Source organism: Rhizobacter fulvus, assembly GCF_964020785.1.
This window is the reverse complement of record NZ_OZ224516.1, coordinates 1127743-1580105: the sequence shown is the minus strand read 5'-3', so window position 1 is coordinate 1580105 and position 452363 is coordinate 1127743. Positions and strand designations below refer to the sequence as shown.

The 452363-nt window shown below is 68.2% G+C and carries 408 protein-coding genes, 2 tRNA genes, 1 other RNA gene and 8 pseudogenes (2 of these 419 only partly in view); 274 read left to right on the top strand and 145 right to left on the bottom strand.

Annotated features, from left to right (window positions below; all coding sequences use genetic code 11):
- The 3 genes in view from ACWH49_RS07540 to ACWH49_RS07530 are tightly spaced (at most 24 nt apart) and all read left to right on the top strand, a layout consistent with a single transcriptional unit that may run on beyond the window.
- Positions 1 to 637: the 3' portion of a DUF72 domain-containing protein gene (locus ACWH49_RS07540; protein ID WP_448170897.1), read on the top strand. 170 nt of this gene lie to the left of the window's left edge; the window shows 637 of its 807 coding nt (coding positions 171-807); the start codon falls outside the window, past its left edge; its stop codon occupies positions 635 to 637.
- A 21-nt stretch (positions 638 to 658) separates the two neighbouring features.
- The gene (locus ACWH49_RS07535) at positions 659 to 1753 is read left to right on the top strand and encodes a 5-methyltetrahydropteroyltriglutamate--homocysteine S-methyltransferase (RefSeq protein ID WP_448170896.1); all 1095 of its coding nucleotides are present in this window, start codon (positions 659 to 661) and stop codon (positions 1751 to 1753) included.
- Positions 1754 to 1777: 24 nt separating this feature from the next.
- A complete protein-coding gene (locus tag ACWH49_RS07530) occupies positions 1778 to 3493 on the top strand; it encodes an MBL fold metallo-hydrolase (protein WP_448170895.1) in 1716 nt (571 codons plus the stop codon).
- Between the two features lie 21 nt (positions 3494 to 3514).
- Here the strand turns inward: ACWH49_RS07530 and ACWH49_RS07525 are convergent, their stop codons facing one another.
- The gene (locus ACWH49_RS07525; protein ID WP_448170894.1) at positions 3515 to 4129 is read right to left on the bottom strand and encodes a histidine phosphatase family protein; all 615 of its coding nucleotides are present in this window, start codon (positions 4127 to 4129) and stop codon (positions 3515 to 3517) included.
- Positions 4130 to 4158: 29 nt separating this feature from the next.
- On the opposite strand from ACWH49_RS07525, the gene ACWH49_RS07520 reads away from it, so the two are divergent.
- On the top strand, positions 4159 to 4476 hold the full coding sequence (locus ACWH49_RS07520) for a 2Fe-2S iron-sulfur cluster-binding protein (protein WP_448170893.1): 318 nt from the start codon (positions 4159 to 4161) through the stop codon (positions 4474 to 4476).
- A gap of 10 nt (positions 4477 to 4486) precedes the next feature.
- On the opposite strand, the gene icmF is transcribed toward ACWH49_RS07520, so the two are convergent.
- Together icmF and ACWH49_RS07510 are read right to left on the bottom strand one after the other, a co-directional pair.
- Positions 4487 to 7810: a fused isobutyryl-CoA mutase/GTPase IcmF gene (gene icmF, locus ACWH49_RS07515; RefSeq protein WP_448170892.1), complete on the bottom strand. Its 3324-nt coding sequence runs from the start codon at positions 7808 to 7810 to the stop codon at positions 4487 to 4489.
- Between the two features lie 22 nt (positions 7811 to 7832).
- Complete coding sequence (locus ACWH49_RS07510) at positions 7833 to 8675, bottom strand: PPK2 family polyphosphate kinase (protein WP_448170891.1); 843 nt, start codon at positions 8673 to 8675, stop codon at positions 7833 to 7835.
- Positions 8676 to 8770: 95 nt separating this feature from the next.
- Between ACWH49_RS07510 and ACWH49_RS07505 the strand changes: the two genes are divergently transcribed.
- Genes ACWH49_RS07505 through ACWH49_RS07485 form a run of 5 tightly spaced genes read left to right on the top strand, consistent with a single transcriptional unit; the run spans position 8771 to position 13915 of the window.
- Positions 8771 to 9961 carry a beta-ketoacyl-[acyl-carrier-protein] synthase family protein gene (locus ACWH49_RS07505; protein ID WP_448170890.1) on the top strand — a complete coding sequence of 397 codons (1191 nt, stop codon included), beginning with the start codon at positions 8771 to 8773 and terminating at the stop codon, positions 9959 to 9961.
- The gene (locus ACWH49_RS07500; RefSeq protein ID WP_448170889.1) at positions 9958 to 10770 is read left to right on the top strand and encodes a beta-ketoacyl synthase chain length factor; all 813 of its coding nucleotides are present in this window, start codon (positions 9958 to 9960) and stop codon (positions 10768 to 10770) included. The genes ACWH49_RS07505 and ACWH49_RS07500 overlap by 4 nt, the downstream gene beginning before the upstream one ends.
- A gap of 42 nt (positions 10771 to 10812) precedes the next feature.
- Positions 10813 to 12429 (top strand): NAD(P)/FAD-dependent oxidoreductase, encoded by a 1617-nt coding sequence (locus ACWH49_RS07495; protein WP_448170888.1) that lies wholly within the window; start codon positions 10813 to 10815, stop codon positions 12427 to 12429.
- Positions 12430 to 12471: 42 nt separating this feature from the next.
- Positions 12472 to 13134 (top strand): hypothetical protein, encoded by a 663-nt coding sequence (locus ACWH49_RS07490; protein ID WP_448170887.1) that lies wholly within the window; start codon positions 12472 to 12474, stop codon positions 13132 to 13134.
- Positions 13135 to 13147: 13 nt separating this feature from the next.
- Positions 13148 to 13915, top strand: coding sequence for a type III pantothenate kinase (locus ACWH49_RS07485; RefSeq protein WP_448170886.1), 768 nt, complete (start codon positions 13148 to 13150; stop codon positions 13913 to 13915).
- Positions 13916 to 13927: 12 nt separating this feature from the next.
- On the opposite strand, the gene hslU is transcribed toward ACWH49_RS07485, so the two are convergent.
- The 5 genes from hslU to ACWH49_RS07460 form a co-directional block, all read right to left on the bottom strand.
- Positions 13928 to 15280, bottom strand: coding sequence for an ATP-dependent protease ATPase subunit HslU (gene hslU / locus ACWH49_RS07480; protein WP_448170885.1), 1353 nt, complete (start codon positions 15278 to 15280; stop codon positions 13928 to 13930).
- Positions 15277 to 15813, bottom strand: a complete 537-nt coding sequence (hslV, locus tag ACWH49_RS07475) for an ATP-dependent protease subunit HslV (RefSeq protein ID WP_056465734.1) — start codon at positions 15811 to 15813, stop codon at positions 15277 to 15279. Before hslV ends, hslU begins: the two co-directional genes overlap by 4 nt.
- 62 nt (positions 15814 to 15875) lie before the next feature.
- Positions 15876 to 17585 (bottom strand): hypothetical protein, encoded by a 1710-nt coding sequence (locus ACWH49_RS07470; RefSeq protein ID WP_448170884.1) that lies wholly within the window; start codon positions 17583 to 17585, stop codon positions 15876 to 15878.
- Between the two features lie 70 nt (positions 17586 to 17655).
- Positions 17656 to 18498 (bottom strand): RNA polymerase-binding protein DksA, encoded by an 843-nt coding sequence (gene dksA, locus ACWH49_RS07465; protein ID WP_448170883.1) that lies wholly within the window; start codon positions 18496 to 18498, stop codon positions 17656 to 17658.
- Positions 18499 to 18670: 172 nt separating this feature from the next.
- Positions 18671 to 19714: a CobW family GTP-binding protein gene (locus ACWH49_RS07460; protein WP_056465730.1), complete on the bottom strand. Its 1044-nt coding sequence runs from the start codon at positions 19712 to 19714 to the stop codon at positions 18671 to 18673.
- Positions 19715 to 19893: 179 nt separating this feature from the next.
- On the opposite strand from ACWH49_RS07460, the gene ACWH49_RS07455 reads away from it, so the two are divergent.
- Positions 19894 to 20790, top strand: coding sequence for an HlyC/CorC family transporter (locus ACWH49_RS07455; RefSeq protein WP_056465729.1), 897 nt, complete (start codon positions 19894 to 19896; stop codon positions 20788 to 20790).
- Positions 20787 to 22346 (top strand): apolipoprotein N-acyltransferase, encoded by a 1560-nt coding sequence (lnt, locus tag ACWH49_RS07450; protein ID WP_448170882.1) that lies wholly within the window; start codon positions 20787 to 20789, stop codon positions 22344 to 22346. Before ACWH49_RS07455 ends, lnt begins: the two co-directional genes overlap by 4 nt.
- Here lnt and ACWH49_RS07445 read toward each other — a convergent pair.
- Both ACWH49_RS07445 and ACWH49_RS07440 read right to left on the bottom strand, forming a co-directional pair.
- On the bottom strand, positions 22303 to 24054 hold the full coding sequence (locus ACWH49_RS07445; RefSeq protein ID WP_448170881.1) for an N-acyl-D-amino-acid deacylase family protein: 1752 nt from the start codon (positions 24052 to 24054) through the stop codon (positions 22303 to 22305). The genes lnt and ACWH49_RS07445 overlap by 44 nt on opposite strands.
- The gene (locus tag ACWH49_RS07440; RefSeq protein ID WP_448170880.1) at positions 24035 to 24910 is read right to left on the bottom strand and encodes a bile acid:sodium symporter family protein; all 876 of its coding nucleotides are present in this window, start codon (positions 24908 to 24910) and stop codon (positions 24035 to 24037) included. The genes ACWH49_RS07445 and ACWH49_RS07440 overlap by 20 nt, the downstream gene beginning before the upstream one ends.
- A 95-nt stretch (positions 24911 to 25005) precedes the next feature.
- On the opposite strand from ACWH49_RS07440, the gene glyQ reads away from it, so the two are divergent.
- The 9 genes from glyQ (at position 25006) to ACWH49_RS07395 (ending at position 32905) form a co-directional block, all read left to right on the top strand.
- A complete protein-coding gene (gene glyQ / locus ACWH49_RS07435; RefSeq protein WP_448170879.1) occupies positions 25006 to 25923 on the top strand; it encodes a glycine--tRNA ligase subunit alpha in 918 nt (305 codons plus the stop codon).
- A gap of 2 nt (positions 25924 to 25925) precedes the next feature.
- Entirely contained in the window at positions 25926 to 28034 is a 2109-nt protein-coding gene (glyS, locus tag ACWH49_RS07430) for a glycine--tRNA ligase subunit beta (protein ID WP_448174327.1), read from the top strand.
- Positions 28035 to 28053: 19 nt separating this feature from the next.
- A complete protein-coding gene (gmhB, locus tag ACWH49_RS07425; RefSeq protein WP_448174326.1) occupies positions 28054 to 28662 on the top strand; it encodes a D-glycero-beta-D-manno-heptose 1,7-bisphosphate 7-phosphatase in 609 nt (202 codons plus the stop codon).
- A complete protein-coding gene (locus ACWH49_RS07420) occupies positions 28662 to 29435 on the top strand; it encodes a lysophospholipid acyltransferase family protein (protein ID WP_448170878.1) in 774 nt (257 codons plus the stop codon). Before gmhB ends, ACWH49_RS07420 begins: the two co-directional genes overlap by 1 nt.
- Before the next feature lie 5 nt (positions 29436 to 29440).
- Positions 29441 to 30385 (top strand): M48 family metallopeptidase, encoded by a 945-nt coding sequence (locus ACWH49_RS07415; RefSeq protein WP_448170877.1) that lies wholly within the window; start codon positions 29441 to 29443, stop codon positions 30383 to 30385.
- 6 nt (positions 30386 to 30391) lie between these two features.
- Positions 30392 to 30700, top strand: a complete 309-nt coding sequence (locus ACWH49_RS07410; RefSeq protein ID WP_448170876.1) for a hypothetical protein — start codon at positions 30392 to 30394, stop codon at positions 30698 to 30700.
- Positions 30701 to 30766: 66 nt separating this feature from the next.
- Positions 30767 to 31693 carry a sugar kinase gene (locus ACWH49_RS07405; RefSeq protein ID WP_448170875.1) on the top strand — a complete coding sequence of 309 codons (927 nt, stop codon included), beginning with the start codon at positions 30767 to 30769 and terminating at the stop codon, positions 31691 to 31693.
- On the top strand, positions 31690 to 32412 hold the full coding sequence (locus tag ACWH49_RS07400) for an SDR family NAD(P)-dependent oxidoreductase (protein ID WP_448170874.1): 723 nt from the start codon (positions 31690 to 31692) through the stop codon (positions 32410 to 32412). Before ACWH49_RS07405 ends, ACWH49_RS07400 begins: the two co-directional genes overlap by 4 nt.
- Positions 32413 to 32422: 10 nt before the next feature.
- Complete coding sequence (locus ACWH49_RS07395; RefSeq protein ID WP_448170873.1) at positions 32423 to 32905, top strand: 2,4'-dihydroxyacetophenone dioxygenase family protein; 483 nt, start codon at positions 32423 to 32425, stop codon at positions 32903 to 32905.
- 3 nt (positions 32906 to 32908) lie between these two features.
- On the opposite strand, the gene ACWH49_RS07390 is transcribed toward ACWH49_RS07395, so the two are convergent.
- Positions 32909 to 33967: an MBL fold metallo-hydrolase gene (locus tag ACWH49_RS07390; protein ID WP_448170872.1), complete on the bottom strand. Its 1059-nt coding sequence runs from the start codon at positions 33965 to 33967 to the stop codon at positions 32909 to 32911.
- 98 nt (positions 33968 to 34065) lie between these two features.
- On the opposite strand from ACWH49_RS07390, the gene ACWH49_RS07385 reads away from it, so the two are divergent.
- Genes ACWH49_RS07385 through ACWH49_RS07370 form a run of 4 tightly spaced genes read left to right on the top strand, consistent with a single transcriptional unit; the run spans position 34066 to position 36722 of the window.
- A complete protein-coding gene (locus ACWH49_RS07385) occupies positions 34066 to 34479 on the top strand; it encodes a MerR family transcriptional regulator (protein ID WP_448170871.1) in 414 nt (137 codons plus the stop codon).
- Between the two features lie 34 nt (positions 34480 to 34513).
- Positions 34514 to 35059, top strand: a complete 546-nt coding sequence (locus ACWH49_RS07380; RefSeq protein ID WP_448170870.1) for a Dps family protein — start codon at positions 34514 to 34516, stop codon at positions 35057 to 35059.
- A gap of 3 nt (positions 35060 to 35062) precedes the next feature.
- On the top strand, positions 35063 to 35515 hold the full coding sequence (locus ACWH49_RS07375) for a PaaI family thioesterase (RefSeq protein WP_448170869.1): 453 nt from the start codon (positions 35063 to 35065) through the stop codon (positions 35513 to 35515).
- 25 nt (positions 35516 to 35540) lie between these two features.
- Entirely contained in the window at positions 35541 to 36722 is a 1182-nt protein-coding gene (locus ACWH49_RS07370) for an isovaleryl-CoA dehydrogenase (protein ID WP_448170868.1), read from the top strand.
- A 22-nt stretch (positions 36723 to 36744) separates the two neighbouring features.
- On the opposite strand, the gene ACWH49_RS07365 is transcribed toward ACWH49_RS07370, so the two are convergent.
- Positions 36745 to 37665: a DMT family transporter gene (locus ACWH49_RS07365; RefSeq protein WP_448170867.1), complete on the bottom strand. Its 921-nt coding sequence runs from the start codon at positions 37663 to 37665 to the stop codon at positions 36745 to 36747.
- 103 nt (positions 37666 to 37768) lie between these two features.
- Here ACWH49_RS07365 and ACWH49_RS07360 point away from each other — a divergent pair, with 103 nt between their 5' ends.
- The 9 genes from ACWH49_RS07360 to ACWH49_RS07320 all read left to right on the top strand — a co-directional run bounded on the left by ACWH49_RS07360 (position 37769) and on the right by ACWH49_RS07320 (position 47095).
- Positions 37769 to 38578 carry a hypothetical protein gene (locus tag ACWH49_RS07360; RefSeq protein WP_448170866.1) on the top strand — a complete coding sequence of 270 codons (810 nt, stop codon included), beginning with the start codon at positions 37769 to 37771 and terminating at the stop codon, positions 38576 to 38578.
- Between the two features lie 178 nt (positions 38579 to 38756).
- Positions 38757 to 40184: a M36 family metallopeptidase gene (locus ACWH49_RS07355; RefSeq protein WP_448170865.1), complete on the top strand. Its 1428-nt coding sequence runs from the start codon at positions 38757 to 38759 to the stop codon at positions 40182 to 40184.
- Positions 40076 to 40918: a M36 family metallopeptidase gene (locus ACWH49_RS07350; RefSeq protein ID WP_448174325.1), complete on the top strand. Its 843-nt coding sequence runs from the start codon at positions 40076 to 40078 to the stop codon at positions 40916 to 40918. The genes ACWH49_RS07355 and ACWH49_RS07350 overlap by 109 nt, the downstream gene beginning before the upstream one ends.
- A gap of 110 nt (positions 40919 to 41028) precedes the next feature.
- Positions 41029 to 41769: a carbonate dehydratase gene (gene can, locus ACWH49_RS07345; RefSeq protein ID WP_448170864.1), complete on the top strand. Its 741-nt coding sequence runs from the start codon at positions 41029 to 41031 to the stop codon at positions 41767 to 41769.
- The gene (gene aceK, locus ACWH49_RS07340; protein WP_448170863.1) at positions 41766 to 43553 is read left to right on the top strand and encodes a bifunctional isocitrate dehydrogenase kinase/phosphatase; all 1788 of its coding nucleotides are present in this window, start codon (positions 41766 to 41768) and stop codon (positions 43551 to 43553) included. Before can ends, aceK begins: the two co-directional genes overlap by 4 nt.
- Before the next feature lie 33 nt (positions 43554 to 43586).
- Positions 43587 to 44780 (top strand): acetyl-CoA C-acyltransferase, encoded by a 1194-nt coding sequence (locus ACWH49_RS07335; RefSeq protein WP_448170862.1) that lies wholly within the window; start codon positions 43587 to 43589, stop codon positions 44778 to 44780.
- Positions 44781 to 44793: 13 nt separating this feature from the next.
- Positions 44794 to 45459 carry an SDR family oxidoreductase gene (locus ACWH49_RS07330; RefSeq protein WP_448170861.1) on the top strand — a complete coding sequence of 222 codons (666 nt, stop codon included), beginning with the start codon at positions 44794 to 44796 and terminating at the stop codon, positions 45457 to 45459.
- Positions 45434 to 45898, top strand: a complete 465-nt coding sequence (locus ACWH49_RS07325) for a MaoC family dehydratase (RefSeq protein WP_448170860.1) — start codon at positions 45434 to 45436, stop codon at positions 45896 to 45898. The genes ACWH49_RS07330 and ACWH49_RS07325 overlap by 26 nt, the downstream gene beginning before the upstream one ends.
- 66 nt (positions 45899 to 45964) lie before the next feature.
- Positions 45965 to 47095 carry an acyl-CoA dehydrogenase family protein gene (locus ACWH49_RS07320; protein WP_448170859.1) on the top strand — a complete coding sequence of 377 codons (1131 nt, stop codon included), beginning with the start codon at positions 45965 to 45967 and terminating at the stop codon, positions 47093 to 47095.
- 37 nt (positions 47096 to 47132) lie between these two features.
- On the opposite strand, the gene ACWH49_RS07315 is transcribed toward ACWH49_RS07320, so the two are convergent.
- Positions 47133 to 47849 (bottom strand): hypothetical protein, encoded by a 717-nt coding sequence (locus ACWH49_RS07315; RefSeq protein WP_448170858.1) that lies wholly within the window; start codon positions 47847 to 47849, stop codon positions 47133 to 47135.
- A gap of 157 nt (positions 47850 to 48006) precedes the next feature.
- Here ACWH49_RS07315 and ACWH49_RS07310 point away from each other — a divergent pair, with 157 nt between their 5' ends.
- The 11 genes from ACWH49_RS07310 to ACWH49_RS07260 all read left to right on the top strand — a co-directional run bounded on the left by ACWH49_RS07310 (position 48007) and on the right by ACWH49_RS07260 (position 59727).
- Positions 48007 to 48744, top strand: a complete 738-nt coding sequence (locus ACWH49_RS07310) for a haloacid dehalogenase type II (RefSeq protein ID WP_448170857.1) — start codon at positions 48007 to 48009, stop codon at positions 48742 to 48744.
- Positions 48745 to 48757: 13 nt separating this feature from the next.
- Complete coding sequence (locus ACWH49_RS07305) at positions 48758 to 50233, top strand: DUF2868 domain-containing protein (RefSeq protein ID WP_448170856.1); 1476 nt, start codon at positions 48758 to 48760, stop codon at positions 50231 to 50233.
- Positions 50230 to 51765: a DUF3482 domain-containing protein gene (locus ACWH49_RS07300; protein ID WP_448170855.1), complete on the top strand. Its 1536-nt coding sequence runs from the start codon at positions 50230 to 50232 to the stop codon at positions 51763 to 51765. The genes ACWH49_RS07305 and ACWH49_RS07300 overlap by 4 nt, the downstream gene beginning before the upstream one ends.
- A gap of 10 nt (positions 51766 to 51775) precedes the next feature.
- Complete coding sequence (locus ACWH49_RS07295; protein ID WP_448170854.1) at positions 51776 to 52387, top strand: DsbA family protein; 612 nt, start codon at positions 51776 to 51778, stop codon at positions 52385 to 52387.
- A gap of 92 nt (positions 52388 to 52479) precedes the next feature.
- Positions 52480 to 54087 carry a carboxyl transferase domain-containing protein gene (locus tag ACWH49_RS07290; protein WP_448170853.1) on the top strand — a complete coding sequence of 536 codons (1608 nt, stop codon included), beginning with the start codon at positions 52480 to 52482 and terminating at the stop codon, positions 54085 to 54087.
- A gap of 23 nt (positions 54088 to 54110) precedes the next feature.
- The gene (locus ACWH49_RS07285; protein ID WP_448170852.1) at positions 54111 to 54608 is read left to right on the top strand and encodes a GNAT family N-acetyltransferase; all 498 of its coding nucleotides are present in this window, start codon (positions 54111 to 54113) and stop codon (positions 54606 to 54608) included.
- Position 54609: 1 nt separating this feature from the next.
- Positions 54610 to 55743 (top strand): acyl-CoA dehydrogenase family protein, encoded by a 1134-nt coding sequence (locus ACWH49_RS07280; RefSeq protein ID WP_448170851.1) that lies wholly within the window; start codon positions 54610 to 54612, stop codon positions 55741 to 55743.
- Between the two features lie 3 nt (positions 55744 to 55746).
- A complete protein-coding gene (locus tag ACWH49_RS07275) occupies positions 55747 to 56280 on the top strand; it encodes a DinB family protein (RefSeq protein ID WP_448170850.1) in 534 nt (177 codons plus the stop codon).
- On the top strand, positions 56277 to 57068 hold the full coding sequence (locus ACWH49_RS07270) for an enoyl-CoA hydratase/isomerase family protein (RefSeq protein WP_448170849.1): 792 nt from the start codon (positions 56277 to 56279) through the stop codon (positions 57066 to 57068). Before ACWH49_RS07275 ends, ACWH49_RS07270 begins: the two co-directional genes overlap by 4 nt.
- Before the next feature lie 3 nt (positions 57069 to 57071).
- Positions 57072 to 57695, top strand: coding sequence for a DUF4126 domain-containing protein (locus ACWH49_RS07265; protein WP_448170848.1), 624 nt, complete (start codon positions 57072 to 57074; stop codon positions 57693 to 57695).
- 10 nt (positions 57696 to 57705) lie between these two features.
- A complete protein-coding gene (locus tag ACWH49_RS07260) occupies positions 57706 to 59727 on the top strand; it encodes an acetyl/propionyl/methylcrotonyl-CoA carboxylase subunit alpha (protein WP_448170847.1) in 2022 nt (673 codons plus the stop codon).
- Here ACWH49_RS07260 and ACWH49_RS07255 read toward each other — a convergent pair.
- Positions 59684 to 59929, bottom strand: a complete 246-nt coding sequence (locus ACWH49_RS07255) for a hypothetical protein (protein ID WP_448170846.1) — start codon at positions 59927 to 59929, stop codon at positions 59684 to 59686. The two genes, ACWH49_RS07260 and ACWH49_RS07255, sit on opposite strands and share 44 nt — an antisense overlap.
- Before the next feature lie 88 nt (positions 59930 to 60017).
- On the opposite strand from ACWH49_RS07255, the gene ACWH49_RS07250 reads away from it, so the two are divergent.
- The 7 genes from ACWH49_RS07250 to ACWH49_RS07220 all read left to right on the top strand — a co-directional run bounded on the left by ACWH49_RS07250 (position 60018) and on the right by ACWH49_RS07220 (position 66258).
- Positions 60018 to 60953, top strand: a complete 936-nt coding sequence (locus ACWH49_RS07250; protein WP_448170845.1) for a hydroxymethylglutaryl-CoA lyase — start codon at positions 60018 to 60020, stop codon at positions 60951 to 60953.
- Positions 60950 to 61447 carry a YbaK/EbsC family protein gene (locus ACWH49_RS07245; protein ID WP_448170844.1) on the top strand — a complete coding sequence of 166 codons (498 nt, stop codon included), beginning with the start codon at positions 60950 to 60952 and terminating at the stop codon, positions 61445 to 61447. Before ACWH49_RS07250 ends, ACWH49_RS07245 begins: the two co-directional genes overlap by 4 nt.
- Positions 61444 to 61650 (top strand): DUF1289 domain-containing protein, encoded by a 207-nt coding sequence (locus ACWH49_RS07240; protein WP_056465655.1) that lies wholly within the window; start codon positions 61444 to 61446, stop codon positions 61648 to 61650. Before ACWH49_RS07245 ends, ACWH49_RS07240 begins: the two co-directional genes overlap by 4 nt.
- On the top strand, positions 61647 to 62288 hold the full coding sequence (locus tag ACWH49_RS07235; RefSeq protein ID WP_448170843.1) for a 2-hydroxychromene-2-carboxylate isomerase: 642 nt from the start codon (positions 61647 to 61649) through the stop codon (positions 62286 to 62288). Before ACWH49_RS07240 ends, ACWH49_RS07235 begins: the two co-directional genes overlap by 4 nt.
- Positions 62289 to 62384: 96 nt before the next feature.
- Positions 62385 to 62693 (top strand): DUF485 domain-containing protein, encoded by a 309-nt coding sequence (locus ACWH49_RS07230; protein WP_056465651.1) that lies wholly within the window; start codon positions 62385 to 62387, stop codon positions 62691 to 62693.
- Positions 62690 to 64411: a cation acetate symporter gene (locus tag ACWH49_RS07225; RefSeq protein WP_448170842.1), complete on the top strand. Its 1722-nt coding sequence runs from the start codon at positions 62690 to 62692 to the stop codon at positions 64409 to 64411. The genes ACWH49_RS07230 and ACWH49_RS07225 overlap by 4 nt, the downstream gene beginning before the upstream one ends.
- A 188-nt stretch (positions 64412 to 64599) precedes the next feature.
- A complete protein-coding gene (locus ACWH49_RS07220) occupies positions 64600 to 66258 on the top strand; it encodes an MFS transporter (protein ID WP_448170841.1) in 1659 nt (552 codons plus the stop codon).
- Positions 66259 to 66296: 38 nt separating this feature from the next.
- Here ACWH49_RS07220 and ACWH49_RS07215 read toward each other — a convergent pair whose 3' ends face one another.
- The 6 genes from ACWH49_RS07215 to ACWH49_RS07190 form a co-directional block, all read right to left on the bottom strand.
- Complete coding sequence (locus ACWH49_RS07215) at positions 66297 to 66494, bottom strand: cysteine-rich CWC family protein (RefSeq protein WP_448170840.1); 198 nt, start codon at positions 66492 to 66494, stop codon at positions 66297 to 66299.
- Positions 66491 to 68023 carry a malonate--CoA ligase gene (locus ACWH49_RS07210; protein ID WP_448170839.1) on the bottom strand — a complete coding sequence of 511 codons (1533 nt, stop codon included), beginning with the start codon at positions 68021 to 68023 and terminating at the stop codon, positions 66491 to 66493. Before ACWH49_RS07210 ends, ACWH49_RS07215 begins: the two co-directional genes overlap by 4 nt.
- A complete protein-coding gene (locus tag ACWH49_RS07205; protein ID WP_448170838.1) occupies positions 68020 to 68808 on the bottom strand; it encodes an enoyl-CoA hydratase/isomerase family protein in 789 nt (262 codons plus the stop codon). The genes ACWH49_RS07210 and ACWH49_RS07205 overlap by 4 nt, the downstream gene beginning before the upstream one ends.
- Positions 68805 to 69809: a Bug family tripartite tricarboxylate transporter substrate binding protein gene (locus tag ACWH49_RS07200; RefSeq protein ID WP_448170837.1), complete on the bottom strand. Its 1005-nt coding sequence runs from the start codon at positions 69807 to 69809 to the stop codon at positions 68805 to 68807. The genes ACWH49_RS07205 and ACWH49_RS07200 overlap by 4 nt, the downstream gene beginning before the upstream one ends.
- Before the next feature lie 67 nt (positions 69810 to 69876).
- Entirely contained in the window at positions 69877 to 71175 is a 1299-nt protein-coding gene (locus ACWH49_RS07195) for a malonyl-CoA decarboxylase (protein ID WP_448170836.1), read from the bottom strand.
- Positions 71168 to 71860, bottom strand: coding sequence for a GntR family transcriptional regulator (locus ACWH49_RS07190; RefSeq protein WP_448170835.1), 693 nt, complete (start codon positions 71858 to 71860; stop codon positions 71168 to 71170). The genes ACWH49_RS07195 and ACWH49_RS07190 overlap by 8 nt, the downstream gene beginning before the upstream one ends.
- Positions 71861 to 71949: 89 nt before the next feature.
- On the opposite strand from ACWH49_RS07190, the gene ACWH49_RS07185 reads away from it, so the two are divergent.
- The 8 genes from ACWH49_RS07185 (at position 71950) to ACWH49_RS07150 (ending at position 81685) form a co-directional block, all read left to right on the top strand.
- Positions 71950 to 73452 (top strand): sigma-54 interaction domain-containing protein, encoded by a 1503-nt coding sequence (locus tag ACWH49_RS07185; RefSeq protein ID WP_448170834.1) that lies wholly within the window; start codon positions 71950 to 71952, stop codon positions 73450 to 73452.
- On the top strand, positions 73449 to 75731 hold the full coding sequence (locus ACWH49_RS07180) for a TonB-dependent receptor plug domain-containing protein (protein WP_448170833.1): 2283 nt from the start codon (positions 73449 to 73451) through the stop codon (positions 75729 to 75731). The genes ACWH49_RS07185 and ACWH49_RS07180 overlap by 4 nt, the downstream gene beginning before the upstream one ends.
- Before the next feature lie 200 nt (positions 75732 to 75931).
- On the top strand, positions 75932 to 77140 hold the full coding sequence (locus ACWH49_RS07175) for a substrate-binding domain-containing protein (RefSeq protein ID WP_448170832.1): 1209 nt from the start codon (positions 75932 to 75934) through the stop codon (positions 77138 to 77140).
- 97 nt (positions 77141 to 77237) lie between these two features.
- On the top strand, positions 77238 to 77996 hold the full coding sequence (locus tag ACWH49_RS07170; protein WP_448170831.1) for an ABC transporter ATP-binding protein: 759 nt from the start codon (positions 77238 to 77240) through the stop codon (positions 77994 to 77996).
- The gene (locus tag ACWH49_RS07165) at positions 77993 to 78736 is read left to right on the top strand and encodes an ABC transporter ATP-binding protein (RefSeq protein WP_448170830.1); all 744 of its coding nucleotides are present in this window, start codon (positions 77993 to 77995) and stop codon (positions 78734 to 78736) included. The genes ACWH49_RS07170 and ACWH49_RS07165 overlap by 4 nt, the downstream gene beginning before the upstream one ends.
- The gene (locus ACWH49_RS07160) at positions 78733 to 79764 is read left to right on the top strand and encodes a branched-chain amino acid ABC transporter permease (RefSeq protein ID WP_448170829.1); all 1032 of its coding nucleotides are present in this window, start codon (positions 78733 to 78735) and stop codon (positions 79762 to 79764) included. Before ACWH49_RS07165 ends, ACWH49_RS07160 begins: the two co-directional genes overlap by 4 nt.
- Positions 79765 to 79772: 8 nt before the next feature.
- Complete coding sequence (locus ACWH49_RS07155; protein WP_448170828.1) at positions 79773 to 80849, top strand: branched-chain amino acid ABC transporter permease; 1077 nt, start codon at positions 79773 to 79775, stop codon at positions 80847 to 80849.
- Entirely contained in the window at positions 80846 to 81685 is an 840-nt protein-coding gene (locus tag ACWH49_RS07150; protein WP_448170827.1) for an alpha/beta fold hydrolase, read from the top strand. Before ACWH49_RS07155 ends, ACWH49_RS07150 begins: the two co-directional genes overlap by 4 nt.
- 36 nt (positions 81686 to 81721) lie before the next feature.
- On the opposite strand, the pseudogene ACWH49_RS07145 reads toward ACWH49_RS07150, so the two are convergent.
- Together ACWH49_RS07145 and ACWH49_RS07140 are read right to left on the bottom strand one after the other, a co-directional pair.
- Positions 81722 to 81784 (bottom strand): annotated as a pseudogene (locus ACWH49_RS07145) (hypothetical protein); the annotation flags it as partial.
- Positions 81785 to 81991: 207 nt separating this feature from the next.
- Entirely contained in the window at positions 81992 to 84052 is a 2061-nt protein-coding gene (locus ACWH49_RS07140) for an ATP-binding protein (protein ID WP_448170826.1), read from the bottom strand.
- Between the two features lie 154 nt (positions 84053 to 84206).
- Between ACWH49_RS07140 and uvrA the strand changes: the two genes are divergently transcribed.
- Both uvrA and ACWH49_RS07130 read left to right on the top strand, forming a co-directional pair.
- Entirely contained in the window at positions 84207 to 89918 is a 5712-nt protein-coding gene (gene uvrA, locus ACWH49_RS07135; RefSeq protein WP_448170825.1) for an excinuclease ABC subunit UvrA, read from the top strand.
- Between the two features lie 82 nt (positions 89919 to 90000).
- Positions 90001 to 90483: a GreA/GreB family elongation factor gene (locus tag ACWH49_RS07130; protein ID WP_448170824.1), complete on the top strand. Its 483-nt coding sequence runs from the start codon at positions 90001 to 90003 to the stop codon at positions 90481 to 90483.
- Between the two features lie 116 nt (positions 90484 to 90599).
- On the opposite strand, the gene ACWH49_RS07125 is transcribed toward ACWH49_RS07130, so the two are convergent.
- The 4 genes from ACWH49_RS07125 to ACWH49_RS07110 all read right to left on the bottom strand — a co-directional run bounded on the left by ACWH49_RS07125 (position 90600) and on the right by ACWH49_RS07110 (position 95214).
- Positions 90600 to 91577: a Bug family tripartite tricarboxylate transporter substrate binding protein gene (locus ACWH49_RS07125; protein ID WP_448170823.1), complete on the bottom strand. Its 978-nt coding sequence runs from the start codon at positions 91575 to 91577 to the stop codon at positions 90600 to 90602.
- Positions 91578 to 91609: 32 nt separating this feature from the next.
- Positions 91610 to 92794, bottom strand: coding sequence for a tricarballylate utilization 4Fe-4S protein TcuB (gene tcuB / locus ACWH49_RS07120; RefSeq protein WP_448170822.1), 1185 nt, complete (start codon positions 92792 to 92794; stop codon positions 91610 to 91612).
- A complete protein-coding gene (tcuA, locus tag ACWH49_RS07115) occupies positions 92781 to 94211 on the bottom strand; it encodes an FAD-dependent tricarballylate dehydrogenase TcuA (RefSeq protein WP_448170821.1) in 1431 nt (476 codons plus the stop codon). Before tcuA ends, tcuB begins: the two co-directional genes overlap by 14 nt.
- 76 nt (positions 94212 to 94287) lie before the next feature.
- Positions 94288 to 95214 (bottom strand): LysR family transcriptional regulator, encoded by a 927-nt coding sequence (locus ACWH49_RS07110; RefSeq protein WP_448174324.1) that lies wholly within the window; start codon positions 95212 to 95214, stop codon positions 94288 to 94290.
- A 281-nt stretch (positions 95215 to 95495) separates the two neighbouring features.
- Between ACWH49_RS07110 and ACWH49_RS07105 the strand changes: the two genes are divergently transcribed.
- Genes ACWH49_RS07105 through ACWH49_RS07090 form a run of 4 tightly spaced genes read left to right on the top strand, consistent with a single transcriptional unit; the run spans position 95496 to position 99962 of the window.
- Entirely contained in the window at positions 95496 to 96551 is a 1056-nt protein-coding gene (locus ACWH49_RS07105) for a 3-keto-5-aminohexanoate cleavage protein (protein WP_448170820.1), read from the top strand.
- 36 nt (positions 96552 to 96587) lie between these two features.
- Positions 96588 to 97601, top strand: coding sequence for a porin (locus tag ACWH49_RS07100; RefSeq protein ID WP_448170819.1), 1014 nt, complete (start codon positions 96588 to 96590; stop codon positions 97599 to 97601).
- Positions 97602 to 97612: 11 nt separating this feature from the next.
- Positions 97613 to 98953: an MFS transporter gene (locus ACWH49_RS07095; RefSeq protein WP_448170818.1), complete on the top strand. Its 1341-nt coding sequence runs from the start codon at positions 97613 to 97615 to the stop codon at positions 98951 to 98953.
- Between the two features lie 37 nt (positions 98954 to 98990).
- Positions 98991 to 99962: a quinone oxidoreductase family protein gene (locus ACWH49_RS07090; protein WP_448170817.1), complete on the top strand. Its 972-nt coding sequence runs from the start codon at positions 98991 to 98993 to the stop codon at positions 99960 to 99962.
- A gap of 10 nt (positions 99963 to 99972) precedes the next feature.
- Here the strand turns inward: ACWH49_RS07090 and ACWH49_RS07085 are convergent, their stop codons facing one another.
- Positions 99973 to 100995 carry an AraC family transcriptional regulator gene (locus ACWH49_RS07085; protein ID WP_448170816.1) on the bottom strand — a complete coding sequence of 341 codons (1023 nt, stop codon included), beginning with the start codon at positions 100993 to 100995 and terminating at the stop codon, positions 99973 to 99975.
- Positions 100996 to 101138: 143 nt separating this feature from the next.
- Between ACWH49_RS07085 and ACWH49_RS07080 the strand changes: the two genes are divergently transcribed.
- Positions 101139 to 101987 (top strand): TauD/TfdA dioxygenase family protein, encoded by an 849-nt coding sequence (locus ACWH49_RS07080; RefSeq protein ID WP_448174323.1) that lies wholly within the window; start codon positions 101139 to 101141, stop codon positions 101985 to 101987.
- Positions 101988 to 101997: 10 nt separating this feature from the next.
- Here ACWH49_RS07080 and ACWH49_RS07075 read toward each other — a convergent pair whose 3' ends face one another.
- Both ACWH49_RS07075 and ACWH49_RS07070 read right to left on the bottom strand, forming a co-directional pair.
- Entirely contained in the window at positions 101998 to 102150 is a 153-nt protein-coding gene (locus ACWH49_RS07075; protein ID WP_448174322.1) for an SRPBCC domain-containing protein, read from the bottom strand.
- On the bottom strand, positions 102147 to 102284 hold the full coding sequence (locus tag ACWH49_RS07070; RefSeq protein ID WP_448170815.1) for a hypothetical protein: 138 nt from the start codon (positions 102282 to 102284) through the stop codon (positions 102147 to 102149). Before ACWH49_RS07070 ends, ACWH49_RS07075 begins: the two co-directional genes overlap by 4 nt.
- Before the next feature lie 72 nt (positions 102285 to 102356).
- On the opposite strand from ACWH49_RS07070, the gene ACWH49_RS07065 reads away from it, so the two are divergent.
- Entirely contained in the window at positions 102357 to 102953 is a 597-nt protein-coding gene (locus ACWH49_RS07065; RefSeq protein WP_448170814.1) for a thymidine kinase, read from the top strand.
- 12 nt (positions 102954 to 102965) lie between these two features.
- Here the strand turns inward: ACWH49_RS07065 and ACWH49_RS07060 are convergent, their stop codons facing one another.
- From ACWH49_RS07060 to ACWH49_RS07045, 4 genes are all read right to left on the bottom strand, one after another.
- Complete coding sequence (locus ACWH49_RS07060; protein WP_448170813.1) at positions 102966 to 103355, bottom strand: response regulator; 390 nt, start codon at positions 103353 to 103355, stop codon at positions 102966 to 102968.
- Positions 103356 to 103480: 125 nt separating this feature from the next.
- Positions 103481 to 104569: a malate/lactate/ureidoglycolate dehydrogenase gene (locus ACWH49_RS07055; RefSeq protein ID WP_448170812.1), complete on the bottom strand. Its 1089-nt coding sequence runs from the start codon at positions 104567 to 104569 to the stop codon at positions 103481 to 103483.
- Positions 104566 to 105291 carry a ribonuclease activity regulator RraA gene (locus ACWH49_RS07050; protein WP_448170811.1) on the bottom strand — a complete coding sequence of 242 codons (726 nt, stop codon included), beginning with the start codon at positions 105289 to 105291 and terminating at the stop codon, positions 104566 to 104568. Before ACWH49_RS07050 ends, ACWH49_RS07055 begins: the two co-directional genes overlap by 4 nt.
- Positions 105292 to 105334: 43 nt before the next feature.
- Positions 105335 to 107566: a helicase-related protein gene (locus tag ACWH49_RS07045; RefSeq protein ID WP_448170810.1), complete on the bottom strand. Its 2232-nt coding sequence runs from the start codon at positions 107564 to 107566 to the stop codon at positions 105335 to 105337.
- A gap of 105 nt (positions 107567 to 107671) precedes the next feature.
- On the opposite strand from ACWH49_RS07045, the gene ACWH49_RS07040 reads away from it, so the two are divergent.
- From ACWH49_RS07040 to ACWH49_RS07025, 4 genes are all read left to right on the top strand, one after another.
- Positions 107672 to 107998, top strand: a complete 327-nt coding sequence (locus ACWH49_RS07040; RefSeq protein ID WP_448170809.1) for a hypothetical protein — start codon at positions 107672 to 107674, stop codon at positions 107996 to 107998.
- Positions 107999 to 108156: 158 nt separating this feature from the next.
- Positions 108157 to 108486, top strand: a complete 330-nt coding sequence (locus ACWH49_RS07035; RefSeq protein WP_448170808.1) for a DUF2442 domain-containing protein — start codon at positions 108157 to 108159, stop codon at positions 108484 to 108486.
- Positions 108487 to 108622: 136 nt separating this feature from the next.
- Complete coding sequence (locus ACWH49_RS07030) at positions 108623 to 108820, top strand: hypothetical protein (protein WP_448170807.1); 198 nt, start codon at positions 108623 to 108625, stop codon at positions 108818 to 108820.
- Between the two features lie 51 nt (positions 108821 to 108871).
- Positions 108872 to 109378, top strand: coding sequence for a hypothetical protein (locus tag ACWH49_RS07025; protein WP_448170806.1), 507 nt, complete (start codon positions 108872 to 108874; stop codon positions 109376 to 109378).
- Positions 109379 to 109393: 15 nt separating this feature from the next.
- Here ACWH49_RS07025 and ACWH49_RS07020 read toward each other — a convergent pair whose 3' ends face one another.
- Both ACWH49_RS07020 and zwf read right to left on the bottom strand, forming a co-directional pair.
- Positions 109394 to 110266: a MurR/RpiR family transcriptional regulator gene (locus tag ACWH49_RS07020; RefSeq protein ID WP_448170805.1), complete on the bottom strand. Its 873-nt coding sequence runs from the start codon at positions 110264 to 110266 to the stop codon at positions 109394 to 109396.
- An 8-nt stretch (positions 110267 to 110274) separates the two neighbouring features.
- Positions 110275 to 111720 carry a glucose-6-phosphate dehydrogenase gene (zwf, locus tag ACWH49_RS07015; protein WP_448170804.1) on the bottom strand — a complete coding sequence of 482 codons (1446 nt, stop codon included), beginning with the start codon at positions 111718 to 111720 and terminating at the stop codon, positions 110275 to 110277.
- Between the two features lie 92 nt (positions 111721 to 111812).
- On the opposite strand from zwf, the gene ACWH49_RS07010 reads away from it, so the two are divergent.
- The 4 genes from ACWH49_RS07010 to ACWH49_RS06995 all read left to right on the top strand — a co-directional run bounded on the left by ACWH49_RS07010 (position 111813) and on the right by ACWH49_RS06995 (position 116067).
- Positions 111813 to 112682, top strand: a complete 870-nt coding sequence (locus ACWH49_RS07010; protein WP_448170803.1) for a hypothetical protein — start codon at positions 111813 to 111815, stop codon at positions 112680 to 112682.
- Between the two features lie 142 nt (positions 112683 to 112824).
- Complete coding sequence (gene tal, locus ACWH49_RS07005) at positions 112825 to 113784, top strand: transaldolase (RefSeq protein WP_448170802.1); 960 nt, start codon at positions 112825 to 112827, stop codon at positions 113782 to 113784.
- Positions 113781 to 115412, top strand: a complete 1632-nt coding sequence (pgi, locus tag ACWH49_RS07000; protein WP_448170801.1) for a glucose-6-phosphate isomerase — start codon at positions 113781 to 113783, stop codon at positions 115410 to 115412. The genes tal and pgi overlap by 4 nt, the downstream gene beginning before the upstream one ends.
- Before the next feature lie 34 nt (positions 115413 to 115446).
- On the top strand, positions 115447 to 116067 hold the full coding sequence (locus tag ACWH49_RS06995) for a glutathione S-transferase family protein (protein WP_448170800.1): 621 nt from the start codon (positions 115447 to 115449) through the stop codon (positions 116065 to 116067).
- 6 nt (positions 116068 to 116073) lie between these two features.
- Here the strand turns inward: ACWH49_RS06995 and ACWH49_RS06990 are convergent, their stop codons facing one another.
- The 4 genes from ACWH49_RS06990 to ACWH49_RS06975 all read right to left on the bottom strand — a co-directional run bounded on the left by ACWH49_RS06990 (position 116074) and on the right by ACWH49_RS06975 (position 119844).
- Positions 116074 to 116319, bottom strand: a complete 246-nt coding sequence (locus ACWH49_RS06990; protein WP_448170799.1) for a DUF1272 domain-containing protein — start codon at positions 116317 to 116319, stop codon at positions 116074 to 116076.
- Between the two features lie 10 nt (positions 116320 to 116329).
- Positions 116330 to 117421, bottom strand: a complete 1092-nt coding sequence (locus tag ACWH49_RS06985; RefSeq protein ID WP_448174321.1) for a M14 family metallopeptidase — start codon at positions 117419 to 117421, stop codon at positions 116330 to 116332.
- On the bottom strand, positions 117421 to 118614 hold the full coding sequence (locus ACWH49_RS06980; protein ID WP_448170798.1) for a M20 aminoacylase family protein: 1194 nt from the start codon (positions 118612 to 118614) through the stop codon (positions 117421 to 117423). The genes ACWH49_RS06985 and ACWH49_RS06980 overlap by 1 nt, the downstream gene beginning before the upstream one ends.
- Positions 118615 to 118719: 105 nt before the next feature.
- Entirely contained in the window at positions 118720 to 119844 is a 1125-nt protein-coding gene (locus ACWH49_RS06975) for an ABC transporter substrate-binding protein (protein ID WP_448170797.1), read from the bottom strand.
- 163 nt (positions 119845 to 120007) lie between these two features.
- On the opposite strand from ACWH49_RS06975, the gene ACWH49_RS06970 reads away from it, so the two are divergent.
- Genes ACWH49_RS06970 through ACWH49_RS06960 form a run of 3 tightly spaced genes read left to right on the top strand, consistent with a single transcriptional unit; the run spans position 120008 to position 123492 of the window.
- Positions 120008 to 122059: a molybdopterin-containing oxidoreductase family protein gene (locus tag ACWH49_RS06970; protein ID WP_448170796.1), complete on the top strand. Its 2052-nt coding sequence runs from the start codon at positions 120008 to 120010 to the stop codon at positions 122057 to 122059.
- 23 nt (positions 122060 to 122082) lie between these two features.
- Positions 122083 to 123144: an aminopeptidase gene (locus ACWH49_RS06965; protein ID WP_448174320.1), complete on the top strand. Its 1062-nt coding sequence runs from the start codon at positions 122083 to 122085 to the stop codon at positions 123142 to 123144.
- Positions 123145 to 123156: 12 nt separating this feature from the next.
- Positions 123157 to 123492, top strand: a complete 336-nt coding sequence (locus tag ACWH49_RS06960) for a polyhydroxyalkanoic acid system family protein (protein ID WP_448170795.1) — start codon at positions 123157 to 123159, stop codon at positions 123490 to 123492.
- A gap of 6 nt (positions 123493 to 123498) precedes the next feature.
- Here the strand turns inward: ACWH49_RS06960 and ACWH49_RS06955 are convergent, their stop codons facing one another.
- Positions 123499 to 123753 carry an acyl-CoA-binding protein gene (locus ACWH49_RS06955; protein WP_448170794.1) on the bottom strand — a complete coding sequence of 85 codons (255 nt, stop codon included), beginning with the start codon at positions 123751 to 123753 and terminating at the stop codon, positions 123499 to 123501.
- Between the two features lie 96 nt (positions 123754 to 123849).
- On the opposite strand from ACWH49_RS06955, the gene ACWH49_RS06950 reads away from it, so the two are divergent.
- Positions 123850 to 125289, top strand: coding sequence for a WS/DGAT/MGAT family O-acyltransferase (locus ACWH49_RS06950; protein ID WP_448170793.1), 1440 nt, complete (start codon positions 123850 to 123852; stop codon positions 125287 to 125289).
- A gap of 156 nt (positions 125290 to 125445) precedes the next feature.
- Here the strand turns inward: ACWH49_RS06950 and ACWH49_RS06945 are convergent, their stop codons facing one another.
- From ACWH49_RS06945 to ACWH49_RS06930, 4 genes are all read right to left on the bottom strand, one after another.
- Positions 125446 to 125784: a hypothetical protein gene (locus ACWH49_RS06945; protein ID WP_448170792.1), complete on the bottom strand. Its 339-nt coding sequence runs from the start codon at positions 125782 to 125784 to the stop codon at positions 125446 to 125448.
- 179 nt (positions 125785 to 125963) lie between these two features.
- Positions 125964 to 126617, bottom strand: a complete 654-nt coding sequence (locus ACWH49_RS06940) for a hypothetical protein (protein ID WP_448170791.1) — start codon at positions 126615 to 126617, stop codon at positions 125964 to 125966.
- A gap of 71 nt (positions 126618 to 126688) precedes the next feature.
- A complete protein-coding gene (locus tag ACWH49_RS06935) occupies positions 126689 to 127465 on the bottom strand; it encodes a hypothetical protein (RefSeq protein WP_448170790.1) in 777 nt (258 codons plus the stop codon).
- Positions 127466 to 127467: 2 nt separating this feature from the next.
- Complete coding sequence (locus ACWH49_RS06930) at positions 127468 to 128145, bottom strand: TetR/AcrR family transcriptional regulator (RefSeq protein ID WP_448170789.1); 678 nt, start codon at positions 128143 to 128145, stop codon at positions 127468 to 127470.
- Between the two features lie 104 nt (positions 128146 to 128249).
- On the opposite strand from ACWH49_RS06930, the gene ACWH49_RS06925 reads away from it, so the two are divergent.
- Both ACWH49_RS06925 and ACWH49_RS06920 read left to right on the top strand, forming a co-directional pair.
- Positions 128250 to 129197 carry an ABC transporter ATP-binding protein gene (locus ACWH49_RS06925; protein WP_448170788.1) on the top strand — a complete coding sequence of 316 codons (948 nt, stop codon included), beginning with the start codon at positions 128250 to 128252 and terminating at the stop codon, positions 129195 to 129197.
- A complete protein-coding gene (locus tag ACWH49_RS06920) occupies positions 129194 to 129967 on the top strand; it encodes an ABC transporter permease (protein WP_448170787.1) in 774 nt (257 codons plus the stop codon). The genes ACWH49_RS06925 and ACWH49_RS06920 overlap by 4 nt, the downstream gene beginning before the upstream one ends.
- Here ACWH49_RS06920 and ACWH49_RS06915 read toward each other — a convergent pair whose 3' ends face one another.
- Positions 129968 to 130381 carry a VOC family protein gene (locus ACWH49_RS06915; RefSeq protein ID WP_448170786.1) on the bottom strand — a complete coding sequence of 138 codons (414 nt, stop codon included), beginning with the start codon at positions 130379 to 130381 and terminating at the stop codon, positions 129968 to 129970.
- Between the two features lie 24 nt (positions 130382 to 130405).
- On the opposite strand from ACWH49_RS06915, the gene ACWH49_RS06910 reads away from it, so the two are divergent.
- The 15 genes from ACWH49_RS06910 (at position 130406) to ACWH49_RS06840 (ending at position 141744) form a co-directional block, all read left to right on the top strand.
- The gene (locus ACWH49_RS06910; RefSeq protein ID WP_448170785.1) at positions 130406 to 132130 is read left to right on the top strand and encodes an IlvD/Edd family dehydratase; all 1725 of its coding nucleotides are present in this window, start codon (positions 130406 to 130408) and stop codon (positions 132128 to 132130) included.
- 7 nt (positions 132131 to 132137) lie between these two features.
- Positions 132138 to 132422, top strand: coding sequence for a BolA family protein (locus ACWH49_RS06905; protein WP_448170784.1), 285 nt, complete (start codon positions 132138 to 132140; stop codon positions 132420 to 132422).
- A gap of 98 nt (positions 132423 to 132520) precedes the next feature.
- Positions 132521 to 133780, top strand: coding sequence for a UDP-N-acetylglucosamine 1-carboxyvinyltransferase (gene murA, locus ACWH49_RS06900; protein WP_448170783.1), 1260 nt, complete (start codon positions 132521 to 132523; stop codon positions 133778 to 133780).
- Positions 133781 to 133788: 8 nt separating this feature from the next.
- A complete protein-coding gene (hisG, locus tag ACWH49_RS06895; protein WP_056467302.1) occupies positions 133789 to 134433 on the top strand; it encodes an ATP phosphoribosyltransferase in 645 nt (214 codons plus the stop codon).
- The gene (gene hisD, locus ACWH49_RS06890) at positions 134430 to 135746 is read left to right on the top strand and encodes a histidinol dehydrogenase (RefSeq protein WP_448170782.1); all 1317 of its coding nucleotides are present in this window, start codon (positions 134430 to 134432) and stop codon (positions 135744 to 135746) included. Before hisG ends, hisD begins: the two co-directional genes overlap by 4 nt.
- 32 nt (positions 135747 to 135778) lie before the next feature.
- Positions 135779 to 136015: a hypothetical protein gene (locus tag ACWH49_RS06885; protein WP_056465510.1), complete on the top strand. Its 237-nt coding sequence runs from the start codon at positions 135779 to 135781 to the stop codon at positions 136013 to 136015.
- The gene (locus ACWH49_RS06880; RefSeq protein WP_448170781.1) at positions 135996 to 136445 is read left to right on the top strand and encodes a PIN domain-containing protein; all 450 of its coding nucleotides are present in this window, start codon (positions 135996 to 135998) and stop codon (positions 136443 to 136445) included. The genes ACWH49_RS06885 and ACWH49_RS06880 overlap by 20 nt, the downstream gene beginning before the upstream one ends.
- The gene (hisC, locus tag ACWH49_RS06875) at positions 136442 to 137527 is read left to right on the top strand and encodes a histidinol-phosphate transaminase (RefSeq protein ID WP_448170780.1); all 1086 of its coding nucleotides are present in this window, start codon (positions 136442 to 136444) and stop codon (positions 137525 to 137527) included. The genes ACWH49_RS06880 and hisC overlap by 4 nt, the downstream gene beginning before the upstream one ends.
- A complete protein-coding gene (gene hisB / locus ACWH49_RS06870) occupies positions 137527 to 138132 on the top strand; it encodes an imidazoleglycerol-phosphate dehydratase HisB (RefSeq protein ID WP_448170779.1) in 606 nt (201 codons plus the stop codon). The genes hisC and hisB overlap by 1 nt, the downstream gene beginning before the upstream one ends.
- A gap of 1 nt (position 138133) precedes the next feature.
- Positions 138134 to 138790, top strand: a complete 657-nt coding sequence (gene hisH / locus ACWH49_RS06865; RefSeq protein WP_448170778.1) for an imidazole glycerol phosphate synthase subunit HisH — start codon at positions 138134 to 138136, stop codon at positions 138788 to 138790.
- Between the two features lie 25 nt (positions 138791 to 138815).
- A complete protein-coding gene (hisA, locus tag ACWH49_RS06860) occupies positions 138816 to 139559 on the top strand; it encodes a 1-(5-phosphoribosyl)-5-[(5-phosphoribosylamino)methylideneamino]imidazole-4-carboxamide isomerase (protein WP_448170777.1) in 744 nt (247 codons plus the stop codon).
- A gap of 36 nt (positions 139560 to 139595) precedes the next feature.
- Complete coding sequence (gene hisF, locus ACWH49_RS06855; protein WP_056465497.1) at positions 139596 to 140357, top strand: imidazole glycerol phosphate synthase subunit HisF; 762 nt, start codon at positions 139596 to 139598, stop codon at positions 140355 to 140357.
- Positions 140354 to 140917, top strand: coding sequence for a 16S rRNA (guanine(966)-N(2))-methyltransferase RsmD (gene rsmD, locus ACWH49_RS06850; protein ID WP_448170776.1), 564 nt, complete (start codon positions 140354 to 140356; stop codon positions 140915 to 140917). The genes hisF and rsmD overlap by 4 nt, the downstream gene beginning before the upstream one ends.
- 47 nt (positions 140918 to 140964) lie before the next feature.
- Entirely contained in the window at positions 140965 to 141468 is a 504-nt protein-coding gene (coaD, locus tag ACWH49_RS06845) for a pantetheine-phosphate adenylyltransferase (RefSeq protein WP_082549052.1), read from the top strand.
- Positions 141469 to 141483: 15 nt separating this feature from the next.
- Positions 141484 to 141744, top strand: a complete 261-nt coding sequence (locus tag ACWH49_RS06840) for a YfhL family 4Fe-4S dicluster ferredoxin (RefSeq protein WP_448170775.1) — start codon at positions 141484 to 141486, stop codon at positions 141742 to 141744.
- A 6-nt stretch (positions 141745 to 141750) separates the two neighbouring features.
- Here ACWH49_RS06840 and ACWH49_RS06835 read toward each other — a convergent pair whose 3' ends face one another.
- The 8 genes from ACWH49_RS06835 to ACWH49_RS06800 all read right to left on the bottom strand — a co-directional run bounded on the left by ACWH49_RS06835 (position 141751) and on the right by ACWH49_RS06800 (position 147989).
- Positions 141751 to 142161: a hypothetical protein gene (locus ACWH49_RS06835; RefSeq protein ID WP_448170774.1), complete on the bottom strand. Its 411-nt coding sequence runs from the start codon at positions 142159 to 142161 to the stop codon at positions 141751 to 141753.
- Entirely contained in the window at positions 142158 to 142787 is a 630-nt protein-coding gene (gene pth, locus ACWH49_RS06830) for an aminoacyl-tRNA hydrolase (protein WP_448170773.1), read from the bottom strand. The genes ACWH49_RS06835 and pth overlap by 4 nt, the downstream gene beginning before the upstream one ends.
- 82 nt (positions 142788 to 142869) lie before the next feature.
- The gene (locus ACWH49_RS06825; protein WP_056465481.1) at positions 142870 to 143514 is read right to left on the bottom strand and encodes a 50S ribosomal protein L25/general stress protein Ctc; all 645 of its coding nucleotides are present in this window, start codon (positions 143512 to 143514) and stop codon (positions 142870 to 142872) included.
- Positions 143515 to 143607: 93 nt separating this feature from the next.
- Positions 143608 to 144579, bottom strand: coding sequence for a ribose-phosphate pyrophosphokinase (locus ACWH49_RS06820; protein ID WP_448170772.1), 972 nt, complete (start codon positions 144577 to 144579; stop codon positions 143608 to 143610).
- A 91-nt stretch (positions 144580 to 144670) separates the two neighbouring features.
- Positions 144671 to 144747: transfer RNA gene (locus ACWH49_RS06815), tRNA-Gln, on the bottom strand.
- 40 nt (positions 144748 to 144787) lie between these two features.
- Positions 144788 to 145657 (bottom strand): 4-(cytidine 5'-diphospho)-2-C-methyl-D-erythritol kinase, encoded by an 870-nt coding sequence (gene ispE / locus ACWH49_RS06810; protein ID WP_448170771.1) that lies wholly within the window; start codon positions 145655 to 145657, stop codon positions 144788 to 144790.
- Positions 145658 to 145659: 2 nt separating this feature from the next.
- On the bottom strand, positions 145660 to 146193 hold the full coding sequence (locus tag ACWH49_RS06805) for an outer membrane lipoprotein LolB (RefSeq protein WP_448170770.1): 534 nt from the start codon (positions 146191 to 146193) through the stop codon (positions 145660 to 145662).
- Complete coding sequence (locus ACWH49_RS06800; protein ID WP_448170769.1) at positions 146190 to 147989, bottom strand: tetratricopeptide repeat protein; 1800 nt, start codon at positions 147987 to 147989, stop codon at positions 146190 to 146192. Before ACWH49_RS06800 ends, ACWH49_RS06805 begins: the two co-directional genes overlap by 4 nt.
- Positions 147990 to 148063: 74 nt before the next feature.
- On the opposite strand from ACWH49_RS06800, the gene mutM reads away from it, so the two are divergent.
- From mutM to mutY, 3 genes are all read left to right on the top strand, one after another.
- On the top strand, positions 148064 to 148879 hold the full coding sequence (gene mutM / locus ACWH49_RS06795; protein ID WP_448170768.1) for a bifunctional DNA-formamidopyrimidine glycosylase/DNA-(apurinic or apyrimidinic site) lyase: 816 nt from the start codon (positions 148064 to 148066) through the stop codon (positions 148877 to 148879).
- A gap of 125 nt (positions 148880 to 149004) precedes the next feature.
- Entirely contained in the window at positions 149005 to 150981 is a 1977-nt protein-coding gene (locus tag ACWH49_RS06790) for a dynamin family protein (protein WP_448170767.1), read from the top strand.
- Positions 150968 to 152050, top strand: a complete 1083-nt coding sequence (mutY, locus tag ACWH49_RS06785; protein WP_448170766.1) for an A/G-specific adenine glycosylase — start codon at positions 150968 to 150970, stop codon at positions 152048 to 152050. The genes ACWH49_RS06790 and mutY overlap by 14 nt, the downstream gene beginning before the upstream one ends.
- On the opposite strand, the gene ACWH49_RS06780 is transcribed toward mutY, so the two are convergent.
- From ACWH49_RS06780 to ACWH49_RS06765, 4 genes are read right to left on the bottom strand one after another with little or no spacing between them, the layout of a single operon-like run.
- On the bottom strand, positions 152043 to 152669 hold the full coding sequence (locus tag ACWH49_RS06780) for an LON peptidase substrate-binding domain-containing protein (protein WP_448170765.1): 627 nt from the start codon (positions 152667 to 152669) through the stop codon (positions 152043 to 152045). The two genes, mutY and ACWH49_RS06780, sit on opposite strands and share 8 nt — an antisense overlap.
- A complete protein-coding gene (rapZ, locus tag ACWH49_RS06775) occupies positions 152662 to 153564 on the bottom strand; it encodes an RNase adapter RapZ (RefSeq protein ID WP_448170764.1) in 903 nt (300 codons plus the stop codon). The genes ACWH49_RS06780 and rapZ overlap by 8 nt, the downstream gene beginning before the upstream one ends.
- The gene (gene recN / locus ACWH49_RS06770) at positions 153561 to 155252 is read right to left on the bottom strand and encodes a DNA repair protein RecN (protein WP_448170763.1); all 1692 of its coding nucleotides are present in this window, start codon (positions 155250 to 155252) and stop codon (positions 153561 to 153563) included. The genes rapZ and recN overlap by 4 nt, the downstream gene beginning before the upstream one ends.
- Position 155253: 1 nt before the next feature.
- A complete protein-coding gene (locus tag ACWH49_RS06765; RefSeq protein ID WP_448170762.1) occupies positions 155254 to 156129 on the bottom strand; it encodes an NAD kinase in 876 nt (291 codons plus the stop codon).
- Between the two features lie 68 nt (positions 156130 to 156197).
- On the opposite strand from ACWH49_RS06765, the gene hrcA reads away from it, so the two are divergent.
- From hrcA to ACWH49_RS06740, 5 genes are all read left to right on the top strand, one after another.
- Positions 156198 to 157205: a heat-inducible transcriptional repressor HrcA gene (gene hrcA, locus ACWH49_RS06760; RefSeq protein WP_056465458.1), complete on the top strand. Its 1008-nt coding sequence runs from the start codon at positions 156198 to 156200 to the stop codon at positions 157203 to 157205.
- Between the two features lie 36 nt (positions 157206 to 157241).
- A tRNA-Ile gene (locus tag ACWH49_RS06755) sits at positions 157242 to 157319 on the top strand.
- Positions 157320 to 157777: 458 nt separating this feature from the next.
- Positions 157778 to 166744 carry a VCBS domain-containing protein gene (locus ACWH49_RS06750; RefSeq protein WP_448170761.1) on the top strand — a complete coding sequence of 2989 codons (8967 nt, stop codon included), beginning with the start codon at positions 157778 to 157780 and terminating at the stop codon, positions 166742 to 166744.
- Positions 166745 to 166880: 136 nt separating this feature from the next.
- Positions 166881 to 168638 (top strand): type I secretion system permease/ATPase, encoded by a 1758-nt coding sequence (locus tag ACWH49_RS06745; protein WP_448170760.1) that lies wholly within the window; start codon positions 166881 to 166883, stop codon positions 168636 to 168638.
- A complete protein-coding gene (locus tag ACWH49_RS06740) occupies positions 168635 to 169975 on the top strand; it encodes an HlyD family type I secretion periplasmic adaptor subunit (RefSeq protein ID WP_448170759.1) in 1341 nt (446 codons plus the stop codon). Before ACWH49_RS06745 ends, ACWH49_RS06740 begins: the two co-directional genes overlap by 4 nt.
- 127 nt (positions 169976 to 170102) lie before the next feature.
- Here ACWH49_RS06740 and ACWH49_RS06735 read toward each other — a convergent pair whose 3' ends face one another.
- Positions 170103 to 172133 carry an acyltransferase family protein gene (locus ACWH49_RS06735; RefSeq protein ID WP_448170758.1) on the bottom strand — a complete coding sequence of 677 codons (2031 nt, stop codon included), beginning with the start codon at positions 172131 to 172133 and terminating at the stop codon, positions 170103 to 170105.
- Positions 172134 to 172164: 31 nt separating this feature from the next.
- Positions 172165 to 173238, bottom strand: a complete 1074-nt coding sequence (locus tag ACWH49_RS06730) for a Cj0069 family protein (protein ID WP_448170757.1) — start codon at positions 173236 to 173238, stop codon at positions 172165 to 172167.
- 253 nt (positions 173239 to 173491) lie between these two features.
- Here ACWH49_RS06730 and ACWH49_RS06725 point away from each other — a divergent pair, with 253 nt between their 5' ends.
- Entirely contained in the window at positions 173492 to 174151 is a 660-nt protein-coding gene (locus tag ACWH49_RS06725; RefSeq protein WP_448170756.1) for a DUF642 domain-containing protein, read from the top strand.
- A gap of 10 nt (positions 174152 to 174161) precedes the next feature.
- Here ACWH49_RS06725 and ACWH49_RS06720 read toward each other — a convergent pair whose 3' ends face one another.
- On the bottom strand, positions 174162 to 174641 hold the full coding sequence (locus tag ACWH49_RS06720; RefSeq protein ID WP_448170755.1) for a VOC family protein: 480 nt from the start codon (positions 174639 to 174641) through the stop codon (positions 174162 to 174164).
- Between the two features lie 103 nt (positions 174642 to 174744).
- Between ACWH49_RS06720 and ACWH49_RS06715 the strand changes: the two genes are divergently transcribed.
- From ACWH49_RS06715 to ACWH49_RS06695, 5 genes are read left to right on the top strand one after another with little or no spacing between them, the layout of a single operon-like run.
- On the top strand, positions 174745 to 175797 hold the full coding sequence (locus ACWH49_RS06715; RefSeq protein ID WP_448170754.1) for an ABC transporter substrate-binding protein: 1053 nt from the start codon (positions 174745 to 174747) through the stop codon (positions 175795 to 175797).
- A 17-nt stretch (positions 175798 to 175814) separates the two neighbouring features.
- Entirely contained in the window at positions 175815 to 176396 is a 582-nt protein-coding gene (locus ACWH49_RS06710; RefSeq protein ID WP_448170753.1) for an SCO family protein, read from the top strand.
- Between the two features lie 9 nt (positions 176397 to 176405).
- Complete coding sequence (locus ACWH49_RS06705; protein ID WP_448170752.1) at positions 176406 to 176837, top strand: hypothetical protein; 432 nt, start codon at positions 176406 to 176408, stop codon at positions 176835 to 176837.
- Positions 176838 to 176841: 4 nt separating this feature from the next.
- The gene (locus tag ACWH49_RS06700; RefSeq protein ID WP_448170751.1) at positions 176842 to 177612 is read left to right on the top strand and encodes an ABC transporter permease; all 771 of its coding nucleotides are present in this window, start codon (positions 176842 to 176844) and stop codon (positions 177610 to 177612) included.
- Positions 177602 to 178348, top strand: coding sequence for an ABC transporter ATP-binding protein (locus ACWH49_RS06695; protein WP_448170750.1), 747 nt, complete (start codon positions 177602 to 177604; stop codon positions 178346 to 178348). The genes ACWH49_RS06700 and ACWH49_RS06695 overlap by 11 nt, the downstream gene beginning before the upstream one ends.
- Before the next feature lie 41 nt (positions 178349 to 178389).
- Here the strand turns inward: ACWH49_RS06695 and ACWH49_RS06690 are convergent, their stop codons facing one another.
- Positions 178390 to 179151, bottom strand: a complete 762-nt coding sequence (locus ACWH49_RS06690) for an esterase/lipase family protein (RefSeq protein ID WP_448170749.1) — start codon at positions 179149 to 179151, stop codon at positions 178390 to 178392.
- Positions 179152 to 179357: 206 nt separating this feature from the next.
- Here ACWH49_RS06690 and ACWH49_RS06685 point away from each other — a divergent pair, with 206 nt between their 5' ends.
- Positions 179358 to 180047, top strand: coding sequence for a PEP-CTERM sorting domain-containing protein (locus ACWH49_RS06685; protein WP_448170748.1), 690 nt, complete (start codon positions 179358 to 179360; stop codon positions 180045 to 180047).
- Here the strand turns inward: ACWH49_RS06685 and ACWH49_RS06680 are convergent, their stop codons facing one another.
- The 4 genes from ACWH49_RS06680 to ACWH49_RS06665 form a co-directional block, all read right to left on the bottom strand.
- Positions 180048 to 180425, bottom strand: a complete 378-nt coding sequence (locus tag ACWH49_RS06680; RefSeq protein ID WP_448170747.1) for a response regulator — start codon at positions 180423 to 180425, stop codon at positions 180048 to 180050.
- Between the two features lie 63 nt (positions 180426 to 180488).
- Entirely contained in the window at positions 180489 to 182354 is a 1866-nt protein-coding gene (locus ACWH49_RS06675; RefSeq protein ID WP_448170746.1) for a hybrid sensor histidine kinase/response regulator, read from the bottom strand.
- Entirely contained in the window at positions 182351 to 182899 is a 549-nt protein-coding gene (locus ACWH49_RS06670; protein WP_448170745.1) for a YfiR family protein, read from the bottom strand. The genes ACWH49_RS06675 and ACWH49_RS06670 overlap by 4 nt, the downstream gene beginning before the upstream one ends.
- Entirely contained in the window at positions 182896 to 184785 is a 1890-nt protein-coding gene (locus ACWH49_RS06665) for a TonB-dependent receptor plug domain-containing protein (RefSeq protein WP_448170744.1), read from the bottom strand. Before ACWH49_RS06665 ends, ACWH49_RS06670 begins: the two co-directional genes overlap by 4 nt.
- A gap of 166 nt (positions 184786 to 184951) precedes the next feature.
- Here ACWH49_RS06665 and ACWH49_RS06660 point away from each other — a divergent pair, with 166 nt between their 5' ends.
- Positions 184952 to 185167, top strand: coding sequence for a SlyX family protein (locus ACWH49_RS06660; RefSeq protein WP_056465353.1), 216 nt, complete (start codon positions 184952 to 184954; stop codon positions 185165 to 185167).
- Here ACWH49_RS06660 and ACWH49_RS06655 read toward each other — a convergent pair.
- The 3 genes from ACWH49_RS06655 to ACWH49_RS06645 all read right to left on the bottom strand — a co-directional run bounded on the left by ACWH49_RS06655 (position 185161) and on the right by ACWH49_RS06645 (position 186896).
- On the bottom strand, positions 185161 to 186093 hold the full coding sequence (locus ACWH49_RS06655) for a hypothetical protein (protein ID WP_448170743.1): 933 nt from the start codon (positions 186091 to 186093) through the stop codon (positions 185161 to 185163). The two genes, ACWH49_RS06660 and ACWH49_RS06655, sit on opposite strands and share 7 nt — an antisense overlap.
- Positions 186093 to 186371, bottom strand: coding sequence for a high-potential iron-sulfur protein (locus ACWH49_RS06650; protein WP_448174319.1), 279 nt, complete (start codon positions 186369 to 186371; stop codon positions 186093 to 186095). Before ACWH49_RS06650 ends, ACWH49_RS06655 begins: the two co-directional genes overlap by 1 nt.
- Before the next feature lie 69 nt (positions 186372 to 186440).
- A complete protein-coding gene (locus ACWH49_RS06645) occupies positions 186441 to 186896 on the bottom strand; it encodes a fasciclin domain-containing protein (protein ID WP_448170742.1) in 456 nt (151 codons plus the stop codon).
- Positions 186897 to 187030: 134 nt separating this feature from the next.
- Between ACWH49_RS06645 and ACWH49_RS06640 the strand changes: the two genes are divergently transcribed.
- Together ACWH49_RS06640 and ACWH49_RS06635 are read left to right on the top strand one after the other, a co-directional pair.
- A complete protein-coding gene (locus tag ACWH49_RS06640) occupies positions 187031 to 187957 on the top strand; it encodes a MerR family transcriptional regulator (RefSeq protein ID WP_448170741.1) in 927 nt (308 codons plus the stop codon).
- A 66-nt stretch (positions 187958 to 188023) separates the two neighbouring features.
- On the top strand, positions 188024 to 189178 hold the full coding sequence (locus tag ACWH49_RS06635; RefSeq protein ID WP_448170740.1) for an ABC transporter substrate-binding protein: 1155 nt from the start codon (positions 188024 to 188026) through the stop codon (positions 189176 to 189178).
- A 16-nt stretch (positions 189179 to 189194) separates the two neighbouring features.
- Here the strand turns inward: ACWH49_RS06635 and ACWH49_RS06630 are convergent, their stop codons facing one another.
- Together ACWH49_RS06630 and ACWH49_RS06625 are read right to left on the bottom strand one after the other, a co-directional pair.
- Positions 189195 to 191333, bottom strand: a complete 2139-nt coding sequence (locus ACWH49_RS06630; protein WP_448170739.1) for a putative bifunctional diguanylate cyclase/phosphodiesterase — start codon at positions 191331 to 191333, stop codon at positions 189195 to 189197.
- 50 nt (positions 191334 to 191383) lie between these two features.
- Entirely contained in the window at positions 191384 to 194392 is a 3009-nt protein-coding gene (locus ACWH49_RS06625; protein WP_448170738.1) for a response regulator, read from the bottom strand.
- Between the two features lie 244 nt (positions 194393 to 194636).
- On the opposite strand from ACWH49_RS06625, the gene ACWH49_RS06620 reads away from it, so the two are divergent.
- Together ACWH49_RS06620 and ACWH49_RS06615 are read left to right on the top strand one after the other, a co-directional pair.
- Complete coding sequence (locus ACWH49_RS06620; RefSeq protein WP_056467279.1) at positions 194637 to 195101, top strand: (2Fe-2S)-binding protein; 465 nt, start codon at positions 194637 to 194639, stop codon at positions 195099 to 195101.
- Positions 195102 to 195112: 11 nt separating this feature from the next.
- Positions 195113 to 197266, top strand: coding sequence for a molybdopterin cofactor-binding domain-containing protein (locus ACWH49_RS06615; protein WP_448170737.1), 2154 nt, complete (start codon positions 195113 to 195115; stop codon positions 197264 to 197266).
- 62 nt (positions 197267 to 197328) lie between these two features.
- Here ACWH49_RS06615 and ACWH49_RS06610 read toward each other — a convergent pair whose 3' ends face one another.
- A complete protein-coding gene (locus tag ACWH49_RS06610; RefSeq protein ID WP_056465334.1) occupies positions 197329 to 197883 on the bottom strand; it encodes an HNH endonuclease in 555 nt (184 codons plus the stop codon).
- 83 nt (positions 197884 to 197966) lie between these two features.
- On the bottom strand, positions 197967 to 198959 hold the full coding sequence (locus tag ACWH49_RS06605) for a 2-dehydropantoate 2-reductase (protein ID WP_448170736.1): 993 nt from the start codon (positions 198957 to 198959) through the stop codon (positions 197967 to 197969).
- A gap of 221 nt (positions 198960 to 199180) precedes the next feature.
- Here ACWH49_RS06605 and ACWH49_RS06600 point away from each other — a divergent pair, with 221 nt between their 5' ends.
- The 13 genes and pseudogenes from ACWH49_RS06600 (at position 199181) to otsA (ending at position 211433) form a co-directional block, all read left to right on the top strand.
- Positions 199181 to 199909, top strand: coding sequence for a TetR/AcrR family transcriptional regulator (locus tag ACWH49_RS06600; protein ID WP_448170735.1), 729 nt, complete (start codon positions 199181 to 199183; stop codon positions 199907 to 199909).
- A 21-nt stretch (positions 199910 to 199930) separates the two neighbouring features.
- Positions 199931 to 201721 (top strand): acyl-CoA dehydrogenase C-terminal domain-containing protein, encoded by a 1791-nt coding sequence (locus tag ACWH49_RS06595; protein WP_448170734.1) that lies wholly within the window; start codon positions 199931 to 199933, stop codon positions 201719 to 201721.
- 35 nt (positions 201722 to 201756) lie between these two features.
- Positions 201757 to 202212: a DUF2147 domain-containing protein gene (locus ACWH49_RS06590; RefSeq protein WP_448170733.1), complete on the top strand. Its 456-nt coding sequence runs from the start codon at positions 201757 to 201759 to the stop codon at positions 202210 to 202212.
- Between the two features lie 34 nt (positions 202213 to 202246).
- A complete protein-coding gene (locus ACWH49_RS06585) occupies positions 202247 to 204643 on the top strand; it encodes a 3-hydroxyacyl-CoA dehydrogenase/enoyl-CoA hydratase family protein (protein WP_448170732.1) in 2397 nt (798 codons plus the stop codon).
- A gap of 17 nt (positions 204644 to 204660) precedes the next feature.
- Positions 204661 to 205857: an acetyl-CoA C-acyltransferase gene (locus ACWH49_RS06580; protein WP_448170731.1), complete on the top strand. Its 1197-nt coding sequence runs from the start codon at positions 204661 to 204663 to the stop codon at positions 205855 to 205857.
- A gap of 5 nt (positions 205858 to 205862) precedes the next feature.
- Positions 205863 to 206417 carry a DUF1569 domain-containing protein gene (locus ACWH49_RS06575; protein ID WP_448170730.1) on the top strand — a complete coding sequence of 185 codons (555 nt, stop codon included), beginning with the start codon at positions 205863 to 205865 and terminating at the stop codon, positions 206415 to 206417.
- A gap of 26 nt (positions 206418 to 206443) precedes the next feature.
- A complete protein-coding gene (locus ACWH49_RS06570) occupies positions 206444 to 207199 on the top strand; it encodes an enoyl-CoA hydratase (RefSeq protein WP_448170729.1) in 756 nt (251 codons plus the stop codon).
- A 4-nt stretch (positions 207200 to 207203) separates the two neighbouring features.
- Positions 207204 to 207935 (top strand): SGNH/GDSL hydrolase family protein, encoded by a 732-nt coding sequence (locus tag ACWH49_RS06565; RefSeq protein ID WP_448170728.1) that lies wholly within the window; start codon positions 207204 to 207206, stop codon positions 207933 to 207935.
- Positions 207932 to 208768, top strand: a complete 837-nt coding sequence (locus ACWH49_RS06560; RefSeq protein ID WP_448170727.1) for an SDR family oxidoreductase — start codon at positions 207932 to 207934, stop codon at positions 208766 to 208768. Before ACWH49_RS06565 ends, ACWH49_RS06560 begins: the two co-directional genes overlap by 4 nt.
- Positions 208769 to 208898: 130 nt before the next feature.
- Positions 208899 to 209639, top strand: coding sequence for a trehalose-phosphatase (gene otsB / locus ACWH49_RS06555; RefSeq protein ID WP_448170726.1), 741 nt, complete (start codon positions 208899 to 208901; stop codon positions 209637 to 209639).
- Positions 209636 to 209818 (top strand): hypothetical protein, encoded by a 183-nt coding sequence (locus ACWH49_RS06550; protein WP_448170725.1) that lies wholly within the window; start codon positions 209636 to 209638, stop codon positions 209816 to 209818. Before otsB ends, ACWH49_RS06550 begins: the two co-directional genes overlap by 4 nt.
- A pseudogene (locus tag ACWH49_RS06545) lies at positions 209803 to 210036 on the top strand (glycoside hydrolase family 15 protein); the annotation flags it as partial. The gene ACWH49_RS06550 and the pseudogene ACWH49_RS06545, both read left to right, overlap by 16 nt.
- On the top strand, positions 210036 to 211433 hold the full coding sequence (gene otsA / locus ACWH49_RS06540; RefSeq protein WP_448170724.1) for an alpha,alpha-trehalose-phosphate synthase (UDP-forming): 1398 nt from the start codon (positions 210036 to 210038) through the stop codon (positions 211431 to 211433). The pseudogene ACWH49_RS06545 and the gene otsA, both read left to right, overlap by 1 nt.
- A 30-nt stretch (positions 211434 to 211463) precedes the next feature.
- On the opposite strand, the gene ACWH49_RS06535 is transcribed toward otsA, so the two are convergent.
- Positions 211464 to 211895, bottom strand: coding sequence for an acyl-CoA thioesterase (locus ACWH49_RS06535; RefSeq protein WP_448170723.1), 432 nt, complete (start codon positions 211893 to 211895; stop codon positions 211464 to 211466).
- 110 nt (positions 211896 to 212005) lie between these two features.
- Between ACWH49_RS06535 and ACWH49_RS06530 the strand changes: the two genes are divergently transcribed.
- The 14 genes from ACWH49_RS06530 (at position 212006) to ACWH49_RS06465 (ending at position 226183) form a co-directional block, all read left to right on the top strand.
- The gene (locus tag ACWH49_RS06530; protein ID WP_448170722.1) at positions 212006 to 212380 is read left to right on the top strand and encodes a DUF4870 family protein; all 375 of its coding nucleotides are present in this window, start codon (positions 212006 to 212008) and stop codon (positions 212378 to 212380) included.
- A 10-nt stretch (positions 212381 to 212390) separates the two neighbouring features.
- Positions 212391 to 214241, top strand: a complete 1851-nt coding sequence (locus ACWH49_RS06525; RefSeq protein WP_448170721.1) for an ABCB family ABC transporter ATP-binding protein/permease — start codon at positions 212391 to 212393, stop codon at positions 214239 to 214241.
- 31 nt (positions 214242 to 214272) lie between these two features.
- Positions 214273 to 215187, top strand: a complete 915-nt coding sequence (locus tag ACWH49_RS06520) for a LysR substrate-binding domain-containing protein (protein ID WP_448170720.1) — start codon at positions 214273 to 214275, stop codon at positions 215185 to 215187.
- A gap of 187 nt (positions 215188 to 215374) precedes the next feature.
- Positions 215375 to 216679: a dicarboxylate/amino acid:cation symporter gene (locus ACWH49_RS06515; RefSeq protein WP_056465302.1), complete on the top strand. Its 1305-nt coding sequence runs from the start codon at positions 215375 to 215377 to the stop codon at positions 216677 to 216679.
- A 7-nt stretch (positions 216680 to 216686) separates the two neighbouring features.
- Positions 216687 to 217598, top strand: coding sequence for an amino acid ABC transporter substrate-binding protein (locus ACWH49_RS06510; RefSeq protein WP_448170719.1), 912 nt, complete (start codon positions 216687 to 216689; stop codon positions 217596 to 217598).
- Between the two features lie 50 nt (positions 217599 to 217648).
- Positions 217649 to 218731: a type II asparaginase gene (locus tag ACWH49_RS06505; RefSeq protein ID WP_448170718.1), complete on the top strand. Its 1083-nt coding sequence runs from the start codon at positions 217649 to 217651 to the stop codon at positions 218729 to 218731.
- Positions 218732 to 218760: 29 nt separating this feature from the next.
- Positions 218761 to 220188, top strand: coding sequence for an aspartate ammonia-lyase (locus ACWH49_RS06500; protein WP_448170717.1), 1428 nt, complete (start codon positions 218761 to 218763; stop codon positions 220186 to 220188).
- A gap of 138 nt (positions 220189 to 220326) precedes the next feature.
- On the top strand, positions 220327 to 221229 hold the full coding sequence (locus tag ACWH49_RS06495; protein ID WP_448170716.1) for a transporter substrate-binding domain-containing protein: 903 nt from the start codon (positions 220327 to 220329) through the stop codon (positions 221227 to 221229).
- Positions 221230 to 221371: 142 nt separating this feature from the next.
- Positions 221372 to 222079 (top strand): amino acid ABC transporter permease, encoded by a 708-nt coding sequence (locus ACWH49_RS06490; protein ID WP_056465291.1) that lies wholly within the window; start codon positions 221372 to 221374, stop codon positions 222077 to 222079.
- Positions 222076 to 222744 carry an amino acid ABC transporter permease gene (locus ACWH49_RS06485; RefSeq protein ID WP_448170715.1) on the top strand — a complete coding sequence of 223 codons (669 nt, stop codon included), beginning with the start codon at positions 222076 to 222078 and terminating at the stop codon, positions 222742 to 222744. Before ACWH49_RS06490 ends, ACWH49_RS06485 begins: the two co-directional genes overlap by 4 nt.
- 19 nt (positions 222745 to 222763) lie before the next feature.
- On the top strand, positions 222764 to 223498 hold the full coding sequence (locus ACWH49_RS06480; protein ID WP_448170714.1) for an amino acid ABC transporter ATP-binding protein: 735 nt from the start codon (positions 222764 to 222766) through the stop codon (positions 223496 to 223498).
- A gap of 69 nt (positions 223499 to 223567) precedes the next feature.
- Entirely contained in the window at positions 223568 to 224611 is a 1044-nt protein-coding gene (gene pyrC, locus ACWH49_RS06475) for a dihydroorotase (RefSeq protein ID WP_448170713.1), read from the top strand.
- Positions 224608 to 225399 carry an NYN domain-containing protein gene (locus ACWH49_RS06470; RefSeq protein ID WP_448170712.1) on the top strand — a complete coding sequence of 264 codons (792 nt, stop codon included), beginning with the start codon at positions 224608 to 224610 and terminating at the stop codon, positions 225397 to 225399. The genes pyrC and ACWH49_RS06470 overlap by 4 nt, the downstream gene beginning before the upstream one ends.
- Before the next feature lie 19 nt (positions 225400 to 225418).
- On the top strand, positions 225419 to 226183 hold the full coding sequence (locus ACWH49_RS06465; RefSeq protein ID WP_448170711.1) for a DUF3025 domain-containing protein: 765 nt from the start codon (positions 225419 to 225421) through the stop codon (positions 226181 to 226183).
- A gap of 33 nt (positions 226184 to 226216) precedes the next feature.
- On the opposite strand, the gene ACWH49_RS06460 is transcribed toward ACWH49_RS06465, so the two are convergent.
- Positions 226217 to 226687, bottom strand: coding sequence for a hypothetical protein (locus ACWH49_RS06460; protein ID WP_448170710.1), 471 nt, complete (start codon positions 226685 to 226687; stop codon positions 226217 to 226219).
- A 187-nt stretch (positions 226688 to 226874) separates the two neighbouring features.
- Here ACWH49_RS06460 and rnpB point away from each other — a divergent pair.
- Positions 226875 to 227220: RNase P RNA component class A (gene rnpB, locus ACWH49_RS06455), an RNA gene on the top strand.
- A 51-nt stretch (positions 227221 to 227271) separates the two neighbouring features.
- Here rnpB and ACWH49_RS06450 read toward each other — a convergent pair.
- Positions 227272 to 227859: an N-acetyltransferase family protein gene (locus ACWH49_RS06450; protein WP_448170709.1), complete on the bottom strand. Its 588-nt coding sequence runs from the start codon at positions 227857 to 227859 to the stop codon at positions 227272 to 227274.
- 38 nt (positions 227860 to 227897) lie between these two features.
- On the opposite strand from ACWH49_RS06450, the gene ACWH49_RS06445 reads away from it, so the two are divergent.
- The 4 genes from ACWH49_RS06445 (at position 227898) to ACWH49_RS06430 (ending at position 231183) form a co-directional block, all read left to right on the top strand.
- Entirely contained in the window at positions 227898 to 229103 is a 1206-nt protein-coding gene (locus tag ACWH49_RS06445) for a multidrug effflux MFS transporter (RefSeq protein ID WP_448170708.1), read from the top strand.
- A gap of 67 nt (positions 229104 to 229170) precedes the next feature.
- Positions 229171 to 230265, top strand: coding sequence for a carbonic anhydrase (locus tag ACWH49_RS06440; protein WP_448170707.1), 1095 nt, complete (start codon positions 229171 to 229173; stop codon positions 230263 to 230265).
- A gap of 46 nt (positions 230266 to 230311) precedes the next feature.
- Complete coding sequence (locus ACWH49_RS06435; protein ID WP_448170706.1) at positions 230312 to 230884, top strand: NnrU family protein; 573 nt, start codon at positions 230312 to 230314, stop codon at positions 230882 to 230884.
- Positions 230885 to 230997: 113 nt separating this feature from the next.
- Complete coding sequence (locus ACWH49_RS06430; RefSeq protein ID WP_448170705.1) at positions 230998 to 231183, top strand: CsbD family protein; 186 nt, start codon at positions 230998 to 231000, stop codon at positions 231181 to 231183.
- 3 nt (positions 231184 to 231186) lie between these two features.
- Here the strand turns inward: ACWH49_RS06430 and ACWH49_RS06425 are convergent, their stop codons facing one another.
- The gene (locus ACWH49_RS06425) at positions 231187 to 233280 is read right to left on the bottom strand and encodes an ATP-dependent helicase (protein WP_448170704.1); all 2094 of its coding nucleotides are present in this window, start codon (positions 233278 to 233280) and stop codon (positions 231187 to 231189) included.
- Between the two features lie 44 nt (positions 233281 to 233324).
- Here ACWH49_RS06425 and ACWH49_RS06420 point away from each other — a divergent pair, with 44 nt between their 5' ends.
- Entirely contained in the window at positions 233325 to 234227 is a 903-nt protein-coding gene (locus ACWH49_RS06420) for a DUF72 domain-containing protein (protein WP_448170703.1), read from the top strand.
- Positions 234228 to 234241: 14 nt separating this feature from the next.
- Here the strand turns inward: ACWH49_RS06420 and ACWH49_RS06415 are convergent, their stop codons facing one another.
- Entirely contained in the window at positions 234242 to 235165 is a 924-nt protein-coding gene (locus ACWH49_RS06415; RefSeq protein WP_448170702.1) for a rhodanese-like domain-containing protein, read from the bottom strand.
- Positions 235166 to 235264: 99 nt separating this feature from the next.
- On the opposite strand from ACWH49_RS06415, the gene ACWH49_RS06410 reads away from it, so the two are divergent.
- Positions 235265 to 235696: a universal stress protein gene (locus ACWH49_RS06410; protein ID WP_448170701.1), complete on the top strand. Its 432-nt coding sequence runs from the start codon at positions 235265 to 235267 to the stop codon at positions 235694 to 235696.
- 6 nt (positions 235697 to 235702) lie between these two features.
- Here the strand turns inward: ACWH49_RS06410 and ACWH49_RS06405 are convergent, their stop codons facing one another.
- Genes ACWH49_RS06405 through ACWH49_RS06380 form a run of 6 tightly spaced genes read right to left on the bottom strand, consistent with a single transcriptional unit; the run spans position 235703 to position 252833 of the window.
- On the bottom strand, positions 235703 to 237238 hold the full coding sequence (locus tag ACWH49_RS06405) for a sensor domain-containing diguanylate cyclase (RefSeq protein ID WP_448170700.1): 1536 nt from the start codon (positions 237236 to 237238) through the stop codon (positions 235703 to 235705).
- Positions 237235 to 246192, bottom strand: coding sequence for a DUF4347 domain-containing protein (locus ACWH49_RS06400; protein WP_448170699.1), 8958 nt, complete (start codon positions 246190 to 246192; stop codon positions 237235 to 237237). The genes ACWH49_RS06405 and ACWH49_RS06400 overlap by 4 nt, the downstream gene beginning before the upstream one ends.
- A gap of 8 nt (positions 246193 to 246200) precedes the next feature.
- Entirely contained in the window at positions 246201 to 247151 is a 951-nt protein-coding gene (locus ACWH49_RS06395; RefSeq protein WP_448170698.1) for an efflux RND transporter periplasmic adaptor subunit, read from the bottom strand.
- On the bottom strand, positions 247148 to 249208 hold the full coding sequence (locus ACWH49_RS06390) for a preprotein translocase subunit SecA (protein ID WP_448170697.1): 2061 nt from the start codon (positions 249206 to 249208) through the stop codon (positions 247148 to 247150). The genes ACWH49_RS06395 and ACWH49_RS06390 overlap by 4 nt, the downstream gene beginning before the upstream one ends.
- Positions 249209 to 249216: 8 nt before the next feature.
- Positions 249217 to 251373 (bottom strand): PqqD family peptide modification chaperone, encoded by a 2157-nt coding sequence (locus tag ACWH49_RS06385; RefSeq protein WP_448170696.1) that lies wholly within the window; start codon positions 251371 to 251373, stop codon positions 249217 to 249219.
- The gene (locus ACWH49_RS06380; RefSeq protein WP_448170695.1) at positions 251373 to 252833 is read right to left on the bottom strand and encodes an efflux RND transporter periplasmic adaptor subunit; all 1461 of its coding nucleotides are present in this window, start codon (positions 252831 to 252833) and stop codon (positions 251373 to 251375) included. The genes ACWH49_RS06385 and ACWH49_RS06380 overlap by 1 nt, the downstream gene beginning before the upstream one ends.
- 1014 nt (positions 252834 to 253847) lie before the next feature.
- On the opposite strand from ACWH49_RS06380, the gene istA reads away from it, so the two are divergent.
- The 3 genes from istA (at position 253848) to ACWH49_RS06365 (ending at position 257731) form a co-directional block, all read left to right on the top strand.
- A complete protein-coding gene (gene istA / locus ACWH49_RS06375) occupies positions 253848 to 255413 on the top strand; it encodes an IS21 family transposase (RefSeq protein WP_448170694.1) in 1566 nt (521 codons plus the stop codon).
- Positions 255403 to 256200 carry an IS21-like element helper ATPase IstB gene (gene istB / locus ACWH49_RS06370; RefSeq protein WP_448170693.1) on the top strand — a complete coding sequence of 266 codons (798 nt, stop codon included), beginning with the start codon at positions 255403 to 255405 and terminating at the stop codon, positions 256198 to 256200. The genes istA and istB overlap by 11 nt, the downstream gene beginning before the upstream one ends.
- Before the next feature lie 682 nt (positions 256201 to 256882).
- Entirely contained in the window at positions 256883 to 257731 is an 849-nt protein-coding gene (locus ACWH49_RS06365) for a hypothetical protein (RefSeq protein ID WP_448170692.1), read from the top strand.
- A 65-nt stretch (positions 257732 to 257796) separates the two neighbouring features.
- On the opposite strand, the gene ACWH49_RS06360 is transcribed toward ACWH49_RS06365, so the two are convergent.
- Positions 257797 to 258381, bottom strand: a complete 585-nt coding sequence (locus ACWH49_RS06360) for an RNA 2'-phosphotransferase (protein ID WP_448170691.1) — start codon at positions 258379 to 258381, stop codon at positions 257797 to 257799.
- 66 nt (positions 258382 to 258447) lie between these two features.
- Here ACWH49_RS06360 and ACWH49_RS06355 point away from each other — a divergent pair, with 66 nt between their 5' ends.
- Both ACWH49_RS06355 and ACWH49_RS06350 read left to right on the top strand, forming a co-directional pair.
- Positions 258448 to 259104, top strand: a complete 657-nt coding sequence (locus tag ACWH49_RS06355; protein ID WP_448170690.1) for a DUF6988 family protein — start codon at positions 258448 to 258450, stop codon at positions 259102 to 259104.
- A gap of 71 nt (positions 259105 to 259175) precedes the next feature.
- A complete protein-coding gene (locus tag ACWH49_RS06350; protein WP_448170689.1) occupies positions 259176 to 259943 on the top strand; it encodes an alpha/beta hydrolase in 768 nt (255 codons plus the stop codon).
- 92 nt (positions 259944 to 260035) lie between these two features.
- Here the strand turns inward: ACWH49_RS06350 and ACWH49_RS06345 are convergent, their stop codons facing one another.
- Complete coding sequence (locus ACWH49_RS06345; protein ID WP_448170688.1) at positions 260036 to 260278, bottom strand: hypothetical protein; 243 nt, start codon at positions 260276 to 260278, stop codon at positions 260036 to 260038.
- Positions 260279 to 260307: 29 nt separating this feature from the next.
- A complete protein-coding gene (locus tag ACWH49_RS06340; RefSeq protein ID WP_448170687.1) occupies positions 260308 to 260478 on the bottom strand; it encodes a hypothetical protein in 171 nt (56 codons plus the stop codon).
- Positions 260479 to 261683: 1205 nt separating this feature from the next.
- On the opposite strand from ACWH49_RS06340, the gene ACWH49_RS06335 reads away from it, so the two are divergent.
- The 4 genes from ACWH49_RS06335 to ACWH49_RS06320 all read left to right on the top strand — a co-directional run bounded on the left by ACWH49_RS06335 (position 261684) and on the right by ACWH49_RS06320 (position 269500).
- Positions 261684 to 262715 carry a hypothetical protein gene (locus ACWH49_RS06335; protein ID WP_448170686.1) on the top strand — a complete coding sequence of 344 codons (1032 nt, stop codon included), beginning with the start codon at positions 261684 to 261686 and terminating at the stop codon, positions 262713 to 262715.
- A gap of 252 nt (positions 262716 to 262967) precedes the next feature.
- Positions 262968 to 266339: an ATP-binding protein gene (locus tag ACWH49_RS06330; protein ID WP_448170685.1), complete on the top strand. Its 3372-nt coding sequence runs from the start codon at positions 262968 to 262970 to the stop codon at positions 266337 to 266339.
- Positions 266340 to 267400: 1061 nt separating this feature from the next.
- Complete coding sequence (locus ACWH49_RS06325) at positions 267401 to 267895, top strand: hypothetical protein (protein WP_448170684.1); 495 nt, start codon at positions 267401 to 267403, stop codon at positions 267893 to 267895.
- Positions 267896 to 268078: 183 nt separating this feature from the next.
- Positions 268079 to 269500: a hypothetical protein gene (locus ACWH49_RS06320; protein ID WP_448170683.1), complete on the top strand. Its 1422-nt coding sequence runs from the start codon at positions 268079 to 268081 to the stop codon at positions 269498 to 269500.
- A gap of 199 nt (positions 269501 to 269699) precedes the next feature.
- Here the strand turns inward: ACWH49_RS06320 and ACWH49_RS06315 are convergent, their stop codons facing one another.
- A complete protein-coding gene (locus ACWH49_RS06315) occupies positions 269700 to 270749 on the bottom strand; it encodes a DUF1036 domain-containing protein (protein ID WP_448170682.1) in 1050 nt (349 codons plus the stop codon).
- A 1160-nt stretch (positions 270750 to 271909) separates the two neighbouring features.
- Here ACWH49_RS06315 and ACWH49_RS06310 point away from each other — a divergent pair.
- From ACWH49_RS06310 to ACWH49_RS06300, 3 genes are all read left to right on the top strand, one after another.
- Entirely contained in the window at positions 271910 to 272569 is a 660-nt protein-coding gene (locus ACWH49_RS06310) for a hypothetical protein (protein ID WP_448170681.1), read from the top strand.
- On the top strand, positions 272566 to 273270 hold the full coding sequence (locus tag ACWH49_RS06305; RefSeq protein WP_448170680.1) for a PIN domain-containing protein: 705 nt from the start codon (positions 272566 to 272568) through the stop codon (positions 273268 to 273270). The genes ACWH49_RS06310 and ACWH49_RS06305 overlap by 4 nt, the downstream gene beginning before the upstream one ends.
- 495 nt (positions 273271 to 273765) lie before the next feature.
- The gene (locus tag ACWH49_RS06300; RefSeq protein WP_448170679.1) at positions 273766 to 274479 is read left to right on the top strand and encodes an enoyl-CoA hydratase/isomerase family protein; all 714 of its coding nucleotides are present in this window, start codon (positions 273766 to 273768) and stop codon (positions 274477 to 274479) included.
- Positions 274480 to 274884: 405 nt separating this feature from the next.
- Here ACWH49_RS06300 and ACWH49_RS06295 read toward each other — a convergent pair whose 3' ends face one another.
- The 4 genes from ACWH49_RS06295 to ACWH49_RS06280 all read right to left on the bottom strand — a co-directional run bounded on the left by ACWH49_RS06295 (position 274885) and on the right by ACWH49_RS06280 (position 278556).
- Positions 274885 to 275997 carry a PRC-barrel domain-containing protein gene (locus ACWH49_RS06295; protein ID WP_448170678.1) on the bottom strand — a complete coding sequence of 371 codons (1113 nt, stop codon included), beginning with the start codon at positions 275995 to 275997 and terminating at the stop codon, positions 274885 to 274887.
- A gap of 177 nt (positions 275998 to 276174) precedes the next feature.
- On the bottom strand, positions 276175 to 276636 hold the full coding sequence (locus tag ACWH49_RS06290) for a DUF4426 domain-containing protein (RefSeq protein ID WP_448170677.1): 462 nt from the start codon (positions 276634 to 276636) through the stop codon (positions 276175 to 276177).
- 76 nt (positions 276637 to 276712) lie between these two features.
- The gene (locus tag ACWH49_RS06285) at positions 276713 to 278092 is read right to left on the bottom strand and encodes a PQQ-dependent sugar dehydrogenase (RefSeq protein WP_448170676.1); all 1380 of its coding nucleotides are present in this window, start codon (positions 278090 to 278092) and stop codon (positions 276713 to 276715) included.
- Positions 278089 to 278556 carry a DUF2231 domain-containing protein gene (locus ACWH49_RS06280; protein WP_448170675.1) on the bottom strand — a complete coding sequence of 156 codons (468 nt, stop codon included), beginning with the start codon at positions 278554 to 278556 and terminating at the stop codon, positions 278089 to 278091. Before ACWH49_RS06280 ends, ACWH49_RS06285 begins: the two co-directional genes overlap by 4 nt.
- A 106-nt stretch (positions 278557 to 278662) precedes the next feature.
- Between ACWH49_RS06280 and ACWH49_RS06275 the strand changes: the two genes are divergently transcribed.
- The 13 genes from ACWH49_RS06275 to ACWH49_RS06215 all read left to right on the top strand — a co-directional run bounded on the left by ACWH49_RS06275 (position 278663) and on the right by ACWH49_RS06215 (position 291877).
- Positions 278663 to 279331, top strand: a complete 669-nt coding sequence (locus ACWH49_RS06275) for a cytochrome c3 family protein (RefSeq protein ID WP_448170674.1) — start codon at positions 278663 to 278665, stop codon at positions 279329 to 279331.
- A 114-nt stretch (positions 279332 to 279445) separates the two neighbouring features.
- Entirely contained in the window at positions 279446 to 282391 is a 2946-nt protein-coding gene (locus ACWH49_RS06270) for a 4Fe-4S dicluster domain-containing protein (RefSeq protein ID WP_448170673.1), read from the top strand.
- Entirely contained in the window at positions 282388 to 283755 is a 1368-nt protein-coding gene (gene nrfD / locus ACWH49_RS06265; protein WP_448170672.1) for an NrfD/PsrC family molybdoenzyme membrane anchor subunit, read from the top strand. Before ACWH49_RS06270 ends, nrfD begins: the two co-directional genes overlap by 4 nt.
- Positions 283752 to 284291 carry a DUF3341 domain-containing protein gene (locus ACWH49_RS06260; protein WP_448170671.1) on the top strand — a complete coding sequence of 180 codons (540 nt, stop codon included), beginning with the start codon at positions 283752 to 283754 and terminating at the stop codon, positions 284289 to 284291. The genes nrfD and ACWH49_RS06260 overlap by 4 nt, the downstream gene beginning before the upstream one ends.
- Entirely contained in the window at positions 284288 to 284968 is a 681-nt protein-coding gene (locus tag ACWH49_RS06255; protein WP_448170670.1) for a c-type cytochrome, read from the top strand. Before ACWH49_RS06260 ends, ACWH49_RS06255 begins: the two co-directional genes overlap by 4 nt.
- Positions 284968 to 286059: a hypothetical protein gene (locus tag ACWH49_RS06250; protein ID WP_448170669.1), complete on the top strand. Its 1092-nt coding sequence runs from the start codon at positions 284968 to 284970 to the stop codon at positions 286057 to 286059. Before ACWH49_RS06255 ends, ACWH49_RS06250 begins: the two co-directional genes overlap by 1 nt.
- Positions 286052 to 286450 (top strand): hypothetical protein, encoded by a 399-nt coding sequence (locus tag ACWH49_RS06245; protein ID WP_448170668.1) that lies wholly within the window; start codon positions 286052 to 286054, stop codon positions 286448 to 286450. The genes ACWH49_RS06250 and ACWH49_RS06245 overlap by 8 nt, the downstream gene beginning before the upstream one ends.
- Positions 286447 to 287307: an SCO family protein gene (locus tag ACWH49_RS06240; RefSeq protein ID WP_448170667.1), complete on the top strand. Its 861-nt coding sequence runs from the start codon at positions 286447 to 286449 to the stop codon at positions 287305 to 287307. Before ACWH49_RS06245 ends, ACWH49_RS06240 begins: the two co-directional genes overlap by 4 nt.
- Positions 287304 to 288275, top strand: coding sequence for a cytochrome c oxidase subunit II (coxB, locus tag ACWH49_RS06235; protein ID WP_448170666.1), 972 nt, complete (start codon positions 287304 to 287306; stop codon positions 288273 to 288275). Before ACWH49_RS06240 ends, coxB (ACWH49_RS06235) begins: the two co-directional genes overlap by 4 nt.
- Positions 288272 to 289912, top strand: a complete 1641-nt coding sequence (gene ctaD, locus ACWH49_RS06230) for a cytochrome c oxidase subunit I (protein ID WP_448170665.1) — start codon at positions 288272 to 288274, stop codon at positions 289910 to 289912. The genes coxB (ACWH49_RS06235) and ctaD (ACWH49_RS06230) overlap by 4 nt, the downstream gene beginning before the upstream one ends.
- Positions 289909 to 290562: a cytochrome c oxidase subunit 3 gene (locus tag ACWH49_RS06225; protein WP_448170664.1), complete on the top strand. Its 654-nt coding sequence runs from the start codon at positions 289909 to 289911 to the stop codon at positions 290560 to 290562. The genes ctaD (ACWH49_RS06230) and ACWH49_RS06225 overlap by 4 nt, the downstream gene beginning before the upstream one ends.
- Positions 290555 to 290926, top strand: coding sequence for a cytochrome C oxidase subunit IV family protein (locus ACWH49_RS06220; RefSeq protein WP_448170663.1), 372 nt, complete (start codon positions 290555 to 290557; stop codon positions 290924 to 290926). Before ACWH49_RS06225 ends, ACWH49_RS06220 begins: the two co-directional genes overlap by 8 nt.
- 12 nt (positions 290927 to 290938) lie before the next feature.
- Positions 290939 to 291877, top strand: a complete 939-nt coding sequence (locus ACWH49_RS06215; protein WP_448170662.1) for a cation diffusion facilitator family transporter — start codon at positions 290939 to 290941, stop codon at positions 291875 to 291877.
- A gap of 792 nt (positions 291878 to 292669) precedes the next feature.
- On the opposite strand, the gene ACWH49_RS06210 is transcribed toward ACWH49_RS06215, so the two are convergent.
- Positions 292670 to 292864, bottom strand: coding sequence for a tyrosine-type recombinase/integrase (locus ACWH49_RS06210; protein WP_448170661.1), 195 nt, complete (start codon positions 292862 to 292864; stop codon positions 292670 to 292672).
- Between the two features lie 22 nt (positions 292865 to 292886).
- Here ACWH49_RS06210 and ACWH49_RS06205 point away from each other — a divergent pair, with 22 nt between their 5' ends.
- Positions 292887 to 293207, top strand: coding sequence for a hypothetical protein (locus tag ACWH49_RS06205; protein ID WP_448170660.1), 321 nt, complete (start codon positions 292887 to 292889; stop codon positions 293205 to 293207).
- Positions 293208 to 293249: 42 nt separating this feature from the next.
- Here ACWH49_RS06205 and ACWH49_RS06200 read toward each other — a convergent pair whose 3' ends face one another.
- Both ACWH49_RS06200 and ACWH49_RS06195 read right to left on the bottom strand, forming a co-directional pair.
- Positions 293250 to 293750 (bottom strand): H-NS family nucleoid-associated regulatory protein, encoded by a 501-nt coding sequence (locus ACWH49_RS06200; RefSeq protein ID WP_448174318.1) that lies wholly within the window; start codon positions 293748 to 293750, stop codon positions 293250 to 293252.
- Positions 293751 to 294236: 486 nt separating this feature from the next.
- Complete coding sequence (locus tag ACWH49_RS06195; RefSeq protein WP_448170659.1) at positions 294237 to 295238, bottom strand: hypothetical protein; 1002 nt, start codon at positions 295236 to 295238, stop codon at positions 294237 to 294239.
- Positions 295239 to 296065: 827 nt separating this feature from the next.
- Here ACWH49_RS06195 and ACWH49_RS06190 point away from each other — a divergent pair.
- Positions 296066 to 296323, top strand: coding sequence for a hypothetical protein (locus ACWH49_RS06190; protein ID WP_448170658.1), 258 nt, complete (start codon positions 296066 to 296068; stop codon positions 296321 to 296323).
- A 464-nt stretch (positions 296324 to 296787) separates the two neighbouring features.
- On the opposite strand, the gene ACWH49_RS06185 is transcribed toward ACWH49_RS06190, so the two are convergent.
- Both ACWH49_RS06185 and ACWH49_RS06180 read right to left on the bottom strand, forming a co-directional pair.
- Complete coding sequence (locus ACWH49_RS06185) at positions 296788 to 297438, bottom strand: hypothetical protein (protein WP_448170657.1); 651 nt, start codon at positions 297436 to 297438, stop codon at positions 296788 to 296790.
- Positions 297439 to 297828: 390 nt separating this feature from the next.
- Positions 297829 to 299448, bottom strand: coding sequence for an esterase/lipase family protein (locus ACWH49_RS06180; protein WP_448170656.1), 1620 nt, complete (start codon positions 299446 to 299448; stop codon positions 297829 to 297831).
- A 384-nt stretch (positions 299449 to 299832) separates the two neighbouring features.
- Here ACWH49_RS06180 and ACWH49_RS06175 point away from each other — a divergent pair, with 384 nt between their 5' ends.
- The 4 genes from ACWH49_RS06175 (at position 299833) to ACWH49_RS06160 (ending at position 303699) form a co-directional block, all read left to right on the top strand.
- Complete coding sequence (locus ACWH49_RS06175; protein ID WP_448170655.1) at positions 299833 to 300735, top strand: peptidoglycan-binding domain-containing protein; 903 nt, start codon at positions 299833 to 299835, stop codon at positions 300733 to 300735.
- A gap of 41 nt (positions 300736 to 300776) precedes the next feature.
- Entirely contained in the window at positions 300777 to 301154 is a 378-nt protein-coding gene (locus ACWH49_RS06170; protein ID WP_448170654.1) for a hypothetical protein, read from the top strand.
- Between the two features lie 25 nt (positions 301155 to 301179).
- Positions 301180 to 303150, top strand: coding sequence for a hypothetical protein (locus ACWH49_RS06165; protein ID WP_448170653.1), 1971 nt, complete (start codon positions 301180 to 301182; stop codon positions 303148 to 303150).
- A 327-nt stretch (positions 303151 to 303477) separates the two neighbouring features.
- Entirely contained in the window at positions 303478 to 303699 is a 222-nt protein-coding gene (locus ACWH49_RS06160; protein ID WP_448170652.1) for an IS66 family transposase, read from the top strand.
- Between the two features lie 370 nt (positions 303700 to 304069).
- Here the strand turns inward: ACWH49_RS06160 and ACWH49_RS06155 are convergent.
- Both ACWH49_RS06155 and ACWH49_RS06150 read right to left on the bottom strand, forming a co-directional pair.
- Positions 304070 to 304455: pseudogene (locus ACWH49_RS06155) on the bottom strand (alpha/beta hydrolase fold domain-containing protein); the annotation flags it as partial.
- A 111-nt stretch (positions 304456 to 304566) separates the two neighbouring features.
- On the bottom strand, positions 304567 to 305328 hold the full coding sequence (locus ACWH49_RS06150) for a hypothetical protein (RefSeq protein ID WP_448170651.1): 762 nt from the start codon (positions 305326 to 305328) through the stop codon (positions 304567 to 304569).
- 904 nt (positions 305329 to 306232) lie between these two features.
- Between ACWH49_RS06150 and ACWH49_RS06145 the strand changes: the two are divergent.
- The 5 genes and pseudogenes from ACWH49_RS06145 to ACWH49_RS06125 all read left to right on the top strand — a co-directional run bounded on the left by ACWH49_RS06145 (position 306233) and on the right by ACWH49_RS06125 (position 310410).
- Positions 306233 to 307090 (top strand): annotated as a pseudogene (locus ACWH49_RS06145) (restriction endonuclease).
- A gap of 129 nt (positions 307091 to 307219) precedes the next feature.
- A complete protein-coding gene (locus ACWH49_RS06140) occupies positions 307220 to 307909 on the top strand; it encodes a hypothetical protein (protein ID WP_448170650.1) in 690 nt (229 codons plus the stop codon).
- Positions 307910 to 308190: 281 nt separating this feature from the next.
- A pseudogene (locus tag ACWH49_RS06135) lies at positions 308191 to 308418 on the top strand ((R)-mandelonitrile lyase); the annotation flags it as partial.
- Between the two features lie 769 nt (positions 308419 to 309187).
- A complete protein-coding gene (locus ACWH49_RS06130) occupies positions 309188 to 309478 on the top strand; it encodes a hypothetical protein (RefSeq protein WP_448170649.1) in 291 nt (96 codons plus the stop codon).
- Positions 309475 to 310410 carry a hypothetical protein gene (locus ACWH49_RS06125; protein ID WP_448170648.1) on the top strand — a complete coding sequence of 312 codons (936 nt, stop codon included), beginning with the start codon at positions 309475 to 309477 and terminating at the stop codon, positions 310408 to 310410. The genes ACWH49_RS06130 and ACWH49_RS06125 overlap by 4 nt, the downstream gene beginning before the upstream one ends.
- Before the next feature lie 1029 nt (positions 310411 to 311439).
- Here ACWH49_RS06125 and ACWH49_RS06120 read toward each other — a convergent pair.
- From ACWH49_RS06120 to ACWH49_RS06110, 3 genes and pseudogenes are all read right to left on the bottom strand, one after another.
- Positions 311440 to 312575 (bottom strand): IS3 family transposase gene (locus ACWH49_RS06120; RefSeq protein ID WP_448170647.1). Its coding sequence is split into 2 segments (ribosomal slippage): positions 311440 to 312314 and positions 312314 to 312575, totalling 1137 coding nucleotides; the frame shifts between segments, so codons are not numbered across the junction.
- 68 nt (positions 312576 to 312643) lie between these two features.
- A pseudogene (locus ACWH49_RS06115) lies at positions 312644 to 312892 on the bottom strand (transposase); the annotation flags it as partial.
- 36 nt (positions 312893 to 312928) lie between these two features.
- Positions 312929 to 313549, bottom strand: a complete 621-nt coding sequence (locus ACWH49_RS06110; RefSeq protein ID WP_448170646.1) for a hypothetical protein — start codon at positions 313547 to 313549, stop codon at positions 312929 to 312931.
- 607 nt (positions 313550 to 314156) lie between these two features.
- On the opposite strand from ACWH49_RS06110, the gene ACWH49_RS06105 reads away from it, so the two are divergent.
- Together ACWH49_RS06105 and ACWH49_RS06100 are read left to right on the top strand one after the other, a co-directional pair.
- Positions 314157 to 315758 (top strand): esterase/lipase family protein, encoded by a 1602-nt coding sequence (locus tag ACWH49_RS06105; protein WP_448170645.1) that lies wholly within the window; start codon positions 314157 to 314159, stop codon positions 315756 to 315758.
- Between the two features lie 1376 nt (positions 315759 to 317134).
- Positions 317135 to 317539: a hypothetical protein gene (locus ACWH49_RS06100; protein WP_448170644.1), complete on the top strand. Its 405-nt coding sequence runs from the start codon at positions 317135 to 317137 to the stop codon at positions 317537 to 317539.
- A 28-nt stretch (positions 317540 to 317567) separates the two neighbouring features.
- Here the strand turns inward: ACWH49_RS06100 and ACWH49_RS06095 are convergent.
- A pseudogene (locus ACWH49_RS06095) lies at positions 317568 to 318208 on the bottom strand (nicotinate-nucleotide diphosphorylase); the annotation flags it as partial.
- Between the two features lie 780 nt (positions 318209 to 318988).
- Between ACWH49_RS06095 and ACWH49_RS06090 the strand changes: the two are divergent.
- The 3 genes from ACWH49_RS06090 to ACWH49_RS06080 all read left to right on the top strand — a co-directional run bounded on the left by ACWH49_RS06090 (position 318989) and on the right by ACWH49_RS06080 (position 321943).
- Positions 318989 to 319519, top strand: coding sequence for a hypothetical protein (locus ACWH49_RS06090; protein WP_448170643.1), 531 nt, complete (start codon positions 318989 to 318991; stop codon positions 319517 to 319519).
- Positions 319516 to 320589 carry a hypothetical protein gene (locus tag ACWH49_RS06085; RefSeq protein ID WP_448170642.1) on the top strand — a complete coding sequence of 358 codons (1074 nt, stop codon included), beginning with the start codon at positions 319516 to 319518 and terminating at the stop codon, positions 320587 to 320589. Before ACWH49_RS06090 ends, ACWH49_RS06085 begins: the two co-directional genes overlap by 4 nt.
- A 526-nt stretch (positions 320590 to 321115) precedes the next feature.
- Positions 321116 to 321943, top strand: a complete 828-nt coding sequence (locus ACWH49_RS06080) for an N-acetylmuramidase domain-containing protein (RefSeq protein WP_448170641.1) — start codon at positions 321116 to 321118, stop codon at positions 321941 to 321943.
- A 53-nt stretch (positions 321944 to 321996) separates the two neighbouring features.
- Here ACWH49_RS06080 and ACWH49_RS06075 read toward each other — a convergent pair.
- Positions 321997 to 322188: pseudogene (locus ACWH49_RS06075) on the bottom strand (4-fold beta flower protein); the annotation flags it as partial.
- A gap of 403 nt (positions 322189 to 322591) precedes the next feature.
- Between ACWH49_RS06075 and ACWH49_RS06070 the strand changes: the two are divergent.
- Entirely contained in the window at positions 322592 to 322957 is a 366-nt protein-coding gene (locus ACWH49_RS06070) for a hypothetical protein (RefSeq protein WP_448170640.1), read from the top strand.
- A gap of 72 nt (positions 322958 to 323029) precedes the next feature.
- Positions 323030 to 323398 (top strand): hypothetical protein, encoded by a 369-nt coding sequence (locus tag ACWH49_RS06065; RefSeq protein ID WP_448170639.1) that lies wholly within the window; start codon positions 323030 to 323032, stop codon positions 323396 to 323398.
- Positions 323399 to 323796: 398 nt separating this feature from the next.
- Here ACWH49_RS06065 and ACWH49_RS06060 read toward each other — a convergent pair whose 3' ends face one another.
- The 7 genes from ACWH49_RS06060 to ACWH49_RS06030 all read right to left on the bottom strand — a co-directional run bounded on the left by ACWH49_RS06060 (position 323797) and on the right by ACWH49_RS06030 (position 332891).
- Positions 323797 to 324630 carry a DNA adenine methylase gene (locus ACWH49_RS06060; protein WP_448170638.1) on the bottom strand — a complete coding sequence of 278 codons (834 nt, stop codon included), beginning with the start codon at positions 324628 to 324630 and terminating at the stop codon, positions 323797 to 323799.
- A gap of 104 nt (positions 324631 to 324734) precedes the next feature.
- Positions 324735 to 326252, bottom strand: coding sequence for an IS200/IS605 family accessory protein TnpB-related protein (locus ACWH49_RS06055; RefSeq protein WP_448170637.1), 1518 nt, complete (start codon positions 326250 to 326252; stop codon positions 324735 to 324737).
- On the bottom strand, positions 326252 to 326815 hold the full coding sequence (locus ACWH49_RS06050) for an IS607 family transposase (protein WP_448170636.1): 564 nt from the start codon (positions 326813 to 326815) through the stop codon (positions 326252 to 326254). The genes ACWH49_RS06055 and ACWH49_RS06050 overlap by 1 nt, the downstream gene beginning before the upstream one ends.
- Positions 326816 to 327042: 227 nt before the next feature.
- Positions 327043 to 327987 carry a TniQ family protein gene (locus ACWH49_RS06045; RefSeq protein ID WP_448174317.1) on the bottom strand — a complete coding sequence of 315 codons (945 nt, stop codon included), beginning with the start codon at positions 327985 to 327987 and terminating at the stop codon, positions 327043 to 327045.
- On the bottom strand, positions 327984 to 329621 hold the full coding sequence (locus tag ACWH49_RS06040) for an ATP-binding protein (protein ID WP_448170635.1): 1638 nt from the start codon (positions 329619 to 329621) through the stop codon (positions 327984 to 327986). The genes ACWH49_RS06045 and ACWH49_RS06040 overlap by 4 nt, the downstream gene beginning before the upstream one ends.
- Positions 329614 to 331908, bottom strand: coding sequence for a hypothetical protein (locus tag ACWH49_RS06035; protein WP_448170634.1), 2295 nt, complete (start codon positions 331906 to 331908; stop codon positions 329614 to 329616). The genes ACWH49_RS06040 and ACWH49_RS06035 overlap by 8 nt, the downstream gene beginning before the upstream one ends.
- Positions 331905 to 332891, bottom strand: a complete 987-nt coding sequence (locus tag ACWH49_RS06030) for a TnsA endonuclease N-terminal domain-containing protein (RefSeq protein WP_448170633.1) — start codon at positions 332889 to 332891, stop codon at positions 331905 to 331907. Before ACWH49_RS06030 ends, ACWH49_RS06035 begins: the two co-directional genes overlap by 4 nt.
- 72 nt (positions 332892 to 332963) lie before the next feature.
- On the opposite strand from ACWH49_RS06030, the gene ACWH49_RS06025 reads away from it, so the two are divergent.
- Positions 332964 to 333194 (top strand): DUF6471 domain-containing protein, encoded by a 231-nt coding sequence (locus ACWH49_RS06025; protein WP_448170632.1) that lies wholly within the window; start codon positions 332964 to 332966, stop codon positions 333192 to 333194.
- A gap of 174 nt (positions 333195 to 333368) precedes the next feature.
- On the opposite strand, the gene ACWH49_RS06020 is transcribed toward ACWH49_RS06025, so the two are convergent.
- On the bottom strand, positions 333369 to 333758 hold the full coding sequence (locus ACWH49_RS06020; RefSeq protein WP_448170631.1) for a hypothetical protein: 390 nt from the start codon (positions 333756 to 333758) through the stop codon (positions 333369 to 333371).
- A gap of 64 nt (positions 333759 to 333822) precedes the next feature.
- A complete protein-coding gene (locus ACWH49_RS06015) occupies positions 333823 to 334167 on the bottom strand; it encodes a hypothetical protein (protein WP_448170630.1) in 345 nt (114 codons plus the stop codon).
- A 129-nt stretch (positions 334168 to 334296) separates the two neighbouring features.
- Here ACWH49_RS06015 and mraZ point away from each other — a divergent pair, with 129 nt between their 5' ends.
- The 19 genes from mraZ to ACWH49_RS05920 all read left to right on the top strand — a co-directional run bounded on the left by mraZ (position 334297) and on the right by ACWH49_RS05920 (position 354271).
- Positions 334297 to 334737: a division/cell wall cluster transcriptional repressor MraZ gene (gene mraZ / locus ACWH49_RS06010; protein WP_200947123.1), complete on the top strand. Its 441-nt coding sequence runs from the start codon at positions 334297 to 334299 to the stop codon at positions 334735 to 334737.
- A 12-nt stretch (positions 334738 to 334749) separates the two neighbouring features.
- A complete protein-coding gene (gene rsmH, locus ACWH49_RS06005) occupies positions 334750 to 335697 on the top strand; it encodes a 16S rRNA (cytosine(1402)-N(4))-methyltransferase RsmH (RefSeq protein WP_448170629.1) in 948 nt (315 codons plus the stop codon).
- Positions 335694 to 335987 (top strand): cell division protein FtsL, encoded by a 294-nt coding sequence (gene ftsL / locus ACWH49_RS06000; RefSeq protein ID WP_056465165.1) that lies wholly within the window; start codon positions 335694 to 335696, stop codon positions 335985 to 335987. The genes rsmH and ftsL overlap by 4 nt, the downstream gene beginning before the upstream one ends.
- A 62-nt stretch (positions 335988 to 336049) precedes the next feature.
- The gene (locus ACWH49_RS05995) at positions 336050 to 337828 is read left to right on the top strand and encodes a peptidoglycan D,D-transpeptidase FtsI family protein (RefSeq protein WP_448174316.1); all 1779 of its coding nucleotides are present in this window, start codon (positions 336050 to 336052) and stop codon (positions 337826 to 337828) included.
- Positions 337828 to 339339, top strand: a complete 1512-nt coding sequence (locus ACWH49_RS05990) for a UDP-N-acetylmuramoyl-L-alanyl-D-glutamate--2,6-diaminopimelate ligase (RefSeq protein ID WP_448170628.1) — start codon at positions 337828 to 337830, stop codon at positions 339337 to 339339. Before ACWH49_RS05995 ends, ACWH49_RS05990 begins: the two co-directional genes overlap by 1 nt.
- A complete protein-coding gene (locus ACWH49_RS05985) occupies positions 339336 to 340718 on the top strand; it encodes a UDP-N-acetylmuramoyl-tripeptide--D-alanyl-D-alanine ligase (RefSeq protein WP_448170627.1) in 1383 nt (460 codons plus the stop codon). Before ACWH49_RS05990 ends, ACWH49_RS05985 begins: the two co-directional genes overlap by 4 nt.
- Positions 340708 to 341886 (top strand): phospho-N-acetylmuramoyl-pentapeptide-transferase, encoded by a 1179-nt coding sequence (gene mraY / locus ACWH49_RS05980; protein ID WP_056465163.1) that lies wholly within the window; start codon positions 340708 to 340710, stop codon positions 341884 to 341886. Before ACWH49_RS05985 ends, mraY begins: the two co-directional genes overlap by 11 nt.
- A 13-nt stretch (positions 341887 to 341899) precedes the next feature.
- Positions 341900 to 343690 carry a UDP-N-acetylmuramoyl-L-alanine--D-glutamate ligase gene (murD, locus tag ACWH49_RS05975; protein WP_448170626.1) on the top strand — a complete coding sequence of 597 codons (1791 nt, stop codon included), beginning with the start codon at positions 341900 to 341902 and terminating at the stop codon, positions 343688 to 343690.
- Positions 343687 to 344973: a putative lipid II flippase FtsW gene (ftsW, locus tag ACWH49_RS05970; RefSeq protein ID WP_448170625.1), complete on the top strand. Its 1287-nt coding sequence runs from the start codon at positions 343687 to 343689 to the stop codon at positions 344971 to 344973. Before murD ends, ftsW begins: the two co-directional genes overlap by 4 nt.
- On the top strand, positions 344970 to 346043 hold the full coding sequence (gene murG / locus ACWH49_RS05965) for an undecaprenyldiphospho-muramoylpentapeptide beta-N-acetylglucosaminyltransferase (protein ID WP_448170624.1): 1074 nt from the start codon (positions 344970 to 344972) through the stop codon (positions 346041 to 346043). The genes ftsW and murG overlap by 4 nt, the downstream gene beginning before the upstream one ends.
- Positions 346040 to 347446 carry a UDP-N-acetylmuramate--L-alanine ligase gene (murC, locus tag ACWH49_RS05960; protein ID WP_448170623.1) on the top strand — a complete coding sequence of 469 codons (1407 nt, stop codon included), beginning with the start codon at positions 346040 to 346042 and terminating at the stop codon, positions 347444 to 347446. The genes murG and murC overlap by 4 nt, the downstream gene beginning before the upstream one ends.
- On the top strand, positions 347443 to 348450 hold the full coding sequence (locus ACWH49_RS05955; protein WP_448170622.1) for an acyltransferase family protein: 1008 nt from the start codon (positions 347443 to 347445) through the stop codon (positions 348448 to 348450). Before murC ends, ACWH49_RS05955 begins: the two co-directional genes overlap by 4 nt.
- The gene (locus tag ACWH49_RS05950) at positions 348447 to 349427 is read left to right on the top strand and encodes a D-alanine--D-alanine ligase (RefSeq protein ID WP_448170621.1); all 981 of its coding nucleotides are present in this window, start codon (positions 348447 to 348449) and stop codon (positions 349425 to 349427) included. Before ACWH49_RS05955 ends, ACWH49_RS05950 begins: the two co-directional genes overlap by 4 nt.
- Positions 349428 to 349434: 7 nt before the next feature.
- The gene (locus tag ACWH49_RS05945; RefSeq protein ID WP_448170620.1) at positions 349435 to 350238 is read left to right on the top strand and encodes a cell division protein FtsQ/DivIB; all 804 of its coding nucleotides are present in this window, start codon (positions 349435 to 349437) and stop codon (positions 350236 to 350238) included.
- A gap of 15 nt (positions 350239 to 350253) precedes the next feature.
- Positions 350254 to 351483: a cell division protein FtsA gene (gene ftsA / locus ACWH49_RS05940; RefSeq protein ID WP_056465156.1), complete on the top strand. Its 1230-nt coding sequence runs from the start codon at positions 350254 to 350256 to the stop codon at positions 351481 to 351483.
- Between the two features lie 170 nt (positions 351484 to 351653).
- A complete protein-coding gene (ftsZ, locus tag ACWH49_RS05935) occupies positions 351654 to 352859 on the top strand; it encodes a cell division protein FtsZ (protein ID WP_056465155.1) in 1206 nt (401 codons plus the stop codon).
- 43 nt (positions 352860 to 352902) lie between these two features.
- Positions 352903 to 353838 (top strand): UDP-3-O-acyl-N-acetylglucosamine deacetylase, encoded by a 936-nt coding sequence (lpxC, locus tag ACWH49_RS05930; protein ID WP_448174315.1) that lies wholly within the window; start codon positions 352903 to 352905, stop codon positions 353836 to 353838.
- 19 nt (positions 353839 to 353857) lie between these two features.
- Positions 353858 to 354043 (top strand): hypothetical protein, encoded by a 186-nt coding sequence (locus ACWH49_RS05925; protein ID WP_056465153.1) that lies wholly within the window; start codon positions 353858 to 353860, stop codon positions 354041 to 354043.
- A gap of 21 nt (positions 354044 to 354064) precedes the next feature.
- Entirely contained in the window at positions 354065 to 354271 is a 207-nt protein-coding gene (locus ACWH49_RS05920; protein ID WP_448170619.1) for a hypothetical protein, read from the top strand.
- Here the strand turns inward: ACWH49_RS05920 and ACWH49_RS05915 are convergent.
- Together ACWH49_RS05915 and mpl are read right to left on the bottom strand one after the other, a co-directional pair.
- Positions 354261 to 354845 carry a YqiA/YcfP family alpha/beta fold hydrolase gene (locus ACWH49_RS05915; protein WP_448174314.1) on the bottom strand — a complete coding sequence of 195 codons (585 nt, stop codon included), beginning with the start codon at positions 354843 to 354845 and terminating at the stop codon, positions 354261 to 354263. The two genes, ACWH49_RS05920 and ACWH49_RS05915, sit on opposite strands and share 11 nt — an antisense overlap.
- A gap of 13 nt (positions 354846 to 354858) precedes the next feature.
- The gene (gene mpl / locus ACWH49_RS05910; protein ID WP_448170618.1) at positions 354859 to 356226 is read right to left on the bottom strand and encodes a UDP-N-acetylmuramate:L-alanyl-gamma-D-glutamyl-meso-diaminopimelate ligase; all 1368 of its coding nucleotides are present in this window, start codon (positions 356224 to 356226) and stop codon (positions 354859 to 354861) included.
- Positions 356227 to 356281: 55 nt separating this feature from the next.
- On the opposite strand from mpl, the gene ACWH49_RS05905 reads away from it, so the two are divergent.
- Both ACWH49_RS05905 and ACWH49_RS05900 read left to right on the top strand, forming a co-directional pair.
- Positions 356282 to 356701 (top strand): hypothetical protein, encoded by a 420-nt coding sequence (locus ACWH49_RS05905; RefSeq protein WP_056465149.1) that lies wholly within the window; start codon positions 356282 to 356284, stop codon positions 356699 to 356701.
- Between the two features lie 14 nt (positions 356702 to 356715).
- Entirely contained in the window at positions 356716 to 357183 is a 468-nt protein-coding gene (locus ACWH49_RS05900) for a DUF6152 family protein (RefSeq protein ID WP_448170617.1), read from the top strand.
- Here the strand turns inward: ACWH49_RS05900 and ACWH49_RS05895 are convergent.
- Genes ACWH49_RS05895 through thiD form a run of 3 tightly spaced genes read right to left on the bottom strand, consistent with a single transcriptional unit; the run spans position 357180 to position 360130 of the window.
- On the bottom strand, positions 357180 to 357869 hold the full coding sequence (locus tag ACWH49_RS05895) for an HAD family hydrolase (RefSeq protein WP_448170616.1): 690 nt from the start codon (positions 357867 to 357869) through the stop codon (positions 357180 to 357182). The genes ACWH49_RS05900 and ACWH49_RS05895 overlap by 4 nt on opposite strands.
- A 4-nt stretch (positions 357870 to 357873) precedes the next feature.
- Positions 357874 to 359175 carry a glutamate-1-semialdehyde 2,1-aminomutase gene (hemL, locus tag ACWH49_RS05890; RefSeq protein ID WP_448170615.1) on the bottom strand — a complete coding sequence of 434 codons (1302 nt, stop codon included), beginning with the start codon at positions 359173 to 359175 and terminating at the stop codon, positions 357874 to 357876.
- Positions 359176 to 359179: 4 nt separating this feature from the next.
- On the bottom strand, positions 359180 to 360130 hold the full coding sequence (gene thiD, locus ACWH49_RS05885) for a bifunctional hydroxymethylpyrimidine kinase/phosphomethylpyrimidine kinase (RefSeq protein WP_448170614.1): 951 nt from the start codon (positions 360128 to 360130) through the stop codon (positions 359180 to 359182).
- 190 nt (positions 360131 to 360320) lie between these two features.
- On the opposite strand from thiD, the gene ACWH49_RS05880 reads away from it, so the two are divergent.
- From ACWH49_RS05880 to ACWH49_RS05855, 6 genes are all read left to right on the top strand, one after another.
- The gene (locus ACWH49_RS05880; protein WP_056465145.1) at positions 360321 to 360494 is read left to right on the top strand and encodes a rubredoxin; all 174 of its coding nucleotides are present in this window, start codon (positions 360321 to 360323) and stop codon (positions 360492 to 360494) included.
- A 97-nt stretch (positions 360495 to 360591) separates the two neighbouring features.
- On the top strand, positions 360592 to 360990 hold the full coding sequence (locus ACWH49_RS05875) for a response regulator (protein ID WP_056465144.1): 399 nt from the start codon (positions 360592 to 360594) through the stop codon (positions 360988 to 360990).
- A 12-nt stretch (positions 360991 to 361002) separates the two neighbouring features.
- Positions 361003 to 361368: a response regulator gene (locus ACWH49_RS05870; protein ID WP_056465143.1), complete on the top strand. Its 366-nt coding sequence runs from the start codon at positions 361003 to 361005 to the stop codon at positions 361366 to 361368.
- Between the two features lie 14 nt (positions 361369 to 361382).
- Positions 361383 to 361904 (top strand): chemotaxis protein CheW, encoded by a 522-nt coding sequence (locus ACWH49_RS05865; RefSeq protein WP_448170613.1) that lies wholly within the window; start codon positions 361383 to 361385, stop codon positions 361902 to 361904.
- Between the two features lie 45 nt (positions 361905 to 361949).
- The gene (locus tag ACWH49_RS05860; protein ID WP_448170612.1) at positions 361950 to 364283 is read left to right on the top strand and encodes a methyl-accepting chemotaxis protein; all 2334 of its coding nucleotides are present in this window, start codon (positions 361950 to 361952) and stop codon (positions 364281 to 364283) included.
- Between the two features lie 40 nt (positions 364284 to 364323).
- Positions 364324 to 370665 carry an Hpt domain-containing protein gene (locus ACWH49_RS05855; RefSeq protein ID WP_448170611.1) on the top strand — a complete coding sequence of 2114 codons (6342 nt, stop codon included), beginning with the start codon at positions 364324 to 364326 and terminating at the stop codon, positions 370663 to 370665.
- A 79-nt stretch (positions 370666 to 370744) separates the two neighbouring features.
- Here ACWH49_RS05855 and ACWH49_RS05850 read toward each other — a convergent pair whose 3' ends face one another.
- Together ACWH49_RS05850 and ACWH49_RS05845 are read right to left on the bottom strand one after the other, a co-directional pair.
- Positions 370745 to 371362: a LexA family protein gene (locus ACWH49_RS05850; protein ID WP_448170610.1), complete on the bottom strand. Its 618-nt coding sequence runs from the start codon at positions 371360 to 371362 to the stop codon at positions 370745 to 370747.
- 73 nt (positions 371363 to 371435) lie between these two features.
- The gene (locus ACWH49_RS05845; protein ID WP_448170609.1) at positions 371436 to 372896 is read right to left on the bottom strand and encodes a cryptochrome/photolyase family protein; all 1461 of its coding nucleotides are present in this window, start codon (positions 372894 to 372896) and stop codon (positions 371436 to 371438) included.
- 43 nt (positions 372897 to 372939) lie between these two features.
- Between ACWH49_RS05845 and ACWH49_RS05840 the strand changes: the two genes are divergently transcribed.
- From ACWH49_RS05840 to ACWH49_RS05815, 6 genes are read left to right on the top strand one after another with little or no spacing between them, the layout of a single operon-like run.
- Positions 372940 to 373524 carry a YqgE/AlgH family protein gene (locus ACWH49_RS05840; RefSeq protein ID WP_056465138.1) on the top strand — a complete coding sequence of 195 codons (585 nt, stop codon included), beginning with the start codon at positions 372940 to 372942 and terminating at the stop codon, positions 373522 to 373524.
- Complete coding sequence (gene ruvX, locus ACWH49_RS05835) at positions 373521 to 373940, top strand: Holliday junction resolvase RuvX (RefSeq protein ID WP_448170608.1); 420 nt, start codon at positions 373521 to 373523, stop codon at positions 373938 to 373940. The genes ACWH49_RS05840 and ruvX overlap by 4 nt, the downstream gene beginning before the upstream one ends.
- Positions 373937 to 374440, top strand: coding sequence for a bifunctional pyr operon transcriptional regulator/uracil phosphoribosyltransferase PyrR (gene pyrR, locus ACWH49_RS05830; RefSeq protein WP_448170607.1), 504 nt, complete (start codon positions 373937 to 373939; stop codon positions 374438 to 374440). The genes ruvX and pyrR overlap by 4 nt, the downstream gene beginning before the upstream one ends.
- A complete protein-coding gene (locus ACWH49_RS05825; protein WP_448170606.1) occupies positions 374440 to 375402 on the top strand; it encodes an aspartate carbamoyltransferase catalytic subunit in 963 nt (320 codons plus the stop codon). Before pyrR ends, ACWH49_RS05825 begins: the two co-directional genes overlap by 1 nt.
- A complete protein-coding gene (locus tag ACWH49_RS05820) occupies positions 375399 to 376700 on the top strand; it encodes a dihydroorotase (RefSeq protein ID WP_448170605.1) in 1302 nt (433 codons plus the stop codon). Before ACWH49_RS05825 ends, ACWH49_RS05820 begins: the two co-directional genes overlap by 4 nt.
- Positions 376697 to 377440, top strand: a complete 744-nt coding sequence (locus ACWH49_RS05815; protein WP_448170604.1) for a lysophospholipid acyltransferase family protein — start codon at positions 376697 to 376699, stop codon at positions 377438 to 377440. Before ACWH49_RS05820 ends, ACWH49_RS05815 begins: the two co-directional genes overlap by 4 nt.
- Positions 377441 to 377447: 7 nt before the next feature.
- Here ACWH49_RS05815 and gpmA read toward each other — a convergent pair whose 3' ends face one another.
- Positions 377448 to 378191, bottom strand: a complete 744-nt coding sequence (gene gpmA, locus ACWH49_RS05810) for a 2,3-diphosphoglycerate-dependent phosphoglycerate mutase (protein WP_448170603.1) — start codon at positions 378189 to 378191, stop codon at positions 377448 to 377450.
- Between the two features lie 85 nt (positions 378192 to 378276).
- Between gpmA and ACWH49_RS05805 the strand changes: the two genes are divergently transcribed.
- The 5 genes from ACWH49_RS05805 to ACWH49_RS05785 all read left to right on the top strand — a co-directional run bounded on the left by ACWH49_RS05805 (position 378277) and on the right by ACWH49_RS05785 (position 381553).
- Complete coding sequence (locus tag ACWH49_RS05805; protein WP_448170602.1) at positions 378277 to 378693, top strand: rhodanese-like domain-containing protein; 417 nt, start codon at positions 378277 to 378279, stop codon at positions 378691 to 378693.
- Positions 378694 to 378705: 12 nt separating this feature from the next.
- Positions 378706 to 378975, top strand: coding sequence for a glutaredoxin 3 (grxC, locus tag ACWH49_RS05800; RefSeq protein ID WP_448170601.1), 270 nt, complete (start codon positions 378706 to 378708; stop codon positions 378973 to 378975).
- A 94-nt stretch (positions 378976 to 379069) separates the two neighbouring features.
- The gene (secB, locus tag ACWH49_RS05795) at positions 379070 to 379552 is read left to right on the top strand and encodes a protein-export chaperone SecB (RefSeq protein WP_056465130.1); all 483 of its coding nucleotides are present in this window, start codon (positions 379070 to 379072) and stop codon (positions 379550 to 379552) included.
- Positions 379553 to 379574: 22 nt separating this feature from the next.
- Positions 379575 to 380558 carry an NAD(P)H-dependent glycerol-3-phosphate dehydrogenase gene (locus ACWH49_RS05790; RefSeq protein WP_448170600.1) on the top strand — a complete coding sequence of 328 codons (984 nt, stop codon included), beginning with the start codon at positions 379575 to 379577 and terminating at the stop codon, positions 380556 to 380558.
- 20 nt (positions 380559 to 380578) lie between these two features.
- Entirely contained in the window at positions 380579 to 381553 is a 975-nt protein-coding gene (locus ACWH49_RS05785) for a Bug family tripartite tricarboxylate transporter substrate binding protein (RefSeq protein ID WP_448170599.1), read from the top strand.
- Here ACWH49_RS05785 and trmL read toward each other — a convergent pair whose 3' ends face one another.
- Entirely contained in the window at positions 381554 to 382024 is a 471-nt protein-coding gene (gene trmL, locus ACWH49_RS05780) for a tRNA (uridine(34)/cytosine(34)/5-carboxymethylaminomethyluridine(34)-2'-O)-methyltransferase TrmL (RefSeq protein ID WP_448170598.1), read from the bottom strand.
- Positions 382025 to 382047: 23 nt separating this feature from the next.
- A complete protein-coding gene (locus tag ACWH49_RS05775) occupies positions 382048 to 382773 on the bottom strand; it encodes a phosphoribosyltransferase family protein (protein WP_448170597.1) in 726 nt (241 codons plus the stop codon).
- Between the two features lie 19 nt (positions 382774 to 382792).
- Between ACWH49_RS05775 and ACWH49_RS05770 the strand changes: the two genes are divergently transcribed.
- The 8 genes from ACWH49_RS05770 to ACWH49_RS05735 all read left to right on the top strand — a co-directional run bounded on the left by ACWH49_RS05770 (position 382793) and on the right by ACWH49_RS05735 (position 389195).
- On the top strand, positions 382793 to 383728 hold the full coding sequence (locus ACWH49_RS05770; protein WP_448170596.1) for a class I SAM-dependent methyltransferase: 936 nt from the start codon (positions 382793 to 382795) through the stop codon (positions 383726 to 383728).
- Positions 383729 to 383816: 88 nt separating this feature from the next.
- Entirely contained in the window at positions 383817 to 384401 is a 585-nt protein-coding gene (locus ACWH49_RS05765) for a DUF2244 domain-containing protein (protein ID WP_448170595.1), read from the top strand.
- 10 nt (positions 384402 to 384411) lie between these two features.
- A complete protein-coding gene (coxB, locus tag ACWH49_RS05760) occupies positions 384412 to 385587 on the top strand; it encodes a cytochrome c oxidase subunit II (RefSeq protein WP_448170594.1) in 1176 nt (391 codons plus the stop codon).
- A 33-nt stretch (positions 385588 to 385620) separates the two neighbouring features.
- Positions 385621 to 387252: a cytochrome c oxidase subunit I gene (gene ctaD, locus ACWH49_RS05755; protein WP_448170593.1), complete on the top strand. Its 1632-nt coding sequence runs from the start codon at positions 385621 to 385623 to the stop codon at positions 387250 to 387252.
- Positions 387253 to 387262: 10 nt separating this feature from the next.
- Positions 387263 to 387373: a cytochrome oxidase small assembly protein gene (locus ACWH49_RS05750; RefSeq protein WP_235580399.1), complete on the top strand. Its 111-nt coding sequence runs from the start codon at positions 387263 to 387265 to the stop codon at positions 387371 to 387373.
- Positions 387374 to 387395: 22 nt separating this feature from the next.
- A complete protein-coding gene (locus tag ACWH49_RS05745) occupies positions 387396 to 388043 on the top strand; it encodes a cytochrome c oxidase assembly protein (protein ID WP_448170592.1) in 648 nt (215 codons plus the stop codon).
- Positions 388040 to 388270: a DUF2970 domain-containing protein gene (locus ACWH49_RS05740; protein ID WP_448170591.1), complete on the top strand. Its 231-nt coding sequence runs from the start codon at positions 388040 to 388042 to the stop codon at positions 388268 to 388270. Before ACWH49_RS05745 ends, ACWH49_RS05740 begins: the two co-directional genes overlap by 4 nt.
- 40 nt (positions 388271 to 388310) lie before the next feature.
- Positions 388311 to 389195 (top strand): cytochrome c oxidase subunit 3, encoded by an 885-nt coding sequence (locus tag ACWH49_RS05735; RefSeq protein ID WP_448170590.1) that lies wholly within the window; start codon positions 388311 to 388313, stop codon positions 389193 to 389195.
- A gap of 61 nt (positions 389196 to 389256) precedes the next feature.
- On the opposite strand, the gene ACWH49_RS05730 is transcribed toward ACWH49_RS05735, so the two are convergent.
- Positions 389257 to 389478, bottom strand: coding sequence for a twin transmembrane helix small protein (locus ACWH49_RS05730; protein ID WP_200947121.1), 222 nt, complete (start codon positions 389476 to 389478; stop codon positions 389257 to 389259).
- Between the two features lie 30 nt (positions 389479 to 389508).
- On the opposite strand from ACWH49_RS05730, the gene ACWH49_RS05725 reads away from it, so the two are divergent.
- The 5 genes from ACWH49_RS05725 to ACWH49_RS05705 are packed head-to-tail and all read left to right on the top strand — an operon-like array spanning position 389509 to position 393635.
- Entirely contained in the window at positions 389509 to 390255 is a 747-nt protein-coding gene (locus ACWH49_RS05725; RefSeq protein ID WP_448170589.1) for an SURF1 family protein, read from the top strand.
- The gene (locus tag ACWH49_RS05720; RefSeq protein ID WP_448170588.1) at positions 390242 to 390919 is read left to right on the top strand and encodes an SCO family protein; all 678 of its coding nucleotides are present in this window, start codon (positions 390242 to 390244) and stop codon (positions 390917 to 390919) included. Before ACWH49_RS05725 ends, ACWH49_RS05720 begins: the two co-directional genes overlap by 14 nt.
- A 5-nt stretch (positions 390920 to 390924) precedes the next feature.
- On the top strand, positions 390925 to 392079 hold the full coding sequence (locus ACWH49_RS05715) for a COX15/CtaA family protein (RefSeq protein ID WP_448170587.1): 1155 nt from the start codon (positions 390925 to 390927) through the stop codon (positions 392077 to 392079).
- 21 nt (positions 392080 to 392100) lie between these two features.
- The gene (cyoE, locus tag ACWH49_RS05710; protein ID WP_056465114.1) at positions 392101 to 393024 is read left to right on the top strand and encodes a heme o synthase; all 924 of its coding nucleotides are present in this window, start codon (positions 392101 to 392103) and stop codon (positions 393022 to 393024) included.
- The gene (locus ACWH49_RS05705) at positions 393021 to 393635 is read left to right on the top strand and encodes an SCO family protein (RefSeq protein ID WP_448170586.1); all 615 of its coding nucleotides are present in this window, start codon (positions 393021 to 393023) and stop codon (positions 393633 to 393635) included. The genes cyoE and ACWH49_RS05705 overlap by 4 nt, the downstream gene beginning before the upstream one ends.
- A gap of 65 nt (positions 393636 to 393700) precedes the next feature.
- Here the strand turns inward: ACWH49_RS05705 and rpoH are convergent, their stop codons facing one another.
- On the bottom strand, positions 393701 to 394630 hold the full coding sequence (rpoH, locus tag ACWH49_RS05700; protein ID WP_448170585.1) for an RNA polymerase sigma factor RpoH: 930 nt from the start codon (positions 394628 to 394630) through the stop codon (positions 393701 to 393703).
- Between the two features lie 194 nt (positions 394631 to 394824).
- On the opposite strand from rpoH, the gene ACWH49_RS05695 reads away from it, so the two are divergent.
- Entirely contained in the window at positions 394825 to 396870 is a 2046-nt protein-coding gene (locus tag ACWH49_RS05695) for an ATP-binding protein (protein WP_448170584.1), read from the top strand.
- 66 nt (positions 396871 to 396936) lie between these two features.
- Positions 396937 to 397854 carry a recombination-associated protein RdgC gene (locus ACWH49_RS05690; protein ID WP_448170583.1) on the top strand — a complete coding sequence of 306 codons (918 nt, stop codon included), beginning with the start codon at positions 396937 to 396939 and terminating at the stop codon, positions 397852 to 397854.
- Positions 397855 to 397866: 12 nt separating this feature from the next.
- On the opposite strand, the gene ACWH49_RS05685 is transcribed toward ACWH49_RS05690, so the two are convergent.
- The 3 genes from ACWH49_RS05685 to ychF all read right to left on the bottom strand — a co-directional run bounded on the left by ACWH49_RS05685 (position 397867) and on the right by ychF (position 403471).
- Positions 397867 to 398907: an NAD(P)H-dependent flavin oxidoreductase gene (locus ACWH49_RS05685; RefSeq protein WP_448170582.1), complete on the bottom strand. Its 1041-nt coding sequence runs from the start codon at positions 398905 to 398907 to the stop codon at positions 397867 to 397869.
- 128 nt (positions 398908 to 399035) lie between these two features.
- Entirely contained in the window at positions 399036 to 402248 is a 3213-nt protein-coding gene (locus ACWH49_RS05680; RefSeq protein WP_448170581.1) for a PAS domain S-box protein, read from the bottom strand.
- Between the two features lie 131 nt (positions 402249 to 402379).
- A complete protein-coding gene (gene ychF / locus ACWH49_RS05675) occupies positions 402380 to 403471 on the bottom strand; it encodes a redox-regulated ATPase YchF (protein WP_448170580.1) in 1092 nt (363 codons plus the stop codon).
- A 98-nt stretch (positions 403472 to 403569) separates the two neighbouring features.
- Between ychF and ACWH49_RS05670 the strand changes: the two genes are divergently transcribed.
- Genes ACWH49_RS05670 through ACWH49_RS05660 form a run of 3 tightly spaced genes read left to right on the top strand, consistent with a single transcriptional unit; the run spans position 403570 to position 405663 of the window.
- Positions 403570 to 404448, top strand: coding sequence for a pirin family protein (locus tag ACWH49_RS05670; RefSeq protein WP_448170579.1), 879 nt, complete (start codon positions 403570 to 403572; stop codon positions 404446 to 404448).
- On the top strand, positions 404441 to 404890 hold the full coding sequence (locus tag ACWH49_RS05665; protein ID WP_448170578.1) for a DUF4826 family protein: 450 nt from the start codon (positions 404441 to 404443) through the stop codon (positions 404888 to 404890). The genes ACWH49_RS05670 and ACWH49_RS05665 overlap by 8 nt, the downstream gene beginning before the upstream one ends.
- A complete protein-coding gene (locus ACWH49_RS05660) occupies positions 404860 to 405663 on the top strand; it encodes a fused MFS/spermidine synthase (RefSeq protein ID WP_448170577.1) in 804 nt (267 codons plus the stop codon). The genes ACWH49_RS05665 and ACWH49_RS05660 overlap by 31 nt, the downstream gene beginning before the upstream one ends.
- On the opposite strand, the gene ACWH49_RS05655 is transcribed toward ACWH49_RS05660, so the two are convergent.
- Positions 405644 to 406042 (bottom strand): hypothetical protein, encoded by a 399-nt coding sequence (locus ACWH49_RS05655; protein WP_448170576.1) that lies wholly within the window; start codon positions 406040 to 406042, stop codon positions 405644 to 405646. The two genes, ACWH49_RS05660 and ACWH49_RS05655, sit on opposite strands and share 20 nt — an antisense overlap.
- Positions 406043 to 406118: 76 nt before the next feature.
- Here ACWH49_RS05655 and ACWH49_RS05650 point away from each other — a divergent pair, with 76 nt between their 5' ends.
- From ACWH49_RS05650 to ACWH49_RS05635, 4 genes are all read left to right on the top strand, one after another.
- Positions 406119 to 406847, top strand: a complete 729-nt coding sequence (locus ACWH49_RS05650; protein WP_448170575.1) for an IclR family transcriptional regulator — start codon at positions 406119 to 406121, stop codon at positions 406845 to 406847.
- Positions 406848 to 407011: 164 nt separating this feature from the next.
- Positions 407012 to 408022, top strand: a complete 1011-nt coding sequence (locus ACWH49_RS05645; protein ID WP_448170574.1) for a TRAP transporter substrate-binding protein — start codon at positions 407012 to 407014, stop codon at positions 408020 to 408022.
- Between the two features lie 16 nt (positions 408023 to 408038).
- A complete protein-coding gene (locus ACWH49_RS05640) occupies positions 408039 to 408590 on the top strand; it encodes a TRAP transporter small permease (RefSeq protein WP_448170573.1) in 552 nt (183 codons plus the stop codon).
- A gap of 19 nt (positions 408591 to 408609) precedes the next feature.
- Positions 408610 to 409887, top strand: coding sequence for a TRAP transporter large permease (locus tag ACWH49_RS05635; RefSeq protein ID WP_448170572.1), 1278 nt, complete (start codon positions 408610 to 408612; stop codon positions 409885 to 409887).
- Between the two features lie 73 nt (positions 409888 to 409960).
- Here the strand turns inward: ACWH49_RS05635 and ACWH49_RS05630 are convergent, their stop codons facing one another.
- Genes ACWH49_RS05630 through ACWH49_RS05610 form a run of 5 tightly spaced genes read right to left on the bottom strand, consistent with a single transcriptional unit; the run spans position 409961 to position 416102 of the window.
- Positions 409961 to 410689: a hypothetical protein gene (locus ACWH49_RS05630; protein WP_448170571.1), complete on the bottom strand. Its 729-nt coding sequence runs from the start codon at positions 410687 to 410689 to the stop codon at positions 409961 to 409963.
- A 7-nt stretch (positions 410690 to 410696) separates the two neighbouring features.
- Positions 410697 to 412460: a thiamine pyrophosphate-binding protein gene (locus ACWH49_RS05625; protein ID WP_448170570.1), complete on the bottom strand. Its 1764-nt coding sequence runs from the start codon at positions 412458 to 412460 to the stop codon at positions 410697 to 410699.
- A 7-nt stretch (positions 412461 to 412467) separates the two neighbouring features.
- On the bottom strand, positions 412468 to 413370 hold the full coding sequence (locus ACWH49_RS05620; RefSeq protein ID WP_448170569.1) for a citryl-CoA lyase: 903 nt from the start codon (positions 413368 to 413370) through the stop codon (positions 412468 to 412470).
- Positions 413367 to 414569: a CaiB/BaiF CoA transferase family protein gene (locus ACWH49_RS05615; protein WP_448170568.1), complete on the bottom strand. Its 1203-nt coding sequence runs from the start codon at positions 414567 to 414569 to the stop codon at positions 413367 to 413369. The genes ACWH49_RS05620 and ACWH49_RS05615 overlap by 4 nt, the downstream gene beginning before the upstream one ends.
- 42 nt (positions 414570 to 414611) lie before the next feature.
- Positions 414612 to 416102: an aldehyde dehydrogenase gene (locus ACWH49_RS05610; RefSeq protein ID WP_448170567.1), complete on the bottom strand. Its 1491-nt coding sequence runs from the start codon at positions 416100 to 416102 to the stop codon at positions 414612 to 414614.
- A 192-nt stretch (positions 416103 to 416294) separates the two neighbouring features.
- Here ACWH49_RS05610 and ACWH49_RS05605 point away from each other — a divergent pair, with 192 nt between their 5' ends.
- Both ACWH49_RS05605 and ACWH49_RS05600 read left to right on the top strand, forming a co-directional pair.
- Positions 416295 to 417104 carry an IclR family transcriptional regulator gene (locus ACWH49_RS05605; protein ID WP_448170566.1) on the top strand — a complete coding sequence of 270 codons (810 nt, stop codon included), beginning with the start codon at positions 416295 to 416297 and terminating at the stop codon, positions 417102 to 417104.
- Between the two features lie 244 nt (positions 417105 to 417348).
- Positions 417349 to 419442 carry an outer membrane protein assembly factor BamB family protein gene (locus ACWH49_RS05600; RefSeq protein WP_448170565.1) on the top strand — a complete coding sequence of 698 codons (2094 nt, stop codon included), beginning with the start codon at positions 417349 to 417351 and terminating at the stop codon, positions 419440 to 419442.
- A 69-nt stretch (positions 419443 to 419511) separates the two neighbouring features.
- On the opposite strand, the gene ACWH49_RS05595 is transcribed toward ACWH49_RS05600, so the two are convergent.
- Complete coding sequence (locus ACWH49_RS05595) at positions 419512 to 420873, bottom strand: ELWxxDGT repeat protein (RefSeq protein WP_448170564.1); 1362 nt, start codon at positions 420871 to 420873, stop codon at positions 419512 to 419514.
- Between the two features lie 180 nt (positions 420874 to 421053).
- On the opposite strand from ACWH49_RS05595, the gene ACWH49_RS05590 reads away from it, so the two are divergent.
- Positions 421054 to 421890: a PEP-CTERM sorting domain-containing protein gene (locus ACWH49_RS05590; protein WP_448170563.1), complete on the top strand. Its 837-nt coding sequence runs from the start codon at positions 421054 to 421056 to the stop codon at positions 421888 to 421890.
- Positions 421891 to 422022: 132 nt separating this feature from the next.
- Here ACWH49_RS05590 and ACWH49_RS05585 read toward each other — a convergent pair whose 3' ends face one another.
- Both ACWH49_RS05585 and ACWH49_RS05580 read right to left on the bottom strand, forming a co-directional pair.
- Positions 422023 to 423027, bottom strand: coding sequence for a ThuA domain-containing protein (locus ACWH49_RS05585; RefSeq protein ID WP_448170562.1), 1005 nt, complete (start codon positions 423025 to 423027; stop codon positions 422023 to 422025).
- Positions 423028 to 423257: 230 nt separating this feature from the next.
- Positions 423258 to 423905, bottom strand: a complete 648-nt coding sequence (locus tag ACWH49_RS05580) for a hemerythrin domain-containing protein (protein WP_448170561.1) — start codon at positions 423903 to 423905, stop codon at positions 423258 to 423260.
- A gap of 125 nt (positions 423906 to 424030) precedes the next feature.
- Here ACWH49_RS05580 and ACWH49_RS05575 point away from each other — a divergent pair, with 125 nt between their 5' ends.
- The 10 genes from ACWH49_RS05575 (at position 424031) to ACWH49_RS05530 (ending at position 437780) form a co-directional block, all read left to right on the top strand.
- A complete protein-coding gene (locus ACWH49_RS05575) occupies positions 424031 to 425950 on the top strand; it encodes a type IV pili methyl-accepting chemotaxis transducer N-terminal domain-containing protein (RefSeq protein WP_448170560.1) in 1920 nt (639 codons plus the stop codon).
- Positions 425951 to 425954: 4 nt separating this feature from the next.
- Complete coding sequence (locus tag ACWH49_RS05570) at positions 425955 to 426644, top strand: response regulator (RefSeq protein WP_448170559.1); 690 nt, start codon at positions 425955 to 425957, stop codon at positions 426642 to 426644.
- Positions 426645 to 426807: 163 nt separating this feature from the next.
- A complete protein-coding gene (locus ACWH49_RS05565; RefSeq protein WP_448170558.1) occupies positions 426808 to 428064 on the top strand; it encodes an MFS transporter in 1257 nt (418 codons plus the stop codon).
- Positions 428065 to 428089: 25 nt separating this feature from the next.
- On the top strand, positions 428090 to 429745 hold the full coding sequence (locus ACWH49_RS05560) for an MFS transporter (RefSeq protein WP_448170557.1): 1656 nt from the start codon (positions 428090 to 428092) through the stop codon (positions 429743 to 429745).
- Between the two features lie 28 nt (positions 429746 to 429773).
- Positions 429774 to 433589 carry a nitrate reductase subunit alpha gene (locus ACWH49_RS05555; protein WP_448170556.1) on the top strand — a complete coding sequence of 1272 codons (3816 nt, stop codon included), beginning with the start codon at positions 429774 to 429776 and terminating at the stop codon, positions 433587 to 433589.
- Positions 433586 to 435118, top strand: a complete 1533-nt coding sequence (gene narH / locus ACWH49_RS05550) for a nitrate reductase subunit beta (protein ID WP_448170555.1) — start codon at positions 433586 to 433588, stop codon at positions 435116 to 435118. Before ACWH49_RS05555 ends, narH begins: the two co-directional genes overlap by 4 nt.
- Before the next feature lie 2 nt (positions 435119 to 435120).
- Entirely contained in the window at positions 435121 to 435828 is a 708-nt protein-coding gene (narJ, locus tag ACWH49_RS05545; RefSeq protein WP_448170554.1) for a nitrate reductase molybdenum cofactor assembly chaperone, read from the top strand.
- Positions 435825 to 436544, top strand: a complete 720-nt coding sequence (narI, locus tag ACWH49_RS05540) for a respiratory nitrate reductase subunit gamma (RefSeq protein WP_448170553.1) — start codon at positions 435825 to 435827, stop codon at positions 436542 to 436544. Before narJ ends, narI begins: the two co-directional genes overlap by 4 nt.
- Positions 436545 to 436564: 20 nt before the next feature.
- Complete coding sequence (locus ACWH49_RS05535) at positions 436565 to 437350, top strand: peptidylprolyl isomerase (RefSeq protein ID WP_448170552.1); 786 nt, start codon at positions 436565 to 436567, stop codon at positions 437348 to 437350.
- Between the two features lie 25 nt (positions 437351 to 437375).
- Positions 437376 to 437780 (top strand): hypothetical protein, encoded by a 405-nt coding sequence (locus ACWH49_RS05530; RefSeq protein ID WP_056467215.1) that lies wholly within the window; start codon positions 437376 to 437378, stop codon positions 437778 to 437780.
- On the opposite strand, the gene ACWH49_RS05525 is transcribed toward ACWH49_RS05530, so the two are convergent.
- Positions 437773 to 438117: a cupin domain-containing protein gene (locus tag ACWH49_RS05525; protein WP_056465080.1), complete on the bottom strand. Its 345-nt coding sequence runs from the start codon at positions 438115 to 438117 to the stop codon at positions 437773 to 437775. The two genes, ACWH49_RS05530 and ACWH49_RS05525, sit on opposite strands and share 8 nt — an antisense overlap.
- A gap of 5 nt (positions 438118 to 438122) precedes the next feature.
- Positions 438123 to 439304: an NnrS family protein gene (locus ACWH49_RS05520; protein WP_448170551.1), complete on the bottom strand. Its 1182-nt coding sequence runs from the start codon at positions 439302 to 439304 to the stop codon at positions 438123 to 438125.
- 107 nt (positions 439305 to 439411) lie between these two features.
- Between ACWH49_RS05520 and ACWH49_RS05515 the strand changes: the two genes are divergently transcribed.
- Both ACWH49_RS05515 and ACWH49_RS05510 read left to right on the top strand, forming a co-directional pair.
- Positions 439412 to 439843 (top strand): RrF2 family transcriptional regulator, encoded by a 432-nt coding sequence (locus ACWH49_RS05515; RefSeq protein ID WP_448170550.1) that lies wholly within the window; start codon positions 439412 to 439414, stop codon positions 439841 to 439843.
- Complete coding sequence (locus ACWH49_RS05510) at positions 439840 to 440511, top strand: DNA-3-methyladenine glycosylase I (RefSeq protein WP_448170549.1); 672 nt, start codon at positions 439840 to 439842, stop codon at positions 440509 to 440511. The genes ACWH49_RS05515 and ACWH49_RS05510 overlap by 4 nt, the downstream gene beginning before the upstream one ends.
- On the opposite strand, the gene ACWH49_RS05505 is transcribed toward ACWH49_RS05510, so the two are convergent.
- The gene (locus tag ACWH49_RS05505) at positions 440498 to 441355 is read right to left on the bottom strand and encodes an MOSC domain-containing protein (protein WP_448170548.1); all 858 of its coding nucleotides are present in this window, start codon (positions 441353 to 441355) and stop codon (positions 440498 to 440500) included. The two genes, ACWH49_RS05510 and ACWH49_RS05505, sit on opposite strands and share 14 nt — an antisense overlap.
- A gap of 88 nt (positions 441356 to 441443) precedes the next feature.
- Here ACWH49_RS05505 and ACWH49_RS05500 point away from each other — a divergent pair, with 88 nt between their 5' ends.
- Entirely contained in the window at positions 441444 to 442559 is a 1116-nt protein-coding gene (locus ACWH49_RS05500) for an FAD-dependent monooxygenase (protein WP_448170547.1), read from the top strand.
- Positions 442560 to 442567: 8 nt separating this feature from the next.
- Positions 442568 to 443299 carry a DsbC family protein gene (locus tag ACWH49_RS05495; RefSeq protein WP_056465076.1) on the top strand — a complete coding sequence of 244 codons (732 nt, stop codon included), beginning with the start codon at positions 442568 to 442570 and terminating at the stop codon, positions 443297 to 443299.
- A gap of 6 nt (positions 443300 to 443305) precedes the next feature.
- Here ACWH49_RS05495 and hpaI read toward each other — a convergent pair whose 3' ends face one another.
- Genes hpaI through ACWH49_RS05475 form a run of 4 tightly spaced genes read right to left on the bottom strand, consistent with a single transcriptional unit; the run spans position 443306 to position 447092 of the window.
- Positions 443306 to 444100 (bottom strand): 4-hydroxy-2-oxoheptanedioate aldolase, encoded by a 795-nt coding sequence (hpaI, locus tag ACWH49_RS05490; RefSeq protein ID WP_448170546.1) that lies wholly within the window; start codon positions 444098 to 444100, stop codon positions 443306 to 443308.
- A 17-nt stretch (positions 444101 to 444117) separates the two neighbouring features.
- On the bottom strand, positions 444118 to 445113 hold the full coding sequence (locus tag ACWH49_RS05485) for a cytochrome d ubiquinol oxidase subunit II (RefSeq protein WP_448174313.1): 996 nt from the start codon (positions 445111 to 445113) through the stop codon (positions 444118 to 444120).
- A gap of 5 nt (positions 445114 to 445118) precedes the next feature.
- Positions 445119 to 446525, bottom strand: coding sequence for a cytochrome ubiquinol oxidase subunit I (locus tag ACWH49_RS05480; RefSeq protein WP_448170545.1), 1407 nt, complete (start codon positions 446523 to 446525; stop codon positions 445119 to 445121).
- 18 nt (positions 446526 to 446543) lie between these two features.
- Positions 446544 to 447092: a GbsR/MarR family transcriptional regulator gene (locus tag ACWH49_RS05475; protein WP_056465072.1), complete on the bottom strand. Its 549-nt coding sequence runs from the start codon at positions 447090 to 447092 to the stop codon at positions 446544 to 446546.
- A 122-nt stretch (positions 447093 to 447214) separates the two neighbouring features.
- Here ACWH49_RS05475 and ACWH49_RS05470 point away from each other — a divergent pair, with 122 nt between their 5' ends.
- The 3 genes from ACWH49_RS05470 to ACWH49_RS05460 are packed head-to-tail and all read left to right on the top strand — an operon-like array spanning position 447215 to position 450877.
- Positions 447215 to 448963 (top strand): M61 family metallopeptidase, encoded by a 1749-nt coding sequence (locus ACWH49_RS05470; RefSeq protein ID WP_448170544.1) that lies wholly within the window; start codon positions 447215 to 447217, stop codon positions 448961 to 448963.
- Between the two features lie 56 nt (positions 448964 to 449019).
- The gene (locus ACWH49_RS05465; RefSeq protein ID WP_448170543.1) at positions 449020 to 450066 is read left to right on the top strand and encodes a DUF3108 domain-containing protein; all 1047 of its coding nucleotides are present in this window, start codon (positions 449020 to 449022) and stop codon (positions 450064 to 450066) included.
- A gap of 22 nt (positions 450067 to 450088) precedes the next feature.
- Entirely contained in the window at positions 450089 to 450877 is a 789-nt protein-coding gene (locus ACWH49_RS05460; protein ID WP_448170542.1) for an enoyl-CoA hydratase, read from the top strand.
- Between the two features lie 4 nt (positions 450878 to 450881).
- Here the strand turns inward: ACWH49_RS05460 and ACWH49_RS05455 are convergent, their stop codons facing one another.
- Both ACWH49_RS05455 and lysS read right to left on the bottom strand, forming a co-directional pair.
- Positions 450882 to 451442, bottom strand: coding sequence for a pyridoxamine 5'-phosphate oxidase (locus ACWH49_RS05455; protein ID WP_448170541.1), 561 nt, complete (start codon positions 451440 to 451442; stop codon positions 450882 to 450884).
- A gap of 2 nt (positions 451443 to 451444) precedes the next feature.
- Positions 451445 to 452363, bottom strand: partial view of a lysine--tRNA ligase gene (lysS, locus tag ACWH49_RS05450; protein WP_448170540.1) — the 3' portion only. 560 nt of this gene lie beyond the right edge of the window; the window shows 919 of its 1479 coding nt (coding positions 561-1479); its start codon lies beyond the right edge, outside the window; the stop codon is at positions 451445 to 451447.

Sequence of the window (452363 nt, the reverse complement as noted above, 5' to 3'; positions counted from 1 at the left end):
ACCGGCCACGTTCGCGAAGTGGCGCGACGAGACGCCGGACGACTTCGTGTTCTCGCTGAAGGCCTCGCGCTTCGCGACCAACCGGCGCGTGCTGGCGGAGGCGGGCGAGTCGATCGAGCGCTTCGTCGGTCAGGGCATCGTCGAACTGGCGCACAAGCTCGGGCCGATCGTCTGGCAGTTCGCACCGACCAAGCGCTTCGAGCCGGACGATTTCGAGGCCTTCCTGAAGTTGCTCCCGGCGCGCGCGGGCGGCCTGCCGCTGCGCCACGTGCTGGACGTGCGGCATTCGTCGTTCATGACGCCCGAGTACCTCGCGCTCGCGCGCCGCTACCGCGCGGCGACCGTGTTCACCGACTCGGACGACTACCCGTCGTTCGCCGACCGCACCGGCGACTTCGTCTACGCACGCCTGATGCGCACCGACGCGCGCTGGCCCGAGGGCTGCGAGCCGTCCGCCTTCGCGCCGCTGGCCGATTGCGCGCGCGCCTGGCGCGACGGCAGCGAGCCGAGCGGCCTGCCGTGCGTGGAGCCGGCCACCGAGGTGGGCCCGCCGCGCGACGTGTTCCTGTACTTCATCAGCGGCGCCAAGGAGAAGGCGCCGGCCGCGGCGATGGCCCTGATCCGCGCGCTCGGCTGAACGCCGCGCGATACTTGGCCGATGAGTGCCCCGTACCGCGCCGATCACGTCGGCAGCCTGCTGCGCCCGGACTGGCTCGCCGAGGCGCGTGCGCTGAACCAGTCGGGCCAGCTCGAGTGCAGCGCGCTGGCCGAGATCGAGGACCGCGCCATCGAGGAGGCGGTGCGCCACCAGGAGGCGCTCGGTCTGCAGAGCATCACCGACGGCGAGTTCCGGCGCGAGTGGTGGCACCTCGATTTCCTGGCACAGCTGGACGGCGTCGAGCTCGAGGACAACCACGGGCCGAGCTTCCATTTCTCGGGCCAGTCCGAGCAGCCGCCGATCGCGACCGTGACCGACCGCGTCGCCTGCACGCGCCCGATCATGGCCGACCACTTCGCGTTCCTGAAGTCGGTGACCACGCGCACACCGAAGATGACGATCCCGTCGCCGTCGATGCTGCACCTGCGCGGCGGCCGCGCCGCGATCTCGCGCGAGGCCTATCCCGACCTGGCCGAGTTCTGGGCCGACGTGGCCGAGGCGTACCGCGTCGCGATCGGCCACCTGGCCGACGCCGGCTGCCGCTACCTGCAGCTGGACGACATCACCTTCGCCTACCTGTGCGACCCGAAGATCCAGGCCAACTGCCGCGCCAACGGCGACGACCCGGCCACGCTGCCGCGCATCTACGCGCAGACCATCAACGCCGCGCTGGCCGGCAAGCCCGACGACATGGTCGTCACGATCCACACCTGCCGCGGCAACTTCAAGAGCGCGTGGGTCGCCGAGGGCGGCTACGACCCGGTGATCGAAGCGATGTTCTCGACCAACGTCGACGGCTACTTCATGGAGTTCGACAGCGCGCGCGCCGGCGGCTTCGAGCCGCTGCGTGCGCTGCCGCCGGGCCGCAAGAAGGTCGTGCTCGGCCTGGTGACCACCAAGCTCGGCCAGCTCGAGGACAAGGACGCGCTGAAGCGGCGCATCGACGAGGCGGCACGGTTCGTGCCGCTCGATCGGCTGTGCCTGTCGCCGCAATGCGGCTTCTCCAGCACCCACCACGGCAACGCGATCTCCCAGGACGACCAGTGGCGCAAGCTCGAGCGCGTGCTCGAGGTCGCGCACGAGGTCTGGGGCTGAGCCCGACCCATCCACCGATTCTTCATGACCACGACCCGCGCCACCGACACCGTTGCACCGCCCACCCCCTCGGCCGAGCGGCCCCCGCGGCCGGCCGCCACGATCGTCGTCGTGCGCGACGGGGCCGACGGCATCGAGGTGCTGCTCTCGCGCCGCGCCGAACGCGGCGATCACAACAGTGGCGCCTGGGTGTTCCCGGGCGGCATCGTCGACCCGGGCGACCGCCAGTCGCACGATTGCTGCGCCGGCCTGGACGACGCGGCCGCGAGCGCGCGCCTGGGCCTGCCCGCCAACGGGCTCGACTACTACATCGCCGCGGTGCGCGAGTGCTTCGAGGAATCGGGCCTGCTGTTCGCCACCGACGCCAGCGGCGAGCTGGTCGGTCTGCACGACGAACTCGGCACGCGGCTGGCGGCCTGGCGCGGCCCGCTGCACCGCAACGAGCGCGTGCTCGGCGACATGTGCCGCGCCTTCGGCCTGACGCTCGCGCTCGACCGGCTCGCCTACCTGAGCCACTGGCTGACGCCGCCGGCACGACCCAAGCGCTTCGACACGCGCTTCTTCATCGCCGCGGCGCCGCTGTCGCAGACCGCGGCGTTCGACGGCACCGAGATGGTCGAGCAGCTCTGGCTGCGCCCGTCGGCGGCGCTCGCGCGCGCCAACGAGCTGAAGCTGATGACGCCGACGCAGAAGACGCTGGAGCTGGTCGGCCGCTACGACAAGGTCGACGCGCTGCTCGCGTGGGCACGCGCGCCGCGCGAGGTCGCGCTGATCATGCCGCGGGTCGCGAACGGCAAGCAGGGCATGCGCCCGGTGCTGCCCGACGAGCCGGCGTTCGCCGAGCTTGGCCGCATCGACCCGGCCGGGCACGGCAGCGGCTGCTACGACATCCAGGTCGGCACGCCGGTGCGGCTGTCGCCGCGGCTGATCCGCGTCAGCGCCGGCAACGGCAGCATGATGACCGGGCCGGGCACCAACACCTACCTGCTCGGCGGCGGCGCGACCAACGAATGGGCGGTGATCGACCCGGGCCCGCACGACGAGGCGCACATCGAGGCGATCCTCGCGGCCGCGCCCGGTCCGATACGCTGGATCTTCGCGACCCACACCCACAAGGACCATTCGCCGGCGAGCGCGCCGCTGAAGGCGCGCACCGGCGCGACCGTGCACGGCCGGGTCGCCGACCACCCCGAGTGGCAGGACGACACCTTCGCGCCCGACGTGCACCTGCGAGGCGGCGAACGCTTCGAGCTGCCCGGGCCGGACGGCCAGCCCACGACGCTGCGCGCGATCCACACGCCGGGGCACGCGTCGAACCACGTCTGCTACCTGCTCGAGGAGGAGAAGCTGCTGTTCACCGGCGACCACGTGATGCAGCTGTCGACCGTCGTGATCAACCCGCCGGACGGCGACATGCGGGCGTACATCGCCTCGCTGCGCGAGCTGGCCGAGCTGGACCTGGCGTGGCTGGCGCCGGGCCACGGCTTCCTGATGGAACAGCCGCAGCGCGCGATGCAGGCGATCGTCGCGCACCGGCTCAAGCGCGAGGCCAAGGTGCTGGATGCGTTGCGCGCGCTCGGCCCGGCCGATGCCGAGACGCTGCTGGCGCGCGTCTACGACGACGTCAAGCCGCAGCTGCTGGCGATGGCGATGCGCTCGCTGCGCGCCCATCTGCACAAGCTGCGCGACGACGGCATCGCCCGCGAGCGCGACGGGCGGTGGGACGCGTCCGCGGGCTGACGCGCCCGCTGCCCGAACGGTTCAGCCGCCAGACAGCGCGCGTGCGTCGTCGCGTACGTCGGGCCGCAGGTGCGCGGTGCAGTCGACCAGCGAGGCGCGGTGCGGCGCTTGGGCATCGATCACGCTCAGGCCCGTGTTGCCCAGGTGCCCCGGCGGCACGACGCCCTCGTCGAGCCGCACATGGGCGGCCAGCAGCGCGCGGATCACCAGCCCGTGGGTGACGACGGCGAGCGTGCCGCCGAGCGCGGCGCGCCGTTGCACGACATGGGCGAACGCCGCGGCGACACGTTGCGTGAACACGGCGACCGACTCGCCGCCGGGCGGCGCGCCGGTCATCGTCAGCGGGTCGACCGGCATGCTGTCGTACGGCTGGCCGCGCCAGTCGCCGAAGTTGCGCTCCTGCAGCAGCGGCGTGGTCTCGATCGGCGCACCGGTCGCGGCGGCGATCGCCTGCGCGGTGCGCAGCGCGCGCGGCAGGTCGCTGCTGACGATCGCGCGCACGTCCATCGTCGCCAGACGCGCGGCCAGCGCCTCGGCCTGCGCGATGCCGCGGTCGCTGAGCGGCGTAGCGGCCGGTTGCAGCACGCGCGCGACGTTCAAGGCGGTCTCGCCGTGACGGATCAACAGAAGGCTCATGCAGCGACCCCCGGGGTATCGTTCGACCGATGATAGGTGTTGAACTGCCCCCTGCATTCGCCGTGATCGTCGAGCCCTCGGGTCACCGCTTCGACGCGCCGGCGGACGTGCCGCTGCTGCGCGCGGCGCGCGAGGCTGGCCTGATCCTGCCGAGCTCGTGCCGCAACGGGACGTGCCGTGCCTGCCTGTGCCGCCTGGTCAGCGGTCGAGTCCGCTACACGATCGAGTGGCCCGGCGTCAGTGCGGACGAGAAGGCCGAGGGCTTCATCCTGCCGTGCGTGGCGATCGCCGAATCACCCCTGGTGATCGAGGCGCCACGGCTGATCGACATCAGCGCGACGCTCTGACATCACGTCCTTACATGCTCCGCCGGTACTGCCCGCCCACCTCGAACAGCGCGTTGGTGATCTGCCCGAGCGAGCAGCAACGCACCGCGTCCATCAGCACCTCGAAGACGTTGCGGTTCTCGATGACCGCCTGCTGAAGCCGCGCCAGCATCGCCGGCGACTCGTTCGCGTGGCGGGCCTGGAAGTCGGCCAGGCGCTTGAGCTGCGACTGCTTCTCGTCGTCGGTCGAGCGCGCGAGTTCGAGCGTGTCGGCGACCGGGTCGCCGTGCGGGTTGCGGAACGTGTTGACACCGACGATCGGGTACTCGCCGGTGTGCTTCAGCATCTCGTAGTGCATCGACTCTTCCTGGATCTTGCCGCGCTGGTAGCCGGTCTCCATCGCGCCGAGCACGCCGCCGCGCTCGGCGATCTTCTCGAACTCCTGCAGCACCATTTCCTCGACGAGTTCGGTCAGCTCGTCGATGATGAAGCTGCCCTGGTTCGGGTTCTCGTTCTTCGCCAGGCCCCACTCGCGGTTGATGATCAGCTGGATCGCCATCGCGCGGCGCACGCTGTCTTCGGTCGGCGTCGTGATGGCTTCATCGAAGGCGTTGGTGTGCAGCGAGTTGCAGTTGTCGTAGATCGCGATCAAGGCCTGCAGCGTGGTGCGGATGTCGTTGAACTGGATCTCCTGCGCGTGCAGGCTGCGACCGCTGGTCTGGACGTGGTATTTGAGCTTTTGCGAGCGCTCGTTCGCGCCGTAGCGGTCGCGCATCGCGACCGCCCAGATGCGCCGCGCCACGCGGCCGAGCACGGTGTACTCCGGGTCCATGCCGTTGCTGAAGAAGAAGCTCAGGTTCGGCGCGAAGTCGTCGATGTGCATGCCGCGCGCCAGGTAGGCCTCGACAAACGTGAAGCCGTTCGAGAGCGTGAACGCGAGTTGCGAGATCGGGTTCGCGCCCGCCTCGGCGATGTGATAACCGCTGATGCTCACCGAGTAGAAGTTGCGCACCTGGTGGTGCACGAAGTACTCGGCGATGTCGCCCATCACCTTGAGCGAGAACTCGGTCGAGAAGATGCAGGTGTTCTGGCCCTGGTCTTCCTTCAGGATGTCGGCCTGCACGGTGCCGCGGACGTTCTCCTTGGTCCACGCGGTGATCTTCGCGGCCTCGTCGGCGGTCGGTTCGCGGCCATTGTCGGTCTTGAACTTGTCGAGGTTCTGGTCGATCGCGGTGTTCATGAACATCGCCAGGATCGTCGGCGCGGGGCCGTTGATCGTCATGCTCACGCTGGTCGCCGGGTGCGTCAGGTCGAAGCCCGAGTACAGCACCTTCATGTCGTCGAGCGTGGCGATGCTGACGCCGGAGTTGCCGACCTTGCCGTAGATGTCCGGCCGCACCGCCGGGTCGTTGCCGTACAGCGTGACCGAGTCGAACGCGGTCGACAGGCGCTTGGCCGCCATCCCCGAGCTCAGCAGCTTGAAGCGGGTGTTGGTGCGGAACGCGTCGCCCTCGCCGGCGAACATGCGGGTCGGGTCCTCGCCCTCGCGCTTGAACGCGAACGTACCCGCGGTGTACGGGAACGAGCCGGGCACGTTGTCGAGCATCAGCCACTGCAGCAGCTCGCCGTGGTCCTCGTACTGCGGCAGCGCGACCTTGCGGACCTTGCTGCCGGACAGCGTCGTGTAGGTCAGCGCGGTGCGGATCTCCTTGTCGCGGATCTTGACCACGTACTCGTCGCCGGCGTAGGCCTTGCGCATGTCCGGCCACATCGCCAGCAGCTTCTTCGCGCGCGGGTCCTGGCGGGCTTCGCGCTCCTCGGCGAGGTTGACGGTCGCTTCGGCGGCGCGGGTGCGGTCGGGCTTGTCGATCTTGAGCATCTCGGCGGAAGCGCGCAGCTGCTGGATCTCGCGTGCGAGCTTCGCCTGGGCACGCGCATGCGCCTTGTAGCCGCGCACGGTGTCGGCGATGTCGGCGAGGTAGCGCACGCGCGCGCCGGGCACGATCGGCACCTGGTGCGTGCTGTGGCGGGTCGCGGCGAGCGGCAGCGCACCCGGGCCGACCTTCAGGCCGAGCTGCGCCAGCCGCGGCAGCAGCGCCTGGTAGAGCGCGGTGACGCCGTCGTCGTTGAAGCGGCTCGCCATCGTGCCGAACACCGGCATCTGCTCGGTCGGCGTCTTCCACGCCTCCTTGTTGCGCTGGACCTGCTTGGCGACGTCGCGGAGCGCATCCGCGGCGCCCTTGCGGTCGAACTTGTTGATCGCGACGAACTCGGCGAAGTCGAGCATGTCGATCTTCTCGAGCTGGCTGGCCGCACCGAACTCGGGCGTCATCACGTACATCGGCACGTCGACCAACGGCACGATCGCCGCGTCGCCCTGGCCGATGCCCGAGGTCTCGACGATCACCAGGTCGAAGCCGCCCGACGCCTTGACCGCCGCGAGCACGTCGGGCAGCGCCTGGCTGATCTCGCTGCCGAAGTCGCGGGTGGCCAGGCTGCGCATGAAGACGCGTTGGCCCCCCGACACGTCAGCGTCGGTTCCCGGCCTTGTCCACGGCGCGATCGCGTTCATGCGGATGCGGTCGCCGAGCAGCGCGCCGCCGCTCTTGCGGCGCGACGGGTCGATCGAGATCACCGCGATGCGCAGCGCGTCACCCTGGTCGAGCCGCAGCCGGCGGATCAACTCGTCGGTCAGCGACGACTTGCCGGCGCCACCGGTGCCGGTGATGCCGAGCACCGGTGTCGTCGCGGCCGCGGCGGCGTCAGTCAGCGCGGCCTTCAGCGGCGCGCCGACCTGGCCGTTCTCGAGTGCGGTGATCAACTGCGCGAGCGCGCGCCAGTGCGCCTCGGTCCGGCCCTGGATCGCTTCCAAGGCCTTCGGCGCGTACGTGGACAGGTCCACGTCGCAGCGCATCACCATCTCGCCGATCATCCCGGCCAGGCCCATGCGCTGGCCGTCCTCCGGGCTGTAGATGCGGGTCACGCCGTAGCCCTGCAGCTCGGCGATCTCGCTCGGCACGATCACGCCGCCGCCGCCGCCGAAGACCTGGATGTGCGCGCCGCCACGTGATTTGAGCAGGTCGACCATGTACTTGAAGTACTCGACATGCCCGCCCTGGTAGCTGCTGATCGCGATGCCCTGCGCATCCTCCTGCAGCGCCGCGGTCACGACCTCGTCGACCGAGCGGTTGTGGCCGAGGTGGACCACCTCCGCACCCATGCCCTGCAGGATGCGTCGCATGATGTTGATCGCGGCGTCGTGGCCGTCGAACAGCGAGGCCGCGGTGACGAACCGCACCTTGTGGGTCGGGCGGTAGTCGGCGAGCGCCTTGAACTCGGCGGACAGGTCGGTCATGGTCTTGTCTCCTGCGTCGTGCTCAGACGACTTTGAGGTTCTTCAGTCGGGGGTCGCTGTCCGGATAGCGCAGCTTCATCGCCTCGAAAACCTTCTTCATGACCTGCGCAATCATCAGGTTGCGGTGGGTCTTCGAGTCGGCCGGCACGATGGTCCAGGGCGCCCACGGGGTGCCGGTCGCGGCGATCGCGTCGCTGTAGGCGCTCTGGTACTTGTCCCAGAGTTTGCGCGCGTCCAGGTCGCCGAGCGCGAACTTCCAGTGCTTGGTCGGGTCGTCCAGGCGTTCCTGCAGGCGCACCCGTTGCTCTTCCTTCGAGATGTGCAGCAGGAACTTGACGATCACGGTGCCCGTCTCGGTCAGCATCCGCTCGAAGTCGTTGATCTGGGCGTAGCGCTGTTTCGTCTGCGCCGGCGTGATCCAGCCGCTGACCGGCGGCACCAGCACGTCCTCGTAGTGGCTGCGGTTGAAGATCATCACCTCGCCGTTGGCCGGCACCTGCTGGTGGATGCGCCACAGGTAGTCGCGCGCGCGCTCCGGCTCGGTGGGCGCCTTCCAGCCGACCGTGTGCACGCCGAGCGGGCTCATCTGCCCGAACACGCCGCGGATCGTGCCGTCCTTGCCGCTGGTGTCGGTGCCCTGCAGCACGACCAGCAGGCGGAATCGCTTGTCGGCCCAGAACAGGTTCTGCAGTTCGTCGAGCTCGAGCGCGAGGTCGGCGGCGGTCTGCTTGTCGCGAGCCTTGTCGCCGCTGCCGAAGGGCTTGGCGGACGGGTCGAACTGCGTCAGATCGAAGGACTTCGCGGCACGGCCGCCACCGGCGCCGCTGAACTGGAAGTCCGCCAGATCGGGTTTCTTTTTGGCCATGCGGTCTGCGGCTCCGGTTGATTGACGTATACGTCAAGTAAATAGTGTAGCCCTGCAACGATCTGACAGACGTTTTATCCTCCGGCCCCATTGCCATGCCCCAACCCATCGCGCCGACCCGGATCACCGCCTTCACCGCCACCTCGGCCGTGGGCGTGGGTGTTGCCGCGATGCAGGCGGCGGTGGAGGCCGAGCGGGGCGGGCTGCGGCCGAATGCGTTCGGACCGTCTCCCCTGGCGACCTGGGTCGGGCAGGTCGACGGTCTGGACCGGCCGCTGCCGGCCTCGCTCGAGCGCTGGGACTGCCGCAACAACCGGCTCGCGTGGCTGGCGCTGCAGGCGGACGGCTTCTGCGACGCGGTCGCCGCGGCGCGCCGGCGGGTCGGCAGCTCGCGGGTGGCGGTGATCCTGGGCACGTCGACCTCCAGCATCGGCGCGACCGAAGACGCCTACCGGTTGCTCGACGCCGACGGCCGGTTCCCCGTCGCGCTGCGCAGCACGCTCGTCCACACGCCGCATTCGCTGGCCAATTTCGTGCAGGACGCGCTCGTGCTCGACGGCCCGTGCCTGACGGTCTCGACCGCCTGCTCGTCGAGCGCCAAGGCGTTCGCGGTGGCGGAGCGGATGCTGCGTCTGGGGCTGGTCGACGCCGCGGTCGTCGGCGGCGCCGACTCGCTGTGCGGCAGCGTGCTGTTCGGCTTCAACGCCCTGCAGCTGGTGTCGCCCGAACCGTGCCGGCCGTTCGATCGCCGCCGCGACGGCATCAACCTGGGGGAGGCCGCCGGCTTCGCGCTGCTCGAGCGCGGGCCGGGCCCGCTGCAGCTGATCGGCCACGGCGAGTCGAGCGATGCACACCACATGTCCAGCCCCCACCCCGAAGGGCGGGGCGCCGAGCGTGCCCTCGACGATGCGCTGGCGCGCGCCGGCATCGATGCGAGCGCGGTCGACCACATCAACCTGCACGGGACCGCGAGCGCGAAGAACGACGAGGTCGAGGCCGCGCTGGTCGCACGCCGCTTCGGCGCGCGCACCCATGCCGCGTCGACCAAGGGCTTCACCGGCCATGCACTGGGCAGCGCCGGCATCGTCGAGGCCGTGTTCGCGCTGCTCGCGCTCGAGACCGGGCTGATGCCGGGCACCTTGAACTGCGCTGAACCCGATCCGGCGTGCGGCCCGCAGATCCGCACGCGCCCGGCGCGCGCCGACGTGCGCATCGCGTTGAGCCACTCCTTCGGCTTCGGCGGCACGAACTGCGTGCTGGCGTTCTCGCGTGGGGCGGCGCGATGAGCCTGCCGTCCCTGTTCGTCGAGGGGATCGCGCTGTGGGCGCCCACGCTGCCCGGCTGGGACACCGCGGCGCCGGCACTGCGCGGGGAAGGCCGTGCCGTCGATCCGCCGGCCACTCGCCCGTTGCCGGAGTTGCTCCCTGCCGCCGAGCGCCGCCGCGCGCCCGATTCGGTCGCGCTGTCGCTCGAAGTGGCGGCGCGGGCCGTGGCGCAATCGGGCCGCGCGCCGAGCGACCTGCTGAGCGTGTTCACCTCCGCCCACGGCGACCTGGCGATCACCGACTACGTCTGCAGCACGCTGGCGCGCGCGCCCTGGTCGATGTCGCCGACCAGGTTCCACAACTCGGTGCACAACGCGGCTTCGGGCTATTGGGGCATCGCCACCGGCTGCATGCAGGCGAGCACCGCCGTCAGCGCGTTCGAGTGCAGTTTCGCCGCGGGCCTGCTCGAGGCCTGGACGCAGGCGGCGGCGGACGCGGGACCCGTTCTGCTCGTCGGCTGCGACGTCGCCGCCACCGGCGCGCTGGCGTCGACCAACGACAGCCGCGGGTTGCTCGCGGTCGCACTCGTGCTCGCGCGGCAGCGCGGTCCGCGCGCGCTGGCGCGACTCGACGCGATGCTCGTCCCCGGCGCCGCCGGGCGCATTCCGCTGCGCAGCGAGGCCGCGCTGCCGCTGGCCGGCAACGCGATGGCCGATGCGCTGCCGCTGTTCGAGACGCTGGCCGGCGGCGCGCCCGAGGTGCTGACCCTGCCGCTGTCTGCCATGCTCGGACTGCGCGTGCAAGTCTGCGCATGTCGCGATCGAGGTTAAGGGCCGACCGTGTCATGGGGTCGCCCCGGGCATACTCGGGCGATGAACCAAGCGCGCGAGTCACACGACGTCGTCATCATGGGCGGCGGGCTGGCCGGGCTGACGCTCGCATTGCAGCTGCGTCAGCAGTTCGCCGACATCGACATCCTGGTGATCGAGCGTCGTCGTCACCCGGTGCCGGAGGCGGCGCACAAGGTCGGCGAGTCGTCGGTCGAGATCGGCGCGCATTACTTCAGCAAGGTGCTGGGCTTGCAGAAGCACCTCGACGAATCGCAATTGCGCAAGTTCGGGTTCCGCTTCTTCTTTTCCGAGGGCCGGCGCGACATCGACCAGGTCACCGAGATCGGCGCGAGCCGCTTCCTGTCCGTGCCGAGCTACCAGATCGACCGCGGCATCTTCGAGAACTTCCTCGGCCAGGAAGCGCAGCGCCGCGGCGTGCAGTTCATCGACGATGCGCTGGTGCGCAAGGTGGCGCTGTCGGAGACCGACGCGCCGCATCGCATCGATTTCGAGCGTGGCGGCGTGACGCGCGAGATCGACGCGCGCTGGGTCGTCGACGCCTGCGGCCGCGCCGGGCTGCTGAAGCGACAGCTGGATCTGGCGCAGGACAACGCGCACCAGGCGCACGCAGTCTGGTTCCGCATCAAGGACCGGATCGTCATCGACGACTGGTCGGACAGCGCCGCGTGGCGCGCACGCTGCGACCCGCCCGACTCGCGCTGGATGTCCACCAACCACCTGGTCGGCGCCGGATACTGGGTCTGGCTGATCCCGCTCTCGTCCGGTTCGCACTCGGTGGGGATCGTCGCCGACCCGCGCGTGCACCCGCTCGATTCGATGAACACCTTCGACAAGGCGATGGACTGGTTCGAGCGCTACCAGCCGCGCCTGTTCGACGACCTGAACGGCAAGCGCGCGCTGCTGCAGGACTTCGCCTTCTTCCGCAAGTTCTCGTACGGCTGCAAGCAGGTGTTCTCGGCGCACCGCTGGGCGCTGACCGGCGAGGCCGGGCTGTTCCTCGATCCGTTCTATTCGCCGGGCAGCGATTTCATCGGCATCGCCAACACCTACATCACCGATCTGATCGCGATCGACCGGGCCGGCCGGCCGCTCGGCGCCCATGCACAGCTCTATGACCAGATCTACCACTCGTTCTACGAGAGCACGCTGGCGCTCTACACCGACCAGTACCCGCTGTTCGCCGACCCGGAAGTGCTGCCGGTCAAGGTGATCTGGGACTACACGTATTACTGGGGCGTGCTCGCGCAGTTCTTCTTCCAGCGCCGCCTGACCGACCTGGCCGCGCTCGGCAGCCTGCGGGAGGAGCTTGCGCATTGCCAGAAGCTGAACGTGGCGGTGCAGGCGTTCCTGCGCGGCTGGTCCGCGGTGAGCGCGCGGCGCAACCCGGCGGTGATGCTCGACCAGGCCTCGCTGCCGTGGTTCGCGGAGCTGAACCGCAGCCTGAACGACGAGCTCGACGACGCGCAATTCCGCGCACGCGTCCAGGCGTCGACGCAGCAGCTGCGCACGCTCGCCGCGGAGATGCTGGCCCGCGCTGCGCTCGAGCACCCGGCGCTCGATGGCTCGGCGCTGCGCGCCGTGCTGGCCGAGCGGGCCGACGTGCCGGCGCCGGCTGCGCTGCTCGCCGAGTTCGCCTGAGGCACAATCGCGCCGGTTGAGGCGCGGCATCAGGAGGTGGGCGTGGTCGCAGGCACGGTTCCGATCAAGACCGCGGCGGGGCAGGACGAACTGGTCACACGCCAGCGTCGTCTCAGCCAACGCCACCGCACGGTGTTGTTCCTGGTCGATGGCCGCCGCCACGCTGCCGATGTGCGCCGCATGGCGCTGCAAGCCGGCGTCCCCGAATCCTGCTTCGACGAACTGCTGACGATGGGGCTGATCACGCTGCCCGAGCTGGTGGCGCCGTCGGGCAACGAAGCGTCCGGGCCTGCCAGCGTGCTGCATGTGGACTTGCCGCTCGGCGCGGCGCCTGGCGCCGACTCGCTGCTGCCGCCGTCGCGCACGCTCTATCCCTCGCTGTCGACCGACTCGACGCTCGGCGACTCGCGCGGACCGGTGTCGTGGCTGCCCTCGGGTGGCAGCGAGCCGGGCGCCATCGATCCCGTCGTCGCCGAGGTTCGGCTGATCCTCGCGCGCGCCGTGCGGGCGGAGGCGCCGCTGGCCGGCTCGCTGACGCTGCTGAAGCTGCGCCGCGCGCGCACCCGCGGCGAACTGGCGCTGCTGCTCGACGAGGTCGAGGCCCGCATCACCAAGCCGCATCGCTCGCTGGCGGCCAGCCAGACGATGCAGCGCGTTCGCCAGCTGCTGGCCAGCCGCGTCGATTCCTCCCTCGTGCCCGCCTGAGCGCGGCCTTCCCATGACCTTTCTCGCGATCGACATCGGCAACACGCGCCTCAAATGGGCGCAGTACAGCGCGCCGCACGCGGGGGCCGCGCTGCTCCATCACGGCGCGGTCTTTCTCGAGACGATCGACGACCTGGCCGACAACGAATGGCGCACGCTAACGGCGCCGGGCAGCATGCTGGGCTGCGTGGTGGCGGGCGAGGGCGTCAAACGCCGGGTCGAGGAGCAACTGGAGCTCTGGGACATCGAGCCGCGCTGGGTCGTGTCCGGGGCCCAGGCCTGCGGCGTGACCAACAGCTACGACCACCCGAGCCGGCTCGGCGTCGACCGCTGGGTTGCGCTGATCGGTGCGCGGCATCGTGTGCTGGCGCAGGGGCCGGCGCGGCCGGCGCTGGTGGTGATGGTCGGCACGGCGGTCACGGTCGACGCGCTCGATGCGAGTGGCCGCTTCCTCGGCGGGCTGATCCTGCCCGGCTTCGGCCTGATGCTGCGCGCGCTCGAGATGGGCACCGCCGGCTTGAAGGCGCCGACCGGCGAGGCGGTGGATTTCCCGACCAACACCAGCGACGCGTTGATGAGCGGTGGCGCGGACGCGATCGCCGGCGCGGTCGAGCGCATGTACCGCAAGCTGCTCGCGAAGACCGGCGAGAAGCCCGCGCTGCTGATGACCGGCGGCGCGGCCGTGAAGCTCGCGCCGATCACCGACCTGCCGTTCGAGACGGTCGATACGCTGATCTTCGAGGGATTGCTGCAGATGCAGGCGCACCGCCTCGCGCTCTGAGGCGCGGGCTTTTCAGAGGATGTAGCGCGACAGGTCTTCGTTCCTCGCCAGTTCGGCGAGCTTGTCGTTGACCTCGGCAGCATCGACCCGCACGGTCTGACCGCCGCGGTTCGGCGCGTCGAAGCTGATCTCGTCGAGCAAGCGCTCCATGACCGTGGACAGGCGCCGCGCGCCGATGTTCTCGGTGCGCTCGTTGACGTCGAACGCGATCTGCGCGATGCGGCGGATGGCCTCGGGTTGCAACTCCAGCGTGACGCCTTCGGTCGCGAGCAGCAGCGTGTACTGCTTGACCAGGCTGGCATGGGTCTGCGTCAGGATCGCCTCGAAATCGTCGACGCTCAGCGAGCCCAGCTCGACGCGGATCGGAAAGCGTCCCTGCAACTCCGGGATCAGGTCGCTCGGTTTGCTCAGGTGGAACGCGCCCGATGCGATGAACAGCATGTGGTCGGTCTTGACGATGCCGTACTTGGTGTTCACCGTCGTGCCCTCGACCAGCGGCAGCAGGTCGCGCTGCACGCCCTGGCGCGAGACCTCGGCGCTGCCGGAGTCCGCGCGCGAAGTGACCTTGTCGATCTCGTCGATGAAGACGATGCCGTTCTGCTCGGCGTTGGCGAGCGCTGCGGCCTTGACCTCGTCGTCGTTGACGAGCTTCGCCGCCTCTTCGTCGATCAGCAGCTTGTGCGCCTCGGCGATGCGCAGCTTGCGGACCTTCTTCTTGCCGCTGCCGGCGTTCGCAAACAGCCCCTTGAGCTGCTCGGTCATCTCCTCCATGCCCGGCGGGCCCATGATCTCGAGCGACGCCTTCGGATCGGCGACCTCGATCTCGATCTCCTTGTCGGCCAGCGCGCCCTCGCGCAGGCGCTTGCGCATGACCTGGCGGGCGGTGTTGTCCGGTTCGATCTTCGGCACCGATGCGGTCAGGCCGAACTCGTTGCTGTTGCTGCGCGCCGGCGGCACCAGGATGTCGAGCACGCGGTCCTCCGCCGCATCCTCGGCGCGGCTGCGCTGGCGCCGCATCGCGTTCTCGCGCTCCTGCTTCACGCTCATGTCGACCAGGTCGCGGATGATCGAGTCGACGTCCTTGCCGACGTAGCCGACCTCGGTGAACTTGGTCGCCTCGACCTTGATGAACGGCGCATCGGCCAGCTTGGCCAGGCGCCGCGCGATCTCGGTCTTGCCGACCCCGGTCGGCCCGATCATCAGGATGTTCTTCGGCGTGATCTCGGCACGCATCGGCTCGGCCACCTGCTGGCGCCGCCAGCGGTTGCGCAGCGCGATCGCGACCGCGCGCTTGGCACCACCCTGGCCCACGATGTGGCCGTCGAGTTCGGAGACGATCTCCTGGGGCGTCATGCTGCTCTTCATTCGAGCGTCTCGATGATGTGGTTCTGGTTGGTGTAGATGCAGAGTTCGCCCGCGATCTCGAGCGACTTCTTCACCACCTCGTGCGGCGCGAGTTCGGTGTTGGACAGCAGCGCCCGTGCGCTGGCGTGCGCGTACGCGCCACCGGAGCCGATCGAGACGATGCCGTGTTCGGGCTCGAGCACGTCGCCGTTGCCGGTGATGATCAGCGAGGCCTCGCGGTCGGCGACGGCGAGCATCGCCTCGAGGCGGCGCAGCACGCGGTCGGTTCGCCAGTCCTTCGTCAACTCGATGGCCGCGCGCACCAGGTGACCCTGGTGCTTCTCGAGCTTGGCCTCGAAGCGCTCGAACAGCGTGAACGCATCGGCGGTGGCGCCGGCAAACCCCGCCAGCACCTGGTCGCGGTACAGCTTGCGCACCTTGCGGGCCGACGACTTGACGACGATGGTGCCGAGCGTGACCTGCCCGTCGCCCCCGAGCGCGACCACATTGCCGCGACGCACGCTCAGGATGGTCGTGCCGTGATAGTTTTCCATCGGGAGTAGATAGTTGCGAGCTGCGCGGTTTCAAGCGCAGCGATCAGCAGAACATCCGCAGCCTAGACTGTGCGGACCTTGACCTTGGCATGCTCGTTGATGCCCATCGCGCCGAAGAAGAGCGCGACCATCCGGTGCGCCTCGACGAAGCGCACCGCGCGGTTCTCGCTGCGACGGGCGAGCACCCAGTTCAGCAGGTCCCCGGCGGCGATGAAATCGACCCGGATCAGGCGTGCGCACGAGACATTGACGATGCTGGCGGTGCCGAGCTCGGTGTCCATCTTCTTGAGCGTCTTGCCGATATCGCCGACCAGTTGCCCGGACAGCTCGACCGTGCCGACCTGCACCAATCCGGTGTCCTCGGTCAGGCGCGATTCGAGGAAGCTCGTCGACACGTCGCTGACGATCGACAGCGGCGGCGAGGAGGTGGTCGAGCCGGTGCCGCTGACCCGCACCTCGCAGCGCGCCGGTTCCCACGAGGGCGGCGAGACTTCGTAGGTCACGCAATAGTCGATGGCCGCCTCGTCGAATTGGTCCGGCCGGTTCGCCAGCCGCAGCGCGTCGAGCCGCACCTGCCAGTAAGCGGGATCGGCATCGCGCACGCCGGTGGGCGCGGACTCGGCCAGCACCGTGAACAGGCGCTCGCCGCCGAGCCAGCGCATGTCCAGGTCCTGGTCACTCCAGTTGCGGAACAGCTCGGACAACCGCGCGCAGGCTTCGGCATCGATGCTGCGCAGCGCGCTCCAGTCGAACACCCACGGCAGCGGCATCTGCAGCGCCAGCGAAGCCAGCTTCGACACGGCTTCGGCGTCGACGTGGTCGGAGCAGACCCAGCCCACCTGGCCGTCGATGCGCGCGCGCTTCGGCCGGTCCTCGCCGGCAGCCTCGGCCACCAGCTTGGGCAGCGAGAACCACTGCGGCGCGGACCAGCCGAACTGCTGCGCGTAGTCGAGCGCCAGGCTCTCGAACTTGTGCTGCTGGCCGATTGCACGGTACAGGTCGAACAGCACCAGCCAGGTCTCGGCGTGCTGCGCGCGCGGGCCACCGGGGCCGGTCAGCGCCGCGAGCGCCTGCTCGCACTGGTCGAAATCGGCGTTCGCGAACGCGATCACGGCCTCGTCGAGCTCCGGGTCGTGGGCGATCTCGGTCAGCTCTTGCGTGAACGGGCTCGCGGGCTCCGGCACGGCCGGCGCCCCGGCCTTGACCGGCGACAGCGGCGAGACGCCGCCACCCATCACGACCGGCGACGTGCCGAGCGGTGGCGCGCGGTCGGCCATCAGGTCGTCGACGGGTGCCGCGTCGAAATGGCTGCGCGACGAGGTGCGCGCGGCGCGCGTGTCCATGGCGGCCGGGACGGTCGGGGCGTTGTAGAACTCGGGCGTGCGGCGGTTGGCGGTGTTGACGTAGGGCGCGTCGCCGACCATCTGCTGCTCGATCTCGTCGATCTTGGCCTTCACGCCGATCTCGGCCTTGGCGCCGCTGTCGATGATCTTGCCTTCGGAATCGTCGATGCGCGAGGAGCCGCCGAGCGCGGCCAGCTGTTCGCTGGTCAGGCCCTCGCGGCGCACCTTGCGCAGCATGTCGAACTCGCGCTTGCGGACGAAATCGTTGCGCCGCTTGCGCTCGATCATCGCCTTCAGCTCGCCCTTGGCGTATTCCGTCTCGCGCGTCTCTTCGGCCGGGGTGCCGAGCTCGGCCCATTCGGTGGTCGGGTTGGCGACAAACTTGACGACCTTGCGGAAGAAGCTGGTCGTGTCTTTCGGATCCGACATGGCGAGGGGCTCGCGGGCTCCTTGGTTGGGTGACGGCGATCAGCGGGCGGTTCGACCGGCGACGGGCCGGTCAATCCCCGAACATCTTCTGCTTCAACTCGCGCCGCTGCTGCGCTTCGAGGGACAGTGTAGCGGTCGGGCGTGCGATCAGGCGACCCAGACCGATCGGCTCGCCGGTTTCGTCGCAGAAGCCGTAGTCGCCCGCATCGATGCGCTGCAGCGATTGCGAGATCTTCTTCAGCAACTTGCGTTCCCGGTCGCGGGTGCGCAGTTCCAGGGCGTGCTCTTCCTCGATCGTGGCGCGGTCGGCCGGGTCGGGGACGATCGACGTGTCTTCGCGCAGGTGCTCGGTGGTCTCGCCGGCATTGCTCAGCAGGTCGTCCTTCAGCGTCTGCAGCTTGACGCGGAAGAATTCGAGCTGCTTGTCGTTCATGTATTCCGAATCCGGCATCGCCAGGATTTCGGGTTCGGTCAGGTCCCGGCCGGCCTTCGACTTCCAGGCATTGGCCAGTTTCGGGTCGGACTTGTGCTTTTCGCGCGGGGTATCGAGTTCGAGGTTGTTCATCTGTCGGGTCGGGGGCCGAGGCGGGGCGAACCGGTCGGCGAAGCGCGAGGTCGGCGGCGGCAACGGGGCCTGGACCTGCGGCGCGGGGTACTTGGAAGCGCCCCGTCCGGACTTCTTCGTCGGCACCACGGCGGCAGGAACGGGCGCGGCGGTGGCCGGCACGACGACAGGAGCAGGAGCGGGTTTGATCACGGGTGCGGGCACTTTGGCGGTTGCGGCCGGCTTGGCCGCGACGGTGGGAGCGGCGGCTGCCTTGGCCGCCGGCTTCTTGGGCGCGGGGGCCGGCGCGACCGGCTTCTTCGCCGCGGTCACCGGCTTGGCAGCGGTTTTCGCGGACTTCGCAGACACGGCGGGGGCGGCCTTCGCAGCGGCGGTCTTCTTCGTGGGCGCTTTCGGGGCCGGTGTCTTGCTCAAAGCGTTCTCCTCGCGTCGGCGGTTATACCCTGTGCTCAGGGGTGGGTCTTCGGCCGCCGCGGATTGTAGCCACGTTGCACCGGCGCAAGCGGCCAGAATTCACGCGTCAGACGAGGCAGCCTTCGAGGCCCTGCAGGAAGATGTCCTTCGGCAGGTCCAGCCCGATGAACACCATCTTGCTGGTCTTCTTCTCGCCCGGCGCCCACTTGGGGCCCAGATCGCTGCCCATCAGCTGGTGCACGCCCTGGAAGATCACCTTGCGGTCGCTGCCCTTCATGAACAGCACGCCCTTGTAGCGCAGCATCTTCGGGCCGTAGACCTGGACGATCGCGCCGAGGAAGTCCTCCAGCTTGGCCGGGTTGAAGGCCTTGTCGGACTTGAAGACGAACGACTTCACGTCGTCGTCGTGCACGTGGTGGTGCGGGTGGTCGCAGTGCTCGCCGTGCTCGTGGTCGTGGTGATCGTGGTCATGATCGTGGCCGGCGTGCGGGTCGGCGTTCAGGAATTCCGGGTCGATGTCGAGCTTGGCGTTCAGGTTGAAGCCGCGCAGGTCGAACACGTCGGCCAGCGGCACTTCGCCGAAATTGACCTTGGTCTGCGGCGCCCGCGGGTTCATGTGCTTGATGCGGTGGATCAGCGCGTCGACGGTGGCGCCATCGACGAGGTCGGTCTTGCTGATGAAGATCTGGTCCGCGAATCCGACCTGGCGGCGCGCCTCCTGACGGTCGTCGAGCTGCTGGTCGCCGTGCTTGGCGTCGACCAGCGTCAGGATCGAGTCGAGCAGGTAGCTCTCGGCGATCTCGTCGTCCATGAAGAAGGTCTGCGCGACCGGGCCGGGGTCGGCCAGGCCGGTGGTCTCGATGACGACGCGGTCGAAATCGAGCTCGCCCTTGCGCTTCTTCTCGGCGAGATCGCTCAGCGTCGTGCGCAGGTCCTCGCGAATCGAGCAGCAGACGCAGCCGTTGTTCAGCTGGATGATCTGCTCCTTGCTGTCCTGCACGAGGATCTCGTTGTCGATGTTCTCGTCGCCGAATTCGTTCTCGATCACGGCGATCTTCTGGCCATGGGCCTCGGTGAGCACGCGCTTGAGCAGGGTGGTCTTGCCCGAGCCGAGGAAGCCGGTGAGGATGGTCGCGGGGATGAGTGCCATGAAGGTTGCCTTGCTGGAATGGGGGCGATCTGGGAATGTGGGGGCCGCGGGCGCCCGTTCAAGGCGGCTGGCGCGGCGAGGCGGCAATCATGGCATTGCGGCGGGCACCGCGTCGTGCGCGGGGTCGCGCACGGGCTTGGGTTAAGCTTGTCCGGTCACCACTCTCCGCTCCCCGCGCGATGTCCGAACCGCATCCAGGTCGCTCTTCTCGGTGGGGCGACGTCAACGCCGCGCCTCCGGCGGCGCGGCGCACGCTGTTCCAGAAGCTGATCGAACTGATCGCGCCCGGCCCCGAATCGCGTGACCAGCTGATCGAGTCGCTGGCCGACGCGGAGAGCAAGTCGCTGATCGCGCCGGAGTCCCGGATGATGCTCGAGGGCGTGATCCGCATGGCCGACATGACGGCCGGCGACGTGATGGTGCCCGCCGGCCGCATGGACCAGCTGGACATCGCCTCCGACTACGACGAGCTGTTGCACCTGGTGATCGACACCGGCCACTCGCGTTTCCCGGTGTTCGAGGGCGGCCGCGAGAACGTGATCGGGATCCTGATGGCCAAGGACCTGCTGAAGCTCCAGCGCTCGCCGGACCTGAACCTGCGCACGCTGCTGCGCCCGGCGGTGTTCGTGCCCGAATCGAAGGGCCTGAACGAACTGCTGCGCGACTTCCGCTCCAACCGCAACCACCTGGCGATCGTGATCGACGAGTTCGGCAGCACCGCCGGGCTGATCACGATCGAGGACGTGCTGGAAGAGATCGTCGGCGAGATCGAGGACGAGTTCGACGACAAGGACGGCGAGTCCGGCATCTACACGCTGGCCGACGGCAGCCAGCGCGTCGCGGGCGATGTCGACATCGTCGCGGTCAACGAAGCCTTCGGCACGGTGCTGCCCACCGACGAGTTCGACAGCATCGGCGGCCTGGTCGCGCACGAGCTGGGCCGCGTGCCGCGGCGCGGCGAGGCGGTGATCGTCGGTGACCTGATGTTCTCGGTCATGTTGACGCGCGGAGGCGCAGTCCGCTGGTTCAAGGTCACGCGCGCGCCGGAGCCGGCCGCCGGGACCGACAGCGCTTGACGACGTCGGCCGCGCCCGGGGTGGCGCCCCGCCTGGCGCCGTCGGTCGACCTGTTGCTCGCGGCGCTGCTCGGCGCGCTCCACAGCCTGGCCTTCGTCCACACGGCGGCGTGGCCCTTGCAGCTCGCGATCGTCGCGGCGCTGGCGTGGCGTGCGTCGGCCGCCGGCACCCGGCGCGCAGCCGGCATGGGCCTGTTGTTCGGCACCGCGTGGCTGGGCGCGGGGACGTGGTGGCTGTTCATCAGCCTGCACACCTATGGCGGCCTGCCCGCGTGGCTGGCGGTGGCCGCAATCACGGCGTTGAGCGCGTTCCTGTCGCTCTATCTCGCGGCCGCACTCGCGGCGTTCGCGCGCTGGCGCAGCGGCGTGGCGTGGCGCGACGCGCTGCTCTTCGGCGCCGGCTGGCTGCTGGCGGAACTGGCGCGGGGCGTGATCTTCACCGGCTTTCCCTGGGTCGCGAGCGGCTATGCGCACGTCGACGGACCGCTCGCCGCGCTCGCACCGTGGATCGGCGTGTACGGCTTGGGGTTCGTCGGCGCGGTGCTGGCGGCGTGGCTGGCGTTCGGCTGGCGCAGCGGCTGGCGCGCGCGGGGGGCGTCGTTGGCCGCGTTCGCGCTCGTTCTCGGCGCGGGCGCGCTGTTCGGCCCGGGCCGATTCTCGCAGCCGGCGGGTACGTTGAGCGTCACGCTGCTGCAGGGCAACGTCGCGCAGGACGAGAAGTTTGCCGCCACCGCGATGCCGCAGGCGCTGGACTGGACGCTGAAGAACTTGCTCGCCGCTCGCGGCGAGCTGGTCGTCGCGCCCGAGACGGTGATCCCGCTGCTGCCGAGCCAGCTCGACCCGGCGTACTGGGCCGCGCTCGTCGAGCACTTCCAGCGCGGGCCGCGGGCCGTGCTGCTCGGGCTGCCACTCGGCGATCAGGACGTCGGCTACACGAACTCGGCGGCGGGCATCTCCGCCGCGACCGCAAGCCTGCCGAACGGCTACTACCGCTACGACAAGCACCACCTCGTGCCGTTCGGCGAGTTCATCCCGTTCGGTTTCCGCTGGTTCACCGAGCTGATGAACATCCCGCTCGGCGATTTCAACCGCGGCCCGGTCGGCGCCGCATCGTTCGCGTTCCGTGGTCAGCGCATCGGCGCGAACATCTGCTACGAGGACCTGTTCGGCGAGGAACTGGCGGCGCGCTTCGCGGCGGAGGCGCAGGCGCCGACGATCTTCGCGAACATCAGCAACATCGGCTGGTTCGGCGACACGATCGCGATCGACCAGCACCTGCAGATCTCGCGAATGCGCGCGCTCGAATTCCAGCGCCCGATGCTGCGCGCCACCAACACCGGCGCCACGGTCGTGATCGACCACACCGGCCGCGTGACCGCCGCGCTGCCGCGCTACACGCAAGGCGTGCTCGACGCACGGGTCGAAGGCCGCACCGGCCTGACGCCGTTCGCCTGGTGGGCGGCCAGGGTCGACCTGTGGCCGCTGTGGGCGCTCGGTTTCCTGATCCTCGTGATCAGCGCCCGGCCCGCACGAGGCGGCCGGGACGCGCTGCAGTGATGACACCGTCGCGCTGAACCCATTGGCCGGCGACCCAGGTGCCGAGGTAGCCGACGCCTTTCTGCAGGAAGCGCCGGCCGCCGGCGGGCAGGTCGCGCACCAGCTGCGCCGCGCCGACGCCGAGGCGCTCCGGATCGATCAGGTTCAGGTCCGCGCGGCGGCCGACCGCGATCTCGCCACGGTCGTTCAAACCGAGGTAGCGCGCATTGCGGCTCGTCAGCATCTCGACCGCGGTCTGCAGAGGCAGGCGGCCTTCGGCGCGGTCGCGCACCCAGTGGCTGAGCATGAAGGTGGTGAAGCTCGCGTCGCAGATGGTGCCGACATGCGCGCCCGCGTCGCTCAGCCCCGCGAGCGCGCGCGGGTGCGCGAGCATGCTGCGCACGGTCGACAGCGAGCCGTCGTTGTAGTTGAAGATCGGGAAATAGATGAGGTTCGCGCCATCGCCCTCGGCCAGGTGGTCGTAGAGCGCTTCGAGGGCGGTCGTGCCGCGCTGCTTCGCGCGAACGAGGAAGCTGTCCATCACGGTCGGCTCGTAGTTCGGCGCCGCGTCCAGCGGAAACATGCGGCCGCTGACCAGTTCGATGTTGGCGAGCAGGAGGTCGACCAGCGGCGGGATCGCGGTGCCGTCGCCGGCCATCGCGTCGGACTTCTCGGCCAGCACGCGCGCCTTGCGCGCCGGGTCGCGCATCGCCGCGGCGCGTTCGGCGAGCGGCAGGTGGGCGATCTCCTTGAACGACGGGAAACCCATGAACGGATGAAAGCTCGCGTCCAGCCCGTTGATCACGCCGATGCCGCGCGCGGCGGTCTGCAGGTACAGCGGCAGCCCGCCCGCCACCGCCGCGTCGACCCGCTCGCGGATCGCCTGCCACTGCGCGCCGCCCGGGTCGCGCTGCAGCCAGGTCATCGACAGCGGGCGGCCCGAGGCGCGGGCGATTTGCTCGACGAGGTCGAATTCGGCGTCGAAGCGTTGCGGGCCCTTCAGCACGTCGAAGTCGCTGACCATCTGGATCACGCCGTGCGAGAGACCTTCGAACGCGCTCGCGATGCCGCACAACTCGGCGGCCGTCGCCTCGGCGGCGGGCGTCTCCTTGCCTTCCGACGTGCGGTGGTTGTCGCTGCGCCCGGTGCTCCAGCCGACCGCGCCCGCCATCAGCGCTTCGCGCACCAGCGCGCGCATTGCCGCGATGTCGTTCGCGTCGGCCGCGTGCTGCGTGAACGCGCGTTCGCCCATCACCGCCATGCGCACCGGGTCGTGCGGGATCTGCACCAGGAAGTCGAGGCTGTGCGGCGTCGCATCCAGCGCGTCCATGAACTGCGGGAAGCTCTCCCAGTTCCAGCGGATGCCTTCGGCGAGCGCGGCGCCGGGGATGTCCTCGACGCCTTCCATCAGCTTGATCAGCTCGCCCTCGCGGCCCTTGACCACCGGCGCGAAGCCGACACCGCAGTTGCCCATCACGACGGTCGTGACGCCGTGGTGGATGCTGGGCGAGAACGTCTCGTCCCAGGTGGCCTGGCCGTCGTAGTGGGTGTGGATGTCGACGAAGCCGGGCGTGACCCACGCGCCGGCCGCGTCGATGCGCTCGCGGGCTGCGGCGGTGATCTTCCCGACCTCGACGATCACGCCGTCCTTCACCCCCACGTCGGCGGTGAACGGCAGGCCGCCGCTGCCGTCGACGACGGTGCCGCCTTCAATGAGCCAGTCGAGCATCCTTGCTTCTCCAGAGAACGCCGAGCGCGAGGCCCGACACGATGTGCCAGATGCCCCACAGGCTGGCGATGATCACCATGCCGAGGTCGGCGCCGAATTGCACCGCGACGATGCCGAGCGCGAGGCCCGAGTTCTGCATCCCGCCCTCGATCATGATCGCGCGGCGGTCGCGCTCGGCCACGCGGAACGCGAGCGCGCACAACCAGCCCATCAGCAGCCCGGCAGCGTTGTGGAGCACGACGATCAGCAGCTGCGGCAGGATGTTCACGGTCAGGAGCGCGCGCTGGCTGAACAGGCCCGCGGCGATGAACAGCAGCAACGCGACCAGGCTAAAGGTGCCGAGCGGCTTGCGGATCTTCCCGGTCAGGGCCGGCCAGCGGTGGCTCAGCGTCAGCCCGAGCGCCATCGGCAACGCCAGCAGCGCCAGCAGGCTCCACCAGATGTCGGACGGGTCGATCGACAGTTCGCGCATCCAGCCGGCAGTGGCCGGGTTGGTCGCCATCATCCAGGTGAAGTTGAACGGCGTCAGGAACAGCGCCATCAGCGCCGCGACGGCCGAGATGCTGACCGACAGCGCCGTGTTTCCGCGCCCGAAATGCGTGATCACGTTCGACAGCGAGCCGCCCGGGCAGGCGGCGACCAGGATCATCGCGGCCTCCACGTTCGGCGGCAGGTCGAGCAGCAGCGTCGCCAGCCAGGTGCCGACCGGCAGCAGCACGAACTGCGGGATCAGTCCGCAGACGACGGCGCGCGGCGTCTGCGCGACGCGGGTGAAGTCGGCGACCTTCAGTTCGAGCGCGACCGAGAACACCATCGTCGCGAGCACGAGGCTCAGGATCAGCTGCTGGGTCGTCATGCGTGGGCGCGAGGAGGTCGGTGGCCGCGAGGCTAGCAGCGCACCCGCCCTCTAGAATCAAGGGTTTACGCAGACCACCCCCACAGCCACGGCCGATGCTCACCTTCCAGCAGATCATTCTCAAGTTGCAGGACTACTGGGCATCGCAAGGCTGCGCGCTGCTGCAGCCGTACGACATGGAAGTGGGGGCCGGCACCAGCCACACCGCGACCTTCCTGCGCGCGATCGGCCCCGAGCCTTGGAAGGCCGCCTACGTGCAGCCCAGCCGCCGGCCCAAAGACGGCCGCTACGGCGAGAACCCGAACCGGCTGCAGCACTACTACCAGTACCAGGTCGTGCTGAAACCCGCGCCGGCCAACATCCTCGAGCTCTACCTCGGCTCGCTCGAAGCGCTCGGCTTCGACCTGAAGGCGAACGACGTGCGCTTCGTCGAGGACGACTGGGAGAACCCGACGCTCGGCGCCTGGGGGCTGGGCTGGGAGGTCTGGCTGAACGGCATGGAGGTGACGCAATTCACCTATTTCCAGCAGGTCGGCGGGCTCGATTGCAAGCCGATCACCGGCGAGATCACCTACGGCCTGGAGCGGCTCGCGATGTACCTGCAGGGCGTCGACAACGTCTACAACCTGACCTGGACCGACGGCCTCAGCTACGGGGACGTCTACAAGCAGAACGAGGTCGAGCAGAGCACCTACAACTTCGAGCACAGCGATGTCGAGTTCCTGCTGACCGCCTTCGGGGCGCACGAGAGACAGTCGAAGCACCTGATGGAGCAGCAACTCGCGCTGCCGGCCTACGAGCAGCTGCTCAAGGCCGGCCACAGCTTCAACCTGCTCGATGCGCGCGGCGCGATCAGCGTGACCGAGCGGGCCGCCTACATCGGCCGCATCCGCAATCTGGCGCGCGCGGTTGCGCAGAGCTATCTCGAGAGCCGCGCGCGGCTCGGCTTCCCGATGGCGCCCCAGGCGTGGGGCGATGAAGTCGCCGCGCTGATGGCGAAGAAGGCGGCATGAGCATGATCCCGAAGAATCTGCTGGTCGAACTGTTCGTCGAGGAACTGCCGCCGAAGGCGCTGAAGAAACTGGGCGACGAGTTCGCCCGCCTGCTGGCCGCGGGGTTGACGGCGCAAGGCCTGGCCACCGACGCGTCGGTCGTCACGTCGTTCGCGTCGCCGCGGCGCCTCGCGGCGCATGTGACGGCGGTCGCCCCGCAGGCCGCCGACAAGGCGGTGTCGCAGAAGCTGATGCCGGTCAGCGTCGGCCTGAACGCGGCCGGCGAGGCCACGCCGGCGCTGCTGAAGAAGCTTGCCAGCGTCGGCGCCGACGCGTCGGCCGTGGCGACGCTGAAGCGCCAGATGGATGGCAAGGCGGAGGCGCTGTTCCTCGACAGCACGGTCACCGGTGCGACGCTGGCCGAGGGCCTGCAGAAGGCGCTCGACGAGGCGCTGTCGAAGCTGCCGATCCCGAAGGTCATGCAGTACCAGCTGGCCGACGGCTGGACCAGCGTGAACTTCGTCCGCCCGGCGCACGGGCTGGTCGCGCTGCATGGCGACACCGTCGTGCCGGTCACGGCGCTCGGCCTGACGGCCGGGCGCGCCACGCACGGTCACCGCTTCGAGGCGACGACCGACCCGATCGAGTTGCGCGGTGCCGATCATTACGCCGAGCCGCTGGCGCAGCAGGGCGCCGTGATCGCGAGCTTCGATGCGCGCCGCGCCGAGATCGCGCGCCAGCTGCAGGCCGCCGCCGCGCGGCAGGGCCTGACACCGATCGACGACGCGGCCTTGCTCGACGAAGTCACCGCACTGGTCGAGCGCCCGAACGTCCTGGTGTGCAAGTTCGAACAGGAGTTCCTCGCCGTGCCGCAGGAATGCCTGATCCTGACGATGAAGGCGAACCAGAAGTACTTCCCGCTGCTCGATGCGGCGGGCAAGCTCACCAACCAGTTCCTGATCGTCAGCAACATCCGCCCGGCCGACCCGAGCCGCGTGATCGAGGGCAACGAGCGCGTCGTGCGCCCGCGCCTGGCGGACGCGAAGTTCTTCTTCGACCAGGACCGCAAGAAGTCGCTCGAGTCGCGTGTCGCCGGCCTGGGCAAGGTGGTCTACCACGGCAAGCTCGGTACGCAGGGCGAGCGCACCGAGCGCGTGCGCGTGATCGCGAAGGCGATCGGCGAGAAGCTCGGCGGCGCCGAGCTGGCGGCGCTGGCCGACCGCGCTGCGCTGCTCGCGAAGACCGACCTCGTGACCGACATGGTCGGCGAGTTCCCCGAGCTGCAGGGCACGATGGGCGGCTACTACGCGCGCCACGACGGCGAGCCCGGGGCCGTCGCGATCGCGATCGAGGACCACTACCGCCCGCGCTTCGCCGGCGACGCGCTGCCGCGCAACGACGCCGGCCTCGCGGTCGCGCTCGCCGACAAGCTGGAGACGCTGGTCGGCCTGTTCGGCATCGGCCAGGTGCCCACCGGCGACAAGGATCCGTTCGCGCTGCGCCGCCACGCGCTCGGCGTGATCCGCATGCTGGTCGAGCGCGACCTGCCGCTGCGCCTGGACGACCTCGTCGCCACCGCCGCGCAGGCGATGGGCCCGTTGCTGACCGAGACCGCGGCGCCCGCCCAGCTGCTCGACTTCGTCTACGACCGCCTTTCGGGCACCCTGCGCGAGCAGGGCTACAGCGCCCAGGAGGTCGACGCGGTGCTCGCGCTGCGGCCGGCGCGGCTGGCCGACGTCTCGGCGCGGCTCGCGGCGGTGCGCGCCTTCGCCGCGCTGCCCGAGGCCGCCTCGCTGGCGGCGGCCAACAAGCGCGTCGGCAACATCCTGAAGAAGGTGGACGGCACGGTGGCCGCGCGGGTCGACGCGGCGCTGCTGCACGAGCCGGCCGAGGCCGCGTTGAACGATGCACTCGCGCTCGCGACGCCGCGGGCCGACGCGGCCTTCGAGCGCGGCGACTACGCCGCCTCGCTGCAGGCGCTGGCGGCGCTGCGGACGCCCGTCGACGCGTTCTTCGACGGCGTGATGGTCAACGCCGACGATGCCGCGCTGCGCGCCAACCGGCTCGGCCTGCTGGCCACCTTGCACGCCGCGATGAACCGCGTCGCCGATCTGTCGAAGCTGGCGACCTGATGGCCCTCCCATGACCCCGATGAAGCTGATCATCCTCGACCGTGACGGCACGATCAACGAGGACCGCGACGATTTCGTCAAGACGCCGGACGAGTGGGTGCCGATCCCGGGCGCGCTCGAGGCGATCGCTCGGCTCAACCAGGCGGGCTGGCACACCGTCGTCGCGACCAACCAGTCCGGCCTCGGCCGCGGCACCTTCGACATGGCCACCCTCAACGCGATGCACGTCAAGATGAACCAGTTGCTCGCAAAGCAGGGCGGCCGCATCGACGCGGTGTTCTTCTGCCCGCACACGCCGGAGGACGGCTGCAGCTGTCGCAAACCGTTGCCGGGGCTGTTCGAACAGATCGGCGAGCGCTTCGGCGTGCCGCTGCGCGACGTGCCCGTCGTCGGCGATTCGCTGCGCGACCTGCAGGCCGGCGCGGCCGTCGGCTGTCAACCGCATTTCGTGCGCACCGGCAAGGGCGGCCGCCTCGGCGACGCGGCGATCGCGGCGTTGTGCGCGCAGGTGCCCGGCACGCGCGTGCACGCCGACCTGGCGGCCTTCGCCGAGCACCTGATCCGCCAGGAGCGCAAGAGTCGCGTGGCCACCGGCGAGTCCGACTCCGGCTTCGGGAGGCTCGACTGATGCGCCACGCCCTGAACGCCGTGCGCTCGGCGCTGTTCGTGCTCTTCATGGCCGTGACGGTGGTCCCCTGGGCGCTCGCGGTGCTGGTGGTTTCGATCTTCGCGAAGGGCAACGTCGTCTACTGGATGTGCGTTGGCTGGCTGCGCACCGCGATCTGGGGCGCCAAGGTCATCTGCGGCGTGCGTGCGCGGCTGCACGGCTTCGACCACCTGCCCGACACGCCGGTCGTGATGCTGCCCAAGCACCAGTCGACCTGGGAGACCTTCGCGTTCCCCGGCCTGATGCCGCACCCGCTGTGCTACGTGTTCAAGCGCGAGCTGCTCTACATCCCGTTCTTCGGCTGGGCGATGGCACGCATGGACATGATCCACATCGACCGCAGCAAGCGCGCCGAGGCCTGGAACCTGGTGGCCGCACAGGGGCGCAAGTTCATGGCCAAGGGCCACTGGGTCATCATGTTCCCGGAAGGCACGCGCGCGGCGCGCGGCGCGAAGGGCACCTACAAGTCCGGCGGCACGCGCCTGGCGATCCAGACCGAACGGCCGGTGCTGCCGGTGGCCGTGACCTCGGCGCGCTGCTGGCCGCGCAAGAGCTTCGTGCTGCGGCCGGGCGTGATCGACGTGTCGGTCGGCCCGCCGATCGCCTCCACCGGCCGCGAGCCCGACGAGCTGATGCGCGAGGTCGAGGCCTGGATCGAGACCGAGATGCGGCGGCTCGATCCCGAGGCCTATGTCGGCCAGCCGCCGGTCGAGGCGCCCGCCCCCCGACGCTGAGGCCGATGCCACCACGCCGCGCCGCCCTCGACACCCCGCGACAGCTCGCGCTGTTCGACGAGGTGCCGCCGGCGGCACCGGCCGCGGTGCATCACGCTGACGCGGCGCCGCCGAACGTCGAAGCCGCGGCACCGACCTTCCGTCCCGTTCCGACTCCATCACCTGCCTCCCTCTCCAGCGTGCTTGCTCCCGCCGTCTTCCGTCACCCGCAGGCCGATCGCGAGATCCGCCTGAACGATCACGTCGTCGCCTATGCACTGAAGCGCGCACGGCGGCGCAGCATCGGCTTCATCGTCGGCATCGAAGGCCTGAGCGTGAGTGCGCCGAGATGGGTCGGGCTCCACGACATCGAAGCGGCGCTGCAGGAGAAGTCGCGCTGGATCCTGAAGAAGCTGCAGGAGCAGCAGGAACGAGCCCAACGTCTGCAGTCGGCCAAGGTCGACTGGCGCGACGGCACGTCGCTGCCGTTCCTCGGCGAGACCGTGATCGTCGTGCTCGATCCGCGCGCCACCGGCGCGGTGCTCAACACCGATGCGCAAGCCTTGCCCGGCGTGCCGCGGCTGACGTTGCACGTCGGCCTGCCGCACACGGCGGCGCCGGAACAGATCCGCGACACGGTGCAGAGCTGGCTGCAGCGCCAGGCGCGGCGCGTGTTCGAGGAACGCATCGCGCACTTCGCGCCGCTGCTGCGCGTGCGCGTGACGCGGCTGAGCCTGTCGTCGGCGCAGACGCGCTGGGGCAGCGCGAGCGCCGACGGCTCGATCCGCCTCAACTGGCGGCTGATCCACTTCGCGCTGCCGAGCATCGACTACGTCGTCGCGCACGAACTCGCGCACCTGCGCCACATGGACCACAGCCCGCGCTTCTGGGACGTGGTGCGCTCGGTGCTGCCCGACTACGAGCAGGCGCGCGGCAGCCTGAAGGACGGGCTGGTCCCGCTCCTCGACTAGGACGTCGTGTACGACGACAACCAGACCTTCGTCCCCGACTCGTTCATCGCGCTCTACAGCGATGCGCGCGGCCGGCTCACCGCGCCGCGCGAGACGATCGCCGCGCGCCACGAGTTCTGCGAGGACATGGCGAACCTGCTGACCGAGCACTGCAGCACCATCCACTTTCGCGACGGTGTCGACGAAGGCCAGGTGCTGGTGCGGGTGCACCGCGGCTTGCTCGCGCCGCCGACGACGGTCGAGGCGCCCGAAGCCGAGTGGGTGGTGCGGCGCACCGCCGAACTGCTCGGTTGGCCGTTCTGCGGCGTGTGCTGAGCGGCAAAGGCGAGGCCGGGTGCCGCCTGCCGCGACGCGCGCCGCCGACCGCGTACGATTGCCCGGATGAATGCAGAAATCGTAGCCCTCGGCGAGCCGATGATCGAGTTCAACCAGGTCCGGCCGAACGCGCCGGAGTTCGTGCAGGGCTTCGGCGGCGACACCTCGAATGCGATCATCGCGGCGGCGCGCCAGGGTGCGCGCACCGCCTACGTGACGAGGCTCGGCGCCGACGACTTCGGCGACCGCATCATGGCGTTGTGGGGCGGTGAACAGGTCGGCACCTCGGCCGTGATCCGCGACCCGCAGGCGCCCACCGGCGTGTACTTCGTGACCCACGGCGCGAACGGCCACGCGTTCAGTTACCTGCGCGCCGGCAGCGCCGCGAGCCGCATGACGCCGGACGACCTGCCGCAGGCGCTGATCCGCGGTGCGAAGTTCCTGCATGTCTCGGGCATCAGCCAGGCCATCAGCGCCAGCGCGTGCGACACCGTGTTCGCGGCGATCGCGCTGGCGCGCGCGAGCGGCGTGCGCGTCGCCTACGACTCCAACCTGCGCCTGAAGCTGTGGTCGCTGGCGCGCGCCCGGGCCATCATCAAGGAGACTGTGGCGAACTGCGACATCTTCCTGCCCAGCCTCGAGGATGCCGAACTGTTCACCGGCCTGACCGGGCGCGCCGCCATCATGGACTGGTGCCTGGCGGCTGGCGCGCCGGTGGTCGTGCTCAAGCTCGGCAAGGACGGCGCGATCGTCGGCACGCCGCAGGACCGTACCGCGGTCCCCGGTCGGATCGTCGATGCAGTCGATGCGACGGGGGCGGGGGACTGCTTCGCCGGCGCGCTGCTCGCGCGGCTGGCCGCCGGGGACGCGATGCTGGACGCGGTCCGGTACGCCAACGCCGCTGCCGCGCTCACGACCACCGGTTTCGGTGCCGTTGCGCCGATTCCCCGCCCGGCCGATGTGCGGGCGTTCATGGCGAAGGAGACCGCATGAGCGAGCCCGCACGTCGCGTCGTCGTCATCGGCGGCACCAGTGGCATCGGCCACGCGATCGCCGCGCGCTTCGCGGCGTCAGGCGCGCATGTGATCGCCTCTGGCGCGTCGCTGACCGAAACCGCCGCGGCCAGTGCCGCCGGCGGGCACGGCGCGCTGTCGTTCGAGGTGCTCGACGTGCGCGACGCCGCCGCGGTCGAGGCCTTCTTCGCGCGCCTGGATGCGCTCGACGTGCTGGTCAACTGCGCCGGCGTGATCCGCCGCGGCGCCGAGCACGACCCTGCCGTATTCGCCGAGGTCGTCGACATCAACCTGAACGGCAGCATGCGCACCAGCGCCGCCGCGCGCACGCTGCTCGCGCAGACCCGCGGGTGCATCGTCAACACCGCGTCGATGCTCACGTTCTTCGGCGGCGGCCTGGTGCCGGCGTACTCGGCCAGCAAGGGCGGCATCGGGCAACTGACCAAGTCGCTGGCGATCGCCTATGCCGTCGACGGCATCCGCGTCAACGCGGTCGCGCCGGGCTGGATCGCGACGCCGCTGACGGCCGCGCTGCAGGCCGACCCGGCGCGCAGCGGGACGATCGTCGCGCGCACGCCGCTGGCGCGCTGGGGCACGCCCGAGGACGTGGCCGACCCGGTGTTCTTCCTCGCCAGCGAGGCCGCGCGCTTCGTCACCGGCGTGATCCTGCCGGTCGACGGCGGCTACCTGATTTCGTGAGGGCGATGCGATGACAGTTCAACCGTTCGGCCTGCAGCCCGAGATCGTCGCCAATGCCATCCCCGCCGACGAGCGCGTCTGGGTGCCGCAGGCGGACAACGTCTGGTTCCGCCCGCTGCTGCTCAACACCGTCTCGGGCGGCTGGTGCAATCTGCTGCGGGTGCGCCGCTCGGGTGTGCTGTCGCGCCACCGACACCCGATGCTGGTGGTCGGCTACGTGATCAAGGGCCGCTGGTTCTACCGCGAGCACGACTGGGTCGCGAACGAGGGCGACTTCGTCTACGAGCCACCGGGCGAAACCCACACGCTCGAGGTGCCGGCCGACTGTGCCGAGATGATCACCTTCTTCAACATCTCCGGTGCGATGATCTACCTCGACGAGGACGGCCAACAGACCGGCTACGAAGACGTGTTCACCAAGCTCGAGATGTGCCGCGCGCACTACGAGGCGGTCGGCCTCGGCGCGTCCTACGTCGACCAGTTCGTGCGCTGAACGCTACGCCGCCGTCGTGAAGCGGTAGATCCCGTCGGCGTCGAGCCGGCGCGTCAGTTGGCCCGCGAGCCACAGCGCATGCAGGTGCGCCACCGACTCGCCCATCGCGAACGTGGTCTGGTGCAGGTCGAGCTTGCGGCGGAACAGCACCATCAGCAGGTCGGCCGCGTGCTGCGGCGCCTCGGCACAGGCGGCGAGCACATCGGCGAAGCGTTCGTCGTGGTGCGCGACGAGCTGGTCGACGCGGGTGTGCAGGCCGCGGAACGGCCGGCCGTGCGAGGGCAGCACCAGCGTGTCCTCGGGCAGCGCCTTCATGCGCTTGATCGAGTCGAGGTAAAGCATCAGCGGGTTGGCCTCGGGCTCGCCCTCGTGCACGCTGACATTGGTCGAGATGCGCGGCAGCACCATGTCGCCGCTGATCAGCACGCCGAGCTGTGCGCAGTGCAGCGACATGTGTTCGGGGGCGTGGCCGTAGCCGGCATGGCAGGTCCAGTCGTGGCCGCCGATGGCCAGAACATCGCCTCCGAGCAGGCGGCGGTAGGCGTGCGGCAGGTCCGGCACCATGCTCTTGTAGTAGTTCGTGCGCGCCTTGATCTTGGTCTGCGATTCCTCGTCTGTCAGGCCGTGGCTCGCCATGAAGCGGGCCGTCGCCTCGCCGCCGATCGCGGCGATGCCGCTGCTGGCCAGGCGCGCCACGTTGTAGTCCGTCGCGCTGCACCAGAGGCGCACGTTCCAGCGCTCGGTCAGCCAGTGCGCCAGGCCGATGTGGTCGGGGTGCATGTGGGTGACGACCACGCGCAGCACCGGCAACCCCTGCAGCTCGTTGGCGAAGATCGTCTCCCACGCGGCGCGGGTCGCGTCGTTGGTGATGCCGCAGTCGACGATGGTCCAGCCGTCGCGGCCGTCGATCCGGTCGCGCAGCAGCCACAGGTTGATGTGGTCGAGCTGGAACGGCAGCAGCATGCGCAGCCAGCGCACGCCCGGCGCCACCTCCAGCGTGGTGCCGAGTTCGGGCAGCGCCTCGCCGAGCGGGTAGGTGAGCTGCATTTCGAGCGCGTTCATGGCCTTCATCGGATTCCCCAACTACACTTTGTGCACTTGACGTAAACGTCAATTCGAGCCCAGTGTAGGCCGTCCGCTTCATCGCCGCTGTCACCCAGATGTCTGCCGCCCCGTTCAAGACCTTCACGATCGGCGAGCTCGCCCGCGAGTTCGACCTGACGACCCGTGCGATCCGCTTCTACGAGGATTGCGGGCTGATCACGCCGCAGCGCAGCGGCCGCAACCGCGTCTACACCCAGCGCGAGCGCACCCGCCTGAAGCTCACGCTGCGCGGCAAGCGCCTCGGGCTGACGCTGGCGGAGGTCAAGGAGCTGGTCGACATGTACGAATCGCCGCGCGACACCCAGCCGCAGCTGCAGAAGTACCTCGCGGTGCTGGGCGCGCACCGGGCGCAGCTGGAGCAGCAGCTGGCCGACCTGCACGCCACGCTCGACGAAGTCCGCTCGCACGAGAAGGAAGCGCGCCGCCTGCTGGCCGGCGCCGGCGCGCGGAAAGCCGCGGCGCGCGGGTAAGCTGAATCCGTCCCTACCACCCCCGGAGATTTCCATGGCCAAGACCAAGACGAAGACGAAGCCCGCCGCGCCGAGCGCGCAGACCCGCCGCATGGCGCCGCTGAACACGCCGACCGACCTGGCCGCCAAGGCCACGCCGCAACTCGCCGGCTCGCTGAACGCGCTGCTGGCGGACTTCTTCGCGCTGTACCTGAAGACCAAGAACTTCCACTGGCACATGAGCGGCCCGCATTTCCGCGACTATCACCTGATGCTCGACGAGCAGGCCGACCAGATCTACGCCGTCACCGACGACCTGGCCGAGCGGGTGCGCAAGATCGGCGGCACCACGCTGCGCTCGATCGGCCACATTGCCAAGCTGCAGCGCGTGCTCGACAACGACGCCGATTTCGTGGCGCCGAAGGACATGCTCGCCGAACTGCGCAACGACAACCGCGACATGGTCGAGCGCATGCGCGAGGCCCATGCGCTGACCGACGAGCTGAACGACGTGGTCACGACCAGCCTGCTCGAGAACTGGATCGACGACGCCGAGCGCCGCGCGTGGTTCCTGTTCGAGGCCACCCGCGACACCGTCTGACCGATGCAGGCCCGCAACCCGGATTTCGCGCAGCGTGTGCAGGAGTCGTTCGCACTGCAGGGTGCCATGCGCACGCTCGGTGCGTCGCTGGCGGCGGTCGAGCCGGGCCGCGTCGTGATCGCGATGCGGCACCGGCCGGAGCTGACGCAGCAGCACGGCTTCGTCCACGCCGGCATGGTCGCCGCGGCGCTCGACTCGGCCTGCGGCTTCGCCGCGTTCACGCTGATGCCGCTCGACGCAGGGGTGCTGACGATCGAGTTCAAGATCAACCTGCTGGCGCCGGCGCGCGGCCCGCTGCTCGAGTTCGAGGGGCTGGTGACCAAGGGCGGCCGCACGATCAGCGTCGTCGACGGCAAGGCCTGGCAGTTCGAGGCCGACAACCGCGAGAAGAAACTGATCGCGACGATGACCGCGACCGTGATGACCGTGATCGGCCGCGACGACGTGCGGCACTAGAACAGATTCCGAAGGAGACGACACCATGAACAACCTGCCCGGCCTGAACTTCCAGCTCGGCGACGATGTCGACGCGCTGCGCGACGCCGTCCGTGAATTCGCGCAGGCCGAGATCGCGCCGCGCGCGGCCGAGATCGACCGCACCGACCAGTTCCCGATGGACCTGTGGCGCAAGATGGGCGCGCTGGGCGTGCTCGGCATCACCGTCAGCGAGGAGTACGGCGGCGCCGACATGGGCTACCTAGCGCACATGATCGCGATGGAGGAGATCAGCCGCGCGAGCGCGTCGGTCGGCCTCAGCTACGGTGCGCACAGCAACCTGTGCGTGAACCAGATCAAGCGCAACGGCAGCGATGCGCAGCGCGCGAAGTACCTGCCGAAGCTGATCAGCGGCGAGCACGTGGGCGCGCTGGCGATGAGCGAGCCGGGCGCCGGTTCCGACGTGATCAGCATGAAGCTGAAGGCGCAGGACAAGGGCGACCACTACCTGCTCAACGGCAACAAGATGTGGATCACCAACGGCCCGGATGCCGACACGCTGGTCGTCTACGCCAAGACCGAGCCGGAGCTCGGCGCGCGCGGCGTCACCGCGTTCCTGATCGAGAAGGGCATGAAGGGCTTCAGCATCGCGCAGAAGCTCGACAAGCTCGGCATGCGCGGCAGCCACACCGGCGAGCTGGTGTTCCAGAACGTCGAGGTGCCGGCCGAGAACGTGCTGGGCGCGCTGAACGGCGGCGCCAAGGTGCTGATGAGCGGGCTCGACTACGAGCGCGCGGTGCTGACCGGCGGGCCGCTCGGCATCATGCAGGCGGTGATGGACAGCGTGGTGCCCTACATCCACGACCGCAAGCAGTTCGGCCAGAGCATCGGCGAGTTCCAGCTGATCCAGGGCAAGGTCGCCGACATGTACACGGTGCTGCAGGCCGGGCGCGCGTTCGCGTACACGGTCGCGAAGAACCTCGACATGCTCGGCACCGAGCACGTGCGCCAGGTTCGCAAGGACTGCGCGAGCGTGATCCTGTGGTGTGCCGAGAAGGCCACGTGGATGGCCGGCGAGGGCATCCAGATCTTCGGCGGCAACGGCTACATCAACGAGTACCCGCTCGGCCGGCTGTGGCGCGACGCCAAGCTGTACGAGATCGGCGCCGGCACGAGCGAGATCCGGCGCATGCTGATCGGTCGCGAACTGTTCGCCGAGACGATGTGACGCGCAGCGGCTGACCGCGGCGTCAGCCCTTGCGCAGCCCGAGCCAGACCACGGTCGCGACGACCAGGAGCCCGCCCAGCACCTGCACCGCCGCGATCGACTGGCCGAGCACGGCCCACGCGATCACCAGCGCGAAGATCGGCTCGACGTTCATGATCGCCGAGTTGCCGACGACGCCGAGCCGCGGCAGCACCGTGAACAGGATCGTGAACGCGGTGCCGTACAGGAAGGTCAGCATCCCCAGGCCGACCCAGCCGGCGGCCGCGTTCGGCAGGTGCAATCCGCCCTGCACCCCCGCGCCGGCGAGCGCCAGCACCGCGACGATCGCCATCGTGGTGGCGGTGCGCAACCGGCCGTCGACGCCGTTCGTCTCGTGCTGGATCAACACCAGCGCGAGCCCGAAGGTGGCCGCCGCTGCAAGCGCGAACGCGACGCCGGCGCCGATCTGCCGCCACTGCGCCGCGGCGCCCAGGCCTGACGCGGCACCGAACACGTCGAGCGCGAGCGCCAGCCCGGCCAGCATCACCGGCATTGCCAGCAGCGTGCGGCGTTCCGCGCGGTGGCCGTACGCGAGGCGCGCCCACAGCGCTGTCCACAGCGGGTAGGTGTTGAACGCCAGCAGCGCCAGCGCCACCGGCAGCCGCGCGACCGCCGAATACAGGCACACGCTCTGCACCGCGATCAGCAGGCCGACGCCGAGCAGCGCCTTCGCGTGGCGCGCCGGCACCCGCAGCGGCACCTGCTGCGTCAGCAGCACTGCGAGCACGACCAGCGCCGTCACGGTGCTGCGCACGGCGACGGCGGTGACGACGTCGACGCCATGGTCGAACGCGACCCGCGCGGCGACATGGTTGGCGCCCATCATCAGCGCGATCAGCAGCAGCGTGGCGAAGGCCGCGCCGGAGAGCGCGACCGGGGCGGACGAGGAGGCGGGTGACGACATGGGTGCGGATTGTGGCGGGCAGATTTTTCTTGCGTTCCTTTCACCCCGAACGAGGGCGCCGTGCGTGCAACCCGGTGTCGTCACTCAACTTCGGGAGCCCGTCATGTTCCAGCGCCGCGATGTCCTTGCCCTCCTTGCCGCGTCCGCCGCGGCCGTCCTCGCCACACCCGCCGCCGCCGTCGGCCGCCTCGTCGAGATGGAACTCGTCGATCGCGGCCGCAACGAGCCGCTGGCGGTGCACGCGCACCGCGGCGAGGCCTGGGTCGCCGGCCGCCCCGGCACGCGCTACGCGGTGCGGCTGAGCAACCGCAGCGGCGAGCGGGTGCTGGTCGTGCTGTCGGTCGACGGCGTCAACGCGGTCAGCGGCGAGACCGCATCGACCGGCCAGACCGGCTACGTGCTCGGCCCGTACCAGACGACCGAGATCACCGGCTGGCGCAAGAGCCTGACCGAGGCCGCGGCGTTCTACTTCACCGCGCTACCCGATTCGTATGCGGCGCGCACCGACCGGCCCGACAACGTGGGAGTGATCGGCGTGGCGGTGTTCCGCGAGAAGCGGCCCGAGCCGGTGGCGCTGCCGGCGCCCCGGATCGACGCGGCCCCGCTGGGCCGGGCAGACGCGGCAGCAGAATCGTCGAACGGTGCCGCGCGGGCCGCGGCGCCGCCGGCACAGGAGGCGTCCGCCAAGGCCGCCGCGCGTGACGAGCGCCTGGGCACCGGCCACGGCGAGCGCGAGTACGCGCCGACCGTCCGCACCGCGTTCGAACGTGCCAGTGAGCGACCGGCGGAGATCGCTCGGATCCGCTACGACAGCGCCGACAACCTGCTCGCGCTCGGCGTGATCCGACCGCGCCGCCCGGCCCCTGTCCAGCCCGATCCTTTTCCGGCGTTCGTTCCGGACCCGAAGGGCTGAGCCTTCGGGAAACCCCTGAGGTCACCGCTTGCGGACTTGTACCCAGGGGTGTGCAAAAAGGGGTGGATGTGCATAGGCCTGCGGATAACATGGTTAAGGCATGTGAAGTTCCGGGGTCACGAACCCCCACCGGAGCGCCGCGCCACCACCCAACCTTCCGCTTCCGACTGGAGATTTCATGCAGCGTTCCGCTCGTCCCTCACGCACGGTCCTGATCAGCGCATTGCTGCTGGCCTTGTCGGCATCGGCCTGGTCACAGGCCTCGTCATTCGCGGCGCCTCAGGCGCAGGTGTTGCGCGCAACCCAAGGGCAGGCGCTGGGCCAGGCCGCGGGCGGCTCGCACGCATCCGCGGTGGCCGCGTCGATGCGCGGCCGCGGGCTGGGCGATGCGACGGCGCGTTCGCTGGTCGAGATCGGCGGCGGCCCCGGGCAGGCAGGCCTGACCCATGTGCGGATGGAGCAGCAGGTCGGCGGCCTCACGGTCTACGGTACGTCGGTCAAGAGCACGTTCAACGCCAAGGGCGACCTGATCCACCTGATCGAGAAGATCGTGCCGGTGACCGACGCCGCGCCCAAGGGTGCGGCCATCAACGAGCGGCAAGCGCTCGACGCCGCAATGACGCGGGTGCACCCGGACGTGCGGGCGTCGTTTGCTGCGGGCACGAAGGTCGGCAAGTCGGTTCGCTTCGCCGGCGGCGCGTTCTTCCACGAGGCGCCCGAGGTGACCCGCGTGCTCGTGCCGCAGACCGACGGCAGCCTGGCGCAGGGCTTCCTGGTGCAGACCTGGACGCAGCGCGGCAACCTGCTCGACCACACCCTGGTCGGTGGCGACGGGGCGGTGCTGTCGGTCGAGCGGCGCACGGCGAACGACAGCTACAACGTGTTCGCGGTCAGCCCCGGCGTGGGCCCGCAGACGATCGTGAACGGGCCGGCGTCGGGCGCCACTCAACCGTCACCGAACGGCTGGCTGCTCGCCGGCACGCAGAACACGATCAAGATCAACGGCAACAACGTCAGTGCGTACCTCGATGCCGCGGCCAACAACAAGGCCGACACCGGCGGCAGCTCGGTCAGCAACGGCGCGTTCACGACCGCCGCCAACCTCACCCAATCGCCGAGCACCGCGGCCAACCGCAATGTCGCGGTGCAGAACCTGTTCTACCTGAACAACCGCATCCACGACATCCTGTACGGCCACGGCTTCAACGAGTCGGCCGGCAATTTCCAGATCAACAACTTCGGCAAGGGCGGCGCCGGCAACGACCCGGTGAATGCCGAAGCGCAGGACGGTGGCGGCACCGACAACGCGAACTTCTCGACGCCCACCGACGGCTCCCGCCCGCGCATGCAGATGTACTTGTGGACCGGCGCCGGCAACACGCATGAGGTGATCGTCGGTGGTTCCAGTTACGGGGCGATGGGCGCGCAGTTCGGCCCGGCGCTGACAACCAGCGGCCTGAGTGGCGCGCTCGCCGTGCCCACGAGCGGCACCGATGGCTGCACCGCAGTCGGCGGCGTCAGCGGCAGATCGCGATCGTCGACCGCGGCACCTGCGATTTCGTCACCAAGGTCGCCAACGCGCAAAGCGGCGGCGCCACCGGGGTGATCGTGGCCAACAACGCGACCACCGCCATCTTCACGATGGGCGGCACCAGCCGCGCGCGCATCCCGTCGGTGATGGTCAGCCAAGCCGATGGAGCGACGTTGAAATCACTCAAGGGCAGCACCGGCACGATGCGCCTGAAGGCCATCCAGCCGCTGCAACTCGACGGCGACCTCGACTCCGACATCGTCTACCACGAGTACGGCCACGGGCTGACGTGGCGGATGATCGGCGGCATGAGCGGCCCGCTGGCCGGCGCGATCGGCGAGGGCGCGAGCGACGTGACCGCGTTCATGGTCAACGGCAACGACAAGGTCGGCGTGTACGCCGCGTCGAGCCCGAGCGGCATCCGCCGCTACCCGTATGCCGCCTACCCGCTGACCTACGCCAACGTGACCGGTGCCGAAGTCCACAACGACGGCGAGATCTATGCCGCCGCGATGTGGCGCTTGCGTGAGCTGTGGCTGGGCAGCAGGCGCTCGAACGATGCGCTGTTCAAGGTTTTCGTCGACGGCATGAACTACACCCCGGCCACGCCGGCGTTCGAGAACATGCGCAACGGCATGCTGGATTCGATCGCGGCGAATGCCGGAGTTGACGCGGCGGCTCAATGTTCGCTCGTGTGGCAGGCCTTCGCCGAGTACGGCATCGGCGACGGCGCCAAGGGCACGGTGGTCTCCAGCACGAGCGTGGCGATCGTGCCGTCGACGGCCACGCGCAGCAACTGCACCCACTGAGACCGCGCTCTACCGGAAAGGCCCGCCCTCGCAAGACGGCGGGCCGTCTTCTTTCCGCTGCCCGCCCAGGTGCTTACACTGCGAACAGGCCACTTTCGCTGCAGCGCACCATGACCACTCACCTCCAGGAACTCCTCGACAGCAACCGCCTCTGGGCCGCCAAGACCGAGCAGCGCAGCCCCGGGTTCTTCACCGGCCTGCTCGCCCAGCAGGCACCGCAATATCTGTGGATCGGCTGCGCCGACAGCCGGGTGCCGGCGAACGAGCTGGTCGATCTGCTGCCGGGCGAATTGTTCGTGCACCGCAACGTCGCCAACGTCGTCGTGCACTCCGACCTCAACTGCCTGTCGGTGATCCAGTTCGCGACCGACATGCTGAAGGTCAAGCACATCATCGTCGTCGGCCACTCGCGCTGCGGCGGCGTGATCGCGGCGTTGAACGACCTGCGCGTCGGGCTGGCCGACAACTGGATCCGCCACGTGCAGGACGTGCGCAACCGGCACCAGGACTGGCTCGACACGCTGGCGCCCGAGGAGCAGATCGACGCGCTCGGCGAGCTCAACGTGATCGAGCAAGCCAAGAACGTCTGCCAGACCACCGTGGTGCAGGACGCCTGGGCGCGCGGCCAGGAGCTGGTCGTGCACGGCTGGTTCTACGGCCTGCACAACGGGCTGCTGCGCGACCTGAAGATCACCGTGCCGAGCGCCGCCGAGATGGCGCCCGCGTTCGACGCCGCGATCGACTCCCTGCGTGCGCGCCATGCGCTGAAGACCGACTCGGTGATGGGCTCCCTCGACCATGCCGAAGGGGCCGCTGCCTTGACCCGCCGGGGCCCGATCCCGACCCCATGAAATCGCCGACGACCTTTCCGACCGCGCTGACCGACCCGCGGGCGTTCGACATCGCCCAGGCCATGCTCGACGGCTTCGACCGCCACTACACCCTGTTCCGCGAGGCCAGCGCCGACGCCAAGCGCCGCTTCGAAGAGGCCGACTGGCACGGCCAGCAGCGCGCCCAGCGCGAGCGCATCGAGTTCTACGACCTGCGGGTCGACGAGGCCGCCGAGCGGCTGCAGCGCGAGTTCCAGGCGTCGGAGCTGCCGCGCGACACCTGGCAGCAGGTCAAGCTGCACTACATCGGCCTGCTGACCGGCCACCTGCAGCCCGAACTCGCCGAGACCTTCTTCAACTCGGTGACGACCAAGATCCTGCACCGCAGCTATTTCAACAACGACTTCATCTTCGTGCGGCCCGCCGTCTCGACCGAGTACATCGAGAACGACGAGCCCGCCGCCCTGCCGACCTACCGCGCCTACTACCCCACCAAGGCGACGATGCGGGAGACCTGGCTGCGCATCGTCGACAACTTCCAGCTGCAGCGCCCCTTCGAGGACCTGGGCCGCGACATCGACGACGTGCTGCGCGCCGTCGACGCGCAGCTCGGCGACTACCGGATGCGCGCCAATTTCCAGATCCAGGTGCTGTCGTCGCTGTTCTACCGGAACAAGGGCGCGTACCTGGTCGGCAAGGTGATCAACGGCTTCTCCGAGACGCCGTTCGCGCTGCCGATCCTGCACGGCGACAGCGGGCAGTTGGTGATCGACACCGCGCTGTTCGGCGAAGACGACCTGCTGCTGCTGTTCAGCTTTGCGCGCGCCTATTTCATGGTGACGATGGAGGTGCCGTCGGCCTACGTGCAGTTCCTGCGCTCGATGATGCCGCGCAAGCCGCGCTCGGAGATCTACAACGCGCTCGGCCTGGCCAAGCAGGGCAAGAACGCGTTCTACCGGGACTTCCTGTACCACCTGAAGCACTCGAGCGACCGCTTCCGCATCGCGCCCGGCATCAAGGGCATGGTGATGCTGGTGTTCGACCTGCCGAGCTTCCCGTACGTGTTCAAGGTGATCAAGGACTTCTATCCGGAGCAGAAGGACACGACCCGCGAGCTGATCAAGAGCAAGTACCTGCTGGTCAAGCAGCACGACCGGGTCGGGCGCATGGCCGACACGCTGGAGTACAGCAACGTCGCGTTCCCCCGCGAGCGCTTCGAGGACGAGCTCGTCGACGAGCTGAAGCACTACTGCCCGAGCCTGCTGGAGGAAGACGGCGACGCGCTGGTGATCCGCCACGTCTACATGGAACGGCGCATGATCCCGCTCAACATCTACCTGCAGGAGGCGTCGCTGCAGCAGATCGAGGCGGCGGTGATCGAGTACGGCAACGCGATCAAGGACCTGGTGCGCGCCAACATCTTCCCCGGCGACATGCTGTGGAAGAACTTCGGCGTCACCCGCCACGGCAAGGTCGTGTTCTACGACTACGACGAGATCGAGTACCTGACCGACTGCAACTTCCGCAAGGTGCCGACCCCGCGCACCGAGGAGGAAGAGATGAGCGGCGAGATCTGGTACAAGGTCGGCCCGCGCGACGTGTTCCCCGAGACCTTCGCGCCATTCCTGCTCGGCAACCCGGGCGTCAGGAACGTCTTCATGAAGCACCACGCCGACCTGCTCGACGCGGCGTTCTGGCAAGGCCACAAGGACCGCATCCTGGCCGGATACGTGCACGATGTGTTCCCGTACGATGCGCACAAGCGCTTCCAGTACCAGCGAGACGGCGCCGTCTCGATCACTTGAATTCGCCACCTGATTCTTGTTAGGAGATCCACCATGAGCGACCCCATCGTCATCGTTTCCGCTGCCCGCACGCCGATCGGCGGCCTGTTGGGCGATTTCTCGTCGCTGTCCGCGCACCAGCTCGGCGCGATCGCGATCAAGGCCGCCGTCGCGCGCGCCGGCGTGCCGGGCGACGCGATCAACGAAGTGCTGATGGGCAACTGCCTGATGGCCGGCCAGGGCCAGGCGCCGGCGCGCCAGGCGGTGATCGGCGCCGGGCTGCCGCAGTCGGTCGGCGCGGTCACGCTGTCGAAGATGTGCGGCTCCGGCATGCGCGCGATGATGTTCGCGCACGACATGCTGAACAGCGAGACCGCCGACGTGATGGTCGCCGGCGGCATGGAGAGCATGACCAACGCGCCGCACCTGACCCACATGCGCAAGGGCGTGAAGTACGGCCAGACCGCGCTGTACGACCACATGGCGATCGACGGTCTCGAGGACGCTTACGAGAAGCTGCCCAACGGCGGCGGCAAGGCGATGGGCGTGTTCGCCGAGGAGTGCGTGGCCAAGTACGCCTTCACCCGCGAGCAGATGGACCAGTTCGCGATCGATTCGACCAGGCGCAGCAAGCTCGCGAACGAAGACGGCAGCTTCGACTGGGAGATGGCGCCGGTCACGCTGACCAGCCCGAAGGGCGAGACCGTGATCAAGTTCGACGAGCAGCCGTTCAAGGCCAAGCTCGACAAGATCCCCGGCCTGAAGCCGGCGTTCAAGAAGGACGGCACGATCACCGCCGCCACGTCGTCGAGCATCTCCGATGGAGCGGCCGCGCTGGTGATGATGCGCGCGAGCACCGCGAAGAAGCTCGGCGTCACGCCTATCGCACGCATCCATGCGCACGCGGTGCATGCGCAGGCGCCGAACTGGTTCACGACCGCGCCGGTCGGTGCGATCGAGAAGGTGCTGAAGAAGTCCGGCTGGAATGCGAAGGACGTCGACCTCTGGGAGGTCAACGAAGCCTTCGCCGCCGTCACGCTGGCGGCGATGACCGAGTTCAAGCTCCCGCACGAGATCGTCAACGTCCACGGCGGTGCGGTCGCGCTCGGCCACCCGATCGGCGCGAGCGGCGCGCGCATCGTCGTCACGCTGCTGGGCGCGCTGCGCAAGCGCGGGTTGAAGAAGGGCGTGGCCGCGCTGTGCATCGGCGGCGGCGAGGCCACGGCGCTGGCGCTCGAGCTCGTCTGACCGGCAGCACGTGATGCGTGTCCTGGTGATCGGCGCCTCGCGCGGGCTCGGCCGCGAGTTCGTGCGCCAGTACCTGGCCGACAAGGCGCAGGTGACGGCCACCGCGCGCCAGGCCGAGCAGGTCGCCGAGCTCGAAGCGGCCGGCGCGACCGCGTTCACGCTCGACGTCGGCGACGCGGTCAGCGCGTCCGGCGTCGCCTGGCGCATCGACAACGCGAACTTCGACATCGCGATCGTCAACGCCGGCGTCTACGGGCCGCGCCACCAGGGGCTCGAAACGCCGTCCGAGACCGATTTCGACGCGGTCATGCACACCAACGTGCTCGGCGCGATGCGCGTGATCCCGCAGCTGATCGATGCACTTGCGCCGGGCGCGCGGCTGGCGGTGCTGTCGTCGCGCATGGGCTCGATCGGCGCGCGCGAGTCGACCAGCGGCTGGCTGTACCGCGCCTCGAAGGCGGCGCTCAACTCGGTGCTGAAGGACGTGTCGCTGCAACTGGCCGGCCGCGCGACCTGCGTGGCGTTCCACCCCGGCTGGGTGCAGACGGACATGGGCGGCGCGGGCGCGTCTTTGACGCCGGCGCGCAGCGTCGCCGACATGCGGCGCACGATCGCCGCGTTGACACCGGCGCAGAACGGCAGCTTCCTGAACCATGACGGCAGCGCGATCCCCTGGTGATCGCGCGTCGCCGACCGAGATCGGCGAGACCTTCTCGATGGTCGTGCGCCTGCGCGACCACGAGATCCGCACCGGCGCCCGCGCGCTGCACGACCTGAACCCTTTGCACCACGACGTGGCCGCCGCGCGCGCCGCCGGCTACCCCGGCCTGATCGCCAGCGGGGCGCACACCGGCGCGATCTTCATGGGCATGACTGCGACGCACTTCTCGTCGCCGGCCCCTGACGGCAGCCCACGCTCGGTCCTCGGCCTCGGGTTCGACATCCGCTTCCGCAACGTCGTGCTCGCCGACGAGGACATCACGTTCCGCTGGACGGTCGAGAGCAGCGCGTGGAAGGGCAGCCTGAACGGCTACGTCACACGCTCGATCGGCGAAGTGCGCACCGCGCGCGCCCTGGTGCTGACCGGCGTGGCGAACCTGCTGCTGCGCCACGCCTGAAGCGCCCGACGCTGCGCCTCGGGGCGGACGCGTTACCCTCGCATTCGAACTCATCGGAGACGCCCCATGCTGCTCAGCGAAGACCACCGTGCCGTGCAAGACGCCGTCCGCGCCTACGTGCAGGACCACATCGCGCCGCAGGCCGCGGCCTGGGACCAGCACCATCACTTCCCGAAGGCGGAACTGCGCGGCCTGGCCGAGCTCGGCTGCTACGGCGTCGCCGTGCCGACCGAGTGGGACGGCGCCGGGCTCGACTACCTGGCGCTGGCGATCATCCTGGAGGAGATCGCCGCCGGCGACGGCGCGACCTCGACCATCGTCAGCGTCAACAACTGCCCGGTCTGCTCGATCCTGATGGCGTGGGCCGACGACGCACAGAAGGCGCAGTGGTTGAAGCCCCTGGCGCGCGGCGAGATGCTGGGCGCGTTCTGCCTGACCGAGCCGCACGTCGGCTCGCAGGCCGACGGGTTGAAGACCACGGCAGTTCGCGACGGCGATGTCTACGTGCTGAACGGCGTCAAGCAGTTCATCACCAGCGGAAAGAACGGCGATGTCGCGATCGTGATGGCCGTGACCGACAAGGCGGCGGGCAAGAAGGGCATCAGCGCGTTCATCGTGCCGACGGCCACGCCCGGCTACACGGTCGCGCGGCTCGAAGACAAGATGGGCCAGCACGCCAGCGACACCGCGCAGATCCTGTTCGAGGACTGCCGCGTGCCCGCCGCGAATCGGCTCGGCGAGGAAGGGCAGGGTCTGAAGATCGCGCTGTCCGGGTTGGAGGGCGGGCGCATCGGCATCGCGTCGCAAAGTGTCGGCATGGCGCGCGCGGCGTTCGACGCAGCGTTGAAGTATTCGAAGGAGCGGGTCGCGTTCGGCAAGCCGATCTTCGAGCACCAGGCGCTGCAGTTCCGCCTGGCCGACATGGCGACGCAGATCGAGGCCGCCCGCCAGCTGATCCACCACGCTGCGAGCCTGAAGGACGCCGGCGTGCCGTGCCTGAAGGAAGCGGCGATGGCGAAGCTGTTCGCCAGCGAGATGGCCGAGCGCGTCTGCAGCGCGGCCATCCAGGTGTTCGGCGGCTACGGCTACGTCAGCGATTTTCCGGTCGAACGGATCTACCGCGACGTGCGCGTGTGCCAGATCTATGAAGGCACGAGCGACGTGCAGAAGATCCTGATCGGCCGCGCGCTGGCCTGACGCGCCGCCGGGCGGCGCGTCGGCCGGTCAACGGCGCTCAGCGACCCCAGCCCCCGCGGCGGCCGTCCTGGCCCCAATCGCCGCGGCCCCAGCCGGCAAACTGGGCCCCGTCGATCACGCTGCCCTCGCGGTACTCGAATGTCTTGCTGGTGCCGCCCGGGCCGCGCGTGTAGATGCGCAGCGTCTTGACGCGCCCTTCGGCCGGATCGGTGCCGAACAGCTCGTTGGTCAGGCGGAACGAGCGGTCGCTGCGCGCGAGCTCGCGCAGCCGGTCGGTCACGTCGACGTTGCGGCGCGAGGTGCCGTACAGCGCCTGCTGGATGCGGTACGCGCCCTCGTCGCCGCGCTGGCCGCGCCGGCCGTCGCCCCAACCGCCGCGGTAGTTCGAATCGCCCCAGCGCCCGCCACTCCAGCCCGCGAAGCGCGACCCGTCGAGCACATCGCCTTCGCGGTACTCGAAGGTCTGGGTCTGCCCGTTCGGGGCGCGCGCGAAGATGCGCAGCGTCTTGACGTGGCCTTCATCGGGGTCCCCGCCGAAGGTGTCGTTCTCGATGCGGAACTGAAGGTCGCGGCGCGCCAACTCCTGAAGGCGGCGTGTCACGTCGACATTGCGCTGCGCGGTCCCGTAGCGCGCCTGCAGGATGCGGTACTCACCGCCGTCACGGGGTTGCGCGAAAGCCACCGGCACGAGTGCCGCGGTGGCTGCCGTGCCCGCGAATGCCATCACCAGGGTGCGTCTGCTGATCGGGTTCATTGTTGTGTCTCCTTTGGGATGGGTCAAGCCGTCTGCCGGCTCGTTCATTGTGGGAGCGGGGCGTGTCCCGCCGGTAGGGCGCGGCGTCCCGGCCACGTCGGACAACACCCCGACGCGTGGCGGGTATTCTTGGCGTCGATCAACGAGGAAGCGAACGATGAGCAGTTTCGATGTGCGCACGATCCGTGCGCTGGTGTTCGACGTGTTCGGCACGGTGGTCGACTGGCGCGCCAGCATCGTCCGCGAAGGCGAGGCACTCGGCCGCGCCAAGGGCTGGACGCAGGTCGACTGGCCGGCCTTCGCCGACGCGTGGCGGGCCGGTTACCAGCCGGCGATGCAGCGCGCGCGCACCGGTGAGATCGAGTGGACGAACGTCGATGGTCTGCACCGCCACATCCTCGACACGCTGCTCCCGCGCTTCGGGCTGGAGGCGCTGAGCGAAGGCGAACGCGCCGACCTGAACCGCGTCTGGCACCGGCTCGACCCGTGGCCCGACGCGATCGCCGGGCTGCAGCGGCTGAAGACGCGCTACGTGATCTCGACCCTGTCGAACGGCAACATCGCGCTGCTCGTCAACATGGCCAAGCGCGCCGGCCTGCCGTGGGACTGCGTGCTGTCCGCCGAGATCATGAAGCACTACAAGCCGGACCCCGAGGTCTACCAGGGCGCGGCCCAACTGCTCGGCGTCGAGCGCGCGCAGTTGCTGATGGTCGCGGCCCACCCGAGCGACCTGCGCGGCGCGCAGCGCGCCGGCCTGCCGACCGCGCTGGTCCATCGGCCGCACGAATACGGCCCGAACCCGGGCGGCGCGCCGGCGCCCGATGCCTTGCCGGACGATCGCTTCGACCTGGTCGCCATCGATTTCGGCGACCTCGCGCGGCAGCTCGGCACCTGATCCCGTCGCGCCGATGAACGAGGACAGCGCGCGCGCCGTCACGCTGCTGCAGGCCTTCGAGACCGCGCAGCCGCCGACACCGAACTGGGGCGACGACGATCGCGCCTGGGCCACCCGCCTGGCGCTGCAGGAGGCGCCCGCGAACGCGGCGGACTTCATCGCCCGCCGCGCCCACCACGCGCTGCAGCGCCTCGGGCCGCGCGAGCCGGCCGCCGCGCGCTGGCTCGCGCGGCGCTTGTGGGACGGGCGCTGGGTCGGCGGCGTCGCGCTCGGCGGCGTCGTGCTCGGCGTGCTGGCGGACAGCCTCGCCAGCGACCAGCGCATCAACCTGCTCGCGCCGCCGCTCTGGGGCGTGCTCGCGTGGAACGCGGTGGTCTACCTGCTGCTGCTCGGCCACGGCCTGGCGCGCGCGCTCCGGCGGCCGGCACACGGCGGCGCGCTGCTGCGGTTGACCGAGCGTGCGATGCGCCTCGGTCGCCGGCTGCCGACCGCGACCGGCAAGGCCGCCGGCACGAGCGGCCCGGCGCTGCAAGCGTTCGCGGCGCAGTGGTGGCGCGTCAGCGCCCCGCTGTCGGCGGCGCGTGCCGCGACGCTGCTGCACGCCGCGGCGGCGGCGCTGGCGGTCGGGCTGATCGTCGGGCTCTACCTGCGCGGCCTCGCGCTCGACTACCGCGTCGCGTGGGAGAGCACCTTTCTGAGTGCCGGCAGTGCGCACGCCGCGGTCACGACCGTGCTCGCGCCGGCGTCGGCGCTGTCGGGCATCCCGCTGCCGGACGCAGCGGGCTTCGAGGCGCTGCGCGTGGCGCACGGCGCACCGGCCACCGCGCCGGCGGCGCCGTGGATCCACCTGCTCGCGCTGACGCTCGCGCTGTTCGTCGTCGCGCCGCGGAGCGTGCTGGCGGTCCTGGCGGCGTTGCGCGCGCAGTGGCACGCCGCCCGCTTCGCACTGCCGCTGGGCGAGCCGTACTTCCAGCGGCTTGCGCGGCTGCAGCAGGGCGACGTCGCGCAGGTCGCGGTGCTGCCGTACGCGAGCGCGCCCGGCGCGCATGCGGTGCCCGGCCTGCAGGCGCTGCTCATGCCGGCGCTCGGCGACGGCACGCAGCTGCGCGTGCTGGCCACCACCGCGTTCGGCACCGAGGACGAGTCGACGGCCGCGGCCGAGCTGTCCACCGGCACGACGCTTGCCATCGCGCTGTTCGATCTGTCCGCCACGCCCGAACGCGAGAACCAGGGACGCTTCGCGCAGCGACTGGCCGCGCGTGCGCCGGCCGGCGCGGCGACCGTCGTGCTGGTCGACGAGACCGCGTTCGCGGCGCGCTTCGCCGCCGATCCGGCGCGGCTCGCCCAGCGCCGCGAGGCCTGGCGCCTGTTCGCCGACAGCCTGGGCACCGTGCCGGTGTTCGCCCACCTCGCCGCGCCCGACACCGCGGCGACCACGCGCGCGCTGCAGCTGGCGATGCGCAGCCCCGTCGCGCGGAGCGCGGCATGAGCGAGCGCAGCCTGTCGCTGAGCCTGGTCTCGCACACCAACGCCGGCAAGACCACGCTGGCGCGCACGCTGCTCGGCCGCGACGTCGGCACCGTGCGCGACGCGCCCCACGTCACCGAGTTCGCCGACGTGTTCACGATGCTGGAAACCGGCGACGGCGAGCGCCTGCTGCTGTGGGACACCCCCGGTTTCGGCGACAGCGCGCGGCTCGTCAAGCGGCTGCGCGCCGCCGGCAACCCGATCGGCTGGTTCATCAGCGAGGTCTGGGACCGCTGGCGCGACCGCCCGTTCTGGGCCGCCCAGCAGGCGATGCGCAACGTGCGCGACGAGGCCGACGCGATGCTCTACCTCGTCAACGCGGCCGAGTCGCCCGAGGCGGCCGGCTACGTGGCGCCCGAGATGGAGCTGCTCGGCTGGCTCGGCAGGCCGGTGATCGTGCTGCTAAACCAGCTCGGCGCGCCGCGCGAGGGCGGACTGGAGGCGGCCGAACTCGAGGCCTGGCGCAGCCACCTCGCGCCGTACGCCCATGTCAAGGCCGTGCTGCCCCTCGACGCGTTCGCCCGCTGCTGGGTGCAGGAAGGCACGCTGCTGCGCGCGGTCGAGGACGCGCTCGATGGCGAGCGCCGCGCGTCGATGGGCCGGCTGCGCGCCGCCTGGCTCGCGCAGCGCCGCGCGACCTTCGATGCCGCGATGCGCTCGATCGCCGGCAGCCTGGCGCGCCTGGCCGGCGCGTCCGAAGACGTGCCCGATCCGCGCCGGCTCGGCGCGCGGCTTCGCCAGGTCGGCAGCGCGATGGGACAGGCGGTCGGCCTGGGCAGCGCCGACACGACGCCGACCGCCGTCGCGCAGAAGGCGCTCGCCGCGCGGCTCGACGAGGAGGTGCGCGCGAACACCGCCGAGCTGATCGCGCTGCACGGTCTCGAGGGCCGCGCGCAGGGCGAGATCCTGACGCGCCTGGCGACCCACTTCGAGACCCGCCTGCGCATGGACGAGGGCAAGGCGGCGCTGTGGGGCGGCGTCGTCAGCGGCGCGCTGGTCGGCCTGAAGGCGGACATCCTGAGCGGCGGGCTCACGCTCGGCGGCGGGCTGCTCGCGGGCGGCCTGCTCGGCGCGCTCGGCGCGGCCGGGCTGGCGCGGTGCGTGAACCTGGTGCGCGGCACCGAGCGCTCGTACGTGGCCTGGAATGCCGAGGCGCTCGATCAATTGCTCGAAGCGGCGCTGCTGCGCTACCTCGCGGTCGCGCATTTCGGTCGCGGCCGCGGCGAATGGGCGCAGGGCGAATCGCCGGCGCACTGGCGCGAGGTGGTGCAGCGCGCGCTTGCGCCGCTGCGCGACCCGCTCACGGTGATCTGGCAGGAGCGCGATGCGCGCAGCGAGGCCGGCAGCGCGCCGGCCCACGAGACCGAGCACATGATCGCCGCGGCGCTCGTGCCGATCCTCACGGACGCCAGCACCTCGGCACTGCGCAGCCTGTACCCGGACGCGCCGGCGCTTGGGGAAAGTGCGCAGGCCGCGCCGCTGCCCGCGCAGTAGCCTCCGGCTGATGAACGCACCACGTCCCGCCATCGACTTCTATTTCGACTTCTCGTCGCCGTACTCGTACATCGCCTCCGAATGGATCGAGGCGCTCGCCGCGCGCCACGGGCGCACGGTCGCGTGGCACGCGATCCTGCTCGGCGCGACGTTCCAGGTCACCGACATCAAGAGCCCGGTGTCGTACCCGCTGAAGCGCGAGTACTCGATGCTGGACTTCGAACGCTCGGCGCGCTTCGCCGGCGTTCCGCTGAAGATGCCCGAGAAGTTCCCGATCCCGACCCAGAACGCGGCCCGCATCTTCTGGTGGCTGCACGCCACCGACCCGGACCGGGCGCGCGACTGGGCGCGCCACGGCCTGCGGGCGCTGTTCGCGCGCGGCGTCGACCTGAGCGAGCCGGCGGCGCTGCGCGCGCTGGCCGAGGAGTTCGGCCTCGACGGCTCGCAGGCGCAGGACGTCTGGAACGACCCGCAATGGAAGGCCGCGCTCAAGGCCGCGAACGACGCCGCGATCGCGCTCGGCGTGTTCGGCGCGCCGTTCTTCGTGATCGACGGCGAGCCGTTCTGGGGCAACGACCGGCGCTCGATGATCGAGCGCTGGCTGGAGAAGGGCCCGTTCTAGACCCATCCCTGACGCTCGGCCCGCCCGACCCCTACAATTGACGTATACGTCAACTGCGACACCCTGACGCCCCCGGCGCCGAGAAAGCCCGCATGCCTGCACTCGCCTCGAAACTCAGCCCGCGCTCCGAAGACTTCAAGGCCAACGCTGCGGCGATGCGCGCGCAGGTCGACGACCTGAATGCCAGGCTCGCGAAGATCGCCCTGGGCGGCGGCGACGCGCCGCGCGCGAAGCACGTCGCGCGGGGCAAGCTGCTGCCGCGCGACCGGGTCGAGATGCTGCTCGATCCCGACACGCCGTTCCTCGAGATCGCGCCGCTCGCCGCCCTCGAGATGTACAGGAACGACGCGCCCGGCGCCGGCCTGATCGCCGGCATCGGCCGGGTCAGCGGGGTCGAGTGCATGGTGGTGTGCAACGACGCGACCGTGAAGGGCGGCACCTACTATCCGATGACGGTCAAGAAGCACCTGCGCGCGCAGGAGATCGCGATGCAGAACCGCCTGCCGTGCATCTACCTGGTCGACAGCGGCGGCGCCAACCTGCCGAATCAGGACGACGTGTTCCCCGACCGCGAGCACTTCGGCCGCATCTTCTTCAACCAGGCGAACATGAGCGCGCAGGGCATCCCGCAGATCGCGGTGGTGATGGGCTCGTGCACCGCCGGCGGCGCCTACATGCCGGCGATGAGCGACGAGTCGATCATCGTCAAGAACCAGGGCACGATCTTCCTCGCCGGCCCGCCGCTGGTGAAGGCCGCGATCGGCGAGATCGTCAGCGCCGAGGAACTCGGCGGCGGCGACGTGCACACCCGCCTGTCCGGGGTGGCCGATCACCTGGCGCAGAACGACACCCATGCGCTGGCGATCGCGCGCGCCTCGGTCGCGAACCTGAACTGGTCGAAGGCGCACGGCCAGCGGCTGGTGCCGCCACGCCCGCCGCTGTTCGACGCCAACGAACTGCATGGCGTGATCCCGGTCGACACCAAGAAGCCCTACGACGTGCACGAGATCATCGCGCGCATCGTCGACGGCAGCGAGTTCGACGAGTTCAAGGCGCGCTACGGCGCGACGCTGGTGACCGGTTTCGCGCACATCGAGGGCATGCCGGTGGGCATCGTCGCGAACAACGGCGTGCTGTTCAGCGAGTCGGCGCTGAAGGGCGCGCATTTCATCGAGCTGTGCTGCCAGCGCAAGATCCCGCTGGTGTTCCTGCAGAACATCACCGGGTTCATGGTCGGCAAGAAGTACGAGGCCGAGGGCATCGCCAAGCACGGCGCGAAGATGGTCACTGCGGTCTCGACCGCCACGGTGCCGAAGTTCACCGTGATCATCGGCGGCAGCTTCGGCGCCGGCAACTACGGCATGTGCGGCCGCGCCTACTCGCCGCGCATGCTATGGATGTGGCCGAACGCGCGCATCAGCGTGATGGGCGGCGAGCAGGCCGCCAGCGTGCTCGCGACCGTCAAGCGCGACGGCATCGAGGCCAAGGGCGGCGCGTGGACCAAGGAGGAGGAGGCCGCGTTCAAGCAACCGATCCTCGACCAGTTCGAGCACCAGGCGCACCCGTACTACGCCAGCGCACGGCTGTGGGACGACGGCGTGATCGACCCCGCCCAGACCCGCAACGTGCTCGCGCTGGCGATCTCGGCCAGCCTGAACGCGCCGATCCCGGACGCGAAGTTCGGCGTGTTCCGCATGTGACCCCGGCACCGCCGGCCCCCGCGATGCACCTGACCCTGCTGCCGCTCACCGAGCGCGACCTGCACGAGCTGCTCGAGGCGCCGGACGCGTTCGCGCAGCGCCACGCGCTGGCGCTCGAGCCGGGTGCCTGCGCGCCGCGCTTCGTCTACGAGCGCGCGCTTTTGAACATGCACGCGGCGCCGACGTGGGCCAGCGTGTTGAGCACGCGGCTGTACGTCGTCGGCGGCGCGCGCGTGATCGGCTCCGGCGGCGTCAAGGCGCCGCCGCTCGACGACGGCGAGGTCGAGATCGGCTATGGGATGGCGCCCGCGTGGCAGGGCCGCGGCCTGGCGACGCAGGCGGCGCGCCGGCTGACCGACGAGGCGTTCGCGCACGGCGCCAGCCGCGTCAGCGCGTTCACGGCCCCCGAGAACACCGCCTCGTGGCGGCTCCTCCAGCGCATCGGTTTCCGGCGCGATGGCGAAACGATCGACCCCGACGACGGCCTGGTCTGGCGCTGGGTGCATGACAAGGCGACCTGACATGGACAGCATCTACATCACCCCCGAGCACGAACAGCTTCGCGAGCAGATCGCGCGCTTCATCGCCCGCGAGGTCGAGCCGCACGCGCAGGCCTGGGAAGACGCCGGCAAGGTGCCGCGCGAGGTGCTGCGCAAGATGGGCGATGCCGGCCTGTTCGGGCTGATGTATTCGAGCGCGTACGGCGGCGCCGAGGCCGATGCGCTGACCAACCTGGTGTTCGCCGAGGCGCTGTCGCAGTCGACGTTCGGCGGCTTCATCATCACGGTGCTGGTCCACACCGACATGGCCAGCCCGCACCTGCACCATGCCGGCAGCGCGGCGCAACTGGACAAGTACATGCCCGACGTGATCGCCGGGCGCAAGATCACCGCGGTCGGCATCACCGAGCCGGGCGCGGGCTCCGATGTGGCCGGCATCAAGGCGACCGCGAAGCGTGACGGCGACCACTGGGTCATCAACGGCACCAAGCTGTTCATCACCAACGGCGTGCATGCCGACCTGTACTTCGTCGCCGCGAAGACGACGAGCGCGCGCCACGGCATGTCGATGTTCATCGTCGAGAAGGGCACGCCCGGGTTCACGGTCGGCCGCGCGCTGAAGAAGTCGGGCTGGCTCTCGTCCGACACCGCCGAGCTGGTGTTCGACAACGTCCGCATCCCGGCCGCCAACCTGCTCGGCGAGGAGAACAAGGGCTTCTACTCGGTGATGAAGAACTTCCAGACCGAGCGCATCGCGCTGGCGGCGATGGCGGTCGGCCACTGCACGCAGGCGCTGAAGATGACGATCGACTTCGTGCGCCAGCGCCAGGCCTTCGGCGGCCCGCTGTTCGACAAGCAGGTCGTCCGCCAGCGTCTGGCGATGTGCGACGCCAAGGTCCAGGCCGCGCGCAGCTTCATGTACGACTGCGCCTGGCGCGTCACGCAGAAGCAGGACGTGGTCCAGCAGGTCTCGATGCTCAAGGCGCTGACCGGCGAACTGGTCAACGAGGTCGTGCAGACCTGCCAGCAGTTCCACGGCGGCATGGGCTACATGCGCGAGACCGCGATCGAGCGCCTCTGGCGCGACGCGCGCGTGCTGGCGATCGGCGGCGGCGCGACCGAGGTGATGCTCGACGAGGTTGCGAAGCGCTACTGAGCGATGGACCCGCGCGCCTACTTCACGACGCTCGCGCGCTACAACGCGTGGGCCACGCGCAAGCTGTTCGAGCATGTCGATGCGCTGCCCGAAGCCGACTACCGGCGCGACTGCGGGCTGTTCTTCAAGAGCGTGCACGGCACGTTGAACCACCTGCTCGTCGGTGAGCATGCGATCTGGTACCCGCGCTTCGCCGAGGGCGTCTCGAACCAGCTCGCGCTGAACGCCGAGCTCGAAGCCGATCGCGGGCGCCTTCGCGGGCGCCTGCTGGACGCGGCGCCGCGTTGGGTCGCCCTGATCGCCACGCTCGACGACGAACGCTTCGACGGCACGCTCGACTACACGACCACCCGAGGTGTCGCGCAATCGCTGCCGTTCGCCGCCGCGCTCGGCCATGTCTTCAACCACGGCACCCACCACCGCGGCCAGATCACCGCGGCGATCACCGCGATGGGCCAGCCATGCCCCGAGATCGACCTGGTGTGGATGCTGCAAGCCGAACGCGCCGCCGCCCTCACCGAGAAAGCCACCGCATGACCACCACGCTCGACATCCGCCGCCCCTCGCGCTTCGTGGCCGAGGTCTGGCTCAACCGCCCCGACGTCCGCAACGCGTTCAACGACGGCGTGATCGCCGAACTGCATGCCGCCTTCACCGGTTTTGCGGCCGACACCGAGTTGCGTGCGATCGTGCTGGGCGGCCACGGCAAGGCGTTCTGCGCCGGTGCCGACCTGTCCTGGATGCGCACGATGGCCAGCTACGACTGGGAGCAGAACCGCGCCGACGCGCAGGCACTGGCGGACATGCTGTGGGCGATCTGGCGCTGCCCGGTGCCGGTGGTCGGGCGCGTGCAGGGCGACTGCTACGCCGGCGGCGTCGGCCTGGCGGCGGTGTGCGATGTGCTGGTCGCGGCCGAGGGCGTGAACTTCTGCTTGAGCGAAGCGAAGCTCGGCCTGCTGCCCGGCACGATCAGCCCGTACGTGATCCGCGCGATGGGCGAGCAGGCGGCGCGCCGCTACTCCGTCACCGCCGAGCGCTTCAGCGCGGCGCAGGCCGCGGCGATGGGCTTCGTGCATGAACTCGTCGCGCCCGAGGCGCTCGACGCGAAGGTCGCCGGGATCGTCGCGACGCTGGTCGCCAACGGCCCGATGGCCGCGCGCGCCTGCAAGCTGCTGGTGCAGGACGTCGCCGGCCTGCCGCTCGACACCACGCTGCGCGCCGAGACCGCGCGCCGCATCGCCGACATCCGCGCCAGCGACGAGGGCCGCGAGGGCATCCAAAGCTTCCTGAACAAGCGCAAGCCGGCGTGGTTGCCCGAGGCCTGAGCGATGACGGACCTGCCGATCGACACCACCGGGCTGCTCGCGATCGCCGCGGCGCTCGGCTGGGCCAGCGGGCTGCGGCTCTACGCGGTCGTGTTCCTGACCGGCCTGGCCGGCCACCTCGGCTGGGTACAGCTGCCCGCCGGGCTGCATGTGCTGCAGTCGATCCCGATGCTCGGCGCCAGCGGCTTCATGCTGTTCGTCGAGTTCTTCGCCGACAAGATCCCGGGCCTCGATTCGCTGTGGGACATGGTGCACACGGTCGTGCGCATCCCTGCCGGCGCGGCCCTCGCGGCCGCGGTGTTCGGGGCCGACCAGTCGAGTTGGGCGATGGCCGCGGCGCTGATGGGCGGCACGCTCGCAGCCACCAGCCACATCTCGAAGGCGACCACGCGCGCCGCGCTCAATGCATCGCCCGAGCCGTTCTCGAACCTCGCGATGTCGCTGCTCGGCGACAGCGTGGTGCCGGTCAGCCTGTGGTTGTCGTGGGAGCACCCCACGATCTTCTTCGCTGCGCTCGCGGTCGCGCTGATCGTGATGGTCGCATTGACCTGGGTGTTCGCGAGATTCCTGCGTCGCCTTGCGCGGCGCGTGTCCGGTTGGTTCGGGGCGGGTCAACCGTCGACGTGAGGGTCACTCCATGTTCAAGAAGATATTGATTGCCAATCGGGGCGAGATCGCCTGCCGCGTGGCGGCCACCGCGAAGCGGATGGGCGTGCGCACCGTCGCCGTCTACTCCGACGCCGATGCCGACGCCAAGCACGTGCACGCCTGCGACGAGGCGGTGCACATCGGCGGCTCGTCGCCGCGCGAGAGCTACCTGCTCGGCGCGCGCGTGATCGAGGCGGCGCTCGCGACCGGCGCGCAGGCGGTGCACCCGGGTTATGGCTTCCTCAGCGAGAACGAGGACTTCGCGCAGGCCTGCGCCGACGCCGGGCTCGTGTTCATCGGCCCGTCGCCCTCGGCGATCAAGGCGATGGGGTTGAAGGCCGAGTCGAAGCAGCTGATGGAGAAGGCGGGCGTGCCGCTGGTGCCGGGCTACCACGGCGCCGGGCAGGACCCGCAGATGCTCAAGGGCGAGGCCGACCGCATCGGCTACCCGGTGCTGATCAAGGCCAGCGCGGGCGGCGGTGGCAAGGGCATGCGCATCGTCACGAAGACGGAGGAGTTCGACGCCGCGCTCGCGTCCTGCAAGCGCGAGGCCATCAACAGCTTCGGCGACGACGCGGTGCTGATCGAGCGCTACGTGACCCGGCCGCGCCACATCGAGATCCAGGTCTTCGGCGACAGCCACGGCGACTGCGTCTACCTGTTCGAGCGCGACTGCTCGGTGCAGCGCCGCCACCAGAAGGTGCTCGAGGAAGCGCCGGCGCCGGGCATGAGCGAGGCGCGGCGCGCCGAGATGGGCGCCGCGGCGGTCGCGGCCGCGAAGGCGGTCGGCTATGTCGGTGCCGGCACGGTCGAGTTCATCGCCGAGCCGATTGATGGGCTCGCCGCCGACGGCTCGGATGGCGACCTGCGCTTCTTCTTCATGGAGATGAACACCCGGCTGCAGGTCGAGCACCCGGTCACCGAGGCGATCACCGGACTCGATCTGGTCGAGTGGCAGCTGCGCGTCGCCTCCGGCGAGCCGCTGCCGCTGAAGCAGCATGAACTGCGCCGCCACGGCCATGCGATCGAGGCGCGGATCTGCGCCGAGAACCCGGATTCCAACTTCCTGCCCGCCACCGGTCGGCTCGAGGTCTACCGCGCGCCGTCGGACGCGGTGAGCTTCGAACGCGGCAACGTCCGCGTGGACGCCGGCGTGCGCGAAGGCGATGCGATCTCGCCGTTCTACGACTCGATGATCGCGAAGCTGATCGTCTGGGGCGCCGACCGCGCGCAGGCGCTGGCGCGGCTCGACGCGGCGCTGGCCGCGACCCACATCGTCGGGCTGCACACCAACGTCGCGTTCCTGCGCCGCGTCGCGGCGAGCCGCTCGTTCGCGCAGGCCGATCTCGACACCGCGCTGATCGAGCGCGAGCGCGCGGTGTTGTTCGATGCGCCGCCGCTGCCGATCGAGGTGGCCGCGGCCGGCGTCGTTGCGCACGCACTGGCGGCCGAGCAGACGCTCGAGGACGCCGACCCGTGGTCGCGTCGTGCCGGCTGGCGCCTGCACGGCAGTGCCGCGCGCCGCTTCGACATCGAGGCGCAGGGCACCCATCATCCGTTCGCGCTCGAGCGCAGCGCCGGTGTGCAGACGCTGGTCAGCGGCGCGCAGCGCTGGCCGCTGGTCACGCATGCGCGTGCCGCGAATGCGCATGACGTGTCGCTCGGCGGCCGCCGCCTGAACCTGACGGTCTACGCGACCGGCGAGCGCTTCAGCGTGTTCTCGCCGGACGGCTCGGCGGTGGTCGACGAGTTCGACCCGATCGCCCATTCGGCCGACGGCGCGCACGAGACCGGCGGCCTGGCGGCGCCGATGCCGGGCAAGGTGATCGCCTTCCTCGCGAAGGCCGGCGACAGCGTCACCAAAGGGCAGCCGCTTGCGGTGATGGAGGCGATGAAGATGGAGCACACGATCGCGGCGCCGCGCGACGGCACCGTCGCCGAACTGCTGTATGCAGTCGGCGATCAGGTCAACGAAGGGGGCGAGTTGCTGCGCCTGGCGCCAGCGGCATGAGGGCACGGCGCGCCGGCGCGGCGCGGAAACGGCGGGCCAGGGTCATCAGTTCGTTGTCGCCCGACGCGTCGCAGACCCACAGCGCCTCGCGCGCGGTGTCCCCGTCGGCGAGCAGGGCGGTCACGCCGACGTTCTCCGAGTAACGGCGCAGCAGCGCAAAATGGATGCGGGCGGCGAGATGCAGGCGGTCAGGGGTGCTCAAGGGATGCTCGATTCGGATTCGACGGCCGCGATCTTCCGCAAGCGCTCGCGGCACGCCCATCCCCGCCACAGACAGTGAGACTTTCGTCATGATTCCAAACCACGTCACCCTTGTCGAAGTCGGGCCGCGCGACGGTTTGCAGAACGAGAAGGCGCCGGTCGACGCCGCCACCAAGATCGAGCTCGTGCACCTCCTGCAGGCCGCCGGCCTGCGCGAGATCGAGGTCACCAGCTACGTCAGTCCGAAGTGGGTGCCGCAGATGGCCGACAACGCCCAGGTGATGCGCGGCGTGCAGCGTCTTCCGGGGGTGCGCTACTCGGTGCTGACGCCGAACCTGAAGGGCTTCGAGGCGGCGATCGCCGATCCGGCGATCCGCCCCGACGAGATCGTCGTGTTCGGCGCCGCCAGCGAGGCCTTCAGCCAGCGCAACATCAACTGCAGCATCGCCGAGAGCATCGAGCGCTTCCGCCCGGTGGTCGAGGCGGCGCACGCGAATGCGATCAAGGTGCGCTGCGCGGTCTCGGTCGCGCTCGGCTGCCCGTACCAGGGCGAGGTCACGCCCGACGAGGTCGAGCGCGTCGTGCGGCTGATGAAGGACATCGGCGTCGACCATTGCGGCATCGCCGACACGATCGGCGTGGGCACGCCCAAGCGCGCGCAGGCGGCGCTGGAGCGCGCGCTGAAGCACTTCCCGATCGACCAGGTCAGCGGCCATTTCCACGACACCTACGGCCAGGCGCTGGGCAACATCTACGCCTGCCTCGAGCTGGGCATCCACACCTTCGATGCGAGCGTCGCCGGCCTCGGCGGCTGCCCGTATGCGAAGGGTGCGACCGGCAACGTCGGCACCGAGGACGTGCTGTTCATGCTGAACGGCCTGGGCATCGAGACCGGCATCGACATCGACAAGCTGATCGACGCCGCCGCGTTCATCTCCAACGCGCTCGGACGCAAGCCGGTCTCGCGTTCGGGCAACGCGCTGCTCGCCAAGCGCGCCGCGAAGGCGGAGGCCGCCGCAGCATGACGGACGCATTGCAGCAGGACCGACCCGAGGGTTTTCGGCGCGTCGCGAGCGTGCTCGCCGAGCAGCGGCATCCGCACGCCCCGGTGTTCCTCGAGGTCGCGGCGCGCACTGCGCAGGAGGCGGCGGACGCGCTGGGCGTCGTCATCGGCCAGATCGCCAAGAGCGTGGTGTTCCGCCGCAAGGCGGACGCGGCGGCGGTGCTGGTCGTGACGTCCGGCGACAAGCGGGTCGACGAGAAGAAGGTCACGGCGCTGGTCGGCGCGGTCGGCCGCGCCGATGCCGAGTTCGTCAAGGCGAGCACCGGCTTCACGATCGGCGGCGTGTCGCCGGTCGGGCACGCGATCAAGCCCGTGATGCTGGTCGACCGCGAGCTGTTCCGCTTCGACGAGATCTGGGCCGCGGCCGGCCACCCGAACGGCGTGTTCCGCCTGAGCCCGAAGGACCTCGCGCACCTGACCGGCGCGCCGGTCGAGGACGTGGTGCAGCAGTCATGAAGGCGCCGGTGGTCGACGGCGTCGCCTCGCCGTGCAACAGCGTGTGCCGCATGGACGCGCGTACCGCGCTGTGCGAAGGATGCCTGCGCACGCTCGACGAGATCGCGGGCTGGTCGGTGATGGACGACGACGAGAAGCGCGCGGTCTGGGACGCGCTGGCCGAGCGCCGCGCGGTCATCGAGTCGACGGAGCGCACGCGATGAATCACCTGACCTTCTGGTTCGACCCGGTGTCGCCGTTCGCTTACCTCGCGTTCGAACGGCTGCCGCAGGTGCTCGAGGGCGTGTCGTACGACGTGAGCTACCGCCCGATCCTGTTCGCCGGGCTGCTGAAGCACTGGGGCCAGAAGGGCCCGGCCGAGATCGAACCGAAGCGCGCGTGGACCTTCCGTCACGTGCACTGGCTCGCGCAGCACCACGGCATCGAGATGGCGACGCCGTCGCAGCACCCGTTCAACCCGCTCGCGCAGCTTCGCCTGCTGCTGGCCTGCGCACCAGCCGGCGGCACGCCGAACCGGCGCGCCTGCGAGGCGGTGCTGCGCCACATCTGGATCGGCGGCCTTGACGCGAACGATCCTGCGCGCATGGCCGCGCTGGTGCAGGAACTCGCACCGCGCCTCGCGCCCGACGATGCGTCGGTCAAGCAGGCGCTGAAGGACTCGACCGCCGCGGCGCTCGAGCGCGGCCTCTTCGGCGTGCCGACGATCGAGTTCGACGGTCGGCTCTTCTGGGGTCTCGACGCGCTGCCGATGTTGTCGGCCTGCCTGCGCGGCGACCCGTGGTTCGGCGGCCCCGCCTGGGACCGCGAAGGCGCGCCGCGCGCCGGCGTGACGCGCGCGTAAGTTCCGGTTGGATTCGCGTCAGACGAGGGTCAGTTGATGCGGTGAACATGCGTCCATGAACGGCGGGCAGTCGACCCGGCGAGTAAAGGAGACAGCATGCAGGACGATCTGGTGCAGCGCATCGCGAGCCATCCGCAATACCTCGAGCTCAAGGCCACGCGCAGCCGCTTCGGCTGGTGGCTCACCGCCGCGATGATGGTCGTGTACTACGGCTTCATCCTGCTCGTCGCGTTCGACAAGGAGTTGTTGTCGCGCCGGCTCGGCTCCGGCGTGATGACGCTGGGCATCCCGCTCGGCTTCGCCGTCATCGTGTTCACGATCGTCATCACGGCGATCTACGTGCAGCGCGCCAACAAGCGGTTCGACGACCTGACCGCCGCGATCAAGAAGGCGGTGCAGTCATGAGCCGCACGACCACCCGCCGCGCGCTGACGCTGGCCGCCCTGGCCCTCGTGCCCGTCGCCGTGCTGGCCGCCGGCGCCGACCTCGGGCAGGCGGAGAAGCAGGCCACGAACTGGACCGCGATCGCGATGTTCGCCGCGTTCGTGGTGTTCACGCTGTTCATCACCAAATGGGCGGCAGCCAAGACCAAGTCGGCGTCCGACTTCTACACCGCCGGCGGCGGCATCACCGGCTTCCAGAACGGCCTGGCGATCGCCGGCGACTACATGTCGGCGGCCTCGTTCCTCGGCATTTCGGCCGCGGTGATGGCGAGCGGCTTCGACGGGCTGATCTACTCGATCGGCTTCCTGGTGGGCTGGCCGGTCATCACGTTCCTGATGGCGGAGCGGCTGCGCAACCTCGGCAAGTTCACCTTCGCCGACGTGGCCGCGTTCCGCTTCGAGCAGACGCCGGTCCGGATCTTCGCCGCCTCGGGCACGCTGGTGGTCGTGGCGTTCTACCTGATCGCGCAGATGGTCGGCGCGGGGCAGCTGATCAAGCTGCTGTTCGGGCTGGAGTACTGGATCGCGGTCGTGATCGTCGGCTCGCTGATGATGGTCTACGTGCTGTTCGGCGGCATGACGGCGACCACCTGGGTGCAGATCATCAAGGCCTGCCTGCTGCTGGGCGGGGCGAGCTTCATGGCGCTGTCGGTGATGTGGCACTTCGGCTTCAGCCCGGAGGCGATGTTCGCCGAGGCGGTCAAGATCAAGACCGACCTGTCGCTGAAGGACGGCAAGACCGCCGAGGCCGCCGCCAAGGTCGGCCAGTCGATCATGGGGCCGGGGAACTTCGTCAAGGACCCGATCTCGGCGATCTCGTTCGGCATGGCGCTGATGTTCGGCACCGCCGGGCTGCCGCACATCCTGATGCGCTTCTTCACGGTGCCGAGCGCCAAGGAAGCGCGCAAGTCGGTGATGTGGGCGACCGGCTGGATCGGCTACTTCTACCTGCTGACCTTCATCATCGGCTTCGGCGCGATCACCTTCGTGCTGACCAACCCGCAGTTCCTCGATGCCAAGGGCGCGCTGCTCGGCGGCGGGAACATGGCGGCGATCCACCTGGCCAATGCGGTCGGCGGCAACGTGTTCCTCGGCTTCATCTCGGCGGTGGCGTTCGCGACCATCCTCGCGGTGGTGGCCGGCCTCACGCTGTCCGGCGCCTCGGCGGTCTCGCACGACATCTTCGCCACCGTGATCATGAAGGGCGAACCGCCGAGCGGCTCGGAGTTGCGCATCTCGAAGATCACCACCGTGGCGCTCGGCATCCTCGCCGTGGTGCTGGGCATCGCGTTCGAGAAGCAGAACATCGCGTTCATGGTGTCGCTGGCGTTCGCGATCGCCGCGTCGGCCAACTTCCCGGTGCTGTTCATGTCGGTGCTGTGGAAGGACTGCACCACGCGCGGCGCGGTGGTCGGCGGCTTCCTGGGGCTGATCTCGTCGGTGGTGCTGACGGTCGTCTCGCCGTCGGTCTGGGAGGCCACGCTCGGCTACCCGAAGGGCTCGGCGCTGTTCCCGTACACCTCGCCGGCGCTGTTCTCGATGACGATCGGCTTCGTCGGCATCTGGCTGTTCTCGGTGCTGGACCGCAGCCCGCGCGCCCGGGTCGACCGCGACGGCTTCCTGGCGCAGCAGGTGCGCTCGGAGACCGGGATCGGCGCGTCGTCGGCATCCGGGCACTGAGGACTTTCCCGGGGTGTCGGCGTTTTGACATTCAACTCTCGCATCGAGAAACGATTCGTCAGGGTTGCTACCGAGTTTGTCAGGTCCGGTTCAGCTTCGCGTAAGGAACAGGTCAGAGCCCGCATCGAACATCCGCCCCAAGCATTGCCGAGGGGCGGTGCTCCAAGTTCATAACAGGAGACGTCGATATGGCAACCACAGCGGCAGCCGGCTCAAAGGTCGGTCAGCCCATGACGAAGGAAGAGAAGAAGGTCATCTTCGCTTCCAGTCTGGGCACGGTATTCGAGTGGTATGACTTCTACCTCTACGGCACGCTCGCCGTGATCATCGGGCGGCAGTTCTTCTCGAACCTCGACCCGACCTCGCAGACCATCTTCTCGCTACTCGCGTTCGCCGCCGGCTTCATCGTGCGGCCGTTCGGCGCGCTGTTCTTCGGCCGCCTCGGCGACATGATCGGCCGCAAGTACACCTTCCTGGTGACGATCCTGATCATGGGCCTGTCGACCTTCATCGTCGGCATCCTGCCCAACTACGCCTCCATCGGCGTGGCTGCGCCGATCATCCTGATCCTGCTGCGCATGCTGCAGGGCCTGGCGCTCGGCGGCGAGTACGGCGGTGCCGCCACCTACGTGGCCGAGCACGCACCGCAGGGCAAGCGCGGGCTGTTCACGTCCTGGATTCAGACGACGGCCACCGCGGGGCTGTTCCTGTCGCTGATCGTCATCCTGGGCACCCGCACGATGATCGGCGAGGCGGCGTTCGCCGACTGGGGCTGGCGCGTGCCGTTCCTGGTGTCGGTGGTGCTGCTCGCGATCAGCGTGTGGATCCGCCTGTCGATGAACGAATCGCCGGCCTTCAAGAAGATGAAGGAAGAGGGCAAGACCTCGAAGGCGCCGCTGACCGAATCGTTCGGCGAGTGGAAGAACCTGAAGATCGTGATCCTGGCGCTGGTCGGTCTGACGATGGGCCAGGCGGTGGTCTGGTACACCGGCCAGTTCTACGCGCTGTTCTTCCTGACCGGGCCGCTGAAGGTCGACAACGCGACCGCGAACATCATGATCGCGATCGCGCTCGCCATCGGCACGCCGTTCTTCATCTTCTTCGGCTGGCTCTCGGACAAGATCGGCCGCAAGCCGATCATCATGGCCGGCTGCCTGATCGCGGCGCTCACCTACTTCCCGCTGTTCAAGGCGCTGACCGAGGCGGCCAACCCCGATCTCGCGAAGGCCCAGGCCGCCTCGAAGGTGACCGTCACGGCTGACCCGAACGAGTGCTCGTTCCAGTTCAACCCGACCGGCGTGGTCAAGTTCACCAGCTCGTGCGACGTCGCCAAGCAGGTGCTGGCCGCCAGTTCGGTGAGCTACGACAACGTGGCGGGCACCGGCCCGGCGAAGATCACGATCGGCGACAAGACGATCGAGTCGTACGCGGCCACGGGTCCCGACGCGAAGGCCAAGGACACCGCGTTCAAGGCGGCCGTTTCCGCGGCGCTGAAGGAACACGGCTACCCGACCAAGGCCGACCCGGCGAAGATGAACAAGCCGATGATGGTGGCGATCCTGACGCTGCTGGTGATCTACGTGACGATGGTCTACGGCCCGATCGCGGCGATGCTGGTCGAGATGTTCCCGACGCGCATCCGCTACACCTCGATGAGCCTGCCGTATCACATCGGCAATGGCTGGTTCGGCGGCCTGCTGCCGGCGACCGGCCTGGCGATCGTCGCGCAGACCGGCAACATGTACAACGGCCTCTGGTACCCGATCATCTTCGCCAGCATCACCTTCGTGGTGGGCATGCTGTTCATCCGCGAGACCAAGGACGTGGACATCTACAAGCACGATTGATCGCGGCGCGATCGATCGCCTGAAAGCCGGCCCGGTCGTCAGACCGGGCCGGCTTCTTCTTTTGGAGTCCCGAGTTCCGCGAGGCAGCGCATGCACAGGCAGCCCGCGTACCGCTCGCGCAGCGCGGCGAGGGTCGGCGCGTCGAGCTGCACGTTCGTGCAGACACATGGCTGCGCATCGTCGACGCCGCAGTGGAACGCGCCGCCGCAGCGCGGGCAGCGGTCGGTCTCGTTCACGTCGCGAACAACCCCTTGTGCGCGTCGCGCAGCAGGTTCTTCTGGACCTTGCCCATCGCGTTGCGCGGCAATTCGTCGACGACGAACACGCGCTTGGGCACCTTGAAGTTCGCGATCTTGGCCTTGAGCTCGGCGATCAGCGCGGCGGCGTCCGGCGTGCTGCCGGGCCGCGGCACGACGACCGCGACCACGGCCTCGCCGAAATCGGGGTGCGGCACGCCGATCACCGCGCTCTCGCCGACGCCGGCCATGTCGTTCAGCGTGCTCTCGATCTCGGCCGGGTAGACGTTGAAGCCGCCGCTGATGATCAGGTCCTTGCTGCGGCCGACGATCGTCACGTAGCCGCGCTCGTCGATCCTGCCGACGTCGCCGGTCTTGAACCAGCCGTCGGCGGTGAACTCCTCCGCGGTCTTCTCCGGCATGCGCCAGTAACCCTTGAACACGTTCGGGCCGCGGACCTGCATGTGGCCGATCTCACCGGTCGGGCACGGTGCGCCGGCGTCGTCGACCACGCGCACACCCACGCCGGGCAGCGGGAAGCCGACCGTGCCGCCGCGGCGCTCGCCGTCGGCCGCGTGGTACGGGTTCGAGGTCAGCATCGCGGTCTCGCTCATGCCGTAACGCTCGAGGATGGTGTGGCCCGTGCGCTCGCGGAACAGGTTGAACGTTTCGAGCAACAGCGGCGCCGAGCCGCTGATGAACAACCGCATGTGGCTGCACGCGGCGCGGTTCAGGCCGGGCTCGGCGAGCAGGCGCGTGTACAGCGTCGGCACGCCCATGAACACGGTCGCCTCGGGCAGGTGGGCGACCACGGTCTTCGGCTCGAACTTGTTGAGCCAGATCATTTTGCTGCCGTTCAGCAGCGCGCCGTGCGAGGCGACGAACAGGCCGTGCACATGGAAGATCGGCAGCGCGTGGATCAGCACGTCGCCTTCTCTCCAGCCCCAGTAGGTCTTCAGCACCTGCGCGTTGCTGAGCAGGTTGCCGTGGGTCAGCATCGCGCCCTTGCTGCGCCCGGTCGTGCCGCTGGTGTAGAGGATCGCGGCGAGCTCGTCGGCGCCGCGCGCCACGGGCGCGTGGACGTCGCTGTGCACGGCGGCGCGTTGCAGCAGGCTGCCGCTGCGGTCGTCGCCGAGCGTGAAGACGTGCGCGGTGCCGGCCGCGAACGCGATGCGGCTGACCCAGCCGAAGTTCTTCGGCGCGCAGACCACGACGGCGGGCTCGGCATTGCCGATGAAGTAGCCGATCTCGTCGCGCTGGTAGGCCGTGTTCAGCGGCAGGTAGACCAGGCCGGCGCGCAGCACCGCGAGGTAGAGCATCAGCGCCTCGACCGACTTCTCGGTCTGCACCGCGACGCGGCTGCCGGCCGGCAGGTCGAGCGAGCCGAGCAGGTTCGCGAGCATCGCGGTGCCGCGGTCGAGGTCGCGCCAGCTGTAGCGCAGTGCCGCGTCGTCGGCCGTTTCGATCGCGATGCTGTCGAGGTCCGCGGGGAAGCCGGCGCGCAGCGCGCTGAAGAGGTTCTGGTTCATGGTCGGAAGCAGGGAGGGCGTTTCTCGATGAAGGCGGTCACGCCTTCGCGGTGTTCGGCGCTGGCAGCGTAGTCGAAGTGTGCGCGGCGCTCAGGTGGCGTCGGGCCCCCGTTGGCGAGCTGGCGCAGCGTGCGCTTGTTGATGCGCGCCGCCTGCGGGGACAGCGCGGCGGCATGACGGGCGCGCAGCAGCGTCTGCGCACCGACTTCGGCATCGGCGACCACGCTGTGCACCAGGCCGAGCTGCAGCGCGCGCGCCGCGTCGAACAGCCGCGCCTCGAGCAGCATCTCGCGCAGCACGGCCGGGCCGGCGACGCGCGCCAGCAGTTCGAGCTCGCCCGGCGCCATCGGGAAGCCGAGCTTGGCGATCGGCGCGCCGAAGCGACTGGACTCGCCGCAGACGCGGATGTCGCAGCAGGCCGCGATCTCGAAGCCGCCGCCGATGCAGGCGCCGTCGATCTGCGCGAACAGCGGGATGTCGCAGGCCAGCATCGCGTGCAGCGCGGGCGCGACGACCTGCTCGTGGAAGTCGTGCAGCCGCGTCTCGTCGAAACGGAAGGTCGCGAACTCGACGATGTCGCCGCCCGACGCGAACTGCCCGCCCGCGCCAGCGACGATCACCGCCCGCGGCGCCGCCTCGACCGGGAGCGCCTGCAGCGCCGCGAACCCGTGCTGCAGCTCGCCCCACATCGCGATGTCGATCGCGTTCAGCTTGCCGGGATGGTCGAGCCGCACGCGAGCGACGCCGTCGTCTCCTGCGGCCTGGAAGAGAACGTTTCCGCTCATCCGTCCATCTTCGCGCCGGACGCCTTCACGACCTCGGCCCAGCGCTTGGTCTCGCTGGTGACGAAGCGGCCGAACGCGTCGCCGTACAGGTTGGGCATGTCGGTGCCCAGGCCGTTCCAGGCCGATTGCAGCTCGGGTGTCGCGAAGGCCTTGCGCATCTCGGCCTGCATGTGCTCGATGATCTCCTTGGGCGTGCCCTTCGGTGCCCACAGGCCGTACCAGGTCGCGACCTGGTAGCTCGGCACGCCGCCCTCGGCCGAGGTCGGCACATCGGGAAAGCCGGGCGCGCGCTTCGGCGACGCGACCGCCAGCGCCTTGATGCGCCCGCCCTTGATGTGGGTGGCCGACGAGCCCAGGCCGTCGAACATCATGTCGACCTGGCCGGCGATCAGGTCGGACAGCGCCGGCCCCGCGCCGCGGTACGGGATGTGGGTGATGAAGGTCTTGGTCTGCAGCTTGAACAGCTCGGCGGCGAGGTGGTGCGAGGTGCCGTTGCCGGCCGATGCGTAGTTCAGCTTGCCCGGGTTGGCGCGCAGGTAGGCGAGCAGGCCCTTCAGGTCGGCGACCGGCACCCGCTGCGGGTTCACGACGATCACCTGCGGCACGCTCGAGACCAAGCCGACCGGGATGAAATCGGTCTCGAGGTTGTATTCGAGCTTCGGGTACATCGACGGCGCGATCGCGTGGTGCACCGCGCCCATGAAGAAGGTGTAGCCGTCGGGCGCGGCCTTCGACGCGATCGCGGCACCGACGGTGCCGCCGGCGCCGCCGCGGTTGTCGATGATCACCTGCTTGCCCAGGCTCTTGGTCAGTTGCGCGCTCAGCGGGCGGGCGAACGCGTCGGTGCCGCCGCCGCTCGGGAACGGCACGACGATGGTCACCGGCTTGGTCGGCCAGGCCCCCTGCGCGCGGGCGAACGGCGCGGCGAGCACGGCCGAGCCGGCTGCCGTCTGCAGAAGGCGGCGTCGCGTGATGCCGGTCGCGTTGATGTCTGAACTCATGCGGTTGTCTCCGTCGGTGGTGGATGCGGTTCGCGCGTGGCGGACCGTCGTCTTCGGCGCCCGCCGGTCACAGCAGCGATGCCAGTGCCCGGGATTGCGCCACTTCGCCTTGCGTGAACTTCTCGTGGTGCACTTCGACTTTGTCGAGATCGTAGAGATAGTTGACCATCAGGCCCAACGATTGTTTGCAGCCCTTGGGCGACAGGTCGCCGAGCGCGTTCAGCCGTTCGAGCCGCGCGCCGTTGTCGAGGTGGAAGCGCGCGACCGGGTCGCCGCCCGGCGCGGTCGAGTGCTGGCCGAGGTAGAAGGCGCACAGGCGCAGCAGCAGCTGGGTCGTCTCGGGATTCATCGCACGCAAGGCCTCGGCATTCCCGAGCGCCGCCAGATCGCCGATGCCGGCGGTGCCGAGCGCGGCGAGCGTCTGCGCCAGCCGTTCGGCGCGCGGCTTGGTCAGGCCCGCGCACGGCGCGCCGGCGCGCAGCCAGGCCGCGAAGCCGGGGATCGGCGACAGCGTGCAGAAGGTGCGCAGCTGCGGCAACTCGCGCTGCAGCTCCTCGGCCACGCGCTTGATCAGGAAGTTGCCGAGCGACACGCCCTTCAGCCCCGGCTGGCAGTTGCTGATCGAGTAGAACGCCGCGACCTTGAACTGCTTGGCCGGCAGCGGCGCCGAGGCCTTGTCGATCAGCGGTGCGATCGCGTTCGGCATCTCCGGCAGCAGCGCCACCTCGACGAAGATCAGCGGCTCGTTCGGCAGCTGCGGGTGGAAGAACGCGAAGCAGCGGCGGTCGGGTTGCAGGCGGCGCCGCAGGTCGTCCCAGCCGTCGATCTGGTGCACCGCCTCGTGGCGGATGATCTGTTCCAGCAACTGCGCCGGCGAGTTCCAGTCGACCCGCTGCATCTGCAGGAAGCCGGGATTGAACCAGCTCGACAGCAGGTGCAGGAAGTCGGCCTCGACCGCCTCCAGCGCCGGCTGCTTCTTGATGCGGGCGAGCAGCGCGCGCCGCATCGCGACGATGCTGGAGGTGCCACCCGGCGTGCGGTTGATGCGCCGCAGCAGCTCCTGGCGCGGCGGCTCGGCATTGCGGATCAGGCGCAGCAGGTTCGGCGCGTTCGGCTCCCGGGCATAGGCCTGCGCGCTCTGCAGCACGGTGGCCGGGTCGGGGCTGAAATCGCGCGACAGGCGCTCGAAGAACACGGTCTGCTGATCGTCGGGCAGGGCAGCGAAGCGCGCCACCACGTCGCGCGCGATCGCCACGCTGTTGGCTTCGCCGCGCTCGGTCAGCAGTTGCCGGCAGTGGGTCAGCAGGTCGCGCAGGCCGCGCTCGCCCTGCACGCGGCGCGCCGCGTTGCGGAGTTCTTCAAGCACGGGCGCCTCCCGCGGCTTGCGCCTGCTCGTGCGCACGCAACGCCTTCAGCGCAACGAGTTGCGCCAGCAGGTGATCGTGCATCACCCGTTCGGCGCGGGCGGCGTCGCCGTGCTCGATCGCGTCCATCAGCACCCGGTGCTCGTTGATCGATGCCTGGATGCGGCCCGGCCAGTTCAGCTGCCGGCCGCGCAGCATCCGCAGGAAGCGGCGCAGGTCGTTGGTCGCGCGGTCGAGCCAGCGGTTGTCGGCCAGCGCCTGCACCCGCGTGTGGAACTCGTGGTTGGCGCGGTAGTAGCCGTCGACGTTGCCGGTGGCGGCGTGGCGTTCCAGCACCTCGTGCAGCTTGCGCAGCGCCTTGACGTCGGCCGGCGAGGCCTTGCGCACCGCCTCGAAGGCGCAACGACCTTCGAGCAGAGCCATCACCGGGAACAGGTCGTCCGCGTCGTGCTCGGACAACTCGGTGACCTTGCAGCCCTGGCGCGGCACCGGCGTCACCAGGCCTTCGGCCGCGAGCACCTTCAGCGCCTCGCGCAGCGGCGTGCGGCTGATCTGCCAGTCGCGCGCCAGCGCGAGTTCGTCGATCCATTCGCCGGGCGCCAGCTGGCGCTCGAACACCATCGTGCGCAGCCGGGTGGCGACTTCCTCGTGCAGCGACCCAGGGCGCAGCGGGGTGGGCATGACCATCGTCAAAATATACAATCAATAATTCATAATTACCATTGCGTGAAAGCGCCGAGTCGGCCGCGGCAGGCGGCCGCCTACACTGCCGGGTGATGCCCGACCCGACGCCCCCTCGCACGTCAGCGCTGCCGGCCGATGCGGACGGGCTGCTGAAGCTCGCCGCGCAAAGCATGTTCGACACGCTGGCCAGCGCCGCGATGGGCATGTTCGTGATCGACCGCGCGCACCGCATCGTCTGGATCAGCGAGGGCTACAAGCAGTTCCTGCCGGCGCTCGAACGCGAGGAGGCGGATTTCGTCGGCCGCCGGGTCGAGGACGTCGTGCCCAACACGCTGATGGCGCAGGTCGTCGACACCGGGCAGGCGATGCTGGTGGACCTGCTGACCAACAAGGCCGGCACCTTCCTGGTCAGCCGGCTGCCGCTGCGCGATGCCGACGGCGCGGTGATTGGCGCGATCGGCATGGTGCTGCTCGACCACCCCGAGACGACGATGCGCCCGCTGACCGCCAAGTTCGCGCAGCTGGAGCGCGAGCTCGCGTCGGCGCGCCAGGAGCTCGCCGCCCACCTGACGCAGCAGCGCCGTCCGAAGCACACGATCGCGAGCTTCGTCGGCGCGAGCGCCGCGGCGGTCGAGGTCAAGCGCCAGGCGCGCCGTGTCGCGCAGACCGACAGCACGGTGCTGCTGCTCGGCGAGACCGGCACCGGCAAGGAACTGCTCGCGCACGGCATCCACGCCGCGAGCCGGCGCGCCGCCAGGCCGTTCATCGCGGTCAACATCGCCGCGGTGCCGGAGACGCTGCTCGAAGCGGAGTTCTTCGGCGTCGCGCCCGGCGCGTACACCGGCGCCGAGCGCAAGGGCCGGGACGGCAAGTTCAAGCTGGCGGATGGCGGCACGCTGCTGCTCGACGAGATCGGCGACATGCCGCTCGCGCTGCAGAGCAAGCTGCTGCGCGTGCTGCAGGAGCAGGAGGTCGAGCCGCTCGGCAGCAACACGGTGCAGCGCATCGACGTGCGCATCATCGCGGCGACCAGCCGCGACCTGCCGGCGATGGTGGCGGCAGGCACGTTCCGCGCCGACCTGTACTACCGGCTCAACGTGCTGCCGATCCGCCTGCCGGCGCTGCGCGAGCGGCTCGGCGACCTGGAGGCGCTGGTCGATTCGCTCTCCGAGGACATCGCGCGGCGCAGCGGCCTGCCGCACAAGACGCTGTCGGCCGACGCGCTGGACCTGCTCGGCCGGCAGCGCTGGCCGGGCAACATCCGCGAGCTGCGCAACGCCCTCGAGCAGGCCAGCCTGATGACCGACGACCTGCTGCTGACGGCCGCGCACTTCGAATCGCTGGCGAGCGACGCGCAGCGTGCGCCGCCGGCGCCGGCCAGCCGCCCGGCCGGGTCCGCGGCCGACGAGCCGGCGGCCTTCGACATCGCCGTCAGGCCGCTCTCGCAGGCCGTCGCCGAGCTCGAAAGCCGCGCGATCCGCGAGGCGATGCGGGCGACCGGCGGCAACAAGCTCGCCGCCTCGCGGCTGCTCGGCATCTCGCGCGCGACGCTTTACGAGAAGCTCGCGCTGGCGCAGCGCGACGGCACCGCGTGAGCCGCGGTCCGCGTCACGCGGCGCGCTGCGCCCGGCTCGCGTTCGCGTTCGTGCTGGCACTCGTGGCGAGCGGGGTGTCGCACGCGCAGACGCCGCCGGCCGCGCCGGCATCGGGGGCTTCGGCGCCGGCGCAACTCCAGCGCGTCGAGATCACCTCGACGCGCGCGTCGGACACCGAGGAGCGTCGCCAGTCGACCGCCGCGAAGATCGTGATCGGCCGCGAGGAGATCGAGCGCTACGGCGACAGCAACCTCGGCGACGTGCTCAAGCGCCTGCCGGGCGTGACGATGCAGGGCCGCCCCGGGCGCGGCGGCAACATCCGCATGCGCGGCCTGGGCAACGGCTACACGCAGATCCTGCTCGACGGGCAGCGCATCCCGCCGGGTTTCTCGCTCGATTCGCTCACGCCGGAGCAGATCGAGCGCATCGAGATCCTGCGTGCGCCGACGGCCGAGACCGGTGCGCGCGCGATCGCGGGCACGATCAACATCATCACGCGCGAGGGCTTCAACAAGCACATCAACGACGTGCGGCTGAGCGCCGCGCTCGAGAACGGGCGGCTGCAACCGAGCGTCTCGTGGACGCGCAACGAGCCCGTCGGCCCGTTCATCGTGAACTACGCGCTGAGCGCGTTCTCGACCGACCGCGAGAGCGGCAGCACCTCGACTACCGTCGACCGCAGCCTGCTCGACGACAGTGTCACGCTGGCGCAGCGCGATGTCGGCCGCGTGCGCGACAAGCGCGCCGGCCTGCACGCGACCGGTCGACTGCAGTGGCGCGGCGAGCTGGGCATCGACACGGTGACGCTGATGCCGCTGCTGATCCACGGCCGCGGCAGCACGCTGCGCGAAGGCACGCTGACGCAGACGGTCGGCACGCAGCCGGTGCCCTACGACACCAGCCGCACCGACGGCGACGGCAGCTTCACGCTGCTGCGCCTGAGCGGCCAGTGGAACCACCGGCTCGATGCCGGCGGTCGGCTGGAATGGAAGTTCGGCGCCGGCCAGGGCCGCAGCCTCACGCACAGCCTGCGCGACGAATTCACCGGCGGCGCCCTCAGCCGCACGCTCGACGACCGCGGCGATACCGTGGACCGCAATGCGCTCGTCGCCGGCAAGTTCATCCGCACGCTGGCCGGCGACCACAGCCTCGTCGCCGGCGCCGAGGGCGAGGCCAACCGCCGCCGCGAGACCCGCACCACCAACGACCCGACGCTGCTCGCGAACTTCGGCGACAACGTCAGCGCGGCGTCGACCCGGTTCGCCGTGTACGGGCAGGACGAGTGGAACCTGACGCCGCAATGGGCCGTGCATGCGGGACTGCGCTGGGAGGGCATCACGACCCGCGGCGCCAGCGGCCTGATCGACCAGAACGGCGGCAGCGTCGAGCAGACCAACCGCAGCAGCGTCTGGACGCCGCTGTTCCACGCCGTCTGGAAGCCCGAGCCGGAGAGCCGCGACCAGGTGCGTTTCAGCCTGACGCGGAGCTACCGCTCGCCGACGCTGCAGAACCTGATCGGCCGCCCCAGCCTCAATACGCGCTACCCGGCGCCCGGCCCGAACACGCCGACCCAGCCCGACCGCGCCGGCAACCCGGACCTGCGGCCCGAACTCGCGACCGGCGTCGACATCGCGATCGAGCGCTATCTGCCGGGCGGCGGGCTGTTCAGCGCGAACGTGTTCCGGCGTCAGATCCGCAACTACATGCGCAGCCAGACGGCGCTGGAGGATGTCGCGTGGTCGCCAGGCCAGCCGCGCTACGTGTCGCGCCCGCAGAACATCGGCGACGCGGTGACGCAGGGCCTCGAGCTGGAAGCCAGGTTCCGCCTCAGCGAACTGGTCGCCGGCGCGCCCCGGCTCGACCTGCGTGCCAACGCCAGCGTGTTTCGCTCGCGTGTCAACGCGGTGCCGGGCCCCGACAACCGACTCGACCAGCAGCCGGGCTACACCGCGAACCTCGGCGCCGACTACCGCGTGCCGGGCTGGCCGCTGACGCTGGGCGGCAACCTGAACTGGACGCCGGCGTACGACACCCGCGTCAGCGAGATCCAGACGGCCTACCAGGGGCGCAAGGTGGTGGTCGACGCGTACGGCGTGTGGGTCTTCAGCCCGACGCTGCAGCTGCGGGTGACGGCCAGCAACCTCAACCCGCGCGAGTATCTGACCGGCGGCAGCGTCGACGGGACCGATCCGTTCACGGGGGTGCCGATCCGCGAAACAACCGTCAACGCGGCGCCGACCTATCTGAACTTGCAGGTGCGGCTCGAGATCAAGGTGTGAGCCGGATATTCGGACAGTGTCCGAAAGTCAGTCGTTAAGTGTGCCAGTTTGTCCGAAGTTCGGACAGTCGCGCGACCGAATCTTCTCGACGCTACGCGATCATCGCCCTGCAAGGTCAGGGTTTGCACTAAGTCGGTGCGTCGTGGCACAGCGTTTGCGACGAAGGCCCACGCCACGACACTTCGTCAGGAGACAAACCCATGCCGTTCCAGCCCTCGACCCCGCGCCGCGCCGCGCTCGGTGCCCTCTGCGTTGCCGCCGCGCTGGTGGCTTCGCCGCTCGCGTTCGCGCAGTCCAACGAGATCCGCATCGCCCACGTCTACAGCAAGTCCGGCCCGCTGGAGGCCTACGGCAAGCAGACCCAGACCGGCCTGATGCTCGGCCTCGAGTACGCGACCGGCGGCACGATGACCGTCGCCGGCAAGAAGATCGTCGTGATCGAGAAGGACGACCAGGGCAAGCCGGACGTGGGCAAGAGCCTGCTCGCCACTGCCTACGGCGACGACAAGGCCGACATCGCGGTCGGCCCGAGCTCGTCGGGCGTCGCGCTGGCGCTGCTGCCGGTGGCCGAGGAGTACAAGAAGATCCTGCTGGTCGAGCCGGCCGTGGCCGACTCGATCACCGGCGACAAGTGGAACAAGTACATCTTCCGCACCGGCCGCAACAGCTCGCAGGACGCGATCAGCAACGCCGTGGCGCAGGACAAGGCCGGCACCAGCATCGCGACGCTGGCGCAGGACTATGCGTTCGGCCGCGACGGCGTCAAGGCCTTCAAGGACGCGATCAAGAAGGCCAAGATCGTCCACGAGGAATACCTGCCCGCGAACACCACCGACTTCACTGCCGGTGCGCAGCGCCTGATCGACAAGCTCAAGGACCAGCCCGGCCGCAAGGTGATCTGGATCATCTGGGCCGGCGCCGGCAATCCGTTCAAGATCGCCGACCTCGACCTGAAGCGCTACAACATCGAGATCGCGACCGGCGGCAACATCATGCCGGCGATGGTCTCGTACAAGCAGTTCCCGGGCATGGAAGGCGCGACCTACTACTACTTCGGCATCCCGAAGAACCCGGTCAACGAGTGGCTGGTCGCGAACCACTACAAGACCTACAAGACCCCGCCGGATTTCTTCACCGCGGGCGGCATGAGCGCCGGCATCGCGCTGGTCGAGGCGCTGAAGAAGACCGCCGGTGACACCAACACCGACAAGCTGATCAAGACGATGGAAGGCATGAGCTTCGAATCGCCCAAGGGAAAGATGACCTTCCGCAAGGAAGATCACCAGGCGATGCAGAGCATGTACCACTTCAAGATCAAGGTCGACCCGGCGTTCGCGTGGGGCGTGCCTGAACTGGTGCGCGAGATCAAGCCCGAGGAAATGGACGTTCCGATTCGAAACAAGCGCTGAACGCGCTCGTTTCGGCGGCACGCCGTTCAGGGCACCGCTCCCCCGGGCCCCCTCCGGGGGGGGTCCAGTCAGAAACACGAACTGGCCGCGCTCTGCCGTGCTCGAGACCACTGAACTCACCATCCGCTTTGGCGGCCATGTCGCCGTCGATCACGTCAGTTGCGCGTTCAAGCCGGGCACGCTGACGGCGATCGTCGGGCCGAACGGCGCCGGCAAGACGACCTACTTCAACCTGATCTCCGGGCAGCTGCCGGCGAGCGAGGGCAAGGTGCTGCTCGGCGGTGTCGACATCACCGAGGAAGCCGCCTCGGCGCGCACGCACCGCGGCCTCGGCCGCGCGTTCCAGCTGACGCAGCTGTTCCCGGGCCTGTCGGTGCTGGAGAACGTGCGGCTGGCGGTGCAGTCGCGCCGCAAGCAGGGGCTGAACCTGTGGTCGGTGTGGCTCGATCAACGTGCAACGCTGGACCGCGCGATGGAACTCGTCACGCGCGTCAAGCTGGCCGACCGTGCCGATGCCGCCGCCAGCAGCCTGCCGCACGGCGACCAGCGCAAGCTCGAGGTCGCGATGCTGATGGCGCTGGAGCCCAGCGTCTACATGTTCGACGAACCGACGGCCGGCATGAGCGTCGACGACGTGCCGGTGATCCTCGACCTGATCCGCGCGCTGAAGAAGGAAGCGAACAAGACCATCCTGCTGGTCGAGCACAAGATGGACGTGGTGCGTGAACTCGCCGACCGGATCATCGTGCTGCACAACGGCCAGCTGGTCGCCGACGGCGAGCCCGCCGCGGTCATCGCCTCGCCGATCGTGCAGCAGGCCTACCTCGGCATCGCGCCGGAAGCGGAGGCGGCGTGAGCCTGCTGTCGCTGAAAGGCGTGCACACGCACATCGGCGCGTACCACATCCTGCACGGCGTGGACCTCACGGTGCCGGCGGGCCAGGTCACGATGCTGCTCGGCCGCAATGGCGCCGGCAAGACGACGACGCTGCGCACGATCATGGGCCTGTGGGCCACGTCGCAGGGGGAGGTGCGCTTCGACGACCAACCCATCGGCGGAAAGGCCGGCCAGCGCGCCACGCCGGACATCGCCCAACTCGGCATCGCCTACGTGCCCGAGAACATGGGCATCTTCGGCGACCTGACGGTGCGCGAGAACCTGCTGCTCGCGGCGCGCAAGGCACGCAGCGTCGAGCAGATGGACACGGCTCGGCTGGAGTGGCTGTTCGGCCTGTTCCCGGCGCTGAAGAAGTTCTGGCTCTACCCGGCCGGCAAGCTCTCGGGCGGCCAGAAGCAGATGCTCGCGATCGCCCGCGCGATGGTCGAGGAGCAGCGCCTGCTGCTGATCGACGAGCCGAGCAAGGGCCTGGCGCCCGCGATCGTGCAGAACCTGATCGCCGCGCTGCGCGAGCTCAAGAGCACGAAGACCACGGTGCTGCTGGTCGAGCAGAACTTCGCAGTGGCGAAGGCGCTCGGCGACCGCGTCGCGGTGATGGACGACGGCCGCGTCGTGCACGCCGGGCCGATGGCCGAGCTGGCCGAAGACGAATCGCTGCAGCAGAAATTCCTCGGGCTCTCGCTCGGCGCACACCAATGAGCACCACGACCCTCGCCACGCCCGCGCAAGCCGCGGCGGCCATTCCGAAGGCCGGCTTCGACTGGATTCCGATCGCGCTGGTGGCCGCGCTGGCGCTCCTCGCGCTGCCGCTGATCGGCTCGCCCAGCACCTGGGTCACGCTGACCGTCGCCGGCCTGGCGATGGGAATGATCATCTTCATCATCGCGTCGGGCCTGACGCTGGTGTTCGGCCTGATGGACGTGCTGAACTTCGGCCACGGCGTGTTCATCGCGCTCGGCGCCTACCTGGCCACCAGCGTGCTGGGCGCGATGAGCGGCTGGACGACCTCGCCCGAGCTGTGGCGCAACCTGGTGCCGGTGTTCGCGACGATGGTGGTCGCGATGCTGATCGCCGGCGCGGTCGGCTGGGCCTTCGAGCGCGTGCTGGTGCGCCCGGTCTACGGCCAGCACCTGAAGCAGATCCTGATCACGATGGGCGGCATGATCATCGGCGAGGAGCTGATCAAGGTGATCTGGGGCGCCACGCCGATCCCGATCGAGATGCCCAACGCGCTGCGCGGCGTGATCACGCTGTTCGGCGACGCCGCGGTCGAGAAGTACCGCCTGCTCGCCACGGGAATCGGCGCCGTGGTGCTGCTCGCGATGCTCTACACGCTGAATCGCACCAAGCTCGGCCTGCTGATCCGCGCCGGCGTGCAGGACCGCGAGATGGTCGAGAGCCTGGGCTACCGCATCCGCCGCCTGTTCGTCGGCGTGTTCGTCGCGGGCTCGGCGCTGGCCGGGCTGGGCGGTGCGCTGTGGGGGCTGTACCAGCAAGGCGTCACGCCGCAGATCGGCGCGCATCTGAACGTGCTGATCTTCATCGTCATCATCATCGGCGGGCTGGGCTCGACGATGGGCTGCTTCATCGGCGCGCTGCTGATCGGGCTGATGGCGAACTACACCGGCTTCCTCGCGCCGAAGGTCGCGATGTTCTCGAACATCGGGCTGATGGTGCTGATCCTGCTGTGGCGGCCGCAGGGGCTGTACCCCGTCGCCAACCGCTGATCCACGTCATGTTCAATCGACTCCTCTCCCACGACCTGCCGCGCAACCGCGCGCTGGCGATCCTGCTCGCGGTGATCGTGCTCGGCCTGGCGCTGACGCCGTTCCTGTTCCCCGGCACGAAGGCGCTGAACGTCTCGGCCAAGATCATCGTGTTCATCGTGCTGGTCGCGAGCTTCGATCTGCTGCTCGGCTACACCGGCATCGTCAGCTTCGCGCACACGATGTTCTTCGGCATCGGCGCGTACGGCGTGGCGATCGCCAGCACCGCGCTAGGGGCCACCTGGGGCGCGGTGGCGCTCGGCGTCGGCTGCGCGCTGGTGATCTCGCTGGTGCTGTCGCTGCTGATCGGGCTGTTCAGCCTGCGGGTCAAGGCGATCTTCTTCGCGATGATCACGCTCGCAGTCGCGTCGGCGTTCCTCGGCCTGGCGTCGCAGCTGTCGGCATTCACCGGCGGCGAGGACGGGCTGACCTTCAAGGTGCCCGAGGCGCTGCAGCCCGGCACCGAGTACCTCGCCGAGCCGTTCCTCGGCGCGTCGATCGACGGCCGCTTCGTCACCTACTACCTGCTGTTCTTCGCCGCGGTGGCGCTGGTGCTGATGCTGCTGCGCATCGTCAATTCGCCGTTCGGCCGGGTGCTGCAGGCGATCCGCGAGAACGACTTCCGCGCCGAGGCGATCGGTTACCGCACGGTGGTCTACCGCACGCTGGCGTCGGTGCTGTCGGCGCTGTTCGCGACGCTCGCCGGCGTGCTGCTCGCGCTCTGGCTGCGCTACAACGGGCCGGACACGACGCTGTCGTTCGAGATCATGCTCGACGTGCTGCTGATCGTCGTGATCGGCGGCATGGGCACGATCTACGGCGCGGTGATCGGCAGCGCGCTGCTGGTGCTGGCGCAGAACTACCTGCAGGACCTGATGAAGCTCGGCGCGTCCAGCGTCGAGGGCATCCCGATCGTCGCGCAACTGGTCTCGCCGGACCGCTGGCTGCTGTGGCTCGGCATCCTGTTCGTGCTGTCGGTCTACCACTTCCCGAGCGGCGTGGTCGGGCGCCTGCGCGCGATGCGCCGCACCGGGAGCAAGCGATGAGCTTCACGTCCAACTACCTCAGCTGTGCCGGCCGCGAGCTTCACTACACCGAGTGGGGCGCCGGCAACGCCGAGACCGTGATCGCCTGGCACGGCCTGGCGCGCACCGGCCGCGACATGGACGACATCGCCGCGCACCTGGCGCGCCGCTACCGCGTGATCTGTCCCGACACGATCGGCCGCGGCCTGAGCCAGTGGAGCCCGGCACCGGAGCGGGAGTACTGCCTCGCGTTCTACGACCAGCTCGCGCTCGGCCTGCTCGACGGCCTGGGCCTGGACCGCGTGCACTGGCTCGGCACCTCGATGGGCGGGGCGATCGGCATGCACGCCGCCGCCGGTGTGCTGCGCGGCCGCATCCGCCGGCTGGTGCTGAACGACAGCGGCCCCGAGGTCGCGGCCGCGGCGATCGAGCGCATCCGCAGCTATGCCGGCAACCCGGCGGCGTTCGCTACCGTGACCGAGCTCGAGACCTACTTCCGCACCGTCTACAAGCCCTACGGCGCGATGACCGATGCGCAGTGGCGCCGCCTCACCGAGACCTCGACCCGCCGCCTGCCCGATGGCCGCGTCACGCCGCACTACGACCCGGCGATGGTGATGCAGTTCACCCACCACGCCGACGACTACGGGCTGTGGGACGAATGGGATTCACTCGACATCCCGGTGCTGTGCCTGCGTGGTGCCGAGTCCGACCTGCTGCTGCCCGCCACCGTCGAGCAGATGCGCCGGCGCGGGCCGCGCGCGGTCGTCGTCGAGATCGCCGGCTGCGGCCACGCGCCGTCGTTGAACACGCCTGAGCAGTTCGCACTGATCGAGCGGTTCTTCGGCGCGGCCTGAACCGGCTTGCGCGCCGCCGCTGGCGGCGCCGTCGTCGCTCGCGGTCTGGAAGCTGTACTTGCCGCTGGTCGGCACGATCAGGCTGCCGCTCCAGCGCACCGAGCGCGGCGGCAGGGGGAATCATGATGCGCAGGCGGCCTCCGCGGCGGCCGGGTGAGTGACGGGGACCGCGCGACTCTACGAAGCAGCGCTCCTCGCGGCCTACCCCGCAGATGGGTGCGCATCGACGCGCTGTCGCGCCGATGCGTATCGATCGTGATTAGCTCACGAGGGCGTGCGCCAGGCGCCGCAGCGCATCAGGGGGTATCAGTGGCCGAGCCAGTGGCGCAGCACGCTGCGCAGTTGCTCGAGCTGCACCGGCTTGGTCAGGTGCTCGTCCATGCCGGCCTCGAGGCTGGCCTGGCGGTCCGAGACCATCGCGTGGGCCGTCAACGCGATGATCGGGAACGCTCGCAACTCGCCGCGGGCCTGCAGCGCGCGCAGCCGGCGCGTGGTCTCGAGCCCGTCCATGCCGGGCATCTGGATGTCCATCAGCACCAGGTCCGGCGGCATGCTGCGGCAGCTCAGCATCGCCTCTTCGCCGCTGGCGACGACGGCCGGCCGCAGGCCGAGGGCGGCGACCATTTCGCGCGCGATGATCTGGTTCAACAGGTTGTCCTCGACGACGAGCACGTTCGCCGGCCGATCGGTCGCCGGCGGCAGCGAGGGCTCGACCCCACTCGCCGGCGGCTTGGGGTCCTGGCGCCGCGTCGCGTGCAGGTCCGCCGGCGTCAGCGGGGCGACGCAGATCCGCATCTCCCAGCGCTCGGTTGCGGCGTACACCGTGCGCAGGTCGAAGTCGGGGCGCAGCAGCAGCGTCACCGGCACCCCGGGGCGCAGGTGCTGGCGCAGCTGCGCGAAGTCGGTGTCCGGCCCGATCGCGTCTTCGGCGATCAGGACGTAGTCGGGCGGGGCCCCGTCGCGGCGGGCGAGCGCTTCGATCGCGGCCGGCACGCTGTCGAGGACGCGCGAGGTCCCGCCCAGCCGCGCCAGCCGCTGGCTCGCACCGGCCCCGAGTCCGGCGTCGCGCATCAGCACCCAGGAGTGACCGCGCCGGGGTGTGGTCGCGGCGAGCGCCCGCAGCGGTTGCTCGGTGTCGGCCGCCAGCTGCAGCTCGACACGGAATTCCGACCCCAGCCCCGGTCGGCTGCGGACCGACACCTCGCCGCCCATCAGCCGCGCAAGCACCTGCACGACCGACAGGCCGAGCCCGGAGCCGCCATGGCGGCGATCGCTGCCGGACTCGCCCTGCTCGAACGGCTCGAACACGCGCGCCGCGGTGTCCGCGTCCATGCCGATGCCGGTGTCGCGCACGCGCAGCCGCACCCGGCATTGCTGCGGGTCCGTGTCGGCGTCGACGGCGACGATCAGCAGCACGTGACCGCGCTCGGTGTACTTGATCGCGTTGCCCAGCAGGTTGCTGATCATCTGGCGCACGCGCGCGGCGTCGCCGCGCACCGCGGTGATCTCGCCGATGTAGTCGAAGCCGACGTCCAGCCCCTTGCGGCGCACGCTCGGCATGAAGCTGCGCAGGGTCTCGGCGGCGAGCGCGGCGAGGTCGAACGGCGTGTCGCGCAGCTGCAGCCGGCCGGCCTCGCCGCGTGCGAAGTCCAGCACGTCGTCGAGGAAGCCGAGAAGCGTCTGCCCGGCCTGCTGGGCCAGTTCGAGGTGGCGGCGCTGCTCGGCGTTCAGCGCCAGCGACTGGGCGAGCTGCGTCATGCCCAGCACGCCGTTCAGCGGGGTGCGCAGCTCGTGGCTCATGTGGGCGAGGAAGCTGGCCTTGGTGCGGTTGGCGCGCTCGGCCTCGAGACGCTGACCGTCGGCGAGCTGCAGCGCGGCCTCGAGCCGCTGGGTGCGTTCCAGCACGCGTTGCTCCAGCACCGCCTGCTGGGCCTGCAGGGCCTCGGTGGCGATCACCTGGTCGTGCACGTCGTAGAGCGCGCCGACCAGCCTCGCCGGCTGCCCGTCGGCGTCGGGCCAGACCCGGAAGCGCCCGCGGAACCAGCGGTAGCTGCCGTCCTTGACCTGGATGCGGGCCTGCGCCTCGCCGACGCCGACGCTGCTCTCGGCGATCGCGTACGCATCGCGCACCCGGTCGAGGTCGTCGGGGTGGATCCGGCCGCGCACCGCGTCGATCAGGTTTTCCAGTTCCTCGTCGCGAAACCCGAGCAGCGCCTTGTAGCGCGGCGAATACCAGACCTCGCCGGTGCGCAGATCGCGTTCCCAGATGCCTTCGTTCAGGCTCTCGAACAGGCGCCGGTCGTTGCGCGCCGCCGCATCGAGCACGCCGGCCGCTGCAGGCTGCGGCGGGTCGACGGGGTGGGACACGGGCGGATCGTCACGCATGGCAGGGTGGGGCGACTCGGCGAATCGAGAATGTTAACAAGTGTAGGGTGAACGGGCGGGGTCTTTGTGTCGCGTTCGGGCGCCGTCGAAGGGCCGTCCCTAGAATGTCCGGCTCGCTCAGGAAAGCAGTTCCCCCATGAGTTCCGGTCTGATCCGCATCCGCGGTGCGCGCCAGCACAACCTCAAGAACATCGATCTGGACATTCGCACCGGCGAGATGACGGTCGTGACCGGCCCGAGCGGTTCGGGCAAGTCGAGCCTGGTGTTCGACACGCTGTATGCCGAAGGGCAGCGCCGCTACGTCGAGACCTTCAGCGCGTACGCGCGCCAGTTCCTCGACCGCATGGACCGGCCGGCGGTCGACCGGGTCGACGGCGTGCCGCCCGCGATCGCGATCGACCAGACCAACCCGGTGCGCAGCTCGCGCTCGACGGTCGGCACGATGACCGAGCTGAATGACCACCTCAAGCTGCTGTTCGCGCGCGCTGCTCAGTTGTTCGACAAACAGACCGCGCTGCCGGTGCGCCACGATTCCCCCGAGACGATCTACGCCGAGCTGATGCAGCGCACCGCGGCCGGCGATCCGCGCCTGGTCGTCACCTTCCCGGTCGAGCTGCCGGGCGGCACCAGCGCGCTCGAGGTCGAGCAGTGGCTCGCCGCGAGCGGTTTCACGCGCGTGCAGGCCGAGCGCGAGGTCGCCTCGCCGACCGGCCCGCGCAAGCTGCTCGACGTGGTCGCCGACCGCTTCCGCCTGCAGGGCACCGAGAAGATCCGTGCGATCGAGGCGATCGAGACCGCGCTGAAGCGCGGGACGGGCCGCGTCAACGTCTATGCGCTCAAGGAAGCAGGCGAGCCCGACCTGTGGCGTTTCTCGACCGGCCTGCACTCGCCCGACAGCGACATCCGCTACGCCGACCCGCAGCCCGCGCTGTTCAGCTTCAATTCGGCCTACGGTGCGTGCGAGACCTGCCGCGGCTTCGGCCGCGTGATCGGCGTCGACTACGGCCTGGTGATCCCCGACCACCGCAAGACGCTGCGCTCGGGCGCGATCAAGACGCTGCAGACGCCGGCCTGGAAGGAGAACCAGGACGACCTGATGCAGTACGCCGGCGAGGCCGGCATCCCGCGCGACACCGCGTGGGCGCAACTCACCGACGCGCAGCGCCACTGGGTCATCGACGGCTCGCCGAACTGGAACGGCAAGTGGAACAAGCAGTGGTACGGCGTCAAGCGCTTCTTCGAGTACCTCGAGTCGAAGGCCTACAAGATGCACATCCGCGTGCTCTTGTCGAAGTACCGCGCCTACACGCCGTGCGGCACCTGCCACGGCGCGCGCTTGAAGACCGAGTCGCTGCTGTGGCGCCTGGGCACGAAGGACGACGCCGATGCGGTGCTCGCGCCGGCGAAGCGCTTCATGCCGGCGGGCGTGAGCTGGTCGCGCGAGCAGCTCGAAGCGCTGCCCGGCCTGACCGTGCACGACCTGATGCTGATCCCGATCGAGCGCCTGCACCGCTTCTTCGACCAGCTCACGCTGCCAAGCACGATGCTCGACGACGCGCTGAAGCTGCTGCAGGACGAGATCCGCACGCGGCTGAAGTACCTCGTCGATGTCGGCATCGGCTACCTGACGCTCGACCGCCAGAGCCGGACGCTCAGCGGCGGCGAGGTGCAGCGCATCAACCTGACGACGGCGCTCGGCACCTCGCTGGTCAACACCATGTTCGTGCTCGACGAGCCGTCGATCGGCCTGCACCCGCGCGACATGAACCGCATCATCGAGGCGATGCACCGGCTGCGCGACGCGGGCAACACGCTGGTCGTCGTCGAGCACGACCCGGCGGTGATGCTGGCCGCCGACCGCCTGATCGACATGGGCCCGGGCCCCGGCGAGCGCGGCGGCAGCATCGTGTTCGACGGCACGCCCGAGGCGATCCGCCACGCCGACACGCAGACCGGCGCCTACCTCGGCGGTCGCAAGCATGTCGGCATGGGCATCAAGCGCCTGATGAGCGAGAAGACGCCGAAGCTGATCCTCGAGGGCGTGCGCGACCACAACCTGAAGAACGTGACGGTCGAGTTCCCGCTGCTGCACCTGGTCTGCGTCACCGGCGTCTCGGGCTCCGGCAAGTCCACGCTGATGCAGGACGTGCTCGCGCCGGCGCTGGCCCGCCACTTCGGCAAGGCCACCGAGACGCCGGGCGAGCACGACCTGCTGCTCGGCGCCGACTGGTTGAGCGATGCGGTGTTCGTCGACCAGTCGCCGATCGGCAAGACCGCGCGCTCCAATCCGGCCAGCTATGTCGGCGCGTTCGACGAGATCCGCAAGCTGTTCGCGCAGGCGCCGCTGGCGCAGCAGCGCGGCTACGGCGCCGGCATGTTCAGCTTCAACGCGGGCGACGGCCGCTGCCCGACCTGCGGCGGCTCGGGCTTCGAGCATGTCGAGATGCAGTTCCTCAGCGACGTGTACCTGCGCTGCCCCGATTGCGACGGCCGCCGCTACCGCGCCGAGCTCCTCGACATCAAGATCGACCGGCGCCTGCCGGGCGACCTGATCCGCGAGCTGTCGATCGCCGACGTGCTCGAACTCACCGTCAGCGAAGCCGTGCAACTGTTCCGCGACGACCGCGAGGTGCTGCGCGTGCTGCAGCCGATCGTCGACGTGGGCCTGGAGTACGTGAAGCTCGGCCAGCCGGTGCCCACGCTGTCGGGCGGCGAGGCGCAGCGGCTCAAGCTCGCCGGCTTCCTGGCCGAGAGCTCGCAGTCGCAGACCGCGAGTCGCCAGGCGGTCGCCAAGCGCGGCACGCTGTTCATGTTCGACGAGCCGACGACCGGGCTGCACTTCGACGACATCGCGAAGCTGATGCGCTCGTTCCGCAAGCTGCTCGACGCCGGCCATTCGCTGATCGTGATCGAGCACAACCTCGACGTGATCCGCGCGTCCGACTGGCTGATCGACCTCGGCCCGGAGGGAGGCGACGCCGGCGGCCAGATCGTCTGCACCGGCACGCCGGAAGAGGTGAAGCGACATCCGAGCTCGCACACCGGCAAGGCGCTCGCCGACTACGACGTGCAGATGGGCCTGGGCGGTCATCAGGTGGAGGAAGGCCGGCCGCTGCAGTACCTGGTCAAGCAGGCGCGCGACGAGCGCAAGGCCAGCGACGAAGTCATCCGCATCGTCAACGCGCGCGAGCACAACCTCAAGTCGCTCCACGTGAGCATTCCGCGCGGCAAGTTCAGCGTCGTCACCGGCGTGTCCGGCTCGGGCAAGAGCACGCTCGCGTTCGACATCCTGTTCAACGAGGGCCAGCGCCGCTACCTCGAATCGCTGAACGCCTATGCGCGCAGCATCGTGCAGCCGGCCGGACGGCCGGAGGTCGACGCCGTCTACGGCATCCCGCCGACCGTCGCGATCGAGCAGCGCCTGTCGCGCGGCGGGCGCAAGAGCACGGTCGCGACCACCACCGAGGTCTGGCACTTCCTGCGGCTGCTGTACGTGAAGCTCGGCCTCCAGCACTGCGTCAAGGACGGCTCGCCGGTCCGCCCGCAGAGCGCCGAGAGCATCGCGGCGCAGCTGCTGCGCGATCACAAGGGGCAGCATGTCGGCCTGCTCGCGCCGCTGGTCGTCGCGCGCAAGGGTGTCTACACCGACCTCGCGAAATGGGCCAAGAGCCGCGGCCACACCCACCTGCGGGTCGACGGCGAGTTCCTGAAGGTCGACCCCTGGCCGCGGCTGGACCGCTTCAAGGAACACACCCTCGAACTGCCGGTCGGCGACATCGTCGTCGACCCGGCGAACGAGGCGGCGCTGCGCGGCCTGCTCGCCAGCGCACTCGAACTCGGCAAGGGCGTGATGCACCTGCTCGCGCCGCTCGACGGCCTGATCGGCGCGATGGCGAGCGAGACCTCGACCGCGCGGATCGGCACGGTCAAGGTCTTCTCGACCAAGCGCGCCTGCCCGACCTGCGGCACCAGCTACCCCGAGCTCGACCCGCGCATGTTCAGCTACAACAGCAAGCACGGCTGGTGCACGACCTGTGTCGGCACCGGCTTGCGGCTTACCCGCGAGCAGCGCAAGGCCTACGACGATTCGATCCGCGACGACGACAACAAGGGGCGCGAGCAGTCGTTCCCGTCGGAGGAGCAGGAGGTCGAGGGCGTCGTCGACGAGCCGTGCCCGGATTGCGCCGGCACGCGCCTGAACCCGGCGTCGCGCCTCGTCACCTTCGAGCGCGAGCCGATCACGACGATCGGTTCCTGGTCGGTCGCCGATGCGCGCATCTGGGTCGGGGCGCTGCAGCTGGCCGGGCGCGATGCGGAGATCGCGCGCGACGTGGTCAGCGAGATCAAGAGCCGGCTCGAGTTCCTCGAGGAAGTCGGCCTCGGCTACCTGACGCTCGACCGCGCCGCGCCCACGCTGAGCGGCGGCGAGGCGCAGCGCATCCGCCTGGCCGCGCAGCTCGGCAGCAACCTGCAGGGCGTGTGCTACGTGCTCGACGAGCCGACGATCGGCCTGCACCCGCGCGACAACCAGGTGCTGCTGAACGCGCTGCAGACCTTGAGCGACAAGGGCAACACGCTGGTCGTCGTCGAGCACGACGAGGACACGATCCGCCGCGCCGACCACATCATCGACATCGGCCCAGGCGCCGGCAAGCGCGGCGGCAATCTGGTCGCCGAAGGCAGCGCGAGCGAGATCAGCAGCCACCCCGACTCGGTGACCGGCCGCTTCCTCGCGAACCCGCTGATCCACCCGCTGCAGGCGCGCAGGTTCATCGAGCCGGTGACGGCCGCGACCGTCCGCAAGGAGAGCGAGGCCAACCGCCTGCTGACGATCAAGGGCGCGACGCTGCACAACCTGCAGGACGTGACCGTCGACCTGCCGCTCAAGCGGCTCGTCGCGGTCACCGGCGTCAGCGGCTCCGGCAAGTCCACGCTCGCGCGCGACGTGCTGCTCGCGAACCTGCAGTTCATCAACAGCAAGGGCGGCAAGCCGAACTGGCAGGGCTGCGCGGGCATCGACGGCTGGGGCTACATCGACCGCGTGCTCGAGGTCGACCAGACGCCGATCGGCAAGACCCCGCGCTCCTGCCCGGCCACCTACATCGGCTTCTGGGACACGATCCGCAAGCTCTTCGCCGACACGCTCGAAGCCCGCGCGCGCGGCTACGCGCCGGCGCGCTTCAGCTTCAACACCGGCGAAGGCCGCTGCCCCGGCTGCGAAGGCCAGGGCATGAAGACGATCGAGATGAGCTTCCTGCCCGACGTGAAGGTGCCGTGCGACGTGTGCCACGGCGCTCGTTTCAACGCCGAGACGCTGGCGGTCAGCTGGCGCGGCAAGAGCATCGGCGACGTGCTGACGATGGAGGTCGACGAGGCAGTCGAGTTCTTCGCCAGCATGCCCAACATCTCCCACCCGCTGCAGCTGCTGAAGGACGTGGGCCTGGGCTACCTCACGCTCGGCCAGCCGTCACCCACGCTCAGCGGCGGCGAGGCGCAGCGCATCAAGCTCGTCACCGAATTGAGCAAGGTGCGCGACGACGTGACCCGCCGCGGCAACAAGGCGCCGCACACGCTGTACGTCCTCGACGAGCCGACAGTCGGCCTGCACATGGCCGACGTCGAGCGCCTGATCCGGGTGCTGCACCGCCTGGTCGACGGCGGCCACAGCGTCGTCGTGATCGAGCACGACCTCGACGTGATCGCCGAAGCCGACTGGGTCATCGACCTCGGGCCCGAGGGCGGCGTGAAGGGCGGAGCCGTGGTCGGCGAGAGCACGCCGGATGTGCTGGTCGCGAATCCACGCAGCCACACCGGGACCGCGTTGCGGCCGGTGCTGGCGAGGGGGTGAGGGCGGTTGGAGCGGCTGAGCTGGCGGAGCCCTTCATAATCGAGATCCGACCCCGCTTGTTCGAGACGCCTCACGTTTCATCATGGATAAATCCCTGCTTCAGCAGCGGGTGCTGGAACGGCTCGCCGAAGACCTGCTGCAAGCCGAACAGGCAGCGCGGGCGGCCCATGAAACAGCGACTCACGAAGAAAGCGTCGCCGAGAACAAATACGACACATTGGGTCTCGAAGCTGCGTACCTGGCCACCGGGCAGGCGCGCCGCGCCGACGCCATCCGCCAGGCCATGGCCAATTGGCGCCAGTTCCGTCCGCGCCCCTACGACGCCAGCAAAGGCATACAGCTCGGCGCGCTGGTCTGCCTGGTCGATTCCGCCGACCAGCAGCATCAGCTCTTTCTCGGCCCGGTTGGGGGCAGCATGAAGTTGGTCTGCGGCGCTCGGCTCGTTCAGGTCATCAGCAGCGAAGCTCCGTTGGGCAGGGCCATGCTGGGCAAATGCGAGGGTGATGAGGTGTCGATACAGGTCGCTCCAATCCGACAGCAGTTCGAGGTGCTGCGGATTCACTAAGGCGGCGAGCAAGATCACCGGCCGCCGACACGCTGAAGTTGTCGAGTTGGCGGATCGCCGGTTTTGGACGCTCCGCCAGTTGCGAACGCACGGCCTGCCCGTCGCGCTCCTCAATATCAGTTCGCAGTGATCTTCCGTTCGCGCACGATCGCGCCCCACTTGGCGTCTTCCTTCTTCATGAACTCGGTGAGTTCGGCGCGGGTGGTGGGCTGGGGTGTCAGGCCGTGCTTGTTGAGTGCGTCCTTCACGCCGGGGTCGGCGAGCACCTTGACGATGGCCCGGTTCCAGCGTTCCAGAACCGCCACCGGCGTCTTGCCGGGCGCCACGAAGGCATACCAGTTCAGGGCTTCGAAGCCTGGAAAGCCGGACTCGGCCACGGTCGGGATGTTCGGCATGTAGGCCGGCCGGGCGAGGCCGGTTGTGGCCAGCGGGATCAGGCTGCCGGCCTCGATGTGCGGCAGCGCGGTCGGTGGCGCCGAGAAGTAAGACGCGATGCGTTCACCCAAGAGATCCTGCAGCGCGGGAGCGCCGCCCTTGTAGGGAACGTGCACCATCTCGATGCCGGCTCGCTGCGCAAACAGTTCTCCGGCGAGGTGTGACGCCGAGCCGGCCCCGGTGGACGCGAAGTCGATGCTGCCCGGCTTCTTCTTCGCCAAGGCCACGAACTCGGCCAGCGTCTTGACGCCCAAGCCCTTGCGCACCACCAGCACGTTCGGGAAGTTCACGCCACCCGAGACGGCGGCCAGGTCCTTGAAGGGGTCGTAGTTCACCTTCATCACGTGCGGCGCGATCGTCAACGGGCCGATCGACCCGAACAGCAGCATGGAGCCGTCGACCGGGCCGTTGGCCACTTGCTGGTGCGCGATGTTGCCGCCAGCGCCGCCGCGGTTGTCGACGACGACGGTCTGTCCGATGTCCTCGCCGAGCTTCTTGGCGATCAGGCGTGCCGCCGAGTCGGCCGCACCACCGGCGGCGAAGCCGACCACCAGCGTGACGGCCTTCTGGGGCGGAAAGTCCTGGGCCGCAGCGTGTCCGGCCAGGCCGAGGGCTGCGACTGCCAGGGTCGTGGCGCGCAGAAGTTGTCGTTTGTTCATCGTGGGTCTCCTGGGGGGTCGAGTGGTGTGGCTCAGTCGGCGCCGAGGCCGATCGGATTCGGAAGGCGCTTCTCGACCGCATGGCGCAGCAGCGCGGCGCTGCGGAAGATGCCGTGCGCGAACTTGCCGTAGGGCAGCGTGGCGAAGAGGGCCATCACCGCGCCCAGGTGAAGGCACAGCAGCAGCGCCAGGGCCGGCGTGCCGCGACCGAGCCAGAGCGCCAGGCCGCTGGCGCTGGTGAGGAACAGCAGGGCGATGAAGCCGAGGTCCATCGGCTTTTGCTTCAGGTCGCCGTGCAAGGGATGGCGCTGGCGGTTCAGGCGCCACAGGCCGGCGGTGCCGACCACCAGGCTGATGCCGCCGACCACACCCAGCAGTTTGGGCAGGCTCGGCAGCGCATAGGGCGCGGCCCAGCCGAACGCGTAGTGGTACAGCGTGGCCACGCTGGTGGCGGCGAAGCACAGCATGAAGCCGTAGAACGTGAGGTGATGAAAGCGCCGGCGTGCCAGCGTGTAGGCATCGTCTTCGTTGTGGCAGCCGTCGCCATGGCCGCCATCGAGATACTTGAGGCGCAGCACCGCGTCGACCGCTTCCGCCGCGGCGGGCGCGTTGGCGGGCGCGCCGCTGGTGGCGGGCGTGATGTCGCGCCAGAAGCGCCGCACGCCCAGGGCCAGCGCCAGGGTGGCGAACCCGAACACCGGGGCGAACAAGCCCACCAGCAGGTGGTGCGGAAACACGCTGTAGAAGTTGTCGCCGGGCGCCGCGCCCCACAGGCCGCCCTTCATCGCCACGGCGAGCGCCAGGAAGAAGGCCAGCCCGGCGGCCAACGCCAGCGACAGCGTCAGCCCGTTGCGTTGGTAGAGCACGCCGAGCGCGGGCGGCCAGGCATAGTCCACGTAGGTCTGGCCGCGAACCTCGGCCATGGCCTGCGGCACGTTGACGGCGAACTCGTGCGGCGGCGCGTACTGGCAGGCATGCAGGCAGGCGCCGCAGTTGTGGCAGAGGTTGGCCAGGAAATGAATGTCGGCCTGGCCGAACTCGAGCCGGCGCGTCATCGCCGGAAAGACGGCACAGAAGCCCTCGCAGTAGCGGCAGGCATTGCAGATCTGCATCTGCCGGCCGACCTCGACCTCGGCCCCCGACAGGATGGGGATGACGCGGCGCGAACCGTCCGCGAGCGACACCGCCTCGCGCGCCAGCGCTTCAAGCGTTTGCATGGTGGGTCTCTTTCTGCTTCAGGACGGCGGCTGCGGCGGCGGATTGCGTGCCGGCAATCCGGCCGAACGCGGTGCCGATGCTCATGCCGACGCCGGCGGTGTAGCCCTGGCCGAGCACGTTGCCGGCCATCATCTCGCCGGCCACGAACAGGTTCGGGCTGGGCTGGCCGCCGAAGCGCACCGCGGTGGTGTCGTCCACCTTCAGGCCGAGGTAGGTGAAGGTGATGCCGGGGCGCAGTGGATAGGCGTGGAAGGGCGCGGTGTCGATCGGCCGGGCCCAGTGGGTCTTGGCGGGTACCAGCCCTTCGGTATGGCAGTCGTCCAGCGCCGTGTGGTCGAAGCGGCCGACACGGCAGGCGGCGTTGTAGTCGGCGATGGTGCGCAGGAAGACCGCTTCGTCCAGCCCGAGCTGGCGCGCGAGCTCGGGCAGCGTGTCGGCGACGGTGCCCGGAAACACCGGCGGCATGAAGCGGCCCACCGCCTTCTGGTCGATGATGGAATAGCCCACCTGGCCCGGCTGCTGTGCCACCAGCCGCCCCCAGATGGCGTAGCGCTTGGGCCAGAAATCCTCGCCCTCGTCGTAGAAGCGGCGCGCCTCGCGGTTGACCACCACGCCCAGCGACACGCAATCGATGCGCGTGCAGATGCCGCCGTCGTACAGCGGGGCACGGGCGTCGATCGCCACCATGTGGCCTTGCGACGGATCGCCGACGGTGTCGGCACCGGCCTCGATCAGCTGCCTGAGCAGCACGCCCTGGTTGAAACGCGTGCCGCGGATCAGGAAGTTGTCGGCCGGCCATTCACCGCGTTCGTTCCGGCCCCAGGCCTCGCGCAGCCATTCGCGGTTCGACTCGAAGCCGCCGGCGGCGAGCACGCAGCTTCCGGCGGTAATGCGTTCGCCGCCTTCGGTTCGGACCGCCGTGAAGCGTCGGCCTTCGAGTTCCACCGACGCCACGGGCGTCTCGTAGCGAATCCGCACGCCGAGGCGTTCGGCGCTGCGGTAATAGGCGTTCACCAGCGCCTTGCCGCCGCCCATGAAGAAGGCGTTGGTGCGCGCCACGTGCAGTGCGCCGGACAGGGGCGGCTGGAAGTGCACGCCGTGGCTGCGCATCCAGTCGCGGCAGTTCGACGACGCCCGGATCACGAGGCGGGCCAGGTGCTCGTCGGTCAGGCCGCCGGTCACCTTGAGCAGGTCCTGCCAGTACTCTTCCTCCGGGTAGTCCTCGACAAGCACGTCCTGCGGCGCGTCGTGCATGCAGCGCAGGTTGCGCGTGTGCTGCGAATTGCCGCCCCGCCAGGCCTTGGGCGCGGCCTCCAGCAGCAGCACGCTGGCGCCGGCCTCGCGTGCCATCAGCGCGGCGCAGAGCGCGGCATTGCCCCCTCCGACCACCAGCACATCGACCTGCTCATCGCTCATTGCTCGTCTCCCTCGGTGTCAGGAGACTCTAGGCAGGCGGCCGTCCCGGCGAAAGGCCGGTTCAGGCATCGGGTGTTCAGTTATCGAGAAGACTTGCGCCGGGCCAGCGGCCTTCGTTCACCAGCGTCCGCGCCGTGTCGGCCAACACCACGCGGGTGGCCAACGCGGCGGGCGAGAGTTCGTCGTCCGACAGGCTGACCAGCAGGCTGCGCCGGCCCACGTGGGTATCGGTGATCTGGCTGCTCCGCACATCGTCCGCCGGCTGCCGCGCGAGGGCGGCGCCGGGCTGGATGGTTGCGCCCAGGCCCGCGCGGACGGCGTCCATCAACAGCGCGAGCCCGTCGACCTCGGCCACCACGTCGGGCACGATGCGGGCGCGGGCGAAGGCGGCCGTGAGGGTGGCGCGCAGGCCGTGGCCGGCACTGGGCATGATGAGCGGCACGCCGGCGAGCTGGGCCAGCTTCACCTTCGGGCCCGCAGGCCGCTTCGCGAGCCCGGCCGCGGCCAGCACGAAGAGCCTTTCGTCCAGCAGCGGCTGGATGCTCCAGCGACGCGGCGTGGAGGTCTCGAACAGCACCGCCAGGTCCAGCAGGCGCGCCTGCAGCAGGCTGGCGAGGTTGCCCGACAGCGATTCCACCAGGTGCAGCCGCACCTCCGGGTAGCGCGCCCGCATCGCCTGCATCAGCGGCAGACCCAGCACCGAGGCCGTGGTCGGCGCCAGGCCCACGCTGACATGGCCCGACAGGCGCGCCTGCTGGGCCGCCCGCACCGCCTCGTCCGCATGGCGCAGCGTGAGCTGAGCTTGCTGCAGGAAGGCGACGCCGGCGTCGGTCGGGCTGACGCCGGTGCTGCCCCGCAGCAGCAGGCGTGTACTGAGCTCGCCCTCCAACCGACTGATCTGCTGGCTCAGTGCCGACGTCACGACGCCGAGCTCGACCGCTGCGCGGCCCATGCTGCGCATTTCACACACCTTCACGAAATAGCGAAGCTGGCGCAGTTCCACGGTCGGATTGGCAAAAGCGAACGCCAACAAGTCATGCTTGATGGTACCAATGGGTTCGTCCAAGGGCTGAGCCAGTCGAACAGCGGAGCTTGGCCTGGACATCCGCACCGAGATGCGCCTTTTACCAGGCGCTCACGCGGCCGGGTCCTTCGCCCGATGGCGTGAACGGATAAGCGCGGGTCGCGTTGCGTCAATCCCGGCGGGCGTCTGCCCCGAACAATGCGACGCATGAAACGAGCCCCGAGGCTCGTCCCGCCTCACGTTGATCTGGAGACCACGCCATGAACTTCCTCGACGGTTCGCTCTTCCCCGAGAACCAGGACAAGCTCGTCATCACTTGCGCGCCGTACGGCCCGGAGTGGATGCCTTCCGACTTCCCCGAGGACATCCCGGTGAGCATCGCCGAGCATGTGCAGAAGGCGGTCGACTGCTACAACGCGGGCGCCACCGTGCTCCACGTGCATGTGCGCGAGGCCGACGGCAGCGGCTCGAAGCGCCTGTCCAAGTTCAACGAACTGCTGGCCGGCCTGCGCGAGGCCGTGCCCGAGATGATCCTGCAGGTCGGCGGCTCGATCTCGTTCGCCCCCGAAGGCGAGGGCGCCGCAGCGAAGTGGCTGAGCGACGACACGCGTCACATGCTCGCCGAACTCCAGCCGCGGCCGGACCAGGTGACCATCGCGATCAACTCAAACCAGATGAACGTGGTCGAGCAGATGTGCGAGGCCGACCTCGCCGGCACGTCGATCGCGCAGCCGGAGCTGTACCGCGCGTACCGCGAAATGACCATTCCGGCCGGCCCGGAGTGGGTCGAGGAGCATATCCGGCGCCTGTCGGCCAACGGTATCCAGACGCACTTCCAGCTCGCCAACATCACGCAGCTGGAGACGGTCGAACGGATGATGCGCCGCGGCACCTGCAACGTGCCGCTGATCCTGACCTGGGTCGCGATCGGCGGCGGCTTCGACCAGCCCAATCTGTACAACCTCGCCAACTTCGTGCGTGCGGTGCCGGACGGCGCGGTGCTGACGCTCGAGACCTCGATGCTCAACGTGCTGCCGATCAACATGATGGCGATCGCGATGGGCATGCACGTGCGCTGCGGCATCGAGGACAACATCTGGACGCAGGATCGCCGCGCCAAGATGGGCTCGGTCAAGCAGATCGAGCAGCTGGTGCGCATCTCGCGCGAGTTCGGCCGCGAGATCGCCGACGGCCAGGAGGCACGGCGCATCTACCGCATCGGCGAGTTCTACCGCAACGCCGACGAAACGCTCGCCAAGAACGGCTTCGCACCGAACCGGCGCGCCGGCCAGCGCGGCTTCCTGCAACACGCCTGATCGCCCCTCATACGCAACAAACGACGGAGACAACCGATGAACAAAACCTTCTTCCTGTCCGCGCTGCTGTGCGCCGCGGCGGGCACCGCATCCGCTCAATCCGCCATCACGCTGTTCGGCATCGTTGACGTGAACGTGCGCTACGTGCAGAACGACGGGCAGCCGAACCGCAAGGTGATGGGCACCGACGGCCTCAACAGCAGCCGGCTCGGCTTCCGGGGCACCGAGGACCTGGGCGGTGGCCTGGCCGCCGGCTTCTGGCTCGAGGGTGGCATGACGCCGAACGACGGCAGCTCCGCCGGCCTGTCGTTCAAGCGCCGCGCGACGGTCAGTCTCGTCAGCAAGCGCTGGGGCGAACTGCGGCTGGGCCGCGACTACACGCCCTCGTTCTGGACGCGCGCCTGGTACGACCCGTTCGGCGAGAACGGCTTCGGTCTGACCAGCAACGTCGATCCGCAGACGATCCAGCCGACCTACATCCGGGCCAGCAACAGCATCGGCTACATCCTGCCGAACACGCTCGGCGGCTTCTACGGCCAGGCGATGGTGGCGGCCGGCGAGGGCAGCGCCAACGGCAAGTACGTCGGCGCGCGGCTGGGGTACGCGAAAGGCCCGCTGGATGTGTCCGCGGCCGCCGCGCAGCAGAGCCTGAACTTCGGTGCCAACGCGTACAAGACCTGGGTCGTCGGTGCGCAGTACAACTTCGGCGTCGTCACGCTGGAAGGCGCCTACAACCACGACCACGTCGACATCGGCGCCGGCACCACCTACAAGCATTGGCTGCTCGGCGCCGTGGTGCCGCTCGGCCTGGGCGAGATCCACGCCTCGTACAACAGGACCGATGCCGGTTCCGGCAACGGCGCCAGGGCGCTGGCGCTCGGTTACGTCCACAACCTGTCCAAGCGCACCGCGCTGTACGCCACGGCGGCCCGCCTCGACAACCGCGGCAACTTCAAGCAGTCGATCGACTGGATCCAGGTCAGCCCGACGCCTGTTACCGTGGGCGGCAGATCCCAGGGCTACGAGCTCGGCCTTCGCCACGTCTTCTGAGGCGCTGCATCATGCACCTGCACTCCCACGACGACCGCCCCGGCGGCGCCGACGACTACCTGGTCAGCAAGCGGCAGGCCTGGTTCGCGTTCGCGATGACCTTCGGCCTGATGCTGTTCGACTACATCGATCGCCAGGTGATCGTCTCCCTGTTCCCGCACCTGAAGGCGGAATGGAACCTGAGCGACAAGCAGCTCGGCGCGCTGGTGTCGATCATCTCGATCGTCGTGGCGGTGGGCGGCATCCCGGTGGCGCTGATCGCCGACCGCTTCAGCCGCGTCAAGAGCGTGGTCGCGATGGCGGTGACCTGGAGCGTGGCGACGATCGCGTGCATGTTCACGACCAGCTACGGCCAGCTGTTCGCCGCACGCGCGATGGTGGGCGTCGGGGAGACCGGCTACGGCTCGGTGGGCGCGGCGCTGATCGCGAGCCTCTTCCCGCACCGGCTGCGCTCGGCGCTGCTCGGCGCGTTCTTCGCCGCGGCGTCGATCGGCTCGGTGCTCGGCGTCCTGCTCGGCGGGGTGATCGCCGCGAAGTTCGGCTGGAAGGCGGCGTTCGGTGCCGTCGGCGTGCCCGGTCTCGTGCTGGCGCTGCTCTACATGGCCGTGCGCGACTACAAGACCGTGCCGCTGAACCCGACGCTCGAACGCGCGACCCGCAGCACCGGCAGCGTGATCGCGCACGTTGCCGGCACCTTGATGCGCACCCGCACGCTGCTGTGGGTGTGCGTTGGCGCGGCGATGCAGCTGATCGTCGTGTCGGTCGTCTGGTCCTGGTTGCCGAGCTACCTGAACCGGTATTACGGCATCGCGCCGGACGAGGCCGCCAAGCAGTCCGCGCTGGTCGTGCTGCTCGGTGCGCTGGGCTGCGTCGTCTGGGGCGCCGTGGTCGACCGCCTGGGCCGTCGGCGCGCGCGCCGCAAGCTCGTCGCACTGGCGACCTTGTGCGTGCTGACGACGGCGGTGTTCATGGCCGCGTTCGGCGCCATGGTCCCCGGCGCGGCGCAGTTCCGCGTGATCGCCTTCGGGGGGTTCCTGATGACCTGCAGCGTCGGCGTGGTCGCGGCCGTCGCGCTCGATGTGATCCACCCCGGTGTGCGCTCGACCGGCGCCGCGGTGCTGTCGCTGTTCCAGAACCTGTTCGGCCTCGCGGTCGGTCCGTTCCTGGCCGGTGCGCTGTCCGACCTGTGGGGCCTGCAGCAGGCGATGGCCGTGATCCCGGCCTTCAGCCTGCTGGCGGCGCTGCTGTTCGTGGTCGCGTCGCGCAGCTACGAGTCCGACCTCGACCGCGTGCGCGACATCGCGCTGGCGCCGGTCGGTGCCGCTCCCGCCGGGGTCGCGCTGGCGGCCTGACGCCGTCGCCCATCCAACCCGATCGAAAGACATCTTCATGACCCAAGCCATTCGCTTCCACGCCACCGGCGGACCCGACGTCCTGCGTCTCGAAACCGTCGAGGTCGGCGATCCGGGGCCCGGCCAGGCGCGCGTGCGCCACACCCGGATCGCGGTGAACTTCATCGACACCTACTTCCGCACCGGGCGCTACCCGGCGGCCCTGCCGAACGGGCTCGGCTCCGATGCCGTCGGCGTCGTCGAGGCGGTCGGCGATGGCGTCACCTTCCTGTCGCCCGGCGACCGCGTCGGCTACATGTTCGGCCCGCTCGGCGCCTACGCGCAGGCCCGCGTGATGCCGGCGGACGTGTTGATCAAGCTGCCCGACGGCATCTCGGACGACTCCGCGTCGACCTTGATCATGAAAGGCCTGACCGTGCAGTACCTGTTCCGCCAGGTCTACCCGCTCCTGGCCGGCGACACGATCCTGTACCACGCCGCCGCCGGCGGTGTGGGCCTGATCGCGTGCCAGTGGGCGCGGGCGCTCGGGGTCACGATGATCGGCACGGTCGGCTCCGACGAGAAGGCCGAAGCCGCGCGGGCCGCCGGCTGTGCCCACGTCATCAACTACCGGCGCGAGAATTTCGTCGAGCGGGTCAGGGAGATCACCGGCGGGCAGGGCGTTCCGGTGGTGTACGACTCGGTCGGCAAGGACACGCTGGCCGGTTCGCTGGACTGCCTGCGCAAGCGCGGCACGCTGGTCAGCAACGGCACCAGTTCCGGTCCGGTCGTGATCGACACGATGCAACTCGCGATGAAGGGCTCGCTGTGGGTGACCCGCCCGGCGATGGTGGACTACGCGCTGCCGCGCCCGAACATGCTGAAGATGGCCGACGAGCTGTTCGACATGGTGCTCAGCGGCAAGATCGTCAGCGCGCCCCAGCAGCGCTTCGCGCTCGCAGATGCTGCGGATGCGCACCGGGCGCTCGAGTCGCGCGCGACGATCGGCGCGACCATCCTGACGGTCTGAACACGCCCGGTCAGCGCGCCGGCATCCGACCGCTGCGCGCCGCGCCGCGGCTGTGCGTCGCGCTGCAGCCGAACTGCGCCTGGTACCAGCGGGAGAAGCCGCTCGACGCGGCGAAGCCGAGCAGACCGGCGATTTCGGTCAGCGGCCGGTCGCTCTGCGTCACATAGCGCCGCGCCAGTTCCACGCGCTGCGCGTTGACGAGTTCGGAGAAGCTCAGGCCCTGTTCGGCGAGACGGCGCTGCACCGTCCGGCAGACGATGCCCAGGTGGTTGGCCACCTGCTCGATGCTGCAGCGCCCGCTCGGCAGCAGCAGTAGCACGGTGCGCCGCACGTCGCTCAACAGGTTCGCGGTGGCCGGGAGCGTCTGGTCGAGCAGCCGCTCGGCATAGCGGGCCATCGCCGGATCGGCCGTCGGGTTCACGGTGTCGAGTTCGTCGCGCGAGCAGACGATGCCATTGAAGTCGTGGCGGAATTCGACGCAGGGACCGAACACGCGCAGATGGGTGCGCGTGTCGCGCGGCGCCGTGTGCGTGAAGCAGACGCGGCGCGGTTGCCACTGCGGCCCGAGCACCTGGCGCATCAGCCGCAGCAGCACGCCGATCGCCAGCTCGGTTGCCTGGCGCACCGCGGTGCTGCCGCCGACCAGCACGTCCTCGCGGATCACGACGACGCCGGCCGACTCCTCGATCGCGATCGACAGCGCGCCGTTCAGCGCCGCGTGGTAGCGGATCAGCACGCCCAGCGAATCGCGCAGCGTCGGCTGGTCGCGGATCACGAGACCGACCGGCCCGAGGTTCGAGAGGTGGCGCGTCTCCGCCATCCGCAGGCCGAAGCTTTCGACGCCGGAGCGCGTGGCCGAGGCCTCGAGCAACTGGCTGACGCGGTCGGCCGGGACCATCAGGTCGGGCTCGTCGAACACCGAGGCGCTGATCGCGAAGTCGGCCATCATCCGCGGCGCATCCAGGCCGCATGCGGCGGCGATCTCGGGGTAGTTCTTGAGGCTCGCGGCGCGCACGAGCGGGGAGGGCGACATGCGTCGTGACCGGAAGGTGTCGGTGGCGCCAAATGGTAAATCGCGGTCGGCGCACGTCAAGCCGGGCCAGCCCGAGGGGGCAGACACTGCAGGGGTCGATATCCCAGAACAAGGACAGGAGACAAGCGATGAAGACCACATCGATCAAGGTCGCGCCGCTGACGTGCGCGATCGGCGCCGAGCTCAGCGGTGTCGATCTCGGCGCCGCGTCGCGCGACCCCGGATTGGCCGGCGAAATCAAGGCCTTGCTGCTGACGCACAAGGTGCTGTTCCTGCGCGACCAGCACCTCACGCGTGCCGAGCACGTCGCATTCGCCCGGTACTTCGGCGAACTGGAAGACCATCCGGTGGCCGGCAGCGATCCCGAGCACCCCGGGCTGGTGCGCATCTACAAGTCGCCGGACGCGCCCAACGATCGGTACGAGAACGCCTGGCACACCGATGCCACCTGGCGCGAGAAGCCGCCGATGGGTTGCGTGCTGCGCTGCGTCGAGTGCCCGCCGGTCGGCGGCGACACCATGTGGGCGAACATGGCGCTGGCCTACGAGAAGCTGCCCGAGACCGTGAAGACCCAGATCGCCGGGCTGCGCGCGCGGCACAGCATCGAGGCCAGTTTCGGCGCGGCGATGCCGATCGAGAAGCGCCTGGCGCTCAAGGCGCAGTTCCCTGACGCCGAGCACCCGGTGGTGCGCACCCACCCCGAAACCGGCGAGAAGATCCTGTTCGTGAACGCCTTCGCGACCCACTTCACCAACTTCCACACCCCCGCCAACGTGCGCGTCGGGCAGGACTACGCGGCCGGCGCGGCGGCACTGATGCAGTACCTGATCAGCCAGGCGCAGATTCCCGAGTACCAGGTACGTTGGCGCTGGCAACCGGGCAGCGTTGCCATCTGGGACAACCGCAGCACGCAGCACTACGCGGTCATGGACTACCCGCCGTGCCACCGCAAGATGGAACGCGCCGGGATCGTCGGCGACGTGCCTTACTGACCGCGCGCTGCTACAGCGTCGCGGCCAGCCGCGCCAGCTGGTCCGTCGCGATGCCCCATCCCTGGTGGAAGCCCATCTTCTCGTGGGCGGCGCAGTCCTCCGCGGTCCAGTGCCGTGCGCGGGCGGTGTAGCGGGTCTGGCCGGCTTCGTCCTCGAAGGTCAGGATGCCGGTGAAGAAGGCTTCGCCGACGGCACCCAGGCCGCGGTGTAGGCGTCCGTGAAGACGATGCGCTCGTTGGCGACCACGTCGAGGTACACGCCGCGGTTCGGGATCAGCGTGCCGTCGGGCGCCTGCATCGTGATGACGCTGTTGCCGCCGGCGCGCGGATCGACACGCGGCGTCGGGGGCTGACGGACAATCGCCCGAGCATGGCGAAACTCCACTTCCGCTACGCCGCGATGAACGCGGGCAAGTCCACGGCGCTGCTGCAGGCCGCGCACAACTACGAAGAGCGCGGCATGCGCGTGCGCCTGTTCACGGCCGCACTCGACACGCGCCACGGCAAGGGCGTGATCGCGTCGCGCCTGGGCCTGGCGCGCGAGGCCGAGACCTTCGGTCCGCAGACCCAGTTCGTGCGCAGCCACCTGGGTGACGACATCGCCTGCCTGCTGATCGACGAGGCGCAGTTCCTGACGCCGGTGCAAGTGAGCCAGTTGCATCGGCTCGCGCACGTCGGCGGCGTGCCGGTGGTCTGCTACGGCCTGCGCAGCGATTTCCGCGCCGAGGCGTTCCCGGGCGCGGCCGCGCTGCTCACGCTGGCCGACGACATCGAGGAGATGAAGTCGGTCTGCGCGTGCGGCCGCAAGGCCACGCTGAACCTGCGCATCGACGCGCGTGGCCAGCGCGTGCGCGAAGGCGAGCAAGTGTTCATCGGTGGCAACGAGCGCTACCGCGCGATCTGCCCGGCCTGCTTCTACCAGGACGACGAGCTCGGCCCGGCCGGCGCTCCGGGCCTGTTCGCCTAGGGACGCGGCCGGTCAGTCGTGCGGTGCGGCCAGCTGCTCGCAGTAGTGGATCAGTTCGTCCACCTCGCTCGACTTGTCGAACACCCGGCTCGCGCCGAGTTCGAGGCAGCGGCGCTGCATGTCGGCGGTCGCGTAGTTGCTCAGCACGATCAAGGTCATCGGCATGTGCAGGTCGCGTGCGGCGCGCAGCACGCCGAGGCCGGAGCCGGCCTTCAGGAAGATGTCGACGATCACCACGTCGCAGCCCGGCGGGTTGCAGCGCGCGCCCAGCCATTCGACCGCGCCACGCTCGTCCTCGGCGACTCCGACCACCTTGACGGGCGCCAGCTCTTCGAGTGCCGCGACCAGGTTCTTCTGGATCACCGGACTGTCTTCGACGAGGAATGCTTTGAGGGTGGTCATGGGGGATCGTCCGGCCCGTGGGGACCACGTGCCAGTTGAGCCATAGGTTAGCGCCGGCGCCACCGGGCGCCCGTAGGACGCGACGCTGTCGAAACGTCCAATTCCGGGCAAGCGCCCGGCAGCGATCACCCCGTCGCCACGCCCGCCAGGCGGTTGACCAGCGCCGGATCGCGGCCGAGCTTGCCGGCCGCGGCCAGCAGCTCGCCCCAGGTCGTGGCATCGACCGGGATCCCGTGGGCGAGCCGCTTCGCGCGGGTCTCGCGCTCGGGTTCGCCGGCGACGCGGACGCGGTCGGTGCCCGCCTGCGCGGGCGACTCGACCACCCAGTCCAGGAAGGCCTGCATCTCGGGCCCGTAGACCGCGCTTTCGCCGAGGCGGGCCGGATCGAACAGGATCGTCAGCATGCCGTTCAGCACCCGTTGCCTGCCGTCCGTGGGGCCGTGCACGGCCAGCCCGCCGGCCAGTGCACCGCCCAGCAGCTCGCACACCAGGGCCAGGCCGAAGCCCTTGTGCTCGCCGAAGGTGCGCAGCGCGCCGAGCGGTTCGATCACGCCGTAGCGCGGGTCGGTCGTCGGATTGCCTTCGTTGTCGAGCAGCTGACCCGGCGCCAGCGCTTCGCCCTTGTTGTGCGCGACCCGGGTCTTGCCCTGCGCGACCACGCTCGTGGCCAGGTCGAGGATCACCGGGTCCCGGCCCGCGACCGGGATGCCGACCGCAAACGGATTGGTGCCGAAGCGCGCATCGCGTCCGCCCCAGGGCGCGACGATCGGCCGCGAGATCACGTTGACGAAATGCACCGAAACCAGGCCTGCTTCGACCGCCATCTCCGCCCACGCGCCGATACGGCACAGGTGGTGCGAATTCGCCAGCGCGACGATGCAGCTGCCATGTTCCCGGGCGCGCGCGATGCCGAGCGCCATCGCCTCGTGGCCGATCACCTGGCCGAAGCCGGCGCGGCCGTCGAGCGCGAGCAGTGTGCCGCTGTCGAGCCGGGTCTGCACGTGCGCATTCGGCACGAGCCCGCCTTCGAGGAAGGCGTTCGCGTAGCGCGGCAGCATGCCGATGCCGTGCGAATCGTGCCCGGTCAAATTGGCCTGGATCAGGTTGTCGGTGACCAGCTCGATCTCGGCCGGCGCGCTGCCGAAGCCGAGCATCAGTTCGCGCACCGCGGCGCGCAGCGGTTCGACCGCGATCGTGTGCACGGCGGCCGTCACGATGCGTGCTCCGTCGCCCAGGCCCGGTAGCGCGCCTGGTTCTCGTCGTTCGGCGGGTACAGGCCCGGCAGCGGCACGCCGGCCTCGACCTGGCCCATGATCCAGCCCTCGAGCCGCTCCTGCTCGACCGCGGCGGCGATGACGTCGTCGAGCAGGGCCGCAGGGATCAGCACCGCGCCGTCGGCGTCGACCACGATCACGTCGTTCGGGAACACCGCGACCCCGCCGCAATCGATGGCCTCCTGCCAGCCGACGAAGGTCAGGCCGGTCACGGACGCGGGCGCCGCGGTGCCCTGGCACCACACCGGCAGGCCGGTGCCGAGCACGCCGGCCAGGTCGCGCACGACGCCGTCGCTGACCAGCGCCGCGACGCCGCGCTTTTGCATCCGTGCACACAGGATGTCGCCGAAGATGCCGGCGTCGGTGACGCCCATCGCGCCGACCACCGCGACGCAGCCGGCCGGCATCGCCTCGATCGCGGCGCGCGTCGAGATCGGGGAGGCCCACGAGGCGGGCGTCGCCAGGTCCTCGCGCGCCGGCACGAAGCGCAGCGTGAAGGCGCGCCCGGCGATCCGCGGTTGCCCCGGCGCGAGCGGGCGGGTGCCGCGCAGCCAGACGTTGCGCAGGCCCTTCTTCAGCAGCACGGTGGTGATCGTCGCGGTGGCGATGCGTTGCAGCGCGTCGATCGCGGCGGGATGGAGAGGCAGCGGTTCAGGGCCCATCGAGATCCTCCTGTGTGATGAGGCCCGATTCTGCCGTGGCCATCTAGCGCCGGCCGTTGCGTCGCACCATCGCGAGCGGGCGCTTGCCTTTCAGCTGCCGTTCGATGCCGTCGTTCAGGCTGCTGCGCAGCGCGATCACGGCCTCGAGGTGGCCGTAGACGCCGGGGAAACGCAGGTCGAGCCACAGCCACAGCGTGCAGGCGCGCAGCGCCTGTTCCATGCGTTCGAGCCGACTGTGGCCGTCGACCTCGTCGAGGAACCACGGCGAGCCGGCGCGACCGGTCAGCGCGTGGCTGGCGGCCCAGTCGAGGTAGGCCTGCACCTGCGACTCGGTGCGGGTGTCGACCGGCGCCTGCGCGTAGACGAAGCGCTCCTTCAGCGTCAGCGTCGGCGCGACGCGGTCGAGCTGCTCGGCCAGCTCGAGCATCTGCTCGAGTTCGGCGACCGCGAAGTGCGCGTCGTCGAGCTTGAGCTGCTGCATGAACACGTCCAGCACCTCGCGCAGCTTCGTCTTGTGCAGGCGCGACGAGATCGTGTCGACATGCCAGCCGTTCGGGGCGACCGGCGCCTTGAAGTCGTCCGGCGCCATCGGCGTCTTGTGCAGCAGTTCCTTGAGCTGGCGCGCGGCCTGCGGCTCGGCTTCCTTCAGCACGCCGGCAAAGCCTTCCTCGTGCATGCCGTAGCGGCCGGCGCGGCCGGCGATCTGGTGGACCTCGGACTCGCTCAGCGGCCGGTCGGCCTGGCCGTCGAACTTGGTCATCGTGCTGAACAGCACGCGCCGGATCGGCAGGTTCAGGCCCATGCCGATCGCGTCGGTCGCGACCAGGATGTGCGATTCGCCGGTCGCGAAGCGCTCGGCCTCGCGCCGCCGCACCTCCGGCGGCAGCGCGCCGTAGATCACCGAGACCGGGTGGCCGCCGGCGGCGATCTGGTCGCGAAGGGTCAGCACGTCGCGGCGGCTGAACGCCACGACCGCATCGCCGAGCTTCAGCGAGGCGATCGGCACCGGCGCCGCGAGCAGCTGCACGTGCTGCTTGCGCTCGAAGTGCCTGACCTCGCAGCGCTCGCCGCACAGGCCGAGCAGGTTCTCGATCGCCGGCACGGCGTAGGCCGAGCAGATGATGATCACCTCGCGCGCGGGCACCGCGACGATCGCCTGCGTCCAGGCCCAGCCGCGCGACGGGTCGAAGATCATCTGCGCCTCGTCGATCACCGCCACGTCGATCGGCTTGTTGGTCGCGACCATCTCGATCGTGCTGGAGACGACGCGCGCGCCGTCGGCCGGCACGTTCTCCTCGCCGGTCAGCAGCGAGGTGGGCACGCCGCGGCCGACGAGCCGGTCGCGCCCTTCGAGCGCCAGCAGGCGCAGCGGCGCGAGGTAGGCGCCGTCCAGCGCCTGCGCGAGGCGCTCGAACGCAGCGTGGGTCTTGCCGCTGTTCGGCGGGCCGACGTACAGCGTGACCCGGCGCTGCAGCTGGCGCGCCTTCTGGAACGTGTCCGGGTAGCCCTGGAACGCCAGCTCGGTGTTGAGGCCCTCGAGCGTCTGCAGTTCGGTGACCTGGTGCTCCCAGCGTTCCTGGGCGCGGTTGCACGCGGCTTTCAGGTCGGCCAGCGGCTGCGGCGTCGAACACTCCGCCTGCAGCCGCGGCAGCAGTGCCTCCAGGTGACCGGGTTGATGAGACTGGCTGCGCGCGATCAGCGTTTCCAGGTGCGCGATCAGCTCGACGGCGTCCGGATAGGCCGGCGGCTTGCCGAGGGCCGCGAGCAGCGCGGCCTTGTCGCCGCTGCGGTAGAACGCCCAGACCGCGTCGGCAGCCACCGGCACGCGGAACAGCACCGGCACGCGCCAACCCGGCGGCGACAGTTGCAGCGCGTGGCTGATCAGCCGGGTCCATTCGCCGGCGCGGCGCGCGACGCCGAGCGCCTGCAGCGCGGTGCCGCGCCCCAGCATCAGCGGCCGCACATCGGGGCCGGTGCCGACGGCGTCGAGGTGCGCGAGCGCGGTGTCGATCAGGCCCGGCTCGATCCAGCGGCTCGGGCGCGCGCCGGCCACCGGCTTCTGCAGCAGCACGAAGCCGAGCTTGTCGAGGTGCTCCTCGAACCCCGCCTGGCGGTCGTCGATGTAGTCGCCCGGCTTGACCACCTGCGGCAGCGTGTAGGCGGCCTGGCGGATGCGGTTGAACTGGGCCTTGTCGAGGTGGGCCGGCAGCCGGGGGGCGTGGCGCGGGTTCGGAAGCGAGGGCAGGGCGGCGGTCGGAGCGGTGTGCGTGGGCATTGCCTCGATTGTCGTGGACTTCCGATTGGCCTTGAACTCGGCCCGGCCGCCCCGAGTTGGGGAGCATGGGTTCGCACCGCCGAACCCGTTGCTGGAGCCCCCACGATGTCCGCCGCACAGATCGAAACACTGAAGAACCGCCTCGAGACCGTCATCGCGCTTGCGCGCCTCCTGGAACGCGTGGAGCACGACGCACCCGCGATCGGCGCCGAGCAGTATCGGACGCTGGTCCGCCAGCTGAGCGTCGTGCTGGCGCAGGAGATGCCGGACCAGGCGCTGCAGGCGATCCTCGGCGCGCACCCCGCCGCTGCCGAGGTGTACGAGAACTTGCACTACGCCCAGTCGGGCCTGTCGCGCTCGTCGCTGGAGGCGTCGATCGAGTCGGAGAAGGCGGCGCGTCAGGTCCTCGCGCGCGCCGCGCAGCGCGCCTGAACGTCACATCGACGGGTGTGCATCGTTCCGCGCACTGAGGCGTACAGGGCCACGCCGGCGGAAGAATTCACGCTTCTCGGGATTTGACGCCCCGGCTACCGTCACGGCGGCCGCGCCGCGTCGATGCTGGGCTCCGATCTCCGCCTTTGCGTCGTCCCATGCTGCAGTTGTCCCGCCCCATCGCTCCACCCGCACGCCCGACGGATGACCTCCGGATCTCGGGCGTCACGTTCGACACCGGTTCGGTGCGCATCGCGCTGGCCAACCGCCGGGCATTCGACCTGGACCTCCACCGCTACCCGCCGCTGCTGCGTGCCAGCTTCGAGCAGCGCCTCGGCTGGGTGCTCGTCGATGGCGGCCACGGGCTGGCCTGGCCGGAACTCGGCCTGGGCACCCGGGCAGTCGAGGGGCTGATCAACAGCCGCCAGCTCGTGCGCCAGGCCGCGACGCCGCGGCTCGTCGGTGCGCCGGCCGTCGGGGTCGCGTAGCGGGCATCTGCGCGCCGCCGTCTCGGCCTGCGACGCGGCCCCGCTGTCGGACGACTCCGACGCGCAAACGCGCTGCCCGCGGCTCGCGCTGTCGCTCCGGTGAGCGTCCACTGGGTGACCACTCCCGGAGACACCCATGAACCGACCCGACTCACGCGAACGCGAGAGCACCGATCCGCAACGCGAGGCGTTGCGCGAATCCGAGAAGGACGCGAGCGCCGAACAGCCCGAGAACTTCAAGGACGCGCAGACCGACGCCAAGGTGGTCGAAGTGCTGCCGATCGAGCCGCAGCATTCCGGGGCGATCAAGGGCATCGATCCGGATCGGAAGTGAGACGCTACACGGCGTAACCCGGGTCGTCGCCGTCAGGCTCTAATCGCCGGCATGCGACGCACCCTGGTTCTGACCTTTCCGCTGCTCGCGATCGTGGGCGCGTGCGGGACGCGCCCTGCACCGGTGCCGGTCGCACCCGTGCCCTCAGGCTCGCCTGCGCCAGCCGCGCCGCCTCACGCGGGACCGCTCGTCACCGAGCAGTTGCGCCTGGCCGAGCTGTTTCGCGGCACGCCGGTCGTGTTCTCGCTGCAGCAGGACGGCAGCCTGCGCGCGACGATCCCGCGGCGCTTCAGCTTCGACGCCGGGGCTGCACAGGTCAAGCCGCCGCTCGCCGCAGTGCTCGACCGGCTCGCGAAGAGCCAGCGGCTCGCGACGTCCCGCTTTCGCGTGGCGGCGCCCGCCGACCCGGAAGTGCGCGGTCCCGCGCTCGCGCGCGAGCGCGCCGCGCGCGCACGCGATCACCTGATCGGTCAGGGCATCGCCGCGGCGCGGATCCAGGCGACGGGCGCGACGCAGATCGAGCTGGTCGAGATCCTCGTGACCGAGCCACCGCGCTGAACGCGGCGCGCCCGGTCAGTCGGCATCGGTGCGCGTGTAGCGCTTGGCGCGCAGGTTCTTCTTGATCTCCTGCAGCATCGGCCGCAGTTCGCCCGGCAGGCGAAGCGCGACCGCGGTGGTCAGGATGTCGATCACCATCAGGTGCAGCAGGCGCGACACCATCGGGCTGTAGCGGTCGTAATCCTCGGGGTGGTCCACCGCCAGCAGGATGTGGTTGCCGGTCAGCGCCACCTGCGCCAGCGGCGAGCCGCTCGCGGTGATCACGATCAGCGTCGCGCCCTTCTTGCGCGCGATCTCCGCCGCGTCGAGCAGGTCACGGCTGTGGCCGGAGTTGCTGATGATCACCGCGCAATCGCCGGGTGCGAGCATCGTCGCGCTCATGACCTGCACGTGGCCGTCGCTGACCGCGGTGGCGCGCACGCCGAGGCGAAAGAACTTGTGCTGCGCGTCCTGCGCCACGATGCCGGAGTTGCCGACGCCGTAGAACTCGATCCGCCGTCCGTGGCGGCCCGCTTCGGTGAGCGCGGCGATCGCCCGCTCGAATGCACCGGTGGCCGCGTCGTTGCGGTACTTGAGGAACGCGCTGACCGCGTTGTCGATCACCTTGACGACGATGTCGCTGCTCTTGTCGTCCTCGTCCACCGAGCGGTGCACGAACGGCACGCCCTCGTTGACGACGCCGGCGAGCTTGCGCTTGAAGTCGGTCAGCCCGTCGTAGCCGACGCTGCGGCAGAAGCGCACCACGGTCGGTTTGCTCACATGCGAGCGTTCGGCCAGGTCGACTACCGGCAGGCTCGCGAAGGCGCGCGGGTCCGCCAGCACGAGCTTGGCGACGCGCTGCTCGGCCGGGGGCAGCGCGGGAATCGAGGCGCGGATGCGGTCCAGCATCGTCGTTCCTACTGCTCTTCGGACCAGGCGTAGCCGTCGCGGGCGACGAGCGCGCTCGCGGCGGCCGGGCCCCAGGTGCCGGCGGCGTACGGGCGCGGGCCGGTCGTGTCGCGCGCCCAGGCGTTCAACACGGGCTCGACCCAGCGCCAGGCCTGCTCCTGCTCGTCGCTGCGCACGAACAGGTTCAGGCGCCCGGCGATCGCCTCGAGCAGCAGCCGCTCGTAGGCGCCGACCCGGTTCTCGGCGAAGGCCTTGTCGAAGTCGAGATCGAGCGAGACCGGCGAGAGGTTCTCGTGCTGGCCGGTGCCCTTGGCGGCGAGCAGGTGCAGCTCCAGCCCGTCCTCGGGCTGCAGGTTGATCACCAGCTTGTTCGGCTGGTTGACGCCCGGGAAGATGTTGTGCGGCGTGGCGCGGAAGTTCACGACGATCTGCGCCTCGCGCGACGCCAGCCGCTTGCCGGTGCGCAGGTAGAAAGGCACCGATGCCCAGCGCCAGTTCTGCACCTCGGTGCGGATCGCGACGAAGGTCTCGGTCGCGCTGCCCGGCGGCACCTTCGCCTCCTCGAGGTAGCCGGCGGCTTTCTTGCCCTGGGCATTGCCGGCGCGGTACTGGCCGCGCACCACGTCGCGCGCCACGCTCTCGTCGGTGAACGGCTTGAGCGAGCGCAGCACCTTCAACTTCTCGTCGCGGATCGCGTCGGCGTCGTTGCGGCTCGGCGGTTCCATCGCGACCATCGTCAGCAGCTGCAGCGCATGGTTCTGGATCATGTCGCGCAACGCGCCGGTCTTGTCGTAGAAATCGCCGCGGGTGCCGACACCGAAATCCTCGGCGATCGTGATCTGCACGTTGGCGATGCTCTCGCGCCGCCACAGCGGCTCGAACAGCACGTTCCCGAAGCGCAGCGCCATCAGGTTCTGCACCGACGGCTTGCCGAGGTAGTGGTCGATGCGGAACGCCTGCTCCTCCTTGAACACCGAGCGCACGACGCGGTTGATCTCCTGCGCGCTGGCCAGGTCGTGGCCGAGCGGTTTCTCGAGCACGACGCGGATCTTCGGGCCGTTCAGACCGACCACGCCAAGCTGCTCGCAGATCTGCGGGAACAGGTACGGGCTGGTCGCCAGGTAGAGCACCACGGTGTCCGCATCGCGCTCCCCGAGCCACTCCTTCAGCCGCACGTAGTGATCGGGCTGCGACAGGTCGAGGCGGCAGTAGTGCAGCATGCCGGCGAACGCGGCGAATTCCTCGTCGCTGGGGCGCTTCGCCAACTCGACGTCCTGGAAGCGTGTCTTGAGCCAGGCGCGGTATTGTTCGTCGGTCTGATCGTCGCGCGCGACGGCCAGAATGCGGCCTGCGGGCGGCAGCTTGCCGTGGCGGAAGGCCTGGAACAGCGCGGGCATCAGCTTGCGCCAGGTGAGGTCGCCGGTGCCGCCGAAGAAAACGAGGTCGAATGACATGCGAGTGAGCGCGCCACCGAGGGCGCATGTAACTTAGTTTCAGTGTTTATCATGCCCATGTTTCTGGCGCAGGTCAACGGAGGCGTTCTGTGATGGATTTTTCGACATTCATCGGCCGGGCGTGGGACGAGCACGCCGACGCGCCGCAAGGCGTCGCCGACCGACTCGAGACGGGCGTCGCGCTCGTGACCGACGAAGGCGAGCTGATCCAGTTGCTGAACCTGGCGCATCACCTGCACGGCGAGCACCTCGATTCGTGGGCGCAGGGCATCGCGGTCATCGAGCGCTTGTGTGACGCGCCGGTGTTCGTCGCGGACGGCCCGAGCGGTCAGGCCGCGCGGCGGTTCATGGCGAGCCTGCGCCTGTCGGGCGGACAGCCCGGGGGGCTCGACGGGTTCACGCCATCGGACCGCGCCCGGGTATTCGCGATGGCGGCATCCGCTCTGGCCAGCCGCGACGCCTTGCGCGCTGGCGGCTGGCTTCGCGACGCGCTCGACTTGGCGCAGCGCGAGGAACTTCCAGCCGGCGATCCGACGCACCGGGCGCTCGCCGTCACCGGCAACAACATCGCCTGCACGCTCGAAGAGAAGCGCGACCGAAGCGATGCCGAACGCGAGCTGATGATTCTCGCGGCGCAGACCACGCGCCGGCACTGGGCCATCGCCGGCACCTGGCTGGAAACCGAACGCGCCGAGTACCGCCTCGCCAACACCTGGCTGCAGGCCGGCGACCCGGCACGCGCCCGCGAGCATGCGCAGGCCTGCCTCGAGATCATCCATGCGAACGGCGGCGCGGCGCTGGAGCGCTTCTTCGGCTGGGAGGCGCTGGGCTTGGTCGAGCGCGCCGCCGGCAATGCGACCGGGCATGCGCAGGCGCTGGCGCGGGCGCGCGAGGCCTTTGCCGAACTCGACGAATCCGACAAGTCCTGGTGCGCGCCGAGCCTCGACAAGCTCGCCGCCTGATGCGGGTTTGCGCGGCGCCTTCGCGCACAGGCAGGCGCGCGGCAGGCTGGTTACTTTCGGTAAACAAGCTGCATCGACGCACCGCCGGAACGCGCGGCAGGCGTTCTAATCGAACATCGCCTCCTCCCTTGTCTGCGCCACCATGAACCAACTCGATCAGCTCAAGCAGTTCACGACCGTCGTCGCCGACAGCGGCGATTTCAAGCAGCTCGCGCAGTACGCACCGCGCGACGCGACGACCAACCCGTCGCTGATCCTCAAGGCGGTACAGAAGCCGGATTACGCCCCGCTGCTGAAGGAGACGGTGGAGGCACACCGCGGCAAGCCGCTCGAGGCGATCGTCGACGAGGTGCTGGTGCGCTTCGGCCTGGAGATCCTGAAGATCGTGCCCGGGCGGGTCTCGACCGAGGTCGACGCGCGCCTGAGCTTCGACACCGCGGCCAGCGTCGCGAAGGCGCACCGGCTGATCGCGATGTACGAGGAGTCGGGCGTCGCTCGCGAGCGGATCCTGATCAAGCTCGCGTCCACCTGGGAGGGCATCCAGGCCGCGCGCATCCTGCAGCACGAGGGCATCCGCTGCAACATGACGCTGCTGTTCGCGTTCTGCCAGGCGGTGGCGTGTGGCGAGGCGAGCGCGCAGCTGATCTCGCCGTTCGTCGGCCGCATCTACGACTGGCACAAGAAGAACGCCGGTGCCAAGTGGATCGAGGCCGACAACGCTGGCGCGAACGACCCGGGCGTCAAGTCGGTCGCGCAGATCTTCACCTACTACAAGAAGTTCGGCATCGAGACCGAGGTGATGGGCGCGAGCTTCCGCAACGTCGGTCAGATCCAGGCGCTGGCCGGCTGCGACCTGCTGACGATCAGCCCCGAACTGCTCGGCGAACTGCAGGCGAGCGAGGCGCCGTTGCCGCGCATGCTCGATGCCGAGGTGGCCAAGCTGGTGCCGATCCACGCGGTGACCTACAACGAAGCCAGCTTCCGCTTCACGCTGAACGACGACGCGATGGCGACCGAGAAGCTCGCCGAGGGCATCCGCGCGTTCGCGGTCGATGCCGGCAAGCTCGACAAGATGATCGAGGCGCTCGGAGGGGGGAAATGATGGACCCGCGTTGCGACCAGACCGAAGCGTGGGCGGCGCTGGCCGGCCACTTCGAGGCCCACGGGCGCGACTTTGACATCCGCGAGGCGTTCGCGCGCGATCCGGGCCGGTTCGCGTCGATGGGCGTCGAGGCGCCCGAGGTGTTCGCCGACCTGTCGAAGAACCGCATCGACACCGCGACGATGCACTTCCTGCTCGACCTGGCGAAGGAATGCCGGATCGAGGCGCGCCGCGATGCCATGCTGCGCGGCGACCCGATCAACACCACCGAAGGCCGGGCGGTGCTGCACACCGCGCTGCGCGCGCCGCGCGGCAAGGGCCCGTTCAGCGACGACGTGCACGGCGTGCTCGACGCGATGCTCAGCTATGTCGAGAGCGTGCGGGACACGGCTGCCAGCGGCATCCGCCACATCGTCAACATCGGCATCGGCGGCAGCGACCTGGGGCCGCAGATGGTCGTACCGGCGCTCGACGCCTTTGCGCACCCGGGGCTGACGCTGCACTTCGTCTCGAACGTCGACGGCCACGACATCGTGCCGGTGCTGCGCCGCCTCGACCCCGCGCAGACGCTGTTCATCATCGCCAGCAAGACCTTCACGACCCAGGAGACGATGGCCAACGCGCACGCCGCGAAGGCCTGGTTCGAGGCCAGCGGCGGCACCGACATCGCGAAGCACTTCTGCGCGACGACGACCAACGTCACCGCGGCGGCGGCCTTCGGCATCACGACGACCTTCGGCTTCTGGGACTGGGTGGGCGGGCGCTACTCGCTGTGGTCAGCGATCGGGTTGCCGATCGCGCTGGCGATCGGCGCCGACAACTTCCGCGCGCTGCTGGCCGGCGCGCACGCGATGGACGCGCATTTCGCGACCGCGCCGGCCGCGAAGAACCTGCCGACGCTGCTCGGGCTGATCGACGTCTGGTACCGCAACTTCCACGGCTTCACGAGCCGCTGCATGGCGCCCTACCACCAGGGCCTGAAGCGCCTGCCGGCCTACCTGCAGCAGCTGGAGATGGAGAGCAACGGCAAGCGGGTCGATCTCGACGGCGCGCCGCTGCCGTTCGCGACCAGCCCGGTCGTCTGGGGCGAGCCGGGAACGAACGGCCAGCACGCCTACTTCCAGATGCTCCACCAGGGCACCGACGTGATCCCGGTCGAGTTCATCCTGGTCCGGCGTGCCACTCACGCGATCGGCGGCGACTTGCATGCGCCTTTGCTCGAGCAGCTCGAGCGCCAGCACGCGATGCTGCTCGCCAACGGGCTGGCGCAGGCGCAGGCGCTGATGCAGGGCAAGTCGACGGCCGACGCCGCGGCCGAGAATGCGCCGACCGCGTCGAAGACGCTCGATCCGGCCGTGCTCTCAAAGCACCGCACCTTCCCCGGCAACCGGCCGAGCACCACGCTCGTGCTGGACCAGCTGACGCCGCGCTCGCTCGGAGCGCTGATCGCGCTCTACGAACACCGCGTGTTCGTCAGTGGCGCGCTGTGGGGCATCAACAGCTTCGACCAGTGGGGCGTGGAGCTCGGCAAGGCGCTGTGCAACGACCTGCTGCCGCGCCTGGCCAGCGGCGACACCGCCGGGCTGGATGCGTCGACCGCCGGCCTGATGCAGCGGCTGCGGCCCTGACACCGCCCCCGAGACGAACCCGAGGACTCGAGCCATGACCGCTGTCGTCACGTTGCATCACTCGCCCAACACGCGCTCGACCGGTGCGCTGATCCTGCTCGAGGAGCTCGGTGCGCCCTACGACCTGCATGTGATGAACATGAAGGCGGGCGAAAACCGCGCGCCGGCCTACCTGGCGATCAACCCGCTCGGCAAGGTGCCGGCGGTGACGCACGGCGACGCGCTGGTGACCGAGCAGGTGGCGGTCTTCCTGTACCTGGCCGACCTGTTCCCCGCGGCCGGCCTGGCACCGCCGATCGGTGACCCGCTGCGCGGCCCGTACTTGCGCTGGATGGCGTTCTACGGGTCCTCGTTCGAGCCGGCACTGATCGACAGATCGCAGAAGCACGCGCCGCCGCCGTCGCTGGCGCCGTATGGCGACTACGACACGATGCTGGCGACGCTGGTCGGCCAGCTGGAGAAGGGCACCTACCTGCTCGGCGAACGCTTCAGTGCGGTCGACGTGCTGTGGGGCACGGCGTTGCGCTGGACCACGATGTTCGGTCTGGTGCCGGAGCTGCCGGTGATCGCCGCGTACATCGAGCGTGTCGGTTCGCGACCGGCGGTCGCGCGCGCGCGGGCCAAGGATGCGGAGCTGGCGAAGACGTTCGGCTGACCGGTCTCAGGCCGGTCCGCAGCCGGCAGGCTTGAAGACACGCCGTGTCGACACCGGGTGCTTCTGCAGCGCAGTCGCCGGGCGGCGCGGGCGGCGCAGCAGTTCGCCATCGCAGTTGGGGCAGATGCCGCCGAGCTTCTCGTCGGCGCAGGTGCTGCAGAACGTGCACTCGAAGGTGCAGATGCGCGCCTCGACCGAGTCGTTCGGCAGGTCGCGGCTGCAGCACTCGCAGTTCGGACGCAGCTCGAGCATTGACGCGACCTCAGCGCACCGAGAGCCCGCGCAGCGCGCCGTGGGCGGCGTCGAACGCCTGCTCGACGATGCGCTGCTTCCATTCGTCGGTGTCGACATAGAACGCGTCGCGGGTCTGGCGCTTGATCTGCGCGCGTTGCGCGGCAGGCGCTTCCGGGTGGTTCTCGACCCACTGGTCGGCGCGCAGCGCGCCGATCATCTGGTCGATCGGCAGCGTGCCGTACTCGAGCGCGATGCCGGTGTACTCGGCCTGCGGGCACTCCTGGTAGGCCGTCATCCACATCAGCCCCTGCAGCGGCGCCGAGGTCGAGCTGCCGTCGTAGATGCTGGTGACGTCGTCGCCCCACCAGGCCCGGGCGCGCTGCAGCGCGGCGGCATCGTCGCGGCAGGCGAAGATGCGCTCGCCGTGGCCGCTCGGGCCGAGGCCGGTGTGCAGGTCGATCCAGCCGAGGCGGGCGCAGCGCGTGGCGTGCTCCTGCAGCACGTGGCGCAGCGTCACGTGACTCCAGGTCGGGTTGCGGCCGCCGTAGAACAGGCCCTCGGGGTGCGCGTACTGGCCGCTGGTGATCGCCTCCTGCAGCTTGGCGGCGCCGTGCGCTGCGGCGAAGGCCTGCAGCGGGCCATCGCTCTGTTCGCTCGGCGGCCAGTGGGCCGGCACGATCGCCGCGGCCAGGTCGTCGTAGGCGTCGTTGCGCGGCGGCGCCTGGCTGAAGTCGTGGAAGTTGCGGTTCAGGTCGACGTTCTCCTGCGTGGTGCGCCGCCACCACGAGAAGCCGTACGGGTTCAGTGCATGGATGTAGAGCACCGTCACGCGGGCGTCGGCCGCCGCGGCGCGCCACGCCGGGTCGCGCAGCAGCGCGGTCTGGACGCCCGAGCCGCAGAAGCCCTCGACGCCGTGGCAGGCGCTGCTGACGATCAGCAGCGCGGCGGCGTCGGCGGGGCCGTCGCGGACCACGTCCATCGCCAGCGGCTCGCCGTCGCGACCGACCAGCGGGTGCAGGTGGCTCTGCGGGTCGAGGCCGGCGTCGTCGGCGGCGGCCAGGAACTTGGCCCGCGCCTCGGCATAGCTCTGCGAAAAGTTCGCGCTGGCGTCGTGGCCCATCAGCGTGCGGTGTTGAGCCACTTCTCGGCCAGGTTGACCCAGAGGGTCGCCCCGAGCGGGATCAGGTCGTCGTTGAAGTCGTAGCTGGGGTTGTGCAGCATGCACGGTCCCATGCCGTGGCCGCCTTCGCGGTGGCTGCCGTCGCCGTTGCCGATCAGGAAGTAGCAACCGGGCTTCTCCAGCAGGAAGAAGCTGAAGTCCTCGGCGCCCATCGTCGGCTCGAACTCCTGCACTTTGTCGGCGCCGACCAGCTCGCCCATCACCTGGCGCGCGAACTCGGTCTCGGCGGGGTGGTTGATCGTCGGCGGGTAGTTGCGCTTGAACGCGAACTCGCAGGTGGTGTCGAAGGCCGCGCAGGTGTGCTCGGTGATCTCCTTCATGCGGCGCTCGATCAGGTCGAGCACCTCGAGCGTGAACGTGCGCACCGTGCCCTGGATCTCGCAGCTGTCGGGCACCACGTTGGTGGCCTCGCCGGTGTGGATCATCGTCACCGAGATCACGCCGGCGTCGATCGGCCGCTTGTTGCGGGTGATGATGGTCTGGAACGCCTGCACCAGCTGACACGCCACCGGCACCGGGTCGACGCCGTTGTGCGGCATCGCCGCGTGCGCGCCCTTGCCGTGGATCGTGATCTTGAACTCGTTGCTGCTGGCGAAGCACGGGCCGTTCTTCAGCGCGAACTGGCCGACCGCCATGCCCGGCCAATTGTGGGCACCGAACACCGCCTCCATCGGGAACTTCTCGAACAGTCCGTCCTTGATCATTTCGCGCGCGCCGCCGCCGCCTTCCTCGGCCGGCTGGAAGATAAGGTAGACGGTCCCGTCGTAATTGCGGTGCTTGCTGAGGTGCTTGGCGGCGGCCAGCAGCATCGCGGTGTGGCCGTCGTGGCCGCAGGCGTGCATCTTGCCGGGGTGCTGGCTGGCGTGGGCGAAGGTGTTGTGCTCGGTCATCGGCAACGCGTCGATGTCGGCGCGCAGGCCGACGGCGCGGTCGCTGGTGCCGTTCTTCAGGATCGCGACCACGCCGGTCGTGCCCATGCCGCGGTGGATCGGGATGCCCCAGTCGGTGAGCTGCTTCGCGATCACGTCGGACGTGCGCTGCTCCTGGAAGCACAGCTCCGGGTGGGCGTGGATGTCGCGGCGGACCGCGGCGATGGACGCCGCGTCGGCGAGGATGGATTCGATCATGCGCATGTGCGGCTCCTTGCATGCAACGTACCCGGACACGCGTGCCCGGAAAACGGGCAGTTTAGCGCCGGGCTGGCCGGGCGACCGGCGGCCCCGCAAAGGCCCCTGCGGCTAGCGCCGGACCTTGCCGTCCTCGGTCAGCATCGACAGGTCGACGAAGCGCGACGCGACGTGGTCGCGCGGCCCGAACTCGACGCTGAAGCCGCCGAAGCTGACGTTCTGGATCGATTCCAGCCCGCTGATCAGCGATTCGCGTGTCGGGTTGCGGCCGGCGCGCCGGAAGCCCTCGGTCAGCACCTTGGCGGCCAGGTAGCCTTCCATGCTGGAGTAGTTCGGCTGGGCATCGCCGCCGGCCCTCGCGACCGCGTCGAGGTACTCGCGCGCGATGCCGGTCGTCGTCGAGAACGGGAACGGCATGACCTGGCTGACCATGATCCCGCGGCCTTCCTTGCCGAGTTCGTCCGCCAGCGCCTGGGTGCCGACGAACGAGACGTTGAAAAAGGTCCCGCCGTAGCCGGCCTTGCGGGCCTCGCGGATGAACGCGGCGCAGGACTTGTAGGCGCTGATCTGCACGACGGCGTCGGGCATCTTCGCGGTGATGTCCTTGACGGCCTGCGCGACGTTGACGGTGTTGCGCTCGACCGTGCCGAGCGCGACCGGCGCCAGGTCCTGCGATTTCAGCGCGCGGGTCACGCCTTCCAGGCCGGCCTTGCCGTAGGCGTCGTTCTGGTAGAAGACCGCGATCTTCTTCAGGCCGAGCGAGGTGAGCTGCTTCACGATCAGCGCGGTCTCGTCGTAGTACGAGGCGCGCAGGTGGAACACGGTCCTGTGGAAGGGGTCGCGCAGCGCCTCGGCGCCGGTGAACGGGCCGAAGAACGGCACCTTCGCGTCGACGACCAGCGGCAGTGCCGCCAGGCAGGTCGGCGTGCCGACGTAGCCGAACAGGCCGAACACGTCGTCGCGGATGAACTTCTCGGTGTTGGCCTTGCAGCGGTCGGGCTCGTAGCCGTCGTCGAGCGTGCGCAGCTCGATCGTGCTGCCATTGACGCCGCCGGCGGCGTTGAGCGCGTTGAAGTAGACCTTCGCGCCCATGTTCATCTGGATGCCGAGCTGGGCGGCGGGGCCGCTGAACGCGGCCGACTGGCCGAGCACGATGCGGTTGTTCTGGGCCAGGGCAGGCAGCGCCAACGCGGCGCTCGAACCCGCGAGCCACTTGATGGCGTCACGACGTTTCATGGAATCCTCAACGATGTGTCCAGGGCGTTCGCTGCCTTCCGGCCGGGCCCGTCTGGTGTGTCCCAGCGTGGGCGCAGCTTACGCATTGCCGTGCACTAAGTCACCGTCCAGTGGACGTTTGAACACGAACACCGGCGGCCGGCGTGTGCAATAGTTCACCTCCATGGAGACGATCACCGTACGCGCCGCCTGCCCGCACGACTGCCCGGACACCTGCGCGATCCGCGTCACGGTCCAGGACGGGCGGGCGATCAAGGTGCAGGGCGATCCCGATCATCCGCCGACCCACGGCGCGCTGTGCACCAAGGTCTCGCGCTATCCGGAGCGCACCTACCACCCCGAGCGCGTGCTGCATCCGCTGCGCCGGGTGGGGCCCAAGGGGTCGGGCCGATTCGAGCGGGTGAGCTGGGAGGAGGCGCTGACCGACATCGCCGCGCGCCTGCGGACGATCGCGGCGCGCGATCCCCAGGCCATCGTGCCCTACAGCTATGCCGGCACGATGGGCCTCGTGCAGGGCGAGAGCATCGCCGCCCGGTTCTTCCACCGCCTCGGCGCGTCGCTTCTGGACCGCACGATCTGCTCGAGCGCCGGCGGCGAGGCGCTCGCCTCGACCTACGGCGGCAAGGTCGGCATGCACCTGGAGTTCTTCGCCGAGAGCCGGCTGATCCTGATCTGGGGCAGCAACTCGATCGCGTCCAACTTGCACTTCTGGACCTTCGCGCAGGCGGCCAAGCGGGCCGGCGCCAAGCTGATCTGCATCGACCCGCGGCGCACCGAGACGGCCGACAAGTGCCACCAGCACATCGCGCTGCTGCCCGGCACCGACGGCGCGCTCGCGCTCGGGCTGATGCACGAGTTGATCGTCAACGACTGGCTGGACGATGACTACATCGCGCGGCATGTCGACGCCGCCGGCTGGCCCGCGCTGCGCGAACGCGCGCTGCAGTGGCCGCCCGAGCGCGCCGCCGAGGTCTGCGGCATCACGGCCGACGAGGTGCGCGGCCTGGCGCGCGACTACGGCACGACGCGCCCCGCCGCGATCCGCCTGAACTACGGCATGCAGCGGGTGCGTGGCGGCGGCAATGCGGCGCGGCTCGTCGCGCTGCTGCCGTGCCTGACCGGCGCGTGGCGGCACCGCGCCGGCGGGCTGCTGTTGTCGAGCTCGGGCTGGTTCAAGTCGGTGCGCAACGACGCGGGGCTGCAGCGGCCCGACCTGCTCGCCGGCCGCGCGGTGCGCACCCTCAACATGAGCACCATCGGGGACGACCTGCTGCGCGAGTCGTCGGCCGACTTCGGCCCGAAGATCGAGGCGCTCGTCGTCTACAACAGCAACCCGGTCGCGGTGGCGCCGGAGTCGCCGAAGGTGGTGCGCGGCTTCGCGCGCGACGACCTGTTCACCGTGGTGCTCGAGCACTTCATGACCGACACCGCCGACCTGGCCGACTACGTGCTGCCGGCCACGACCCAGCTCGAGCACCTGGACGTGCACACCAGCTACGGCCACACCTGGGTGATGCTAAACGAGCCGGCGATCGCGCCGGTCGGCGAGTCGAAACCGAACACGCAGATCTTTCGCGAACTGGCCGCGCGCATGGGCTTCGACGAACCGTGCTTCGCCGACGACGACGAGAAGCTGGCGCGCGCCGCGTTCCATGCGCCTGTCGAGTTCGAGGCGCTGCGCGAGCACGGCTGGTTCAAGCTGCCGATCGCCGATGCGCCTTTCGCCGAAGGCAACTTCCCGACCGCCGACGGCCGCTGCATCGTCGATTCCAAGCTGCACGGCGTGCCCGACCACGTGCCCAACTACGAGGCGGTGCTCAGTGCGCCGGCCTTGGCGCGGCGCTTCCCGCTCGCGATGATCTCGCCGCCGGCGCGCAACTTCCTGAACTCCAGCTTCGTCAACGTCACCAGCCTGCGCGACATCGAGGGCGAGCCGCTGCTCGAGATCCACGCTGCCGACGCGCAGGGCCGCGGGATCGTCGACGGCGCGATGGTGCAGGTCTTCAACGACCGCGGGCGCTACCTGTGCCGCGCCCGCATCAGCCCGCGGGCGCGGCCCGGCGTCGTCAACGGACTGGGTGTCTGGTGGCGCAAGCTCGGCGCCGGCGGCAGCAACGTCAACGAGGTGACGCACCAGCAGCTCACCGACATCGGCCGCGCGCCCAGCTTCTACGACTGCCTGGTCGAGGTGCGGCCGGCTGATGCCGTGTCGTGACCCGTGGCCGGCTGGCGCTGCTGATGGCGAGTCTCGCGGCCCTGGGCGTCGCGCTGGTGGCGGCGGGAACCGTCTGTCTGACCTCCGGCTGCAGCACGATCGGCTATTACGCGCAGTCGGCCAGCGGCCACCTCGCGCTGGTGCGCGCCGCGAAGCCGGTGCCCGAGTGGCTGGCCGATGCGCAGACGCCGCCGGCGCTGAAGGCGAGGCTCGAACTGAGCCAGCGCATTCGCGACTTCGCGGTCAGCGAACTGAAGGAACCCGACAACGCGAGCTACCGCCGCTACGCCGATCTGCAGCGCAATGCCGCGGTCTGGAACGTGGTGGCCGCGCCCGAGCTGAGCCTGCGGCTGCAGACCTGGTGCTTCCCCGTCGTCGGCTGCGTCGGCTACCGCGGCTACTACGACCGTGCCGCCGCCGATGCGTTCGCGCAGAGCTTGCGCGACCAGGGGCTGGAGACGAGCGTCTACGGCGTGCCCGCGTATTCGACGCTCGGCCTGCTGCCGGGCGATGCGTTCGCCGACCCCCTGCTGAACACCTTCATCGCCTACCCGGAAGGCGAACTGGCGCGCCTGATCTTCCATGAGCTCGCGCACCAGATCGCCTACGCGAAGGGCGACACGGTGTTCAACGAATCGTTCGCGACCGCCGTCGAGCGCATCGGCGCGCAGCGTTGGCTTGCCGAGCACGCAAGCCCGCAGGCCCGCGAGGAGTACGAGCGCTTCGACAGCCGGCGTCGCGACTTCCGGGCGCTGACGATGCGCTACCGCGACCTGCTCGACGCGCTGTACAACGGCCCCGGCAGCGAGGCCGACAAGCGCAGCGCCAAGGCGACCCTGATGCGCGACCTGCGCGCCGAGCACGAGGTGCTGAAGCGCGAGCGCTGGGGCGGGTATTCCGGGTATGACGGCTGGTTCGCGCGGGCCAACAATGCGGCCTTCGGCGTGCTCGCCGCGTACAACGGACTGGTGCCCCATTTCGAGCGCCTGTTCGAACGCGAGGGGCGCGACTTCAACCGTTTCTACACCGAGGTTCGGCGCCTGGCGGCATTGCCGCTGGCCGAGCGTCGTCACGCATTGCCCTGAGGAGATCCCGCCATGCCCGACATCCGCATCCACCGCGACCACGCCCTCGGCCTGGCCAAGGCGCGCAAGGTCGCGCTGCAATGGGCCGAGGACGCCGAGAAGAAGTTCGACATGGCGTGCACGATTCTCGAAGGCGAGACCAGCGACACGGTGGAGTTCACGCGCTCCGGCGTGAAGGGCGAACTGATCGTTGCGGCGGATCACTTCCAGCTCGACGCGAAACTCGGCTTCCTGCTCGGCGCGTTCAGCAAGACGATCGAGTCCGAGATCGAGAAGAACCTGGATGCGCTGCTCGCCAAAAGCAAACCGGCCGCGAAGAAGGCGGCCGGCAAGTCCGTCAAGAAATAGCGAGCTTCACTTCAAGGACTCGATCAGGTCGATGTACTCCTGCATCGCGGCCTCGGTCGACTGACCCTTGATCGCGTTCCACGCGTCCCACTTCGCGCGGCCGACCATGTCGGAGAAGCCAGGACGCTTGCCGTCGACATCCCCGGCACTGGCCTGTTTGTAGAGCGCGTAGATCTTCAGCAGCGTCATGTTGTCGGGCTTTTCGGGCAGGGCCTTCGAGTCCTTGACGGCTTGCTCGAATTGCGACTTCAGGTCGGCCATGGCGGGGTGCTCCTCTGGGTGAAAATGTGCATTGACGCAGGCGATGTTACCCAGCATCTTCGCGCGTCTCACAAGAACACTTCGAGGAGAAACCCGATGCCGCAGCCCAACCCGCAGGAGCGCGCCTCGCAGCGCATGTCGCGCGTGGACACCGCCTGGCTGCGGATGGACAACGACGTCAACCTGATGATGATCGTGGGCGTCTGGCTGCTGCAGCCCGGCATCACCCACGCGCAGCTCTGCGAGCGCGTCGAGGACAAGCTGCTGAAGTACGAGCGCTTCCGCCAGAAGGTGGTGCCCGACGCGGTGGGCGCGATGTGGGTCACCGACGACGCGTTCGACGTGACCCGCCACGTGCTGCACCAGAAGCTGCACCGCGCACGCGGGCAGAGCGAGCGCGAGGCGCTGCAGGCGCTGGTCGGCGAACTCGCCAACACGCCGCTCGACCCCGACCACCCGCTGTGGCAGTTCCACCTGATCGATGGCTACGAGGGCGGCAGCGCGCTGGTGGCGCGGGTGCACCACTGCATCGGCGACGGCATCGCGCTGATCTCGGTGATGATGTCGATCACCGACGGCGGCATGGACCCGCCCAAGCGCAAGAAGCGCTCGCTGCCCGAGTCCGAAGGCGACTGGCTGGCCGACGCGGTGATGAAGCCGCTGACCGATCTGGCCACCAAGGCGATCGGCATGTACGGCGGCGGCGTCGCCAAGTCGATGGAGATGCTGTCGAATCCGCAGGAGGGCCTGGCCGGCTCGATCGAGATGGCGCGCACCGGCGCGAAGGTGCTGGGCGATGTCGGCGCGATGGCGATGATGCCGGACGACTCGCCGACGCTGCTGAAGGGCAAGCCGATCGGCCAGAAGATCGTCGCGTGGGGCGAACCGGTGCCGCTCGACCAGGTCAAGGCGATCGGCAAGGCGCTGAACTGCTCGATCAACGACGTGCTGCTGGCCTGCGTGGCCGGCGCGATCGGCGCGTATCTGCGCGAGCACGGCGACGATCCGACGGGCAAGGAGATCCGCGCGATGGTGCCGGTCAACCTGCGCCCGCTCGAGCAGGCCTGGAAACTCGGCAACCGCTTCGGCCTGGCGCCGCTGACGCTGCCGATCGGCATCGACAACCCCATCGAGCGCGTCTACGCGGTGCGTGCGCGCATGAACCAGCTGAAGGACAGCTACCAGCCGCTGCTGGCGTTCGCGGTGCTCGCCGTCGCGGGCCTGCTGGTCAAGCCGGTGCAGGACGGGCTGCTCGGCCTGTTCGCGAAGAAGGCCACCGCGGTGATGACCAACGTGCCGGGTCCGGCGGTGGCGCTGAAGTTCTGCGGCGCGACGTTGCGCCAGACCATGTTCTGGGTGCCGGCGTCGGGCGACATCGGCGTCGGCGTGTCGATCCTGTCGTACGGCGGCGGCGTCCAGTTCGGGCTGATCACCGACAAGAAGCTGTGCCCGCACCCGCAGCAGATCATCGACCGTTTCGAGCCGGAGTTCGAGAAGCTCCTGCTGGTCACGATGATGCTGCCGTGGGGCGAGTAGACGCGGTCCGACACGCAGCGTCAGGCCGTCGGGGCAACAAACAGGTATCGGCGTCAACTCGCTTGCGGCACCCGCGGATTTCAGTGCCAACTGCGTGCGTTGGGGCCGCGTGACGCGGCCGACACTCTTCGCAACGCACGATCAGGGCCCGCGCGATCAGGGGCGGCCGCCGATGAAGCAGCCGGTGGCCGGCGTCGAGCTCGCAGGCCGGTTCTGAAGCCCGCCGCGCGGATCTGGGCGCAGACCTCTGCCATCGCTTGCCGCCGGCATCGAACTGAAGCGCACGCTGCGGCCGCGCTCGCGTTGGCCGCATTGGCTGCAGATATTGGCGCCGAGACTGTCACGGACACTCGACTTGCTCCCGAAGTTGGCGGGACAGCTGGCCCAGGCCCTGCCGTTCCAGTTCAGGTCGGCCTCGCGCCATGGATCGTTCCCCGAGCCCCAGGTGGTGAGCTGGCCCGCCACCATGCGCCGGCGGCGGTCGACATAGCGCACCTTGTTGTTCGCGTCAGGCGTGCTCTGAGCCTCTGTGCTTGTCAGCACCCGCAGCGCGTAGCTCGTGCCGCTCGTGCAATTCAGGCGTAGTCCTCGTACGGCGAGCCTTCAAATTCCGGCCGGTGACCCTCGGCGAGAGGGCCACACGACCATGTCGGGGAATGTGTCTGAAGGCTTCCTCAAACAAGCGGAGAAGCCGCGAGTTCAGTCGGCGCGGCCGCGCCCGCGGCAACCGGATCGGCCGGGAAGAAATAGGCGAGTCGCTGTCGCATCAGTTCGGGCTCGATGGCGGCGTCGTACCCGCCCTTGCGTCGCCTGATCATCGCGCCCCATGGGAGCGCGTCCGTCTCTTCGGACAGCTTGCGCAAATAGTCGCGGGTGCTGCCGATCTGTCGCGCCGGGACGCCCCCGACGATGGTGCCAGGGGGCACGTCGCGCACCACCACGGCGCCGGCACCGACGATCGCGTCGGGCCCGATGGTCACGCCCCGCATGATCAGCGCGCCGTGGCCGATGAACACGTTGTCTTTGACTGTGATCTTGCCGACGGCGTCCACACTCTCGCCGTAGGCGGCGTAGAGCACTTCGATGGCGCCGTCGTGACCAATGAACGTGCAATCCGCCAGGACAACGTTGTTGCCGATCGTCACGTAGGCCGGATCGGTGAATGTCACGCCGCGGTTGATGCGGACGTTGTTGCCGACCGCGTGAAGTCCGCCATAGAGGCGGAGGTACTCGCAATACTCGCGCGAGTCGGGCTTGCAGGTCCGCAGGTAGAGCGACTTGAAGCGCCCATGCCGCAGGGCCAGGCGGCGAAGCAACCGCTTGATCATCGAGAGTTCCCAGAAGACATTGCGCAAGTATGTGTGGCGCCCGCGGCGGTGATTCTCCGAAGCGGCGCCGATTAGTCCTCCAATTCCGCCTTCGCCATCTCCACGTCCAGCCGCTCCATCGCGTCCAGCGGCGTCACGGCGGCGGCGTCCTCGTAGAGCTCCGTCGCTTCCTTCATCTTCTTGTCGCCCTCGAGCATCACCAGGCCGTTGGCGTACTCGACCATCGCGATCGCGGAGGTCGGGTTCAGCTTCAGCGCGGTCTTGAACATCGACAGGCCGGCGTCCTTGCTGGCGCCCTGGGTGCGGCCGAGCAGCGAGCCGACCTTGTCGATCACTTCGGCATGGAAGGCGCCGAGCGCAATGTGCGCGTCGGCGTGCTTGGGGGCGAGCTTGATCGCGGTCTCGAGCGCGCTCTTGACCTTGCTGCCGAGACCCTGCGCCAGCGCCTTCGCGATGCTGATGCCCTGGCTGTAGCGACCGAGCGCATACGCCATCAGGTAGTAGGCGTTGGCGTTCTTCGGATCGGTGCCGATCTGGGCCTCGGCGCGCTCCGCCACCTCCATGAACAGCGCGAGCTTGGCCTTCTCGCTCTTTTCGAGGTAGTTGGCATAGATCGCCTGCGCCTTGTTCGCGACCGTCACGCCTGCGCCGCCGGCCTTGAGCCCCGCCTCGGTCGCCTTCTGGAACTCCCCGGCGTGGAACAGCGCCCAGGCCGCAAGCACCTTCGCGTCGCTCGGGAGCGGCTCGGCGTCACCGGCGTGCAGGCGTGCCCAGTTCTTCTTGAGGGCGGCGGCGTCGTAGGCGTAGTCGGCGCTGTCGTGCGGGAACGCGGTCCATTTGGTGGCCATGGTCAGTCTCCTTTGCGGTAGTTGCCGACCAGCGTGTGCAGGTGCGCGCGCTGGTCCGGTTCGAGGTAGGGCGAGAGCAGGCTGAGCACGTGGAAGGCGCCGCGCAGCAGTGCGGCGCCGGCGCTCTCGGGCTCGAGCGCATTGCGCGGGTCGCGCACGTACTCGTAGCTCAGCCAGTAGGTGAGCACGACCACCATCGCGGTGGCCACGGGCTCGACATCGCGGATGTCGATCCGCATCGCGCTGCTGCGGGCCAGGCCGTCGAGCACCTGCTGCACCGCCTTGCCCTTGTTCTTGAGCACGAACTGGAAGTGCGTCTCGAGCCGCCGGTTCTTCGACAGCAGGTCGTTGAGGTCGCGGTACAGGAAGCGATAGGCCCAGATCAGCTCGAACAGCATGTGGAAGAACAGCCACGCGTCCTCGACGTGGCGCACGTCCTCGGCGGCCCGCATCAGCTCGGTCAGGCTGCGCTCGTAGCGGTCGAACAGGCTGTTGATCAGCTCGTCCTTCGCCGGGTAGTGGTAGTACAGGTTGCCGGGGCTGATGCCGAGCTCGGCGGAGATCAGCGTGGTCGACACGTTCGGCTCGCCGAAGCGGTTGAACAGCGCCAGCGTCACCTCGAGGATGCGTTCGGCCGTGCGGCGGGGCGGCTTGCGCGGTTCCTTGGGGGGCGTGGGCATGGGGGGCGGCGGGCGAGGTCTCGGCGGGCAATCTAGCATCAACCCACCGTGCGGCGAATCGGCATCGGCCATAAGTCCGGGCGCTGCCTACAATCCTCCGCTGCATGCCAGCCATCTCATTCCAGAACGTCTCGAAGACCTATATCGGCAAGAGCGGCGCCGTCCACGCGCTCGACGACGTGAGCTTCGACATCCAGCCCGGCGAATTCTTCGGGCTGCTCGGCCCCAACGGCGCCGGCAAGACCACGCTGATCAGCATCCTCGCCGGCCTGGCGCGCGCCAGTGCCGGGCACGTCAAGGTTCTCGGCCACGACGTGGTGAGCGACTACGCCGCGGCCCGTCGCAGCCTGGGCATCGTGCCGCAGGAACTGGTGTTCGACCCGTTCTTCAACGTGCGCGAGGCGCTGCGCATCCAGAGCGGCTACTTCGGTGCCCGCGTCGACAAGAAGGCCAACGACGCCTGGATCGACGAACTCCTGGCGAACCTCGGTCTGGCCGACAAGGCCAACGCCAACATGCGCCAGCTCTCGGGCGGCATGAAGCGCCGCGTGCTCGTTGCACAGGCGCTGGTGCACCGCCCTCCGGTGATCGTCCTCGACGAGCCGACCGCCGGTGTCGACGTGGAACTGCGCCAGACGCTCTGGCAGTTCGTCGCGCGCCTGAACCGCGAAGGGCACACCGTGCTGCTGACGACCCACTACCTCGAAGAGGCCGAAGCGCTGTGCGGCCGGCTGGCGATGCTGAAGCAGGGCCGCGTCGTCGCGCTCGACCGCACGTCCGCGCTGCTGGCCGGCACCGCCAGCACGATGCTGCGCTTCAAGATGGACGCGCCGTTGCCCGCGGCGCTGGGCGCGCAATCGCGCGTCACCGGCCGCATCGTGCAGATCACCGCGCACGATGCGCACGAGGTCGAGACGATCCTTGGCGTGCTGCGCATCGCGGGTTGCCAGCCCGAGGACCTGGAGATCGGCCGCGCCGACCTGGAGGACGTGTTCCTCGAGATCATGAACGGGCCGCCGCGCACCGTGGCGCAGGTGAGGGTTGGGGTATGACGACGTCGACGCTGCTGTCCGGGACGAGCACGCTCCTCTACAAGGAAGTGCTGCGCTTCTGGAAGGTGAGCTTCCAGACGGTCGCCGCCCCGGTGCTGACTGCGATCCTGTACCTGCTGATCTTCGGCCACGTGCTCGAGGACCACGTGAAGGTGTTCGGCAGCGTCGGCTACACGAGCTTCCTGATCCCGGGGCTGGTGATGATGAGCGTGCTGCAGAACGCGTTCGCCAACAGCAGCTCGTCGCTGATCCAGAGCAAGATCACCGGCAACCTGGTCTTCCTGCTGGTCGCGCCGCTGTCGCATTGGGCCTGGTTCCTGGCGTATGTGGGCGCGTCGGTGGTGCGCGGGCTGGTGGTCGGCGCGGGCGTGATGGCCGCGACCGTCTGGTTCGCGCCGCTGCACCTGGCCAACCCGCTGTGGATCGTCGTCTTCGGCATCGCGGGTGCGGCGATGATGGGCGCGCTCGGGCTGATCGCCGGGTTGTGGGCCGAGAAGTTCGACCAGATCGCCGCGTTCCAGAACTTCATCATCATGCCGATGACGTTCCTCTCGGGCGTGTTCTATTCGGTCGGATCGCTGCCGCCGTTCTGGAAGGCGGTGAGCCACCTGAACCCGTTCTTCTACATGATCGACGGGTTCCGGCACGGCTTCTTCGGCGTCAGCGACGCGTCGCCGTGGACCAGCCTCGCGGTCGTCGGCGGCAGCCTCGCCATCGTCTGCGCGGTGTGCCTGCACCTGCTGCGGATCGGCTACAAGATCCGCCACTGATCACTTGTCGTAGATCGTCTCCAGCGACCGGAACCCCTTGACTTCGAGTGGGTTGCCGAACGGGTCCTCGAAGAACATCGTCCACTGCTCGCCGGGCTGACCCTCGAAGCGCAGGCTCGGCGGGACGATGAACGCGACGCCGGCGGCTTGCAGCCGCGCGGCCAGCGCCTGCCAGTCGGCCAGTTCCAGGATCACGCCGAAGTGCGGCATCGGCACCAGGTGCTCGCCGACCCGGCCGGTGCGCGCAGTCGCGAACGGCTCGCCGAGGTGCAGCGAGATCTGGTGACCGAAGAAGTCGTAATCGACCCAGGTCGGCGCGCTGCGGCCCTCCGCGCAGCCGAGCGTCTCGCCGTAGAAGCGGCGCGCAGCGCCGAGTTCGCGCACGTTGAAGGCGAGGTGGAAGATGCTGTTCATGCACCGATTATCGATAATCGGTCCATGAACCATGGCATGCGCAAGGGGCTCACGTCGTACGGCGACGCCGAGTTCTCGCTCTTTCTCCGCAAGGCGTCCATCAAGGCGATGGGCCTGTCGGACGACGCCCTGGCGCGGCCGATCGTCGGCATCGCCAACACCTACAGCGACTACAACGCCTGCCACGGCAACGTGCCCAAGCTGGTCGAGGCCATCAAGCGCGGCGTGATGCTCGCAGGCGGGCTGCCGATGGAGTTCCCGACGATCTCGATCCACGAGTCGTTCGCCTACCCGACCAGCATGTTCCTGCGCAACCTGATGGCGATGGACACCGAGGAGATGCTGCGCGCGCAGCCGATGGACTCGGTGGTGCTGATCGGCGGCTGCGACAAGACCATCCCGGCGCAGATGATGGCCGCGGCCGCGGCCTCGGCCGACGTGCCGGCGGTGTTCGTGCCGGTCGGGCCGATGCTGGTCGGTCATCACAAGGGGGAGGTGCTCGGCGCCTGCACCGACTGCCGGCATCTCTGGGGCGAGCACCGCGGTGGGCGCGTCGACGCGATCGAGATCGAGGCGATCAACGAGCGCCTGGCGCCGACCGCCGGCACCTGCATGGTGATGGGCACGGCCAGCACAATGGCCTGCATCGTCGAGGTGATGGGGCTCGCGCTGCCGCGCTCGGCGACGATTCCCGCGACGCACGCCGACCGCCTGCGCAGCGCCGAGGCCAGCGGCAAGCGGGCGGTCGCGATGGCGATCAGCGGGCATCCGCTGCCCAGCGAGGTGATGACGCCGACCGCGTTCCGCAACGCGCTGATCATCATGCAGGCGATCGGCGGCTCGACCAACGGGCTGATCCACCTGACGGCCGCGGCCGGCCGCCTGCGCATCCCGATCGATCTGGCCGAGGTCGACCGGCTCGGCCGGGAGGTGCCGGTGCTGGTCGACCTGAAGCCCAGCGGCGCGCACTACATGGAGCATTTCCACTGGGCCGGCGGCGTGCCGCGGCTGCTGCACGAGCTGCAGGACCTGCTCGATCTCGACGCGCCGACCGTGATGGGCGGCACCCTGCGCGACTGCATGAACGGCGCCGAGCTCGACCCGGGCCAGCAGGTCATCCGGCCGCGGTTGGCGCCGATCAACGCGCACGGCAGCATGGCGGTGCTGCGCGGCAACCTGGCGCCGCGCGGCGCGATCATCAAGCAGTCGGCCGCGTCGCCGCGCCTGATGAGCCACACCGGCCGTGCGGTCGTGTTCGACTCGGTCGAGGACATGGCGTTGCGCATCGACTCGCCGGATCTCGATGTGACCGCCGACGATGTGCTCGTGCTGCGCAACGCCGGCCCGATCGGCGCGCCGGGCATGCCCGAGGCCGGCTACCTGCCGATCCCGCGCAAGCTCGCGGTGCAGGGCGTGAAGGACATGGTGCGCCTGTCCGATGCGCGCATGAGCGGCACCGCGTTCGGCACGATCGTGCTGCACATGACGCCCGAGGCGGCGATCGGCGGGCCACTGGCGCTGGTGCGCAATGGCGACTCGATCCGGCTCGACGTGGCCGGGCGGACCCTCGAGCTGCTGGTCGACGACGCGGAACTGGCCCGCCGCCGGGCCGCGCTGCCCGCGATCAGCCCGGGCGCGGCGCCGGTGCCCGACCGCGGCTACGCGGCGCTGTTCCACCGCAGCGTGCTGCAGGCGGACCAGGGCTGCGACTTCGATTTCCTGGTCCCCGGGCCGCTGCCCCTAAAATAGCGCCACCATGGCCGACCCCACCCCCGACGACGTCCAGCGATTCATCGCCCAAGGGCTGGCCTGCGACCACATCGACGTCGAGGGCGACGGGCGCCACTTCTTCGCGACCATCGTGTCGGCCGAGTTCGAGGGCACGACCCGCGTGGCCCGCCAGCGCCGCGTCTACCAGGCCCTGGGCGATAGAATGCGCGAGCAAATCCACGCGCTGTCGATGAAGACGCTCACGCCGGCCGAATGGGCCCGTTCCTCCACCGCCGCCGAGCCCGGCGCGGCATCCGCACACCACCACTGACCCCGGCCGCAGGGTTCCTGCGGCTGTCGGCGTGGTGACGGCCAGCCCCGATCCACCTGCGCCGAAGGCCGCGTGAACCCTGGGGCTGCCGAAACCCTATGGACAAACTCCTGATTCGCGGTGGCCACCGGCTCGAAGGCCGCGTCACGATCTCCGGTGCGAAGAACGCGGCGCTGCCCGAACTCTGCGCCGCGCTGCTCAGCGCCGAGCCTGTGACGCTGCGCAATCTGCCGCGCCTGCACGACGTGCGCACGGCGCTGAAACTGCTCGGCAGCCTGGGCGTCGCGATCGACCGCGATCCGGCACACGCCGAGGTCGTGACGCTGAACGCCGCACAGCTCACCTCGCGCGAGGCCTCGTACGAACTCGTGAAGACGATGCGCGCGTCGATCCTCGTGCTCGGTCCGCTGCTCGCGCGCTTCGGCGAAGCGCGCGTCTCGCTGCCCGGCGGCTGCGCGATCGGCTCGCGGCCGGTCGACCAGCACATCAAGGGCCTGCAGGCAATGGGCGCGGAGATCACCGTCGAGCACGGCTACATCGTCGCGAAGGCCGCGCGCCTGAAGGGCGCGCGCATCACGACCGACATGGTCACCGTGACCGGCACCGAGAACCTGCTGATGGCCGCGACGCTCGCCGACGGCGAAACCATCCTCGAGAACGCGGCGCAGGAGCCCGAGATCCCCGACCTGGCCGAACTGCTGATCGCGATGGGCGCAAAGATCGAAGGGCATAGCACCAGCCGCATCCGCATCGAGGGCGTCGAGCGCCTGCACGGCGCCACGCACACGGTGATCCCCGACCGGATCGAGACCGGCACCTTCCTGTGCGCCGTGGCGGCCGCGGGCGGCGACGTGCGACTCGAGCGTGCGCATGCCGGCCACCTGGAAACCGCGATCGAGAAATTGCGCGAGGCGGGGGCGCAGATCGAAGTCGGCAGCGACTGGATCCGCGTGCGCAGCACAGGGCGGCTCAGGCCGGTCAGCTTCCGCACCAGCGAATACCCCGCGTTCCCGACCGACATGCAGGCCCAGTTCATGGCGCTCAACTGCATCGCCGAGGGCACGTCGGTCGTCACCGAGACGATCTTCGAGAACCGCTTCATGCACGTCAACGAACTGGTGCGGCTGGGCGCGAAGATCGAGGTCGACGGCCACACCGCGGTGGTGCAGGGCGTGCCGCAACTGTCCGGCGCCACCGTGATGGCGACGGACCTGCGCGCGTCCGCGAGCCTCGTGATCGCGGGCCTCGTGGCCGATGGCGAGACCGTCGTCGACCGCATCTATCACCTGGACCGTGGCTACGACCAGATGGAAGCGAAACTGCGCGCGATCGGCGCGGACATCGAGCGCACGTCATGAGCAGCGACATGATCACCTTCGCATTGCCCAAGGGCCGCATCTTCGACGAGATCGTCCCGCTGCTGAAGGCCGCAGGCATCGAGGTGGCCGAGGACCCCGAGAAGACGCGCAAGCTGATCGTCGGCACCAGCCGGCCCGACGTGCGGCTCGTGCTGGTGCGCGCCTCCGACGTGCCGACCTACGTGCAGCACGGCGGTGCCGACCTGGGCGTCGTTGGCAAGGACACCTTGCTCGAGCACGGCGGCGCGGGCCTTTACCAGCCGCTCGACCTGAACATCGCCAAGTGCCGGATGAGCGTGGCGGTCCGGGCCGACTTCGATTACGCGGCCGCGGTCAAGCAGGGCTCGCGGATCCGGGTCGCGACCAAGTACACGCAGATCGCACGCGATCACTTCGCCAACAAGGGCGTGCACGTCGACTTGATCAAGCTGTACGGTTCGATGGAGCTGGCGCCGCTGACCGGCCTGGCCGACGCGATCGTCGACCTGGTGTCGACCGGCAGCACGCTGCGCGCGAACCACCTGGTGGAGGTCGAGCACATCATGAACATCTCGTCCCGGTTGATCGTCAACCAGGCCGCGCTGAAGCTCAAGCGCGCATCCGTCCGCGCGATCATCGATGCGTTCGAGCGCGCGGTGGGGCCGTTGCCATGAGCGCCGTGAACATCCGCCTGCTCGACACGACCGCGGCCGACTTCGAGCCGGCGTTCCAGCGCGTGCTGCACTGGTCGGCCGAGACCGACGACGCGATCGAGCAGCGCGTCGCGGCCATCCTCGCCGACGTGCGCGCCCGCGGCGACGCGGCGGTGCTCGAATACACCGCTCGCTTCGACGGCGTGTCGGCCACCAGTGTCGCCGCGCTCGAGATCCCGCGTGCCGAACTGCTCGCCGCGCTGAACGCGATCCCCGCCGCGCAGCGCGATGCACTCGAGGCCGCCGCGCAGCGGGTGCGCAGCTACCACGAGCGCCAGCTCGAAGCCTCGGGCCGCTCGTGGAGCTACCGCGACGACGACGGCACGCTGCTCGGCCAGAAGGTCACGCCGCTCGACCGCGTCGGCATCTACGTGCCGGGCGGCAAGGCGACCTACCCGTCGAGCGTGCTGATGAACGCGCTGCCCGCGAAAGTGGCCGGCGTCGGCGAGATCGTGATGACCGTGCCGACGCCCAAGGGCGAGCGCAACGCGATGGTGCTGGCCGCCGCGGCGATCGCCGGCGTCGACCGCGCCTTCACGATCGGCGGCGCGCAAGCGGTGGGCGCGCTGGCCTACGGCACCGCGACCGTTCCGGCGGTGCACAAGATCACCGGCCCCGGCAACGCGTATGTCGCGAGTGCGAAGCGGCGCGTGTTCGGCGTGGTCGGCATCGACATGATCGCCGGCCCGAGCGAGATCCTGGTGCTGGCCGACGGCACGACGCCGCCCGACTGGGTCGCGATGGACCTGTTCAGCCAGGCCGAGCACGACGAACTGGCGCAGAGCATCCTGCTGTGTCCGGACGCCGCCTACATCGCGCAGGTGAAGGCGGCGATCGATCGCTTGCTCGACGGGATGCCGCGCAAGGACGTGATCCGCGCATCGCTGGAGGGCCGCGGCGCGCTGATCAGGACGCGCAGCATGGAGGAGGCCTGCGACATCAGCAACCGCATCGCGCCCGAGCACCTCGAGGTCAGCTCGCGCGACCCGCACCGCTGGGAGCCGCTGCTGCGCCACGCCGGCGCGATTTTCCTCGGCGCCTTCACCAGCGAAAGCCTGGGCGACTACTGCGCCGGCCCGAACCACGTGCTGCCGACGTCCGGCACCGCGCGCTTCTCGTCGCCGCTGGGCGTGTACGACTTCCAGAAGCGCAGCAGCCTGATCGAAGTGAGCGAGGCCGGCGCGCAGCAGCTCGGCCCGATCGCCGCCGAACTGGCGTACGGCGAGGGGCTGCAAGCCCACGCGCGCGCCGCCGAAATGCGCTTGAGGCGTTGACACGAAGTTCGTGCAGCACGAAAATAGTGTTTATGAAGAACGTGACCGTGACAATGGAAGACAGCGTGGCCGATTGGGCTCGCATCGAGGCCGCGCGCCGCAACACCAGCGTCTCGCGCCTGGTCGGCGAGATGCTGGCAGAGAAGATGCGGCATGACGATGCCTACGAGCGTGCGATGAACGAATGGCTCAGCCGTGACCGCACCTGGAAGTCCGACGGCCGCCCCTATCCCCTGCGAGACGAGATCCATGACCGCGGTCTTCGTTGACACCAATGTCTTGATCTACAGCGAAGACGGTGCCGATCCTGCCAAGCAGGTAAGCGCCGTCGAGTGGCTGCAGGTCCTGTGGACGAGGCGCTCCGGGCGCCTGAGCGCGCAGGTGTTGAACGAGTTCTACGTCAACGTGACGAAAAAGCTCAAACCTGCGATGGCGGCGGGCGACGCGCGGGCGGAGGTGCGCCGCTACCAGCGCTGGCAGCCGTGGGTACCGGACCACGCCACGGTCGAGACGGCCTGGGCGGTCGAGAGCCGCTTCGGCTTCAGCTACTGGAATTCGCTGATCGTCGCCTCCGCCAAGGCCCAAGGTTGCCGCTACCTGCTGACCGAAGACCTGCAACACGAACAGACGATCGACAGCGTGCAGATCCTCAATCCCTTTCTTGTCGGGCCCGACGTGCTCGACGCCCCTGCCGCATGAGTTCCCTTCAGCACCGGATCGACCGCGTCATCCGCCAGGACATCCAGTCGATGCACGCCTATGCGATCCAGGACAGCACCGGCCTGGTCAAACTGGACGCGATGGAGAACCCGTTTCGCCTGCCCGAGCCGCTGCAGCGCGAACTGGGCGAGCGGCTGGGCCAGGTCGCGATCAACCGCTATCCGGTGGTGTGCGTGGCCGACGTGATCGCCGCGCTCTCGGCCTACGTCAAGTTGCCTGCCGGCTGCAAGCTGATGCTGGGCAACGGGTCCGATGAGCTGATCTCGCTGCTGGCGATGGCGTGCGACCTGCCCGGGGCGAAGATCCTCGCGCCGCTGCCGGGCTTCGTGATGTACGGCATGTCGGCCAAGTTGCAGGGCCTGGGGTTCATCGGCGTGCCGACCACCGCGAGCTTCGAACTCGACGAGGCCGCGATGCTCGCGGCAATCGAGACGCATCGCCCGGCGATCACCTACCTGGCTTACCCGAACAACCCGACCGCAAACCTGTTCGACGCCGGTGCCGTCGAGCGCATCGTCACCGCCGTCGGCCGGCAGGACGGCCTGGTCGTGATGGACGAGGCGTACCAGCCGTTCTCGTCGCGCACCTGGATGGACAAGGTGGCGCAGCACGAGCATGTGCTGGTGATGCGCACACTCAGCAAGTTCGGCCTGGCCGGGGTGCGCCTGGGCTACCTGGTCGGCGCGGCGGCGTTGATCGACGAGATCGACAAGGTCCGCCCGCCCTACAACATCAGCGCGCTCAACGCCGAGGCGACGCTGTTCGCGCTCGAGCACGCCGCCGAGTTCGCCGCGCAGGCCGAGGTGCTGCGCACCGAGCGCGCCGAGCTGTTGCGCGTGCTGGCCGAGCTGCCGGGCGCGCAGCCGTTCCCGAGCGAGGCGAACATGATCCTGGTGCGCGTGCCCGATTCGAAGCGCGCGTTCGAGGGCATGAAGGCTCGCGGCGTGCTGGTCAAGAACATCGAAGGGCTGCACCCGTTGTTGAAGAACTGCCTGCGCCTGACGGTGGGCACGCCCAAGGAAAACATGCTGATGATCGACGCGCTGAAAGCGAGCCTGTGATGACCGAACCGACCGCTCCCCGCCTGGCGGAATTCGTCCGCAACACCAACGAGACGCAGATCCGCGTCGCGCTGAACCTGGACGGCACCGGTGCCGCCAGTTTCTCGACCGGCATCGGCTTCTTCGACCACATGCTGGACCAGATCGCCCGCCACGGCCTGATCGATCTGGACATCGAGGCCAAGGGCGACCTGCACATCGACGGCCACCACACCGTCGAGGACGTGGGCATCACGCTCGGCCAGGCCATGGCCAAGGCGGTCGGCGACAAGAAGGGCCTGCGGCGCTACGGCCACGCGTACGTGCCGCTCGACGAGGCGCTGTCGCGCGTCGTGATCGACTTCTCCGGCCGGCCGGGCCTGCACATGCGGGTCGACTTCAAGAGCGGCATGATCGGCGCGCTCGACACCCAGCTGGTCTACGAGTTCTTCCAGGGTTTCTCGAACCACGCCGGCGTGACGCTGCACATCGACAACCTGCACGGCGACAACGCGCACCACCAATGCGAGACGATCTTCAAGGCCTTTGCGCGCGCGCTGCGCATGGCGCTGGAGATCGATCCGCGCGCGGCGGGTGTGATCCCGTCGACCAAGGGGTCGCTCTGACATGAAGCGTACCGTCGCCGTGGTCGACTACGGCATGGGCAACCTGCGCTCGGTGTCGCAGGCGGTCATGCACGTGGCGCGCGACACCGACTTCGAGGTGATCGTCACGTCGAACCCCGACGAGGTCCTCGCCGCCGAGCGCATCGTGCTGCCCGGACAGGGCGCGATGCCCGACTGCATGAGCGAACTGCGCCGCTCCGGCCTGCGGGAAGCTGTGCTGCACGCGGCAGCCAACAAGCCGCTGATGGGCGTGTGCGTCGGCATGCAGATGCTGCTGACCACCAGCGACGAAGGTCCTGCTGGGGGGACCCCGGGCCTGGACCTGATCCCCGGTGGCGTGCACCGCTTTCACCTCGACGGGCAACTTCAGCCCGACGGCAGCCGCTACAAGGTGCCGCAGATGGGCTGGAACCGCGTTCTGCAGGTGCGGCCGCACTCGATCTGGGAGGGCGTGCCCGACGGCGCGTACTTCTATTTCGTCCACAGCTTCTACGCGCGCCCGTCCGACCCGCGCCACAGCGCGGGGGAAACCGACTACGGAACGCGCTTTACCTGTGCGCTGGCGCGAGATAACATTTTCGCGACCCAGTTCCACCCCGAAAAGAGCGCCGACCACGGCTTGGCGCTCTACCGCAACTTCCTCCACTGGACTCCCTGAGCGCGTTTTCTGCCTCGCCCCGGCCATGCTGTTGATTCCCGCGATTGACCTGAAAGACGGTCACTGTGTCCGCCTCAAGCAGGGCGACATGAACGACTCCACCACCTTCAGCGAGGACCCGGCACGCATGGCGCGGCGCTGGGTCGACGCCGGCGCGCGCCGCCTGCACCTCGTCGACCTGAACGGTGCCTTCGCCGGCAAACCGGTCAACGAGGGCGCGATCAAGGCGATCCTCGCCGAGGTCGGCGACGAGATCCCGGTGCAGCTGGGTGGCGGCATCCGCGACCTCGACACGATCGAGCGCTACCTGGACGACGGGTTGAGCTTCATCATCATCGGCACCGCCGCAGTGAAGAACCCGGGCTTCCTGCGTGACGCGTGTTCCGCGTTCGGCGGCCACATCATCGTCGGCCTCGACGCGAAGGACGGCAAGGTCGCGACCGACGGCTGGAGCAAGTTGACCGGCCACGAGGTCGTCGACCTGGCGAAGAAGTTCCAGGACTACGGCGTCGAGGGCGTGATCTACACCGACATCGGCCGCGACGGCATGCTCAGTGGCATCAACATCGACGCGACCGTCAAGCTCGCGCAGGCGCTGACCATTCCCGTGATCGCCTCGGGCGGCCTGAGCAACATCGCCGACATCGAGCAACTGTGCGCGGTAGAGGACCAGGGCGTCGAAGGCGTGATCTGCGGCCGTGCGATCTACAGCGGCGATCTCGACTTCGCTGCTGCGCAGAGCCGCGCCGACGAGCTCAACGGCGCCTGAGCGCGATGCTCGAAGGCCCACGAGGCAAGCCCTGACATGCTTGCCAAGCGCATCATCCCCTGCCTGGACGTGACCGGCGGCCGTGTCGTCAAGGGCGTCAACTTCGTCGAGCTGCGCGATGCCGGCGACCCGGTCGAGATCGCCGCGCGCTACAACGACCAGGGCGCGGACGAGCTGACCTTCCTCGACATCACCGCCACCAGCGACGGGCGCGACCTGATCCTGCACATCATCGAGGCGGTCGCGTCGCAAGTGTTCATCCCGCTGACGGTGGGCGGCGGTGTGCGCACCGTGGCGGACGTGCGGCGGCTGTTGAACGCGGGCGCCGACAAGGTCAGCTTCAATTCCGCGGCGATCGCCGACCCGCAGGTCATCCACGACGCCTCGGCCAAGTACGGCGCGCAATGCATCGTCGTCGCGATCGACGCCAAGGCACGTGCCGATCGCAGCGGCTGGGACGTCTATTCCCATGGCGGTCGCAAGAACACCGGGCTCGACGCCGTCGAGTGGGCGAAACGGATGACCGCGCAGGGCGCGGGCGAGATCCTGCTGACCAGCATGGACCGCGACGGCACCAAGATAGGCTTCGACCTGGCGCTGACCCGCGCCGTCAGCGACGCGGTCAGCGTGCCGGTGATCGCCTCGGGCGGCGTAGGCGCGCTCGAGCACCTGTCCGAGGGCATCCGCATCGGCGGTGCCGACGCGGTGCTTGCCGCGAGCATCTTCCACTACGGCGAGTTCAGCGTCGGTCAGGCCAAGGCGCTGATGGCACGCGACGGCATTCCGGTTCGAACATGACGGCCGCCGCACGGCGCAGTGAAGTGCGCCTGATCGGCGGCCAGTGGAAGCGCAGCAAGCTGCCCGTGGCCGATGCGCCGGGGCTGCGCCCCACGCCGGACCGCGTGCGCGAGACCCTGTTCAACTGGCTCGGCCAGGACCTGGGCGGCTGGCGCTGTCTCGACGCGTTCGCCGGTTCCGGTGCGCTCGGCTTCGAGGCCGCTTCGCGCGGTGCGTCGAATGTCGTGCTGCTCGAACGCGACCGCCGGCTCGCCGCCGCGCTGACCGCTTCCAAGCTGCGCCTGAAGGCCGACGCGCTGCGCATCGAGAACGTCGATGCGCTCGCGTGGATGGCGCGCTGCCCGCCGGATTCGTTCGAGCTCGTGTTCATCGACCCGCCGTTCGATCTGCCGTTGGTCGAGCCGTCGCTGGCGTTGGCGCAGCGTCTGGTGGCGCCCGATGGCTTCGTCTATGTCGAGGCGGGGCAGGGGATCTCCCCGCGGGCCGGACTGAAAGTGCACCGCCAGGGCCGTGCCGGCGCCGTGCATTTCCACCTGTTGCAGCGAACCGACTCGGCCTGAATCGGCCCGGCTACACTGCGGCCGGAACCAACCGCCGGGAGCGCCCCTTGACCTCCGTGACGAAACTGACTGCCGTCTACCCGGGCACTTTCGATCCGATGACGCTCGGTCACGAAGACCTGATGCGCCGCGCCAGCCGGTTGTTCGAGCGCCTGATCGTCGCGGTCGCCGCGGGTCACCACAAACGCACGATGTTCACGATCGCCGAACGGCTCGACATCGCGACCGAACTGGCCGCCAAGTACCCGAACGTCGAGGTGATGGCGTTCCGCGGCCTGCTGCGCGATTTCGTCGTCGGCAACGAAGGCAAGGTCGTGGTGCGCGGGCTGCGCGCCGTCAGCGACTTCGAATACGAATTCCAGATGGCCGGGATGAACCGCCAGCTGATGCCCGAAGTCGAGACCGTGTTCCTCACGCCCGGCGACCGCTACCAGTTCGTGTCGGGCACCTTCGTGCGCGAGATTGCCACCTTGGGCGGTGATGTCTCCAAGTTCGTGTCACCCTCGGTGCTGAGTCGCCTGCATCAACGCGTCAAGGCGACCGAGGACTGAGCGAGACGCTCCACCATGGCCCTGCTGATCACCGACGAATGCATCAACTGTGATGTCTGCGAACCCGAGTGCCCGAACCAGGCGATCTCGATGGGCGTGGACTTCTATCAGATCGATCCGGCCAAGTGCACGGAGTGCGTCGGCCATTTCGACGAGCCCCAGTGCGTGCAGGTCTGCCCGGTCGATTGCATCCCGGTGAACCCGGAACACGTGGAATCCCAAGAGACGCTGTGGCAGAAGTACCGCCGGCTGCAGGCCGCGGCCACGGCGGGCTGACCTGCCTCAGGCGCCGTTGCGGCGCGCGCGCGGCGCGGGCTCGATGACGAGCTCCTCGACGGGCTGAAACGGCGCTTTCGCCAGGCGCTTGCCCTTCTTCTTGTGCTGGACGGTCGGCGTGACCAGCGCGACCTGACGGACCGACGGTGCGCCGCCGAGGTTCGACGCGCCGGCGGGGCGCGCGTCGCGCGCTTGCGCCAATCGATCGCGGCGCATGTCGTCGGCAAGGCGCCTTTCATCGACCGCCACGCGTCGTGCTTCTGCCTGCTGCGACGCGGTGCGCGAGTCGTCGATGTCCACGGCGCGCCCTTGTACGCAAGCCACCTGGGAGTACGTGTTGCCGCAGCGGTAGACCGTTTGCGAGAGCGCAGGCGTGACGGCGAACGCGACGAGCAGGGCAATGGCGAGCGGCTTCATTCGTCTTTCTCCTTCGGTGGTTCCGACGCGGGAGCGCGCGGCGGCTTGGGCCGCGGCGGCTTGGCGTGCACCTTCATCAGCGCGCGGTCCATGTCGCCGGCAAACAGCAAATCGAGCGCGGTCAGCGCCTGCTCGATCGACTTGTCGATCGCTTCGCGGTGATCGGCCATCGGCTTGCGCAGCACGTAGTTGACGACCTCGGCCTTCACGCCCGGATGACCGATGCCCAGCCGCAGCCGCCAGAAATCGGCACTGCCGAGCTGGGCCTGGATGTCCTTCAGCCCGTTGTGGCCGGCGTGACTGCCGCCGAACTTCATCTTCACCTGGCCAGGCAGCAGATCGAGCTCGTCGTGCGCGACCAGGATCTCGGCCGGCGCGATCTTGAAGAAGCGCGCCAGGGCGCCAACCGACTTGCCGGACAGGTTCATGAAGGTCATCGGCTCGAGCAACCAGACCGGCCCGTCGGGCCGGTTCACGCGCGCCGCGAGGCCGAAGTAGCTGCGCTCCGGAACCAGGTTCGCCTTCAGCTCGCGCGCGACCGCATCGATGAACCAGAAGCCCGCGTTGTGGCGGGTGTCTTCGTATTCAGGGCCGGGGTTGCCGAGGCCAACAAGGAGTCGAATCATGGTGCGGATTATCGAATGGGGCAGGCGAAAAAAAGCCCCACCGAGGTGGGGCCGCGTATCACCCTGACGGGTGCGCTCGCTCTTACTTCTTGTTTTGCTTTTCGGTCTTCTTGGCCTTGCTCTTCTCGGCCGGCGCGGCGGTCACGACGGGTGCCACGATCTCTTCTTCAGCGGCTTGCGCCACGGCCGAGACGATCACCGGGTTCGGCTTGCCTTGCGTCATCACCTTGATGCCGGCGGGCAGCTTGATGTCGTTGACGTGCAGGGTCTGGCCCTTGGTCAGCTCGGCCAGGTCGATCGTCAGGAACTCGGGCAGCTGCGAAGCCAGGCACGAGATGCGCAGCTCGGTCGCGACGTGGTTGACGACGTTGCTGTCGATCTTGACGGCCGGCGAGTTTTCTTCGTTGATGAAGTGCAGCGGCACCTTCTTGACGATCTTGGTCGTCGCATCGACGCGCTGGAAGTCGACGTGCAGCACGATCGGTCGGAACGGGTGCATCTGGTAGTCGCGCAGCAGGACCTGCTCGGTCTTGCCGCCGAGGTCCATCTCGAGCAGCGACGAGTGGAACGCTTCCTTCTTCAGTGCGAAGAAGAGGGCGTTGTGATCGAGCTCGATCATGGCCGGAGTGCCCGCGCCATAGACGATGCCCGGAACCTTTTGCGCATTGCGCAGGCGGCGGCTCGCTCCGGTCCCCTGCAACGTGCGCTCGTAAGCGGTGAATTTCATTGATAGCTCCAAATGTGAAGGCCCGCGACCAGGTCCTTCGTAAAACGCGCGGCCAACCGGCCACGCGACGCGGGGGCGAACCCCCTTGTTCTGCTAGAAGTTCGAGTTCTGTTCGGCGAACAGCGACGTGACGGATTCGCCGTCCGAGATGCGGCGGATCGTCTCGGCGAACAGGAAGGCCACCGACAGCTGGCGTACCTTCGGGCAGCTCTTGACGTCGTCGTTCTGCGGGATCGTGTTGGTGATCACGACCTCGTCGAGCTGCGAATTCTTGATGCGCTCGACCGCCGGGCCCGAGAACACGGCGTGGGTGCAGTACGCGAACACGCGCTTCGCGCCACGTTCCTTCAGCACCTCGGCCGCCTTGACCAACGTGCCGGCGGTGTCGGTCATGTCGTCCATGATGACGCAGGTGCGGCCGTCGATCTCGCCAATGACGTGCATCACTTCCGAGACGTTCGCCTTCGGGCGGCGCTTGTCGATGATCGCCAGGTCGCAGTTCAGCTGCTTGGCCAGCGCACGGGCGCGGACCACGCCGCCCACGTCCGGCGAGACGACCACCAGGTCGTCGTAGCGCTTGCTTTGCAGGTCGGACAGCAGCACCGGCGACGCGTAGATGTTGTCGACCGGGATGTTGAAGAAGCCCTGGATCTGGTCGGCGTGCAGGTCCATCGTCAGCAGACGTTCGACGCCGACGGCCTCGAGCATGTTGGCCACGACCTTGGCGCTGATCGGCACGCGTGTAGAGCGCGGCCGGCGGTCCTGGCGGGCATAGCCGTAGTACGGGATCACGGCGGTGACGCGGCGCGCCGAGGCGCGCCGCAGTGCATCGACCATGATGCACAACTCCATCAGGTTCTCGTTGGTCGGCGCGCAGGTCGGCTGGACAACGAAGATGTCGCGGGCGCGGACGTTCTGCTGGATCTCGCAGTCGACTTCGCCGTCGGAGAAGCGGCCCACGCGGGCCTTGCCGAGTTCGACGCCGAGGTGGGTCGCGATCTCCTGCGCCAGCGCAGGATTCGCATTCCCGGTGAACAGCAAGGTGTTGAACAGCACGTTAGTCATCCCGGGATTCACGAACGCCCGGGGTGCCGGGACCAAGCCACCCGGCCGTGCCGGGATCAGAACCGCCCGGTGCTGCCGGGCTCAAAACGTTTGGCAGGGGAAGAAGGATTCGAACCTTCGCATGTCGGAATCAAAATCCGATGCCTTAACCAACTTGGCGACTCCCCTACACAGGTCGGCAGAATCGCTCCTGCCCACCGCAACTGCTTCAGTCCGCGGCCCACCCGACGAGCGGGTGTTCATCGAGGCTGCGGCACATCCTGCCGGTCCACCCCGCCGCCAGCGCCGGCATTTCTGCCGAGGGTTGTGCGCCCGTGCCCGCTCTCGCGAACACCGCACTGCCCGAACCCGTCATGCGGCTGTTGCCGAACTGCTGCTGCAATATCGACGCCGCCTGAACCACCTGCGCGCATTCTGCCTCCGCTGCTGCCTGCAGGTCGTTGGCCCCGTAACCGGGTTCCAGGTAGCCCTGCGGGGCGTTTCCAGCGAAGCTTTCAAGTATAGCAGCTTCGGGGCGACGAACCAGCAGCGGGCTGGCAAAAATGGCACGGGTTTCGATCGCCGCAGGCGGCTTGACGACGGCCAGCCACTGCGCGGGGACGGCGACGGGCGTCAGGCGCTCGCCAATGCCTTCGGCCAGCGCGTTGTGCCCACCGACGAAGAAGGGCACGTCGGCGCCGAGCTTCAGGGCCAGCCCGAGCAGTCGCTTGCGGGGCCAATCCAGCTGCCACAGGCGGTTCAACACGAGCAGCGTCGAGGCGGCGTCGGAGCTGCCGCCGCCCATGCCCGCGCCCCACGGCACCGACTTCGCGATCGAGATGTCCGCGCCGAATTCGGCACCGCTCTCGGCCTGCAGCAGCCGCGCGGCGCGCAGGCACAGGTCGTCCTCCGGCAGCGCAGCGCCCAGGTCGTGGCGTGCCAGCCGGCCGTCGGTGCGGCGCTCGATGTGCAGCGTGTCGCCCCAGTCGATCAGCACGAACAGCGACTGCAGCAAGTGGTAGCCGTCGGCGCGGCGCCCGACGACGTGCAGGAACAGGTTCAGCTTCGCCGGCGCGGCGATGTCGTAGAACGCCGTCACGCTCACGGCTTCTCCAGGCGCGCGCGCACCGTCACCTGCGGTGCGCGTTCGCGCCGCGCGACGACCCAGCCTTCGTCGAAGCGGGCGAGGTCCACCGCCCAGCCGAGTTGTGCGAACCCGCTCGAGGTGGCGCCGGCCGTGCTCGGCGCGCCAGGCCAGGGCCGGCCGCGCAGCCAGTCGAACAGGGCGGCCAGCGGCACGCTCTCGCCGAGCACCTCGCGGGTCAGTTCGTCGAGATCGGCGAACCGCCGCTCGCCTTGCGGCGTGCTGAGCACCACCGCACCCGGCGCCCAGCGTGCCTGGGCGACCGTGCTGCCCAGCGGCGTCGTGAGGTTCAGGCGCCCGGCGCTCGAACTGCCCTGCAACTCGAAGGCGGCATTCTCGGCGCGGGCCGGCGTGTTGTCGCCGGCCTCCACGCGCACCGCGAGCCGACCCGACAACGTGTCGCCGGCCGGCGGCGCCAGCTGCGAGACCGATGCGCACCCCGCCATCAGCAGCGCCATCGCCAGCGCCGCGCCCCGGACGCGCCAGTTCACAATCCGACGCGCAGCCGCGCCAGGGTCTCGCGCAGCACCTCGTTGTTGGCGTCGCGCTTGCGGCCCTCGGCGAAGATGCGGCGCGCCTCGTCGGTCTGGCCGTTGACCCACAGCACCTCGCCGAGGTGCGCGGCAATCTCGGCATCGGGCTGGCCGCGATACGCCTCGCGCAGCAGGCGCACCGCTTCGTCGCGGTTGCCCAGGCGGTACTCGACCCAGCCCAGGCTGTCCGTGATCGACGGTTCGCCCGGGCTCAGCTCCAGCGCCTTCTTGATCAGCGTGCGCGCCTCGGGCAGGCGCACGTTGCGCTCGGCGAGCGAATAGCCGAGCGCGTTGTAGGCGTGCTGATGGTCCGGCTTGAGCTCGATCACCCGGCGCAGCAGGCGCTCCATGTCGGCCAAGCGATTGAGCTTCTCGGCCATCATCGACTGCTCGTAGATCAGGTCGACATCGTCCGGGAACTTCTTGTTGCCCTGCGCCAGCACGTCGTTCGCATCGCGCCAGAGCTTGGCGTCGCGCAGCACCTGCGCCTCGGCCAGCACCTTGCCGCGCGCGTCCTCCGGCGTCTTCTCCGGCAGGCGGCGGATCAGCTCGCGCGCTTGCGCGACCTTGCCTTCGCGCGCCAGCAGCGACGCCCGCCGCGCCTGCACCTCGAGCGCGCGCTTCGGGTTGTCGATCTTCGCGAGCCAGGCTTCGGCGTCCTTGAAGTCCTTGCGCTGATCGGCGGCCTGCGAGAGCAGCAGGTAACCGCGGGTCAACGCCTCTTCCTTCGAGGCGGGCGGCGGATCATCGCCATCGTCCCTGGTCGCGGCGGCGGCCGCGGTGTCGGTGGCCGGCATGTCGGAGGCCTGGATCAGCTCGACGTACTTGGTCAGCGCAGCCGTGGCGGCTTCCGGCTCGCGCAGTTGAACGTGCAGTGCGCCGAGCGTGAGCCAGGCCTGCGGCAGCGTCGGCGAGTTGCGGGTCAGCGTCTCGAGCTCGGCGGTGGCCTCCACCAGCCGCTGCGAGCCGAGCAGCGTGCGCACGTAGATCAGGCGCACCGCATTGCTGTCCGGCTTGGCTGCCAGGTGGTCCTTGACGATCTCCTCGGCGGCCGGCGTGCCCGGCAGCATTTCCAGCGCGAGCCCGGCCGGCGCTTCGGCGCTGCGGTCCATCTCGTGCGCGCTCTTGGCCAGCGCGAGCGCCTTCTCGCCGTTGATTGCGCCGAGCCAGCCGCGACCGATGGCCACACGCACCGCGACGCGCGTCTCCGGCAGGTCGGCATACGGCAGCAGCACCTGCTCGATGATCTGCGCCGCCTGCGTGCGGTCGCTGCTGCGCGCGAGGAAGCGCGGCAGCGCGTTCATCAGCACCGAACGTTGATCCACCGGCGTCGCCGCGATCAGCGCCTGCAGCGGCTCCACCACGTCCGCGGTGCGGTTCAACTGCACCAGCAACTGGACCTGGAAGCGCAGCGCGTCGAGCGAATCCGGCGCCGCCTGGCGCCATGCGCGCACTGCCACCAGGGCCTCGTCGCCGGCGCGGGCCTGCAGCGCGATTTCGGTGGCGCGGCGGAACAGCTGCTCGTCCTTGGTGCGACGGGCGGCGTCGAGGATCAGCTGATACGCGGCCGCCGGATCGCCTTCACGCAGTTCGATCTCGCCGATCAGCAACTGCTGGAACAGCGGCGCGTTGAGGGCCGAGTTTTGCACCTTCGATGCGGGCTCCGCGACCTGCGCCTGGGCCGCCGAGGCGGAGATCAGCAGCGCGGCCAGCAGCGACGACAGCGCCGGTGCGCGAGGGTTGGACGAAGGCATGGAAGTGCTCCTGAAGCTGCGTTTCATTCTAGGTGGGCAGGGTGCGACTGCCGCAGGCCCCGATAATTCCCCGCATGCCCGAACTGCCCGAAGTCGAGGTCACCCGCCTGAGCTTTGCCGAGCGCATCCGCGGTGCCCGGGTCGAGGCGGTGCGCCTGGGCAAGCCGCTGCGCTGGCCGCTCGGCTGTCCGCCGGAGACGCTGGTCTCTCAGGCCGTCGGCGAGGTGTCGCGGCGGGGTAAATATTTGTGGCTGCCGCTCGAACGCGGCGGGCTGCTGATGCACCTGGGCATGTCGGGATCGCTCGCCTTCCACTCCGTCGTCGGTACGCCGGGGCCGCACGACCACTTCGACCTCGTCACCGCGCGCGGCACGCTGCGGCTGACCGACCCGCGCCGCTTCGGCGCCGTCGTCTGGTCGCCGGCGCTCGACGCGGGCCCGGCCGCCACGCTGCTCGCCGGGCTCGGGCTGGAGCCGTTCGATCCGGCTTTCGACGGCGCCCACCTGCACGCCGCGCTGCGCGGCCGCCGCGGGGCCATCAAGCAGGCGCTGCTGGGTGGCGCGATCGTCGTCGGTGCCGGCAACATCTACGCCTGCGAGGCCTTGTTCGAGGCGGGCATCGATCCGCGCGCGCGCAGCGATCGAATCAGCCGCCCGCGCTGCGACCGGCTCGCGCAGGCCGTGCGCGACACGCTCGCCCGCGCGCTCGACCTCGGCGGCTCGACGCTGCGCAACTTCAGCGACGCGCACGGCATGGCTGGCCAGTTCCAGCTGCATGCGCGGGTCTACGGGCGGGAAGGCCAGCCTTGCGTGCGTTGCAACGGCACCATACGGCGCATCGTTCAGGGCCAGCGCGCGACGTTTTTCTGCCCCGGCTGCCAGCGCCGCTAGTCACAATTGAGCAAAGATTCGCGGTTTGCAGCGAACGCCGTGGTGAGCAGATGTTTCCCCCGGTTGCGCGGATACCCCCTGCGCTACCATGGCCGCCCATCGGAGCTCTGCCCAGCCAAACGCCCATGACGCCTTCGTTCGCGATCAGCCTCGACGCCCTCAGCGGCTGGCGCATGACGCTCGGCCGGCGGCTCGACGATGTGTCTCGCTACCTGGCCGATCACGACATGGTCGATGCGCAGGCGGCGGTGCAGCTCGGTGCGCTGGGCGAGCGCCTGGCGAGCGAGAAGCTCGTGGTCGCATTCGTCGCCGAGTTCTCGCGCGGCAAGTCCGAGCTGATCAATGCGATCTTCTTCGCCGACACCGGCCGGCGCGTGCTCCCGGCGACGCCGGGCCGCACCACGATGTGCCCGGTCGAACTGGCGTGGAACGGCGAGGAGAACGCGGCGCTGATGCTGCTGCCGATCGAGACCCGGCTCGAGGGCCTTTCGCTCGCCGAGTTGCGCACGCAACGCCGTGCGTGGACGGTGCGTCCGCTGGAGATCAGCGACCCCGAGCGCCTGGCCGAATCGCTGCAGGAAGTGACGCGCACGCGCTGGGTCACCCGCGACCGCGCACGCGAACTCGGCTTCTGGGACGACGATCACCCCGACGACAACCCGCCGGTCGACGACGCCGGCCGCGTCGAGGTGCCGGCCTGGCGCCACGCGCTGATCAACTATCCGCATCCGTTGCTCAAGCAGGGCTTGGTCGTGCTCGACACGCCGGGCCTCAACGCGATCGGTGCGGAGCCCGAGCTGACGCTGAGCCTGCTGCCGAGCGCGCACGCCACCGTCTTCATCCTGGGTGCCGACACCGGTGTGACCAAGTCCGATCTCGGCGTCTGGCGCGATCACCTCGGCACGCATGCGCCGGCCCGCTTCGTCGTGCTGAACAAGATCGACGCGCTGCGCGACCCGCTCGCGACCGAGCAGCAGATCGATCTGCAGATCGTCGCGCAATGCGCCGACACCGCGCGCACGCTCGGCATCGACGTCGACCGGGTGTTCCCGTTGTCCGCGCGTCAGGCGCTCGCGGCGCGCGTCGCCGGTGACGACCGGGGCCTGCTCGAAAGCCGCCTGCCGGCGCTCGAAGCCGCGCTCGGGTCGCAGCTGCTGCCGCAGCGCCGCCAGGTGCTCGAGCAGGTCGTGCTCGACGGCGCACAGCAGCTCGAGACCCACGTCAGCCGGCGCCTGGGCGATCATCGGCGTCAGCTCGCCGAGCAGACGCTCGAGCTGCGCGGCCTGCGCGGCAAGAGCAGCGGCAAGCTGCGGCTGATGCTCGCGCGCGTCGATGCCGAGACAGCGGAATTCGAGCAGTGCACCGTCAAGCTGCAAGCTTTGCGTGTCGTCCACAGCCGCATGCTGAAGGACGCACTGCTCGGCCTGTCGTCCGACCGTTTGCGCGACGAAGTGGCGGCGATGCAGGCGCAGATGCATGCCTCGCTGCTGAACCTCGGCGCCAGGAAGTCCTTCGTCGCGTTGTGCGGCCGGCTGCGCCAGCTCCTGGACGGCGCGCAGACCCGCAGCAACGAGATCCGCGACATGCTCGGCGCCTCGTTCAGCCGGCTCAACGGCGAATTCGGCTTCAGCCTGTCGATGACGCGGTCGCCCGACCTCGGGCGCTTCAGGACCGAGCTCGACGAGATCGAGAGCAACTACGTGCAGTACCTCGGGCTGACCCATGCGCTGCGTCTGTCGCAGTCGCGGTTCATGGAGCAGTTCCGCCGCATGCTGGTGTCCAAGCTGCGCGTCGTGTTCGAGAACGCGAGCGCCGAGCTCGAGCTGTGGAACAAGGCGACTTCGTCGCAGGTCGATTCGCAGCTGCGCGAGCGGCGCCGCAACTTCCGCCGTCGCCGCGAATCGCTCGAGCGGGTGCAGTCCGCCGCCAGCGACCTGGAGGCGCGCATCGCCGAGCTCGAAGCGCAGGACGAGCGCCTGCAGGGCCTGGCGCGGCGCGTGCACGAGCGCTTCGATGCGTTGCGCGACCAGGCGCGCGCGGGCCCGGTGGCCGGCAACGACCTGATCTCGCTCGAGTTGCCCGCCGCGCGTGCCCAGGCCTGAGACCGGCGCGTCGTTCGCGACGCGCCTGATCGACTGGCAGCGCACCCACGGCCGCCACACGCTGCCGTGGCAAAACACCCGCGACCCGTACCGCGTCTGGCTGTCCGAGATCATGCTGCAGCAGACCCAGGTCGCGACCGTGCTCGGCTACTACGAACGCTTCCTGCAGCGCTTTCCGGATGTCGGCGCGCTCGCCGCCGCGTCGCTCGACGACGTGTTCGCGCTGTGGAGCGGCCTGGGCTACTACAGCCGCGCGCGCAACCTGCATGCCTGCGCGCAGGCGGTCGTCACGCAGCACGGCGGGCGCTTCCCGGCCGGCAGCGCGGCGCTGATGACGCTGCCCGGCATCGGCCGCTCGACCGCCGCGGCGATCGCGGCGTTCTGCTTCGGCGAGCGGGTCGCGATCCTCGACGGCAACGTCAAGCGCGTGCTGACCCGCGTGCTGGCGTTCGAGGGCGACCTGGCCGAGGCGAAGCAGGAGCGCGCGCTGTGGGCCGAGGCGACCGCGCTGCTGCCGGAGCGCGACATCGAGTCGTACACGCAGGGGCTGATGGACCTGGGCGCGACGCTGTGCACCCAGCGCTCGCCGGCCTGCCTGCTCTGTCCGGTGCAGGCGCTGTGCGCGGCCGAGCACGCCGGGACGCCGCAGCGCTACCCGGTCAAGACCCGCAAGCGCAAGCGCGGCACGCGCGAGCACGTGTGGCTGTGGCTGCAGTCGGACGACGAGGTCTGGCTGGGGCAACGACCGGCCACCGGCGTGTGGGCCGGCCTGTGGAGCCTGCCGGAGTTCGAGTCACGTGCCGCGTTCGACGCGGCGAGTGCCGGCTGGCCCGGCGCGGCCGAATCGCTGCCCAGCTTCACGCATGTGCTGACGCACCTCGACTGGACGCTGCACCCGGTCCGCTGGACGCTGCCCGAGCGTCTGGATGCCGCGCAACGCAACCTGCTGACCAGTGCCTGGCCCGCTGGCCGCTGGTTCGGCCTCGACGAAGCGCTGGGGCTCGGCCTGCCGGCGCCGCTGCGCAAGCTGCTGCTGGCGCACGCCGCACCGGCCGACCCGGTCAGCTGAGGAGCCCCTTGCTGCGCAGGAATTCGTCGACCAGCTGAAGGCGCACGCCGGCGTCGGGCAGTTCCATCAGCTTCTGCTTGGCGGCGCGCGGCAGCGGCAGGATCTCGCACCAGCGGTTCGCGACCCAGCCCGCGTCCTCGAAGTGGTAGGGCGACTGGAATGGCGCCTCGCCCTGCGCCTTCAGTGTCGCGATCGTCGTCGCGAGCGCGCGCACCGTCGGCAGCATCGCCGGCGTCGGCGCGACCACCGGGTCATCCTCGACGTCCGTCACGTCGGCCACCCACAAGCCGTCGGGCTGCTGTCGACTGGACTCGACGCGAAAGCGCTGCGTGCCGGCGCAGCGCACCTGCAGGATGCCCGGCTGCGCGCTGTCCACGTCGAGCACGGCGGCGCGCGTGCCGATCGCCTCGAACGAGACCGCCGTGGCTCGCGCGCCGGCCTCGCTGCCCCGGTTCAGCATCACGACGCCGAAGCCGCTGTCGGTGCGAAGGCACGTGGCGATCAGGTCGACATAGCGCGCCTCGAACACCTTGAGCCCGAGCAGGCCCCCCGGGAACAGAACCGCCTGCAACGGGAACAGCGGCAGCGTCGCGCCGCTCGTGGTGGACGGGCTAGTCACGCGCGTCGAGCTCGCGATGCCGGATCAGCGTCGCCGACCGACTGCGGAACCGCTCGGCCAGCACCTGTGCGAAATACACCGAGCGGTGCTGGCCGCCGGTGCAGCCGATCGCCACCGTCAGGTAGCTGCGCTGGTCGGCCTCGAAGGCCGGCAGCCAGCGTGCGATGAAGGCCTCGATCTGGCCGAGCATCTCGCCCACTTCGGGCTGCGCGCGCAGGTAGTCGGCGACCGGCGCGTCGCGACCGGTCAGCGGGCGCAGTTCGGGCACGTAGTGCGGGTTCGGCAGCACGCGCACGTCGAACACGTAGTCCGCGTCCAGCGGCACGCCGTGCTTGAACGCGAAGCTCTCGAACACCAGCGTCAGCCGGTTGCTGCCCGCGCGCACCAGGTCGCGAATCCACAGGCGCAGCTGCGCGGCGCGCAGCTGGCTGGTGTCGACGACGGTCGCGAGTTCGCGCAGCTCGGCCAGCAGGCCGCGCTCGATCTCGATCGCGTCGACCAGCGCGTGGCGCGCATCGGAATCGTCGGCCCGCACCTCGGCCGAGAGCGGATGCGGGCGGCGCGTCTCGGAGAAGCGCCGCACCAGCGCGTCGGTGCTTGCGTCGAGGAAGATCACCTGGATCGCGATGCCTTCGGCGCGCAGCTGCTGGATCAGCGGCAGCAGGTGCGGCAGCGAGCCGGCGCTGCGCACGTCGACCGCGATCGCCAGGCGCCGGTCGTGCCGGCCGTGTTCGATCTGGAGGAACTCGCGCAGCAGTTCGGGCGGCAGGTTGTCGACGCAGAAGAAGCCGGCGTCCTCGAGGGCATGCAGCGCCACCGACTTGCCGGAGCCCGAGATGCCGGTCACCAGCACGATCTCGCGCGGCGACGACGTGAAGGCCGCGGCGTCGCTCATGAGCGCTTGCGCCCGCGTGGGGCCGGCGTCGCGTCGGCGCCGACCGAGAGCATCTCCTGCGCGTGCGCGAGGCTGGTGTTGGACAGCCGCTCGCCGCCGAGCATGCGCGCGACCTCGGCCACCCGCACCTCGCCGCCGACGGCGTTGACTTCGCTCAACGTGAGCCCGTCGCGCAACTGCTTCGAGACGACGAAGTGATGATCGGCGCAGGCCGCGACCTGGGGCAGGTGGGTGACGGCCAGCACCTGCCGGTCGCGGCCGAGCTGTTTCATCAGCCGGCCGACCGTCTCGGCCACCGCGCCGCCAACGCCGGCATCGATCTCGTCGAAGATCAGGGTCGCGGCGGCGTCCTTGTTCTGCAACTGGCTGGTCGTGACTGCGATCGCCAGCGCGATCCGCGACAGCTCGCCGCCGGACGCCACCTTGCCGAGCGGCCGCGGCGTGCTGCCCGCATGGCCGGCGACCAGAAACTCGGCCGACTCGGTACCGAACGATTGCGGGGCGTCCTGCTTCAGCAGTGCGACCTCGAATGCGCCGCCGGCCATGCCGAGCTGCTGCATCGCCTGCGTCACCGCGCGGGCGAGCTTCGGCGCGGCCGCGCGGCGGGCCGTGGAGATGCGCTTGGCCTCGGTCTCGAAGTCGGCGAGGGAGCGCGCCACGTCACGTTCCAGCGCCTCGAGATCGGCCGCAGCGTCGAGCGCGCGCAACTCGGCTTGCCATTGGGCGAGCACGGCGGGCAACTCCTGCGGCGGGCGCCGATAGCGCCGTGCCAGGCTCATCCAGGCCGACAGCCGCTCGTCCAGCGCCTGCAGCCGCTGCGGCTCGAGGTCGGTGTGGTTCAGGTAGCCGCTGAGCGTGTGGGCCGCGTCCTGCAACTGGGCCTGCGCGCTTTGCAGCACCTCGATCAGCGACGCCAGCTGCGCGTCGTACGCGGCCACGCCTTCGAGCGCGTGCAGCGCGCGGCCGGTGAGGGCGTCGGCGTTGTCGTCGGCGTCGGAGAGGGCATCGAGCGCGCTGCGCGCCGCATCCATCAGCGCCTGTCCGTTCGCGAGCTTCTTGTGCTCGGCCTCGAGTTCGGCCCACTCGTCGTCGCCCGGTGCGAGCTTGGCGACCTCGCCGATCTGCCACGCCAGGCGCTCGCGTTCCCGTTCCAGCCCTGCCTGCTGTGTGCCGGCGGCGGCCAGTGCCTCGGTGGCGCGCTTCCATTGCGAGAACAGTGCGCCCAGCGGGGTGCTGTCGATGCCCGCGAACGCGTCGAGCAGGCCGCGTATCGACGGCCCGCGCGTCAGACTCTGCCAAGCATGTTGGCCGTGGATGTCGACGAGGTGATCGGCGGCCTCGCGCAGCTGCGCAATCGTCGCCGGGCTGCCGTTGATCCACGCGCGGCTCTTGCCCTGCGCATCGATCGTGCGGCGCAGCAGCAGCGTCTCGGCGCTCTCGAACCCGCCTTCGTCGAGCCAGCCGGACAAGCTCGCCGGCGTGTCGAACTCGGCGCCGATCTCGGCCCGCGCCGCGCCTTCGCGGACCACGCCCGCATCGCCGCGGCTGCCGAGCGCGAGCTGCAGCGCGTCGACCAGGATCGACTTGCCCGCGCCGGTCTCGCCGGTCAGCACCGAGAAGCCGGCGTCGAGTTCCACTTCGAGCGCAGCGACGATCACGAAATCGCGGAGGGACAAGCGCCTCAACACCTCAGTTCACCCCGGAGTTCCAGTGCAGCTTGCGGCGCAGCGTCGCGTAGTAGCTCCAGCCTTGCGGATGCAGGAACCGCACCTGGTTCGCCGAACGCCGCACCCGCACGCGGTCGCCGTGCAGCAGGCTGGCGAGCGACTGCATGTCGAAGCTGACGCTCGCGTCGCGCCCGGCGACGATCTCGATGTGGATGTCGCCGGTGTCGGGCAGCACGATCGGCCGGTTCGAGAGGTCGTGCGGCGCGATCGGCACCAGCACCCAGCCCTTGATGCCAGGATGCAGGATCGGGCCGCCGGCCGACAGCGCGTAGGCGGTCGATCCGGTCGGCGAGCCGATGATCAGGCCGTCGGAGCGGAAGTTCGCGACGAACTCGTCGCCGATGTCGACCTTCAGCTCGACCATGCTCGCCGCCGCGCCGCGGCTCACGACCACGTCGTTCATCGCGTAGCCCTCGAATATCTGCGCGTCGTCACGCCACACGCCACCTTCGAGCATCGTGCGGCGTTCCTCGATGTAGTCGCCGGCGACCATCGGCGCGAGGGCCTCGGCGAACTGGCCGATGTTCACATCGGTGATGAAGCCCAGCCGCCCCTGGTTGATGCCGACCAGCGGGGTGCCGTAGCGGGCGAGCTGGCGCGCGATGCCCAGCATCGTGCCGTCGCCGCCGACGACGACCGCGAGGTCGCAGTCGCGGCCGAGTTCGTCGGCGGTCAGGGCGCCGTAGCCATCGATGCCGGTGTTCAGCGCGGTCTGGCGTTCGAGCGAGACCTCGAGCCCCTGCCGCACCAGGAACTGCGCGATGTCCTCCAGCACGCCGCGGATGCCCTGGGCCTGGTATTTGCCCACGAGCGCGGCGTGACGGAAGGGGCTGGACATGCGCGGGATTACACCACAGCACCCCCTGCAAACCGGCCTTGAAAGGGCCCGCCGCCTACAATGACGACATGCTGGACGAGCGCGCTAAAACACTGCTGAAGGCCCTGGTCGAGAAGTACATCGCCGATGGCCAGCCGGTGGGTTCGCGCACGCTGTCGCGGGCCAGTGGCCTGGAGCTGTCGCCGGCGACGATCCGCAACGTGATGGCCGACCTGGAAGACCTCGGCCTGATCGTCAGCCCGCACACCAGCGCCGGCCGCATCCCGACGCCCAAGGGCTACCGCCTGTTCGTCGACACGATGCTGACCGCGCAGCCGCTGGCCAACGCCCCGCCGACGCCGCAGTTGCCGCCCGACCAGCCGCAACGCGTGATCGCGAACGCGGCGCAGCTGCTGTCCAACCTGTCGAGCTTCGTCGGCGTGATCACCGCGCCGCGCAAGGCGAGCGTGTTCCATCACATCGAGTTCATGCGCCTGAGCGAGCGGCGTGTGCTGGTGATCCTGGTCGCGCCTGACGGGGACGTGCAGAACCGCGTGATCTTCACCGCCCAGGACTACACCCAGTCGCAGCTGATCGAGGCCAGCAACTACCTGACCGCGAACTACCGCGGCCGCACGATCGAGGAGGTGCGCGAGCGTCTGAAGACCGAGGTCGACGCGCTGCGCGGCGAGATCGCCACGCTGATGCAGGCCGCGGTCCAGGCCGGCAGCGAGGCCCACGCCGACAGCCAGGAGCAGGTCGTGATCAGCGGCGAGCGCAACCTGCTGACAGTGCAGGACTTCTCCAGCGACATGGGCAGCCTGCGCAAGCTGTTCGACGTCTTCGAGCAGAAGACGCAGCTGATGCGCCTGCTCGAGGTCAGCAGCCGCGCCGAGGGCGTGCGCATCTACATCGGCGGCGAGAGCATGGTGGTGCCGTTCGAGGAGCTGTCGGTGGTCTCGGCGCCGTACGAGGTCAACGGCCAGATCGTCGGCACGCTCGGCGTGATCGGGCCGACGCGGATGGCGTACGACCGGATGATCCAGATCGTCGACATCACGTCGCGGCTGGTGACCAACGCGTTGAGCACGAAGTAGCGGCGCGCCGCGCGCTGCCTACAATCCCCGCACGCCGGGCCGCTAGCTCATGATGGTTAGAGCAGCAGACTCATAATCTGTTGGTGCCGTGTTCGACTCACGGGCGGCCTACCAATTAGTGTGTGTCAGAGAGCAATTCTCTGATTGGATCGCGGAGCATGGCGATCGATGGCCAGCCGGGGACGGCCATGCAGCCATCGGACTTCGCGGTGGACTCGTGTGCGCGAGATGCGAGATCGCGAGGGTGACGTCGACTTCTTGCGGTGGGCTCCGTGCACCACTCAACGGTCAGCGAAACCTGCGTTTCCTGACAGAGCGGAGACGTTAGGCCAGTCGGCGAAATGAAACATTTGCGCTGACGTGCGAGTGTCATTCGTGACTTAGTTGTCGGTTTCCGCGTGGGAATACCCCTCGGTCAGCCTGTTTGCACCCAACCAGGGGGGGTGTGAATTGCGTAGGCGCATTAACAATGTTTCACATATCACTGAACAGATTCAGGGCTGCGTCTTGACACTTTCGTGTCTGCGCTCCCGCCGTCCACACGATGCCGATAGTTCGGCGCAGGAGCACCAATGAGCGACCCAATCATCACAGGCACCGAGAGCAACGACAACCTGAATGGCGGTTCTGGTGCCGACACGATCAACGGCGGCGCTGGCAACGACAAGATTTCGGGTGGGTCCGGCAATGACACGCTGAACGGCGGCAGCGGAAGCGACATCGTCAACGGCGATTCCGGTAACGACACGCTGGTCTACAACCTCACCGAAAACCTCAACGGTGCGAAGGACGTCTATACGGGCGGCTCCGGCATCGACACCGTCCTGATGCAACTGAGTGCGGCGCAGTGGGTGGACCTTGGGGTTCGCGCCGAGTTGCAGCGTTACGTGACGTTCCTGCAGACGGTCAAGACCAATCCGCAAGGTGAAGTATCGAACGGGAGCGCCAGCGATTTCACCTTCAAATTCGCCAACGACACCGCGCTGACCGTCCAGATGATGGAGAAGCTGGCGGTATCGGTGCAGCAGGCGGACGGCTCATACCTGGCGATTGACTTTCACCAGACCGTCTTGACCGGGGTGACGCAGCAGTTTGTGAGCGAGCTCGGCGACGCCTCGGCTCAGGACTTGAAACTCGTTGGTACATTGAGTTTCCTCGATCTCGATGCGGGCCAGTCGCTCATCGCCACCGTCGGCTCTTCGTCGGTCGTGGCAAGTGCCGGCGTGGTGCTTCCCAGCAATCTGGCAGTGGCGCTGGCGCCCGTGTTGAGCTTTTCAGGGCCAGCCACCTGGACCGGCGGTGTGCAGACAATCGGGTACATCTACGACCCGCTCGCGGTAAACCTGGACTTCCTGCGGGCAGGGCAGTCGATCACCGTAACGTACGCCGTGAAAGTTGGCGACTCGGTCGCGCAGAACTTGGTCATCACCATTGCCGGCACGAACGACGCGCCGGTGCTCAGCAGCTTCGTCTCGACCGTGCCGGTGGCCGAACTCGGCAATGCGTCGGCTCAGGACATTTCACCAATCATCGGCACGCTGTCGGTGAACGATGCGGACATCGGGGACACCTTGCACGCATCGGTGTCTGGAGCTCCGTCTCTTGCGTTGAGCGGCGGCACGTTGACTGCGGCTCAGGTCGCTGCCCTCACCACGGCGCTGGGAAGCGGCAAGCTGACTTTCGCTGACGCCAATTCCAACGGCGGAACGAAGAGCCTCGCGTATACCTGGGACCCGGCGGCCGCCAACCTGGACTTTCTGGCGCAAGGGCAGACACTGACGGTGACCTATGGGGTCAAGGTCAGCGACGGGACAGCGGATTCGGCTGTCCAGTACTTGACTTTCACGATCACCGGCACCAACGACGCGCCTGTGATCACGAGCGGCACGCAGACCGGTGCGATCACGGAGCAGGCGGGCCTCACCGGCTCAATGAGCAGCGACACCGTCAGCGGTGCAGTGACCTTCACCGACGCCGACCTGAGCGACACCCACACCGTAATGGTGACGGGCGTCACAGCGGCGGGCACCACCTCGGGCCTGCCGGCCAACGCCACGCTGCTGAGCTGGCTCACGCTGGGTGCGCTGAGCGACTCCACCAATGGTGCCGCCGGTTCCGACGCCTGGACCTTCGCGGCCCAGGACAAGAGCTTCGACTACCTGGCAGCGGGTCAGACCGCGACGCTGACCTACGCGGTGCAGGTTGCCGACACCCATGGCGGCAGCACTTCCCAGAACGTCACCGTCACGATCACCGGTACCAACGACGCGCCGTTGATCACGAGCGGCGCGCAGACCGGTGCGATCATGGAGCAGGCGGGCCGCACCGGCTCAATGGGCAGCGACACCGTCAGCGGTGCAGTGACCTTCACCGACGCCGACCTGAGCGACACCCACACCGTGACGGTGATGGGCGTCACAGCGGCGGGCACCACCTCGGGCCTGCCGGCCAACGCCACGCTGCTGAGCTGGCTCACGCTGGGTGCGCTGAGCGACTCGACCAATGGCGCCACGGGCTCCGACAGCTGGACCTTCGCGGCCCAGGACAAGAGCTTCGACTACCTGGCAGCGGGTCAGACCGCGACGCTGACCTATGCGGTGCAGGTTGCCGACACCCATGGCGGCATCACCTCCCAGAACGTCACCGTCACGATCACCGGCACCAACGACGCGCCGATCGTCTCGGCCGACACCATCGCCTCGCACGCCATCACCGAGCTGGCCGCCACGCTTGCCTCGAGCTCGGCCGACAGCGCCGCGGGCACGCTCGCCTTCACCGACGTCGACCTGACCAACACGCACACGGTCGCCAACGCGATTGACACCGCCACCTGGTCGGGCGGCTCTGCACTGCCCAGCGGGCTGGCCACCGTGCTGGCCTCCGCACTCACCACCAGCGTTGCCACCGACAGCACCGGCTCGGGCTCGGGCTCGGTGCACTTCGGCTTCAGCGCGGCCGACAGCAACTTCGACTTCCTCGCCGCCGGCCAGACGCTCACCGTCACCTACAACGTCACGGTCACGGACAGCAGCAACGCGACCTCGACCCAGACAGTCACTTTCACGATCACCGGGACCAACGATGCGGTGACGATCACCAGCGCGGCGCAGGCCGGCGCGGTGGTCGAAGACGCCGACACGACGGCGTCGACGACCGACACGCTGAGCGCGGCGGGCACGGTCAGCTTCAACGACGTGGACCTGACCGACACGCACGCGGTGAGCTTCGCGCCGGTGGCCGGAGCGCTGGGCACTTTCGCGCTGGGCACGGTGAGCGAAAACGCCACCACCGAGCCGGGCTCGGTGGGCTGGAGCTACAACCTCGACAACGCGGCGGCGCAGTACCTGGCCGCAGGCCAGACCAAGCTGGAGACCTACACCGTCACGGTGGATGATGGCCACGGCTCGACGACCACGCAGGACGTGGTCATCACGATCACCGGGACCAACGATGCGCCGATCGTGTCGGCCACCGACGTGACCGGTGCGGTGCTCGAGCAGGTCACGCCGGTGGGCAACCTGACCGACAGCGGCACGATCAGCTTCACGGACGTGGACCTGATCGACGTGCACCTGGTGAGCGCCAGCGGCACGCCGGTGGGCAACGTTCTGGGCAGCCTCACGGCCGCGAAAGACAGCGACACCACCGGCAGCGGCACGGGTGGTGCACTGCACTGGACCTACACGGTGGCCGACTCAGCCGTCGAGTACCTGGCCGCCGGCCAGACCAAGGTCGAGAGCTTCACGATCACGCTGGACGACCAGCACGGCGGGCTGATCACCAAGCAGATCAACGTGACCATCACCGGCACCAACGACGCGCCGGTGATCACGAGCACGGCGCAGAGCGGCGCGGTCCAGGAAGACACCACGCTGACGGCCACCGGCACGGTGAGCTCCAGCGACGTCGACCACGGCGCGACGGCGGCCTACAGCGGCGACGCCACCGGCACCTACGGCAGCTTCGCGGTCAACGCCAGCACGGGGGTGTGGACCTACGCGCTGGACAACGCCGGCCACCAGGACCTGGCCCAGGGTGAAAGCCACGTCGAGACCTTCGTGGTCACGGTGACCGACGACTTCGGTGCGACGGCCACGCAGAACGTGAGCATCACCATCACCGGCACCAACGACGCGCCGGTGATCACGAGCACGGCGCAGAGCGGCGCGGTCCAGGAAGACACCACGCTGACGGCCACCGGCACGGTGAGCTCCAGCGACGTCGACCACGGCGCGACGGCGGCCTACAGCGGCGACGCCACCGGCACCTACGGCAGCTTCGCGGTCAACGCCAGCACGGGGGTGTGGACCTACGCGCTGGACAACGCCGGCCACCAGGACCTGGCCCAGGGTGAAAGCCACGTCGAGACCTTCGTGGTCACGGTGACCGACGACTTCGGTGCGACGGCCACGCAGAACGTGAGCATCACCATCACCGGCACCAACGACGCGCCGGTGATCACGAGCACGGCGCAGAGCGGCGCGGTCCAGGAAGACACCACGCTGACGGCCACCGGCACGGTGAGCTCCAGCGACGTCGACCACGGCGCGACGGCGGCCTACAGCGGCGACGCCACCGGCACCTACGGCAGCTTCGCCGTGGAGGCCGCCACCGGCCAGTGGCTGTACACGCTGGCCAACGATGCGCACCAGAACCTGGCCGCCGGCGAAAGCCACGACGAGGTGTTCACCGTCACCGTGACCGACGACCAGGGCGCCACGGCCACGCAGAGCGTGACGATCACCGTGACCGGCACGAACGACGCGCCGGTGATCACCTCCGGAGCCAGCGCCAGCGAAGGCGAGAACACCCCGGCTTCTAACGTCGTGTACACGGTGGCTGCGACCGATGCTGACGCCGGTGCGACGCTCAGCTACGCGATCACCGGCATCGACGCCGCCCTGTTCGATATCAACAGCTCGACCGGTGCCGTGACGTTCAAGGCGTCGCCGAACTTCGAGGCGCCGAACGACAACGGCGGCAACAACGTGTACGACATCGTCGTTCACGCGAACGACGGAGTAGTCGACACCACTCAGGCAGTGGCGATTTCGGTGACCAACGTCAACGAGGCACCGGCAATCAGCTCCAACGGAGGTGGTGCCGCTGCAGCCATCACTGTGAACGAGAACACGACCGCAGTGACGACGGTGACAGCCAACGATCCGGACGGCGTTGCGTTGGTCTACAGCATCGTGGGCGGGGCAGACGCAGGCCAGTTCACCATCAACGCATTGACCGGTGCACTCGTTTTCGTCAGCGCTCCCGATTTCGAGATCCCAACCGATTCGCCGCCACAACCGCATAACAATGTCTATAACGTGACGGTGCGGGCTTCGGACGGCACGCTGTTCGATGATCAGGCACTCGCGGTGACTGTCACCGACGTCAACGAGGCGCCGACGATCACCTCCGGTGCGACGGCCAGCGTGGCGGAGAACGCCTCGGCCAGCACGGTGGTGTACACGGCGACGGCGAGCGATCCGGATGCGGGCGACACCAAGACCTGGAGCCTGAGCGGTGCCGATGCGACGTTGCTGAGCATCAACGCCAACGGTCAGGTCACGCTGAACGCGTCGGCCAACTTCGAGGCGAAGTCCAGCTACAGCTTCAATGTGGTGGACACCGACAGCGGTGGCCTGACCGGCAGCAAGGCGGTCGTGCTGAGCGTCACCGACGTCAACGAGGCGCCGACAGTGAACTCGGGCGCGACGGCAAGCGTGGCGGAGAACTCACTGGCCACCACGGTGGTGTACACGGCCACGGCGAGCGACCCTGACACCACGGCACCGAACAATGCCAAGACCTGGAGCCTGACCGGCGCCGATGCGGCATTGCTCAGTATCAACGCCAGCGGCCAGGTCACGCTCAACGCGCCGGCCAACTTCGAGGCGAAGTCCAGCTACAACTTCAATGTGGTGGACACCGATGGTGGTGGCCTGACCGGCAGCAAGGCGGTCGTGCTGAGCATCACCGACGTCAACGAGGCGCCGACGATCACCTCCGGTGCGACGGCCAGCGTGGCGGAGAACGCCTCGGCCAGCACGGTGGTGTACACGGCGACGGCGAGCGATCCGGATGCGGGCGACACCAAGACCTGGAGCCTGAGCGGTGCCGATGCGACGTTGCTGAGCATCAACGCCAACGGTCAGGTCACGCTGAACGCGTCGGCCAACTTCGAGGCGAAGTCCAGCTACAGCTTCAATGTGGTGGACACCGACAGCGGTGGCCTGACCGGCAGCAAGGCGGTCGTGCTGAGCGTCACCGACGTCAACGAGGCGCCGACAGTGAACTCGGGCGCGACGGCAAGCGTGGCGGAGAACTCACTGGCCACCACGGTGGTGTACACGGCCACGGCGAGCGACCCTGACACCACGGCACCGAACAATGCCAAGACCTGGAGCCTGACCGGCGCCGATGCGGCATTGCTCAGTATCAACGCCAGCGGCCAGGTCACGCTCAACGCGCCGGCCAACTTCGAGGCGAAGTCCAGCTACAACTTCAATGTGGTGGACACCGATGGTGGTGGCCTGACCGGCAGCAAGGCGGTCGTGCTGAGCATCACCGACGTCAACGAGGCGCCGACGATCACCTCCGGTGCGACGGCCAGCGTGGCGGAGAACGCCTCGGCCAGCACGGTGGTGTACACGGCGACGGCGAGCGATCCGGATGCGGGCGACACCAAGACCTGGAGCCTGAGCGGTGCCGATGCGACGTTGCTGAGCATCAACGCCAACGGTCAGGTCACGCTGAACGCGTCGGCCAACTTCGAGGCGAAGTCCAGCTACAGCTTCAATGTGGTGGACACCGACAGCGGTGGCCTGACCGGCAGCAAGGCGGTCGTGCTGAGCGTCACCGACGTCAACGAGGCGCCGACAGTGAACTCGGGCGCGACGGCAAGCGTGGCGGAGAACTCACTGGCCACCACGGTGGTGTACACGGCCACGGCGAGCGACCCTGACACCACGGCACCGAACAATGCCAAGACCTGGAGCCTGACCGGCGCCGATGCGGCATTGCTCAGTATCAACGCCAGCGGCCAGGTCACGCTCAACGCGCCGGCCAACTTCGAGGCGAAGTCCAGCTACAACTTCAATGTGGTGGACACCGATGGTGGTGGCCTGACCGGCAGCAAGGCGGTCGTGCTGAGCATCACCGACGTCAACGAGGCGCCGACGATCACCTCCGGTGCGACGGCCAGCGTGGCGGAGAACGCCTCGGCCAGCACGGTGGTGTACACGGCGACGGCGAGCGATCCGGATGCGGGCGACACCAAGACCTGGAGCCTGAGCGGTGCCGATGCGACGTTGCTGAGCATCAACGCCAACGGTCAGGTCACGCTGAACGCGTCGGCCAACTTCGAGGCGAAGTCCAGCTACAGCTTCAACGTGGTGGACGCTGACAGCGGTGGCCTGACCGGCAGCAAGGCGGTCGTGCTGAGCGTCACCGATGTCGGACCCACCCTGGGCACCATTGCCATCTCGGGAACCGGCACCAACAAGACGCTGACGTTCACGTTTACCGGTGTGACTGGATCGGTCTCGGGATTTGATGCTGGTGACGTCACAGTCACGCGAACTGGTGGACAGAACGCACCCATCACCAAGGGCTCGATGTCTTCCGCAACTGACTTGGGCGGTGGAGTTATTACGTTTACTCTGCCAATTACAAAGTCCAATACAAACCAAATATTCACCGTATCTGTACCGGACAGCGCGTTCACTGACAGTTCAGGGGAACCAGGCAAGGGCTTGAGCGTGACGGGACTCCAACCTGCCGGGATCGCTGGTGAGGCGATCAGCTTGGCACTGACGGAGCCGCCCGACCATGTCGGCGCTGTTAGCGTGAATATCAGCGGAATGCTCGCTGGCTGGACACTGAATGCCGGCACCAACAATGGGGACGGCACTTGGACTGTGCAGACCAGTGATCCAAGTTCCTTGACAGTGACGACACCCGCGGATTTCGCCGGCGCGCTGGTTCTAAGCGTCGTTATGGTTTGGTTCAACGCTGACGGCACAACGGGCAAGTCGGTCGTTTTCAACAACGTCGAGGCCTACGCCCGCGGCAATCCAATCTTCGCTCTCTCTTCCGAAGACCACCTTACCGCCTCGTCCGCCGCCGACCTCCTGGTATTCGCCCAGCCGATCGCCCACGACACGATCCACAGCTTCGATGCCGTGAACGACAGAATCGACCTGATCGGCTTCACCGGCGTCAGCGGCTTCGACAACCTCACGATCGTCGACGATGCGAACGGCAATGCGGTGATCACGATGGGTCCCGGCTCGACGATCACCGTGATCGGCGTCCACGCCGCCGACCTGACCGCCGCCAACTTCGAGTTCAACCTCGAACCGGTGACGATCAACGCCGGCACGATGACGATCTCCAACGGTGCGATCCTGCCGCTCGGCGGCGTGATCGAAAACAGCGGCACGATCGCGCTGGGCTCGACCGGCAGCGAGACCGACCTGCAGATCCTGGTCGAGAGCGTGACGCTGCAGGGCGGCGGGCAGGTGGTTCTGTCGGACGACGCCAACAACGTCATCTTCGGCGGCGCCTCGACCGCGACGCTGATCAACCTCGACAACACGATCTCCGGCGCCGGCCAGATCGGCGCGGGGCAGATGACGCTGGTCAACGCCGGAACGATCGTCGCCGACGGCACGCACGCGCTCGTCATCGATACCGGAAGCAACACCGTGACCCACACCGGTTCGCTCGAGGCCACCGGCAGCGGCGTTCTCGTGGTCGACAGCGCGGTCGCCGGCCACGGCAGTGCAACGATCGACGGGCACGGGGCGATCGAGTTCGGCGCCGCGTCCGATGCGAACGTCGGCTTCGCGGGCGCGGCATCGGGCACCTTGACGCTGGCCCAGGCCGGCGGCTTCACCGGCACGATCGCCGGCTTGAACGCGGACGACACGCTGCACTTCGGCGACGTCGCGTTCTCGGCCGCGACCCAGCTCAGCTACACCGTCAACGCGGCGGGCACGGCGGGCTCGCTGGTCGTGAGCGACGGCACGCACACGGCGCAGTTGTCGCTGATCGGGCAGTACACGGCCGCGGACTTCCACCTCGGCGCCGGCGCAGACGGCCACGCGCTGCTGACCAACACCGTCGCCGACAACGCGACCGTGCTGGGTACCGCCGGTGCGGACGTGCTGGTGGGGACCAGCAGCAACGACATCCTCGTCGGCGGCCAGGGCAGCGACACGCTGACGGGCGGCGCGGGCAGCGACACTTTCATGTTCCGCAGCAGCGACGCCGGCGCGGTGGACACGATCACCGACTTCGATGCCGGCGCGGGCGGCGACATGCTGGGCATCGGTGCGCTGCTGCAGGGTTACGCGGCGGGCGCGGACCTGTCGCAGTTCGTCAGCTCGCACGAGACGGCGTCGGGCACGATCGTCTCGCTCGACGTCGACGGCGCAGGATCGGTGCACGGTTTCCAGGATCTGTTGCTGTTGCAGGGCGTGACCGGACTGGACTTCAGCACGCTGATCGGGCATGTGGATGCGGCTGCGCTGCCGTGAACGGGCACGAACCGCCGCGGCTGCGGTCCGGCCACCCGATCGCGGGGGTGGCCGGCGGCCCGGCGGGCGTTCGTGAGTTCCTACCGCCGGTCGTCGAGACACGGTCGTTAACATTCGTCGCTCTCAGGAGGGACTGATGAAGCCACTGCTCGATCTGCTGCGTCGCCCGCTCCTTCATGTGGCCGGCGTGTCGTTCTTCGTCAACCTGCTGCTGCTGGTGCCGGCGCTGTTCATGCTGCAGGTGTTCGACCGCGTGCTGGCGAGCCAGAGCGGCGAGACGTTGCTGGTGCTGATGCTCGGCGTCGGTGTTGCGCTGACACTGCTGCTCGTGCTCGACTACCTGCGCGCCCGGCTGCAGGGCGTGGCAGGCAACATCGTGTCCGAGTCGCTCTCGCCGGTCGTGACCCGGATCGTGATCGCGCAGGGCGCGCGCCGCATCGGGCGTGGCAGCTCCGAGAGCCTGCGCGATGTCGGCGCACTGCGTGCGCTGTTCTCCGCGCAGGGGCTGCTGGCACTGTTCGATTCGCCCTGGGTCATCGTCTACGTCGCGGTGATCTGGCTCGCGCACCCGATGCTCGGCATGGCGGCGGCCGCGGCGGCGCTGCTGATGCTCGGGCTGGCGGTGCTCAACGACTTTGTCACCCGGCGCGAGATCGAGGCCCTGCAGAAGGCCGCTGCGGGCGCGACGCGCTACCTCGAAGCCTCGCTGCAGAACGCCGAGGTCGCGCAGACCCTGGGCATGACCGATGCGCTGGTCGCGCGCTGGCGACAGAAGAACGCCGAAGTCACGGCCCTGCAGCAGCCCACCGCGGCGAAGACTGTCGCGATGGCGGCGCTGACCCGGACCGTGCGCCAAGCGGTGCAGGTGCTGATGCTCGCACTCGGCGCCTACCTCGTGATCGTCGGCGAGGCGAGTGCCGGCGTGATGATTGCCACCACCACTTTGCTCGGTCGCGCCCTGGCACCCGTCGAGCAGGTCGTCGGCAGCTGGCGCATGCTGGCCGAAGGGCGCGCGGCGTTCCGCCGCCTGGGCGAGTTGCTGACCGCGGCCGATGCCCAGCCGCAGCGCATGGCGCTGCCGGCGCCGACCGGGCAGCTCACGGCGCACCAGCTGACCTTCCGCGCGCCGCAGGGCGAACGCCTGCTGCTGGCCGGTGTGTCGCTGCAGCTCGAGGCCGGCGAGTCGTTGGCCGTGATCGGTGCCAGCGGCGCCGGCAAGTCGACGCTGGTACGCCTGCTGACCGGCGTGTGGCGGCCGAACGCCGGCACCGTCCGGCTCGACCAGGCGGATTTGGCGCAGTGGCCGCGCGAGGAGCTCGGCCCGTGGCTCGGTTACGTGCCGCAGGACGTCGAACTGTTCCCCGGCACGGTGGCAGAGAACATCGCGCGGCTGGGCGCGGTCGACTCGGCCCGCGTCGTGCAGGCGGCGCAGCGCGCGCAGGTGCATGAACTCATCCTGGCGCTGCTGGACGGCTATGACACGGTCGTCGATCCGCACGGCGCGGTGATCTCGCCCGGGCAGCGGCAGCGCATCGCGCTGGCTCGCGCGCTGTACGGCGAGCCAAAGCTGATCGTCCTCGACGAGCCCAATTCCAACCTCGACGGCGCCGGCGAGGTGGCGCTGGCCGAATCGCTCAAAGCGCTGCGCGGGCAGGTCACGGTGGTCGTGGTCACGCACCGCGCCACGCTGATCCAGCATGTCGACAAGATGCTGGTGCTCGACGCCGGCAAGGTCCAGCACTACGGCCCCACCGCCGAGGTGATGCGGGCCATGCAGCAGAAGGCCCAGCCGCAGCCGCAGCCGGGGGCGGGTGGCGCGCAGGTGGTCACGATGCCGCGACCGCCGCATCCGATGGACGTGCCCCAGGCCGCGCGCGAAGAGAGGGTGTCATGAGCGCCGCCGCTTCGATGCCGCTCGATTCGCAGGCGCCGCTGGCCCAGCACCTGGACGAGGCCCGCCGCTTGGCGCGGCTCGCCGCGCTGGTGCTGGTCGTCGCGGTCGTGCCGGTGGGCGCGTGGCTGGCGTTCGCGTCACTGTCGGCCGCGGTGGTAGCCAGCTCGTTCGTCAAGGTCGACCTCGACCGCCGCGTCGTGCAGCACACCGAGGGCGGCACGGTCCGTGAAGTCATGGTGCGCGACGGCCAGCATGTGGAGAAGGGCGAGCCCTTGCTGGTCCTCGGCGACGTGTCGGTCGATGCCGACCTGAACCGGCTCAACTACCGGGTGTTCGTCGAACGCGCCAGCCTCGCGCGGCTCGAGGCCGAACAGTTGTCGGCCGCGGCCATCACCTTTCCGGAGGACGTCGTCGCGGCTGCCGTGACCGACCCGCGGGTGGCCGAGCAGATGGTCAAGGAGCGCTCGCTGTTCGGCGCGCGGCGCGACGCGCTGGTCGGCCAGTCGGTGCTGCTGCGCTCGCAGCAGGCCAAGGTGGTGCAGGAGGCCGCGGCGCTGCGGGCGCAGATCGCCCGCGCGACCGAGTCGCTTCAGCACCAACGCGACGAGCTGGAGACCAACCGGCGCCTGCTGAAGGACGGTTTCATCTCGGCCGCGCGCATCTCGCAGCTCGAGGCCACCGTCGCCGACTACGGCGTCAAGCTCGAAGAGAAGCGCACCGACCTGGCCCGCGCCGAGCAGCACCTGCTCGATGCCGACCTGCGCATCAAGTCGCTGGAAGGCGACTACCGCCAGCAGGCCAGCGACCAGCTCAAGGTCAGCGCTGCCAAGCTCGCCGAGCTGCAGCAGGAGCAGCGCAAGACGGTCGACGCGTCCAGCCGCCAGGTGATCACCGCGCCCGTGGCCGGCGACGTGATCAACCTGAAGTTCACGACGCCCGGCAGCGTGGTCTCGCCGCGCGAGCCGATCGCCGACATCGTGCCGACCAATCCGCGGCTGGTGGTCGAGGCGCACATCCGCACCGAGGACGTGAGCCGGGTCCAGCAGGGCCAGCCGGCCGACATCCGCTTTACCGCGTTCAAGTACCGCACGACGCGGCTGGTGACCGGCAAAGTGTTTTACGTGGCGCCCGACCGCACGCTGGACCGCGCGACCAACCAGCCCTACTACGTGGCGCTGGTCGAGGCCGATGCTGCCTCGTTGGCTCAAGCCGGCGAAGTGAAGTTGCAAGCCGGAATGCCGGCCGAGGTCTATATCAGGGGCGACGAGCGTACCCCCTTGCAGTATTTGGTGGAGCCGGTTACTCAGGTGCTGCGTCGCGCCGGGCGGGAGCGCTGAGATCCGACCGCGGCACACTGCCGAGGCTGCTTACATCACCGGAGCGCCGGTCGTTTTCGAGTCCTGATCGTGAACCGTCGCGGCCGCTCGTGAGGATCCATTCGCACGGGAACTCTCGGATGGGCAGTCAGTGCACGGTGTTTTGACCCAGCACCTTGGTCAACACCTTCTCTGCCCCGTAAACGCTGAGGTGATCTCGATCGATGTAGTAATACTGGCTCCCGTCGTGCTGCGCGCAATGGTCTCTCGAACAGACAACGTCCTCGGCATTCAGGATCGCCAGGGCAGGGTACTTTCGCTTCAACTTCTCGACCACATCGAAGTAGGGTTTGAAGGGCCGATTCATCTCTGACCGGTCCAGACGGCACGAGTCCGTCTTCGCCAGCGCAGATCGCATCTGGCAGACTTCCGGGGTATCGGGGAAGTAGGGAATGTCCACCACGTAGACAACCTTCTTGCCAGTCTCGAGCAGCGTGCCGATCAACGCGTCCAAACCGTTGTCGAGCGCCTCGAATTCGGTCACGCGGCCGGACGCCGAATAGAACCGCGTCGGGTTCGCGGGGTGGTCGCCCTTGCGTACCAGCGAGACGATCACCGTCTCGATCGTTGTGGATTGCTTTGCATACGCCAGGCCCTTCTTCGCGATGGCGGAGCAGTCTTGTCCCCACTCCTTGCCGTCCGGCTGGAAGACGTAGTTCGGGTACATCAGGCAACCAGGTGAGGCGATCAGCACGCTCGGAATGGCAATCCGGTTCGCGAAGACCGCCGAGTAGAGTGCCATCGCATGGCTGTCGCCGAGGAACAGCACCTTGGGCGCGGCGGAGTTCGTGATGCAGATTTCCTCGCCCAGCGGGTTCATCTGCAGTTGGTCCTGGCAAGAGTGGTTGGGCGTATCCGGGTGCTCGTAGACCTTGAGCGCCTCGAACACACGCTTGTCGGCCAGGGGCGGCAGCGTGGCGACACGGGCATGCTCGCGCAGCAGTTCGCCTTGCGACTGATGGATCGCGGCGCCGCAGGCGCCCGCCAGGACCATGAAGCCCACGAGCCCGGCGGCCTTGAAGTTCAACAGGCGTGGCCGTTCCGGGGGGCGCGCCGGGGCCGACCCTCGGTCGATCGAGCGGAAGGGCTTCTCGATCAGGCGGTAAGTCAGCCATGACAGGACGAACGCGCCGCCTACCGCAACCAAGCCCACGTCGAGCTCGGACTTCAGCACCCCGGACATGCGCAGGAACACCAGCAGCGGCCAGTGCCACAGGTACAGCGGGTAGCTGACGAGCCCGATCGCCACCATGCCACGATGCGAAAGGATGCGCCGGTTGATCCAGGCGTCGGGTCCGGCGGCGATCAGCATCGCCGCACCGGCGGTCGGCAGCAACGCCCACCAGCCGGGGAAGACATGGTTCTTCGACAGCAAGGCGGCCGCGATGGCGATCGCCGAGATCCCGCTTGCTGCCGCGACATTGTGCAGGGTCGGCGAACTCGATCGCTGTCCCGCCCGAGCCGATACCACTACCGCCAGCGCCGCGCCGATCAGCAGCTCCCACACCCGTGTCGCGGGCGAGTAGAACGTGCCGATCGGGTCGTCGGCCACCAGCGCGATGTTCGCGGCGAACGACATCAAAAGGCATGCTCCCGTCACCACACGCAGGTCCCAGCCGCGGCGCGAGCCGAGCCACAGCACCAGCGGCCAGACGATGTAGAACTGTTCCTCGACGCCCAGGCTCCACAGGTGCAGCAACGGCTTGGTTTCGGCCGTACTGTCGAAGTATCCGGCCTCCTTCCAGAGCAGCAGGTTGGAGACGAAGCCGGCCCCCGCGGCGACGTGCTTGCCCAGTTGCGCAAAGTCGCCGTTGGCCAGCAGACACCAGCCCGCCACCACGCATCCAGTCAGCATCGCGCCCAACGCTGGAAATATCCGGCGCACCCGATTCAGATAGAAGCGCGCAACGCTGAAGCGCCGTGCGTCGAGTTGCTGGGTGATCAACGAGGTGATGAGGAAGCCGGAGATGACGAAGAAGACGTCGACGCCGACGAATCCGCCGTGGACCGCGCTTGGGAACGCGTGGAAGCCGATGACCAGAAGGATCGCGAGCGCGCGCAATCCGTCGATGTCGGCGCGATAGGTCGGGGTCGGGGTCGGGGTGATTGCAGGTTTCACCCGGGGGTTTTCGGCCGTTCAGCGCCCGACTTTATTGCTGGCGGCGAGCGTCAGGCATCGCTGAGCGGCGCAACACCGCGTCTGGGACCAGTAACTCACGTGTTGCCGTCACGAGAGGCTCAATCGCCGAGTCGGGGAACGGCGAGACGCTGCTCACGTTGACCTCGCAAAGCACATGCCGCTCGGCCTCTCCTTCTCGCTGTTCCCCCAGGAAGAAATCCGCGTCCCACAGCAACGGCAACGCTTCCTGGGCGAGATCCAGCCGTTCACACAGTCGACCGATCCATTCGTTCTCCAGCCGCTGCCTGAGGTGCTGGAAGCGCGGGTCGGCGGCGTCGCTGTAGAGGCGAGGACCGGGTTGGACTGCGGCGCCGTCTCCGTCCGCCGGATGAAGGGCAACCACCCTCTGGTGTCCGAAGCCGACGACGCGAGCGCGAACGAGGTAGGCACGGGTCATGCCCTCGACCATGCGGGGTTGCCACGCCTGATCGATCAGGTAGCCGTCGTCGGCGAAGTACGGAGCCAGGCGAGTCAGCACGTCGCCGAAGTCCAGCAACTCTTCGTGGCAACCGCGCTGCGCATGGCGAAGCGCGTACTTGCCTGTCTCGCGCCGCTCGACCCGCCAGACACCGATACCACTGTGACCGCGACGCTGTTTCAGCACGCGTGCTCCCGAAGCCAGTCGTCGCGGCAGGCTGGCCTCGAGTTCGGCCAGGCTGTCGACCCGGCAAACGTCCGACCCGAAGGGGAGGTCTCGGGTCGAAACAAGCACATCCTTCGTCCCCAGCTTCATGATGGTGTCCGGATGGGCGCTCACGATGACGCCATCGGCCGCCACGTCACGCAACATCGCGTCGAGCACGCGTCGATCCCGGCCGCCTTCGATCGGGTTGTGCCAGACCAGCACGACTCGTACCGCTAGCAGCTGACGTCGGACTTCGTCGCTGAAGTCGTCGCTGTAGATCGCCGGCTCGGCATCGACACCGGCTCGCGCGAACGCCTCGAACACCCCCTTGAAGCGGATGTCGTCCGCGCGGGCGCAGTCGCGCGCAGCGCGGTCGCCGGGATAGAGGATGGCCACGCGTGCGGACTGGGCGGCGTTCATGGTGCCTCGCTTGGAGTCGGAATTGTGGCGCCGAACGCGCGCCTGCGCACCGAACCTGCAGGTCGACCACGAGACCACGCGTCGCGCTGGCGTCACTGGTGTACCCGCCACCGGCCACTCCCTAGATCGAAGGGGTGCAGCCCGCGGTGTCCCCGGTTGCCCGACGGGATGCGATGGGGTCAGCATGACCTCCCCGCGCCCAGGAGGCAGGCCGACGCGGCGCCTTCTTCCGCTTGCTCCAAGGAGAATCGAGATGACTTCCTTGCTTCGTCTTCTGGCTGTCCCGGCGATCGGTGCCCTGCTCGCGTCGAACGCGCATGCCAACCTGCTGACCAACGGCAGCTTCGAGAGCGGGTTGTTCGTGAATCAGGGCAACGCCACGATGTCGCTGGCCGCCGGCTCGTCGGTCATCAGCGGCTGGACGGTGGTGAACGACACGGCCGCGTGGATCGGGGCGGGCAACCCGTTCGGTCTGAGCGCGCACGACGGCAACTTCTTTCTCGATCTGACGAACTACCAGGCCGGTGCGCCGTTCGCCGGCATGTCGCAAGTCATCGCGACTCAACCGGGCGCCGTGTATTCGTTCTCGTTCGACTTGGGCAGCTCCAACCTGTGGGGACGACCCAGCGCCATCACGGCGAGCGCAGGCGGGACCAGTGCCACGTTCACCTCGCCGCTGACCGGCACGAACAACGACTGGCAGCACTTCTCGCTGGCATTCACGGCGACGTCGACCGCGACCACGGTGCTGCTGCAGGGAGCGGCCGGCATCAACTACATCGGTCTGGACAACGTGTCGGTGGATCTGGTGTCCTTGCCGGCGGTTCCCGAACCGGGCACCTGGGGATTGCTGCTCGCGGGGCTGGCCGTGCTTGCGGGCGCCGCACGCCTCGCCAGGGTGCGAGGTCGCTGACAAACGTCCGTCAGCCGCGGCGCGCGGCCTCGATCGCCGCGACGTCGATCTTGCGCATCGTCATCATCGCCTCGAACACCCGCTTCGCCACGGCCGGGTCGGGGTCGGCGATGCCGTCGGTCAACGCGCGCGGCGTGATCTGCCAGGACAGGCCCCAGCGGTCCTTGCACCAGCCGCAGGCACTCTCCTGGCCACCGTTGCCGACGATCGCGTTCCACAGTCGATCGGTCTCGGCCTGATCGTCAGTGGCGATCTGGAACGAGAACGCCTCGCTGGGCTTGAACATCGGCCCGCCGTTCAGGCCGATGCAGGGGATGCCGGCGACCGTGAACTCGACCGTCAGCACGTCGCCCTGCTTGCCCGACGGGAAGTCGCTCGGCGCGCGGTGGATCGCGCCGACCGCACTGTCCGGGAACGTGCTGGCATAGAAATTCGCTGCCTCGAGGGCGGTGCCGTCGTACCAGAGGCACAGGGTGTTCTTGCTGACCATGGCGGTGCTCCTTTGCGGTTGAGACGTCGTCTTCGGACGTGGGCCGGGCATGGTAATTCCGCCGCGCCGCCCGCGTCGCCAACCTGATGGAGAATGGCGCCCCGTGCACGACCACCTCGATCCCGCTCCGCCCGATTCGCCCGCCCGCCGCCACCTGCTGCGCGGCGCGGCCGCGGCATGGCTGCCCGCGCTGGGCCTGCCCCGGCCGGCGCAGGCCGCAACGGCGCCACTGCAGGTCGGCGGCCTGCCGGTGACCTGCAACCTGACGTTGCCGGTGGCCTGCGTCGCGCGCGCAACCGCCAACGCGGCCGACAAGAGCGGCGGCCCGCAATTCACCTACGAATACAGCAAGTACAACGGTTGGCCCGAGATCAAGGAATCGCTGATGACCGGGCGCATCCAGGCCGCGTACATGCTCGCGCCGCTGGTGATGGACCTGGCCGACAGGAAGATCCCCGTCAAGATCGTCTCGCTCGGCCACCGCTCGGGCGCGGTGATCATGGTGCGCACCGACTCGCCGTACCAGAAGTTCAGGGACCTGACCCGCAAGCGCATCGCGATCCCGAGCCGCTTCGCGGTCGACTTCCTGTTCCTTCGCAAGATGCTGGCGCGCGAGGGCATGACGCCGAAGGACATCGAGATCGTCGAGATGCCGCCGCCCGACATGCCCGCGGCGCTCTACGCCAGGGCGGTCGACGCCTACTGCACCGGCGAGCCCTTCGGCGCCGCGGCGCAGCGTGCCGGCTACGCGCGGGCGCTGCGCATGACCCGCGACGAGTGGCGCAACTACATCTGCTGCGTGCTGACGGTGCGCGAGGAACTGATCCGCGACAACCGCCCGTTGGTCCAGGACCTGGTCAACCACGTGCTCGGCGCCGGGCAGTGGCTCGACCAGAAGCAGGACAACCGCAACAAGGCCGTCACGATCGCCGCCGGCCGCAAGTTCTTCAACCAGGACCCGAACATCATCCGTTTCGTGATGGAGAACCCGGTCGACCGCGTGACCTACGGCGACCTGCGGATGATCCGCGCCGAGTTCGAGGACCTGATGCAGCTGTCGATCGAGGCCGGTACGATCAAGGGCCCGATCGCCTACGAGAAGTACATGGACGAGAGCTTCGCGAAGGCGGCGCGGGCCGCCACCATTCCGCTGTGAACCTGCCTTTGCCCCCGATGCCTGTTCTGCGCCGCGCCGCGCTGCTGGCGCTGTCCTTGTTCCTGCTGCCCACCGCGCATGCGGTGCCGACGCTGAAGGCCGGCGTGTTCGAGCCGCCGCGCCAGGCACCCGAGTTCGCGCTGCGCGCCTCCGATGGCGGCGAGCTCTCGCTCGCGCGCTACCGCGGCAAGCTCGTGCTGCTGTCGTTCGGCTTCACCCACTGCGCGGCCGTCTGTCCGGTCACGCTGGCGACGCTGGCGCAGGCGCGCCAGTCGCTCGGCGCCCAGGCCGCCGCGGTGCAGGTGGTGTTCGTCACGGTCGATCCGGAGCGCGACGACCCCGCGCGGATGAAGACCTACCTCGCCGCGTTCGACCGCAGCTTCGTCGGCGGTGCCGGCCGGCCCGAGGCCCTGGCGGCGATGCGCAAGGACTACGGCGTCGTCGCGACCAAGGTGCCGATGGCGTCGGGCGGCTACGCCGTCGACCACACCTCGTCGATCTTCCTGATCGACCGCGACGGCAAGTTGCGCGCGATGATGCCCTACGGCCGCGATGCCAAGGACTACGTGCACGACCTCCAGCTGCTGCTCGCGCCCTGATGCCGGGCCATGACGATGCGCCGCGTCCGCTGGGTCGCACCGGGCGTTCTGGCGCTCGGTCTGGCCGGCCTGGCGTGGGCCGCGTTCGCGCCGCCGGCGGTCGCTTCGCGCGACGCGCTGTTCGAGATCCCGAAGGGGACCTACGCGCGCCGGATGGCGGGCGACAGGGTCGAGATCCTGCCCGACACGATCGGGTTGACGCTCGGCCTGAAGGACGTGCTGCTGCTGCGCAACCTGGACGACGTGCCGCAGATCTTCGGCCCCGCGCTGATCATGCCGGGGCAGAGCTTCCGGCTGCCGTTCGAGCAGGCCTCGACCTACAGCTTCGCATGCACCGCGCACGCCAGCGGGCAGATGAACATCGTCGTCGCGCCGCACCCGGCCCCGGGCTGGCCGACGCTGCGCTATCGCTGGCAGCAGTGGCGCCAGCAGGCGGGATGATCCGATGAACGCGCCGCTGGAGTGGGCCCGCAAGATCCTGCCGCCGCTGGCCGTGATGGTCGTCGTCGTCGCGGTCTGGTGGGTGCTGGTCGTGAAGTCCCAGAGTCCGATCTTCCCGACGCCGTGGCAGGTCGTCACCGGCGCGTGGGAACTGGCCGAGGACGGAACGCTGTGGGAGCACATCGGTGCGTCGCTGTTCCGCGTCGGCACCGGCTTCGGCCTGGCCGTGCTGGTGGCCGTGCCGCTCGGGCTGTGGATGGGCTGGGTCGGCGGCGCTTACCGCACCTTCAATCCGATCTTCCAGATGCTGCGCCCGATCTCGCCGATCGCGTGGATTCCGCTGGCGATCCTGTGGTTCGGGGTCGGCGACGTCTCGCCGATCTTCCTGATCTTCATCGCGTCGGTGTTCCCGATGATCGTGCAGACGACCTCGGGCGTGCACACGATCGAGCGGCGCTACCTGCGCGCGGCGGCGAACTTCGGCGTCTCGCGCGCGGTGCTGTTCCGCCGCGTCGTGATCCCGGCGGTGCTGCCCGAGATCATCGTCGGCATGCGCATCGGCATCGGCGTGGCCTGGCTGGTGGTGGTGGCGGCCGAGATGATCGCGCTGCGCTCGGGACTGGGCTACCTGATCATGGACTCGCGCAACGCCGGCAACCGCTACGACCTGGTCATCGCCGGCATGATCATCATCGGCGCGATCGGGTTGCTGCTCGATGGCGCGACCAGGCTGCTGGAGCGGCTGCGGACGGTGAGGTGGCGTTATGTCCGCTGAGCCCAAGATCGTCGTCGCAGACCTGCACAAGGGCTTCGCGTCGCGCCAGGGCGCGCTGCCCGTCATCGGCGGCGTCGGCTTCAGCGTGGCGGACGGTGAATTCGTCGCGATCGTCGGACCCTCGGGCTGCGGCAAGTCGACCCTGATGAACATCGTCGCCGGCTTCGAGCGCGCCGACCGCGGCACGGTGCGGATCGATGGCCGCGAACTCGCCGGCCCGAGCCCCAAGGGCATCGTGATCTCGCAACACGGCTCGGTATTCCCGTGGCTGACGGTGCAGCAGAACCTGATGTTCGGGCTGAACGGCGACGGCCACGGCGACAAGCAGGCGCTGGCCGATCACTACGCCGCGATGGTCGGGCTCAAGGGCTTCGAGGGCGCCTACCCGCACGAGCTGTCGGGCGGCATGCTCAAGCGCGCCGAGCTGGCACGCGCGTTCGTCGTCAAGCCCGACATCCTCTACATGGACGAGCCGTTCTCGGCGCTCGATGCGCTGATGAACCTGCGCATGCGCAACGAACTGCTGCGCATCCTCGGCGAGGAGCGCCACACGGTGCTGCTGATCACCCACGATGTCGAGGAGGCGCTCTACATGGCCGACCGGATCATGGTCCTGTCGCCCCGGCCGACGACGATCCAGGCGACCTTCGAGGTCGATCTGCCGCACCCGCGCCAGCTCGCGAGTGCACCTGCTCAGGCGTTGCGCGTCGCGATCCTGAAAGAGCTCGGGCTGTAGCGCCTCGCGACCCTGAAAGAGCTCGGGCTGTAGCGCCTCGCTCAGGGGGCCGTGTAGGGCTGCCAGCGGCCCGGCGCCTGCTGCAGGCGGTCGGCCAGCACGCGGTACACATCGGCATTCCAGCCCAGGCCGCAGTGGCTGCCCGGGACTTCGATGTTCTCGAACTGCCCGCGCGCGCCGTCCTGGATGCAGGCCTGCCAGGCCACGACGCCGTCGCTGCGGCTGTAGATCGAGGTCGTCGGCACCGGCGGCACTGCACGCAGCCGGCGCTGCAGGGTGGTGTCGAGCGTCGCCTCGCGGCCGTTGAGCAGGCGGTAGACCAGCCCGGCGCGCGTCTGCGCGGTCGAGCCGGCGAACGGCGTGCCGATCGTGATCACCTGACGGGCGCGCGCGCCCAGTCGCTTGGCGACCTCGCGGGCATAGATGCCGCCCAGGCTCCAGCCGACCAGGCTGATGCGATCGCCTTCCGCGGGGGCATGCGCGAGCACGTCGTCGGCCAGGTCGTCCAGCCAGCGGTCCGGGTTGCCTTTCGGTCCGGCGTTGAAGCCGCGGCCCCAGTCGCGCGCGTCGTAGCCGAGCTGCCGGCAGAAGTCCTTCAAGGGTCCGATGGCGCGCTGATCCGAGGCCAGGCCCGGGAACAGCACGACCGGGTGGCCGTCGCCGCGCGGCAGCCTCGACTTGTCCATCAGACGCATCGCCGCGTACTCAAGCGCGGCCCGGGCCGGCTCGAAGCTGGTCAGCGTCCACGACGGCGCGCGCGCCGCGGCGCGTTCGTGAGGGGTCAGGGTGAGGGAGGCGTTCATGGGCTGCAAATTCGATTGGTGCAATGCAGCAATCCTGCGCCGGCGGCGGGCCGATGGGGAGGAGCCGTCCGCCCGTGCGGGCGTCGGACGAGGCCTACGCCGCCGACGGGCCATGCGCCCGAATGGCTCCTTTGGCCGATGTTTCCGAACGGCCGGATTTCGACAATGCGGACAGCTTCTTCCACCCCCAACCGAGGACGACTCCGATGACCACCACCTCCCGACCCACCCGCACGCCCATCCGCCTGAAGACCCTGGCGCTGGCTGCCTGCCTGGCCGCCGCGGCCACCGTGGCGCACGCCGACCCGACCGTGCTGCTCGCCGACGACTTCAACACCGAACACGGCGGCGTCGGCAGCGCCGAATACAGCGGCTTCGCGAACTTCAGCGCCGCCAACGTCGACCTGCTCGCGCCGGGCTACTTCTACAGCCTGTGCCAGCTGGCCGGCGGCAGCACGCCGTGCGTCGACATGGAAGGCAGCGGCAACGGCACGCTGACCACGCTGACCGCCTACGACCTGGCGCCCGGCACCGTGACCATGCAGTTCGACCTGGCCGGCGACCAGCGCGGCCGCAGCGGCAACAGCGTGGTCGCGTCGCTGGTCAGCATCTTTGGCGAGGTGCTGTTCAGCGAGAGCTTCTCGCTCGCGTCCGACGCCGACTTCACGACCTTCAGCCGGTCCGTCACGCTCGCCGACCCGACGCAGGCACGCCTGCGCTTCCAGAGCGTCGGCCCGGCCGACTCGATGGGCATGCTGCTCGACAACGTGGTGTTGACCGCAGGCGGCGCCATCACGCCGGCGGTGCCCGAGCCGTCGACCTGGGCGCTGTTCGCCGGCGGCCTGATGGCCGTGGCCGGTTGTGCGCGCCGCCGCGTGAACGCGGCCGCGCGCTGATCAGACGGCGAGGTTCGGCAACACCTTGCGCAGCTGCTCCAGGTCGATCGGCTTCTGCAGGTAGTGGTCGACGACCGCGAACGCGTCGGCCACGCGGGCGTCGGTCGGCGAGCGGCCCGTCACGGCGACCAGCACGATGTCGTCGCCATACTGGCTGCGCAGGGTGCGGGCCAGTTCGAGCCCGTCGACGTCCGGCATGTGGACGTCGAGCAGCACGCAGTGCGGCCTGAACCGGGCGACCAGCTCGAGCGCCTCGGCCGCGCTGTTCGCCGAGCGCACGGTGTAGCCGTCGAACTCCAGGTGCATGCCCAGCGTGAGACAGGCGTCCGGCAGGTCGTCCACGACCACGACCCTCACCCCGTCATCGGGCTCGCTCATGGTCGAAGCCGCATAAATTGTGTCTTGGACGATTCCATCGAGACACAATCTTACGCCGGCTGGTCAGCGCCGCTCAGTTTCGGTGCGCAGTCGCTCCAGCAGGGCCTGCGCGTCGCTGAAGTCGATCGGTTTCGTCAGGTGATGGTCGAAGCCGGCGTGCCGCACCCGCACCCGATCCGTCTCCTGCCCCCAACCGGTCACCGCGACGAGCATCAGCGGCGGCGCCGACGGCCGGCCGCGCAGCAGGCTCGCCAGCTCCAGCCCGTTCATCCGCGGCATGCCAACGTCGAGGAACGCGACGCTCGGCGCATGCTCGTCGATCGCCTGCAGCGCCGTGCGCCCGTCGTGCGCGATGCGCACCCGGTGGCCGTCCAGTCGCAGCATCGCGGCGAAGCTGGACGCGAAGTCCACGTTGTCGTCGGCTACCACGATGTCGAGCGTTCCCGCGGCGGCGGGCGGCGTGGCGGGCCGCGTCGCGCTCGCCGCCGCGTCCGTCTGCGGCGCTTCGGCCAGCGGCAGCGTCGCGGTGAAGGTCGAGCCCTGGCCGGTGCCGGCACTGCGCACGTCGAGCGTGCCGCTGTGCATCTGCATCAGCTGGCGGGCGATGGTCAGGCCGATGCCGAGGCCGGCCGCACCGCGCTCGAGCGAAGTGTCGAGCTGGACGAACAGCTCGAAGATGCTCTGCTGGCGCGCCGGCTCGATGCCGAGCCCGTTGTCCGCGACCGCCACCGTCGCCGTGCCGCCTTCGACCTCGAGGGCGAGCGCGATCCGCCCCTGTGCCGGCGTGTACTTGGCGGCGTTGTTCAGCAGGTTCACCAGCACCTGGATCATGCGGGCGACGTCGACGTCGACCCACACCGGCACGTCCGGCAGGCGGACGGTCACGTCGTGCGACTTGGCGACGAGTGCCGCATCCGCCGCCTCGAGCGCCTGGCGGGCCACCGCGACCAGATCGGTGCGTTCGCGCCGCAACTCGAGCTTGCCGCGGGTGATCCGAGACACCTCGAGCAGGTCATCGATCAGCCGGACCATCTGGGTCAGCTGCCGCTTCATCATCTCGCGCATCCGGTGGCGCACCTCGGGATCGTGGTCGGCGCGCTCCAGCAGCGCCAGCCCCGTGCGCAGCGGCGCCAGCGGGTTGCGCAGTTCGTGCGCCAGGGTCGCGAGGAACTCGTCCTTGCGGCGGTCGGCCTCGCGCAGCGCCGCCTCGGCACTGCGCCGCTCCGTCATCTCGGTGGCCAGTTCGTCGAGCATCCGGTTGAACGCGGTGACCAGCATGGCCACCTCGTCGTCACCCTGCGGCACCACGACGCGCAGGTCGTAGTTGCGATCCTCGATGATGCGGCGCGAGACATCGGCCATCGCGACCACCGGCCGCGTGATCGCCGGGTGCAGCTGGCGGAAGATCAGCGCCGCCAGCGCCAGCCCGGCCGCGCTCGCCAGCGCCAGGATGCCGACGTAGCCGAGCACGCGCCGCATGACGTCGTGGCGCGCCCGCAGGTAGACCGTGCCGATGCGTTCTCCGGCGTGCATCACGGGGCGCGTCAGCTCAAGTTCGGCGCCGTCGAAGCGGACGTCGCGTTCGGCCCGCAGCGTCGTCGGATGCGCCTCGGCCGGGTCCGCGCCGTAGCTGGCGAACGGTCGACCGCCGGCGTCGAAGAGCACCGCCGCGCGGATCTGCGGCCGCAGGCGGAAGGCGGCCAGCGCTTCCTGCGCGGCCTTCGGGTCGTTGAACACCAGTGTCGGCTCGACCGACTGGCCGATCAGGTCGGCCTGGGATTGCAGGTCGCTGACCCATGCGCTACGGTTCGAATAGAGCTCGTAAGTCAGCAGGGCGAGGGCGCTGAGCAGCAGCGCCGCGCCCGTGGCCGTCATCACGACCAGCATGATCTTGCGGCGCAGCGAGCGCCGGGGTTGCAGGCCGGTCATGGGTTCACCACCCGTTCCGCCACGGCGAGCAGCCGGGCGCTGAGCTTCAGGCCGGCGCGTTCGGCCGCGGCGGGCGAGGCCTCGAAACGGATCCGTCCTCCGGTCGGCACCAGGCCGAGCATGCCGCCCGCGTCGACGCCCCTGGGCACGTCGGTCACGATCAGCACCGGCTGGTCGCGGGCCTTCTGCACCCACCCCGGCAGCGACCCTGCCGAGCCGACGAACAAGGCGTGGACGCCTTCGACGCCGTCGCTCTCGCCGAGCCGGCGCACCACCACCGGGTGCCCGTCGATCGAGCGCCCGGCGACCAGCGTCCGCAGTTCGCGCAACACCTCGTCGGCCCCGGCGACCCCGACGACCAGCGGCGTCGCGCCGGGCGCCAGCGCCCGGGCCGGCCAGTCGACGTAGCCCAGGAACCGGTACAGGTAGGCAGCCTCGACGGTGACGTCGGGGACCACCGCCTGGGCCTGGGCGCCCGCCGGCGCGACGCCGAGCGCCAGCAGCAGGCCGAGGCACAGGCCGAGACGCCGCGCCGCCGGGTTCATGGCTGCCAGCGCAACTGCAGCAGGACCGACCGTTCGAGCTCCACCCGGTTCGCCGGGCTGCCCCATTCGGCATGGCTCGGGTCGAACAGGTTCTGCACCACGAGCGCGATCTCGGTGCGTGGCGCGACGCGCCAGGCGAGCCGCGAATCGACCGCGGTGTAGGAGGGCACGCGCGGCGCGGGCAGCTCGCCCACGTGCCGCACCGACACGTTCCAGCCGACGCGCGCCGACAGGTCGACGGACGAGCGCAGCGACCAGGACTGGCGGGGATCGTTGCCCAGGCCCTGCACGCCGACCACGTCGATCGCGCCGGGACTGAGGGCGAGCTTCTGCTGCAGCAGGCTCAACCCGGCGTCGAGCCGCCAGGCGGGGGTGACGCGCCACCGGGCCCAGGCCTCGACCCCGCGGGTGCGACCCTGGTACCCGTTCTGGAACTGCAGCCCCTGGGCCGTCGGCGCGAGCGAGCGCAGACGGCTGTGCTCGTGCTGGAACAAGGTCACCGAATAGGACAGGGCCGGCACCGGCTGGGCGCGGTAGCCCAGCTCGTAGACCTCGGCGATCTCGGAGACGAAGTCCGGACCGCCGGCGACCAGGTAGGGCGGGCGTGCCGGCTGCACGTAGTCGCGGTCCACCCGCGACGGCGCGCGCGCGGCCCGCGACACGGCGCCCCACCAGGTCGATTCGGCGTTCGGCCGGTACGCCAGTCGCACGCTGGGCAGCAGCTGCGCGCCGGTGTACGGATTGGTTTCGACGCTGGCGGCGAGCGTGACGGCGAGCCGGGGGGTCACGGCGATCTCGTCCTGGGCGAAGACGCGGCCCCAGCCCATCGTCCGGACCGCCGGGACCAGCGCGATCGCATCGAAGCTCGTGACGTCGTCGCGGGCATGGCGGTAACCGGCCCCCAGCAGCACGCGGTGCGCGTCCGCCGGCCGGAAGCCGTACTGCGCGATCAAGTCGACCGTGTCGAGCTTGTCGATCACGGCCCCCGGCTGGTCGCGCGTGGTGCGGTCGACGTAAGCCTGGACGCTCATGTCGCTGCCGTCGGCGAAGGTGCGCTCCCAGCGGCCCAGCAGGTTGGCCCCGCCGAGGCGCCGCGTGCTCGCCCCCTGGTCGATGCGGCTGCGGTACGCGTCCCCTTGCAGGGTCAACGTCGATTGCGCCAGCGCCCAATCGCCGCGGAAGCCGATCTGCGTGCCGGCCGCGGCATCGTCGACCGACCGACCGTCGGCGCGGTGCGTGTCCTGCCGGTCGTAGGACTTCGCATACAGGCGCAGGTGGCCGCCCGCGCCGCCGTCCAGGCCGTAGCGCAACGCCGCGCTGCGCTCGCGGTCGCCCCAGTTGGCCGACACCAGCGCCCCCGCGGTGGCCGCGGCGTTGCGCGTGACGATGTGGATGAGCCCATTGACCGCGTTGCTGCCCCACAGCGCGGTACTCGGGCCGGTGACGACCTCGATGCGCTCGACGTCCTCGAGCATCACGTCCTGCACTTCCCAGAACACCCCGGAGAACAGCGGCGTGTAGACCGGACGGCCGTCGATCACGACGAGCATCTTGTTGGCCAGCACGTTGTTGAAGCCACGCGCGCTGACCGCGTACTGGTTGGCGTCGGCCCGCGCGACGCTCAGCGTCGGGGCCAGGCGCAGCGCCTCGGGAATCGTGGTGGCGCCGGCGCGGCGGATGTCGTCGGCGCTGATCACGTAGACCGAGGCCGCGGTGGCTTCCAGCCGCTCGGGCCGGCGCGCGACGGTCGTCACGACGACCTCGCGCAGCTGTTCGAGCGACAGGTCGGCCAGGCTCGCCGCCGCCGGCGCGCCGGCCTGCGCCGTCGGCGCGAGTGCGAACGTGGCGCCGAGCAGCAGCGCCACCGGCCAGGCCGGGGCGCTCACGCCGGAAGGCCTCGCGGGCCGGCCCCGCAGGCGATCGGCAACTCGTCGTCTACGTCGTCAGGGATGTGGTGGGTGTTCACGTGAGACTCCAAGGTGGGTGGAGTCTAGGGGAGACGCACATAATCGGTGCGGGCCGGGGTTCCGGCCGCTACCCACTCCACGCGCGATGACGGACGACCAACTGGAACAACGGCTGACCGAGCTGGAGATCAAGGCCAGCTTCGCCGATGACCTGGTCGATCACCTGAATCGCCTGGTCGCGCGGCAGCAGGACCAGATCGATCTGCTGATGCGCGAGCTGGCCGCGCTGCGCCAGCAGCCGTCCGACGCCGGGCAGGCCGAGCCGCGCAACCTGCGCGACGAGCTCCCGCCGCACTACTGACCGGCGCGCTGGAGCGGGCGTGCCGGCGCCGCGGCCGGCCCCGTGAATTCGGGGCCCATCAGGTCCGCCGGCGCGAAGCCGCGGTTGACATCGAGCCCGGTGATGCGCCAGTCGTGCGCCGACAGGGCGATCGGGTGCACGACCCGCTCGAACGACCGCATCGGCCACAGCACGCCGAAACCCCGCTCGTGGTCGAAGGTGTCGACCTCGGCGACGGCGCCGCGCGTGGTCGGGAAGCCTTCGAGCGTGAAGCGGATGCGGCGGGTCACGCGGTCGCGCCGGTCCACGCACAGCGCGACCCGGTCGGTGGCCGCGCGGCCCAGCCCGGGCGAGAGCCAGACCTGCACGACGTCGCACACCCGCCCGTCGACCACCTCGATCCCGGCCAGCCGGGCCGGGGCGTCGCGGTCCACGAGCCACAGCGGCCCGAGCAGGAACAGCCCGTAGCCCTCGGCCACCAGCGCCGCGGCCTGCTGGACCGCGGGGTCGGCGCTGCGCGCGCCGTTGAGCCACACGGTCGCCTCGCCGAGATCGCCGGGCGCCCCACCGCTGCGGCGCCACGCCACCTGCTTGCGGCCGCGCTCGCCGGTGTAGGCCTGCGCGACGACGCCGGCGCGCGGGATCAGGCGCTCCTCGGAGCGGCCGCGGAAACCCGTGTCGGTCACCTCGGGCTGGATGCGTCCGATCAGCGCGCGCCACTCGCCCGCGTAGGCCACGCTGATGTCGGCGATCTGCCGGTAAGCCGCCAGGCCGTGCGCCTCGGCGCTGTCGCGCAGCAGCCGCTGCGCGTCGGGCTCGGCGACCGCGGGGACGCCGAGCGGCAGCGGCGTGCTGCAGGCGCCGAGCAGCGGCAGCGCCAGGCCGCCGAGCAGCGTGCGTCGGGTGACGCCACGGCTCGACCGGCCGGCGCCGTCGCTTGTCGGCATCAGGCCTTCTTGGCCCATGCGCTGCACCACCCCTTCGCGGCGACCTGCTTGCCGGCGAACAGCGGGCAGGCGCCCGCGGCGTCGCCCGCCTTGCCCTGATACAGCGCGCAGTTGGCGCACACCTGGCCGGCGGCGTACTTCGGGAACTTCTTCGCGTCGGCCTTGGTGGCGTCGGCGACATAGCCGAGCGCGACGGCCTGGGCGTCCTTCTCGCCGACCATGGCCTGGGCGAGGGCTCGTGCGCTCAAAGCAGCGCTGCCGGTGGCGGCGACGGTCATCAGAAAGACGCGACGGGTGGCGTTCAAGGTGTGCATGGCAAATCTCCTTCGGGTGGTCGAATGCCGAGCCTACTTGGGCATCAACACGGTATCGATGACATGGATCACGCCGTTGTCAGCCGCCACGTCAGCCGCCACGACCTTGGCGTTGTCGACCGTGACGCCGCCGGCGGTGCCGATCGTCAGCTCGCTGCCCTGCACGGTCTTGACCTTGCCCGGCTTGATGTCGGTGGACATCACCTTGCCCGGCACGACGTGGTAGGTCAGCACGGCGGTCAGCTTGGCCTTGTCCTTCAGCAGCGCGTCGAGGTCGGCCTTGGGCACCTTGGCGAAGGCCTCGTCGGTCGGCGCGAACACGGTGAACGGGCCCTTGCCCTTCAGCGTGTCGACCAGGCCGGCGGCCTGCAGCGCGGTGGCGAGCGTCTTGAACTTGCCGGCAGCGACGGCGGTGTCGACGATGTCGGCGGCCTGGGCGGACACCGCGGCGAGGGCGACAGCGCCGGCGATCAGGAATTTCTTGTACATGGAAAGCCTCGTGGGATGGTGGTTGGGGATGCCGGATCATAGAAAGCACCGCCCGGAGTGAGTCAATATTGAGTCAATTTATGGGGTTATAGACCGCATAATTACGTTTCAAACTCGTGTCAACTGAACTCATCATGTCCGCAGACGCCGAAGACTCCCCCTCCACCACCTTGCTGCGCAGCGGCACGGCAGCGCGGCTCGCCGGGGTGTCGCCCGCCACGCTTCGCATCTGGGAGCACCGCTACGGCGTGGTCGCGCCGCCGCGCTCGCCGGCCGGCCAGCGCACCTACTCGATGGGCGACGTGCAACGCCTGCGGCTCATCAAGCGGCTGACGCTCGAAGGCCACGCAATCGGCACGCTGGCGCGGCTCGATGTCGACGAGCTGGCGCGGCTGTCCGCCGGCCATGCCGCGCCGACCGGCGAGCAGCGCGTGCTGGTCGTCGGCCGTGCCGCGGCGCGTCGGCTGGAGGACCACCTGCGCCCGGCGCCGGCCTTCGTGTACGACGAACTCGAGCAACTGGAACGGGCGCTGGCTCAGGCGGGCGGGGCCGACGTGCTGGTGATCCAGGTGCCGACGCTGCATGCGCAGCTGGCCGCGCGCGTGCTCGCGGTGCGTGCCGGGCTGCCGGTGCCGGCGGTGATCCTCGTCTACGGCTTCGGCACCGAGGCGGCGGCCGACGCGCTGCGCGCGGAGGGGGTGGCCGTGCTGCGCGAGCCGGTCACCGGCAAGGCGCTGGCGCGGCTCGTCGTCGCCGCGCGGCCGGCGCCCGCCGTGCGCGCGACGATGCCCACGGCCAAATCGACCCCGCGGCGCTACAGCGATGCCGAGCTCTCGTCGCTGCGCGAGACGACCTCGCGCATCGCCTGCGAGTGCCCGCGCCACCTGGCCGAGATCGTCACGCTGCTGTCTAGCTTCGAGGTCTACAGCGGCGAATGCGTGGCGCGCAACGACGCCGATGCCGCGCTGCACCGGCACCTGCACGACGTGACCGCCGCCGCGCGGACGATGTTCGAGCAGGCCCTCGAGCGCGTGGTGCTGGACGAAGGGCTGGTCCTCTAGTCGTGTGGGGCGCAGCTATGCTTGCGCGCTGTTGTGCGCCTCCCCTTCCACCCCGGAGATCCCTCGATGAACCTGCTTCCGACTGCCCGCATTGCGGCCCTGGCGCTGGCCGCGCTGACGACCATCGCCGCGCAGGCGCAACTGAAGATCGGCGTGATCGCCTCGGCCACCGGGCCGACCGCCGCGGTCGGCATCCCGCAGAAGAACAGCGCGGCGCTGCTGCCGAAGAAGATCGGCAACCTCGATGTCGAGTACACCGTGCTCGACGACGCGTCGGATTCGACGATGACCGTCACGCTGCTGAAGAAGCTGATGGTCGAGCAGAAGGTCGACGCGATCATCGGCCCCTCCGGCTCGCCGAACTCGATGGCGGCGCTGCAGTTCATCGCCGAGAACAAGACGCCGATGCTCGCGCCGGTCGGCACCACCGCGGTCGTGCTGCCGATGACCGAGCAGAAGAAGTGGGTCTTCAAGACCACGCAGAACGACAGCCTGATCTGCGAGGCGCTGGTCGCGCACATGGTCAAGAAGGGCGTCAAGACGGTCGGCTTCATCGGCTTCGGCGATGCCTACGGCGAATCCTGGTACGGCGTGTTCGTGCCGATGATCGAGAAGGCCGGCATCAAGCTGATCGTCAACGAGCGCTTCCAGCGCACCGACCAGAGCGTGATCGGCCAGGCCACGAAGATCGCCGCGGCCAACCCGGACGCGGTGCTGATCGGCGCCGCCGGCGGCCCGACGGTGCTGCCGCACACCACGCTGGTCGAGCGCGGCTACAAGGGCCAGATCTACCAGACCCACGGCGCCGCGACGCCCGACTTCGTGCGCCTGGGCGGCAAGGCGGTCGACGGCGCGGTGATGGCGGCCAGCCTGATGCTGGTGCTCGGCGAGGTGCCGGACAGCAACCCCTCGAAGAAGGTCGCGCTCGACTACATCGGCGCGTACGAGAAGCTGTACGGCGTCAAGCCCGCGACCTTCGGCGCCAACGTGTTGGACGCCGGCCTGCTGCTGCAGCGGGCCGTGCCCGAAGCGCTGAAGAAGGCGCAGCCCGGCACCGAGGCATTCCGCATCGCGCTGCGCGACGCCCTCGAAGGCACCAGAGAGCTGGTCGGCACCCAGGGCGTCTACACGATGTCGGCCGCCGACCACTCGGGCTTCGACAAGCGCGGTCGCGAGCTGATGCAGCTGCAGGGCGGCGTCTGGCGGCTGATCGCCGAGTGAGCATGCCGCGGCGGCTTCAGGCTTCGGTCGCTGCCGCGGGCTCGGCGGGTGCCGACGTCGCGTCCGGCAGCAGCGGCAGCGGCTGGTAGCGCTCCAGCACCCAGGCCTCGAATTCCGCGGCCGGCAGCGGCCGGCTGAAGAAGAAGCCCTGCACCTCGGTGCAGGCCCGCGCGCGCAGCGAATCGAGCTGCTGCGGGCGCTCGACGCCCTCGGCGACGATCGTCAGCTTGAGCGATCGGGCCATCTGAATCATCGCCTCGACCAGCGCCTCGTCGCCGCCGTTCTTGCCGAGGTCGCGGATGAAGGACTGGTCGATCTTCAGCTTGTCGATGTGGATGCGCTTCAGGTAGCTCAGCGACGAGTAGCCGGTGCCGAAGTCGTCGATCGAGATCCGCACGCCCAGCTGGTGCAGCTGTTCGAGCAGGTCGAGCGCGACCTCGGGGTTGCTGAACGCGGCGCTCTCGGTCAGCTCGATCTCGAGCCGGCGCGGCGGCAGGCCCGATTCGCGCAGCGCGTCGGCCACCATCGCGGCGAAGTCGGGGCGACGCAGCTGGATCGACGAGACGTTCACGGCCATCAGGCGCATCGGCAGGCGCGCGTCGAGCCACTTCTTGGCCTGGCGCGTGGCGGTGCGCAGCACCCACTCGCCGAGCGGCACGATCAGGCCGGTCTCTTCGGCCATCGGGATGAACTCGCCGGGCGAGATCAGGCCCAACTCGGCGCTGTTCCAGCGCAGCAGCGCCTCGGCGCCGACGCAGTCGCCGGTCTCGATCTCGATCTGCGGCTGGTAGTGCAGCACCAGCTCGTCGCGGGCGATCGCCTGGCGCAGCAGCGACTCCATGTGCAGCAGCCGGGACGACCGGTCGTGCATCTCCTGCGTGTAGAAGCGGAATGTGTTGCGGCCCTCGCGCTTGGCGCGGTACATCGCGATGTCGGCGGCCTTGGACAAGGACGCGAAGTCGCGCCCGTCGCCCGGGTACATCGCGATGCCGATCGACGGCGTGATCGCGAGCGCGGTCTGGTCGAGCGTGAACGGCTGGACGATGCGGGCGAGCAGTTTCTCCGCCACCACCATCGCGCCGGCGACCGGCGTGTCGGGCAGCAGCAGCACGAACTCGTCGCCACCGATGCGGGCCACGGTGTCGGGCTGGCGCACCGTGCTGACCAGACGCTGCGCCACTTCCTGCAGCAGGCGGTCGCCGCAGTCGTGGCCGAGCGAGTCGTTGACGTACTTGAAGCGGTCGAGGTCCAGGAACATCAGCGCGAACGGCTCCTTCGAGCGCTCGGCGCTGCGGATCGCCTGGTTCACCCGGTCGGTCAGCAGCGTGCGGTTCGGCAGGCCGGTCAGCGGGTCGTTGTTGGCCAGGTGGCGGATGCTTTCCTCGGCCGCCTTCTGCTGCGTCACGTCGGTCGCCTCGGGCAGCAGGAACGCGACCGCGCCGTCGTCGCCGAAGATCGGGCGCAGCGAGAAGTCCAGGATCATCGTCGTGGCGTCGGCACGGGTGTGGACCGTCTCGAAGCGGCTCGCCAGCCCGTGCACGGCGCGCTCCACTGCCTCGCGCACCGCCGCCTGCTGCTGCTCCGACTCGGCCCACACCGGCACCTCCCAGAAGCGCTCGCCGATCAGGGCGTCGAGCGGCAGCGCGAGCAGCTTCAGCACCTGCTGGTTCACATGCAGCACGCGGCCCTCGGTGTCCAGCAGGCCGATGAACTGCATGCTGCTGTCCAGCATCGCGCGCAGTTTCAGCTCGCTGCGCTGCAGGCTCTGCTGCAGGCGACGCTGCTCGAGCAGGGTGGCCACGCGCCGGTGCAGCACCGGCAGGTCGACCGGCTTGGTGAGAAAGTCGACCGCGCCCAGTTCGAGGCCGCGCACTTCGCTGCCCTCGGAGGTGTCGGCGGTCACGAACACCACCGGGATGTCGCGCGTCTCGGCGTCGGCCTGGAGACGGCGCAGCACGTCGTGGCCGCTCATCGACGGCATCATCACGTCGAGCAGGATCAGGTCGGGCGGGTCGGTTTCGCGGCCGGCCAGTTCGAGCGCTGCGGCGCCTTCCAGCGCCACCTTGATCCGGTAGTCGGCACGCAGCGCGGTGGCCAGCACGTGCAGGTTGGCCGGCACGTCGTCGACGATCAGCACCAGGGGCTTGCGCTGCATCATCGGCATCTGTCTGTCGGGCGACCCCATCGGTGGCACTCCATCGCTTGTCATCGACCCTGGATCACATCGAGATCGGCCAGCGCCGCGGCGTGGTCGAAATCGACGATGTGCTGAAGCAGTGCGGCGAGGCGTCCGGTGAGGTCGGCCGTCGTGGCCGCGCACTTCAGTTCATCGAGGAGCGTGTCGGGAATCAGCTCCTGCTCCTGCACATATCGGCGCAGCTCGTCGAGAAGCTGAGTGCATGGGGACGCGTCGAACGTCAACAATGATTTGCCACTCGGAGTGTCAGCCGGGGGGCTCGCTGCGATCGCCGCGACGGCCTCGGCCAGGCTCGCTGCGAGTGCGTTCGATGCAGCCGGCGGGGTGGCGGCGTCGAGCTCGATCTCGCGGGCGCGCGCGTCGTGCGCGACAGCCGACAGGCCGAGCGTTGCGGCCGTCCCCTTGAGGGTGTGCAACGCGGCGCGCGCGGCTGCGGCGTCGCCGCGCTCGAGCAGCGCATCGACGTGCGCCGCCGCATCGCGGTGCTGGGTCGCGAACGCACGCAGCAGCCGCAGCAGCTGGTCGGCGCGGCCGTGCAGGCGACGCAAGGCCGGCGCGCTGTCGAAGCCCGGGAAACTCGGCAGCGGTGGTGCCGGCAGGGCCGCCGCCGCGCCGGCACCGGCGGCGTGCCCGGGACCCTGGCGCCGCGCCGGCAGCCAGCGCCGCAGCACGCGCACCAGGTCGTCCGGCTCCACCGGCTTGGGAACGAAGTCGACCATGCCGGCCGCGGCGCAGCGCGCCCGATCCTCGCTCAGCACGGCCGCGGTCATCGCGACGATCGGCGGTCGCGGCGACCGCTCGAGTTGGCGGATGCGCTCGGTCGCGGTGATGCCGTCCATCACCGGCATGTGCATGTCCATCAGCACGAGCTCGAAGGCCTCGTCCTCGACGCGCTCGAGCGCCTCGCGGCCGTCCTTCGCGATCGTCACGTCGATGCCCAGACCGCGCAGGAAGCCGCTGGCCACCTCCTGGTTCAGCAGGTTGTCCTCGACCAGCAGCACGCGCGCACCGTCGAAGCGCTGCGGTCCCGCGACCGGAAGCGGCGCGCCGACGCGGCGGCTGCCGTCACGGTGCTGCAGCCGCACCAGGATGTCGAACAGCGCGGACGGCACGACCGGCTTGGTCAGCACCATGTCGAGCCCGAGGTCCGCCGCATCGGCCAGCAGCTCCTCGCGGCCGAACCAGGTCACCATGATCGCGAACGGCGGGCACACGTGCGTCGAGCCGCCGGCCGCGCTCCCGGCCTCGCGGGTGCGCTCGCGCATCGCGCGCGCCATCTCCAGGCCGTCCATGCCAGGCATGCGCCAGTCCAGCAGCACCACGTCGTACGGCGCACCCTTGGCGCGGCTGCGGTCGACGAGCGCGAGGCCTTCCTCGGCTGTCGCGACGACGTCGGCGCGCACGCCCCAGGCCTCGAACAGGTGACCGAGGATCATCCGCGACGTCTCCTGGTCGTCGACGACCAGCGCACGCAGGCCGCGCACGCGGTGCAGGTCCAGCGTCAGGTGCTGCGCGCGCGCCGGCTGCACGCGGATGGTGAAGCTGAAGGTACAGCCCTCGCCGAGCCGGCCTTCGACCTCGATCTCGCCGCCCATCAGCTGCACCAGCTGGCGGCAGATCGTCAGGCCCAGGCCGGTGCCGCCGTATTTGCGCGTCACCGAGTTGTCGGCCTGCGTGAATGCGTGGAAGAGCTGCCCGGCTTGCGTCTCCGACAGGCCGATGCCGGTGTCGCTGACCGAGAATCGCAACAGGATGCCGGTCGGCTCGCGTGCCGCGACCTCGGCCTTCAGGTGGATCTCGCCCCGTTCGGTGAACTTGATCGCGTTGCCGACCAGGTTGTTCAACACCTGCGTCAGGCGCATCGGGTCGCCGACGACCTCCATCGGCACGTCCGGCGCCACTTCGAAGAACAGCTCCAGCCCCTGCTGCTCGACTTGCGCGCCGAACAGGTTCGCGACATTGTTCAGCGGCTCCTCGACCGCGAACTGCACTTGCTCGAGCGTCATGTGCCCGGCCTCGATCTTCGAGTGGTCGAGGATGTCGTTCAGGATGCCGAGCAGCGACTTGGACGAGGCCTGCACCTTCTGCAGCAGGTCGCGCTGCGGCGCGGCGAGCTCGGTGCCGAGCACCAGTCGGGTCAGCCCGATCACCGCGTTCATCGGCGTGCGGATCTCGTGGCTCATGTTGGCGAGGAACATGCTCTTGGCCTGGCTGGCCGCGTCGGCCGCCTCCTTGGCCGCCAGCAGCTCGGCCTGCGCGTGCTTGCGCTGGGTGATGTCCTGGGCGGTGCCGATCACGCGCTGCGGCCGGCCGCCGGCGTCGCGCTCCACAACCATGCCGTGCTCGAGCAGCCAGACCCAGTGCCCTTCCTTGTGGCGCAGCCGGTGCTCGACCGCGAACTCGGCGGTCTCGCCGCGCAGGCAGGGCTGGATGATCGCGGTGGTCGCCGCGTCGTCATCCGGGTGGCCCAGCGCGACGATGTCGTCGATGTGCGGTCGCAGTTCCACCACCGCGTAGCCCAAGGTCATCGCCCACAGCATGTCGACCTGGTAGGCGCCGCTCTCGACCTGCCATTCCCACAGGCCGATGCCCGCGACCTGCAGCGCCAGGCTGTGTCGCTGCAGCTGCAGCGCCTCGGTGCGCTTGCGTGCATCGATGTCGAGCGCCAGCACATGGACGCCGGCGACGTCGCCGTCGGGCGTGCTCTGCGCGCACAGCGCCACGTCGGCCCAGACGGTGCGATCCGGCTCGGGCTCGAAGCGCAGCTCGAGCCGCGTGCTCGCGCCGGCCCCGTAGCGCAGCGCGGCGAGGGCGTCGGCGAGCGCGTCGGCATCGTCCTCGCAGACCAGCGCGGCGAACGGGCGTCCGACCAGCGAACCGGCCGCACATCCCAGGCTGCGCGCGAACGCCGGATTGACACACCGCACCCGGCCCGCGGGATCGAGTTCGAGCCAGCCGGCGCTGCCGTGATCGAAGCGGGGATCGGTCGTGCTGGGCAGGGCGGTGGCGAGGCTCATGGCGCGCATATCGGTGAGCGCCGCGGCCAACTTGACGGGCGGGCGGATCGGGCCGATGCCAGTTGACTGGAGTTCACCTTTTGTCGCTCAATCCAGGTGGTAAGTCGCGGTCTGGACGGACAGCGGGCCTGTTCCGAAACGCGACATCCCGGCCAGGGGCGGCCGGTGCGCCGAAGGCGGCGCTAGCATGCGCGGCCGACGCGGGGCGCGCGGTCACAACAACGACGACAAACTGGAGATTCCGATGACGACCCGATTCAATGTGAATGGCAAGAGCGTGGACGTGAAGGCCGAGCCCGACACGCCGCTGCTGTGGGTGATCCGTGACGAGATCGGTCTGACCGGCACCAAGTTCGGTTGCGGCATGGCGCTGTGCGGCGCCTGCACCGTGCACCTCGATGGCGTGCCCGTCCGCTCGTGCCAGACGCCGGTGTCGGCAGTGGCCGGCAAGAACGTGGCGACGATCGAGAGCCTGTCGACCAACAACTCGCACCCGCTGCAGAAGGCGTGGATCGCGCACGACGTGCCGCAGTGCGGCTACTGCCAGTCGGGCCAGCTGATGAGCGCCGCGGCGCTGCTGAAGGACAACAAGAACCCGAGCGACGCCGACATCGACGCCGCGATGAGCGGCAACATCTGCCGCTGCGGCACCTACGGCCGCATCAAGGCGGCAATCAAGACCGCCGCCGCCGACATGCGCAAGGCCTGAGGGAGACGACCATGACGACCACCACCACCACCGTCTCGCGTCGCGCCTTCCTGCAGACCTCCACCCTCGCCACCGGCGGGCTGATGCTCGGCGTCACGCTGCCCGGCCTGCTCGCCGCAGGCGCCGCGGACGCCGCCGGCACGTTGTACACGCCGAACGCCTGGGTCCACATCGCCGACGACAACACGATCACGCTGCTGTCCGCCCGCTCCGAGATGGGCCAGGGCGTCTACACCTCGATGCCGATGCTGATCGCCGAGGAACTCAACGTCGACTTCCGCTCGATCAAGGTCGCGATCGCGCCGCCCAACGCCAAGCTGTACGGCAACGCGCTGCTCGGCGGGCCCCAGCTCACCGGCGGCTCGACCTCGGTGCGCGACGGCTGGGAGCGGCTGCGCGTCGCCGGTGCGCAGGTGCGCGAGATGCTGGTCAGTGCCGCGGCCACGAAGTGGAACGTCGATCGAACCACGCTGACGGCGGCCAACGGCGTCGTCAGCGGCCCGGGCGGCAAGAAGGCCACCTACGGCGAGCTCGCGGCCGACGCGTCCAAGCTGCCGGTGCCCGAGAAGGTCGCGCTGAAGGACCCGAAGGACTTCACCCTCGTCGGCAAGCGCACCAAGCGACTGGACACGCCGGCCAAGACCAACGGCACGGCCGAGTTCGGCATCGACGTGAAGTTACCCGGCATGGTCTACGCTTCGCTCGAGCAGTGCCCGGTGATCGGCGGCACGGTCAAGAGCTTCGATGCCGCCAAGGCCAAGGCGATGCCCGGCGTGATCGACGTCGTGCAGATCCCCGACGGCGTGGCCGTCGTCGCCGACACCTGGTGGCACGCCAAGAGGGCGCGTGAAGCGCTGACGGTGGTCTGGGACGAAGGCGCCGGCGCGGCGCTGAACGACAAGGCCATGTTCGCCGGCATCCGCGCCGGTGCGCCGGCCGACAAGCTGATCCCGTTGAAGGCGGTGGGCGACGCCGACGCGGTGATCAAGGCGTCGAACAAGGTCGTGCGCGCCGAATACGTGATGCCGCTGCTCGCGCACGCGCCGCTGGAGCCGATGAACTTCACCGCGCACTTCCACGACAACAAGGTTGACCTGATCGGCCCGACCCAGTGGCAGGACGCGGCGCAGGGCACCGTCGCGAAGGTGCTGGGCGTGAAGCCGGAGGACGTGACGCTGCGCACCACCTTTCTCGGCGGCGGGTTCGGCCGGCGCATCGACATCGACTACATCATCCAGGCGGCGCAGATCTCGAAGGCGGTGAACAAGCCCGTCAAGCTGCTGTGGACGCGCGAGGACGACACCACGCACGACTTCTATCGCCCGCAGTCGCTGCACCAGCTCGCGGCGGCGCTCGGCGCCGACGGCAAGCCGACCGCGATGACCTTCAAGATGGTCTCGCAGTCGGTCACCGGCCGCGTCTTCGGTCTGCCGCTGGAGGCGCAGGACCCGCTGATGACCGAGGCGGCGATCGCGGCCTACGAGATCCCGGCGACCCGCCACGACATGGTCAAGCACGACGCCGGCCTGCGCGTGGGCTACTGGCGCTCGGTCAGCCACGCGCTGAACGCGTTCGCGAACGAGAGCTTCATCGACGAGTGCGCGGCCGCGGCGGGCAAGGACCCGTATGCCTACCGCATGTCCTTGCTGGAGACCAAGCCGCGCTTCGCCAACGTGCTGAAGCAGGCCGCCGACAAGGCCGGCTGGGGCACGCCCGCACCGGCCGGGCGCTCGCGCGGCATCGCGCTGATGGAGGGCTACGACACCTACATGGCGCAGGTGGCCGAGATCTCGATGAAGGACGGCGTGCCGGTCGTGCACAAGGTAACCGTGGTGGCCGACCTCGGCCGCATGGTGAACCCCGACACGGTCGAGGCGCAGATCCAGTCGAGCATCGTGTTCGGGCTGACCGCGGCGCTGTACGGCGAGATCACGCTCGACAAGGGCCGGGTGCAGCAGACCAACTTCCACCAGTATCAGCTGCTGCGCATGAACGAGGCCCCGGTCATCGACATCACGCTGGTGCCGAGCACCGAGAAGCCCGGCGGCATCGGCGAGCCGGCGACCGCGCTGATCGGGCCGGCGGTGGCGAACGCGATGTTCGCGGCGACAGGCAAGCGGGTGCGGCGGATGCCCTTCTCGGCCGACAACATCAAGTCGGCCTGACGTGATCACCCTCTCCCGCTTGCGGGAGAGGAACGCGGTGCGGGAGGCGGCGGTGCGCCGCCCTATCCGTGCAGCCGGCTGTGCCGCGGCACGCTGGCGAGCAGGAATTCCATCTGGTCCGCCAGGATGCGGCGGCCGCGCAGGATCATGTCCTCGTGCAGGCTCGGCACGTAGGGCAGGTACATCAGCGACAGGTGCGCCTCTTCGGGCATCCGGTTGCCCTTGTGGCCGTTGCACGGCCGGCAGGCGGTGATGCAGTTCATCCAGGTGTCGTGCCCGCCGCGCGAGGTGGGCACGATGTGCTCGCGCGTCAGGTCCTCGAACTTGAAGCGGTGGCCGCAATACGCGCAGATGCCGCGGTCGCGGGCGAACAGCTTGGGGTTCGACAACGCGGGCGTCTGGCGCCAGGCCCGGCTGGGCACCGAGCCCTTGACCGCGATGATCGGATGGACCTCGATCCGCGATTGCAGCCCGGTGCGCTGGTAGCCGCCGCGCAGCACGTAGAAGGTGTCTCCCAGCGTCCAGGCGACGCCGTCGCTTGCGTAGATGACAGCTGCTTCCTTGGCCGAAATCCAGGATTGCGGCCGCCCCGACACATCGAGTTGCAGTACTTCCATGAGGCTCCGAGCGTAATCCAGACGGCGCATTCGCTCAACCCCGGTTTCGATAGCCCCGGGCCGCAGCGCCCGTCATGCGCTCGTCACACGGCAAGTGGGTACAAACCCCGCTCGCGGGCCATCAGCCGGGTCAGGCCGAGCAGCGCGCCGATGTTGGGCATCGGAACGGCCAGGCGGGTGCCGATCTCGTGGACCGCGGCGACCAGCGCGTCGATCTCCAGCGGGCGGCCGGCCAGCGCGTCCTGCAGCATCGAGGTCTTGAACGCGCCGAGCTGGCGCGCGATGGCCATCCGTTCCTCGCCCGACTGGGTGATCGCGCAACCGATGCGCGCGCCGATCTCCCGCGCTTCCTCCATGGTGCCGAGCATGAACGCCAGCACCAGCGGGTCGTCGATGATGCGGTGGCTCTCGGCCCCGGTCAGCGCCGAGACCGGGTTCATCGTCATGTTGCCCCACAACTTGTACCAGACCTCGCGGCGGATGTCGGGGCTGGCCTCGGCGGTGAAGCCAGCGGACGCCAGCGCGGCGCGCACGGCCTCGGCGCGCCCGGACACGCCGCCGCCCGGCTCACCGACGATCAGCCGGTCGCCGAAGCCGTGCCGCACCAGGCCCGGTTCCGGGCTCGCGCAGGTCAGGTGCACGACGCAGCCGAGCACGCGCTCGGTCGTCAGCGCCTCGGCGATCCGGCCGTCGGGGTCGATGCTGGCCAGGCGCCGGTCGCCCAGCGGGGCGTCGGCTGGCGCCGCATCGAGAAACCACCACGGCACGCCGTTCATCGCCGGCATCACGACCGTCTGAGGACCGAGCAGGGGGCGCAGCGAGTGGGCGGCGGCGGCCAGCGCCGGGCCTTTCAGCGCGATGACGACCAGGTCCTGTTCGCCGAGCGCGGCCGCGTCGTCGCTCACCGCGATCCGCGTCGCGGTCTGCGCGCCGCCCATCGCCAGGCGCAGGCCCTGCTGGCGGACCGCCGCGAGCGTGGCGCCGCGCGCCAGCCCGGACACGTCGTGGCCTGCCGCCGCCAGCCTGGCCGCCATCAGGCCGCCGACGGCCCCCAACCCCACCACTGCGATCTTCATCGGTGACTCCGCTGCTTGATTGCGGCCGATGGTAGCGAGGCCCTCGCGACGGCACGAAGCGCGGGTAAACCCTTGACAAGACAGCGGCGCGAGCGCTGTTCTAGGCGCCGTTGCCTAGAAATACCCGCCGATTCCGTGCGGGACCGGCTTCCGGGTCATCCAATCGTCTGCAAAATAGCACGATCGTTCGTTTTAATGTCCCGCCACCGCGGGCCCCCACCGTGACCGCCATCCCGACCACCCTGAACGAACCAGCCCGTGACGCGGCTGCGTCCGCCACGGGACCGCACCGGCCGCTGCTGAAGGGCCGCCAGACCCGCTCGACGATCCTCGACGCCGCGCTCGCGCTGGCCTCGCAGATGGGGCTCGAAGGGCTGTCGATCGGTGCGCTGGCCGAGGTCACGCAGATGAGCAAGTCCGGCGTGTTCGCCCACTTCGGCTCGCGCGAGGAACTGCAGATCTCGGTGGTGCGCGAGTACCACGCCAAGTTCGAGGCCGAGATCTTCGAGCCCGCAATCACCGCACCGCGCGGCCTGCCGCGGCTGCGCGCGATGTACGACCGCTGGTTCAAGCGCGTCTCGGTCGAGATCGACGCCGGCTGCATCTACATCAGCGGCGCGGTCGAGTTCGACGACCGCCCGGGCCCCGTGCGCGACGCGCTCGTCGGCATGGTGCAGACCTGGCACGCCGCCCTCGAGCGCGCGATCCGCATCTCGATCGAGGAAGGCCACCTGCGCGCCGACACCGACCCGCAGCAGATGCTGTTCGAGATCCACGGCCTGATCCTCGCGCTGCACCACGACGCGCGCTTCCTGCGCCGCCCGGGTGCCGATGCGCGCGCGCGGGCCGGCTTCGAGAACGTCCTGTCCCACTACCTCGCCGCGCCGGGCGCGACACCGCCGGCGGCCGCGCCGGCCGTGCGTCGCCGGCGCGCCTCCGCATCCCCTTGATTTCACTCTCCAGGAGTTTCCATGCCCCAGTACACGCCGCCCCTGCGCGACATGCAGTTCGTGATGCACGAGCTGCTCCACGTCGTCGATGAACTGAAGCAGCTGCCGGCGCATGCCGACATCGACGTCGACACCATCAACGCGGTGATCGAGGAGGGCGGCAAGTTCGCCGCCAACGTGCTCGCGCCGATCAACCAGCGCGGCGACGAACAGGGCTGCGTGCTCGACAAGACCACCCACGAGGTCCAGGCGCCGGACGGCTTCAAGGCCGCCTACGCCCAATACGTCGAGGGCGGCTGGCCGTCGCTGAGCTGCGACCCGGCGTTCGGCGGCCAGGGCCTGCCGCACCTGGTCAACCAGTGCATGTACGAGATGATGAACTCGGCCAACCAGGCCTGGACGATGTACCCGGGCCTCTCGCACGGCGCCTACGAGGCGCTGCACGCGCACGGCTCGGATGCGCAGAAGGCGACCTACCTGCCCAAGCTCACGAGCGGCGAGTGGACCGGCACGATGTGCCTGACCGAATCGCACTGCGGCACCGACCTGGGCCTGCTGCGCACCAAGGCCGAGCCGCAGCCGGACGGGACGTACAAGCTCACCGGCAACAAGATCTTCATCTCGGCCGGCGAGCACGATCTGGCCGCCAACATCGTCCACCTGGTGCTCGCGCGCCTGCCGGATGCGCCGGCTGGCTCGAAGGGCATCTCGCTGTTCGTCGTGCCGAAGTTCAAGGTCAACGCCGACGGCACGCTCGGCGAGCGCAACACGATCTACTGCGGCGGCCTCGAGCACAAGATGGGCATCCACGGCAACGCGACCGCGCAGATCAACCTCGACGGCGCGGTCGGCACGCTGGTCGGCGAACCGAACAAGGGCCTGGCGGCGATGTTCGTGATGATGAACGCGGCGCGCCTGGGCGTGGGCATGCAGTCGCTCGGCCTGACCGAGGTGGCCTACCAGAACGCGGTGGCCTACGCGAAGGACCGCATCCAGATGCGTTCGCTGTCCGGCGTCAAGAACCCCGACAGGCCGGCCGACACGATCATCGTCCACCCCGACGTGCGCAAGATGCTGCTGACCGCGCGCGCCTACGCCGAGGGCGCCCGCGCGCTGGCGATGTGGACGACGCTGCAGCTCGACAAGGAACTCGCCAGCGACGACGAACAGGTGCGCGCCGACTGTGCCGACCTGGTCGCGCTGGTCACGCCGATCGTCAAGGCCTTCTTCACCGACAACGCCTGGATCGCCACCTCGCACTGCATGCAGGTGTTCGGCGGCCACGGCTACATCCGCGAATGGGGCATGGAGCAGTTCGTGCGCGACTCGCGCATCAACATGATCTACGAGGGCACCAACACGATCCAGTCGCTCGACCTGCTGGGGCGCAAGGTGCTGGGCGACAACGGCGCGAAGCTGAAGAAGTTCGGCAAGCTGGTGGCGCGGTTCGTCGAGGACGAAGGCACCGACGAGGCGATGCAGGAGTTCGTCAACCCGCTCGCGGACCTGGGCGACAAGGTGACCAAGCTGACGACCGAGATCGGCATGAAGGCGTTCAAGAACCCGGATGAGGTCGGTGCCGCCGCGGTCGACTACCTGCGCGTCTGCGGCCACCTGGTGTTCGCGTACTTCTGGGCGCGGATGGCCAAGGTCGCGCTCGCCAAGGTGGACGGCGGCGATCCGTTCTACAAGGCCAAGCTGATCACTGCGCGCTTTTACTTCGCCAAGCTCTTGCCGGAAACCGCCATGCTGATCCGCACCGCGCGCGCCGGCTCGGCGCCGCTGATGGAGATGGACGAAGCGCTGTTCTGATCGTCCGCATCGATTTTTCCCGGGAGACAACAACCATGATCCGCCACACCAAGACCCTCGTCGCCGCGCTCAGCCTCGGCCTGCTGTCCGCCATCGCCCACGCGCAGGCCACGCCGGCCGGGCTGTGGAAGTCAGTCGACGACGAGACCAAGAAGGAGAAGTCGCTGATCCGCATCACCGAGGCGGGCGGCGTGTTCACCGGCAAGCTCGAGAAGCTGCTCGACCCGGCGACCAAGCCCGATGCGGTCTGCGACAAGTGCACCGACGACCGCAAGGACAAGCCGCTGGTCGGCATGACGATCATCAAGGGCGTCAAGCACAGCGAATCCGACAAGGAGCGCTGGGACGGCGGCGAGATCATGGACCCCAACAACGGCAAGACCTACAAGGTCCGCCTGACCCCCGGCGACGACGGCAAGACGCTGGCCGTGCGCGGCTACATCGGCGCGCCGATGCTCGGCCGCACGCAGACGTGGATCCGCGTCGAGTAATCAATATCCGTATCGAAGAACCGAAGGAACGAAGATGAACCGTTTTCCAGTCCGCAAGGTCGCCGTGCTCGGCGCCGGCGTGATGGGCGCGCAGATCGCGGCCCACCTCGTCAACTGCAAGGTGCCCGTGATCCTGTTCGACCTGCCCGCCAAGGAAGGCCCGAAGAACGGCATCGTCGCGAAGGCCGTCGAGGGCCTGAAGAAGCTCAAGCCGGCGCCGCTCGGCGTCACCGAAGACGCCGCGCTGATCGAGCAGGCCAATTACGAGGATCACCTCGACAAGCTCAAGGACTGCGACCTGATCATCGAGGCCATCGCCGAGCGGATGGACTGGAAGCTCGACCTGTACGAGCGCATCGCGCCCGCCATCGCGCCGCACGCGATCGTCGCGAGCAACACGTCCGGCCTGTCGATCACCAAGCTCTCCGAAGTGCTGCCCGAGGAGATCAAGCCGCGCTTCTGCGGAATCCACTTCTTCAATCCGCCGCGCTACATGGCGCTGGTGGAGCTGATCAACACGCCGACCACCAACCCCGAGATCCTCGGCCAGCTCGAGGCCTTCGTCACCACCGCGCTCGGCAAGAGCGTGGTGCGCGCAAAGGACACGCCGAACTTCGTCGCCAACCGCGTCGGCATCGCCGGCATGCTGGCGACGATGAAGGAGGCCGAGACCTTCGGCCTGACTTACGACGTGGTCGACGACCTGACCGGCAAGAAGCTCGGCCGCGCGTCGAGCGGCACCTTCCGCACTGCGGACGTGGTTGGCCTCGACACGATGTCGCACGTCATCAAGACACTGCAGGACAACCTGCAGTCCGACCCGTTCTTCGCCAGCTACGCGACGCCGCCGGTGCTCGCCAAGCTGATCGAGCAGGGTGCGCTGGGACAGAAGACCGGCGCCGGCTTCTACAAGAAGGTCGGCAAGGACATCCTGCGGCTCGACCCGGCCAGCGGCGAGTACGTCGCCGGCGGCGGCAAGGCCGACGAGATCGTCGCGCGCATCCTGAAGAAGCCGCCGGCCGAGCGCCTGAAGCTGCTGCGCGAATCGAAGAATCCGCAGGCGCAGTTCCTGTGGGCGATCCTGCGTGACAGCTTCCACTACGCCGCGGTCCATCTCGCCGACGTCGCCGAGAGTGCGCGCGACATCGACTTCGCGATGCGCTGGGGCTTCGGCGTGCAGCAGGGTCCGTTCGAGCTGTGGCAGGCGGCCGGCTGGACGACCGTGGCGAAATGGGTCAAGGAAGACATCGATGCCGGCAAGGCGTTGAGCACCGCACCGCTGCCGGCCTGGGTGTTCGACGGCCCGGTGGCTGCCAACAACGGCGTGCACCACGCCGAAGGCTCGTGGAGCGCCGCGCATGCGCGCTGGGTCGCGCCGAGCACGCTGCCGGTGTACCAGCGCCAGGCCTTCCGCGAGACGGTGTTCGGCGCCGGTGCCGTGGCGCCGCTGGCCTCGGGCACGGAGCTGTTCAAGAACGACGAGATGCGCGTCTGGACGCTCGACGGCGAGGTGCTGATCGCCAGCATCACCGCCAAGCTGCACCTGATCGGTCAGGGCGTGATCGAGGGTTTCGACAAGGCCGTCGAGCTCGCCGAGCGCCAGTACAAGGGGCTCGTGATCTGGTCGCCCGACGACGTGTTCTCGGCCGGCGCGAACCTCGAGCAGATGATGCCGGTGTTCATGAAGAGCGGCGGCAAGGGCATCGCGCCGGAGCTGAAGAAGATGCAGGACGCGATGCTGCGCCTGCGCTATGCGAGCGTGCCGGTGGTGGCGGCGATGCGCGGCATCGCGCTGGGCGGCGGTTGCGAGATCGCGCTGCATTGCGCGCGGCGCGTCGCGGCAATGGAAAGCTACGTGGGCCTGGTCGAGGTGGGCGTCGGGCTGATCCCCGGCGGCGGCGGGCTGACCTACATCGCGCGCCGCGCAGCCGAGATGGCCAGCGCCGGCAACGCGAACGCCGACATCTTCAAGTTCGTCAGCGACGGCTTCACGAACGCCGCGATGGCCAAGGTCGGCACCAGCGCGATCGAAGCGCGCAAGCTCGGCTACCTGCTGTGGAGCGACGTGGTCGTGCCGAACAAGGACGAACTGCTCCACGTCGCGACGCAACAGGCGAAGGCGATGTACGAGAGCGGCTACCGCGCGCCGGCGAAGGCGCTGTTTCCGGTCGCCGGCCGCAACGCGATCGCGACGATCAAGGCCCAGCTCGCGAACATGCGCGACGGCGGCTTCATCAGCGCGCACGACTTCCACATCTCGGCATTGATCGCCGACGTGGTCTGCGGCGGTGATGTCGACGCGGGGTCGATGGTCAGCGAGGACTACCTGATGGCACTGGAACGCAAGCATTTCTGTGCCTTGCTCGACCACCCGAAATCGCAGGAACGGATCATGGGCATGCTGCAGACCGGCAAGCCGGTGCGCAACTGAACGCGAAGGACAAGAACATGAGCAAGCAAGTTCAAGAGGCGTACATCGTCGCCGCCACCCGCACGCCGATCGGCCGCTCGAGTCGGGGCTACTTCCGCAACACCCGTCCGGACGACCTGCTGGTCGCGGCGATCCGCAGCGCGATGACGCAGGTGCCCACGCTGGACCCGAAGGCGATCGAGGACGCGATCATCGGCTGCTCTTTCCCGGAGGGCGAGCAGGGCATGAACATGGCCCGCGTCGCGGTCGCGCTGGCGTTCTCGAACCCGGTCGGCGGCGTGACCGTGAACCGCTTCTGCGCATCCGGCATCACCGCGATCCAGATGGCGGCCGACCGCATCCGCGTCGGCGAGGCCGACGTGATGATCGCCGGCGGCGCCGAGTCGATGAGCCTGGTGCCGATGGGCGGCAACAAGCCGTCGTTCAACCCGGCCATCTTCGAGAAGGACGAGAACATCGGCATCGCCTACGGCATGGGCATCACCGCCGAGAAGGTCGCCGCGCAGTGGAAGGTCAGCCGCGAGGCGCAGGACGCGTTCGCGCTCGAATCGCACCAGCGGGCGATGAAGGCGCAGGCGGCCGGCGAGTTCGCCGACGAGATGACGCCGATCGACGTGGTCGACCGCTTCCCGAATCTGCTCACCGGCGAGCAGGGCACCAAGACCCGCACCGTCAAGCTCGACGAAGGCCCGCGTCCCGACACCTCGCTCGAGGGCCTCGCCAAGCTGCGCCCGGTGTTCGCCGCGAAGGGCAGCGTCACCGCCGGCAACAGTTCGCAGACCAGCGACGGCGCCGGCGCGCTGATCCTGGCGAGCGAGAAGGCGATCAAACAGCACGGCCTGACGCCGCTGGCGAAGTTCGTCAGCTTCGCCGCGCGCGGCGTGCCGCCGGAGATCATGGGCATCGGTCCGATCGAGGCGATCCCGGCCGCGCTGCGCTATGCGAACCTGCAGCTGTCGGACATCGACTGGATCGAGCTGAACGAGGCCTTCGCCGCGCAGTCGCTCGCGGTGATCAACAGCGTCGGCCTGGACCCGGCCAAGGTCAACCCGATGGGCGGCGCCATCGCGCTGGGCCACCCGCTCGGCGCGACCGGTGCGATCCGCGCCGCGACCGTGATCCACGCGCTGCGCCGCCACCACCTGAAGTACGGGATGGTGACGATGTGCGTCGGCACCGGGCAGGGCGCGGCGGGCATCTTCGAGCGCGTCTGATCGCGATGGACGCCGAGCGGCGCAGCGCGGTCCGGAAGGTCGGCCTCGTCGTCGGGGTCGGCGCGCTCGCTGCGCCGGTGCTGGTCAGCACGGTGCGGCCGGCGCCGCTCGCCGCGGAGCGCTTCGCCTCGATCGATGCGGCCGTGCAGACGCTCGCGCAGCTGAAGACCGCGGCGCCGCGCCTGACCGGCGCCTGGGACCTGGCCCAGGTGCTGCACCATGCGGCGCAAAGCATCGAGTATTCGATGAGCGGCTTCCCGGCGCTGAAGCCGGCGTGGTTTCGCGCCACGGTGGGCTCCTACGCGTTCGCGCTGTTCAATGCGCGGGGCGCGATGTCGCACGACCTGGCCGATCCGATCCCCGGCGCACCCGCGATCGCGCAGGGCCAGCCGCTCGCGCCGGCGATCGAGCGCGCGAGCGCCGCGCTGCGCGCGTTCGACGCGTACGCCGGCGCGCTGCAGCCGCACTTCGCCTACGGCACATTCGACAAATCCGACTACGCGCGGGCGCACCTGATGCACCTCGCGAACCACTGGACCGAAGCCGCTACCGCGGCTTGAACAACGTCACTGAAGGAGACCGCCGCATGAGCATCAAGACCGCCACGTTGAACGGCGTCGCGACCATCGAGATCGCGCGCCCCGAGAAGAAGAACGCGATCACCGGCGCGATGTACCACGCGATGGGCGCTGCGCTCGACGCCGCCAAGGCCGATCCGGCCGTACGCGCCGTGCTGATCACGGGCCAGCCGGGCATCTTCACCTCCGGCAACGACATCGACGACTTCATGAAGCGCCCGCCCGGCGAACCGCCGGCCTACGTGTTCATGCGCGCGCTGATGGGCTGCGACAAGCCGGTGATCGCCGCGGTGACCGGCGCGGCGATCGGCATCGGCACGACGTTGCTGCTGCACTGCGACTTCGTCTACGTGTCCGACGAGGCGCGGCTGGCGATGCCGTTCGTCAGCCTCGGCCTGGTGCCCGAGTTCGCGTCCAGCCTGATCGTGCCGCAGCTGATGGGCAACGTGCGCGCGGCCGAGAAGCTGTTGCTCGGCGACCCCTTCACGGGCGCCGACGCGGTCGAGTGCGGCATCGCCAACGCGGTGCTGCCGGCGAACGAGGTCGTGAACCACGCACGCCGCATCGCCGAGCGTTTCAACGCGCTGCCGCCGGGTGCGGTGCGCGACAGCAAGACGCTGATGCGCCGCGCCCGCGCCGCGCTTGCTGCCGAGACCATCGCGGTCGAGGGCGAGGTGTTCGGCGCGCGGCTGCGCAGCCCCGAGGCGCAGGAGGCGTTCAGCGCCTTCTTCCAGAAGCGCAAGCCGGACTTTTCGAAGTTCTAGCCCGATGTCCCTCGCGCTGAAGCTCGTGCTGTCCCCGGTGCTGATCGCGCAGGCGATGGGCACGCGGCGGCGCGCACCGGCCTTGCCGGAGGCGGCCGGGCCGCGCGAGGGGCAGCTCGGCAGCGGCGCCGGTGCCTTGCGGGTGCTGATCGCCGGCGATTCGTCGGCAGCGGGCGTCGGCGTGGCGACTCAGGACCTCGCGTTCGCCGGCCACTTCACGCGCACGCTGCACCGCCGCAGCGGCCGCGCGGTGCGCTGGCGGCTGCGCGCGAAGTCGGGCCTGACGACATTGGAGGTCCTGGCGCTGCTGCGGGACGATCCCCCGCCGGTGGCCGATGTCGCGGTCGTGCTGACCGGCGTCAACGACGTGATCGACCTGGTCCCGCCGAAGCGCGCGGTGCAGCACCGTGCCGCGCTGGCCGACTGGCTGCTCGGCGAGGGCCGCGCGCGCTACGTGCTGTTCGCACCGCTGCCGCCGATCAACCAGTTCCCGCTGCTGCCGCAGCCGCTGCGCGGCGTGATGGGCGCCGACGCGCGGCTGCACGACGCCGCGATGGCCGCCTGGGCGGCGAGCAAGCCGAACGTGTTCCACACGCCGATCGCATTGCAACTCGCGCCCGGCGCGATGTCCAGCGACGGCTTCCACCCCGGCGAGCCGGTGTACCGCGCCTGCGGCGAGGCGCTCGCGCGCTTCGTCGTCGACCGAATCCTTCCGATGGAGACCGCCAAATCATGACCCGCACGCTCAAGGACAAGACCCTGTTCATCACCGGCGCGTCGCGCGGCATCGGCCTGGCGATCGCCAAGCGCGCCGCCGCCGATGGCGCCAACATCGTGATCGCCGCGAAGACGGCCGAGGCCAACCCCAAGCTGCCCGGCACGATCCACTCGGCCGCGGCCGAGATCGAGGCCGCCGGCGGGCACGCGCTCGCGCTGCAGACCGACATCCGCGACGAAGCCAGCGTGCTCGCCGCGGTCGAGCAGGCGGTCGCGCGCTTCGGCGGCATCGACATCCTGGTCAACAACGCCAGCGCGATCAGCCTGACACCGACCACCGCGACGCCGATGAAGCGCTTCGACCTGATGTTCGGCGTCAACGTGCGCGGCACCTACCTGTGCACGCAGAGTTGCCTGGCCGAACTGATCAAGAGCGCGCGGGCCGGGCGCAATCCGCACGTGCTGAACATGTCGCCGCCGCTGTCGATGCGCGAGCACTGGTTCAGCCCGCACGTGGCCTACACGATGGCCAAGTACGGGATGAGCGAGTGCACGCTCGGCCACGCCGGCGAGTTCCGGCCGCACGGCATCGCGGTCAACAGCCTGTGGCCGCGCACCGCGATCGCGACCGCGGCGCTGCAGATGATCCCCGGCGTCGACCTGTCGCGCTGCCGCAAGCCCGAGATCCTGTCGGACGCCGCGTACCTGATCCTGACCAGCGATGCGGCCACCACGACCGGCAACTTCTTCATCGACGACACGCTGCTCGCCCGGCACGGCATCACCGACCTCGACCGCTACAGCGTGACGCCGGGCACGACGGATTTCGTGCCCGATTTCTTCGTCGACTGAGCGCCGGGCGTCACCGATCGCGCGGCGTTGGCTGACAGACAGCCCCGGTGGAGGCTGCTACGGTCGATGGGTGACTGCCAACACCGATCCTTCCGCCGGCGCGCCGCCGCCCTTGTCTGGTGCGACCGCGTTGTTCCTCGATTTCGACGGCACGCTGGCGCCCATCGCCGCACGTCCACAGGACGTGCAGGTGCCCGATTGGGTGCGTCCCACGCTGCGGGCGCTCGATGGGCGCCTCGACGGCGCGCTGGCGATCGTCAGCGGCCGCCCGATCGCCCAGCTCGATGACTTCCTCGCGCCGCTGCGGCTGATCGCCGCGGGCGCGCACGGCGCGGAGTGGCGCGATGTGCAGGGCACCGTGCATCAGGTGACCGCCACGCCGCCCGAGAAGGTGGTGCGGCAGGCCCATGACCTCGCGGCGCGCCACGCCGGGCTCATTCTCGAGCCCAAGCCGAGCGGCCTGTCGTTGCACTACCGCGCCCGTCCAGAACTCGAGGCGGAATGCCGAGACACGCTGTTTGCCGCGCTGGCCGCTAGCCCGGGAGCCGACACCGAATGGGAGTGGCTGCACGGCCAGTTCGTCTACGAGCTGAAGCAGCGCGCGGTGTCCAAGGGCAGCGCCGTGCAACTGCTGCTGCGCCAGACGCTGTTCGCCGGCCGCCAGCCGGTCTTCGTTGGCGACGACCGGACCGACGAGGACGGCATCGCCGCGGTCCAGGCCGCGGGCGGCTATGGCGTGCGCGTGGGCGGCGGTGTCACCCGGGCGCGCTACCGGCTCGCCGATCCCGCCTCGGTCGGCGCGTGGCTGGGCGGCGTGGTGGATCACGCGCCGCAGCGCGTCGATGCCCCCAAGGAGGACGGTGCCGCATGATTCCCAACGAAGCGAACCTCGACCTCGGCATGATCGGCAACTGCACGAGCAGCGGCGCCGTGCAGGCCCTCCACGACCACCGTCTGCTGCGGCGCGGGACCTTTGACCTGACCGATCGCGCGGCCTTCTGGCACGAGCGCGCGGCGCTGATCCGCGCCAAGCGGCCGAGGTCGGCATGATCGGTCCGACGGACCCGCGCTTCGTCAAGACCGTCGACGCGCTGGAGGGCGTGCCGTGCGACGATCCCTGCATGCGCCGCGACGAGGCGCCGGACGAGTTCGGGCTGCCCGGGACCTCGTTCAACATCTGCGCGTTCTGGCGCATTCAAGCCTACTCAATGGTCGGGATCATCAACGCCGCGATGCGCCTGCCTGCGCCGTGGGACTCGAGGATCTGATGGGCCGTCTTGTCGTCGTCTCCAACCGCATCGGGGACCCGCGCAAGGCGGCCGCGGGCGGGCTGGCCGTTGCAATCGGCGACGCGCTGTCGCAGAGCGGGGGCCTGTGGTTCGGCTGGAGCGGCAAGATCAACGAGAGCGGGACGCCGGGCGAGGGCGAGTTGCACATGCAGCGTTCGGGCTCGGTGCAGCTGGTCACGCTCGACTTGTCGCAGGCCGATCACGACGCGTACTACACCGGCTACTCGAACCAGGCGCTGTGGCCCGCCTTCCACTACCGGCTCGACCTGGCGGATTTCGGCGCCGGCTTCTTCGCCGGCTACCAGCGCGTCAACCGGTTGTTCGCGCGCAAGCTGGCGGCGCTGCTGCAGCCCGACGACGTGGTCTGGGTGCACGACTACCACCTGATCCCGCTGGCCGCGGAGCTGCGTGCGCTGGGCTGCCGCCAGCGCATCGGCTTCTTCCTGCACATCCCGCTGCCGCCGCCGCCGATCCTCGCGGCGATCCCGGGACACGAATGGCTGATGCGCTCGTTCTTCGCCTACGACCTGGTCGGGCTGCAGACCCGCAGCGACGCCGACCACTTCGCCCGCTTCGTCGTCGAGGAGGCGAACGCGACTGCGCTCGGCAACGACGAATTCGAGGCGTTCGGGCAGCGGATCGTCGCGCGCGCATTCCCGATCGGCATCGACGTCGACGAATTCCAGCGCCTGGCCCACAGCGCCGAGTCGCGCGAGACCGAGGCCATGCTGCGCGACCAGTACAGCAAGCGCCGGCTGCTGGTCGGCGTCGACCGGCTCGATTATTCGAAGGGCCTGCCGCGGCGCTTTCGCGCGTTCCGCGAACTGCTGGCCAGCTACCCCGAGAACCGCAACAGCGCGACGCTGATCCAGATCGCCTCGCCGACGCGCGAGACGGTGGACGCCTACGACGACCTGCGTCGCGACCTCGAAGGCCTGGCCGGCGAGATCAATGGCGACTATGGCGAGCTCGACTGGATGCCGATCCGCTACCTGCACCGCACCTGGGCACGGCGCCGGCTGCCGGCGCTGTACCGTTGCGCGCGCGTTGCGCTGGTCACGCCGCTGCGCGACGGCATGAACCTGGTCGCGAAGGAGTACGTCGCGATGCAGACGCCGGAGGATCCCGGCGTGCTGGTGCTGTCACGCTTCGCCGGCGCCGCCGAGCAGATGCGTGAGGCGCTGCTGGTCAACCCGTACGACATCCCGGCCGCCGCGCAGACGATCCAGCGCGCGCTGCAGATGCCGCTGGCGGAGCGGCGCGAGCGCCACGCGGCGCTGCTGCAGCGCATCCGCACGAACGACGTGCATTGGTGGCGCAAGGAGTTCCTAGACGCCCTGTCGGCGATCGAGCCGCGGGTGCGCGAGGCCGGCTGACGCGCCGGCGATCGGCTCAGGTGGGCCGGTTCAGGCGGTCGGAATCAGGCGCGGCTTGCCGTCCTTGTCGATCGCCACGTAGGTCAGGTTCGCCTCGGTCACCTTGACGACCTGCAGGTTGGCCGGGTTGCGCTCGGCGTAGACCTCGACGTTGACGGTGACCGAGGTCTTGCCGATGCGCTCGACCTTGGCATAGAAGCTCAGCAGGTCGCTGATCGACACGGGCTGCTTGAAGATGAACTCGTTGACCGCGACCGTGACGATCCGGCCCTTCGCGATCCGCGCCGGCAGCACCGCGCCGGCGATGTCCACCTGCGCCATGATCCAGCCGCCGAAGATGTCGCCGTTGCCGTTCGCGTCCGCCGGCATCGGCATCACGCGCAGCACCAGCTGGCGGTCGTCGGGCAGGCGCAGCGGGGCGAGCGAATCGGGCATCGGGTTCTCGACTTGAATCTCGGCCATCGGGGCGCACCTGCGGGTTGTCGTTGTCCGGCGGATTCTTCCACCTTTGCCGGCGCGTCATGCGAAGATGCCGCCGCTTCATTTCGACAACACCACCGGGAGAGTGACTCATGACCGACCTGACGACCTCTGGAACGACCGACGAGCGCCTGCGCTCCAACAAGACGCTGACCTGGATCATCTACGGCCTGTACGCCGCCAGCTTCATCGTCGGCTTCACCTCGATCGCCGCGATCATCATGAACTACGTCAAGCGTGGCGACGTGGCCGGCACCTACCTCGAGTCCCACTTCACCTGGCAGATCCGCACCTTCTGGATCAGCCTGATCGCCGCGTTCGTCGGGCTGCTGCTGATGATCGTGCTGATCGGCTGGATCGTGCTGATCGCCGACATGGTCTGGGTGATCTACCGCCTGGTGATCGGCGCGATCCGGCTGAACGAGAACAAGCCGGTCGTCGAGGGCAAGTACGGCCTCGAGGCCTGACACTCACTCGATGCGCAGTCATTCCCTTCCGCTCCCGCCCGCCCCTCCGGCGGGCCCGAACGCCGCCCCCCGCTCCGACCTGGCCACGCTGCGCAAGCTGCTGCCCTACCTGTGGCAGTGGCGCTGGCGCGTGCTCATCGCGCTCGCCTTCCTGGTGGCCGCCAAGCTCGCCAACATCGGCGTGCCGCTGGTGCTCAAGCAGCTGGTCGACGCGCTCGACCTGAAGCCCGGCGACCCGCGCACCGCGCTGGCGGTGCCGGTCGCGCTGCTAGTGGCGTACGGGCTGCTGCGCCTGTCGATCACCGCGTTCACCGAGCTGCGCGAATACCTGTTCTATCCGGTGGCGGCGCGGATCGCGCGGCGGGTGTCGCTGGAGGCGTTCGAGCACCTGCTGGCGCTGAGCCTGCGTTTCCACCTCGAGCGCCAGACCGGCGGGGTCTCGCGCGACATGGAGCGCGGCTCGCGCTCGATCCAGTCGCTGCTGAACTACACGATCTACAACATCCTGCCGACGCTGGTCGAGATCACGCTGGTGATCACGTTGCTGTCGGCCAAGTTCGACGGCTGGTTCGCGGCGATCGCGTTCGGTGCGCTGGCGGTCTACATCACCTTCACAATCACCGTGACCGAGTGGCGCACCCACTTCCGGCGCGCGATGAACGAACAGGACAGCAAGGCCAACACCCGCGCGGTCGACGCGCTGATCAACTACGAGACGGTCAAGTACTTCTCGAACGAGAAGTTCGAACAGGGCCGCTACGACGAGAACCTGCAGCGGCTCGAGAAGGTCTCGATCAAGTCGCAGACCTCGCTGTCGGTGCTCAACGTCGGCCAGAGCCTGATCATCGCAACCGCGGTCACGCTGCTGGTGTGGCGCGCGACGCTCGGCGTGGTCGCCGGCACGCTGAGCCTGGGCGACCTGGTGCTGGTCAACGCGCTGATGATCCAGCTGTACATCCCGCTGAACTTCCTGGGCGTGATCTACCGCGAGATCAAGCAGTCGATGATCGACATGGAGAAGATGTTCGCACTGCTCGGCCAGAACCGCGAGATCGCCGACGCGCCCGACGCGCAGCCCCTGATCAACCGGGGTGGCGCGGTGCGCTTCGACGATGTGCGCTTCGGCTACGACGCCGACCGCGAGATCCTGCACGGCGTGAGCTTCGAGATTCCGGCCGGCAAGACGGTCGCGGTCGTCGGGCCGTCGGGTTCGGGCAAGAGCACGCTGGCGCGGCTGATGTTCCGCTTCTACGACGTGAACGCCGGCGCGATCTCGATCGACGGGCAGGACATCCGCCACGTCACGCAGCAAAGCCTGCGCCAGGCGATCGGCATCGTGCCGCAGGACACGGTGCTGTTCAACGACACGGTCGAATACAACATCGCCTATGGCCGCACCGGCGCCTCGCGCGAGGAAGTCGAGGGCGCGGCGAGGGCCGCGCACATCCACCAGTTCATCGCCTCGACGCCGAAGGGCTACGACACGATGGTCGGCGAGCGCGGGCTGAAGCTCTCCGGCGGCGAGAAGCAGCGCGTCGCGATCGCGCGCACGCTGCTGAAGAACCCGCCGGTGCTGATCTTCGACGAGGCGACCTCGGCACTCGACTCGGCCAACGAGCGCGCGATCCAGGAAGAACTGCGCAGCGCCGCCCGCAACAAGACCGCGCTCGTGATCGCGCACCGGCTGTCGACGGTGGTCGACGCGCACCAGATCCTGGTGATGGAACTGGGCCGCATTCTCGAACGCGGCACGCACGCCGAGCTGCTGGCGCTGAACGGCCGCTATGCCGACATGTGGCGGCTGCAGCAGAGCAGCGAGGCCGACGCCGAAGCCGCCCCGGACCTGACGCTGGCGGCCTGAGCCGCGATGCGGCGCCGCTACACTGGGCGCCGTGGAGACCAAGTGGTTCGAAGATTTCGTCAGCCTGGCCGAGACGCGCAGCTTCTCGCGCTCGGCGCAGTTGCGGCATGTCACGCAGCCGGCGTTTTCGCGGCGCATCCAGTCGCTCGAGGCCTGGGCCGGCATCGATCTGGTCGACCGCTCCTCCTATCCCACCCGCCTGACCGCCGCCGGTGAAACCCTGCACGCGCAGGCGCTGGAAATCCTGGGCGCGCTGCAGGCCACGCGCAACATGATGCGCAGCCACAAGGCGGCCGGGCACGACATGATCGAGTTCGCGGTCCCGCACTCGCTGGCGTTCACGTTCTTCCCGCACTGGGTGATGGACCTGCGCAAGCGCTTCGGCGCGACCAAGAGCCGGCTGATTGCGCTGAACGTGCATGATGCGGTGATGCACCTGGTCGAAGGCAGCTGCGACCTGCTGCTGGCCTACCACCATCCGTCCCAGCCGCTGCAGCTCAACCCGGATCGCTACGAGATGATGAGCCTGGGCCACGAGACGCTGTGCGCCTACGCCAAGGGCGACGCCGATGGCCAGCCGCTGTTCAGCCTGCCGGCCGCGCCGGGCCAGTCGGTGCCGTTCCTGAGCTACGCCGCCGGCGCCTACCTGGGCCGGCTGGTCGAGGTGATCACCAAGCTCGCCCCGGAGCCGCTGCAGCTCGAGCCGATCTACGAGACCGACATGGCCGAGGGCCTGAAGGCGATGGCGCTCGAAGGCCACGGCCTGGCGTTCCTGCCCGCGAGCTCGGTGCGCAAGGAACTGAAGAGCAAGCGCCTGGTGCGCGCGGCGCCCGCCGGCGTGCACGAGATCGAGATGGACATCCGCATCTACCGCGAGCGCCCGGAGATGGCGCGCCACAGCAAGCCGGGCGCCGTCGCGCTCTGGGATTTCCTGGCCTCCCGCTAGGCCCGACCCCGGCTCCAGGGTTTGCCCTGAGTCGCTATGCATCGCATGCATGGCGTCGCGGAGATTCAGCATTGGCGCCGATTCGGCCTCGCCCCTAAAGTTCCGCCGCTGTTCAAACGCAGCGTCATACCGCCGTGCCGAAGAGCACCGGCGTCGGAATCAACGACATCAAGGGGCGAGAATTTTCATGAAGAAGCGACTGCCGCCAGCGGCCTGGATCCTGATCGCGATGGTCATCGGGATCATTCTGGGCTACATGGTTTTCACCAGTTTCCCGGACAAGAAGACCGCAGCGCAGATCGCCGGCTACATCTCGATCATGTCCGACGTGTTCCTGCGGCTGATCAAGATGCTGATCGGCCCCCTGGTGTTCTCCACGCTCGTCGTCGGCATCGCGCACATGGGTGACGCCGCCTCCGTCGGTCGGGTTTTCGGCAAGGCGCTGGGCTGGTTCGTGACCGCCTCGCTGATCTCGCTGATCCTCGGCCTGGTGATGGCCAACCTGCTCGAGCCGGGCAAGAACCTGGGCCTGCCGCTGCCGGACATCGGCGCCTCGGCCAATCTGGCGACGAGCAAGTTCACGCTGAAGGATTTCGTCAGCCACCTGGTGCCGAAGTCGTTCGCCGAGGCGATGGCGAACAACGAAATCCTGCAGATTGTCGTGTTCTCGATGTTCTTCGGCGTCGCGCTCGCGGCGCTCGGCGACAAGGCCAAGACGCTGGTCGCCGCGATCGACGAGCTCTCGCACGCGATGCTCAAGATCACCGGCTACGTGATGAAGCTGGCGCCGCTGGCGGTGATGGCCGCGATGGCTGCCACGGTGGCCGTCAACGGCCTCGAGATCCTGCTGAAGTTCGCCGTGTTCATGGGCGACTTCTACCTCGGCCTGTTCGTGCTCTGGGCGGTGCTGGTCGGGGCGGGTTTCCTGTTCCTCGGGCCGCGCGTGTTCAAGCTGCTGGTGCTGATCAAGGAGGCGTTCCTGCTGTCGTTCGCGACTGCCAGCTCGGAAGCCGCGTACCCGAAGATCCTGGACGCGCTCGACCGGTTCGGCGTGAAGCGCAAGATCTCGAGCTTCGTGATGCCGATGGGCTACTCGTTCAACCTCGACGGCTCGATGATGTACTGCACCTTCGCGGTGTTGTTCATCGCGCAGGCCTACGGGATCGTGCTGCCGATCGGCACGCAGATCACGATGCTGCTGATCCTGATGCTCACCTCCAAGGGGATGGCGGGTGTGCCGCGCGCCTCGCTGGTGGTGATCGCCGCGACGCTGAACCAGTTCAACATCCCGGAAGCCGGTCTGTTGCTGATCCTGGGCGTCGACACGTTCCTCGACATGGGCCGCTCGGCGACGAACGCCGTCGGCAACTCGATCGCCACCGCGGTGGTGGCGAAATGGGAAGGCGAGTTGCTGTCCGAAGACGCCGCCGAGGCGAACCTGAAGGTCATCGACGCCGAGGCCGCAGCCCTGGCGCACCCGATCTCCGCCTGAGCCCGCGATGAAGCGCGCGTTCATCGTCCGACTCGCCGTGGGCGCCCTGGTGGCGCTGGCGGCCCCGTTCGCCGCCGCGCAGACCGCGCCGGCGCCCACCCAACTGACCGGCACGCTCGCCAAGGCGCGCGAGACCGGCTCGATCACGATCGGCCACCGCGAATCGTCGATCCCGTTCTCGTACCTGTCGGCACGCGGCGAGCCGATCGGCTATTCGATCGACCTGTGCCGGCTGCTGGTCGATGCGATCAGCGAGGAGGTCGGCCGCACGGTCGCGATCCAGTGGAAGGCGGTGACTTCCGAATCGCGAATTCCGGCGGTCGTCTCCGGCCAGGCCGACCTCGAGTGCGGCTCGACCACCAACAACCTGGAACGCCAGAAGCAGGTCGCGTTCTCGCCGACGATATTCGTCTCCGGCACCAAGTTGCTGGTGAAGAAGGGGTCGCCGGTCAGGACTTTCCGCGATCTCGCCAGCAAGAAGGTGGTGGTCACCGCCGGCACGACGAACGAGAAGACGATGCGCGAGCTGGCCGTCAAGTTCAAGGTCGACATGACGATCGTCGTCGCCGCCGATCATGCCGCATCGTTCGCGCAGCTCGCGGCTGGCACGGTCGATGCATTCGCCACTGACGACGTGCTGCTCTACGGCCTGCTCGCGCAGAACAAGGCGCAGGCCGACTACGTCGTCACCGGCGACTTCCTCTCGTACGACCCGTACGGGGTCATGTACCGAAAGGGCGATGCCCAGCTCACGAGGCTGGTCAACGACACCTTCCACGCCCTCGCCGAAGACCGCGAGATCGAGCGCCGATATAACCGCTGGTTCCTGCGCAAGCTGCCTTCCGGCGTGAGCCTGGACCTGCCGATGAGCGCGCAGCTCGAGACGCTGATCCAGACCATGGTGTCGCGCACCGAGTAGCCGAGCGACCCGTCCCCTTCCTTTCTCATCCTTCCTTTCATCGGATTCCCATGCTCCTCGTTCATCGCCTGATCCGCGGCGTCGCTGCCGCGTTCCTCGCCACCCACCTCGGCGCGTTCGCGCAGACGCCGGCGGCGCCCGCACCCAAGGCCAACGTCGTCGTGCTCGCCACCGGCGGCACGATCGCCGGCGCCGGCGCCTCCGCTGCCAACAGCGCCACCTACCAGGCCGCCAAGGTGCCGGTCGACAAGCTGATCGCCGGCGTGCCCGAACTGGCCGACATCGCCAACGTGCGTGGCGAGCAGGTGTTCCAGATCGCCTCGGAGAGCTTCACGAACGAGAAGCTCGTGACGCTGGCCAAGCGCGTCTCGGCGCTCGCGAAAGACCCGGGCGTCGACGGCATCGTGATCACCCACGGCACCGACACGCTCGAAGAGACCTCGTTCTTCCTGACCCTGGTCGTGCACACCGACAAGCCGATCGTCGTGGTCGGCTCGATGCGTCCGGGCACCGCGATGTCGGCCGACGGGACGCTGAACCTGTACGACGCGGTCGCCGTCGCGGCCGCGAAGGACTCGCGCAGCAAGGGCGTGCTGATCGTGATGAACGACGACATCCTGTCGGGCCGCGATTCGGGCAAGCGCATCAACATCAAGACCAACGCGTTCGGCAGCCAGTGGGGCGCGTTCGGCTCGATCGTCGAGGGCAAGACCTACTGGTTCCGCGCGCCGGTCAAGCGCCACACGATGGCCAGCGAGTTCGACATCGACGCGATCACGACGCTGCCGATGGTCTCGATCGTCTACGGCTCGGGCGAGATGGGCACGACGATGGCCGACGCCGCCGGCAAGGCGGGCGCGAAGGCGATCATCCACGCCGGCACGGGTAACGGCTCGGTGCCGGACTACGAGGTCGAGACGCTGAAGAAGCTGCGTGCCAGCGGCGTGCAGATCATCCGCTCGGCACGCGTTCCGGACGGCTTCGTGCTGCGCAACTCCGAGCAGCCCGACGACAAGTACGACTGGGTCGTCGCGCACGACCTGAACCCGCAGAAGGCCAAGATCCTCGCCGCCGTGGCGCTGACCAAGACGAGCGACACCAAGGAGCTGCAGCGCATCTTCTGGACCTATTGATCCGCCGAACGAACCGACCGAGGACCACCATGACGACCCCCGACACACGCCGCGAACACGACTTTCTCGGCGAGAAGGACATCCCGTTCACCGCCTACTGGGGTGTCCACACGGCCCGGGCGGTCGACAACTTCCCGATCTCGGGGCAGACGGTCGCGACCATGCCCGAACTGGTGCGCGCGCTGGCCTACGTCAAGAAGGCCGCGGCGCAAGCCAACGTCGAACTCGGCGTGATCGATCCGGCACAGGCCGCCGCGATCGTGCGGGCGTGCGACGACCTGATCGCCGGCCAGCTGCACGAGCAGTTCGTCGTCGACGTGATCCAGGGCGGCGCCGGCACCTCGACCAACATGAACGCGAACGAGGTCATCGCGAACCGCGCGCTCGAGCACATGGGTTTCGAGAAGGGCCGCTACGACAAGCTGCACCCGAACGACCACGTCAACGCCTCACAGAGCACCAACGATGTCTACCCGACCGCGTTGCGCGTGTCGGCCTGGTTCGGCATCGAGGCGCTGCTCGGCGCCATGGCCGACCTGCGCGGCGCGTTCGAGGCCAAGGCGCTCGAGTTCAAGGAGGTGCTAAAGATCGGCCGCACTCAGCTGCAGGACGCAGTGCCGATGACGCTCGGCCAGGAATTCCTCGCGTTCGCGATCATGATCGGCGAGGACGAGCTGCGACTGCGCGAGGCGCGCGCGCTGGTCGTCGAGGTCAACCTCGGCGCGACCGCGATCGGCACCGGCATCAACGCGCCGGCCGGCTATGCCGACATGGTGATCCCGATGCTCGCCGGGGCGAGCGGCGTGCCGGTCGTCAAGGCGGCCAACCTGGTCGAGGCGACGCAGGACACCGGCTCGTTCGTTCAGCTCTCGGGCGTGCTCAAGCGCGTGGCGTGCAAGCTGAGCAAGGTCTGCAACGACCTGCGGCTGCTCTCCAGCGGGCCGCAGGCCGGCTTCGGCGACATCAAGCTGCCGCCGCGCCAGGCCGGCTCGTCGATCATGCCGGGCAAGGTCAATCCGGTGATCCCGGAAGTGATGAACCAGGTCGCGTTCGAGGTCATCGGCAACGACGTGACGATCACGATGGCCTCCGAGGCCGGTCAGCTCCAGCTCAATGCGTTCGAGCCGATCATGGGCTACGCGATTCACAAGAGCGTCAAGCACCTGACCCAGGCGTGCAAGACGCTGCAGGTCAACTGCGTCGAGGGCATCCAGGCGAACCATGCGGTGCTGGCCAAGCGGGTCGCCGAATCGGTGACGCTGGTGACGGCGCTGAACCCGATCATCGGCTACGAGAAGGCGGCGCTGATCGCGAAGACGGCGCTGGCGCTCCAGGGCAAGGAAGGCGGCACGATCGCCGAGGTCGCCGAGGCGCTCGGCATCATGAGCCAGGCCGAGATGAATGCGCTGTTGGTGCCCGAGCGACTGACCCAGCCGGTGCGGCTGGTCGTGGCCTGATGGCACGAACTTTGCGCTGGCGTTCGATGCCCGTTCTCCGGCATTACCCTGAGTTTGCGGGTGCCTACCGATTACACGTCGGCGTGCAACCGCAACAATCCGTTGTTTCCAGTTCTACAACCCCTTAAGGACCTCCGAATGAAGAAGCTCGCCCTCGCACTCGCCGCCGTGTTGGCCTGTGGCACGGTCACCGTCGCGCAGGCTGCCGACACGCTGGCCAAGATCAAGTCTGCCGGCAAGATCGTCATCGGCACGCGCGATTCGTCCGCCCCGCTGGCCTACACCACGGGCGACGGCAAGTACACCGGCTACCACGTCGACGTCTGCCTGAAGATCGCCGACGCGATCAAGGCCAACCTCAAGGCGCCGACCCTGCCGGTCGAGTACACCGTCGTGACCTCGGCCAACCGCGTGCCGCTGGTGCAGAACGGCACCGTCGACATGGAATGCGGCTCGACCACCAACAACACCGCGCGCCAGGGCCAGGTGTCGTTCGCGCCGACCACGTTCGTGACCAACGTGCGCACGGCCGTGAAGGCCAACTCCGGCATCACCTCGATCGCCCAGCTGAACGGCAAGACCGTCGCGACCACCACCGGCACCACCTCCGTGCAACTGCTGCGCAAGCACGAGAAGGGCGCCGGCGTGGACTTCAAGGAATTGTTCGGCAAGGACCACGCCGATTCGTTCCTGCTGCTCGAATCGGGCCGTGCCGACGCGTTCGTGATGGACGACAACATCCTCGCCGGTCTGATCGTCAACTCGAAGGCCCCGGCCGAATTCAAGATCGTCGGCGAGTCGCTGTCCGAAGAGCCGATCGCGATCATGATCCCGAAGGACGATCCGGCCTACAAGAAGCTGGTCGACGACACCGTGATCGGCCTGATGAAGAGCGGCGAGCTCGACAAGATCTACACCAAGTGGTTCATGTCGCCGATCCCGCCGCGCAACGCGACGGTCGGCATGGCGATGTCGGCGTCGTTGAAGAACGCGATCGCGAACCCGAACGACAAGCCGGCCGAGGCCTACGCGAAGAAGTGACCGGCGGCCTGAGGTAAGCCCTAGCGCCACCCGGCGCGAAGTTTGCTTACATTGGGTCGAGCGCGGCGTGGAGCCTTCTGCGCCGCGTTTTCTTTTTGCCGGCGGTCGAACGGGCACATAACGAAATCAGCGGGAGCGAGCCTTGGGAAAATGGGATTGGCAGGTGTTCTTCCAGGACACCGGAGGAGGGCAGACCTACCTGCAGTGGTTGATGTCGGCCTGGGGCTGGACCTTGTCCGTCGCACTGCTGGCACTCGTGATCGCCTTGGTCGTCGGCTCGCTGATCGGCATCCTGCGCACGGTGCCGAGCAAGGCCCTTTCCTGGTTCGGCGAGGCCTGGACCGAACTCTTCCGCAACGTGCCGCTGCTGGTGCAATTGTTCGTGTGGTACCACGTGCTGCCGGCGATCTTCCTGCCGCTGCGCGCCGTGCCGAGCTTCCTGCTGGTCGTGTTCGGCCTGGGCTTCTTCACCTCGGCGCGGATCGCAGAGCAGGTCAAGGCCGGCATCCAGACCCTGCCCAAGGGCCAGCGCTACGCCGGCCTCGCTATGGGCCTGACGCTGCCGCAGGTCTACCGCTACGTGATCATGCCGATGGCGTTCCGCATCGTGATTCCGCCGCTCACCAGCGAATCGATGAACATCATCAAGAACTCGTCGGTCGCGTTCGCGGTGAGCATCGCCGAGCTGACCTTCTTTGCGCAGCAGGCTGCTGAGGAGACCTCGCGTGGCGTCGAGGTCTATCTGGCCGTGTCCTTCCTTTACTTCATCTCCGCCTTCGCGATCAACCGCATCGCGCTGGTGATCGAGCACAAGGTCGCCGTGCCCGGCATGGTGGGAGCCGGCAAATGACGGCCCTCGACTTCGGCTTCCTGAACTGGAACCTGATCACCAACTTCATCTGGAAGGGTCTGGTCTTCTCGGTGCAGCTGACGCTGATCGCGATGGTCGGCGGCATCATCATCGGCACGATCCTCGCGCTGATGCGGCTGTCGGGCAAGAAGTGGCTGGTGATGGCGGCGGCGTTCTACGTCAACACCCTGCGCTCGATCCCGCTGGTGATGGTGATCCTGTGGTTCTTCCTGCTGATCCCGCTGCTGATCGGCAAGTCGCTCGGCGCGGAGCTGTCGGCCATCATCACCTTCACGGTGTTCGAGGCGGCCTACTACTCCGAGATCATGCGCGCCGGCATCCAGTCGGTCTCGAAGGGCCAGGTCAATGCCGGCTACGCGGTGGGCATGACCTACAAGCAGTGCATGCAGCTGATCGTGCTGCCGCAGGCCTTCCGCAACATGCTGCCGGTGCTGCTGACGCAGACCATCATCCTGTTCCAGGACACGTCGCTGGTCTACGCGATCGGCGCCTACGACCTGCTGAAGGGCTTCGAGGTCGCGGGCAAGAACTTCAACCGCCCGGTCGAGGCCTACCTGTTCGCCGCGGTCGTCTACTTCGTGATCTGCTTCAGCCTGTCGATGCTCGTGCGCCGGCTGCAGAAGAAGATCGCCATCATCCGTTGAGAGAAGAGAGTCCATCACCATGATCGACATCAAGAACGTATCGAAGTGGTACGGCAGCTTCCAGGTCCTGACCGACTGCACGACCACCATCAACAAGGGCGAGGTCGTCGTCGTCTGCGGCCCGTCGGGCTCGGGCAAGTCGACGCTGATCAAGACCGTGAACGCACTCGAGCCGTTCCAGAAGGGCGACATCGTCGTCGACGGCATCTCGATCGCCGATCCGAAGACCGACCTGCCGAAGCTGCGCGCGCGTGTCGGCATGGTGTTCCAGCATTTCGAGCTGTTCCCGCACCTGAGCGTGACCGAGAACCTGACGCTGGCGCAGATCAAGGTGCTGAACCGCAGCCCCGACGACGCCAAGAAGCGCGGCCTGAAGATGCTCGAACGCGTCGGCCTGATCGCCCACAAGGACAAATTCCCGGGTCAGCTCTCGGGCGGCCAGCAGCAGCGCGTGGCAATCGCCCGCGCGCTCAGCATGGACCCCATCGTGATGCTGTTCGACGAGCCGACCTCGGCGCTCGACCCGGAGATGGTCGGCGAGGTGCTCGACGTGATGGTCCAGCTCGCGCAGGAAGGCATGACGATGATGTGCGTCACGCACGAGATGGGCTTCGCGAAAAAGGTCAGCCACCGCGTGATCTTCATGGACGCCGGCAAGATCGTCGAGGACTGCAAGCGCGAGGAGTTCTTCGGCGACCCCGACGCGCGCTCGCCGCGGGCCAAGGAATTCCTGTCGAAGATCCTGCAGCACTGAGCTGTCGTCGGACAGGACAGCGGGCGCCTGCGGGCGCCCTTCCTTTTTCGGGTGCGAGAATCGGCCGCCATGACGAACGAGATCACACTCACCCGCCCCGACGACTGGCATCTGCATGTGCGCGACGGCGCTGCTCTCGCGGCCGTGGTGCCCGATACCGCCCGCCAGTTCGCCCGCGCGATCATCATGCCGAACCTGAAGCCCCCGGTTACCACCGCGGCGCAGGCGCTGGCCTACCGCGCGCGCATCCTCGCCGCGGTGCCCGACGGCCTCGAGTTCGAGCCACTGATGACCCTGTACCTGACCGATACGCTGCCGCCCGACGAAATCGCGCGCGCCCAGGCGGCAGGCGTGGTGGCGCTGAAGTTGTACCCGGCCGGCGCGACGACCAACAGCGACGCCGGCGTCACCGACCTGCGCAAGACCTACAAGACGCTCGAGGCGATGCAGCGCGCGGGCATGCCGCTGCTGGTCCACGGCGAAGTCACCGACAGCGACATCGACCTGTTCGACCGCGAAAGGGCGTTCATCGACACCAAGCTGATCCCGCTGCGGCGCGATTTCCCGGAACTGCGGATCGTGTTCGAGCACATCACCACGCGCGAGGCGGCGCAGTACGTCGCCGAGGCGGACAGTTTCGTCGGCGCCACCGTCACCGCACACCACCTGCTCTACAACCGCAACGCGATCTTCACCGGCGGCATCCGCCCGCATTACTACTGCCTGCCGGTGCTCAAGCGCGAGGAGCACCGCCGCGCGCTGGTCGCGGCCGTCACCTCCGGCGGCACGAAGTTCTTCCTCGGCACCGACAGCGCGCCGCACGCCGCGCACCTGAAGGAACACGCGGTCGGCTGCGCAGGGTGCTACACGGCGTTGTCGGCGCTCGAGTTGTATGTCGAGGCGTTCGATGCAGCCGGTGCGCTCGACCGGTTCGAGGCGTTCGCCAGCTTCAACGGCCCCGCCTTCTACGGCCTGCCGCGCAACACCGGCACCGTCACCTTGCGTCGCCAGGCGTGGACGCTGCCCGAGTCGCTGCCGTTCGGCGAAGCGACCCTCAAACCCCTGCGCGGCGGCGAAAGCCTGGCGTGGCAACTCGCCGAAAGCGCTGCATGAACGACGACACCCGTGTGGCCCTGCTGATCGACGCCGACAACCTGTCCGGCGACGTGATCGAGCAGGCGATCCAGCACCTGCTGAAACTGTACGGCGCGATCCACTTCCGGCGCGCCTACTCGAGCCCGCAGAAGGTGATCGAGCACACCGACCTGTTCAAGCGCTACGCGATCCGGCCGATGGTCAACGTGCCGACCGGCAAGAACTCGACCGACATCGCGCTCGCGGTCGACGCGATCGACCTGGCGATCTGCGAGAGCCCCGACGTGGTCGTGATCGCCTCCAGCGATTCGGACTACGCGCCGCTCGCGCAGCGCTTGCGGGAGAAGGGCTGCCGCGTGCTCGGCATCGGCCAGGCCGGCAAGACCGGCGGCGAGGCGCCGCTGGCGTACGACGAGTTCATCGACCTGGCGCATCGCAAGACACCGCCGCGGGAGACGCCGCGCCCGACTCCCGTGACGCGGTCGGCCCCGGCGCCGCGTGCCGCGCCCGGCCCGGCGCCCCGTCCGCCCCGTCCGCCCCGTGCCCGCGCTGCACCGATCCCCACCTCGCCCGCGAAGCCAGCGACCCCGGCGATGCCACCGGAGGTCGAAGCCGTCTTGCAAGCGGTGCCGACACTCCGTGGCGGCGCAGCGCTGCAACTCGGCGAGGTCAGCGAAGCACTGCGCCGGCATGAGATCCTGACCAGCAAGCGCGCGTCGGCGAGCGGCTTCCTGAAGCGCCACGCCGCGCACTTCGAACTCGTGCCGGCCGACCGACCGCGCACGGTGCGCTACCGGGGCGCCTGAGCCGCCGACCGGGGACTGCATGGCGCAGGTGCCGGGCCTCGAGGCGGTCGACTGGTCGCGCCCGTGGCTCGCGCCATGGCGGGCGATCGGCGAGCCGCTGGCTACGTGTGCCGATCGGGGCGGCCTGGTCGACGCCTTGAACGCCGCGGCGCCTGCCGGGGCGCCCCGGTTCGTCCATCAGTACCATCTGCCGGCCGGCGAGCCCTACGAGGCCTTCATCGCGCGCACCGGCAGCGTGCCGACCCGCGCGAACGTCCACGACTTCTTCAACGGGCTTGCGTGGTTGCGCCATCCGACGCTCAAGTGGCGTTTGAACGAGCTTCAGGCGGCGCAGATCGCAGCTGCGCCAAAGGGGGCGCCGCGCGGTGCGGTGCGCGACGCGCTGACGCTCTTCGACGAGAACGCCGCGCTGTTGCAAGGGCCCGCACCGCTGGTGGACGCGCTGCGGCGGCGCGACTGGCACGCGCTGTTCGTCACGCAGCGTGCGGCCTGGACCGACGTGCGTCTCGAGCTGTTCGGTCACGCGCTGCTCGAAAAGCTGGTTCGGCCCCGTGCGGCGATCACCGCGCATGCCTGGGTCGTGCCGGACGGCGTCGAGGCGCCGGGTGCGTGGTCGGCCGCGTCGCTGACGCCGGCGCGACTCGCCGCCAAGCCGTTCCTGCCGCTGCCGGTGCTCGGCGTGCCGGGCTGGTGGGGGCCGAACGAAGCGCTGGACTTCTATGGCGACGCGACCGTGTTTCGCGTCGCACAAAAGCAAACAGCGGCCCGCGGGCCGCTGTTCTGAACCCCGCGGCGCACTCGGCGCCGTGACGGATTCTTACTTCTTCGGAGCGTCCGGGCCTTCGCCGGCCTTGGTCGTCGTGCCGGCCTTGACTGCGGCCTTGGTGTCGGCCTTGACGTCGGCGCGTGCAGCGGCCGGGCCAGTCGACGGGGCGGCTGCAGGTGCCGTGGCTTCACCGGCCGGAGCCAGCTTCTTTTCCTTGCGGGCGGCTTGGGTCTCGGCCTTGCGCTCGGCACGGGTCTTGGTCGACTTGCCGGTCGACTTTTCCATCGGCGCGGCGCCTTCGCCAGCCGGGGTCAGCTTGCCGGCCTTGGCGTCAGCCTTGGTCTCGGCCTTGACTTCGGCGCGCGAGGCGGGGGCCGAAGCTTGGGCGAACGTGGCTTGGGCGAACATGGCAGCGGCGACAGCGGCCACGACGGTCAGAGCGTTTTTCATCGTCATATCAATCTCCTGTTTGAGAACGAGGGTGAGGGCAAAACCGCAGAGCCAACGCACTCGGAGCGACATGCCCTCATCAAGTCGGCTAGCTGTCGGGCTGCGTTTGCAGACCGGTGGAGCGCGGCACGTATTAGAACGCGGGTTGACCCGATCGGTTGACCAAGACCTCGATTACCTTGGCGGCGGAGCCCACCGGCGGCCAATTTGTTGCGCCGATGCCGCACCCGGGCGGTTCACCCGACATAATCGCGGCCGTGAAGTGGGCCAGACCGCCGCTGGTGCGAGACCCGAAAGGGTGCACTGGAGGAAGGTCCGGACTGCACAGGGCGGCGTAGCAGCTAACGGCTGTCCACCGTGAGGTGAGGATCAGAGCAACAGAGACGAGTCGGTCGGGCGCCGCAAGGCGGTCGGCCGGGTGAAACGGGCAATCTCTACGCGCAGCAACACCAAATAGGCCGGCGATGATGTGGCTCCGCGGAGCCGGCGGGTAGGTGGCATCGAGCCGTCGCAGCGATGCACGGCCCAGAGGAATGGCGGTCACGGACGGGGCGTCGCAAGACGCACCGGCTGCACAGAATCCGGCCTATCGGCCCGCTTCACACTTTTCCCGGCCTGGTTTCCCGGCCAGTTTCCCCGGCCCGTTGCGCGAGCGCTCAGAGCGGACGCGGATGGAGCCGCTTGCGCACCGTCAGCAGCCCGTCCGGATGGGTCTTGACGGTCGTGAAGCCGGCGGCGGTGTACATCGACAGCGCGCCGTGGTGGCTCGCGGCGGCGCCTTGCGCGCCGGGGCGCGGGTAGGCCTCGGCGTACTCGAAATCGCGGTCGCGCAAACCGTCGCAGGCCGCCTGCAGCAGGGCCGTCGCGACGCGCTGGCCGCGGAACGCGGGGGCGACCACGAAGCAGGCGATCGCGCCGATCCGTTCGGCCAGCGGCTCGGGCTCGTCGAACAGCCCGGCGATGAAACGGCGCGGGCCGGCGTTGACCCAGCCGATGGCCTGCCCCTCGGCGTAGGCGAGCCAGCCGGTCATCGTCTCGGATTCGATCCGTTGGCAGGTGCCGGCGCGGTTCTGCGCCGCGGTGCGTTTGGCCCAGTCTTCGTTCGCGTGGTCGGCATGCGGGAAGTAGCAGTAGCAGGACTGCCAGTTCGGGTTGTCGGTGAACGCGCGGTGGTCGAACAGGTCCAGGAAGTCGGGCAGCCGCTGCGGCGTGAGCGGCCGGATGTCGATGTGCTGAAGTCCCATGGAAGCCCTCCGCTGGTGCAGACCGTAGACTCTAGCGCTTGAATCCCGACGCACACACCCTCTGGCGCGCACCGCGCTGGGCCCTGGCCGTCCTGCTTGCCTGTCTGGGCATGCTCGGGCCCTTCTCGATCGACACCTATCTGCCGGCCTTCACCGGCATCGCCACCGCGATCGGCGCGACGCCGGTCGAGATGCAGCAGACGCTGTCGGCCTACCTGTTCGGGTTCGCGGTCATGAACCTGTTCCACGGCGCGCTGTCCGACAGCTTCGGCCGCCGCCCGGTCGTGCTGACCGGGCTGGTGGTGTTCACGCTCGCGTCGGTCGGTTGCGCGCTGGCGCAGCACATCGGGCAGCTGGTGTTCTTCCGCGCGTTGCAGGGGATGTCGGCCGGCGCCGGCATCGTGATCTCGCGCGCGGTGATCCGCGACATGTTTCCTCCCGCCGACGCGCAGCGCGTGATGTCGCAGGTGACGATCTACTTCGGCGTGGCGCCGGCGATCGCGCCGATGGTCGGCGGTTTCCTGTTCGTGCATGCCGACTGGCACGCGATCTTCTGGTTCCTGACCGCGGTCGGCGTCATCCTGTGGATCGCCAACTACAAGCTGCTGCCCGAGACGCTGCATCTGAGCCAGCGCCAGGCCTTCAACGTGCGCAACCTGATGCGTGGCTACTGGGAGATGGGCTCGAGCCCGCGCTTCATGATGCTGGCGCTGGCCAGCGGCATCCCGTTCAACGGCATGTTCCTGTACGTGCTTTCGGCGCCGGTGTTCCTGGGCGACCACCTGCACTTGGCGCCGGGCCAGTTCTTCTGGTTCTTCCTGATCACGATCGCCGGGATCATGGGCGGCGCGTACTTCTCCGGCCGGCTGGCCGGGCGGATCAAGCCGCACCACCAGATCCGCCACGGCTTCCTGATCATGCTGCTGGTGTCCATCGTCAACCTGGTGCTGAACCTGTTGTTCACGCCGCAGGCCTGGTGGGCCCTGGTGCCGCTGGGCATCTACGCGTTCGGCTGGGCGCTGATGGTGCCGGTCGTCACGTTGATGGTGCTCGACCTGATGCCGGAGCGGCGCGGCATGGCGTCCTCGTTCCAGGCCTGCATCGGCAGCCTGGCGAACGGGCTGGTCGCGGGTGTGATCGCGCCGCTGGTGATGCACTCGACCGTGGGGCTGGCGGTCGCGTCGATCCTGATGATGAGCGTGGGCATCCTCGCCTGGATCTGGGTCAAGCCGCGGGTGACCTGAACTCAAGTCGGGCGGCGCGCCGTCGATATGACGGCCAGGCGCCTCGGTTGGGCGCCGGAGACCGTCCATGCCCGCATTGCCGTCGCCCCTGTCCCTCGCTGCCGTCTGCGCGGCCGCCTTGTTGTCGCTGAGCGCCGCCGCGTCGGAGCACGCGCCCGCGGCGCCGACCAAGGCCGAGGCCGTGAAGGAAACGGCAGCGCTGGAGGCGACGCCGAAAAAGGCCAAGGCACCGCTGGACGCGACCCGCGATCCGATGGACGCCTTGCGCGAGCGCCTCGCGCAGAAGCTGGGTGCGTCCCGCACGCCGGATGCCGGCAACCCGAACGTCGTCCGCGTCGTCTCGAAGGCGAGTGCACCGGTCGCGGCGGACAGCCACGAGTCCGCGGCCGCCCTGGAGCCGAAGCGGTCGGTCGCGCGCCGCGCCGCGGCGCCGGCGCCGGTGCGCACGCCCGTCGCGCACGCCGTCGCCGCCGCGACGGCTCAACACGCCGCCCACTGGGACTACACCGGCAGCGGCGGCCCCGAGACCTGGGGCCAGCTGCAACCCGAATTTTCCAAGTGCTCGACCGGCACGCGCCAGAGCCCGATCGACATCCGCGACGGCATCCGCGTCGAACTCGACCCGGTGCGCTTCGACTACCAGCCGAGCGCATTCCGCGTGATCGACAACGGCCACACCGTGCAGGTCAACGTCGCCGCCGGCAACTCGATCGAGGTGATGGGACGACGCTACGAGCTGGTGCAGTTCCACTTCCACCGCCCGTCCGAAGAGCGCATCAACGGCAAGCAATTCGACATGGTCGTGCACCTGGTGCACAAGGACCTGGACGGCCGCCTCGCCGTCGTCGCCGTGCTGATCGATCGGGGCGCCGCGCAGCCGCTGATCCAGAGCGTGTGGAACAACCTGCCGCTCGAGAAGGGCGACGAGGTGGCCGCACGCACGCCGATCAACCTCAACGACCTGCTGCCGCCCGAACGCCAGTACTTCACCTACATGGGCTCGCTGACCACGCCGCCGTGCAGCGAGGGCGTGCTGTGGATGGTGATGAAGCAGCCGGTGCCGGTCTCGGCGGAGCAGATCGGCATCTTCGCGCGCCTGTACCCGATGAACGCGCGGCCGATCCAGTCGGCCAGCGGCCGGCTCATCAAGGAATCGAACTAGGACGAACCGGGGTGATACTGCGCGCTCCATTGCAGCGGAGCGCGTCATGACCCTTCTCCTCCTCGGCTTGGTGCTGTTCCTCGGCATCCACTCGGTCGCGATCGTCGCCCCTGCCTGGCGCGACGCGCAGGCCGCGCGCCGCCCCGGCGCGTGGAAGGGCATCTATTCGATCGTCTCGCTCGCCGGCTTCGTGCTGCTGATCTACGGCTACGGCCTGGCGCGGCAGGCCCCGGTGGTGGTGTGGACGCCGCCGACCGCGATGCGCCACGTCGCGCTGCTGCTGATGCTGCCGGTGTTCCCGCTGCTGCTCGCGACCTACCTGCCGGGGCGCATCAAGGCTGCGGCGAAGCACCCGATGCTGCTGGCCGTCAAGTTCTGGGCGCTCGCGCACCTGCTCGCCAACGGCAACCTCGCGGACATCGTGCTGTTCGGTGCGTTCCTGGCCTGGGCCGTGGCCGACCGCATCGCGGTCAAGAAGCGCGCCGTCCCACGGGCGATTCCCGGTGCGCCGCCGGCGGCCCTCAACGACGCGATCGCGCTGCTGGGCGGCCTGGCGCTTTACGTCCTGTTTCTGTTCAAGGCGCACCAGTGGCTGATCGGGGTGTCGCCGCTCGGCTGAGCGAAACCCGCTTGCGCCGCGTCCTACAGGCAGGGCACACCTGCCCCGACAGACCCCGGCGCGGCGCCTCGGCACAGTGAAGTCCTCTCTTCACCCCGTGCAAAGGAACCAGCATGAACAAGGATCAAGTGAACGGTCGGATGGAACAGGCCAAGGGCAGCGTCAAGGAAGCCGCGGGCAAGGTCGTCGGCAACGAGAAGCTCGAGGCCGAAGGCAAGGTCGACAAGGCCACCGGCAAGACGCAGGCGACGTATGGCGACGTGAAGGAAGACGTCAAGGACGCCGTCAAGAAGCCCTGAACCTCATGACCACATCGACCTGACGCCGGCCGCGAGGCCCAGGCGCAGATCGGGGACGCCGGCCGATGGGAAACCATCGGCCGGTTCTTCGTCGTGGGTGACATTCGTCTCGAACCGGTCGGCCAGCGCCGGCGGGATGAAGCGGGTCAGCGAACCGTACAGGTGGCGGTCGCCGTGCTCGGCCTGCTGAGTGACGAAGAAGCGCTGCGGGACCATCAGGTGCAGGTGCTGGCGGGCGCGTGTCATCGCGACGTACAGCAGCCGGCGTTCCTCCTCGATCTCGATCGCGTTGCCGGTCGCCATGTCCGACGGAATGCAGCCGTCGACTGCATTCAGCACGTACACCGCCTTCCACTCCTGCCCCTTCGCGGCGTGGATGGTCGACAGGATCATGTAGTCCTCGTCGCGCAGCGGGGGCCCGGACTCGTCGCTGGTGGCCTCGGGCGGATCGAGCGTCAATTCCGCGAGGAACGACTCGCGCGACGCGTAGCCGTGCGCCAGGCGCGCCAGCTGCGCCAGGTCGCCCTCGCGGACCGCCGCGTCGTCGTGCAAGCGGCGCAGTTGAGGCAGGTACCAGGCGTGAACCTGCTGGAGTTCGGCGGGCCAGCGCGGCGCGGCGCGCAGCGCGTCGTAGGTGGCGGCCCACGCCGCCCAGTCGCTGGCCGCGGCCGGAGGCGGCTTGAATGCGCGCAGCGCGCCGACCGGGTCGGCGGCCTGCGCCATGGCGTCCAGCAGCCGTTTCGCGCTCGCGGTACCGATACCGGGCACCAGTTGCGCGACCCGCAACCCTGCCATCCGGTGGCGCGGGTTCTGCGCCCAGCGCAGCACCGAAAGCACGTCCTTCACGTGCGACGCTTCCAGAAACTTCAAGCCGCCGAACTTGACGAACGGGATGCCGCGGCGCGTCAGCTCCAGTTCGAGCGCGGCGCTGTGGTGCGAGGTGCGGAACAGCGCGGCCTGGCCCTTCAGCGCGATGCCGCGCTCGCGGTGGCGCAGCACCTGGTCGGCCACCCACGTGGCTTGCGCCGACTCGTCCCGCACCGTGATCAGTGACGGTCGCTCGCTCGACGCGGCGTCGCTCCACAGCTGCTTGCCGAAACGCTGCGGCGCGAGCGCGATCACCGCGTTCGACGCGTCGAGGATCGGTTGGGTCGAGCGGTAGTTGCGCTCCAGCGTGACGATGCGCGCCGGCGGCGTGAACAGCATCGGGAAGTCGAGGATGTTGCGCACCTCGGCGGCGCGGAACGAGTAGATCGACTGCGCGTCGTCGCCGACCACCGTCAGGCCGCGCCCGTCGGGCTTGAGCGCGAGCAGGATCGCGGCCTGCAGCCGGTTGGTGTCCTGGTACTCGTCGACCAGCACGTGGTCGAAGCGTGCGGACACGTGCCGCGCCAGCGCCGGCTCGCCCAGCATCTGCGCCCAGTACAGCAGCAGGTCGTCGTAGTCGAGCACGCACTGGGCCTGCTTGGCGGCCACGTAGGCGCGGAACAGCTGCTTCAGCTCGTCCTCCCAGACCTGGCACCACGGGTAGACCGTGCGCAGCAACTCGCCGAGCGGCTCGCGGCTGTTCAGCACGCGCGAGTAGATGCCCAGGCAGGTGCCCTTCAGCGGGAAGCGGTTCTTCGTCGTCGCGAACTTCAGCTCGTGGCGCACCAGGCCCATCAGGTCCTCCGAATCGCCGCGGTCCTGGATCGTGAAGTTCTCGGCCAGCCCGATCTGCGGGGCGTATTCGCGCAGCAGCCGCGCACCGATGCCGTGGAAGGTGCCGGCCCAATGCAGCTGCGGCGCCCGCTGCGTCGACGCGAAGCCGAGCGCCCGGTGCAGCACCCGGCCGACGCGGCGCTGCATCTCCTGTGCCGCACGCCGCGAGAAGGTCAGCAGCAGCAGGCGCTGCGGGTCGGCGCCATCGAGCACCAGCTTCGCGACCCGCGACGCCAGCGTCATCGTCTTGCCCGAGCCGGCGCCGGCGATCACCAGCAGCGGGCCGGGAATGCCGCTGCCCGCCGCCCCGTGCTCGACCGCGCTGCGCTGCTGCGCGTTGAGCGCGGCGAACGGGTCGGGGCGCTGGGGCGGATCGGGGCGGGCGGACATGGGCATACTGTAATTGCATCCAGCCCTGACCTGGGTGCGGGAGTTCGCCGATGAGCGTCCTGGTCGGTACCGCGTCGTGGTCGAGCAAGACCCTGATCGACAGCGGCCGCTTCTATCCGCCGGGCGTCACCAGCGCCGAGGCGCGGCTGCGCTACTACGCGTCGCGCTTTCCGCTGGTCGAGGTCGATTCGAGCTACTACGCGATGCCGGCGCCGGCCACTTCGCAGCTCTGGGCCGAGCGCACGCCCGACGGCTTCACGATGAACGTCAAGGCATTTCGCCTCTTCACGGGCCACCCCACCTCGCCCGTGGTGCTGCACAAGGATCTCCGCGCCGCGTTGCCGCCGTCTTCGAAGGCGAACCTCTACCTGAACGACGTGCCGCCCGAGATCGTCGACGAGCTGTGGCGCCGTTTCATCGAGGCGCTCGTGCCGTTGCGCGCCGCCGGCCGGCTGGGCCTCGTGCACTTCCAGTTCCCGCCGTGGATCGTGCGCAATTCCTCAGGCCACGAGCACGTGCGGATGTGCGTCGAGCGCATGGCGGGGCACACGCTGAGCGTCGAGTTCCGGCATCGCAGCTGGTTCGCCGATGCGCAGGCGAGTGCGTCGACGCTCGCGTTCGAGCGCGAGCTCGGCGTCGTGCACACGGTGGTCGACGGGCCGCAGGGCTTCAGCAACAGCGTTCCGGCGCTGTGGGAGGTCACGCATCCCGAGTTCGCACTGCTGCGCCTGCACGGCCGCAATGCCGCGACCTGGAACGTCAAGGGCCAGACCGATTCGTCGGAGCGCTTCAACTACGACTACGGCGCGGCGGAACTTGGCGAGGTGGCCGCGCAGGTCACGGCGCTCGCGAAGCGCGCGCGCTCGACCCATGTCGTGTTCAACAACAACATGGAAGACCAGGGCCAGCGCAATGCCGCGGCGCTGATGACGCTGCTGAAAGGGCGGGTCTGAACCTGCAGCGGCCTTCAGGCTTCGAGCGCTCGACCCGCGGCCGTCCAGGCCTCGATGCCGCCGGCCAGCGGGCGCACATCGCGAAAGCCCTGCTGCAGCAGCTGGCGCGCGGCGACGACCGCCGAGGCGTCGTTCGGGCAGGCGCAGTAGACGACGATCAGCGCGTCCTTCGGGTGCCCGATCAGCTCCGGCGCCAGCTCGCGGCCGGTCGACAGGATCGCGCCGGGGATGCGTCCGTCCTCGCGCGCGACGGCCGAGCGCACGTCGACGATCATCGGCCGCTCGCCTCGGTCGAGCAGCTCCGCCAGCGAGTCGACCGACAGCCGCGCCATCCGAAGCTGCTTGTTGAATCGGTAGCGCTGCCACCACTTGGCGGCGATGAACAACGCGATCACGATCGCCAGCAGCATCAGTCCCCAGCGACCGAATTGCGCAAGCACGGACACGATCTGCTCGATCGCCGGCGAGAACAGCCAGCCCAGCCCGAGGCCGACACCGACCCACACCGCCGCGCCGAGCGCGTCATACAGCAGGAACGCGGCGCGCGGGATGTGGATCGCGCCGGCCAGCGCAGTCGCGACCGACGCGAACCCGGGCACGAACTTGGCCACCAGCAGCGACGGCGGCCCGAAGCGCGTGAAGATCGATTCGGTCTGGCGCACGCAGCCGTCCGGCGACAGCGAGATCTGGCACAGCGTGCGCAGCACGCGCCGGCCGCTGCGCCGGCCGATCGCGTACCAGATGCCGTCGGCGATCAGGCAGGCCAGCACCGCGGTGCCGAGCAGCGCGAGCACGTCGAGTTCGCCGCGCGCCGCGAGCGCGCCGGTGACCATCAGCATCGGGTAGCCGGGCAGCGGCGCACCGAGCTGCTGCAGCAGGATGTTGGCGAACACGAACAGCAGTCCGTAGTCGGCGATCAGGCGGATGAGGGTGTCCAACGCGGCTCGTCAAGGGTTCTCGTGCAAAGCGCAGTGTCGCCCGGATCGGCGCCGCGCGCAGGCCGTAAGCTCGGTGCATCTGCCTTTCAGGAGATCGTGATGAGAATTCTGCTGCCGGTCGACGGTTCCGAGAACGCGCTCGAGGCGGTGCGGCACGCGCTGCGGCTGGTCGACGACGGCCTGCGCGCGAGCTTCGTGCTGGCCAACGTGCAGGAGCCGGCGTCGCTCTACGAGATGGTGGTCGCCCACGACGCCGCAGTGATCGAACAGGTCAGCGAGGCCGCCGCGCAGCACGTGCTGGCGCCGGCGCAGGAGCTGCTGCGCGTGGCCGGGCTCGCGTTCGACACCGAGATCGCCAACGGCGATCCGGGCCACCAGATCGTCGACATCGCCGAGCGCTGCAACTGCGAGCTGATCATCCTCGGCGCGCGCGGCATGGAGCCGCTCGAAGGCGCGCTGGGCTCGGCGGCGGAATGGGTCCTGCGGCACGCGGGCATGCCGGTGATGGTGGTGCGACGCGACGAGGGCTGACGCGCTTCAGCCCGCCGGGGCGGACGCGAGCTCGGTCCAGGCGGTCACCCGGTTGCGACCGGTCTTCTTCGAGTGGTAGAGCGCCTGGTCGGCGCGATCGACCAGCGCGTCGAACTGCGCCGCACCGTGGCCGAGCTGCTCGACGCCGAAGCTCATCGTCACCTTCACGTCCGCGAGGTGGCGCACGGCACTGCCGGCATGGGCCTCCACCTCGGCGCGCAGCCGCTCGGCGATCTCGCGGCCCTGCGCCAGCGTCGCGTTCGGCAGCACGATGCAGAACTCCTCGCCGCCGTAGCGCCCGAGCAGGTCGCCGGTGCGCAGGCCGCGACCGAGCGCCTTGGCGACGGCCTTGAGCACCTCGTCGCCGCCGCCGTGGCCGAAGCGGTCGTTGATCGACTTGAAGTGGTCGACGTCGCACATGATCGCGCACAGCGGCTGGCCGGCGGCGGCGGCGATGACGCGCTCGCTGTCGGCCAGGAACGCACGCCGGTTCAGACAGCCGGTCAGCGCGTCGCGCGTGGCCAGCAGCGTCAGCTCCTCGTTCTTCTGGCGGATCTCCTCGCGCGAGGCGTGCAGCTCGACCAGCGCGACGCGCAGGCCCTCGGTGCGCTCGTGCAGCTCGGTCACGTCGGACATCGTCAGCAGGCAGCCGCGGGCGCGGTGGAAGCCGTCGTTGATCGGCGTGCAGTTCAACACGACGTCGCGTATGCGCTCGCGATTCGCCGTCAGGCGCATCTCGAGGCCGAGCAGCGGCTGGTTGGTCTCGAGCACCCGTTGCCAGGGCCGACCGGATGACCCCTCGGGCAAGGCGCCGACCAGCCACGCGAGGTCGTTGACGCTGGTGCCGGTGCGGATCGGCATGGCGTCCGGCCCGAGGGCGCTGAACGCGTTGTTCGCCAGCATCACGCGGCCGCCGGTGTCCAGCACCAGCACCGCCTCGGTCAGCGTGTCGAACGCGGTGCGCACGCGTTCGGGCACTGCCGCGCTCGGGTCGAGGTAGCGCATCGCGCGCCGCAGGTAGAGCTGGAACGCGACGAAGCCGAGCCCGATCATGAGCAGCACGCCCGCCACCAGCGGCTGGCCCAGCCATTCGCGCCACGACTGCGGCCCGCTCGGTGCGAACGCGAGCTGCAGTTCGCCCCATCGCCGCCCGTCGGCCAGCAGCGTCATGCGGACGTTGTCGATCGTCGACGGCTCGGCGCCGCCCAGGCGCCATGCGTGCGCATGGTCGCCGGCGACCACGCGCGGCGTCGCCCCCCCGATGACGGCCGCCGAACGCAGCTGCGGGTCGCGCCGCACCACGCTGGCGAGCAGCGTGCGCAGATCGTCGTCGCTGTCACTGCGCAGCGCCTGCACCACCTGGGTCGCGACCGATTCGGCGACGAGCTGCCGGTGGCGGCGTGCGTCCGCGACGCGGTCGTCGAGGAAGCCGCCGACGAACAGGTCGCTGAGCATCATCAGCGACACCATCAGCGAGACGAGGCCGAAGGCCACACGCGTCGCCGGACCGGCGCGCAACAGGGGGGGCAGGGCGATGTTCAATGCAACTCCAGGATGTCGTGGTCGCGCCGGGTGGGGCCGGCCGACGCGTCGAGCGGGGTGAGCTCGGTCTCGTCGAGCGGCGCGTCGTCGGGCGACTCGTCGTCGCCCCAATCGGCGTCCTCGGTGCGGCGGCGCAGCACCGGCAGCAGGTCGTAGCTGCCCCACGCCGGGCTGGCGACCAGCACGCTGGCCATCAGCGCCGCACCGCGCGAGGCCCAGCCGATCACGCCGATCGACAGCGCGATGCCCAGCGTGATCGTGCTGGGCGAGAACGTCTGGCTCTCGGTGAGCGGCGCCTCGGCCGAGGCGGTGCCGAGATCGACGCTGACGTGTGTGCGTCCGTCCGCACGGCTGGCCGGTGCGCCAAGGGCGAGCACGTCCAGTGCCAGCAGCGTGACTTCCGGCGCGGCCCGGTGCGACGGCAGCGTGAAGGCCGCGAGCCCGCGCGAGACCGGTTCGACCTGCGGGGCGGCGCCCAACGCGATCGCGTGGACCCGGCCGGCGTCGGTCTGGCCGACCGCAGATCGCGGCGCGACGGGCGCGTCGATGGCCGGTACCGCCGCATTCACGACCCCCTTGGACGCCAGCGGCGCGGCAGCCCGTGCCGGCGCTGTCGTACCGGCCGTGGCGGCGCCGCTGGCGCTGCTTGTGCCGGTGCCGCCGGTGGTCGCATCGTGTGCAGAGGCGACGTCGGGCGCAGTTCCCGGCCCGGCCACCGGCGCGGCGGCGGCCGGAACGGCGATCGACAGCCGCTGCACCGTTGCCCGCTGGCCGTCGCTGGCCTCGATCAGCACGTCGTACACCCGTGCGGCGTCCGGGGCGACCTTGAAGGCGAGCGCGCCACTGAGCGCATCGAGCGTGAAGCGGTCGGCATCGGCGCCGCCGACGATGGCGTAGCGCACCGGTTGCGCCGGCAGGTCGGCGTCGCTGGCGTGCAGTTGCGTGACGGCGGTGGCACCGACGGTCGCGTCGATGCGCACCTGCGCGCCGTCCCCGGGGCTGCTGAAAGCCGGCGCGTTGTCGTTCACCGGCGTGACGGTGACGGCGAGCGCGCGCGCGTCGACCAGCCCGCCGTCGTCGATCTGCACGGTGACGCGGTAGACCTGGCCGCCCGCGGCGGCCGTGGGTGCCTCGAAGTCCGGCGCGACGATGAACCGCAACGCCCCGGTCACCGCATCGATGGCGAAGCGCGCGGCATCGACGCCGCCGGCGATCGACCAGGTTGGAGCCTGGCCCGGTCGATCGACGTCGGTCGCCACGAGCGTCGTCACGGCGGTGGTGTTCTCGGCCACGTCGAAGGCGGTTGCCGTGCCGGCGATGACCGGCGCGTCGGCCACGTCTGTCACGACGATCGTCGCGGTGTCGGTGGCGGCGCTGAACGCGGTCGCGCCGCCCTGCGTGCCCGCGTCGGCACGATCGCCGGCCAGGCCGAGGCTCCGGTCCCAGGCCCGGTAGGTGAGCGTGCCGGTGGTCCCGTTCGCGCCGTCGGGCACGAAGCGCACCGCGTCGGTGTCGCGCAGCAGCAGGGCGGCGCCGTCGCTGACCGGGCCGATCGCGGCCCAGTGGGCACCGCCATCGGTGGAGAACTGCCAGCTGCCGTTGCCCGGAGCGAGCCCGGTGGTCGCGATGCCCTGCAACGCGCCGGCATCGACATCGCGGATCGACCCGCCGGTGAACGACGCGACCGTCTGGCCGGCGTTCGCGACCTGGTCCTCGGTCAGCGGCGCGAGCATCGGTGCGGCCGGGGTCAGGACGGGTGCGGTGTTGAGGGCGTCGACCGTGATCGACGCGGTGTCGGTCGCGCTGCTGAACGCGCCGTTGCCGCCCGCACTGCCCGTGTCGAGCGTGCTGCCCGCGGTGCCTGCGGTCTGGTCCCAGGCGCGGTAGGTGATCGAGCCGTTGGTGCCGTTGGCGCCGTCGGGCACGAAGCGGATCGCATCGTCGGCGCGCAGCAGCAGCGCGGCGCTACCCGACACCGCACCCAGCGCCAGCCAGCTCGCGCCGCCGTCGGTCGAGAACTGCCAGCGGCCGTTGCCCGCGTCGGCACCGGTGATCGCGATGCCGGGCACCGCGCCGCTGTCGACATCGCCGATCGACCCGCCGATGAAGCTCGACACGGTTTGTCCGGGGTTGGCGATGTCGGTCTCGTCGATCGTCGCCAGCACGGGCGCGATCGGCGTCAGCACCGGTGCGTCGTTGACCGCGCTCACGCTGATCGATGCGGTGGCGGTGCCGCTGCTGAACGGCGTCGCGCCGCCGACGCTGCTCGCATCGAACAGGCTGCCGGCGCTGCCGGCGCTCTGGTCCCAGGCGCGGTAAGTGAGCGAGCCCGCGGTCGCGTTCTGGGCGTCGGGCACGAAGCGGATCGAGTCCGTGGCGCTCAGCAGCAGCGCCGAGATGTCGGCGACGCTGCCGACGGCCGCCCAGCTCGACCCGCCGTCGAGCGAGTACTGCCAACTGCCGTTGCCGGCCACCAGGCCCGTGATGGCGATGCCTCGCACCGCGCCCGTGTCCACATCGCTGACCGACGTGCCGAGGAACGAAGCGACGGTCTGGCCGGCGTTCGCCGTCTCGTCCTCGGTGATCGAGGTCAGCGTCGGCGCGCTGGCCGCCAGCACCGGCGCGTCGTTGACGGCGGTGACGGTGATCGTGGCGGTGTCGGTCGTGGTGCCGAACGCGGTCGTACCGCCGTTCGCGCTCGAATCGACCCGGGTGCCGGCGCCGCCGCTGCTCTGGTCCCAGGCGCGGTACGTGATCGACCCGCTGGCCGCGTTCAGGCCGTCCGGCACGAAGCGGATCGAGTCCAAGGCGCGCAGCAACAGCGCCGCGGTGCCACTGACGGGGCCGACGTTCGTCCAGCTCGAGCCGCCGTCGGTCGAATACTGCCAGGTGCCGGTGCCCGAACTGAGTCCGGTGATCGCGATGCCTTGCACCGCGCCGGCATCCACGTCGGTGATCGACGCACCGATGAACGAGGCGACTGTCTGACCGCCGTGGGCCGTCTGGTCTTCGGTGATCGTGCCGAGCGCCGGCGCGATGGCCGCCAGCACCGGTGCGTCGTTCGCCGCGCTCACTGTCAGCGCGACCGTGTCGATGTCGCTCAGCGTCGAGGCGTCGGTCGAGAGCATCGTCAGCGTGTCGCTGCCGTTGAAGTTGGCCTGGCCCAGGTAGGCGAGCGTGGCCAGCGCCGCGTTCACCTGCGCCGTGGTGCCGCTCAGCGTCAGCGCGGCGCTGCCGTTGGTGCCACTGCTGATCGTTGCGCCGCCGGCCAGGCTCACCGTCAGCGTGCCGTTGAGCACGCTCAGGCTGGTGGTCAGCGCGGTCACGCCGCCGTCCACGACCGAGAGGCCGGTGATCGCGCCCGACACATCCTCCGTCAGCGTCGTCGCGCCCGGCACGGTGTTGACCGGCGTGGTGCCCGCGTCGAGCGCGGCCGAAAGTTCGGAGGTGTCGGTGTAGGCGGTGTAGCCGGCGTTGGACAAGGTGGCGGTCGCCGTGATCGTGCAGCCCACCGGCACCGCTGCCGCGAAGGTGTTGGCGAAGCTCGCAGTGCCGGCGCCATCCGTGGCCACGTTGACGAAACCCAGGTAGGCCATGCTGCTGCCGTTGGCGGGCTGGGCGAAGAACTCCAGGCGGAAGTAGCTGCCGGCGGTACTGTCGAGCGTGCCGCGGATCTCGATCTGGCTGCTGCCGTTGGTCTTGGCCAGCGTCAGCACCGGGAAGTTCTGCAGATTGTTGGCGCCGGTGTCACCGTCGCCGATGTCGTTGGCGTTGCTGCCACTGGTGCCCAGATCGATGGCGAGCGCGTTGCTGCCGCCGAGGCCGTAGATCGAATTGCCGAGCATGGCATTGCCCGTGCCGCTGGCCACGCTGATGCCGTCGTAGCCACCGGCGGACGAATTGGCACAGGCGATCACGTTGCCCTCGCCCACGCCGGTGCCGCCGATGCGCGTGTGGGTCGCCCCGTTGACCTGGATGCCGCTGCGCCCGGTGCCCCAGGTTGCGGTGCCTGCCGCGTCGGTGCCGATGATGTTGCCCTGGACCACGGTGCCATCAACGCCGCTGGCCAACAGGATCCCGTTCTGGCTGGCACTGCCGATGCGGTTGGCGGTGACGGTGGTCGTGTTGCCGCCGTCGATGCGGATGCCCGTGACGGGCGTTCCCAGCGTTGCGGTGCCGGCCGGCGTCAGGCCGATGTCGTTGCCCGTGAGCACGTTGCCCGTGCCGGCGCCGGACAGGTACACGCCGACACCGGAGGCGCCGCTGAGCACGTTGTTCTGGACCGTGGTGTTCGCCGTGCCCGTGTACAGCGTGATGCCGTCCTGGCTGCCGGTGAAGGCGGTGGTGCCGGCCGCATTGAGCCCGACCCAGTTGCCGATGATCTGGTTGCCCGAGGCGGTGGCGCCGGAGACGAACACGTTGTAGGAGCCCGCGCCGGCGTTGCCGATGACGTTGCGGTCGGCCGCGCTGTTGCCGCCGATCACGTTGTTCGCGCCGGCCACATAAAGCGCGTAGGAGCCGCTGGAGACGGCGACCTGGTTGCCGCTGCTGTCGATCGCACCCAGGTAGTTGCCCGCCACCGTGTTGCCGTCGCTGCCGGCATCGATCTCGATCGCGGCGTTGTTGTAGTTCTGGATCACGAAGCCGCGAATCGTCGAGCCGTCGGCGCTGCCGGTCAGGCGCAGGCCGTCGCTGACGGCCAGGTTGTTGACGTTGATCACGATCGCCGGCCTGTTGCCGTTGACCGCGAAGCTGTCGTCGGTCGTGGCGTCGATCAGCACGGCGTCGCTGATCGAGGGCAACACGCTGGTGAGCGTGATGGTGTGCACCCCCGTGCCGGCGATCTGGAACTGGATGCGATCGGCGCCGCCCGTGCCGTTGGCGGTGTTGTTGGCGGCGGTGATGGCCTCGCGCAGCGAGATGAAGCCATCGGCGCCCTTGTTGGCCAGCAGCGTGCTCCAGCTGGTGGTGTCGCCATCGCTGGTGTCGGCGGCGGTGTCGACCACGCCGGTGAACTGGCCGGTGGTGATCGCCATCACATCGCGGCCGAACTCGGACGTGTCGGTGAAGGTGCTGTAGCTCGCGTCGCTCTGGGTCGCGGTCGCGGTGATGGAGGTGCCCGCGGCCACATTGACCGCGAGCGTGCTGCCGATGGTGGCCACGCCCGCGCCGTCGGTGGCCACGTTGGCGAAGCCGAGCCAGGTGCGGCCTTCGCCGTAGCCCGTCGGGTCGGGGCCGGCGTTGGCGTAGAACTCGATGCGGTAGTAGCTGTTCGCCGCGCTGCTGAGCGTGCCGGCCAGGATCAGCTGGTTGCTCGCGCTGGTGCGCGCCAGCGTCAGCACCGGGAAGTTCTGCAGGTTGTTGGCACCGGTGTCGCTGTCGGGCGCGGCGTCGTTCGCCGTCACGCCGACGGGGCCCAGGTCGATCCCCAGGCCGGTGTTGGAATACACCACGTTGCCCAGGATCGGGATGCCGGTGCTCGTCACCACCGCGATGCCGCGCGCGTTGTAGGCCACGGTGTTGCCTTGGCCGGCCGCGGTGCCGCCGACCACCGTGTTGTCCGCCACGGCACCGTCGCCCAGGTTGATGCCGTCGCCGCTGTTGCCCACCGCCGTGACGCCATCGGCACCGACGCCGATCAGGTTGCCGCGGATGACGGTGCCGGTGTTGGTCCCGACCGAATTGCCGATGTACAGGCCGTTGACGTTGTTGCCGGAGACGACGTTGTCGAGGATCTGGTTGTTGGACGACCCGTACCACAGGTCGACGCCGTCGCTGCTGTTGCCCAGGTCGACCAGCCCGGTCGCGTCGGTGCCGAGGTAGTTGTGCTGGATGACGTTGCCGTTGCTGCCGCCGGTCGTGTGGCCGACCTGGATGCCGTCGGCGTTGCCCGAGATCACGTTGCGCCAGGCGCTGGTCGCGCCGCCCACGGTGTTGCCCGAGGCGCCGCCGATCAGCTGGACGCCGTCGTCGCCGTTGCCGAGCACGGCCGTGCCGGCAGCGGTCAGGCCGATGTAGTTGCCGGCGATCTGGTTGCCGGTGGCGGCGGCGCCGGTGACGCGCACGCCGACCCCGGTGTTGCCCGAGATCACGTTGCGGTCGGCGGCCGTGCTGCCGCCGATCAGGTTGTTGGCGCCGCCGACATAGAGGCCGTTGGCGCCGTTCTCTTCGCCGGCGCCGGCGTCGGTGCCCGAAGCGTTCAGGCGGCCGATGGAGTTGCCGGCGATGGTGTTGCCGTCGGCGCCGGCGTCGATGTGGATGCCGTCGCCGCCGAAGTCGCGCACCACGAAGCCGCGGATCGTGCTGCCGTCTGCCGTGCCGGTCAGCGTCAGGCCGTGGCCGGCCAGGTTGTTGCCGTCCAGGACGATCGCGGGCCGGCTGCCGTTGGCGGCGAAGCTGTCGTCGGTGCTGGCGTCGAGGATCACCGCATCGGTGATCGACGGCAGGCTGCTGAGCGGATTGATCGTGTGCACGCCGGTGCCGGCGATCTGGAACACGATGCGGTCGGCGCCGCTGCTGCCGTTGGCCGTGTTGTTCGCCGCGGTGATCGCCTCGCGCAGCGAGATGACGCCGTCGGCGCCCTTGCTGGCGAGCAGTGTCGACAGGCTGGTGGTGTCGCCGTCGCTGACGTCGCTGACCGTGTCGACCGTGATCGTCGCCTGCGTGGTCGGGATCGCCGCCACGTTCTTCGCGAATTCCGAGGTGTCGGTGAAGGCAGTGAAGGACCCGTCGGTCGCCGCCGTCGCGGTGGCCGTGATCAGGTAGCCCGCCGGCACGTTGACCCCGTTCAGCGTCGCCGAGATCGTGGCGTTGCCCGAGCCGTTGGTGGCGACGTTGACGGCGCCGAGGTAGATCTGCCCTTCGCCGTAGCCGGTCGCGTCGGCGCTGGGCGACGCGAAGAACTCGATGCGGTAGTAGCCGTTGGCGGCGCTGTTGAGCGTGCCGGTGACGACCAGCTGGTTCGACGCGTTGGTGCGCGCCAGCGTCAGCACCGGGAAGTTCTGCAGGTTGTTGGCGCCGGTGTCGGCGTCGCCGGCGTCGTTGGCGGTCACGCCGTCGCCGCGCAGGTCGATGCCCAGCGCGACGCTCGAATAGATCAGGTTGGCCGAGAGCTGGTTGGCGGTGCCGGCGGTGTCGCTGATGCGCAGCCCCGAGTTGTAGCCGGCGATGTTGCTCTGCCCGCTGAAGGCGATGGTGTTGCCGAGGATGCTGCTGCCGCTCGGCCCGGCGCCGCCATAGCTGGTCTCGAGCAGAATGCCGTTCTGGCCCGACCCCCAGTTGGCGGTGCCCGCCAGGTCGGTGCCGATGCGGTTGCCCTGGATCACCGTGCCGGTGCTGGCACCGTCGATCTCCACGCCGACGTAGTTGACGCCGGCGATCCAGTTGCCGTCGTTCGCCCCCGAGCCGCCGACCTGGGTGTTGTCGGCGCCGCTCGAGACGTACACGCCGTCGCCGGCATTGCGCAGCAGCGTGATGCCGTCGGCGCCGATGCCGATCCAGTTGCCGCGCACGATGTTGTTGTCGGTCGCCTCGCCATCGATCTGGATGCCGTCGTTGCCGTTGCCCGAGATCAGGTTGCGTTGCGTGGTCAGGCTGCCGCCGATCGTGTTGCCGGTGGCGCCGTTGTAGACGCCGATGCCGCGCTTGGTGTTGCCCAGCGTCGTCAGGCCGGTGGCGTCGATGCCGACGTAGTTGCCGATCACCTGGTTGCCGGTGGCGGAGGCGCCGTTCAGCTCGATGCCGAAGTCGTTGCCCGAGACCACGTTGCGGTCGGCCGCGGTGGTGCCGCCGATGATGTTGTTGGCGCCGAGCACGAAGATGCCGTCGCCGCCGTTGCCCGTGCCCCCGGCGGTTCCGCTGGTGACGAGCTGGCCGATGTAGTTGCCGGCGATGGTGTTGCCGTCGGAGCCGGCATCGATCTGGATGGCGTCGCCGCGGAAGTTCCGCAGCACCAGCCCGCGGATCGTGCTGCCGTCGGCGGTGCTCGTCAGCTGCAGGCCGTCGAAGTTGCCGTTGCCGCCGTCGATGCCGATGGCCGGCTTGTTGCCGTTGGGGGCGAAGCTGTCGTCGGTCGTCGCGTCCAGGATCACCGTGCCGGTGATCGCCGGGAGGGCGGTGCTCAGCACGATCGTGTGCACGCTCGTGCCGGCGATGTTGAAGCTGATCGTGTCGGTGCCCGCGTTGGCGTTGGCGTCGAGGATCGCCTGGCGCAGCGAGCCGGCACCGCTGTTGGCGGTGCTGGTGACGATGTAGGTGTTGAGCAGCTGCGCGTAACTCGCCTGGCCGGCGGCGTCGAGCGCGACCTGGCGCTCGATGGCCCCGCTCGCGTATTCCAGCGCCCAGTTGCCGCCGCGCGCCGCGGTGCCGGTGGCATCGGTCGAGGCGGCCACGTCGGCGCCGGTCAACTGGGCCAGGTCGGCGACGAGCGCACGACCGTCGGCCTCGGCCGCGAAGCTGCAGCCGTAGAGCATCAGGTCGGCGTCGGCACTGAGATGGCTGCCCCACGCGGCGATGTCGCCGGCGCGGGTGAGCACGGTGTCGGCGTCGAGCCAGCTGCCGCCCAGCCGCATCGCGCCCTCGGCGCCGTGGCCGATCAGGTGGATCGCGGTGACCTCGTCGCGGCCCGCGAGCGCGGCGCCGATCTGGTCGAAGCCGTCCTGGTCGGTGCGCAGCAGGAACGCCTCGATCGACCGGCCGGCCGCGGCCTGGGCGGTGATGTCCGCAAGCAGCTGGTCGGCGTCCGGCGCACGGGCGTCGACGAAGACCAGCTCGTGCGCCGCCGCCGCCGCCGTCGTGGCGGGCGTGGAGGCGACGCTGGCGTGCTGTTCGGGCGGGGCGTTCGGATCCTGCAACGCGCCCGCGAGCACGCCCAGCGGGTTGTCGGCCGAGAACAGGATGCGCGGCTCCAGGTCCTCCAGGACCGCTTGGCGCAGCGCGAACAGGTCGGTCGACATCGGGTGGGTCAGCGGGTCGCCGGGGCGGGGCGCGCGCCGGTCGGGCCGGTGGAGGCCGGCGTGAGTTCGAGGCCGGAGCGCACCGCCCCGTGCGCCGGCGCCGGCGGGCCGGCCAGCGCGGCCTTGCAGCGCAGGCCGGCGGGCAGGGCGCCGTCGTCGTTCGGCAGGTCCAGGCGCAGGCGGAAGGTGTTGCTCGCCGGCTCGAGCACGCGGTCGATCTGGGCGATGCGGGCCGTGCGCGGCCCGCTGCCGGCCAGCTCGGGCTGCACGCTCAGCGCCTGGCCGAGCCGCAGGCTGCCGAACAGGCTGGTCGATGCGACGACCTCGACCTTCAGGCGGCCGATGACCGCGATCTTCAGCATCGGCTTGTCCTCGACGCGTTCGCCGGGGTTGACGTAGCGCTCGGTGATCACGCCGTCGAACGGCGCGCGCAGGATGCGCTGCGCGAGCTGCGCCTGCGCGCTGGTGACCTCGCGCGCGCTCGTGCCGAGCTGCTCGCGGGCCTGCTGCATGCGCTCCTTCGCGACGCGCTGCTCGGCCTCGGCCTGCTCGACCGCCTGGGCCGAGACGAAGTTCTGCGCCGCCAGCGAGCGCGTGCGCTCGAGCTTCTGCTGCGCCAGGTCGTGGCCGGCGATCGCGCCGCGCAGTTCGGCTTCGCTGTCGGCGCGCGAGCGCACCACGTTGCTGGCGGCGCGTTCGACCTCCGCGCGCAGCCGGGCCAGCACCTGGCCCTTGCGAACGGTGTCGCCGCGCTCGACGAGCACCTCGTCGACGACGCCGATCACCGGGCTGCCGAGTTCGGCGACGCGGTCAGGCACGATCAGGCAGGCGAGCAATGCGGATGTCGGCGCGCTCGAAGGAAAGGAAGTCTGGGCCTGCGCCCGGCCGGTCGGGGCGGCGCAGAGGCAGGCGGTCAGCGCGATCGGCAGTGCGGCCGACAGCAGTCGGGAGGCAGTCATGAATGGTCCTTGGTGAGTCGGTCGTGGCCGAACGGGAGGCGCTGTTCGAGTGCGCCGTCGACGCTCAGCAGCGCGGTGCGCGCGCGCGCCGCGCGGGCTTCGCGGCAGCGTTGCTGCAGCGACAGCAGCGTGGACAGAAGGCGCCCGGGCCATTGCACTTCTCGCTCGTGCACGAACGCCCGTGCGAGTCGGGCGACAGCGGCCATGGGTCGGTCGGTCGAGAAGCCGGTCGATTCCAGCGACAGCCAGACTTCCACGCTGCCCGGCTGGCCCTGCCGCCCGGCGCGGCCGGCGAGCTGGCGGTCGAGCCGGCGCGAGGCGTTGTGCTGGCAGGCGATCACGTGCAGGCCGCCGGCCTGCAGCGCGCGCTCGTCCGGCACGATGTCGGTGCCGCGGCCGGCCATCAGCGTCGCCACGGTCACCTGGCCGGCGACGCCGGCACGCGCGACGATCGCGGCCTCGTCGGCATCGAAGTTGGCGTTCAGCAGCGCCGGCGGGATGCCCGCGCGCCGCAGCTGCGCCGCCAGCGCCGCCGAGTCGGCGACCGAATCGGTGCCGATCAGCACCGGGCGCCCGTACGACGCCAGCTGGCGCGCGCGCTGCACCACGGCGTCCCGTCGCGCGGCATCGGTGGCGTACCAGCGCATCGGCCACTGCGCCCGCTGGCTCGGGCGGCGCGGCGCGATCGCCACGGTCGCCAGGCCGTAGACGCGCGCCAGCTCGCCGCGCGCCTCGCGCAGCGTGCCGCTCATGCCGCCGAGGCGGTGGTAGCGGCGGAAGAAGCGCTGGAACGTGATCCGCGCCAGCGTCTCGAGATCGGCGTCGGGCCGGCAGCCTTCCTTGATCGCGACGAGCGCGTGCAGCCCGCTGGCCCAGCGGCGGCCCTCGGCGATGCGGCCGGTGGTCGGGTCGACGATCGCGATCGCGGCACCGCGGGGGTCGGCGGCGCCGGGCGCCGCGCCGGACGCGGGTGCGGTCACGATGTAGTCGAGGTCGCGCTGCAGCACGTGGCGGGCCGCGAGCGCGGTGGCGATCGTGTCCTCGCGGTGGCGGGCGTTCTTCCAGACCGGTTGCAGCCGGGCGGCCAGCGCGCCGATGCGCGCGCGGCCGGCGTCGGTCAACGTGATGCGGCGCTCGCGACGGTGCGGCACGAAGTCGCGCCCGGCGTCGAGCCGGCCCGACAGCGCCCAGGCCTGCCACAGGAAGGCGCGGCCGGCGCTGGCGTCGACCTCGCGCGACAGGACCAGCGGCGTCTGCGCTTCGTCGATCAGGATCGCGTCGGCCTCGTCGACGATCGCCATGCACAGGCCGCGCAGCAGGCGCTGCGGCCGATCGCCACCGCTCGCGCGCTGCGCGATCGCGTCGACGCGCTGCTGCAGCGCCGAGCTGCCGCCGCCGTGCGACAGACGGTCGCGCAGGTAGTCGAACGCGACTTCGCGGGCCGTGACGTAGACGATCGCGTGCGCGTAGGCGCTGCGGCGCGCGTCCGGCTCGTCGCGCTGCACGACGCTGGCGACTCCGAGGCCGAGCCGCTCGAACAGCGGCTTGAAGGTCCGCGCGTCGCGCACCACCAGGTAGTCGTTGGCGGTGATCACGTGGACCGGGATGCCGGCGAGCCCCGCGATGCCCGCGGCGAGCGCCACCGCGAGCGACTTGCCCTCGCCCGTCGCCATCTCGGCGAGTCGGTTGTCGAGCATGTGCAGCGCGGCCAGCACCTGGCCGTCGTAGGCCCGCTGGCCGAGCGCCCGCCGCGCCGCCTCGACGACGAAGGCGCAGCAGCGATCGGCCTGCTCGGTGCCCAGGCCGTGGCGCGCGATCGCGAGGTGCAGGTCGTGCCGCGCGTCGAGGAACGCCGACTCGGTCACGGTCGCCCAGGCGCTGGCGTGCGCGCGCACGCGCTCGAGGCGGCGCGCGGCCTCGCGGGCACCGAACGGCCGGCCGTTGCGGCGCGGAGGCGCGTCGGGCGTGGCGCCGCCGGGTTCGGCCAGTTCGGGGTAGTCGCCCCAGCGGATGCCGGGAAAGGGCAGCGCGTGGGCGCCATCGAAGCGCGGAGTCATGACGGGTCTCATCCAGCGGGGTTGAAGTGCTGCAGCACGAGCTGCCGCAGCTGGCGCAGCGCCTGCTGCGCCACGGGCAGGGTGCCGTGATCGAAGCGCACCAGCGCGCGCGCACCGATGCGCTCGCCGATGTCGGCCGGCCGGACGCCGGCGAGCTCCACGTCCATCAGCACCACCGGCGCGCGCGGGGTCATGCCGTCCTTCTCGGTCGGGTCGATCGCGATGGCGCCACCGCCGAGTTCCCCGAGCGCGGCGCTGGGCAGGCGCGTGACGGCCCCGTCCATGTCGCGTCGCACGCTGCCGGTTCGCAGGCGGCCCGGGTCCTCGGCCAGGCGTACACCCACGGGCAGGGCCGCGCTGCCGGTGCGGCGGCGCACCAGGTCGGCCTGCTCCTGCGGCAGCGCGACGCGCACGGTCAGCGGGTCGCCGGTGATCAGGTGGCCGACCAGGTCGCCCTTCTTGAAATGGCTGCCGACCAGATCGGCCTGGTGCGGCACCACGAGCACGCCGTCGGCTGGCGCGCGCAGTTCGAGCTGCGCGATCGTCTCGTCGTTGCGCGCGGCCTCGGCGCGGCTGTAGGCGAGCTTCTCGCGCAGCGCAGGCACCTTGTCGGGCTCGTTGGCCTGGGCCTGGAACATCGCGACCTCCAGATCGGTCGCGTCGGCGGCCAGGGCCGCGGCCGTGGCTTGCAGCCGGTCGTCGCGCAGCGTCGCGATCAGCTCGCCGGCGTGCACGCGCTGGCCGTCGTGCGCGGCGAACTGCGCGATGAAGCCGTCGGTGCCGGCGCGGATCTGCGCGCGCTCGGGCAGCCAGACGACGCCTTGCGCCAGCGTGCTGAACGGCACCGGGACCAGCGTGAGGGCGACGCACAGGGCGGCGCCGGCCGCCATGCCGCGCCAGATGCCGCGCAGCGAGCCGCTGCCGAAGACCGCGCGCAGGCCGGCCCGCAGCGGCTTGAGCACGGTGCCGTAGACGATGAAGATGCCGATGGCGACGCCGAGCAGCGCCGAGAAGCCGCCGATCCACAGGCCGACGGCGAGCGCAAGCGCGAACCGGTAGAGGGCCGCCAGCGGTGCGTACGCCGCGAGCCACACGCGCTCGCCCGGCAGCGGGTGCAGCGGCGCGGCCGGCGGCGTGCCGAGCAGGACGCGGGCGAGGCACTGGGTCCACCACTGGGTGCTGCGCAGGCCGAGGTTGCGCAGGTCGAGCAGGTCGCAGAAGAGGTAGTAGCCGTCGAAGCGCATCAGCGGGTTGCCGTTGACGAGCACGGTCGAGACCGCGCCGATCAGCACCGCGAGCAGCGCCAGGTCCTGCACCAGGCCGGGCTGCACGACCGACCAGACGGCCAGCGCGAGCGCCGCGATCGCCAGCTCGGCCATGATGCCGGCGGCGCTGACCAGCGCGCGCTGGTGGCGGTGGCGGAAGCCATCGGCGGCCGAGGCGTTGACGAACGGCACCGGCGTCAGCATCAGCAGCGTCACGCCGGCCTGGTGCACCGTGGCGCCCCAGCGCTGCACCGCCAGCGCATGCGCGGCTTCGTGCACCGCCTTGATCAGCGGGTACATCAACCAGGTCATGAACACGTAGCCGGGCGAGGCCAGCAGCCGTGCGGCGTGCGCGAACAGCTCGCCGGCCTGCATCGCGGCGGACGTGGCGGCGCACAGCACGCCGACCAGCCACAGCGCCAGCATGCCGCTCGAGAAGACCCACGGCGCGAGCGGCCGCAGCCGGGTCAACAGCGCCGACGGATCGAACATCGCGAGCCGGAAGGCGAGCGGGTTGACGCCCTGCAAGCGCTGGCGCCGTCGCTTGACGGCGCGCGCGCGGAACACCGCCTCGACGTTGGCCGCCCGATCGAAGTCGACCAGCCCGCGCTCGTGCAGCGCCATCAGCAGGCGCACGATCTCGTCCTGCGTCATTGCCTCCTCGGGGCGGGCGGCGAGCAGTGCCTCCCAGATCTCCTGGACGGTCAGCGTGCCGTCGCAGCGGCCGACGAATTCATAGGCCAGGCGGTTCAGGCGCCGCACCTCGTCGGACGATTCGTCGAGCAGCAGGAACCACGCGACGCCGCGCTGGTCCTGGCGGCGCAGCTCGACCTGGGCGCGCAATTGCGGTCGCAGCGAGGCGACGCGGTACCAACGCGGGCTGAACAGGGTCTCCTGCATCACGCCCACCACGCCCACGCCTTCAGGCGCACCCAGTCGACGAGTCGATGCGACCAGGCCCAGGCGAGGGGGCGCTGGTCCACGGTCAGCTTGGCGACGCCTTCCAGCCCGGGCCGGATGTGCGTGGCGGCGTCGGTACGGGCGGGGCCGCTCAGTTCGGCCTCGACCTCGAACACGTTGTGGCCGTCGACGCTGCGCGCGATCGGCGTGACGCGGCTCACCGCGATCGGCAGCGTGTCCCACGGCAGCGCGCCGAGCGCGAGCGAACCCGGCTGGCCGGCCTGCACCTGGCCGATGTCGCGCTCGTCGACCTCGACGACGACGCGGTAGGCCGCGCTCGGCGCGATCACCAGCAGCGGCTTGCCCCGCTCCACCGGCGAGCCGATCGCCTGCGCCAGATCGCCCTGGATGACGACGCCGTCCAGCGGGGCGACGATCCGGGCCCGGGCGATGTCGGCGTCCACCATCGCGAGCTGCGCGCGGGCCTGGTCGGCGCGCGCGAGCGCGACGACCAGGGCCGACCGATCGGCGCGGGCCAGCGCCAGCGCATGGGCGCTCTCGTGCTGGCCGAGTTCGCTGGCCCACTTGCGGCGTTGCAGCTGCAGGTCCTGGTCGGCCATCTCGACCAGCACCTGGCCTTGCGTCACGTGGTCGCCCGGGCGCACATGCACCGTCTTGAGATAGCCGTCTGCGGGGGCGACCACCGAGCGCTGCAGCAGGCCCTCGACGCGCGCGTGCCCACCGACGCGGTACGGCGCCGGCACCACGCACAGCGCGGCCAGGCCGAGCACGCCGGCGGCCAGCAGTACCTGCACGCGCCGGTCGTGCAGGTCCCGCAGGCGCTGCAGGCCACGGCGCACCACGCCGCGGGCCCGCTCGTGCCACGGCGCTTCGCGCAGCCGCATCAGGTTCAGCACCGGGCCGATCAGGTTGACCAGGGTTTCGATTCGGTCGACCTCGTCCGCCAGTGCGGCCGGCACCGCGGCCCATTCGCAGCTGACGGCACCCACCACGTCCCCGGCATGCAGCAGCGGCACGCTGGCGATGGCGCCGCCCTGGCGCTGCAGCTGACGCAGGTGGGCGATCCGGATCACCGAGCGCGCCCCGGGTTGGGCCGGCAGGTGGACGCTCGCGCCTTGCTGGACCGACTCGTCCATCGCGGCGGCGATCGCGTCGAAACCTGCGCCCACCAGCGCATCGCCGCGGCCGTGCGAGGTGGCGACCAGCTCGATCACGCTGCGGCGGACGAAGCCGAGGGTGACCCGCGCGCAGCCGAATCCGGCCGCCAGTTCGGTCGCGAAGGCGGTCGCCGCCGGCTTCATCGTCGCGTGGGCCAGCACCGCGGCTTGCAGCACCAGCGCGCGACGCGCCAGATCGGCGTCCGAGCGCTGCGCGACCCCGGGCGAGCCGGCCAGGTCGGCCAGGGTCGAGGGGGAGATCGGCGGGGCGGCGAGTGTCATGCGGGTGGGACGTGAGGGCGAACGGCGGTCCGGCTGTCCGGCTTGTGAAGCTCTTCGACGTGGGACTGAACCCGCTTGAGCAGGCGCGCGGCCGGGCGCGGCGGCGTTTGTCAGCATTGGGACAATGGCGAGAAAGTTGTGGCCAACCTAAATGCGCTGTCGAACTGACGCGTACGCAAGTAGTTGATTTGTTTGGCGGTCTCTGCTCCTTACCTAATCGACTCTCGAACTGCAGGTGAGGGCGTTCAAGCAAACGCCGCAAGCAGCGCTAACTCCAAACGCGAACTCGCTTTTGCATTGCGGGATTGCAGTACCAGGCTCAATTGCCCGACTTTCAGAAGCTGGCAATGCAATGCAACCGAGAAGCTCGACGCACACGTTTGCCGGCTTGGTTCAATGGTCAAAATGGAGTGAACGATGAGCGCAAAGCGAGACGGCTCGGATGCCCTGTAAGTCTGTATGCGCTCTTGTTCAGTCACTGGCACCCGGATCTAAAGTAGTTCTGCCGGGCTAGTCGTTTGAAGAAGGAAGTGCGTTCCGGTGGAAGCGGTCTATTTGCGGAACGCATTCAGATCGAAGCTATAAGCCGTGGACAGACTTCGTACGAGGTCCACAACGAAAAAAGGCGATCGTTGCTTGACGATCGCCTGTTGAATGACTGATGCCCTGGTTAGGTCACGCGCGAGTAAAGCGGGTGACTTTCATCGTCGGGCACCACGAAGAACGCGTGATACCACTTGAGGGCGCGGAGCAGCGGTACCGAATGCTCTAGGCAAGCGGGCAATGCATCTACGAGTTGCTCTGCACCGGCCAACCAATCGACAGCATCGACTCTTGCTCTACCTTCTGTGTCGGCAAGTGCAGTGTGCCAAAACGGTACCTTCGGGAGGCTTAAACGGAGCAAACCTGTTGATTTCCATCCAGAAGTGATCCACTGACCCCGCTGATTTCCATTTAAAACTGACCCACGCAAGAACCCTAACCTGCTGCTTTGAGTGGCAGGGAGCAGTAGGAGTGATTGACGTGGCGACACTGAGTGTCATCAGGCGGTGGGCCCTGCGCGAGCAGCTGTCCATCCGCGAGATAGCCCGACGCACCGGCCTGTCTCGCAACACCATCAGGAAGTACCTTCGGGCCGGTACGGTCGAGCCCCGGTACGCGAAGCGCGCGAGCCCGAGCAAGCTCGACTCGTATGCCGACAAACTCTCGGGCTGGCTCAAGGCCGAGGCGACCAAGTCGCGCAAGCAGCGGCGAACGTTGAAGCAGATGCACGCCGACCTCGTCGTGCTCGGCTACGCGGGTTCCTACAACCGCGTCGCTGCCTTCGCCAGAGCTTGGACCGCGCAGCGGCACGAGGTCGAGCAGACCACTGGACGCGGCACCTTCGTGCCCCTGACCTTCGGCGCGGGTGAGGCCTTCCAGTTCGACTGGAGCGAGGACTGGGCCGTCATTGCCGGCGAGCGCACCAAGCTGCAGGTTGCGCACTTCAAGCTCAGCCACAGCCGGGCGTTCCTGCTGCGGGCCTACCCGCTGCAGACCCACGAGATGCTGTTCGACGCGCACAACCACGCCTTCGAGGTGCTGGGCGGCGTCCCGCGCCGCGGCATCTACGACAACATGCGCACCGCCGTCGACAAGGTTCGACGCGGCAAGGAGCGCGACATCAACGCGCGCTTCCAGGCCATGGTCAGCCACTACCTGTTCGAGGCCGAGTTCTGCAACCCCGCCTCCGGTTGGGAGAAGGGCCAGGTCGAGAAGAACGTGCGCGACGCTCGGCACAGGCTGTGGCAACCGACGCCTGCGTTCCCGACGCTGGACGCCTTGAACGACTGGCTCGAGCAACGCTGCAAGGCGCTGTGGGCCGAGATCAGCCACGGCAGGCTGCCCGGCACCGTTGCCGACGTGTGGGCGCAAGAGAAGGCGTTCCTGATGGAGCGGCCTCGCGCCTTCGACGGCTTCGTCGAGCACACCAAGCGTGTCTCGCCGACATGCCTCGTGCACTTTGAGCGCAACCGCTACAGCGTGCCGGCGTCGTATGCCAACCGCCCGGTGAGCCTGCGGGCCTATGCCGACCGGCTCGTGGTCGCGGCCGAGGGCCAGATCGTGTGCGAGCACGTTCGCATCATCGACCGGCGCCACGACACGAGCGGCCAGACCGTCTACGACTGGCGCCACTACCTGGCGGTGCTGCAGAGGAAGCCGGGAGCGCTGCGCAACGGCGCGCCGTTCGCCGAGCTGCCCGAGGGCTTCCGGCGGCTGCAAGGCTCGTTGCTCAGACAACCCGGCGGCGACCGGGAGATGGTGGAGATCCTGGCGCTGGTGCTGCACCATGACGAGCAGGCCGTGCTCGCCGCGGTGGAGCTGGCGCTGGAAGCCGGCGTGCCGACGAAGACGCATGTGCTCAACGTGCTTCACCGGCTGCTCGACGGCAAGCCGCCCGCGCCGCCGGTGACCGCGCCGCAGGCTCTGCGCCTGGTCAACGAGCCGCAGGCCAACGTGCTGCGCTACGACGCGCTGCGGGGCAAGGCCCAGGCCGCTGTGCACGCCTACGCGGCCAAGGAGAACTGCCATGCGTCATGACCCTGCGAGCGCGGCGATCGTGATCATGCTGCGCGAACTCAAGATGCACGGCATGGCGCACGCGGTAGCGGAACTGGCCGAACAAGGTGCACCCGCCTTCGAAGACGCGCAGCCGGTCCTGTCGCAGCTGCTCAAGGCGGAGACGGCGGAGCGCGAGGTGCGCTCGGTGGCCTACCAGTTGAAGCTGGCGCGCTTGCCCGTCTACCGCGACCTCGCAGGCTTCGACTTCGGGCAGAGCGAGGTCAACGAAGCACTGGTGCGTCAGCTGCACCGATGCGAGTTCCTAGAGGATGCGCAGAACGTGGTGCTCGTCGGCGGGCCGGGCACGGGCAAGACGCACCTGGCCACTGCGCTCGGGGTGCAGGCCGTCGAGCATCATCATCGGCGCGTAAGGTTCTTCTCCACGGTCGAGCTGGTCAATGCGCTGGAGCTCGAGAAGGCCACGGGCAAGGCCGGTCAGATCGCGCACCGGTTGATGTACGCCGACCTGGTCATCCTCGACGAGCTGGGCTACCTGCCGTTCAGCGCGTCAGGCGGGGCGTTGCTGTTCCATCTGCTGTCCAAGCTCTACGAGCGGACCAGCGTGGTGATAACGACCAACCTGAGCTTCAGCGAGTGGGCCAGCGTGTTCGGCGATGCGAAGATGACGACGGCGCTGCTGGACCGGCTCACGCATCATTGCCACATCCTGGAGACCGGCAACGACAGCTACCGCTTCAAGAACAGTTCAGCCCAACCAACCCAACCCAAGAAGGAGTCCAAGACCAAGAAGTTATCCACAACGTGAGCCCGCGGGGCTCAAATACGGGTGGGTCACTATTGAATGGAAAAGGCGGGTCAGGATTACGTGGAACTCAACAGACATGGTCACCATCCGAACGACCATGAGCGAATCAAACACACTTCCCACCACCCATGACCAGCCTGAGGACCCCCTTGGGGGGATAGCGGTTCGGTCAATTCCGATTCGCACGTCTCCCGAGCACTGCTCGCTAGCGGGTTGTTGCCCATGGTTGTCCACTCCGAGCGCACTCTGTCGGCGAACCAAGCAGAGGCGCTTCTCGCACTGCTTCGTAAAGACCGTTCAGCTCCGGGAGATGGCAACTTCGAGCGACTGGAAGCGGTAGATTCGACCTGCGTCAAGGAGAGCCGCATGACGGACATTGCCACGTATATGGGTACCGGTCACATCTCAAACCAAGATATAGACGCTTCCGTTTCGGCTACTCGGCTTTCCGGCGTACATGGTCTACGGCGCGGAGGTGAACGTGGACCCGCTTAACTACTGACTTTTTAGCTCGACCGTTAAGCTTGGGACGCACTGCATGCGCTTGGGCGGGAGCAATCACCAAATCACTGGCGCTAGTGCCCATCTTCCTGCGATGCGCCCCAGATCAGCACTTCGCACCTTGGTCATCGAGTCGCCACCTAAGCGCTTTCGACAGTGAGTCTCAGGCATCATTTGCGGCATGAGCATTCGCCTCCCCCGTATGTATGGCGCGATCGTCCGGAAGTCCGAGCGCTCCATGCCAATGATTGATGCGATGTGGAACCAATATCGCGAGCCTCAGCACATGCGGAACGAGGATCAGCACCTGGCGGGGTTCGAGCTGGCCATGGACTATCGCAACCTGGAATCGTTCTGCAGTCGCTGGGAGACGTCTGGCTTGCGACTCGGAGTCGACTATGTCCTGACATGCTCGGAAGACGGCGTTCTGTCCGCGGTGCCAGATTGGTTGCTGGAGGAGGAGGGGGAGTTGTTCTCCATTCCCGGGACCGGCGGCCCACCGCGATCAACGCCACGCCTCACGTTCGAGGAGCAGGAGGCCAAGCGCGAGGCCGACTATCAGGCTCGGATGGACAAGGACTTCCGAGAGATGGTCGAAGTCACTAGCGAGGTGTCTGCCCGCCGATGGCCCGGTGTCGCCATGACTTCTCCTGTCGAAATAGATATAAGGCTCTTAGCCGACTTTCTCGGTGAGTGCTGGGCACTCGTGGCCTTCGTCGAAGGCTGCCGTATAGGCGGTGCCGCTCGCACGTGGGTGGAAAAGACCTTTCCCACCAAGCGCTGGCACATCAGCGTGGCTAACGGATATACCAATGAGCTTCAGGAACGTCTGAAGGAGTTTTACACGCTGCGTGATCCCCTGACCTTCAACCGGTGCACCGAGTCGGAACAGGCCCAGTGGGCAAAAGCTTTGACCGCAGTGATGCGGCGCGCGGCCGAGTACGTTGCTGGTCTGGAAAAGGGGAGAAGCGCCGGCACCGTTGATCTGGAGTGCTTCGATGCTTGGAGGGCGCGAGCGGCGTCGACGTGAACTCTGGCTGGATGGGCGAACGCGTCGCTCTCAGCGCATACGGCGCTCCCGCTCGCCCATCTCCCTCAAGAGCACTTCGTCAGGTACTTTGATGCCACCGAATCAACGAGCCACACTCCGTTGACGCTCTGCAAGAACTTGATTCCGTCCGTATGCATTCGGTGCGCATCAATCTCGAAGACTACGGCTGCACCTCGACGGCCACCGACCGCGATTGCAGTCGCCCGATCTGGCGACAGGTGCACGTGATTGCGCTTCATCGGCCGAAGCCCGGAGCGCTCGATGGACTCGACGTTCACAGCGCTCGTGCCATGGAAAAGGCGAGACGGCGGAAACTTCGGACGAAGCTGCAGGTTCACTCCGCCGACTGAATGACCTTGGTTGGCCCGAATTGATTGCCCGTCGTCGGAGATTGCGAACCGCTGCTTGTCGCTCGTGCTGACAATCTCATCCAGCTTTGCGCGAGACATGTGGACGCCACGGGCGGCGAGCCCGGCGAGCAATGCGCCGATGGAAACCCAGCCATGGCGGTCCAACAAGACACCGGCGGAGTCGGGGCGGTGGCGGAGCACCCGAGAGACCTCCTTGCTCAGACGCAGGAGTTCCGCCCCGTCATCGACAGCGGCCGGCGGATTCCCTGGAAGGCTCATGCCCCATCTTAAGCGGCGCTCTTTCCTGGGCGACACTTGCGGAAGCTTGAGATCCGGAAGCGTCCAATGTCACATGATCCTTATCCCATAACTCTGCAGGCTCTGCTCGCTCGCTCTACCAGGCTACACGCTGCCTGGCAAGAGGCTGCCCAGTCGGCGTTTTACGCCGAACTCGATGGGTCAGATCTGCGTGGTCAGTTGGCACTGGATGCCTGCGCCTTGACGCTAGAGCATGCTGAGGGACTGAGGTTGCTTCTGGCCGAGGGTATCGAGAACTCTGCTTTGGCGTTACTTCGTGTGCAACACGAGGCGTTGTTGCGCGCTGCCTGGGTCGCCTACGCAGCTACGGACGCCAACTTGCGGGTGCTTGCAACAACGCATACGCCCGCTACCCTGAAGCAAGCTAACTCCTTGCCTTTGGCCCACGTACTGCTAGACGAAGTCGAGAAATCGGACGCCCCGGGCGCACTGAAGCGCGGACTGAGGGAGTTTCGAGAGCTGTCGTGGGCTGGAGTGAACTCGTATGCGCATGCCGGTCTGCTGCCTTTAGGGCGAGTTGGCGCAGGTCATGCGGAGTCGCAACTCGTGCAGGCGATTCAGGTCTCCAACGCAAATTGCTATGCCGCGCTAATGATTGCTGCAGAGGTAAGTTCGTCCGCCGACATCACCGCGCACATCAACCTGATTGCCGTCGCTCATCCTGATTGCATGCTTCAGGCATGACGCGTTTCCGCCTTGGGACTCGAGAGGTGTGCGCGTCCGCGTTGGCCATGGCGACTACGCATAATGTTTCCATGACGCTCAAGCGACTTGTCGGCATTTGTCTTTTACTTTGCGGCGGCGGCGCCGCTGTTGCGGGAGAACTGCTGCGTATCCCGACTCGCGAAGGCGTCACGACTACGCTGTTCTGGGAAGAGACCGCAAATGCCAGGGGAACGGTGCTCTTGTTTCCAGGCGGAGGAGGCGGATTCGGACGGATTGAGGCCGGTCAGCCGCAGAGTGGCAACTTCCTCGTGCGCACGGCCAAGTACTTTACAGAAGCTGGCTACAACGTCGCAATCTTCGGTCGGCCTACTGACAAGGCCGAGCTGGACTACGGTGACCGCATCGCCGAAGCGCACATCACAGACGTATCTAAGATCCTGTCGTTCGTGAAGTCTCGCAGCACCGTGCCGGCATGGCTTGTGGGCACCAGTCGCGGAACGGGATCTGCGACAGCGGCCGCGATCCGGCTCCAGGGTGAGCTTGCGGGCTTGGTGCTGTCATCGAGTGTGGTCAGCTACAAGAAGGTGGGCGCTGTGCCTCGCCAGGATCTGGCGGCTATCCGAGTTCCGGTCCTCGTGTTCCACCACGCAAAAGACGCATGCTGGGTGTGCGAGCCGCGTGTGGTTCCTTCAATACTCCGCGGCCTCACGAACGCGCCGGTCAAGCGGCTGATGATGGTGGAAGGTGGCTCTAACCCGAGCGGCGACCCGTGCGAGGCACGGCACGGGCACGGCTTCATTGGCATGGAAAAGGAAGCGGTGGATTGGATTACAGGATGGATGGCCGATCCCCGCTGAGCGGAGGCGATGACTTCTACTGTTGCCAAATAGCGCTGGTGTGAGTGCAGAACGGCCAGCTTGCAGCTGGCCTTTCGCAAAAAAAAAGTTAGCTAAGGGTCTACGGGCGCCAGCGAGAACTTGACTGCAACGAACGCCGCCAAGCCGCAAAGAGCAAGCGACGACAGGCCAATCGAGGCTACCGTAGCAAGCGGCTCGCCCGCATGGCTCGCGGAACCCATCCAGAACAGCAGGCCGACGGCAATCGTCGCCAAGCTGAAGATGGTCCCCCACGTAATGGCGTCACCTCGCTTGTGCGAGGCGCCTGTATCGTGCCGGTGAACCTTGGTCAGCATTCAAATCTCCTTAACGAAGCGATGGAGCTTCACATTGCCCCAACGGCGACGACGTTAAAGCCTGCAACCAGCACCGTCAACTGAGCTGGATTCTTCAACGGGTCATGCTCAATCTTCTGGCGCAGGGCGAGTATCGTGATGTATAGCAAGAGCGACGCAGCGGCAAACAGTAGGCCAGGCGCCGCCGCAATTGTGAGCATCTAACGTGTCGGAAATCAGGCCCCGTGCGGGTCGGATTGAATTGGAGGTGGCGGGGCGGGAGGGCCTCTCTCGGCCACAAGCGGTCCGTGGTGGATGACCGCAGAGTTGCCACCCAACCAGGGGGCGCATCAAACCGGGACAGCCATCAAGCGCCGTGCCTAAAGGCGACGGTTGAAGATAGGCGGGCGGTGCGCAAAATAGTAAAGACCGGACAGCACGTATGAAGCTGCTCAAGCGATGGCCAAGAACAAGGCGGCGCACGACGCGAATGTCAACCTGAAGATCAGCACGCAAGGCCTGCAAATAGACCTGACTGCGCCCATAAAGAAACGCCGCCGGTCGCCCATGGCACGAGAGCATAGAACTGGGCGATTTTCAGGGCTGGCGACTGCCAGCCGACGGGCAGCAAGTCTTCACAGCGTCGAGGGACCGAGAGCCTGCGCCGTTGATAGAGGCAGTCACCACGAGTGGTCTTCTGTTTCTCAGGGGCGCGGGCTTCGGCCTGGTAACGCCAGAGGAACGCACTCTGCGTAGGCTCGATCTCGATGCGACCGGCATGTGCCCGTTGCCACGATGGAGGAGTCAAATCATGTCGCACACTCATAGCGGCCTGCTGGCCGTATTGTTTTCGTCGCTGGCGCTCGCATCGTGCGGCGGTGGTGGGTCGACGGTCGATCCGAGCTCGCCCACTGCCGGACCGACAACTGACCCAGTGCCGTCTCCGTCACCGGCTCCAACCCCGGCACCGGCACCAAACCCGCCTCCAACGGCATCACCGCGTGCGGTATTGAGGGTCGCCAACGAAAGCACGACGACCGGTGGCGTGAGAACGGCAGAAAACACAATCTATGTTTTCGACCCGTCGGCTCCATCGGCAGCTGTCGCCACGGTGAACATCGGTGACGGGTTCGTACGCGGCACGCGCGCGTATACAGTCGACTCAACGACCCGAGGCAGATCTTCACTCGGTGACGCGCTCGCCTTCTACGTCAAGGACCAGCGACTCTGGCAAATAAATCTCTCGCCCGGCGCGTCGCATCTGCCCCAGGCGATATCAGCGCCAGGAAGCGCCTGCGCACTTGGGGGTCTGCCAATTCCACTTCGTCCGGACGGGACCGATGCCTGGGTACCAGTGGGGTCGTGCTCAAGCACCGCTTCCAGAGGCTACCTGAGATCGGGTGCCGCGTCGACTTCGGCGCCGATCGTGACCGCCGACGAAATCGTCGATGTCCTCGACGACGGTGCGCTCACCGCAGTTGGCCTGCTCGCGTCCACCGGGGCCGGAGGCTACGCGATGTACAAAACTGATTTGATCAAGATCGGCAACATCGGTGGTGCTGCAGGACAGGCGGACCCCGCCTCGCTCCCCTTCTCGCACGACGGCACAACAGCGCAGGCCGGCTACTTCCGCATGGGGAACAAACTGCAACGCCTGCGCTGGAGCGCCGACAGCGCGAGCTTTGAAGCGCCGATCCACACTTTCACATCAGCGGTCGGTTCTTCACTTTTTGGTTCAAGCGACAGTTCTGCATACTACTTCCCTGACGGTCTAGGTGTCTGGAAGGTTGCCGGTGGAGACACATCCAGCCTTGTGGCGCAATTGACCGCGGGCAATTCGATTCAGTACGTATTCGCGGGTGAGCGCGACTTGCTGCTGGTGCAAAGTGATGGTTCATCGCGGCAGAATCTGAGCGCAGTGCCGAAGCCCGGAGGCGCAGTCGTGGGTCTCGCAAGTAGCGTCAACTTCGGTGCGTACACGGCCGATTCCGTCGTTTACACGGACGACTCAACGCGGCTCTCGCGAGCGATCGATTTCGATGGGCAGAACGACCGCTCGCTCGGTCCCATTGGTTCGCTAGGGGCAGGCACGTTCTTTCGCCGCGACTCGGTGAACGATCAGATGTATGCACAGTCGTCGGTCGTCTGCGTACCGACTAGCACGGGCGACACGACATGTTCGGGCGGGGGCGAACTGCGCGAGGTTGACATCGCCTCGGGCCAGTCGATACGGCTCGGAATACTCGCCGCATTGACCTCTCCCTTCAGTTCCGTGCTTGGAGTGCTGGACGGTGCCAGCGATACGCCGCCAGCCGCCGGAGGGGTCACGCTGCTCGCCACGTCTTCGGCTGGCGTTACACCGCCACCGCCCGCAACAGCCGCGTCGCGCACCGACTTCTACCTGGTTGTGCAAGGTGTTGCAGATTCGTTATTGCGGCTGACAACCCGGGTACCCTGAAAACACTACGCCCCCCACAGAAAGAGCGCCCCGACAGTATTCACGAGCGAGTCCTTCGTCCTCAGAGTTCGCCGTTCATGGCAATGCATGGGCACCGCACGGCCGAGAAATCTCCAGAGTTGCCGAGACTGGAGTTCGTGCGACCGGCGGGCGCAAACCTCGTCGTCAGGGCGACTTGGCGAGCATTCGGGCATCATCTATCCGCTTGCAGCTAAATCGAGAGCGTCCACCTGGTGCGCAGGTTAGTTTCTCTTGGACCAGAGCCACAACTCAAAGGGGGCAGCGTTGACATCCGAGGACGGCATGAATGCGGGTCCGACCGTGCAACTGACGCTCATCGGTTCGCCCACACTTACGGTGGACCAGACCCTGCATCCGCTAGAACGGCGAGATGCGGCGCTGCTCGCCTATGTGGTGTTAAATGGTCCAGTGCCGAGGGTTCGCGTTGCGACGCTCCTGTGGCCCGGAGTGAAGACGCAAACCGCGCAGACCAACCTCCGACAGCGGCTTTTTCGCCTCAAACAGCGCGCAGGAAGGGACTTGGTCACGCCCGGTTTGGGACTCGCGTTGCACAACCAAATCAAATGCGACTTGACTGTGGCCGCACGCGAAGTGATGGCCGACGAGTTGGGCCTTCCTCGGCTGCTGGGCTCTTTCACCTACGAAGATTGCGACGAACTTAGCGTGTGGCTGGAGCAAGTGCGTGCACAGCATCACTTGGATCGACTCGCGCGGATTTCGGGAGCGGCAGAGCGACTGGAAAACGAGGGGCAGGTGGCTCAGGCCCTGGTCTATGCCGAGGCGTTCGTCTGTGCGGCGCCGGCCGAGGAACACGGCCATCGCCGGGTGATGCGTTTGCACTATCGGCGAGGCGACCGGGCCGGTGCACTGGCCGCCTTCGATCGATGCAAAGATGCCTTGTTCAGAGAACTCGGCGAGCGGCCGAGTCAAGAGACGATCGAGTTGGCCGAACTGATAGCCAGCAGCAGTGCCATGCTCAGGGTCGAGCAGACGCGTTCGGCTGTGTCGACGGTTCGCCCTCCTCGCTTGATTGGGCGCGAACATGAATGGCGAGCGCTGAGTGAGGAGTGGGATCGCAGCCGATGCATCCTGATTATCGGAGAGCCCGGCATCGGCAAGAGCCGCCTAGCAACCGAATTCGCCCAGACGCGTTCTGGCGCTCTTCAAGTGCCGGCCTTGCCTGGCGACCATCTCACGCCGTACGCAACCGCGTCGCGGATCCTGAGATACCTGGGAAGACCTGCATTCGAAGCCGGTAGTTCGTGGGCGCGCGAATGGCTTGCGCATCTTGTCCCAGAGTGGGCTGGAGCGCCGCAAGGCACGGTGGGCGACCTGCAAATGCAGAGAGCATTTGTGGCAACCATCGGTGCGTCCAGCCGCGATGGCGCTCCACGCGCCCTGGTTCTGGATGACGCTCAGTATGTCGACGATGCCTCGCTGACGCTGTTGCTGGCGTGGATGTCGGAGCCCAACCAAGCCCGAACACTCCTCACCTCGCGTCGCGACGGGGTGCCCCCTCCCATACGCGCTTGGCTCGATGACCGAGATGATGCCGTCTACGAACTCGAACTCGGGCCGTTGCGCACCGAAGTTCTTGGCGAATTCGTCGACTCACTGCGGATCGAAGGAGTGAAAAGCGACCAGTGGGCACCAATCCTCGCGAGACGCTCGGGCGGAAATCCGTTGTTTGTGCTCGAACTGATTAGAGAGACGTTGTCCCGACCCGATCGGGATCCGACCGCGGCGGCCAACGCATCCCCCGCACAGGTGAGCCGCCTGCTGGATAGGCGCCTCACACGCCTCTCGAGCGAGGCGTTGAGTCTTGCCCAGGTAGGTGCGCTCTGTGGCCCCGATTTCGACGCGGATCTTGCCGCAGCGGTCTTGGAGTGCCATCCACTGGGTTTGACCGGGCCATGGCGCGAACTGGAGCAAGCACAGGTTCTCGTGGGTGAGACATTCGCGCACGATCTGGTGCGTGAGGCCGTGCTTCGCACGATCACAAGTGCCATTGCGACGGCAATGCATCGGCGAATCGCGCAGCAGCTTGAGAGCTCCTCGGTCGGACTGCCGTCGGCACGAATCGCAGATCATTTCCAAAGAGGCGAGCAATGGTCCGAGGCCGCACGACATTTCGAGGAAGCCGGGAGGGCATCGCACCGAGCAGCCCGGCCGCTCGAGGCCCTGCAGTATTGGGACGCCGCGTCCGACTGTCATCGACTCGCGGGAGACCTGCCTGGAGCATTCCAGACGCGACATGAGGCCATCGAGCCAGCCATCATCGCGTTGCCGCACGAGGTGACTGCTGGGCGGGTCCAGTCGCTGATCGAAGACGCTCGCGGTGAGGGAGAACGGATGCAAGCAAATCTGGCGCATGCGAAGTTCACCGCCACAGCCGGTGACTTTGCTAGCGCGCTGACGACGTCGAGCGAGGCCGTTGGAATCGCTCGACGCATCGGCGATCGGAAGTTGGAATGCGCCGCAGTGGCGGTTTTCGGTGTATGCCTCACGATGACCGGTCAAGCTCGCCAGGCTCTCGAGGAGTTCGCGGCGATGGCGACGCATCTGTCGCAGATCGGCGACCACGGTGTTCTATCCGATTTCCATTCGGGGCATGGACACGCGCTCTCGGCCCTCGGATTGACCGGGGAAGCTGTCGAGGCGATGCTCACCGCTGCCCAGTGGGCGGAACGCTCTGGGGATACTGACTCAGTTGCGCTCAACCTAGGCAACGCGGCAACTTGCTTAGGGTACCTCGGCCGATACACGGAGGCCATCGCGGCGGCGCAAAGGGCCCACGATCTGCAGTCCAGACTTGGGCAAATGCAGGGCGAGCCGTTTGCCGTCGGGCTCATGAATCTGGGCATGTTCACCCTCGCTGAGGGTCGGTTCGTCGAGGCTCTCGGTTACTTCGAACGATCCCTCGACTCGGCTCGTCGCGGAGCTGCTGGCAGGTTGAGTACGGTGATCGAGGGGCACTTGGCCACGGCCTACTTACGCCTAGGTCAACCTGCACGCGCACGTCAGGTGCTTTCGCCGATCTCCGACCTGCCGGTGCCTCGCATCCTGGCGCGGCGCGCCATCTTGGACTGGCGCATCCGTTCTCATTCGACTGCTGCCGCTTGGACGAATCTGCTGGATGCACTCTCGAAGCACGGGGAGGCCTTGGTCGCCATTGATCTTTGGGGGCTGGAACTGGCAATCGCTACAGCGGAGCCGCCGGAACCGGCCCTTAGACGGGCGAAGGCGGTTCGTGACGCATCGGTGCGGGCCAATCAACCGGGCGTCGCGCTGTCTGCCTTGTTCCGCATGGCAGCGGCCGAGCACCGGCTGGGTGATTTGGACAGCGCAACGCGCTCGGCACGGAGCTGTCTGGAGGAAAGGGAGCACGCTGCTCCGTACGACATCGAGGCGCCGGAATTCTGGTGGACAACCTATCGCATCTTCTCCGAGGCGGGGGAGAGAGAAGCGGCAGAGGCAACGCTACAGCGCGGAATCGAGTGGGTCGAGCGCAGTGCGTCACATGTTTCCCCGCCGTTCCTCGAAGCCTATCTTCATCGCAGCAGGTTTGTCCCCCAGTTGCGCCGGGCGGCTCGCGAAGGTTGAGCTTGCGACTGGAGATCTTCGCAGGCTGCGTGACTCACTGCGGCAGTCCGAGGCGCGTTCGGGCAAAGGCATTGATGGGTGACCGATTTCCGATCAGCCTTCGTGCAGCAGATTGGGGGCTGGTAACGCCCTGGGAACGCACCTCGGCTTAGTCTTGGGCCCACGCGTCGGTAGCTGGGAGCTTTTTCATCTAACACCGTGACAATAGGGTGACTATGAGCGTCTGTTCGAAGCAGCGAGAGGCAATGCATGAGATCGCACAGGCGGTCAGCTGTCGAGCTGTGACGGACGTTACGGTGGCGCGTGCGACACCGACTGTGGCTCAGTCCGCATCCCTGGTCGCGTTACGGGGGCGCCGGGCAGGGATCGCGCTTCTCTGCGCAGCACACTTCGCGACCGCGGTGGCTCAGTCATCCGGGATTCCGGTAACAGTCCTCGATGACTACCGCAACGAGAGGTACGACAAAGCAATTTCTGCGTTGGAAACCTTATCCCAGAGAGACGACAACCTTCAGGCTCAGGGTCTGTTGTGCGAAGCAAAGATGCTGGGGCGGGGAGTCGAGAAAGCCGGTAGCAAGTTCCCCCCGATCTGCCGGGATGCATACGAGCGTGGGAGCGTGGTGGCGAAGTCCTTCTACGCAGCGCATCTGCTATCAGTTAGTCCAGTTGACCTGGGGCGCGGTCGCGAACTCGCGCTAGAGGCAGAGAGAGAGGGAGATGCGAGAGGTGCGAACGTAGTCGGAAACACATACTTTCTCGGATTGGCGGTCGCGAAAGATTTGGGGGCCGCGTTCAAGCATTACGAGCTAGGCAGGCAGCGAGGGAGTGCCACCGCCAACTACGTTTTGGCCCTCTACTACTTCAATGGGTACGGTGTCGTGAACCCCGACAACGAGCGAGCTCTGGCGTATTTGAATCAAGCCGTCGCTCGTCACAGCCCGGAGGCCATGCTGCTGCTACAAGCGCGTTGCCCAAGCCCACCTGCGTCCTACCAGTGCCTCATGTGTCGCTGTGACATCAATTGCTCACCTACTCATCTTCAATCCTGAGAAAGAGAAAATATGCGCCAAAGCCAAGCCATGTTCAGGCACATCTCTTTCGGTGCGGGGTGTTCTCTCATCGCGGCGTTATTCAGTGTAAGTGCGCAGGCGATAGAAGTTCCCAATGTGGTACTCGTACCGATCGCCGAAAATGCGGTGTGCGCTCCGAGTAACAAGGAGGTCCTCACGAAAATTGTTTCGGGCGCTCTTACGCCGATCAATGTTGCCGTTGCCCCTACCCAGATTGGCGACCTTCCGGAACTGACGGTCATCGCGCTGGGAACCGCTTTCAGCACAGCGACAGACAATCGTTGCGTCTGGGCTATATCGATCACCTTGGACTTTCCAACGCGCTACACCTTGCCTGGTTCAAAGGACAACAGCACGTTCTACTCACTAAACGCCTGCCACTACGCAATGATGAACGCTTCGAGCCCGTTCGCACTCCGCGAAGCGTTCGCTCGCGACCTTCGGCGACTTCTCGCGAAATGCTGGGCCGATGTCCGCAAGATGTGAGTTCAACATCGGGCCGCGGGGCAGGCGCGCGTGGACTCCAAATCCGGATACCGTTTAAGAACGCAGCCTACACGAGACGAGGGCCGGCCCCAGCGTTGATGCCGCTGATGAATGCGCAGCGACCCAGAACGGCGCTCGCCTGCATATCTGGACCTGCCAGCCAAATTCACAGAGACGAAGATCATGAACCGCAAAGTCATAGCCTCTTTGATCATCATCGCGACTTGCTGCCTAAGCACCGCATTTGCCGACGTCATCTGGATCGGAAGGCCGACCCTCCGCGACTATTTTGCGTACAGCGCACAGAGGGCTTTCGAACAGGCCCAAGAGATGCAACAAAATATGGCGGCCTTCAACCGACAGATCAGCGACGCGCGTACCGCGTACTTTTCTGCCTCGCCAGCCAACCGGGCTGGCGCCGGAGACAGGTTTGGCGAACTTCTTCTTGAGAAGGATTTGCTGATCGCAACGTCCGAAGTCATGGGAGGCGGGGGAGATCCGGCGAAGGTGATGAACCTTCTCATGCGTATTGCTGGCAATGGGGAATTGCCGGACAAGGGCATCCCAGCGAGCGCGGCATCGGCGTATGGAGAGTGGATCTCCGACATGCAGCGCCGTTCGGGCGGCGGTTTTGGAGCCATGCCCGACCCGATCAAGAGCGCGCAAGCGCTTCTGCAGGGCGGCAGTCTCAAGTCGTACGAGAAATACCGTCGATTGAGGGATCAGGCCGAGTTCGATGAGGACGAGGCCTCACGAAATGGAGGTGTGCGTAGGTTGATGGAGCACGCCAGTTTCCCGGCCACTACCCTCATCCTGAAGACGGATGCCATTGGTTTCGATAGCCGCGTCCGCTCTCTAAGTGAGAAGATTCTTGTGTGTATCTATGCCGGCATGACTTCAACGAAATACTACTTTTGGGAGGGTCGCGCTCCGGACAACATCACGGCGTTGATGGCCATGAACTACACGGCCGGCAGCACCACGCTGGGCCTGCTGAAGGATCATGCCGTCAGCGCGTGCCCGGCTGACAGCAAGCAGGCGGCCGTTCTGGCGTCCACCAATCTCAAGGAGCCGCTCACAACGCCGATGCTCAGGGAGGGCAGATCGCAAGCCCAGTCGATGCCCCTGACGCCCGAGCAGGCCGCACAGCAGGAAGCGTCACGCCGAGCCGCGACAGACAGGAAGGCCCAGTCGGATGCGCGCGCAGAAGCTTTCCGGGCTTGCAATGAACCCTGGCTAGCTGAAATCGCGGCGGCACGCCGTGAACACCGCCAAGCCAAGGGCTCAATCGCGAATAGCGAGTGCAACGCCAGAGCACGTCTCGATCATCCGGAAAACGTGCCAGCCTACGAGTCCGCTCGTGTTGAGCAGGCGAATGATAGAAGGGCAAATGGGCTCGCGTTGTCCGTTGATTTAAAGGAGTGCGTGCTGCAGTTCAAGGCGGCAACGCAAACGGGCGCTGTGTCTCGAGAGGCTCAGATAGTTGCCCGCCAGCAATACGACCAGTGCGCGACTGCAGCCCGAAGCAAATACTCGCGATTACGCTACTTGGACCGCCAACGCTGCGCCTCCGCACCGGGCCGGGTAGGAATGTGCGGTGAGTGAAACAGTGGGCGGCCGGCAATGTGCGCAAGCGCCGGCCTTCCCGGAGGCGGGAGCGCGGGTACGACGGCTTCCCCTATGGCGACTCACCCCGTCGCACTTCATGACCGTGCGGGCGGATCCACTCAGCGGGTAGGCGCCTGACTTCCTTATCGTCGGCGAAGAATAAATGCAATCGGCATTCCGCGACGACGGCCTCAGCTCACTTCTTGTAGAGGGAGCATGTACCTTGCACCCAGAACTTCGCGCTGTCGTATGCGTTCTTGTCGGGATCAACCACGGGGCGCTTGATGACCTGTGAATAGGCAAGCGTCGTTTTGTCTATCGAAAGATTTGCCGCAATCCCCCGTGTGTCGGAGGTGTTGATGCCATAGGCGTTCGCGGTATTGGCGTTGAACGTGGAGAGAGGGAATAGCTTTTGACCGCACTCGGGAAGGGCCTTGATGTCTTCGGCTTCACAGTCGAGAGTAACAATCTTATGAACTTGACTCGCCCCTTTGAAGACGGCGCCTTTGACTTCGTTTGGCTCGCATATGAAGAACGGACCGGTCTTGTCCAAGGCGGCTTGGGCTAAGGGGCTCAATTTGGCGGGTTCAGTATTCGCTTGCGCTGGCGGCTTGGGATCCGCCTGCGGTTCTGATTTGCGAGTCGCCGGTCCCGGAATAAGGCTAGCTGGATAGATGTCGAATGTTGGCGTTGGGAACATCTCCTCGCGATACCTGTCCCACTGGAAGCTCTTGAAGTAAGGAAACGGCTCCAGTCTCTGCCCGCTCGGGCAACCAGACATCCCGTTGCGGCTGCCGCCTCTGGCCTTGAACGCGCTGTCGGAGACGCAGTAGCTGACGTCGCCAGCGCCGGACCTGCTCGGCTGCGTGCCTTTACCGTCAGGCACGCTTCGCGCGCTCACGTAGACCGCCATGTCTTCCCCTCCCGATACGTTTCCTGCGGGAAGGACGATGCACTCGCCAGCGGCTACTGCCCACCAGCCCTCACGGGTCCAGACGTTAGGATTGTCGAACACGACGATTTCGGCAATCACCGTCGCAATATCCAGCTTGATCGAGCTCTTGTTGCAGATCTCGATGCCAGCCCATTCATCCCCTCCGGCGAGAGCTGCGTGGGTGACTGCGCACAGGCCGATCGCTGCAAGCCTGATGCTTGATCGCGCGCGACCCGCACCCGAATATCTGACCGGTTGCCAGGCACAGCGCATGGCTGCGAGGTTCGATAGAATTCGCCGGGAAATTTGCACGCATCGCCCTTCTGTAGCAGATACAGCGGTACGGCGCTTTCGCGCTTTTGGCCTTGTTATACACGGACAGGGCTCTTCGCCTGCGAAGTAGACCTCATGCACAGCGGCGCGACGTAAGCGGCAACGGCGTCTCTGACTTTAGATCGCGGGCGTGGCGATCAGTTGTGGTCATAGTGAATGGTCGGCGTTGCGCTCGCGCGTGCTAGCCGTTGGCGGAGAAGTTGGCTCACTTCGCTCCGGGTGTAGAGGCGCGCCTATGACGGTCAGGCTTCAGAGCAGAATCGGTCATATCCTGCCGCCTCCCTTCGTGCGGCGGCAGGCGAAAGTTGCCAACGGTCAGTCTTCGATGTAGCTCGACGCGCTACTCTTGGGTTGGAAACTGGACGGCCACGCCTGTCCGATAGTGTGAGCAGATTCCGTGCCCGAAAGCGGCAGGCGCCGTATGACTTCGAACACCATCAATCTTGGCCCATCGTCGCCTTTGCCCGAAGATGGGATGTCCCTTCGCATGCCCTTCAAGCGCACAGGGTAAAAGCCGCTTCGCGTCCCTTGGCCGTTACTCATGTCTAATGTTGAGCGACAGCTTTCCGAACGCCTAACGCGCGGATCGACTGACCGCTCTGGGTCCAACTGAGGCGTCCGCAAGCGGCGGCTTCTGGGAATCGAAGCCTCAAGGTCGGCTTTCCGGCGACGAATCCGACGGGCCGGCCGCCTCAAGTCGACCCTGGGCGGAAACCGATTCGCTCGATTGCGCGGCCCAAAAGCCGACGTTCGAATACGAGCGATTGCAAGCGCGCCTCGATACGCAAGAGAAATCAATCTGCTCACAATCAGCAGGACCAACGACACGGCTGACACGCGATTCAACGTGAAGATCCAACCGACGGCGTAGTCCTCACACAGGTAGGACTTCTCGCTCATCTGAGCTGCGACTTGCTGAAGTCAATGCGCACCTCAGAAGGAAGAAGAGAGTTGGATCGTCATCATTCAGAACGCGACCTTCACAAGCGATGCTGACCGTCTGGCGGCAGGTGATGCGGCGTTCGCGCGCACCTCCGTAGCGTGTATCCCTGAATGCTACAGAGCCTCGAAGTGCTCGCCTAGTTCTGCAGCCGGTGCACGTATGATGGAGCACGCTTCCGCTGATTTTCAAGACTTCCATGACTGAAAAGTCGCTCGCACTGTTCCAGGACCTGAACCTGCGCACACGCTCTGCCGATGTGGCGATTCGCAATGCAATCCTCAAGCAGGTGACTGCCCCTTGGGCTCACGATCCGGAGCGGGAGAAGCACTCCCTGGAACTCAGGCTTCATGGCGAGGACGTCATTGCGTTCACCAGGGAGCCGTTTGACGGCATCGCTGGCTCCAGTCTTATGCTCTGGCAAGTAGAGGATGGGTACCGTGTCTCAAACATCGTCCCCAACAAATCTGGTGAGCTAGGCGTCAAGCGTTACAACATCATCTTGCGTGACTTCGTTGAGCGGATCGCCAGGCCTGCCGCCGCAGAGGCTGGATTCAAAGTTGACCTGACTTCGGAATTCCAAACTCTCGAGGCTTGGGTAGGTGACGAGGTTGCAACTAAGCTGCGGCGATTTTCTTCTGCGGCGAACAAGTCCACGGGCGCGTCGCACCCCATGGATCAAAGCCGATGGTTCGAGTTCATCATTGAAGCGCATAAGCGCTCAGTGCGATTGGACCCAGACCGCTTGGTACGCTGGCTCATAGAGGTGGAGCGCTGGCCGCAGGACATCGCGATTGAACTGGCGATGGAGTATGAGACGTCGCGCGCGCTGCTCGAGAAGTACGACGAGGAAGCATGAGCCTCAGCCCCGCGGAGGCAACGCACCTCTCTGCGCAGGGTCTGCCGATTCTTTGCGTAGATACATGCACGCTGCTCGATGTCATTCGCGACATCACGCGTGAGTCGATTCGACTAAGCGACGCACAGTCTGGATTTCATATCCTCAACGCAGCTGAAGCCGGCGGCAAGGTAATCGTCGTGATGGCGGAGCAGGTTAGCCGCGAGTTGGCGGCCAATGCCAAAGGTGTCTACGACGAAGCTGAGCTCCATCTCAAGAACTTCAGGGAACAAGCCCAACGGATCCACGATATCTCGGTCGAGTTCGGCGCCGCGGGCACGCTGGCTACGGGGCATCTAATTGGACACGTGGGCAGAGCGCAAGTGGTCCTGAACCGGTGGACTGCGGCTTCTCAGAAAGTGGCGCAGGGTACCGAGGTCACTGATCGCGCGTTCAATCGAGTAAACGCCGCGCGCACACCCGCGAGGAAGGGGAAGGACTCGATCAAGGACTGCGTTGTCATCGAGACGTACCTGGAGACCGCGCAGCAGCTGCGCGCCGCGGGACTGACATCGAAGATTGTCTTTGCGTCGTCGAATACCAAAGACTATTGCGGCAGTGGTACTTCGCACCTGCAGGCAGACATCGCTGCCGACTTTCGAGCACATGCGATTGAGTACGCACCAAATTTTGGCGCCATTCGGGGCTGCCTTAAAATCTAGCTCGGCTATAGGTCGTGCGCTGTCGAGCCTCCCCATCGGGGACTTTCGGCTCCAAGTGGGAGAGTCTGAATCGCAACGCTAGATTTGGCAACGAGCGGGTTGGGGCTGCCTGAGACCGGTCACTCATGATCGGCAACTCCTGGCCGGTTGTTAGAGTCCGCCAACGACCGCTGTGGGGATGCACAGTTTGATCCGCCCGGGCTCAGCCGACAGGCAGCTTCAAAGCGAGCCGTCAGACCGCTATGGGTCGCATACGGGTTCTCCCGAATGCCGGCTGTGCTGCCGGCCAACTTGAAGGGCAGCTCTACGGTTGACTGCTCGAAGCCGCGTGAGGCAGCTCCGACCCGTCGCTGAGTTTGCATCAAGCCCAAAGCTGCCAATGGCGCAGGCGCCAGCGTTGAACGTGCCCATTGAAAAGCGCTCGCCCGACGTTTGGAGATTCCCGAGGGGTTGAACACGCGCGCGGCTACCGCGGCGGCCTCAGAATCAAGCGCCATGGCACCTTCCAAATTGATCATGGGCGTGCAAGACGGCGTGTTGACGCTGTCGCTCAACCGGCCCGAAAAGCTGAACGCAATCGACAACGATCTAGCGCGCGACTTGTTGTCCGCGTTGGCTACGGCGAACAGCGATCCATCGGTGCGGGTGGTCGTTGTCAACGGCAACGGAAAGGCGTTCTGCGCCGGGAGGGACATCTCGACTGCACCCACCGACGAGGACCTGGTACTGGTCCAGGCCGTCTCGATGGCCATCGTCGACTTGACGAAGCCCCTGATCGCGGCCGTGCACGGGTGGACCGTCGGAGCGGGGCTCGAGTGGATGCTCAATGCGGACGTGGTAATTGCCGCGTCGAGCGCCCGGTTCAGGTTGCCCGAGGCATCCATCGGCGTGTTCGTCACGGGTGGCCTCACCGCGACGCTCCCGGCTTACGCGGGACTCGCGCGTGCCAAGGCACTCATGCTGCTCGGCGAGGAGTTCTCGCCGACGCAAGCGCTGGATTGGGGGCTGTTGTGGCGTGTCGTGGCGCCGGACCAGCTCGATTCGGAGACTCGACGTGTGGCCCGGCAGATCGCCTCGCTGCGACCGGAAGTGGTGAGTCAGTACAAGCGGGTGCTTAACGCGGTGGGACTGCCCAACTTCCAGCGTGCGATTGAACTGGAGAGCGAGGCACAACGAGCTATTGCCGGCCACCAGGTATCGCCGGGGTAATGCTTCCCACGATGGTGCGAAGGTCGGCTCCACGGCCATGGCGAGTACGTCCCGTCGTGGCCGAGTCCTGGAGGCCACGAACGGCTGCTTTACGGACCCGAAGCGCGTTGAGCCGAGGCTTGGCTGTCGGGCAGCTTCGGAGAACCAACGAATGCCGCCGGCTATCGGTTCGGCGACTTCCTGCGCGTGGGCACGCCGCTCTTCCTGATCATGTCGAACGTGCTGGCCTGGCACTACGGGCTGTGTTCGCGACGCGGGTGACGGCTGGGGGTGCGGTGACCGATCGAGACCGTTCGTCCCCGACCTCGCACCGCACCCTGTGAAGAACCGGACGGGCTCACGACCAGGTCGTGATCGGCTACCGCCGGGCGGCTGCGGTCTCCATCGAACCGGGCGGTTTGCGGGTCACCGGTTGCCGGCTGCAACGTTGTCGCCCGCGCTGAACTCCTGCCGGCTGATGCGCCCGTCGCCGTTCTTGTCCAGGCTCTGCCACTGGCCCCGGACGCTCGCATCGCTCTTTGCTTCGTCACGGTCCAGCAGGCCGTTGCCGTCGGTGTCCAGCTTGCCGAAGCGCTCGCTGACGGAACCGGCATGGCTGGCGTCCGTCTTGCCAGATGCAGCGTGGGCGTTCGAGGCGCTCGCGTTGCGCGGCCGGTCGGTCGGCGGCAACACCGTCACCAGGTAGACATCGACGTCGCGCACCCAGGACGGGTCGTTCAGGTTCGCCAGCCGGCTCGCGTCGAAGCTCCTCATCGACTGGATTCTGGACTTGTCCACGTCGAGCACCAGATCGTCCCTGTCCTTGCCGAGTTGGAACGCGCTCATCGGGAACGCGAAATTCTTCTCGGGCGTCGTCCAGCTCGGATCGAAGGCCAGCACCGCGTAGTGGACCTTCGGGGCGGCCATGTTGATCACCAGGTCCTTGATGTCGCCGATGTCCTCGCCGGACCGGCTGTGGACGTCCTTGCCGATCAGGTCGCTGACGCGGTGCGCGCTCGCGCCGTCGGTCGGCTGCCGGATGCCCCACGCCTTGTCGAGCGATGCGATCCGCTCGGGCTTCGCGAAGAACATGGCGTTCCAGTCCGAGCGGTTGATTGATGCGCTTTCGAGCTTGTCCTTGCTGACGTCGTAGACGAACTCCTCGCGGTCCTTGCCCAGGCGCAATTGCTTCGCGGGCACGGCGAACAACTTCTCGGCGCTCAGGATGCCCGGGTCGAACGTCATCACGGCATAGCGCACATCGCCGCTCCTCATGTCCACGATCAGGTCGGTGATCTCGCCGATGTCCTTGCCCTTGCTGTTGCGCACGTCGGTCCCGATTACCTTGGTGGCGCGCATGCCGCGGTACGAGACGTCCTGCTTCGACGCGGCAGGGCCGCCCTGCGCTTGCGTGGCGGCGCTGGTGCTTCCCGTCGTCGCGCCGGGGTTCTGCGCCGCATGTGCCGATGTCACGGCCATCGCTGCAGCGGCGACGGGCAAGGCGGCTTGGCGGAAGATCTTCAACAGTTGGCGTTGCATATATCGCTCCTTCATCGAGATTGGCCTCGGAGCGATTTCGATCATGGTCACCCGATGCGGTTCGGGACCGCCCGGCCGGACATCCTCGACCGCGCTTGTAGGAGCGTCCCGACGGGGACAACCCGAGGTGCCGGCCGTGCCGGGGAGCGGGGACTCGACTCGGCGTGCCGATCGATGTCAGCGGCGTCCGAGTCGGTCGCGAAACTGCAGCGTGATCGCGCGCCGGGCACCTTCCGGATGCGCCGTGACGCGGAAGTCGAGCACCTCCCGCGGCAGCAGGCGATAGGTGCCCATGTAGGAGACGCGATCGTTCGCGGTGACCTCCCGCATCGCCACCGGGCTCCGCGCGCCCAACAGGTTGTGCACCTGCACCTCGAGCCTCGCCGCCACGTTGCGCATCGCGCCGCCTTCCTGGTGCTGCACGGTCACATTCAGCACGGCCGTGTTCGGGTCGGTCGGGATGCCGTGCTCCTCGCGGACCGCCGGTGGCAGGTTCGCGGCGCTCGTCGTGCTGGCGCGCAGGCGGTAGTCCCCGCTGTTCTTGACGTGGGACTGGGCAGCCGCGGGCGGCGCGGTGGCCGACAGGCACGCGGCGAGCGCCAATGCCGCGGCCGCGGTGGCAGGCGTGAGCGTGCTCACCGCATCACCCCGCGGGCAGCGCTGGCGTCGCGGCCGCCGGCGAGGGGCGTGGGCCGCAGACCACGTGCGCGATCGGTCATGACGTTGCGGCCGGCGTCACGCGCCAGACCGTGTTGCCGACGTCGTCGGCGATCAGCAACGCGCCGTTGCGGTCGATCGCGACGCTGACCGGCCTGCCGTGGGCGATGCCGTCTTTCGTGAAGCCGGTGACGAAGTCCATCGGCTGGCCGACGGGCCGGCCGTTCTCGAACTTGATGAACACGACGCGGTAGCCGTTCAGGTCGGGGCGGTTCCAGCTGCCGTGCTCGCTGACGAACGCTCCGCCTGCAAATTGGGGCGGGAATGCCTGCGCGTTGTAGAAGGCCAGCCCCAGCGGCGCCACGTGCGAACTCAGTCCGTAGTCGGGCTTGATGGCCGCTTTGACCATCTCGGGCTTCTGCGGTCGCACGCGCTCGTCGACGTTCTGGCCCCAGTAGCTGTACGGCCAGCCGTAGAAGGCATCGCGCTTCACCGAGGTCATGTAGTCGGGCACCAGGTTCGGGCCCAGTTCGTCGCGCTCGTTGACCACGGCCCAGAGCACGTCGCTGCCGGGGTAGAACGTCAGACCGTTCGGATTGCGCAGGCCGCTGGCGAATACGCGGTAGGCGCCGGTGGCCGGGTCGACTTCCCAGATCGCGGCGCGGTTGGTCTCCGCGATCGCGCCGCGCTCCATCACGTTGCTGTTCGAGCCGACGCCGACGTAGAGTTTCGAGCCGTCGGCGTTGGCCGTGAGGCTCTTGGTCCAGTGGTGGTTGATCGGCCCGGCCGGCAGGTCGGTCACCTTGACCGGCGGGCCGCCGATCGACGAGTCGCCCACCTTGAACGGGAACCGAAGAATCGCGTCGGTATCGGCGATGTAGAGCGAGTCGCCGACCATCACGACGCCGAACGGCGCGTTCAGGTGGTCGATCAGCACGCTTTGCGTCGGCTTGCCGTCACCGCTGGCCGCGCGCAGAAGCAGCACCCGGTTGCTCGGTCCGCCGCCACCACCGCCGCCGCCGTGAGCGATCGATTCGATGAAGTCCATCACCGGCCGCTTGGGTCGCTCGATCGGTTCCTTGCCGCCCTTCTTCGATTCGATCACCAGGATGTCGCCGTTGGACAGCGGATAGACATTGCGCGGGTTCGACAGACCGCTGGCCACCGCCTCGATCTTGAAGCCCGTCGGCACGGTGGGCGTCTCTCCCTGCGACCAGGCGACCGCCTTCGGCACGTTCATGCCGGGCAACAGGCCGCGTGATGGCGCGGGCAACTGGGGGTCGGGTCCATATTGGGTCGACTTGTCGAAGGCGTCGTCGCCGCTGCCGCCGCCGGCAGCGAAGACCGAGAACGCGGCCATTGCGACGACAAGGCGCGCGCCGATGCGGGCCGGTCCGCGCAGCGCGCGGTGCGTAGCGCGGCGGGTGCGGGCATTCATGGGCGCACCTCCCTCGGCCGATGAACGACCCAGGTCACCGGCACCTGGAACAGCGCGCCGGTGGCCGCGAGCGCGAGCACGGCACCGACGATCGACAGCGTCATGCCGGTCGGCACCACCGCGGTCCAACCGTCGATGGTGTGCACGAACGAATTGAACACCTCGACCGCCAGCGCGATGTAGAACAACGCGAGGTGCGCCCAGCCCACACTGCCGCGGCGCACCGCCCGGCTCGCCAGGAATTCGATCAGCAAGGCGATCGCCGCGAGCCCGCCCACGGCAAGCCCGAAGGCGATCAGCCACTCGGAGAAATGGAGCCACATCAGGTACTCGCTCTGCACGTAGGCGATGTCGGTGATCACGGCCGCGACGAAGCAGACGACCGGAACCGGGAAGAGAAGGAGGTAGATCGACGCCATCGTCCGCGCGATGCCGGGCTCCACAGGGGTCACGTAGTCAGCCATCGAGTGTTTCTCCGTTGTGTTTCGACTGCGCGGCAACGCGCGTACCCGTCGCGGCGTCCGAGCTCGCCTCACGCGGTTCTGGGCCTGCCGAATGCTTCGCGAAGGCATGGACCGCCCCGACTCCGCTGAACGACCGGTCTTTAGGCGGCGTACCGAACTGCTCGTGAAGCTCCTCTTTCTGGGCGGGTTCGCGTCGGTCGGGCTCGTCGTCGTGCTGATGCTGTGGCGCGCGGGCTCGTACGAGCCGCTCGGCGAGCCCCAGCGACAGCCGATCCCGTTCAGCCACAAGCACCATGTGGGGGACGACGGCATCGACTGCCGCTACTGCCACACCACGGTGGAGACCGGCGCGTATGCGGGGCTGCCTTCCACCGGCGTCTGCCTGAGCTGCCACTCACAGCTCTTCAAGGACCAGCCGCTGCTCGCCCTGCTGCGACGCAGCGCCGCCACCGGCCAGCCCATTGCATGGCGGCGCGTGCACCAGCTGCCGGACTTCGTCTACTTCAACCACTCGGTGCACGTGAACAAGGGCGTGGCCTGCATCGAATGCCACGGTCGCGTCGACCAGATGCCGCTCACCTGGCGCGTGTCGCCGATGCAGATGCAGTGGTGTCTCGGCTGTCACCGCAATCCGGCGCCGCACCTGAGGCCGACGGACCAGATCACGTCGATGAAGCCGCTTGTCGTGAGCGACACCGAAGCCCAGAGGCTGGTGGATCTCATGGCCTTGCACGACAAGCGCCGCCGCACCGATTGCTCCACGTGTCACCGCTAGGCCGGCGCAAGGAACACCTGTATCGCTCCAAAGAAATCGTAGTTGTGCAAATTTTACGGAAGCTCGGGTAAAAATTACGCGCTCGTGCAAGCGTCGGAACCACGCACCGCGGGCATGCTGCGTGCCCCCTGCGGCATGGGCCCGACCACCATGCACCCCCATCCGGCCCACGAGGCCCCCGTCCAACTCCAGCTGGAAAGCGCCGGCATCACGCGCCGACAGGTGCTGGCCACGCTCGCGGCGTCCGCGGCGCTGGCCAACGGCGCGTGCAGCGCGCCGCCGAACGACCGCATCTACCCGTACGTCGACATGCCGGAGGCCGGCACGAGCGGCCTGCCTCGCTACTACGCCAGCGCCGTCGTGCGCGACGGGTTCGCGCACGGCGTGCTGGTGGGCACGAAGGAAGGCCGGCCGATCAAGGTCGAGGGCAACCCGCTGCACCCGTCCAGCCTCGGCGCCACCGACGTGTTCGTCCAGGCTGCCGTGCTCCAGTTGTGGGACCCCGACCGTGCCGGCGGCGTCAAGCAGCGGCTCGGCCAGCCGCGCGCCGGCGCGTTGCCCCACGCCGGGGCGTCGAGCTGGCCGGCATTCGAGACAGCGTGGCAGACACGGGCCGCGCAGCTCGGCCGAGCCGGTGCCGGTGCGCGCCTGCATGTGCTCACCGGGCCGCTCACATCGCCGACCGAGCGCGCGCTGCTGAGGGCGCTGGTCGCGCGCTATCCCGGCGCCCGCGCCTACATGCATGCGCCGGTGCGCGACAGTGCTGCGGTCGAGGGGATGCGCCTCGCGTTCGGCCGCACGTTCGCGCCGGTGCTGCGCCTCGAGCGCGGGCGCTGCATCGTCGGCCTGGCGGCCGACCCGTTCACCGATGGCCCGGGCGCCGTTCGCGATGCCATGGATTGGGCCCGTGCGCGCGCGGCCGGGCGTGACGCGGGCCGCGCACCGCAGCTCTTCGCCGTCGACGTGGCACCCACGCTGTTCGGCACGCGCGCCGACCGGCGCCTCGCGCTCCCACCGGCGCGCATCGAGCGGCTGCTGCAGCGCCTGGCGAGCACGTTGCTCGGGCCTGGTGGATCGGCCCCCGGGTCCGACGCGCCGACCGTCGACGCGGCCGAGACCGCATTCGAAAGCCGGCTCGTCGAGGCGCTGCGAGCGGCCGGTCCCGACGCGCTGGTGCTGGCCGGGCGCGGACTGTCCGCACACGCGCATGCCTTGGTGATGGCGCTCAACCAGCGGCTCGGCGCGATCGGACGCACGCTGTCGCTTATCGAGGCGCCCGACCGGCCGGATGCGCCCGACGCGGAAGGCGCCGCGCCGGGCACCCTGGCCGAGCTCGTGCAGGCGCTGAACAAAGGTCGCGGCGACACGCTCGTGATCCTCGGCGGCAATCCGGTCTACGACGCGCCGGCAGCGCTGGAAGTGGCCGCCGCCATCGCCCGCGTCGGCTTCAGCGTGCACGCCGGCCTGCACGCGGACGAAACCAGCGCCGCCTGCGAGTGGCACCTGCCGCTGAGCCATGACTTCGAGCGCTGGGGCGACGCGCGCGCGCACGACGGCAGCGTCACGCTGCTGCAGCCCGCGATCGCGCCGCTCTACGACAGTCGCTCACCGGCCGAACTGCTCGCGCTGCTGGCGGGCGACCTGGAGCGCTCCGGCCATGCGCTGGTGCAGCGTCACTGGCAGCAGGGCCGCGAGGCCGGCGCCACCTTCGATGCGTTCTGGCGCGAGTCGCTGCGCCGCGGCGTGGTTGACGGCACCGCGTTCGATCCGGTCACGCCGCCCGCCGCGCCGGTCGCGCGGCTGATGGCGGCGGCCGCGGCTGCCGTCGAACCGGCGCCGGCCGCCGACGCCTCCCTGCCGCTGCTCTTCCTGCCCGATCCGGCGGTGCACGACGGTCAGTTCGCCAACGTCGGCTGGCTGCAGGAGTTGCCGCGCCCGTTCAGCAAGATGACCTGGGACAACGCGCTGCAGCTCGGCCCGCGCACTGCCGAACAGCGCCAGCTCCGCACCGGCGACAAGGTGCGTGCGCAGGTCGGCAGCGCGACGATCGACGTGCCGGTGTGGGTCGACGCGCGGCATGCCGAGCAGGTGGCCACGCTCACGCTCGGGCAGGGGCGGCGTCGGGCTGGCCGTGTCGGCACCGGCGTGGGCATCGACGCGTACCGCCTGTTGCCCGCATCCGGCACCCTCGCGGCGGTGACCTTGCAGCGCACCGACGCGCGCCACGCGTTCGCCGTCACCCAACACGAACTCGGCCAGGGAAGCCGCGAGATTGCGCGCACGCTGGCGCCGGGCGAGCGCATCGCCGAGCCGGGCCCGCCACCGCCGTCGCTCTACCCGGAGGTCACGTACGACGGGCCGGCCTGGGGCATGGCGATCGATCTCGACACCTGCATCGGCTGCAACGCCTGCACCATCGCCTGCCAGGCGGAGAACAACATCCCGGTCGTCGGCAAGGCGCAGGTCGCGGCCGGGCGCGAGATGCACTGGATCCGCGTCGACACGTACGCGGCACCGGAGATCGACAACACCGTCTTCCAGCCCTTGCCGTGCATGCACTGCGAGAAGGCGCCCTGCGAACTGGTGTGCCCGGTCGGCGCCACCGTGCACGACAGCGAAGGCCTGAACGTGCAGGTCTACAACCGCTGCATCGGCACGCGGTTCTGTTCCAACAACTGCCCGTACAAGGTCCGGCGCTTCAACTTCCTGCAGTTCGCCGACGAGGACGCCGAGACGCTGAAGGCGCAAAGCAACCCCGATGTCACGGTGCGGCAGCGCGGCGTGATGGAGAAGTGCACCTACTGCGTGCAGCGCGTCGCCCGGGCGCGGCACCATGTCGAGACCACGGGGCGGACGCTCGTCGACGGCGACGTCGTCACCGCGTGCCAGAGCGTGTGTCCGACGCGGGCGATCCACTTCGGCAACCTCAACGACCCGGCGGCCGACGTGGTTAGGGTCAAGGCGTCGCCGCGTCACTACGCGCTGCTCGGTGAGCTGAACACCCAGCCGCGCACCACCTACCTGGCGCGCGTGAGCGAGCGCACCGACGGGCAGTCATGAGCGCCGCGACCGACGGGCCGCCCGTGTCGCGCGACATCGGCGTGCTGCGCGCGGGCTGGGACTACGCCAGCATCGGCGACAAGATCACCGACCAGGTCCTGCAGCGCCCCTTGCGTCGGACGTGGCTGCTGGCCTTCTGCGGCACGCTCGCCGGCACGCTGGTGTTCCTCGGTGCGATCGCGTACCTGTTCTACGAGGGCGTGGGCATCTGGGGCATCAACATCCCGGTGGCGTGGGGCTTCGCGATCGCCAACACCGTGTGGTGGATCGGCATCGGTCACGCCGGCACGTTCATCTCGGCGGTGCTGTTGCTGCTGCGCCAGCGCTGGCGCACCTCGATCAACCGCTTCGCCGAGGCGATGACGCTCTTTGCCGCCGGCATCGCCGGCTTGTTCCCGGTGCTCCACCTCGGGCGCCCCTGGTTCTTCTACTGGCTCGCGCCGTACCCGGATCGCATGAACCTGTGGCCGCAGTGGCGCAGCCCGCTGGTGTGGGACTTCTTCGCGATCGCGACCTACCTCATCGTCTCGCTGCTCTTCTGGTACCTCGGCCTGATGCCCGACCTGGCGACCCTGCGCGACCGCGCGACCACCCGCTTCAAGCGCCTCGCGTACGGCCTGTTCGCGCTCGGCTGGCGCGGCGAGGCGCGGCATTGGGAGCGCCACCAATCGGCCTACCTGCTGCTCGCCGGCCTCGCGACGCCGCTCGTCGTGTCGGTGCACTCGGTGGTGTCCCTGGACTTCGCGATCGGCAACACGCCGGGCTATCACTCGACGATCTTCCCGCCCTATTTCGTGGCCGGCGCGCTGTTCTCGGGCTTCGCGATGGTGCTCACGCTCGCGATCCCGCTGCGTCGCGCCTTCGGCCTGCAGGACTTCATCACCACGGTGCACCTCGACCACGCCGCCAAGGTGTTGTTGGCCACCGGCGCACTGGTGGCGTACAGCTACTTCTGCGAGATCTTCATGGCCTTCTACAGCGGCGACACCTACGAGGTCGCGATGACGATCGACCGCTGGACCGGCCCCTACGCAGCCGTGTACTGGACGATGATGGCATGCAACCTGGTCGCGCCGCAGGTGCTGTGGTGGCGGCGCGTGCGGCGCAGCGCGCTGGCGCTGTTCGCGGTCAGCATCGTGATCAACGTCGGCATGTGGATGGAGCGCGTCACCATCGTCGTGCAGAGCCTCCACCACGACTACCTGCCGTCATCGTGGGGCCTGTTCGTACCGACGGTGTGGGACTGGATCTGCCTGCTCGGCTCGATCTCGATGTTCGTGTGGCTGTTCCTGCTGTTCATCCGCGTGCTGCCGGCGATCTCGATCTCCGAGATGCGGGAGCTGGCGAAGGAGAGCGCGAAGTGAGCCGAGCCGATGCGCCCTGGGGCGTCATGGCCGAGTTCGCCACGGCCGAGCAGTTGCTGGCGGCGGCGCATGCAGTGCGCGCGCAGGGCTACACCCGGCTCGAGGCGTACTCACCGTTCCCGGTCGAGGGCCTGCACGATACGCTCGGCCACCGACCCACCCACGTGCCCGCCGTCACGTTCGCAGGTGGCCTGCTCGGCGGCGCGGGCGGCTACTTCATGCAGTGGTATTCGGCCGTGATCGACTACCCGCTCAACATCGGCGGGCGGCCGCTGCACAGTTGGCCGATGTTCGTGCCGGTGGCGTTCGAGCTGGCGGTGCTCGGTGCGGCGCTCGCCGCCTTCGGCGCGGTGCTCATCGGCAATCGCCTGCCCGACCTGGCGGCGCCGGTGTTCCACACGCCGGACATCGACGCGGCCACCCGCAACCGTTTCTTCCTCTGCCTGCGCAGCGACGACGCGCAGTTCGACGCCGCTGCCACCGCGGCGCTGGTCGACAGCCTGCAGCCGATGCGGCGCAGCGAGGTGCGCGTATGAAGCGCTTCGGCGAATCGCGGCTGCCACTGCTGGCGGCGTCGCTGGCCGCAGCGGTCGGGCTCGGCGGCTGCGAACGCCTGATGCGCAACATGTACGACCAGCCGCGCAAGGACCCCGGCGAGGCCAGCCCGCTGTTCGCGAACGGCAAGGCGTCGCGCCCGCCGCCTCCCGGCACGGTCGCGCGCGCCAGCGGCGATCTCGCCGCCACCAGCAGCGGCCGGCGCGGCCAGGAGGAGCCGGTCGAGCGCGATGCCGCGATGGCACGCACCGCCTTGCCGCCCATCACCGCGGCGCTGCTGCAGCGGGGCCAGCAGCGCTATGCCATCTACTGCCTGCCGTGCCACAGCCCCGTCGGCGATGGCGACGGGGCGGTCGTGCGCCGCGGGTTCCCGGCGCCGCCGAGCTATCACCTGCCGCGTCTGCGCGAGGCGCCCGACCGCCACTTCTTCGACGTCATCACCGACGGCTACGGCGTCATGGTCTCGTATGCCGATCGGGTGGCGCCAACGGACCGCTGGGCCATCGTGGCCTACATCCGCGCGCTGCAGCTGAGCCAGCATGCGCAGGTCGCGGCGCTGCCGCCGGCCCTGCAGGCGCAGCTGCGCGGCATGCCCGCGCCGACGAGCGCCAGCGCGCCCGCCGCCTGGCATGCGGTCCCGTTGCAGGAGGGGCGGTGATGCGCCCGCGACGGCATCGGCTGATCGGCCTGGCGGTGCTCGCGGGCGCCGCGGTGGCGGGCCTGTGGTCGAGCCCTCGGCTCTTCTTCGGGAGCTGGCTGGTGGCGTGGTGGTACCTGCTCGGCCTGGTGCTCGGCGGGTTCGTGAACCTGTGGATTCATCGCCTGTGCGGCGGGCGCTGGGGTGAGGTGTTGCGTCCGGCCGTCCTGCTGCCCGCGCGAAGCGTGCCGCTGCTGCTGTTGTCGTTCCTGCCGCTGGCGGCGGGCATGTCGGCGCTGTACCCGTGGATGGTGGAGCCCGCCAGCACGTGGGCAGCTTCGATGGCGCGGCCGGCGTTTCCCGGCCTGTGGCTGCAGCCCGGCTTCTTCTGGGTCCGGGCGCTGCTGTACGGCAGCCTGTGGTGGTGGCTCGCGCGCCCTGCGATGCTGGCGACGAAGGGGCGCGCCGCGGCGGCGCTCGCGCTCTACGCGGTGTCGGTCACGCTGGCCTCGGTCGACTTGCTGATGTCGCTGGTGCCGGGCTGGTACAGCACGGGGTTCGGCCTCGTCGTGATGTCCGGACAGGCCTTGGGCGGCACGGCGCTTGGCGTGGTCCTGCTGGCGGGCTCGGCGGCGCCGAGGGCGCCGGAGCAGCCGCCGATCTGGCGCGACTTCGGCAACCTGCTGCTGATGTGGTTGATGAGCTGGGCCTATCTCGCGTTCATGGAACTGTTGATCATCTGGTCGGAGAACCTGCCGCACGAGATCGCGTGGTACGTGCCGCGGTTGCAGACAGGCTGGCGCTGGGTCGGCGTCGCGCTCGTGCTGCTGCAGCTCGCGTTGCCCCTGCTCGCGCTGCTGCAGCGCCGCGTGAAGGACCGGCCGCGCCGCTTGAAGCGCGTCGCCGCGGCCCTGCTCGCCTCGCAGCTGCTGAATACCACGTGGCTGGTGCTGCCCTCCGTCGCGCCGCACGATCCGGCCGGCTGGTGGCTGGTGCCGCTGCTGACCGTCGGCATCGCGCTGCTCCTGTTCGGCGACCTGCCTGCGACCCTGGCGGCAGGCGCAGACGCGGGCGCCGAAACGCGCCCGCCGCCGGAGGCGCGTCATGCCTGAACGCCGCCTCCCCGAGCGCGACCTGCACCTGGGCACCATCGGGCTGGCGGCTGCGGCCATCGCCGCGGTGATCCTGGCGACGGTGGGCGCGGTGCTCGGATGGCTGCACCTTCGCGGCGTGCCGCCGGGCGGCGAGCGGCTCGAGCGCGACTACGAGCTCGCGGTGCCCGGTCCGCGGTTGCAGAGCGCCCCGCAGCCGGAGCTGACGGACTACATCGCGCAGAAGCGGCGGCAGCTCGACGGCAGCGGCTGGGTCGATGTCGATGCGGGCATCGCGCACATCCCGATCGACGACGCGATGGCCCTGCTGGCCGCGCGCGCCGTGGCTGGACCCGGCTCGAGCGCGGCTCCCACCGGGGCCGCGGCGAGCGCCGCCGGAGGCGCGCCATGACCCATCGCCTGCGCACCATCGCTGGCATCGTCGTCACTGCGGTGTCGGCTTGCACGGCGTGTGCCGTGGGCGCGCAGCCGCTGGCGCCGGCGCCCGTGCCGCCGGATGCGCGGCTCGAGCAGCGGCTCGATGCGCCCTTGCCGCTGGCGCTGACGCTCACCGACAGCGCCGCGCACCGCCAGCCGCTGGGCGCCGCGTTCGGCGACCGGCCGGTGCTGCTGGTCTTCGGCTACTACCGCTGCCCGCAGCTGTGCGGGCTGCTGATGCACGGGCTGCTCGAGGCCTTGCAGCACAGCGGCCTGTCGCGCACCGACTACCGCATCGTGCGCGTCAGCCTCGATCCGGCCGAGACGCCCGCCGACGCGCTCGCCCGTCGCAGTGCGGAGCTGGCCTACGCCTCGTTCCTCGCAGCCGACGCGCCCGCTGCCAAACAGCAGCCCGCGCTCGACCTGAGGCTGCTCACCGGTGACGAGGCCAGCCTGCGGACGCTGGCTCGCAGCGCCGGCGTCCACTACCAGCGCACCGCGTTCGCCGACGACCCGGCCGCGCGCTTTGCGCACGCCGCTGCGGTGATCGTTGTCTCGCCCGAAGGTCGCATTTCGAGCTACCAGACCGGCGTGCAGTTCGACCCCGCCGCGCTGCGAAGCGCGGTGGTCGACGCCGGCCACGGGCGCATCGGCAGCTTCACCGATCGCATCGCGCTGATGTGCGCCCACGTCGACCCGCGGCTCGGCCGCTACAGCGGGGCCGTGCTCTGGGGCCTGCGCTCCGCCTGCCTGCTGCTCGTCGGCGGGCTGGCGGCATGGCTGTGGCGGCACCGCGGGCTGCCCCGGCGCAGCGAAGGAGCGGTGCGATGACCACCCACGTGGCCGCCGACGACGCGGGCATCGGCTTCCACCTGATGCAGCCGTCCGCGTCGAGCGCCGCTACCCACGCGGACGCGCTCTTCACGGCGCTGTTGCTTCTGTGCGGCCTGATGGCGCTTGCCGTCGGCATGTTGATCGTGGTGTTCTCCGTGCGCTACCGCCGCGGCGCCAAGGTCGACCGCTCGAACGCGCGCCGCAACCTGCCCTGGCTCGAGATCGGCTGGACGCTCACGCCGCTCGCCATCTTCATCGGCCTGTTCGCCTGGACGGGGTTCGACTACATGCAGCTCTACCGGCCACCGGCCGACACGTTGCCCGTCAACGTGGTCGCCAAGCAGTGGATGTGGAAACTGCAGCATCGCAACGGCCGGCGCGAGATCAACCAGCTGCACGTGCCGCTCGGCGAACCCGTGCTGCTCAAGATGACCTCGCAGGACGCGATCCACAGCTTCTTCGTGCCCGCCTTCCGCCTCAAGCAGGACGTGCTGCCGGGCCGCTACACGGCGCTCTGGTTCACGCCCACGCAAGCGGGCGAGTTCCGGCTGTTCTGCGCCGAGTACTGCGGCACCGAGCATTCGCAGATGCTCGGCCGCATCGTCGTGATGCCGCCGGACGAGTACAGCCGCTGGCTCGCCGCAGGGCCGGCCGAGCCCAGCCTCGCACAGTACGGTTTCGCACTGTTTCGCCAACTCGGCTGCAGCGGCTGCCACAGCCCGCGGTCCACCGTGCACGCGCCGCTGCTCGAGGGCCTGCCGGGCCGCCAGGTGCACCTGCAGGACGGCCGCACCGTCGTGGCCGACGACAACTACCTGCGCGACTCGATCCTCACCCCGCGCAAGGATGTCGTGGCCGGCTTCCAGCCGCTGATGCCGTCGTTCGCCGGCCAGGTGAGCGAGGAGGACATCCAGGCCCTGATCGCGTACCTGCACGACACGGGCGCAGTGGAGGCGCCGCGATGAGCTACCTCACCGACGGGCTGACCCTGCGCTCCTGGCTCTCCACCAGCGACCACAAGCGCATCGCGATCCTGTTCGCCGTGGCGATCACCGGCTTCTTCTTCATCGGCGGCGCCGCGGCCACGCTGATCCGCCTCGAGCTCGCGACGCCGGCCGCCGACCTGGTCGGGCACGACACCTACAACAAGCTGTTCACCGCGCACGGCGTCATCATGGTGTGGCTGTTCCTGATCCCGTCGATCCCGTCGGTGTTCGGCAACTTCCTGGTGCCGCTGATGATCGGCGCGCGCGACCTCGCCTTCCCGCGGCTCAACCTGCTCAGCTGGTACCTGTTCGTCACCGGCGGCGCCATCATCCTCGTCGCGTTGTTCCTCGGCGGCGTGGACACGGGCTGGACCTTCTACACGCCGTACTCGTCGATGTTCTCGAATACCTACGTCACGGTGGTGCTGGTCGGCGTGTTCGTGACCGGTTTCTCGTCCATCCTCACAGGGCTCAACCTAATCGTCACCGTGCACCGGCTGCGCGTGCCGGGCCTGGGCTGGTTCAAGCTGCCGCTGCTCGTGTGGTCGATCTACGCCACCAGCGTGATCCTCGTGCTGGCCACGCCGGTGCTCGCGATCACGACGTTGCTGGTGGTGGCCGAGCGCCTGTTCCAGGTCGGCGTGTTCGATCCCGCGCACGGCGGCGACCCGCTCCTTTTCCAGCACCTGTTCTGGTTCTACTCGCACCCCGCCGTTTACATCATCGTGCTGCCGGCCATGGGCGTGGTGAGCGAGATCATCCCGTGCTTCGCGCAGCGGCCGGTGTTCGGCTACCGCTTCATGGCCTACGCGATCCTGGGCATCGCCAGCGTCGGCTTCCTGGTGTGGGGACACCACATGTTCGTGGCCGGGCAGTCGCTCGCGGCCAGCCTGGTGTTCTCGCTCCTGAGCTTCCTGGTGGCGGTGCCGTCGGCGATCAAGGTCTTCAACTGGACGGCCACGCTGTACAAGGGGTCGATCCGCTTCGACGCGCCGATGCTTTATGCGCTCGGCTTCGTCGGCCTGTTCACGATCGGCGGACTCACGGGGCTGTTCCTCGCCTCCGTCTCGCTGGACGTGCACCTCAGCGACACCTACTTCGTGGTCTCGCACTTCCACTACATCATGGTCGGCGGCTCGGTGATGGCCTTCTTCGGCGCGCTGCACTTCTGGTGGCCCAAGGTCACCGGCCGGCTGTACCCGGAAGTCTGGTCGCGCATCGCCGCCGTGTGCATCTTCCTCGGCTTCAACTTCACCTTCTTCCCGCAGTACCTGCTGGGCGCGCGCGGCATGCCGCGGCGCTATCACACGTATCCGCCCGAGTTCCAGGTGCTCAACATGTTCTCTTCGACCGGCGCGGTGGTGCTGGCGGTCGGCTACCTGATGCCGCTGGGCTACCTCGCGTGGTCCCTGTGGCGCGGGCGCCCGGCAGGGCCCAACCCATTCGGCGCGAAGGGGCTGGAGTGGGAGACGGCATCGCCGCCCCCGACCCACAACTTCGACGTTCCGCCCCGTCCGCCGCAGCGCGTGTACGACTACGACCCCGAGCATCCGTTCGAAGGCGACGGCAGCCGGGTCGGCACCGCGTCGGCGCAAGCCCAGAGCGACGAGCGATGAGCGCACCGCTGCCCACCGCGGCGCACCCCGCACCCGGCACCGTGCATCCCGAGGCTGCGCCGATCGACACGCCCGAACTCGGCATGTGGGTGTTCCTGGCGACCGAGGTGCTGTTCTTCGGCGCGCTGCTCGGCGCCTACGTCTACGGCCGGGCCGCGTGGCCGGACGGCTTCGGGCTCGCGAGCCGCCATACCGACGTGTGGCTGGGCACGCTCAACACCGCGCTGCTGCTCACGAGCAGCGCGCTGGTGGCGCTGGCCGCCGCCTGCGGCCGCCTCGGTGCGCGGCCGCGCTGGGTGCCGTGGCTGCTGGGTGGCGCGGCTGCGCTGGGTTTGGCGTTCCTGGCGGTCAAGGGCGTCGAGTACCGGCAGGAATGGCGCGAGGGCCCTTTCCCCGGCCCGGGCTTTGCGCTGGCAGAGACGGCCGGTGCCGAACTGTTCTTCATGCTGTACTTCTTCATGACCGCGCTGCACGCGCTGCACCTGCTGATCGGCGTGGGCGTGCTCGGCACGTTCGCACTGGGCACGGCCCGCGCGCGGCGCTGGGCACCGCCCCGCCGCATCGAGATTGCCGGGCTGTACTGGCATTTCGTCGACATCGTGTGGATCTTTCTCTACCCCTTGCTCTACCTCGTGAATCGCCATGGCTGACCCGCGCGACGACGCTACGCATCGCTTCCCGCCCGCGCTGCGCGGGGTGCTACTCGCCTGGTCGGCGCTGCTGGCGCTGCTGCTGTGCAGTCTCGGCAGCGCCACCCTGCGGCTGGGCGCGCTGAACGCGGTCGCCGGCATCGGCATCGCGGTGCTCAAGTCGGCGATCGTGGTGTGGCTCTTCATGCGACTGCACCACGCCCGGCCGCTGACCCGCCTGGTCGCCGCGACCGGTCTGGCCACGCTGGCAGTGCTCGCCACGCTGGCCGGCATGGACTATGCGACGCGGGCCACCGATGCCGCCGCCGTGCAGGCGCCCCGGCAACTGCAACCGCTGCGCGAGCGCAGCACCACCACCCCTTGAGGGACACCGCCCATGGCCGAAAGTCGCATGGTCATCTACGGCGCCATCGCCGCCAACGTGTCGATCGCCATCACGAAATTCGTGGTGGCCGGCCTCACCGGCAGTTCCGCGATGCTGTCCGAGGGCATCCACTCGGCCGTCGACACCGGCAACGGCGTCCTGTTGCTGGTGGGCAGCAAGCTGAGCGAGCGGCCGGCGAGCGAGCAGCATCCGTTCGGCCATGGCAAGGAACTGTATTTCTGGAGCCTGATCTTCGGCATCGGCGGCGGCGTGTCGTTCTACGAAGGCATCGTTCACATCCGCGACCCGGTGCCGCTGGAAGACCCGATGTGGAGCTACATCGTGCTCGGCGCGGCGGCAGTGTTCGAGGGCGCGAGCTTCGGCGTGGCGCTGCACCATTTCCTGAAGGAGAGTCGGGGCCGGCCGTTCTGGACTGCCCTGCACGGCAGCAAGGACCCGACCACCTACACCGTGCTGGCCGAGGACGCCGCCGCGCTGCTCGGCCTGGCCGTGGCCGCGCTCGGTGTGTTCGCGAGCCACCGCTGGAACATGCCCGTGCTCGACGGCGTGGCCTCGCTCGTGATCGGCCTGCTGCTGGCCGGCGTGGCGGTGCTCCTGGTGCGCGAATCGCGCGGCCTGCTGATCGGCGAGGGCATCCGACCCGAGACGTCGGCCGAGGTGCGCCGCATCGTGCGGGCGCAGCCCAGCGTCAAGGCCGTGAGCGGCCCGCTCTCGATGTACATCGGTCGGGCGGAGGTGCTGCTGGTTCTCGACGTGGAGTTCGCGGACGGCACGCCGGCCCAGCGGGTGGCCGAGACGGTGGCCACGATCGAGCGCCAGGTGCGCGAGCGCTTCCCCGTCATCCGGCGCATCTACATCGAGGCGCGCAAGCTGTCGCCGCAGGAGCCAGCGGCGCTTGCGCGCACCGACGACGCCGACTGCGACGGATAGCGGCGCGGCAGTTACGCGCGGGAACGGCCACGCGCTCAGCTTCGCCTTCACTTCGGGCAGGTTGGTGATTTCGAAAGTGGCCGAGGCGAGGCTGATGCCGGCGGCGTCGAGTTGCGCCAGCACCTCGCGACTCATCGCGTCCTTGATCTTCCTGATGCCGTGGTCGTGGCCGATGAATCGCACCGTGATCTCGAGCCGTTTGTCGGTCAGGCGCCAGTAGGTGGTCGGCGCGAAGTCCTGGCGCTGCACGCGATAGTCGTGGGTGAGGCGCTCGAGCATCGAGCGGTGCGAGCTTGACTCGCCACTGGCTTAGGCGACCGGACTGTTGAATATGATCTAAGCCGAAGTCGGTAGACGCCACTTCTGGCGCGTCGACTTTCTCGGCGATACCGTCAGCTTCAATCCCCGTTAATTCGAGGCCATGGAATAAGTGATCCTGTACACGGCACAGTCTGCGGGCGACGCGCGTTCAGTGCAGGAACACCTTGGGCACGCGGATGTGGCCACCGCCATGATTTCCCGCACGTGTGGAAGCTGGGCGGGAAAGCGGTCCGCCGCCCGTCGGACTCGCCTACCCATACCGGACCTTCGTGAATGTCGACTTGTGGCCGGAACTTCCAGTTCGCGCCCTTGCCATTGAGCTGACCGTCGGTAGCGCCGCTGCGTGACACCGCCCTAGTTCGATGGGCAGCTGCCAAGCAGCGCGACGTACTCACAGTCCCGGCCATTTCCGGCCGGACGCGGCAGGCCGCTTTGCGGCAGTCCGTTCCGCGCGCGACAGCCACTAATGCTCTATCCCAGTCCAACCATGGCATCTGCCGGACTGCGCACCGCGCCGCCACCGAGCTTGAGGACGTGCGTATAGATCATCGTCGTCGCCACATTCGTGTGTATGAGCAGTTCCTGGACCGTGCGGATGTCGTTGCCGTTGCGCAGAAGCTCGGTAGCGAACGAATGGCCAAACGCATCGCCGAGCCAAGTCTTCACGCGATGGATTTGGAGGACGCTAATGCTCACCGTCACCGCCATGAAGTGGGCGCCGCCTTTTGCGGCGGGTCAGGTCCGTGACCATCGCGTTCGCTGGATCCTCAACGAGGTCGGATGGTCGAACGACGTCAGGCTGGTCGACGCTCCCACGTTGCAGTCGGCGAGGTACAAGGGCAGCCTGCAGCCGTTCGGCCAGTTCGCCGTGCTTGAGGAAACGGGGCGCCCGCCGATGTTCGAGAATGGTGCGATCGCTCTCGATGTGGCCATGCGCGAATCGAACACGGAAACGCCGCAGTTCACACGCCGACATTGCGATGAGCCGCGCAATGCCCTGCGCTTCTAGGCTACGGATTGGCCAGCTTGGTAGGGCAGGCCAGATCTGGCATCAAACGGCGAAATCGCTCAGGGCTTTGCCTTCTGCGAGAGCGGCCTTTAGCCATTTTGGCTGGGAGCCGCGACCCGACCAAGTTTGGCCCGCGCTCTGGTACTTAATGGCAACCTTCTTAGGGGCTTTTGCGGTCTTCAACTTCCGTACCATGGTGCCAAGTTTGGCGGAGGGTTCTTCGTTCGCGTCCGGGGCCTTGCCGGCGGAGAAATCCGACAGTGACTTCCCCTCGCTTAGGGCTTGAGCAATCCAACCCGGTCTACGCCCTCTCCCAGACCACGTATTTCCTGACCCATCTGAGTATTGAGCTGACACGCCCGTGGCTCTCTTGCTCTTTGGCCTACTCCCGGCTTTCGTCAAAGGATCGCCAAACAAGTCAGATTTGGTCAGGCCATAGACGGCGATAGCCTCGCGAATTCTCGCGATTACGCCTTGAGCCTCAGACTGCCGCAGCTTGTCCTCAACGGCTTTCAGCTGAGCGATCTGTTTCCGCACTTCCATAAGTGTTCGAGCCATTCGGGTTCTCGCTTTCTGTCAACACTAGAACTGCATTGTCTCCGAAACTCCCTCTGGTCTACATATCCTGGTTGTCGGGGGTCAATGTCTCAGAACGCAACAGTACCGAATGCAGCAATCTCGATCGAAGTACCGCAGGATCGAGGGCCTGCGAGCCCATTCGTTTCGAGGCGAGCCGAACCGCCCAGGGTCGCTGGTTCGACTCGCGCAGACATCGCGATGCTGCTATCTGGTTCCCTTGAGGGATTTGATCTATGTCACGCGCCGCATTGATCGCAGGAGAATTTCGGCAAAGCGGTTCAGGGCATCCGTACAAAAGGTGGTCAGGATTGGCCAGTTCCAAGCGACAGTCCTTCTCGACGGTCGCAGCCTTTTTAACCTGCGCCGCACTCACGCGCGAAGAAGTGTCATTGCGTTCTGCCCCGGCTGATCGAACGATCTGAGTCAAGCCAAGAAGACCCCCGTGCTGAGTCACGTCCACCCACGCAGAAGGCCAAGCTGCTCCAGCAACTGCTCGCACCGCTTCGTTCCGGTCCGAGTGAATGTTGCTGGATTGACGGTCTTGTTTGTCGGCGCACTAGGGAGGGGGAAGTACTCGGCACCTCCCATGCGACCAGACGACAATATGTGCAGACTCTTCCATTCGATGGGCCATCGGCATTTGCCGGCGTCTGTGGTCAAGCTCTGCGCAAATATTGTGTCTCCGACGCGGACCCCGACGATCTGCACGTTCACGCTTTCTCGGAATGGCGGAAGTGCGAGCGGGACGTCGGAGGCCATGTGATGAGCGAGGGCGTCAAGCGCTGCATAGCCATCAGCTCTGTATGCCCAATAGCTCAAACATAGGGCGTCGCACATTCTCGCTGCCTCGTGTTGGACGTAGTTTCCCTGCGCACGGGCCAACGTTCGAAAGTTCGCGGTTCGAGGAGAAATTACGAGCAGCATGTTCTCTTGATCCCGCGAGTGAGTGATACCGCACTCGCGAAACGGGCTCAGTAGGAGAGCGGCAATCGGGGAGGTCGGCGCTATCAGACGTTCAATCGCGGAGGCAGCGCTAAACACAATATTGATTCTTGGGTGACAGACCTGCCACCAGGTGGCATTGGTCGCCTCGCGCGCAATAGCCTTGAGCGCCGGGGGTGCCTTGGAAGACTGCAAGTCAAATGGAGCTGCCTTTGAAAAGTCGAGGTCGACAGCTTTCATTAGCGCGCGGTAGCTCTTGGGGTCTAGAAGTTCATCCTGGCAGTCCCAGTCGAAATAGCTCCATGCGCCGCGACGTTGAACGGCTTTGCTGCCGAACGTCGCGTCGCGGCTCATCAACTGACCGCCGCCCTGCGCGACGATGCGCTTTACGTATGCTCCGTCTTGCCGGACTATCGAGTCAACGGCGTAGGCCTCTTCGCCGTGGCGAAGGAGCGATCTCAGCGGATCGGTGTGACGCGAGCATTGATATTGAGCCGATATTCTGAACATGCTCCGCATAGCGCGGCGCTTTTAAATAGCGACGATGTCAGATCGAGCGGCGCTTGGCAGCCTTCGGCGCTGAGGGCCAAGGCAACGAATGGCAAGGAGGCCGGGAGCAACTAAGTTCCCTGTTCATCGTCAAGCCCACGAATGCCTGATGCGTAACTGCACTGACCACCGTATTCTCGGCGCCATGTTTACCGACGGTCCTTCGCCCTTTAGGCCGCGACGCGAGTCACATTCGTTGGCGGTGACTTTGTGCCTCCTGATCATCGCGGCGCTAGGTCTCTACGCAGCCTCCGAGCGCATGCGAGCCCAAAAACCGCGCGCAGTACGAGCTGAAGCGACGCTGCGACCTGTCATGGAGGCGCCGCCCCTGCAACCGCAGCGAGCGCCCGTGCAAGTCGAACGCAGCGAGGAGACTGCTGCCTACCGACGGCCACAGTACGAGTCTCCTCCCGCGCGGGCCACGATTTACCTTTGTAAGAGCTACGCAGGCAGCGCCTTTTGGACTAATGGGACCTGCAGCAGTCAAAGGGCGACCATCGATAGGATCACCACGGTCCCGGGCGCACTGCCATTTGACGAGCAGGTGGCCATGGCAAGCCGCGAGGCGGCGTCCGCTGCCGAGCTGTACGGAGCGCCGATGAACGCCGTAGCGGTCGGCGCGACAGCTCCGCCTGCGCCTCAGGCATCCGAGTGCCTAGCCCTAGCCGAGAGAATTCGGACGTTGGACGCATTGGCTCGACAGCCACAGTCGGGTCAGATGCAAGACTCAATTCGTTCCGAGCGGGTGTCTGTGATGAGCCGACGCGCTGCCATGCATTGCTGATCAGATGCTGCAGATTGCCGTCGGCAACCTAAGCATCGCTCAGGCCCACCAAGAAGCGGGGGGCGGTCTTCGCTACGTTGCGGATCTGGCCGTCCCGTACCGGACTGCGGCGCCAAAGAGACCAGGCTACTTCGAAGTCATGTTCAGCCGCGTCCGCCGCGAGTTCAACGCGTCCACCTCAAGCCGGCGGTTTGGTTTGACCACCTTCAAGGTGCTGAAAGCGGCGATTGCTTCCTGTGGCGCAAGGTTTGATTCGCCGTGAAGACCCAGAGGAGTTCACCCAGAGATTCTGTGGTGCGATCCACGGACTTATCAGCCTGGAGGTGGCGGGCTACATGGCAAAGCGGGGGGGGCCAAGGGCGTTACTTGGCGCTTGTCAAGTCCTTGCTCAACACTCCGCCGAACTAGCCCTTCTGGCGAACTCGGCCATGTGAAGGACTGAGATCTCGTCTTCACATCAGCGCAAGCCACCGCGAGGTGTTGACGCTCCAGATGCAGGTTGTGCGGCCAAGCACGACTTGCCTTTCTCGATGTCCAACTTCACTTTGACATCAGCAGCGGCGCCGGACGCTACGGCGCAGGGTGCCGCCGGCGAGGAAGCTGCCGACGCCGCGGGGCGTGGCCGCTCGGCGACAGGCTGCCCAACTGCGGCAGCTCCAATCAGCGCAAGAATGGCGCCACCCGACGCCCGAGCGCGACATTGAAGAGTCGAGAAGAACCGTTCCCTCAGCATTGTGGGGAACATGGCGCAGGTTGGCGGGACTGGATGACGCCGCGATAAGTATTCAGCACTTGGTCGAAGCATCCATGCGTTGTTTGAATCCGTTGGAGAAGATGCCCATCCGAAAGCCATCGCTGGCAAATCACCTGCTCTTGAGCATTGGGGAACCCTTGCTGCTCGCCTGATGCCGCGTAAGCGCTAGAGAGAAACAAACTAGCTCGCTTTTCCGATTCAGCGGCTGCACGGATTCTGTCGTTGGACACAACATCCATGAACTGTTGATCAGCCCCCCAGTTGAGTCGGACCAAAATGTCACCAGTGTTGTAGCAAATGGTTGCGTCGACGCGCGTCTTGTTGGCTGTGTTGACCCAGTCGATTGGCGCGAGCATGCAATCCATGTTCTTCGTTATGAGCCGATTTCGCTCCTTGGCAGCAGTTAACTCTTGTCGCTCGAGTCCTTTGCGCCACGCCTCGAACTTCTCGGCGTATGTAGGAATTGCCGTGACCAGGGTCACTGCCAAGGTCGGATACACCACCATCACCTGCCACCAGGGCTGCTTGCCGGGTGCAGGCGGGACTTTTTGATCAGCTGCTGAGTTCGCGGAACCATTGTTCTTCGCCTCGGTGCTGTGTTCGCTCGGCGTAGAAGTCGACATAGTCACACTCCCGTAAAAGAAGCGGGCGCAGATTTCCGTTTGAACCTCTCACAATGCTTGCTTCGTGTCAATCCCACGTGTCCGATCGGCGGCCCGAGCTGCGCTTCCATGCGATGCCGCGCGGACTCTCAGCGAAGCAGGACCGCTGTTCCAATACGCTGTCGTCCGCACGACGCTCTCGGCGTGTCCCTTGCGATCACGCAAAGGTCGAGTACCCCGGATGTAAGCACGCCTCAACGCTGCCAGCGTACTTTCTGAACCGACTCGAACAATCGATCTGCAAAGTCGGAGCGTGCGAGTTGCGGGGACGATGTGCAGGCCCACCAAGGCGAGCGGGCCTATATGGCGTGAATCCGATCCCTGGCCTGCCCGGCGCGGAAAAGTACCACGCTATCGTGGCCGGTAGCGAACCTGACGCGGTACCGACGGGTCGCCGACCACCATCATCGACTCCTTGAAAGCGTCGGTCTCAAAGCCCGGTGTCACATCGAAGGACTGATTCGGGAAGACAGTGACCTTCAGAATGCGGGCCCCTTGCCGTTCAGCTCTGGGAATCCATTGCGTGTAGTCGCTGCTCCTGAAGAAGTCCACCGGGGCGGGAGGGGGCACCCTCGCCGGAGTCCGGTCCAGTCGGACCTCGAACAGCTGGAACCGGCCCTCGCCGGCATTGGCGGAGATAGGTGCCGTATCCCTGCCATCCCATGTCGTAGTCGCCTGGCCCGAAACGGCATTGAAGGCAACCTTGAGCGTACCGGGGTTCGGCGAGGGCGCCGCCACTTCAGAGCAGGAGCCGGACGTTGTGTTTCCTGACAGGCCGCAGAAGACGACCCGATTAACGTCGATGCCACGCTCTTTCAAGTTGTGGATGTCAAACTGCTTCTGACAGCCACCCGTCATGCTCGAGCCTTCCGCGCTGTAGCACTTGCCGTCCGCGACGGTCCAGCGCCACAAGGGGGCGCCCTCCAATGGCCCTCCGGCCGACGCCGCGGGGCGAGTGGGTGCGAGTGGCGGCTGCGTTACCGTGTAGTAGTACGGGATCGGAATCGTTGCGCGCACGAATGAATTCCCGATGTTGACATTAAAAAAGGAGCGCAACTCAACGTGAATCGGATCGGTCTGGCCGTCAGGCTTCGCAATTGACAGGTGGTCCTTGTCTGGAATCGTCAGTCCGTCGGGGAAGTAGCGCATGGCAGACGTCCTCGAAACGACCATCAGATCTGTCCACATGCAGGTCAACTTGTTTACGAAGGCGCAGGCAATTGGGTTCGTCTCCGCGAACTCTCGGCCGTAGAGCTTCCACCCGCGCGAGATCTCTTCCTTGCCCACGAGGTTCTGGAACGTCTGCAGCAGTTCGTTCAGAAAGTCGCTGCCGGGTTTAAGCTGCGAGAGCATCTTGTTGCTGGGCACGACTGACGCCACTGGGTTCAAGCGCCACAGTGCATCACTCCCTTCGCTTGGTGAAGCCACAAGGAAAAGTCCAATCCTTTTGCGGCGCAGCTTTGCTTCCCCCTGCCGCTGGGTCAGCATGTAGCGAAGCAGCACGCCGCCTGTGCTGTGCGCGACGAACACGATGTTTGTGTGGTCCAGTGCCGAACGTCCGATCTGCGCATCGCTGCGTGATAGTTCGTTCCAGATGCCCTGGCTGGCGTCGAAGAGCGAGTAGTCCCCGCTTGTCAATGTCGTGTAAAAAGGAAGCAGGACGATCGAGGCACCATCAAACTTTCCGTCGGAGCGAACTAAGTCAGGCCAGAAGGTCCCGTTGGTGTTTAGCCAGGCTTCGCGATTGTTCGAATTAAAGCCATGGATGAACACGATTACCGTGTCGGTGTTGCGGCAGCGATGCCAGATGAGTGCGCGCGTCTTGTCCTCGCCGGGCACTCCACCTTGCGTTTGGCATGGGTGCGTGAAGCCCGGTGCGAACTCAACCAGTTCGGCTGCGAGGGCTGGACGTTGCACTGCCAAGCAGGCTGACACGATGACCGCGCCGAGCGCGATGCACAGTTTAGACATCAATGCAACACCTCCACGATATTTCCGCCGAAATGAGCCGCGCCCAATCGGCGCGAACTCTCGGCCCGCGTCGCCGGCTTCAGCACCGACGATAACGTTGCCGCTAGGCTCCCGCAACATTTACCGCGGTCGGCAGTATCTGTCGATTGCCGCCCACGTGCACTGGGCCATCTAGACGCCATGCCACGCAGGGGGACCGCAGCAAATCCTCGTGGTGCCGCGAGGCGTCCGTCGTCCGTTCTAGACGACTGGTCGCGTCGGCCCCACGCGAGCCTCGAACTGCTCACGAGTCCGTATCTCTGCACCCAAGACCCCTAGAAAGAAGGACTTGCCGAGAGTCGCGTCCGCCTAACATCTGCGACATTCCAGATTAGGGTCTGCGAAATGCTTCTCGAGCACATAGCCGACGGCAGCGCTGCAGCAGTCAGCCTCGCTGCCATCGGCGGCGACAGGTCGCTTGCCATGCAGGTACAGCTGCGATTGACCGTCGCCGGGCTGCTTGAACCGCCGGCGGACGGCGAGTTTGGTCCGATATCGCAATGGGCCATCGACGAATTCTTGAGCATCATCGGGATGCCAGGCAAGGCTACGCTCGACAGTGCCGCAGCAAGGGCGCTAATTGCACCTAGCGTCATCTCTATTTTGCCTCTGAGGACAGCTGACACTCTCGCAGGTCGAATTGCCGCCGCGATGCTTCGCAAGGGCTGGTGGATCACGCGTCATCCCGAGTGTGTCAACATCGTCTACGTGGAGGGTCTCAGCCCGGACGGCGCCGTCAACGGTAACGCACCGAACCTCTTCAACGACCTTCGCGCAGTCCTGCAGGTTGACCGTGATGGCGAACCGCAGATTGCGGGCAGCTGGACGGCAACATCGGAGCCGGGCAGGTTCTACACCGAGGTTCAGAAGGAAGACCCGCGCGGAGCCGCGCGCATCGCCTTCGGACAGTACAAGAGTTGGTCCGTAGGTCAACACCCACGCAACAGACCGGAAACGGCACACGAAGCGTTGGTTCAGGTCAAGGACATTGACGTGCACCGCGACCTGAATGAGGACTACGACAGGAACGGCGATGCCGTATTCACAGGCATGTTCGGCATCAATCAGCACTGGGGCTATGACCTCGCGGAAAAGGACATAGGCAGAGCCAGTGCCGGTTGCCTGGTTGGTCGCACACGTAGCGGACACAGGCAATTCATGGGCCTTATCAAAGGCGATCCGCGCTTCGCAGCGAATCGTGGCTTCCGATTCATGACTGCCGTGATGCCAGCGTCGGATCTGGCTTGAATCATCCTCACACCCTGAAACCGTTAACAAGGAACTGAACGATGGCAACCACGCGCGAGATTACCCACATCAAGGTGGACATCGTCATCAACACGAAGAATCGCAAACGCCGCATCGTGTTCGGCCTCGAAAAGACCACTGAGACAGATTCGGTGGAATGGATGATCCATTTCAAGCTGTACGAGCGCGACGACCCCAAGGTCGACTACAGCGACAACGATCTTCTTGTCAGTCTCGATGTCGAAGTCGACGCTGCACTTAACGCCAAAGCCGAAAAGGCGGCCACTCTCGGGTTCACGCCGGCGCAATCTGCACATGCCGAGGGACCCGCCGCGACTGATGCGCTGGCGGCAAAGAACGGTGAAATCGATGAAGCTGATGCGGCGGAGACCATCCAGAAGACGCTGAAGAAGAAATGAGGGTATTGGTGCCGATCGGTGTTTGATGCAACGCATCTGCGCAATCGCTCTTTTTGCCGTGACTGCCGCAGCGCGAGCTGCTGCTGCTGCGGATGAACCGCGTCAGCGTGAATGCGACGCCGCAGTGGTGCGCAACGTGCGCATCGAGGCACAACTTGCGGTCTTGCCGTGGTCCAGCGCAGAGCGGGCCGCGGCCCAGAATGAGCTTGAGACCGATCTGCGCGGGAAGCCATACTCGGTAAGCGCCGTGAGGGCCTCGCTGGCGAAATTGGACGCCTACGGTTTCGCAAAGCTCCCTGCTGATGCGCAGGTCGACTTTCGCTTCATCAAGGACAGGACGGTCTGTACTGACGGTGCGGCTGACATCAGCATCTATGTTTTCGCGCTGCGTACCTCACCTAGCCTGAAACTAGGAGCGTCAGGCACGGCGCTGCACGCTGTCGGGAATGTTGAGTACGACCGCGCCGAGCACTTGTCGGCGGGTGCGAGCCTCCTCACATCGCTGCCTTATGGAACATCGCTTTCGCTCGAGGCGCGAAAATCGGATGACGCTCACCTCGTCGCGTTCGCGCTGAATGGTGCGTTCAACGTGGAGAAAACGCCCCTGGCTCAGGCCGAATGGCGCATCGACTACTTGGATCGGCTTGATCCACTCCGAAGCGTCGACGTGCGGCAGGAGCGATTCGCAGCGGGGGGCTCTATCGCGACTCAGCCGCTGGGCGCGGCCGAAATTCCCATGTACGCCGGTGGTGTCATTGAGAGTGGGTTCTATCAATCAGAAGGTGGAACCGGCAAAGCCCCCGACATAGGTCACCGATCAAGGTACCGATCGGGAAAGCTGTTCGCCGGAGCAGAGGGGCGTGTCGATCGCACGAAATGGATGGCAGCTTACGGTGTCGAGCGTGGCGATCTGACGGACTCAAACGGTACGCGATGGACGAAGCAGATTGTCGACGTGGCGGTAGACACCGCTGTTCCCCTCGGAGCGTCGCGCGTATCGCTTGAAGCGAGGCTGGGTGCCGGTAAGCTGCAAAGCGATGCCGGCGCACCGGACGGTGTTCGTTTTGTCGGGGGCGGGCGGGAGAATTTCTTTGTGCCGGGCTACGCGCGCTCTCCCCGATCCGCTCCGCTATTTCGGGGCGTGGGAAATGGCGAGTTGGCTACCGCGTCACGGTTTACCGCGCTGAACGTGACGGTCGGCGTGACGGCGTATCGCAAGCCGATCGTTCCGACCGAGATTTCGAGCAACGAGGAATTCCGGTCCAAGCTCACCGGAGCGCTCAACAGCGCTGCATCGCAACGACAGTCCACCTATTTCGCAGACGATCCGCATTTCCGAGCGGCAGTCGCTTCACTGCCAAGCGTACGCGCCGCGCTACAAGATCTGAAGACATTTGTGCTGGCTCAGCAGGCAAGTTGGCCGGACGGGTCAGATGCCCTGGTCAAAAGCTGCATACGGGCAATCGATATGGCTGACCGCCGCGCTCGTGAGACGCTTGAAGCCAAGACGGGCGGAGCCCGCTTCGGACTCCTCGTCGCGCTATTGCCGCCAGGCCCCTGGGATGAAGAGGCGGACGATCGACTCGGTTTGGTGCATGCGCGGTGTGGCGACGAATTGAACAGTCGCGTATCAAGTGCGACGTTGGTCGAGAGCGTGGCCGCAGTCAACGCTTTTGCCAGTGCTCTAAGAGCCGAAGTGGCTGCCATCGACGTTGCCGCCTCTCAGAAGAAGGCCGATATCGAATTAGCTCCGGCGAGGGAGGCGCTCACAAAGATCCTCTATGACCTCGACCTGCTGTCGATAAGTCCGCTGCTCATGGCTGACGTCGTCCGTCTCGATGATGGGCGCATGCGTCGAGGGGTTGGTGCAGGCCTACGCATCGCGCTGGTCAGCACGGTCGAACTGAATCTAGGCTACATGACCAACCAAGGGCGCGCTCGCGGAGAGCCGAGAGGCGCATTCTTCATTACATTGAAAATCAAAGACTTCTTTTAACTTTCCCTCTTCCAAGCGATGTCTCGGGGCGCAGTGGAGGCGCCGCTTCTCAAATGGCTTGTGAAGTCGTTTGTGGTCCCTTCAAGCCCAATGGTCTCCCAAGCGGCTTCTGAGGAAATTCTATGCCTCGTAAACGTTGGTTGGTGATCGCGATTGTGGCGATCGGATTTGTAGTCTTGGCCGTGTGGTTCAAGGGGCAAATCGCGATTGATAGCTGCCAGGATCGTGCAGGTCGATGGAACTACGAAGGAAGAATATGTGAAGGGGAAACGGAAAAATAGCTGATCCCGAATCAGGTCTTGCCTTTGTGCCTGACTCTTCTTCTCCTTGTCCCCGTGGAGTGACGAACCCGATAGGCCGCGTTGGCGGATCGGGTGGCTAGAAACCCTGGTCTGCGATGACTTCAGCGGCTGCAAGGCGATGTTCGAGCTGGGCATCACCGAGGCAGGCTGCTTGGCGCATGCGCGGCGCAAGTTCCATGAGCTGTGGGCGAACCACAAGAGCGCGGTGGGGGAGGATGCCTTGAAGTTCTTCGTACAGCTGCATTAGATCGAGCGCGAGGTCCAGCCGCTGAGTTCAGAAGAGCGACGACAGATCAGGCAGCTCAGGTCCAGGCCGATCGCGGACGCGGTGCAGCAGTGACTGACAGCGCAACGACGGCGTGTGCCATACGGATCGGCGACGGCCAAGGCGATCGACTACAGCTTGAACCGGTGGGCGGCGCCTCGGCCTTGTGTTGCGAAGGACAAGGGATACGAACCTTCCGCGGACCGGTGAAGTTGTTCGTCACGAGGGGCGTCCCCGCACGCGATCGCACGACCTCATAGGGACCGGCCTTCCGGGGAACGACAAAGCTAGGCATCGAGCAGTGCAACGGCGACGGGTTCGTCAAGATGGTATCGCCTTCCGCTTACGTCTAAATTTCATGGCGCTGCTTTGGATCGGTCGTATATGCGTCCCAGAACCACTTCATCATGGTCCGAGCGAGGAGGTGATCGTTGGCGAGCTCGTTGTACGAGCCGTTGTCGAAGCTTGCGTTCGTGACCGGCCAGGAAACAACCTGCGCGAAGCGCGGTGCCCTCTTTGCCTTTGCCACCAATGCGACGACAGCGGCCATAGTTTCCGCCTACGCTGTTGCCAGCTACCGCCAGTCGCTTGCCATCGACGTCGATCTTCGCGTCGCTATCGGCCACCCATTTGGTCGAGATACGCTTCGTTGATGGCGACTGGGTAGCGGGACTCGGGGGAGGGCGTGTAGTTGACGAACACAGCGGCCGCACCGGAGTCCGTGACCAGATCTCGCACGTTGCCGATCCTATGCGGCAAGAGACTCGGAGTTGGAATGCTCGCTCGGTTCCGGGTGCGAGAACACGGCGCCTATCGCGAATCGCAGTGGGTCGGTCCCGTGGACCCCCTCTACTCCAACATACGGATGTGACGCGCATATACACCGAGTTCGTCCACGGGCTTCCTGAACTCCTTCACCTTCGCATCGGCGCACACTAGGAACAGAGGGCTTGCAGGAAATGCGGGCACCAGTTCGACAAGAAAGGGCGCTTCGCTGGTTTGCAATTCCGTTAGAAGGGCCGTCTCCCGACGCAGTCCCATGGCTTCTCGAACGTGCGCCTTTGCGACCCCTCCTGTGTTCTTGCAGGTCACTGCTGCCATGATGTCGTCATGGCCCGGAAATGCTGGAGAACCGGGTCGCAAAACACTAACGTCAAGTTCATGATGACCGCCGAGCGGAGAGGCTCCAGGCACGGAGCCCAGCGTTTTCGACCAACTCAAGGTCTCGACCTCGACCGAGATCCATCCCTCCGCCACCGTCGCGCCGAAGGACGTGAGGTCGAAATGAGAATACTTGCTCCGATCAGCGCGAGCGGGATTGAGCGCGAAAACGACGAGGTTAGCCTTGCCTCCGACCGGCGGAACGTGAACAACCGAATTGTTGACGTGAAACTTCCGGAACTGACGCAGCAGCCTGGTCAGTACCAAGATTTCATAAAGCTTGTCGGTAGTTAACGCTTGCAACCGGTGGGGTGCGGGGGCCTTTGTAGCGATGTCAAGTAGCCTCGCCACCGCGTCCAAGAGAGGTGTGGGCGCCGGCAACTTCTTTTTCGGAATCTTGGGTTTGAGTGCGGGAGGGGGCATTGGTGCTGCCAGCTTCTTACTGGCCATTTAGTTCGTCCTCAGTGGGCAAAAACCTCGACAAGGCCTTCTGCAGCTCTCGCTTACTTTGGGTGTGTCGGCGGGGAAGGTGGTCAGCTAGCTTGTGGCGCTCTTCACCGTCAATGACGACTAGTGTTCGGATCTGGCGACCCATGAGCTCCGCAAGTTCTCCGCGAACCGCGGCCTCGGTGCCTCGATGTGCCGGGAATGACAAATTCATAAGGAGCGACAGCGCATCGCCGAAGCGAGCCTTCGCAGACTTGAGATTGACCGCTAATTCATTGCTGCCCTCGGGCTTCCGAGGTGCGCTGCGGCGCGCAAGCTCCATGAATACGGCCAAGTGTGGACCATGGTAAGACCTGGCTCGGTCGTAAATGAGCCGCAAAGCGGCCTCAAAATCTTCCTCTCCCTCGACTCGTATCTCTTGCAAGGCGATCTCCGATCATTGGGAAGTTGGATGTCTGCGATCCATGGCATTCTGCCGTTCAAGTTTCTCACCGCTCGACGCGTCACGCTTTTGGTTCTCCGATTTTCCGGTGGAGAACTTGGCTGCAGACTGATGGGACAGCAATCAAGCGGCCGACTGGCTGGATGCATGTACAGTATTGGCATGGAGCCTAGACAGTCCCCGTATCGATGCCGCGCGTGCGGCGCTTCCAGCTAACTTCGATTAACCCATCGGGGGCTGAGGGAGCTATGACATACAGCGGCTTGTATCGATGCAGCGGATGCAGCCTGACCTTTGGGGACGCTGTGGCGTGGCAGGCAGCGGATCAGCAGACTACGGACGGGAGCACCAGTCTTTGCGATCCATCGGAGATACCCATCCAAAGTGTTGTTGCCTTGGCGGAGCCAGCTGAGTGAGGCGCTTCTCGTAAGGGACCCCGATGCAACTGAAGGCTGGCCACGAAGGATGACAAGCAGACGTAGGACCAGCAGACTGGACGAGATGGTGGACCTCGTCGCGATTCTCCTATGGTGGGCCGGTCTAACGTTGGGCGTCCTCGGCTACTTCTTACTTCACGCGTTAGCTGCGCCGCCAGTTGCTGTTGGAGTTCCTCCGGGCGAAATGGTCGTGACGATGATGGTGGCAGGGCTTGAGAATGCAGGCCAATACGGCTTCCCGCTTGTATGTGTCGCCGCCGCTGCTAGGTCTGCGCTCGCTAGACGCAAACGAGAGCAGTTGGTTTCGAACGTGGAGGCAGCGAGGACTCTGGACGCGCTCGGCGACATGACATGGCGAGAGTTCGAGATCCTGGTGTGCGAGGCCTTGCGACAGCAAGGCTACCGGGTTACAGAGAACGGCGCCAGCCGCGCGGATGGAGGCGTTGACCTGGTTCTGCACAAAGGGGGCGAAAAATTCCTGGTCCAGTGCAAGCATTGGAAGGCGTTCAAGGTGAACGTTCAAGTGACTCGGGAGCTGTACGGCGCCATGGCGGCGGAGGGTGCGGCGGGGGGATTTTAGTGACCTCTGGCAGGTTCACCGCTGAGGCGCTTGAGTTCGCCAAGGGGCGCAATATTGCGATGCTTGACCATCCCCAGCTACTTGGCCTGATCAGCGGCGCTCAAGAGTCGATGTCAAAGGCGACTCCCGCTGGAGGCACCGCTGCGGGGGCTGAGCCTGGACGGAGCAAGTCAGACGCACCGCGGTGCCCGGCATGTTCTCGAGCAATGACACTCAGGGCCGCAAGCGCGCGGCGCAAACGCCGGCGGAACATTTTGGGGATGTACTGGCGTTCCGAACTGTCGCGGAGTACGTGCTTTGGACTAGGTCTTGAGAGCGCGGCGATAGAGCGCCACGGCGACAGTGCTGATGGGCAGGGGAGTAGGTGTGGGAGTAGGTGGGCTCCCCCTGATCGCATTCGAGCAGACAAGCAACTTTGAAGGGTGGACCTGGAAAATGCAGAAAATTGATGCTCGCATAAACGCCGAAGTGGAAGACCTCGTCCAGGTCGGACAGCGTCTTCATCGAAAAGCCTCCACCGCATCAAATTCAATTGAAGGTGATGAACTGGCCGAAGTGGCAATGTGGGTTACGCGTCTCGGACAGTTGATCCGGAAGCTTTATGGTGAACGGAGTCAGCACTTCGCTGCCTACAACAAAGCAGTGGAGACCGGAAACTTCTACAACCTTCACAGCAACTACTACGAGCACTTCACCCAAGCATTTGGCGTGTGCAGGGCAATCCAACACGACATCAAGCAGGGCCTGCTAGCCGACTTCAAGGCCCTTGTTCAAGCCGAGGTCTTTTCTGACTTCCTCGAAATGGGGGAATACCTGTTGAATGAAGGCTACAAGGACGCGGCTGCGATCATCATTGGAAGCGTGCTGGAGGACGGACTCAGAAAGCTCTCGGAGCGTGCAGGGTTGCCGCTGTCGAGTGACTCCGGAAAACCGCTGACAATCGAACCGATGAATTCTCAGCTGGCGAAGGCCGAGGCCTACTCAAAGCTAGTGCAGAAGCAGATCACGTCCTGGGCACACATACGGAACAAGGCTGCCCACGGAGAATTCACGGAGTACACCCTGGATCAGGTGAAGATGATGCTTCTTTTCGTGCAGAGCTTCGCGAGCGAACACCTAGAGTGAAAGGAGGCGTCCAATCGCAGCGGCTTGTGACTTCCAAAAACTAGCTGTGTGGACACGCGCCGATGTAGTACTTCAACGATATTCTGGGCAAGCAGTATCAGATCCTCCACATAATGCAACGCGCGACCGGAGACTTACGAAGATTGACGCATAGGTTCGACGGTCAAGGGAGGCGCGAGTTGGTGCCGGTTGGTACAGACCGCGGATGGTGTGCGTGTATGAAAGTCCGCTCGTGTGCGTCGTCTGTTGTTCAGATAGCGTGAGTGGGGCGCCGTGCGCTCGTGCTCTCCGGACTCGGCTGGACACAGTGCGAAGGGGGCCCGCGTACCGAGATTCGTGCCGGTGATGTCGTTCGGTGCCCTTGCCGCAAGCGCCACTGGCACGGCGCCTCAATCTCCACCGCGATGTCACATCTCGCGATCACCGAGATGATTGATGGCAGAAACGTCGACTGGCAGGAGCCAGTGACCGACGAGCAATATCAGGGCGGCGAGCTCGTCACCGATTAGTCGGCCAGGACAACCCGAATGTCGGCTGTCGATAGTGGAGTTCGCTGCACAAGCATCGGCACGGGCTTGCACGCAGCTGTGGAGGAAGGGCGGTTGGGCCGTCGCTGGGGCGATCTCGCCTGTCGCCATGCTGCACGCCTGGAAGTGACTTGTTAGAAACAGCCTTCGTGTGGCGCCAGCCTCAGACGCGAGCGGATGGGGTCAGGCGGCTTTGACCAGCGCTTGACTGCAGGAATACATAGATTCCGGCTCCCCAAAAGGTAGATTCCAGCTCCCCGTTTCATAGATTTCAGCTCCCCGAATTGTAGATTCCAGCTCCCCGCTATGTAGATTCAAGCTCCCTGGCTTAGATGTCGGGATTCGAAGCTAACTCGTTGTCAGGAAAGGGGAAAGCGCGATTTTCGTCGCCGGCCACGGGATGTAGAAAGAAGAAAGAAGAAATGAGGGGAAAGCGGACGCCTCCGGCGCCCGCGATTGCTTCCCATGAGGGCGCCAGTGGCGCCTGTGTGCCAAGTCGTGTGGAGTCGAGTCCGGCGCACGAAGTGCCATCGCATCTTGCCCATTGGGCAAGAAATTGTCCCGCGCCCAAGGAAAGAGGACACGGGAGATCTAGGCCGAACCGTCTCCGGCTGCGATCGCTCGCATCGTGGTCGTTTAGCAGACGTGGCAGCCCCATGCCGAGGTAGTCACCTCTGTACGGTACGACGCGAAGGCGACATATCAGACCTGGTTCCGAGGAGCCCGAGGATGGACAGCTGGTGCCTATACCTTGAACAACTATGCTCAAGGGGAGGCAGTCATAGAGCTCAAGCCATGGGGCGCCAGCAACGGCGTGTCGTACAGAACGGCGTGGCGGTGGTTCCATCAAGGAACCCTGCCGGTGCCGCCGGCCGAGCTCGACCGCCAGTTGGCTCGCTCGAGCCAGTACGCCCCCTCCAAGGGATGGCACATCACCGCGGCGGTCAGCGAGGTCGGCTCCGGCATGAACGGGCGTCCCGCCAAGCTCAGGAAGCTGCTCGCCGATGTAAGACTCAAGAACGTGCAGTCGCAACGACCATGAAAAGAACGTCATCTCCGCAGCGCATCCACGCAGGCAACTCCAACGCATTGGCCGGCGGAGCGAAAGACCTTTGCCCGCAGCCGACGGTGGACTTCGAGAGTCCTTCGTCAGTGAATGCCTATACCGTAGGGAAGTTGCTCATTGGACGTGGCAACGCGGTCATGAACAACCAGATTTTGCGCTCCGGCGCATTCGCAAGTCCTTCCCTGGGTGCCGCGCTGCCCGTGCTGGCAGATAGCAGCAGCTTCACTATCTCGCTACACGGCGTGAGCCCAGCGGCAGATCACCTTGACCTGTTGCTGTTTGCAGTCAGCCTCATCCGAACGGCGCCACACCCGAAGCTCGGAGTCGCCGTCTCATTCACAACCGGGCAGTTCCTGTCGACACTTGGCTGGGCGAAAAATTCGGATGGATACGAGCGCGTTGTGCAGACCGCACGTGATCTCAAACGAATCGAGCTGACTTTCACCGACCGCTCGGACACGCAATATCAGAAAGTCCATCTGGTGAACTTCTTTGCAACAGTGATCTTCCCGGATCGACTCAGTCGGGAGCGGCGGTGGACCGTCGTCCTGCCAGCGGCGCTGTTCAAGGTCTACGACATGCGGCGAAACGCAGTCATCGATTTGAAAGCAAGAGCGGCGATCCGCTCAGATTTCGGCCGGTGGCTGCATGCGTTCTTCTCGTCACAGACGCCGTCTCTTGAACGGCGGTTCGACGCCGTTGCTCTGTGCGCGGCTGGAGGGATGAACTGCGCGCGCGCCGCAGACACTATCAAGCACCTGAGAGTCGTGTTGGAGATGCTCTCGCGTGGCGAGGTCGAAGTGCGAAGCAAGACCAGGAACTTCGCGCCCGTTGTAGAGAGCGGATGGCGCATCGAACTTGACAAGCGTCGCGGGTATGTCCTGTTTGCGAGCCGGAGCAAGTCGTAGTGAGTCGGAGGCGGCTCTTTAGTGCCATCGCTCGCGACGTATGCTTTGTGGTCGGGACATCATTTGCTGATCTGGCGCTTCGACCAGCCGGCCCGTGAAATGGAAAGTTGTTCTGCTGGACTCTCGGTTCGGAGTCATTGCTTCTGAGCGACGTCGACGAGCGGCGTTGCGTACTCTCGGCCGACCGCGATGCAGTAGCGGCGATCCTTACCTTTCCTGAGCCGTTACGCGGAATGTTTGACGCGTTGGACCCGGTCGGAATAGGGTATCGGTTACGGCCTGACTCCGGCGCTTTCGCGTCGCCGCGTGCTCGAAACCCCGCGTGCCGCGGACATAAACGCCCCCCTAGAATGTAATGCCGCCGATTCTGGCGGGAAACGCGTCCACTGGAAATCCACCATGGCAAACCTCGCATCGGCTCTGAAAGCCGAGATCGCTCGCGTCGCTCGCAAGGAGATTCGAGCTGAAACTGAATCTTTGAAGAAGGCGTCTGTCCACCACCGGACGGAGATCTCTGCGCTCAAACGGCGGTGCCAAGCGCTGGAGCAAGAGCTCAAGAGCATCGCGAGAGCCACAAGAAAGAATTCTTCCGTAGCAGCCCCCGTCGACGGGGAAACACCCTCGAGGAAGCTCCGATTCAGTTCGAAGGGACTCGCAATCCAGCGTAAGCGGCTTGGGCTTTCAGCGCACGAGTGCGGCCTGCTAGTGGGTGCGTCCGGTCAATCAATCTACAACTGGGAGGCAGGGAGCGCGCGCCCTCGGGCAAGCCACCTTGAAGCAGTCGCTTCGCTGCGTTCTATGGGAAAGAAGCAGGCCGCTGCTCGACTGTTGGAGCTGCAGACGACCTCAGCGTAGGGCGGTGACGGCCCAACGGCTCCGAATGCTCGCAGTCGCAGGGGGCTTTTGCACTCGAGAGTGAGGCTGATGAAGCGCGGATTCTCACTTCGCAGACATCGGACTACGGGGAGTGCGCTGACCTGCCCCCTTCCGCCGTACCAATGTTTCGGCAGGAGTCCTGGTTGAAGGTTACTAGATCTCGTTGTTGGCTGGTGAGAGCTGTTGAGCAGCAACGCCGGCATGCCGGCGTTGCTGCTCAGCGAACCGCGCTGGTGGCACGCGACCAATGCTTCCGTGAGGCCGCACCTCGTTGTAGTCAAGGCGCCATGCTGCGATCTCTTTTCGCGCCTGGTGCAGTGTCTGGAACCAGTGCTCGTTCAAGCACTCGTCGCGGAACCGCCCGTTGAAGCTCTCGATGTAGCCGTTCTGCATGGGTCGGCCCGGCTCGATCAGGATGTGTCGGATGCCGTGGCTCTGCGCCCAGCTGATGAAGGCTCGGCTTGTGAACTCTGGCCCATTGTCTGTCCGGACGGCAGCCGGGTACCCCCGGAACCGAGCGGCTTGGTCCAACAGCCTGATCACGTACTGGCCGCTGATGCCGTAGTCCACTGCGATGTCCACAGCCTCGCGGCTGAAGTCGTCGGCCACGGTCAAGCACTTCAGGCGCCGCCCATTGGCCAAGCTGTCACTAACGAAGTCCATGCTCCATACCTCGTTCACCTTGGTGGCGATGTTCAATGGGGTTCGCTCGGCGGGGGTCCTGCGCACCTTCTTGCGCTTGCGCACTGTCAGGTTGGCCTCCGTGTACAGCCGGTACACCCGTTTGTGATTGACGCCCGGGAACTCCGGGCGCAGCAGGTCGTGCACACGCCGGTATCCGAAGCGCCGGCGTGTGTGCGCGATCTCCACGATCCTGGTCTTCAACGCCGCAGTCTGGGCACTGGCCACCGGTGCGTGCCGGTAGCTGTCACGGCTTAGCCCCACAAGTCTGCAAGCGTGCCGCTCTGACATCTGATGCTCGGCGATCAATCGTCCGATGGCTTCGCGCTTGACCTGTGGGGCTATCTCTTTACACCGAGGACGCTCTTGAGCGCGTGCATGTCCAGATGCGCCTCGGCCAGCAAGCTCTTGAGCTTGGCGTTCTCCGACTCCAGCTCGCGCAGCCGCTTCGCGTCCGACGCCTCCATGCCGCCGAACTTGGCGCGCCACTTGTAAAACGTAGCGTCCGAGAACCCGCCCTTGCGGCAGATCTCGGTCACCGCCATGCCGGCCTCGGCCTGCTTGAGGAACCCGATGATCTGTTCCTCTGTGAATTTGCGCTTCCTCATGTCCGCGATTCTCCTGGGTGGCGGACTCCTGCTACTTCATGTTGGTATGGCTGGATGGGGGCAGGTCAGACGCTCTTGAGCGCGTGCATGTCCAGATGCGCCTCGGCCAGCAAGCTCTTGAGCTTGGCGTTCTCCGACTCCAGCTCGCGCAGCCGCTTCGCGTCCGACGCCTCCATGCCGCCAAACTTGGCGCGCCACTTGTAAAACGTAGCGTCCGAGAACCCGCCCTTGCGGCAGATCTCGGTCACCGCCATGCCGGCCTCGGCCTGCTTGCGGAACCCGATGATCTCTTCCTCTGTGAATTTTCTCTTCCTCATGTCCGCGATTCTCCTGGGTGGCGGACTCCTGCTACTTCATGTTGGAAGGAAGTGTGGAGACAACAGAACCTCGTCGTCACGCTCGTCCGGGGGCATGGACAACAGTTTTTCGCGGTTCGACTTAGTAGGAGTCCAGTCGATTTCGCCCGCAAACGCTGAGAGATAGTCCAGAAAGCGGATGTCCAAGTTCTTTCCGCCTACTTCGCCAGAGAAGTGACGAATCAAGCGAGGGAAGGGGTCGGCGCTCTTCGAGTACGCCGCTCTTCCTTCAGACTTGCCGAGAAACTCCAACACTTTCTTGGTTATCGCGATCACGGGTACGCAGCAGAGGCCTTCCAGTTCATACGCGGAGGCCAACGCTTTGCTAACCAGAGTTGACCCGTCGAGGTACCACCAGTCCAGCTCGACGCCTCCGCGCAAGAAGAGCCCGCTCTCCACACACTTGGCCTGAGCGACGGCCATAGAGTGCACTTCGCTCATAAGGCCATCAAAGTGTCCCTCCGACTCCGTCATCTCCGACCCGAGTGGGACGTTGACGATAACTGAGTCTGAAAAGGCGAGAACGGACTTCCCGCACGACTCCTGAACTTCCAGTAGGTGCTCGTCCTCAGACGCGTAATCAAACGCTATTCGGATGAGCGAAACGCTCTCCAGCATTGATTCGAGCTGATCAACATTCGTAGTTTTTCATGATCTCAGCACCAAAGCCGAGAATGTCAAGGAATGCTGTCAAGCCACTGGAAAGCTTCGATTCTTCAATCATGGTTTCAATGCCAGAAGTTTCGGTGAGTGAACGTAGTGCATTCTATTGAATGGTTCACGCCCGGCTTAAATGCAGTGCAGACCCGGTCACTCGTCCGCAGGCGAGCCGACGGCAGGTCTTCTCGTGTTCCGGTTCGGGTCCTTCATGTTGCGCAGCCGTTACACAGCTGCCGAGGCACTTCGCGCGATGGCCGCACGCGCTTTCCTCGCCAGCTCTTGATGCGACCTTTGAACCGCCGACAGGCTTGTGGGGCTACGCGTTGTCTTGCGAGATAGGTCTGCGAACTGGGGATACCTACTCCAGCCCAATCTAGGTAGGCTGCGGTGCCCACAGGTCAGGATTCCAGGGAAGGCCCTACAGGCTTTGGGTTACTTGGGCTTGTGCGCACAAGCGAAGAACCGGCCGAGTCTCGAATGCCCTCACGTGAATAGCGCTCTCGTCTCTTACTGAAGTGACGCGGCGCACTCGACGCTCGGACGCCGGTCGATTGAAGGAGAACCAATGTCACCCTGGATGTACCCGATTATCTATGTACGTGGCTATGCCATGACTGAAGGTGAACGTGACGAGACCACCGCCGACCCGTTTTGTGGGTTCAACGTCGGTTCAACCGTCTACCGGGCGACAGTTGACAAGAACGCTCCGGCACGCAAGTTCGTTTTCGAGTCACCGGTAGTACGGCTCTCCTCGGACTTCGGGTACCGGCATGTCTATCAAAACGGCCTGGACATAGTAGATCCTGATTGGCAGCCACCGCCTGATGAACAAGGCAAGGACACAGTCGGTATACCTGCGCAGTCCGTGGTGATCTATCGCTACTACGAGACGGGCTCAACGCTTCTTGGCGACGGAAAGGCTCGTGACGTAGCCAACTACGCAAAAGGCCTTAACGACCTGATTCTCCGCATTCGCGACCTAGTAGGCCAGCATGAAGGAGTGGGGTTTGATAAGGGCGAGTTTCGGTGCTACCTCGTGGCGCACTCCATGGGTGGCTTGGTAGTTCGAGCCTTCTTGCAGAATGCGGCTCTGGGGGAGGACACTGCTCGCCGCTGCGTCGATAAGGTGTTCACGTATGCCACGCCGCACAACGGCATCGATCTTGGCGGGATCAACGTGCCAAGCTGGCTGACTTTGAATGAACTGAACACCTTCAACCGCGATGAGATGGCCAAGTATCTTGACATGGAGACAATCGTCGAGCGAAAGGGTCGCGTCGATTTCATGCCAGAGTCCGCGTTCCCCCTCGACCGCTTCTTCTGCATGGTCGGTACAAATCGCGGTGACTACGAAGTGGGGAGGGGTCTATCACGCACCTTTGCGGGCCACGGGAGCGACGGTCTAGTGCGAGTGGAGAACGCCTCTGTGTGGGGTGTGAAGGGCAAGACCGCAAAAGTGACGCAACCCGCAGCAACGGCTTACACGTTTCGATCGCACTCAGGCTACTTCGGGATCGTCAATTCCGAGGAGGCGTACCAGAATCTTGTGCGCTTTCTGTTCGGCGATATTCGGGTCGACATCTGGTTTGACGTCGATTCAGTCACCCTGCCGGACGCCTTAAAGGATCAGGCGAAGCAAGTCGAAGCGCTTTACCAGTTTGAGATCCTTGCCTCGCCGCGTGGAAAGAGGTGGTACTTGACAAGGCGGACCAGCGAAGAGGATTCGTGTGCGTGTCGAACCCACGAGCAGCTTACGGGAACTGGGCCGACTGCAGACAAGAGCTTGTATATGTCGACCGTATTCCTCGCCAACCGCTCTCGCGTCAACCGAGCACGTCCTGGCCTCTCATACGCGATGACGTTCGGTGTCAAAGTTCCGGACTATCAGATCAAGAAGGTTTTCTGGGCCGACGGGCATTTCGAAGGTCGGTACCTGTTTCAGGACACGCTTTTGATCAATATGGTGCCCCCCACAGACGCGAACCAGGACTGGCTAGTGGAGTACGCTTGGCAATCAAAGCACTTCGGACCACCCACGGACCGGGTGCCGCTGTCTAAGCTGAAGAAGGACAAGATCGAGCTGCTGATTCCCGTTGAGACGACCCAGACGCCTGGAATTGCAGGGAAGATTCGGTTGATCGCAAGCGAGTGGAACGGGTCCGCTTAAGACGTTAGGGGCAGGGATGGCGTCGATTTGGGGAAGGTAAACGATTCCACTGCATCCATTGTGGAGGGCACTGGTGGATACACCTTCCTCGTACAGAGCAAGGCAGTGGATACGCGCGCAACGACTTGATGAAGCTGGGAGAACCTTATGGCAACGACCGTGGATGATGTCCTCAGGCAGCTGTATGACTATCTCAAGGTCCGATGGTGGGGACTGCCCCTCATTGCTCTAGCTCTGCTGCTGGCATTGGGATTTGCTCTTTGGAGCTCATTTCCAAATCAGACAAAAGAGCGCATTCTCGACCGCGTCTCCGCACCGGTGGTCCATCTCTCGATTCCAGCGCCTCCCGAGAGTAGCCGTACTGCGACTGCCAGCGTATCGCTTCCCCCTCAGCCAACGTCACTTCGCGCCTTTGTGACGGGGCAGGCGACTGCTCATGTTTCGAACGGCGGTTCGATGGAGTTGAGGATCTACGAATCCTCTATGGATGCGCCTTGCCAGACTTCCAGGGTGTACGGGAACCCTACTTCGGACAGCATTCTTTCTGCCTCCGCTACGTGCACGCTTGAGTTGGTAGCAAATCGGCCGTATCAATTTTGGGTCGAGGCGCCGAATGAAAACGCAGGCGCTCGGACGGCCACCGTGAGGGTGACTTACGCCCGGTGACTGCTGCGCTGTCTCGGCAGCCCGGCCGATTGAAGGGTGGGAATCCCGCATACCGATTTCGCCCAAGTCGCCTTTAGCCCATTGAGCTAGGAGTCTTTAATGCACGAGTCATTGCAGGCACTCTTCAACACTCCTCATCCAGGCACCGTACTATTCAGTGCCCTGGCCTTCTTGTTCTTCGCCGTGCTGTTGTGGCAACTAACCGGTGTACTGAACGGCGCAAAGGAAAGCACGACCGCTAAGAGCGCAAATCGACTAGTGGCGATGCTCGGAGCGCTGTGCGGATGGATCATTGGAATCGCATTTGCACCGTTTTCTCCCGAGGAGAGGACACAGTTTGCGGCCATATCTAGCGTTGTGTCCGCATTCTTGTCGGGATACGTTGTAAGTAAGGTGGACCGATTCGTCGAGGGGACTCTGTTTCCAATTAACGCTGAGTCCCGAGAATCCTGGTCCCGTGTCGGACTGTTCGTCGCTGCCTTGCTTCTCGCTAGCGTCACTGTCTTCGTAAATCGACTTTACGCATTTCGCGATCCCCCTGCGGCGGACGGCAAAGCTTCCGCTAGCGTCTCGGCAGCAGCATCGGCCGCCAGTGCGGTAGCAGCAGCTCGGGAAGCTGCGCGAAGCGCGCCCGCTTCGACCAGGGCGTCTGGAGCAACGGGTGGCGCAGTTCCGGTGCCTAATCTAAAGCCTTAGGGTTCAGCACCACCATGTTGGGTGCATGCATAGGCGAAGACACCGGCAAGGTCACGTCGCAGCGCGCGCTGGCCTCGGTCAACTGCGCACCGACGATGGAAACGTCGTTTCACGCCACCGGGTCGATGTACCGCGTGGCCGCGACCGACACCGCGACCTACGTCGCGACGCTCCGGCCCGACGGCACGCTGTTCGGCTCCGGCCAGGGCGTTCTAATGGGCAAGGGTGGCGAGGCGGCCACCTGGACCGGCCAGGGCGTCGGCAAGATGAAGAGGGACGGCTCAATCAGCTACCGTGGTGCGTGCTGCTACCAGAGCCCGTCACCAGCCTGGTCGAAACTGAACACCATCGCCGGTGTCTTCGAGTACGAAGTCGATGCCCAAGGCAACATCCGGGGCCAGCTGTGGGAGTGGAAATAGCGCACCATCGGCACGGGAAGCCGTGGATTCAGCCGGCTTCCCGTTCTATCGGGCCGGCGACCCGCATCGAGTAGTCAACCGCCCGCACGTCCTTGGTCAATGCGCCGATCGAGATCCGGTCGACACCGGTCGCGGCGATGTTGCGCAATTGCGCCAGCGTGACGCCGCCCGAGACCTCGAGCAGCGCGCGGCCGGCGGTGACGGCGACCGCGTCGCGCATTGCGGGTTCGGTGAAGTTGTCGAGAAGCACGCTCGTGGCGCCGGCCGCCAGCGCATCATGCAGCCATCCAGCGTCTCGACCTCGATCTGGCTCTCGACCCCGGCGTTCAATGCGAACGCAGCGCTCAGCGCCGCCTGCGCCCCGCCGGCGGCGGCGATGTGGTTCTCCTTGATCAGGATGCCGTGCCAGAGCGCGAGCCGCTGGTTCTGCCCGCCGCCGACCCGCACCGCGTACTTTGGCGCCTGGCGCAGACCGGGCACGGTCTTACGGGTGTCGAGCACGGCGCAGCCGCGCGGGTTGGGCGATGCGCCTTCGATCGCGCGCACATGGGCACGTGTGACGGTTGCGGTCGCCGACAACAGCTGCAGGAAGTTCAGCGCCGGCCGCTCGGCCGACAGCAGCCCCCGCGCGTCCGCCTCGATGCTGCAGACCTGTGCGCCTGTCGTCATGGTTGGGCACGAATCCCTGCACCGCCGGCGCGAGGGCGGCGGGATGCGCGGCCACGAAGTCGAGCATGCGTTCGATGCAGCCCAGCGCTCTCCCACGCACCGGCTCGGGTACGTCGATCTCGCCGCGGCCCAGCTCGAGGCAGTCGAGCACGCCCCGCAATTCGTTCATCGCCATCTAGTCCAAACTCTCGGCCACGCGACTTGTTGAGTTGAGCCTGGACTCGGCAGTGATCGAGCGGTATCTCCTGGCGCAAGCGAAAGTGCATCTGTAGGGGGCGTCAGCTGAGCGGCGCGGGCACGTGGAGCGTGCGTTATCGCAACTATCCGTGCTCCTAGTGGCGAATGCTCCCAACCTCCCAGGAATGCAAGTCGCATTCATGCAAGCAACGCTGCAGAACAGGAACACCGCTTAGATCCTGGCTCCCTGGAGGGCCTCTGGGGCGGGGCGAATGCGCCGCTGAGTAAATCGCAGTGAGACAGTAGGGCTACCCATGCCCAACTGGAGAGCCCGAGAGAAGAGGTTCCGGCAGATATAGTCTGGAATAGATGGATAGGGCTGCAATGGACCTCGCCAGCAAACGGAAATGCAGGAACGTCTCAAATGATTTGTATCCCTAGAACCGGTAGAGGAGCGCCCCATTGCTTGACACAGGGCGACTCCACCCTTCAAATGGTCAGCGAGTGTGTGTCGAAGCGCCGAATCCTTTGCGCAGCAACAGCGGGGTAGTGAGTGCTGTTGTGACGTGGAACTGACGCGTCAGGCAGAACCATGGCCGACACATGGCTGTATCGCTCAAGCAATTGGCTAACCCGGAAGCTGCTTTGGACTTCGATGATCCTGTCGTTAAGCGCGTCGGTCAGTGCGCTCTTGTACTGTTGATGGCAGCACTTGTTGGCATCGCGTTCTTGACTGCTTGGCTTGTCCAGGATTGGGACGTGGACAGCAATCGTAGTGCTGCATTGGTTCAAGCCATTGAGGCGTTGCCTCGACTGTCCGGTGAGCGCGCTAGCGACATACAGAGCCTGACAGCCATACTCCTGGGTGCTATCCCACTGATGGTCGCTCCGGTCTGCTTCTCGCTAGTCGACGACAAGCGACGACTCAACGTCTTTGGCGGCGTCATGGTGACAGTCCTGTTCCTGGCGTTGGCGCTCGCGGTTTACGGCTATATCAATATCAACCCAAAATGGAAAGACGGGCATGCGTTAGGCCTCGAGGGACTAGTGCACGCACAACAGTGGGCGCGCACAGTTCTGAGCGCTTGTGTCTTCTACCTAGCCGCTCTTTTGGGCATCAAGGGAAAGCCGTGAACAAGAGTTCCCGCTCGGCAGCGTTCTTCCTGGCGCTGTGTTCACTTGGGGGATTGCAGGTTCATGCGCAGGAGCTTCGCGTCAGTGCAACGCTTGTGCCCAGCAAAGAAGGTGTTCAGGTGCCCAAGGTCCAGGTCGCGTCTGAGGACAGCAAGCTTGAAGCGAAGGGCGCGAGTGTATGGGCCTACGCGCCAAAAACGAGTGGCAAGCTCATCGGGACTTCGTCAGTCGCGTTTGAGCAGCCGCCTCCCGACTACAGCAGTGAGCGCCTGAGAATTCGACTTCCGTGGGGAAGGACACAACCAATCCAGGTTGCCTTGTTCGGGTTGCAAATTCAGGACACGAATCAACGGGTCAGGGAGATCTTCGGCATCAACGTCGCATCCGATCAGATGAGAAGCGAGGAGTTGTTTCGTCTTTATCAGGAGACGTCGGTCTTGTCTTTGCGCAGGCTGAATACCATTCGACAGGAAAAGCGACCGCTGTACGTCTTTGATGTGCAGATTTTCTTCAAGTACCTTGAGATTGCGCGAGAGCTCGGTCGCAACAAGTTTCTTGCTGTTAGCGACAACGTCCTTCAGGTTCAGACCTATCTTCGTGAGCAGATCGGAATCGAAGCCGGGCGTAGTGCCATGGTTAAGGCGCTAGGGCCCAAGGGGCCGAAAATGGTTGAGACGCTTCTCAAAGAGATTGACTTTGTTGACGCAGAACAACTCCGGCAGATATGGCAGACGCTTGCTACGGCTCCGCCGAGCTTTACGCTCGAAGCTTGCGGCCGTTATCGTGAGTTCGTAAAGACGCTCGAGGACTTCGACGAACTTCTTGTGAAGCGCTGGAATGCGACTGACGACTACAGAATGGCGACCCTGGCATTGGAGGCGCTTCATACTTGCGCAAGCCGAGCGGAGGCTGCGGCATCGGCTGACCCGAAAGCTGCCGCGGCCGAGGTTGGCGAAATATCGAAGGTCGCTAACGAGGTTTCGATCAAGGCGTTCTCCAATGTGCGCATTCAAAGTTCAACTGCCGGTATCGATGTCGTCGGTCGCAGACTGAGCCGGCTCGCTAATTGATCGAGAGCGGGGTCCGGCGTCGACAAGCCCGACCTCAAGCGCCAGATGCCTTGTCTCAAGACAAGTTGTGCAATCGCGCCTCCTATACCTCCGACGTGCGCGACAAACCTCGGCATGACTTCCATGAACGCGTGGACGCCTGCGTAGAACTCGGAAGCGGTGTGAATGATTGCAAGACTGTCGAGTTCAGTGATCCTTCGATATTCAGTCACGGCGCAGCGTCCCGATGAGCAGCGCGTCCAAGCGAGCATGGTGATGGGCAAATCTCACCATGGCGGACCGCGATGAGTTCCGGCCGTTCGCCTTGACGTCTGCAACATGTATGACCGTGGACGGCCTGTGTTGCCCGATTGGCGGAGCGGATGGCCTAGGTAAGCGGTGGGCAGGGTAGGGGGTGCGTCTAAATGGTGAGCGCGGCAAAATCATCTGCTGCTACTTGCGATCGCCGGTTGCGGCGTAGCGCTTTAAGTCCGAATTTGAGTTCTGACGGTCCGCGTTACTCATTCGTATCGTGAGGGGCCTGACAATGACTGTTGAAGAGAAGAGCTTCGTGGGAGTGGGCAATCCGCTAACGGAGGCTGACCTTGAATCGGCCCTTGAGATCCTTGGCATGGACCCCGTTGCGGACATGCCGCTGCTTTGGGCGGTCCTTACGGTCGAGAGCCGGGGATTTGGGTTCCTGCGGAATAGGCGCCCGAAGACCTTGTTTGAACGCCATATCTTCTTCCGGGAGACTGACGGCCGGTTCTCAGGCAGTGACCCAGATATCTGTGCGAAGACTGGTGGCGGGTATGTCGGTGGGGATTCCGAGTTCGGGCGCCTTCAGCGCGCTCTGGTGCTGTGTCGCAGCAAGAACATGGGTGACGAGCCGGCGCTGCGAAGCGCGAGCTGGGGCCTTGGCCAGGTCATGGGCTTCAATGCCGAGGTGGCGGGATTCACCGATGCGTCGGATATGGCCAATCAGATGTGCCGATCTGAGGGGGTGCAGTTGGACGCGATGATCAGGTTCATCAGTGGAAAGCGACTGGACGGGAAGCTCAGAAAGCACGATTGGACCGGGTTCGCGCGGAGCTACAACGGATCAGGGTACTGGAAGGAGCACTACGACCTTAAGCTCAAGTCGGCGTACGAGAAATTTTCCTCAGGGATCACCCGGGACCTGCGTGTACGAGCCGCGCAAGCTGGCCTTCTTTTCCTCGGCTATCGGCCGGGCGATCCAGACGGCATCCTTGGCCAGAACACACGTCGAACCATCGTCGCCTTTCGACAGGACACCAGGCTCGGCGATAGCGAGGAGTTGGACGACGAGGTTTTCGCCGCAATAATGCGCGCGGCCGGCCTGCACTGGAAATAGGTCAGCGGCGCTCCTGTCGGGTTCGAGCTGCCTGATGGGAAAGACATACAGACTTACGCCGCGAGCCAGTCGGTAAAGGCCAGCTCAGACCAACCCCCGAGTGGACTCATGGGCCGCATGGGCCTCATGGGCCGCATCGGGCGCATGGGCCGCATGGGCGCCATTGTGCCGCTGGGTGACTCGCCCTGGAACCAAGCGACGGGTCTTCCTCGTGCGTCCAGAAGCGAGTCGCCGTAAAATCGGCTTGCGACGCCGCCGTTGAGTCACGCCTGATTTCTCAACCTGTTTCAGCTGCGTCGAGGCCGCTCATCATCACCGGCGCTGCTTTGGCGAACTCAACCCCGAGGTCATTGACACGCCGGCGGGATCCTACACGCCGCTGCTGGAGAGCTTGATGGCTGGCGCCAATCCCGCAAGTCTTGTCAAGCAGTCGGTACCGATCGGCCCTGCTATCGCGCAGGATAGTCGGCTGCTTGCGGCGCCAGACGCGCCAGTCGCACAGTCGACCTGTGAAATGCTTCCGGTCGGTCCCCGACATGGTTCTTGCTTCGCAGGCTCATCCCATGAGCTACCAGCTGGACATCATTGACCCCAGTGCCGGACGACGGGTCTGTCTCTTACTGCGGGCTGACCGCGCGGAGATCAATGATGACAACGAAGCCTGCCAGCCGAAGGCGAGTGAGTTCGGACCGACAGAAATCGACCGAGGAGTCGGTCGTCGGCGCTACGCCTGCGGAGTTCGCAAAGGCAGTTGTAGCAGTCATGAGTCGTTTCAGGGATAGCCTGGCTGATATGGCCAAGGCTCCGGACGAGTGGGTGGAACGGGAAGTCTCGGTGCACCTGGATAGCGATATCCGGGCACAGCGGCTCCTTTATCTCTTGCGGGAAGCGATTGCGACCGTCGATCTGCTTCAACAGCGGTTGGCTGAACTGTCGCGCGCGCTAGATGCGCGCAAGCGGGCTAAGCGCCAGAAATCGGCCCATGAGGAGAAGAGTCGGCAGCGCGTTCGCTAACGCAGCGCAGTGGCTCACCTAGTGAGCGAACAAGGGGTCAACATCTGCGCATCACGCTAACGGGAGACTCTCTTGGAACTTGCTGAATATGTGACTGGTGGCGTATGGAAGGTTGCGAACGTGACACAGCAGCCGTCGCTCACGCTGGTGGAGTGGCAAGTTCTCGAGTTGCCCAATGGGAACAGGCACTTCTCTGGGTGGGCGGTCGAGAACCGGGAGGGCAGAGCCAGTTCGGTAATCCGGACGTTTGACGCGTCGCTGATGAAGGGTGTGACAGCTTCAGGTCGGGTCTATCAGTTGAAGGGGCCTCCCGGGGAACATTCGGACGCGATCTACGTTTGGGAAAAATGGGCGCGAATCAACTCGGCGCAATCCTGGACAGACGTCTCCGTTGAAGTATGGGCGGCTGGGAATCGGGGTAATCTGACCTCTGCCATCTGAGTTCCACTGACTGCTCACTAGGAGAACACGGTGTCTGCGATTGGCCTCGGGCGCTTGCGAGCCTTGCATGAGCATGCCGTAAGCATTCTCGGCGCTGATGGGTGGCGTCTGCTTTGGCGCTATGGGAAGTTGATGCGCGGGCCCGATGCCGGTCAGTACGTCAGCTCGCTGCCATTTGACAAGGTGCGTGCACTCATAGACGCACTGGCTCGTTCCGAAGAGCTCGACGTTCACCTGATGCACCGTCACGCACCCGAAGACTGTGAGTCGTCAACGCTCCGGCTCGAGCAAGGCCGACTGGTGCAAAGGTTCAGGAGTGGAGATCGCTCCGCCTAGGCCCGTTGCCGCGGACGTCGATGGAGGCTGTTTAGTAGGTTTTCGTCTAACCGCTGCCTCCTCTAGGGGCGCAGTACTGCCAGCAGCTCATTGGCCATACCGCGAGCGCTTCCGCTGGCGCTCAAACTGCGCCGAACTTGCAGATCGTGCAATTCCCAGCCCTTGTAGAGCTCGCGCGTTTCAGCTGTATCGTGATTGGAAATGAGCACCGTGGCTCCGCGCTTAACCGCCTGGCGGGCGCTAATCACGAGCCTCTCGTGCTCAGAAAGGCCAAAACCGCCGGCGACGTAGCCTGTAAAGCTCGGAGCTTCTGACTTCGAGTGGTAAGGCGGATCGCAATAAACGGCATCGCCGAACCCGGTCTCGGCCAGAGTGGCCTCGAATCCTCCGTTCATGAAGATGCATCGTCGCAGCTTTACGGCCGCAGCTTCGAGCGCCTCGAACGGGAAGTGGGGCAGGGTTTTCGGCCGACCGTAGGGCACGTTGAAGGCACCGGACCTGTTCACTCGAAACAGGCCGTTGAAGCTGAACTTGTTCAGGTACAGGAAGCGCGCGGCGCGTTCGAATCGGTCGACCTCTCGATTGAATTCTTCGCGAATTCGCAGGTAGGCATCTTCGCTCCAGTTCTTCTTGTCGAAATAGGGCTGCGACGCCGCGATGAACTCCGCTGGTCGGCTCTGCAGCGCAACCCACACTGAAATCAAGTCGGGGTTGGCGTCGGCCAAGAGGTAGTTGTCATAGTCTGCCGCGAGGAAGACCGAACCTGCGCCGACAAAGGGTTCGACAAGGCGACCTCGCAGAGGCAAGTGGGGGAGCAACTGAGGGAGGAGCCGTGACTTACCTCCGGCCCAACGAAGATAGGGATGGCACGCTTGGCTCTGTGGATGAAAGTACATCCACAGTCTTGAGCTGCCACTTATATCGGCCGCTCAAAATCCGTGGACAACCATTCCACGACGCCAGCCGAACGGTTGAGGCTGACGATTCAGGGGGCGGACTCTCACCGCGCCGACATCGGACTGACCACGCGAAGCGGCGCGACGGGCTTGCGCCAACCTGCGGCTTCGCGGGCTGCGGCGATGCGCAGCCGATGCCACCCTGCAAGGGTCCCTTGAACTGCGGAGCGCACCTTCGCCCAGTGCGACCACTCATGCATCGAACGATTCCTCGCGGGTAGTTCGACGATGAGGTGGTCACCCTTGCCGTCCGGGATGACCGGACGGGCAGGCGCTGCTTCCCCGTAGCCCATGCCGCGCCTGGCGATCGCCAGTGCCGCAGCCTGATGAACCGATACGCCAAGTGGCTTGGCGTACTTCACGCGTCCGATGACGGACGTGTAGGCCGGGTTCACCTCGGCCGTTGGAACACCCCGCAGCAACGCGTTGCTGTCCAGGGCTTGTTGAATGGCGCCGTAGGCGAAGCTCGAGAGTCGGCGCGCTTGCGCGACGCCGAGCGAACCGAGTTCCTGCCTGCGGCGGCTGAAGTCCAGCTTTTCGCGCACCAAGGGCTTGCCCGCGCGATCGGCGTAGGCGACGACCGCCTTTGAGGCGATGCGTACCGCGTCTTGCCGCTGCAGGCTCGTCTTGCCGTAGGTGACGCACGGCACCGACAGCACGTGCACCAGGTTGCCGTGGCGGTCCACGTCGCTGACCGCGAGGTGGTCGGCATTGATGTCCACGCCCACGGCGCCGAGCTGGAAGTCCGGCTTGGCACGGGCGTCTGCCCGCTCGGTCGAGGCGAACACCCGCCAGCTCGTCTCGTCTCGCACGAACCGGAAGCTGATGGCCTGGCCAGACTCGAGCGCGCTGTAGAGCTCCCATTGACCGTGCTCGAACCAGACGTTGTCCAGCATCAGATATTTCGCAGAGCCACCTCGCAGGGCGTCGGGCAGCCGCAAACGCAGGCTAAGCGTGCCGTTGCCTGCGATGGTGGCGGTGCAGCTCTGGTTGCCACCGCTCTCGTCCTTCGAACCGATGAGGAAGAACTGGCTGGAGCGCGCGCGGCGCCAGGCGTCTTGCCATTGCGCATGGTCGGCATAGCCGTGGCCGACGAGGTCGAACTGCGCCCGGAACAGCTTGCGGCTGCCGAAGCACAGCGCGGCGCGGCCGGAACTCAGCATCTTGGCGCGGGCCTCCAGACGCGCCAACCGGCGCTTCTTGCCGACCCAGACTCGACGCTGGAGCGCGTCCAGCGGTGTCTTCTGACGCTCCAGCCGGGTCAGCGTCTTGCGTACCGACGCCAGCGCCACCTTGACGTCGGCCAGCGCGGCCTTGTCCACCGCCTGGCGTGAGGCGATCTTGCCCTTGAGGCTGACGGACACGGCGTTGAAGTGGCGGGCGGTGATGCCGTGGCGGCCGCACATCTCGCTCTTGAGTTGGTCCAGCGTCTTCACATCACCTGTCTTGCTGTAGGCGGCGAAGAGCTGGTGCTGGACGCGCGCGTATAGCTCGCCCCAGCGGTCTAGCACGGTGCACTCTTCGGAGCCGACCCTCAGCCGGGTCTGGAACGTGGCCTGCATCAGGCCTCGCCGACGATGCGCAGAGCCGCAGTGGCCTTGCGCTTGGCGCTTCGTCGACCATAAAGACGTGCACAGAACGAGGTCAGCACCTCGCACATGTCCCGCACAAGGTCGTCGTGGACCTCGGCGTTGTCGATGACGCACAAGCGTCGGCCCGATGCGAACAAGGCGGCTTCTAGGTACTCGAAGCCGACGCGAGTCAGGCGGTCACGATGCTCAACGACGATGACCTTCACGCTGACATCGGCTAGCAGCTTCCTCAGCTGGGGGCGGCGCCCGTTCATGCCGGAGCCGACCTCGCTGACCGCGGCAGTGATGTGCCATCCCTCGGAGATGGCGTACTGCGTCAGGCGAGCCAACTGGCGGTCGAGGTCGGCCCGCTGATCGGCCGAGGACACACGCACATAGAGCGCAACGCCATCGGTCGGCGAAGTCGCGGCATCGACCAGGATGGTCCCCGAGGCGACTTGGCGTGCCGGCACCGGCAGGGTTCCTTGATGGAACCACCGCCACGCCGTTCTGTACGACACGCCATTTCTGGCGGCCCATTGCTTGAGCTTCATCACTGCCTACCCTTGAACATAGTTGTTCAAGGTGTAGGCACCAGCTCTCAACCCGCTGTCCGGGCTAACGGTGCTCGCAGAAAGGTAAAGCGCTTCGTTAAGTTCGCAGCTGGACACCTCTTCCTAGGAAACCGGTCGCTCCAGCAGTGATGCGAGCAACAAGCAACGGCTATGACGGCCACTAGATCCAGTCGCCGTATTTCGCCGAAATGGCGCCACCTGCTACCTCATTCCGCTTCGGGGTCGACGCCAGCGTGAAAGCTGACCACACGCAATCTGTCGGAGAGGTAGCAGCGAAAGACAAGGTGCTGAAGAGGAGAGGTTGGCGATTCAATCTGCGTGAACAGTGACTCCGGCCAACGAGCCGGACCTAGCGAGCTCACTTCGCCGCCGTTGATGCGTAGCCACTTGGAGAAGTCGTCGACAACGGCTCTGGTTTGTACGCGGCGACTGAACTTTCCCAGCCCCAGAACGCGTAAGGCTCGGCGATAGGCATCCACGGACACGTGCGCAGATCCGGGGCTTCGACCGAGAAGGCGGATGCTCGCTGCGGCAACGCTTTGGGTTAGTGCCTCTCCGAAGAGCGGCTTGGTGATGTTCTCGGCAAGCTCACGGCAAATATGTGCGGATGGAGCGCGCAATTCCGACCAGGGACTCCCCGTGTATGGAACGTCGCTATCTAGCAGCGGAGTTCCGTGACGCGGGCAATGTGTCAACGCAGGCAGTTGATGAGAGCGATGCCAGATTCCGCCTCCGAGGCGACGTGCATCGAGTCTTAAGCAACGAGGACAGAACCGCAACCGCTCAGGTTGTCCGCACAATGTCATCGCCGGCCGATAAGCGCGGTAGACCGTTCTCTGCTTACCCGAGACAAGATCGCACAGGACTGCCTTGGCCAGGGCTCTCGGCTCGAACGCCAGGAAGTACGGGAGAGTCGTATGCCGGCGTATGAATGCCATCCGAGCGATGTGGTCGGCGTACTCTGGGAAGGCGATAGCCGCCAATGTCTGCAACGGGCCCGGAGCGGCGGGATGCGAAAGTAGTTGCGTAAGGCCGAGACCGGCCGTTACAACAGAGGCGCCATCCAGATATCCCCAGTCGCGGGCGTAGCGCGCGACCACGCTGATCGCGAGTTCGTCGACATGGGGCGCAGATGGCCCCCAGGTCTTCAGAAAGGTATGTCCGCCAGCGCGTCCACGACGAGTCCGGCGTCTCTTAGTGCTTGCTCGGGCGATGCCTTGCTATGTAGTGCCAAGAAGGCGACCTTTCTAAGGTCCTCGTCGTCGAGTGCCTCGAACTGCGCGAAGACTTTGGCCTGCTTGCTTGCAGAGGTCGCCTTAGTGGGCTGCGGACCCTTCGGGCGTGCGTCGCCGAGGAGTCGGAAGACATGCTCTGAGACGGACTTGTGCGGCGCTTTTCGCATTGATTCGGTGGCAAGCGATTGAGCGTCCTCCGCTCCAATTTCCGTTGCTGCGACGACGGCTTCCGCAATCTGATAAACCATGGCCGATTCGGACATGGGTACGGTGTCACTGGAGCCTTTGACCTTCCGCCGAGACTTGTTGAGAGCGGCTTTGGCTGCAACGAGCTCGATGTACTTCTTGAAGTCAACGGGTTCAGCGTCGTAAATGAGCACGTCGTCCTCGCGCTTGCCAAGCTGCATCTGTCGAATCCAAGGAGCAACAACCGGCATTTGATTTCGGGCCACGGTGTCAATCAGCGTCATTGAAATCTCTTCCGAGTCGTTGCCCATCGCGGCAATCTGCACCATGACGAAAAGCTTCACCGTAAGGTCCTGGATGCCCTGAGTGTGGTGGTACAGAATGTCGGAAATTCCTTTGTTGAGCTCAACTGGCTTGCGCGTGTACTGAAGACGGAACAAGACCCCGAGGAAGTCGTACCACTCCTCATCGTTGGGCATGCGGCGAAAAAAGTCTCCGGCCGGTGACACGGCTCTCCGGGACAACCGGCCTTCCTGTGAAAGCAGGGAAAGGCATGGCCAGGTGCCCACGAACAGCATTGGAATCTGCAGCTTGTTGACCAAGCTCGTCAAGAACTTCATAGCATCCTCGTCCATGGCGCCGGTGCCTCTGTACAGATGCTGTAGCTCGTCCAGGACCAGGATGCCGAGGTTCAGTTTGTGCGAAAGCACCTCAATGGCTCTAAGAAGCAGAGGCTCCGTCTCGGGTACTTTGTCGCCGCCATGAGGGACAAAGTGCTCGGTCTTCTTAGCTATGTCTCGTAGTTCTGTGAAGATTTGAAGCGCTAGTCCCTTGCCGGTCGTGTTCTTGGCCGGTTGAATTCGCACAGCCAGTTGTTGGTAAAGGTGCCCGTGGTTCTTGTGGTGATACAGGTCTGAGCCGAGGCGTTCCAGGACGGCATTGACGGTGGCAGACTTGCCTACCCCGGGAGTGCCAATGAGGACTGAACACCACTTCGACTCAAGGAAGTTGCCAGGGGGAGCGTGTAGCGGCTGACCTTCTACGATGGACTCGCACATGGCGTTGAACTGGCTGGTCGTAGCGACCTTGAGGGGGTTGCGACGCTTGTAGCCTTCACAGATGAGAGACCACAGCGACCACGCCCATGTCTGTTGCTGCTGCAAGGGGATGTAGAACTCCATCAACCCCATCATGTACTGCACACGCAGATGGTCTGCGTGATCGCGGCGCTCAGGGAAGAACTTGATAGGAGATGACATCAAGTCCGACAGCGTCTCGGGATTGAGTGACGGGAGAAGGGAGATTAGAGGGTTCCCCTGGTAATCGGAGTTCTCTGTCGGGTAGTACTTGGTAACGTCAATCATTTGCTAGTCTCGCTGGGGCCGCGTCGTCCACGTTTGGCTGGTGGCGCTGCGCTAGTCGCTCGAAGCGGCTCATTTTTGGTGGTTGCGGCGGCGCTGCGACGCGGGTGATGGGGGTCACAGTTGCGGCGGGCGCGTCTTGCTTGGGTGCCAATGGCGCGGTGATGGCGAGCCCTGGTGATAGCGCGTTCTTTTCCTCCAGTCTTGCGTCCTCGCGAGCTAGAGTGAGCTGTGACTCGTTGGTCTCAAAATCCTTGCGCGCCTGCGCGACGCGTTCGCGAGCGGTTGACCTGTTTTCGGCCTGTAGTCGGCTCAGTGCGTCCATTTGCTGGAGGCGGTTCTCCGTTGCGACGATGTCGAGAGTCGTACCTTCTCGGATAGTCGACAGCACTTCGCGCCATGTCTTACCCGCGTATGACCGCTGGTTGATGAAGTTCATGTCCATACGACAAGGCTCGTACGAGGTCGGAGCTTCCTCGTCGCCCTCGATGAGCCAGACGCGGTCAACAAGCAATGGGTCTTTGGCCACCCGCACTGTTCTACGACCCATTTGACGTGCCCGGGCGTGTGCCTCGGCTAGTCGAAGTGACTTGCAGACGTAGTGGACGCCTTTCACTGTGAGGCCTCGCTCAGTAACGGAGCCGGTTTCTAGGTCAAGCAGAGATAGTCGGACGAGTGTCTCGTCGACTTTTTTCAGTCCTCCGCCTGAGTTGCGGACGCTCCACTCAAACATGTCGTGCGGGGCCGTCGTCACACCCCGGGCTACCAGGTCCGCTGGGAGCTTCATGTCACCGCGTGGGGTATGCATGCGCTTGAGCTCCTCAAGCACCAGTTCTCGCGTGAATTGCTTCAGAGTCATTGCGGCTCTCATTCGCCACTTGATACCGTGTTCTGCTTCGTACGCTTTGATGATTGCGCCTGGGGTGAGCGGGCTTAGCCTCGTCTGCAAAGTGTGCCAATCGGACTCCACGCCTGGCTTCATGTCGCCGCGCCCGCCGGGCATGGTTTCAATAGATACACCCGTGAGTCGCACAAACCGTTTCGGCTTGTTGTTATAGGTCTCGCCCATGTCTGCGTCGATTTGCGCTGGGAGCCCCCTTACGTTCCACGGCACGACCATGTCATTGATGCCGATGCGCTGACAGAAGGCGGCCTTGTCTTCGAGGCAATTCGCGATCGCGAGAGCTGCACCTGCGAACGAGGCGTCTTCCAGGCTGATAGACAGGCCAAGAAGCTGGCCGGTATCCTTGCAGCGAATACGAAATACCACGGGAGAGCCGATGATTGGCGCGTCCGGTCCCTCGCCGACCAGTTCAACGTTCCATACGGTCGCGTCCAGCTCGCCAATACGTCCTGCAGCGTAAGCAAGAGAGATGGACTGCCCCAGTTTGGCTCGTTCGCTGGTTTCGAAGGTCTTAGCGCCATGCGCGGCCACGCGCTTCTGCTTGTATCCGACCATCTCGCGCCAGTAGTAGCTAAATTGTGCGAACGAGGGGATGGCCCAAGTCGGCCACTTCTCGGGGGGTCCGAACGGCTGTACTGTCGCGAAGACTTCGCCACGCATTTCGTTGTAAAGCGCGGGAAGAGTCTTCCCCATCTGCTTCTGTTTGCGGTCGAAGTAAGTCTTAAAGACGCGCAGGGTTTGCCGGTCGACTCGGTAGAGCGTGGGCGACTTTGTGGCGTTACGTTTTCGATGTCGCCCGAGCTTGGTCGAATCCGCGTCTGAACCCGGACGATGACTCTCTCGCTGCAGTCGCATCGATTCTGACCGAACGGTCTCGATGGCCGCTGCGAGGTCGATTGTTTCGAGGTCCTGCTTGTCCATCGCAGTCCGGCCGGCGCCCCAGCGAGCTCGAAGTGCAATTGGAACCAAGCCACCCTCCAGCCAACGGCGAACCGCCTTGTAGAAAGTGGACTTGGCGAGGGACTTTTCGGCAGCCCGCAGATCGTTCCAAAGCGCTCCGCGTCCTTTCGACGTCAGGAGCTGAGGGGTGTACGAGAACGCCTCAGCGAGGAGTTTGTAAAGCGCATCTCCGTGGTCTTGAGATACCGCGCTGCCTTGATGCAAGCGGACCGTATCGTCTTCCGTGGATGTCGACACAGGTGGAAAGTATTCCTTCCAGGTGCCGTCTTCAAGGTTCATCGCGAAAGCTTTTGCGCCGACGAAGATGTTCCACGCATCTTTTTCGCCGATTGGCATCAGGCTGACTCGAGTCACATCCTTATGGACAAGCCGGTAGAGCCGGCGTGTCGTTGACTCCTCAAGAATCATTCCAAGGGCTACGTTCATGCTGCCACCTCCAGTCTCGACTGAGCCTCTCGCGCTCGCGTCTTCTGTGCGATTGCAAGGACGCTCTGGTCTCCTAGGTAGGTACCACCGTAGTCAGCGCTCAACTTGTGCCAGCGGATGAGGTTGAGGGCGACTCGGGTGGCCAGGCCAGGCGGCCAGGATCGGCTTTCGTTCAGCTTTGTGCAAAACGCGAACAGTCTTGCGTCATTGCTGTTACAGGAAAGGATTGCGCCTCGAACCACCTCTTCTACGTACTGATAAGAGCCCGCGTAGTCCAGCGGTTCGCTCTGGGAATGAGCGTCTCTATGCATGTAAAGGATGTCGATGTTTCGAGCCAACTCTCTCGAGAACGAGGACTCTGTCAGCACCGCAAAGGAGTGACCCTGCGCTAGGTGGTACCTGCGCTCAATCTCTGCGTGCTCCATGTGGTTGTGGTTCCCGAAGTCCCGGCTCGGTTTGACCGATCGGGCGTGTCGCTGAACCGTACCGTCGGGCCTCCGCACTCGTACAAGCAAGTCCGTGGTCATCACGATGTCCACCTCGGAACAGGGGTGCCTCACACCCAATGAGGCCGCAATCTCTCGGGTCATGTCCCGGTCTAATGGAAATTGCTCTTCGATTCCCAGGACATCGCATTTGCAGATGTAGACCATCCAAGCGAGACGTTCCAACGCCGAAAAGACGTGGACCTCGCGACCGTTCTCACCCTTCAGGCTGTCAATGGTCGCCTTTCCGCGTGAGGAAAAATCTGCCTTCTGAAGCCATGGCACCCAGGTTGGACCCTCACCCGTCCCGCGCCCTTGGTCGAGCCACTTCTGATGTCTCTTCTCGGTGAATTCGTACGACCGTCCCATGATGTTCTCGCTGAAGTTCTCCGTCAGTAGATAGATCGGTTTTAGCCTTCGATTTGCTTCGGGTTTGACTGAGTCCAGCTCTAGATCTGCGATGTCATGGATGAAGAATGCGCGGATATATAGACACATATGGGTATATGTATACCCACTTTCGTCCAGGATGGCAAGGGCACGCGCCCGGTCGCTACCATCGCTTTTCCGATGAAGTCAATCTGGGAAGAAAAGGCGGCCAATGAGCTGCGGACGCTGCTGCGCACCGCTGGGATGTCGTACGCCGAATTGGCGGCGGCTCTGGCACTGGAGGGCGTGAACGCTGCCAGCCTTACTAAACGTCTTTACCGGGGAGCCTTCACGCACGCCTTTTTCCTTGAGTGCAAGGAGGCGGCGCGGCAGCACCGAGCCAGGATGTCTCAGGCCCATATGGCGGAGTGAAGACTTTGTTGACGAGCGAGCTGGGTTAGCCGCGTGGAAGCTGCGGTGCTACAGCGGCTACCACCGTGGGTAGTACTGGGCAAACGTCCGGCGAGTCAGTAGCGAGGCTTCTTCCCGGTCTCGCGAGGCAGTCTTCCGCGCTGAGTCGCTAGACGGGGAAGGACCGTTCTGTCGTCAGGTTTCTGCGTGTCCGTGCGCGACTCTCAGGACTCGTTGGAAATCCCCATCAAGGAGCGTCTCCAGGGGAGATCTTTCGTGGACATCTTCTCCGCGCAGTATTGCGAGCGATCCACGCGAAGACGTGTAGAACAGCCACTTGCTTCCGCCGGAGAGCTGCCCAAGCGCCTGCGAGACTGCCTCCAGTTCAGCGCGCCGATACAGCGGGTTCAGGAAGAAGGCGGGGAACGCACGTGTCCCGGCCCAATCGATCGCAAACAGTCGCCGTGTAAGCAGCTGGTGTTCGATTTCTTCTTCGCTGACCTGAAGATACTCTCGGAAGTGCCTCGCCTCTATCAGAGCGCCTGAGTGCAGGCATTGCATGAACGTTTCGTGCATTCGGTTCATCCTGTACCTCCTTCAGCGCCGTGCGCGTCCGAACGCTACGACTGAGCGCGGCGTAACTGCACATTTACACTTTCGCTGACATTGCCATTCGTTGAGACAGCGAAAGAAGCACGAGCGGGATCGCGGTGGCATAGGGTTGCGATGCGACACGGGTGTTTTGCCACAAGCTCGCCACGGTTGATGGAGCTTCTCCCGAAGGTTGCCCAATTTCCCACCATGCGGAACGCCAGTCCGTCACTTGTCCTAGGTTCGCCGTGCAGTGCGCGACAGAGTTGAGCCGTTCAGGGGTTAGTTGAGCGGTTTGCGAGCCAAATTGAGTTTTCCAGTTGCCGCCCCACTTGGTTACGTGAGCGACCCCAAGCTCACCCATCACTTTCACAGCCCAGCGCAGGTCTTTGTTTTTGAACACCTTTTAGACCTCAAGCTGTGTTTCAAACCAGCGCTAAGTCTTTGATTCGATTGACTTTTCTTTTGATTTCGTTGACCGGTGGCTCGGCAATCCGTTAAAGTAGCGCAAGGTGCACTTTTCTGGGTTTTTGTGGCAAACATCGTGTTTCAGGGGCCGGCGGCTCTGACGTTGGACGGCAAGGGGCGAATCGCCGTGCCGGCGCGTCACCGCGAGCTGCTGACCGCGATGGGCTGCAACCAGCTGACGATCACGAAACACCCCGAGGGCTCGCTGATGATCTTTCCGCGCCCCGCGTGGGAAACCTTCCGCGACAAGGTGTCGGCGCTGCCGATGGAGGCGGCGGGCTGGAAGCGGGTGTTCCTCGGCAACGCGATGGACGTCGAGATCGACGGCTCCAACCGCGTGCTGATCGCCCCCGAGCTGCGCCAGTCGGCCGGCCTGGTTCGCGATGTGATGCTGATCGGCATGGGCAGCCACTTCGAGCTGTGGGACGCCGCGCGCCACGCCGAACACGAAGCCAAGGTCATGCAGTCCGAGATGCCCGAGTCGCTGAAGAGCTTCAGCTTCTGACCGTCCAGCTGCATGAACCCGGAAGGCGCCCGCCCGCACACGACCGTGCTGCTGAACGAAGCGGTGGACGCGCTCGTCACCTCGCCGGACGGCATCTACGTCGACGGCACCTACGGCCGCGGCGGGCATTCGCGGCTGCTGCTGTCGCGCCTGTCGCCGAAGGGAAGGTTGGTGGCGATCGACCGGGACCTCGATGCCATTGCGGCAGCGACCTCAGGCGAAACGCGGGTGACTGACCCGCGTTTTTCCATTCATCACACCTCTTTTGCACACATGGTCCCCACGCTGGCGGCGCTGGGCATCGACAAGGTCGACGGGCTGCTGCTCGACCTGGGCGTCTCGTCGCCGCAGATCGACGACCCCGAGCGCGGCTTCAGCTTCCGCTTCGACGGGCCGCTGGACATGCGCATGGACACGACCCGCGGCGAGAGCGCGGCGGATTTCCTTTCCCGCGCCGACGTGCGCCAACTGACGGAGGTGATACGTGACTATGGGGAAGAACGGTTTGCTCTACAGGTTGCAAAGGCGCTTGTTGCTCGGCGCGAAAGCGGGAACCCTGTTCGAACCACGGGGGAGCTTTCCAGTGTCGTGGCTGGTGCGGTCAAGACCCGCGAAGCGGGCCAGAACCCTGCAACGCGCACATTTCAAGCTCTTCGGATTTTCGTCAACGCCGAGCTTGAGGAGCTCGAACAAGGCCTGAGCGCGGCGATCGACCTGCTGGCCCCGGGCGGCCGGCTGGTCGTGATCAGCTTCCACTCGCTCGAGGACCGGATCGTCAAGACCTTCATCGCCCGCGAGAGCAAGCACGTGTTCGACCGCCGTGCCCCGTTCGCGGAACCGAAGGCGATGCGGCTGAACTCGCTCGGCCGCGTCAAGCCGGGCGACGACGAGGTGCGCGCCAACCCGCGCGCGCGTTCGGCGGTGATGCGCGTCGCCGAACGGACCGAGGTGGCGGCATGACGCGGCTCAACGTGTTGTTGCTGATCGCGCTGATCTGCAGCTCGGTCTACCTCGTCCACGTCTCGCACGAATCGCGCCGCTTGTTCGCCGAGCTCGACCGGGCGCGCAGCGAGGAGCGGCTGCTGGACAACGAGTTCGAGCGCCTGAAGTCCGACAAGCAGTCGCAGGCGACGCCGCTGCGGGTCGAGAAGACCGCGCGCGACAAGCTCGCGATGCGCACCGCGACGCCGGCCGTCACGCAGTACATCAGCCGCGCGCTCCCGGCGAGCGCGGCGGGGGAGGCCAAGTGAGCTGGCTCGACAAGATCAAGGGAGCCCCGTCGGGCAAGGCCGGCGGCGCGCGCCGCGGCAGCGTGCAGGCGCGCGGCACCGGCGCCAACGTGCGGGCTGTCACCTACTCGACCAGCCCGCTGCTGGCCTCGAAGACGCCGCCGTGGCGCTCCAAGTTCCTGGTCGCGGTGGTTGGCCTGAGCTTCTGCGGGCTGCTCGGTCGCGCGCTCTACGTGCAGGTGATCGGCACCGACTTCTTCCAGCGCCAGGGCGAGATCCGCTACGCCCGCACGCTCGAGCTGCCGGCCAGCCGCGGCCGCATCCTCGACCGAAACGGGCTGATCCTGGCGTCCAGCGTGCCGGCCGCGTCGCTGTGGGCCATCCCGAAGGACCTGGACGCCGATCCGGCGCAGCGCAAGCAGCTCGCGCGCCTGCTCGGCATGACGAGCAAGGAGCTCGCCGACAAGCTCGACGACAACCAGAACTTCGTCTGGCTGCGCCGCCAGGCCGAGGATCAGGTCGCCAAGGACGTGCTCGCGCTCGGCCTGAAGGGCGTGCACCAGGTGCGCGAGTACAAGCGCAAGTACCCGGAAGGCGAGGCCGCCACGCACGTCGTCGGCTTCACCAACGTGGAAGACCACGGCCAGGAAGGCATCGAGCTCGCGCACGAGAAGGACCTGTTCGGCCGCAACGGCACGCGCCGCGTCATCAAGGACCGGCTCGGCCGCGTGGTCGAGGACATCGGCGACAGCGTCGCGCCGGTCGACGGCCGCGACATCGACCTGAGCATCGACTCCAAGGTCCAGTTCTTCGCCTACCAGCGCATCCGCGACGCGGTCGCCGAGAACAAGGCCAAGGCCGGCAGCGTGGTCGTGCTCGACGCGCGCAGCGGCGAGGTGCTGGCGCTGGCCAACTTCCCGAGCTACACGCCGGGCGATCGCCGCAACCTGACCGGCGCGCAGCTGCGCAACCGCGCGCTGACCGACACCTTCGAGCCCGGCTCGACCGTCAAGCCCTTCATCGCCGCCTGGGCGCTGGAGACCAACCGCGTCAAGCCGGAGACGCTGATCCACACCGCGCCGGGGCGGGTCGCGATGGGCGGCTTCGTGATCAGCGACTCGCACCCCCATGGCGACCTGACGGTCTCGCAGGTGATCCAGAAATCGAGCAACATCGGCTCGATGCGGATGGGCCTGATGTTCCAGCCGCGCGAGATGTGGGAGCTCTACACCCAGGTCGGCTTCGGCCAGAAGCCGCAGCTCGGTTTCCCGGGCGCGGTGACGGGGCGGCTGCGGGCCTACAAGACCTGGCGTCCGGTCGAGCAGGCGACGATGAGCTACGGCTACGGCCTGTCGGCGTCGCTGTTCCAGATCGCCCACGCCTACACCGTGTTCGCGCACGACGGCGAGATGATCCCGGTCACGCTGACCAAGAGCACCGCCGTCGGCGAGGACGCGCGCGTCAGCGGCCTGCGCGTGATCTCCCCGCACACCGCGAAGACGGTGCGCGAGATGCTCGCGCTGGTCACGCTGCCCGGCGGCACCGCGCCGAAGGCGCAGACCATCGGCTACTCGGTCGGCGGCAAGTCGGGCACGGCGTACAAGCAGGAAGGCAAGGGCTACGCGGTCAAGAAGTACCGCTCGTGGTTCGTCGGCCTCGCGCCGATCAGCAACCCGCGCATCATCGTCGCGGTGATGGTCGACGAGCCGAGCAACGGCAAGTGGTATGGCGGCGACGTGGCCGCGCCGGTGTTCAGCGACCTGGTGCAGCAGACCCTGCGCACGCTGAACGTGCAGCCCGACCTGGACGTGAAGACCCAGATCATCGCGAAGGATGTGCCGGCCGAGGAGGAGAGCTTCTGATGGCACTGCGCGAACTCGCATCGGTGTCGGACGCGCTCGGCTGGTTCGCCGAGCGCGGCGTGCGTGCGCTCGCGATCGACAGCCGGCAGGTCGCGCCGGGCGATGCGTTCATCGCGTGGCCGGGCTATGCGGTCGACGGTCGGCAGTTCGTGCCGCAGGCGCTCGCCGGGGGCGCAAGCGCGTGCCTGGTCGAGGCCGAGGGCGCTGACGCATTCCACGGACTCGACCGCGCCGAAGTCGCCGCGCTGCACGGCCTGAAGGCCGCGACCGGGCCGCTCGCGAGCGCGTTCATGGGCACGCCGAGCGCGCGGCTCGACGTGGTCGCCGTGACCGGCACCAACGGCAAGACCTCGACCGCGTGGTGGGTGGCGCAGGCGCTGAGTTCGGTCGGTCGGCGCTGCGGCGTGATCGGCACGCTCGGTGTCGGCGAGCCGCCATCCCCGCTGCAAGCCGCCGCGATGACCTTCACCGGCATGACCACGCCCGGGCCGGTCACGGTGCAGGCCGGGTTCAAGCGTTTCGCCGATGCGGGCTTTGCGGCCTGCGCGATCGAGGCCACCTCGATCGGCCTGCAGGAGCAACGCCTGGCCGGCACGCAGATCGATGTCGCGCTGTTCACCAACCTGACGCAGGACCACCTCGACTACCACGGGTCGATGGACGCGTACCGCGACGCCAAGACCGCGCTGTTCGCCTGGCCCGGCCTGCGCGCCGCGGTCGTCAACATCGACGACGCACACGGCGCGCAGATCGCGCGCTCGCCGAGCGGCGGCGCGCTCGATCTGTGGACGTGCTCGGCGACCGGGCCCGCGCGACTGCGCGCCTCGAACGTCGGCTACGACGCCGGCGGCCTGTGCTTCGACCTGCGCGAGAACGACGCGACCGTCGCCGTGAGGACGCAGATGATCGGCAGCTACAACGCCGAGAACCTGCTGGTGACGATCGGCGGGCTGCGCGCCTGCGGCGTGTCGCTGGTCGACGCCGCGGCCGCGTGTGCGCTGCTGACGCCGGTGCCGGGGCGCATGCAGCGCGTCGCCTCCGACGCGGCCGGCCCGCAGGTCGTCGTCGACTACGCCCACACGCCCGATGCGCTGGAGAAGGCGCTGCTCGCGCTGCAGCCGTTCGCGGCCGAGCGCGGCGGGCTGCTGTGGTGCGTGTTCGGTTGCGGCGGCAACCGCGACGCGGGCAAGCGGCCGCTGATGGGCGCGCTGGCGCAGCGGCTCGCGCAGCAGGTCGTGATCACCAGCGACAACCCGCGCAACGAGGCGCCGGCCTTCATCCTGCTGCAGATCGTCGCCGGGCTGGCCGGCTCGCAGGAGCGCGTCAAGGTCATCGAGGACCGCCGCGCGGCGATCGCGCACGCCGTGCGCAACGCGGGGCCGCGCGACGTGATCCTGGTCGCCGGCAAGGGCCACGAGGACTATCAGGAGATCAAGGGCGTCAAGCACCACTTCTCGGATGTGGAAGAGGCGGGCGCCGCGCTGCGCGTGCGCCAAGGGGCCGCCGCATGATGACGCTTGCACAGGCCCACGCGCTGCTGCCGGCGTCGACGCTGGTCGGCTATGGCGCGACCGAAGTGCTGCGCGTGCACAGCGACACCCGCAGCCTGCAGTCGGGCGATCTGTTCGTCGCGCTCAGGGGCGAGAACTTCGACGCGCACGATTTCCTCGCGCAGGCGAAGGCGAGCGGTGCGGCGGCGGCGCTGGCCGAGCGCGGCCTGGCAGAAGCCGGGCTGCCGGGCCTGCAGGTCGCCGACACGCAAGCCGCGTTGACGGCCCTCGCGCACGCCTGGCGCCAGCGCTTCCACCTGCCGCTGATCGCGGTCACCGGCAGCAACGGCAAGACCACGGTCACGCAGATGATCGCGTCCATCCTGCGCGCCTGGCTCGGCGACGCGGCGTTCGCGACCGCCGGCAACCTGAACAACCACATCGGCGTGCCGCTGACGCTGCTGCGGCTGCGCCAGGACGACGTCGCGTGGCACCGCGCCGGCGTCGTCGAGCTCGGCATGAATCACCCCGGCGAGATCGCCGCGCTGGCCGCGCTGACCGCGCCGACCGTCGCGCTGGTCAACAACGCGCAGCGCGAACACCAGGAGTTCATGGCCAGCGTCGAGGCGGTCGCGCACGAGAACGGCGCGGTCATCGCGGCGCTCGGCGCGTCCGGCACCGCGGTGTTCCCGGCCGACGACGCGCATGCGCCGATCTGGCACGAACTCGCCGGCCACCGGCCGACGTTGACCTTTGCGCTGAGTGGCAAGGCCGATGTGACCTGCCATGCGGAGTGGGTGGGCGATCACTGGGCGTTGCTGTTGCAGACGCCGGCCGGCGCATCGACGGTCCAGTTGCTGGTCGCCGGCTGGCACAACGTCAAGAACGCGCTCGCGGCCACGGCCTGCGCGCTGGCCGCCGGGTGCACGCTCGAGGCGATCCGCCGCGGGCTCGAAGCCTTCGCGCCGGTGAAGGGCCGCTCGCAGGTCAAGCGCTTCCAGCGCGGCGGCCAGTCCGTCACGCTGATCGACGACACCTACAATGCCAACCCGGACTCGGTGCGGGCCGCGATCGAGGTGCTCGCGTCGCTGCCCGGCCCGCGCTGGCTGGTGCTCGGTGACATGGGCGAGGTCGGCGACGACGGCCCGGCGTTCCACACCGAGGTCGGCGCGTTCGCGAAGGCGCGCGGCATCGACGCGCTGTGGACCGTCGGCAGCGCCAGCACGCACGCCGCGGCCGCCTTTCCCGGCGCGCGCCATTTCGACGACATGCCGAGCCTGCTCGCCGCGCTGCCCCAGGCCCCGGCCTGCGCCGCGGTCGTCGTCAAGGGCTCGCGCTTCATGAAGACAGAACAGGTCGTGGCAGCGCTGCTCGCGGCCGGAGAAACCCATGCTGCTTAGCCTGGCCAATTGGCTGCAGACGCTGTCGCCGGAGTTCGGCTTCTTCCGCGTGTTCCAGTACCTGACCTTCCGCGCGGTGATGGCGGCGATGACCTCGATGCTGATCGGCCTGGCGTTCGGACCGTGGGTGATCGCGCGGCTCACGTCGCTGAAGATCGGCCAGCCGGTGCGCGCCTACGGCGTCGAATCGCACCTGGCGAAGAGCGGGACGCCGACAATGGGCGGCGTGCTCATCCTGATCGGCATCGGCGTCTCGACGCTGCTGTGGTTCGACTGGACCAACCGCTTCGTCTGGATCGTGATGCTGGTGACGGTCGGCTTCGGCGCAATCGGCTGGGTCGACGACTGGCGCAAGGTGGTGCAGAAGAACCCGGAGGGCATGCCCTCGGGCGAGAAGTATTTCTGGCAGTCGGTGATCGGCTTGGTCGCGGCGCTCTACCTCGCATTCTCGGTCAGCGAGACCTCGAACCTGCGCGTACTCGAACTCTTCATCCGCTGGGTGCAGAGCGGCTTCGCGAACGAGCTGCCGCCCAAGGCCGACCTGATGGTGCCGTTCTTCAAGACCATCAGCTACCCGCTCGGCGTGTTCGGCTTCATCGGCCTGACCTACTTCGTGATCGTCGGCGCGAGCAACGCGGTCAACCTGACCGACGGGCTCGACGGCCTGGCGATCATGCCGGTCGTGATGGTCGGCTCGGCGCTCGGCATCTTCGCGTACATCACCGGCAGTTCGGTCTACAGCAAGTACCTGCTGTTCCCGTACATCCCGGGCGCCGGCGAACTGCTGATCTTCTGCGCCGCGCTGGCCGGCGCCGGCCTGGCCTTCCTGTGGTTCAACACCCACCCGGCGCAGGTGTTCATGGGCGACGTGGGCGCGTTGTCTCTTGGAGGAGCGTTGGGCACGATCGCGGTGATCACGCGCCAGGAGATCGTGCTCGGGATCATGGGCGGCGTGTTCGTCGCCGAGGCGCTGTCGGTGATGCTGCAGGTGAGCTGGTTCAAGTACACCAAGAAGCGCTACGGCACCGGCCGGCGCATCCTGAAGATGGCACCGCTGCACCACCACTTCGAGAAATCGGGCTGGAAGGAAACGCAGGTCGTCGTCCGGTTCTGGATCGTCACGATGCTGCTGTGCCTGATCGGCCTGGCGAGCCTGAAACTTCGCTGAAGCCGCGCTGAAGATGGACTACCTCCAGGACACGACCGTTCTCGTGCTCGGCCTCGGCGAATCCGGCCTCGCGATGGCGCGCTGGTGCGCGCGCTTCGGTGCCGATGTGCGGGTCTGGGATTCGCGCGAGCAGCCGGCGAACGCCGCCGCGCTGGCCGAGCACGTGCCGTCCGCGCAGTGGGTGCGCGGCCCGTTGACCGACGCCGCGTTCACCGGCGTCAAGCTGGTGCTGAAGAGCCCCGGCCTGTCGCCGCAGGACGAGCGCATCGCCGCGCCGCTGAACCGCGCCGCCGACATGGGCGTGCCGGTGCAGGGGGAGATCGCGCTGTTCGCGCAGGCGCTTCAAGGGCTGAGGGCGGAACGCGGCTACGCGCCGAAGGTGATCGCGATCACCGGCACCAACGGCAAGACGACGACGACCGCGATGGCCGCGCAGCTGATCGCACGCACCGGCAAGCGCGTGGCGATGGCGGGCAACATCGGGCCGACGATGTTGCAGACGCTGGCCGATGCGCTGGATCTGGAGCCCATCCCGACGGTGCATCTCGTCGCCGACGCGCCGGCGCAGGCCGATGCCGACGACGTGACGCCCGAAGACATCGCGGACCTGCAGGCCCTCGACGGCGCCGCGGCGAACGATGGGGACGAGCCGGCCGACGACGCTGCGGCCGCTGCGCCGCCGCTGCCAGACGAGGACGCACCCGAGGCGATCGAACTCGCCCCGCCGCCACCTGCCGAGCCGGTGTTCGACGTGCTGCCCGAAGTCTGGGTGCTCGAGCTGTCCAGCTTCCAGCTCGACGAGGCCCGCGGCTTCGAGCCCAGCGCGGCCGCCGTGCTGAACATAACGCAGGACCATCTGGACTGGCACGGCTCGATGTCCCACTACATCGCGGCGAAGGCACGCGTGTTCGGCAAGCAGGCAGTGATGGTGATCAACCGCGACGACCCGATGGTCGAGGCGCTGGTACCGGCGCCCGAGATCGTCAAGAGCGCGAAAGGCAGGCGCGCGACGACCGTGGAGCGCCACGTGGTGCGCTTCGGCACCGGCGCGCCGACGCGGCCCGGCGATTTCGGCCTGATCGACGAGAACGGCATGACCTGGCTGGTGCGTGCCCGCGAGCTGGACGAGACGCTCAAGCGCAGCAAGGGCGGGAAGGGCGGAGGGCGAGGCGAAGAGCGTACCGAACCCGAAGAGCTGTCGATCCAGCGCCTGATGCCGGCCGACGCGCTGCGCGTGCGCGGCCGCCACAACGCTGCGAACGCGCTGGCCGCGCTCGCGCTCGCCACCGCGATCGGCTGCCCGCTCGCGCCGATGCTGCACGGCCTGCGCGAGTACACCGGCGAGCCGCACCGCGTGCAGTACATCGCTTCGCTCGACGGAGTCGACGCGTACGACGACAGCAAGGGCACGAACGTGGGCGCGACCGTCGCGGCGCTGAACGGCCTTGGCGCCGACAAGGCGCCGGCCAAGCTGGTCGTGATCCTCGGCGGCGACGGCAAGGGCCAGGACTTCGCGCCGCTGGTCGAGCCGGTGCGCCGCCACGCGCGCGCGGTCGCGACCATCGGCCGCGATGCCGCAACGATCGAGGCCGCGCTGGCCCATGCGGGCGTGCCGGTGCAGCGCCACGACACGCTGGAAGCAGCCACCCGCTGGTCGTTCGAGCGCGCCCATGCCGGCGACGCCGTTCTGCTGAGCCCTGCCTGCGCGAGCCTGGACATGTTCCGCAACTACGGGCATCGCGCCGAGGTGTTCGCGAACGAGGTCCACGCGATCGTCGCCGACCACGGAGGGCTGGCGGCATGAGCGCGGTGATGAAGGAATCGCCGTCGCTGCGCGAGCGATTCGGCGCGTTGCTGCGCCGGCGCAGCGAGGCCGGCGATGCGAAGCGCGAAGGCCGGCCGATTCCGGTGCGCGACTGGATCAACGTCGGCCAGACGGGCACGCCGGCGCGCCTGCTCGGCTTCGACCAGGCGCTGGTGACGGTGACGATCGCGCTGCTGGCGCTCGGTATCGTGATGGTCTACAGCGCGACCGTCGCGCTGCCCGACAGCCCGAAGTTCGCGCGCTACGCGTCGACGTATTTCATGTCGCGCCAGATCCTGTTCGTCGCGGTCTCGCTGTTCGCGGCGCTGGTCACGGTGCAGATCCCGGTCAGCTTCTGGGAGAAGGCGTCGCCGTGGATCTTCGTCGCGTCGCTGCTGCTGCTGATCGTCGTGCTGATCCCCGGGATCGGCAAGGGCGTCAACGGCGCGAAGCGCTGGATCCCGCTGGGGGTGCTGAACTTCCAGCCCTCCGAACTCGCGAAGGTCGCGATCGCGATGTACGCGGCGAGCTACATGATGCGGAAGATGGACATCAAGGAGAAGTTCGTCCGCGCGGTGGCGCCGATGGCGGTTGCGCTCGGTGTCATCGGCCTGCTGCTGCTGGCCGAGCCCGACATGGGTGCCTTCATGGTGATCGCGGTGATCGCGATGGGCATCCTGTTCCTCGGCGGCGTCAACGGGCGGATGTTCTTCCTGAGCATCGGCGTGCTGGTCGGCGCGTTCGTGCTGATGATCATCAGCAGCCCGTGGCGTGCCGAGCGCATCCTGGCGTTCCTGAACCCGTGGGACCCGAAGTACGCGATGGGCAAGGGCTACCAGCTGACCCATTCGCTGATCGCGCTCGGCCGCGGCGAGATCTTCGGCCAGGGCCTGGGCGGGAGTGTCGAGAAGCTGCACTACCTGCCGGAGGCCCACACCGACTTCATGCTCGCCGTCATCGGCGAGGAGCTCGGCTTCATCGGCGTGGCCTGCGTGATATTCGCGTTCTTCTGGATCTCCCGCCGGCTGTTCCACATCGGCCGCCAGGCGATCGCGCTCGACCGCGTGTTCGCCGGCCTGTACGCGCAGGGCATCGGCATCTGGATGGGCGGGCAGGCCTTCATCAACATGGGCGTGAACCTCGGGATCCTGCCGACCAAAGGCCTGACGCTGCCGCTGATGAGCTATGGCGGCTCGGCCATCGTGATGAACGTGGTCGCGCTCGCGATCGTGCTGCGGATCGACATCGAGAACCGGCACCTGATGCGGGGTGGTCGCGCATGAAGCACTTGCTCGTGATGGCGGCGGGGACAGGCGGACACGTGATCCCCGGGCTCGCGGTCGCGCGCGAGATGCAGGCGCGCGGCTGGAGCGTCAGCTGGCTCGGCACGCCGGCCGGCATGGAGAACAAGCTCGTGCCGCCCACCGGCATCCCGATCGACACGATCGCGTTTTCGGGCCTGCGCGGCAAGGGGTTGATGCACACGCTGACCGGCGGCTTCCGGCTGCTCGGCGCGTTCTGGAGCTGCCTGCGGATCATCCGCGCGCGCCGGACGACCGCGGTGCTCGGCATGGGCGGCTATGTCTGTTTTCCCGGCGGGCTGATGGCCTCGCTGCTGGGCAAGCCGCTGGTGCTGGTCAACGCCGACGCCTCGCTGCTGATGAGCAACCGTGCGCTGCTGCCGGTCGCCGATGCGGTCGCGTTCGGGTTCGACGGCGATGCTGCGCACCGCACGAAACATGCGGTCGTCACCGGCAACCCGGTGCGTGCCGAGATCGAGGCCCTGCCGGCGCCGGCGCAACGCTACGCGAATCGCCAGGGCGCATTGCGCGTGCTGGTGGTCGGCGGCAGCCTCGGCGCGCGCGCACTCAACGAATGCGTGCCGCAGGCGCTGGCACTGCTCGACGCGGCGCAGCGCCCGATGGTCACGCACCAGACGGGGCAGGCCAACCTGGCGAGCGTGCAGGCGGCGTACGCCGGGGTGGAGGTTGCCGCGCAGGTGCTGCCCTTCATCGACGACATGGCGGCGCAGCTCGCCGATTGCGACCTGATCGTCTGCCGCGCCGGCGCGGTGACGGTCAGCGAGCTGTGCGCCGCCGGCGTGCCGGCGGTGCTGGTGCCGCTGATCGTCAGCACCACCTCGCACCAGCGCGACAACGCGCAGTGGCTGGCCGCGCAGGGCGCGGGCATCCACTTGCCGCAGAGCGAACTGTCGCCGCGCAAGCTGGCCGATCTGCTGTCGACGCTGACGCGCGAGGCGCTGTTGACGATGGCGACCAAGGCGCGTGCGCTGGCGAAGCCGAAAGCCGCGGCGCGCGTCGCGGATCAGATCGAAGGGTTGGTGCCCGCATGAAGCACGCCGTCAAACACATCCACTTCGTCGGGGTGGGCGGCGCCGGCATGAGCGGCATTGCCGAGATCCTGCACAACCTCGGCTACGTCGTCTCCGGCTCGGACCAGCACGAGAGCGGCACGACGCAGCGGCTGGCATCGCTGGGCATCCGCATCGCGATCGGCCATGCGGCGGAGAACATCGCCGGCGCCGAAGCGGTGGTCACATCGACAGCCGTCGGCGCCAGCAACCCCGAGGTGCTCGCCGCACGCGCGAGGCGCGTGCCGGTCGTGCCGCGCGCGGTGATGCTGGCGGAACTGATGCGACTGAAGTCCGGCATCGCGATCGCCGGCACGCACGGCAAGACGACGACCACCTCGCTGGTCACCAGCGTGCTCGCCGAAGCCGGCGTCGATCCCACCTTCGTGATCGGCGGCAAGCTGAACGCGGCGGGCGCGAACTCGCGCCTCGGCTCGGGCGACTACATCGTCGTCGAAGCGGACGAATCGGACGCCTCGTTCCTGAACCTGCTGCCGGTGATGGCGGTCGTCACGAACATCGACGCCGACCACATGGACACCTACGGCCACGACTTCGCGAAGCTGAAGTCGGCCTTCGTCGAGTTCATCCACCGCATGCCGTTCTACGGCGCGGCAATCCTGTGCAGCGACGACGCCGGCGTGCGCTCGATCATGCCGATGATCTCGCGCCCGGTCGTGACCTACGGCTTCGGCGAGGACGCGATGGTGCGGGCGGTCGACGTCGAGGCGCATGCCGGCACGATGCAGTTCACGGTGCGTCGCCGCAACGGCGTGCAGATGCCGGACCTGCGCGTGACGCTGAACCTGCCCGGTGACCACAACGTGCTGAACGCGCTGGCCGCGATCGCGGTGGCCACCGAGCTCGAACTGCCCGATGCACCGGTCGTCAAGGGCCTGGCCGAGTTCACCGGTGTCGGCCGGCGCTTCCAGCGCTACGGCGAGCAGCCGAGCAGTGACGGCGGCGCGTTCACGCTGATCGACGACTACGGCCACCATCCGGTGGAGATGGCCGCGACGCTCGCCGCCGCGCGCGGCGCGTTTCCGGGCCGCCGGCTGGTGCTGGCGTTCCAGCCGCACCGCTACACACGGACGCGCGACTGCTTCGAGGACTTCGTCAAGGTGCTCGGCACTGCCGATCTGGTGCTGCTGTCCGAGGTCTACGCCGCCGGCGAGGCGCCGATCGTCGCGGCCGATGGCCGGGCGCTGGCGCGCGCGCTGCGCGTGGTCGGCAAGGTCGATCCGGTGTTCGTGGACGACATCGGCCTGATGGCAAGCGCCGTGCTCGAGCAGGCCCGGGACGGTGATGTCGTGATCGCGATGGGCGCCGGTTCGATCGGATCGATCGCGGCTCAGGTGGCCGACGCAGCAGGGGATCGCTCGTGAGCGAGCGCGCCTCGCCGGCACATCACGAATACGGCGTGCTCGACGGCTGGCGCGGCATCAGCATCGCGCTGGTGCTGCTCGGCCACCTGTTTCCGCTCAGCCCCAAGGCCTGGCAGATGAACGAGGCCGTGGCGGCCAGCGGCATGGCGCTGTTCTTCACGTTGTCGGGCTTCCTGATCACGACCTTCCTGCTGCGCGACCAGAACATCGCCGTGTTCCTCATCCGTCGATTCTTCCGGATCGTGCCGCTGGCCTGGGTGTTCAGTGCGATCACGCTCGCGATCGTCGGCACGGACCTGGCGCACTGGGCCGCGCACTTCTTGTTCTATGCCAACAACCCGCCGTTCTTCTTGCTCGATCCGACCGCGCACCTGTGGAGCCTGTGCGTGGAGGTCCAGTTCTATCTGGGCATCGCATTGATCGTCGGTCTGCTGGGCAAACGCGGGCTGATGCTGATTCCGGTGCTGTGTCTGGTGGTCACCGTCCTGCGCGTCGTCGATGGGGTGCACGTCTCGATCGTGACCTGGTATCGCGTCGACGAGATCCTCGCGGGCGGCATCCTGGCACTCGGGCTGCACAGCGGTCGGCGCCCGCCATCCTTCCTGGTGACCTGGCCGATCACCCTCGTGCTCGCCGCCCTGCTGCTCGCTTCTGCCCACCCGCTGGGCGGATCGATCAGCTACTTGCGGCCTTACCTGGCCGCCACGCTCGTCGGCACCACGCTGTTCAATCCGAACACGGTATTGGGGCGCGCCTTGCTGTGTGCGCCGCTCGCGTACCTGGCCAAGCTCTCCTATGCGCTGTACGTCATCCACGGCGGTCTGACGTCCACCTGGCTGGCCAGCGGCGACACGCTCGTCAAGTACCTGAAGCGGCCGCTGATGTTGGCGGTGACGTTCGGTCTCGCCCACCTGTCGACGACGCAACTGGAGGCGCGCTGCATCGCACTCGGCAAGACCCTGTCGGACCGCGTGCGCGTGCGCCAGAGGAAAGGAATCGCATGAACACCGCCGCAAACCTCGGCAAGGTCGCCGTGCCTGACCTTGGAAAGGTCGCTGTGCTCCTCGGCGGCACCTCGGCCGAGCGCGAGATCTCGCTGATGTCGGGCAACGGCGTGCTGGCCGCGCTGCGTTCGAAAGGCGTCGACGCGCACCCGTTCGATCCGGCCGAGCGCGAGCTCGTCGAACTGAAGCGCGACGGCTTCGCGCGCTGCTTCATCGCGCTGCACGGCCGCCACGGCGAGGACGGCTCGCTGCAGGGCGCGCTGGAGCTGCTCGGCATCCCGTACACCGGCTCGGGCGTGCTCGCGTCGGCTATCGCGATGGACAAGGTGATGACCAAGCGCGTCTGGCTCGCCGAGGGCCTGCCGACGCCGCGCTACGTGTGGCTCGCGCCCGAACAGCGCGGCCGCGAGCGGGTGCGCACGGTGCCCGACGAACTGGGCCTGCCGCTGATCGTGAAGCCGCCGCGCGAGGGCTCGTCGATCGGCATCACCAAGGTCGCCGGCTATTCGCAGATGCAGGGCGCGGTCGAACTCGCCGCGCAGTACGACGCCGACGTGCTGTGCGAGGAGTTCATCGAGGGCGAGGAAGTGACCTGCCCGGTGCTCGGCCACGGCGAGGCGGCGCACGCGCTGCCGGTCGTCAAGATCGTCGCGCCCGAGGGCGCGTACGACTACCAGAACAAGTACTTCACCGACGTCGTCGACTACCGCGTGCCGAGCGGCCTGCCCGAGGCCGAGGAGCGCGAGATCCAGCGCGTCGTCGTGCAGGCCTACCGCACGCTCGGCTGCCGCGGCTGGGGCCGCGCGGACCTGATGATCCGCGCCAGCGACCGCAAGGCCTTCCTGCTCGAGATGAACACCTCGCCGGGCATGACCTCGCATTCGCTGGTGCCGAAGTCGGCCGCGGCTGCCGGGTTGAGCTACGAAGACCTGTGCGTACAGATCCTCTCGACCGCGGCGCTGGACGCCACCCGCTGAACGACCGATGGCCACCCTCACCACGCCCGTCCCGCTGCCGGCCGACATCCGGCTGATGAACGTGACCGCCGCTGCGCTGGCCACCTTCGGCGTGGTGGCGCTCGTGGCAGTCGCGGTGCTGTGGGCGGCGCACCGGCCGGTGTTCGCGGTGCGCAGCATCCGCGTCGACGGCGACCTGGCGCACAACAGTGCGCTGACGATCCGCGCGAATGCGGCCCCCAAGCTGGCGGGCAACTTCTTCACGATGGACCTGGCGGCCGGGCGGCGCGCGTTCGAGTCGGTCCCGTGGGTGCGGCAGGCGGTCGTGCGGCGCGTCTGGCCGAACCGGCTCTCGGTCCAGCTCGAGGAGCACAAGCCGGCCGCGTTCTGGATCGGCGGCGCGAATGCCGACGAGGCGAGCGACAAGATGGTCAACACCCACGGCGAGGTGTTCGAGGCCAACCTCGGCGACGTCGAGGACGACGCGCTGCCGACGCTGCGCGGCCCCGACGGTTCGTCGGCGCGGATGCTGAAGATGATCGGCCGGCTGCAGCCCGAGTTCGCCGCGATGGACGCGCGGATCGAGACGCTCGAACTGTCCGGCCGCGGCTCGTGGAAGGTGGAGCTGGACACCGGTGCCGAGGTGGAACTCGGCCGCGGCAGCGAGGACGAGGTGATCGCCCGCACGCGCAGCTTCATCGCCACGCTGCCCGAGGTGCGCAACCGGTACGCGCAGCATCCGCTGCTGTACGCCGATCTGCGCCACAACGACGGCTATGCGGTGCGCCTGAAGGGCATTTCGACGTCGGTCGAAGCGGCCAAGAAGAAATAAACGGGGAAAAAATACATGGCCAAGGAATACAAGGATCTGGTGGTCGGCCTCGACATCGGCACCGCGAAGATCATGGTGGTCGTCGCCGAGGTGATGCCGGGCGGCGAGCTGCGCATCGCCGGCCTGGGCAGCGCGCCGACGCACGGCCTGAAGCGCGGCGTGGTCGTCAACATCGACGCGACCGTGCAGTCGATCCAGCAGGCGCTGAAGGAGGCCGAGATGATGGCCGACTGCAAGATCACGCGGGTCTACACCGGCATCACCGGCAGCCACATCCGCGGCCAGAACTCGACCGGCATGGTGATCGTGCGCGACAAGGAAGTGACGCCGGTCGACGTGGCGCGCGTGGTCGAGACCGCGAAGGCAATCAACATCCCGAACGACCAGCGGCTGCTGCTGGTCGAGCCGCAGGAGTTCGTGATCGACGGCCACGAAGTGAAGGAGCCGATCGGCATGAGCGGCGGGCGGCTCGAGGTCAAGGTGCACATCGTCACCGGCGCGCAGAGCGCGGCCGAGAACATCGTCAAGTGCGTGCGGCGCTGCGGGCTCGAGGTCGACCAGCTGGTGCTGAACCCGAGTGCGTCCAGCCATGCCGTGCTGACCGACGACGAGAAGGACCTGGGCGTGGCCCTCGTCGACATCGGCGCCGGCACCACCGACGTGGCGATCTTCACCGACGGCGCGATCCGCCACACCGCGGTGATCCCGATCGCCGGCGACCTGATCACCAGCGACATCGCGATGGCGCTGCGCACGCCGACCAAGGACGCCGAGGAGATCAAGGTCGAGTACGGCGTGGCCAAGCAGCTGCTGGCCGACCCGAGCGAGCAGCTCGAAGTGCCGGGCCTCGGCGACCGCGCGCCGCGCATGCTGAGCCGCCAGGCGCTGGCCGGCGTGATCGAGCCGCGGATCGAGGAGATCTATTCGCTGGTGCACCAGGTGATCCGCGAGAGCGGCTACGAGGAGCTGCTGTCCAGCGGCATCGTGATCACCGGCGGCGCGGCGGTGATGCCGGGCATGGTCGAGCTCGGGGAGGACATCTTTCTCAAACCCGTGCGCAAGGGCGTGCCGACCTACCACGGCGCGCTGTACGACATGGTCAGCAACCCGCGCTCGGCGACGGTGATGGGCTTGCTGGAAGAAGCGCGGATCGGCCGCTCGCGCGGTCAGCGCGCGGCGCAGCAGGCCGGGTCGGTGAAGACCCTGTTCGGCCGGCTGAAGGACTGGTTCCTGGGCAATTTCTAACCAAGAGGCGAACGACGATGAAGCACCTCCACTCGTTGCTGCACGTTCAATCCGCCCATGGCCTGGCGCCGCCGCGCGCCGGACCTCGACGACAAGAAGAACGAGAGTGACGAAGACGCAAGACTGATTTCTGGATACACGGCAACTGCACTTAAGGATTGGAGAATCAAATGGCCATCGAAATGATTGAAGAGTTCAGCATGGGCACGCAGATCAAGGTGATCGGCGTCGGCGGCGGCGGCGGCAACGCGGTCGACCACATGATCGCGCAGGGCGTTCAGGGCGTGCAGTTCGTTTGCGCGAACACCGACGCGCAGGCGCTCAACCGCTCGGCGGCGCACGACCTGATCCAGCTCGGCACCACGGGCCTGGGCGCCGGCGCGAAGCCGGAATGCGGCAAGGCCGCGGCGGAAGAAGCGGTCGACCGCATCCGCCAGGCGATCGAGGGCTCGCACATGCTGTTCATCACCGCCGGCATGGGCGGCGGCACCGGCACCGGCGCCGCGCCGGTGATCGCGCGGGTCGCCAAGGAAATGGGCATCCTGACGGTCGGCGTCGTCACCAAGCCGTTCGAGTTCGAAGGCAACCGCCGGATGAAGGCGGCCGATTCGGGCCTGGCCGAGCTCGAAGCCAATGTCGACTCGCTGATCGTGATCCTGAACGACAAGCTGCTCGACGTGCTGGGCGACGACATCACCCAGGACCAGGCCTTCGCGCACGCCAACGACGTGCTGAAGAACGCGGTCGGCGGCATCAGCGACATCATCCACATGCCGGGTCTGGTCAACGTCGACTTCGAGGACGTGAAGACGGTGATGAGCGAGCCGGGCAAGGCGATGATGGGCACGGCCCAGGCCTCGGGCCCGGACCGCGCGATCAAGGCGGCCGAGGCGGCCGTCGCCTGCCCGTTGCTCGAGGGCATCGACCTGTCGGGTGCGCGCGGCGTGCTGGTGTTGATCGCGGCGAACCGCAACACCTTCAAGCTGGCCGAGAGCCGCAATGCGATGAACACGATCCGCCGCTACGCGGCCGACGACGCGCACGTGATCTACGGCACTGCCTACGACGAGAGCCTGGGCGACCAGCTGCGCGTCACCGTGATCGCCACCGGCCTGTCGCCGGCACGCCGCCAGCAGACGCCGATCAGCGTGGTCCACAGCATGCCGGCGCAGCGCACCGGCACGCACGACCTGCCGATCCTGCAAAGCGCCGTCGCGACCCAGCAGACGGCCTCGCCGCACCACGACTACAGCGCCCTGACGACGCCGAGCGTCTGGCGCAACGGCCGCACCGCGGCCGCGAAGGTCGATGCGCTGGCGAGCAACGGCATGGACGAAATCGAGATCCCGGCGTTCCTGCGCAAGCAAGCCGATTGAAGTGCCGGGGCCAGCATCCGCCGTGCCGACTAAAATCGTGCGGATGCTGGCCCAACGCACTCTCAAGTCCCTGACCCGCGCGGTCGGCGTGGGGCTGCACGGCGGGCAACGCGTGGAACTCACGCTGCGCCCCGCGGCGGCGGACACCGGGATCGTGTTCCGCCGGGTCGATCTGGCGCAGCCGGTGGATATCCGCGTCAACGCGCTGTGGATCACCGACACCCGCATGGCGACCACGCTGTCGGCCGGCGGAGATCCCGGGGCGCCGAAGGTCAAGACGATCGAGCACCTGCTGTCGGCCTGTTCGGGGCTGGGCATCGACAACCTGATCGTCGACATCAACGGCGAAGAGGTGCCGATCCTCGACGGCTCGGCGGCGAGCTTCGTGTTCCTGCTGCAGAACGCCGGCATCGAACTGCAGGACGCGCCGAAGCGTTTCCTGCGCATCCTGAAGCCGGTCGAAGTGCGCGAGGGCACCGGCCCGCAGCTGAAGTGGGCGCGGCTCGAGCCGTTCGAGGGCTACAAGCTCACGTTCGAGATCGACTTCGACCACCCGGCCGTCGACCAGCAGGGCCAGCGCGTCAGCTTCGACATGGGCTCGGGCCGCTACAAGCAGGAGATCGCGCGCGCCCGCACGCTCGGGTTCACGAAGGACGTGGAGATGATGCGCGCCCGCGGCCTGGCGCTGGGCGGCAGCATGGACAACGCGCTCGTGATCGACGACTACAAGGTTCTGAACGGCGACGGCCTGCGCTACGACGACGAGGTCGTCAAGCACAAGATGCTCGACGCGATCGGCGACATGCTCGTGATCGGCCACCCGCTGATCGCGGCCTACTCTGCGTTCCGCGCCGGTCACGACCTGAACAACAAGCTGCTGCGCGCGGTGCTGGCCGATCCGGCCAGCCACGAGATCGTCAGCTTCGACGACGCGAGCAAGGCGCCGGCCGGTATGGCCGAGCTCGCCCCCGCGTGGTGAGACGACCCGCCGCTTTCCGATGCTGATTTTTCGCTGGATCGTATTGCTGCTGCTGGCCGCGGGGCTGGTGAGCCTGGCCATGTTCGTCGGCACCGGGCAGGTGCGCTACAAGGTGTTCGCGCTGCGCATCGTCAAGTGGACGGTGATCGCAGCGCTCGGTTTCTTTGCGGTGCTCATCCTCGAGCGCCTGGCGATGATGGTGTGATGGCGACGGAGAGGCGAGGGGATGACGATCTTCCGGTGGGTCATCGGCGTGATCGCGGCGTTGCTGGCGAGCGGTGCACTGATCAGCTTCGTGCTGTTCATCGCGTTCGACATCAATGTCTGGCTCGATCGCGCCCGCACGCTGCGGCGCGGCGTCTACATGGCGCTGTTGCTGTGGTTCAACGTCGAGGTCTGGGGCCGCGTGATCTGGACGCTGGTCACCTGGTGAGGCCCAAGAACGCCATCACGCGGGGCAGGTAGCGGGCATAGTCGCTGATGGCGTGGTCGCCACCCTCGATCAGCTCGAGCGCGCAACCCACGTAGCGCCCGGTCATCTCGACCCAGCTGAGCACCTCGTCGCCCTGGGCGATGACCGCGTGGTAGCGCGCCATCCGCGTCAGCGACTCCGGTGCGATCGCGCGCAGTTCGGCGATGAACTCCGGTCGGAAGAAGAAGCGCTCTTCGCTGTGCCAGGCGGTGGTTTCGCCGATGTACTTCGCGAGATCGCGGGCCGGATCGACGGCCGGGTTCAGCAGCGCGGCGCGCCAGCCGAGCCGCTCGGCGACCGCGGTCGCGTAGAAGCCGCCCAGCGAGCTGCCGATCACGCCGGACGTCTCGGCCGGCCAGGCGCCGACCCGGTCGAGCACCAGCGCCATCGCGTCACGCGGTGAAGGTGGCAACTGCGGGCACCACCACTCGACCTGCGGATGATGTTGCGCCACCCAGGCCGCCGTCAGCCGCGCCTTCGCGGACTGCGGCGACGAGCGGAAGCCGTGCAGGTACAGCAGGTGCGTGACCGGCACCACCACGGTCGATTCAGCGCGCCGCGCCCAGCGCGTCCAGCAGCTTCTGGTGAATGCCGCCGAACCCGCCGTTGCTCATGCACAGCAAGTGATCGCCGGGCCGCGCGGCCGCGACGACGCGCTTGACCAGCTCGTCGATCGTGTCGCAGACGACCGCCTGCTTCCCCATGGGCGCAAGCGCCTGCGTGGCATCCCAGCCCAGGCCGCCACTGTGGCAGTAGGCGAGGTCGGCTTCTTCGAGCGACCACGGCAGCTGCGCCTTCATCGCGCCGAGCTTCATCGTGTTCGAGCGCGGCTCGAACACCGCGAGGATGCGTTGCGCGCCGACCTTGCGGCGCAGCCCGTTCACGGTGGTGCGGATCGCGGTCGGGTGGTGCGCGAAGTCGTCGTAGACCTTGACGCCGCCCGCTTCGCCGCGCAGCTCCAGCCGGCGCCGCACGTTCTCGAAACTCGCGAGCGCCTTGGCGGCCACCTCGGGCGAGACACCGACATGCTCGGCCGCGCCGATCGCGGCCAGCGCGTTGAGCTGGTTGTGCTCGCCGAGCAGCGACCACTCGACTCGCGCGATCTTCAGGCTCCCGCGCAGCACGTCGAACGCGTGCGGCTCGCCGCGGGCGCGCAGTGCGCCGGGCGCCTCCTTGCGCGCGCCGAAGCGGGTCACCTCGCTCCAGCAGCCCATCGCCAGCACGCGCTGCAGGCTCTCCTCGCGGGAGTTGACGACCAGCCGGCCTTTCGCGGGCACCGTGCGCACGAGATGGTGGAACTGGCGCTCGATCGCCGCCAGGTCGTCGAAGATGTCGGCGTGGTCGAATTCCAGGTTGTTCAGGATCGCGGTGCGCGGCCGGTAGTGCACGAACTTGCTGCGCTTGTCGAAGAACGCGGTGTCGTACTCGTCGGCTTCGATCACGAACGGCGCACCCGGTCCGACCTGGCCGAGGCGAGCGGACACGCCGAAGTTCAGCGGCACGCCGCCCACCAGGAAGCCGGGTTGCAGCCCGGCCTTCTCCAGCGCCCACGCCAGCATCGAGGTGGTCGTGGTCTTGCCGTGGGTGCCGGCGACAGCCAGCACATGGCGGCCCTGCAGCACGTGCTCGGCGAGCCACTGCGGGCCGCTGGTGTACGGCAGGCCGGTGTCGAGGATCGCCTCCATCAGCGGGTTGCCGCGCGCGATCACGTTGCCGATCACGAACAGGTCGGGCTGGAACGACAGCTGTTCGGCGCCGTAGCCCTCGACCAGCTCGATGCCGAGGGCGCGCAGCTGATCGCTCATCGGCGGGTAGACGCCGGCATCGCAGCCGGTGACGGTGTGGCCGCCTTCGCGAGCCAGCGCGGCCAGGCCACCCATGAAGGTGCCGCAGATGCCGAGGATGTGAATGTGCATTGGGGGATTCTAGGGAAGGGTCGAGACGCGCCCGACGCATGCAGAATCGGTGCCCATGTCGTCCTGGATCGCCAGCAACCCGATCGTCTACCCGGCGCTGGAGGTCGTGCACATCACCGGCATCGCGCTGCTGGTCGGCAGCCTCGTGCTTCTGGAGCTGCGGGTCTGGGGATCGGCGCGGGCGCTGCCGGTTCCCGCGCTCGCGCGGCTGGCGTTGACGGTGTCGATGTGCGGCTTCGGATTGGCGGTGTTCAGCGGCGCGCTGATGTTCTCGAGCCAGGCGGCCGAGCTGATCGCCAACCGCGCGTTCGTGATCAAGATGGGCGTGCTGACGCTGGCCGGCGCCAACGCCGGCCTGTTCCATGCGCGCGACGGGCTGACGCGGCTCGACGGCATCGCCCGCGCGCAGACCGCACTCTCGCTGGGGCTTTGGCTCGCGGTCATCATCTGCGGGCGCTGGATCGCCTACCGCTGAAGGAGCACCTCACCATGCAACGACGCATCGTTCTCGGCCTCGGCGCGCTCGCGCTGGCGCCACGCGCCTTCGCGCATCACGGCTGGAGCAGCTTCGACCAGGACCGCCCGATCTGGCTCGAAGGCAAGGTCGTGAAGGTCGCCTGGCGCAACCCGCATGCCGAACTCGAGATCGAGCTGCCCGCCGATCTGAGGTTGCCTGCCGATCTGGCGCAACGTGCGGTGCCGCCGCAATCGGCCGCGGTCGACGGACCCGGCCTGCTCAAGCGCGCGGTGCTGCCGACCCGGCGCGACAGGCGCTGGGAGATCGAACTCGCGCCGCTGACCCGCATGGAGGCCTGGAAGGTGCCCGAGATCAAGGTCGGCGAGTCGGTCTCGGTGCTCGGCTTCACGACGGTCGGCGAGAAGGGCGACGCGGTCGTGCGCGCCGAGTACCTGTTCGCCGGCGGCAAGGTCTACGGCCTGCGCTCGTCGCCGGCCTAGCCGGCGACCTCGATCCCGAACCACGCCGCGCTGTACGCGGCAGCGGCCTCCAGCGAAGCGAGCACCGCGACGCTGCGCGACTGCCACGCCGGCTCCGGCGGCTTGAGGTCCGGCACGACGACGACGCCGAGCCCGGCGGCGAGCGCGGCCAGCGCGCCGTGGCCCGAGTCCTCGAACGCGAGCGTCGTCGGCGCGGCCGCGCCGAGCCGCGTGACGGCGAGCAGGTAGATGTCCGGCGCCGGCTTGCCGCGGGCGACCTCGTCGCCGCCGCAGACGGCCTGGAAGAAGTCGAGCAGATCGGCGCGCGCGAGCCGTCGCTCGATCTCCGCGCGGTGCGTGGACGACGCGACGGCGCGCGGGATGCGTGCGTCGCGCAATGCCTGCAGCAATCGCCGGACGCCGGGCTTGACGTCGAACGGCCGCTCGCCGAAGCGCTCCGCCAGCAACCGCTCGACGCGCCGGTGCGCATCGGCCAGCACCGTGTCGTCGCCAAAGATCGCGCGCAGCCGCAGCGCGCTGTCGCGGTGGTTGCGGCCGATCAGGTCGAGGTAGGCGGCCGGCGTCAGCGCCACGCCGGCGTCGGCGGCCACCTGCATCCAGGCATCGCGCACCGGCCGCTCGGAGTCGAGCAGCAGGCCGTCCATGTCGAACACGGCCGCGGCGTACGCGGCGGTGGTGCCACCCACCGCGTCAGCGCAGCGCGCGGAAGGCGTCGAGCGCGGCGGCGGCGGCGGCGCGCAGGTCGTCGGGCGTGTGCGCGCTGCTGACGAAGCCGGCCTCGTACATCGCCGGCGCGAAGTACACGCCGCGGTCCAGCATCGCGTGAAAGAAGCGGTTGAAGAATTCCTTGTCGGTCGCCATGACGGCCGCGTAGGTCGTCGGCAGCTCGCTCGCGAAGAAGAAGCCGAACATGCCGCCTTCGCAATCGCCGACCATCGGCACGCCGGCCTCGCGGGCGCTGGCGAGCAGGCCGTCGAGCGCGCTGCGCGTGCTGGCCGAGAGCGCGTCGAAGTAGCCGGGCTTCCGGATCTCGCGCAAGGTGGCCAGCCCGCAGGCCGTCGCGATCGGGTTGCCCGACAGCGTGCCGGCCTGGTAGACCGGCCCGAGCGGCGCGAGTTGCTGCATCACCGCACGCTTGGCGCCGAACGCGGCCAGCGGCATGCCGCCGCCGATGACCTTGCCGAACACGCTGATGTCCGGCTCGAAGCCGGGGATCGCCGCAGCAAAGATCGACTGCGCGCCGCCGAGCGCGACGCGGAAGCCGGTCATCACCTCGTCGAACACCAGCATCGCGCCGTGCTGCGTGCACAGCTCGCGCAGGCGCTTCATGAAGGGCACGCTGGCGCGGACGAAGTTCATGTTGCCGGCGATCGGCTCGATCATCACGCAGGCGATGCCGTCGCCGTGGAGCGCAAACGCCTCTTCGATCTGCGCGACGTTGTTGTATTCGAGGACAAGGGTGTGCTGCACCACCTCGGCCGGTACGCCCGCGCTGGTCGGGTGGCCGAAGGTCGCCAGGCCCGAGCCGGCCTTGACGAGCAGCGCGTCGGCATGGCCGTGGTAGCAGCCCTCGAACTTGATGATCTTGCTGCGTCCGGTGGCGCCGCGCGCGAGCCGCAGCGCGCTCATCGCCGCCTCGGTGCCGGAGCTGACGAGCCGCACCTGGTCCATGCTCGGCACCAGGCTCAGGATTTCCTCGGCGAGCTCGACTTCGCGCTCGGTCGGCGCGCCGAACGAGAAGCCGTCGACGGCGGCCTTCTGCACCGCCTCGAGCACCGCCGGGTGGCGGTGGCCGAGGATCATCGGACCCCAGGAGCCGATGTAGTCGATGTAGCGGGTGCCTTCGGCGTCGAAGATGTACGGCCCCTGCGCGCGCGCGATGAAACGCGGCGTGCCACCGACGGCGCGGAAGGCGCGCACCGGCGAGTTGACGCCGCCGGGGATGACGATCTGAGCGCGCTCGAACAGCGCGGCGTTGGTGGTCGGTTTCATCCGGTCAGTGGACATGGCGAGAGGTCTTCGGCGGGGTGTCGTCGTCGGGCGCGGCATCGTCGGCGGCAGGCGCCGCGTCGCCCGCTTCCTCGTCGTCTTCGCCGGGTGGCAGCGCCCAGAAGAAGCGGTCGGGGATCACGTTGCCCATGCCGGGGCGGAAGCCTGCATCCAGCGCCTGGTCGAGGAACGCGAGTGCCTCGCCGACCGCGGCGGTCAGTTCCGCGCCCGAGGCCAGCAGCGCCGCAAGCGCCGCGGCGAGCGTGTCGCCGGCGCCGACGAACGCGACCTCGAAGCGCTCGAACTTCTCGCCGGTGATCGCGCCCTGCGCGGAGGCGAGAACGTTGTCCATGTACTGGTCGGGCAGCGGCACGCTGGTGACCAGCACATAGCGGGTGCCGTGTTCGGCGGCGGCGACGGCCAGCTCGCGCGGCGACGCCGGGCGTTCGTTGTCCCACTCCGGCAGCAGGAAGTCGGTCAGCGTCTGGTGGCTGCCGACCAGCACTTCGGTCTGCGGCAGCACCAGCTCGCGGAAGGCGTCGAGGTAGCTCTGCTGCTCGTCCTCCTCGATCCACGACAGGTTGGGCATGTAGGCCACCAGCGGCACGTCGGGGTAGTCGGACAGGATCTCGGCGACCGTGCTGACGCCCTCGGTCGAGCCCAGGAAGCCGACTTTCCAGGCGGCGATCGTCACGTCCTCGAGGATGCTGCGGGCCTGCTCGGCGACCACGTCGGCGTCGATCGCGTGATGGTCGAAGACCTCGTGAGTGTCGCGCATCACGATGCCGGTGACGACCGGCAGGGCGTGCGCCCCCATGGCCGCGATGGTCGCGACGTCGCCGGCCATGCCGCCGGCACCGCTCGGGTCGCTGGCGTTGAAGCTCATCACGCAGGCGGGGGCGGCCTGCTCGGTTTCGACGTCGGCGGGGGTCTCGGGAAGGGGGGAGTCAGCGGTCATCGAAGGGGCCCGAGCGCGTTGGGAAGGAGGGCGGCGAAACAAGTCGTAACTGACCCTGGCCGAACCTCTAGACGAACGTGAGGTATGTTGCGTATGTGCCTACAAACACTTGAATTTCTGGCAATGGCGATGGCTACAATCTGTCTGCATTGTAGTGAAGCGAATCGCCCCGTCAGGCCGAGCGAACAAAGTGACCGAACCCAAAACCTGGATGTGCCTCATCTGCGGCTGGATCTACGACGAGGCGGCCGGCGATCCCGAGCATGACATCGCTCCAGGCACCCGTTGGGAAGCCGTGCCGATGAACTGGACCTGCCCCGAATGCGGCGCCCGCAAGGAAGATTTCGAGATGGTCCAGATCTGAGCTTCAGGTCCGGACAGCGCCGCCGATAAGACCGCTCTGCGGGCCCGCGGCGGACATCCTTTCGCCGAGCCGATCGCGTCGTTGAGGAGAATGCTTGTTGAGCAATCAGGGCCCCGCCGATCCCCCCGGCGTCACGGTGCTGGTCATCGATGACAGCAACACCATCCGACGCAGCGCGGAAATTTTCCTGAAGCAGGGCGGCTACAGCGTGCTGCTGGCCGAAGACGGCTTCGACGCGCTGGCCAAGGTCAACGACCACGATCCCGACCTGATCTTCTGCGACATCCTGATGCCGCGCCTCGACGGGTACCAGACCTGCGCGATCATCAAGCGCAACGCCAAGTTCGCGACCGTGCCGGTGATCATGCTGTCGTCCAAGGACGGGCTGTTCGACAAGGCGCGCGGGCGCATGGTCGGCTCCGAGGCCTATCTCACCAAACCTTTCACCAAAGACCAGCTCCTGCAAGCGGTCGAGCAGCACCGGCGCCCGGGCTGACGAGGACAGAACATGACGATTCAGAAGATCCTGCTGGTGGATGACTCGAAGACGGAACTGCACTACCTGACCGACCTGCTGGTCAAGCGCGGCTACGCGGTTCGCACCGCCGAGAACGGCGAGGAGGCGATGCGCCGCCTCGGCGAGGAAAAGCCCGATCTGATCCTGATGGACGTGGTGATGCCCGGTCAGAACGGCTTCCAGCTCACCCGCGCGATCACCCGCGACCCGCGCTTCACCGGCGTGCCGGTGATCATGTGCACGAGCAAGAACCAGGAGACCGACAAGGTCTGGGGCATGCGCCAGGGCGCACGGGACTACATCGTCAAGCCGGTCAACGCCGAGGAACTCGTGGCCAAGATCCACGCGTTCGATTGACACGCAGCCGCTGAATGGCCAACAAGCAAGCCCTTCGCGATCTCCAGGCCCGGCTGGCCGAGCGCTTGCAGGCGGCACGCACGCAGGTGCGCGGCCAGTCCTGGCTGGCGATCGAATGCAGCGGACGCGGCTTCCTGCTGCCGCTGCGCGAGGCCGGCGAGATCTTCGCGCTCACGCCGATCCTGCCGGTGCCGTACAGCCACCGCTGGTTCCTGGGGGTCGCGAACCTGCGCGGGCACCTGCACGGCGTGGTCGACCTGGCCGGCTTCCTCGGCATCAAGACGCACGAGGCCGGACGCGAGCAGTCGCGGCTGGTCGGCTTCAACGCGGCGCTGGACATCAACTGCGTGCTGATGGTGGACAAGCTGTCCGGCCTGCGCAGCGACGACGAACTGACTCCCGAGCCGCAGGACGACGCGGTCGCGCGGCCGGCGTTCGCCGGCGCGGTGCTGCGCGATGCGAATGGCCGGCTCTGGCAGGAGCTGAACCTGGCGGCGCTGGTGGGCGATGAGGCATTCCTGAAGATCGTGGGCTGAGCGTCGCGGGCGCTCGGACCGGAACAAGAGACGCGAGAGGGCGACATGAGCTTCCTAGACAAGATCACGGGGCGGGGTCCGAAGGACGAGGTCGCGACGACGCGCGCGCAGGCCAGTCCGTTTGGCGACACGCTGACGCCGCAGGGCGCGCGCCTGGCGGCGGCCGGCGCGGGCGCCGCGCCCGATTCCGGCCTCGCGTACGGCGCGCCGTCCCAGCCTGCGGGCGAGCCCGACACCTCGATCATCTCGGCCGCCGCACCGTCCGAGATGCCCGATTTCGTCGAGACCCGGCTGCAGGACGGTGACGCCGCTCCCGCCGCCGGCACCGGCATGCCGCTGATCGGCCGCCGGCCGGTCGCCGAGCAGCAGCGCATCCTGTTCGGCCTGGCCGGCCTCGGCCTGGTCGGGCTGATCCTGATGACGGTGCTGTCGCTGCTCGCCGCGAACCGGGGCTCGGCGCAGGTCGCGGCCAGCGGGCAGGCGCTGATGCAGTCGCAGCGCCTGGCCAAGTCGGTCTCGCAGGCGTTGATCGGCAGCTCGGCCGCGTTCCCCGAAGTGAAGGACAGCGCCGACGTGCTGGTGCGCAACGTGCGCGCACTGCGCACCGGGGACGGCGCGATCGCCGCCGCACCGGCCGGCGTCCAGGACGCGATCGAGCCACTGCTGCCGCTGATCGACAAGGCCGAGAAGAGCGCCAAGACCGTGCTCGACCAGCAGAAGGTGCTGACCCAGGTCGGCCAGGCGCTGCGCGCGATCAACCGCCAGTCGTCCGACCTGCTCGAGAGCGCCGAGACCGTGTCGTCGCTGAAGCTGCAGCAGGACGCCTCGCCGGCCGAGCTGTCGGCGGTCGGCCAGCTGGTGATGCTGACGCAGCGCATCGGCAAGTCGGCCAACGAATTCCTGACGATGGAGGGCGTGAGCCCCGAGGCCGTGTTCCTGCTCGGCAAGGACCTGAACTCGTTCCGCGAGTTGGGCCAGGGCCTGATCGACGGCAACGCCGAGCTGCGCCTGCCGGCCACCAAGGACCCGCAGACCAAGGAGCGGCTGGCCGCGCTGATGAAGCAGTACGAACTGACCCGCACCCAGGCCAGCGCGATCCTCGGCAACCTGCAGGGCCTGGTGTCCGCGCGCGAGGCGCAGGCCAGCATCGTGGCCGACAGCGAACCGCTGCGCAAAGGGCTGGAAGTGGTGCAGGAGCGCCTGGGTCGCGAGACCGGCTTCGGCGGGCTGAGCCTGGTGCTCTTGCTGCTGTCGGCGATCCTGCTGCTGCTCGGCGGTGCCGGGCTGCTGCGGCTGTACGTCAGCGGCCAGGCGGAACGCGCGGCCGCCTCCGAGGGCCAGCGCCACGCGGCCGAACGCGAGCAGCAGGAAGCCAAGCGCGTCAACGATGCCAACCAGGCGGCGATTCTGCGCTTGATGAACGAGCTGCAGGCAGTCGCGGAAGGCGACCTGACCCAGCAGGCGACCGTGACCGAGGACATCACCGGCGCGATCGCCGACTCGGTGAACTACACCGTGGAAGAACTGCGCACGCTGGTCTCGCAGGTGCAGGGCACGGTCGGCCGCGTGACCGACACGACCCAGCAGGTCGAGGCCACCTCGACCGAGCTGCTGGCGGCGTCTTCGGAGCAGCTGCGCGAGATCCGCGACACCGGCGAATCGGTGCTGCAGATGGCGGGCCGAATCAACGACGTGTCCGGCCAGGCGCAGGAGACCGCTGCGGTCGCGCGGCAGTCGCTCGAGGCCGCCGAATCGGGCCTGCGCGCGGTGCAGAACACGATCGGCGGCATGAACTCGATCCGCGACCAGATCCAGGAAACCTCGAAGCGCATCAAGCGCCTGGGCGAATCGTCGCAGGAGATCGGCGAGATCACCGAACTCATCTCGGACATCACCGAGCAGACCAACGTGCTGGCGCTGAACGCGGCGATCCAGGCGGCCTCCGCCGGCGAGGCGGGTCGCGGCTTCTCGGTCGTGGCCGAGGAAGTGCAGCGGCTCGCGGAACGCTCCGGTGACGCGACGCGCCAGATCGCCGCGCTGGTCAAGACGATTCAGACCGACACGCAGGACGCGGTCGGCGCGATGGAGCGCAGTACCCAGGGCGTGGTCGAAGGCACGCGCCTGACCGACGCGGCCGGCACGGCGCTCGGCGAGATCGACCGGGTGTCGCGCCAGCTATCCGAACTGATCGCGGCGATCTCGAACCAGGCGCTCAGCGAAGCGCAGTCGGCCAACGTGGTGGCGGCGAACATCCAGCACATCTTCGCGGTGACCGAGCAGACCGGCGAAGGCACGCGCTCGACCGCGCAGATGGTGCGCGAGCTGTCCCGCACCGCCGAGGAACTGAAACAGTCGGTGGCACGGTTCAAGATCGAGTGATTCCGGTCGAAGCCTGCACACCTCCATCAAGAGCGACACGATGACCTCGACGACCGACACGCGCAGCGATGACCTGAGTGCCCTGGCCTGGGTCCACGAGGAGCTGCGCCGGTCGCTGGACGCGGCGCACAAGTCGCTGCGCCGCTTCGTCAAGGAGACCGACGCGCTCGCCAGCTCCGACCTCGACGCGGTCGACCCGGCGGTGCTGCGCCATGCGCGCTCGCAGATCCACCAGGGCGTCGGCGCGCTCGAGCTCGTCGGCCAGCCGGCGGCCGCTCTGGTGCTGCGCGCCAGCGAGGCGCTGGTGCAGCGCTTCGTTGCCAAGCCGCACAAGCTCAGCGCGGTCGTCGTCGACGACATCGAACGCGCGTCGTTCGCGCTGCTCGATTACCTGAGCCGGCTGCTGGCCGGCAAGCCGGTCTCGACGCTGTCGCTGTTCCCGCAGTACCGTGCCGTCCAGGAGGCCGCTGGCGCCGACCGCGTGCACCCGGCCGACCTGTGGTCGGTCGACTGGCAATGGCGCGACCTGCCCGACGACCCGTCGATCGTCGCGCTGCCGCACGACGCGGCCACGCAGGCCCTGATCGAAGCGCAGCTGCTGCCGCTGATGCGCGCCACCGACCCGGCGCCGAATGCCGCCCGCATGAGCGAGATCAGTGCCGGCCTGGGCGCCGGCGCGACGCAGAGCCACATCGCGACGTTGTGGAAGCTGGCCGCGGCCGTGTTCGAGGCGCAGGCCCACGGGCTGCTCGGCTTCGACGTGTTCAGCAAGCGGGTCGCCTCCCGGCTGCTCGCGCAGTTCCGCATCATCGCGCGCGGCGATGGCGAGGTGTCCGAGCGCCTGGCGCAGGACCTGCTGTTCTTCTGCGCCCAGAGCGCGTCGCCGGGCGACGGCCGCCACGCACCGCGCCTGGCCGCCGTGCGCCTGGCCTACGGTCTGGTCCATCACGTGCCGACCGACTACGCGCTGAGCGTGCTCGGCCGCTTCGACCCGGCCGTGCTCGCGCAGGCCAAGAAGCGCGTCGTCGCGGCGAAGGACGCCTGGTCCGGCGTCGCCGGCGGCGAGATGCACCGCATGACCGGGCTGTCCGAGCAGTTCGCGCTGGTCGGCGAGTCGCTGAAGCGGCTGTTCCCGCTCGGCGACCTGTTCGCTGCCGAACTCCAGCATGCGGTTGCGCAGACCCAGCAGAGCAACGGCCCGCCCGCGGCCCCGCTGGCGATGGAGGTCGCGACCAGCCTGCTGTACGTGGAGGCGGCGCTCGACGATGTCGACTTCGACCACCCCGAGCAGGCGCAGCGTGTGCAGCGCCTCGCGGACCGCCTCGCCGCGGTGCGCCAGGGCCAGGCGCCCGAGCCGCTCGAAGGCTGGATGGAAGAGCTGTACCGCCGCGTCTCCGACCGCCAGACCATGGGCAGCGTGGTGCAGGAGCTGCGCGCCAGCCTGTCCGAGGCGGAGAAGGCGATCGACCATTACTTCCGCGCGCCCGACCAGCGCCAGGTGCTGATCCCGGTGCCGAACCAGCTCGCCGCGATGCGTGGCGTGCTGTCGGTGCTCGGGATGGACCACGCGTCGGCCGCGCTGCTGCGCATGCGCGACGAGATCGACACGCTGGCCTCGAGCGAGGCCACCGCCGACCCCGCCGCGCAGACGGCGCTGTTCGATCGCCTGGCCGGCAACCTCGGTGCGCTCGGCTTCCTGATCGACATGCTCAGCGTGCAGCCGCAGATGGCGAAGTCGCTGTTCCGCTACGACGCGCAGACCGACGTGCTCGGCCCGGTGATGGGCCGCGACGCCGAGGTGCACGCGCCGGCCGCCGCGCGCGGCCCGCAGTCGGCGCCGCCGGTCGAACAGCGGCTGATCGAGCAGGCGCAGTTGCTGGCGTTCAGCTCGGTCCGCCAGGACGTGCCGCTGGAAGAGGTCACGCGCGATCTCGAGCGCCTGTCGCACGAGGCGAATGCGGCCGACCAGCCGGCGCTCGCGGCCACCGTGGCCAGGGCCCAGCAGGCGTTCGAGCGCAGCGACGACCCGGCCGGCGTGGCGGCCGCGCGCGACGAGCTGTCGGAGGCGCTGGTCGACTTCGTCGCGACCGCGTCCGACCCGGTCGGGCTCGCGCCCGAGGTGGCGGCCGACCGCGGCCGCGTCAGCGAGCCGATGCGGCTCGACTTCGGCCTGTCCACCGGCAGCGCCCAGCTGGCGCAGGACAACGAGATGCGCGAGGTCTTCCTCGAGGAGGCCAACGAGGTGCTGACCGCGGCCCGCGAGGCCAGCGCCGGCCTCGTCGAGGCGCCGGAAGACCTGGGTCTGAGCACGACCCTGCGGCGCGCCTTCCACACCCTGAAGGGCAGCTCGCGCATGGTCGGGCTGAAGGACTTCGGCGAGGCGGCCTGGGCCTGCGAACAGGTCTACAACGCCCACCTGGCCAGCCAGGCAGCCGCCCCGTCGCCGCTGCTCGCGTTCACCGACTGGAGCCTCGACTACCTCGCCGGCTGGATCGACGACATCACCCAGGGCCGCAGCGGCCTGCACCACAGCGCCGCGGTGATCGAGTCGGCCCGGCTGCTGAACGAGGCGCCGCCGGACGTGCTCGAATCGCAGTCCCTGCACGCGCCGCTCGACCTGCTCGACGGCCTGCCGAGCGCGGCCGACCTCGACTTGTCCCCGCCCCCGGCGCCGGCGCCGGCACCGGCGCCGGACCTGCCGATGCCCGACCTGAGCTTCGAACTGGATCTGGGCGGGTTCGAGACCGCGGCACCCGTCGTGCCGGCCCTGCCACCGGCCGACCCCGAGCCGAGCCGTTCGGCGCCGCTCGACCTGACCGCCGACGCGTTGCACCACCCGTTCGACGCCGAGCCGACCGAGCCGCTGCCGCTGCCCGAGACCGTCGAAGCCACCGACGAATTCGCGCCCGAGCTGATGGACCTGGAGCTCGACTTCGGGCCGCTCGAGACGCGGCCGCTCGTGGAGCCGTTGACCCGCTCCGGCGTCGACCTCGACCTCGCGCTCGACGCGCCGGCCCCCGCGCCGGAACCGGAGCTGGAGCCAGTCGCCGTGGCAGCGACGCCCGAACCCGAACCTTCGGTACGCGCCGACCTGGAGGACGAGCAGGTCAAGGTCGTCGGCCCGTTGCGCATCGGCATCCCGCTGTTCAACATCTACCTGAACGAAGCCGACGAACTCTCGCGCCGGCTCGGCACCGAGCTGGCCGAATGGGCGATGGAGCTGCACCGCCCGATCGGCGAGACGCCGGTGGCGCTCGCCCATTCGCTGGCCGGCAGCTCGGCGACGGTCGGCTTCACCGACCTGTCCCAGCTCGCGCGTTCGCTGGAGCATGCGCAGGCCCGCTCGCACGCGATCGGCCACGGGACGCCCGAGGAGGCGCGGCTGTTCGTCGACGTGTCCGACGAGATCCGTCGCCTGCTGCACCAGTTCGCCGCCGGCTTCCTGAAGGAGCCGTCGCCCGAACTCGTGGCACGGCTCGCGGCCCATGAGCTGAGTTCGGCACGCCGCCTGGAGGAATCGGCCGCCGCGGCCGAGGCGCAGGTCGAAACCGACAGCGTGCCCGCCGACCCGCCCGCGCCGGTGGCCCACGCCTTGCCCGCCGAACCGGCCGATCCTGCCAACGCGCCGACCTCCGATTCGGTGTTCGGGCGGTTCGAGACCTTCGGCGTCGCCGAGCTCAAGCCGCTGGGCGAGCTGCCGACCGAGGCGCCGCACCGCGCGTCGGTGAGCGCGCTGGTCGACAGCGACGACACGATCGACGCGGTGGACGCGATCGACGACGAGCTGTTCCCGATCTTCGCGGAAGAGGCCGAGGAACTGCTGCCGCAGCTGGCGAGCCGGCTGCGCGACTGGACCCGCAAGCCCGCCGACCTGGCCCACCCCGCCGCATGCATGCGCACGCTGCACACGCTGAAGGGTGGGGCGCGCCTGGCCGGCGCGATGCGCCTGGGCGAGATGGCGCACCACCTGGAGACGCGCATCGAGCGCGTGCTCGCGCAGCCCGCGGTGCAGCTCGAGGACGTCGACTCGCTGCAGGCCTACGGCGACACGCTCGCCCAGACCTTCGACGCGCTGCGCGCCGGCGGGGCCGCCCCCGAAGCGATCGAACGCACGGCGGATGTCGCGCCGCCACCTGCGGAAGCGCCGGTCTCGGAACTCGCGGTACTGCTCGAAGTGGCGCCGCCGCCGACCTACGAATCGGGTTGGGCCCCGTTGCCCGTCGCCGCGCCGAGCTCGACGTTCGGCCCGCTGTCGGAGATCGACGTCGCCGGCAGCGGCTTCGACGAACCGGTGCCGCTGCCGCCCGCCGAGCCGTTGCCGTTGGCGCAGGAGCTGGCGCAGGCCGAGGCGAGCGCACTCGAGGAACCGCGCGCGGTCGAGCCCGAGGCCGACGCGCGGGCGTCGGAATCGGCTGCTGTCGACCCCGCGCCGCCGGTGCCGTTGGCCGAGATCGACTGGTCGCGTTTCCCGCTGACCGAGCCGGCGCAGCGCCAGGCGCCCGAGCGGGCGCTGATCGCGCAGTCGGCGGTCCGGGTGCGCGCGCCGCTGCTCGACCGGCTGGTGAACCAGGCCGGCGAGGTCAGCATCACGCGCTCGCGGATCGAGACCGGGGTGGCGCAGATCAAGACGTCGCTGGCCGACCTGACCGAGAACCTGGAACGCCTGCGCGCGCAGTTGCGCGACATCGAGTTCCACGGCGAGGTGCAGATGAGCTCGCGGCTCGAGGCCGCGAAGGCGGCGGCGCAGTCGTTCGACCCGCTGGAGTTCGACCGCTTCACCCGCTTCCAGGAGCTGACGCGGATGATGGCCGAATCGGTCAACGACGTCGCGACGGTCCAGCGGACGCTCCAGCGCTCGCTCGAGGTGACGGAGGACGAGCTGGTCGCCCAGGCCCGCATGACGCGCGAGCTGCAGGACGACCTGCTGCGCACCCGCATGGTCGAGTTCGAGGGCCTGTCGGACCGCCTGTACCGCGTCGTGCGCCAGGCCGCGAAGGAGACCGGCAAGTCGGTGCGGCTGGACATCGTCGGCGGCCGCGTCGAGGTCGACCGCGGCGTGCTCGACCGGATGACCGGGTCGTTCGAGCACCTGCTGCGCAACAGCGTCGGCCACGGCATCGAGACGCCCGAGGTGCGCAAGGCGGCCGGCAAGGACCCGAGCGGCACGATCATCGTCGCGCTCTCGCAGGAGGGCAACGAAGTCGGCGTCGAGTTTCGCGACGACGGCGCGGGCCTGAACCTGCCGCGCATCCGCGAGAAGGGGCGCGCGCTCGGCCTGCTCGATCCGAACGCCGAACCGACCGACGCCGAGCTGGCCAACCTGATCTTCGCGCCGGGCTTCTCGACCGCCGACACGGTGACCGAGCTGTCCGGCCGCGGCGTCGGCATGGACGTGGTGCGTGCCGAGGTCAACGCGATGGGCGGCCGGATCGAGACCGCGACCGCGGCCGGCCAGGGCACCTCGTTCAAGATGATCCTGCCGCTGACGACGGCGGTCACGCAGGTCGTGATGCTGCGCTGCGGCGATACCCACGTCGCCGTGCCCTCGACGCTGGTCGAACTCGTGCGCCGCGCCACGCCGGCCGAGGTCGAGGCCGCCTATGCCAGCGGCTCGTTCGCGACCGCCGAACGGCCACTGCCGTTCTTCTGGCTCGGCGCGCTGCTGCAGATCAGCGCGCGTCCGGGCGACAGCGAAGCGCGCACCCGTCCGGTCGTGATCATCCGCAGCGCGCAGCAGCGCATCGCGCTGCACGTCGACGAAGTGCTGGGCAACCAGGAAGTCGTGGTCAAGAACCTGGGGCCGCAGCTGTCGCGGCTGCCGGGCCTGGCCGGCATCACGCTGCTGGCGTCTGGCGCGGTCGCGCTGATCTACAACCCGGTCGCGCTGGCCACGCTGTACGGCGAGGCCGCCCGCGAGGCGACGCGCGCCGCGATGATGCAGGCGCCGCAGCCGCACGACGCCGTGCCCGCGGCCGACGCGCCAGCCGCCGTGGCCGAGGCGCCGCTGGTGATGGTGGTGGACGATTCGCTGACCGTGCGCCGCGTGACGCAGCGCCTGCTGCTGCGCGAGGGCTATCGCGTCGTGCTGGCCAAGGACGGGCTGGATGCGCTCGAACGCCTGGCCGAGAACGTGCCGCAGATCGTGCTGTCGGACATCGAGATGCCGCGGATGGACGGCTTCGACCTGGTGCGCAACATGCGGGCCGATGCCCGTCTGCGTGACCTGCCGGTGATCATGATCACCTCGCGGATCGCGCAGAAGCATCGCGATTACGCGGCCGAGTTGGGCGTCGACCACTACCTGGGCAAGCCGTATTCGGAAGAAGACCTGCTGGCGTTGATCGCGCGCTACACACGCAATCGCGTCGCGGCTCCGGTATGAGCGCCGCCCCGGGCCCGTTAAAAGGATAGGAAAACTATCGGCCGACGCCAATCTATCGCGCAAGTCGTCCTGGCGCCGATCAACGAAACCGCTTCGTGAACTCGCGGATGACCCCGATGATGCGGGCGCTGCCCAGCGGCTTGATCGGATAGCGCGGGTTCAGCGGCTTCAGGAAGTATTCGCCGCCATCGCGCACCAGTTGCTTGAACGTGGTCTGGTTCTCGGTGTTGAGCGCGATCACGTAATCGCCGGCCTGGGCCGTCATTTCGGGCTCGACGATCACGATCGAGCCGTCCGGGAACGAATCGCCCGAGTGGCTGGCCATGCTGTCGCCGTGGACCCGCAATGCGTAGGTGTGGCGCTTCACCGGCACGGACACCGGCACGGTGTCGTAGTGCGGGGTCAGCTTGAAGTTGTCGATGACCGTGTAGTTGCCGGCTTCCACTTCGGACACGAGCGGCACCTCGCCGCGGACCGCGAAGGTCTGGCCGACGTTGGAGCCGCCCGAGACGAGTTCGGCGATCGACACGCCCAACAGTTCGGCCACGCGCGGCTGATTGGTCCGCTTCGGCGCGGTGCCGCCGGACTTCTCCCACTGCTGCACGGCGCCACGCGTGACACCGACCGCGTCGGCGAATTGTTGTTCGCTCAAGCCCAGGCGCTGCCGGCCTTCGCGGATAAGTCGATGAATGCTCACTGCCGGCGAGCCTACGGTGTCCGACAGATAGAAAAATACTCGTTGCTAGCGATTCTTTCCAGTATTTCAGCCGTCAACGCTCGCTCTTCACGATGCCATACCGCTCGAGCGTTTGCGCGCGGGCCGCCTCGTGGTCGACCACCGGCAGCGGATAGTCGCGGCCGAGCGTGATCCCCGCGGCTTGCAGATCGGCCGAGCGCGCGAGCCAGGGCGCGTGGATGAGCGCGTCCGGCAGCGCCGCCAGTTGCGGCAGGTAGCGTCGGATGAACTGGCCGCGCGGATCGAATCGCTTGCTCTGGGTGATCGGGTTGAAGATGCGGAAGTAGGGTTGCGCGTCGCATCCGGTCGACGCCGCCCATTGCCAGCCGCCGTTGTTGGCCGCCAGGTCGAAGTCGTTCAGCTTCAGCGCGAAATAGGCCTCGCCGCGGCGCCAGTCCAGGCCCAAATCCTTGCTCAGGAAGCTCGCGACGATCATGCGCAGCCGGTTGTGCATGTAGCCGGTGCGGTTGATCTGCGCCATCGCGGCGTCGACCAGCGGGTAGCCGGTGCGGCCTTCGCACCAGGCGGCGAAGCGCGCATCGGCCTGCGGTCCGTCGGCCCAGCGGATGCGGTCGTACTCGGGCTTGAAGCTGGCGCCGACGACGCGCGGGTGGTGGTGCAGGATCTGGTGGTAGAAGTCGCGCCAGATCAGCTCGGAGAGCCAGACCGCAGCGCCGCCGGCCGGCTGCTGCTCGATGCGCGCGCAGGCCGCCGCGGCCAGTTCGCGGATCGACACGGTGCCGAAGCGCAGGTGCACGGACAGGTAGCTCGGCCCCTTGACGGCCGGGAAGTCGCGCGCCTCGCCGTAGTCGTCGATGCGGGTCAGGAAGTCGGCGAGCAACGTGCGGCCCCCGGCCGTGCCGGTCGGAATCGCCAGATCGTGCAGGTTGGTGCGCGCGAAGCCGAGCGTCTCGAGCGACGACAGCGCCGTCGACATCCCACGCGGTGGTGCGGCGAGCCGCGCGGCGTGGCGCTCGACCGGGTAGGACTTGACGAAGAACGGTTCCAGCCGTTTCAGCCACGCGTTCTTGTACGGCGTGAACACGGTGTACGGCGAGCCGGACTGCGTTAAGACCTCGCTGCGCTCGAATATCACGTGATCCTTGCCGGTGTGAAGCGCGACGCCGGCCTCGGCCAGCGCGGCCTTGACCGCCGCGTCGCGCCGCAGCGCGTCGGGCTCGTCGTCGTGGTTGGCGTAGACCGCCTGCACGTCGAGCTCGCCGGCCAGCCGCACGACTTCGTCGAGCGCCGGCCCGTGGCGCACCAGCAGGCGCCCGCCGAGCGCGCCCAGGGACTCGTCGAGCGCGACGACGCTGTCGTGAATGAACTCGACTCGGCGGTCGGCGCGCGGCAGCGGATCGAGGATCGCGGTGTCGAAGACGAACAGGCACCACACCTGCTCGGCCTCGCGCAGCGCGTGGTACAGCGCGGCGTGATCGTGGGCGCGCAGGTCGCGCCGGAACCAGACCAGGGCTCGCTTCAAGGGGCTTGGCATCGCGCGAGTCTGCCTGAAGGGCCGGGCGGTCTAAAATTCGACCATGGCACGCGCACCGGTCGACTTCACCAACCAGTTCCTGATCGCGATGCCCGCACACGAGGGCACGTTCGCCGGCACGGTGATCTACATGTGCGAGCACACCGAGAAGGGTGCGCTCGGGCTGGTGATCAACAAGCCGATCGACATCAAGCTCAAGAACCTGTTCGAGAAGGTCGACCTCTCGCTCGACCGCGAGGACCTGGCCGAGGTGCCGGTCTACTTCGGCGGCCCGGTGCAGACCGAGCGCGGCTTCGTGCTGCACGAGCGGCTGGGCGGCAGCGAAGGCGAGGGCGGCCACTACAACTCGTCGCTGCAGATCGCCGGCGGCCTCGAGATGACGACCAGCAAGGACGTGCTGGAGGCGCTTTCCAACGGCGCGGGCCCGAAGAAGATCCTGGTGACGCTGGGCTACAGCGGCTGGGGTGCCGGGCAGCTCGAGGACGAGATGAGCCGCAACAGCTGGATCAACGTCGGCGCCGAGCCGGCCATCATCTTCGACACGCCGGTCGAGCAGCGCTACGACAAGGCGCTGTCGCTGCTGGGCATCGACGCGAACATGCTGAGCGGGGAGGCGGGGCACGCATGATGGGCTCGGCGAGCACGATGCCACCCGCCACGCCCGTCCTTTCCTATCTCGCTTTCGATTTCGGCACCCGGCGTGTCGGCGTCGCCACCGGCAGCACCCTGACCCGCAGCGCGCAGCCGCTGCGCACGATCGCGGCCGAGGGCGATGCGCGCTTCGCGGCGATCGGGCGCGTGATCGACGAGTGGCAGCCCAGTGCGCTGGTGGTCGGCGTGCCGTTCCACCCCGACGGCGCGCCGCACGACAATACCGAGCGCGCGCGGCGCTTCGCCCGCCAGCTGCAGGGTCGCTTCAAGCTGCCCGTGCACGAGGTGGACGAGCGCTACACCACGACCGAGGCCGCCAGCGACGGCGCGCGCGACCTCGACGCGGCGTCCGCCGCGATCATCCTGAACCAGTTCCTGAGTGGATTGCCATGAGCAGCCTGAACCTCGATGCCGAAGCGCTGTACGCCGACCTGCTGGCCGGCGTGCGCCTGCTGTTGCAGCCCGACACCCTGCTCGTCGGCATCTGGTCCGGCGGTGCCTGGCTGGCCGAGCGGCTGCAGCGCGACCTGGACCGTCCCGGCGAGCACGGCGTGATCTCCAGCGCGCTGCACCGCGACGATTTCGGCTCGCGCGGCCTGACCGCCGGCGCCGACCACACCAAGCTGCCGTTCGACGTGAACGGGAAACCGATCCTGTTGGTCGACGACGTGCTCTACACCGGCCGGACGATCCGCGCGGTCATCAACGAGCTGTACGACTTCGGCCGGCCCGCGAGCGTGACCCTGGCGGTGCTGGTCGACCGCGGCGGACGCGAGCTGCCGATCGCCGCGGCGGTGTCGGCAGCGCGCATCACGCTGCCGAAGGGGCACAAGCTGTCGCTGACGAAGGACGAGGCCGGCCGCTTCAGTTTCGACATCAAGGAAGGCCTGTGATGCTCAGTCGACGCAACCCGCAACTCAACGCGCACGGCGAGCTGATCCACCTGCTCTCGATCGAGGGCCTGCCGCGGGCGGTGCTCCACCACATCCTCGACACCGCCGGTACGTTTCTGAGCGTCAACGACCGCGAGGTCAAGAAGGTGCCGCTGCTGCGCGGCAAGAGCGTGTTCAACCTGTTCTTCGAGAACAGCACGCGCACCCGCACCACCTTCGAGATCGCGGCCAAGCGCCTCAGCGCCGACGTGATCAACCTCGACATCGCGCGCTCCAGCGCCGCCAAGGGCGAGAGTCTGCTCGACACGATCGCCAACCTGTCGGCGATGCACGCCGACATGTTCGTCGTGCGCCACAGCGAGAGCGGGGCGCCGTACCTGATCGCCCAGCACTGCGCCCCGCACGTGCACGTCGTCAATGCCGGCGACGGCCGGCATCAGCACCCGACGCAGGGGCTGCTCGACATGTACACGATCCGCCACTACAAGCAGGACTTCACCCAGCTCACCGTGGCGATCGTCGGCGACATCGTGCACTCGCGCGTCGCCCGCTCCGACATCCACGCGCTGACCACGCTCGGCGTGCCCGAGATCCGCGCGGTCGGCCCGAAGACGCTGGTGCCGGGCGACCTGAAGGACATGGGCGTGCGCGTCTGCCACGACATGGCCGAGGGCATCCGCGGCGCCGACGTGATCATCATGCTGCGCCTGCAGAACGAACGCATGAGCGGCGCGATGCTGCCCAGCGCCGCCGAGTTCTTCAAGAGCTATGGCCTGACCCCGGCGCGCCTGGCGCTCGCCAGGCCCGACGCCATCGTGATGCACCCCGGGCCGATCAACCGCGGCGTCGAGATCGATTCCGATGTCGCCGACGGCGTGCAGAGCGTGATCCTGCCGCAGGTCACCTTCGGCATCGCGGTGCGGATGGCGGTCATGTCGATCATTGCCGGAAACAACGCATGAAGATCCTTGTGAAAGGCGGTCGCCTCGTCGATCCTGCATCCGGCCACGATGCGGTCGGCGACCTCGCGATCGCGGCCGGGCGCATCGTCGCGTTCGGCAGTGTCAGCAGCGAGTTCGAACCGGACCGCACGATCGACGCGACCGGTCTGGTGGTCGCGCCCGGCCTCGTCGACCTGGCCGCGCGGCTGCGCGAGCCGGGCCACGAGCACGAGGGCATGCTCGAGTCGGAGATGGCTGCGGCGGTCGCCGGCGGCGTCACCAGCCTGGTCTGCCCGCCGGACACCGAGCCGGTGCTCGACGAGCCGGGTCTGGTGCAGATGCTCAAGTTCCGCGCGCACAACCTGAACCTGGCGCACCTGTACCCGCTCGGCGCCCTGACCCGCGGGTTGAAGGGCGAGGTGCTGACCGCGATGGCGGAGCTGACCGACGCCGGTTGCGTCGGCTTCTCGCAGGCCGAGGTCGGCCTGCGCGACACCCTGGTGCTGCACCGTGCGCTGCAATACGCGGCGACCTTCGGTTACACCACCTGGTTGCGGCCGAACGACGCGTGGCTGGGCAACGGCGTCGCGGCCAAGGGCGCGCTGGCCACCCGCATGGGCCTGGCCGGCGTCCCGGTGATCGCCGAGACGATCGCGCTGGCGACGATCTTCGAGCTGGTGCGCGACACCGGTGCGCGCGTCCACCTGTGCCGCCTGTCCAGCGCCGCCGGCATCGAGTTGGTGCGCCGTGCGAAGGCCGAGGGCCTGCCGGTGACCTGCGACGTGAGCATCAACTCGCTGCACCTGACCGACCTCGACATCGGCTACTTCGACGCCGCGATGCGCGTGACGCCGCCGCTGCGCCAGCAGCGCGACCGCACGGCGCTCCGCGCTGCGCTGGCCGACGGCACGATCGACGCGCTGGTGAGCGACCACACCCCCGTCGACGCCGACATGAAGAACCTGCCTTTCGCCGAGGCCGAACCGGGCGCGACAGGCCTCGAACTGCTGCTGGCGCTCGCGCTCAAATGGGGCGAGGATGACGGCGTACCGCTGCTGCGCGCGCTCGCAACGGTGACCGCGGCGCCGGTCGCCGTGATCGGTGATGCACTGGGATCGCTGGCCGCGAGCGCGGGTCGACTGGTCGAAGGCGGCGTCGCCGACGTCTGCATCTTCGGGTTCGACCCGCGTTGGCAGGTCACGCCCGGAACGCTGCGGAGCCAGGGCAAGCACACGCCGTTCGCGGGCTACGAACTGCCGGGGCGCGTGCGTTTCACGCTGGTGGCCGGCAACCTGGCCTACGACGCGACGACCGAATGACCGTCGGCCTGCGCGCGGCCTGGCGGCTGCTGCGTTGTGTGCTGCACGCGCTGCACGGCCTGGGTGTCGTGGTGGTGCGTTTCGGCACGCTCGATGCCGGGCAGCGCCACGACCGCATCCGCTGGTGGTCGGCCAAGATGCTGCGGGTGATGGGCATCGGCCTGCAGGTCGAGGGTGTGGCACGGCCGGGCGGCGCGCTGCTGGTGGCCAACCATGTGTCCTGGCTCGACATCACCGCGCTTCACGCCGTGGTGCCGCAAGCGCGCTTCGTCTCGAAGGCCGACATCCAGTCCTGGCCGCTGCTGTCGCGCCTGGCCGATGCGGCCGATACGCTGTACCTCCAGCGCGAGCGCAAGCGCGACGCGCTGCGGGTCGTGCACCTGGTGGCTCAGGCGCTGAGCGAGCGGCAGACGGTCGCGGTCTTCCCCGAAGGCACGACCTCGGACGGCCGCAGCCTGCTGCCGTTCCACGCCAACATCCTGCAGGCGGCGATCTCGACCGACACGCCGGTGCAGCCGGTCGCGCTGCGCTTCTCGGACGCGTGCTCGCGGATCAGCCCCGCGGTCGAGTTCATCGGCGCGACGACGCTGGTCGAGAGCCTGTGGCGCGTCGCCTGCGCCGACGGGCTGGTCGCGCATGTCGCGCTGCTGCCGGCGCGGGCGTGCACGCACGCGGACCGGCGGGCCCTCGCGCAGACGCTGCGCGACGACATCGAGACGAGGCTTCAGGGCGCCGACTGAACCGTCGTCAGCCCTTGCCCTGGTTCGCGACCGCCGCCGCGGCCTTGGCGGCGGCTTCGGCGTCGCCGAGGTAGTAGCGCTTGATCGGCTTCAGATCCGCATCGAGCTCGTAGACGAGCGGGATGCCGTTCGGGATGTTCAGGCCGACGATGTCGGCGTCGGAGATGCCGTCCAGGTATTTCACCAGCGCGCGGATGCTGTTGCCGTGCGCGGCGATCACGATGCGCTGGTTCGCGCGCAGACCCGGCGCGATCGTGTCGTTCCAGAACGGCAGCACGCGGGCCACCGTGTCCTTCAGGCATTCGGTCAGCGGCACCTGGCCCCTGGGCAGGCCGGCGTAGCGCAGGTCGCTGACTTCGCTGCGCGGATCGCTGGCCTCGAGCGCAGGCGGCGGCGTGTCGTAGCTGCGGCGCCAGATGAGCACCTGGTCGTCGCCGAACTTCTTCGCGGTCTCGGCCTTGTTCAGGCCCTGCAACGCGCCGTAGTGGCGCTCGTTCAGGCGCCAGTCGTTGCGCACCGGCAGCCAGGTGCGGTCCATCTGGTCGAGCGTGTGCCAGAGCGTCCAGATCGCGCGCTTGAGCACCGAGGTGTAGGCGATGTCGAACTCGTAGCCCTCGGCCTTGAGGAGGCGACCGGCCTGCTGGGCCTGTTGCACGCCGAGCGGCGTCAGGTCCACGTCGGTCCAGCCGGTGAAGCGGTTCTCGAGGTTCCAGGTCGATTCGCCGTGGCGGATCAGGACGAGCTTGTGCATGGTGTGAGGGGATAGTGGCGTGGGCCGGGGCAGGGAGCGAGCGAATTCTATAATCGCGGTCTTTCCTCGAGACATTGGCTGCCCCGTGAAGTTCTTCATCGACAACTGGTTCCTGTTCCTCGCGGCCGCCGTGTCCGGCGGCCTGCTGGTCTGGCCGATGTTCGGCAAAGGGGCGACCAGTGGCGGCAAGGTGTCGACCGCCGATGCGGTGAACCTGATCAACCGCGAGAAGGCGGTGCTGATCGACGTGAGCGAGCCGGCCGAGTATGCCGCCGGCCACCCCATGGGCGCGAAGAGCGTGCCGCTGGCCCAGATCGAGACCTCGAACGCGTTGCCGAAGAACAAGGCGCTGCCCCTGGTGGTCGTTTGCACCACCGGCGCGCGCGCCCCGAAGGCCGTCGCCGCGCTGAAGAAGCTCGGCTTCGAGAACACCCGCGCGCTGGCCGGCGGCCTGGAAGCCTGGCGCGCCGCCAATCTGCCGGTCGAGAAGTCGGCCGCCTGACCAGGAAGAGCGATGCAACCCGTCAAGATGTATTCCACCCAGGTGTGCCCGTACTGCCAGCACGCCAAGGCCCTGTTGAAGCAGCGCGGCGTCGACGCGATCGACGACATCCGCGTCGACCTCGATCCGGGGCAGCGCGCGACGATGATGCAGTTGACCGGCGGGCGCCGCACGGTGCCGCAGATCTTCATCGGCGACACCTACGTCGGCGGCTGCGACGACCTGGTCGAGCTCGATCGCCGCGGCGGTCTCGTGCCCTTGCTCACGGGCACGGACGGCTGACATCCGGCGGCGTCACCGCCCGCGGTGATAATCCCGCCGCACTTCGCCCGCCGCGGCCCGCGGCCGGGCCCACCACACCAAACCCGAGACTCCCATGGCTGACGACAACAACCCCGTGTTCCAGATCCAGCGCATCTACCTGAAGGATCTGTCGCTCGAGCAACCGAATTCGCCGCAGATCCTGCTCGAGCAGGGCCAGCCGCAGGTCGAGATCAACCTGGCGCTGGGCGCCGGCCCGATCGGCGACAGCGTCTACGAAGTGACGGTCACCGCGACCGTCACGACCAAGGTCAACGACAAGGTGCTGTTCCTGGTCGAGGCCAAGCAGGGCGGCATCTTCGAGATCCGCAACATCCCGGAGGACCAGCTGCAGCCGATCATCGGCATCGCCTGCCCGGGCATCATCTACCCGTACCTGCGCGCGATCGTGTCGGACGTCTGCACCCGCGCGGGCTTCCCGCCGGTGCTGCTGTCGGAAGTCAACTTCCAGGCAATGTTCGAAGCGCAGCAGGCGCAGGCCGCCGGCCAGAACGGCGCCGCCTCGAACGGCTCCGGCATCATCACCTCGGCCAACTGATCATCGCCGCGACCCCGGCACGATGAACCTCACGGTCCTCGGTGCCGGTGCGTGGGGCACCGCGCTCGCAGCGAACGCGGCGGCGCGGCACCCCGTGCGGCTGTGGGCGCGCGATGCCGCCCAGGCGGCGCAAATGGGCGCGTCGCGCCGCAACGCGCACTATCTGCCGGGCGTGACGCTGCCCGACGGGCTCCAGGTCGACACCGATTTCGACGCCGCGCTCGCGCATGCCCGTGACGGGCTCGTGATCGTCGCCACGCCGATGGCCGGTCTGGCCGAGATGCTCACGCGCATCGGCACCCGCGCGGCGGGTGTGCTGTGGCTGTGCAAGGGCTTCGAGCAGCGCAGCGGCCGGCTCGGCCACGAGATCGCGCAGGCGGTGGCGCCGCAGGCGCGCGTCGGCGTGCTGTCGGGCCCGAGCTTCGCGATCGAGGTCGCGCGCGGCCAGCCGACCGCGCTCGTCGCGGCCAGCACCGATGCGAGCTTGTGCGACGAGGCCATCGACGCGCTGCACAGCGACAACCTGCGCATCTACACCTCCGACGATCCGGTCGGCGTCGAGGTCGGCGGCGCGGTCAAGAACGTGCTCGCGATCGCGACCGGCATCGCCGACGGGATGCAGCTCGGCCTGAACGCGCGTGCTGCGCTGATCACGCGCGGCCTGGCCGAGATGACGCGCCTGGGTGTCGCGCTCGGCGCGCGCGCCGAGACGTTCATGGGCCTGTCGGGACTGGGCGATCTGGTCTTGACCGCCACCGGCGACCTGTCCCGCAACCGCACGGTCGGCCGGCTGCTCGCCGAGGGGCGGCCGCTGGCCCGCATCCTCACCGCACTCGGCCACGTGGCGGAGGGTGTCTCGACCGCGCCGATGGTGCTGCAGCGCGCGGCTGCGGTGGGCGTCGAAATGCCGATCGTCGAGGCCGTCGTCGCGGTCCTCGACGGCCGCCTCACGCCGACGCGCGCGCTCGAACAGCTGATGGGTCGCGGTGCGCGGCCCGAGACCTGATTCTTCCGGAGACCTCACGCATGCAACGTCGTCACCTTCTTAAGACTTCGCTGGCCGGTGCCGCCGCCGTGCTCGCGCCCTCGGCCTTCGCGCAGGCCTGGCCGAGTCGCCCGATCCGCCTGATCGTGCCGTTCCCGCCCGGCAGTTCGCCCGACGTGATCGCCCGCGTGGTCGCGGAGCCGCTGGCGCAGGCGCTCGGCCAGCCGGTCGTGATCGACAACAAGCCCGGCGCGGGCGGTGAGATCGGTACCGCGCTGGCGGCGCGCGCCGAGCCGGACGGCTACACCTTCCTGTTCACGATCCAGGGCCCGCTGGTCACGGCGCCGATGCTTAAAAAGTCGCTGTCGTACGACCCGGTCAAGGACCTCGCGCCGGTCACGCTGGTCGCGACCTCGCCGAACGTGCTGGTCGTCGACCCGAAGCTCGGCGCCGGCACGCTGGCCGATTTCGTGCGGATCGCGAAGGAGAAGAAGGGCCAGCTGAACTACGGCAGCGTCGGCGTCGGCAGCGCCTCGCATCTGGCGATGGAGCTGTTCAAGGCGCGCGCCGGCATCGACCTGGTCCATGTGCCGTACCAGGGCTTCCCGCAGATCGTCTCGGCCATCCTGGCGGGCGAGGTGCAGGCCGGCTTCATGGTGCCGGGCATCGCGATCGGCCAGATCCGCGCCGGGAAACTGAAGGCGCTGGGCGTCACGACGCTGGGCCGCTCGGGCTCGCTGCCGGCCTATCCCAGCTTCGTCGAGCAGGGCTACGCCGATTTCGAGGCGATCTCGTGGCAGGCCGTGCTCGCGCCGGCCGGCACGCCCAAGCCGGTGGTCGAGCGCGTCGCGCGCGAGCTGATCCGCATCATCAAGAGCGACGAGGTCCGCGGCCGGATGCTGGGCCAGTATTTCAGCGCGGCCGGCACGGCGCCGGAGGCACTGGCCGGGTTGATGAAGACCGAGCGCGAGCGTTGGGCCAGGGTCATCAAGGCGGCCGGCGTCCAGGCCGAATAATCAACCGCCGCCGGCGTAGCCGTTCTGCCGCCAGGCCTCGAACACGGCGACCGCGACCGCGTTGCTGAGGTTCAGGCTGCGTTGACCGGTGCGCATCGGCAGGCGCACCCGCTGCGGCGTCCCGAAGCGCTCTCGAACGTCGATCGGCAGGCCCGCGGTCTCCGAGCCGAACACGAGCCAGTCGTTCGGCTGCCAGGCCACGTCGGCGAAAGGTCGGCTGCCACGCGTCGTGAACGCGAACAGGCGCGACGGGTCGGGCCGGGCCTCGTCGATGAATGCGACCCACGAGGCATGGCGACGCAACGGCGCGTACTCGTGGTAGTCCAGCCCCGCGCGCCGCAGCAGCCGGTCGTCCATCGAGAAGCCGAGCGGCTCGATCAGATGCAGCGCGCACCCGGTGTTGGCGGCCAAGCGGATCACGTTGCCGGTGTTCGGCGGAATCTCGGGGTGCACGAGCACGATGTTGAACATGGGGCCGGATTGTCCATGCACTGTCAGCCGCCGTCCGGCCGCGGCGTGCGTGCCAACACCCAGACGCCCACTTCGCGCGCGCCGGCCTGCAACAGCGTGCGCGCCGCCTCGGCCACGGTGGCGCCGGTCGTCATCACGTCGTCGACCAGGGTGACGGCGCGGCCCGCGAGCTCGCCGCGACGCGCCGGCTCGACCGCGAACGCGGCACGCACATTGCCGGCGCGCTCCTCGGGCAGCAGCGCGAGCTGATGCGGCGTGTCGCGCACCCTCAGCAGCAGCCGCGCGTCCGCGACGCAGCCGAGCGCGCGGCCGAGGCGGCGCGCGAGCTCCCAGGCCTGGTTGTAGCCGCGCTCGCGCAGGCGCGCATCGCTGAGCGGGATCGGCAGCAGCAGCGTCTGCGGTGGCGCGCTCTCGCGTTGCCGCGCAGCGAGCATCTGCGCGGCGAACGCCGGCGCCAGATCGAGTGCGGCGTGAAACTTGAAGCGCGTGATCAGGCCGTCCCAAGGGTGGTCGTAATCGACCGCGGCCGTCGCGGTCGCGTACGGCGGGGGGTCGACGAGACAGGCGCCGCACCTGCCGATGCCGTGCGGCGTCTGCAACGCGCAGCAACGGCAGCGCGAGACCGCGGGCGCGAAGCGTTCGACGCAGGTGGCGCACAGGCGTCCGCGACCCCACCCGTGGCAGACCGCGCACAGGCTGGCCAGCGGCGCGCCGTGACCGCGCGCCGGCAGGAATCGGGAGAAGGGCACGGCTCAATATACTGGCCCGATGCCTGCTTCCGCCGCCGACACCGCCGCCCGCCGCCTCGATCCTGTCGCGGTGCGCGCCGCCTTGCGGCGCCTGGCGCGGGCGCCGCAGCCGCCGTGGCTCCATGCGGAAATCGCGCGGCGCATGGCGGAGAAGCTGTCGGTCATCCTGCTGCAGCCCGAACGGGTGCTCGATTGGTGGAGCACGCTGGGCGCGGGTGCCGCGCTGCTCGACCAGGCGTACCCGAAGGCCCGGCACCTGCGCGTCGAGCCGGACGACGGCTGGCTCGCACCGAGCAGGGCGCAGGCGCAACGAAGATGGTGGGCGCCTTCGCGCTGGACCGGCGGCGAGCGCGCCGTGGCGATCGAGAGCGACGAGATCGACCCCGGCGCCGGGCTGGTCTGGGCCAACATGATGCTGCACGCGGTCGTCGATCCGGTGGCGCTGATCGAGCGCTGGCACCGGTTGCTTCGCGTCGACGGCTTCGTGATGTTCTCGTGCCTCGGCCCCGGCACGCTGCGCGAGCTGCGCGCGATCTACGCGCGACGCGGCTGGCCCGCACCGACCCCGGGCTTTGTCGACATGCACGACCTCGGCGACATGCTCGTGCACGCGGGCTTCGCCGACCCGGTGATGGACCAGGAAACGCTCACGCTGCGCTGGAGCGATCCGCACGCGCTGCTCGCCGAGTTGCGCGGGCTCGGCGGCAACACCGCGCCGGACCGCGTCCAGGGCCTGCGCACGCCGCGCTGGCACGCGCAGCTCGTGCGCGAGTTGGAATCGATCGCCGCGCCCGACGGCTCGATCGGCTTGAGCTTCGAGGTCGCCTACGGACACGCCTTCAAGGCCGCACCGCGGCTGCGACCCGGCGAGGCCACCACCGTGTCGCTCGACGACATGCGTGCGATGGTGCGTTCAAGCCACGGGCGGACTGGGGCGAACGAGGGTCTGCGCTAAACTCTCGCAGTTGAGCTGAGCCCGTTCGGGCGCTGGCTCTCCAGCCCGACCAGCGGCAGCTTCCCGAGACAGCAAGGATTCGCGCAGGATGTCAGTCACCCTATCCCACCTTCCCATCGCCTCGGCGACAGCGGCTCGACCGCTGCGCTTCGGTGCGGAGTCGGGTGCCGGCGAGCACAGCGTGCAGTGGCTGTTGAAGCGCAACTGCTCGGCCACGCCGCGGCAGGTGATGGGGTTCTATGCCTCGCTGAGCCTGGTGTCGGCCATCATCGGCGCCTTCTTCTGGGCACAGGGTGCGACGCTGGTGGTGCCGTTCGCATCGCTCGAGATCATCGCCGTCGGCCTGGCCCTGCTGGTCTACACCCGCCACGCCGCGGACAGCGAGCGCATCTCGCTGCGACCCGGCCGCCTGACGGTCGAACGCACGCTCGGTCGGCATGTGGAACGCGCCGAGTTCGCGCCAGCCTGGGTTCGTGTCGAGCCCGAACACGACGAGCGCTCGCTGATCGAGCTCTCGGGCCAGGGCCAGCGCATCGCGATCGGGCGCTTCGTGCGCCCCGAGCTGCGTCGCCAGCTGGCCGACGAATTGCGTTGGACGCTGCGTCGCTGGCCGTGGACGCCGGTGCAGGCACAGTCGACCTACCCCGAATCGCAAGACAAATCCGAAAACTGAAGTGGCAACCATGAAGACGATGAAAGCACTGTGGCACAGGGCTGGCCAGATCGGCGTGACGTTGGGCGCGTTGTGCGCAACCCGCCTCGCGATGGCCGTCAACGACCTGCCCGGCGGCCCCGCGGTCAACCAGCTCGACCTGCATCCGCCGGTGACCGAGATCGCCGCCGACCAGCGCTGGCTGCACTACTTCATGCTGTGGATCTGCTCGATCATCTTCGTCGGCGTGTTCGGCGTGATGTTCTATTCGATCTTCAAGCACCGCAAGTCCAAGGGTGCCAAGTCGGCCAATTTCCACGAGAGCACGACGGTCGAGATCGTCTGGACGGTGGTGCCGTTCCTGATCGTGATCGGCATGGCGCTGCCGGCGACCAAAGTCGTCGTCGCGATGAAGGACACCAGCGCCGCCGACCTGACGATCAAGGCCACCGGCATGCAGTGGAAGTGGGGCTACGACTACCTGAAGGGCGAGGGCGAAGGCATCGGCTTCGTCTCGACGCTCGACAGCGCACAGCGCGAGCAGTCCGACTCCGGCAAGCCGGAAGCCGTCGACAACTACCTGCTGAAGGTCGACAACCCGCTGGTCGTGCCGGTCGGCAAGAAGGTGCGCATCATCACCACCGCGACCGACGTGATCCACGCCTTCATGGTGCCGTCGTTCGGCGTCAAGCAGGACGCCATCCCCGGCTTCGTGCGCGACACGTGGTTCACCGCCACCAAGGTCGGTGACTACTACGGCCAGTGCGCCGAGCTGTGCGGCAAGGAGCACGCGTACATGCCGATCCACGTGAAGGTGCTGGCTGCGGCCGACTACAGCAAGTGGGTCGACGGCAAGAAGAAGGAAATGGCCGCGCTCGCCGACGACCCGGCCAAGGTCTGGACGCTGCCCGACATGCTGGCGCGCGGCGAGAAGGTCTATGCCGCCAATTGCGCGGCCTGCCACCAGGCCAACGGCAAGGGCGGCGGCCCGATCAAGGCCCTCGACGGCGCACCGGTGGTGCTCGACGCCGACCACGGCAAGCAGATCGCCGTGCTGCTGAACGGCCAGAACAACGGCGCGATGCCGTCGTGGAAGCAGCTCAGCGACACCGAGATCGCCGCCGTCATCACGTACACGAAGAACAACTGGTCGAACAAGACCGGCCAGCTCGTGCAGCCCGCCGAAGTGGTGGCCGCGCGCAAGTAACCCGAACCAGTTGCACAGCACACAGGAATTGCCATGAGCGCAGTCATCGACCACCCCGGCCACGGCCACGACCACGCACACGACGACCATGACCACGGCGCGCCGCACGGCTGGCGCCGCTGGCTCTACGCGACGAACCACAAGGACATCGGGACGATGTACCTGCTGTTCTCGTTCACGATGCTGATGATCGGCGGCATGCTCGCGCTGCTGATCCGCCTGGAGCTGTTCCACCCGGGGCTGCAGTTCGTGAACCCGCAGCTGTTCAACCAGCTAACCACGATGCACGGCCTGATCATGGTGTTCGGCGCGATCATGCCGGCGTTCGTCGGCTTCGCGAACTGGATGATCCCGCTGCAGATCGGCGCCGCCGACATGGCCTTCGCGCGGATGAACAACTTCAGCTTCTGGCTGCTGATCCCGGCGGCGCTGATGCTGGTCGGCTCGTTCTTCATGCCCGGCGGTGCGCCGGCCGCCGGCTGGACGCTTTATGCGCCGCTGACGCTGCAGATGGGCCCGTCGATGGACGCCGGCATCTTCGCGATGCACATCATGGGCGCGAGCTCGATCATGGGATCGATCAACATCATCGTCACGGTGCTCAACATGCGCGCACCGGGCATGACGCTGATGAAAATGCCACTGTTCTGCTGGACCTGGCTGATCACCGCCTACCTGCTGATCGCCGTGATGCCGGTGCTCGCCGGCGCGATCACGATGACGCTGACAGATCGCCACTTCGGCACGCACTTCTTCAACCCCGCCGGCGGCGGCGACCCGGTGATGTACCAGCACATCTTCTGGTTCTTCGGCCACCCCGAGGTCTACATCATGATCCTGCCGGCGTTCGGCATCGTGAGCGCCATCATCCCGGCGTTCGCGCGCAAGCGCCTGTTCGGCTACACCTCGATGGTGTACGCGACCTCGTCGATCGCGATCCTGTCCTTCATGGTCTGGGCGCACCACATGTTCACGACCGGCATGCCGGTCACCGGGCAGCTGTTCTTCATGTACGCGACGATGCTGATCGCGGTGCCCACCGGCGTGAAGATCTTCAACTGGGTCGCCACCATGTGGCGCGGCTCGATGACCTTTGAGACGCCGATGCTGTTCGCGGTCGGCTTCCTGTTCGTGTTCTCGATGGGCGGCTTCACCGGGCTGATCCTGGCGATGGCGCCGGTCGACATCCAGCTGCAGGACACCTACTACGTCGTGGCCCACTTCCACTACGTGCTGGTGGCCGGCTCGCTGTACGCGCTGTTCGCGGGCGTCTACTACTGGGGCCCGAAGTGGACCGGCGTGATGTACAGCGAGACGCGCGGCAAGATCCACTTCTGGTGGTCGCTGATCGCGTTCAACGTGACCTTCTTCCCGATGCACTTCCTCGGCCTGGCCGGCATGCCGCGTCGCTACGCCGACTACCCGATGCAGTTCGCGGACTTCAACGCGATCGCCTCGGTCGGCGCGTTCGCGTTCGGTCTGGCGCAGGTCTACTTCTTCCTGTTCGTCGTCGTGCCGATGATGCGCGGCAAGGGCGAGCCGGCGCCGCAGCAGCCGTGGGACGGCGCGGAAGGCCTGGAGTGGGAAGTGCCGTCGCCGGCGCCGTTCCACACCTTCGAGAACCCGCCGAAGCTGAATGCCTCGGCGACCAAGATCCTCGCCTGAGCGCCACGCCATGACGCCGGAACAGAAGAAAAGCAACCAGCGACTGGGCCTGATCCTGGGCGCGATCGCGGTGCTGATCTTCGTCGGCTTCATCGCGAAGAGCGCGCTGGTCGGGATGTGAGCGCGTTCGCTGCCCGTTGACCATGTCCGACGCCGACACTTCACGACCCGCCGACGCCGCGCTGCGCCGCGACAACCGGCGCATGCTCGGCAAGCTGGTCGTCGTCGCGGCGGTGATGGCCGGCTTCGGCTACGCGCTGGTGCCGATCTACAACACGATCTGCACCGCGCTCGGCATCAACGTGCTGTCGCTGGCCGAGATCGACGTGCAGGGCGGCAAGCGCGCGGATTACAGCGGCGCCAACACCCAGGTCGACAAGAGCCGCACGATCACGATCGAGTTCGACGCCAACGCACGCGGTCCGTGGGAGTTCGCACCCGAGAAGCGCTCGGTCGATGTCCACCCGGGCGAGCTGACGACGGTGATGTACACGTTCCGCAACGTCCAGAACCGCACGATGGCGGCGCAGGCGATCCCGAGCTACGCGCCGATGCAGGCGATGCCGTACTTCAACAAGCTCGAGTGCTTCTGCTTCAACCAGTACACGCTGAAGCCGGGCGAAGAGAAGAAGTGGCCGGTCGTGTTCGTGATCGATCCGAAACTGTCGAAGGACGTGCGCACGATCACGCTGTCGTACACGTTCTTCGAGGTCGGCGGCCGGGTTCCGGCCGAGCCGGCCGGTCGGTCGGCCGCGACGACAGTCGCCGCGCCCGCGGGGCCGCGGTCATGAGCGGCGAGCTGAAGGATGCGGTGCGCCGCAAGGGCTCGTTCATGCAGACGATGAAGGCTGTCGCGTGGTCGTTCTTCGGCGTGCGCAAGGGCGCGGACTACGAGAAGGACCTGAACCAGCTCAACCCGGTCCACCTCGTGATCGCCGGCGTGATCGGTGCGGCCCTGTTCATCGCGGCCTTGCTGCTGCTGGTGAATTGGGTGCTCGCGAGCGGCGCGGCCAAGTAGCTACCAACCAAATTCGAACATCGGGAATCCAGGAGAAAACATGTCGGCAGCGACTACCCACGGCAAGACGCCTTACTACTTTGTCCCCGCGCCTTCGCACTTTCCGGTGCAGGCGTCGTTCGGCCTCCTGCTGGTCATCTTCGGCGCCGGCCAGTGGATCAACGGGCACGGCTGGGCGATGTGGGTGCTGCTGGCCGGCTTCGCCATCTGGGCGTTCGTGCTCCAGGGCTGGTTCCGCACCGCGATCGGCGAAAGCGAGAGCGGCCTGTACAGCGACCGGATCGATGTCTCGTTCCGCTGGAGCATGAGCTGGTTCATCTTTTCGGAGGTGATGTTCTTCGGCGCGTTCTTCGGCGCGCTCTACTGGACCCGCCTGCATGCGTTGCCGAACCTCGGCAGCCTCGAAAACGCCGTGTTGTGGCCCGATTTCCGCGCGATCTGGCCGAGTTCGGGCGCCGGCATGACCGGCTCGCCGGCCAACATCGTCGACCCGTTCACGACGATGGGCCCGTGGCCGATCCCGACCATCAACACGCTGCTGCTGCTGACCTCCGGCGTGACGCTGACGATCGCGCACCATGCGCTGGTCGCCGGTCATCGCGCGAAGACGATCTTCTGGATGTGGTGCACGGTGCTGCTGGGCGTCACCTTCCTCGCCTTCCAGATCTACGAATACCACCACGCGTACACCGAGCTGAACCTGAAGCTGTCGTCGGGCGCCTATGGCTCGACATTCTTCATGCTGACCGGCTTCCACGGCTTCCACGTGTTCGTGGGCATGCTGATGCTGCTGTTCATCACGATCCGCCTGATGAAGGGCCACTTCACGCCGCAGCGCCACTTCGGCTTCGAAGGCGCGGCCTGGTACTGGCACTTCGTCGACGTCGTGTGGCTCGGCCTGTACATCGTCGTCTACTGGCTCTGACGCTTCGAGCCGCCAACAAGACAAACGCCGCTGAACGCGGCGTTTGTTTTTGGGTCGATGACTACTTGCCGAGCGGGATCCCGGTCGGATGGATCCAGCCGGCCCACCAGCTGAACAGCACGCATGCGAACAACAGCACCGACAACCCGACCCGCAGCGCCAGCGCCCGCATCATGTTGCCCGTCTTCGGCTTGCCGTCGCGACCGTCACGCAGCATGAACACGCCCGCCATGGCGAGTGCGCCGAGGATGCCGACGAAGGCGAACGCGATGAGGTACTTCATGCGCACCGATTATCCGCCGCGAGGTCGCCGATGGCGCTGAGCGGGAAGGGCCGTGCCGCGGTCGTGCTGGTCGCGACGCTGATCGGCGTGGCGGTCACCGCCAATCTCGGCGCCTGGCAACTCCGGCGCGCCGCGCAGAAGATCGCGCTGCAGGACGCGCTGGACTCGCGCGCCCGACTGAGCCCGCTGGGCGCGGCCGAACTCCCGCGCAGCGCCGACATGGTCGAGGCGCAGCACTACCGGCCGGTGCACCTGCGCGGCCGCTGGCTGCCGGAGCGCAACGTCTTCCTCGACAACCGGCAGATGAACGCGCGCGTCGGCTTCTACCTCGTCACGCCGCTGCAACTCGAGGGCCGGCCGGAGGTGGTGCTGGTGCAGCGTGGCTTCGTGCCCCGCGACCTGCGCGACCGCACGCTGCTGCCGCGGGTCGCAACACCCGCCGGGCCGGTCGACGTGGAGGGCCACATCGCCCCGCCGCCGGCGCGGCTGTACGAGTTCGCGCCGTCGGCGAACGGGCTGATCCGGCAAAATCTCGACCTCGGCGAGTTCACGCGCGAAACCGGCCTGCCGCTGGCACCCCTGTCGGTGCTGCAGGCCGATTCCCCGAGCACCGCAGGCGACGGCCTGCTGCGCCAATGGCCGCGACCCGCGGTCGATGTTCAAAAGCACTACGGCTACGCGTTCCAGTGGTTCGCGCTGGGTGCGCTGATGGCAGGTCTGTATGTCTGGTTCCAACTCGTCCGCCCCCGCCTCCGGAGGCACGATGCCCGAGCGTGATTCGCCGCTGAGCTTCACCGTCCATTCGATGGCCGCCCCGGCGCTCGACGGCGACGCGACGCGTCGCACGAAGAGCGGCCGCCTGAAGATGCTGCTGGTGCTGGCCATCTGCGCCGCGCCGGTGATCGCGTCGTACCTCACCTACTTCGTGATCCGGCCGGAGGGGCGCACGAACTACAGCGAACTGATCCAGCCGCAGCGCCCGTTGCCGGGGACGCTGCCATTGACCGACCTGCAAGGCCGGGCAGTGAGCCCCGAGAGCCTGAAGGGGCAGTGGCTGCTGGTCGTCGTCTCCAACGCGGCCTGCGACGCGGCCTGCGAGAAGCACCTGTGGCTGCAGCGCCAGCTGCGCGAGACGCTCGGCCGCGACGCCGACCGGGTCGACAAGCTGTGGCTCATCACCGACGGCGCCACGCCTCGCCCCGAAACCTTGGCCGGCGTGACGACCAACACCGACGCGACCGTGCTGCGCGTGCCGCGCCCCGCGCTCGCGGCCTGGTTCGAGCCGGCGGCGGGGCGGACGCTCGAAGATCATCTCTACATCGTCGACCCGCTCGGCAACTGGATGATGCGGGCGCCACCGGACGCCGAGCCCGCGAAGCTCAAGTCCGACGTCGTCAAGCTGCTCCGCGCCTCCGCCGGCTGGGACAAGGCAGGGCGCTGAAGGACATGGCCTCCCCGGCACCTTACGACCTGGGCCCGCTGCTCGCGATCGTCGCGTTCGGCGCGGTGCTGGCGCTGCTGCCGTTCGCGTGGGTCTGGCGGCGCGCGCGCGGGCAGGGCCTCGCGGCACGACTGCAGGCGCTGACCGTGCTGACGCTGTTCCTCACCTTCGACCTGGTGCTGTTCGGCGCCTTCACGCGGCTGACCGATTCCGGCCTGGGCTGCCCGGACTGGCCGGGCTGCTATGCGAGCGCCAGCCCGCTCGGCGCGCACGCCGAGATCCACGCGGCGCAGACGGCCCTGCCGACCGGCCCGGTCACGCACGGCAAGGCCTGGATCGAGATGATCCACCGCTACCTCGCGACCGGCGTCGGTGCGCTGATCGCGCTCCTCGCCATCCTGGGCTGGGTCGCTGCACGGCGCAAGGCGCTGCCGATCTCGCCGTGGTGGGCGACCGCGACGCTGGTCTGGGTCTGCGTGCAAGGCGCGTTCGGCGCGCTCACCGTGACGATGAAGCTCTATCCGGCCATCGTCACCGCGCACCTGCTCGGCGGATTGACGCTGCTGGTGCTGCTGGCCGTGCAGAAGGAAGGCTACAAGCCCGTGCCGCTGTCCCTGTCGCCCCGCTTGCGCGCTGCCGCGATCGCGATCGCCGTGCTCGGCGCGCTCCAGATCGCGCTCGGCGGCTGGGTCAGCACCAACTATGCGGTGCTCGCCTGCCGCGACTTCCCGACCTGCCAGGGCGCATGGTGGCCGCCGATGGACTTTGCGCATGGTTTCGCGCTGCTGCGCGAACTCGGCGAGGGGCGCGACGGGGGCGCGCTGTCGTTCGAGGCGCTGACCGCCATCCACTACGTCCACCGTCTCGGCGCCTATGTGGTGCTGGCGGCGCTCGCGGGGTTCGCGTCGGCGCTGCACGCGACCGGCGACCCCGCGCTGCGTCGCTGGGCCCGCGGCGTTGCCGCGATCGCGGTCTGGCAGCTCGCGACCGGCCTCAGCAACGTGTTGCTCGGCTGGCCGCTGCTGGGGGCGGTCGGCCACACGGCTGGCGCCGCGGCGGGCGTCGTGATGTTCTCGATGCTGTTGACGCGAGCCCGACAGTCGGGCCCGGCACGCGCGTCGCAGGGTCTGCGCCATCGCCCGCTGCGGCCGGCTCCGTAAAATGCGCCCCTCGCACCGCCCATGACCGATACCGTCGCCCCTTCTCCCGCCGCTCCCGTCGGCGCCACCTCGCTGCCGTCCCGCGCGCGCCAGTTCTATGCGCTGACCAAGCCGCGCGTGGTGCAGCTGATCGTGTTCTGCGCCGTCATCGGCATGCTGATGGCCGTGCCGGGCCTGCCGGACCTGACGCTGGCGCTCGCTGCCACCGCCGGCATCTGGCTCGTTGCCGCCGCGGCTGCCGCGTTCAACTGCCTGGTCGAGCAGCGCATCGACTCACGCATGGCACGCACCGCGTGGCGGCCGACCGCGCGGGGCCAGCTCACCAACACGCAGACGCTCACGTTCTCGGCGCTGTTGTGCGCGGCCGGCAGCGCGCTGCTGTACTTCTGGGTCAACCCGCTGACGATGTGGCTGACCTTCGCCACCTTCGTCGGCTACGCGGTCGTCTATACCGTGCTGCTCAAGCCGATGACGCCGCAGAACATCGTGATCGGCGGCGCCTCGGGCGCGATGCCGCCGGTGCTCGGCTGGGCCGCGATCCGCGGCGACGTGGGGCCCGAGGCGCTGATCATGTGCCTGATCATCTTCCTGTGGACGCCGCCGCACTTCTGGGCGCTGGCGCTCTACCGCGTCGAGGACTACCGCAAGAGCGGCCTGCCGATGTTGCCGGTCACGCACGGCGCCGAGTTCACGCGGTTGCAGGTGTTCCTGTACACGCTGGTGCTGTTCGCCGGCACGCTGCTGCCGTTCATCCAGGGCATGAGCGGCGTGATCTACCTCGTGGCCGCGCTGCTGCTGAATGCCGGCTTCGTCGGCTACGCATTCAAGCTGTGGCGCGACTATTCCGACGCGCTCGCGCGCAAGACCTTCCGCTTTTCAATCGTCTACCTGTCGCTGCTGTTCGCAGCCCTGCTCGTCGATCACTATCTGAGGCCGCTGCTGTGAATCACCTGCGTCGATCCGTCCTGCTCGCCGCCGCCCTCGGCGTGGCCGCTCTCACCGGCTGCGACAAGCTCGGGCTCGGCAAGCCGCCGGCGCCGCAGTTCAAGGGCGCCGACATCACCGGCGTCGACTACGCGAAGACGCTGGCGCTGCCCGATGCCAACGGCCAGCCGCGCACGCTCGGCGACTTCAAGGGAAAGGTCACGGTGATCTTCTTCGGCTACACCCAGTGCCCGGACGTCTGCCCCACGACGATGGCGGAGCTCGCGCAGGTCAAGAAGGCGCTCGGCCCGGACGGCGACAAGCTGCAGGCGGTGTTCGTCACGATCGACCCCGAGCGCGACACACCGGAGATCTTGAAGTCGTACATGGCCAGCTTCGACCCGAGCTTCGTCGCGCTGCGCGGCACGCTGGAGCAGACCAAGGCGGCGGCCAAGGAGTTCAAGATCTATTTCGAGAAGGTGCCCGGCAAGACCGAGGGCAGCTACACGATGGACCACTCGGCCGGTGCGTTCGTGCTCGACGCCAAGGGCAACGTGCGCCTGTTCGAGCGCTACGGTGCCGGCGCGGAAGGATTGACCGCCGACGTCAAGGCGCTGATCGCGCAGGGCTGAAGTTCGATCCGCCCGGGCAAGAAAGAACGGCCCCGCGGGGCCGTTCTTCATGGGGCGTTCCAGCGTCAGACGCTTTCCGCCAGGGCCTTGCGCATCTTCTTCATCGCCGCGACCTCGATCTGGCGGATCCGCTCGGCGCTCACGCCGTATTCCGCCGCCAGGTCGTGCAGCGTCATGCCGCCCGAGCTGTCGTCGTTGACCTTCAGCCAGCGCTCCTCGACGATGCGGCGGCTGCGGGCGTCGAGTGCGTCGAGCGCGAGCGCGATGCCGTCGCCGGCCAGCCAGTCGCGGTTGCGCGCCTCGAGCACGCGCGTCGGCTCGCTGGCCTCGTCGGCCAGATAGGCGATCGGCGCGAAGCTGGCGTCCTCGCTGTCGTCGGTCTGCGGCTCCAGCGCCACGTCACCGCCGGACAGGCGCGTTTCCATCTCCAGCACCTCCTCGCGCTTGACGTTCAGCGTGCGGGCGAGCGTGTCGACCTCGCCCTGGGTCAGCGTGTTGCGGTGCGTGTCGACATCGAGCGCGTCGTCCTTCAGGCTCTGCTTCATCGAGCGCAGGTTGAAGAACAGCTTGCGCTGGGCCTTGGTCGTCGCAACCTTGACCATCCGCCAGTTCTTCAGGATGTACTCGTGGATCTCGGCCTTGATCCAGTGCATCGCGTAGCTGACCAGGCGAACGCCCTGGTCCGGGTCGAAACGCTTGACGGCCTTCATCAGGCCGACGTTGCCTTCCTGGATCAGGTCGCCGTGCGGCAGGCCGTAGCCCAGGTACTTGCGCGAGATCGAGACGACCAAGCGGAGGTGCGAGAGCACCAGCTTTCCGGCGGCCTCGAGGTCGCCGCTGGCGCGCAGGCGGGTCGCGTAAGCGATTTCCTCCTCGTGCGTCAGCAACGGAACGCGGTTCGCCGCCGTGATGTAGGCGTCGAGGTTGCCCAGCGACGGCACCAGGGCCCACGGGTCGCGGACGGTCAGAGCAGCAGTGGCAGTGGAAGTGTTCATGGAGAGATCAGACACGCCGAACCCCTTTCAAGTTCCGCAAATATTAGCACTCGTGGGGTGGGAGTGCTGATCGGCTTCAACTATCGCGACGATCGTCTGGTCATGATGTCACACCGCAGTGCGAGGAGGGTCTCCAAGTGTGTGGTCACTGACATCTGCGGCTACGAAGGGCGGTTGGTCGTCTGGCGACACCGATGAGAAGTCTTGCCGCATCGGTTCAGGACCGGTCCATCCCCGGGCGACCCGGCCTCCAGAATGACGGCGTGGCTGATTTCGACTCCTTCGACGCGATGACAGCCTCGGAGTTGCTGGCCCGGGTGCACGAGCTTTTCGGCAGTGGCGGCCGCGGCGACACCCCGATGGCGCGGCTGGCCGACAAGGCGCTCGAGCGAGCACGCGACACCGGGGACGCCGAAACACAAGCGCTGGTCCTCTACTTTCGTCTGATCGGTCAGGTTCGCCTGCTGTCGGAGAGCGAGATGCTCGCCCGGGTGGGCGCGGCGCGCGCGGAGTGCGTGGCGCTCGGCGTCCAGCGGGGCGTGTGGATGATGGACGATCTCGCCGCCTGGACACGCTTGACGCATGGGCATCACATGGAGGCCATCGCCATGTGCGAGCGGCTCGCCCGGATCCCGACCGACACGCGTCCCGCTTTCGAGCGCAGCATCACCGCCCACCACCTGGCCGTCGCCAACCAGTACACCGGCAACCACGACGACGGCTTGCGGTGGTTCTATCGATTCCTTCAGCTCGCCGAGGACGCCGGCCACCGCAGGTGGCTGGCCGCGGCATGCCTCGAGTTGGGCGGCTTCCTGCTGGAGGACACCTTGAATCCGGAGCAGGCGCTGCCGCACCTGCAACGGGCGCGCGCGATCTGGCGCGACTACCCGCCAGCACCGACCGCGTTCATCGCCACGGCGCACACGATCGAGGCGCTCGACCTGCTGGGCCGACCCGAGGAGGCCCATGCCGTCTTCGTCGAGGACACCAACGCAGAGGGCGCCCTGCCGATGCTCGAAGCGAGCCGCACGCGCATGGCGATCGCCTTGATCGGCGTGGGTCGGCTCGACGAAGCCCAGGCCTGGCTGGATCAGGTGCGTCCCGAGTACACGCACATCCGCAGGAACGAATACCCGTTCGGGCCGACCGTGCCGGTCCGCCTGCTGTGCGCGCAAAAGCGCTTCCAGGAAGCGCGAGCCTTGGCCGAGGCGGAACGCGATCGCATCGTCATCCACAAGCTCGCGGCCTACGACCGGGTTCAGCTGCTGGATCACCTGCGGGAAGCCTGCGAAGCGCTCGGCGACACCCAGGCGGCGGCCGAGGCCGCCACCGCAGCCCGGGATGCCTGCCTGCCGCTGGTGAACGTCTCGGCGCGCGCTCGCTACCTGGCGAGCCAGATCGAACGCGATCCGGCGAACGCGCCCCGGCTGTCGGCGCTCGACCTGCGTCGCCTGGACGCCATCGAGCGGGAGGTGAAGGCACAGGCCAGTTCGGCGCCGTCGCCCCGGCTGCCCCGCTTCCTGGCCCACGTGGTGCATGAGCTGCGCAGCCCGGTCGGCGGTGTCATGGGCATGAGCTCGCTGCTGCTGATGTCGGCGCTCGACGAGAAGCAGCGGCGGTTCACGACGGCGATCAATTCCTCCGCCGCGACGCTCGAACGGCTGATCAACGACGTGCTGGACCTGTCGAAGCTCGAGAGCGGGCGCTTTCAACTGAACCCGCAGCCCTTCGCTCTCGAGCCCTGGCTGGCACAGGTCACCGGCCCCTATGTCTCGATGGGACTGGCCAAGGGCGTGGCCGTGAACGTCGACCCGGCCCCCGATCTGCCCCGCGAGCTGCTCGGGGACGTGTTGCGCATTGGCCAGGTGCTGGTCAACCTGATGTCGAACGCGCTCAAGTTCACGCGGGCCGGCTGGATCGACGTGCGCATCCGCAACGGCGGGGGCTCGGCACCCGGCGTGGTCCGGCTGCGATTCGAAGTGCAGGACACCGGCATGGGCATTTCGGCCGAGGCCCTGGGGCGCCTTTTCCAGGAGTTCGAGCAGGCCAACGAGACCATCGCGCAGGACTACGGCGGAACCGGCCTGGGCCTGGCGCTCAGCAAGCACCTTGTCGAGCTGATGCAGGGGCGGATCGGCGCCCGCAGCGAACCCAATGTCGGCAGCCTGTTCTGGTTCGAGCTGGACCTTCCGGAAGCGGTCTGCCCGACCCGCAACGCGGCCGCCACGAACCGGGATTGATTGCGAGGACAATCGCGCCTCCCGCGCCGGCGTCCGCCGCGCCTCCCCTTTCAACGAGAGGTCCGTTTGTTCAAGAATCTGATCGTGTACCGCATCGGCCCGGGCTGGGCCGCCAACAGCGCCGAGCTCGAAGCCGGGCTGGAGAAGATGGTCTTCGTCGAATGTGGCGCGACCCAGCCGGTCTCGGCCGGCTGGGCGCCGCCGCGCGGCGTCGCGCACGCGCCGCTGCTCGAATCGGTCGGCGGCCAGTGGCTGATGAAACTGGTGATCGAGCAGCGCGTCGTGCCGTCGGCCGTCGTCAAGCGCCGGGTCGACGAGCGTGCCGCGCAGATCGAACAGGCCACCGGCCGCAAGCCCGGCAAGAAGCAGCAGAAGGAGCTGAAGGAAGAGGTGCTGCTCGACCTGCTGCCGCAGGCCTTCACCAAGCAGGCCGCGATCCGCGTCTGGCTGAACCCCAAGGACCGGCTGCTGATGATCGACGCCAGCAGCCCGGCCAAGGCGGACGACGTGGTCACGCAGCTGGTCAAGGCCGCCGAGGGCCTGGCGCTGACGCCGCTGCACACCGCGCAGTCGCCGGCCGCGGCGATGTCGGAGTGGCTGACGACCGGGGACGCGCCAGCCGGCTTCAGCATCGATCGCGAGTGCGAACTGAAGTCGCCGGACGAGAGCAAGTCGGCGGTGCGCTACGCCCGCCATGCGCTCGACATCGAGGAGGTGCGCCAGCACATCGCCGGCGGCAAGGTGCCGACCCAGCTCGCGCTGACCTGGCAGGGCCGCGTCTCGCTGCTGCTGACCGAGGCGATGCAGGTCAAGAAGATCGCGTTCCTCGAAGGCGTGTTCGAAGGCGGCAGCAAGCCGAAGGCCGACGAGGCATTCGAGGCCGATGCAGCCATCGCCACCGGCGAACTCGGTAAGCTGGTTCCCGACCTGATCGACGCGCTCGGCGGCGAGCACCAGCCGGGCGTGCCGGCGCTCGCGGCCTGACGCCGCTGCGAATTACCAGCCTGCGGCCAGCGCGCGGGTGATCTCGGCCGCGGGCACCGCCCGGCAGCCGCTCGGGTTCTGGCCCGACCACAGCGGCGAGAAGTCGCCGCTGCCCGCGCGCTCTGCCGCGGCGCGCAGCGGCGCGATCGCGGCCGTGCCGAGCGGGAAGGCGGGTGCCGCGGCGTTGATCGGCCCCAGTTCGCGCATCAGCCGGTTCACGATGCCGCGCGCCGGTCGGCCCGTGAACAGGTTGGTCAGCGCCGTGTGCTCGGCCTGCGGGCTCTGCAGCGCGGCGCGGTGCAACGCGCTGGTCGTGGCCTCCGGGCACAGCAGGTAGGCGGTGCCGACCTGCACCGCGGACGCGCCGAGCGCACGGGCCGCCGCCACGCCGGCCGCATCGGCGATGGCGCCGGCCGCGATCACCGGTACCCGCACCGCGGCCACGATGCGCGGCAGCAGCGCGAACGTGCCGAGCTGCGTGGTCAGGTCGTCGCTGAGGAAGTTGCCGCGGTGACCGCCGGCTTCGACACCCTGGGCGATCACCGCGTCCACGCCGTGGGCCTCGAGCCAGCGCGCCTCGGCCACCGTCGTGGCCGAAGCCAGCACGGTCGCGCCCCACGCGCGCACCCGCGCCAGCGCATCGGCCGGGGGCAGCCCGAAGTGGAAGCTGACGACCGGCGGGCGAAACTCGGCCAGCACGTCGGCGTATGCGGCGTCGAACGGCGCGCGGCCGGCGCCCGCGCCGACCGTGGCGGGATCGATGCCCAACTCGGCGTAGTACGGCGTCAAGGTCTTCCGCCATGCGGCCTCGCGCGGCGCGTCGATCGCCGGCGGCGTGTGGCAGAAGAAGTTGACGTTGAACGGCCGGTCGGTCTGCGCGCGGATCGCAGCGAGCTCGGCGCGCATCTGCTCGGGCGACAACATCGCGCATGGCAGCGAACCGAGGCCGCCGGCGTTGCACACGGCGATCGCGAGCGCGCTCGTCTGGACGCCGGCCATCGGCGCCTGGATCACCGGCAGGTCGGTGCCGAGAAAGGCCTGCAGCGTGCTCATCGGGTCGCTCCGGTGGTCGTCATGCCGCGGTTATAGCGAAACGGCCGCGGGAACCCCAGAGTTCCGACGCGACACGCAGCGGCCGAGAGTCCAACCCACGCTGGTCGGCGTGCAGGGCGACCCGGGCCTCAGCTGAACCGGGTGTCGACCCGTTCGAGCAGGCTGTCGACGACCGAGAGCAGCTCCGCCACGTTGACCGGCTTGGTCAGGTAGTGGGTGCAGCCGGCCTCATAGGCCGCGTCGATCTGCTGCGCGAGCGCATCGGCCGAAACGATCACGATCGGGATGTCGGCGCTGTACGGGTCGTGCTTCAGGTGGCGCAGCAACTCCATGCCGTTGATGTCCGGCAGGTGCATGTCGAGCAGCACCAGGTCGGGCCGCCGCGCGCGGATCGCGGCCAACCCGTCGAGGCCGGTGATCGAGACCTGCAGCTCCACCTGCGGCCGCTGCGCCAGGATGCCGCGCATCACCTCGACGTTGGTCTCGTTGTCCTCGACGTAGTGCACCAGGCGGCGGTGGTAGTCCGCCGTCTCGGGGGCGAGCGTGCCGAGGTCGGAGCGCACCGTGTCCGGATCGGCGGAGCACGGCAGTTGCAGGATGAACGACGAGCCCTGGCCGGCCACGCTGTGGGCGCGCAGCGAGCCGCCCATCAGTTCGGCCAGGCGCTGGCTGATGACCAGCCCGATGCCGGTGCCCTGCTGCGTCGAGCGCTCGCGGCCGAGCCGGTTGAACGGTTGGAACAGCTCGGCCAGCTGCTCCGGCGTCATGCCCAGGCCGGTGTCGGTGACGACGATCTCGAGCGCATCGTCGCCCACCAGCCGCGTTGCGACGTGGATGCGCCCGCCGTCGCCGTTGTACTTCACCGCGTTGCTCAGCAGGTTGGTCAGGATCTGCTTCACGCGGGTGGCGTCGCCGAGCAGCGTCGAGGTGCCGGGCGCGAACTCGCGCGAGATCGCGATGCGACGCTGCTGCGCGTCGCCCTCGACCATCGCGACGGTCGCGTCGAGCAGCTCCACGAGGTTCAGCGTCTCGATCTGCAGCCGCAGGTTGCCCGATTCGATGCGTGACAGGTCGAGCACGTCGTTGATCATTTCGAGCAGGTGCCAGCCGGCCTGCTGGATCTGCGTGACCCACGGCCGCTGCGCATCGGTGAGCGGGTGCCGCGGGTCGAGCTCGAGCAACTGGGCGAAGCCGAGCATCGCGTTCAGCGGCGTGCGCAGCTCGTGGCTCATGCGCGAGAGGAACTCGCTCTTCGCGCGGTTCGAGGCCTCGGCGGCCTCGCGGGCGCGCTCCGCTTCCTCGAGCTTCAGGTGCTCGGTGACGTCCTCGACGACGCCGACGATGCTGCGCGGCTTGGCGTTGGCGTCGCGCAGCAACGAGACCGTGGCCTGCACCCACACGATCTCGCCGTTGCGCGCGATGTAGCGCTTGTGATGGCGGTACATCGGGATCTCGCCGCGCACCAGCTGCGACATCAGCTCCACGTCCTGCACCAGGTCCTCGGGATGCGTGTAGTCCGCCAGGCTGAGGCCGAGCAGTTCGTCGGCGCTGTAGCCGGTCAGCTCGCAGAAGCGCGGGTTGGTCTGCTTCACGTTGCCGCGCAGGTCCGTGTAGATCACGCCGATCGGCACGTTGTTCAGGATGTTGCGGAAGCGTTGCTCGCTTTCGCGCAACGCCGCCTCGGCGACGCCGCGCTCGCGCACCTCGGCCTGCAGCGCGGCGGTGCGCTCGCGCACCGCCGTCTCGATGCGCCGCGTGCGGCCGGTCACGGTGAGCAGGAACCCGCCGAGCACCGCGGTCGACAGCAGGCCGACCAGCGCGAACAGCCAGACGTCCGCGCTGTGCACCGCCGGCAACTGGCCCTCGACCGGCGTCACGCGCACTTCCCATTGGCGACCGGCGTAGCTCAACGGGCGCGTCAACTGCAGGCGCGAGGCGCTGGTCTCGCAGCCCACTGCGCCGGCAAGCCGGTGCGGCGGGCCGCCGGGCACCGTCTCGCTCAGGCACAGCGCCAGGTAGGCGGGCAGCTGGGTGGACAAAGCCTGCAGCTGCGCATCCATCCGCAGCACCACCGCGACGGCCCCGCGCATCGCGGCCGCGCGCTCGGCCGGCGGCGGATCGATCGGCAGGTAGATCGCCTGATAGACGACGACGCCGTATTCACCCTCGGTCTTCGCCGACTGGGTGAGCCGGAAGCCTCCGCTCGCTGCCGGCAGGCCGGTGCTTCGGGTGGCCTCGACCGCCGCGCGCGCGGCGGGCACCGACAACACGTTGACGCCGAGCGCCCCGGTGTTGCCGGCCAACGGCTCGATCAGGCGCAACGCCAGCACGTCGTCGGTCGGGTTGCCGGCCTGGCCCGATGGCGTGGGCGCGCCGGCGTCGTTGCGATCGAACACGGCGTAGCGCTCGCGTGCGTCCTCGGTGCGGACGCGCGCCTCGAAAGCCGCGACCTCGTCGCGGCGCAGCCGCACGTTCCAGGTCATCGCCTGCAGCCGGCCCGGCGCCAGCCAGGCGGCGCTGGCCAGGTGCATTTCGGCGGCCGTCACATCGTCGGACGCGATGAACACGCCGCGCAGCGCCTCCAGCGCCTGGAGCGGCTCGCGCAGCTGCGCGTTCAGCGCCTGCACCGCGTTGGCGGCGTCGTGGTCGAAGGCGGTCTGCACGCGCTCGTTGTTCCACTGCACGATCTGGCGGATGCCGAGCGCCAGCATCAGCGTGACCAGCCCCATCGTCAGCCCGACGCTCAGGCGTCGCGGTGCCCAGGCGTCACGGGGTCGGCCGAACAGCGTCAGCATGATCGGCGCAGCGATCAGCACGCCGAGCAGGTCGCCAATCCACCAGGTCGCGAGGTTGGCGGGCAGCTCGGTGGTCAGGACCGCGCCGGCAGTCCACAGCGCGGCATTGGCGACCACCGTGTTCACCAGCCCCGAAACGACGCCGATCAGCAGGAACCCCGCGATGTCGCGCGGCTCCGACAGCGTCAGCGGCCGCTGCAGGTGGCGCTTGACCAGGCGGGCGCCGACCAGCGCCTGCAGGCTGGCGCCGATCGCGATCGCGAGCGGCACCGCGACCGTCATCGGGCTCAGTGGCTGGCGCGACAGCATCAGCGACAGGTTCACGACCAGCGAGCCGAGCAGCACCGCCGGCAGCACACGCCGGCCAAAGACCAGCAGGCTGGCCAGTGCGATCCCGGCGGCCGGGTAGAGCGGTGCGGCGAAGCCGGGCGGGATCGCCAGCGGCAACGCCGCCAGACCGCCGATCGCGTACAGCAGAGCCGTCAGCGCGAACGCGGCGGTGCGGGAGAGCGGGGGCTCGTCGGTGGTTGAGGCGTGGTCGGGCAAGCGGCGGGCACCGTTCGGGGGGCGGGCGGCCCGGTCGTGCGAGCCGTCAAACCCCTGGATTCTGCGCGGCTTGGAGGCCCGCCGCGCTGCCGTTATTCACATTTCGTTGAAACAAATCGGCAACGGGCGGGTTACACGTTGAACAGAAAGTTGAGCACGTCGCCGTCCTTGACGACGTAGTCCTTGCCTTCGGCACGCATCTTGCCGGCGTCCTTCGCCCCCTGCTCGCCCTTGAAAGCGACGAAATCGGCGAACGCGATCGTCTGCGCACGGATGAAGCCGCGCTCGAAATCGGTGTGGATCACGCCGGCCGCCTGCGGCGCGGTGTCGCCGATGTGGATCGTCCACGCGCGCACTTCCTTCACGCCGGCGGTGAAATAGGTTTGCAGTCCCAACAGCGTGAACGCGGCACGGATCAGCCGGTTCAGGCCCGGCTCGGTCTGGCCCATCTCGCCGAGGAACATCAGCTTGTCCTCGTCGTCCATTTCCGACAGCTCGGCTTCGGTCTTGGCGCAGATCGCGACGACCGGCGCGCCCTGGCCGTCGGCGTAGGCGCGCAGCTTGTCGAGGTACGGGTTGTTCTCGAAGCCGTTCTCGTCGACGTTGCCGACGAACATCGCCGGCTTGGCGGTGATCAGGCACAGCGGCTTGACCAGCACCATCTCTTCCTTGCTGAACGCGACGGTGCGCACGGGCTTGCTGTCGTTCAGCGCGGTCATGCACTTCTCGAGCACCGCGACGATCTTCTGCGCTTCCTTGTCGCCCGAGCGGGCGACCTTGTTGTAGCGGTGCAGCCCCTTCTCGACCGTGCTCATGTCGGCCAGGCACAACTCGGTCTGGATCACCTCGATGTCGGAGATCGGGTCGACCTTGCCGGCGACGTGGATGACGTTCTCGTCGTCGAAGCAGCGCACCACGTTGACGATCGCGTCGGTCTCGCGGATGTGCGCGAGGAACTGGTTGCCCAGGCCTTCGCCCTTGGACGCGCCGGCCACCAGGCCCGCGATGTCGACGAACTCGACGATCGCCGGGACGATGCGCTCGGGCTGGACGATCCTGGCCAGTTCCTGCAGCCGCGGGTCGGGCAGCTCGACGATGCCGACGTTCGGCTCGATCGTGCAGAACGGGTAGTTCTCGGCCGCGATGCCGGCCTTGGTCAGGGCATTGAACAGGGTGGACTTGCCGACGTTGGGCAAGCCCACGATGCCGCACTTCAAACTCATGGGGGTCTTTCTGGAGGGCCCGGCAATGCCGCGGGCGAACCGCCGATTTTAGGCGACCGACCTACACTCGCCGAAACGATTGCCGGAGTGCCCTGCCCATGCCCGAACTTCAGACCCTGCAACCCCACGAGAAGGACCTCGGCGGCGGCTTCAAGGTGCGCCGGCTGCTGCCGTCCGGCCAACGCCAGGCGGTCGGTCCGTTCGTGTTCTTCGACCACTTCGGCCCGATCACCGCGCAGCCGGGTGACAACCACGACGTGCGCCCGCACCCGCACATCGGGCTGGCCACCGTCACCTACCTGTTCGAGGGCGCGATGATGCACCGCGACTCGACCGGTGTGGTGCAGCGCATCGAGCCCGGCGCGATCAACCTGATGACGGCGGGTCGCGGCATCGTCCACTCCGAGCGCACGCCCAAGGACCTGCTCGGCGTCGAACGCCGCAGCCACGGGCTCCAGCTCTGGCTCGCGGTGCCGGCCGAGCACGAGGAAGACGCGCCGGCGTTCCAGCATGTCGCCGGGGCCGAGATCCCGGGGCGCGAGGTGGGGGGCGCGCTGGTGCGGGTGTTGATCGGCAGCGCGTTCGGCCTCACGTCGCCGGTGCGGCCGGTGTCGCCGACGCTTTACCTGGATCTGAACTTCGAGGTCGCGTCCGGCGCCACGCTGGCGATTCCCAACGCCGCCGCCGAGCGCGCGCTGTACAGCACCGACCACGACTTCGAACTGGATGGCGAATTGATTCCCGCCCGCACGATGGTCGTGCTCGAACCGGGCACCGAGCCGGTGATCAGCGCGCCGCGCGGCGGCCGCATCATGCTGATCGGCGGCGCGCCGCTCGGCCACCGATTCATCGTCTGGAACTTCGTCTCGAGCCGCAGGGAGCGCATCCTGCAGGCGCAGGACGACTGGGAGGCGCAGCGCTTCGAGCGCGTCCCCGGCGAGACCGAGTTCATCCCGCTGCCGCCGCGCCATGTCTGAGCCGACCGTGTCGCCCGAGGAAGCCTGGTGCGCCGAGCGCGCCGCGGACGTGGCGGCCTGCATCGCGCGCTTCGCGCCGGAGCACGGGCGGATCGGCGAGCGCCCGGCGTGGTTCGCGATGCCCTATGCGGGCCTGTGGGCCGTCGAGAGCGCGCACCGGCCGGAGTGGATCGGCTGGTGGGTGATCGCCGGTGATCTGCCGGCCGATGCCCTGCCGGCCCACGACCTCGCCGCGCCGCGTGATGCGATGCGCGCGTTCGGCAAGCGCTGGGTGCTGCATGGCGAGCAGCTGGACCGCGGCGACGTGCCGCCGGCGTGGGCGCACCTGCCGGACGACGCGCTGCCGAAGCTCGCGGCGACGCTGAAGCGGCGCGGCACCGCGCTGCTGGCCTGGGCCGACGACGAGGGCTCGTGGCCGGACGACACCGCGGCGGTCGACTGATTCCGCCGACCGACGCGCCGCAGCCGTACGTGCGCGAGGACCTCGACGCGCGTTCGCTGCACTTCTCGAGCGCAGCGATCCAGAGCCGCATGGACATCCGCCGGCCCGACGTGCTGGCGCTCGACTACACCCGCACGATGATGGCGTGGCCGATGCTGCGGCCGGCGGCGCGCGCGCTTGCGCTGATCGGCCTGGGCGGCGGCTCGATCGCGAAGTTCTGCCACCGGCATCTGGCGAACGCAACGCTGGTCGCCGTCGAGATCGACCCGCGCGTGATCGCGTTGCGCGACGCCTTCCGCGTGCCGCCCGACGATGCGCGGTTGCGCGTCGTCGAGGCCGATGGCGCCCGTTTCGTCGCCGAGACGACCGAGCGCTTCGACGTGCTGATGGTCGACGCCTTCGATGCCGACGGCCTGCCGCCGGCGCTCGGCAGCCAGCGCTTCTACGACGACTGCTTCGACGCGCTGGCCGCAGACGGCCTGCTCGTCGTCAACCTGCATGCCGGCGATCCGCAGCATGGCACGTGGGTCGAGCGGATCGCGCGCAGTTTCGGCGGTCGCGTGCTGAGCGTCGGCGACCGTGACGGCACCAACAGCGTGACCTTTGCGGCGCGCGGCCGCGCCCTCGCGCAGGCCGGGGGTGGCGCCCTGCGGCGGCCCGCCAACCTGAGCGATGCGGGCTGGAAGGAACTGCGCGGCGCGTTCTCGCGCGTCACGCACGCGCTGGTGGCGCAAGGCGCGTCGGACGCGCCCGTCAGCGACGAACCAGCTTGATCGCTCCACCCGGTTCGGCCGTTCCCTCGAACTGCGTCTCGGTCGTCGGCGTCAACTCGATCGTCAGGTTGGCGCACGCCGCAGCCACCTGATCGCCCCAGACGGTGAAGGCCAGCCCGGAGCCGTTGCTCTGCTGGACCGTGACCGGAAACCGGCGCGCCTTGCAGGCGCTCTTGGCATTCGTTGCCGCTGGCAGCGTGCCGTGCCAGGTGCCGCTGAACTGCCGCAGCTCCAGCCGCGCGACCTGACGCTTGCCATCGGGCGCCGTGATCGTGGCGGTCCAGCGGCCGTCGCGCGGCACATCGGGTTCGGCCTGGGCCGATGCGGTGGTGCAGGCGACCACCGCGCTGACCAGCGTGACGAGCAGTTGGATTCGCATGCGCAAAGTGTAGTGGTTGAAGGCGCCGCGCGCGCCGCAAGTTCTATCTGCAAGAACAGCGTATCATTTTATCCCAATGCCTCGCAAAGCCGCCCAACCGTCGATGTCGGAACAGCAGGCCGCACCGGGCGGCGTGGGGGCGGTCGATCGCGCGATCTCGCTGCTCGACGTGTTCACGCCTGACCGGCCGCTGTTGTCACTGGCCGAACTCGCGCAGGAGAGCCGCCAGTACAAGAGCACGGTGCTGCGGCTGCTGGCCTCGCTGGCGCACGCCCACATCGTCGAGCGCCATGCCGACGGACGCTTCAGCCTGGGCTCGACGATCCCGCGCCTGCAGGCGGTCTACGCCGCGTCCTTCTCGATGGAAAGCGTGGTGATGCCGGCGTTGCGCGACCTCGTCGAGGTCACCCGCGAGAGTGCGGCGTATCACATCCGCCAGGGCACCAAGCGGCTGTGCCTGTACGGCGTGGACTCGCCCCAGACCATCCGCGACCACACCCAGGTCGGCGCGCTGCTGCCGGCGGGGCGCGGCGCCGTCGGCAAGGTGTTTGCGCTGTTCGGGGACGCGCCGGCGCTGCCGCGCGGGCCGCAGCGGCCCGAGCCGCTGGTGATCGTGCCGGCCGACCTGGTGCGCGAGGTCGCGGCGATCGCCGCGCCGGTCTTCGACGCCGCCGGCGCGCTGGCCGGCGTGATCGCGCTAACGATGCCGGCGATGCGCCTGAATCGCCAGCACGCGCTCGACGTGCAACGCAGTGCGCGCCAGGTGACGGCGCAACTCGGGGGCCGCTATCCGCCGAGGACCTAGGGCGAACCCTCGTTGACCCTGCAGGGTCAATCCTTAAAATTGGAACTGCGTTCTACCTGGCGCAACACGCTGGACCCCGCATCCCCACCCCATCGAGCGCGCGCCTCGAGCGCGTGCGATGGTCTTCGACGCTCGACCCGATCCCCATCCCCTCTGGAGACGACATGAAATCACCCCTGATCAAATTGACGACGATGGCGCTGCTGTTTGCCGCCGCGGCGCTCGCCCAGGCGCAGGACATCCAGGAGCGGACGATCCGTTTCGGCCACCTGAACAACACCGATCACCCGGTCAGCATGGGCGTCAAGAAGTTCGCCGAGCTGGTGCACGCCAAGAGCGGCGGCAAGATCACCGTCAAGGAATTCCCGGCCAACCAGCTTGGCAACGAGATGCAGCAGACCTCGGCGCTGCAGGGCGGCGTGCAGGAGATGCAGGCGCCGGCGACGACCTCGCTGGTGGGCATCGTCAAGGAGTTCGGCCTGGTCGATTTCCCGTTCGTCGTCAGCAACTTCAAGCAGGCCGACGCGATGCTCGACGGGCCGCTGGGCAAGCAGCTGACCGCGAAGCTGCCCGAGAAGGGCCTGGTCGCGCTGGCGTTCTGGGACCTGGGCTTTCGCAACGTCACCAACAGCAAGCGCCCGATCACCAAGGGCGAGGACCTGGAAGGCATCAAGCTGCGCGTGATCCCGAACCCGGTGTTCCTCGACACCTTCAAGACCTTCAAGGCCAACCCGCTGCCGCTGCCGTTCGCCGAGCTCTACAACGCGCTCGAGAGCAAGGCCGTCGACGGCCAGGAGAACCCGTTCTCGGTGATCCTGTCCAACAAGTTCTACGAGGTGCAGAAGTACCTGAGCGTGACCAACCACGTCTACGCCGCGAACATCATCCTGATCAGCAAGAAGTTCTGGGACAAGCTCTCGCCGGTCGAACAGAAGCTGCTGCAGGACGCCGCCACCGAGGCACGCGACTACCAGCGCGTGGCCAGCCGCGAGGCCGCCGGCAAGGCGATCGGCGAACTCAAGGCCAAGGGCATGCTGGTCAACGAGGTGCCTGCTGCCGAGCTCGCGAAGATGCGCGCCGAGATCAAGCCGGTGATCGACAAGTATTCGGCGGCGTACGATCCGGCCGTCGTCTCGACCTTCAGGAGCGAAGTCGAACGCGTCCAGAAATTCTGATTGAAACGGGGCTTCCGTGGAACGACTCGCCGATCTCTATTGCAAGCTGCTGTGCGCCGTGATGGCGGTGGCGCTGTTCGTCATGGTGGTGCTGGTGTTCGGCAACGTCGTTCTGCGCTATGCGTTCAACTCGAGCATCACGATCTCCGAAGAACTGAGCCGGTGGCTGTTCGTCTGGGTCACGTTCCTCGGCGCGGTGGTCGCGGTGCGCGAGCGGGCGCACCTCGGCACCGATGCGCTGGTGGCACGCCTGTCGCCGGCGGGCAAGAAGGTCTGCCTGGTGCTCGGCCACCTGGCGATGATCTACATCTGCTGGCTCGTCTTCCAGGGCAGTCTGGCGCAGACCAGGATCAACCTGGACGTACTCGCGCCGGCCTCGCAGTGGCCGGTGGCGATCGTCTACGCGGCCGGCGTCTTCTTCGCGGTCTCGGCGGCGCTGATGTTCGCGCTGGACCTCTGGCTGCTGCTCACCGGTCGCGTGTCCGATGACCAGCTGGTGATGATCAAGGAATCGGAAGACGTCGCTGCCCTCGAGCAGCATTCCACCGGCGGCAACGCCGCACGCTGACCGACCGCACGAGCCCCCCATGACCCTGACCGTCTTCCTCGGATCGCTGCTGCTCGCGATGGCGATCGGCATCCCCATCTCGTTCGCGTTGCTGGCCTCCGGCGTCGCGCTGATGTGGCATATGGACATGTTCGACGCGCAGATCCTCGCGCAGAACCTGATCGGCGGTTCCGACAGCTACCCGTTGCTGGCCGTGCCGTTCTTCCTGCTGGCCGGCGAAATCATGAACGTCGGCGGCCTGTCCCGGCGCATCGTCGAATTCGCGCTCGCGCTGGTCGGCCACATTCGCGGCGGGCTGGGCTACGTGGCGATCGTCGCGTCGATCCTGCTGTCGGCGCTGTCGGGCAGCGCGGTGGCCGATGCCGCCGCGCTGACCGCGCTGCTGCTGCCCATGATGATTGCGGCGGGCCATGCACCGGCACGCTCCGCCGGGCTGATCGCCGCGTCGGGCGTGATCGCGCCGATCATCCCGCCGTCGATCGGCATGGTGATCTTCGGCGTCGCGGCCAACGTCTCGATCTCGAAGCTGTTCATGGCGGGCATCGTGCCGGGCCTGCTGATCGGGGTGTCGCTGTGGGTCGCCTGGGCGATCGTGGCGCGCAAGGAAAACATCGTGCCGCCCGCCCGCAAGCCGGCCAGCGAGGTATGGGCCACCTTCGTGCGCTGCGGCTGGGCGCTGATGCTGCCGGTGATCATCCTGGTCGGCCTGCGTTTCGGCGTGTTCACGCCGACCGAGGCCGGCGTCGTCGCCGCGGTGTATGCGCTGTTCGTCTCGAACGTCATCTACCGCGAACTCAAGTTCTCGCAGCTCTACGGCATCTTCGTCGGGGCCGCCAAGACCACCGCGGTCGTGATGCTGCTGGTCGCCGCGGCGATGGTGTCGGCGTGGCTGATCACCGTGGCTGACCTGCCAGGCAAGGTCGTCGGCATGCTGCAGCCGTTCATGGACAGCCCGATCGCGCTGATGGCCGCGATGATGGTGCTGGTGATGATCGTCGGTACCGCGATGGACATGACGCCGACGATCCTGATCCTGACCCCGGTCCTGATGCCGGTCGTCAAGGCGGCGGGCATCGACCCGGTCTATTTCGGGGTGATGTTCATCATGAACAACGCCATCGGTCTGATCACACCACCGGTCGGCGTGGTGCTCAACGTGGTCGCTGGCGTCGGCAAGCTGTCGATGGACACCGTCACCAAGGGCGTGATGCCGTTCATGCTCGCGCAGTTCATCATAATGTTCCTGATGGTGCTGTTCCCGTGGCTGGTGACGGGGCCGGCGAAATTCTTCCACTGACGACGCGCATCCAGCGCGTGAACGACAAGGCCGCCCGGGGGCGGCCTTGCTTTTTGTCGAGCCCGAGGCGAACTCAGTTCGTCTCGGTGTTCTCGTCTGTCGGCGGGGGCGGCGGTTCCACGCGTGCGGCCGGGCGGGGCGCTTGAGCGGGTTCGGGCGTTGCCGGCCCCTCGGCGACGGCGGCCATGCCCAGCGCTGCGCTTGCCGCGCGCGTCGTCGCAGGTGATGGCGTGACGCCGACGATCCACAACTCGCAAGCCGCGCCACTGCAGGACACGCCGATGCTCGCGTAGCGGCCGAGCAGGGCGTCCCAGGCAGCGGCGACATCGGTGCCCTGCCAATTGAGCGTGACCGGCGAGGCGATCGCGCCCAGCGCCTCGCCGCCCTTGACGTTCGTATGGGTGGCCTGCGCCAGCGCCCGGACCGCGTCGGCGAGCTTGGCGTTGGTCGCCTCGATGCGGACCACCCCGGACTGGCGGGTCACGCGGAGTGCGATCGGCACTTCGACCTGGGGGGCCACGCTGACGGCCGGCGCGGGCCGGGGCAGCGGCGCGATGGCCGATGGCGGCACGCTGGGCACCGGCGGCGCCGGACTCTTCAACCAGTCCGCCGCCAGCCAGCCGCCGACGCCGGCCGCCGCGACCGAGACCGCGGCGATGCCGAGCCAGCGCGCGGAGCCGTGCGGGGCGCTGGTCGCTCCGTTCCACGGCGTCGGCGGGCCGGCGACCATCGCGGCCGCCTGCTGCTGCGCCTGGCCGAACGACTCGCTTACCGCAGCGGTCGGTGGATGGCGGGTGCTCATCGACAGGTCAGGGGATCGAGACGTGCGACACGTCGCGCTTGCCGGGCGAGTAGATGTCGTTGATGTTCCAGTGGCCGGCGGTCGGCACCGGGTTGTTCAGCATCGCGACGTCGATCACGAACGGCTTGTTCGACGCGATCGCCTCGGCCAGCACGCCCTTGAACTGGTCGGCCGATTCGATCTTGACGCCCTCGGCGCCGTAGGCGCGCGCGACCGCCGCGAAGTCGGGCGAGTAGGGCTTGCCGTCCTTGCGGAACAGCACGCCGACGGTCGTGCCGTAGTGCGCCATCTGCAGCCCGGCGATCGTGCCGTAGGCGAAGTTGTTCATCACGACCCAGATCACCGGGATGCCCATCTCGACCGCGGTCGCGAGCATCGCCGGGTTCTGACCGAAGCCGCCGTCGCCGACCAGTGCGAGCACGACCTTGTCCGGGCACGCCAGCTTGGCGCCGAGCGCGGCCGGGGCGCCGAAGCCCATCGTCGCGTAGCCGCCCGGCGTCAGGATGCTGCCCGGCGTGTAGATCGGGAACTGCTGGCCGACGCCGTTCTTGTTCCAGCCGACGTCGGTGGTGATGATCGCGTCGCGCGGCAACGCCTCGCGCACCACCGCGAGGATGCGCTCGGGCTGCATCGGGAAGCCCGGCGCGACCGTCAGCGGCCGGTTGCCGGCAATGAACTCGGCGCGGTAGTCGGCGATCTCGTTCTGCAGCTTCTCGTTGCGGCGTGCGGTCGGCGCGAGCTTCTTCGCGACCCGGTTCAGCACGATCAGCGCCTGCTTCAGGTCGGTCACGACGCCGATCTCGGCGGGGTAGTTGCGACCGATCTCGCTCGGGTCGATGTCGATGTGGATCAGCTTCGTGGGCGGAAAGCTGAACGTGAACTCGTTGTCCCACGAGCTGCAGTCGGCTTCGGCGAAGCGCGTGCCCAGGCCGATCACCCAGTCGGCGGTGCGGCACTTCTCGTTGACGAACTTCGTGCCCCAGAAGCCGGTCATGCCGAGCGTCAGCGGGTGGTCGTCGGGCAGCGCGCCCTTGCCCATCAGCGAGTGGGCGACCGGGATCTGCAGGTGCGTCGCGAACTCGGCCAGCTCGGCCGCCGCGTCGGCGCCCAGGATGCCGCCACCGGCGTAGATCACCGGGTTCTTCGCCTCGAGCAGCGCGCGCACGATCTTTTCGGCCGTCGGGTCGTCCATCGACGGCTTGTTCAGCACCTTGGTGTGCAGCGCCAGGCGCTCGAACAGCGCGGTGTCGACTTCCATCGAGAAGATGTCCATCGGCACCGAGACCAGCACCGGCCCCGGGCGCCCGCTCTCGGCGAGCTGGAACGCCTTCTCGAGGATCTCGGGGAACAGGTCGGGGCGCTCGACGCGCCAGACGCGCTTGACGAACGGGCGGTAGATCTCGCTCTGCGACGCGTCCGAATGCAGGTTCACTTCCTGGTGCGGGTGCTTGCCGTAGTAGTGGCTCGGGATGTCGCCGGCGATCACGACCATCGGGATCGAATCGAGCGCCGCGTTCGCGACACCCGTGGCCGCGTTGGTCAGCCCCGGCCCGAGGTGCGACAGCAGCACGGCGGTGGTGTGCTTCGCGCGGGCATAGCCGTCGGCCATGTGCGCGGCGATCTGCTCGTGGCGGGTGTTGACGAACTTGACGGTCGAGCCTTCGAGTTCGGTCAGCACCGCGATGTTCGTGTGGCCGCACAGGCCGAACAGGTACTCGACCCCGCGGTCTTCCAGGTACTTGACGAGTTGCTTCGAGATCAGTTGCTTCATGGGGGCCTCACGGTTCTGGATGGTCAGGGGCGTCGTCGGGCAGCGCGCGCGCTTCGACGCCGGTGTAGCGGTAGGGGATGCCGGGGGACATCGGCCCCTTGATGCGTCCGCCCTGCTGGGTCTGCTCCCACGCATGCGCGAGGATGCCGACCGAGCGTGACAGGATGAAGAGGCCGCGGCCGAGTGGCGCGGCGAAGCCGAGCTCGCTGTAGATCACCGCGGTCGCACCGTCGATGTTCATCGGGATCGGCGCGCCCTTGCGCGCCTGCAGCACGCGCTCGACGCCCTCGGCGATCCGGCCGAAGCGGCCGCCGACCTCGCCGCGCGCCTGCGCCTCCCGCACGAGCTGCAGCAGCCGCACTGCGCGCGGGTCGACGCCGTGCCAGCGGTGGCCGAAGCCGGGGATGATCTTGCCGTGCGCGGCGATGTAGCGATCGACGCCGGCCTCGATCTGGTCGGGCGTGGCCTCGCCGCCGGAGTTGCCCGCACGCGCGGCGGTGTCGATGTCCTGCAGCAAGGTCATGCACTGCTCGCCGGCGCCGCCGTGGACATCGTCGAGTGCATTGATCGCCGAGGCCATCGCGCCGTTCAGCGGCAGCCCGCAGGTCACGGCCATGCGCGATATCGCGATCGACGGGGCGTGCGGGCCGTGGTCGACCGCGGCCACCATCGCCGCCTCGAGCAGCGCCGATTGCGCCGGCGTCGGCAGCTCGCCGCGCAGCATCAGCCACACCATGTCGGGGAATCGGACGCGGCCGATCAGGTCCTGGATCGCGTAGCCGCGCACGCCGATCTGGCCCGGCTGGATATCGATGATCGAGGTCGACCACCAGGCGCTCGCGTCCTGCAGGCGCTCCTCGGCCGTCTTCGGCGCGCTCTTGGGTGATCCGGCGGGCTTGGCGGTGCTCATACCGTGCCGTCCGCGCGGAAATCGGCGATCTCGCTCGCGCTGTAGCCCACCGAGCGCAGGAATTCCTCGGTGTGCTGGCCGAGCTGCGGCGGCGGCGCGTGCACGTCGGGGTCGCCGCCCGAGAGCTTGAAACCGGTGCGCGACACGGTCAGCGGCCCGTCGACGCCGTCGACCGCGTCGAAGGTCTTCAGGAACTCGCGCTGCTGCACCTGCGGCAGCGCCAGCGCCTGCGGCACGCTGAGCACCGATCCCGCGGGCACGCCGATGCGGTTCAGCGCCGCCTCCCAGTGCGCGGAGTCGTTCTTCGCCAGCTCGCTTTCGAGTTCGGCCGTCAGCGCCGCCCGGTTGCGCTTGCGGTTCTCGCGCTGCGCGAAGCGTTCGTCCAGGCTCAGGTCTTCGCGTCCGAGCATCGCCACCAGCGCGACGAACTGCTCCTGCTTGTTCGCGGCGATGTTGATCAGGCCGTCGCGGGTGCGGAACGCGCCCGAGGGTGCGGCGGTGATGTTGTCGTTGCCGTGCGCCTGCGGCTCGACCCCGGCGATCAGGTAGTTCGACACGACCCAGCCCATCGCGGTCAGCGCGGAGTCGAGCATCGAGACGTCGATGAAGCCGCCTTCGCCGGTGGCGTTGCGCCGCACCAGCGCGCTGCTGATCGCGAACGCGGCCATCATGCCGGCGAGCGTGTCGGCCACCGGATAGCCCACGCGCAGCGGCGCCGCCTCCGGCGTGCCGGTGATGCTCATGATGCCGGACAGGCCCTGGATGATCTGGTCGTAGGCCGGCGCCGCGCGCATCGGCCCCTCCTGCCCGAAGCCGGAGATCGCGCAGTAGACGAGCTTCGGATTCGTCTGCTTCAACTCGTCGTACGAGACGCCGAGCCGCGCCATCACGCCGGGGCGGAAGTTCTCGACCAGCACGTCGGCCGACGCGACCAGGCGGTGCAGCACCTCCTTGCCGCGCGGCGACTTCAGGTTCAGCGTCACCGACTTCTTGCCGGCGTTCTGCGCCAGGAACGAGGCGCCCATGTGGCGGGCGTTCAGCGCCGTGTCGGCGCCCAGCTGGCGCGCCAGGTCGCCGCCGTCGGGCACCTCGATCTTGACGACCTCGGCGCCGAGCAGCGCGAGCTGGTAGGCGCACAACGGGCCGGCCAGCACGTTGGTCAGGTCGAGCACGCGGATGCCGTTCAGCGCACTGCTCATGGGTCAGCCTTGTCCAGGGTCACACAACACGTCCGGCGCCGGTCAGCGCCGCACGAACGGGTTCGGCACGTCCAGGTCGGACGAGATCCACACGCACTTGGTCTCGAGGTACTCGCGGATCGCCTCGCTGCCCGATTCGCGGCCGATGCCCGACTCCTTGAAGCCGCCGAACGGCGAGGTGAAGCTGGTCGCGCGGTAGTTGTTGACCCACACGGTGCCGGCCTTGATCTTCTCGGTCAGCAGCATCGCACGGCGCAGGTCGCGGGTCCAGACGGCGGCGGCCAGGCCGAACGCCACGTCGTTGCCGATGCGGATCGCGTCCGCCTCGTCGTCGAACGGGATCACCGCCAGCACCGGGCCGAAGACCTCCTCCTGCGCGATCCGCATCTCGTTGCGCACACCGGTGAAGATCGTCGGTTCGACGAACTGGCCGGCACCGAGATCGGGCCGGCTGCGGCCGCCGAGCACGCAGGTCGCACCCTCGTTCTTCGCGATCTCGATGTACGACAGGATCTTCTCGAACTGCGGGCGCGTGGCGATCGGGCCGACCTGGGTCGCCTCGTCCGCCGGGTCGCCGAGCTTCACGTCCTTCATGAAGTCGATCAGCTTGGCGACGAAGCGGTCGTGGATCGTGCGCTGCACCAGCAGGCGCGAACCGGCCTGGCAGCTCTGCCCGGCGGCCGCGAAGATGCCGGAGACGGCGCCCTTGACGGCTTGGTCGAGGTCGGCGTCGTCGAACACGATGTTCGGCGACTTGCCGCCGAGCTCGAGCGTGACGGTCTTGAAGTTCTTCGCCGCGAGCTGGTAGATCGCACGGCCGGCCTCGGAGCCGCCGGTGAAGCCGATGTGCGCGACGCCGGGGTGGGTGACGAGCGCCTCGCCGACCTCCCTGCCCAGCCCGGTGACGACGTTGACCACGCCCTTCGGGAACCCGGCCTGCTCGAACAGCAGCGCGAACTCGAGCATCGACGCCGAGGTGAACTCCGACGGCTTGATGACCACCGTGCAGCCGGCCGCCAGCGCTGGTGCGAGCTTCCAGCTGGTCAGCGTCAGCGGCGAGTTCCACGGCGTGATGATCGCGATCACGCCCTTGGCTTCGTAGCGGGTGTACGCGAACACGCCTTTCTTGTCGGTCGGGATGACCTTGCTCTCGACCTTGTCGGCCTGGCCCGCGTAGTAGCGGAAGTAGTCGGCCATGTAGCGGACCTGCGAGACCACCTCGGTCGCGAGCTTGCCGTTGTCGCGGCGCTCGATCTCGGCCAGGCGCGGCGCGTTCGCGGTGATCAGGTCGGCCAGCCGCCACAGCATGCGGCCGCGCTCCGAGGCGGTCAGCGCCGGCCAGGCGCCGGTGTCGAACGCGGTGCGGGCGGCCCGCACCGCGCGCTCCGCATCGGCGCGGTTGCCGCGCGCGATGCGGCCCCAGGTCTTGCCGGTATAGGGGTCGTCGGTCGGCAGGTACTCGCCCGAGCTCGGCGGATGGGCTGCACCGTCGATGAAGTGGTCGTACGTCGGCAGCGTGTGGGGTGAAGTCATGACGGGAGCAGTCTGCAAAGAGCTTCCGGGAGCGTTCCGTTCAGCATAACAGTATTCTAAAGTGGAGCTGTGTTTCGGCGTCTAGGTGAACCTCCTAGTTGCAGGGGTCGCCCCCCTAGAAGGAGGTCCCCGCCGGCCGCTTCGGCCGATCGGCTAACCTCGCCACTTTGTCGCACGAAATCGGGGGTTGGCATGGGAGAAGAAGGCGGCGTGGCGGCGGTGGAACGGGCGCTGTCCATCCTGGACGCGCTGACGGAGGACCGGGTGACGCTGGTCGAGCTGTCCAAGCGCACCGGCCTGTACAAGAGCACGGTGCTGCGGCTGCTGAAGTCGCTCGAGAAGTACGGCTATGTGCTGCGCAACGCCGAAGGGCTGTACCGGCTGGGCTCGAAGGTGCTGCTGCTCGGCTCGCTGTACCAGCGCCACTTCCGTACCTCCGACATCGTGCCGCCCGTCCTCGAGAAGCTGGCAGCCGACCTGCACGAGGGCGCGTCCTTCTATGTGTGCGAGGACGACAAGCGCATCTGCCTCCACCGCGTGGACAGCACCCGCGCGATCCGCGATTCGGTGCACGTGGGTGACCGCCTGCCGCTGACGGTGGGCGCGGCGGGCCACGTGCTGCGCGCCTTCACCGGGGCGCGCGGCGAGCGTTTCGACGAGATCCGGCGCGCGATGTACGCCGCGTCGTTCGGCGAGCGCGATGCCGAGACCGCCGCGATCGCCGCGCCGGTGTTCGGCAGCGGCAACCGCCTGATGGGCGCGCTCAGCGTCTCCGGCCCGCGCTACCGGCTCGAGGAACTGGGCGAGGCGCGCATCGTGCCGGTGCTGTTCAGGTACGCGAAGGAACTGACGCGCACCTGCGGCGGCAACGTGGACGATCCCACGCTGGGCGGGTGGAACCTGCCCGAGCCGAAGCGCAAGGCCGCTTCGAGAGCCGCCAAGCCGACGCCGGCGAAGACGCCGGCGCGCCGCGCCGCGAGGTCCGTCGACCAGGCCGGCTGACCCGAACCGCGGCGCGAGGCCGCGGCTGTTCCAACCCTCCGTCCCCCTGCCACGCATCGCGCCGGTCTCTTGACCGGCGCGATGCGTTTGCGCGCGCCTTCTTTCCATTTTTCGGGGTCGATCGCGCAAACCCCGTTGACACGCCGAACGCCGGTCCATAGCATTTTAAAACGACGTTCTGTACAACAGAACGCTCGAAAAGAGGCATCGCACTCGCGATGCGATGTCAACCAAGGAGACTTCGATGAGACTGAATCTATTGACCGCGCTGCTCGTTTCGGCGGGCGCGCTCGCCGCCCCCGCCGCCTTCGCGGCACCGCATGCGGCGGCCGCGGACCTCGCGGACTGCTGCACGCCGGGCGACAAGGACTTTCCGAAGGTCGGCGGCAACCTGGGCAACCAGAACTACTCGAAGCTGCGCAACATCAACCGCGTCAACATCAAGAACCTCGGCGCCGTGTGGCTCAACCATGTCGAGGGCGGTGTGGCTGGCGACAACCAGAGCACGCCGGTCGTCGTCGATGGCGTGATCTTCCTCGAGACCGCGCAGGCCAACGTGATCGCGGTCGACGGCAAGACCGGCGCGACCAAGTGGAAGTGGACTGCCCCTGCCCGCGCCACGCGCCGCGGCGTCGCGGTCTCCAAGGAGCTCGGCCTGGTCTACACGCTCTCGCAGGGCAAGGTCGTCGCGATCGACATCAACACCGGCGTGACCGCGTGGATCTCGCCGGCGTTCCCGGCCAGCGTCGGCGGCATCGGCAAGGTCGCGATCGTGTACCACAACAAGCGCCTGTACGTCGGCACCAACGACGGCAGCGTCGGCGCGGGCCTGATGGTCGATGCGACCAACGGCGTGCTGATGTCGAGCTTCTTCGGCGTGCCGCAGAACCCGGGCGACCTCGGCTACGACACCTGGGGCGGCGCGCCGCAGGATCAGCGCCGCGGCGGCACGCCGTGGATCCACCCGGCCGTCGATCCTGAACTGAACATGGTCTACTGGACCTTCGGCAACAACCGCGGCGGCTCGTCGCAGAACGGCTCGACGCGGCCGGGCCAGAACCTGTTCGCGAACTCGATCGTCGCGCTCGACATGACGACCGGCGCGTACAAGTGGCACTTCCAGTCGGTGCACCACGACATGTGGGACATGGACAACGTGAACGGCCCGGTGCTGGCGGACGTGAACATCCGCGGGCAGATGCGCAAGGTGATCGTCTACGGCAGCAAGACCGGCATGTTCTACATCCTGGACCGCCAGGACGGCAGCGCGCCGCTCGGCATCGACGAAGTGCCGGTGCCGGTCGACACGCGCCAGGCCTCGTGGCCGACCCAGCCGCGCCCACGCCAGGGCGGCTTCGTCGAGAGCTGCCCGGTGACCGAGCCGCTCGGCGGCCCGGTGCCGGGCGCACAGAACCGCGCGGTGCCGAACTACCCGACCGGGTGCCTGTACTCGCCGCACTGGGACGGCGCACCGGTGCTGAGCTTCCCCGGCCACGGCGGCGGCGCGGACTGGAACCACTATTCGTTCAGCCAGAGCACCAAGCTGCTGTACACCGGCGCCGGCTATGTCGGCGCAGCACACTCGCTGAACGAAGGCAGCAACGGCCTGCGGCCTCCTGGCGAGTACATGACCGGCGCCGTCATCGCGGTCGACCCGGCGACCAACCTGGTGCGCTGGAAGAAGCCGATGCCGTACTCGCTGGCCCACGGCAACGGCATCCTGACCACCGCGTCCGACGTGCTGTTCATCGGCCAGCCCGACGGCAACGCGATCGCGATGGACGCAACCAACGGCCGCGAGCTGTGGCGCTTCCAGACCGGCGCGGCAATCAGCGCGAGCCCGATCAGCTACGAGATCGACGGCGAGCAGTACATCGCGTTCTACGCCGGCGGCACCGGCATCCCGTACGGCGCCTCGGCACCGCGCGGCGACAACCTGTGGGCGTTCAAGATCGGCGGCAAGCTGCCGCCGGCCGCCACGCCGACCCCGCCGACCGTGCGGCGCCCGGTGGCCGGCAGCCCGGTCAGCGGGGCCAGCGTCGGCAATACCGTGCTGCTCGGCCGCTCGTCGGCGAGCGCGGCCGAGCAGTCGATCAACAGCGGCTCGACCAACGGCATGTACCCGACCCACATGCAGGTCGGTGTCGGCACGACGGTGACGTTCACGAACCCGGGCAGCAGCGCGAACACCCACTGCGCGACGCAGTTCTTCGAGGGGTTGTTCAACTTCTCGCTCGCACCGGGGCAATCGGCGACCTACACCTTCACGCAGCCGGGCGAGTTCTTCTTCAACGACTGCCACAACCCGCGCTCGACCGGCAAGATCGAGGTCAAGTGACGCGCGCCTGAGGCGCCATCGAAAAGGCCGCGCACTGCGCGGCCTTTTTCTTGGTGTCGCTTGGGCCGTTCAGGGCGACGGGGCGCCGAGCCGGCTGACGGCGCCGGCGGCATCCATCCGCCACAGGCGCTCGGTGCCGGCCGCATCGCGGGCGGCGAACGCGATGCCGTCGCCGAACGCGGTGAACCGGCTCGGGTACGGCAGCCCGACCGGGTCGGTCGCGTTGCCGATGCGCTGGGTGCCGGCGGCGGTGCCGTCGCTGCGCCACGGCTGCTGCTGGCGCGCGCCATCCACCGCGGCGAAATACAGGCGATCGCCGATCCGCGTCAGGTGGTTCGGCAGCGCGCCGTCCGGCCCGGGCAGCAGGTCGCGCACGAGCGCGGTGCCGGCGGTGCTGCCGTCGGTCTTCCACAGCTCGAGGCCGTCGCGGCCGTTGGTGGCGGTGAAGAAGGTCCACGCGCCGACGTTGGTCAGGTAGGCGACGCCCGAGTTCGCCGCGCCCGGGCGCACGTCGAGCACCAGCGCGGTCTCCCGGCCGTTGCTGCGCCACAGCTCGCTGCCGTGCTGGCCGTCGTCCGCGGCGAACAGCAGCCCGTCGCCGTGGGCTGCGAGGTAGCTCGGCCGCGAGCCGTCGGGGCCGGGGCGGATGTCCTTCACCAGCGCGGTGCCTTCGGCGCTGCCGTCGGTCTTCCACAGTTCGGCGCCGTGCACGCCGTCGTGGGCGACGAAGTAGAGCGCGTCACCGACGACGGTGAGCTGCGCGATGGCCGCGTCCTCCGGTCCGCGGCGGATGTCGCTTACCAGGCGCGGCGCGGCGCCGCCGCGTTCGATCACCCACAGCTCGTCGCCGTGCGCCGCGTCGGTCGCGGTGAAGAACAGGCGTGCGCCGACCACGGTCAACTGACGCGGGTTGGCGAGTGCGGCCGCGTTCGCGACCGCGGCGGTCGAGTCCGTCGTGCCGCGCGAGGACCACAGGCGGGGACCGGTGCCGCCGCCCGAAGCCGAGAAGAACAGCTGGCCGTCGAACACCGTCAGCCCGGCCGGGTTGGAGCCGGCGGCGCCGGGGCGGATGTCGGCGACCAGCCGCGTCGTCGCCCGCGTGCCCTGGGTCGCCCACAGCTCGGGCCCGCTCGCGCCGTCGTTCATCGTGAAGTAGACGGTGTCGCCGAGCCGCACCAGGCCGTTCGGGAACGCGCCGCGAAACCCCGGCTGCAGCGGGCTCAGCAGCTCCGGCGTGCCGCCGCGCCCGGACACCGCGAACAGCGCCTGGCTGAGCGACGGCTGGTAGGCCGCAAAGACCAGTCGCTCGCCCAGTGGCGTCAGCTCGCGCGGGTCGGCGATGTCGGTGGCGGAGTCGCCGGCATCCGCGCCGGCCGTGAGCGCTGCGAGCGCGGCGGCGCAGAGCGCGGTGCGCCAATGTCGTGTCTTCATGGTCGTCTCCAAGGCTCTCGAATCAACGGTGAATTGCCCATGCAAGGGTTCACTCGACCACTCGAATCGGTGGGTCCCAAGTTTGACATCATTTCGCATGAAAGTTAGTATTTTGCAACGACGTTCTGCAGAACAGAACTATCGGAAACCGTTGAAAACACCTCACAACCGGAGACACAGATGACATCGAAATCAATCGTTCGTTCGGCGGGCGCGGTCGCGCTGCGAGCCGTCAGCGTCGCGGCCGCGCTCGCCTGCGGCGCGGGCGCGAGCTGGGCTGCGGACAACGCGACGCTGCGGATCACGTCCTTCAGCGTCAGCGCGGCCGAGTTCTCCGGCAACTTCGCCTGGGCCGTCGACGCGTACCAGAGCCTCGACATGAGCGCACTTGAGGCCGGCGGGCTGCTCGGCGCCCCGACCGACCTGTACACCGCGAACGACTGGAACCAGGGGCTGAACCGCATCGCCCAGACGCCGAACGCGCTCGCCACCGGCAACACCGTGCAGTTCACCGACGTGATGACGCAGCTCGCGACCGGCGGCTTCAACCTGTCGGCGAGCGCGACACCGGGCGCGATCCCGCCGCCGGCGCTGCCGAACTCGGCGAACGCCAGCGCGGTGCAGTCCGGCGCGTTCGTACTGCTCGACGGCGACGGCAACCTGGCCGGCGGCACGATCACGTTCGACCTCTACTACGACCTGGGCGTCGTCGCGCCGGGCGGCTCGTCGCTCGGCTTCGGCCAGACGGCGCTGAACCTGCTGTCCTCGACCGACGGCGACGAGACCGCCAGCTTCGGCGACGGCCTGCTGTCCAGCGATCTGGCCGGCGGCACCGGTTCGACCTCGGGTCACTTCAGCTGGACCTACACGCTGGCGGCCGGGCAGGCCGCTTACTACACCTTGTCGGGCAGCGCCGTCGCGTTCGCCGCGCCGGTGCCGGAACCGGGCACCTACGCGCTGATGGCCTTCGGCCTCGCCGGCCTGGCCGCCGTCGCGCGGCGGCGCCGCGCCCACTGATCCGCCAGCACCGGCTCCGGCCGGCGTCACGCGCGCCCCGCCGATGCGGGGCGTTTTCGTTGGCGCACGCCGAACGTGAAGGCGCCCGCGGACCTCTCGATCCGCGGGCGCCGGGTCAGCCGGGGAGGTGGCTTACTTGGTGCAGAACTCGGTCAGGCCCATCGCGGACTTGACGCCCTGCACGACCATCTTCTTGAACTCGGCCTGGCCGGGCTGGCTCGAGCCGTCAATGAACGCCGCGGCGTCGTGGCCGAGCGTGGTCAGCCAGGCGCGGCCGCCGTCGTAGTACTGGCACCAGGCGACCGGGTGGAAGTTGCCATGGCCCGGGTGCGTGCTCGACTTGGTCGCGAGCGACGCCTCGTCGACCGTCGCCAGGAACTTGACCTTGGTCGGGTAGGGCACGAGGTTGTACCACTCGTCATGGAACGTGAACGACGACGACACGCCGGCGGTCGACGGGTCCGACGAGCCGACGATGTTGACCGTGCCGTTCTGCGCGGCGCCATGGTTGTAGTAGTTCGCGTTGCCGAGCAGGCCTTCGTACCACGGCCAGTTGTACTCGCCGCCGTAGGCGTTGTGGATCGCCACGAAACCGCCGCCGCCGCGCACGTACTGGCGCAGGTTGACCTTGGCCGCGTCGAGGTAGGCGCTGGTGGAGGTGTCGACCGCGTAGTTCGGGTTCACGGCCCGGCCGTGCGCCTGCATGAAGTCGCGCGTCGGGCTCATGAAGATCACGGCCGAGTAGGTCGCGGTGTGGCCCGGCATGCGGGTCACGTCCTCGGTGTAGTCGACCTGGATGCCCTCGGCCTCGAGCCAGGCCTTCAGGCCGGCGACCGCGGTGTTGTTGGCGTTCAGCGGCGGGTTCAGGCCGGCGGCCAGCGCGGTGCCCAGGTTGGCGTGGCGCGGCCCGGCGGTGCGGCTGAAGATCAGCACGCGCTTCTGGCGCGTCGGGATCCAGTTGTTGTAGCACTTGGGGTCGGTGCCGCGGCACACGTTGTAGGTCGGGTCCCAGCTCGTCGGCAAGGCGCCGGGCGGCAGGTTGCTGTTCGTGCCGAGGCCGACGCCTTGCGCCTGGGCGCCTGTGACTGCCAGCGTTGCGACGGCCGCCGCGAACGCGTGTTTGACTCCGAATTTCATTCTGTTGCTCCTGTTGATGTGGATCGTTTCCACGATGCCCTCGTTGTCACTCGTTGTCGCCGCAGTTCCCGCAGCCGATCGAGGCCCGCTGCGTGCGTTCTGAAGAATAGAACGACGTTTTGTTTTGGGAACGAGGTGAAGTATAGGATTCGACCCGGTCGTGTCAATCGGGATCGGACGCAGGCCATCCCCCCGGAACGAAGGGCTCGCCTGCGTCGGGCGCGGCCGGGTCAGCCGTGCGGCCAGCGGTAGCGCGCGGGACCGGATCCTGCGAGCGCTTCGAGCGCGCCGGCCACGCCGCCCATCGCGGGCAGCGCATGCAGGATCTTCAGGTACAGCGGCCGGTACGCCGCGACCGGCTCGGCGCCGGCCAGCGGGTCGCGGTTGGTCGCGAATGCGGCATCGAGTTCGACCCAGTCGCCGGCGCTCAGCACGCGTTCGGCCAGCGGCAGTACGTGGGCTTCCTCGGTCTTCATGTGCTCAAGGTAACGGTCGATGTAGATCGTCAGTGCCTGCTCGAAGACGGCACGGCGCTCATCGCACTCTTCGGTCTCGGCCATCATCTCGAACCCTGTCAGCGCGTGCTCCAGCTCGCGGATCGCGTGTTCGCCGTGGGAGTGCTCGCGCTCCAGCCGCTCCAGCAGTGCATCGGTCGCGGCGTCGCGCCCGCGCAGCTTCGGGAACAGCAACCGGCTTTCCTTCGGGTGGTGCAGGCGTTCGGGGAACTCGTCGACGTAGAACAGCATGGCTCGCAACGCGCCGAAGTCGGGCAGGGTGCCCCGCTTGCGGTGGGCGTCCAGAAGCAGCACGATCGCGCGCAGCATCGCCGACAGCGCGCGGTGCTCGCGGCGGATGATGATCAGGCTGGCGTGTTCCATGGTGTCCAGGGGTGGCGAGATCCATCGTGCAGACACTTTCTTGACATTGGTTTGCGCTAGCGCAAGCTCTGTCCCCGGCTCAGGGCCGACCCTCGGCGCCACACCACGAAGGCCTCTTCCGCCAGATGCCCACCATCCGTCACTGGCCACTAGGCGCCAAGCTCGCACTGGTCGCGACGCCGTTCCTGCTGGCGGCGCTGTGCTCGATCGCGGTCCTGGTGTGGATGTCCCTGCAGCTCGAAGGGGGTGCCGCGTCGGTGAACGAGGCGGGCCGCATGCGCATGCAGGCCTACCGGATGATGCTGTCGCTGTCGGCCGGCGACGCGCGGGCCCTGCCGCAACGGGTGGCCGAGTTCGACCGCAGCCTGGCGCTGCTGCGCAACGGCGACCCCGAGCGCCCGCTGTTCGTGCCGTGGGACGATCTGGTGCGCCAGCGTTTCACCACCGTCGAGCAGGACTGGCTGCGCTACCGCGAGCGCGCGGCCGGCGTCCCGACGGCAGCCGCGACGCCGGCCGCGCTGGGCGCGGCGACCTCGACGTTCGTCTCGCACATCGACGCGCTGGTGGACGGCATCGAGGCCCACCTGTCGCGCTGGACCTCGCTGATGCACCTGCTGCAGCTCGCGCTGATGGCGCTGGCCGTGGTGGGGGCCGGGGTGCTGCTCTACACCGGCTACCGGTTCGTGCTGGAGCCGGTCGGGCTGCTGAAGCAGGCGATCCGTCGCCTCCAGGGGGGTGACCTGGGCGCGCGAGTCGAGTGCACGACCACCGACGAGTTCGGCGCGCTCGGCGCCGGGTTCAACGACATGGCGGGGCAGCTGCAGTCGATGTACCGCAACCTGGAGGCGCGCGTGCAGCAGAAGACCGCGCAACTGGAGGAGAAGCACGAGCGGCTCGAGAGCCTGCTGGAAGTCACCAACCTCGTGACCCGCGCGGTCACGCTCGACGACCTGGCCACCGGCTTCTCGCAGCGGATCGTGCGTATCGCGCGGGCCGACGGCGTGGCGCTGCGCTGGTCCGACGAGGCGAACCGCAGCTTCCTGATGCTGGCCTCGCTGGGCCTGCCGCCCGCGATGGTCGACGCCGAGCACTGCCTGACCGCCGGCGATTGCCATTGCGCCGCGCCGTCCGCGATCGGCGGTGCAAGGGTGATCCCGATCCGCGCCATGCAGCCGGCGCGGATGCGGCATTGCGCGAAAGCGGGCTTCGAGACCGTGGTGTCGATCCCGATCCGCCTGCACGACCGGCTGATGGGCGAGGTCGACCTGTTTTTCCACGCCCAGGTCGAGGTCGCCGAGCCCGAGCGCTCGTTGCTGGAGGCGCTGACGGTGCAGCTGGCCGGCGCGATGGAGAACCTGCGCCTGAACGCGCTCGGCCTCGAGGCGGCGGTGTCGCAGGAGCGCAGCTTCCTGGCGCGCGAGTTGCACGATTCGATCGCGCAGTCGCTCGCCTTCCTGAAGATCCAGGTTCAGCTGATGCGCGACGCGCTGGCCGACGGCGACGCCGCCCAGGTGCAGCACGTGCTCGGCGAGATCGACCTCGGCGTGCGCGAGAGCTATGGTGATGTGCGTGAACTGCTGATGCACTTCCGCACCCGCGCCAACGCGGAGGACATCGAACCCGCGCTGATGACGACGCTGCGCAAGTTCGAGCACCAGACCGGCCTGAAGACCGCGCTGCAGATCCAGGGCGACGGCCTGCCGCTCACCCCCGACACGCAGATCCAGGTGCTGCACATCGTGCAGGAAGCGCTGTCCAACGTGCGCAAGCATGCCGGGGCGAGCCAGGTGTGGCTGGACGTGCAGAAGCAGCCGCAGTGGCGGCTCGAGGTGCGCGACGACGGCCGCGGCTTCGCCGGCCCGGGCTTGCGGCAGGACGAGACGCATGTCGGCCTGCGCATCATGGCCGAGCGCGCGGAGCGGCTCGGCGCCGACCTCGACGTGCTGTCCACGCCCGAGCGCGGCACCTCGGTCGTGCTGACGCTGCCGCCGGCCCGGCGGACGGTGCCGGCGGACGCCGCGGCACGGCAACCCCAGGTGGCATGAGCCCATGAGCGACGCCGCCACGATCCGCATCCTGGTCGTCGACGACCACACCCTGTTCCGGCGCGGGCTCACGGCGCTGCTGCAGCGCGACCCGCAGTTCGAGGTCGTCGGCGACGCCGGTGACGCCGGCGAGGCGCAGCGCCGCGCCCGCGAGTTGCGGCCCGACGTGATCCTGCTCGACAACCACCTGCCCGGCGTCAACGGCGTGGACGCGCTGCCGGCGCTGCACGAAGCCGCGCCCGGCGCGAAGGTGCTGATGCTCACGGTCAGCGAGGACGAGCGCGACCTCGCGGCCGCGCTGCGCGGCGGCGCGTGTGGCTACCTGCTCAAGACGATCGAGGGCGACGCGCTGTCGCAGGCCATCCGGCGCGCGGTGCGCGGCGAGAGCGTCGTCGCGCAGGAGATGACCGGCAAGCTGGTCGCGGCCTACCGCGATGCGAGCGCGGCGCGCGCCGTGCCCGCCGACCCCCCGCTAGCGGCCGTGGCGCCGGCGTCGCGGCTGGACGTGATGTCGCGCCGCGAGCTCGACATCCTGCGTGGCATCGCCCGCGGCCAGGGCAACAAGGAGATCGCGCGCACGCTCGGCATCGCCGAGACGACCGTGAAGATCCACGTCCAGCACATCCTGCGCAAGCTGGAGGTGAGTTCGCGCGTCCACGCTGCCGTGATCGCAGCCGAGCACGGCCTGGCTTGATCCAGCGCAAGCGCGCGTGATGTTCCCGCGCGGGTAGTTCGACAGGACGATGGCGGCGCGGCGCCGCTAGTTCTTCTGCCGCGCCGCGCCGCCCCAGCTGACGGATACCGCGAGACGGCGGCCATTCCTACAGTGGCCGCATGCGAAACGAGCGGGCGACGCGATGAGCAAGAAGAGCCAGGCACTGGCGGTGCTGCTGGTCAGCACGCTGGCGTTCACCGTGTGCTTCATGGTGTGGATGATGTTCGGCGTGATCGGCATCCCGATCAAGAAGACGCTGGGACTGAACGCCACCGAGTTCGGCCTGCTGACCGCGATGCCGGTGCTGACCGGCTCGCTGATCCGCGTGCCGCTCGGCATCTGGACCGACAAGTACGGCGGCCGCCTCGTGATGACGATCCTGATGGCGATCACGGTGCCGGCGATCTGGCTGATGAGCTATGCCACCGCGTACTGGCACTTCCTGGTGATCGGCCTGTTCGTCGGCCTGGCCGGCGGCTCGTTCTCGGTCGGCACGCCGTACGTCGCGCGCTGGTTCCCGAAGAGCCGTCAGGGTTTCGCGATGGGCATCTATGGCGCCGGCAATTCGGGCGCCGCGGTCAACAAGTTCGTCGCGCCGGCGCTGGTCGTCGCCTTCGGCTGGGCGATGGTGCCGAAGGTCTACGCCGCCATCATGCTCGGCACCGTCGTGCTGTTCTGGCTGCTCAGCGCCAGCGACCCGGCGCACCTGGTGCCGTCGAACACGCGTTTTCGCGACCAGCTGAAGATGCTGAAGGAGCCGCGGGTGCTGAAGTACTGCCAGTACTACAGCATCGTGTTCGGCGGCTACGTGGCGCTGTCGCTGTGGATGGTGCAGTACTACGTCGGCGAGTTCGGGCTGGACATCCGCACCGCCGCGCTGCTGGCAGCCTGCTTCTCGCTGCCGGGCGGCGTGCTGCGCGCGGTCGGCGGCTGGCTGTCGGACAAGTACGGCGCACACAGCGTGACCTGGTGGGTGCTGTGGGTCAGCTGGATCTGCCTGTTCCTGCTGTCGTATCCGCAGACCGACTTCACGGTGCTGACGGTCGGCGGCCCGCGCACGTTCCACCTCGGGCTCAACGTCTACGCCTTCACCGGGCTGATGTTCCTGCTCGGCATCGCGTTCGCGTTCGGCAAGGCCAGCGTCTTCAAGTACATCAGCGACGACTACCCGACCAACATCGGCACCGTCAGCGGCATCGTCGGTCTGGCCGGCGGCATGGGCGGCTTCGTGCTGCCGATCATGTTCGGCGCGCTGATGGATCTCACCGGCATCCGCTCCAGCGCCTTCATGCTGATGTACGGCGTGGTCTGGGTCTCGCTGATCTGGATGTACTGGACCGAGGTGCGGCGCACCGAGGTCATTGGCCGCAACGCCCAGGCGTTCAGCCTGCAGGGCTGACCGCTCCCCACCTTCGAGGAACCCCATGAACAACGTGCTCAAACCCGGCATCGCCGTGCCGCCCGCCGCCGAGGGCGCCGACATCGCCGACTGGCGCCCCGAGGACGAGACCTTCTGGGCCGCCCGCGGCAAGGCGATCGCCTACCGCAACCTGTGGCTGTCGGTGCCGGCGCTGCTGTGCGGCTTCGCGGTCTGGGGCATGTGGGGAATCATCACCGTGCAGATGATGAACCTCGGCTTCCCGTTCACGCAGGCCGAGCTGTTCACGCTGACCGCGATCGCCGGCATCGCCGGTGCGACGATGCGCATTCCGGCCTCGTTCCTGATCCGCCTGGCCGGCGGGCGCAACACGATCTTCCTGACCACCGCGATGCTGCTGGCGCCGGCGCTGGGCACCGGCATCGTGCTGCAGCACAAGGACTGGCCGCTGTGGGCGTTCCAGCTGATGGCGCTGTGGTCGGGCGTGGGCGGCGGCAACTTCGCCAGCTCGATGTCCAACATCAGCACCTTCTTCCCGAAGCGGCTGCAGGGCACGGCGCTCGGCCTGAACGCGGGCCTCGGCAACTTCGGCGTCACGACGATGCAGATCGTGATCCCGCTGGTGATGACGCTGGGCATCTTCGGCAGCCTGGGCGGCGAGCCGATGACGCTGCTGAAGGACAGCGGCTGGATCTTCGGCAAGATCGCCGCAGGTACGCCGACCTGGATCCAGAACGCCGGCTTCGCGTGGGTGCTGTCGCTGGTGCCGCTGGCCATCCTGTGCTGGTTCGGCATGAACAACCTGAAGACGGTCTCGGCCGACACCGGCACGCCGATCGTCGCGTTCGCCAAGATCACCTGGCTCTACACGCTGGCCTTCATCCCGTCGATCCTCGGCCTGTACCTGTACCTGCCCAAGCCCACCGGTCTGGGCCTGATCAGCATGTGGGTCGCGATCCCGCTCGACGTGATCGCCGCGCTGCTGATCATGAAGCTCGCCGCCTTCGGCCCGATGAAGGAGAACATCGCCAAGCAGTTCGCGATCTTCAAGGACAAGCACACCTGGTCGCTGACGATGCTCTACATCGTCACCTTCGGCTCGTTCATCGGCTTCTCGATGGCGCTGCCGCTGTCGATGAAGGTGATCTTCGGCGTCAGCCATGTGCCCGACGCGAGCGGCGTGCTGCAGCACACGCTGAACAACCCGAACGCGCCGCCGGTGCTGGCCTATGCCTGGATCGGCCCGTTCGTCGGCGCTGCAGTGCGGCCGATCGGCGGCTGGATCGCCGACAAGGTCGGCGGCTCGATCGTCACGCAGATCATCTCGGCGGTGATGGTGGTGGCCTCGGTCGCGGTGGGCTACGTGATGATGCAGGCCTACGGCTCGGCCACGCCGGAGCAGTACTTCCCGGCCTTCCTCGGCCTGTTCATCGTGCTGTTCTTCGCCAGCGGCGTGGGCAACGGCTCGACCTTCCGCACCATCGGCGTGATCTTCGACCGCCAGCAGGCCGGTCCGGTGCTGGGCTGGACCTCGGCGATCGCCGCCTACGGCGCCTTCGTCGCGCCGATCGTGATCGGCGACCAGATCAAGGCCGGCACGCCGCAGGTCGCGATGTACGGCTTCGCGGTCTTCTACGCGCTGTGCCTGGTGCTGAACTGGTGGTTCTACCTGCGCAAGAACGCGTACGTGAAGAACCCCTGACCGCCACGAGTTTCCGGAGCCCGAATCCATGAGCCACTTCCTCGACCGCCTGACCTATTTCTCGCAGCCCCGCGAGGCCTTCGCCGGCGACCACGGCGTCACCACCGGCGAGGACCGGACCTGGGAAGACGCCTACCGCAACCGCTGGGCCCACGACAAGATCGTGCGCAGCACGCACGGCGTCAACTGCACCGGCTCGTGCTCGTGGAAGATCTACGTCAAGGGTGGCATCGTGACCTGGGAGACCCAGCAGACCGACTACCCGCGCACCCGCTGGGACATGCCCAACCACGAGCCGCGCGGCTGCGCGCGCGGCGCGAGCTACAGCTGGTACCTCTACAGTGCGAACCGGGTGAAGTATCCGATGGTGCGCGGCCGTCTGCTCAAGACCTGGCGCGCGGCGCGCCTGGCGCACGACCCGGTCGATGCGTGGGCCTCGATCGTCGAGGACGACGCGAAGCGGCGTGACTACCAGCAGGTGCGCGGCCTCGGCGGCTTCGTGCGCTCGAACTGGGACGAGGTCAACGAGATCGTCGCCGCCGCCAACGTCTACACGATCAAGCGCCACGGCGCCGACCGCGTGATCGGCTTCTCGCCGATCCCGGCGATGAGCATGGTCAGCTACGCCGCCGGTTCGCGCTACCTGAGCCTGATCGGCGGCGTGTGCATGAGCTTCTACGACTGGTACTGCGACCTGCCACCGGCCAGCCCGCAGGTCTGGGGCGAGCAGACCGACGTGCCCGAATCGGCCGACTGGTTCAACTCGAGCTTCATCATCGCCTGGGGCTCGAACGTGCCGCAGACGCGCACGCCCGACGCGCACTTCTTCACCGAGGTCCGCTACAAGGGCACGAAGACGGTGGCGGTCACGCCCGACTACTCCGAGGTCGCGAAGCTCGCCGACATCTGGATGAACCCGAAGCAGGGCACGGATGCCGCGGTCGCGATGGCGATGGGCCACGTGATCCTGAAGAACTTCTACTTCCCCGACACTGGCGAGCGCAGCGCGTACTTCGACGAGTACGTGCGCCGCTACACCGACATGCCGATGCTGGTGATGCTGAAGGAGCACACGCTGCCGGGCGGCGAGGTGGTGATGGTGCCCGACCGCTACGTGCGTGCGTCCGACTTCAACGGCAAGCTCGGCCAGGCCAACAACCCGGAGTGGAAGACGGTTGCGTTCGACGAAGACGGCAAGGTCGTGCTGCCGGTCGGCGCGATCGGCTTCCGCTGGGGTCCGGACGGGCGCGCCGACGAAGGGCAGTGGAACCTCGAGGCGAAAGAGGCGCGGCACGGCCACGACGTGAGGCTGCAGCTCTCGGTGATGGAAGGCGCGACGCCCAGTACCGACACCGCGAAGGTCGGCTTCCCGTACTTCGGCGGCGTGGTCAGCGCGAACTTCCCGAACAACGTGCAGACCGACGTGCTGGTGCGGACCGTCCCGGTGCGCCGCATCACGCTCGGCAAGGCGGGCGACAAGCGCGAGGCGCTTGTCGCCACCGTGTTCGACCTGCAGGTCGCGAACTACGGCATCGCCCGCGGCCTGCCCGGCGAGCTGGCCGCTACCAGCTTCGACGACGACACGCCGTACACGCCTGCGTGGCAGGAGAAGATCACCGGCACGCCGCGCGCGCAGCTGATCACCGTGGCCCACCAGTTCGCCGAGAACGCGCACAAGACGCACGGCAAGTCGATGGTGATCATCGGCGCGGCGATGAACCACTGGTACCACAGCGACATGAACTACCGCGGCGTCATCAACATGCTGATGATGTGCGGCTGCATCGGCCAGTCCGGCGGAGGCTGGGCGCACTACGTGGGCCAGGAAAAGCTGCGTCCGCAGACCGGCTGGACGCCGCTGGCCTTCGCGCTCGACTGGGTGCGCCCCCCGCGCCAGATGAACAGCACCAGCTTCTTCTACGCCCACACCGACCAGTGGCGCTACGAGAAGCTCGGCATGGACGAGGTGCTCTCGCCGCTGGCCGACAAGAAGCGTTACGCCGGCAGCATGATCGACTACAACGTGCGCGCCGAGCGCATGGGCTGGCTGCCGTCCGCCCCGCAGTTGCAGACCAACCCGATGCAGGTGGTGCGCGATGCCGCCGCCGCCGGCCTGGAGGCGAAGGACTACGCGGTCAAGGCGTTGCTGGACGGCTCGCTCAAGCTGAGCTGCACCGATCCGGATCACCCCGACAACTGGCCGCGCAACATGTTTGTCTGGCGCTCCAATATCCTAGGTTCCTCGGGCAAGGGCCACGAGTATTTCCTGAAGCACCTGCTCGGCACCAGCAACGGCGTGCAAGGCAAGGACCTCGGTGCCGAAGAGGCCAAGCCGACCGAAGTCGTCTGGCACGACAAGGCCCCCGAAGGCAAGCTCGACCTGCTGGTGACGCTCGACTTCCGCATGAGCACCACCTGCCTGTACAGCGACATCGTGCTGCCGACCGCGACCTGGTACGAGAAGAACGACCTCAACACCAGCGACATGCACCCGTTCATCCACCCGCTGTCGACCGCGGTTGACCCGGCCTGGCAATCGCGCAGCGACTGGGACATCTACAAGGGCTTCGCGCAGAAGTTCAGCGAGGTTTGCGTCGGCCACCTCGGCGTCGAGCGCGAACTCGTGCTCACGCCGCTGATGCACGACAGCCCGGCCGAACTGGCGCAGCCCTTCGACGTGAAGGACTGGCAGCGCGGCGAGTGTGCGCTGATCCCCGGCAAGACCGCGCCGAACATGCAGGTGGTCGAGCGCGACTACCCGAACACGTTCAAGCGCTTCACCGCCCTCGGGCCGCTGCTGAACAAGATCGGCAACGGCGGCAAAGGCATCGCCTGGAACACCCAGACCGAGGTCAAGCAGTTGGGTGAACTCAGCGGCCTGGTGACCGCCGAGGGCGTGACCTGCGGCATGCCCAAGATCGAGACCGACATCGACGCGTGCGAGGTGATCCTGCAGCTCGCGCCCGAGACCAACGGCCATGTCGCCGTCAAGGCCTGGCAGGCGCTCGGCAAGCAGACCGGCCTGGACCACACCCACCTCGCGATTCACCGCGAGGACGAGAAGATCCGCTTCCGCGACATCCAGGCGCAGCCGCGCAAGATCATCAGCTCGCCGACCTGGAGTGGCATCGAGAGCGAGACGGTCTCGTACAACGCCGGCTACACCAACGTGCACGAGATGATCCCGTGGCGCACGCTGACCGGCCGGCAGCAGTTCTACCTCGACCACCCATGGATGATCGCGTTCGGCGAGGGCTTCACCAGCTACCGGCCGCCGGTCGACCTGCAGACCACCGCGGGCATCCAGGGCATCAAGCCGAACGGCCACCCCGAGATCGCGCTGAACTTCATCACGCCGCACCAGAAGTGGGGCATCCACTCCACTTACACCGACAACCTGCTGATGCTCACGCTGAGCCGCGGCGGGCCGTGCGTGTGGCTGAGCGAGGACGATGCCAAGTCGGTCGGCATCGAGGACAACGACTGGATCGAACTCTTCAACCTGAACGGCGCGATCGCGGCCCGCGCGGTGGTGAGCCAGCGGGTCAAGCCGGGCATGGTGATGATGTACCACGCGCAGGAGAAGATCGTGAACACCCCGGGCTCCGAGATCACCGGCGCGCGCGGCGGCATCCACAACTCGGTGACCCGCATCGTGCTGAAGCCGACCCACATGATCGGCGGCTACGCGCAGTTCAGCTACGGCTTCAACTACTACGGGACCATCGGCACCAACCGCGACGAATTCGTGGTCGTGCGCAAGATGAACAAGGTCGACTGGCTCGACACGCCGGTGGCGGACGAACTCATCCCGAAGGTCCAGGCAGAAGGAGAAGTCGCATGAAGATCCGCGCGCAGATCGGCATGGTCCTGAACCTCGACAAGTGCATCGGCTGCCACACCTGCTCGGTGACCTGCAAGAACGTCTGGACCAGCCGGCCCGGCATGGAATACGCCTGGTTCAACAACGTCGAGACCAAGCCCGGCATCGGCTACCCGAAGGAGTGGGAGAACCAGGACAAATGGAACGGCGGCTGGATCCGTAAGGCCAGCGGCAAGATCGAGCCGCGCCAGGGCGCGAAGTGGAAGCTGCTGATGCGCATCTTCGCGAACCCGAACCTGCCCGAGATCGACGACTACTACGAGCCGTTCACCTTCGACTACCAGCACCTGCAGTCGGCGCCCGAGATGAAGGCCACGCCGACCGCGCGCCCGCGCAGCCTGATCACCGGCAAGCAGATGGACAAGATCGTCTGGGGTCCGAACTGGGAGGAGATCCTCGGCGGCGAGTTCGCCAAGCGCAGCAAGGACAAGAACCTCGACGGCTTCGAGCAGGTGCAGAAGGACATGCTCGGCCAGTTCGAGAACACCTTCATGATGTACCTGCCTCGCCTGTGCGAGCACTGCCTGAACCCGGCCTGCGTGGCGTCGTGCCCGTCGGGCTCGATCTACAAGCGCGAGGAGGACGGCATCGTGCTCGTCGACCAGGACAAGTGCCGCGGCTGGCGCATGTGCGTGAGCGGCTGCCCGTACAAGAAGATCTACTACAACTGGAAGAGCGGCAAGGCCGAGAAGTGCACCTTCTGCTATCCGCGCATCGAGGCCGGCGAGCCGACGGTGTGCAGCGAGACCTGTGTCGGCCGCATCCGCTACCTCGGCGTGCTGCTGTACGACGCCGACCGCATCCAGGAGGCGGCAAGCGTCGAGCACGACCGCGACCTGTACCCGGCACAGCTCGGCATCTTCCTCGACCCGTTCGATCCGAAGGTGATCGCGCAGGCGCAGCTCGACGGCATCCCCGACAAGTGGATGGAGGCGGCGCGCAAGAGCCCCGTCTACAAGATGGCGGTGCAGTGGAAGGTGGCGCTGCCGCTGCACCCGGAGTACCGCACGCTGCCGATGGTCTGGTACATCCCGCCGCTGTCGCCGATCAGCGCGGCCGCGAACGCCGGGCATGTGGGTGCGAACGGCGAGATCCCGGACGTGAACCAGCTGCGCATCCCGGTCAAGTACCTCGCGAACCTGCTGACCGCCGGCGACACCGTGCCGGTGGTGCGCTCGCTCGAACGCATGCTGGCGATGCGCGCCTACCACCGCGCCAAGCATGTCGACGGGCAGATCAACCAGGCGGTTTTGCAGCAGGTCGGCATCACGCAGGCGCAGGTCGAGGACATGTACCACGTGATGGCGATCGCGAACTACGAGGACCGCTTCGTCATCCCGTCGACCCACCGCGAGTACGCCGAGAACACCTTCAACGTGCGCGGCGGCTGCGGCTTCACCTTCGGCAACGGCTGCTCCGAGGGCACCAGCGAGGTGAGCCTGTTCGGCGGCGACAAGAAGCGCACGATTCCCATCAAGGCGGAGGTCTGATCATGTTCGCCCCCAAGGCTTTGCCCCCGATGACGAAGAGCCTGCGCGTGCTCGCCGCGCTGCTCGGCTATCCGGACGCGACCCTGCGCAGCCACCTGCCCGAGATGCGCGCCTTGCTGCGCGACGAGCACGCGCTGCCCGCCGCGCGCCTTCTCGAACTCGACGCGCTGATGGACGCACTCGCCCGCGCCGAGCCGCTCGCCGCCGAGGCCGACTACGTCGACCTGTTCGATCGCGGCCGCGGCACCTCGCTGCACCTGTTCGAGCACGTCCACGGCGACTCGCGCGAGCGCGGGCCGGCGCTGATCGACCTCGGCCAGACCTACGAGACGGCCGGCCTGGTGCTGGCCGAAGGCGAGCTGCCCGACTACCTGCCGGCGGTGCTCGAGTTCGTCTCGACCCAGCCAGTGCGCGAAGCGAAGGCCTTTCTCGGCGAGATGGCGCACATCTTCAACGCGATCTTCGCGGCGCTGCGCCACCGCGACAGCCCGTATGCCAGCGCGCTCGGTGCGCTGCTCGAGCTGGCCGGCGAGACGGCGCAGGCGGTGCAGCCGCCCGTGGAGGAGCCGCTCGACGAGAGCTGGGCCGAGCCGGTGGTGTTCGACGGCTGTTCGTCCAAGGGCCAGGCGCGCCCGGGGCAGGCGCAACCGGTGCACATCGTGCGCAGGCCGGCGACGGCATCCATCGTCTCATCGGGAGCATCGTCATGAACGGCGTCTACGGCTTTCTGTTCCAGGTCTATCCGTACGTCTGCTTCACGGTGTTCGTGATGGGCAGCCTGATCCGCTTCGACCAGAACCAGTACTCGTGGAAGAGTGACTCGTCGCAACTGCTGCGCGCCGGCCTGCTGCGCTGGGGCAGCAACCTGTTCCACTTCGGCATCCTGTTCCTGTTCTTCGGCCACCTGGTCGGGCTTTTCACGCCGCATTCGGTATACGGCGTGTTCATGAGCGCCGGCACCAAGCAGATGCTGGCGGTGGTCGCAGGCGGCATCGCCGGGGCGATGTGCTTTGTCGGGCTGTCGATGCTGCTCTACCGGCGTGTGTTCGACCCGCGCATCCGGCTCACCAGCCACCGCACCGACATCGCGATCCTGGTGATCCTGTGGGTGCAGCTGGTGGTCGGGCTGATCACGCTGCCGTTCTCGTGGGCGCATGCCGACGGCAGCACGATGGTGATCCTCGCGGACTGGGCCCAGCGCATCGTCACGCTGCGGCCGGTCGACGCGACGGTGCTGAGCGCACTGCCGTGGCCGTACCTGTTCCACATCGTGTTCGGCATGACGATCTTCCTGCTGTTCCCGTTCAGCCGGCTGGTGCATGTGTGGAGCGGGTTCGCGACTGTCGGCTTCCTGTTCCGCGCGCACCAGGTCGTGCGCAGCCGGCGCCTGAACGTGCCGGCCGGCCACAACCTGCCGCGCCCATGAACGACTCTCGGGAGATGAGCATGTCGACACCCACCCTGGCCCCGAGCGTTGCACGCATCAACGGGGTGCCGTTGCATCGCGACGACGAGGCGCTGCCGCTGGAAGCGCTGCGACAGCGCGCCAACACCGAGCTGCTGCGGCAGGCCGCCATTGGCGCCGGCCTGCTGGTTGCCGCCGACCCGGTGCCGGTGGACGGCGTCGTCAGCGAGGCGGCGTCCGACGCCATCGATGCCTGGCTGGAGGCCGAACTGAAGCTGCCCGAGCCGTCCGACGAGGCCTGTGCGCGCCACCACGCCGCGCACGCCGCGCGCTACCGCACCGGCGAGAAGGTCAGGGTGCGCCACATCCTGTTCGCGGTCACGCAAGGGATGGACGTGGTCGCGCTCCGCAACCGCGCGGAGACCTGCCTGCTCGACGTGCGCTGCCACGACGGAACGGCCGCCGACGGCTTCGGCCGCTCGGCCCGTGAACTGTCGAACTGCCCGAGCGGCGAGCACGGCGGCGAGCTCGGCTGGCTGGCGCCCGAAGACTGCGCGCCCGAGTTCGCGCGCGAACTGTTCGGCCATGTCGAGATCGGCGTGCTGCCGCGGCTGGTGCACAGCCGCTTCGGCCTGCATGTGGTCGAAGTGCTGGAACGCGAGGGCGGCATCCGGCAGCCGTTCGAGGCGGTGCGTGGTGCGGTCGCGATGGCGCTGCGCCAGCAGGCCTGGGTCACGGCGCTGCGCCAGTGCATGCAGGTGCTGGCCGGCCAGGCGCGGGTCGAAGGCGTCGACCTCGAGGCGGCCGCCACGCCGCTGGTTCAATGACGGACCGCTGCGGCGGATGCAAACGATGACGCTCTCGACTTTCGACGACCTGCTGCGTGCGGCGCGCGCCCAGGCGGAGCCGCAGCGCCTGCTGCTGGTCCTCGCGACCGCCGGCCTGCCGGACGATGCCACCCCCGACGAGCGCCTGCGCTTCGATGCCGGAGAGGGGGGCACACTGACGCCGCTGGCCTGCATCGACAAGCGACCCGACGAACTGGCGTCGTTCGAGGTCCTGTGCAACGAATCGCGCGAGCTCGGTCAGGCCTGGGACATCGTGTTCGTCGGCGCGCTCGCCGGTACCGACGACACGGGACCGTCCTCGCTGCAGGCCGAGGCACCGCTGCAGCGCATGATCGAGTCGATCAAGTCGGGCCGGATCGACGGCTTCGCCGCCTTCGATGCGGCGGGCGAATCGGTCAGGTTCACCTGACCGCGTCGGCGGTGTGCAGCAGGATCGTGACCAGCAGCGTCGAGTCGGCCACCGCCTTCAGGGCATGAGGCTCGCCGGCCTCGAGCACCACCAGCCGCCCGGCGCCCAGCGTGCAGGTGCGTGACGGGGTCGTCACGACGGTCTCGCCCTCCAGGCATTGCACGGTCAGTGCGCCGGGCACGTGGTGTTCCGGCAGGCCGTGGCCCGCGGGCAGCACCAGGCGCATCAGTTGAAGCGCCGGTGTCTTCAGCAGGCTGGTGGTGACCGCGTCGCGCAGCCCGGCGCCGAGCGGCCGCACGTCGATCACGTCGAGGGGTTGGGCGTGGGGCAGGGCCATGTCAGCTAGCCATCCTTTCCGTCGAGCCGCGATGCCAGCAGCCACGGCGTGAATACCCACAGGTAGAGCAGGAACGCGCCGGACCAGGCGGCCGCCGCGGCGACCAGCGTAATCCCGTACAGGCCCTGCGGCGCGACCAGCGGCACCAGCACCCGCAAAAGTGCCGCCGCGAGCATCAGCCCGTAGGCCGCCACTTCCAGCCTGGACACCTGCAGCGGCCGCCCGGTGTGGCCGCGCGCCGTGCGGGTGATCATGCCGATGATCAGCCCGCCGGTGGCGCCCACAGCCAGGGCATGCACGCCGGCCGATGCGCCCAGCATGCCCAGCGCCGCCAGCCCCAGCAACACCAGGCCAATCGGGATCCAGGCGTACGCGACGTGCAGCACCCAGAGAATCGGCCGCCGGCGTGTCGCGAACGATTGCCACGTCCAGAGCCGATGCAGTTGCAGCGCGGCCGCGGCGCCGAGCAGCAGCGCGGTCAGCGGGCCGGTCGGCGCGAACACCCAAGCGGCCAAGCCAAGCGCCGTGCAGATCAGCGTGGGCAGTTCGAGCCTTGGCTGCACACGCGAGGTCAACCCGGGCGTCGCGCTGAGCGTGAACGCGGGGATGACCCGCCCGCCGATCAGGCATTCGATCATCACGATCGCTGCGAGCCCGGCATGCAGTGCAGTCATCGGCGCCACGTCGACCAGCCCCAGCGAGGCGAGGTGGAAGACCGCGTTGGCGGCCGCGAGCAGCAGCAGGATGCCGGGCAGCGGCAGGTTGCGGTGGTTTCGGGCGCGCAGCAGCACGGCCGCCAGCAGCCCGGCCACCAGCGGGAGCAGCAGCACGTCCAGCGCCGCGTAGACCGGGTAAGGCGCCACCAGCGCCGCCACGCGGGCCGCGAGCCACAGCAGGGCGAGTGCCGCGAGCGCCGCGCCGCGCGGCGTGGACAGGCCGGTCCAGGCCTTGCCGGCGGTCAGCAGGAAGCCGACGATGACCGCCGCCGCGAAGCCGAACAGCATCTCGTGCGCGTGCCAGAGCAGCGGCGGCATCGTCATCGGCAACGCGATCTGCCCGAGCACGATCGCCACCCACAGCGGGACGGCGATCGCCGCGAACGCCGCCGCACCCAGGTAGAACGGGCGGAAGCCCAGGCGCAGCAACGGCGCACCGTGCAGCGGCGGGGCGCGCTTCGTCGAAGGCATCGCGACAAAGATCGGCAGCGCTTCCGGCGCGTCCTGGAGCGGGGTCTGTATAAGATGCATACGATGTGCATGTTATCGTTCGAGCGCCCAAAACGCAAACGCTGGCGATGAGACTGTCCGACTACACCGACTACACCTTGCGCGTGCTGATGTACTGCGCGGCAAACCCCGAACGCCTCGTCACGATCGCCGAGATCGCCGAGCGGCTGCAGGTCTCGAAGAACCATCTGATGAAAATCGTCAGCGAACTCGGCCGCCAGGGCCTGGTCGAGACGACGCGCGGCCGCGGCGGCGGCTTGCGGCTGCTGAAGGCGCCGGCGGCGATCCGCGTGGGCGACGTCGTGCGCGGCGCGGAGACCGACTTCCGGCTGGTGGAGTGCTTCGACCCAGCGTCCGACACCTGCACGCTGACGCCCAGTTGCAAACTCAGAAAAGTGCTGCGCAATGCGCTGGCGGCCTACTTCGCCGAACTCGACGCCGTGACGCTCGCCGACATCGCCCGGACGGCCCGGAGCGCCACGCCACAATGGCGCCCATGACGAGCATCGACACCGGGCTGTTCACCGCCGACGACGGCGCCGCGCGCTGCCGCTGGTGCCAGGCGAGCGAGGCCTACCGCCACTACCACGACCACGAATGGGGCTTCCCGGTCACCGACGACCGGCGCCTGTTCGAGAAGCTGTGCCTCGAGGGCTTCCAGGCGGGCCTCAGCTGGCTGACGATCCTGAACAAGCGCGAGGCGTTCCGCGCCGGCTTCGCGAACTTCGAGGCCGAACAGGTCGCGCGCTTCCAGGAGTCCGACGTGACGCGCCTGCTCGCCGATACCGGCATCGTCCGGCACCGCGGCAAGATCGAGTCGACGATCAACAACGCGAAGCGGGTGATCGAACTGCGCCGCGAGTTCGGCTCGCTCGCCGCCTACGCATGGGCGCACGAGCCTGCCGCGAGTTCGCGGCCGACGGCGATGACGCTCGCGGCACTGCGCGCGGCGACCACGTCGCCCGAGTCGATCGCGATGTCGAAGGACCTGAAGAAGCGCGGCTGGAGCTTCGTCGGGCCGACGACGGTCTACGCGTTCATGCAGGCGATGGGCCTGGTCAGCGACCACCTCGACGGCTGCCATGTGCGCGCGCGTGCGCTGCAGGCGCGCGCCGCGTTGCCGCCGCAGGGGACGCTGGCGTTGCGCGGATCGGTCAGTCGAACCTGAAGGTCGCGCTGCCCGGCATGCCGGCACGCAGCGCGCGCTCGATGCCGTCGAGCACGATCGCGTTCATGCCGAACGTGATGCCGCCGTCCATGCGCGCGTCGGCACGGTAGCCCGCGAGCGTGTCGCCGACCGCGTGGCCGGTGGCCGCGGTCACCGGGTCGACGTCCGGGATGCTGCAACGCACGCAGGGTTTGACCAGCTTCAGCCGCACCGGGCCGTCCGCGGTCGCGAACAGGATCTCGTCTAGCGCGTCCTCGCCGTGGGCGTCGAGCCCGTCGAGCACGAGGTTGGGGCGGAAGCGCGCCATCGTCACCGCGGCGTGGCCCTGGGCCTGGAGCCGCCGGTTCAGTTCGGCCAGCGCGGCCGTGGAGGTCACGAGCAGCGGGAAGCCGTCGGCGAACGCGGTCTCCGCGTGGACGGCGCGGGTCCAGCGGTGGTCGGCCAGACGTCGGTGGGCCGGGTCGAAGCGCACGAGTCGGGCGGCTCGGCCGAGGAAGTCGCTGAACCACTGCGCACACAGGTCGCCCATGTCGTAGGCCGCGACCTCGTCGTCCCAGACCGTGGCCCGCACCGGCTGTTCGACGCGGTCGAGCGCAACGTGCAGCGCGAGCATGCCGGGCGCGCGCAGCACCATCTCGCTCACCTTCAGGGTCGGCTGCACCAGTGCCAGGCGCGGCAGCTCGCGTTGGCTGATGAAGCGGCCGGCGGCATCGACGACCATCCAGGCGCGGTCGAACTCCAGGCCGGTCTCGATCAGCAGCGACTCGTCCAGCGTGACGCCGCCGCAGGACTTGATCGGGTACACGTGCAACGACGCGATGTGGACTGCCTGATCACTCTCCATCGCCGCCCGCCCCGTGCTGAAAAAAGGAGGCGATTGTGCCCTTGACCCTGCCGGCGGCGCGCCGGCCCGCTCCCTACAATCGGTGCCCATGAAGAACTTCGACGTCCAGGTGCTCGGCGCCGGCATCGTCGGCCGCAGCCTCGCGCTCGCGCTGGCGCGTGCCGGCCTGAGCGTCGCGCTGCGCCCGGAGGCCGCGCGCGCTCCCGACACGGCGGACGTGCGCGCCTACGCGCTCAATGGCGCGTCGGTCGCGCTGCTGCAGGGGTTGAAGGTCTGGGACGCCTTGCCCGCGCATGCCGCGACGCCGGTGCTGGACATGCACGTGCAGGGCGACGCGCACGCCTCGGCGATCGATTTCTCGGCCTGGCAGCAGCAGGTCGGCGCGCTGGCGTGGATCACCGATGCCGCGGTGCTGGAGCGCGAGCTCGCGACTGCGGTGCGTTTCGCGCCGCACATCACGGCGCTCGAGCCGGGCGAGTCGGCGACGGCTGCGCTGACCGCGCTGTGCGAGGGCAAGGCCTCGACCACCCGCGAATCGCTGGGCATTGCCTTCGAACGGGTCGACTACGGGCACAAGGCCATTGCCGCGCGGTTGCAGAGCACGCGGGCCCACCAGGGCATTGCGCGCCAGTGGTTCCGCGCGCCCGACGTGCTGGCGCTGCTGCCGTTCGACACGCCGCAGCCGCAGCAGTCGTTCGCGCTGGTCTGGTCGCTGCCGGACGCACAGGCGGCCGAACTGCTGGCGCTCGACGCCGCCGCGTTCGAACAGCGGCTGATGCAGGCCACCGCGGGCGAGGCCGGTGAGTTGAAGCTCGTCTCCGAGCGCGCCGCGTGGCCGCTGATGCGGGCCCACGCGAGCGCCTGGTGCGGCCCCGGCTGGGTGCTGCTCGGCGACGCCGCGCACGTGGTGCATCCGCTGGCCGGGCAAGGGCTGAACCTCGGCCTGGCGGACGTGGCGGCGCTGGTTCGCGTCATTCGCGAACGCGAAGCCTGGCGCCCGCTCGGCGACGAGAAGCTGCTGCGCCGCTACGCCCGCGAACGCGCGGCGCCGACCTGGGCGATGGGCCAGGTGACCGACGGCCTATTGCGACTTTTTGCCGACGACACCCCGGCGCTGCGGGAACTTCGCAACCGCGGCCTGACTCTGGTGGACAAGCTGTCCCCGTTGAAGCGCTGGCTGACCGCGCGCGCCCTGAATTCCTGAGGAACCCCATGAACATTCTGATGCGCTCCGCGCTGGCCCTGACCGTGATGAGCCTCGGGCTCGCCCAGGCGGCGTTCGCCGACGAGGCGCTGATCCGCAAGACCCTCGCGGAGCGGCTGCCCAACTTCCCGGCGATCGACGAGGTCAGCAAGACGCCGATCCCCGGGCTGTACGAGGTGCGCATCGGCACCGAGCTGATCTACACCGACGAGCGCGGCGACCACGTGATCCAGGGCAGCATCATCGAGACCAAGACGCGCAGCGACCTGACGCAGGCGCGCATCGACAAGATCACCGCGATCGATTTCGCCGCGCTGCCGCTGAAGGACGCGATCGTCTGGAAGCAGGGCACCGGGGCGCGCAAGCTGGTCGTGTTCGCCGACCCGAACTGCGGCTACTGCAAGAAGTTCGAGACCGAGATGCAGCAGGTCAAGGACGTGACGGTCTACACCTTCCTGTACCCGATCCTCGGGGGCGATTCGCCGGAGAAGTCGAAGAACATCTGGTGCGCCAAGGACAACGGCGCGGCCTGGCGCGACTGGATGATCAAGGGCACGGCAGCCCCGCGCAGCATGGGCAATTGCGACACCGCCGCGCTGCAGCGCAACGTCGCGCTCGGCAAGAAGTTCCGCGTCAACGGCACGCCGGCGCTGGTGTTCGAGGATGGCAAGCGCGTGCCCGGGGCGTTGCCGCCGGCCGAGGTCGAGAAGCAGCTCGTCGCGAGCCGCGGCAAGGGCTGAGCGCCGTCAGGCGTAGGACGTGGGGCCGGCGCCGGACGCGCCGCCCTTGAAGACCGCGGCCAGCGTCTTGGCCGCCTGCACCAGCATCATCGCGTCGACACCGACCGCGACGAACAGGGCGCCCTGGTCCAGGTAGTACTGGGACGCCTTGTTGTCGGTCATCAGGATGCCGGGTGCCTTGCCGGCGTTGCGCACCGTGGCGATGCCCTGCGTGAGCGCCGCCACCACGTCGGGGTGGGTCGCTTGGCCGAGGTAGCCCATCGACGCGGAGAGATCGGCCGGGCCGAAGAACACGCCGTCGACGCCGTCGACCGCGGCGATCTCCGCCAGGTTCGCGTAGCCGGTCTGCGTCTCGACCTGCACCAGCACGCACATCTCGTCGTCGGCCTCGTGCAGGTAGCGCGGCACGCCGCTCCAGCGCGACGAGCGTGCGCCCGAACTGCCGACGCCGCGGATGCCGCGCGGCGGGTAGCGCGTGGCGGCGACCATGCGGGCGGCCTGCTCGGCGGTGTCGACCATCGGGATCAGCAGCGTCTGCGCGCCGATCTCGAGGTATTGCTTGATCAGCACCACATCGCCGATCGGCGGGCGCACGATCGGGTGGGTGGGGTAGGGGGCGACGGCCTGAAGCTGGCCGAGCACCGAGCGCAGATCGTTCGGTGCGTGCTCGCCGTCGATCAGCAGCCAGTCGAAGCCGGTGGTCGCCAGCGCCTCGGCCACCAGCGGGTCGGCCAGGCTGGCCCACAGGCCGATCTGAGGGCGACGGTCGCGCAGCGCCTGCTTGAAGGGGTTCTTGATCATGTCGCGGTTTTAACCGATCACGCGTACTTCAGCTCGCCGGTCTTGCCGCGGAACACCCGATACGAGAACACCGTGTAGCCGGCGATGGCCGGCACCGAGATGCACACGCCGATCAGGATCACCTTCAGCGCTGCCGGGCTGCTGGCGGCCTGCCAGATCGTCATCTGGCCGATCACGACGAACGGGTAGATGCTGTACGCCAACCCCAGGAATCCGAGCACGAAGACGACGATCAGCAGCACGAACGGCAGCCAGCAGACCGAGCCGCGCACCACGTGCGAGTTCAGCAGCCCGCGCACCGCGAGCAGCGCGATTGCGGTCATCAGCGGGATCGCCATCAGCGCGATGATCTCGGGCAGCGCGAACCAGCGCTCGCGCACGACGTCGCTGACCCACGGCGTGGCCATCGAGATCAGCACCATGCCGCCGACCATCGGCAGCCAGGCGACCTTGGCCCACTGGATCGCGCGTTCCTGCAACTCGCCCTCGGTCTTCATGATCAGCCAGGTCGCGCCCATCAGCACGTAGGCCATCGGCAGCGCGACCGCGATCGCCGCGGCGAACAGCGGGTAGTTCCAGCCGGTGCCAAAGCCGCTGACGTAGCGGCCCAGCATCCAGCCCTGCGAGACCGCGGCCAGCGTCGAGCCGGCGAAGAACAGGCGGTCCCAGGTGCGCTTGTGCTTGTCCTTCGCCTTGACGCGGAAGTCGAACGCGACGCCGCGCAGCATCAGGCCGACCAGCATCAGCGCGACCGGCAGGTACAGCTCGCCGAGCACCACGCCGTGCGCGCGCGGGAACGCGACCAGCAGGATGCCCACGCCGAGCACGAGCCAGGTCTCGTTGGCGTCCCAGAACGGGCCGATCGAGGCGACCATCACGTCCTTCTCGGCGTCGGTGGCGCGGTGCATCAGCATTCCCACGCCGAGGTCGTAGCCGTCGCTGACGACATAGACGAGCATCGAGATGCCCATCAGCGCCATGAAGATGATCGGCAGCGCGGTGTCGAACGACATCCAGTTCATGCCGCACCCCCGACCGCAGGCGAGGTGATCGCGCCGGGCGGCGTGACGGCCTGGTCGCGCGCGTCCTCGGCCAGCACCTCGTCGGGCTTTTCGGCCATGTACTTCAGCACCGTCACGTAGGCCACGATCAGCGCGAGGTACAGGGTGACGTAGAGCGCCAGCGTCAGGCCGATCATCGACGACGGCACCTTCGAGACCACGTCGGCGGTGCGCAGCAGCCCGTAGATGATGAACGGCTGGCGGCCGATCTCGGTGACGTACCAGCCGGCGACGGTCGCGACCCAGCCCGAGAACGTCATCGCCGCGAACAGCCACAGCAGCGATCGCGGCAGCGCCGCCGGCTGCCACTTGGCGCGGCGGTACAGCCACCAGCCGAGCCAGCTGGTCGCGAGCATCAGCATGCCCATGCCGACCATGATGCGGAACGCGAAGAACAGCGGCAGCGGCGGCGGGTGGGCGTCGCCGAACGAGTTCAGGCCCTTGATCTCGCCGTCGGTCTGGTGGGTGAGGATCAGGCTGGCCATCTTCGGGATGGCGATCTCGAAGTGGTTCTTGCGCTCGGCTGCGTCGGGGATCGCGAACAGCAGCAGCGGCGCCCCGCGTTCGGTCTCCCACACGCCCTCCATCGCGGCGATCTTGGCCGGCTGGTGCTCGAGTGTGTTCAGGCCGTGCGCATCGCCGACCGCGATCTGCAGCGGGATCAGCACCGCCGCGAGCGTCAGCCCGACCCGCAGCACGCGCGGCGCGGCGCGCTGGCCCACGCCACGCAGCAGCTGCCAGGACGACAGCCCGATCAGCAGGAACGCGCAGGTCAGCCCCGAGGCCAGCAGCATGTGGGTGAAGCGGTACGGGAACGACGGGTTGAAGATCACCTCGATCCAGCTCTTGACGTGGTAGACGCCGTCGATGATCTCGTGGCCGACAGGCGTCTGCATCCACGAGTTCAGCGCCAGGATCCAGAACGCCGACAGCGTGGTGCCGAACGCGACGAAGAAGGTCGACATCAGGTGCACCTTCTCGCTGACCTTGCCGTGGCCGAACAGCATCACGCCGAGGAAGCCGGCCTCGAGGAAGAACGCGGTCAGCACCTCGTAGCCGAGCAGCGGGCCGGCGATGTTGCCGGCGTGCTCCATGAAGCCCGGCCAGTTGGTGCCGAACTGGAAGCTCATCGTGATGCCGCTGACGACGCCGAGCGCGAAGCTCAGTGCGAACACCTTGGTCCAGAAGCGGTACGCATCGAGCCACCCCTGCGCCTGGGCCGGGTCCGGCCCGTGGCGGGCCTTGAGCCAGCGCACGCGGAAGAAAAGCAGCAACCAGCCCAGGCCGATGCTGATCGTCGGGAACAGGATGTGGAAGGTGATGTTGGCCGCGAACTGCATGCGGGCGAGGATCAGGGCGTCCATGGCAAGTGCCTCCGGGGGTCAGCGTCGGGCCGCGCCGCGGCCGGTGAATTCAAGCACTTTCTGCACCTTCGCGCCCATCTTCATCAGGCGCGACAGGGTCTGCTGGTCCATGCGCTGGACGTCGTCGAACCAGGTGGTGGTCAGCTCGATCAGGTCGTGCATGCCGCGCATGCGCTCGAGCGCGATGCGGTCCTCCGGCGTCGACGGCTCCTCCAGCAGCGCATTGCGCAGCATCGACAGCGTCGGCTCGATCTCGCGCCGGCGCCGTTCTTCGGCGAGGGTGCGGAAGATCTCCCACGCGTCGGTCGGCGCGTCGAAATACTCGCGCCGGTCACCGGGCTGGTGGCGCAGGTTGACGAGCCGCCACGCCTGCAGTTCCTTCAGCCCCATGCTGACGTTGGAGCGCGAGAACTCGAGGCGCTCGGCGATGTCGTCCGCGTTCAGCGGCTCGGGCGAGACGAAGATCAGCGCGTAGATCTGGCCCACCGTGCGGTTGATGCCCCAGCGGCTGCCCATCTCGCCGAAATGGGCGACGAAGCTGCGGACGAGCGGCGAGAGCGGTGTCATGGGGGCGGAGCCTTTCTCGGAACGACTCGAAGTCTATTTGAATTTTCAGTAATTACTGAAAAGTGGATATTCCGGCAAATGTGAACATCGGTCGGCCGCGGCGTGGCTCTTTGATAGATTCGATGCCCATGATCACCTACGCCGTCTCTGCCCACGACACCCACGCCCACCTGTTCCGCGTCACGGTGCGCATCGATCGCCCGGCCGCCGATCAGCGCCTGAGCCTGCCGGCGTGGATCCCCGGCAGCTACCTGGTGCGTGAGTTCGCGCGTCATCTCTCGGGGCTCGTCGCGTCGCAGGGTACGCGCGAGGTGCCGCTCACGCAACTCGACAAGGCGACGTGGGCGGCCCGATGCGACGGGCGCGCGGCGTTGCAGGTCAGCTACCTCGCCTATGCGTTCGACACGTCCGTGCGCGCCGCCTTCCTGGACGCGGCGCGCGGCTTCTTCAACGGCACCTCGCTGCTGCTGCGCGTCGAGGGGCGCGAGGCCGAGCCGCACCGCCTCGCGCTGCGCAACCTGCCGCCCGGCTGGGAGGTCGCGACCGCGATGCGGCCGGTGCAGGTCGATGCCGGCGGGCGCGGCACCTACGAGGCGGCCGACTACGACGAGCTCGTCGACCACCCGGTCGAGCTGGGCCGGTTCTGGCGCGGCCGGTTCGAGGCCCACGGCGTGCCGCACGAGTACGTGGTCACCGGCGCGCTGCCGGATTTCGACGGGGCGCGGCTGCTCGCCGATGCGCAGCGCATCTGCGCCGCGCAGATCGGGTTCTGGCACGGGCGCAGGAAGCCGCCGTTCGAGCGCTACGTCTTCCTGCATCAGCTGCTCGAGGACGGCCACGGCGGGCTCGAGCACCGCGCCAGCACCGCGCTGATCTCGGCCCGGCGTGACATGCCGGTGCGCGGCCGCACCGAAACCTCGGACGGCTACGTGAACCTGCTGGGCCTGATCAGTCACGAGTATTTCCACACCTGGAACGTCAAGCGCATGCGCCCGGCCGATTTCGCGGCCTACGACTACACGCGCGAGAACTACACCGAGCTGCTGTGGTTCTTCGAGGGCTTCACGTCGTACTACGACGACGTGTTCCTGCTGCGCACCGGGCTGATCGACGCGCCGCGCTACCTGCGGCTGATCGCGCGCACCGTCAGCGGCGTGCGGGCGATGCCGGGGCGCCGGGTGCAGAGCGTCGCGCAGGCGAGTTTCGACGCCTGGGTCAAGTACTACCGCAGCGACGAGAACACGCCGAACGCGACCATCAGCTACTACACCAAGGGCTCGCTGGTCGCGCTCGCGATCGACCTGACGCTGCGCCGGGAGGGCCGCGGCACGCTCGACGACGTGATGCGGGCGCTGTGGACCGCGAGCCGCGGCGGCCCGATCGACGAGGCGCAGATCGCCGCGGCGCTCGCGCAGGTCGGCGGGCGCTCGTATTCCGCCGAACTGGCGGCCTGGGTCCACGGCACCGACGAGCTGCCGCTGCAGGAGCTGCTGGGTGCCTGCGGCATCGACTGGACCGAAGACGCGGCCACGCTGGCGCAGCGCCTGGGCGTGCGCGTCGCCGAGAGCGCGCTGACCGGCGTGAAGGTCAGCCACGTGCTGCGCGGCGGTGCCGGCGAGGTGGCGGGCCTCGCGCCCGGCGACGAGCTGCTCGCGATCGCCGGCTGGCGCGTGCGCCGGCTCGACGATGCGCTCCGCGTGCTCGAACCGGGCCGCGCGGCGCCGCTGCTGGTCGCGCGCGATCAGCGCGTGCTCGGCCTGACGCTGACGCTCGAAGCGGACGCCGCCGGAATGGGCGGCGTGTCGCTGCGGCCCGCCGCGACCCCGGCCAGGACCGCCGCGGCGCTGCGCAAGGCATGGCTCGCGGCCTGAGACTGCTGTTCGGAACGTCGCCATCGTGGCGCCGCCGGGGTGCGGCTGTCGCGCTCGTGCTCGCCGTGGTCCTGCTGCATGGCTGGGTCACGCAGCGGGTGATCGACGGTCTCGAAGGCCTCTCGGCGGACCGCGACAGGCCGGCGCGCATCGAGGTGGCCTACGTGCGGCAGATGGAACTGACGGCGCCGCCGCCGACCGCCGCGCCCGCGGCGCCGCCACCGCCTGCCGCGGTCGCCGCGCCGCGTCCGCGCCGGCCCAAGCCCGCGAAGCCGGCGTCCGCCCCGGAACCGCGCCGTGAGGCCGAGCCGGTGGTCGCGGCGGCGAGCGCACCGGTGGTCGAGGCGCCGGTCGACACGCCGGTGGCGTCCGAGCCCGCACCGGCCACGCCGGTGGCGGCAGTGCCCGCCTCAGGCGCGGCCAGCAGCGGCGTGCCGTTCGAGTGGCCGGCCTCGACCCGCATGAGCTACGTGCTGACCGGCAACTACCGCGGCGAGGTCAGCGGCACCGCGCAGGTCGAGTGGATCCGCAGCGGCTCGCGCTACCAGGTGCATGTCGACTTCATCGTCGGCCCCACGTTCGCGCCGCTGATCACCCAGCGTTCCAGCAGCGACGGCGAGATCACCGCCAATGGCCTGGCGCCGCGCCGCTACGACCAGGACATCAAGTTCCTGACCACCACCCGGCCGCGCCAGACCATCCTGTTCGACACCGGCGGCGTCGTGCTCGCCAACGGCGACGTGCGCCCCTCGATGCCGGGGCTGCAGGACACCGCGAGCCAGTTCGTGCAGCTGACCTACGTGTTCAGTACGCGGCCCGAGATGCTGAAGATCGGCGGCAGCGTCGACATCCCGCTCGCGCTGCCGAAGAAGGTCGCGGTCTGGACCTACGACGTGGTCGAGGAGGAGACGCTGAACACGCCCTTCGGTCCGCTCACCGGCATCCACCTGAAGCCGCGCCACGCCGACCAGAAGGCCGGCTCGCTCAGCGTGGAGATGTGGATGTCGCCGCAGCTGCGCTACCTGCCGGTGCGGCTGCGCTTCGAGCAGGACCCGCAGACCTTCGTCGACCTGATGATCTCGAAGCCGCCCGAGATACAGTGACGAATCCACCCGAGGACACCCCATGAGCTACGAGAACATCCTGACCGAGACCCGCGGCGAGGGCGCGCGCCAAACCGGCCTGATCACGCTGAACCGTCCGAAGCAGCTCAACGCCCTGAACGACGGGCTGATGGACGACCTGGGCGCCGCGCTGAAGGCGTTCGACGCCGACCCCGGCATCGGCTGCATCGTGATCACCGGCAGCGAGAAGGCCTTCGCCGCCGGCGCCGACATCAGCGCGATGGCGAAGTACGACCTGACCGACACCTACGGCGGCGACTTCATCACCCGCAACTGGGAGACGATCCGCACCATCCGCAAGCCCGTGATCGCCGCGGTGTCCGGCTTCGCGCTCGGCGGCGGCTGCGAGCTGGCGATGATGTGCGACTTCATCATCGCCGCCGACACCGCGAAGTTCGGCCAGCCCGAGATCAAGCTCGGCATCATCCCGGGCGCCGGCGGCACGCAGCGCCTGCCGCGCGCGGTCGGCAAGGCCAAGGCGATGGACATGATCCTGACCAGCCGCATGATGGACGCGGCCGAGGCCGAGCGAGGCGGGCTGGTCTCGCGCGTCGTTCCGTTCGCGGAACTGATGACGGTGACGCTCGCCGCCGCCGAGGCGATCAACGAGCTGAGCGCGATGAGCGTGATGGCCGCGAAGGAGAGCGTCAACCGCGCGTTCGAGGGCACGCTGGCCGACGGCGTGATGTTCGAGCGGCGCCTGTTCCACTCGATGTTCGCGACCGCGGACCAGAAGGAAGGGATGGACGCGTTCCTGAACAAGCGCAAGGCGCGGTTCACGCAACGCTGATCGATCAGGGCTGGAGCCAGCGTCCGCCTGCGCTGTCGAACCTGGCGCGGCGGTGGCCGTCGGCGTGGAGCTCGAGCCAGTCGATCGATTCGATCTCGGCGGCAACGACAGCGAAGAACGCACGTTGCGCGGCCGCCGCCACGCCGGTGCCCGCGGGCACCGGGGCGCCGGGCGCGTGCGGCGCCAGGTAGTCTTGCGCGGCCGCGGTGTGCTGCAGCCGGGCCCAGCGCGAGGTGACGCCCAGGCCGTCGGTCTCGACGCTCAGCCGCACGCGGCAGCGCAGCTGCCAGCGCAGCGCGTTCGACCACATCACCAGCGTGCCGTGCGGGCGGGCGGCGATCTGCGCGACCTTGCCGGCGCGTTCGTCCGTGTAGACCACGAGCTGGCGGTCTGCGGTCGACACCTCGCGCAGGATCACGGTGCGCGCGTCGGCGGCGTCGCCGTCGACCGTTGCCAGCACCGGCGTGCGCCACGGGTGCGAGCGCTCCGTCACCGCGGCCTCGAGCTGCTGCCAGAGCGCGCGCTCGATCTCGGGCAACGACGCGAGTCGCGGCCCGGCGTCCACGCTCAGCCCTCCTTGCGCAGCGACGGGAACAGGATCACGTCGCGGATGCTGGGCGAGTCGGTGATCAGCATCACCAGGCGGTCGATGCCGATGCCGCACCCGCCGGTGGGCGGCATGCCGTACTCGAGCGCGCGGATGAAGTCGGCGTCGTAGTACATCGCCTCCTCGTCGCCGGCCTCCTTGTTCGCGACCTGCGCCTGGAAGCGCGCGGCCTGGTCCTCGGCGTCGTTCAGCTCCGAGAAGCCGTTCGCGTACTCGCGGCCGGTGATGAACAGCTCGAAGCGCTCGGTGATCGACGGGTTGGTGTCCGACGCGCGCGCCAGCGGCGAGACCTCGACCGGGTAGTCGATGATGAAGGTCGGGTCCCAGAGCTTCTCTTCGACCGCGGCCTCGAACAGGCCGAACTGCAGCTCGGCCAACGTCCAGTGCGCCGGCGGTTCCTCGCCGAGCGACTTGAGCTTCGCGTGGAGCGCAGCGGCGTCGCCGGCTTCCGCCTGGGTCAAGCCCGCATGCACGACCAGCGCCTCGCGCACCGACAGGCGCGCGAACGGCTGGTCGAGCGCGACCGGCTTGCCGGCGTAGGTGATCGCCGCCGAGCCGGTCGCCACCCGCGCGGCGTGGCGCAGCACCTCCTCGGTGAAGTCCATCAGGTCGTGGTGGTTCCAGTACGCGGCGTAGAACTCCATCATCGTGAACTCGGGGTTGTGCCGCACCGACACGCCCTCGTTGCGGAAGCTCCGGTTGATCTCGAACACGCGCTCGAAGCCGCCGACGATCAGCCGCTTCAGGTACAGCTCGGGCGCGATGCGCAGGAACATCTGCTGGTCGAGCGCGTTGTGGTGCGTCACGAAGGGCTTGGCGTTCGCGCCGCCCGGGATCGGGTGCAGCATCGGCGTCTCCACTTCCATGAAGTGGTGCTCG

Coding starts and splice junctions, on each gene's coding strand:
- ACWH49_RS07535 (WP_448170896.1), top strand. CDS start 659: ATGAGTGCCCCGTACCGCGCCGATCACGTCGGCAGCCTGCTGCGCCCG.
- ACWH49_RS07530 (WP_448170895.1), top strand. CDS start 1,778: ATGACCACGACCCGCGCCACCGACACCGTTGCACCGCCCACCCCCTCG.
- ACWH49_RS07525 (WP_448170894.1), bottom strand. CDS start 4,129: ATGAGCCTTCTGTTGATCCGTCACGGCGAGACCGCCTTGAACGTCGCG.
- ACWH49_RS07520 (WP_448170893.1), top strand. CDS start 4,159: ATGATAGGTGTTGAACTGCCCCCTGCATTCGCCGTGATCGTCGAGCCC.
- icmF (WP_448170892.1), bottom strand. CDS start 7,810: ATGACCGACCTGTCCGCCGAGTTCAAGGCGCTCGCCGACTACCGCCCG.
- ACWH49_RS07510 (WP_448170891.1), bottom strand. CDS start 8,675: ATGGCCAAAAAGAAACCCGATCTGGCGGACTTCCAGTTCAGCGGCGCC.
- ACWH49_RS07505 (WP_448170890.1), top strand. CDS start 8,771: ATGCCCCAACCCATCGCGCCGACCCGGATCACCGCCTTCACCGCCACC.
- ACWH49_RS07500 (WP_448170889.1), top strand. CDS start 9,958: ATGAGCCTGCCGTCCCTGTTCGTCGAGGGGATCGCGCTGTGGGCGCCC.
- ACWH49_RS07495 (WP_448170888.1), top strand. CDS start 10,813: ATGAACCAAGCGCGCGAGTCACACGACGTCGTCATCATGGGCGGCGGG.
- ACWH49_RS07485 (WP_448170886.1), top strand. CDS start 13,148: ATGACCTTTCTCGCGATCGACATCGGCAACACGCGCCTCAAATGGGCG.
- hslU (WP_448170885.1), bottom strand. CDS start 15,280: ATGAAGAGCAGCATGACGCCCCAGGAGATCGTCTCCGAACTCGACGGC.
- hslV (WP_056465734.1), bottom strand. CDS start 15,813: ATGGAAAACTATCACGGCACGACCATCCTGAGCGTGCGTCGCGGCAAT.
- ACWH49_RS07470 (WP_448170884.1), bottom strand. CDS start 17,585: ATGTCGGATCCGAAAGACACGACCAGCTTCTTCCGCAAGGTCGTCAAG.
- ACWH49_RS07460 (WP_056465730.1), bottom strand. CDS start 19,714: ATGGCACTCATCCCCGCGACCATCCTCACCGGCTTCCTCGGCTCGGGC.
- ACWH49_RS07455 (WP_056465729.1), top strand. CDS start 19,894: ATGTCCGAACCGCATCCAGGTCGCTCTTCTCGGTGGGGCGACGTCAAC.
- ACWH49_RS07445 (WP_448170881.1), bottom strand. CDS start 24,054: ATGCTCGACTGGCTCATTGAAGGCGGCACCGTCGTCGACGGCAGCGGC.
- ACWH49_RS07440 (WP_448170880.1), bottom strand. CDS start 24,910: ATGACGACCCAGCAGCTGATCCTGAGCCTCGTGCTCGCGACGATGGTG.
- glyQ (WP_448170879.1), top strand. CDS start 25,006: ATGCTCACCTTCCAGCAGATCATTCTCAAGTTGCAGGACTACTGGGCA.
- glyS (WP_448174327.1), top strand. CDS start 25,926: ATGATCCCGAAGAATCTGCTGGTCGAACTGTTCGTCGAGGAACTGCCG.
- gmhB (WP_448174326.1), top strand. CDS start 28,054: ATGAAGCTGATCATCCTCGACCGTGACGGCACGATCAACGAGGACCGC.
- ACWH49_RS07420 (WP_448170878.1), top strand. CDS start 28,662: ATGCGCCACGCCCTGAACGCCGTGCGCTCGGCGCTGTTCGTGCTCTTC.
- ACWH49_RS07415 (WP_448170877.1), top strand. CDS start 29,441: ATGCCACCACGCCGCGCCGCCCTCGACACCCCGCGACAGCTCGCGCTG.
- ACWH49_RS07405 (WP_448170875.1), top strand. CDS start 30,767: ATGAATGCAGAAATCGTAGCCCTCGGCGAGCCGATGATCGAGTTCAAC.
- ACWH49_RS07400 (WP_448170874.1), top strand. CDS start 31,690: ATGAGCGAGCCCGCACGTCGCGTCGTCGTCATCGGCGGCACCAGTGGC.
- ACWH49_RS07395 (WP_448170873.1), top strand. CDS start 32,423: ATGACAGTTCAACCGTTCGGCCTGCAGCCCGAGATCGTCGCCAATGCC.
- ACWH49_RS07390 (WP_448170872.1), bottom strand. CDS start 33,967: ATGAACGCGCTCGAAATGCAGCTCACCTACCCGCTCGGCGAGGCGCTG.
- ACWH49_RS07385 (WP_448170871.1), top strand. CDS start 34,066: ATGTCTGCCGCCCCGTTCAAGACCTTCACGATCGGCGAGCTCGCCCGC.
- ACWH49_RS07380 (WP_448170870.1), top strand. CDS start 34,514: ATGGCCAAGACCAAGACGAAGACGAAGCCCGCCGCGCCGAGCGCGCAG.
- ACWH49_RS07375 (WP_448170869.1), top strand. CDS start 35,063: ATGCAGGCCCGCAACCCGGATTTCGCGCAGCGTGTGCAGGAGTCGTTC.
- ACWH49_RS07370 (WP_448170868.1), top strand. CDS start 35,541: ATGAACAACCTGCCCGGCCTGAACTTCCAGCTCGGCGACGATGTCGAC.
- ACWH49_RS07365 (WP_448170867.1), bottom strand. CDS start 37,665: ATGTCGTCACCCGCCTCCTCGTCCGCCCCGGTCGCGCTCTCCGGCGCG.
- ACWH49_RS07360 (WP_448170866.1), top strand. CDS start 37,769: ATGTTCCAGCGCCGCGATGTCCTTGCCCTCCTTGCCGCGTCCGCCGCG.
- ACWH49_RS07355 (WP_448170865.1), top strand. CDS start 38,757: ATGCAGCGTTCCGCTCGTCCCTCACGCACGGTCCTGATCAGCGCATTG.
- can (WP_448170864.1), top strand. CDS start 41,029: ATGACCACTCACCTCCAGGAACTCCTCGACAGCAACCGCCTCTGGGCC.
- aceK (WP_448170863.1), top strand. CDS start 41,766: ATGAAATCGCCGACGACCTTTCCGACCGCGCTGACCGACCCGCGGGCG.
- ACWH49_RS07335 (WP_448170862.1), top strand. CDS start 43,587: ATGAGCGACCCCATCGTCATCGTTTCCGCTGCCCGCACGCCGATCGGC.
- ACWH49_RS07330 (WP_448170861.1), top strand. CDS start 44,794: ATGCGTGTCCTGGTGATCGGCGCCTCGCGCGGGCTCGGCCGCGAGTTC.
- ACWH49_RS07325 (WP_448170860.1), top strand. CDS start 45,434: ATGACGGCAGCGCGATCCCCTGGTGATCGCGCGTCGCCGACCGAGATC.
- ACWH49_RS07320 (WP_448170859.1), top strand. CDS start 45,965: ATGCTGCTCAGCGAAGACCACCGTGCCGTGCAAGACGCCGTCCGCGCC.
- ACWH49_RS07315 (WP_448170858.1), bottom strand. CDS start 47,849: ATGAACCCGATCAGCAGACGCACCCTGGTGATGGCATTCGCGGGCACG.
- ACWH49_RS07310 (WP_448170857.1), top strand. CDS start 48,007: ATGAGCAGTTTCGATGTGCGCACGATCCGTGCGCTGGTGTTCGACGTG.
- ACWH49_RS07305 (WP_448170856.1), top strand. CDS start 48,758: ATGAACGAGGACAGCGCGCGCGCCGTCACGCTGCTGCAGGCCTTCGAG.
- ACWH49_RS07300 (WP_448170855.1), top strand. CDS start 50,230: ATGAGCGAGCGCAGCCTGTCGCTGAGCCTGGTCTCGCACACCAACGCC.
- ACWH49_RS07295 (WP_448170854.1), top strand. CDS start 51,776: ATGAACGCACCACGTCCCGCCATCGACTTCTATTTCGACTTCTCGTCG.
- ACWH49_RS07290 (WP_448170853.1), top strand. CDS start 52,480: ATGCCTGCACTCGCCTCGAAACTCAGCCCGCGCTCCGAAGACTTCAAG.
- ACWH49_RS07285 (WP_448170852.1), top strand. CDS start 54,111: ATGCACCTGACCCTGCTGCCGCTCACCGAGCGCGACCTGCACGAGCTG.
- ACWH49_RS07280 (WP_448170851.1), top strand. CDS start 54,610: ATGGACAGCATCTACATCACCCCCGAGCACGAACAGCTTCGCGAGCAG.
- ACWH49_RS07275 (WP_448170850.1), top strand. CDS start 55,747: ATGGACCCGCGCGCCTACTTCACGACGCTCGCGCGCTACAACGCGTGG.
- ACWH49_RS07270 (WP_448170849.1), top strand. CDS start 56,277: ATGACCACCACGCTCGACATCCGCCGCCCCTCGCGCTTCGTGGCCGAG.
- ACWH49_RS07265 (WP_448170848.1), top strand. CDS start 57,072: ATGACGGACCTGCCGATCGACACCACCGGGCTGCTCGCGATCGCCGCG.
- ACWH49_RS07260 (WP_448170847.1), top strand. CDS start 57,706: ATGTTCAAGAAGATATTGATTGCCAATCGGGGCGAGATCGCCTGCCGC.
- ACWH49_RS07250 (WP_448170845.1), top strand. CDS start 60,018: ATGATTCCAAACCACGTCACCCTTGTCGAAGTCGGGCCGCGCGACGGT.
- ACWH49_RS07245 (WP_448170844.1), top strand. CDS start 60,950: ATGACGGACGCATTGCAGCAGGACCGACCCGAGGGTTTTCGGCGCGTC.
- ACWH49_RS07240 (WP_056465655.1), top strand. CDS start 61,444: ATGAAGGCGCCGGTGGTCGACGGCGTCGCCTCGCCGTGCAACAGCGTG.
- ACWH49_RS07235 (WP_448170843.1), top strand. CDS start 61,647: ATGAATCACCTGACCTTCTGGTTCGACCCGGTGTCGCCGTTCGCTTAC.
- ACWH49_RS07230 (WP_056465651.1), top strand. CDS start 62,385: ATGCAGGACGATCTGGTGCAGCGCATCGCGAGCCATCCGCAATACCTC.
- ACWH49_RS07225 (WP_448170842.1), top strand. CDS start 62,690: ATGAGCCGCACGACCACCCGCCGCGCGCTGACGCTGGCCGCCCTGGCC.
- ACWH49_RS07220 (WP_448170841.1), top strand. CDS start 64,600: ATGGCAACCACAGCGGCAGCCGGCTCAAAGGTCGGTCAGCCCATGACG.
- ACWH49_RS07210 (WP_448170839.1), bottom strand. CDS start 68,023: ATGAACCAGAACCTCTTCAGCGCGCTGCGCGCCGGCTTCCCCGCGGAC.
- ACWH49_RS07205 (WP_448170838.1), bottom strand. CDS start 68,808: ATGAGCGGAAACGTTCTCTTCCAGGCCGCAGGAGACGACGGCGTCGCT.
- ACWH49_RS07200 (WP_448170837.1), bottom strand. CDS start 69,809: ATGAGTTCAGACATCAACGCGACCGGCATCACGCGACGCCGCCTTCTG.
- ACWH49_RS07190 (WP_448170835.1), bottom strand. CDS start 71,860: ATGGTCATGCCCACCCCGCTGCGCCCTGGGTCGCTGCACGAGGAAGTC.
- ACWH49_RS07185 (WP_448170834.1), top strand. CDS start 71,950: ATGCCCGACCCGACGCCCCCTCGCACGTCAGCGCTGCCGGCCGATGCG.
- ACWH49_RS07175 (WP_448170832.1), top strand. CDS start 75,932: ATGCCGTTCCAGCCCTCGACCCCGCGCCGCGCCGCGCTCGGTGCCCTC.
- ACWH49_RS07160 (WP_448170829.1), top strand. CDS start 78,733: ATGAGCACCACGACCCTCGCCACGCCCGCGCAAGCCGCGGCGGCCATT.
- ACWH49_RS07155 (WP_448170828.1), top strand. CDS start 79,773: ATGTTCAATCGACTCCTCTCCCACGACCTGCCGCGCAACCGCGCGCTG.
- ACWH49_RS07150 (WP_448170827.1), top strand. CDS start 80,846: ATGAGCTTCACGTCCAACTACCTCAGCTGTGCCGGCCGCGAGCTTCAC.
- uvrA (WP_448170825.1), top strand. CDS start 84,207: ATGAGTTCCGGTCTGATCCGCATCCGCGGTGCGCGCCAGCACAACCTC.
- ACWH49_RS07130 (WP_448170824.1), top strand. CDS start 90,001: ATGGATAAATCCCTGCTTCAGCAGCGGGTGCTGGAACGGCTCGCCGAA.
- ACWH49_RS07125 (WP_448170823.1), bottom strand. CDS start 91,577: ATGAACAAACGACAACTTCTGCGCGCCACGACCCTGGCAGTCGCAGCC.
- tcuB (WP_448170822.1), bottom strand. CDS start 92,794: ATGCAAACGCTTGAAGCGCTGGCGCGCGAGGCGGTGTCGCTCGCGGAC.
- tcuA (WP_448170821.1), bottom strand. CDS start 94,211: ATGAGCGATGAGCAGGTCGATGTGCTGGTGGTCGGAGGGGGCAATGCC.
- ACWH49_RS07105 (WP_448170820.1), top strand. CDS start 95,496: ATGAACTTCCTCGACGGTTCGCTCTTCCCCGAGAACCAGGACAAGCTC.
- ACWH49_RS07100 (WP_448170819.1), top strand. CDS start 96,588: ATGAACAAAACCTTCTTCCTGTCCGCGCTGCTGTGCGCCGCGGCGGGC.
- ACWH49_RS07095 (WP_448170818.1), top strand. CDS start 97,613: ATGCACCTGCACTCCCACGACGACCGCCCCGGCGGCGCCGACGACTAC.
- ACWH49_RS07090 (WP_448170817.1), top strand. CDS start 98,991: ATGACCCAAGCCATTCGCTTCCACGCCACCGGCGGACCCGACGTCCTG.
- ACWH49_RS07085 (WP_448170816.1), bottom strand. CDS start 100,995: ATGTCGCCCTCCCCGCTCGTGCGCGCCGCGAGCCTCAAGAACTACCCC.
- ACWH49_RS07070 (WP_448170815.1), bottom strand. CDS start 102,284: ATGCAGGCGCCCGACGGCACGCTGATCCCGAACCGCGGCGTGTACCTC.
- ACWH49_RS07065 (WP_448170814.1), top strand. CDS start 102,357: ATGGCGAAACTCCACTTCCGCTACGCCGCGATGAACGCGGGCAAGTCC.
- ACWH49_RS07060 (WP_448170813.1), bottom strand. CDS start 103,355: ATGACCACCCTCAAAGCATTCCTCGTCGAAGACAGTCCGGTGATCCAG.
- ACWH49_RS07050 (WP_448170811.1), bottom strand. CDS start 105,291: ATGGGCCCTGAACCGCTGCCTCTCCATCCCGCCGCGATCGACGCGCTG.
- ACWH49_RS07045 (WP_448170810.1), bottom strand. CDS start 107,566: ATGCCCACGCACACCGCTCCGACCGCCGCCCTGCCCTCGCTTCCGAAC.
- ACWH49_RS07040 (WP_448170809.1), top strand. CDS start 107,672: ATGTCCGCCGCACAGATCGAAACACTGAAGAACCGCCTCGAGACCGTC.
- ACWH49_RS07035 (WP_448170808.1), top strand. CDS start 108,157: ATGCTGCAGTTGTCCCGCCCCATCGCTCCACCCGCACGCCCGACGGAT.
- ACWH49_RS07030 (WP_448170807.1), top strand. CDS start 108,623: ATGAACCGACCCGACTCACGCGAACGCGAGAGCACCGATCCGCAACGC.
- ACWH49_RS07025 (WP_448170806.1), top strand. CDS start 108,872: ATGCGACGCACCCTGGTTCTGACCTTTCCGCTGCTCGCGATCGTGGGC.
- ACWH49_RS07020 (WP_448170805.1), bottom strand. CDS start 110,266: ATGCTGGACCGCATCCGCGCCTCGATTCCCGCGCTGCCCCCGGCCGAG.
- zwf (WP_448170804.1), bottom strand. CDS start 111,720: ATGTCATTCGACCTCGTTTTCTTCGGCGGCACCGGCGACCTCACCTGG.
- ACWH49_RS07010 (WP_448170803.1), top strand. CDS start 111,813: ATGGATTTTTCGACATTCATCGGCCGGGCGTGGGACGAGCACGCCGAC.
- tal (WP_448170802.1), top strand. CDS start 112,825: ATGAACCAACTCGATCAGCTCAAGCAGTTCACGACCGTCGTCGCCGAC.
- pgi (WP_448170801.1), top strand. CDS start 113,781: ATGATGGACCCGCGTTGCGACCAGACCGAAGCGTGGGCGGCGCTGGCC.
- ACWH49_RS06995 (WP_448170800.1), top strand. CDS start 115,447: ATGACCGCTGTCGTCACGTTGCATCACTCGCCCAACACGCGCTCGACC.
- ACWH49_RS06990 (WP_448170799.1), bottom strand. CDS start 116,319: ATGCTCGAGCTGCGTCCGAACTGCGAGTGCTGCAGCCGCGACCTGCCG.
- ACWH49_RS06985 (WP_448174321.1), bottom strand. CDS start 117,421: ATGGGCCACGACGCCAGCGCGAACTTTTCGCAGAGCTATGCCGAGGCG.
- ACWH49_RS06980 (WP_448170798.1), bottom strand. CDS start 118,614: ATGCGCATGATCGAATCCATCCTCGCCGACGCGGCGTCCATCGCCGCG.
- ACWH49_RS06975 (WP_448170797.1), bottom strand. CDS start 119,844: ATGAAACGTCGTGACGCCATCAAGTGGCTCGCGGGTTCGAGCGCCGCG.
- ACWH49_RS06970 (WP_448170796.1), top strand. CDS start 120,008: ATGGAGACGATCACCGTACGCGCCGCCTGCCCGCACGACTGCCCGGAC.
- ACWH49_RS06965 (WP_448174320.1), top strand. CDS start 122,083: ATGGCGAGTCTCGCGGCCCTGGGCGTCGCGCTGGTGGCGGCGGGAACC.
- ACWH49_RS06960 (WP_448170795.1), top strand. CDS start 123,157: ATGCCCGACATCCGCATCCACCGCGACCACGCCCTCGGCCTGGCCAAG.
- ACWH49_RS06955 (WP_448170794.1), bottom strand. CDS start 123,753: ATGGCCGACCTGAAGTCGCAATTCGAGCAAGCCGTCAAGGACTCGAAG.
- ACWH49_RS06950 (WP_448170793.1), top strand. CDS start 123,850: ATGCCGCAGCCCAACCCGCAGGAGCGCGCCTCGCAGCGCATGTCGCGC.
- ACWH49_RS06940 (WP_448170791.1), bottom strand. CDS start 126,617: ATGATCAAGCGGTTGCTTCGCCGCCTGGCCCTGCGGCATGGGCGCTTC.
- ACWH49_RS06935 (WP_448170790.1), bottom strand. CDS start 127,465: ATGGCCACCAAATGGACCGCGTTCCCGCACGACAGCGCCGACTACGCC.
- ACWH49_RS06930 (WP_448170789.1), bottom strand. CDS start 128,145: ATGCCCACGCCCCCCAAGGAACCGCGCAAGCCGCCCCGCCGCACGGCC.
- ACWH49_RS06925 (WP_448170788.1), top strand. CDS start 128,250: ATGCCAGCCATCTCATTCCAGAACGTCTCGAAGACCTATATCGGCAAG.
- ACWH49_RS06920 (WP_448170787.1), top strand. CDS start 129,194: ATGACGACGTCGACGCTGCTGTCCGGGACGAGCACGCTCCTCTACAAG.
- ACWH49_RS06915 (WP_448170786.1), bottom strand. CDS start 130,381: ATGAACAGCATCTTCCACCTCGCCTTCAACGTGCGCGAACTCGGCGCT.
- ACWH49_RS06910 (WP_448170785.1), top strand. CDS start 130,406: ATGAACCATGGCATGCGCAAGGGGCTCACGTCGTACGGCGACGCCGAG.
- ACWH49_RS06905 (WP_448170784.1), top strand. CDS start 132,138: ATGGCCGACCCCACCCCCGACGACGTCCAGCGATTCATCGCCCAAGGG.
- murA (WP_448170783.1), top strand. CDS start 132,521: ATGGACAAACTCCTGATTCGCGGTGGCCACCGGCTCGAAGGCCGCGTC.
- hisG (WP_056467302.1), top strand. CDS start 133,789: ATGATCACCTTCGCATTGCCCAAGGGCCGCATCTTCGACGAGATCGTC.
- hisD (WP_448170782.1), top strand. CDS start 134,430: ATGAGCGCCGTGAACATCCGCCTGCTCGACACGACCGCGGCCGACTTC.
- ACWH49_RS06885 (WP_056465510.1), top strand. CDS start 135,779: ATGAAGAACGTGACCGTGACAATGGAAGACAGCGTGGCCGATTGGGCT.
- ACWH49_RS06880 (WP_448170781.1), top strand. CDS start 135,996: ATGACCGCGGTCTTCGTTGACACCAATGTCTTGATCTACAGCGAAGAC.
- hisC (WP_448170780.1), top strand. CDS start 136,442: ATGAGTTCCCTTCAGCACCGGATCGACCGCGTCATCCGCCAGGACATC.
- hisB (WP_448170779.1), top strand. CDS start 137,527: ATGACCGAACCGACCGCTCCCCGCCTGGCGGAATTCGTCCGCAACACC.
- hisH (WP_448170778.1), top strand. CDS start 138,134: ATGAAGCGTACCGTCGCCGTGGTCGACTACGGCATGGGCAACCTGCGC.
- hisA (WP_448170777.1), top strand. CDS start 138,816: ATGCTGTTGATTCCCGCGATTGACCTGAAAGACGGTCACTGTGTCCGC.
- hisF (WP_056465497.1), top strand. CDS start 139,596: ATGCTTGCCAAGCGCATCATCCCCTGCCTGGACGTGACCGGCGGCCGT.
- rsmD (WP_448170776.1), top strand. CDS start 140,354: ATGACGGCCGCCGCACGGCGCAGTGAAGTGCGCCTGATCGGCGGCCAG.
- ACWH49_RS06840 (WP_448170775.1), top strand. CDS start 141,484: ATGGCCCTGCTGATCACCGACGAATGCATCAACTGTGATGTCTGCGAA.
- ACWH49_RS06835 (WP_448170774.1), bottom strand. CDS start 142,161: ATGAAGCCGCTCGCCATTGCCCTGCTCGTCGCGTTCGCCGTCACGCCT.
- pth (WP_448170773.1), bottom strand. CDS start 142,787: ATGATTCGACTCCTTGTTGGCCTCGGCAACCCCGGCCCTGAATACGAA.
- ACWH49_RS06825 (WP_056465481.1), bottom strand. CDS start 143,514: ATGAAATTCACCGCTTACGAGCGCACGTTGCAGGGGACCGGAGCGAGC.
- ACWH49_RS06820 (WP_448170772.1), bottom strand. CDS start 144,579: ATGACTAACGTGCTGTTCAACACCTTGCTGTTCACCGGGAATGCGAAT.
- ACWH49_RS06800 (WP_448170769.1), bottom strand. CDS start 147,989: ATGCCTTCGTCCAACCCTCGCGCACCGGCGCTGTCGTCGCTGCTGGCC.
- mutM (WP_448170768.1), top strand. CDS start 148,064: ATGCCCGAACTGCCCGAAGTCGAGGTCACCCGCCTGAGCTTTGCCGAG.
- ACWH49_RS06790 (WP_448170767.1), top strand. CDS start 149,005: ATGACGCCTTCGTTCGCGATCAGCCTCGACGCCCTCAGCGGCTGGCGC.
- rapZ (WP_448170764.1), bottom strand. CDS start 153,564: ATGAGCGACGCCGCGGCCTTCACGTCGTCGCCGCGCGAGATCGTGCTG.
- ACWH49_RS06765 (WP_448170762.1), bottom strand. CDS start 156,129: ATGTCCAGCCCCTTCCGTCACGCCGCGCTCGTGGGCAAATACCAGGCC.
- hrcA (WP_056465458.1), top strand. CDS start 156,198: ATGCTGGACGAGCGCGCTAAAACACTGCTGAAGGCCCTGGTCGAGAAG.
- ACWH49_RS06750 (WP_448170761.1), top strand. CDS start 157,778: ATGAGCGACCCAATCATCACAGGCACCGAGAGCAACGACAACCTGAAT.
- ACWH49_RS06745 (WP_448170760.1), top strand. CDS start 166,881: ATGAAGCCACTGCTCGATCTGCTGCGTCGCCCGCTCCTTCATGTGGCC.
- ACWH49_RS06740 (WP_448170759.1), top strand. CDS start 168,635: ATGAGCGCCGCCGCTTCGATGCCGCTCGATTCGCAGGCGCCGCTGGCC.
- ACWH49_RS06730 (WP_448170757.1), bottom strand. CDS start 173,238: ATGAACGCCGCCCAGTCCGCACGCGTGGCCATCCTCTATCCCGGCGAC.
- ACWH49_RS06725 (WP_448170756.1), top strand. CDS start 173,492: ATGACTTCCTTGCTTCGTCTTCTGGCTGTCCCGGCGATCGGTGCCCTG.
- ACWH49_RS06720 (WP_448170755.1), bottom strand. CDS start 174,641: ATGGTCAGCAAGAACACCCTGTGCCTCTGGTACGACGGCACCGCCCTC.
- ACWH49_RS06710 (WP_448170753.1), top strand. CDS start 175,815: ATGCCTGTTCTGCGCCGCGCCGCGCTGCTGGCGCTGTCCTTGTTCCTG.
- ACWH49_RS06705 (WP_448170752.1), top strand. CDS start 176,406: ATGACGATGCGCCGCGTCCGCTGGGTCGCACCGGGCGTTCTGGCGCTC.
- ACWH49_RS06700 (WP_448170751.1), top strand. CDS start 176,842: ATGAACGCGCCGCTGGAGTGGGCCCGCAAGATCCTGCCGCCGCTGGCC.
- ACWH49_RS06695 (WP_448170750.1), top strand. CDS start 177,602: ATGTCCGCTGAGCCCAAGATCGTCGTCGCAGACCTGCACAAGGGCTTC.
- ACWH49_RS06690 (WP_448170749.1), bottom strand. CDS start 179,151: ATGAACGCCTCCCTCACCCTGACCCCTCACGAACGCGCCGCGGCGCGC.
- ACWH49_RS06685 (WP_448170748.1), top strand. CDS start 179,358: ATGACCACCACCTCCCGACCCACCCGCACGCCCATCCGCCTGAAGACC.
- ACWH49_RS06680 (WP_448170747.1), bottom strand. CDS start 180,425: ATGAGCGAGCCCGATGACGGGGTGAGGGTCGTGGTCGTGGACGACCTG.
- ACWH49_RS06675 (WP_448170746.1), bottom strand. CDS start 182,354: ATGACCGGCCTGCAACCCCGGCGCTCGCTGCGCCGCAAGATCATGCTG.
- ACWH49_RS06670 (WP_448170745.1), bottom strand. CDS start 182,899: ATGAACCCGGCGGCGCGGCGTCTCGGCCTGTGCCTCGGCCTGCTGCTG.
- ACWH49_RS06660 (WP_056465353.1), top strand. CDS start 184,952: ATGACGGACGACCAACTGGAACAACGGCTGACCGAGCTGGAGATCAAG.
- ACWH49_RS06655 (WP_448170743.1), bottom strand. CDS start 186,093: ATGCCGACAAGCGACGGCGCCGGCCGGTCGAGCCGTGGCGTCACCCGA.
- ACWH49_RS06650 (WP_448174319.1), bottom strand. CDS start 186,371: ATGACCGTCGCCGCCACCGGCAGCGCTGCTTTGAGCGCACGAGCCCTC.
- ACWH49_RS06645 (WP_448170742.1), bottom strand. CDS start 186,896: ATGTACAAGAAATTCCTGATCGCCGGCGCTGTCGCCCTCGCCGCGGTG.
- ACWH49_RS06640 (WP_448170741.1), top strand. CDS start 187,031: ATGTCCGCAGACGCCGAAGACTCCCCCTCCACCACCTTGCTGCGCAGC.
- ACWH49_RS06635 (WP_448170740.1), top strand. CDS start 188,024: ATGAACCTGCTTCCGACTGCCCGCATTGCGGCCCTGGCGCTGGCCGCG.
- ACWH49_RS06630 (WP_448170739.1), bottom strand. CDS start 191,333: ATGCAGCGCAAGCCCCTGGTGCTGATCGTCGACGACGTGCCGGCCAAC.
- ACWH49_RS06625 (WP_448170738.1), bottom strand. CDS start 194,392: ATGAGCCTCGCCACCGCCCTGCCCAGCACGACCGATCCCCGCTTCGAT.
- ACWH49_RS06620 (WP_056467279.1), top strand. CDS start 194,637: ATGACGACCCGATTCAATGTGAATGGCAAGAGCGTGGACGTGAAGGCC.
- ACWH49_RS06615 (WP_448170737.1), top strand. CDS start 195,113: ATGACGACCACCACCACCACCGTCTCGCGTCGCGCCTTCCTGCAGACC.
- ACWH49_RS06610 (WP_056465334.1), bottom strand. CDS start 197,883: ATGGAAGTACTGCAACTCGATGTGTCGGGGCGGCCGCAATCCTGGATT.
- ACWH49_RS06605 (WP_448170736.1), bottom strand. CDS start 198,959: ATGAAGATCGCAGTGGTGGGGTTGGGGGCCGTCGGCGGCCTGATGGCG.
- ACWH49_RS06595 (WP_448170734.1), top strand. CDS start 199,931: ATGCCCCAGTACACGCCGCCCCTGCGCGACATGCAGTTCGTGATGCAC.
- ACWH49_RS06590 (WP_448170733.1), top strand. CDS start 201,757: ATGATCCGCCACACCAAGACCCTCGTCGCCGCGCTCAGCCTCGGCCTG.
- ACWH49_RS06585 (WP_448170732.1), top strand. CDS start 202,247: ATGAACCGTTTTCCAGTCCGCAAGGTCGCCGTGCTCGGCGCCGGCGTG.
- ACWH49_RS06580 (WP_448170731.1), top strand. CDS start 204,661: ATGAGCAAGCAAGTTCAAGAGGCGTACATCGTCGCCGCCACCCGCACG.
- ACWH49_RS06575 (WP_448170730.1), top strand. CDS start 205,863: ATGGACGCCGAGCGGCGCAGCGCGGTCCGGAAGGTCGGCCTCGTCGTC.
- ACWH49_RS06570 (WP_448170729.1), top strand. CDS start 206,444: ATGAGCATCAAGACCGCCACGTTGAACGGCGTCGCGACCATCGAGATC.
- ACWH49_RS06565 (WP_448170728.1), top strand. CDS start 207,204: ATGTCCCTCGCGCTGAAGCTCGTGCTGTCCCCGGTGCTGATCGCGCAG.
- ACWH49_RS06560 (WP_448170727.1), top strand. CDS start 207,932: ATGACCCGCACGCTCAAGGACAAGACCCTGTTCATCACCGGCGCGTCG.
- ACWH49_RS06550 (WP_448170725.1), top strand. CDS start 209,636: ATGATTCCCAACGAAGCGAACCTCGACCTCGGCATGATCGGCAACTGC.
- otsA (WP_448170724.1), top strand. CDS start 210,036: ATGGGCCGTCTTGTCGTCGTCTCCAACCGCATCGGGGACCCGCGCAAG.
- ACWH49_RS06535 (WP_448170723.1), bottom strand. CDS start 211,895: ATGGCCGAGATTCAAGTCGAGAACCCGATGCCCGATTCGCTCGCCCCG.
- ACWH49_RS06530 (WP_448170722.1), top strand. CDS start 212,006: ATGACCGACCTGACGACCTCTGGAACGACCGACGAGCGCCTGCGCTCC.
- ACWH49_RS06525 (WP_448170721.1), top strand. CDS start 212,391: ATGCGCAGTCATTCCCTTCCGCTCCCGCCCGCCCCTCCGGCGGGCCCG.
- ACWH49_RS06515 (WP_056465302.1), top strand. CDS start 215,375: ATGAAGAAGCGACTGCCGCCAGCGGCCTGGATCCTGATCGCGATGGTC.
- ACWH49_RS06510 (WP_448170719.1), top strand. CDS start 216,687: ATGAAGCGCGCGTTCATCGTCCGACTCGCCGTGGGCGCCCTGGTGGCG.
- ACWH49_RS06505 (WP_448170718.1), top strand. CDS start 217,649: ATGCTCCTCGTTCATCGCCTGATCCGCGGCGTCGCTGCCGCGTTCCTC.
- ACWH49_RS06500 (WP_448170717.1), top strand. CDS start 218,761: ATGACGACCCCCGACACACGCCGCGAACACGACTTTCTCGGCGAGAAG.
- ACWH49_RS06495 (WP_448170716.1), top strand. CDS start 220,327: ATGAAGAAGCTCGCCCTCGCACTCGCCGCCGTGTTGGCCTGTGGCACG.
- ACWH49_RS06485 (WP_448170715.1), top strand. CDS start 222,076: ATGACGGCCCTCGACTTCGGCTTCCTGAACTGGAACCTGATCACCAAC.
- ACWH49_RS06480 (WP_448170714.1), top strand. CDS start 222,764: ATGATCGACATCAAGAACGTATCGAAGTGGTACGGCAGCTTCCAGGTC.
- pyrC (WP_448170713.1), top strand. CDS start 223,568: ATGACGAACGAGATCACACTCACCCGCCCCGACGACTGGCATCTGCAT.
- ACWH49_RS06470 (WP_448170712.1), top strand. CDS start 224,608: ATGAACGACGACACCCGTGTGGCCCTGCTGATCGACGCCGACAACCTG.
- ACWH49_RS06465 (WP_448170711.1), top strand. CDS start 225,419: ATGGCGCAGGTGCCGGGCCTCGAGGCGGTCGACTGGTCGCGCCCGTGG.
- ACWH49_RS06460 (WP_448170710.1), bottom strand. CDS start 226,687: ATGTCGCTCCGAGTGCGTTGGCTCTGCGGTTTTGCCCTCACCCTCGTT.
- ACWH49_RS06450 (WP_448170709.1), bottom strand. CDS start 227,859: ATGGGACTTCAGCACATCGACATCCGGCCGCTCACGCCGCAGCGGCTG.
- ACWH49_RS06440 (WP_448170707.1), top strand. CDS start 229,171: ATGCCCGCATTGCCGTCGCCCCTGTCCCTCGCTGCCGTCTGCGCGGCC.
- ACWH49_RS06435 (WP_448170706.1), top strand. CDS start 230,312: ATGACCCTTCTCCTCCTCGGCTTGGTGCTGTTCCTCGGCATCCACTCG.
- ACWH49_RS06430 (WP_448170705.1), top strand. CDS start 230,998: ATGAACAAGGATCAAGTGAACGGTCGGATGGAACAGGCCAAGGGCAGC.
- ACWH49_RS06425 (WP_448170704.1), bottom strand. CDS start 233,280: ATGCCCATGTCCGCCCGCCCCGATCCGCCCCAGCGCCCCGACCCGTTC.
- ACWH49_RS06420 (WP_448170703.1), top strand. CDS start 233,325: ATGAGCGTCCTGGTCGGTACCGCGTCGTGGTCGAGCAAGACCCTGATC.
- ACWH49_RS06410 (WP_448170701.1), top strand. CDS start 235,265: ATGAGAATTCTGCTGCCGGTCGACGGTTCCGAGAACGCGCTCGAGGCG.
- ACWH49_RS06400 (WP_448170699.1), bottom strand. CDS start 246,192: ATGTCGACCGACCTGTTCGCGCTGCGCCAAGCGGTCCTGGAGGACCTG.
- ACWH49_RS06395 (WP_448170698.1), bottom strand. CDS start 247,151: ATGACTGCCTCCCGACTGCTGTCGGCCGCACTGCCGATCGCGCTGACC.
- ACWH49_RS06390 (WP_448170697.1), bottom strand. CDS start 249,208: ATGACTCCGCGCTTCGATGGCGCCCACGCGCTGCCCTTTCCCGGCATC.
- ACWH49_RS06385 (WP_448170696.1), bottom strand. CDS start 251,373: ATGCAGGAGACCCTGTTCAGCCCGCGTTGGTACCGCGTCGCCTCGCTG.
- ACWH49_RS06380 (WP_448170695.1), bottom strand. CDS start 252,833: ATGACACTCGCCGCCCCGCCGATCTCCCCCTCGACCCTGGCCGACCTG.
- istB (WP_448170693.1), top strand. CDS start 255,403: ATGCGTCATGACCCTGCGAGCGCGGCGATCGTGATCATGCTGCGCGAA.
- ACWH49_RS06365 (WP_448170692.1), top strand. CDS start 256,883: ATGAGCATTCGCCTCCCCCGTATGTATGGCGCGATCGTCCGGAAGTCC.
- ACWH49_RS06360 (WP_448170691.1), bottom strand. CDS start 258,381: ATGAGCCTTCCAGGGAATCCGCCGGCCGCTGTCGATGACGGGGCGGAA.
- ACWH49_RS06355 (WP_448170690.1), top strand. CDS start 258,448: ATGTCACATGATCCTTATCCCATAACTCTGCAGGCTCTGCTCGCTCGC.
- ACWH49_RS06350 (WP_448170689.1), top strand. CDS start 259,176: ATGACGCTCAAGCGACTTGTCGGCATTTGTCTTTTACTTTGCGGCGGC.
- ACWH49_RS06345 (WP_448170688.1), bottom strand. CDS start 260,278: ATGCTGACCAAGGTTCACCGGCACGATACAGGCGCCTCGCACAAGCGA.
- ACWH49_RS06340 (WP_448170687.1), bottom strand. CDS start 260,478: ATGCTCACAATTGCGGCGGCGCCTGGCCTACTGTTTGCCGCTGCGTCG.
- ACWH49_RS06325 (WP_448170684.1), top strand. CDS start 267,401: ATGCGCCAAAGCCAAGCCATGTTCAGGCACATCTCTTTCGGTGCGGGG.
- ACWH49_RS06320 (WP_448170683.1), top strand. CDS start 268,079: ATGAACCGCAAAGTCATAGCCTCTTTGATCATCATCGCGACTTGCTGC.
- ACWH49_RS06310 (WP_448170681.1), top strand. CDS start 271,910: ATGACTGAAAAGTCGCTCGCACTGTTCCAGGACCTGAACCTGCGCACA.
- ACWH49_RS06305 (WP_448170680.1), top strand. CDS start 272,566: ATGAGCCTCAGCCCCGCGGAGGCAACGCACCTCTCTGCGCAGGGTCTG.
- ACWH49_RS06300 (WP_448170679.1), top strand. CDS start 273,766: ATGGCACCTTCCAAATTGATCATGGGCGTGCAAGACGGCGTGTTGACG.
- ACWH49_RS06295 (WP_448170678.1), bottom strand. CDS start 275,997: ATGCAACGCCAACTGTTGAAGATCTTCCGCCAAGCCGCCTTGCCCGTC.
- ACWH49_RS06285 (WP_448170676.1), bottom strand. CDS start 278,092: ATGAATGCCCGCACCCGCCGCGCTACGCACCGCGCGCTGCGCGGACCG.
- ACWH49_RS06280 (WP_448170675.1), bottom strand. CDS start 278,556: ATGGCTGACTACGTGACCCCTGTGGAGCCCGGCATCGCGCGGACGATG.
- ACWH49_RS06275 (WP_448170674.1), top strand. CDS start 278,663: ATGGACCGCCCCGACTCCGCTGAACGACCGGTCTTTAGGCGGCGTACC.
- ACWH49_RS06270 (WP_448170673.1), top strand. CDS start 279,446: ATGCTGCGTGCCCCCTGCGGCATGGGCCCGACCACCATGCACCCCCAT.
- nrfD (WP_448170672.1), top strand. CDS start 282,388: ATGAGCGCCGCGACCGACGGGCCGCCCGTGTCGCGCGACATCGGCGTG.
- ACWH49_RS06255 (WP_448170670.1), top strand. CDS start 284,288: ATGAAGCGCTTCGGCGAATCGCGGCTGCCACTGCTGGCGGCGTCGCTG.
- ACWH49_RS06250 (WP_448170669.1), top strand. CDS start 284,968: ATGCGCCCGCGACGGCATCGGCTGATCGGCCTGGCGGTGCTCGCGGGC.
- ACWH49_RS06245 (WP_448170668.1), top strand. CDS start 286,052: ATGCCTGAACGCCGCCTCCCCGAGCGCGACCTGCACCTGGGCACCATC.
- ACWH49_RS06240 (WP_448170667.1), top strand. CDS start 286,447: ATGACCCATCGCCTGCGCACCATCGCTGGCATCGTCGTCACTGCGGTG.
- coxB (WP_448170666.1), top strand. CDS start 287,304: ATGACCACCCACGTGGCCGCCGACGACGCGGGCATCGGCTTCCACCTG.
- ctaD (WP_448170665.1), top strand. CDS start 288,272: ATGAGCTACCTCACCGACGGGCTGACCCTGCGCTCCTGGCTCTCCACC.
- ACWH49_RS06225 (WP_448170664.1), top strand. CDS start 289,909: ATGAGCGCACCGCTGCCCACCGCGGCGCACCCCGCACCCGGCACCGTG.
- ACWH49_RS06220 (WP_448170663.1), top strand. CDS start 290,555: ATGGCTGACCCGCGCGACGACGCTACGCATCGCTTCCCGCCCGCGCTG.
- ACWH49_RS06215 (WP_448170662.1), top strand. CDS start 290,939: ATGGCCGAAAGTCGCATGGTCATCTACGGCGCCATCGCCGCCAACGTG.
- ACWH49_RS06205 (WP_448170660.1), top strand. CDS start 292,887: ATGCTCACCGTCACCGCCATGAAGTGGGCGCCGCCTTTTGCGGCGGGT.
- ACWH49_RS06200 (WP_448174318.1), bottom strand. CDS start 293,750: ATGGAAGTGCGGAAACAGATCGCTCAGCTGAAAGCCGTTGAGGACAAG.
- ACWH49_RS06195 (WP_448170659.1), bottom strand. CDS start 295,238: ATGTTCAGAATATCGGCTCAATATCAATGCTCGCGTCACACCGATCCG.
- ACWH49_RS06190 (WP_448170658.1), top strand. CDS start 296,066: ATGCTGCAGATTGCCGTCGGCAACCTAAGCATCGCTCAGGCCCACCAA.
- ACWH49_RS06185 (WP_448170657.1), bottom strand. CDS start 297,438: ATGTCGACTTCTACGCCGAGCGAACACAGCACCGAGGCGAAGAACAAT.
- ACWH49_RS06180 (WP_448170656.1), bottom strand. CDS start 299,448: ATGTCTAAACTGTGCATCGCGCTCGGCGCGGTCATCGTGTCAGCCTGC.
- ACWH49_RS06175 (WP_448170655.1), top strand. CDS start 299,833: ATGCTTCTCGAGCACATAGCCGACGGCAGCGCTGCAGCAGTCAGCCTC.
- ACWH49_RS06170 (WP_448170654.1), top strand. CDS start 300,777: ATGGCAACCACGCGCGAGATTACCCACATCAAGGTGGACATCGTCATC.
- ACWH49_RS06165 (WP_448170653.1), top strand. CDS start 301,180: ATGCAACGCATCTGCGCAATCGCTCTTTTTGCCGTGACTGCCGCAGCG.
- ACWH49_RS06150 (WP_448170651.1), bottom strand. CDS start 305,328: ATGGCCAGTAAGAAGCTGGCAGCACCAATGCCCCCTCCCGCACTCAAA.
- ACWH49_RS06140 (WP_448170650.1), top strand. CDS start 307,220: ATGCAGAAAATTGATGCTCGCATAAACGCCGAAGTGGAAGACCTCGTC.
- ACWH49_RS06125 (WP_448170648.1), top strand. CDS start 309,475: ATGAAAAGAACGTCATCTCCGCAGCGCATCCACGCAGGCAACTCCAAC.
- ACWH49_RS06110 (WP_448170646.1), bottom strand. CDS start 313,549: ATGCTGGAGAGCGTTTCGCTCATCCGAATAGCGTTTGATTACGCGTCT.
- ACWH49_RS06105 (WP_448170645.1), top strand. CDS start 314,157: ATGTCACCCTGGATGTACCCGATTATCTATGTACGTGGCTATGCCATG.
- ACWH49_RS06100 (WP_448170644.1), top strand. CDS start 317,135: ATGTTGGGTGCATGCATAGGCGAAGACACCGGCAAGGTCACGTCGCAG.
- ACWH49_RS06090 (WP_448170643.1), top strand. CDS start 318,989: ATGGCTGTATCGCTCAAGCAATTGGCTAACCCGGAAGCTGCTTTGGAC.
- ACWH49_RS06080 (WP_448170641.1), top strand. CDS start 321,116: ATGACTGTTGAAGAGAAGAGCTTCGTGGGAGTGGGCAATCCGCTAACG.
- ACWH49_RS06070 (WP_448170640.1), top strand. CDS start 322,592: ATGACAACGAAGCCTGCCAGCCGAAGGCGAGTGAGTTCGGACCGACAG.
- ACWH49_RS06060 (WP_448170638.1), bottom strand. CDS start 324,630: ATGTACTTTCATCCACAGAGCCAAGCGTGCCATCCCTATCTTCGTTGG.
- ACWH49_RS06055 (WP_448170637.1), bottom strand. CDS start 326,252: ATGCAGGCCACGTTCCAGACCCGGCTGAGGGTCGGCTCCGAAGAGTGC.
- ACWH49_RS06050 (WP_448170636.1), bottom strand. CDS start 326,815: ATGAAGCTCAAGCAATGGGCCGCCAGAAATGGCGTGTCGTACAGAACG.
- ACWH49_RS06040 (WP_448170635.1), bottom strand. CDS start 329,621: ATGATTGACGTTACCAAGTACTACCCGACAGAGAACTCCGATTACCAG.
- ACWH49_RS06035 (WP_448170634.1), bottom strand. CDS start 331,908: ATGAACGTAGCCCTTGGAATGATTCTTGAGGAGTCAACGACACGCCGG.
- ACWH49_RS06030 (WP_448170633.1), bottom strand. CDS start 332,891: ATGTGTCTATATATCCGCGCATTCTTCATCCATGACATCGCAGATCTA.
- ACWH49_RS06025 (WP_448170632.1), top strand. CDS start 332,964: ATGAAGTCAATCTGGGAAGAAAAGGCGGCCAATGAGCTGCGGACGCTG.
- ACWH49_RS06020 (WP_448170631.1), bottom strand. CDS start 333,758: ATGAACCGAATGCACGAAACGTTCATGCAATGCCTGCACTCAGGCGCT.
- rsmH (WP_448170629.1), top strand. CDS start 334,750: ATGAACCCGGAAGGCGCCCGCCCGCACACGACCGTGCTGCTGAACGAA.
- ftsL (WP_056465165.1), top strand. CDS start 335,694: ATGACGCGGCTCAACGTGTTGTTGCTGATCGCGCTGATCTGCAGCTCG.
- ACWH49_RS05990 (WP_448170628.1), top strand. CDS start 337,828: ATGGCACTGCGCGAACTCGCATCGGTGTCGGACGCGCTCGGCTGGTTC.
- ACWH49_RS05985 (WP_448170627.1), top strand. CDS start 339,336: ATGATGACGCTTGCACAGGCCCACGCGCTGCTGCCGGCGTCGACGCTG.
- mraY (WP_056465163.1), top strand. CDS start 340,708: ATGCTGCTTAGCCTGGCCAATTGGCTGCAGACGCTGTCGCCGGAGTTC.
- murD (WP_448170626.1), top strand. CDS start 341,900: ATGGACTACCTCCAGGACACGACCGTTCTCGTGCTCGGCCTCGGCGAA.
- ftsW (WP_448170625.1), top strand. CDS start 343,687: ATGAGCGCGGTGATGAAGGAATCGCCGTCGCTGCGCGAGCGATTCGGC.
- murG (WP_448170624.1), top strand. CDS start 344,970: ATGAAGCACTTGCTCGTGATGGCGGCGGGGACAGGCGGACACGTGATC.
- murC (WP_448170623.1), top strand. CDS start 346,040: ATGAAGCACGCCGTCAAACACATCCACTTCGTCGGGGTGGGCGGCGCC.
- ACWH49_RS05950 (WP_448170621.1), top strand. CDS start 348,447: ATGAACACCGCCGCAAACCTCGGCAAGGTCGCCGTGCCTGACCTTGGA.
- ACWH49_RS05945 (WP_448170620.1), top strand. CDS start 349,435: ATGGCCACCCTCACCACGCCCGTCCCGCTGCCGGCCGACATCCGGCTG.
- ftsA (WP_056465156.1), top strand. CDS start 350,254: ATGGCCAAGGAATACAAGGATCTGGTGGTCGGCCTCGACATCGGCACC.
- ftsZ (WP_056465155.1), top strand. CDS start 351,654: ATGGCCATCGAAATGATTGAAGAGTTCAGCATGGGCACGCAGATCAAG.
- lpxC (WP_448174315.1), top strand. CDS start 352,903: ATGCTGGCCCAACGCACTCTCAAGTCCCTGACCCGCGCGGTCGGCGTG.
- ACWH49_RS05925 (WP_056465153.1), top strand. CDS start 353,858: ATGCTGATTTTTCGCTGGATCGTATTGCTGCTGCTGGCCGCGGGGCTG.
- ACWH49_RS05920 (WP_448170619.1), top strand. CDS start 354,065: ATGACGATCTTCCGGTGGGTCATCGGCGTGATCGCGGCGTTGCTGGCG.
- mpl (WP_448170618.1), bottom strand. CDS start 356,226: ATGCACATTCACATCCTCGGCATCTGCGGCACCTTCATGGGTGGCCTG.
- ACWH49_RS05905 (WP_056465149.1), top strand. CDS start 356,282: ATGTCGTCCTGGATCGCCAGCAACCCGATCGTCTACCCGGCGCTGGAG.
- ACWH49_RS05900 (WP_448170617.1), top strand. CDS start 356,716: ATGCAACGACGCATCGTTCTCGGCCTCGGCGCGCTCGCGCTGGCGCCA.
- hemL (WP_448170615.1), bottom strand. CDS start 359,175: ATGAAACCGACCACCAACGCCGCGCTGTTCGAGCGCGCTCAGATCGTC.
- thiD (WP_448170614.1), bottom strand. CDS start 360,130: ATGACCGCTGACTCCCCCCTTCCCGAGACCCCCGCCGACGTCGAAACC.
- ACWH49_RS05870 (WP_056465143.1), top strand. CDS start 361,003: ATGACGATTCAGAAGATCCTGCTGGTGGATGACTCGAAGACGGAACTG.
- ACWH49_RS05865 (WP_448170613.1), top strand. CDS start 361,383: ATGGCCAACAAGCAAGCCCTTCGCGATCTCCAGGCCCGGCTGGCCGAG.
- ACWH49_RS05860 (WP_448170612.1), top strand. CDS start 361,950: ATGAGCTTCCTAGACAAGATCACGGGGCGGGGTCCGAAGGACGAGGTC.
- ACWH49_RS05855 (WP_448170611.1), top strand. CDS start 364,324: ATGACCTCGACGACCGACACGCGCAGCGATGACCTGAGTGCCCTGGCC.
- ACWH49_RS05845 (WP_448170609.1), bottom strand. CDS start 372,896: ATGCCAAGCCCCTTGAAGCGAGCCCTGGTCTGGTTCCGGCGCGACCTG.
- ACWH49_RS05840 (WP_056465138.1), top strand. CDS start 372,940: ATGGCACGCGCACCGGTCGACTTCACCAACCAGTTCCTGATCGCGATG.
- ruvX (WP_448170608.1), top strand. CDS start 373,521: ATGATGGGCTCGGCGAGCACGATGCCACCCGCCACGCCCGTCCTTTCC.
- pyrR (WP_448170607.1), top strand. CDS start 373,937: ATGAGCAGCCTGAACCTCGATGCCGAAGCGCTGTACGCCGACCTGCTG.
- ACWH49_RS05825 (WP_448170606.1), top strand. CDS start 374,440: ATGCTCAGTCGACGCAACCCGCAACTCAACGCGCACGGCGAGCTGATC.
- ACWH49_RS05820 (WP_448170605.1), top strand. CDS start 375,399: ATGAAGATCCTTGTGAAAGGCGGTCGCCTCGTCGATCCTGCATCCGGC.
- ACWH49_RS05815 (WP_448170604.1), top strand. CDS start 376,697: ATGACCGTCGGCCTGCGCGCGGCCTGGCGGCTGCTGCGTTGTGTGCTG.
- gpmA (WP_448170603.1), bottom strand. CDS start 378,191: ATGCACAAGCTCGTCCTGATCCGCCACGGCGAATCGACCTGGAACCTC.
- grxC (WP_448170601.1), top strand. CDS start 378,706: ATGCAACCCGTCAAGATGTATTCCACCCAGGTGTGCCCGTACTGCCAG.
- secB (WP_056465130.1), top strand. CDS start 379,070: ATGGCTGACGACAACAACCCCGTGTTCCAGATCCAGCGCATCTACCTG.
- ACWH49_RS05790 (WP_448170600.1), top strand. CDS start 379,575: ATGAACCTCACGGTCCTCGGTGCCGGTGCGTGGGGCACCGCGCTCGCA.
- ACWH49_RS05785 (WP_448170599.1), top strand. CDS start 380,579: ATGCAACGTCGTCACCTTCTTAAGACTTCGCTGGCCGGTGCCGCCGCC.
- trmL (WP_448170598.1), bottom strand. CDS start 382,024: ATGTTCAACATCGTGCTCGTGCACCCCGAGATTCCGCCGAACACCGGC.
- ACWH49_RS05770 (WP_448170596.1), top strand. CDS start 382,793: ATGCCTGCTTCCGCCGCCGACACCGCCGCCCGCCGCCTCGATCCTGTC.
- ACWH49_RS05765 (WP_448170595.1), top strand. CDS start 383,817: ATGTCAGTCACCCTATCCCACCTTCCCATCGCCTCGGCGACAGCGGCT.
- coxB (WP_448170594.1), top strand. CDS start 384,412: ATGAAGACGATGAAAGCACTGTGGCACAGGGCTGGCCAGATCGGCGTG.
- ctaD (WP_448170593.1), top strand. CDS start 385,621: ATGAGCGCAGTCATCGACCACCCCGGCCACGGCCACGACCACGCACAC.
- ACWH49_RS05750 (WP_235580399.1), top strand. CDS start 387,263: ATGACGCCGGAACAGAAGAAAAGCAACCAGCGACTGGGCCTGATCCTG.
- ACWH49_RS05745 (WP_448170592.1), top strand. CDS start 387,396: ATGTCCGACGCCGACACTTCACGACCCGCCGACGCCGCGCTGCGCCGC.
- ACWH49_RS05740 (WP_448170591.1), top strand. CDS start 388,040: ATGAGCGGCGAGCTGAAGGATGCGGTGCGCCGCAAGGGCTCGTTCATG.
- ACWH49_RS05735 (WP_448170590.1), top strand. CDS start 388,311: ATGTCGGCAGCGACTACCCACGGCAAGACGCCTTACTACTTTGTCCCC.
- ACWH49_RS05730 (WP_200947121.1), bottom strand. CDS start 389,478: ATGAAGTACCTCATCGCGTTCGCCTTCGTCGGCATCCTCGGCGCACTC.
- ACWH49_RS05725 (WP_448170589.1), top strand. CDS start 389,509: ATGGCGCTGAGCGGGAAGGGCCGTGCCGCGGTCGTGCTGGTCGCGACG.
- ACWH49_RS05720 (WP_448170588.1), top strand. CDS start 390,242: ATGCCCGAGCGTGATTCGCCGCTGAGCTTCACCGTCCATTCGATGGCC.
- ACWH49_RS05715 (WP_448170587.1), top strand. CDS start 390,925: ATGGCCTCCCCGGCACCTTACGACCTGGGCCCGCTGCTCGCGATCGTC.
- cyoE (WP_056465114.1), top strand. CDS start 392,101: ATGACCGATACCGTCGCCCCTTCTCCCGCCGCTCCCGTCGGCGCCACC.
- rpoH (WP_448170585.1), bottom strand. CDS start 394,630: ATGAACACTTCCACTGCCACTGCTGCTCTGACCGTCCGCGACCCGTGG.
- ACWH49_RS05695 (WP_448170584.1), top strand. CDS start 394,825: ATGAGAAGTCTTGCCGCATCGGTTCAGGACCGGTCCATCCCCGGGCGA.
- ACWH49_RS05685 (WP_448170582.1), bottom strand. CDS start 398,907: ATGAGCACGCTGCAGGCCTTTCTCGGCACCGACCTGCCGGTGATCCAG.
- ychF (WP_448170580.1), bottom strand. CDS start 403,471: ATGAGTTTGAAGTGCGGCATCGTGGGCTTGCCCAACGTCGGCAAGTCC.
- ACWH49_RS05670 (WP_448170579.1), top strand. CDS start 403,570: ATGCCCGAACTTCAGACCCTGCAACCCCACGAGAAGGACCTCGGCGGC.
- ACWH49_RS05665 (WP_448170578.1), top strand. CDS start 404,441: ATGTCTGAGCCGACCGTGTCGCCCGAGGAAGCCTGGTGCGCCGAGCGC.
- ACWH49_RS05655 (WP_448170576.1), bottom strand. CDS start 406,042: ATGCGAATCCAACTGCTCGTCACGCTGGTCAGCGCGGTGGTCGCCTGC.
- ACWH49_RS05650 (WP_448170575.1), top strand. CDS start 406,119: ATGCCTCGCAAAGCCGCCCAACCGTCGATGTCGGAACAGCAGGCCGCA.
- ACWH49_RS05645 (WP_448170574.1), top strand. CDS start 407,012: ATGAAATCACCCCTGATCAAATTGACGACGATGGCGCTGCTGTTTGCC.
- ACWH49_RS05635 (WP_448170572.1), top strand. CDS start 408,610: ATGACCCTGACCGTCTTCCTCGGATCGCTGCTGCTCGCGATGGCGATC.
- ACWH49_RS05630 (WP_448170571.1), bottom strand. CDS start 410,689: ATGAGCACCCGCCATCCACCGACCGCTGCGGTAAGCGAGTCGTTCGGC.
- ACWH49_RS05625 (WP_448170570.1), bottom strand. CDS start 412,460: ATGAAGCAACTGATCTCGAAGCAACTCGTCAAGTACCTGGAAGACCGC.
- ACWH49_RS05620 (WP_448170569.1), bottom strand. CDS start 413,370: ATGAGCACCGCCAAGCCCGCCGGATCACCCAAGAGCGCGCCGAAGACG.
- ACWH49_RS05615 (WP_448170568.1), bottom strand. CDS start 414,569: ATGAGCAGTGCGCTGAACGGCATCCGCGTGCTCGACCTGACCAACGTG.
- ACWH49_RS05610 (WP_448170567.1), bottom strand. CDS start 416,102: ATGACTTCACCCCACACGCTGCCGACGTACGACCACTTCATCGACGGT.
- ACWH49_RS05605 (WP_448170566.1), top strand. CDS start 416,295: ATGGGAGAAGAAGGCGGCGTGGCGGCGGTGGAACGGGCGCTGTCCATC.
- ACWH49_RS05600 (WP_448170565.1), top strand. CDS start 417,349: ATGAGACTGAATCTATTGACCGCGCTGCTCGTTTCGGCGGGCGCGCTC.
- ACWH49_RS05595 (WP_448170564.1), bottom strand. CDS start 420,873: ATGAAGACACGACATTGGCGCACCGCGCTCTGCGCCGCCGCGCTCGCA.
- ACWH49_RS05590 (WP_448170563.1), top strand. CDS start 421,054: ATGACATCGAAATCAATCGTTCGTTCGGCGGGCGCGGTCGCGCTGCGA.
- ACWH49_RS05585 (WP_448170562.1), bottom strand. CDS start 423,027: ATGAAATTCGGAGTCAAACACGCGTTCGCGGCGGCCGTCGCAACGCTG.
- ACWH49_RS05580 (WP_448170561.1), bottom strand. CDS start 423,905: ATGGAACACGCCAGCCTGATCATCATCCGCCGCGAGCACCGCGCGCTG.
- ACWH49_RS05575 (WP_448170560.1), top strand. CDS start 424,031: ATGCCCACCATCCGTCACTGGCCACTAGGCGCCAAGCTCGCACTGGTC.
- ACWH49_RS05570 (WP_448170559.1), top strand. CDS start 425,955: ATGAGCGACGCCGCCACGATCCGCATCCTGGTCGTCGACGACCACACC.
- ACWH49_RS05565 (WP_448170558.1), top strand. CDS start 426,808: ATGAGCAAGAAGAGCCAGGCACTGGCGGTGCTGCTGGTCAGCACGCTG.
- ACWH49_RS05560 (WP_448170557.1), top strand. CDS start 428,090: ATGAACAACGTGCTCAAACCCGGCATCGCCGTGCCGCCCGCCGCCGAG.
- ACWH49_RS05555 (WP_448170556.1), top strand. CDS start 429,774: ATGAGCCACTTCCTCGACCGCCTGACCTATTTCTCGCAGCCCCGCGAG.
- narH (WP_448170555.1), top strand. CDS start 433,586: ATGAAGATCCGCGCGCAGATCGGCATGGTCCTGAACCTCGACAAGTGC.
- narJ (WP_448170554.1), top strand. CDS start 435,121: ATGTTCGCCCCCAAGGCTTTGCCCCCGATGACGAAGAGCCTGCGCGTG.
- narI (WP_448170553.1), top strand. CDS start 435,825: ATGAACGGCGTCTACGGCTTTCTGTTCCAGGTCTATCCGTACGTCTGC.
- ACWH49_RS05535 (WP_448170552.1), top strand. CDS start 436,565: ATGTCGACACCCACCCTGGCCCCGAGCGTTGCACGCATCAACGGGGTG.
- ACWH49_RS05530 (WP_056467215.1), top strand. CDS start 437,376: ATGACGCTCTCGACTTTCGACGACCTGCTGCGTGCGGCGCGCGCCCAG.
- ACWH49_RS05525 (WP_056465080.1), bottom strand. CDS start 438,117: ATGGCCCTGCCCCACGCCCAACCCCTCGACGTGATCGACGTGCGGCCG.
- ACWH49_RS05520 (WP_448170551.1), bottom strand. CDS start 439,304: ATGCCTTCGACGAAGCGCGCCCCGCCGCTGCACGGTGCGCCGTTGCTG.
- ACWH49_RS05515 (WP_448170550.1), top strand. CDS start 439,412: ATGAGACTGTCCGACTACACCGACTACACCTTGCGCGTGCTGATGTAC.
- ACWH49_RS05510 (WP_448170549.1), top strand. CDS start 439,840: ATGACGAGCATCGACACCGGGCTGTTCACCGCCGACGACGGCGCCGCG.
- ACWH49_RS05505 (WP_448170548.1), bottom strand. CDS start 441,355: ATGGAGAGTGATCAGGCAGTCCACATCGCGTCGTTGCACGTGTACCCG.
- ACWH49_RS05500 (WP_448170547.1), top strand. CDS start 441,444: ATGAAGAACTTCGACGTCCAGGTGCTCGGCGCCGGCATCGTCGGCCGC.
- ACWH49_RS05495 (WP_056465076.1), top strand. CDS start 442,568: ATGAACATTCTGATGCGCTCCGCGCTGGCCCTGACCGTGATGAGCCTC.
- hpaI (WP_448170546.1), bottom strand. CDS start 444,100: ATGATCAAGAACCCCTTCAAGCAGGCGCTGCGCGACCGTCGCCCTCAG.
- ACWH49_RS05485 (WP_448174313.1), bottom strand. CDS start 445,113: ATGTCGTTCGACACCGCGCTGCCGATCATCTTCATGGCGCTGATGGGC.
- ACWH49_RS05480 (WP_448170545.1), bottom strand. CDS start 446,525: ATGGACGCCCTGATCCTCGCCCGCATGCAGTTCGCGGCCAACATCACC.
- ACWH49_RS05475 (WP_056465072.1), bottom strand. CDS start 447,092: ATGACACCGCTCTCGCCGCTCGTCCGCAGCTTCGTCGCCCATTTCGGC.
- ACWH49_RS05470 (WP_448170544.1), top strand. CDS start 447,215: ATGCCCATGATCACCTACGCCGTCTCTGCCCACGACACCCACGCCCAC.
- ACWH49_RS05460 (WP_448170542.1), top strand. CDS start 450,089: ATGAGCTACGAGAACATCCTGACCGAGACCCGCGGCGAGGGCGCGCGC.